The sequence below is a fragment of the Lachnospira eligens genome, assembly GCF_009680455.1.
Classification (GTDB): domain Bacteria; phylum Bacillota; class Clostridia; order Lachnospirales; family Lachnospiraceae; genus Lachnospira; species Lachnospira eligens_A.
Map to the genome: position 1 here is coordinate 1 of NZ_WKRD01000002.1, position 461,373 is coordinate 461,373.

At 37.7% G+C, this 461,373-nt stretch carries 400 protein-coding genes, 4 tRNA genes, 2 other RNA genes, 2 pseudogenes, 3 riboswitches and 2 other annotated features (1 of these 413 only partly in view); of the genes and pseudogenes, 50 read left to right on the forward strand and 358 right to left on the reverse strand.

Going from position 1 to position 461,373, the window contains the following annotated elements:
• Positions 1 to 746: 746 nt before the first annotated feature.
• The 97 genes from GKE48_RS01960 to aroC form a co-directional block, all read right to left on the reverse strand.
• Positions 747 to 5,279: a PolC-type DNA polymerase III gene (locus GKE48_RS01960; RefSeq protein ID WP_154300354.1), complete on the reverse strand. Its 4,533-nt coding sequence runs from the start codon at positions 5,277 to 5,279 to the stop codon at positions 747 to 749.
• A gap of 5 nt (positions 5,280 to 5,284) precedes the next feature.
• Positions 5,285 to 6,340: a flavodoxin-dependent (E)-4-hydroxy-3-methylbut-2-enyl-diphosphate synthase gene (gene ispG, locus GKE48_RS01965; RefSeq protein WP_012739098.1), complete on the reverse strand. Its 1,056-nt coding sequence runs from the start codon at positions 6,338 to 6,340 to the stop codon at positions 5,285 to 5,287.
• Between the two features lie 21 nt (positions 6,341 to 6,361).
• A complete protein-coding gene (gene rseP, locus GKE48_RS01970; protein ID WP_154300355.1) occupies positions 6,362 to 7,738 on the reverse strand; it encodes an RIP metalloprotease RseP in 1,377 nt (458 codons plus the stop codon).
• A gap of 3 nt (positions 7,739 to 7,741) precedes the next feature.
• Positions 7,742 to 8,884 (reverse strand): 1-deoxy-D-xylulose-5-phosphate reductoisomerase, encoded by a 1,143-nt coding sequence (locus GKE48_RS01975; RefSeq protein WP_154300356.1) that lies wholly within the window; start codon positions 8,882 to 8,884, stop codon positions 7,742 to 7,744.
• Between the two features lie 2 nt (positions 8,885 to 8,886).
• Positions 8,887 to 9,705, reverse strand: a complete 819-nt coding sequence (locus GKE48_RS01980; protein ID WP_334296462.1) for a phosphatidate cytidylyltransferase — start codon at positions 9,703 to 9,705, stop codon at positions 8,887 to 8,889.
• Positions 9,706 to 10,440 (reverse strand): isoprenyl transferase, encoded by a 735-nt coding sequence (locus GKE48_RS01985; RefSeq protein WP_022097317.1) that lies wholly within the window; start codon positions 10,438 to 10,440, stop codon positions 9,706 to 9,708. It abuts the gene before it with no gap.
• Positions 10,441 to 10,514: 74 nt separating this feature from the next.
• Positions 10,515 to 11,066 (reverse strand): ribosome recycling factor, encoded by a 552-nt coding sequence (gene frr / locus GKE48_RS01990; RefSeq protein WP_022097318.1) that lies wholly within the window; start codon positions 11,064 to 11,066, stop codon positions 10,515 to 10,517.
• Positions 11,067 to 11,088: 22 nt separating this feature from the next.
• Positions 11,089 to 11,793 (reverse strand): UMP kinase, encoded by a 705-nt coding sequence (gene pyrH, locus GKE48_RS01995; RefSeq protein WP_119211800.1) that lies wholly within the window; start codon positions 11,791 to 11,793, stop codon positions 11,089 to 11,091.
• Positions 11,794 to 11,805: 12 nt separating this feature from the next.
• Positions 11,806 to 12,549, reverse strand: coding sequence for a polymer-forming cytoskeletal protein (locus GKE48_RS02000; RefSeq protein WP_022097320.1), 744 nt, complete (start codon positions 12,547 to 12,549; stop codon positions 11,806 to 11,808).
• 189 nt (positions 12,550 to 12,738) lie between these two features.
• Entirely contained in the window at positions 12,739 to 13,821 is a 1,083-nt protein-coding gene (gene tsf / locus GKE48_RS02005; protein ID WP_012739090.1) for a translation elongation factor Ts, read from the reverse strand.
• Positions 13,822 to 13,915: 94 nt separating this feature from the next.
• Positions 13,916 to 14,644: a 30S ribosomal protein S2 gene (rpsB, locus tag GKE48_RS02010; protein ID WP_022097321.1), complete on the reverse strand. Its 729-nt coding sequence runs from the start codon at positions 14,642 to 14,644 to the stop codon at positions 13,916 to 13,918.
• Positions 14,645 to 14,795: 151 nt separating this feature from the next.
• Positions 14,796 to 15,317, reverse strand: coding sequence for a hypothetical protein (locus GKE48_RS02015; RefSeq protein ID WP_022097322.1), 522 nt, complete (start codon positions 15,315 to 15,317; stop codon positions 14,796 to 14,798).
• Positions 15,314 to 16,066, reverse strand: coding sequence for a DUF6115 domain-containing protein (locus tag GKE48_RS02020; protein ID WP_022097323.1), 753 nt, complete (start codon positions 16,064 to 16,066; stop codon positions 15,314 to 15,316). Before GKE48_RS02020 ends, GKE48_RS02015 begins: the two co-directional genes overlap by 4 nt.
• A 23-nt stretch (positions 16,067 to 16,089) precedes the next feature.
• On the reverse strand, positions 16,090 to 16,401 hold the full coding sequence (locus tag GKE48_RS02025; protein ID WP_022097324.1) for a hypothetical protein: 312 nt from the start codon (positions 16,399 to 16,401) through the stop codon (positions 16,090 to 16,092).
• Between the two features lie 25 nt (positions 16,402 to 16,426).
• Positions 16,427 to 18,034, reverse strand: a complete 1,608-nt coding sequence (locus GKE48_RS02030; protein WP_022097325.1) for a DUF342 domain-containing protein — start codon at positions 18,032 to 18,034, stop codon at positions 16,427 to 16,429.
• Positions 18,035 to 18,062: 28 nt separating this feature from the next.
• A complete protein-coding gene (locus GKE48_RS02035; RefSeq protein ID WP_022097326.1) occupies positions 18,063 to 18,821 on the reverse strand; it encodes a FliA/WhiG family RNA polymerase sigma factor in 759 nt (252 codons plus the stop codon).
• 65 nt (positions 18,822 to 18,886) lie between these two features.
• On the reverse strand, positions 18,887 to 19,147 hold the full coding sequence (locus GKE48_RS02040) for a hypothetical protein (RefSeq protein ID WP_022097327.1): 261 nt from the start codon (positions 19,145 to 19,147) through the stop codon (positions 18,887 to 18,889).
• A 36-nt stretch (positions 19,148 to 19,183) separates the two neighbouring features.
• Positions 19,184 to 19,669, reverse strand: a complete 486-nt coding sequence (locus GKE48_RS02045; RefSeq protein WP_022097328.1) for a chemotaxis protein CheD — start codon at positions 19,667 to 19,669, stop codon at positions 19,184 to 19,186.
• A gap of 26 nt (positions 19,670 to 19,695) precedes the next feature.
• Positions 19,696 to 20,322 (reverse strand): chemotaxis protein CheC, encoded by a 627-nt coding sequence (locus GKE48_RS02050; RefSeq protein ID WP_022097329.1) that lies wholly within the window; start codon positions 20,320 to 20,322, stop codon positions 19,696 to 19,698.
• 16 nt (positions 20,323 to 20,338) lie between these two features.
• Entirely contained in the window at positions 20,339 to 20,812 is a 474-nt protein-coding gene (locus GKE48_RS02055; protein WP_022097330.1) for a chemotaxis protein CheW, read from the reverse strand.
• Positions 20,813 to 20,826: 14 nt separating this feature from the next.
• Positions 20,827 to 22,938, reverse strand: coding sequence for a chemotaxis protein CheA (locus GKE48_RS02060; protein ID WP_022097331.1), 2,112 nt, complete (start codon positions 22,936 to 22,938; stop codon positions 20,827 to 20,829).
• A gap of 1 nt (position 22,939) precedes the next feature.
• Positions 22,940 to 24,139 (reverse strand): protein-glutamate methylesterase/protein-glutamine glutaminase, encoded by a 1,200-nt coding sequence (locus GKE48_RS02065; protein ID WP_022097332.1) that lies wholly within the window; start codon positions 24,137 to 24,139, stop codon positions 22,940 to 22,942.
• 1 nt (position 24,140) lies between these two features.
• Positions 24,141 to 24,860, reverse strand: a complete 720-nt coding sequence (locus GKE48_RS02070; protein ID WP_022097333.1) for a flagellar brake protein — start codon at positions 24,858 to 24,860, stop codon at positions 24,141 to 24,143.
• A 23-nt stretch (positions 24,861 to 24,883) separates the two neighbouring features.
• Positions 24,884 to 25,762, reverse strand: coding sequence for a MinD/ParA family protein (locus GKE48_RS02075; RefSeq protein ID WP_118265788.1), 879 nt, complete (start codon positions 25,760 to 25,762; stop codon positions 24,884 to 24,886).
• A complete protein-coding gene (gene flhF / locus GKE48_RS02080) occupies positions 25,762 to 27,048 on the reverse strand; it encodes a flagellar biosynthesis protein FlhF (RefSeq protein ID WP_022097335.1) in 1,287 nt (428 codons plus the stop codon). Before flhF ends, GKE48_RS02075 begins: the two co-directional genes overlap by 1 nt.
• Positions 27,049 to 29,088 (reverse strand): flagellar biosynthesis protein FlhA, encoded by a 2,040-nt coding sequence (gene flhA, locus GKE48_RS02085; RefSeq protein ID WP_022097336.1) that lies wholly within the window; start codon positions 29,086 to 29,088, stop codon positions 27,049 to 27,051. It abuts the gene before it with no gap.
• 55 nt (positions 29,089 to 29,143) lie between these two features.
• Positions 29,144 to 30,262 (reverse strand): flagellar biosynthesis protein FlhB, encoded by a 1,119-nt coding sequence (gene flhB / locus GKE48_RS02090; protein ID WP_022097337.1) that lies wholly within the window; start codon positions 30,260 to 30,262, stop codon positions 29,144 to 29,146.
• Positions 30,262 to 31,035 (reverse strand): flagellar biosynthetic protein FliR, encoded by a 774-nt coding sequence (gene fliR / locus GKE48_RS02095; RefSeq protein WP_022097338.1) that lies wholly within the window; start codon positions 31,033 to 31,035, stop codon positions 30,262 to 30,264. The genes flhB and fliR overlap by 1 nt, the downstream gene beginning before the upstream one ends.
• 17 nt (positions 31,036 to 31,052) lie before the next feature.
• Positions 31,053 to 31,319: a flagellar biosynthesis protein FliQ gene (gene fliQ / locus GKE48_RS02100; RefSeq protein ID WP_022097339.1), complete on the reverse strand. Its 267-nt coding sequence runs from the start codon at positions 31,317 to 31,319 to the stop codon at positions 31,053 to 31,055.
• A gap of 17 nt (positions 31,320 to 31,336) precedes the next feature.
• Positions 31,337 to 32,140: a flagellar type III secretion system pore protein FliP gene (gene fliP, locus GKE48_RS02105; protein ID WP_022097340.1), complete on the reverse strand. Its 804-nt coding sequence runs from the start codon at positions 32,138 to 32,140 to the stop codon at positions 31,337 to 31,339.
• Positions 32,141 to 32,161: 21 nt separating this feature from the next.
• Positions 32,162 to 32,533 (reverse strand): flagellar biosynthetic protein FliO, encoded by a 372-nt coding sequence (locus GKE48_RS02110; protein ID WP_022097341.1) that lies wholly within the window; start codon positions 32,531 to 32,533, stop codon positions 32,162 to 32,164.
• Between the two features lie 2 nt (positions 32,534 to 32,535).
• Complete coding sequence (locus tag GKE48_RS02115; RefSeq protein ID WP_022097342.1) at positions 32,536 to 32,898, reverse strand: response regulator; 363 nt, start codon at positions 32,896 to 32,898, stop codon at positions 32,536 to 32,538.
• A gap of 112 nt (positions 32,899 to 33,010) precedes the next feature.
• Entirely contained in the window at positions 33,011 to 34,303 is a 1,293-nt protein-coding gene (fliY, locus tag GKE48_RS02120; RefSeq protein WP_055286032.1) for a flagellar motor switch phosphatase FliY, read from the reverse strand.
• On the reverse strand, positions 34,303 to 35,289 hold the full coding sequence (gene fliM, locus GKE48_RS02125; protein WP_022097344.1) for a flagellar motor switch protein FliM: 987 nt from the start codon (positions 35,287 to 35,289) through the stop codon (positions 34,303 to 34,305). The genes fliY and fliM overlap by 1 nt, the downstream gene beginning before the upstream one ends.
• Before the next feature lie 32 nt (positions 35,290 to 35,321).
• A complete protein-coding gene (locus GKE48_RS02130; protein ID WP_022097345.1) occupies positions 35,322 to 35,843 on the reverse strand; it encodes a hypothetical protein in 522 nt (173 codons plus the stop codon).
• A gap of 12 nt (positions 35,844 to 35,855) precedes the next feature.
• Entirely contained in the window at positions 35,856 to 36,656 is an 801-nt protein-coding gene (locus GKE48_RS02135; RefSeq protein WP_022097346.1) for an OmpA/MotB family protein, read from the reverse strand.
• The gene (locus GKE48_RS02140; protein WP_022097347.1) at positions 36,656 to 37,459 is read right to left on the reverse strand and encodes a motility protein A; all 804 of its coding nucleotides are present in this window, start codon (positions 37,457 to 37,459) and stop codon (positions 36,656 to 36,658) included. Before GKE48_RS02140 ends, GKE48_RS02135 begins: the two co-directional genes overlap by 1 nt.
• A gap of 39 nt (positions 37,460 to 37,498) precedes the next feature.
• A complete protein-coding gene (locus tag GKE48_RS02145; protein WP_022097348.1) occupies positions 37,499 to 37,711 on the reverse strand; it encodes a flagellar FlbD family protein in 213 nt (70 codons plus the stop codon).
• Positions 37,712 to 37,838: 127 nt separating this feature from the next.
• Entirely contained in the window at positions 37,839 to 39,164 is a 1,326-nt protein-coding gene (locus tag GKE48_RS02150; protein WP_022097349.1) for a flagellar hook protein FlgE, read from the reverse strand.
• A 105-nt stretch (positions 39,165 to 39,269) separates the two neighbouring features.
• Positions 39,270 to 39,701, reverse strand: a complete 432-nt coding sequence (locus GKE48_RS02155; RefSeq protein ID WP_022097350.1) for a TIGR02530 family flagellar biosynthesis protein — start codon at positions 39,699 to 39,701, stop codon at positions 39,270 to 39,272.
• A gap of 5 nt (positions 39,702 to 39,706) precedes the next feature.
• The gene (locus tag GKE48_RS02160; RefSeq protein WP_022097351.1) at positions 39,707 to 40,225 is read right to left on the reverse strand and encodes a flagellar hook assembly protein FlgD; all 519 of its coding nucleotides are present in this window, start codon (positions 40,223 to 40,225) and stop codon (positions 39,707 to 39,709) included.
• A gap of 25 nt (positions 40,226 to 40,250) precedes the next feature.
• A complete protein-coding gene (locus GKE48_RS02165) occupies positions 40,251 to 41,594 on the reverse strand; it encodes a flagellar hook-length control protein FliK (protein WP_154300357.1) in 1,344 nt (447 codons plus the stop codon).
• 78 nt (positions 41,595 to 41,672) lie between these two features.
• Positions 41,673 to 42,431 carry a MotE family protein gene (locus GKE48_RS02170; RefSeq protein WP_022097353.1) on the reverse strand — a complete coding sequence of 253 codons (759 nt, stop codon included), beginning with the start codon at positions 42,429 to 42,431 and terminating at the stop codon, positions 41,673 to 41,675.
• Positions 42,432 to 42,454: 23 nt separating this feature from the next.
• Positions 42,455 to 42,901 (reverse strand): flagellar export protein FliJ, encoded by a 447-nt coding sequence (gene fliJ, locus GKE48_RS02175; RefSeq protein WP_022097354.1) that lies wholly within the window; start codon positions 42,899 to 42,901, stop codon positions 42,455 to 42,457.
• 11 nt (positions 42,902 to 42,912) lie between these two features.
• Positions 42,913 to 44,262: a flagellar protein export ATPase FliI gene (fliI, locus tag GKE48_RS02180; RefSeq protein WP_022097355.1), complete on the reverse strand. Its 1,350-nt coding sequence runs from the start codon at positions 44,260 to 44,262 to the stop codon at positions 42,913 to 42,915.
• Between the two features lie 46 nt (positions 44,263 to 44,308).
• Positions 44,309 to 45,145: a FliH/SctL family protein gene (locus GKE48_RS02185; RefSeq protein ID WP_055215393.1), complete on the reverse strand. Its 837-nt coding sequence runs from the start codon at positions 45,143 to 45,145 to the stop codon at positions 44,309 to 44,311.
• Positions 45,138 to 46,163 (reverse strand): flagellar motor switch protein FliG, encoded by a 1,026-nt coding sequence (fliG, locus tag GKE48_RS02190; protein ID WP_022097357.1) that lies wholly within the window; start codon positions 46,161 to 46,163, stop codon positions 45,138 to 45,140. The genes GKE48_RS02185 and fliG overlap by 8 nt, the downstream gene beginning before the upstream one ends.
• 61 nt (positions 46,164 to 46,224) lie before the next feature.
• Entirely contained in the window at positions 46,225 to 47,832 is a 1,608-nt protein-coding gene (locus GKE48_RS02195) for a flagellar M-ring protein FliF C-terminal domain-containing protein (RefSeq protein WP_022097358.1), read from the reverse strand.
• Between the two features lie 13 nt (positions 47,833 to 47,845).
• Positions 47,846 to 48,184 carry a flagellar hook-basal body complex protein FliE gene (locus GKE48_RS02200; protein ID WP_055215395.1) on the reverse strand — a complete coding sequence of 113 codons (339 nt, stop codon included), beginning with the start codon at positions 48,182 to 48,184 and terminating at the stop codon, positions 47,846 to 47,848.
• 67 nt (positions 48,185 to 48,251) lie between these two features.
• Entirely contained in the window at positions 48,252 to 48,752 is a 501-nt protein-coding gene (gene flgC / locus GKE48_RS02205) for a flagellar basal body rod protein FlgC (RefSeq protein ID WP_022097360.1), read from the reverse strand.
• A gap of 38 nt (positions 48,753 to 48,790) precedes the next feature.
• Positions 48,791 to 49,183: a flagellar basal body rod protein FlgB gene (flgB, locus tag GKE48_RS02210; protein WP_022097361.1), complete on the reverse strand. Its 393-nt coding sequence runs from the start codon at positions 49,181 to 49,183 to the stop codon at positions 48,791 to 48,793.
• 245 nt (positions 49,184 to 49,428) lie between these two features.
• Positions 49,429 to 50,199, reverse strand: a complete 771-nt coding sequence (codY, locus tag GKE48_RS02215; RefSeq protein WP_154300358.1) for a GTP-sensing pleiotropic transcriptional regulator CodY — start codon at positions 50,197 to 50,199, stop codon at positions 49,429 to 49,431.
• 46 nt (positions 50,200 to 50,245) lie between these two features.
• Positions 50,246 to 52,321, reverse strand: coding sequence for a type I DNA topoisomerase (topA, locus tag GKE48_RS02220; RefSeq protein WP_118149002.1), 2,076 nt, complete (start codon positions 52,319 to 52,321; stop codon positions 50,246 to 50,248).
• Positions 52,322 to 52,336: 15 nt separating this feature from the next.
• On the reverse strand, positions 52,337 to 53,476 hold the full coding sequence (gene dprA, locus GKE48_RS02225) for a DNA-processing protein DprA (RefSeq protein WP_154300359.1): 1,140 nt from the start codon (positions 53,474 to 53,476) through the stop codon (positions 52,337 to 52,339).
• Positions 53,477 to 53,506: 30 nt separating this feature from the next.
• Positions 53,507 to 55,042 carry a YifB family Mg chelatase-like AAA ATPase gene (locus GKE48_RS02230; RefSeq protein ID WP_022097365.1) on the reverse strand — a complete coding sequence of 512 codons (1,536 nt, stop codon included), beginning with the start codon at positions 55,040 to 55,042 and terminating at the stop codon, positions 53,507 to 53,509.
• A 153-nt stretch (positions 55,043 to 55,195) separates the two neighbouring features.
• Entirely contained in the window at positions 55,196 to 55,393 is a 198-nt protein-coding gene (locus tag GKE48_RS02235) for a hypothetical protein (protein ID WP_022097366.1), read from the reverse strand.
• On the reverse strand, positions 55,303 to 55,614 hold the full coding sequence (locus GKE48_RS02240) for a hypothetical protein (protein ID WP_055286037.1): 312 nt from the start codon (positions 55,612 to 55,614) through the stop codon (positions 55,303 to 55,305). The genes GKE48_RS02235 and GKE48_RS02240 overlap by 91 nt, the downstream gene beginning before the upstream one ends.
• A 210-nt stretch (positions 55,615 to 55,824) precedes the next feature.
• On the reverse strand, positions 55,825 to 59,532 hold the full coding sequence (locus tag GKE48_RS02245) for a DUF5057 domain-containing protein (RefSeq protein ID WP_154300360.1): 3,708 nt from the start codon (positions 59,530 to 59,532) through the stop codon (positions 55,825 to 55,827).
• Positions 59,533 to 59,552: 20 nt separating this feature from the next.
• On the reverse strand, positions 59,553 to 60,215 hold the full coding sequence (locus tag GKE48_RS02250) for a PilW family protein (RefSeq protein ID WP_022097368.1): 663 nt from the start codon (positions 60,213 to 60,215) through the stop codon (positions 59,553 to 59,555).
• Positions 60,216 to 60,237: 22 nt separating this feature from the next.
• The gene (locus GKE48_RS02255; RefSeq protein ID WP_082414040.1) at positions 60,238 to 60,795 is read right to left on the reverse strand and encodes a type II secretion system protein; all 558 of its coding nucleotides are present in this window, start codon (positions 60,793 to 60,795) and stop codon (positions 60,238 to 60,240) included.
• A 38-nt stretch (positions 60,796 to 60,833) separates the two neighbouring features.
• Positions 60,834 to 63,395 (reverse strand): hypothetical protein, encoded by a 2,562-nt coding sequence (locus tag GKE48_RS02260; protein WP_154300362.1) that lies wholly within the window; start codon positions 63,393 to 63,395, stop codon positions 60,834 to 60,836.
• A 24-nt stretch (positions 63,396 to 63,419) separates the two neighbouring features.
• The gene (locus GKE48_RS02265) at positions 63,420 to 64,715 is read right to left on the reverse strand and encodes a type II secretion system protein (protein ID WP_154300363.1); all 1,296 of its coding nucleotides are present in this window, start codon (positions 64,713 to 64,715) and stop codon (positions 63,420 to 63,422) included.
• Between the two features lie 23 nt (positions 64,716 to 64,738).
• A complete protein-coding gene (locus GKE48_RS02270) occupies positions 64,739 to 65,434 on the reverse strand; it encodes a hypothetical protein (protein ID WP_055215412.1) in 696 nt (231 codons plus the stop codon).
• Positions 65,435 to 65,446: 12 nt separating this feature from the next.
• Positions 65,447 to 67,084 (reverse strand): pilus assembly protein PilM, encoded by a 1,638-nt coding sequence (gene pilM / locus GKE48_RS02275; protein WP_118009828.1) that lies wholly within the window; start codon positions 67,082 to 67,084, stop codon positions 65,447 to 65,449.
• A gap of 120 nt (positions 67,085 to 67,204) precedes the next feature.
• Positions 67,205 to 67,975, reverse strand: a complete 771-nt coding sequence (locus GKE48_RS02280; protein WP_154300364.1) for a prepilin peptidase — start codon at positions 67,973 to 67,975, stop codon at positions 67,205 to 67,207.
• A 27-nt stretch (positions 67,976 to 68,002) separates the two neighbouring features.
• Entirely contained in the window at positions 68,003 to 68,434 is a 432-nt protein-coding gene (locus GKE48_RS02285) for a type II secretion system protein (protein ID WP_118149006.1), read from the reverse strand.
• A gap of 74 nt (positions 68,435 to 68,508) precedes the next feature.
• Entirely contained in the window at positions 68,509 to 69,729 is a 1,221-nt protein-coding gene (locus tag GKE48_RS02290; RefSeq protein ID WP_154300365.1) for a type II secretion system F family protein, read from the reverse strand.
• A gap of 197 nt (positions 69,730 to 69,926) precedes the next feature.
• Positions 69,927 to 71,159, reverse strand: coding sequence for an O-antigen ligase family protein (locus GKE48_RS02295; RefSeq protein WP_173016874.1), 1,233 nt, complete (start codon positions 71,157 to 71,159; stop codon positions 69,927 to 69,929).
• A gap of 595 nt (positions 71,160 to 71,754) precedes the next feature.
• Positions 71,755 to 72,438 carry an Rpn family recombination-promoting nuclease/putative transposase gene (locus GKE48_RS02300; protein ID WP_154300366.1) on the reverse strand — a complete coding sequence of 228 codons (684 nt, stop codon included), beginning with the start codon at positions 72,436 to 72,438 and terminating at the stop codon, positions 71,755 to 71,757.
• 348 nt (positions 72,439 to 72,786) lie between these two features.
• Positions 72,787 to 73,137 (reverse strand): helix-turn-helix domain-containing protein, encoded by a 351-nt coding sequence (locus GKE48_RS02305; RefSeq protein ID WP_022097862.1) that lies wholly within the window; start codon positions 73,135 to 73,137, stop codon positions 72,787 to 72,789.
• Between the two features lie 9 nt (positions 73,138 to 73,146).
• Positions 73,147 to 74,211 (reverse strand): type IV pilus twitching motility protein PilT, encoded by a 1,065-nt coding sequence (locus GKE48_RS02310; protein WP_022097861.1) that lies wholly within the window; start codon positions 74,209 to 74,211, stop codon positions 73,147 to 73,149.
• 43 nt (positions 74,212 to 74,254) lie between these two features.
• Positions 74,255 to 76,051 (reverse strand): GspE/PulE family protein, encoded by a 1,797-nt coding sequence (locus GKE48_RS02315; protein WP_055215424.1) that lies wholly within the window; start codon positions 76,049 to 76,051, stop codon positions 74,255 to 74,257.
• 89 nt (positions 76,052 to 76,140) lie between these two features.
• On the reverse strand, positions 76,141 to 77,316 hold the full coding sequence (locus GKE48_RS02320) for a hypothetical protein (protein ID WP_055215426.1): 1,176 nt from the start codon (positions 77,314 to 77,316) through the stop codon (positions 76,141 to 76,143).
• A 1-nt stretch (position 77,317) separates the two neighbouring features.
• Entirely contained in the window at positions 77,318 to 79,135 is a 1,818-nt protein-coding gene (locus GKE48_RS02325; RefSeq protein WP_055215428.1) for an aminopeptidase P family protein, read from the reverse strand.
• A gap of 23 nt (positions 79,136 to 79,158) precedes the next feature.
• On the reverse strand, positions 79,159 to 79,812 hold the full coding sequence (sigK, locus tag GKE48_RS02330) for an RNA polymerase sporulation sigma factor SigK (protein ID WP_055215430.1): 654 nt from the start codon (positions 79,810 to 79,812) through the stop codon (positions 79,159 to 79,161).
• 76 nt (positions 79,813 to 79,888) lie between these two features.
• On the reverse strand, positions 79,889 to 81,154 hold the full coding sequence (locus GKE48_RS02335; protein WP_172675996.1) for a peptidase U32 family protein: 1,266 nt from the start codon (positions 81,152 to 81,154) through the stop codon (positions 79,889 to 79,891).
• Between the two features lie 11 nt (positions 81,155 to 81,165).
• Positions 81,166 to 81,807 carry an O-methyltransferase gene (locus GKE48_RS02340; RefSeq protein ID WP_055215431.1) on the reverse strand — a complete coding sequence of 214 codons (642 nt, stop codon included), beginning with the start codon at positions 81,805 to 81,807 and terminating at the stop codon, positions 81,166 to 81,168.
• A 20-nt stretch (positions 81,808 to 81,827) separates the two neighbouring features.
• Entirely contained in the window at positions 81,828 to 82,205 is a 378-nt protein-coding gene (locus GKE48_RS02345) for a hypothetical protein (RefSeq protein ID WP_242854906.1), read from the reverse strand.
• A gap of 45 nt (positions 82,206 to 82,250) precedes the next feature.
• Positions 82,251 to 82,592, reverse strand: a complete 342-nt coding sequence (locus GKE48_RS02350; protein ID WP_055215433.1) for a YlbF/YmcA family competence regulator — start codon at positions 82,590 to 82,592, stop codon at positions 82,251 to 82,253.
• 46 nt (positions 82,593 to 82,638) lie between these two features.
• A complete protein-coding gene (locus GKE48_RS02355) occupies positions 82,639 to 84,309 on the reverse strand; it encodes a ribonuclease J (protein ID WP_154300368.1) in 1,671 nt (556 codons plus the stop codon).
• 50 nt (positions 84,310 to 84,359) lie between these two features.
• Complete coding sequence (locus tag GKE48_RS02360) at positions 84,360 to 84,623, reverse strand: DUF1292 domain-containing protein (protein WP_055286067.1); 264 nt, start codon at positions 84,621 to 84,623, stop codon at positions 84,360 to 84,362.
• Positions 84,624 to 84,644: 21 nt separating this feature from the next.
• Entirely contained in the window at positions 84,645 to 85,067 is a 423-nt protein-coding gene (gene ruvX / locus GKE48_RS02365; protein WP_012739018.1) for a Holliday junction resolvase RuvX, read from the reverse strand.
• Between the two features lies 1 nt (position 85,068).
• Positions 85,069 to 85,326: an IreB family regulatory phosphoprotein gene (locus tag GKE48_RS02370; RefSeq protein ID WP_012739017.1), complete on the reverse strand. Its 258-nt coding sequence runs from the start codon at positions 85,324 to 85,326 to the stop codon at positions 85,069 to 85,071.
• A 155-nt stretch (positions 85,327 to 85,481) separates the two neighbouring features.
• Complete coding sequence (locus GKE48_RS02375) at positions 85,482 to 86,174, reverse strand: DUF4956 domain-containing protein (RefSeq protein ID WP_243138421.1); 693 nt, start codon at positions 86,172 to 86,174, stop codon at positions 85,482 to 85,484.
• Positions 86,111 to 86,920, reverse strand: a complete 810-nt coding sequence (locus tag GKE48_RS02380; RefSeq protein WP_154300369.1) for a polyphosphate polymerase domain-containing protein — start codon at positions 86,918 to 86,920, stop codon at positions 86,111 to 86,113. The genes GKE48_RS02375 and GKE48_RS02380 overlap by 64 nt, the downstream gene beginning before the upstream one ends.
• 476 nt (positions 86,921 to 87,396) lie before the next feature.
• Positions 87,397 to 88,284 carry a mechanosensitive ion channel family protein gene (locus GKE48_RS02385; protein WP_055286075.1) on the reverse strand — a complete coding sequence of 296 codons (888 nt, stop codon included), beginning with the start codon at positions 88,282 to 88,284 and terminating at the stop codon, positions 87,397 to 87,399.
• A gap of 18 nt (positions 88,285 to 88,302) precedes the next feature.
• Entirely contained in the window at positions 88,303 to 90,684 is a 2,382-nt protein-coding gene (locus GKE48_RS02390; protein WP_154300370.1) for a GlgB N-terminal domain-containing protein, read from the reverse strand.
• Positions 90,677 to 91,525 (reverse strand): alpha/beta hydrolase, encoded by an 849-nt coding sequence (locus tag GKE48_RS02395; protein ID WP_154300371.1) that lies wholly within the window; start codon positions 91,523 to 91,525, stop codon positions 90,677 to 90,679. Before GKE48_RS02395 ends, GKE48_RS02390 begins: the two co-directional genes overlap by 8 nt.
• A 301-nt stretch (positions 91,526 to 91,826) precedes the next feature.
• Positions 91,827 to 93,059, reverse strand: a complete 1,233-nt coding sequence (locus tag GKE48_RS02400; protein ID WP_022097845.1) for a DUF1015 domain-containing protein — start codon at positions 93,057 to 93,059, stop codon at positions 91,827 to 91,829.
• 147 nt (positions 93,060 to 93,206) lie between these two features.
• Entirely contained in the window at positions 93,207 to 94,370 is a 1,164-nt protein-coding gene (locus tag GKE48_RS02405; RefSeq protein ID WP_055215443.1) for a phosphoglycerate dehydrogenase, read from the reverse strand.
• Positions 94,370 to 95,470, reverse strand: coding sequence for a 3-phosphoserine/phosphohydroxythreonine transaminase (serC, locus tag GKE48_RS02410; protein WP_012739008.1), 1,101 nt, complete (start codon positions 95,468 to 95,470; stop codon positions 94,370 to 94,372). Before serC ends, GKE48_RS02405 begins: the two co-directional genes overlap by 1 nt.
• Before the next feature lie 73 nt (positions 95,471 to 95,543).
• Positions 95,544 to 97,226 carry a biosynthetic-type acetolactate synthase large subunit gene (gene ilvB / locus GKE48_RS02415; RefSeq protein WP_022097844.1) on the reverse strand — a complete coding sequence of 561 codons (1,683 nt, stop codon included), beginning with the start codon at positions 97,224 to 97,226 and terminating at the stop codon, positions 95,544 to 95,546.
• Between the two features lie 50 nt (positions 97,227 to 97,276).
• Positions 97,277 to 98,950, reverse strand: a complete 1,674-nt coding sequence (gene ilvD, locus GKE48_RS02420; protein WP_022097843.1) for a dihydroxy-acid dehydratase — start codon at positions 98,948 to 98,950, stop codon at positions 97,277 to 97,279.
• A 34-nt stretch (positions 98,951 to 98,984) separates the two neighbouring features.
• Positions 98,985 to 100,067 (reverse strand): 3-isopropylmalate dehydrogenase, encoded by a 1,083-nt coding sequence (leuB, locus tag GKE48_RS02425; protein WP_022097842.1) that lies wholly within the window; start codon positions 100,065 to 100,067, stop codon positions 98,985 to 98,987.
• A gap of 136 nt (positions 100,068 to 100,203) precedes the next feature.
• A complete protein-coding gene (gene yajC, locus GKE48_RS02430; RefSeq protein WP_022097841.1) occupies positions 100,204 to 100,491 on the reverse strand; it encodes a preprotein translocase subunit YajC in 288 nt (95 codons plus the stop codon).
• Between the two features lie 112 nt (positions 100,492 to 100,603).
• Entirely contained in the window at positions 100,604 to 101,740 is a 1,137-nt protein-coding gene (tgt, locus tag GKE48_RS02435; protein ID WP_022097840.1) for a tRNA guanosine(34) transglycosylase Tgt, read from the reverse strand.
• An 11-nt stretch (positions 101,741 to 101,751) separates the two neighbouring features.
• Positions 101,752 to 102,852, reverse strand: coding sequence for a chorismate synthase (gene aroC / locus GKE48_RS02440; protein WP_022097839.1), 1,101 nt, complete (start codon positions 102,850 to 102,852; stop codon positions 101,752 to 101,754).
• A gap of 169 nt (positions 102,853 to 103,021) precedes the next feature.
• Here aroC and dnaK (GKE48_RS02445) point away from each other — a divergent pair, with 169 nt between their 5' ends.
• Positions 103,022 to 104,767 (forward strand): molecular chaperone DnaK, encoded by a 1,746-nt coding sequence (dnaK, locus tag GKE48_RS02445; protein ID WP_022097838.1) that lies wholly within the window; start codon positions 103,022 to 103,024, stop codon positions 104,765 to 104,767.
• A gap of 53 nt (positions 104,768 to 104,820) precedes the next feature.
• Here dnaK (GKE48_RS02445) and GKE48_RS02450 read toward each other — a convergent pair whose 3' ends face one another.
• The 16 genes from GKE48_RS02450 to GKE48_RS02525 all read right to left on the reverse strand — a co-directional run bounded on the left by GKE48_RS02450 (position 104,821) and on the right by GKE48_RS02525 (position 125,676).
• Positions 104,821 to 105,585 carry a Fic family protein gene (locus GKE48_RS02450; protein ID WP_022097837.1) on the reverse strand — a complete coding sequence of 255 codons (765 nt, stop codon included), beginning with the start codon at positions 105,583 to 105,585 and terminating at the stop codon, positions 104,821 to 104,823.
• A 107-nt stretch (positions 105,586 to 105,692) separates the two neighbouring features.
• Positions 105,693 to 106,640: a DMT family transporter gene (locus tag GKE48_RS02455; protein ID WP_022097836.1), complete on the reverse strand. Its 948-nt coding sequence runs from the start codon at positions 106,638 to 106,640 to the stop codon at positions 105,693 to 105,695.
• A gap of 2 nt (positions 106,641 to 106,642) precedes the next feature.
• A complete protein-coding gene (locus tag GKE48_RS02460) occupies positions 106,643 to 107,950 on the reverse strand; it encodes a type II toxin-antitoxin system HipA family toxin (RefSeq protein WP_022097835.1) in 1,308 nt (435 codons plus the stop codon).
• Positions 107,947 to 108,261, reverse strand: coding sequence for a helix-turn-helix domain-containing protein (locus tag GKE48_RS02465; protein WP_012738998.1), 315 nt, complete (start codon positions 108,259 to 108,261; stop codon positions 107,947 to 107,949). Before GKE48_RS02465 ends, GKE48_RS02460 begins: the two co-directional genes overlap by 4 nt.
• Before the next feature lie 132 nt (positions 108,262 to 108,393).
• Positions 108,394 to 109,809, reverse strand: a complete 1,416-nt coding sequence (locus GKE48_RS02470; RefSeq protein ID WP_022097834.1) for a spore germination protein — start codon at positions 109,807 to 109,809, stop codon at positions 108,394 to 108,396.
• Between the two features lie 150 nt (positions 109,810 to 109,959).
• A complete protein-coding gene (cysK, locus tag GKE48_RS02475) occupies positions 109,960 to 110,892 on the reverse strand; it encodes a cysteine synthase A (RefSeq protein ID WP_022097833.1) in 933 nt (310 codons plus the stop codon).
• 427 nt (positions 110,893 to 111,319) lie between these two features.
• Positions 111,320 to 112,066, reverse strand: coding sequence for a uroporphyrinogen-III synthase (locus GKE48_RS02480; RefSeq protein WP_154300372.1), 747 nt, complete (start codon positions 112,064 to 112,066; stop codon positions 111,320 to 111,322).
• A 3-nt stretch (positions 112,067 to 112,069) separates the two neighbouring features.
• Positions 112,070 to 112,957 carry a hydroxymethylbilane synthase gene (gene hemC / locus GKE48_RS02485; RefSeq protein WP_055286097.1) on the reverse strand — a complete coding sequence of 296 codons (888 nt, stop codon included), beginning with the start codon at positions 112,955 to 112,957 and terminating at the stop codon, positions 112,070 to 112,072.
• Between the two features lie 8 nt (positions 112,958 to 112,965).
• Positions 112,966 to 114,183, reverse strand: coding sequence for a glutamyl-tRNA reductase (gene hemA / locus GKE48_RS02490; RefSeq protein WP_154300373.1), 1,218 nt, complete (start codon positions 114,181 to 114,183; stop codon positions 112,966 to 112,968).
• 24 nt (positions 114,184 to 114,207) lie between these two features.
• Positions 114,208 to 115,482: a glutamate-1-semialdehyde 2,1-aminomutase gene (gene hemL / locus GKE48_RS02495; protein WP_154300374.1), complete on the reverse strand. Its 1,275-nt coding sequence runs from the start codon at positions 115,480 to 115,482 to the stop codon at positions 114,208 to 114,210.
• A gap of 41 nt (positions 115,483 to 115,523) precedes the next feature.
• The gene (gene hemB, locus GKE48_RS02500; RefSeq protein WP_022097828.1) at positions 115,524 to 116,489 is read right to left on the reverse strand and encodes a porphobilinogen synthase; all 966 of its coding nucleotides are present in this window, start codon (positions 116,487 to 116,489) and stop codon (positions 115,524 to 115,526) included.
• Positions 116,490 to 116,556: 67 nt separating this feature from the next.
• Complete coding sequence (locus GKE48_RS02505) at positions 116,557 to 118,293, reverse strand: ABC transporter ATP-binding protein (protein ID WP_022097827.1); 1,737 nt, start codon at positions 118,291 to 118,293, stop codon at positions 116,557 to 116,559.
• Positions 118,294 to 118,430: 137 nt separating this feature from the next.
• On the reverse strand, positions 118,431 to 119,165 hold the full coding sequence (locus tag GKE48_RS02510) for a hypothetical protein (protein ID WP_022097826.1): 735 nt from the start codon (positions 119,163 to 119,165) through the stop codon (positions 118,431 to 118,433).
• Between the two features lie 59 nt (positions 119,166 to 119,224).
• Positions 119,225 to 119,626: a hypothetical protein gene (locus tag GKE48_RS02515; protein WP_022097825.1), complete on the reverse strand. Its 402-nt coding sequence runs from the start codon at positions 119,624 to 119,626 to the stop codon at positions 119,225 to 119,227.
• Positions 119,627 to 120,089: 463 nt separating this feature from the next.
• Positions 120,090 to 123,650: a pyruvate:ferredoxin (flavodoxin) oxidoreductase gene (nifJ, locus tag GKE48_RS02520; protein WP_154300375.1), complete on the reverse strand. Its 3,561-nt coding sequence runs from the start codon at positions 123,648 to 123,650 to the stop codon at positions 120,090 to 120,092.
• A gap of 277 nt (positions 123,651 to 123,927) precedes the next feature.
• Positions 123,928 to 125,676, reverse strand: coding sequence for an ammonium transporter (locus GKE48_RS02525; RefSeq protein ID WP_154300376.1), 1,749 nt, complete (start codon positions 125,674 to 125,676; stop codon positions 123,928 to 123,930).
• A 266-nt stretch (positions 125,677 to 125,942) separates the two neighbouring features.
• Between GKE48_RS02525 and GKE48_RS02530 the strand changes: the two genes are divergently transcribed.
• Positions 125,943 to 126,728: a helix-turn-helix domain-containing protein gene (locus GKE48_RS02530; RefSeq protein ID WP_154300377.1), complete on the forward strand. Its 786-nt coding sequence runs from the start codon at positions 125,943 to 125,945 to the stop codon at positions 126,726 to 126,728.
• A 54-nt stretch (positions 126,729 to 126,782) separates the two neighbouring features.
• On the opposite strand, the gene hemW is transcribed toward GKE48_RS02530, so the two are convergent.
• From hemW to mraZ, 14 genes are all read right to left on the reverse strand, one after another.
• Positions 126,783 to 127,940: a radical SAM family heme chaperone HemW gene (gene hemW, locus GKE48_RS02535; protein WP_154300378.1), complete on the reverse strand. Its 1,158-nt coding sequence runs from the start codon at positions 127,938 to 127,940 to the stop codon at positions 126,783 to 126,785.
• Positions 127,930 to 129,744: a translation elongation factor 4 gene (gene lepA, locus GKE48_RS02540; RefSeq protein ID WP_022097821.1), complete on the reverse strand. Its 1,815-nt coding sequence runs from the start codon at positions 129,742 to 129,744 to the stop codon at positions 127,930 to 127,932. The genes hemW and lepA overlap by 11 nt, the downstream gene beginning before the upstream one ends.
• The gene (locus tag GKE48_RS02545) at positions 129,744 to 130,520 is read right to left on the reverse strand and encodes an N-acetylmuramoyl-L-alanine amidase family protein (protein WP_154300379.1); all 777 of its coding nucleotides are present in this window, start codon (positions 130,518 to 130,520) and stop codon (positions 129,744 to 129,746) included. Before GKE48_RS02545 ends, lepA begins: the two co-directional genes overlap by 1 nt.
• Positions 130,521 to 130,574: 54 nt before the next feature.
• Positions 130,575 to 131,315, reverse strand: a complete 741-nt coding sequence (gene sigE, locus GKE48_RS02550; RefSeq protein WP_022097819.1) for an RNA polymerase sporulation sigma factor SigE — start codon at positions 131,313 to 131,315, stop codon at positions 130,575 to 130,577.
• Between the two features lie 42 nt (positions 131,316 to 131,357).
• Positions 131,358 to 132,224 (reverse strand): sigma-E processing peptidase SpoIIGA, encoded by an 867-nt coding sequence (locus tag GKE48_RS02555; RefSeq protein WP_022097818.1) that lies wholly within the window; start codon positions 132,222 to 132,224, stop codon positions 131,358 to 131,360.
• Positions 132,225 to 132,366: 142 nt separating this feature from the next.
• On the reverse strand, positions 132,367 to 133,539 hold the full coding sequence (ftsZ, locus tag GKE48_RS02560) for a cell division protein FtsZ (RefSeq protein WP_022097817.1): 1,173 nt from the start codon (positions 133,537 to 133,539) through the stop codon (positions 132,367 to 132,369).
• A 79-nt stretch (positions 133,540 to 133,618) separates the two neighbouring features.
• On the reverse strand, positions 133,619 to 134,374 hold the full coding sequence (locus GKE48_RS02565) for a cell division protein FtsQ/DivIB (RefSeq protein ID WP_022097816.1): 756 nt from the start codon (positions 134,372 to 134,374) through the stop codon (positions 133,619 to 133,621).
• Complete coding sequence (locus GKE48_RS02570; RefSeq protein ID WP_154300381.1) at positions 134,374 to 135,567, reverse strand: FtsW/RodA/SpoVE family cell cycle protein; 1,194 nt, start codon at positions 135,565 to 135,567, stop codon at positions 134,374 to 134,376. Before GKE48_RS02570 ends, GKE48_RS02565 begins: the two co-directional genes overlap by 1 nt.
• Positions 135,568 to 135,581: 14 nt before the next feature.
• On the reverse strand, positions 135,582 to 136,934 hold the full coding sequence (gene murD / locus GKE48_RS02575) for a UDP-N-acetylmuramoyl-L-alanine--D-glutamate ligase (RefSeq protein ID WP_055286121.1): 1,353 nt from the start codon (positions 136,932 to 136,934) through the stop codon (positions 135,582 to 135,584).
• A 48-nt stretch (positions 136,935 to 136,982) separates the two neighbouring features.
• On the reverse strand, positions 136,983 to 138,749 hold the full coding sequence (locus tag GKE48_RS02580; protein WP_154300382.1) for a peptidoglycan D,D-transpeptidase FtsI family protein: 1,767 nt from the start codon (positions 138,747 to 138,749) through the stop codon (positions 136,983 to 136,985).
• A gap of 77 nt (positions 138,750 to 138,826) precedes the next feature.
• Positions 138,827 to 140,749 carry a peptidoglycan D,D-transpeptidase FtsI family protein gene (locus tag GKE48_RS02585; RefSeq protein WP_154300383.1) on the reverse strand — a complete coding sequence of 641 codons (1,923 nt, stop codon included), beginning with the start codon at positions 140,747 to 140,749 and terminating at the stop codon, positions 138,827 to 138,829.
• 41 nt (positions 140,750 to 140,790) lie between these two features.
• On the reverse strand, positions 140,791 to 141,279 hold the full coding sequence (locus tag GKE48_RS02590; protein ID WP_154300384.1) for a cell division protein FtsL: 489 nt from the start codon (positions 141,277 to 141,279) through the stop codon (positions 140,791 to 140,793).
• Between the two features lie 22 nt (positions 141,280 to 141,301).
• Positions 141,302 to 142,237: a 16S rRNA (cytosine(1402)-N(4))-methyltransferase RsmH gene (rsmH, locus tag GKE48_RS02595; protein WP_041688008.1), complete on the reverse strand. Its 936-nt coding sequence runs from the start codon at positions 142,235 to 142,237 to the stop codon at positions 141,302 to 141,304.
• A 21-nt stretch (positions 142,238 to 142,258) separates the two neighbouring features.
• On the reverse strand, positions 142,259 to 142,696 hold the full coding sequence (mraZ, locus tag GKE48_RS02600; RefSeq protein WP_041688510.1) for a division/cell wall cluster transcriptional repressor MraZ: 438 nt from the start codon (positions 142,694 to 142,696) through the stop codon (positions 142,259 to 142,261).
• Between the two features lie 360 nt (positions 142,697 to 143,056).
• Between mraZ and ychF the strand changes: the two genes are divergently transcribed.
• Positions 143,057 to 144,154, forward strand: a complete 1,098-nt coding sequence (ychF, locus tag GKE48_RS02605; RefSeq protein WP_022097808.1) for a redox-regulated ATPase YchF — start codon at positions 143,057 to 143,059, stop codon at positions 144,152 to 144,154.
• A 19-nt stretch (positions 144,155 to 144,173) separates the two neighbouring features.
• Here the strand turns inward: ychF and rpe are convergent, their stop codons facing one another.
• The 53 genes from rpe to GKE48_RS02875 form a co-directional block, all read right to left on the reverse strand.
• Positions 144,174 to 144,842 carry a ribulose-phosphate 3-epimerase gene (gene rpe / locus GKE48_RS02610; protein ID WP_055215769.1) on the reverse strand — a complete coding sequence of 223 codons (669 nt, stop codon included), beginning with the start codon at positions 144,840 to 144,842 and terminating at the stop codon, positions 144,174 to 144,176.
• Between the two features lie 30 nt (positions 144,843 to 144,872).
• Positions 144,873 to 145,763, reverse strand: coding sequence for a ribosome small subunit-dependent GTPase A (gene rsgA, locus GKE48_RS02615; protein WP_154300385.1), 891 nt, complete (start codon positions 145,761 to 145,763; stop codon positions 144,873 to 144,875).
• A gap of 18 nt (positions 145,764 to 145,781) precedes the next feature.
• Positions 145,782 to 147,731, reverse strand: a complete 1,950-nt coding sequence (gene pknB, locus GKE48_RS02620; protein WP_154300386.1) for a Stk1 family PASTA domain-containing Ser/Thr kinase — start codon at positions 147,729 to 147,731, stop codon at positions 145,782 to 145,784.
• A 16-nt stretch (positions 147,732 to 147,747) separates the two neighbouring features.
• A complete protein-coding gene (locus tag GKE48_RS02625) occupies positions 147,748 to 148,470 on the reverse strand; it encodes a Stp1/IreP family PP2C-type Ser/Thr phosphatase (protein ID WP_022097804.1) in 723 nt (240 codons plus the stop codon).
• Positions 148,448 to 149,500, reverse strand: a complete 1,053-nt coding sequence (rlmN, locus tag GKE48_RS02630; RefSeq protein WP_022097803.1) for a dual-specificity RNA methyltransferase RlmN — start codon at positions 149,498 to 149,500, stop codon at positions 148,448 to 148,450. Before rlmN ends, GKE48_RS02625 begins: the two co-directional genes overlap by 23 nt.
• A 2-nt stretch (positions 149,501 to 149,502) precedes the next feature.
• Positions 149,503 to 150,807 (reverse strand): 16S rRNA (cytosine(967)-C(5))-methyltransferase RsmB, encoded by a 1,305-nt coding sequence (rsmB, locus tag GKE48_RS02635; protein ID WP_195615915.1) that lies wholly within the window; start codon positions 150,805 to 150,807, stop codon positions 149,503 to 149,505.
• Positions 150,800 to 151,540: a zinc metallopeptidase gene (locus tag GKE48_RS02640; protein ID WP_118264973.1), complete on the reverse strand. Its 741-nt coding sequence runs from the start codon at positions 151,538 to 151,540 to the stop codon at positions 150,800 to 150,802. Before GKE48_RS02640 ends, rsmB begins: the two co-directional genes overlap by 8 nt.
• Before the next feature lie 12 nt (positions 151,541 to 151,552).
• Positions 151,553 to 152,500, reverse strand: a complete 948-nt coding sequence (gene fmt / locus GKE48_RS02645) for a methionyl-tRNA formyltransferase (RefSeq protein WP_154300387.1) — start codon at positions 152,498 to 152,500, stop codon at positions 151,553 to 151,555.
• Between the two features lie 20 nt (positions 152,501 to 152,520).
• Entirely contained in the window at positions 152,521 to 152,994 is a 474-nt protein-coding gene (gene def / locus GKE48_RS02650; protein ID WP_055286140.1) for a peptide deformylase, read from the reverse strand.
• A gap of 16 nt (positions 152,995 to 153,010) precedes the next feature.
• Positions 153,011 to 155,227 (reverse strand): replication restart helicase PriA, encoded by a 2,217-nt coding sequence (gene priA, locus GKE48_RS02655; protein ID WP_154300388.1) that lies wholly within the window; start codon positions 155,225 to 155,227, stop codon positions 153,011 to 153,013.
• Positions 155,227 to 156,720 carry a UDP-N-acetylmuramoyl-L-alanyl-D-glutamate--2,6-diaminopimelate ligase gene (locus GKE48_RS02660; protein ID WP_154300389.1) on the reverse strand — a complete coding sequence of 498 codons (1,494 nt, stop codon included), beginning with the start codon at positions 156,718 to 156,720 and terminating at the stop codon, positions 155,227 to 155,229. The genes priA and GKE48_RS02660 overlap by 1 nt, the downstream gene beginning before the upstream one ends.
• 38 nt (positions 156,721 to 156,758) lie before the next feature.
• Positions 156,759 to 159,533, reverse strand: a complete 2,775-nt coding sequence (locus tag GKE48_RS02665; protein ID WP_154300390.1) for a DNA translocase FtsK — start codon at positions 159,531 to 159,533, stop codon at positions 156,759 to 156,761.
• 152 nt (positions 159,534 to 159,685) lie between these two features.
• The gene (thiC, locus tag GKE48_RS02670; protein ID WP_055215630.1) at positions 159,686 to 160,993 is read right to left on the reverse strand and encodes a phosphomethylpyrimidine synthase ThiC; all 1,308 of its coding nucleotides are present in this window, start codon (positions 160,991 to 160,993) and stop codon (positions 159,686 to 159,688) included.
• An 84-nt stretch (positions 160,994 to 161,077) separates the two neighbouring features.
• Positions 161,078 to 161,194, reverse strand: a riboswitch (TPP riboswitch).
• Positions 161,195 to 161,314: 120 nt separating this feature from the next.
• Positions 161,315 to 162,952, reverse strand: a complete 1,638-nt coding sequence (locus GKE48_RS02675) for an ABC-F family ATP-binding cassette domain-containing protein (protein WP_012738954.1) — start codon at positions 162,950 to 162,952, stop codon at positions 161,315 to 161,317.
• A gap of 104 nt (positions 162,953 to 163,056) precedes the next feature.
• Complete coding sequence (locus tag GKE48_RS02680) at positions 163,057 to 163,410, reverse strand: hypothetical protein (protein ID WP_055215631.1); 354 nt, start codon at positions 163,408 to 163,410, stop codon at positions 163,057 to 163,059.
• A 274-nt stretch (positions 163,411 to 163,684) separates the two neighbouring features.
• Positions 163,685 to 164,692, reverse strand: coding sequence for an anthranilate phosphoribosyltransferase (trpD, locus tag GKE48_RS02685; protein WP_055215632.1), 1,008 nt, complete (start codon positions 164,690 to 164,692; stop codon positions 163,685 to 163,687).
• A 50-nt stretch (positions 164,693 to 164,742) separates the two neighbouring features.
• Positions 164,743 to 165,930 (reverse strand): flagellin lysine-N-methylase, encoded by a 1,188-nt coding sequence (fliB, locus tag GKE48_RS02690; protein WP_022098238.1) that lies wholly within the window; start codon positions 165,928 to 165,930, stop codon positions 164,743 to 164,745.
• Positions 165,931 to 165,946: 16 nt separating this feature from the next.
• Entirely contained in the window at positions 165,947 to 166,429 is a 483-nt protein-coding gene (ybaK, locus tag GKE48_RS02695; protein ID WP_118009536.1) for a Cys-tRNA(Pro) deacylase, read from the reverse strand.
• Between the two features lie 21 nt (positions 166,430 to 166,450).
• Positions 166,451 to 167,248, reverse strand: a complete 798-nt coding sequence (gene murI, locus GKE48_RS02700) for a glutamate racemase (RefSeq protein WP_055215635.1) — start codon at positions 167,246 to 167,248, stop codon at positions 166,451 to 166,453.
• A gap of 21 nt (positions 167,249 to 167,269) precedes the next feature.
• Positions 167,270 to 167,668 (reverse strand): hypothetical protein, encoded by a 399-nt coding sequence (locus GKE48_RS02705; RefSeq protein WP_154300391.1) that lies wholly within the window; start codon positions 167,666 to 167,668, stop codon positions 167,270 to 167,272.
• A 180-nt stretch (positions 167,669 to 167,848) separates the two neighbouring features.
• The gene (locus GKE48_RS02710; protein WP_012739514.1) at positions 167,849 to 168,016 is read right to left on the reverse strand and encodes a hypothetical protein; all 168 of its coding nucleotides are present in this window, start codon (positions 168,014 to 168,016) and stop codon (positions 167,849 to 167,851) included.
• A gap of 99 nt (positions 168,017 to 168,115) precedes the next feature.
• Complete coding sequence (locus GKE48_RS02715; protein WP_154300392.1) at positions 168,116 to 169,903, reverse strand: bifunctional homocysteine S-methyltransferase/methylenetetrahydrofolate reductase; 1,788 nt, start codon at positions 169,901 to 169,903, stop codon at positions 168,116 to 168,118.
• A 100-nt stretch (positions 169,904 to 170,003) separates the two neighbouring features.
• Positions 170,004 to 171,359 carry an NCS2 family permease gene (locus GKE48_RS02720; RefSeq protein ID WP_243138422.1) on the reverse strand — a complete coding sequence of 452 codons (1,356 nt, stop codon included), beginning with the start codon at positions 171,357 to 171,359 and terminating at the stop codon, positions 170,004 to 170,006.
• 279 nt (positions 171,360 to 171,638) lie between these two features.
• Positions 171,639 to 172,067, reverse strand: a complete 429-nt coding sequence (gene mscL / locus GKE48_RS02725; protein ID WP_022098232.1) for a large conductance mechanosensitive channel protein MscL — start codon at positions 172,065 to 172,067, stop codon at positions 171,639 to 171,641.
• A 42-nt stretch (positions 172,068 to 172,109) separates the two neighbouring features.
• Complete coding sequence (locus GKE48_RS02730) at positions 172,110 to 172,796, reverse strand: HAD family hydrolase (RefSeq protein WP_022098231.1); 687 nt, start codon at positions 172,794 to 172,796, stop codon at positions 172,110 to 172,112.
• 13 nt (positions 172,797 to 172,809) lie between these two features.
• The gene (locus tag GKE48_RS02735) at positions 172,810 to 173,460 is read right to left on the reverse strand and encodes an HAD family hydrolase (RefSeq protein ID WP_022098230.1); all 651 of its coding nucleotides are present in this window, start codon (positions 173,458 to 173,460) and stop codon (positions 172,810 to 172,812) included.
• A 26-nt stretch (positions 173,461 to 173,486) separates the two neighbouring features.
• Positions 173,487 to 174,650, reverse strand: a complete 1,164-nt coding sequence (locus GKE48_RS02740) for a peptidyl-prolyl cis-trans isomerase (RefSeq protein WP_173016875.1) — start codon at positions 174,648 to 174,650, stop codon at positions 173,487 to 173,489.
• 10 nt (positions 174,651 to 174,660) lie between these two features.
• Positions 174,661 to 176,640, reverse strand: a complete 1,980-nt coding sequence (locus GKE48_RS02745; protein WP_154300394.1) for an NAD(+) synthase — start codon at positions 176,638 to 176,640, stop codon at positions 174,661 to 174,663.
• 50 nt (positions 176,641 to 176,690) lie between these two features.
• The gene (locus GKE48_RS02750) at positions 176,691 to 176,843 is read right to left on the reverse strand and encodes a hypothetical protein (RefSeq protein ID WP_022098227.1); all 153 of its coding nucleotides are present in this window, start codon (positions 176,841 to 176,843) and stop codon (positions 176,691 to 176,693) included.
• Positions 176,844 to 176,911: 68 nt separating this feature from the next.
• Positions 176,912 to 177,253, reverse strand: coding sequence for a PAS domain-containing protein (locus GKE48_RS02755; RefSeq protein ID WP_022098226.1), 342 nt, complete (start codon positions 177,251 to 177,253; stop codon positions 176,912 to 176,914).
• 24 nt (positions 177,254 to 177,277) lie between these two features.
• A complete protein-coding gene (locus GKE48_RS02760; RefSeq protein ID WP_022098225.1) occupies positions 177,278 to 179,929 on the reverse strand; it encodes a valine--tRNA ligase in 2,652 nt (883 codons plus the stop codon).
• Between the two features lie 207 nt (positions 179,930 to 180,136).
• Positions 180,137 to 180,367: a binding site (T-box leader), on the reverse strand.
• A 51-nt stretch (positions 180,368 to 180,418) separates the two neighbouring features.
• Positions 180,419 to 180,766, reverse strand: coding sequence for a hydrogenase maturation nickel metallochaperone HypA (locus GKE48_RS02765; protein WP_022098224.1), 348 nt, complete (start codon positions 180,764 to 180,766; stop codon positions 180,419 to 180,421).
• A gap of 5 nt (positions 180,767 to 180,771) precedes the next feature.
• A complete protein-coding gene (locus tag GKE48_RS02770; RefSeq protein ID WP_154300395.1) occupies positions 180,772 to 183,540 on the reverse strand; it encodes an FAD-dependent oxidoreductase in 2,769 nt (922 codons plus the stop codon).
• 3 nt (positions 183,541 to 183,543) lie between these two features.
• Entirely contained in the window at positions 183,544 to 184,884 is a 1,341-nt protein-coding gene (locus GKE48_RS02775) for an MATE family efflux transporter (protein WP_154300396.1), read from the reverse strand.
• 35 nt (positions 184,885 to 184,919) lie between these two features.
• Complete coding sequence (locus GKE48_RS02780; RefSeq protein ID WP_055215644.1) at positions 184,920 to 185,417, reverse strand: CarD family transcriptional regulator; 498 nt, start codon at positions 185,415 to 185,417, stop codon at positions 184,920 to 184,922.
• A gap of 200 nt (positions 185,418 to 185,617) precedes the next feature.
• Complete coding sequence (locus tag GKE48_RS02785; protein WP_055215645.1) at positions 185,618 to 186,109, reverse strand: DUF6465 family protein; 492 nt, start codon at positions 186,107 to 186,109, stop codon at positions 185,618 to 185,620.
• 25 nt (positions 186,110 to 186,134) lie between these two features.
• The gene (locus tag GKE48_RS02790) at positions 186,135 to 186,386 is read right to left on the reverse strand and encodes an HPr family phosphocarrier protein (protein WP_012739531.1); all 252 of its coding nucleotides are present in this window, start codon (positions 186,384 to 186,386) and stop codon (positions 186,135 to 186,137) included.
• Positions 186,387 to 186,493: 107 nt separating this feature from the next.
• A complete protein-coding gene (locus GKE48_RS02795; protein WP_012739532.1) occupies positions 186,494 to 186,820 on the reverse strand; it encodes a DUF3837 domain-containing protein in 327 nt (108 codons plus the stop codon).
• Positions 186,820 to 187,614, reverse strand: coding sequence for a tryptophan synthase subunit alpha (gene trpA, locus GKE48_RS02800; RefSeq protein WP_055215646.1), 795 nt, complete (start codon positions 187,612 to 187,614; stop codon positions 186,820 to 186,822). Before trpA ends, GKE48_RS02795 begins: the two co-directional genes overlap by 1 nt.
• A complete protein-coding gene (gene trpB, locus GKE48_RS02805; protein ID WP_055215647.1) occupies positions 187,614 to 188,801 on the reverse strand; it encodes a tryptophan synthase subunit beta in 1,188 nt (395 codons plus the stop codon). Before trpB ends, trpA begins: the two co-directional genes overlap by 1 nt.
• Positions 188,802 to 188,821: 20 nt before the next feature.
• The gene (locus GKE48_RS02810; RefSeq protein WP_055215648.1) at positions 188,822 to 189,475 is read right to left on the reverse strand and encodes a phosphoribosylanthranilate isomerase; all 654 of its coding nucleotides are present in this window, start codon (positions 189,473 to 189,475) and stop codon (positions 188,822 to 188,824) included.
• On the reverse strand, positions 189,459 to 190,265 hold the full coding sequence (gene trpC, locus GKE48_RS02815) for an indole-3-glycerol phosphate synthase TrpC (protein ID WP_055215649.1): 807 nt from the start codon (positions 190,263 to 190,265) through the stop codon (positions 189,459 to 189,461). The genes GKE48_RS02810 and trpC overlap by 17 nt, the downstream gene beginning before the upstream one ends.
• Positions 190,265 to 190,834, reverse strand: a complete 570-nt coding sequence (locus GKE48_RS02820; RefSeq protein WP_022098215.1) for an anthranilate synthase component II — start codon at positions 190,832 to 190,834, stop codon at positions 190,265 to 190,267. The genes trpC and GKE48_RS02820 overlap by 1 nt, the downstream gene beginning before the upstream one ends.
• On the reverse strand, positions 190,831 to 192,249 hold the full coding sequence (gene trpE, locus GKE48_RS02825) for an anthranilate synthase component I (protein WP_119218675.1): 1,419 nt from the start codon (positions 192,247 to 192,249) through the stop codon (positions 190,831 to 190,833). The genes GKE48_RS02820 and trpE overlap by 4 nt, the downstream gene beginning before the upstream one ends.
• Positions 192,250 to 192,337: 88 nt before the next feature.
• Positions 192,338 to 192,622 (reverse strand) — a binding site (T-box leader).
• A 56-nt stretch (positions 192,623 to 192,678) separates the two neighbouring features.
• On the reverse strand, positions 192,679 to 193,050 hold the full coding sequence (locus GKE48_RS02830) for a hypothetical protein (protein WP_154300397.1): 372 nt from the start codon (positions 193,048 to 193,050) through the stop codon (positions 192,679 to 192,681).
• 55 nt (positions 193,051 to 193,105) lie between these two features.
• Entirely contained in the window at positions 193,106 to 193,462 is a 357-nt protein-coding gene (locus GKE48_RS02835) for a hypothetical protein (RefSeq protein WP_154300398.1), read from the reverse strand.
• A gap of 212 nt (positions 193,463 to 193,674) precedes the next feature.
• Positions 193,675 to 193,812, reverse strand: a riboswitch (cyclic di-GMP riboswitch).
• An 802-nt stretch (positions 193,813 to 194,614) separates the two neighbouring features.
• Positions 194,615 to 194,752: riboswitch (cyclic di-GMP riboswitch) on the reverse strand.
• A 241-nt stretch (positions 194,753 to 194,993) separates the two neighbouring features.
• Positions 194,994 to 195,635 carry an HAD family hydrolase gene (locus GKE48_RS02840; RefSeq protein ID WP_154300399.1) on the reverse strand — a complete coding sequence of 214 codons (642 nt, stop codon included), beginning with the start codon at positions 195,633 to 195,635 and terminating at the stop codon, positions 194,994 to 194,996.
• The gene (locus GKE48_RS02845) at positions 195,628 to 196,515 is read right to left on the reverse strand and encodes an HD domain-containing protein (RefSeq protein WP_154300400.1); all 888 of its coding nucleotides are present in this window, start codon (positions 196,513 to 196,515) and stop codon (positions 195,628 to 195,630) included. The genes GKE48_RS02840 and GKE48_RS02845 overlap by 8 nt, the downstream gene beginning before the upstream one ends.
• Entirely contained in the window at positions 196,515 to 198,362 is a 1,848-nt protein-coding gene (locus tag GKE48_RS02850) for an alpha-amylase family glycosyl hydrolase (RefSeq protein ID WP_154300401.1), read from the reverse strand. Before GKE48_RS02850 ends, GKE48_RS02845 begins: the two co-directional genes overlap by 1 nt.
• Positions 198,363 to 198,375: 13 nt before the next feature.
• Entirely contained in the window at positions 198,376 to 199,803 is a 1,428-nt protein-coding gene (locus GKE48_RS02855; RefSeq protein ID WP_154300402.1) for an MFS transporter, read from the reverse strand.
• A 50-nt stretch (positions 199,804 to 199,853) separates the two neighbouring features.
• Positions 199,854 to 200,771 carry a radical SAM protein gene (locus GKE48_RS02860; protein WP_154300403.1) on the reverse strand — a complete coding sequence of 306 codons (918 nt, stop codon included), beginning with the start codon at positions 200,769 to 200,771 and terminating at the stop codon, positions 199,854 to 199,856.
• Between the two features lie 9 nt (positions 200,772 to 200,780).
• On the reverse strand, positions 200,781 to 201,431 hold the full coding sequence (locus GKE48_RS02865) for a ClpP family protease (protein WP_154300404.1): 651 nt from the start codon (positions 201,429 to 201,431) through the stop codon (positions 200,781 to 200,783).
• Positions 201,432 to 202,040: 609 nt separating this feature from the next.
• Positions 202,041 to 202,113 (reverse strand) — tRNA-Thr (locus GKE48_RS02875).
• A 137-nt stretch (positions 202,114 to 202,250) separates the two neighbouring features.
• Between GKE48_RS02875 and GKE48_RS02880 the strand changes: the two genes are divergently transcribed.
• Complete coding sequence (locus tag GKE48_RS02880) at positions 202,251 to 203,420, forward strand: GH25 family lysozyme (RefSeq protein ID WP_154300405.1); 1,170 nt, start codon at positions 202,251 to 202,253, stop codon at positions 203,418 to 203,420.
• A gap of 67 nt (positions 203,421 to 203,487) precedes the next feature.
• On the opposite strand, the gene GKE48_RS02885 is transcribed toward GKE48_RS02880, so the two are convergent.
• A complete protein-coding gene (locus GKE48_RS02885; protein ID WP_022097241.1) occupies positions 203,488 to 204,474 on the reverse strand; it encodes a DHH family phosphoesterase in 987 nt (328 codons plus the stop codon).
• 125 nt (positions 204,475 to 204,599) lie between these two features.
• Here GKE48_RS02885 and GKE48_RS02890 point away from each other — a divergent pair, with 125 nt between their 5' ends.
• From GKE48_RS02890 to GKE48_RS02915, 6 genes are all read left to right on the forward strand, one after another.
• A complete protein-coding gene (locus GKE48_RS02890; protein ID WP_022097242.1) occupies positions 204,600 to 205,325 on the forward strand; it encodes an ABC transporter ATP-binding protein in 726 nt (241 codons plus the stop codon).
• Positions 205,322 to 206,113 carry an ABC transporter permease gene (locus GKE48_RS02895; RefSeq protein WP_154300406.1) on the forward strand — a complete coding sequence of 264 codons (792 nt, stop codon included), beginning with the start codon at positions 205,322 to 205,324 and terminating at the stop codon, positions 206,111 to 206,113. The genes GKE48_RS02890 and GKE48_RS02895 overlap by 4 nt, the downstream gene beginning before the upstream one ends.
• A gap of 101 nt (positions 206,114 to 206,214) precedes the next feature.
• Positions 206,215 to 206,709, forward strand: a complete 495-nt coding sequence (locus GKE48_RS02900) for a DUF5721 family protein (protein ID WP_022097244.1) — start codon at positions 206,215 to 206,217, stop codon at positions 206,707 to 206,709.
• Between the two features lie 165 nt (positions 206,710 to 206,874).
• The gene (htpG, locus tag GKE48_RS02905; protein ID WP_154300407.1) at positions 206,875 to 208,869 is read left to right on the forward strand and encodes a molecular chaperone HtpG; all 1,995 of its coding nucleotides are present in this window, start codon (positions 206,875 to 206,877) and stop codon (positions 208,867 to 208,869) included.
• A 49-nt stretch (positions 208,870 to 208,918) separates the two neighbouring features.
• Positions 208,919 to 209,632 carry a signal peptidase I gene (lepB, locus tag GKE48_RS02910; protein WP_154300408.1) on the forward strand — a complete coding sequence of 238 codons (714 nt, stop codon included), beginning with the start codon at positions 208,919 to 208,921 and terminating at the stop codon, positions 209,630 to 209,632.
• Between the two features lie 97 nt (positions 209,633 to 209,729).
• Positions 209,730 to 210,044, forward strand: a complete 315-nt coding sequence (locus GKE48_RS02915; RefSeq protein WP_022097247.1) for a DUF1540 domain-containing protein — start codon at positions 209,730 to 209,732, stop codon at positions 210,042 to 210,044.
• Positions 210,045 to 210,246: 202 nt separating this feature from the next.
• Here the strand turns inward: GKE48_RS02915 and efp are convergent, their stop codons facing one another.
• The 6 genes from efp to nrdR all read right to left on the reverse strand — a co-directional run bounded on the left by efp (position 210,247) and on the right by nrdR (position 213,718).
• Positions 210,247 to 210,804, reverse strand: coding sequence for an elongation factor P (gene efp, locus GKE48_RS02920; RefSeq protein WP_022097248.1), 558 nt, complete (start codon positions 210,802 to 210,804; stop codon positions 210,247 to 210,249).
• 68 nt (positions 210,805 to 210,872) lie between these two features.
• A complete protein-coding gene (aroQ, locus tag GKE48_RS02925; RefSeq protein ID WP_154300409.1) occupies positions 210,873 to 211,316 on the reverse strand; it encodes a type II 3-dehydroquinate dehydratase in 444 nt (147 codons plus the stop codon).
• 1 nt (position 211,317) lies between these two features.
• Positions 211,318 to 211,851 (reverse strand): shikimate kinase, encoded by a 534-nt coding sequence (locus tag GKE48_RS02930; RefSeq protein WP_118344468.1) that lies wholly within the window; start codon positions 211,849 to 211,851, stop codon positions 211,318 to 211,320.
• Positions 211,844 to 212,716 carry a shikimate dehydrogenase gene (aroE, locus tag GKE48_RS02935; protein ID WP_154300410.1) on the reverse strand — a complete coding sequence of 291 codons (873 nt, stop codon included), beginning with the start codon at positions 212,714 to 212,716 and terminating at the stop codon, positions 211,844 to 211,846. Before aroE ends, GKE48_RS02930 begins: the two co-directional genes overlap by 8 nt.
• 21 nt (positions 212,717 to 212,737) lie before the next feature.
• Positions 212,738 to 213,235, reverse strand: a complete 498-nt coding sequence (locus GKE48_RS02940) for a YqeG family HAD IIIA-type phosphatase (protein WP_012739559.1) — start codon at positions 213,233 to 213,235, stop codon at positions 212,738 to 212,740.
• 36 nt (positions 213,236 to 213,271) lie between these two features.
• Entirely contained in the window at positions 213,272 to 213,718 is a 447-nt protein-coding gene (nrdR, locus tag GKE48_RS02945) for a transcriptional regulator NrdR (protein WP_022097251.1), read from the reverse strand.
• A gap of 112 nt (positions 213,719 to 213,830) precedes the next feature.
• On the opposite strand from nrdR, the gene sigG reads away from it, so the two are divergent.
• The 3 genes from sigG (at position 213,831) to GKE48_RS02960 (ending at position 216,025) form a co-directional block, all read left to right on the forward strand.
• On the forward strand, positions 213,831 to 214,607 hold the full coding sequence (gene sigG / locus GKE48_RS02950; RefSeq protein ID WP_154300411.1) for an RNA polymerase sporulation sigma factor SigG: 777 nt from the start codon (positions 213,831 to 213,833) through the stop codon (positions 214,605 to 214,607).
• A gap of 42 nt (positions 214,608 to 214,649) precedes the next feature.
• On the forward strand, positions 214,650 to 214,907 hold the full coding sequence (locus tag GKE48_RS02955; protein WP_022097253.1) for a PRC-barrel domain-containing protein: 258 nt from the start codon (positions 214,650 to 214,652) through the stop codon (positions 214,905 to 214,907).
• A gap of 68 nt (positions 214,908 to 214,975) precedes the next feature.
• Entirely contained in the window at positions 214,976 to 216,025 is a 1,050-nt protein-coding gene (locus GKE48_RS02960; protein WP_022097254.1) for a lactonase family protein, read from the forward strand.
• A 59-nt stretch (positions 216,026 to 216,084) separates the two neighbouring features.
• Here the strand turns inward: GKE48_RS02960 and GKE48_RS02965 are convergent, their stop codons facing one another.
• From GKE48_RS02965 to hrcA, 27 genes are all read right to left on the reverse strand, one after another.
• Complete coding sequence (locus tag GKE48_RS02965; RefSeq protein WP_117916223.1) at positions 216,085 to 216,507, reverse strand: aspartate carbamoyltransferase regulatory subunit; 423 nt, start codon at positions 216,505 to 216,507, stop codon at positions 216,085 to 216,087.
• Positions 216,508 to 216,519: 12 nt separating this feature from the next.
• The gene (gene pyrB, locus GKE48_RS02970; protein ID WP_055286201.1) at positions 216,520 to 217,482 is read right to left on the reverse strand and encodes an aspartate carbamoyltransferase; all 963 of its coding nucleotides are present in this window, start codon (positions 217,480 to 217,482) and stop codon (positions 216,520 to 216,522) included.
• A 38-nt stretch (positions 217,483 to 217,520) separates the two neighbouring features.
• Positions 217,521 to 218,612 (reverse strand): tryptophan--tRNA ligase, encoded by a 1,092-nt coding sequence (gene trpS, locus GKE48_RS02975; RefSeq protein ID WP_012739566.1) that lies wholly within the window; start codon positions 218,610 to 218,612, stop codon positions 217,521 to 217,523.
• A gap of 35 nt (positions 218,613 to 218,647) precedes the next feature.
• Entirely contained in the window at positions 218,648 to 220,009 is a 1,362-nt protein-coding gene (locus GKE48_RS02980; protein WP_154300412.1) for an MATE family efflux transporter, read from the reverse strand.
• A gap of 73 nt (positions 220,010 to 220,082) precedes the next feature.
• Positions 220,083 to 220,571: a VanZ family protein gene (locus GKE48_RS02985; protein WP_022097258.1), complete on the reverse strand. Its 489-nt coding sequence runs from the start codon at positions 220,569 to 220,571 to the stop codon at positions 220,083 to 220,085.
• A 55-nt stretch (positions 220,572 to 220,626) separates the two neighbouring features.
• Positions 220,627 to 220,981, reverse strand: an RNA gene (gene rnpB / locus GKE48_RS02990) — RNase P RNA component class A.
• Positions 220,982 to 220,987: 6 nt separating this feature from the next.
• Positions 220,988 to 221,347, reverse strand: coding sequence for a PilZ domain-containing protein (locus tag GKE48_RS02995; RefSeq protein WP_154300413.1), 360 nt, complete (start codon positions 221,345 to 221,347; stop codon positions 220,988 to 220,990).
• Positions 221,348 to 221,453: 106 nt separating this feature from the next.
• On the reverse strand, positions 221,454 to 222,485 hold the full coding sequence (gene queA, locus GKE48_RS03000; RefSeq protein ID WP_022099093.1) for a tRNA preQ1(34) S-adenosylmethionine ribosyltransferase-isomerase QueA: 1,032 nt from the start codon (positions 222,483 to 222,485) through the stop codon (positions 221,454 to 221,456).
• A gap of 76 nt (positions 222,486 to 222,561) precedes the next feature.
• Complete coding sequence (gene pheT, locus GKE48_RS03005; protein WP_055215669.1) at positions 222,562 to 224,988, reverse strand: phenylalanine--tRNA ligase subunit beta; 2,427 nt, start codon at positions 224,986 to 224,988, stop codon at positions 222,562 to 222,564.
• Between the two features lie 63 nt (positions 224,989 to 225,051).
• On the reverse strand, positions 225,052 to 226,071 hold the full coding sequence (gene pheS, locus GKE48_RS03010) for a phenylalanine--tRNA ligase subunit alpha (RefSeq protein ID WP_022099095.1): 1,020 nt from the start codon (positions 226,069 to 226,071) through the stop codon (positions 225,052 to 225,054).
• A gap of 78 nt (positions 226,072 to 226,149) precedes the next feature.
• Positions 226,150 to 227,673, reverse strand: coding sequence for a hypothetical protein (locus GKE48_RS03015; RefSeq protein WP_055286213.1), 1,524 nt, complete (start codon positions 227,671 to 227,673; stop codon positions 226,150 to 226,152).
• Between the two features lie 17 nt (positions 227,674 to 227,690).
• Positions 227,691 to 228,515 carry a tetratricopeptide repeat protein gene (locus tag GKE48_RS03020; protein ID WP_154300414.1) on the reverse strand — a complete coding sequence of 275 codons (825 nt, stop codon included), beginning with the start codon at positions 228,513 to 228,515 and terminating at the stop codon, positions 227,691 to 227,693.
• Between the two features lie 34 nt (positions 228,516 to 228,549).
• Positions 228,550 to 229,641: a DUF5716 family protein gene (locus tag GKE48_RS03025; protein WP_154300415.1), complete on the reverse strand. Its 1,092-nt coding sequence runs from the start codon at positions 229,639 to 229,641 to the stop codon at positions 228,550 to 228,552.
• An 11-nt stretch (positions 229,642 to 229,652) separates the two neighbouring features.
• Complete coding sequence (locus GKE48_RS03030; RefSeq protein WP_022099099.1) at positions 229,653 to 233,030, reverse strand: DUF5717 family protein; 3,378 nt, start codon at positions 233,028 to 233,030, stop codon at positions 229,653 to 229,655.
• A gap of 6 nt (positions 233,031 to 233,036) precedes the next feature.
• Positions 233,037 to 234,359, reverse strand: a complete 1,323-nt coding sequence (locus tag GKE48_RS03035) for a replication-associated recombination protein A (protein ID WP_055286219.1) — start codon at positions 234,357 to 234,359, stop codon at positions 233,037 to 233,039.
• 29 nt (positions 234,360 to 234,388) lie between these two features.
• The gene (locus GKE48_RS03040; RefSeq protein WP_154300416.1) at positions 234,389 to 236,095 is read right to left on the reverse strand and encodes a hypothetical protein; all 1,707 of its coding nucleotides are present in this window, start codon (positions 236,093 to 236,095) and stop codon (positions 234,389 to 234,391) included.
• 46 nt (positions 236,096 to 236,141) lie between these two features.
• Positions 236,142 to 237,530 carry a glycine--tRNA ligase gene (locus GKE48_RS03045; RefSeq protein ID WP_154300417.1) on the reverse strand — a complete coding sequence of 463 codons (1,389 nt, stop codon included), beginning with the start codon at positions 237,528 to 237,530 and terminating at the stop codon, positions 236,142 to 236,144.
• 263 nt (positions 237,531 to 237,793) lie between these two features.
• The gene (locus tag GKE48_RS14645) at positions 237,794 to 242,038 is read right to left on the reverse strand and encodes a pectinesterase family protein (RefSeq protein WP_194173940.1); all 4,245 of its coding nucleotides are present in this window, start codon (positions 242,036 to 242,038) and stop codon (positions 237,794 to 237,796) included.
• A gap of 199 nt (positions 242,039 to 242,237) precedes the next feature.
• The gene (locus GKE48_RS03055) at positions 242,238 to 242,840 is read right to left on the reverse strand and encodes a TIGR04100 family radical SAM protein (RefSeq protein WP_022099104.1); all 603 of its coding nucleotides are present in this window, start codon (positions 242,838 to 242,840) and stop codon (positions 242,238 to 242,240) included.
• Positions 242,841 to 242,857: 17 nt separating this feature from the next.
• Positions 242,858 to 243,700 carry a pyridoxamine kinase gene (locus tag GKE48_RS03060; RefSeq protein ID WP_022099105.1) on the reverse strand — a complete coding sequence of 281 codons (843 nt, stop codon included), beginning with the start codon at positions 243,698 to 243,700 and terminating at the stop codon, positions 242,858 to 242,860.
• A gap of 94 nt (positions 243,701 to 243,794) precedes the next feature.
• Positions 243,795 to 244,538 carry a DNA repair protein RecO gene (recO, locus tag GKE48_RS03065; protein ID WP_022099106.1) on the reverse strand — a complete coding sequence of 248 codons (744 nt, stop codon included), beginning with the start codon at positions 244,536 to 244,538 and terminating at the stop codon, positions 243,795 to 243,797.
• Positions 244,539 to 244,559: 21 nt separating this feature from the next.
• Entirely contained in the window at positions 244,560 to 245,513 is a 954-nt protein-coding gene (era, locus tag GKE48_RS03070) for a GTPase Era (RefSeq protein WP_055215776.1), read from the reverse strand.
• A gap of 31 nt (positions 245,514 to 245,544) precedes the next feature.
• Positions 245,545 to 248,505, reverse strand: coding sequence for an insulinase family protein (locus GKE48_RS03075; RefSeq protein ID WP_154300419.1), 2,961 nt, complete (start codon positions 248,503 to 248,505; stop codon positions 245,545 to 245,547).
• Positions 248,506 to 248,632: 127 nt separating this feature from the next.
• On the reverse strand, positions 248,633 to 249,760 hold the full coding sequence (gene dnaJ / locus GKE48_RS03080) for a molecular chaperone DnaJ (RefSeq protein WP_012739589.1): 1,128 nt from the start codon (positions 249,758 to 249,760) through the stop codon (positions 248,633 to 248,635).
• 89 nt (positions 249,761 to 249,849) lie between these two features.
• Positions 249,850 to 251,736, reverse strand: a complete 1,887-nt coding sequence (gene dnaK / locus GKE48_RS03085) for a molecular chaperone DnaK (RefSeq protein ID WP_012739590.1) — start codon at positions 251,734 to 251,736, stop codon at positions 249,850 to 249,852.
• A 67-nt stretch (positions 251,737 to 251,803) separates the two neighbouring features.
• Positions 251,804 to 252,442: a nucleotide exchange factor GrpE gene (gene grpE, locus GKE48_RS03090; protein ID WP_012739591.1), complete on the reverse strand. Its 639-nt coding sequence runs from the start codon at positions 252,440 to 252,442 to the stop codon at positions 251,804 to 251,806.
• A gap of 17 nt (positions 252,443 to 252,459) precedes the next feature.
• Positions 252,460 to 253,554 carry a heat-inducible transcriptional repressor HrcA gene (gene hrcA, locus GKE48_RS03095; RefSeq protein WP_154300420.1) on the reverse strand — a complete coding sequence of 365 codons (1,095 nt, stop codon included), beginning with the start codon at positions 253,552 to 253,554 and terminating at the stop codon, positions 252,460 to 252,462.
• Between the two features lie 211 nt (positions 253,555 to 253,765).
• Here hrcA and GKE48_RS03100 point away from each other — a divergent pair, with 211 nt between their 5' ends.
• A complete protein-coding gene (locus GKE48_RS03100; RefSeq protein WP_154300421.1) occupies positions 253,766 to 254,641 on the forward strand; it encodes a C39 family peptidase in 876 nt (291 codons plus the stop codon).
• A 59-nt stretch (positions 254,642 to 254,700) separates the two neighbouring features.
• On the opposite strand, the gene thrC is transcribed toward GKE48_RS03100, so the two are convergent.
• The 3 genes from thrC to GKE48_RS03115 form a co-directional block, all read right to left on the reverse strand.
• A complete protein-coding gene (gene thrC, locus GKE48_RS03105; protein WP_118265010.1) occupies positions 254,701 to 256,188 on the reverse strand; it encodes a threonine synthase in 1,488 nt (495 codons plus the stop codon).
• A 122-nt stretch (positions 256,189 to 256,310) separates the two neighbouring features.
• Positions 256,311 to 257,141 (reverse strand): MerR family transcriptional regulator, encoded by an 831-nt coding sequence (locus GKE48_RS03110; protein WP_154300422.1) that lies wholly within the window; start codon positions 257,139 to 257,141, stop codon positions 256,311 to 256,313.
• A gap of 25 nt (positions 257,142 to 257,166) precedes the next feature.
• A complete protein-coding gene (locus GKE48_RS03115) occupies positions 257,167 to 257,613 on the reverse strand; it encodes a hypothetical protein (protein ID WP_154300423.1) in 447 nt (148 codons plus the stop codon).
• A gap of 218 nt (positions 257,614 to 257,831) precedes the next feature.
• Between GKE48_RS03115 and GKE48_RS03120 the strand changes: the two genes are divergently transcribed.
• Positions 257,832 to 258,644: an AP2/ERF family transcription factor gene (locus GKE48_RS03120; RefSeq protein ID WP_012739595.1), complete on the forward strand. Its 813-nt coding sequence runs from the start codon at positions 257,832 to 257,834 to the stop codon at positions 258,642 to 258,644.
• Here the strand turns inward: GKE48_RS03120 and GKE48_RS03125 are convergent.
• The 7 genes and pseudogenes from GKE48_RS03125 to GKE48_RS03150 form a co-directional block, all read right to left on the reverse strand.
• Positions 258,641 to 259,882, reverse strand: coding sequence for a 3-isopropylmalate dehydratase large subunit (locus tag GKE48_RS03125; protein WP_119211188.1), 1,242 nt, complete (start codon positions 259,880 to 259,882; stop codon positions 258,641 to 258,643). The genes GKE48_RS03120 and GKE48_RS03125 overlap by 4 nt on opposite strands.
• A gap of 20 nt (positions 259,883 to 259,902) precedes the next feature.
• Positions 259,903 to 260,397: a LeuD/DmdB family oxidoreductase small subunit gene (locus GKE48_RS03130; protein WP_154300424.1), complete on the reverse strand. Its 495-nt coding sequence runs from the start codon at positions 260,395 to 260,397 to the stop codon at positions 259,903 to 259,905.
• A gap of 29 nt (positions 260,398 to 260,426) precedes the next feature.
• Positions 260,427 to 261,668: a 3-isopropylmalate dehydratase large subunit gene (locus GKE48_RS03135; RefSeq protein WP_055215777.1), complete on the reverse strand. Its 1,242-nt coding sequence runs from the start codon at positions 261,666 to 261,668 to the stop codon at positions 260,427 to 260,429.
• 75 nt (positions 261,669 to 261,743) lie between these two features.
• Positions 261,744 to 262,187 (reverse strand): annotated as a pseudogene (locus GKE48_RS15055) (LeuD/DmdB family oxidoreductase small subunit); the annotation flags it as partial.
• Positions 262,188 to 262,281: 94 nt separating this feature from the next.
• The gene (locus tag GKE48_RS03140) at positions 262,282 to 263,346 is read right to left on the reverse strand and encodes a S66 family peptidase (protein ID WP_154300425.1); all 1,065 of its coding nucleotides are present in this window, start codon (positions 263,344 to 263,346) and stop codon (positions 262,282 to 262,284) included.
• Between the two features lie 47 nt (positions 263,347 to 263,393).
• A complete protein-coding gene (locus GKE48_RS03145) occupies positions 263,394 to 264,155 on the reverse strand; it encodes an adaptor protein MecA (RefSeq protein ID WP_055215683.1) in 762 nt (253 codons plus the stop codon).
• A gap of 45 nt (positions 264,156 to 264,200) precedes the next feature.
• Positions 264,201 to 265,064, reverse strand: coding sequence for a transporter substrate-binding domain-containing protein (locus GKE48_RS03150; RefSeq protein ID WP_022099119.1), 864 nt, complete (start codon positions 265,062 to 265,064; stop codon positions 264,201 to 264,203).
• Between the two features lie 85 nt (positions 265,065 to 265,149).
• Between GKE48_RS03150 and GKE48_RS03155 the strand changes: the two genes are divergently transcribed.
• A complete protein-coding gene (locus tag GKE48_RS03155; RefSeq protein ID WP_243138423.1) occupies positions 265,150 to 266,622 on the forward strand; it encodes a PIG-L deacetylase family protein in 1,473 nt (490 codons plus the stop codon).
• Between the two features lie 16 nt (positions 266,623 to 266,638).
• Positions 266,639 to 266,776 carry a hypothetical protein gene (locus tag GKE48_RS03160; protein ID WP_154300426.1) on the forward strand — a complete coding sequence of 46 codons (138 nt, stop codon included), beginning with the start codon at positions 266,639 to 266,641 and terminating at the stop codon, positions 266,774 to 266,776.
• Between the two features lie 68 nt (positions 266,777 to 266,844).
• Here GKE48_RS03160 and ilvC read toward each other — a convergent pair whose 3' ends face one another.
• From ilvC to GKE48_RS03215, 11 genes are all read right to left on the reverse strand, one after another.
• On the reverse strand, positions 266,845 to 267,870 hold the full coding sequence (gene ilvC / locus GKE48_RS03165; RefSeq protein ID WP_022099122.1) for a ketol-acid reductoisomerase: 1,026 nt from the start codon (positions 267,868 to 267,870) through the stop codon (positions 266,845 to 266,847).
• Between the two features lie 65 nt (positions 267,871 to 267,935).
• Entirely contained in the window at positions 267,936 to 268,433 is a 498-nt protein-coding gene (ilvN, locus tag GKE48_RS03170; protein WP_055286236.1) for an acetolactate synthase small subunit, read from the reverse strand.
• 73 nt (positions 268,434 to 268,506) lie between these two features.
• Entirely contained in the window at positions 268,507 to 270,315 is a 1,809-nt protein-coding gene (locus GKE48_RS03175; RefSeq protein ID WP_055215685.1) for a sensor domain-containing diguanylate cyclase, read from the reverse strand.
• 38 nt (positions 270,316 to 270,353) lie between these two features.
• On the reverse strand, positions 270,354 to 271,229 hold the full coding sequence (locus GKE48_RS03180) for a hemolysin family protein (protein WP_022099125.1): 876 nt from the start codon (positions 271,227 to 271,229) through the stop codon (positions 270,354 to 270,356).
• Between the two features lie 77 nt (positions 271,230 to 271,306).
• Positions 271,307 to 271,651 carry a type II toxin-antitoxin system PemK/MazF family toxin gene (locus GKE48_RS03185; protein WP_022099126.1) on the reverse strand — a complete coding sequence of 115 codons (345 nt, stop codon included), beginning with the start codon at positions 271,649 to 271,651 and terminating at the stop codon, positions 271,307 to 271,309.
• Between the two features lie 78 nt (positions 271,652 to 271,729).
• A complete protein-coding gene (locus tag GKE48_RS03190) occupies positions 271,730 to 273,262 on the reverse strand; it encodes a bifunctional ADP-dependent NAD(P)H-hydrate dehydratase/NAD(P)H-hydrate epimerase (RefSeq protein WP_022099127.1) in 1,533 nt (510 codons plus the stop codon).
• Positions 273,259 to 273,864, reverse strand: coding sequence for a hypothetical protein (locus GKE48_RS03195; protein WP_022099128.1), 606 nt, complete (start codon positions 273,862 to 273,864; stop codon positions 273,259 to 273,261). The genes GKE48_RS03190 and GKE48_RS03195 overlap by 4 nt, the downstream gene beginning before the upstream one ends.
• Positions 273,865 to 273,881: 17 nt before the next feature.
• Positions 273,882 to 274,511, reverse strand: coding sequence for a redox-sensing transcriptional repressor Rex (locus tag GKE48_RS03200; RefSeq protein ID WP_022099129.1), 630 nt, complete (start codon positions 274,509 to 274,511; stop codon positions 273,882 to 273,884).
• A 114-nt stretch (positions 274,512 to 274,625) separates the two neighbouring features.
• On the reverse strand, positions 274,626 to 277,031 hold the full coding sequence (locus GKE48_RS03205) for a homocysteine S-methyltransferase family protein (RefSeq protein WP_330583085.1): 2,406 nt from the start codon (positions 277,029 to 277,031) through the stop codon (positions 274,626 to 274,628).
• On the reverse strand, positions 277,024 to 277,707 hold the full coding sequence (locus tag GKE48_RS03210; protein WP_022099131.1) for a vitamin B12 dependent-methionine synthase activation domain-containing protein: 684 nt from the start codon (positions 277,705 to 277,707) through the stop codon (positions 277,024 to 277,026). Before GKE48_RS03210 ends, GKE48_RS03205 begins: the two co-directional genes overlap by 8 nt.
• Positions 277,691 to 279,406, reverse strand: a complete 1,716-nt coding sequence (locus GKE48_RS03215; RefSeq protein WP_022099132.1) for a DEAD/DEAH box helicase — start codon at positions 279,404 to 279,406, stop codon at positions 277,691 to 277,693. The genes GKE48_RS03210 and GKE48_RS03215 overlap by 17 nt, the downstream gene beginning before the upstream one ends.
• Positions 279,407 to 279,864: 458 nt before the next feature.
• Here GKE48_RS03215 and GKE48_RS03220 point away from each other — a divergent pair, with 458 nt between their 5' ends.
• The 4 genes from GKE48_RS03220 (at position 279,865) to GKE48_RS03235 (ending at position 284,043) form a co-directional block, all read left to right on the forward strand.
• Positions 279,865 to 281,784 (forward strand): ABC-F family ATP-binding cassette domain-containing protein, encoded by a 1,920-nt coding sequence (locus GKE48_RS03220; protein WP_154300427.1) that lies wholly within the window; start codon positions 279,865 to 279,867, stop codon positions 281,782 to 281,784.
• A 130-nt stretch (positions 281,785 to 281,914) separates the two neighbouring features.
• Positions 281,915 to 282,223, forward strand: a complete 309-nt coding sequence (locus GKE48_RS03225; protein ID WP_022099134.1) for an HU family DNA-binding protein — start codon at positions 281,915 to 281,917, stop codon at positions 282,221 to 282,223.
• 88 nt (positions 282,224 to 282,311) lie between these two features.
• On the forward strand, positions 282,312 to 282,761 hold the full coding sequence (locus GKE48_RS03230) for a CYTH domain-containing protein (protein ID WP_022099135.1): 450 nt from the start codon (positions 282,312 to 282,314) through the stop codon (positions 282,759 to 282,761).
• A 19-nt stretch (positions 282,762 to 282,780) separates the two neighbouring features.
• Positions 282,781 to 284,043, forward strand: coding sequence for a chloride channel protein (locus GKE48_RS03235; RefSeq protein WP_055215690.1), 1,263 nt, complete (start codon positions 282,781 to 282,783; stop codon positions 284,041 to 284,043).
• A gap of 48 nt (positions 284,044 to 284,091) precedes the next feature.
• On the opposite strand, the gene recJ is transcribed toward GKE48_RS03235, so the two are convergent.
• The 4 genes from recJ to scfA all read right to left on the reverse strand — a co-directional run bounded on the left by recJ (position 284,092) and on the right by scfA (position 289,754).
• Positions 284,092 to 285,807: a single-stranded-DNA-specific exonuclease RecJ gene (recJ, locus tag GKE48_RS03240; protein WP_195615960.1), complete on the reverse strand. Its 1,716-nt coding sequence runs from the start codon at positions 285,805 to 285,807 to the stop codon at positions 284,092 to 284,094.
• An 88-nt stretch (positions 285,808 to 285,895) separates the two neighbouring features.
• Entirely contained in the window at positions 285,896 to 288,136 is a 2,241-nt protein-coding gene (gene secD, locus GKE48_RS03245; RefSeq protein ID WP_154300428.1) for a protein translocase subunit SecD, read from the reverse strand.
• Between the two features lie 21 nt (positions 288,137 to 288,157).
• The gene (gene scfB / locus GKE48_RS03250) at positions 288,158 to 289,519 is read right to left on the reverse strand and encodes a thioether cross-link-forming SCIFF peptide maturase (RefSeq protein WP_022099139.1); all 1,362 of its coding nucleotides are present in this window, start codon (positions 289,517 to 289,519) and stop codon (positions 288,158 to 288,160) included.
• Between the two features lie 88 nt (positions 289,520 to 289,607).
• The gene (gene scfA / locus GKE48_RS03255; protein WP_012739622.1) at positions 289,608 to 289,754 is read right to left on the reverse strand and encodes a six-cysteine ranthipeptide SCIFF; all 147 of its coding nucleotides are present in this window, start codon (positions 289,752 to 289,754) and stop codon (positions 289,608 to 289,610) included.
• A 226-nt stretch (positions 289,755 to 289,980) separates the two neighbouring features.
• On the opposite strand from scfA, the gene GKE48_RS03260 reads away from it, so the two are divergent.
• The gene (locus GKE48_RS03260) at positions 289,981 to 291,306 is read left to right on the forward strand and encodes an MATE family efflux transporter (protein ID WP_154300429.1); all 1,326 of its coding nucleotides are present in this window, start codon (positions 289,981 to 289,983) and stop codon (positions 291,304 to 291,306) included.
• Positions 291,307 to 291,580: 274 nt separating this feature from the next.
• Here GKE48_RS03260 and GKE48_RS03265 read toward each other — a convergent pair whose 3' ends face one another.
• From GKE48_RS03265 to GKE48_RS14500, 9 genes and pseudogenes are all read right to left on the reverse strand, one after another.
• A complete protein-coding gene (locus GKE48_RS03265) occupies positions 291,581 to 292,456 on the reverse strand; it encodes a methionyl aminopeptidase (RefSeq protein WP_154300430.1) in 876 nt (291 codons plus the stop codon).
• Between the two features lie 84 nt (positions 292,457 to 292,540).
• Positions 292,541 to 293,848, reverse strand: coding sequence for a phosphopyruvate hydratase (gene eno, locus GKE48_RS03270; RefSeq protein ID WP_154300431.1), 1,308 nt, complete (start codon positions 293,846 to 293,848; stop codon positions 292,541 to 292,543).
• A 177-nt stretch (positions 293,849 to 294,025) separates the two neighbouring features.
• Complete coding sequence (locus tag GKE48_RS03275) at positions 294,026 to 294,787, reverse strand: amino acid ABC transporter ATP-binding protein (RefSeq protein ID WP_022099143.1); 762 nt, start codon at positions 294,785 to 294,787, stop codon at positions 294,026 to 294,028.
• Between the two features lie 13 nt (positions 294,788 to 294,800).
• On the reverse strand, positions 294,801 to 295,442 hold the full coding sequence (locus GKE48_RS15060) for an amino acid ABC transporter permease (protein ID WP_041688665.1): 642 nt from the start codon (positions 295,440 to 295,442) through the stop codon (positions 294,801 to 294,803).
• A 108-nt stretch (positions 295,443 to 295,550) separates the two neighbouring features.
• Positions 295,551 to 296,333 (reverse strand): annotated as a pseudogene (locus GKE48_RS15065) (amino acid ABC transporter substrate-binding protein); the annotation flags it as partial.
• Positions 296,334 to 296,426: 93 nt separating this feature from the next.
• Positions 296,427 to 297,398, reverse strand: coding sequence for an AEC family transporter (locus GKE48_RS03285; RefSeq protein ID WP_055286256.1), 972 nt, complete (start codon positions 297,396 to 297,398; stop codon positions 296,427 to 296,429).
• Between the two features lie 15 nt (positions 297,399 to 297,413).
• Positions 297,414 to 298,220 carry a bifunctional hydroxymethylpyrimidine kinase/phosphomethylpyrimidine kinase gene (thiD, locus tag GKE48_RS03290; protein WP_154300432.1) on the reverse strand — a complete coding sequence of 269 codons (807 nt, stop codon included), beginning with the start codon at positions 298,218 to 298,220 and terminating at the stop codon, positions 297,414 to 297,416.
• Positions 298,221 to 298,335: 115 nt separating this feature from the next.
• Positions 298,336 to 298,420, reverse strand: a tRNA-Leu gene (locus GKE48_RS03295).
• An 81-nt stretch (positions 298,421 to 298,501) separates the two neighbouring features.
• A complete protein-coding gene (locus GKE48_RS14500; protein ID WP_012739630.1) occupies positions 298,502 to 298,720 on the reverse strand; it encodes a hypothetical protein in 219 nt (72 codons plus the stop codon).
• Positions 298,721 to 298,912: 192 nt separating this feature from the next.
• Between GKE48_RS14500 and GKE48_RS03300 the strand changes: the two genes are divergently transcribed.
• Positions 298,913 to 298,995 (forward strand) — tRNA-Leu (locus GKE48_RS03300).
• Positions 298,996 to 299,074: 79 nt separating this feature from the next.
• Here the strand turns inward: GKE48_RS03300 and GKE48_RS14905 are convergent.
• Both GKE48_RS14905 and GKE48_RS03305 read right to left on the reverse strand, forming a co-directional pair.
• On the reverse strand, positions 299,075 to 299,197 hold the full coding sequence (locus GKE48_RS14905) for a hypothetical protein (RefSeq protein ID WP_022099147.1): 123 nt from the start codon (positions 299,195 to 299,197) through the stop codon (positions 299,075 to 299,077).
• A gap of 20 nt (positions 299,198 to 299,217) precedes the next feature.
• Entirely contained in the window at positions 299,218 to 300,063 is an 846-nt protein-coding gene (locus GKE48_RS03305) for a sensor domain-containing diguanylate cyclase (protein ID WP_154300433.1), read from the reverse strand.
• A gap of 180 nt (positions 300,064 to 300,243) precedes the next feature.
• Here GKE48_RS03305 and GKE48_RS03310 point away from each other — a divergent pair, with 180 nt between their 5' ends.
• A complete protein-coding gene (locus GKE48_RS03310) occupies positions 300,244 to 300,528 on the forward strand; it encodes a helix-turn-helix domain-containing protein (RefSeq protein WP_022099150.1) in 285 nt (94 codons plus the stop codon).
• A 70-nt stretch (positions 300,529 to 300,598) separates the two neighbouring features.
• Here GKE48_RS03310 and GKE48_RS03315 read toward each other — a convergent pair whose 3' ends face one another.
• Both GKE48_RS03315 and floA read right to left on the reverse strand, forming a co-directional pair.
• Complete coding sequence (locus tag GKE48_RS03315; RefSeq protein WP_154300434.1) at positions 300,599 to 301,306, reverse strand: hypothetical protein; 708 nt, start codon at positions 301,304 to 301,306, stop codon at positions 300,599 to 300,601.
• Positions 301,307 to 301,339: 33 nt separating this feature from the next.
• Positions 301,340 to 302,290, reverse strand: a complete 951-nt coding sequence (gene floA, locus GKE48_RS03320) for a flotillin-like protein FloA (RefSeq protein WP_041688166.1) — start codon at positions 302,288 to 302,290, stop codon at positions 301,340 to 301,342.
• 152 nt (positions 302,291 to 302,442) lie between these two features.
• Here floA and GKE48_RS03325 point away from each other — a divergent pair, with 152 nt between their 5' ends.
• Positions 302,443 to 303,912 carry a 4Fe-4S dicluster domain-containing protein gene (locus GKE48_RS03325; protein WP_012739633.1) on the forward strand — a complete coding sequence of 490 codons (1,470 nt, stop codon included), beginning with the start codon at positions 302,443 to 302,445 and terminating at the stop codon, positions 303,910 to 303,912.
• Between the two features lie 42 nt (positions 303,913 to 303,954).
• On the opposite strand, the gene GKE48_RS03330 is transcribed toward GKE48_RS03325, so the two are convergent.
• The 15 genes from GKE48_RS03330 to cas12a all read right to left on the reverse strand — a co-directional run bounded on the left by GKE48_RS03330 (position 303,955) and on the right by cas12a (position 326,685).
• Positions 303,955 to 304,707 carry an ABC transporter permease gene (locus GKE48_RS03330; RefSeq protein WP_147604203.1) on the reverse strand — a complete coding sequence of 251 codons (753 nt, stop codon included), beginning with the start codon at positions 304,705 to 304,707 and terminating at the stop codon, positions 303,955 to 303,957.
• A complete protein-coding gene (locus tag GKE48_RS03335) occupies positions 304,697 to 305,698 on the reverse strand; it encodes an ABC transporter substrate-binding protein (RefSeq protein WP_243138424.1) in 1,002 nt (333 codons plus the stop codon). The genes GKE48_RS03330 and GKE48_RS03335 overlap by 11 nt, the downstream gene beginning before the upstream one ends.
• 25 nt (positions 305,699 to 305,723) lie before the next feature.
• On the reverse strand, positions 305,724 to 305,960 hold the full coding sequence (locus GKE48_RS03340; RefSeq protein ID WP_118009267.1) for an HPr family phosphocarrier protein: 237 nt from the start codon (positions 305,958 to 305,960) through the stop codon (positions 305,724 to 305,726).
• A 170-nt stretch (positions 305,961 to 306,130) separates the two neighbouring features.
• A complete protein-coding gene (locus GKE48_RS03345; RefSeq protein ID WP_154300435.1) occupies positions 306,131 to 307,615 on the reverse strand; it encodes a glutamate synthase subunit beta in 1,485 nt (494 codons plus the stop codon).
• A 161-nt stretch (positions 307,616 to 307,776) separates the two neighbouring features.
• Positions 307,777 to 312,315: a glutamate synthase large subunit gene (gene gltB, locus GKE48_RS03350; RefSeq protein ID WP_243138425.1), complete on the reverse strand. Its 4,539-nt coding sequence runs from the start codon at positions 312,313 to 312,315 to the stop codon at positions 307,777 to 307,779.
• Between the two features lie 367 nt (positions 312,316 to 312,682).
• Positions 312,683 to 313,594 (reverse strand): diacylglycerol/lipid kinase family protein, encoded by a 912-nt coding sequence (locus GKE48_RS03355; protein ID WP_243138426.1) that lies wholly within the window; start codon positions 313,592 to 313,594, stop codon positions 312,683 to 312,685.
• A gap of 2 nt (positions 313,595 to 313,596) precedes the next feature.
• Positions 313,597 to 315,210 (reverse strand): MBL fold metallo-hydrolase RNA specificity domain-containing protein, encoded by a 1,614-nt coding sequence (locus GKE48_RS03360; protein WP_055286266.1) that lies wholly within the window; start codon positions 315,208 to 315,210, stop codon positions 313,597 to 313,599.
• 104 nt (positions 315,211 to 315,314) lie between these two features.
• Positions 315,315 to 316,745 (reverse strand): SGNH/GDSL hydrolase family protein, encoded by a 1,431-nt coding sequence (locus GKE48_RS03365; RefSeq protein ID WP_154300437.1) that lies wholly within the window; start codon positions 316,743 to 316,745, stop codon positions 315,315 to 315,317.
• A gap of 35 nt (positions 316,746 to 316,780) precedes the next feature.
• Positions 316,781 to 319,390 carry a translation factor GTPase family protein gene (locus tag GKE48_RS03370; protein ID WP_243138427.1) on the reverse strand — a complete coding sequence of 870 codons (2,610 nt, stop codon included), beginning with the start codon at positions 319,388 to 319,390 and terminating at the stop codon, positions 316,781 to 316,783.
• 21 nt (positions 319,391 to 319,411) lie between these two features.
• A complete protein-coding gene (locus GKE48_RS03375) occupies positions 319,412 to 320,179 on the reverse strand; it encodes a Uma2 family endonuclease (RefSeq protein ID WP_154300439.1) in 768 nt (255 codons plus the stop codon).
• Between the two features lie 460 nt (positions 320,180 to 320,639).
• Positions 320,640 to 320,762 (reverse strand): hypothetical protein, encoded by a 123-nt coding sequence (locus tag GKE48_RS15150; RefSeq protein WP_416388731.1) that lies wholly within the window; start codon positions 320,760 to 320,762, stop codon positions 320,640 to 320,642.
• A 260-nt stretch (positions 320,763 to 321,022) separates the two neighbouring features.
• Positions 321,023 to 321,298, reverse strand: a complete 276-nt coding sequence (gene cas2 / locus GKE48_RS03380) for a CRISPR-associated endonuclease Cas2 (protein ID WP_055286275.1) — start codon at positions 321,296 to 321,298, stop codon at positions 321,023 to 321,025.
• Positions 321,299 to 321,306: 8 nt separating this feature from the next.
• A complete protein-coding gene (cas1, locus tag GKE48_RS03385) occupies positions 321,307 to 322,269 on the reverse strand; it encodes a type V CRISPR-associated endonuclease Cas1 (RefSeq protein ID WP_154300440.1) in 963 nt (320 codons plus the stop codon).
• A 127-nt stretch (positions 322,270 to 322,396) separates the two neighbouring features.
• Complete coding sequence (gene cas4 / locus GKE48_RS03390) at positions 322,397 to 322,837, reverse strand: type V CRISPR-associated protein Cas4 (protein WP_154300441.1); 441 nt, start codon at positions 322,835 to 322,837, stop codon at positions 322,397 to 322,399.
• A complete protein-coding gene (gene cas12a, locus GKE48_RS03395; RefSeq protein WP_154300442.1) occupies positions 322,837 to 326,685 on the reverse strand; it encodes a type V CRISPR-associated protein Cas12a/Cpf1 in 3,849 nt (1,282 codons plus the stop codon). The genes cas4 and cas12a overlap by 1 nt, the downstream gene beginning before the upstream one ends.
• A 314-nt stretch (positions 326,686 to 326,999) precedes the next feature.
• Here cas12a and GKE48_RS03400 point away from each other — a divergent pair, with 314 nt between their 5' ends.
• A complete protein-coding gene (locus tag GKE48_RS03400; protein WP_154300443.1) occupies positions 327,000 to 327,965 on the forward strand; it encodes a hypothetical protein in 966 nt (321 codons plus the stop codon).
• Between the two features lie 58 nt (positions 327,966 to 328,023).
• On the opposite strand, the gene aguB is transcribed toward GKE48_RS03400, so the two are convergent.
• From aguB to rho, 26 genes are all read right to left on the reverse strand, one after another.
• Positions 328,024 to 328,896, reverse strand: coding sequence for an N-carbamoylputrescine amidase (gene aguB, locus GKE48_RS03405; RefSeq protein WP_154300444.1), 873 nt, complete (start codon positions 328,894 to 328,896; stop codon positions 328,024 to 328,026).
• Positions 328,897 to 328,980: 84 nt separating this feature from the next.
• Complete coding sequence (gene aguA, locus GKE48_RS03410; RefSeq protein ID WP_055286281.1) at positions 328,981 to 330,096, reverse strand: agmatine deiminase; 1,116 nt, start codon at positions 330,094 to 330,096, stop codon at positions 328,981 to 328,983.
• Positions 330,097 to 330,098: 2 nt separating this feature from the next.
• Positions 330,099 to 331,328, reverse strand: a complete 1,230-nt coding sequence (gene nspC / locus GKE48_RS03415; protein ID WP_055286283.1) for a carboxynorspermidine decarboxylase — start codon at positions 331,326 to 331,328, stop codon at positions 330,099 to 330,101.
• A gap of 15 nt (positions 331,329 to 331,343) precedes the next feature.
• Positions 331,344 to 332,603, reverse strand: coding sequence for a saccharopine dehydrogenase family protein (locus tag GKE48_RS03420; protein ID WP_117913641.1), 1,260 nt, complete (start codon positions 332,601 to 332,603; stop codon positions 331,344 to 331,346).
• Positions 332,600 to 333,457 (reverse strand): polyamine aminopropyltransferase, encoded by an 858-nt coding sequence (gene speE, locus GKE48_RS03425; RefSeq protein WP_022097754.1) that lies wholly within the window; start codon positions 333,455 to 333,457, stop codon positions 332,600 to 332,602. The genes GKE48_RS03420 and speE overlap by 4 nt, the downstream gene beginning before the upstream one ends.
• A 47-nt stretch (positions 333,458 to 333,504) precedes the next feature.
• Complete coding sequence (locus GKE48_RS03430) at positions 333,505 to 334,959, reverse strand: aminotransferase class I/II-fold pyridoxal phosphate-dependent enzyme (RefSeq protein WP_154300445.1); 1,455 nt, start codon at positions 334,957 to 334,959, stop codon at positions 333,505 to 333,507.
• Between the two features lie 628 nt (positions 334,960 to 335,587).
• On the reverse strand, positions 335,588 to 336,652 hold the full coding sequence (locus GKE48_RS03435; protein WP_055215709.1) for a DUF4422 domain-containing protein: 1,065 nt from the start codon (positions 336,650 to 336,652) through the stop codon (positions 335,588 to 335,590).
• Positions 336,653 to 336,654: 2 nt separating this feature from the next.
• Positions 336,655 to 337,200 carry a transcription repressor NadR gene (locus GKE48_RS03440; RefSeq protein WP_118009279.1) on the reverse strand — a complete coding sequence of 182 codons (546 nt, stop codon included), beginning with the start codon at positions 337,198 to 337,200 and terminating at the stop codon, positions 336,655 to 336,657.
• A gap of 32 nt (positions 337,201 to 337,232) precedes the next feature.
• Positions 337,233 to 338,093 carry a carboxylating nicotinate-nucleotide diphosphorylase gene (nadC, locus tag GKE48_RS03445; RefSeq protein WP_012739657.1) on the reverse strand — a complete coding sequence of 287 codons (861 nt, stop codon included), beginning with the start codon at positions 338,091 to 338,093 and terminating at the stop codon, positions 337,233 to 337,235.
• A gap of 22 nt (positions 338,094 to 338,115) precedes the next feature.
• Positions 338,116 to 339,453 carry an L-aspartate oxidase gene (locus GKE48_RS03450; protein ID WP_022097758.1) on the reverse strand — a complete coding sequence of 446 codons (1,338 nt, stop codon included), beginning with the start codon at positions 339,451 to 339,453 and terminating at the stop codon, positions 338,116 to 338,118.
• Between the two features lie 35 nt (positions 339,454 to 339,488).
• On the reverse strand, positions 339,489 to 340,394 hold the full coding sequence (gene nadA / locus GKE48_RS03455; RefSeq protein ID WP_154300446.1) for a quinolinate synthase NadA: 906 nt from the start codon (positions 340,392 to 340,394) through the stop codon (positions 339,489 to 339,491).
• Between the two features lie 349 nt (positions 340,395 to 340,743).
• Positions 340,744 to 341,103 (reverse strand): ArsR/SmtB family transcription factor, encoded by a 360-nt coding sequence (locus GKE48_RS03460; RefSeq protein WP_055286287.1) that lies wholly within the window; start codon positions 341,101 to 341,103, stop codon positions 340,744 to 340,746.
• A gap of 16 nt (positions 341,104 to 341,119) precedes the next feature.
• Positions 341,120 to 343,015 carry a heavy metal translocating P-type ATPase gene (locus GKE48_RS03465; protein ID WP_022097760.1) on the reverse strand — a complete coding sequence of 632 codons (1,896 nt, stop codon included), beginning with the start codon at positions 343,013 to 343,015 and terminating at the stop codon, positions 341,120 to 341,122.
• A 41-nt stretch (positions 343,016 to 343,056) separates the two neighbouring features.
• Positions 343,057 to 343,275, reverse strand: a complete 219-nt coding sequence (locus GKE48_RS03470) for a cation transporter (RefSeq protein ID WP_012739662.1) — start codon at positions 343,273 to 343,275, stop codon at positions 343,057 to 343,059.
• A gap of 82 nt (positions 343,276 to 343,357) precedes the next feature.
• Positions 343,358 to 343,984 (reverse strand): GDSL-type esterase/lipase family protein, encoded by a 627-nt coding sequence (locus GKE48_RS03475; RefSeq protein WP_022097761.1) that lies wholly within the window; start codon positions 343,982 to 343,984, stop codon positions 343,358 to 343,360.
• Between the two features lie 375 nt (positions 343,985 to 344,359).
• Entirely contained in the window at positions 344,360 to 344,986 is a 627-nt protein-coding gene (locus tag GKE48_RS03480) for a ribonuclease H1 domain-containing protein (RefSeq protein ID WP_055215711.1), read from the reverse strand.
• Positions 344,987 to 345,005: 19 nt separating this feature from the next.
• Complete coding sequence (locus tag GKE48_RS03485) at positions 345,006 to 346,286, reverse strand: homoserine dehydrogenase (protein ID WP_022097763.1); 1,281 nt, start codon at positions 346,284 to 346,286, stop codon at positions 345,006 to 345,008.
• Positions 346,287 to 346,348: 62 nt separating this feature from the next.
• Positions 346,349 to 346,954, reverse strand: coding sequence for an HdeD family acid-resistance protein (locus GKE48_RS03490; RefSeq protein WP_022097764.1), 606 nt, complete (start codon positions 346,952 to 346,954; stop codon positions 346,349 to 346,351).
• Between the two features lie 159 nt (positions 346,955 to 347,113).
• Entirely contained in the window at positions 347,114 to 348,211 is a 1,098-nt protein-coding gene (locus GKE48_RS03495; RefSeq protein WP_012739667.1) for a DUF5692 family protein, read from the reverse strand.
• 89 nt (positions 348,212 to 348,300) lie between these two features.
• Complete coding sequence (locus GKE48_RS03500; RefSeq protein ID WP_041688173.1) at positions 348,301 to 348,681, reverse strand: hypothetical protein; 381 nt, start codon at positions 348,679 to 348,681, stop codon at positions 348,301 to 348,303.
• 53 nt (positions 348,682 to 348,734) lie between these two features.
• A complete protein-coding gene (locus GKE48_RS03505; RefSeq protein ID WP_154300447.1) occupies positions 348,735 to 350,066 on the reverse strand; it encodes a Na+/H+ antiporter NhaC family protein in 1,332 nt (443 codons plus the stop codon).
• An 8-nt stretch (positions 350,067 to 350,074) separates the two neighbouring features.
• Complete coding sequence (gene prfA / locus GKE48_RS03510; protein WP_022097766.1) at positions 350,075 to 351,148, reverse strand: peptide chain release factor 1; 1,074 nt, start codon at positions 351,146 to 351,148, stop codon at positions 350,075 to 350,077.
• Positions 351,149 to 351,184: 36 nt separating this feature from the next.
• Positions 351,185 to 352,024 carry a peptide chain release factor N(5)-glutamine methyltransferase gene (gene prmC / locus GKE48_RS03515; protein WP_022097767.1) on the reverse strand — a complete coding sequence of 280 codons (840 nt, stop codon included), beginning with the start codon at positions 352,022 to 352,024 and terminating at the stop codon, positions 351,185 to 351,187.
• A 2-nt stretch (positions 352,025 to 352,026) separates the two neighbouring features.
• Positions 352,027 to 353,373, reverse strand: coding sequence for a DUF1385 domain-containing protein (locus GKE48_RS03520; RefSeq protein ID WP_022097768.1), 1,347 nt, complete (start codon positions 353,371 to 353,373; stop codon positions 352,027 to 352,029).
• An 82-nt stretch (positions 353,374 to 353,455) separates the two neighbouring features.
• A complete protein-coding gene (gene rpmE, locus GKE48_RS03525; protein ID WP_012739673.1) occupies positions 353,456 to 353,662 on the reverse strand; it encodes a 50S ribosomal protein L31 in 207 nt (68 codons plus the stop codon).
• A 194-nt stretch (positions 353,663 to 353,856) separates the two neighbouring features.
• A complete protein-coding gene (gene rho / locus GKE48_RS03530) occupies positions 353,857 to 355,272 on the reverse strand; it encodes a transcription termination factor Rho (RefSeq protein WP_022097769.1) in 1,416 nt (471 codons plus the stop codon).
• Positions 355,273 to 355,459: 187 nt separating this feature from the next.
• On the opposite strand from rho, the gene GKE48_RS03535 reads away from it, so the two are divergent.
• Genes GKE48_RS03535 through GKE48_RS03545 form a run of 3 tightly spaced genes read left to right on the forward strand, consistent with a single transcriptional unit; the run spans position 355,460 to position 358,016 of the window.
• On the forward strand, positions 355,460 to 356,614 hold the full coding sequence (locus GKE48_RS03535; RefSeq protein WP_154300448.1) for an NAD(P)-dependent malic enzyme: 1,155 nt from the start codon (positions 355,460 to 355,462) through the stop codon (positions 356,612 to 356,614).
• A gap of 2 nt (positions 356,615 to 356,616) precedes the next feature.
• Entirely contained in the window at positions 356,617 to 357,504 is an 888-nt protein-coding gene (mnmL, locus tag GKE48_RS03540) for a tRNA modification radical SAM protein MnmL/YtqA (protein ID WP_118148660.1), read from the forward strand.
• A 29-nt stretch (positions 357,505 to 357,533) separates the two neighbouring features.
• Positions 357,534 to 358,016 carry a DUF4364 family protein gene (locus tag GKE48_RS03545; RefSeq protein ID WP_278320268.1) on the forward strand — a complete coding sequence of 161 codons (483 nt, stop codon included), beginning with the start codon at positions 357,534 to 357,536 and terminating at the stop codon, positions 358,014 to 358,016.
• Positions 358,017 to 358,061: 45 nt separating this feature from the next.
• On the opposite strand, the gene yihA is transcribed toward GKE48_RS03545, so the two are convergent.
• The 8 genes from yihA to GKE48_RS03585 form a co-directional block, all read right to left on the reverse strand.
• Positions 358,062 to 358,673: a ribosome biogenesis GTP-binding protein YihA/YsxC gene (gene yihA, locus GKE48_RS03550; protein WP_055286292.1), complete on the reverse strand. Its 612-nt coding sequence runs from the start codon at positions 358,671 to 358,673 to the stop codon at positions 358,062 to 358,064.
• A 19-nt stretch (positions 358,674 to 358,692) separates the two neighbouring features.
• Entirely contained in the window at positions 358,693 to 361,047 is a 2,355-nt protein-coding gene (gene lon, locus GKE48_RS03555) for an endopeptidase La (protein WP_154300449.1), read from the reverse strand.
• 63 nt (positions 361,048 to 361,110) lie between these two features.
• Positions 361,111 to 362,379, reverse strand: coding sequence for an ATP-dependent Clp protease ATP-binding subunit ClpX (clpX, locus tag GKE48_RS03560; protein ID WP_022097775.1), 1,269 nt, complete (start codon positions 362,377 to 362,379; stop codon positions 361,111 to 361,113).
• Positions 362,380 to 362,494: 115 nt separating this feature from the next.
• Positions 362,495 to 363,076 (reverse strand): ATP-dependent Clp endopeptidase proteolytic subunit ClpP, encoded by a 582-nt coding sequence (clpP, locus tag GKE48_RS03565; RefSeq protein ID WP_022097776.1) that lies wholly within the window; start codon positions 363,074 to 363,076, stop codon positions 362,495 to 362,497.
• 42 nt (positions 363,077 to 363,118) lie between these two features.
• Positions 363,119 to 364,408 (reverse strand): trigger factor, encoded by a 1,290-nt coding sequence (tig, locus tag GKE48_RS03570; protein WP_022097777.1) that lies wholly within the window; start codon positions 364,406 to 364,408, stop codon positions 363,119 to 363,121.
• Between the two features lie 204 nt (positions 364,409 to 364,612).
• On the reverse strand, positions 364,613 to 364,822 hold the full coding sequence (locus GKE48_RS03575; RefSeq protein WP_012739684.1) for an alpha/beta-type small acid-soluble spore protein: 210 nt from the start codon (positions 364,820 to 364,822) through the stop codon (positions 364,613 to 364,615).
• A gap of 120 nt (positions 364,823 to 364,942) precedes the next feature.
• Entirely contained in the window at positions 364,943 to 366,097 is a 1,155-nt protein-coding gene (locus tag GKE48_RS03580) for a D-alanyl-D-alanine carboxypeptidase family protein (protein WP_082414051.1), read from the reverse strand.
• A 12-nt stretch (positions 366,098 to 366,109) separates the two neighbouring features.
• Positions 366,110 to 366,658 carry a DJ-1 family glyoxalase III gene (locus GKE48_RS03585; protein WP_022097779.1) on the reverse strand — a complete coding sequence of 183 codons (549 nt, stop codon included), beginning with the start codon at positions 366,656 to 366,658 and terminating at the stop codon, positions 366,110 to 366,112.
• 180 nt (positions 366,659 to 366,838) lie between these two features.
• On the opposite strand from GKE48_RS03585, the gene GKE48_RS03590 reads away from it, so the two are divergent.
• Entirely contained in the window at positions 366,839 to 367,738 is a 900-nt protein-coding gene (locus GKE48_RS03590) for a DegV family protein (protein WP_012739687.1), read from the forward strand.
• Between the two features lie 53 nt (positions 367,739 to 367,791).
• Here the strand turns inward: GKE48_RS03590 and GKE48_RS03595 are convergent, their stop codons facing one another.
• The 11 genes from GKE48_RS03595 to GKE48_RS03645 form a co-directional block, all read right to left on the reverse strand.
• Positions 367,792 to 368,736: an alpha/beta fold hydrolase gene (locus tag GKE48_RS03595; protein ID WP_154300450.1), complete on the reverse strand. Its 945-nt coding sequence runs from the start codon at positions 368,734 to 368,736 to the stop codon at positions 367,792 to 367,794.
• A 12-nt stretch (positions 368,737 to 368,748) separates the two neighbouring features.
• Positions 368,749 to 369,486: a leucine-rich repeat domain-containing protein gene (locus GKE48_RS03600; protein ID WP_022097781.1), complete on the reverse strand. Its 738-nt coding sequence runs from the start codon at positions 369,484 to 369,486 to the stop codon at positions 368,749 to 368,751.
• 14 nt (positions 369,487 to 369,500) lie between these two features.
• Positions 369,501 to 370,064 (reverse strand): NUDIX hydrolase, encoded by a 564-nt coding sequence (locus tag GKE48_RS03605; protein WP_022097782.1) that lies wholly within the window; start codon positions 370,062 to 370,064, stop codon positions 369,501 to 369,503.
• A gap of 5 nt (positions 370,065 to 370,069) precedes the next feature.
• Entirely contained in the window at positions 370,070 to 371,530 is a 1,461-nt protein-coding gene (locus GKE48_RS03610) for a histidine kinase N-terminal 7TM domain-containing diguanylate cyclase (RefSeq protein WP_173016877.1), read from the reverse strand.
• Between the two features lie 199 nt (positions 371,531 to 371,729).
• Complete coding sequence (locus GKE48_RS03615) at positions 371,730 to 374,273, reverse strand: heavy metal translocating P-type ATPase (protein WP_154300452.1); 2,544 nt, start codon at positions 374,271 to 374,273, stop codon at positions 371,730 to 371,732.
• A 6-nt stretch (positions 374,274 to 374,279) separates the two neighbouring features.
• Positions 374,280 to 374,657: a heavy-metal-associated domain-containing protein gene (locus tag GKE48_RS03620; protein WP_022097785.1), complete on the reverse strand. Its 378-nt coding sequence runs from the start codon at positions 374,655 to 374,657 to the stop codon at positions 374,280 to 374,282.
• A gap of 41 nt (positions 374,658 to 374,698) precedes the next feature.
• Positions 374,699 to 374,998, reverse strand: a complete 300-nt coding sequence (locus GKE48_RS03625) for a metal-sensing transcriptional repressor (protein WP_022097786.1) — start codon at positions 374,996 to 374,998, stop codon at positions 374,699 to 374,701.
• An 873-nt stretch (positions 374,999 to 375,871) separates the two neighbouring features.
• Complete coding sequence (locus GKE48_RS03630; protein WP_012739966.1) at positions 375,872 to 377,161, reverse strand: IS110 family RNA-guided transposase; 1,290 nt, start codon at positions 377,159 to 377,161, stop codon at positions 375,872 to 375,874.
• A 322-nt stretch (positions 377,162 to 377,483) separates the two neighbouring features.
• The gene (locus GKE48_RS03635; RefSeq protein ID WP_119226262.1) at positions 377,484 to 378,125 is read right to left on the reverse strand and encodes a hypothetical protein; all 642 of its coding nucleotides are present in this window, start codon (positions 378,123 to 378,125) and stop codon (positions 377,484 to 377,486) included.
• 9 nt (positions 378,126 to 378,134) lie between these two features.
• Complete coding sequence (locus GKE48_RS03640) at positions 378,135 to 380,219, reverse strand: YfgM family protein (RefSeq protein WP_154300453.1); 2,085 nt, start codon at positions 380,217 to 380,219, stop codon at positions 378,135 to 378,137.
• The gene (locus GKE48_RS03645) at positions 380,220 to 381,374 is read right to left on the reverse strand and encodes a hypothetical protein (protein ID WP_154300454.1); all 1,155 of its coding nucleotides are present in this window, start codon (positions 381,372 to 381,374) and stop codon (positions 380,220 to 380,222) included.
• A gap of 51 nt (positions 381,375 to 381,425) precedes the next feature.
• Here GKE48_RS03645 and GKE48_RS15155 point away from each other — a divergent pair, with 51 nt between their 5' ends.
• Positions 381,426 to 381,647 (forward strand): GHKL domain-containing protein, encoded by a 222-nt coding sequence (locus GKE48_RS15155; protein WP_416388732.1) that lies wholly within the window; start codon positions 381,426 to 381,428, stop codon positions 381,645 to 381,647.
• 130 nt (positions 381,648 to 381,777) lie between these two features.
• Here the strand turns inward: GKE48_RS15155 and tkt are convergent, their stop codons facing one another.
• The 11 genes from tkt to GKE48_RS03705 form a co-directional block, all read right to left on the reverse strand.
• Positions 381,778 to 383,766 carry a transketolase gene (tkt, locus tag GKE48_RS03655; RefSeq protein WP_154300455.1) on the reverse strand — a complete coding sequence of 663 codons (1,989 nt, stop codon included), beginning with the start codon at positions 383,764 to 383,766 and terminating at the stop codon, positions 381,778 to 381,780.
• Positions 383,767 to 383,809: 43 nt separating this feature from the next.
• On the reverse strand, positions 383,810 to 386,533 hold the full coding sequence (locus GKE48_RS03660) for a hypothetical protein (protein ID WP_154300456.1): 2,724 nt from the start codon (positions 386,531 to 386,533) through the stop codon (positions 383,810 to 383,812).
• Positions 386,534 to 386,668: 135 nt separating this feature from the next.
• The gene (locus GKE48_RS03665) at positions 386,669 to 391,102 is read right to left on the reverse strand and encodes a hypothetical protein (RefSeq protein WP_154300457.1); all 4,434 of its coding nucleotides are present in this window, start codon (positions 391,100 to 391,102) and stop codon (positions 386,669 to 386,671) included.
• Positions 391,089 to 391,805 carry a DUF6063 family protein gene (locus GKE48_RS03670; protein ID WP_012740229.1) on the reverse strand — a complete coding sequence of 239 codons (717 nt, stop codon included), beginning with the start codon at positions 391,803 to 391,805 and terminating at the stop codon, positions 391,089 to 391,091. The genes GKE48_RS03665 and GKE48_RS03670 overlap by 14 nt, the downstream gene beginning before the upstream one ends.
• Positions 391,795 to 393,324 (reverse strand): hypothetical protein, encoded by a 1,530-nt coding sequence (locus GKE48_RS03675; RefSeq protein ID WP_022098267.1) that lies wholly within the window; start codon positions 393,322 to 393,324, stop codon positions 391,795 to 391,797. Before GKE48_RS03675 ends, GKE48_RS03670 begins: the two co-directional genes overlap by 11 nt.
• 82 nt (positions 393,325 to 393,406) lie before the next feature.
• Positions 393,407 to 394,003, reverse strand: a complete 597-nt coding sequence (gene recR / locus GKE48_RS03680) for a recombination mediator RecR (RefSeq protein WP_012740231.1) — start codon at positions 394,001 to 394,003, stop codon at positions 393,407 to 393,409.
• Positions 394,003 to 394,353, reverse strand: coding sequence for a YbaB/EbfC family nucleoid-associated protein (locus GKE48_RS03685; protein ID WP_154300458.1), 351 nt, complete (start codon positions 394,351 to 394,353; stop codon positions 394,003 to 394,005). The genes recR and GKE48_RS03685 overlap by 1 nt, the downstream gene beginning before the upstream one ends.
• Positions 394,353 to 395,975, reverse strand: a complete 1,623-nt coding sequence (gene dnaX / locus GKE48_RS03690; RefSeq protein ID WP_055288042.1) for a DNA polymerase III subunit gamma/tau — start codon at positions 395,973 to 395,975, stop codon at positions 394,353 to 394,355. The genes GKE48_RS03685 and dnaX overlap by 1 nt, the downstream gene beginning before the upstream one ends.
• A gap of 230 nt (positions 395,976 to 396,205) precedes the next feature.
• Positions 396,206 to 396,468: signal recognition particle sRNA large type (gene ffs, locus GKE48_RS03695), an RNA gene on the reverse strand.
• A 586-nt stretch (positions 396,469 to 397,054) separates the two neighbouring features.
• On the reverse strand, positions 397,055 to 397,609 hold the full coding sequence (locus GKE48_RS03700; RefSeq protein ID WP_055216540.1) for a prolyl-tRNA synthetase associated domain-containing protein: 555 nt from the start codon (positions 397,607 to 397,609) through the stop codon (positions 397,055 to 397,057).
• A gap of 35 nt (positions 397,610 to 397,644) precedes the next feature.
• Entirely contained in the window at positions 397,645 to 398,562 is a 918-nt protein-coding gene (locus tag GKE48_RS03705) for an ABC transporter ATP-binding protein (protein WP_154300459.1), read from the reverse strand.
• Positions 398,563 to 398,872: 310 nt separating this feature from the next.
• On the opposite strand from GKE48_RS03705, the gene tadA reads away from it, so the two are divergent.
• Together tadA and GKE48_RS03715 are read left to right on the forward strand one after the other, a co-directional pair.
• On the forward strand, positions 398,873 to 399,388 hold the full coding sequence (gene tadA / locus GKE48_RS03710; RefSeq protein WP_278320281.1) for a tRNA adenosine(34) deaminase TadA: 516 nt from the start codon (positions 398,873 to 398,875) through the stop codon (positions 399,386 to 399,388).
• Positions 399,389 to 399,390: 2 nt separating this feature from the next.
• Positions 399,391 to 399,930 (forward strand): GNAT family N-acetyltransferase, encoded by a 540-nt coding sequence (locus GKE48_RS03715; RefSeq protein ID WP_055216543.1) that lies wholly within the window; start codon positions 399,391 to 399,393, stop codon positions 399,928 to 399,930.
• On the opposite strand, the gene GKE48_RS14990 is transcribed toward GKE48_RS03715, so the two are convergent.
• Complete coding sequence (locus tag GKE48_RS14990) at positions 399,918 to 401,060, reverse strand: DUF6128 domain-containing protein (protein WP_055216544.1); 1,143 nt, start codon at positions 401,058 to 401,060, stop codon at positions 399,918 to 399,920. The two genes, GKE48_RS03715 and GKE48_RS14990, sit on opposite strands and share 13 nt — an antisense overlap.
• A gap of 80 nt (positions 401,061 to 401,140) precedes the next feature.
• On the reverse strand, positions 401,141 to 402,169 hold the full coding sequence (locus tag GKE48_RS03725; protein WP_154300460.1) for a GGDEF domain-containing protein: 1,029 nt from the start codon (positions 402,167 to 402,169) through the stop codon (positions 401,141 to 401,143).
• A gap of 138 nt (positions 402,170 to 402,307) precedes the next feature.
• On the opposite strand from GKE48_RS03725, the gene rsmA reads away from it, so the two are divergent.
• The gene (rsmA, locus tag GKE48_RS03730; RefSeq protein WP_242854962.1) at positions 402,308 to 403,189 is read left to right on the forward strand and encodes a 16S rRNA (adenine(1518)-N(6)/adenine(1519)-N(6))-dimethyltransferase RsmA; all 882 of its coding nucleotides are present in this window, start codon (positions 402,308 to 402,310) and stop codon (positions 403,187 to 403,189) included.
• A gap of 258 nt (positions 403,190 to 403,447) precedes the next feature.
• Here the strand turns inward: rsmA and GKE48_RS03735 are convergent, their stop codons facing one another.
• Positions 403,448 to 404,254, reverse strand: a complete 807-nt coding sequence (locus GKE48_RS03735; RefSeq protein ID WP_055216546.1) for a TatD family hydrolase — start codon at positions 404,252 to 404,254, stop codon at positions 403,448 to 403,450.
• A 5-nt stretch (positions 404,255 to 404,259) separates the two neighbouring features.
• The gene (metG, locus tag GKE48_RS03740; protein ID WP_055288040.1) at positions 404,260 to 406,233 is read right to left on the reverse strand and encodes a methionine--tRNA ligase; all 1,974 of its coding nucleotides are present in this window, start codon (positions 406,231 to 406,233) and stop codon (positions 404,260 to 404,262) included.
• A gap of 189 nt (positions 406,234 to 406,422) precedes the next feature.
• Between metG and GKE48_RS03745 the strand changes: the two genes are divergently transcribed.
• Complete coding sequence (locus GKE48_RS03745; protein ID WP_173016878.1) at positions 406,423 to 408,231, forward strand: DUF885 domain-containing protein; 1,809 nt, start codon at positions 406,423 to 406,425, stop codon at positions 408,229 to 408,231.
• Positions 408,232 to 408,292: 61 nt separating this feature from the next.
• Here GKE48_RS03745 and GKE48_RS03750 read toward each other — a convergent pair whose 3' ends face one another.
• The 3 genes from GKE48_RS03750 to GKE48_RS03760 all read right to left on the reverse strand — a co-directional run bounded on the left by GKE48_RS03750 (position 408,293) and on the right by GKE48_RS03760 (position 410,247).
• Positions 408,293 to 409,093, reverse strand: a complete 801-nt coding sequence (locus GKE48_RS03750; protein ID WP_012740245.1) for a DnaJ domain-containing protein — start codon at positions 409,091 to 409,093, stop codon at positions 408,293 to 408,295.
• On the reverse strand, positions 409,077 to 409,943 hold the full coding sequence (locus GKE48_RS03755) for a DUF5685 family protein (RefSeq protein ID WP_022098279.1): 867 nt from the start codon (positions 409,941 to 409,943) through the stop codon (positions 409,077 to 409,079). Before GKE48_RS03755 ends, GKE48_RS03750 begins: the two co-directional genes overlap by 17 nt.
• 94 nt (positions 409,944 to 410,037) lie before the next feature.
• Positions 410,038 to 410,247 carry a hypothetical protein gene (locus GKE48_RS03760; RefSeq protein WP_041688326.1) on the reverse strand — a complete coding sequence of 70 codons (210 nt, stop codon included), beginning with the start codon at positions 410,245 to 410,247 and terminating at the stop codon, positions 410,038 to 410,040.
• Between the two features lie 112 nt (positions 410,248 to 410,359).
• Here GKE48_RS03760 and GKE48_RS03765 point away from each other — a divergent pair, with 112 nt between their 5' ends.
• Positions 410,360 to 411,052 carry a flagellar filament capping protein FliD gene (locus tag GKE48_RS03765; protein ID WP_055216552.1) on the forward strand — a complete coding sequence of 231 codons (693 nt, stop codon included), beginning with the start codon at positions 410,360 to 410,362 and terminating at the stop codon, positions 411,050 to 411,052.
• 142 nt (positions 411,053 to 411,194) lie between these two features.
• On the opposite strand, the gene GKE48_RS03770 is transcribed toward GKE48_RS03765, so the two are convergent.
• From GKE48_RS03770 to GKE48_RS03780, 3 genes are all read right to left on the reverse strand, one after another.
• The gene (locus GKE48_RS03770) at positions 411,195 to 411,398 is read right to left on the reverse strand and encodes a type II toxin-antitoxin system antitoxin (protein ID WP_012740249.1); all 204 of its coding nucleotides are present in this window, start codon (positions 411,396 to 411,398) and stop codon (positions 411,195 to 411,197) included.
• Positions 411,398 to 412,450 carry an SPFH domain-containing protein gene (locus GKE48_RS03775; RefSeq protein WP_022098282.1) on the reverse strand — a complete coding sequence of 351 codons (1,053 nt, stop codon included), beginning with the start codon at positions 412,448 to 412,450 and terminating at the stop codon, positions 411,398 to 411,400. Before GKE48_RS03775 ends, GKE48_RS03770 begins: the two co-directional genes overlap by 1 nt.
• Positions 412,451 to 413,061: 611 nt before the next feature.
• A tRNA-Lys gene (locus tag GKE48_RS03780) sits at positions 413,062 to 413,134 on the reverse strand.
• A gap of 260 nt (positions 413,135 to 413,394) precedes the next feature.
• On the opposite strand from GKE48_RS03780, the gene GKE48_RS03785 reads away from it, so the two are divergent.
• Entirely contained in the window at positions 413,395 to 414,693 is a 1,299-nt protein-coding gene (locus tag GKE48_RS03785) for an AI-2E family transporter (RefSeq protein ID WP_022098283.1), read from the forward strand.
• A gap of 1 nt (position 414,694) precedes the next feature.
• On the opposite strand, the gene GKE48_RS14910 is transcribed toward GKE48_RS03785, so the two are convergent.
• Positions 414,695 to 414,823: a hypothetical protein gene (locus GKE48_RS14910; protein ID WP_265416935.1), complete on the reverse strand. Its 129-nt coding sequence runs from the start codon at positions 414,821 to 414,823 to the stop codon at positions 414,695 to 414,697.
• A gap of 42 nt (positions 414,824 to 414,865) precedes the next feature.
• Positions 414,866 to 415,510 (reverse strand): tRNA (guanosine(46)-N7)-methyltransferase TrmB, encoded by a 645-nt coding sequence (gene trmB / locus GKE48_RS03790; RefSeq protein WP_118391053.1) that lies wholly within the window; start codon positions 415,508 to 415,510, stop codon positions 414,866 to 414,868.
• A 364-nt stretch (positions 415,511 to 415,874) separates the two neighbouring features.
• Here trmB and GKE48_RS03795 point away from each other — a divergent pair, with 364 nt between their 5' ends.
• Complete coding sequence (locus GKE48_RS03795) at positions 415,875 to 417,269, forward strand: D-alanyl-D-alanine carboxypeptidase family protein (RefSeq protein WP_173016879.1); 1,395 nt, start codon at positions 415,875 to 415,877, stop codon at positions 417,267 to 417,269.
• Positions 417,270 to 417,287: 18 nt separating this feature from the next.
• On the opposite strand, the gene GKE48_RS03800 is transcribed toward GKE48_RS03795, so the two are convergent.
• The 4 genes from GKE48_RS03800 to glgB all read right to left on the reverse strand — a co-directional run bounded on the left by GKE48_RS03800 (position 417,288) and on the right by glgB (position 424,471).
• Positions 417,288 to 417,758, reverse strand: coding sequence for a flagellar export chaperone FliS (locus tag GKE48_RS03800; RefSeq protein ID WP_118009730.1), 471 nt, complete (start codon positions 417,756 to 417,758; stop codon positions 417,288 to 417,290).
• A gap of 35 nt (positions 417,759 to 417,793) precedes the next feature.
• Complete coding sequence (locus GKE48_RS03805) at positions 417,794 to 419,341, reverse strand: flagellin N-terminal helical domain-containing protein (RefSeq protein WP_118344389.1); 1,548 nt, start codon at positions 419,339 to 419,341, stop codon at positions 417,794 to 417,796.
• Positions 419,342 to 419,409: 68 nt separating this feature from the next.
• A complete protein-coding gene (locus GKE48_RS03810) occupies positions 419,410 to 422,370 on the reverse strand; it encodes a DUF6240 domain-containing protein (RefSeq protein WP_154300463.1) in 2,961 nt (986 codons plus the stop codon).
• Between the two features lie 169 nt (positions 422,371 to 422,539).
• A complete protein-coding gene (gene glgB, locus GKE48_RS03815; RefSeq protein WP_243138428.1) occupies positions 422,540 to 424,471 on the reverse strand; it encodes a 1,4-alpha-glucan branching protein GlgB in 1,932 nt (643 codons plus the stop codon).
• 214 nt (positions 424,472 to 424,685) lie between these two features.
• On the opposite strand from glgB, the gene GKE48_RS03820 reads away from it, so the two are divergent.
• Positions 424,686 to 425,651 (forward strand): MraY family glycosyltransferase, encoded by a 966-nt coding sequence (locus GKE48_RS03820; RefSeq protein ID WP_154300465.1) that lies wholly within the window; start codon positions 424,686 to 424,688, stop codon positions 425,649 to 425,651.
• A 47-nt stretch (positions 425,652 to 425,698) separates the two neighbouring features.
• On the opposite strand, the gene GKE48_RS03825 is transcribed toward GKE48_RS03820, so the two are convergent.
• The 5 genes from GKE48_RS03825 to GKE48_RS03845 form a co-directional block, all read right to left on the reverse strand.
• Positions 425,699 to 426,667 carry a 3'-5' exonuclease gene (locus tag GKE48_RS03825; RefSeq protein WP_173016880.1) on the reverse strand — a complete coding sequence of 323 codons (969 nt, stop codon included), beginning with the start codon at positions 426,665 to 426,667 and terminating at the stop codon, positions 425,699 to 425,701.
• A gap of 91 nt (positions 426,668 to 426,758) precedes the next feature.
• Positions 426,759 to 428,333, reverse strand: coding sequence for a sensor domain-containing diguanylate cyclase (locus GKE48_RS03830; RefSeq protein ID WP_022098292.1), 1,575 nt, complete (start codon positions 428,331 to 428,333; stop codon positions 426,759 to 426,761).
• A gap of 397 nt (positions 428,334 to 428,730) precedes the next feature.
• A complete protein-coding gene (locus GKE48_RS03835) occupies positions 428,731 to 430,800 on the reverse strand; it encodes a methyl-accepting chemotaxis protein (RefSeq protein WP_022098293.1) in 2,070 nt (689 codons plus the stop codon).
• Between the two features lie 148 nt (positions 430,801 to 430,948).
• Positions 430,949 to 431,872 carry a DUF3881 family protein gene (locus GKE48_RS03840; RefSeq protein ID WP_022098294.1) on the reverse strand — a complete coding sequence of 308 codons (924 nt, stop codon included), beginning with the start codon at positions 431,870 to 431,872 and terminating at the stop codon, positions 430,949 to 430,951.
• A 15-nt stretch (positions 431,873 to 431,887) separates the two neighbouring features.
• Positions 431,888 to 432,985, reverse strand: a complete 1,098-nt coding sequence (locus GKE48_RS03845) for an HD-GYP domain-containing protein (protein WP_022098295.1) — start codon at positions 432,983 to 432,985, stop codon at positions 431,888 to 431,890.
• Between the two features lie 174 nt (positions 432,986 to 433,159).
• On the opposite strand from GKE48_RS03845, the gene adhE reads away from it, so the two are divergent.
• Positions 433,160 to 435,775, forward strand: coding sequence for a bifunctional acetaldehyde-CoA/alcohol dehydrogenase (gene adhE / locus GKE48_RS03850; protein ID WP_154300468.1), 2,616 nt, complete (start codon positions 433,160 to 433,162; stop codon positions 435,773 to 435,775).
• 36 nt (positions 435,776 to 435,811) lie between these two features.
• Positions 435,812 to 436,579, forward strand: a complete 768-nt coding sequence (locus GKE48_RS03855; protein WP_022098297.1) for a phosphotransferase — start codon at positions 435,812 to 435,814, stop codon at positions 436,577 to 436,579.
• A gap of 195 nt (positions 436,580 to 436,774) precedes the next feature.
• Here GKE48_RS03855 and serS read toward each other — a convergent pair whose 3' ends face one another.
• The 6 genes from serS to GKE48_RS03885 form a co-directional block, all read right to left on the reverse strand.
• Positions 436,775 to 438,064 (reverse strand): serine--tRNA ligase, encoded by a 1,290-nt coding sequence (serS, locus tag GKE48_RS03860; protein WP_055216601.1) that lies wholly within the window; start codon positions 438,062 to 438,064, stop codon positions 436,775 to 436,777.
• A gap of 86 nt (positions 438,065 to 438,150) precedes the next feature.
• A complete protein-coding gene (locus GKE48_RS03865; protein WP_055216603.1) occupies positions 438,151 to 438,708 on the reverse strand; it encodes a DUF4446 family protein in 558 nt (185 codons plus the stop codon).
• 77 nt (positions 438,709 to 438,785) lie between these two features.
• The gene (locus GKE48_RS03870; protein ID WP_055216605.1) at positions 438,786 to 439,715 is read right to left on the reverse strand and encodes a ParB/RepB/Spo0J family partition protein; all 930 of its coding nucleotides are present in this window, start codon (positions 439,713 to 439,715) and stop codon (positions 438,786 to 438,788) included.
• Between the two features lie 23 nt (positions 439,716 to 439,738).
• The gene (locus GKE48_RS03875) at positions 439,739 to 440,503 is read right to left on the reverse strand and encodes a ParA family protein (RefSeq protein WP_055216607.1); all 765 of its coding nucleotides are present in this window, start codon (positions 440,501 to 440,503) and stop codon (positions 439,739 to 439,741) included.
• Positions 440,504 to 440,744: 241 nt separating this feature from the next.
• On the reverse strand, positions 440,745 to 441,389 hold the full coding sequence (locus GKE48_RS03880) for a response regulator (protein WP_022097138.1): 645 nt from the start codon (positions 441,387 to 441,389) through the stop codon (positions 440,745 to 440,747).
• A 15-nt stretch (positions 441,390 to 441,404) separates the two neighbouring features.
• Positions 441,405 to 442,412 carry a sensor histidine kinase gene (locus GKE48_RS03885; RefSeq protein WP_055216609.1) on the reverse strand — a complete coding sequence of 336 codons (1,008 nt, stop codon included), beginning with the start codon at positions 442,410 to 442,412 and terminating at the stop codon, positions 441,405 to 441,407.
• A gap of 335 nt (positions 442,413 to 442,747) precedes the next feature.
• Between GKE48_RS03885 and GKE48_RS03890 the strand changes: the two genes are divergently transcribed.
• On the forward strand, positions 442,748 to 443,689 hold the full coding sequence (locus GKE48_RS03890; RefSeq protein WP_154300469.1) for an alpha/beta fold hydrolase: 942 nt from the start codon (positions 442,748 to 442,750) through the stop codon (positions 443,687 to 443,689).
• Positions 443,690 to 443,836: 147 nt separating this feature from the next.
• Here the strand turns inward: GKE48_RS03890 and rsmG are convergent, their stop codons facing one another.
• The 8 genes from rsmG to rpmH form a co-directional block, all read right to left on the reverse strand.
• Positions 443,837 to 444,559 (reverse strand): 16S rRNA (guanine(527)-N(7))-methyltransferase RsmG, encoded by a 723-nt coding sequence (gene rsmG, locus GKE48_RS03895; protein WP_154300470.1) that lies wholly within the window; start codon positions 444,557 to 444,559, stop codon positions 443,837 to 443,839.
• A 20-nt stretch (positions 444,560 to 444,579) separates the two neighbouring features.
• Positions 444,580 to 446,463: a tRNA uridine-5-carboxymethylaminomethyl(34) synthesis enzyme MnmG gene (gene mnmG, locus GKE48_RS03900; RefSeq protein WP_154300471.1), complete on the reverse strand. Its 1,884-nt coding sequence runs from the start codon at positions 446,461 to 446,463 to the stop codon at positions 444,580 to 444,582.
• 24 nt (positions 446,464 to 446,487) lie between these two features.
• On the reverse strand, positions 446,488 to 447,867 hold the full coding sequence (gene mnmE / locus GKE48_RS03905; protein ID WP_154300472.1) for a tRNA uridine-5-carboxymethylaminomethyl(34) synthesis GTPase MnmE: 1,380 nt from the start codon (positions 447,865 to 447,867) through the stop codon (positions 446,488 to 446,490).
• Positions 447,868 to 447,928: 61 nt separating this feature from the next.
• Complete coding sequence (gene jag, locus GKE48_RS03910; RefSeq protein WP_154300473.1) at positions 447,929 to 448,837, reverse strand: RNA-binding cell elongation regulator Jag/EloR; 909 nt, start codon at positions 448,835 to 448,837, stop codon at positions 447,929 to 447,931.
• A 13-nt stretch (positions 448,838 to 448,850) separates the two neighbouring features.
• The gene (locus GKE48_RS03915; protein ID WP_022097145.1) at positions 448,851 to 450,098 is read right to left on the reverse strand and encodes a YidC/Oxa1 family membrane protein insertase; all 1,248 of its coding nucleotides are present in this window, start codon (positions 450,096 to 450,098) and stop codon (positions 448,851 to 448,853) included.
• Between the two features lie 45 nt (positions 450,099 to 450,143).
• Positions 450,144 to 450,425: a membrane protein insertion efficiency factor YidD gene (gene yidD, locus GKE48_RS03920; protein WP_012740280.1), complete on the reverse strand. Its 282-nt coding sequence runs from the start codon at positions 450,423 to 450,425 to the stop codon at positions 450,144 to 450,146.
• Between the two features lie 13 nt (positions 450,426 to 450,438).
• Positions 450,439 to 450,786 carry a ribonuclease P protein component gene (rnpA, locus tag GKE48_RS03925; RefSeq protein WP_055216618.1) on the reverse strand — a complete coding sequence of 116 codons (348 nt, stop codon included), beginning with the start codon at positions 450,784 to 450,786 and terminating at the stop codon, positions 450,439 to 450,441.
• A 110-nt stretch (positions 450,787 to 450,896) separates the two neighbouring features.
• A complete protein-coding gene (gene rpmH, locus GKE48_RS03930) occupies positions 450,897 to 451,031 on the reverse strand; it encodes a 50S ribosomal protein L34 (protein WP_012740282.1) in 135 nt (44 codons plus the stop codon).
• Positions 451,032 to 451,543: 512 nt separating this feature from the next.
• Between rpmH and dnaA the strand changes: the two genes are divergently transcribed.
• The 8 genes from dnaA to GKE48_RS03970 all read left to right on the forward strand — a co-directional run.
• Positions 451,544 to 452,917 (forward strand): chromosomal replication initiator protein DnaA, encoded by a 1,374-nt coding sequence (dnaA, locus tag GKE48_RS03935; RefSeq protein WP_022097147.1) that lies wholly within the window; start codon positions 451,544 to 451,546, stop codon positions 452,915 to 452,917.
• 296 nt (positions 452,918 to 453,213) lie between these two features.
• Positions 453,214 to 454,317 carry a DNA polymerase III subunit beta gene (gene dnaN / locus GKE48_RS03940; RefSeq protein ID WP_055216620.1) on the forward strand — a complete coding sequence of 368 codons (1,104 nt, stop codon included), beginning with the start codon at positions 453,214 to 453,216 and terminating at the stop codon, positions 454,315 to 454,317.
• Positions 454,318 to 454,334: 17 nt separating this feature from the next.
• Positions 454,335 to 454,544 (forward strand): RNA-binding S4 domain-containing protein, encoded by a 210-nt coding sequence (locus GKE48_RS03945; protein ID WP_022097149.1) that lies wholly within the window; start codon positions 454,335 to 454,337, stop codon positions 454,542 to 454,544.
• A gap of 8 nt (positions 454,545 to 454,552) precedes the next feature.
• Complete coding sequence (gene recF / locus GKE48_RS03950) at positions 454,553 to 455,644, forward strand: DNA replication/repair protein RecF (RefSeq protein WP_022097150.1); 1,092 nt, start codon at positions 454,553 to 454,555, stop codon at positions 455,642 to 455,644.
• 35 nt (positions 455,645 to 455,679) lie between these two features.
• Positions 455,680 to 457,614, forward strand: coding sequence for a DNA topoisomerase (ATP-hydrolyzing) subunit B (gyrB, locus tag GKE48_RS03955; protein WP_012738289.1), 1,935 nt, complete (start codon positions 455,680 to 455,682; stop codon positions 457,612 to 457,614).
• A gap of 203 nt (positions 457,615 to 457,817) precedes the next feature.
• Entirely contained in the window at positions 457,818 to 460,337 is a 2,520-nt protein-coding gene (gyrA, locus tag GKE48_RS03960; protein ID WP_055216622.1) for a DNA gyrase subunit A, read from the forward strand.
• Positions 460,338 to 460,395: 58 nt separating this feature from the next.
• Positions 460,396 to 461,178, forward strand: coding sequence for an alpha/beta hydrolase (locus GKE48_RS03965; protein ID WP_154300474.1), 783 nt, complete (start codon positions 460,396 to 460,398; stop codon positions 461,176 to 461,178).
• Positions 461,156 to 461,373: the 5' end (the start) of an alpha/beta hydrolase gene (locus GKE48_RS03970; RefSeq protein WP_154300475.1), read on the forward strand. Its footprint extends 550 nt past the window's final position; 218 of the gene's 768 nt are visible here — the first part of the coding sequence; it begins with the start codon at positions 461,156 to 461,158; its stop codon lies beyond the right edge, outside the window. Before GKE48_RS03965 ends, GKE48_RS03970 begins: the two co-directional genes overlap by 23 nt.

The following is a 461,373-nucleotide window of genomic DNA, read 5'->3' on the forward strand; positions in this document are numbered from 1 at the left end:
TTACTGTTTAGGTTCGTGTATCTTTCGATACTCGCAAGATTCATTAATGAATCATTTTAAAATTCTCAAAGAATTTCAAGGTTGTCTTTCTATTCAGTTATCAAAGATCTATATCGCTCAAACCCAGTATTTATCTGGTGTTTTAAGTCTTATTTGTTACCGCTTACCGCGGCGACTTGTATATAATATCACCAGGTACACACATTGTCAACAACTTTTTTCAAAAAGTTTCAAAAAAGTTCAATTTTTTTCAATCATTGACTTTTAAGCGGGACTGACATGCCTGCGAAGCCGCTTGTTTACTGACTTTCTGCACATTTACATTGTAATCAGAAATCAAAGACCTACTGTTATATTCCTGTATGCATTTTTAGTAGGTGATAATTCTTGCTGGTTGAGATATTTTCAGAATAAAAGCACACGCAAACATCCAATACAGCTTATTGCGTAGGTCAATCACAAGCAATGTGTTGTTTTATTCTATGAAATTGGAAGAAAAAAACCTACCAAAGTACAATACTTAGATACTTTAGTAGGTCTCTGCTCTGAAGCCATAGCAATATTATAAAAAAAACACCCACTAATTCTGCTATCCGATAGCTTTTAGTAGGTGTTTGCCCCATAACACACCCAGTAATGCCCCGCAACACATCATCGCAAAACATCACCGTAGCGCATCCACTTAGCACATCCTCTTAACACATTTTCTCAGCCCAAGCCATCATCACACTCACCTCAATTCCCCATTACAGGTCAAACAGTGACAACTGGTTGCTGTCTGTCATATCTCCAAGTATTCCAAGCTCTGAAAGCTTATCAATCGCTGACTGTCCTATCTTGGCTCGCTGGCGTAAGTCATCCTTTGATAAGAATTCGCCATCTCTGGCGGCTATCTCTATTGACTCTCCGGCAACTTCACCTACCTTTGATATAACCTTGAATGATGGCATAATCTTTCCATCAATTATCTGGAATGTTCTTGCCTTTGCCTTATATATGTCTATAGGTGTGAATTCATAGCCTCTTGCATGCATTTCCTGAACAATACGCATTACACCAAGTTCATCTTCTTCTGTATTAGAGATTGTACCTTCTGCTTTCTTGGCTTTGTACTCAGCAATGTAGTGTTCAAGCCTTACAGGGCTCATAGCCATTTTCTCATAATCAAATGCTGTGGCTCTTATACTAAAGTAAGCTGTGTAATATGCAAGCGGATAAAATACCTTACAGTATGCAACACGCCATGCCATCATAACATACGCTGCAGCATGTGCCTTAGGGAACATGTACTTGATTCGCTCGCATGACCATATATACCAGTCCGGTACACCATGGTCAATCATATCCTGCTTCCACTCCGGCCATTCTTTACATTTACCGGATGCAACCTTACCCTTTCGGACCATTTCCATTATCTTAAATGATTCCTCTGAATCAAGTCCCTTCTGGATAAGATATATCATAATATCGTCTCGTGTACATATAGCTGTTGAAATAGTAGCTTTTCCTTCTTTAATAAGAGTCTGTGCATTGCCAAGCCATACATCAGTACCATGCGCAAGTCCTGCGATACGTACAAGGTCTGAGAAATACTGCGGCTTGGTATCCATAAGCATCTGCATGGCAAAGTCAGTACCAAATTCTGGTATTCCAAGTGCTCCCAACTTTGTGCCGCCTATATCCTCAGGCTTAATTCCTAGCGCAGAAGTGTTCTGGAACAGTGACATAACCTCTTTAGAATCTAGTGGAATCTCAAGAGGGTCAATTCCCGTTAAATCCTGTAACATTCGTATCATTGTAGGATCAAGATGTCCTAAGATATCCAGTTTTAACAGGTTGTGGTCAATACTATGGTAATCGAAATGTGTTGTTATTATAGATGTCGTCATATCATTTGCAGGGTGCTGTACCGGTGTAAATGAATGAATCTCTTCACCAATTGGAAGTACAACAATTCCACCAGGATGCTGTCCTGTAGTTCTTCTAATATCAATACAGCCTTCTGCTATTCGTTCTATCTCACATTTTCTCTTAACAATAGGAGGCTTGCCCTCAAGTGCATTCTTTGCTGACTTCTCTTCAAAATACTTCATAACAAAACCATACGCAGTCTTTTCTGCGACAGTACCGATAGTTCCAGCTTTGAAGGTCTGCCCTTTTCCAAAGATAACCTCTGTGTAGGCATGAGCCTTACTTTGGTATTCATTGGAGAAGTTAAGATCGATATCAGGCTCTTTGTTTCCCTTGAAACCAAGGAAAGTCTCGAACGGAATATCAAATCCCATCTTATTAAGCTTCGCTCCGCATTTTGGGCATATCTTATCAGGCATATCGCAGCCTGCGCCTCCGGCAAATGCTTTGACTTCATCTGAATAGAAATCATTATAGTAGCATTTTGGACACAGATAATGCGGGCTTAACGGATTAACCTCGGTGATACCCGCCATTGTTGCTGCTAATGAAGAACCAACCGAGCCTCTTGAACCAACCAGATAACCGTCATCATTAGATTTCCATACAAGCTTCTGTGCAATTATGTACATAACGGAATATCCGTTAGAGATAATTGAGTTCAACTCTCGCTCTAATCGCTCAGTTACTATCTGTGGAAGCTCCGGACCATATATCTCATGAGCTCTGTTTTCACAGATTGTACGAAGCATCTGGTCAGAGTTCTCAATGAACGGAGGACATTTATCCGGTCTTACAGGCTCAATCTCCTCACACATATCCATAATCTTATTAGTGTTGGTTACAACAACCTCGTATGCCTTGTCGCTTCCTAGATAATCACATTCATGAAGCATTTCTTCAGTAGTATGAAGATACAGCGGTGCCTGATTATCCGCATCATCAAAGCCTTTTCCTGCCATGATAATTCTACGGTACACTTCATCCTCTGGATTTAAGAAATGCACATCGCAGGTTGCCACAACAGGCTTGCCGAATTTGTCGCCAAGTTCTACTATTCTGCGGTTCAGATTGCGCAAATCCTCCTCATTCTGGACATAGCAATCCTCTTTCTCAATCATGAACCTGTTATTGCCAATTGGCTGTATCTCAAGATAGTCATAGAAATTAACTATTCTCGCTATCTCTGCTTCTGAACGACCATTTACAAGACTTCTGAAAAGCTCACCTGCCTCACACGCACTTCCTATAATAAGACCTTCCCTGTACTGGTTAACAAGACTCTTCGGTATCTTAGGGAATCTGTTAAAGTACTGCAAATGTGATGCAGAAACAAGTCTGTACAGATTAATCCTTCCCATCTCATTAGAAGCAAGAATTATACAGTGATACTGATGAAGCTTCTTGATGGCGTTCTCATCCATCTTGCCTTCCTCATTAAGCTTATCAACGTCAGGAATATCCCTGTCGTAAAGCATTTTAATCATCTTGACAAATATGTCTGCAGTCGCAGCAGCATCGTCAACCGCCCTGTGGTGGCTTTCAAGTACAACATTAAGATGCTTTGTAAGCGTATCCAGCTTATAATTATGAAGATTAGGCATAAGAAACTGTGCAAGAAGCACTGTGTCTATAATGGTAGTATCCACATTTATACCAATCTTTTCTGCCTTATTGATTATGAAGCTCGTATCGAATTCCGCATTATGTGCAACCATAACAGCATCCTCGCAGAATTCAAGAAACTTAGGCAGAATCTCCTCTATCTTAGGTGCATTCATAACCATCTGGTCATTAATGTGCGTAAGTGTCTCAATTCTGAACGGAATAGGAATCTCAGGATTAACAAATGTAGAGAATCTGTCTACTATCTCACCATTGCACACCTTGACTGCACCTATCTCTATAATTCTGTCAACTTCCGCAGAAAAGCCCGTTGTCTCAAGGTCGAACACAACATATGTATCGTTAAAGCTCTGTCCTCTCGGATTCGTTACAATCTGCTTGGTATCATCAACAAGATATGCCTCGACTCCGTATATTATCTTAAAATCAAGTTTCTCACCCTTCTTGGCATAAGAGCCTTTGAGGTCGCTCATCGTATGGAATGCATCTGTAAATGCCTGAACAACACCGTGGTCAGTAATTGCAATTGCCTTATGTCCCCATCTGATTGCCTGTTTGATAATATCAGATACATAAGACACACCATCCATATCACTCATCTTGGTATGGCAGTGCAGCTCAACTCTCTTATGAAGTGCGAGGTCATTACGCACCTGTCTAGTATCAGAGCCTTTTCTTATGCCCCACACATTGGCAATTGATATTTCCTGGTCGTACTTGTCAAATGTAGCATTACCCTTAATCTTTAAGAAATTCCCCTTCTTGATAACACCTGAAAGCTCCGGTACCTGCTCATTTTTTGCAAATATCTTTACTGTAATTGTGTCTGTAAAATCTGTGACATTGAACATAATAATAGTTCTTTCGTTACGGATTTCACGCATTTCAACATTACGGACCATACCAGAGATAATAACATCTCCGATTGCCGTATCTATCTGTTCAATCGGTGTTACATCACCGTCAAAATCTCTTCCATATAAAACATCTTCGTTAGCAGGCTTTCTGCTGTATGTCTTAAGCTCTTCCCTGCCTCTGTTATCGCTTGCAAAAAATGCTGCTCTAGCCGCCTTCTGCTTGGCTGCTGTCTCAGCTTTCTTTGCTGCCTTCTGTTCAGATGTAAGCTTCTTATCATCCCTGCCGTCGGCATTATCTTCTGCTGCCGCCATCATATTATTCTCAATTTCTTTGACACGAAGATTAATCTTGTATGCATTTTCTCTCTCGTACTGGCTTTCCTTCTTCTTGGCATACTGATACTCAACATCTATCTCAAACCCGAATCTGTTCAGGAATATTTTCTTGAAATAATCTGTAAGTGTATCCGCATACTGATGCGCAAGAAAGCTGTCCTCAATCGTGAATACAAGCATATCCTCTTTCTCGAACTCCCACTGGGAATTCTTTAAAAGATTATATTCAAGTGTCCAGTATTTCTCCAGCTCTGCAAGGATACTGTCATAATATATATCCATTACAGTCTGTGGCGTATACTGTGCTGACAAAACATATCTGTCGATAATCCGCACGTCCATGTTGGATATACGGAATATCTGTTTCTTTAATGCATCCTCAACCTTGAATATTATTGGTTTTTCTATTACCCTGTCACTCTTTATATAAACGCGTGCCAGAGAATTGGTCGATGTTTTCGAGACTTTAGTTACTTCAACATTCTCAAAATACACCGCCAGATCCTCTGGCAGCTTCAGCGTCTTAAACACTTCAAAAAATCTGTACATATGTATCACTCATTCCAATTATCAAGTTCATACCTGAGTGTATCAAGAAGTTCCTCTTCTGGAACCTTCTTAATAATCTCTCCATGTTTAATAAGTACTCCGCAGCCGTCACCGCCTGCAATTCCAAGATCAGCTTCCTTTGCTTCTCCCGGTCCGTTAACTACACATCCCATTACAGCAAGCTTCAAGTCAAGGTCATACCCTGAAACCATTTTCTCAACCTTTCCTGCAAGGTCTATAAGATTAATTCTTGTTCTTCCGCATGTAGGGCATGAAACAACCTCTATTCCACCTTTTCTTAAGCCAAGAGTCTTAAGTATCAGTTTCGCAGCCTCTATTTCCCTTACAGGATCATCTGTAAGAGAAACTCTTATTGTGTCACCAATTCCCTGATTCAGTATAAGACCAAGTCCGATTGATGACTTAATGCTTCCTGAGAATATTGTTCCAGACTCAGTAATTCCAACATGAAGCGGATGATTAGTCTGTTTTGCAATAAGCTCATGTGCTTTAACACACATCATTACATCAGAAGATTTGATGCTGACAACAAGATTATCATAACCTAAGTCTTCAATAATCTTAACCTTGTCAAGTGCGCTCTCAACGATTCCCTCTGCTGTTACTCCGCCATATTTCTCAATAAGGTCTTTCTCAAGTGAACCGCTGTTGACACCAACCCTGATTGGTATATTTCTTTCCCTTGCAACATCAACAACAGCCTTTATCTTGTCTGTTCCGCCGATATTACCCGGATTAATTCTAATCTTGTCAGCCCCATTCTCCATTGCCATAATAGCCATCTTGTAATCAAAATGTATATCTGCAACGAGAGGTATCTCTATCTGCTTCTTTATCTCTTTGATTGCAAGTGCAGCTTCCTTAGTTGGAACTGTGCATCTGATGATTTCACAACCAGCTTTGGTAAGCTCCTTAATCTGCGCTACTGTTGCAGCAACATCTTCTGTATGTGTATTAGTCATTGACTGGATAAGAATAGGATTACCACCACCTATAACACATTTTCCTATCTTAACAACTTTAGTATTATCTCTGTACATAACCCCTGTGTCCTTTCTGTATTAGAACAATGCCATTATATCTTTAAACAATACAACAACCATAAGTATGACAAGAAGTATCATACCTATGAAATTAACAATTCCCTCATGCTCTCTCTTAACCGGCTTGCCTCTTAATGCCTCTATTATAAGGAATACAAGTCTGCCTCCGTCAAGTGCCGGAATTGGCATCAGATTCATTACTCCTAAGTTGGCACTGATAAGTGCTGCAAGATTCATAAGATTAAGGAATACATAAAATGCACCATCTGCCTTACTTTCTTCAACAATCTCACTCATTGTGCTGACAGTTCCGACAGGTCCTAACAATGAATCAAACCCAATCTTTCCTGTAAATAACATACCAAGGCTCTGAATTACAGTCTTGACACTGTATCCGACTTCCTTGACTGAATACTTGAGTGTGCCGATTGGAGAAACCTTTACTCTGTCTCCATATACAACAAATCCCACATCATAGCTTTCTACTTCAACCATCTTAGGCTCAACTGTTACATCAACATTTTTACCATCTCTTGCAACTGTGAATGTGACACTGTTTCCACCGCTTGAAGTTATAGCCTCTGTTATCTGCGAATTAGTCTCCATTGTGACTCCATTCACAGCCTTAATAACATCATTGGCTTTAAGTCCTGCTGATTTGGCTGGTGAATCGTCAGACACTGAGCTTATTGTGCAATTCTCAGATATCATTATTCCAACCTGATACTTCTGTTGCTTAATATGCTCCGGAGTAACAGTTGTTGTCATCTTTTCACCGTCTCTTGTAAATGTTATATTAAGAGCCTTATCTGCATTATAATACCTGTAAAAATAAAAATCTCTGTAAAATGTTACCTTATGCCCATTAACCTTAGTTATGACATCACCTTCCTGAAGCCCTGCTTCTGTAGCCGGTGAATTATCATTAACAACATCAATGTCACATGGATCATAGCCAAGACTTCCGACAATAACTACTGCACATACGAAAGCAAGAAGAAAGTTAAATACCGGACCTGCTGCTATAACAGCAATTCTTGCCCAGACTGATTTGCTTGCAAATGACTTTTCCATGTCATATCCATTCTCGATAGCAAGCTTTCTTTTCTTAGCTTCTTTCTCTTCGTCTGAGAGTTCTTCATCATCTTCTTCTGACTGTATAACACTCATCTCAAGAAATTCATCACCAAGCATCGTACATGCACCACCAAAAGGAAGTGCTTTAATACAATATTCCGTCTCACCTTTTCTGAAATGTATCAGCTTCGGTCCGAATCCGATTGAGAATTCAACTACAGTTATGCCATTAGCCTTAGCTATTATAAAATGTCCGAATTCATGGACAATAACAATTATACTAAGTACAAGAATCGCCAGAATAACATTAAGAACCAACTCCTACCACCTGCTTTCTATCATGTCTGTTACTATCTTCTGTGTAGAGAGAATCTGCTCTACTGTTGGATTATTGATATAATCCACTTCATTCATGGCGTATTCTATAATATCCGGAATATCCAGATATTTTATCTTTCTGTCTAAAAATCTTGCTACAGCTACTTCGTTAGCTGCATTAAGTGCAGTCGGGATGTTGCCTCCACGCGCTGCTGCCTCGTAAGCAAGCTTAAGTCCCTTGAAAGTCTCCATATCCGGCTTTTCAAATGTAATCTTAGCCAGTTCATAGAAATCAAGTCTTTCTGTGTTAAGCTCTCTTCTTTCAGGGTAATAAAGAGCATACTGTATAGGAAGTCTCATATCAGGACTTCCAAGCTGTGCCATAACAGCTCCGTCCTTGAATTCAACCATTGAATGGATTATGCTCTGTGGCTGGACTATAACCTGAACCTTCTCGGCTGGTACTCCGAAAAGCCACTGTGCCTCCATTACCTCAAGTCCTTTATTAACCATTGTAGAAGAATCTATTGTTATCTTGCGTCCCATAGACCAGTTAGGGTGTTTAAGTGCATCCTCTAACTGCACATTTTCAAGATCAGCTCTTTTCTTTCCTCTGAACGGGCCACCTGAAGCTGTAAGAAGAATTTTCTCTATTTCTCCACGATTCTCGCCGTTAAGGCACTGGAATATTGCTGAATGTTCACTGTCCACAGGATATATATTAACATTACATTCCTTGGCAAGGCTCATAATAATATGACCTGCACACACAAGTGTCTCTTTATTGGCAAGTGCAATATCCTTATGTGCCTTGATAGCTTCAACTGTAGGTGTAATTCCCATCATGCCTACAACCGCTGTGACAACAATCTCTGCACTCTCAATTGTTGCAGCCTCAATAAGACCTTCGTCACCACTTACAATCTTAACATCCATATCACCGATAAGCGTCTTTAACTCTGGAACAAGTTCTTCTTTACCTATACATACAAGCTGTGGTTTGAATTCACGGACCTGTTCTGCAAGGTCAGCAACTCTTGTACCTGCTGCCAGCGCAACTACATTAATATCAGCATTTCTTCTGATAACATCTAATGTCTGTGTTCCAATTGAACCAGTTGAACCAAGTATCGAAACGTTCTTCATTATCAACCTCCAAAGACTTTGTTAATAACCTCTATTGTCCAGTAAACAACAGGTGCCGTGAATATTGCACTGTCGAATCTGTCCATAATTCCACCATGTCCCGGTATTAACTTTCCATAGTCTTTCACATCATGATTTCTCTTAATAGCAGATGCAGCCAGGTCTCCGAATATAGACAGGAATGCACCTATGAAGCTGGCTATTGCAAATGTATATACAGGATGTACAAGTACATCTGACATCTTAGAGCTTATAGCAAATCCATAACCGAATCCAAGAAGTGTCGCACCGACAACTCCACCTATTGCACCCTCGTAAGTCTTCTTAGGTGAAAGCTTTGGAGTCATCTTATGCTTTCCTAGGAATACACCTGTGAAATATGCACATGTATCATTGCCCCATGAAGACACGAATATAAGCCATACGATATATATTCCATCCTGCAGCATTCTTACCTGATAGATATAAGAAAGTGTTACAGCAACATATACTATACTGAAGAATACCCACATAACATCTTCTGTCTTGTATTTTGGAAATGTAAATACATAAACTGACATCATAAGTATGCATGAAGCAACAAGAAGCAGTAAAATATATGCCGGATCATTAAGCAAAAGAATAAAATAATAAGTAATTGCCGCTATATATCCTACAACTGCCAGTCCTGTCTTCTCAAGCTTCTTAACTTTAATAAGCTCATACATTCCAACAAGTGAAATAAACAGACTGAACCCAAATGTAACCCAGCCTCCGAAATACAGGCATGTGAAAAGTATGACTATGAGCACAGCTCCACTCATAATTCTTGTACGCATAATCTACTCCTCCTTAACTCCACCAAATCTTCTTTCCGTCTTATTGTATTTCTCAAATGCTTTAATAAGTTCTTCCCTGTCAAAATCAGGCCAATAAATATCTGTGAAATAAAATTCTGTATAAGCAAGCTGCCAGCACAGATAATTAGATAATCTCTGCTCACCGCTTGTTCTTATAAGTAAATCCGGATCTGGCAATTCCCAAGTATCAAGATTATTACTTATTGTATCTTCATCTATATCTTCAGGCTTAAGACTTCCTTCTGATACCTTGCCGGCAATCTTTCTTACCGCTCTTGTTATCTCATCTCTTCCACCATAATTAATGGCTATAGTAAAATTAAGCCCTGTATTATTCTTGGTTTTCTCTTCAAGATTATTGATACTGTCTATAATATCCTGGCTGAGTTCATCTTTTCTTCCAATAACTCTGCATCGCACATTATTCTTCATGGATTTCTTAACACAATCCTTAAGATAAGTTCTTAAGATTCCCATAAGAGTACTTACTTCTTCTGTTGAACGTTTCCAGTTCTCTGTTGAAAAAGCATATACAGTAAAATACTTTACACCAAGCTCATCTACGACATAAAGCATATCTTCAACAACTTTGCTTCCCTGCACATGTCCCATTGTTCTTGGGAGATGTCTTTTCTTAGCCCATCTTCCATTACCATCAAGAATAACGGCAACATGCCCCGGAATCTTTAATCCGAGACTCTCGTTAAATGTATCCATATCTATGATTCCTCTCGCAATTCATTCAATTACAAAAAGGCTGTTGTAAAATATCCAACAGCCCTGACATTTTCTTAAACTGTAAGTATCTCTTTAGTCTTATCATCTATAGCACTATCAATCATAGCAATATACTTATCAGTAATCTTCTGAATTTCATCCTCTGAATTCTTAGCTTCATCATCAGAGATATCTCCTGCCTTGTTCTCTTTCTTTATTGCATCGTTGGCATCTCTTCTGATATTACGGATAGCAACCTTGGCATTATCACCCTTCTTCTTGATATCCTTAGCAAGTTCTTTTCTTCTGTCTTCTGTTAATTCAGGGAACACAAGTCTGATTGTCTTACCATCATTGTTAGGTGTAAGCCCTAAATCTGAAACAAGAATTGCTTTCTCAATATCCTTAATAAGGCTTGCTTCCCAAGGCTGAATCTGAATCATTCTTGCTTCTGGTACAGAAACATTGGCAACCTGCTGGATTGGTGTAGGTGTTCCATAATAATCAACTCTTAATCTGTCAAGAATATGTGGATTAGCTCTTCCGGCTCTTATTGTTACATATTCTTCCTTTAAGTTGTCAACTGACTTCTGCATTCTTCCTTCAATATCTTTAATATTTTCCATAAAATCCTCCATTAATATTATATTAATCAACAGTTACTACTGTTCCATTAAACTTTCCTGATAAAGCATTAACTATGCTGTTCTCTTCTTCAAGTCCGAATACCATAAGAGGCATCTTATTCTCCATGCACATAACTGAAGCCGTCATATCAATAACTCCAAGCTTCTTCTCTACAACTTCGTTAATTGAAATTGTATCATACTTCTTGGCTGCCGGATTAATCTTAGGATCGCTGTCATATATTCCGTCAATAGCCTTTGCAAGAAGAATAGCATCTGCATCAAGTTCAATAGCTCTTAATACAATACCTGTATCTGTTGAGAAATATGGATGTCCTGTTCCTCCTGCAAAGAATACAACCATGCCTTTTTCAAAATACTTATTAGCTCTGTCTTTAGAGAAAAGCTTTGTCATGCTTCCACATTCAAATGGTGTAAGAATATTAGTCTTAAGTCCCTGTGAACGGAATATCTCTGAAACATAAATACAGTTCATAATTGTTGCAAGCATACCTATCTGGTCAGCCTTAGTTCTGTCGATATTATCATTAGAACGGCCTCTCCAGTAGTTACCACCACCAATAACTACACCAACATCTGTTCCTTTATCAACTATTGTCTTAACCTGATTAGCAATATTCTCTATAAGCTCATCATTGTAGCCGCCCTCTTTCTTAGCAAGAGCCTCACCACTAAGTTTAAGTATTACTCTTTTAATGTTATCCATACGTGCCTCCAGTTATTTATTCTTTTTTCCTTTAATGTCAAATATACTTTCCATATTAACATCCGCATAACACTGTGAGCAGCGTCCGTCAATTGTTGCTCCATTATTAATCTGTACTGACTTTGACTTAATATCTCCAGAAATTATAGCAGATGAATCAATTATCACAGGTCCATGTACATCTATATCGCCCTTAACAGCTCCACCAATAACCGCAGATGTAGCAGTTATATTACCTACAACTACAGTTCCCTGTCCAATCTTTACAGCACCTTTTGCCTCTATATCGCCATCAACCTGTGCGTCATTCGCAAAAAATTCGTTAGCTTTAGAACTTCCTGTAATAGAACCGCTTACTGTAAGTTTTCCTCTGCATGTAACATTACCTTCTACTGAACCAAATAAATCAATAGAACCTAATGAGTCAAGATCTCCCTTTATTGAAAGTCCCTCCGTAATAACTGCAGTCTCATCAGCTATATATTCAGGATTCTCTGCTGCATTCTTTATATCTTCTTTTGTCTCATCTTTATCAGACACATTTCCCATATCTGTTTCTGGGGAAGAAGTATCTTCTGACATATCATATTCCTGTGCTTCCATCTTGAAAGCCTCTGCCATCTTGGCAAGTTCAGGATCATCTAATGTATTTACCATTACATCATCTGAGTCATCAGATGCCTTATTAGTATCATCTGGTAAATTATTGACTGATTCTGATAAATCATCTTTCAAATCTTTAAAAAATAATCCCATCAAATTATCCTCCATATCGTATACTGCAGTTTTACACAATATCACAGTTTGATAAGATTATAGCATACGCACGACAAATTTAGAAGTCTTATGACAACATTTTGTTATAATATCATTCTAAAAAAACCTCCAGAGTCTTATATAAACTCCGGAGGATTTTTAATACTCACCGTATATTATAATTAAATATTACTGTAACTGAGCTGCAACTTCTGCTGCAAAATCTTCGTTCTTCTTCTCAAGACCTTCACCAGTCTCAAAACGAACATATCCCTTAACTGTGAAAGCACCATTAGCCTTAGCAACTTCTGCAAGGTACTTAGCAACTGACTGCTTTCCATCCTCAGCCTTAACATAAACCTGATCCATAAGGCAGATTTCCTTAAGCTGCTTAGATACACGACCTTCTACTAATCCATTAAAGATCTTATCTGCTACGATATTAGCCTCATCAGCTAATGCAAGCTCTGCTAACTGTGCAGCTGCTTCCTTTGAAAGGAAGTTGAATAAGTACTGCATGTTGCTCTTATGCTCTTCGTATGTTGCAATATCAGCATCGCTCCATACCTTATCGTTAATAGCCTTATCAATTAACTTGTTTAAGATTGGCTTTGGAAGAGAAGCTGGATCATTTAATGCACTCTTCTCTGTAATCTCTCTTAACTTAGCAAGTTCATCTGCTGACATATCGTTTCTGCTAAGGTACTGTGGGTTCATAGCCGCAATCTGCATTGCTACGTTAGTAAGTGCTTCCTTGATTGCATCATTAGAAGCGCCATCTGCTGCAACAAGAACACCAATTCTTCCGCCACCGTGAATATATGAAGCTACACAGTCACCTGTAATCTTCTGGAATCTTCTGATAGAAAGCTTCTCACCGATTGTAAGAGTCTTCTCTTCAAGTTCTGACTGCATATCAAGGATAGCGCATACATCTTCGCCATCTCCAGCCTTATCAACTGAAGCCTTAAGTGCCTTGTCAGCAACAGCCTGTACAAATTCCTGGAATGTAGCATTCTTAGCCACGAAATCTGTCTCTGAATTAACTTCTACTACAACTGCTGTATTGCCTTCAGATGCAACTCTTGTAATACCTTCTGCTGCAATTCTTCCTGCCTTCTTCTCAACCTTAGCTGCTCCGCTCTTTCTAAGAACATCAACAGCTGCTTCCATATCACCATCTGTCTCTGTAAGAGCCTTCTTACACTCCATCATACCTGCGCCAGTAGACTCTCTAAGTTCCTTAACCATTGCTGCTGTAACTGCTGCCATTATATTATCCTCCAATAAAAATAATTTTAAAAATGCTTCAACCTGATAATATGTCAGGCTGAAGCATACATAAACTTAAGTCAATACTTAAATATTAAGCTTCCTCAGCTACTTCTTCCTCTACAGCTGGAGCTGCTTCTTCACCCTGATTAGCTTCGATAACTGCATCTGCCATCTTAGCAACGATTAACTTAACAGCTCTGATAGCATCATCATTACCAGGGATTACATAATCTAATTCATCTGGATCACAGTTTGTATCTGCAATACCGATTAACTTGATACCAAGTGCATGTGCTTCCTGAACACAGATTCTTTCCTTCTTAGGATCAACGATGAAGATTGCATCTGGAAGTCTCTTCATTTCCTTGATACCACCAAGGTTCTTCTGAAGCTTCTCAAGTTCCTTCTTAAGGTTGATAACTTCCTTCTTAGGAAGAACATCAAATGTTCCATCTTCCTGCATTGTCTCGATTTCCTTAAGTCTTGCAATTCTGCTCTGGATTGTCTTGAAGTTAGTAAGCATACCGCCTAACCATCTCTCATTAACATAAAACATTCCGCAACGCTCTGCCTCTGTAGCAATAGCATCCTGAGCCTGCTTCTTTGTTCCTACAAAAAGAATTGTACCACCTTCAGCAGCGATATCAGAGATTGCCTTATAAGCCTCGTCAACCTTACCTACAGACTTCTGTAAATCGATGATATGGATTCCGTTTCTCTCTGTGTAGATGTACTCAGCCATCTTAGGATTCCATCTTCTTGTCTGATGTCCGAAATGAACACCTGCCTCAAGTAACTGTTTCATTGAAATTACGCTCATTTTGATACCTCCATTGGTTAATTAATCTTTTGCGGGCTTCTTCTTTTTCGACCACCGGCGCGTATACCGGCACCAGCCGTAAAATCCACCAGCATGTTTTTTCACACAAAATGCATTATAACAATACATTCAATATAATGCAAGCATTTTTTTAATCTGACTGTGTTATTGTTCTGGCAATAGTCTCATATGAATCTCCAGGCTTAAGAGAATACTCACCATCTCTGATTCTGACAGCATATCCTGATATATCCATATATGTATAGAATGCCAGCTTATCTTCGATTATTCCTGCACTATACAGTATATCTGCTGCCTCAGATGCAGTTCCTACACCCTTGAATTCAATCTGGACTAGTCCGCTTCCATCACCGATAACAATACTTGCCGTAGGTCTTTGTGACTCAGTTTCTCTTGCCACCACAGTCGTCGTAGTTTCTTTATTAACCTGCGTCGTCTCTTCATCTGACTTTCCTGTAGCTTTCTGCGTTTCTTTCTCTTTGTTATCCGTGCTTTCCGTTGTAAATGCTATAACAGAACCACTGCTTTGCGTCTCTTTATTATCAGAAACAATGTAATTATTATTCTTTTCTATCATACCTGCAATTAAAAGAACAGCAGCTGCAACTATAAGACCAGCTCCAAAACCTCTTATATAATATCTGAACTTCATTGTTGTTTACCACCTTTATACAGATTAATCACAAGCCTTACTTCGCCAACTCCCATATTAAGTTTCTTAGCAATTTCCTTAACAGATACACCGGATGCATTCATCTGGAGAATTCTTTCATTATTCGAATATTCTTTATTAAGACTGTCTGCCTGTGTATTAATTCTGTCTTCAGCATTCTTAGCTTTCTGATTGCTTTTCTTTACTAATGCTGCAAGCCTTTCCTTTGCTATATCCTTTGTATCTTTACCAGACTTAACCGCCTGTTCATATGCCGGTTCTTTCCCATCATCTGTGCGGTCCTGTTCATGTTCTTCTGACATGACTGCATTATCAGACATATCAGAAGTTCTTCCACTAATCTGTTCAACCTGCTTTTTTGCATAATTAACATCTTTAACTGTTGTCTTTACTTCTTTTGATTTTTCATTAAGCATGTCATACAAAAAAACAGCTTCATTATGATTTCTGTTAATCTCACCAAGCACACTCTCTGCATATTCATTCATTTCAAGAATCTTGGTGTTAGATATCTTATCAAGTGCAGCTTCCGTTTTTTCAGACAGACCACTTATCTGCTGCTTAATAACCTCATCAACCTGATGTTTTACCATATCAAGCTGTGCCTGTGTCAGTTCCGATTTAGCACTGCTCTCCACATTCTCTTTATCATCTCCAAAACTCATAACAACGCTGACAACAACACATATTACGCCAGCCGCTATAAGAAATATTTCTGTTGCGACCATTATATCCTCCACACCTCATTGTTTCATATCTTTACATCAAAATCAGCACTTCCCTGTCCTTTTACAAAGACTTTTCCATCAGATTTCTTTTTCTTCCGTGAATTTCCTTCGCCGGAATATTCATTATTACTCTTATCCTTGGCATCATATTTACCAGTTTCATTATCAGCATTATCCTTCTTATTAACCTGCTGTGAGTGAACATTGATGTCCTTCTGAACCTGCTGCGTTATAGTCTGCTGCTCTGTCATAGGCCTGTTTTCAGCATTATACTGTGATTTGGCAACATTGTTCTGCTGTTGTATCATTGCAAATTCCACCGGTTTAATAACCATATTCTGCCTCCTGTATCAAATGTGTCTAAATTGGCGCACTTTTTATATCTGCACCCTCTTTAACAAACTGACAGTAATCATATTTCTGTTTAAGAAACATGCACTGGTCACCAAATGTAAGTTTAACACCAGCATACGCTGCATCACTTACTTTAATGCATGCATGCTTTTCTTCACCTATCTGACATCTTAATTCTTCAAGCTCTTTCTTTTGTTTATTAATCTCCTGTTCAAGCATTATGACATTGCGCATTGTTTTCATCTGTAATTCGTGCTTTGCTTCATCAAGCCCACCCTCTGAATCCTGTTTCTTTCTTAACGCATTAAGAAGTTGGTTAAGCTGTATCTTATTATCGCCCAGTTTCCCAAGGCTGTTCTTTAATTCATCTACTCTTCGTTTCATTGACGGATCTACTCCAACGCCAACAGATGTGTTTGTTCCCATGGCATTTCCTATTGTCTTAGCCTCTATCATATTAACAGCCTTAACATCTCCGCCTATTATAAGTCCGTTACGCCCTGAAGCCTTAATTGTACTCTTAGCTGTAACTTTGCTGTGCAGAATTGAATCCGCTTCGATACTTCCACCTGCTGATACATTTTCCGCACTCTCTATGAATTTGGATACAATATTGCCGCCAGCCTTGACAACAGCCCTTGTCATTCCCTGGATTCCTCTGTTAAATGTAATATTTCCCCCTGCTATTACTGTAGCCCCTTCCACAATTCCACTCACAGTAATATCTCCTGTTGCTTTAACAGTAAATCCTGCAAGAACATTGCCTTTAACTACAACATCACCTTCATAGTCAATATCTCCTGTGGAATTATCTACATTCACTAGTTCCAATACATTTGAAACAAATATCTTATCATTCTCAAGTATGACATGTCCGCTTACCTGTGACATAAGCTCTGTTCCATCCTCAGACTGTGACAGATTTCTTCCATACCTGAATATTACATGCTTAACTTTTCTTGGAGGAACTCTCCTTCCAAGAACATCTATTCCGTCATCTCCCCTGTCTTCTTTATGAAGTACAGCAACAACATCACCTTTGTTAACATGATTAATATTCTCAAGTGTATGAAAATCAACTGTTCCATCGTCATTCATCTTAGGGCGTGGTTTCAGTTCTGTATTAAACTTATATTCAATATATCCGTCGCTTCCATCTCTTGGCTGTGTACCGACAGCAATCTTATAAGCCTCTCCATATTCTCTATGGCTTAATATCTGTTCTATAATCTGATTATCTATACCATGTTTCACACCAAGATACTGAAGATCCTTAATAATCTCTCCTGAAGTAAGTACGCCTCCTCCAACAAACGGTGGATAGAATACAGCTTCAACTTTCATGCAATCTGCACTTATCCTGTAATCCCCGAATTCAGAATACTGATGTACCTTCTCATCTGAAACCTTAAGTTCCGTCTTCGTACTGCTCCCTGCCCTGACTGCCTGTGCCAGCTTAGCCGTGTCGCATTCAATCTTTTTCTTATCAAGATAATACATAACATCATCTATATTTGCAGTTCTGCCTCCATTCTGTGGCGGATATACTATTATATATAACCCATCGTTCCTTGAATCAAACTGAAAATACCCTGTTCTACATCCTTCCACCATATGCTGTAACCCCTTTTACATACTTATATTAAAGAGAAAATACATAATCACCAAGTATTTTCTTCATCTTATTCAATGCTTTCGTATGAAGCTGTGACACCCTTGACTCTGACACTTCAAGTGTGAGACTGATTTCTTTCAATGTCATATCTTCATAATAATATAAAACAACAACACTTCTCTCTTTCTCAGTGAGAGAATCTATTGCTCTGACCATCATTTTCTTAAGTTCTTCTTTTTCTATAGCTTCCTCTGGCTGGTCAAAATGTGAATTACCAGCAGACTCCATCTTAACCTCACTGCCTGCCTCTGTATATTCATCAAGTGATATAAGATTAGATGCTTTCATCTTTCCCTGCCAGTCCGCCAGTTCATCTATCGTAATCTCTAATTCAGCAGCAAGCTCCTCATCACTTGCTATATGACCTGTTTCGCTTTCTATCTTTGCCATAGCAGCTTCAATTCTCTTCTGCTTCTGTCTTAGAGATCTTGGTATCCAGTCCATCTTTCTTATCTGATCAAGAATCGCGCCCCTTATCCTTAAGCTGGCATATGTCTCAAACTTAACATTCTTGCCATAATCAAACTTATCAATTGCATCTATAAGTCCAAATATTCCATATCCAACAAGATCATCATATTCCACATTATATCCAAGATACATATTGAGTCTTCCAGCAACCAGCTTAACAAGCTGTGCATACTCAACTATCAACTCATCCCTGTATTCTGCACTACGTGTGGATATGTAATTCTTCCACAGTTTATCTCTGCCTGCCTCATCCATGGTCAGTGCCCCCAATTAATAAAATATACTCAGATAATAACACAAAATCTGCCCAAATGCTACAATTATTCTTGCTGGGCAGATTCCTCCATATTAGATACATCTTCTTTTTCTTCGTCAGATGCTTTTTGTTTATTCTCTTTCTTTTCTGCTACTTTATTAAGTGCAAATCTTATAAGCATTCCGCATATATAAAATGCAAGCATAACACATATAAGTATCCACATAAAATTAACCAGTGTATATCTGTATTTTATCATGATAACACTGGTTATAAAACCTGCCAGTAATGTTATTATGGCTGGTACATTTCTGAACTTATTCATAAAGCCTCCACTCGTAACAATTATGTACCACTAAAATCATATTGTTTTTAGTGGTTTCCCTACCGCTTTAATAACATAGTCTCCTGTTTCCGAATAAAATTCCACTGTTCTTCCAAAGTTTTCTCCGCAGTCCTGAGAAAGTATACTTATATTAAGGCTTTTTAGCTTTGCCTTAACCGCAATAACATTGCGTTCTCCTACCCTCAACGCTTCACTATTAGATCTGTTTGCAAACATCTGAGCCCCACCGGCAATCTTTGCAACAATTCTTGTATCAACCGCTCCCAGTGCTTTCATCTGTCTTATAAGTTCATCTATGCCAGTATCTGCAAATTTAGCAATATTAGAATTATTTCTAAACTGGGTACTATCCGGTAACATACAGTGAAGAAGTCCACCTATTTTCGTTACCGGATCATATAATGCAACTCCTACACATGAACCAAGTCCAAGTGTAGTGAGTGCATCAGGACATTTGCATGCCTTTAAGTCAGCCATGCCAACCTTTATCATGTTTCCCATAATCGTTACTCTTTCAAATATATCTTTTACACACCTAAAGATTCTAACAATTTGTCATATGACTCCAGTTCTGGAATCATAAGAAAATATCCATTAACAAAATCCAGTTCACCAAACTGTGACTGTATAAGTAGCAGTTTGTCACCATATTTACCAAATTCTGAAGCTGGAACGCTAAGCAATGCTCCTATCATATCTATTGTCATTTCTGGAACAGTAGATACCATCTTGAGGTTAGTAAGCTTAGAAATTGCTGTAAGATACGAACCCGATACAATATTACCTATTTCATTAAGAGCAGACATTTCCATGTCATTAAACTGAGTATCTGCCTCAATACCTGACTCTGTATCCTGCATCATAAGTGTATTAACAAGGTGATGTGCTGATTTTGTATCAAAAAGGAACATCATCATTCCATACACATCCCCCTCAAATCCAAGCATAATACCAACTACTGTCTGATCTTCGTCTCCCATTATATCTGATATTTCATTAAAAGGAACAAGTTCAACCTTAGGTACTGACATATCCATCTTTTGGTTGAGCATCTTCGATAATGCAGTTGTTGCATTTCCTGCACCTATATTACCTATTTCTTTTAAAACATCATACTGAATATCATCAAGCTGATTCAAATCAATTTTTGACATACCTTCACCTCAAACACTAATTATTTTCTACAATAAGGCTTACAATATCCAGAAGTGAAATCAGTTCCCCATCTTTCTTTCCTATTGCATTAATATAGTTAGCTGCCGCATCATCATTGGTTGATCTGCTTATACGCTCTATATCTTCTTCTTCAAGTGTAACGACCTCTTTAACCTGGTCTACTATAACACCAATCGAAGCCCCCTCAACCTTTACTATTATAAATCTTGTTTTATCTGTAAGCTCATCCGGCTCTAATCCAAGTTTAAGTCTCATGCTCATAATTGGACAAATCTCGCCTCTTAGGTTAATAACACCTTTATAATATGACTGTGTTTTAGGCACTCTTGTTATGTTCTGGCTTCTTACAATATTGTCAATATATTTGATATCAATTCCGTACTGCTCATTACCTATCTTAACAACAATATACTGTACAGAAGTTGTTGATTCTGAATTCTTATCTTCTATAGCATTAACATTCTCCATTATCCGTTCCTCCTCTATACAAGTGTATTGGCATCGATGATAAGTGCAACTGAACCATCACCTAAGATTGTAGCACCACTTATCATGCGGTTAATATTAATGTACTTACCAAGTGACTTAATAACAATTTCCATCTGGCCAATAAGATTATCTACAACAAGTCCGGCAAGCTTATCTCCCTTACGGACAATTACTATAACTATATTGTCAGACTCTTCCGGTTCGCCAGGTACATCAAGAAGTTCTCTTAATCTTATAAGAGGAATTACATTGCCTCTAAGATTAATAACTTCCTTAGCATGAACATATTTAATCTCGCTTACCGGTACATCTTCAATTGTCTCAATTGAGCCAAGTGCAATAGCGTATTTTTCTTCTCCAACTTTAACCATAAGTGCCTGAATAATAGCAAGTGTAAGTGGAAGTCTTATACTGAATGTACTGCCTTCTCCATATTTAGTCTTAACCTCGACATCTCCACCAAGAGCTTCAATCTTTGATTTTACAACATCAAGACCAACACCTCGTCCGGATACATCTGTAACTTTATCTGATGTTGAAAAACTTGGCTTAAACAGAAGATCAATTGCTTCTTTTTCTGTAAGCGCATCTGCCTGCTCCTGAGTAAGGTTTCCTTTTTCAACAGCTTTCTGTTTAACCTTCTCTACATCAATACCATTACCATCATCTCTTACTTCTATGACAACATTGTTGCCCTCCTGATATGCATCAAGCCATATAGAACCAACCTCTGGCTTGCCTCTCTCAGCTCTTATCTCTGCGCTTTCAAGTCCATGGTCAGCAGAATTTCTTAACAGATGCATAATAGGATCACCTATCTCATCAATAACTGTTCTGTCAAGCTCTGTCTCCTCACCTGACATATAAAGTTCCATCTTCTTCCCAAGTTTCTTGTTGAGATCTCTTATCATTCTTGGATACTTGGCAAATACACTCTCAATAGGCATCATCCTAACCTTCATAACTGACTCATGAAGGTTAGTTGTTACTCTTTCAAGATATTCAATCTGTTCACCAAATTTCTGATTAACAGATGTTGTACCATCTTCTGATACACTGGCTGATACAAGCCCGTTCTTTGCAATAATAAGTTCGCTGACAAGATTCATAAGAACATCAAGTTTTTCAATGTCTACACGTACTGTGTGGCTCACTGTTTTGCCTGCCTTATTATTGTTAGCTGCAGGAGCCTGCTTCTTTGCCGTCACTGATGCAGATGGTTTTGTCTCTGACTCATCCTTCTTTTCTTCCTGCTTTGGTGTATCCTGCTTCTCTTCTTTATCATCTTCATCTGCAAAAGGAGTTGTTATAGCCTCTCCTGCAGCATCTTTAATTTCCGAAACATTCTTGATTATTCCAACTATTGATTCATAACTTTCTTCCGTTACAACAACAATGCTGAAATCAAGCTCGAATTTCTCATCTTCAATATCCTGTGCAGATGGCTCTGATTTGATAATATCACAATGACCTTCAAGATTCTTAAATACAAGAAATGCTCTAGCTGCCTTAAGAATACAGTTTTCATCAACACTTACTTTAATGATGAACACATTCATCTTCTTCTCAATTGCTTCGTTAACAGCATTCTTTTCAAAATCAGCAAATACCATGTTATTATATCTGGCATAAGTACCTGCAACATCTGTGCTTTCTTCTTTCTTCTCTTCTGCAGGAGCTTCTTCCTTATTAGCTTCCTCAGGTAATACTCCCTTATCTTCATTATTAACTATAAATGAGTTAAGTGCCTTAATTATTGGCTCATTATCATCAGTTCCTTCATCAGAAGTCTCCTGGATATTATTAACATACTGCTCTAATGCATCAAGGCACTGGAACAATACATCTACCATTCTTGAATCAACTTTAATATTACCATTGCGGACCTCTGAAAATACATTTTCCATATCATGAGTAAGATTCTGCATTCTCTTATAGCCCATAGTTCCAGCCATACCCTTGAGGGAATGTGCAGCTCTGAATATTTCGTTAATTGTATCACTGTTATCAGGTTCCTTTTCAAGAATCATGATACCATCACTTAAATTCTGCAAATGTTCATTAGATTCGTCGATAAATATCTCTAAATACTGGCTTACATCCATCTTAAGATACCCCCACATTCTTCGTTATAGTTTCTGCAATTTTATTCAACGGAACAACCTCATCAACCAGTCCTGTCTGTGCTATAGCCTTAGGCATGCCATATACAACACAGCTATCTTCATCCTGAGCTATAACATGAATTTTCTTATGGCTGGCAGAAAGAGTTTTTATTCCTTCCGTACCATCTGCTCCCATTCCTGTAAGGACAACACATGTAATCTCATCATAATTACACTGTACAAGTGACTTATACATAACATTGGCACATGGTCTTAAGCCATCTATAGGAGGCTCGTCATTAAGCTTTATCACATACTCAGATGCTTTCTTGACAACCTCGATATGTTTTCCTCCTGGCGCAATATATACCCAGCCTTTCTGTATAACATCACCATCTGCCCCTTCCTTAACATTAATATCACTTATTTCGTTAAGTCTGGCTGCTAAGGATGCTGTAAACCCTGCCGGCATATGCTGTACAAGTACCACTCCGGCATCCAGATTCTTAGGAAGCATTGGTATTACCTGTTGTAATGATTTTGGTCCACCTGTTGAGCAGGCAAGTGCAACAACCTTCTTACTGCCACTTTTAATATTGGTAAATCTTGATGGATTAACCTTTGGAGGAATTGTATCATTAATCTCATTCCTGCGTCTTAAAGCAGATATTGCATCAATAGAAGCTTTTTTCTCCGATGGAATTAATGATGATGTCCTTCCTGATGTAAGCCTGCTGCCAGAATATCCCGACGGCTTTACACCTGTAGCTGACCTTGTCCTTTCCACAGACGCTTTGGAACTTGTTGCAACATTAAGCATATCATGTATACGCTTTTTAAAGTCATTGCCCTTAGTTTCAAAATAATTCTCTGGTTTGGTTACAAAATCAAACGCTCCATATTCAAGAGCCTGAATAGTTTCTTTTGCGCCTTCTTTTGCTACTGTACTTACAACAATAACAGTCTGCTCAATATGATTCTTTTGCAGCTTCTGTAATAATTCCAGCCCGTTCATCTTAGGCATATTAATATCAAGAATTATTGCACTGTACAGATTAGGATTAGATACAATCAAATCAAATCCCTCAAGTCCGTCTTTTGCAATAGCTGCGACTTCATACTCATTACCTTCGTTTATTATATCAGATATAACCCTTCTCATGAGTGCAGAGTCATCTATGACAAGTATTTTTTTTGCCATATTACAGCCCCCTTTCTTTCTTGCGAATCATTCTTTGCTGGGCAAAAACGTATTTAACAATATCCTCCGTATCTTCCTTCTGCATATTCACAAACTGAAGTCTGCTGTCATATACGCTGTCAGAATTCTGATTGCGCATTGACATTACAACCTTTGCCATCAGCTTCATATATCTGCTTCTGTCCCCTACCTGTATTGGAAAACTTACATTAACAATCGAATCCGCATCATATTGTTTCTTTGAAAAAAGTCTCAGTCCGCCACCGCTTATGTCAACAATTATTCCTTTATCTTCCGGCATGACAAAATTATCCGGCAATTTTCCGGTTACATCAAAAATCTTCCGTTCTTCATCCGTCAGCGGTATAATATCTGCATCAATAGTGCATTTCAGCCTGTAGAATTCCCTTCTCTGGAACTTTACAAGTGCTGTTTCAGGTCTTAATTCAACTGTAAATATATTTCCCTCTTTTCCTCTTGATTTTACAGTACAGTCAGATTTATAAATGTAATTACCTGTATAAAAAAAAGCTTCTATCAAAGTTCCAACTTCAAGCACTATCATTTTTCCCTGTCTTGAAGGCATCGTGCAGATAATAGTTTCATCATTGATATCCATTATCTGGCTTACAAGCATTTCTTTTGTTTCTCCGTTCTCTTTTATACGCCTGCTCTTTTTAAATAATTCAACCTTCCCACCTACAACAAGCTGTTCGAACATTCCCGCACCTCATTTCCTCTTAATCACATATTCTTTGCAAATACAGACCTTAGATATCCTCTTATGCCTCTCTTATGAACAGGAACATCTGCACCTTCTGACATCAGCCGTGTTGCTATTTCTTCAAAATGCCTTGACGATGTGGCATTTGGAAATATCATAGAGACCGGTTTCTGCTTCATAATTGCTTTTTTAATATTATTATCCTGTGGAACCGCACCTAAATACTGCATATTAATTTCAAGGAATTTCATAACCACAACATTAAGCTTTTCATACAGGCTTCTACCCTCAGCTTCAGAATCAACTCTGTTAGCTATCATCTTAATTGTTGTTTCATCTTTTTTGAAATTCTCATTCATGCTTAATGCCTTAAGGAGCGCATATGAATCCGTTATCGATGTTGGTTCTGGTGTTGTCACAAGTATCGTCTCCGGGCTTTCGACAAGAAACTCCATAACAGCAGGAGATATTCCTGCACCGGTATCAATAATTATAACATCTGCCATTCCTTCAAGTTCTGAGAGTTTATTAACAAGCCTTCTTACCTGCTCTTTATCAAGATTGACAAGCTTTGCAATTCCAGAACCACCTGATATGAATCTTATTCCTTCAGGTCCTTCTGTTATTATCTCGTCAAGCTCCTTGCCCGCAAACATAAGGTCACTGAGATTATATTTAGGAATAACACCAAACATAACTTCAATATTAGCAAGCCCGAAATCAGCATCCAGTATAATAACTTTCTTCCCCATCCTTGTAAACTGCACTGCAAGATTAATAGAAGTACTTGACTTGCCAACACCGCCTTTTCCACTTGTTACGGCAATAACTCGCGAATTCGTAATGTTTTTTAAATTTTGTTTTTTAATTATATTGCGAAGATTCTCTGCCTGATCCATCATGACTTACCTCCCAATAATAATTTAGCAAGTCTCTGCTCATTAATTACCTCAATGTCATTAGGTACATTCTGTCCTGAAGTTGTATACGAAAGCGGTTCGCCTGTATAAAGCTTCATATTAAGCATATTCCCAAGGCTGCATGTTTCATCTAATTTAGTAAATATAATAGCCCAGTCCTTAATATGCTTATATTTATCTGCTATATTTACAAGATCCTTATACTTGGTTGTGACACTTAATGTCAGATATATCTCAAAATCAAATTCATCCTTTCTTTGCTCAACCGTCTCAATGAGCTTATCCAGCTCTTCCATCTGTTCTTCTGACTTATGTGATCTTCCTGCAGTATCAACAAGTATAAGCTCATAAGTTTTGAATTCATCAAGACACTCATCCATTTCATCCGGAGAATATGCTACATTTACAGGGCAGTCAATTATAGATGCATATGTATTAAGCTGTTCCACTGCAGCTATTCTATATGTATCAGAGGTTATAAAAGCAACCTTTGTGTATTTTTCAAGTTTGAAATGTGACGCTATTTTTGCAATAGTTGTAGTCTTTCCAACGCCTGTTGGTCCAATAAAAAATATCACCTTCGGTTTGTCTCCAAGAGATATTGTACGGGGTTCCCCTAGTTTTAGTATAATCTTCTGGTACACAGCAGACAGAATGCTGTCAATATTAGATTCTTTCTTAAGTGAAGCCTCAATATCAGCAATTATTTCATCTGCATATTTTGAATCAACCTCATTATCAACCAACTTTTTATATATAAGCTGTAAGAATTTATAATTGGCATTCTCACGCTCTTTAACTATCTTCTTTCCTGTATCCTGTGCATGTATTTCTTCATGCATGACAGTTGCTGCTGCCGGTCTCTTTGCACTGCTGCCTCCTGGATTCATCTGATTTTCAAGAAGTGAATGGAGTGAATCAAGTTTCTTCTCAATATTAGCAGCATTAGAATTCATATCAATCTTTTCATCTGCGACAAGATTAATCTGCGATCCTCCCGTAATATTCTTCATAGGCTGACTGCTTATAAATCCACTATTAGCACCTTTATTTTCCATGGTTGGCCTTTTATTATTAATGCCATTAATAAATTCTTTTTCCTCAAGTGCAGCAGTAACCTCAACAACATCTTTCTTAAAAAGTCTGAATACACCTCTCTGTTTTAATGTCTTGACGTTAAGAACCACTGCACCGCTTCCTAATTCATCTTTAGCTTTTAATATTGCCTCTGTCTCTGTCTCCGCCTGAAATTTCTTCACTATCATTTATGCTGTCACCATCCCCACTGATTGTAATTCTACATTAGATTCCACCTCATTATATGAAATCACAATTATATCCTTATAATAATCCTTAGCCAGATTTCTGAAATACATTCTCACAATAGGCGATGTGATAACTATTGGATTCTTACCCATATCCTCAAGCTTCTTGAGTTCATTGCCTAATGCTTCAACAATCTTCTTACTGCGTTCAGGGTCAAGCGACAGATATGACCCCTGTTCTGTATTCTTAACAGAATTCATAATCTCCTGCTCAATTGCAGGGTCAACTGTAACAACATTTGTCACTTCACCTACCGTAAAATACTTGCTCGAAATAGCTCTCTTTAATCCCTGTCTTGCATACTCTGTCAATATATCCGGATCTCTTGTAACAGCTGCATGGTCTGCCAGAGTTTCTAATATAGTAACAAGATCTCTTATTGATATTCCCTCTTCAAGAAGATTCTGTAAAACCTTCTGAATCTCTCCAATACCCATAAGCTTAGGTACAAGTTCATCAATAAGTGTTGAATTGTTATCTTTAATATTATTAATGAGATTCTGTACATCCTGTCTGGTAAGAAGCTCAGCAATGTGCTGTCTTATAACCTCTGTAAGATGTGTTGCAATAATTGATGGCGGATCAACAACCGTATATCCAAGTGATTCTGCTCTTTCTCTCTGGCTCTCAGTTATCCATATAGCCGGGAGATGGAAGGATGGCTCAAATGTAGGAATACCGGTTATCTCTTCTTCAACATATCCTGGATTCATAGCCATATAATGATCAAAAAGTATCTCACCTTCACTCACCTGTATACCCTTAATCTTAATGACATACTGGTTTGGATTGAGCTGTATATTATCACGCAGTCTGATAATAGGAACAACTGCACCAAGCTCAAGTGCAATCTGTCTTCTTATCATGACAACTCTGTCAAGAAGATCTCCTCCCTGATTAACATCAGCAAGTGGAATAATTCCATATCCAAATTCAAGCTCAATAGGGTCAACATTAAGCAGTGAAACAACATTTTCAGGCTTACGGATTTCCTGTGCCTCGTTCTCTTCCTGCTCAGCGCTCTCTTCAATCTTAGCTTCTCCTGCTTTAGTTCCTAGCTTCCTTCCGTAAAAAATAAGAGCTGCTCCTAACGGAACAAATATGTACCATGGTAACGGTGTTAATATTCCAAGGACAGAAAGTGCAGCACCAACCATAATAAGTACCCTGTCCATCGAAAAAAGCTGTCCAACTATCTCATCACCAAGTTCTCCATCACTTGATGCTTTAGTTACAAGAATACCTGTTGCAAGTGATATAAGCAATGATGGTATCTGTGAACTCAATCCGTCACCGATTGTAAGAATAGTATACTTAGAAAGAGCATCATTAATTGATAATCCTCCATATACCATTCCCATGACAATACCACCAACAAGGTTAATTCCGGTAATAATAAGACCTGCAGTTGCATCTCCCTTAACATATTTGGTAGCACCATCCATAGAACCAAAGAAGCTATTCTCCTGCTGTAGCTTCTTTCTTCTCTCAGCAGCCTCTTTATCAGTAATGGCTCCTGTATTAAGGTCTGAGTCAATAGCCATCTGCTTACCAGCCATTGCATCAAGTGTAAATCTTGCAGTTACCTCTGCAACTCGCTCAGAGCCCTTATTAATAACTATAAACTGAACGATAATAAGAATAATGAATATAATAATACCAATTACCAGATTACCGCCGCCAACAAACTTACCAAATGTATCAACAACCTTACCTGCATCACCATTCTTTAATATAAGCTTAGTTGAAGATACATTAAGGGAAATTCTGAAAATAGTCGTAAATAACAGCATCGTAGGGAAAGATGCCATATCCAGAACTTCCTTAGCAAAAAGTGAATTAAAAAGCACAACCATTGCTACCAGGATATTAATTGCAAGCAGAATATCAAGCAGCCATGAAGGAATTGAAATAATGAAGAATAATACTGCGGCAAGCAGATATATTCCGATAAACAGATCATTCTTCTTAATCTTCATCATTTCTCTCCTTTCAATTTAGTCATTATTTACATAATATCACATAATCTGACTTTTATCTATTATTTGTGCGTAAAACAGATGCAAGAATTTCTGCAACTGCATAGTACAACTCAGGAGGTATTTCCATACCTATATCAACATTATGATAAATAATTCTCGCAAGAGGCTTATTTTCTACTACAGATATATTGTACTCTTTTGCTTTATCCCTTATCTGAAAAGCCAGATAATCAGCACCTTTGGCTATAACCACAGGTGCTTTTCCAGAATCAGGTTCATATTTTAATGCCACTGCAAAATGTGTCGGGTTCGTAATTACAACATCCGCCTCTGGAAGCTGCTGCATCATTCTTCTTCTTGAGATTTCCTGCATTCTCCGCTTAATCTGTCCCTTAACCTGCGGATCACCCTCTGCATTCTTGAATTCATCTTTAACTTCCTGTTTTGTCATCATATTATCAGTCTTAAACTTATGTCTCTGATATATAAGGTCAACAAAACCAACTATAAGAAACACCGCACTTATCTGGATTCCAAGATTAATAATTATATTACCAACCAAAGAAAGCGCAGTATATAAAGTAACATCATAAAAAGTAAGCAGAATATTCATATTCTTTCTTACACAATTGTACACCATAATTCCAATGATACTCATCATGGCAATAGCCTTAATCAGTTCAAATAACTGTCTTACAGAAAAAATCCTTTTAAATCCATTAAGTGGATTAATTTTACTTGCCTTCGGAGCAAGCGGTTTCGCTGTAACCATCCATCTTTGCTGAAGCATATTCCCAAGAATTGCTATGATTACAGCGACAATAAGCACAGGGATAATAATATTAAGAATAATTATAATTGCCTGTCTTACAATGCTGGATGCCATATTAATTGTCAGTCCCTGTGAACTTTCATTAATAACCTTTCCCATAAGAGCATATATCGTTGTAAATGCATCTATCAGTTTAGTTCCTATCTTTCCAACATACACTTTAAGTATAATAAACAGTGCCATAAGTGAAACTGCCGTTATCAGCTCCTTACTTTTGGCAACCTGACCTTCTTTTCGGATATCATCCAGCTTCTTACTTGTAGCCGGTTCTGTCTTTTCTCCTCCTGGTCCGTCTTTAGCAAACAACTGGAGGTTCATGTAAAGATAAGTTCTTCGCACTAGCTCATTCCCCTTACTAACATAGCAAATAATCTTTCTATCTCATCAAGTATAAAGTCAGATACTGATGGAAGCATTGAAATCGTAAACAGAATTACAAATATACCTACAAATATCTTAAGCTGCATACCAACAACAAACATATTCATCTGAGGTGATACCTTGGCAAGAATCGCAAGCACACAGTTTAACATAAGAATCGCCGAAAATACCGGAAGTGCAATTCTGAATCCTATAACAAAAAAATCTGACATAAAACTTATTATGGCAGTATATATTCCTGCACCGAATTTCACCCCGCCAATTGGAATAACTTTATATGTCTCAACAATTGCAGCAACAAGATACTGATGCATACCTGAAATTATAAGCAGAAGCATCATCATATAGTAATAGAAATTTCCCATGATACCAACCTGCATTCTTGTTGTAGGATCGTAAAGCTGTGCCATAGATATACCAATATCCATATCAATAATCTTACCTGCAAACATAATAATCTGCACGCAAAAAGACGTCACTGCCCCAAGAAGAATTCCAACAATCATCTCCTCAACAACAATTATTGCATAATCAATCATGCCATTATACTCAACTGTCATATCAGGAAAAAGCGAATATACCAAAACTGTAAGGCACAGTGCAAATCCAGCCTTTACCTTTCTTGGTACATTTGCCATATTAAAAAAAGGCGCAGCAAATACAAAAGATGCCAGCCTTATTAATATCAAAACAAATAATTCAAATTGCTCCAATGCAAATGTAAAATTCATAACACACTATCCTGCCATCATATATACTGACCAAAGCTTCCCCAAAGCATCTGCATAAACGAAACTATCTCATTAAGAAGCCAGTTTCCCATAATCATAAGTGCAATCATAATTGCAAGAAGCTTTGGAACAAATGTAAGTGTCTGTTCCTGAATAGATGTAAGTGTCTGAAAAAGACTTATAATAAGTCCGACAATCATTGAAACAAGTAAAAGTGGCACAGAAGTCTTCACTATAACCCATATAGTCTGTCTTGCTACTGTTACAACCTGTCCAGCATCCATATTCTTTACCTCCTGCCTTACTTAAATGTTGCTACAAGATTTCCAATTATCAGATTCCAGCCATCTGCCATTACAAAAAGTAAAATCTTAAATGGAGCAGATATGGTGGTTGGTGGAAGCATCATCATACCCATCGACATAAGAGTTGACGATACAACCATATCAATAATAATAAAAGGTATGTATATTAAGAATCCTATAATAAACGCAATTCTTAATTCACTTATAATAAACGATGGTACAAGTACTGTCATAGAAATATCATCTTCCGATGTAACAGAGCCTTCCTCATATCCTGCAATCTTAAAAAATGTATCAAGATCCTTTGTAGAAGTCTGTTTCAACATAAAGCTTTTCAATGGCTTTACTCCTGTTTCATACGCTTCCTCGACCGATATCTCATTATTGGATAGTGGTTTTAGTGCACTGTCATAAACTTCCGTAAAAACAGGCGACATAACAAAAAAGGTCAAAAATAAAGACAAACCTATAATAACCTGATTAGGTGGTACTGTCTGTGTTCCAAGCGCAGCCCTCGTAAAATGCAACACAATTACAATTCTTGTAAATGATGTCAGCATAATCAGAATAGAAGGTGCCAGTGAAATTACTGTAAGTACAAGAAGCATCTGCAAAACACTAGCCATATCATTACCATCACTCGTAGAAATACCTATATTAATAAGATTATTTCCTGATGCTGTTGTTTCCTCAGCAGCCATTACCTTATATGTAATAAATGAAATGGCTGCAAAAAAAGCTCCTGCCCCAACCGATATTCCTGCTAATGCCTTTCTATGCTTTCTAATCCACTGTAACATAACTCTCTCGTTCCTGCCTAATTAATTATCTGGTTTGTCTTTCTTAAACTTTTCAAGTATAGCTTTAAATCCATCAGTATTGATTGTCTTTGACTCTGACGAATAAGTCAGTTCCTGCTCGTTAATCTCACTCAAATAAGTGATAGTATCTTTGCAGACTGCTACTGCAAAACATTTACTGCCAATCTTAATAATCTGAATATACTTAGTATTAGACACTCTCATTGTTTCAAGTATCTGGATATTGCGCCCAGCCATTTTGGTTTTCTGCATATTACCAGCCCATCTTGTAGCAAAATATGTAAGTGCCAAAACAAATATAAAAACAACGAGAAGCGTAAGCAACTGTGCAAACGCTTCCCATCTACTATTCAACCCAGCTAATGCAACCATTATTATCCAACAACCTTCTGAACAGCTTCAATTACTCTGTCTGCCTGGAATGGTTTAACAATAAAGTCCTTAGCTCCTGACTGTATAGATTCAATAACCATAGCCTGCTGTCCCATTGCAGAACACATAATAACAGATGCTGAAGGATCTGCAGCCTTAATTCTCTTAAGAGCTTCAATTCCATCCATCTCAGGCATTGTTATATCCATAAGCACAAGATCTGGCTTTAACTCAGCATACTTTTCTACTGCCTTCTGTCCATTCTCTGCCTCACCTGCTATATTGTATCCATTCTTTGTGAGAATATCCTTAATCATCATTCTCATGAATGCAGCATCATCACAAATCAAAATATTCTTTGCCATAAACTTTCTCCTATTCAAAAACAAATTATTCACAAAAATCATTCGAATGTATTATACAACAAATACTATCAATTTCCTACTCTTTTTTTGATTTTTTAGAAAATCATAACAATTACTTGATAATCTCTGTTATACGTACACCAAAACTTTCTTCAATAACAACAACTTCACCCTTTGCAACATATTTGCCATTAACAAGAACATCAACAGATTCGCCTGCAATTTTATTAAGTTCTACAATTGTTCCAGGAGCAAATTCAAGTATATCTTTTATAGATTTTGTTGTTCTGCCAAGTTCTACTGTTACTTCAAGTGGAACATCCTTAATAAGTTCAATATTTTCCTTCTGTGTCAAAGGATTGACATCTGTTGAAAATGGCTGAAATGCTGCTGGAGATACATTAACATCCTGTGCTGGTGCATACCCTGCCATTGGCATACCCTGCATAGGCATACCTTGCATAGGCATACCTTGCATCGGCATTCCATAACCATAAGGCATTCCCATATTCTGCATCGGCATTCCCTGTTGTGGTGCTGTCTGTGCTGTAGTATTCTGCACCGGTACATCCTGCTGTGGCATTGTCTGTGTCATATTCTGTGCCGGAGCCTGCTGCACCTGCTCTTCCTGATGATTAGCTGTATCTTCCTGACTTACCTGTGGCTGTTCAGGTTCTGCTGACGGCATAAACATGTTAAGAAGTTCCTGTGCAAATTCCTTAGGATATAACTGCATAATCTCACTATCTATAAGTTCGCCAATCTGCATCTTAAAAGCCACCATTACAAAATGGTTTTTAAGGAATCCTGGCAGGTTATCATCTAATTCATTGTATGTCTCCACTAAGTTAGCTATTGGTGGACTGATATCAATTTTTCTATTAAACATTGATGATAAAGATGTAGCTGCTGAACCCATCATCTGATTCATAGCCTCTCCGATTGCACTAAGATGAAGTTCTGTCAATGGTTCGTCTGGATCAACATTACCTGGTCCTCCCATCATAAGGTCTGTAATTATCTTAACATCATTCTCTCTTAATATTAAAACATTATTGCCTGCAAGACCTTCTTTGTAAGAAATCTGCAACATAACACATGGTCTGTCATATTTACTTGATAAATCATCCCATGTAGCAACTTCTACTTTTGGTGTTGTAATATTAACTTTCTGTGAAAGAAGAGAACTAAGTGTTGTAGCAGCTGTTCCCATGCTAATATTAGATATCTCACCGACAGCATCTTTTTCTGACTCAGTAAGTGTAAAGCCGCCATCTGTATTATCATTAGCATTATCCTCTGGTATAGTTGTTGTTGCTGTTGATGAATCAGATGTGTCATCTCCTCCTGTATTCATGCCACTCAGAAGTGCATTAATCTCGTCCTGGGATAACATTCCATCCATTATTCTTCACTCTCCTCTCTAATTACATTAGTAACTCTTACTGCGTATTTATTCTCAAAATAACCAGGTAAAGCTGTAAACTTCTTAATATTACCTACATATACCTCTAATTCCTGGTCAACCTTTTTATCAATTTTTATTACGTCTCCAACCTGCAGATTAACAAAATCCGAAACACTAATCTTAGATGTACCAAGCACTGCCTTTATTGGTATCATTGCTTTATCAATAACTGTTTCAATAGCATCCTCATATGTATTGGAATCTTTTTCCTGCATATTAGAAAACCAATACTTGGTATTAAGCTTATCCATAACCGGTTCAAGAGTTGCATATGGAAGACATATATTCATAAGTCCCTCCACATCACCAATCTTAATATTAATAGTTACAATTGCGATTGTTTCACTCGGTGATATAATCTGTGCAAACTGCGAATTAGTCTCTATTCTTTCAAGTCTTGGATTAACCTTTACAACATTTTCCCATGGTTCCTGCAACTGATTAACACACACTGTAAAGATACGTTCCAGAATTGTAAGTTCAATTTCTGAAAAATCTCTCTCTTTATCCAAAGCATTACCTGCACCTCCAAGAAGTCTGTCAACAATTGCAAACCCCAGATTGGATGCCATCTCCATAATTATGTTACCACTTAATGGTTGCATTCCAACAACACCTAAAAGAACCGGATTAGAAAGGGCATTAGAAAATTCTGAATAAATAACTACTTCTGAATTAACAACCTCAACATTGACTGTCTTTCTAAGATATGCCGGAAGATTGGTACTCAGCAGTCTTCCAAAATGCTCAAATATTATCTCCAGTGTTCTTAGATGTTCTTTAGAAAACTTAGAAGGTCTTGCAAAGTCATAATTCTTGACTTGCTTTTCTTCTGTATTCTTCATCTCATCTACATCTAATTCTCCACTGCTTAAAGCTTTTAAGAGGTTATCTATTTCACTCTGTGAAAGTACCTCTCCCATCTTCCTCACCTCCTTATCATATTCTTTAATGTTTACTGGACAACAATATTAATCAGTACACTTTGTATCGTCTCAGTCTTGAATAATTCCTGGAATTCCTTTAAAAGGTCTGTTTCCATGGTTGATTTATTAGCACTTATTGTGCTGTAAGTATACTTATTAGCTTCATTGGTTATCTTATTAACAAGGACCTTCATCCCATTATCAACTGAAGTCGATACAGTACTATAATCCTTAGCTTTTGAATTAAGTCCGACAGATACTGAAAGTACGGCATATCTTGTTTTTCCATTATCAACATATGAAACAATTATATCCGTGCTGTCATTGTTCTTAATATCAATATAACTTACATTTTCAATTCCTGAACCTGTAGATGAATTATTATTAGAAACTCCGCCTGCAACATCCAGGTCAATAATCTGTGCCACTTTATTAATAAGAGAATTTGTCTTCTTATTTGTTGATACAAGTGAAAATGTAAGAATCACTGTAAGTACCAGATTCACAAGTACAAGTGCCAAAATAATCACATTAAGCATACTCTTTTTCATGAGTAATCCTCCTTAGCTGTTAATTGAATTATACACCTTAATCTCAACTCTTCTGTTCTGAGCTCTTCCTTCTGGAGTATCATTAGTTGCAATAGGCACTGCATCTCCTCTTCCGGATGAACTCATTGTCTGATCTGAAAAGCCTTTCTCAGACACAAAGAAATCAAACACACTGTATGCCCTGTAAAGAGAAAGCATCATATTATTAGGAAACAGTGATGTATTGATAGGAACACTATCAGTGTGACCTTCTATGGTAATAACATTATCATCATATTCAATAAGTGCATCAGCAACCTTGTCAAGAAGACTGCGTGCCTCTGATGTAAGCTCCGACTTTCCCGAATTAAACAGAATTCCACCACTTACATTAAGCATTACATATTTACTATAAGCAGTAACATCAACATAATCTGCAACTCCACTGGCTGTAAGTTTATCAACAATCTCCTCAGCCATATTTTCAGACTGCTCAAGACCTTCTTTTTCAATCTCTTCATAAGCATTCTGTACATCCTGTGACATATCGCCATCATTGTTAAGGCCCATATTGTTATAGTAATTGCTCAATTCATTCAGCTGACTCGCCCCACTGCTTACAAGAATTCCTTCCTTTGACAGTGCAGAACCGCCTTGAGGAAGTACACTAAAGCTTGATGAAAGTGAAGCTGCAATCTCTTCAAACTTCTGAGAATCAATATTAGACATAGCAAACATCAAAACGAAAAAGCACAGCAGAAGATTCATAAGATCTGAAAACGTATCTTTCCAAAGTGCCGCTGGTGGTACATTCTCTGTACGCTGTTTAGCCATCAGCCTTCACCTCCTCCTTGTTCAGATAATGCTGTTCTGGCAGATGGTGAAAGGAAAGACTTAAGCTTTTCTTCAATAACTCTTGGGTTCTCTCCTGCCTGAATAGAAAGAAGACCTTCAATAATAATCTCTCTAAGCTGATATTCATCATTATTCTGAAGCTTGAGCTTATTAGATATAGGAACACATATCCAGTTAGCAATCAAAGAACCATAAAGTGTAGTAAGAAGTGCTACAGCCATATTAGGTCCGATAGATGCTGTATCAGATAAGTTCTTTAACATATTAACAAGTCCGAGAAGAGTACCAATCATTCCCCATGCAGGAGCAAGAGCTGCCCAATTATCAAAAAAGCCAATTGTACTCTTATGTCTTGTATCAAGATTAACCAGTTCTGTTTCAAGAATGCCTCTCACAAGCTCCGGCTCAGTACCATCAACAATGAGAAGAATACCCTTCTTCATAAACTCATCATCAAGTCCCTGTGCCACTTCTTCAAGTGCAAGAAGGCCTTCTTTTCTGGCTGTGTTAGAAAGCTCAATAATCTTAGAAATAACCTGTCCATTATCAAGCTTAGGATCTTTCATAGCAATGCCAAATCCCTTAAGATGTCCTAAGAATGTCTTAAATGTATAAGATGTGAGCATACCAGCCATTGAACCACCAATAGTAACGGCGATTGACGGTATGTCAACAAATGTGTCCATAATTCCCTTTAGTGTAGGATTAGTCGTACTTGTTATAATTCCGATAACGACCATGACAAACCCAATAATAATTCCCAACAGTGTAGCTAAATCCATAATTGCCCCTTCCAAGTCTCTAGTATTCTATATATATTATCACTTAGTATCTGTACCAGACGCATACAGATTACCAATTATATTTCTCTTATAAGTAATAACCTTGCTATATACCTCTTCTACGCTTTCCTTGACAACGTATTTATGTCCTGTTGTCAGGGTTATAACAGTATCAGGTGTTTCCTCCATAACTTCAATCAGTTCTGCGTTAAGCACAAAGCTTTTTCCATTAAACCGTGTTACATCAATCATAATTCCTCCCGATACCACATAAGGTATAGTACCTCTATTAAAATCAACTATATATATTAAAACACTTATGGCGAATTATTGCAAGGAATACTTGTAATAATTCGCCATAAATATCTTTTCATGTCAATTATCTCTTAAGATTAATAAGTTCTTCAAGTAATGTATCTGATACAGTAATAATTCTCGAATTAGCCTGATATCCTCTCTGAGTTGTAATCAGATTCGTAAATTCTGAAGAGAGATCCACATTAGACATCTCAAGTACTCCTGATGAAATACTTCCATCACCTTCTGTAACATCCTGACCAATTCCATCAAAAGTTCCAGAATTAAGTGTTGCTGAATAAAGATTATCGCCTTCTTTCTGAAGACCTTCAGGGTTGGAGAAAGAAGCAACTGCTATCTGTCCAATATTCTTAGTAACACCATTGCTATAGCTTGCCACAATATATCCTGATGAATCAACACCAACCGATGTCATCTTACCTACTGCCTTGCCTTTTCCAAGTCCATTAATGCCAAGCTCTGAATTAAGATTAGTCTTTTCTGAAAACATTGTAATTCCAGATGCATCCATCGTAAGTACAGGACTTGTCTCACTTTCACCGATAACTCTCAAATCAACGCCTTCAATAGCATCTGATGCAGTCCCGTTATTAGAAAATGTAAGCTTAATATCTGAATTTGATGCATCGGCAAGACCTGTAAGTGTATTAAATGATAATGGTGCTGACGCAGTAAATGTAAGGTCTGTCGGCTTACCATTCTTTGAAACCGAAACAGGCTCAATTGTATACTGTGTATTATCTCCCTGAACGCCTGCATACACAAGATTAACTGTTGCCTGATAAGAATTACCAAGGCTGTCATAAAAATTAATAGTTGTAGTACTTGTATCCTTAGAACCTGCATTAAGGTTACCTGTTACCGTAACAGATGAAGTTCTTTCTGGTGAAGTATATGCAACATCCGGACTGTTAACATACAGCTTTGATACAAGGTCTCTTTTTGCATTACCAGATTCATCAACCTGCCAGCCCATTACATTAGCGCCACCTGTTGTTACAAGAGCACCTGACTCATCAACCTTAAAATTACCAGCTCTTGTGAAGAATGTATTACCCGCACTGTTAACTATAAAGAAAGAACTTCCACCAATCTTTAAGTCAAATGCATTATCCGTTCTCTCAGAACCACCTTCTGAAGAAATTGCTGTGGAGATAGAACCAACAGATGATCCAAGACCAATCTGCATAGCATTAGTTCCTCCCTTTCCTGTTTCTGCATTAGGTCCTGACGCAATCTGAGTTGTCTGATAAAAAACTTCTGAAAAAGTCATAGACTGTGACTTATATGCCACAGTATTAACATTGGCAATATTATTACCAATAACGTCCATTCTTGTCTGATGTGCCTTAAGACCTGACACAGCAGAATACATTGATCTCATCATAATATTTGTTCCTCCATAAATATGTAAAGACATATATCTGATGCATTCATCAATAAAGCATCGTCCCTTCTGGCATTCAGGGACATTCGCCTCCTTGCGGTCCAGCTAAATAATTACTGCTCCATCAATATTAGTATAGATATTGTCTTCATTGTTATTCTGATCCATCGCCGTAATCACTGTTCTGTTTCTTGTATTAACTATAAAAGACAGATCATCAACTATAACGAGCGATTCTTTGATTCCTTTCAAAATTGCTTTTTCGGTTCCTTCCTCAAGCCTTGTCATCTGTTCGTCTGATAACCGGATATCTCTCTGTTCAAGCCTTTCACCAGCATGTTTAGAGAACTTCAACCCTTTTGACGATTTAATATCGCTGTCGGAAATAACCTCTTCAATCGAACGCTTCTGATTATATATATCAGCAAATGTTTTGCCATTATACATTTTATCAACATTATCAGAATTCTTCTTTCCTATAATGTCCGTCATCTTTTCGATAGAAGCAATATTATTACCTATCATATTATTCATCATAACGGTCACTCCCCAGGTTTTGTATCCTCTGTCTTAGTATCTGTTGTAGAACCATTTCCTTTCCATTTGTCAAAATAGTCCTTATCCATTACAGTATCAAGATCTGCAATATCATAAAGCTTTCCACCAATTCCAAGATAAACAGTTCCATTTATTGTTTCCCAATAATCAACAGTTCCGCCTATATAACCATTGCTGTTCTGTGTTGTAGTCATTATAACCTGCTTACCAACAAGGTTAGATGCCATATCCTGTAATGTATTATCATTCATTTCTTTAGTAGCTTCAACCTGTGTAAATGTAGCAAGCTGTGCCATATAATCCGAATTATCTGTAGGTTCTAGCGGATCCTGGTTCTGCATCTCAGCTACCATAAGCTGTAAAAACTGTTCAACATCAAGCGTTGTCTTATTAGTAGTACTCTTATTCTTTCCTGTTGAACTTAAGTTGCTGTTAACATCGTCCTTTGTACTTAATGAACCATCATTCTTCACATAAGACCATGCACCTATCGTACTAGCCATATATTATCTCCTTTCTCATCTTATTCTATGCTGAATATTCAACACTACTGTCGCCATTAACAATAGCATCTTTTGCCCTGATTTCTTCATCAGTCATATCAGATTCTTCCAGTTCTTCAAGACTGCTAAGGTCAAGCTTTCTATGAGTCTTCTTTTCCTGACCAGCCTGTTCTGAATTATTACCTTCGAGATTCTGCTGTGATTCAAAGCCATGACTCTGTACAGTAATCTCTACAGATTCAACCTTCACACCCTGATTGTTAAAATGTTCTTTCAAAGCTGTCATCTGATTTTCAAGAGCAGCTTTTACCTGTTCATTCTGTGCTGTAAGCTGTGCTGTAATTACTCCCTGTCTTGCTGTGACAGCTATATGTACTTTTCCAAGATTCTCAGGATTAAGCATAATTTCAATACTTGAAAGCTGCTGTCCTGTTGTAACCTTAATCTGTTCTACAACCTGTCTTACAATATCAGCTTCATTAACATTAGAAACTTCATCAATAATCTCGCTGAAAGCATTCTGGATATTCTGTGCCATATTCCCGGTAAAGTTTTCATTTTCCACAGATGCTTTATCAGACATATGAGTCTGCTGCTTATCATCCGCATTATTGTCATTATCAGCCTGTACTTTAGTCTTCTGTGCAATTACATTGCTTAACTCATACTGTGATGTTGCTTCCGGCCGTTCTTCTGGCTGTGCATCTTCTTTTACCACAGACTGTTTAACAGACTGTTTAACATCATCCTTCGCAGAAACAAGCATTTCTTTAATTGAATCAATGTCCATATTATACACATCTTCCAGATTATCTGTCACAGACTTTGCATATTCCAGTATATCATTGAGCATAGATACTGAATCTGCATCTGTCAAAAACTCAAGTGAATCAGTGTTTCCGCTAAGAGCAACTACAAGATCCGTAAGCTTCTGCATGTCAAGCAAATCCTCTGCTATAATTCCAAGCTGCTCCATAGCACTCTCTATATCTTCATCAGATACATTCATTGTTTTCTTAATCTTTTCTTTAATGTCCGACACTGCATTCTGCACATCCTGAGTCATTTTGTTACTGTTTTCTTTAACCGCATTATCTGTTTTTACATTTTTTACAGTTGAATTAGTGGTAACAATATCTGCATTCTTGTTAGAGTTATTAGCACCCATGCTTACAAGTGAATCTGATGGAGCTGCTAAATATGTATTAGTCTGCTTTGATGAATTCCCAGTCACATCGTTTCTTACAGAACTATTCATTATCCTTGCAAAATCAACATTCCCGGAATTATCCTGACCAGACTGGCTTCCAACACTTCCTGCCACCTTAGTAACCGGCTGAACCATTCCTGTAACAGCTGAACTTACCATATTATCCTCCTCCTTTCTTCATATTAGAATCAGGATAGACCTAATCCATATTATATATCGGTAGTCTGTGCTACAGACTTAACCTTTAGCTGGATACATAATAACTGTAAGTTTTGCAGCATATACAGGATCCATCTCTGCAAGAATTGCTGCTCTCTGTTTAGACGTCATGCAAAGAAGTATATCAGAAACAAGATCTGTATCTCCAGTCATCTCTTCAAGAATAGCTGCCGCATTTTTCGCATCCATCTTAGAATATGTTTCTGCCCAGTCCTTAACCTGCTGTGAGTACTGTAAATCCTTTACAACCTGTTCGTAAAGCTTTGCTGCATTTTCTGAATCAATACTTTCATACCACGATTTGTATTCACTTATATCTGGAGCATTATCTGTATATACAACATCTGTATCGAACTTATCTTTAAGTTCCTGATAATGCTGTGCATTCTCTTCAAACACTTTGAGTCTGGCAATCTCAGCCTGAAGCTCAGCAATTGTCTGGGCTGATGCATTCCCATTATTATTGTTCTCATCAAGCTGTGCTTCAAGTTCTTTAATTCTGTCAACTGCTTCAGAAAGGCTCTTGTACTTTCCCCCTGTTTCTTCCTGAATTTCTTCATCTGTAGCTGCTGGAAGAATCTTATTCACTACCGGAACATTTTTAAGATATGGCCGTAAACTACTTCCAATACCGCCGACATTCATCTTAATAAGAAGTGCAAATATAACAAGCCATATTACAATAATAAGCATTGCAACCAGTATGCTTACCAGCTTTCCACTCTTTCCTGATTCATCATCAAGTTCATCAATATTAACATCTTTTTTCTTAGCCATATCAATCTTTCTCCCAAAAACAATTACTCATCTTTGTTATTATATTTAAAGCTCACCGTTTCATCTATCTCTTTCATTTCCTGAGCATTAATATCAAGTTTAAACTGTTCAAATGCTTTCTCTTTCAGTTTTTCATGAATTTTCCTGTCCTGCACTGCCTCAGTCAGTTTCTTCATTGCATTATCAACATTGCGCTGTGCAATCCTTATTCTGACCGCCTGCTGTGTCATCTGGTTCTTGATAATATCAATTGCCTCATTACATCTGCGCATTTCCATAATATCAAGTCTTTCTGATGCAGAGCTTCTCGCAAGATTTTCATATGAATCAAGCCTTTTTCCGAGTCTTTTCATAGTTTCCTCTTCAATGAAAAGCCTGTTATTCATCTCAGCATATTCAGTTTTAGCCTGTGTTTCCAGGCGTTCTTTAATATCAAGAACATTCTGCATGCTGTATAAAAATTTTGCCATTCATGCCTCCACTATTTCTTTAACTGAAGTGAGCCATTTTCAAATGCTTCATAATCCGCAAATATATCTGACAGTTGTGTGACTTCATCTTCAAAATCAAACTTTTCATCCGTCTGCTGCATAAGGAACTTATTAACTGCATCAATCTTATATATAGCATAATCAATATTACGGTTAGAGCCGCTCTTATACGCACCAATATTAATAAGATCTTCTGCTTCATTATAAGTCGCCATTACATTTTTCATTCTGCCAGCCATCTGTTTATGCTTCTTGTCTACAATCTGACTCATACATCTTGATATGCTCTGTAAAACATCAATTGCAGGATAATGATTTTTCTGTCCTAACTTTCTTGACAACACAATATGTCCATCAAGAATACTTCGTGCAGTATCTGTTATAGGTTCATTAAAATCATCACCATCAACCAAAACAGTATACAACCCTGTAATAGAACCTTTGTCCGACATCCCCGCCCTCTCAAGAAGCTTTGGCATTTCACTGTATACACTCGGTGGATAGCCTCTTGTCACTGGCGGTTCACCTGACGCAAGTCCAATCTCCCGCTGTGCCATAGAAAAACGTGTGAGTGAATCCATCATAAGAAGCACATCCTTGCCCTGATCCCTGAAATATTCTGCTATTGCTGTTGCAGTCTTCGCAGCCTTATTTCGTATGAGAGCAGGCTTATCCGATGTTGCAACAACAAGGACACTTCGTGCCATACCTTCCGGGCCTAAATCCCGCTCAACGAATTCTCTTACTTCCCTGCCTCGCTCTCCTATAAGAGCAATAACATTAATATCGGCTTTAGTATTTCTTGCAAACATACCAAGAAGTGTACTTTTTCCTACGCCACTTCCGGCAAATATGCCTATTCGCTGTCCCTTGCCAACAGTAAGTAATCCGTCTACAGCCTTTACGCCAAGAGGAAGCACCTTGCTTATTATCTCCCTGTCCATAGGATCTGGCGGTGCTGCCTCAACCGGATATTCATCTGTATATTCTAATTCAGAACCATCCGTAGGATTCCCAAGTCCATCAAGTGTATGTCCTAGTATGCCATCACCAACCTTTACCGACAAAGGTCGTTCCATATTCTCAACAACACTTCCCGGACCTATCCCATCCACAACATCATATGGCATAAGAAGCACATTTGAATCATTAAATCCAACTACCTCTGCATATAATTCCTGACTGTTATCCGCAGAATAAATTCTGCACAAATCATTAAGCTTGGCATCCGGTCCTACCGATTCAATAGTAAGACCAACAATCTTAGTCACTTTCCCAAGTTTCTTATAGAAGGATTTTTCTGTCAGCGATAAATATTTGTTTTTATTAATTGATGACATATCATCCTCCTTAACAATACAATTAGTTCTGATCATACTTGTAACATCAGCCTGTGCAGCTTAAAAGTTTAATATTATTAATAAGCTTATTAAGTTCAATATCAAGGCTACAGTTAAATATACCTGTATTCGTCTCTATCATGCACTGATTCCGTTCAAGCGTAACATCTTCCACAATATCTATATTGACCTCTCTTGACATTGCACAATATATCTTGCCCTGATTATTAATAAGAAAACTATAATCATCAGGCGATACTTTTATAACAAAATCTCTGCTTGCATCTGCGTTATGCATGACATCGTTAATGAGATGCAGGATAATATCATGATTATCCTCCGTTACAACACCTGTGACTTTTCTGAATACATCTGTAATAACTTCCACAAGTTCAGGTTCTATAGAGTCCTTTAGCTCGTTATATTCATTTTCAAGTTCTGATTTTTTCTTATTGTACTCCGTCTCAAGCTCCTGCTGCTTCTTTTCAATTTCCGCATCTGCCTTAGAACAGCCTTCATAATAGCCATTCTGTTTGGCTTCTTCAAATGCAGTATCAGCATTTCTATTTGCTTCTGAAACAATCTGTTCAGCCTGAAGTCTGGCATCTTCTATAATTCTTGCTGCTTCAGCATTAGCATTTTCCAATGCAGCCGCAGACTGGTCAGAATCAGCTCCGCTATCCTGTATTAGTTCTTCCGAACTATCATCTGATATAAGTTCTTCAACAACGTCCGCATTGAGTCCGCTAACAAATCCATCTGTATCAACTGCTGCATGTTTAGACTCCATGATTGCCTCTAGCTTTTTCTTAATCAGATCATTATAATCAATTACTCTTTCGTCCTTATTCACCGTGTATACACGTTTTAACAGATTAGACAATTATCTCGTCACCTCCACCACGTGATATTACAATCTCTGCTGAATCTTCAAGCTTTCTGATAATATTAACAATCTTCTGCTGAGCATCTTCAACATCTTTCATACGTACAGGTCCCATATATTCCATATCTTCCTTAATCATAGAAGCAAGACGTGTTGAAAGGTTATTAAGAATAACATTCTGAACTTCCTCTGTAGCCCCCTTAAGTGCAAGAGCAAGATCATGATTATCAACATCCCTGAGTACTCTCTGAATAGCTCTGTTATCAAGAGAAAGAATATCTTCAAATACGAACATCTTCTTACGGATTTCATCAGCAAGCTCTGGCTCTTCAACCTCAAGAGTTTCCATAATATGCTTCTCTGTTCCTCTGTCAACAGAATTAAGAATCTCAACAATGGCATCAACACCACCAACAATTGTGTAATCCTGATTAACAAGTGAGGCAAGCTTCCTTTCAAGTACCTTCTCAACCTGCTTGATAACATCAGGCGATGTTCTGTCCATCATGGCAATTCTCTTGGCTACATCCGCCTGTTTTTCAGGTGGCAGTGCTGAAACAACACTCGAAGCCTGTGCTGCAGGAAGATATGAAAGAATCAGGGCTATAGTCTGAGGATGCTCATCCTGTATAAAGTTAAGAAGCTGTGTAGAATCTGTTTTTCTGATAAACTCAAATGGACGAACCTGCAGACTCGCTGTAAGCTTTCCAATAACATCTCTTGCCTTATCTTCTCCAAGTGCTTTTTCAAGAAGCTCTTTGGCATATGTGATACCACCCTCAGCAATATACTGCTGTGCAAGACATACCTCATAGAACTCATTAAGCACCTGTTCTTTTGTCTGAGGTGAGACACTGCTTGTGTTTGCAATCTCAAGTGTCAGCTGTTCTATTTCTTCTTCTTTCAAATGTTTAAAAATCTGTGCTGATTTCTCTGGTCCAAGTGCAATAAGCAATATAGCAGCCTTTTCTACACCATCCATTCCTCTTTCAGCATTAGCTGATGTCTTTGGCATATGTTTCCATCTCCAATCATATGTAATCAATTGACCTTTCAGGTCCTATCCATCATAATAATCACCAGTCATCATTAAGCCAGTTTCTAAGCAGTAATGCAACTGCTTCAGGATTCTCATCAACAAACTTCTCAATAGCTTTTCTCGTCTCCGACTTCTCCTGAAGATCAATATCATCAACAGAAGGCTGGTTTTCTTTAGTTGAAGCAAGCATTTCTTCTACAGAAAGTTCCGGTTCCTTCTCTTCTACTGTAAGTGGTCTTGCGCTTCTCAAAACTATAAACACAAGAATACCAAGTATAGCAACAGCCAGTCCAATCTGAATCCAGAATGAAGCACGGCTTAATACGCTAGTCTTCGGTGCATCATAGAAATAAGGTACATTATATGCTAAAACAGTAATGTTATTAGTTGAGATTCCTGTAGCACTTGAAAACATATTCATCCAGTCATTATCAACATTAACCTGAACAGGATTTGCGTTCTGAGCCTTGAATTCATCCCATGTCATATTATCAAGATATCCAAGATTCTTACAATCTTCTTCATTATAAATAACATTCTTTATAAGCGTTACAGCCATTGTAGAAGTACCATATACTATCTTTCCAGGATCACTATTAGTTGTAGTAACAAGCTGGTTAGGAAGATACTGATACTGTTTTACAGTATATGTTGATGAACTTGATGTACCATCTGTAAGATCGTAGGTTGTTCCTGTTTCTCCATTACTCGTAGTTCCTGGTGTTCCACCTGCACCATTTGTTCCATTCGATTCAAGTTCATAAGAAGTATCATACAGACCTTCTTCTCTGCCTTCCTGTGCTGTATACTCAGTAGCAATCTTATTCACAGTATCCCAGTCAAGATCAAGATTAATAGCAACTGTTGCATCATTAAACAGTGATGTTGAAAGTGCTGTATTCTTAACACTTGCTGCTACCGTTGATTCAATCTGTGACTTATACTTTAACTTGCTTGAATAAGCAATATTAGAAACTGAACCCGAATTATCAGCTCCATTAAACAATGTCTTTCCTGATGTATCAATAATTGTAATACCATTAGTATTGCTGCTTCCTACTGCTGTTGCAAGAAGAACTGCTATACTTTCCGCTGTGTCTTCTCCAACTGTCTTATTAGTATCAATCGTAACGGCTACAGTTGTATCTTTCTTTGTAGAATAGAATGAATTCGTATCATCTGACAAATGTACTGTAACAGATGCAGATTTGATTCCGTCTAAAGAAGTAATATCATTTTCAAACTTAGTTTCAAGATATTTGGCATACTTCTTATTCTTATCAGACTCTGTTGTTGTAAGACTGCTATTAAGAGCATCATCTAATGAATATCCCGAAGGTTTAATATCATTAGAAGCAATAAGCATCTTAGCATTAGTAAGATCCTGTTCCTTTACCTTAACTGCCATATTATCAATTTGATATGTATACCCATTATCTGTAAGCAGTGAAGTAACTGTATTCATCTCATTATAATCTTCACATCTTGTAAGTTCCTGATATGTTGGTCTTGATAACACAACTGCAATAACAACAACCGCCGCAATAAATACAGCTACAGCACTCACAATTATTATCTTCTGATTTCTGGACCAGCTTTTCCATATTTCAAGAAATCTGGCTGGAATCTGTTTTAATTTATCCATATAAAACCCCTAATTACATTGACATATTCATAATAGAGTTATAGGCCTCCAATGCCTTATCCCTTATTGCTACTGTATACTGCAGAGCAATATTAGCCTCCTGCTGATAAACTCCAAGCTCATGAGTATTAGTCATATTGCCAAGAGCATAATCTATCTCTGCCTGCTGTGCTTTCTGCACATATGAGTTGGTACTGTTCAGCAACCCTGCCACTGAGTCATATATAGCATCAAATGTTGTATCTGAATTTTTGCTTTTAGATGTACTAAGTGACGCATTCTCTTTCATTGCCGATGTAACCTTATTGACATAATCACCGCCAAGGCTTCCTATTGCACTAGTAAGATCCATGTTAAATCTCCTCTTTTTGTTCAAATATAGTATTAATCGTATGAATTAAACCAGTTATTCACATATGTTATGTAGCAGAACCTATTGAAAGTCCCTTGCTTGCCATAGATTTGCTGGCATTAAATGCTGATATATTAGCTTCATATGAACGTGATGCATCTATAAGATCTGTCATCTCCTGAACCACATTCACATTAGGATATGTAACATATCCATTCTCATCAGCATCCGGATGTGAAGGATCATATACCCTTTCCATATCTGTTGATGTATCCTCATATACAGATGTCACCTTAACGCCGCTTCCAACAACACCACCATTGGCAAGTCTTAATGCATCTGAAAATGTTGAATATGCTCCTGTACCATATGAACCATACGCAGACTTTCCAAGTGCTGTACCAGTCATTGTCTTTTCGGTAAACACAACCGCTTTTCTTACATAGGGAGTTCCATCACTCGTTCTTGTTGTGTCTGCATTAGCTATATTCTCTGATATAACATCCGTTCTTAACTGCTGAGCTGTCATTCCGGATGCGCTAATATTAAATGCCGTAAACATAGACATAGTCCTGTTCTCCTTCCATATATCAATCACATTATATATTATTTAAGCACTGCCTTAAATCTTGAAAACTCATTATTCATACTGTCAATAAGAGCATTATAGTTAATCTGTTCTGAAGCAAGTTCAACATTCTCTGTTGAAAGATCTACATTATTGCCATCAGTTCTATACGATAATGTGCTGTTATCAGTGTAAGTCCTTATAGCCAGATCATTATAATTAACATTATTAACTCTCTGTGTAAGAGATGCTGAATTCTTTCCTGAACGCTGGAGTGCATTGGCAAGATACGAACTAAATTCAACATCCTGCCTTTTATAATTAGGTGTATCAACATTAGCTATATTGTTAGTAAGAACTTCCTCTCTTGTCCAGCTCGCATCTGCCGCTGACTTTAACAAATTAACATATCCAAAAGCGCCTGTACTCATATTTATTTCCTTTCTTATTCAATAAGCACAAAATATGCCTACTACGAAAACATAAAAACACTACATACATTATAAATTATAATATAAAAAAAACAAGATTTTTTTCATATTTTGCCACATTTCATTGGATTATCATGTATCAATATGTATACTTATACAAAAAGATGAACCCAATCAGACATTGGATCCATCCCATCATCTCAAGCTCAATCCTTTAAGCTCTATCAATTATACAATGTATACTCTCAATCTTCAAGTTTTTTTAATTCATCATATACAACTTCATTAAGAACTTTTATCTTTGTTCCTTTCATTCCAGAAGATTTTGTTGATATAACACCAGCACTGTCAAACTTCTTAAGTGCATTAACAATTACAGATCTTGTAATTCCTGTATCATCCGCTATTCGGCTTGCAACCAGAATGCCATCCATTCCATCCATATGTGCAAATACCGCTTTGACGGCCTGTAGTTCTGATGCCGATAATGTCTTTATTGCTGACTTAACAATCTTTTTCTTTCTCTCATCTTCTGCATTCTCATTATTAACAGAACTCATCATCTCTAATCCTACAACTGTTGCACCATACTCACATAGAATAATATCATCTATATCATAATCAGCAACACATTTATAGATAAATAATGTTCCAAGTCTTTCCCCAGCTATGTCAACAGGAGCTATTAAAGCCTTAAACTTACGTTCACTTCCACCTGAAAAGCCCAATGTAAGCAGATTAACATTTTCTTTAGTTGATAACACTCCCAACAATCTTTCATTAAGCATATTATCAACAAATCCGCCTGTATCAGCTGTTATAAGCTCACCTATTTTGTCAATTCCGCTGTATGAAGCTGCTCCTAGTATCTTACCCTTCTGGCTTATAACCAGAATGTTCGACTCTAATATTCCACAAAGCACCTCACAGATATCATTAAATTCCACTCTGTGAGAATGATTATTGTGAAGCAGCTTATTAATTTTCCTCGTTTTGTCGAGAAGCTGAACACTCATTGTAAATCCCCCATCCTTCTTTTAAAAAGCAATTCACATATATCAGCTACTGCTCTTTATCATTCTTTGATTCTACATATCCGCAGGTTTCATCAGCACATACAAGTTTACTGCCCTTCTCAATCATGTATCCGCCACACTTAGGACATTTCTTATCTGAAGGCTTCTGCCATGACACAAAATCGCACTCTGGATATCCTTCGCAGCCATAAAACATTCTGCCCTTCTTAGTCTTCTTTAATATAACATCTTTTCCACATTTTGGACATGCAACACCTATTTTTTCAAGATAAGGCTTGGTATTATGACACTCGGGAAATCCCGGACAACCTAAGAACTTACCATGAGGACCATACTTAATAACCATATTTCTGCCACATTTGTCACATATAACATCAGTAACCTCATCCTCTATCTTAACATGTTCAAGTTCTTTTTCTGCCTCATCAATCGCAACTTTAAGATCCGGATAGAAGTTTCTTATAATTTCCTTCCATTCCACGGTTCCCTCAGCAACACCATCAAGAAGAGACTCCATATTAGCTGTAAACTTAACATCAACAATAGTAGGAAAAGCTGTCATCATAATATTATTAACAGCATTGCCAAGCTCTGATATATAAAGATTTTTATTTTCTTTAATTACATAATGTCTTGCAATTATTGTTGATATTGTAGGAGCATAAGTACTTGGACGTCCTATTCCCTGTTCTTCGAGTGCTTTTACAAGTGATGCCTCTGTAAAATGTGCAGGTGGCTGTGTAAAATGCTGTGTACCATTCACATCATCAAGTGTAAGGACTGAATTCTCGTCAAGTCCTTTAGCAAGTGCATTAGTTTCTTCATTATCATCATCAGTCTTGTATACAGACATAAATCCATCAAAAACAATCTTTGATGCTGATACTGTAAATATATATTCACCAGCTCCTATTCTTACAGAAGTTGTCTCATACTGTGCAGGTGCCATCTGACTCGCAACAAATCTCTTCCATATAAGCTGATAAAGTCTGAACTGATCTCTCTGCAATGATTCCTTAACTAATGCCGGTGACAAAGAAAGATCAGTTGGTCTGATTGCTTCATGTGCATCCTGAATCTTCTTATCATCCTTCTTGGCATTAGAACTTTGTGGAAGATACTTTTCCCCATAATTCTCACTGATATAATCTTTTGAAGCAACTTTTGCCTCATCTGCAACTCTTGTAGAATCTGTTCTTAAATATGTTATAAGACCTACTGTTCCTCTGCCCTTAATATCAACACCTTCATAAAGCTGCTGTGCTATGTTCATAGTTCTCTTTGTAGACATATTAAGTGTCTTGGCAGCTTCCTGCTGGAGTGTACTTGTAGTAAACGGAAGTGGAGATTTCTTAATCTTCTCACTTTTCTTAACACTTTCTATACTGAAACCAGAGTTTTTGACTTCATCAAGAATCTTCTGCATCTGTGCTGCATTCTTAATATCAATTTTTCCGTTTCTGTCCCCATAAAACTTTGCAACAAGTGGTTTCTTTTCTCCCTTTATATTAAGAGAAGCCTCCATAGTCCAGTATTCTTCTGGAATAAATGCATCAATCTCATTCTCTCTGTCACATATCATTCTTAATGCAACTGACTGTACTCTTCCGGCGCTAAGTCCTCTCTTAATCTTAGCCCATAAAAGTGGACTGATTCCATACCCAACCACTCTGTCAAGAACTCTTCTTGCCTGCTGTGCATCTACAAGATTCATATCAATCTTTCTTGCTTCCTTAAGCGATGCCTTAACAGCGTTCTTGGTAATCTCATTAAATGTTATTCTGTATATATCCTTGTCTTCTAACTTAAGTGCCGCTGCCAGATGCCATGAAATAGCCTCTCCCTCGCGGTCGGGATCGGTTGCAAGATATACTTTATCTGCTTTCTTCGCTTCTTTTCTTAAAGCAGCAAGAATATCTCCTTTCCCTCTGATTGTTATATACTTAGGTTCATAATCATGTTCAACATCTACACCCATCTGGCTTTTAGGAAGATCTCTTACATGTCCCTGTGATGCCATTACCTTGTAGTTTGCCCCAAGGAATTTACTGATAGTCTTTACCTTGGCAGGTGACTCCACTATAACCAAATACTTATGCATTAATAGCCCTCCATATCAAATATGCTTCCTTATATAATAATTCTTAGAAACCTCTTCTATAAGTCCATCTAACTCCAATTCAAGCAGAATCCCCTCCGCCTCTACAAGATTCAATCCAGAATTATTAACTATCATCTCCAGACTTACTGGAAACAAATTGATTTGACTATACACCATATTCTTAGGGCTTGCAAGTCCTGATTTTTTAAATTTCTCTTCAAATATACCATTATTATTCAAACTATTCATACAATTATCATCTTTTTTGCTACAATTAATATATCTGTTAACGGATTCTGTTGCATATATATCCTTAGATGATGTAATCAGCTGTGCTCCTTCTTTCAAAAGTTTAAGGCACCCCTCTGACAGAGTATCCCCAATTCTTCCCGGAACGACATAAACATCACGATTCTGATCAAGTGCCTGATCTGCCGTTATGAGTGAGCCACTCTTTTGCTTTGCCTCCACCACAATAAGTGCATCTGACATTGCACTAATAATTCTGTTTCTCATAGGAAACAGACCTGCTTTAGGCGGTGTCCCCGGTGAATATTCTGAAATAATCCCACCATTGCTCTCAAGTTGTGTGTATAATTCGATATTAGTTCTAGGATAGCATATATCAACCCCGCATCCAAGAACAGCCATACTATAACCGCCTTTTCTAACAGCACCTTTCTGTGCCGCCGCATCTATCCCAAGTGCCATTCCACTTATAACCTGAATTCCCATGTCTGCAAAATCTTCTGCAAATCTTCCTGCTACTGACCTCCCATATTCTGTACAGTTCCTTGCCCCGACAATTGCTACTGACGGAACGTCCGACTGTGGCAGACTTCCTTTATAATAAATTATATAAGGATAATCGTATATATTCATCAATCTTTCAGGATAATTATATTTACCCGGATATGTGAATTTAATATTCTTCTTATCCAGTTCAGAATATTCCCTATATATATACTCACTTTTTCTAGATTCCTTTATAGAATATATATCATCAGGTTTTATTCCCATGACACCTTCAAACATCTTATCTGATGCTTTATATATATCCTCTGGTGTATCGAATACCTTAAATAAATATCTCAGCTTAATGTTAGCTATTCCTATAATATTATTAATCCAAAACCAATAATAATCATCTTTCAAGATAAACCTCCTGCTTAGTGTATTGCTTCTTTAATGTATTGTCACCTCTGGTATTCCACGATAATAGAACGCCTCGCTTATGTTAGCTGTTGTTATATTAACATTACCATCTATATCTGCGATGGTTCTTGCAGTCTTCAATATCTTTGAATATCCTCTTGCAGTCAGACGCTTCTTTGCAAATATCCTTTTTATTAATTTTTCTTCCTCTTCTCCAAGTCTGCAAAATCTCTTCATATCTCCTGTACTCATCTGTGAATTATACTTTATATTCATCCCATTAAACCGCTTAAGCTGGGCAAGTCTTGCACGCATTACAGCTTGTTTCATGCTTTCTGAATCTGGCACATTACCATTATCACTGCTGCACCTTATCTGTTCGTATCCTATTTCATCTGTCTTGATACACATATCAAATCTATCCCATAGTGGCATACTTATTTTCCCAATATATCTTTTAATATCCTGTTCTGAGCAATTGCATCTGCTCCTATCCGGATAATAACCGCATTTGCACGGGTTCATCGCTCCAACAAGCATAAAATCTGCCGGATATGTATATGTCCTGCCCATTCTGACAATTGTTATATCCTTATCTTCAAGAGGCTGCCTTAATCCTTCTAATATTTCTGGCTTAAACTCCGTCATCTCATCAAGAAATAATACACCTTTACCCGCAAGAGTTATCTCTCCTGGTCTTGGAAACATGCCTCCACCAAAGAATGAACTCTTAGTTACATTGTGATATGGTGCCCTGAATGGTCTGTCTTCAACCAGCCCGCCATACTCTCCTAATTGTCCTGCAACACTATATATATTGGTAACAGCTAATTTTTCATCAAATGTCATATCAGGCATGATAGATGGAATACGTTTTGCCATCATAGTTTTTCCGCTTCCCGGCGGCCCGATATACATGATATTATGCATCCCGGCAACAGCAATCATAGTCGCCCTCTTTGCAGCCTCCTGTCCACATATATCTGCATAATTAATTTCTTGTTTATCTGTTGTACGGCATTGTTCTGGATTATCCTGTCTCTGGTTCTCAATTATACCATTATTGATATATTGCACCGCCATTTTCAGACTGTTAGTCGGAATGATATTCACTTTCTCCACAATTCTGCCTTCATTATAATTAGACACTGGTATAAGTGCCTTACTTATTCCGGATTTCTTTGCTTCACATACACATGGCAGTACCCCGCTTACACCATTAATGCTTCCATCAAGGCTCAACTCACCAAGTATAATCATATTATCAACATTAACTTCATCTATGTAACCATTTGCTGATAATATAGCCAGTGCTATCGGCAAATCAAAACCTGTGCCACATTTTCTGATATCTGCAGGAGATATATTTACCACAATGCGCTGTGGAGGAAGCTCATACCCAGAATTACGGATAGCAACCCTTACTCTTTCTCTCGCTTCTTTAACCTCATTGCTAAGAAAACCACTCATCTCAAAACTTGGAATACCATTGCCAACATCAACCTCAACCCGTACAATCTCTGCCTTCAATCCATATAATACCCCACTCAATACACTACTGTACAATAAATACCGCCTCCTTTTACTATCAATACTTAAATATGTATTTGTTCAGCTTTTATGATTATAGTATCTCAAAACAATTATCAATATATATTCATTGTATAAAAATCCCAACCAGACCTCATGTGTTATATTGATAATCTGGTTGGTTCATCTTTACTTCGCAGCCATCTTAGAAAGTGCTTCGTTGTAATCTTTTTCTGAATACTTCTTTAATAAATCCTTCTTTGATATTCCATATCTTATCATAAATATTATATCTTCTATTGTTGCCGTCTTAAATCCCTGTTCTTTACCAGACTTAAACCCATCCTGTCTTGCTTCATCATAATACTCTTTCCATGCTTCACACATAATAACCGACTCCCCTTTCTTACTCCCTCAAATTCTTTCAGATACCCAAGTGAGTCATATATCATAGTTCTTAGCGGCATTCCATAATGAATATGCTCCTGCAGTTCCAATCCTAATACTACAAGCTCAATTCCATCAAAATTCTTCTTAACAACATCCCTGAATCTTACAAGTGACAGCTTATAATCATCTACCTGTTTCCTGTCTACACTCTTCCCCATATATCTCCTCTAAACGCATAATCCTTATTATAATACGCACTGCGTATATAATGTATTAATATATTATCATTATATATAATCAATGTCAATATATATATCATTATATTTTATATAGAATACCTCTCCTGTATGATTCCTAACAAAAAACTCCGGCAGAGCCTCTCTATATGAGAGTTCATCCACCGGAGTTTAATCCATACTGATATTAAATTAATCCATATTAAACAAATCTTTTACCTGAAGATTAAGTATTGCATAACCAACTCCATTGTGACCATCAGTTGCCTGAATACCTATCTTAAGAGTTCCATCCGAAAGCTTCTGTCTCAATGATGCATCATCTGCCCCTGACAGACTCCAGAAATTATCAACCGTATATTCCACACCAGATTTAACCTTAGATGAACCTGACGATACAGGCATCGACGTAAGTGAAACATTTCCAGAACCATCTATACTGATATAGCCAAGTCTCTTGTCCTTAGACGAATCAAACTTACCGTTCTTCTGTGACTCTTCAGTACGCGCCTCTTCATTATACACATACATGAAAGCCTCATTAATAATACCTCTGCCATCAATAAGGTCGGCATCTGATATCATGAAATTAAAGTTAAGCTGCCTGTCAGCGAACTTTGTGTAATTATACTTAATATAACTACTATATGCCTTCTGTGTGTCATCATAAACAGCATCCGTATATGAAACCTGTGGTGCACTGTTACCAGCAAGAATAGCTCTTACAAATGTATTAACAAAAAGCTCCATCTCTGCATCAGTGCCTTCTTTATCCATATCAGAATGACCTGCACTAGTATATGTAACATTACCAGCAGAATATATATAGTAATTATTAACAGCATCCTGACCTGATAATGAAAAATAATTCTTATCACCATTATCAAGAGTATACCATACAACAGGATCTGAACCATTAACCTGTGTTTCAAGATTAAGGGCAAAATACTGTGCATGCGTTGGAGCAACACTTATTGACGAATCAATTCCATAAGGATAAGATGTAACTTCACCAGTATTCAGCTTTGAAAGGCTGCTTGTCATTCTGGTACTTGTTGTATCGCCTGAACCAGTAAATGGTCCTACACCCGATAATTTATATATAAGAGTATCTGTTAAACTATATCCACCCTTCATTCCAATCAAAGGTTTCAACTGCTGGGTAGCATAATTAAGTTTCTCATATGAACCAGCTGCTTTTTTGCCTGTACCATTCTCCCTATAAGACATACAGTCATGTGTCATCAGTACAGATTTTCCATCATCAATATAAGTTTTTATAGCATCAATTGCATCGACAGATAAATCATTATCATTACCATAGTTATCAGCAAATCCCATAACAATCATAGAATAATCATCAAGAAGCTTAGGATTCTTCTTTAATTCTTCTGAAAATTCTGTTTTGGTCATTTCTTTAACCTTCAGATTAAACCCTGTAATCCCAGCTTCTGACTTGAATTTTTCATCAAACTTGCTTCCAGGAGCAAGATTAAGATGTGACTCCTGTGAATTACTCTTAATCTGTAAAACATTTATTGTTCTCTCCTTATTCTTCAATGCAAATGCACCAGAAGTATAAGTTCTTAATCCTGTATCTGTATCAGTTATCTCAACCTTCCAGCCAACATAACCGGTAAGTCCACTTGGCAGAGACAATGTTGTACTAAAACCTCCATTAGTCCACTGTATCCCCGTACCATCACTTTCACAATAGAATAACTCAGTATCATCTGTTGTATGATCTTCTGAAAACATACTGTCACAGTTTCTGTCAATGTATATCTTAACTTTATATGAACCATCCCTTACCGGAACAGTTACATTTCCTGAAAATGTAACTAACAGGCTCTTGTCAAAATCTCTTTCATTAACACTTGCCTCAGTTCCATCATACTCTTTCATATTAGGTGAAATGTTGCTTGTCGGTTTATAGATATAATTTAATGTATCTGATACCTCATCATTATCTACCCATACAATATTAGATGATCCTGTCTTTGTAAGCTGCATTGCAAGATTAGATTTTCTCATCTTATACATGTTAGTGTTACTGTCTACAACTGACTTATTGCCATAATATACATTCTTATCAAGTGCTATTGGCATACCCTTCTGTGCAAATTCAAAAAGTTTATTAAACGCTTTCTCAGTCAGGTCATTAGCATTCAGATTATATGTCTTTGATGATTCTGTAAATGTTCTGTCAGTATTATACATATGAGAACCAAATACTTTGCCAACTGTCTGCGCAGAACCTCTATCACCAATAATAACAAGATCATACTTTGAAAGAATATCTTCATTAAATCCTGCAAATGCATTTATTGACATACTTGTAACATTAACCGTTACACTTGAGGTCTTTGGCAAGCCATACCATGTCTTAATAATATCCTTACCGCCATCAGTATTATAGCCATATACACCAATAGGCTCAATTTCAAGTACATTGACAGATTCACTAGGTGTTCTCTTATATGCACCAATAATATACTGAATTATCTTTGCTCCGGTAAGTGCAGCATCTATAGTCTTATTGTCCTTAGTAAATGTCTTAGCTTCGTCATATGTTGTACCATACTTAATATCACTTTCCTGGGCATTACTTGGATACACATCACTTGACATAAGTTCTGATGTAATAGCATTATCTGAATTAAATTCCCACACATATTTATCAACATACTTCTGTCTGTTTGTTTCCGTTGCATTATATATAGGGAATGTAGTAACCCAATTCGACTTATTGTCTTTAAAATTTTCCGGATCAAAAATCATCTGATAACTTCTCCAGTAAGCAAATGGTCCTGAACCTCCGGCATCTTCAAAGCTTCTTTTTTCTCCAGATTCAAGGTAATAATTAATTATCTTGTTGCCATTTTCGTCATCAATATTAATATATCCTACATTTCCACTATAATATTTACCTGTGACTCCTCCGCTTATGCCCTCTTTCGTATGGGCAAAATCTGTGACAAACTGATCTCTGTCAATGCCAGACATTGTAAGACATATTCTTGCAATATTAGAATACTTATTATCACTTCCAAGACCTTTATCAGCAGAATTATACATTATAGCTTTTCCTTTAGTAGCATTCACCATATACAGGTAAAGTGCTGTTTCTGCAGGTAAGTCATTGTCTCCCAATGTCCATTTTTTCTCTGTAGAAGATACATTAGTTCCATTCAGATAATTATATGCAGATAATATTCCTGCATTGTGTATTTTACATGAAAAATATACAATAGTCGCATCATCTATATCCTTGGTTGTAACTTCTGACGGTTTCTTGATTACAAGATCAACAAATCCTTCCATTCCTTTGTCACCAAATACAAAGAAAGAAAATGCATCTCTTAACTTAGAACCGTTTTTTGTTGTCATAGGTATATAGCTATTACCATCTTTTTTACAGAAAATAAGTTTTATATTATCAACATCTAAAGTGCCAGCCTTCTGTATTGCATCATTAGAAGTAGTGTAATAATTGTATGAGTTGCCACTTTTATACTCAAGGCATAAATTATAATTAGTTCCGCTTAAAAGAATACCATTAACATACTGAAGATACACATCCATATTCTTCTGTACATCACTATTAGATGCTACCTTTTTATCAGTAGCCTTTGCTACAATATCATCCCACTTGACACTACCAGATGAATTACCTATAATCGGTCCTAACTCATCATAATAATCTTCAGAAACAATCTCCAGAATCTTCATCTTATTATCCTGTGAATATTCCTTACCATTAATAATAACCGAAGTATCAGCCACCGCATCAGTCTTTCGTGTAACAATCACAAGAAGCACAACAAGACAAAACATAACTGCAGAAGCAATCACTGCCAATATTCTGTTTTTACCATTTCCTTTGAACTTTGACTTCATAAAGATTACCTCCCGTTTACTTAATTATCTGTAAAATAATCAATTATCTGTGCTGCTGATAATGTGTTGCCAACCTTAAGTGTATTAACAACATCGTCCTTATCTCCTTCAACCGATGTAATAGACTTGCCAAGTGTTATATTATCATTAAGCTGGTTTCTTGTTGAAAATGTTCTTGAGACAATTCTCTTTTCATTCATCCTCTGTAAGCCTAACGAAATAACAATCTGTGGATTCCTGTCAATTGACTTAATTGTTGCTGTATCAAGCTCTATACTATCCTTTGATATTCTTACATCAAATGATGTAACATTATCACATACAAGACTCATTTCTGACTTATCTGAATTGATATACCATAGCTGCTGTGTTGCACTTTCATAATAGTATCCCCATTCAATGCCTACCTCAGTACTATTCTTTTTCTCAATAACCTTATTAGTATATATAGTTACATCCCCATTCAGCTTTTCAATCTTTATCTCTGTTGCCTCAAGAATATTCTTTGACATCTGATTAAGACTTATATCCGCATCACTCTGTATCTGTGCCAGAGCTGTCTGCTTCGTGTAACTTCTGACCGCCTGTGTAATAAGCATTACAAGTGCCATAAGAACAATACTTGATATTGCTATCGCTATAAGCAGTTCCACTAATGAGAATCCCTTGTTATCCTTCTTCATAACTCCACTCCATATTAATAAACTAGTTCGATGTCGTAACTTTTCCGGTCTTATACCATAGCTTAGATTCATAATCAACACCAGATGATGTAACCTTAAATGTTCCTGAAGTTGCTGTATTCTTAAGTTCAACCGGATCCATTCCTGACTTAGTAGCTGTCACACTGTCACATGAACCATCTGCTTTACTGAACTTAACCATAATTGTATAATCATCAACATTATACGACGAAGTACCAGCTTCATATACAATAGAAATCCTTGAAGCACTACATTTGTATGTTTCTAATGGACTTCCTGTATCCTTATATGTAGTAAATACATAAGAATCTCCATCTTTACCAATCTCCATGTACCAGTTCCCATTCTTAGCCATAGTACTTGTCTTTAACTCACTAAGACTTGAATAAAGATTCTTATTAGCTTTCTTGGCATTTCCCTTGTTAAGAACTGTAAGTCCGACTGTTACAAGAAGTGAAACAACTGCGATTATTGCAATTACTACAAGAAGTTCCAATAAAGAAAATCCCTGATTATTTAATTGTTTCTTAAAATGTCTGTTCCCTCTCCTGCTCATCATCACATCTCCATTAAATAATCTTTCTATAATATTCCGTATTATGACGGATTAGTAGGTGCCTCCGTTGTAGACTCAACATTAGTTCCCTTAGGATCTTCGTACTTCCTCCAGAGACTGAATGTAACCATATCCTTATAAGTCATATTGCTTACACTAAGTGATGAATCCTTCTTAGATTCAACATGCGGATTCCAGAATCTGAAAATATCCTTATAGTGGACTGTCTTGCCTTTTCCATTAGTATCTGTAAGCTCTGCTTCATGGTCATCAATAAATGTTCTGAAAAGTGAATCAGAGAATATGTTATTAGAAACTGTCACTCCTGAATCAATCGTAATTATTCCATTAGAAACAACAATTCCATCAAAATCACTCTTAATATGAACATTACCAGAGCAGACAACAACGCCCGAAGTTATCTTAAGAATATTTGATTTTGATTCAGACGAATTACTATCTATAACAAGTTCTATACCTTTTGATGCTGATACTTCAGATAACGCATAAGCTATAAACCATTTTCCTTCTACCTGTTTGCTGAATGCCTTACCATCAGTAACTTCTGCAAAACCATCTTTATTAATAATATTGTCATAAACATCATCAGGTGTGTACTTGCTAAGATCAATAGCAATATTATTATGAGCAATACTATTAAGATATTCCTCTGCCTGCTGAGTTGTTGTATATGTTACTGAATCCCCAAGAGGCGCAAGTATCTTATTAAACACATTATATCTATTCGATCTGTCTGAATATTCAGTTTTAAAATCAAAACTTGAATTATCAGCAAAGATACCAAGGCTGGCTCCATCTGTAAGACTTTCACTTCTTACAACTGATGAACCACTAAGTCCGGCATATGTACCTACAGATTTCTTAATAGCATTTCTTAAAGACTTAGATTCCTTAATATAATCATTTTTCTCTGCAGCACTGCATTTCTGTGCATAAGAAGTATTATTAAGGAATTCCTCAAACTGAGAATCTGTATAATCATATATAATCTTAGCATAAGTATTAAGTGATGCTGTATCCTTGAAACTGAAATAATAATATGTTCTTGACTTATCATAATCAATTGTATTAAGACCAGAACCAGCTACATCATAATCTCTGGTCACATAATAATCATCACCATTCTTGCTTAACAAATCAAATCCAAAGAATGTTGACTCACTTATCTTAGTCTCGCACTTGATTCCGTTGCCTGCTGTCTGCTTCTTAGATGGATTCTTAGAACCACTCTTTAAAAGCTGTGCAGGAACAAGATATATTTCCTGATTAGTATTAACTGAAATTGATTCACCTGTTGCAAGCGGTACTGATGTCTCAAATTTAATATATGAACGGCCAGCAACAACAAGCTTTGAAAGAGATGAACTGAATGTAATTGTCGCTCTTTCTCCATTAATAATTACCGCACTACTGTCATAATGAGTTGCATTTTCCTTAGGTTCATATCCAAAGCCTTCATAAGAACCACTAAGAACTGCACTTGAATCATCCCCCTCAATAGTAAGGTCATCCTTAACATTGACTGCACCAGCGCCATTAAATGTGGCATTATTTCCAAGTACAATCTCATCAGACCATAACTGTGAAGAGCCACCAAGGTTAAGCTGTGACGCAGATAATGCTCCGGTCTCTCCTTTTGACTTAATATTAAGGTTAAGACTACCTCCACAGATAAGATAACTGCCTGTAAAATCAAGAGTTGAACCCTTAATATTAAGGCCTGATGCTCTTCCAGCATATGCATTTCCTTTAATTATCGCTGTTCCTCCGTCAGTAATATTAATACCAGTATTACCAACTAACGCATAATTACCAAAGAATGTTGTACCAACAAGGTCTTCGTCCATGAAATTAACATATATATCAGGAAGCCCAACTGCTCCATTAAATGTAATATAAGAATAGTCCCCATTCTGTGTCAGATACTTAACGACACAATCTGTAAATGTGATTGCATACACATTAAGACCTGTTCCATTATTCTTATCACTCGTATTTCTCATACGGATAGTATTGACATCCTGCACCACAAGAATAGGATCTCCCGTAGCATTACCATCCTTATCAACACCTGTAGAATAATTCTCCAGATATGAATTCAATATTTCAATGAACTTCTCCTTGTGTCCATCAAAGCTATAATTATTATTATATACAGGACTAAAATCTGTTGTCTTAAAATCTGGCAACAGCTTTCCTATAAGCTTCTGCATATAATTTTCTCTTAAAGCAACATTTGCTTTTTCATTATCAATCTCAACCAAAGTTGCAAAATTATTATGCTTGTCAGAAACGACCTTACTATAACTTGATAATGTGGTAAGCTGTTCCTCATATGAAGCATTAAAGCACTCCATTGAAGCTTTTCCAAGTGCAGCATATATCTCATCAACAGCCTCTTCTGATGTGTAGAACGTCTTTTTAGACTGTGATGCTATCATCTTCATTTTAAGGTTGACCATTGTAGTTGTAGTAATCAGTGTTGAAAGAATCAATACAAATGAAGTCATAATAAGCACTATTACAATAGTAGAACCAGAATTATTTCTTTTTCTTTTCAAATTCAATAATACTTTCCCCATAAACTGTCTCCATTCTTTCACTGACTAATTAATCTTAGTAGATGTCATAGTTGCAATCTTTGAATCATCTGACATAGTTGAATCATTATAATATACTGTCACTGTAAGTCTGTACATAGAATCTTCTGTTTTTGATGAAGAACCAGACTTCCAGTCTTTAATATTAGAATAAATTCTCGCTGCAGTATCCTTGTTTCCTGCTTTATCAGCAAGATTACCCATAACCTGAGTATTAAATGTAACTTTAACTTTATTATGATCAACCAACATTCTGTATTTCTGTGCTGATGCTACTGAACCATCTGCATTCTTTTCCTGCGTTATCTTTTCCTGCTCAAGAAGATATACATTAAGGTCACTATATCTTACATTGGTAAGTTCTGCCGGATATTTGTATGTTACATTAATCTTATCATTAACATATACTTCCATAGTACCATCTGTAGTTGTTGTACCCTTCTTATTAGTACTGATATAATCATCAAACGGAGTATAGAATACATACAGATTCTTTATATTCTTCTTAATCTTTCCTGAAACGTAATAAACAGTCTGCTTTGTACCACTTACATCTTCCTCACGTTCTTCCGCTTCAAAAGTATTAGTTGTAAGTGTAGTTGTCTTAACATAATCAGGATAACTAAGCACAGTATCATAATGATATGTAACTGTAATAACTGCTGTCTGGTCAAATAAAACCTTAGATGCATCTGAAGTATTTCTTGTTACATTAACATCAATAGATGTACTCTTAGTAATCTTAGACCTGTCAAATGCCTGCTCACCTGTATAATATTTAAAATGTGCAACTGCCTGATTATCACTGTTATCATCACGATAAACGAGTGAACTGTCCGCTGAAACATCTGCATATACTGATATTCCTGCTGAATTAATATTATTATTAGGATTATCCTTAACCGTACTGTCAGCAGGTGTTGTATAAGGTGAAGGATCAAATTCTGCTTTAATGTAAAATTTTTCTTTATTTACACCCTCATAATAAAGAATATTAGAAGCATCTTTCTTATTACCCACAGAATATGTTGTGCTGTCAATCCCACCAAGCTGCTGATAAGTATATTGTCCATTGCCACCAGCAAGCCTGTCCAAACTCATACTCTTTGCTTCCTCTATAATATTGTTAATTGCAGTATTAGCATTTTCAGTCCTTCTTGCCTTATTGTTAATTCTTGCAGCATTAGAAAATGTACTCAATACCGGTAGAGATATGATTGCAAGAATAACAATCGCTACCAGTACTTCAACCAGTGAAAAACCGGAATTATTCAATTTTCTATTCTTTCTATATAATTTCATATCCCTCTCCCTGAATTCTCTTATTACTCAGTTGGTGTAACTGTTGAGAATATATTTCCTGTTCCTGTCTTAACATCAAATGATGGTTCCTTATAATCACGCTTTCCACCTTCAATTGAATAAAGTGAAATAGATGCTGTTCCTGTAACAACACCTGTTGCCTCATTATAAGATGCAGATAAAGCATCAATTGTGCTCTTATCAGCATATGTATTGACATATTTAATAAAATTCTTCCACTGACTATAATCTGATTCATAAGCAATATTAATAGTTGACTTATAGCCGGTAAGATTAGAAGTATAATTGCTTTTTCCATTTACATTACTTGAAGCAATCTGACCGAACTTGTAAAGAACAGTTGTTGGTGATAAAGAAAGACTTCTTACCCATGTTCCTGTTACAGACTCTGTCTTGTTAAAGAAATCAATTGAATTAGGCTGTGTGCTCCCTGCCGCATATCTGTCAAGAAGATTATCATACTGCTTAAGATAATTCATTGTATCATTAACATACTTCTGTTTGTTGTTATTCTTTTCTTTTAAGTCTCTCTGAGTTGTCTCAAGAGTAGTCTTTTTAGTAGATAAAGTATCTACCTGATCTGAAAGATTCTGAAATCCAAAGAAATAAGCAAGAGCCATAATAAGCACTGCTAATACAACAACCAATAACTTTTTGTCTCTTTCAGAGATTTTTAACATACCTTTTAACTTATCCATCTGACTCCCCTCCTACTTTGTTGTTGAACTCTTAGTACTGCTATTTTTAGTACTGTTTGATGTATTAGATGACTTCATATCAGTTGTATTAGATGTTCCTCCAACAAATGTACATGATAATGAAAATGTAACTTCAATTGTACCTGCATTATCCTTAGTCTCTGTTATAGTAGGGGCATCAACATTAAGTACAGAAGAATTCTTCTGAAGTTCCTGAATGAACTTAGCTACTGAAGACTTACTTCCCGCTGTTCCATTAACAGTAATTGCTCCTGATGCAACATTGAAAGACTGAATAGTAATATCACTTGGCATACTCTTTTCAAGATAATCAACAAAATCCTGTAATGCATCATCGCTGTCTGATGTAAGTGCTGCAAATGCTGCGATATCATTATATTTATCTTTAGCTGAATAATATTCATTAACAACATCATTAATAATGCTCAGCTTCTTTATACTCTTATTAAGAGATCCAATCTCTGCATTAAGAGCAACAACCTGAACAAGTGGAATAAGAACAAGAAGTGCAGAAACCACAAGGGCTCCAACAAATCCTACGATAAGTGTCTTTGTATTTTCTTTTCTGGCACCACTCTCAATAAGTCTCTTAGGAATAAAATCAACCGGATCAATAACTGCACCTAAGTTAGTTACATAACTTGTAAGAGTAGCCTCTTCAACATATGCTTTCTTGTCCAGTGCAATATTCTTAAGTCTCTCGACCTTCTCAATTGGCATATTAAGCTCATTAGAAAGAAGTGTTGCAAAACCCTTAATAGATGTAGAATGTCCAATCAGATACGCCTTCTGGATTGATAATCTGTTACGAGATACATAGTAATCAATAACTCTGTTGATGTTACTTGCCATATACCTTAATGACTCTGTAACCTCATCTCCATCAAATCTTGAATGAAGAAGTGTTTCATTCTGAAGCTTTGTTGTAGCAGCCTCATACTTAAGTCCATATTTCTCCATAACAGCATTAACAAGCATTGACTTTCCATAAGGAACATTTCTCTGTAACTGCAATACATTATCCTTGAAAATATTGATTACAGTACCATCATTTTCAACCTGTATAACAAGACTGACTTCTGGTCCAATCTGCTGTTTCATAATCTGGTATGTACTATTACCTGCATAATCAACAAATGCCACCTTAAGTCCTAAAGCCTTAGCAAGTCCATAGTAAGACTCTACAACTTCTGATGGTACAGCAGCAACCATAAGTTTAATCTTTTCCTGTCCCTGATCTTCTACTTTCTCAAGAACCGTGTACTGAATGATATACTCATCCATATTAACAGGGAAATACTCTGTAGCATTAGCCTGTACAAGTTTATCAATCTTATTAGCCTTAACATTAGGAATAAGAACTTCCTTAGTTGCAAGTCTTGGAGAACTGATAGAAAATGCGACATTATTAGCATTAAATCTATGCTCGTCCATAACAACCTTGATTGCCTTAGCAAGTACGTCAGTCTGCTCAATTACACCATCGACATAGCAGTCTTCTGGTGCAGGAATTGTAACAGTCTTATGAACGACACTGTTCTTACCTGATTTAGTGATTTCACATATTTTAATATACTCGTTATTGATAACGATACTTACCAATTTACCTTTGGCTTTAGATGCAGCCATAAAATCCTCCTATCCAGCTCCCCACATAATAAGCTAATGATTTCTAGTTATAAAAATATATATAAATTTCCTGTTCTTTCTATATAGACAAAAACTCTCCTACATAAATATACAGATTAGTTAGAATCCCATAAAAGAAAGATACCAGTTAATTATATTCGTACCAAAAAGCATGGCTATTGTAAGCCCTGCACACAAATATGGTCCGAATGCCAGTACATGTTCAGCATCCGTGACTTTCATACGGATGGAATGAATGACTGCACCCAAGATGCAGCCAATCAGAAATGCCAGGATAATGCACTTCCATCCTAAAAATAATCCTGCAAACGCCATCAGCTTAATGTCTCCACCGCCAAAAGCGTCAATTCCTTTAATCGCTCGTCCAATAAAAAGACATATGAGCATGAATCCACTTATAACACAAAACCCTATTAGATAGTCTAATAGGTTCTTGTGATCTAATATGATTCTTATCACTGCCAAAACACCAATTGCCACATTAAGTGAAAATGGTATCTCGAAAGTTCTCCAGTCAATGACTGAAATAACAAGAAATATTGAAAATGCAAAGCACATCAATATGCTTACCGCATTAAATCCGTGAACTAAGAATACTATCACATATGCTATCCCATTGGTCGCTTCAATGATTGGATACTGCGGTGATATCTTAGTTTTGCAGTGTCTGCATTTCCCACCAAGTATTATGTAGCTTACCAGTGGTATGAGATCATACCACTGGATTTTTGCACCACATGTCATACAATGCGAATGTTCTGTAGCTATATTCTCTTTTAATGGTAATCTGTAAATCAGTACGTTCAAAAAACTTCCGAATACTATTCCGTATAGAAAGATAATGAAGTACAGTGGTAATTCGTATTGCATGATTTAATGTTTCCTTAACTAATACTATTATGATGCATTATAATCTGAAACTTTTCCGTTTGTAATCGTGAATTTAATTGTTTTTGACTTTAAATCTTTTGAAGTCATAGGAACTTTTTCTTTACTAATAGTCTCAGTCAATTCTTGTTTTAAAGTATTTGTAGCACCATCTGGCTTAGTATCTGAATCAGAAGTAATTGTAATCGTTCCATCTGAGCCTGTAATTGTAACCACATTATCACTTAAAAGATCATAATATTTTTCATCAGCTAATACTGTTGTTATTGCGCCCTTAACTGTATCAAGATTCTGTTCATCCTTTGACTTTCTTGACTTTTCAATGTTCTTGATAAGTGTTGGAGCTAACACACCAACAAGTACTGCCATAATAGCAATAACTACGATAAGCTCTACTAAAGAGAAACCTTTGTTACCTAATTTTTTCTGTGTTTTTTTCATGTTTCATATCTCCCTTTTGAAATATATTTATATAAATCCATTCTCGTTAAGCGACCTGCAGAACAGATTATATACTAACCTTGTGAACCTAATGTATTGTAAAGCTGAATCATTGGCTGGTAAATTGCGAGTATCAAAAGTACAACAACAAAAGCCATTAGTACAATAATAATAGGTTCCATTAATGAAGTAAGAGTCTGTGTCTGAACTTCAACTTCTTCTTCATAATAAACTGCTGAATTGGTAAGCATCTCTTCAACATTACCAGTTTCTTCGCCAATACCTACCATATGTACAACCATCGGAGGAAAAAGCCCCGATGTTCTTAACTGATTAGAAAGAGGCAAGCCTAATGACACGCCGCTCTTTACTTTTTCTAATGCATCATAATATAATACATTCTTCATGGTTGAAGCAGATATCTCAAGCGCATCAATCATTGGCATACCAGCCTGTAACAATGTACTCATTGTTCTTGCAAATGAAGCACATGCTGACTTAGTCTGTAACAATCCGAATACTGGAATCTTTAACTTTAATTTATCCAGGTTATGTCTTCCATTCTCGGTATTACCATACAACTTAACCCCCACAACTATTCCAACGACAACAATAAGATATACATACCAGTATCCCTTTATGCTGTCACTCATAGCTAGGATTGCCCTTGTTGTTACTGGAAGTTCTGAATCTAAGTCTTCAAACATTGTCATAAAGCTTGGTATAACAAATGTAAGCATTACTACAATAACACCTATCATAACAAAGATAAGCACTATCGGATACATCATTGCTTTCTTTACAACACCTTTTAACTTGGCATCTTTTTCAAACTGTACCGCCATTCGTGTAAGAGAATTCTCCAGACTACCAGAAGCTTCACCAGCCTTAATCATATCAATAAGAATACTTGGAAACTCTTCGTTCTCCCTCATTGAATCCGAAAGGTTTTCACCTTTTTCTACACTGGACTGGGTTCTCTCAATTGCCTCTTTAAGTCTCTTATTCTCTGTCTGTTCACCAAGCATCTCCAATGCATTAATTACACTTACACCTGCTTTAAGAATACTTGCAAACTGCCGGCAGAATACACTCATATCTCGTGCCGGTATTTTCTTTGGACCAAAAAATGATAGATTAACATCTTTATCCAAAGCTCCCTGCTTACCTATTGATATAGGAGTAAAGCCCTGTTCCTTTATCTTTCTGGCTGCTTCATCTTTACTTTCTGCTTCAATAGCACCCTTAACATCTTTTCCCGAAGCGTCAACCGCTTTGTATGAAAATGTTTCCATATCACACTCCCCATTCTTAGTAAAATCTTTCCTTTTTAGTGCATTTAGTATAACACATAAGCACAATCAGGACAATAATTTTACTAAAATTAACAAACAAAATTAACAAAAAATAAATTCTTTTTAAATTCACTTTTATATTTATAACATGTCTTAATAATATCATACTACACACTAAAAGTGGGTAATTTTCACTTTTATTTCGTATTTTTTAGCTTAATCGTTCTTGCCGTCATTCCTAAAAACATATAGAAATATGGTGTTGTATAATACATTGAATTTCCAAAGCATGCACCTGCTGCATATGCCAATGCACATCCTGCCGAAGCTATCGTTATAAGTTCCATTTTTTTAATTTTCTTCAATTGGCATATCATCATTGATATTAATGCACCCATATACATTACAAGCCCTGGTATTCCCATAAACACCATATACTGTATATATTCATTTTCTGGTCTGTCAGTGCCTCCTGCTAACACGCCTCCCAATTCGCCAGCATATTTTTCATTCAATTGTTCTGGTCCATATCCTAATATTGGACTTTCCGGTATCATTTTTAAGCAAGCTTTCCATAATCTCATTCTTCCCGTCCCTGCTCCATCTGCATCTTCCGCATCTGATACGACTGCATTAACATCATGAGAGAAGGTTGATAAATTAACTTTTAAGTTCTGTCCACTGCTTGATGGAATGATTCCTGACATGCTGACTGCGCTAAGAGAAATATATATAATTATCGGCACTAGTATTTTCTTTATATTGTTAGTTCTTACAACATACATTATGCATACAGCTATAACACCAAACATAGAGCCAAGATACGCACCAAATGTATTGTTCACCAAAAGGCAAAATAACTGGAATGCCATTCCTGCTGCATACATAATTTCATTTTTCTTAACATCTGACGTTAAGAATAGCCCTGTCATTACCAGAATTGACATGTTAAGATAATACCCAAAATGATTAAACTGGCTGAATACAGTTGCTCTATCATAAACAAATATTTTGTGCATATATAACAAATGATTATCTTGAAGCAACAGGCATATTCCAAGTATAACTGCTGTTACCGCATATGTATTGAATATGCATTTTCTATATTTTGCTTCTTTAACTATATGCGCACACATATAAACCGCCGCATAGCAGCAATATGTCACAAGACCTTCATATCTGTACTCTGTCCCAAATATTGAAGTATATTTATTAGCCGAATGCATTGTACATATGATAATCCATACAAACAGCATCAAAAAAAATACATTCCATGGTTCTCTTTTAATAAACTCAAACAGCTCATTTTTCCAATCATTGCTCCGTGTCAGTATCATGCCTATAAAGTATGCTATCAGAAATTCCAATGTCAGCACACCCATAAGCAAAACTGCCGTCTGATAGCTTGACAATATATTCAATCTATACATAAATGTCTGCTCAGCCATCCCCATCCATCTTATGTGAAAGAAGATTGATAGTATCGGCAATAAGCACCATCCCATCACTATGTACATTGCTATCTTTTCAAAAAAAATTCTCCCCAGCACCTCATATATTTCTTTAAGTGTTTTACACTTTTTTAATTTTGTAAGCATTTTATTTTTCTCCCCTTTTAGATTAATACTTTACTATAATATATCTATTTTTCTAGCTATTTTCAAGAAATAATTAAATGCTTTATTGATTCATTGTTCCTGATACCTATAGGTAGTCGCATTATTGCTTGACTTATAGGACATATCCAGGCAGAACCATTATTCAGCCTTCACTTTTTCTCCCAATCTACCTATAAATAAGCTTCCTCGTGCCTACCTGATAGGTATATTCCTGCAATTTCATGTAATTCTGCCTGTATTTTGCCTATATAGCTTTATTATTTTTTATTCTTATAGGAACGCGTAGAAATAAACCCTGAACAGAAGCTGGCTTCTCCAAAAAAGAAAAGCAACGCCAGTATCCACTCTTACCAGCATTGCTTTATCTTTATATATTATACTGTTATTCTGCCTTCCTTATCAGCTATCACTCCATATCCGGACACTTGTATCCCGCATTAATCATATTAGCTCGCAGCTTTTCTGCACTTATCCCAAGCTTTTGCGCACCCTTTTCAATACTTATGCTCTTATCTTCGACCAGTGAATATATCATCTGGTTGCCGCCAAGACTAAGTCCCTCTTTCATTCCTTTCTCAATTCCCCTGTCTTCAAGCCTCTGCGCTACATCACACATATTGCTCACCCCTTCCTTATCTGACAATATCTCTTCATATCTGCTATCACCTGTCATAACTGATAAAAACTTTAGTATCTCATCCACATGCTTAATTGTTGTCTTATCATCTGGTATGTAATCTTTGTTCTTTCTCTTGTTCACAAAGAAATTAGCAACTATCTTATAATCACTCGTAAACTTTGCTATCTGTTCATCTGTCAGCCACGCTATCTCAAATACATTAGCTTTAGTGTCATTAACATACTTATCCAGATTATCTGGAACTTTAATCAGAGACTTAAGATTCTTTGGTGCCGTCCATTTTCTGTCTGTACCATAATACAGCACCATCGTTATTACCGGCACTATTGTTTTCTTATCACATTGTCCTCTGTATGAAGCACCTTCATATCCTGATATTCTTGCCGGCATTCTTTTCTCAACCTTTGTCTGATTCTCTATGCCATACAGGAAATCATTCTTAATATACAATTAATATATCTTGTTGTCAATACCGTAATTGCGGTATATTACACATTATATTACCTGATACCTATAGGTAGTCGCATTATCACTTGTCTTATAGGACATATCCGGGCTGAATCCTTATTCAGCCTTCACTTTTCCTCCCAATCCACCTATAGATAAGCTTCCTCGTGCCTACCTGATAGGTAATTTCCGGCACTTTCTTGTATTTCTGCCTGAAATTAGCCTATATAGATTGATTATTTATTGTTCTTATAGGAAATCCTCATAATAATAAATAATAATTGCATGATTAACAGTCCCCAAGAAAAAAACAATGCCAGCACATCACCAGCATTGTCATCTCTTCAATCACTATTCCCCAGACTTTCTTAAAGCCTCCATATATCTTTCCAGCTTTAGTTTTGCGTCATCACTAAGCTCCTGATAAGTTTCTATCAATGTGTATTCCTTAGAGTCTTTATCAACATATGCATAATCCATATACTTTCTTGAATTATTCATATCTTCTGTGCCAGTCAGCAGTTCATATGGAGAAATATCGAGTGCTTTGCATATTACCATTATCTTATCTGCTGACGGATTATTCTTCTTTATCTTCCAATCACTTACTGTACTCTGAGAAATTCCTGTCCTACTAACAAACTCTGCCTGCGACATTCCTTTTTCTTCAAGATACTTATATATTCTCTCACCTATCTGCATATACCACCATTAATAGAACTGATTAACTCTCTTAGTAACATAATTGACATCCTGTGCATATCCAATTGCATTATCAGAATCAATCACTCCCTTATTATACAGATCAAGAAGTGCATCATCCATTGATATCATGCCCTCTTTTCTTGCTGTCTGTAAAACACTGGATATCTGATATGTCTTGGCTTCACGGATAAGATTCTTAATTGGAATCGTTCCATGCATAACTTCAAATGCAGCAACTCTTCCACATCTGTCTGCTGTTGGTATCAGCTGCTGTGAAATAACTGCTTCAAGAACAACTGCAAGCTGAATTCTTATCTGCTGCTGCTGGTGCGGTGGAAACACATCAATAATACGGTCAATTGTTGCCGCCGCTCCAATTGTATGAAGTGTCGAGAACACGAGATGACCTGTTTCAGCTGCTGTTATAGCAGTAGATATAGTTTCCAGATCTCTCATCTCTCCTACAAGAATTACATCAGGATCTTCTCGCAGTGCTGCACGGAGTGCATCAGCATATGAATGCGTATCAAGACCGATTTCTCTCTGATTAATCATTGCTTTTCTATGCGAATGAAGATACTCAATTGGGTCTTCTAGTGTTATTACATGAGCATTACGTTCATCATTAATTTTGTCTATAAGAGAAGCAAGTGTTGTAGATTTACCGGAACCTGTTGGACCCGTTACCAGAACCAGTCCTCTTTTCTTGGCATACAATTCAACAACAGACTTTGGAACACCAAGACTTTCCGGCTTAGGAATCTCTGTTCCTACAATACGCATGGCACATGCCACAGACCCTCTCTGTCTGAATACATTAACTCTGTATCGTCCAATATTAGGAACAGAGAATGAAAAATCAAGTTCTCCTCTGTCTTTAAACATTGCCTGCTGCCTGTCATCCATAATATCAAGAATAAGCTTTTCACAGTCATCTGGTGAAAGCTTAGGATAATCAAGATCCACAAGTTCACCATTAATTCTGACTCTTGGTGGAAGTCCTACAGTGACATGCACATCACTTGCCTTCTTTTCTTTAGCTATCGAAAGTAATTGCTCTACAGTAAACATTATTAAGCCCCCATATATCTATAATTGTATATCTGGCAGATTCTTAGTCAATCTGCTCAAGTTCAATTTCTTCTACTCCGGAAGAAACTGATATTCCAGAAGAAGCTGATGTATCTGCTGCCTTAGGTCTTGAATCATCTTCTTCAGCTTCATAAGTTGCTTTAACCATCTCAGCTATAGTTGTGACACCATCTTTAACCGCATTAACCGCAGCCATCTTAAGCGTATTCATACCCTCACTTATAGCCTGTTTTTTAATCTCTTCTGCTTCTGCATGCCTTGATATAAGTCTCTTTATAGACGGTGTTATCTTCATAATCTCATATATACCAAGTCGTCCATAGTATCCTGTTCCATTACATAACTTACATCCGCATGGTTCATATATTGTAAATGGCTCGTCAGGATTAACTCCAAGCATCTCCTTCTCAGCTGCACTTGCCTCTTTTGGCATCTTACAGTCACACAGCTTTCTTACAAGACGCTGTGCGATAATACCAACAAGTGAATCAGCTATGAGGTATGACTCAATTCCCATATCTTCAAGACGGGCAACAGAACTTGCCGTACTATTAGTATGCAGTGTACTTACAACAAGATGGCCTGTAATAGATGCTCTAACCGCAATCTCAGCAGTCTCACCATCTCGGATCTCACCAATCATAATGATATCCGGATCCTGTCGTAAGATTGATCTTAATGCAGTTGCAAATGTAAGATTTGCTTTATTATTAACCTGAACCTGATTAATACCATCAATATTAGCCTCAACTGGGTCTTCAACAGTAATAATATTAACATCTTCTGTATTAAGTTCACTTAATGCAGTATAAAGAGTTGTAGATTTACCAGATCCTGTAGGTCCTGTTACAAGAATAATTCCATGTGGATTCTTTAATATATCATCAAATACCTTAAGATCAGCCGATGTAAGTCCAAGTTTTGATTTATCAATGTTAAATCCTTCCTTGGACGCAATTCTCATAACGCATTTCTCGCCATATACTGTAGGAAGATTAGATACTCGGATATCATATTCTCTTCCATCTACGTTAATGGTAATACGTCCATCCTGTGGTTTTCTCTTCTCAGAAATATCCATTCCTGACATAATCTTGATACGGGTTGTAATAGCACCAAGAAGTGTATTATCGTACTGGATAATTTCACGAAGATTACCATCTATTCTGTATCTTACACGGATATCTCTTTCCATCGGCTCAATATGTATATCAGAAGCTCTCTGTCTTACAGCCTGCTCAATTACACTATTGATAAGCTGAACAATAGGCGCATTCTCAATCTCTTCTCTTCTAGCCTTGTCTTCTTTAGTTTCTTCTCTTACAGTCTCGCCCTGCTCTTTCTTATACAGATCCACAATACTCTGTGCCTGTTTCTGTCCAAACGCCTTATCTAAAAATGCATTAATATCAGTTGCATTAGCAAGAACCGGAACAACCTGTTTACCAGTTACAATATTAATGTCATCCATGGCAAGAATATTAGTAGGATCAGCCATGGCAACCCTGATTGCTCCAGGATTATCAGGTGCATCACCTAATGGTACGAGAGTGTACTTTCTCATAATATTCTCATCTAACATAGACAGAACATCATCACTTATCTCCGTCTCTCGCATATCAACAAAATCAATCCCCAGACTGTCGCAAAGTGCCTCATTAATATCTCTCTGGGTAGCATATCCCAATGCTATAACCATCTCACCGAGCATCTTCCCCTGCTCTCTCTGTCTTGAAAGTGCAGTCTGTAACTGGTTCTCATCTATAATTCCCTTTTTAACAAGAACATCACCCAATCTAACTTTCTTTCTGTAATTCACCTTCAACCTCTTTCCGCAGGCAGTCTCCACTCCTGCTATTGCGCATTTATAGTAAGATTATATCACATCAACATACTATATACAAACAGCTATTTAACCTCTTTTATAGTATAGTTGTCACTTTTACTGCCAATACATTCACTGTAAAGTGAATCGTAATCTGTACTGCAGACATACCTCTTTTCTTCATTATCATGGTTCATATCAAATGTTCCATCTGCATTTATATAAGCATTGCTATATGAAAATGCAAAATAAACCGTTTTGCTGTCTTCCGAGTCAGATATTGTCGCTGAAGCAGTTATATATATGTAATTATTAGTCTCTCCAGCATTTCCTTTTTTCTGTAAATAATATATTCCAGTAATCTTTGCATCACTGCATGTTTCCTCATTAATGTGATACAGATAGGCAGTATCCTTTGTTGCTTTATATAACATATGAAATGTGTTATCTGCCGTTTCTTTATTAATTGTCTCCAGAACTTCTTTGCTAACCTGTTCTATAACCTTTTTATCAATCAGCGATACATCATCAACATATTCCGGAAGCTTGTCTGCATTATAAGAAGTTTCTATATTATGTACAAGAAATCCGTGTCTTGCAATATCTTCATAAGAAGTATTGCATGTTATCTTCACTGAATCCCCAAGACTTATATTGTCTTTTTTATCAGGAGTAAATGTAAGTCCTGACAGATACTCATCTTCCCAGTTATTAGTGATAACAATGCCAGCCTGCGGACTTACACCGGTAAATGTAACATCAACCTTATCAAACAATTCCACAGATGTTCCTTTTGATATTCCTGATGCTTTTATCTTCTTATTGCCGCCTCCCATGCTGACTCCTGCCGCATCCTCATATTTTTTATCAACCTCAAGCCTTACTTTATAAGTATCACCATTGGCAATATCTTCTTCATCTGTACTTGTTTCTATAGAAGCAATCAGCATTTTAACATTGTATGATTTATCTGAATCTGTACTTTTACCCATAAGCTCCTTATACAGCTTATCCTTATTAAGAGTAAACACCGGTTTTGCATATCCGTTAGCACCTTCATAACTTATAGTTATATAATCCCACACATCAAACTGCTGTGAATGGATAAAAAGTGCAACAGCAATTACCGCTATCACTCCAGCCGCTGCAATAATCAGTCCTACGCGGCGTTTCTTAATTGTCCGTCCCATAAACTGGAACTCCTTCTTAATCTCCTTTTCAATTGCTTCACCCTTATGTGAAAATTCTTTTAACTCCATATCATACTCCTACTGGTCTTGTCGCCTCTCTTAACATATTCTTTTCTTCTCCATCAAAATACGACTCAAGTGTCTTATATACTCTTTCCTGATACTTATTGAGCCGCTCAATATCCACATCATCAAGATAATTTACATCAACAAGTTCTAAATCTATCGGAACAACTGTAAGCATGTCAAACTTTAAAAATGTGCCATATTCATTGTCGAAATCTTTCTGACATACGATCTCATTTTCAATTCTTATACCGAACCTGCCCTCAATGTATACCCCTGGCTCATCAGATGTAACCATGCCCTCTTCAATAACTGCAAGATCATTCTTGCCCGGATTGTGCTTCCATCGAAATCCATTAGGACTCTCATGCACATTTAAAAGGTATCCTATTCCATGTCCTGTTCCGCAGCGGTAGTCCATTCCGACATTCCACAGAGGTGCTCTGGCAAGAATATCAAGACTGAAACCGTTACAGCCTTTCAGAAATTTTGCATTTGCCAGGCTTAACATGCCTTTAAGTGTAAGTGTGTAATACATCTTCATCTCATCAGTCACAGGTCCAAGTGCTATTGTTCTTGTTATATCAGTTGTTCCACGCATATACTGTCCGCCTGAATCCACAAGCAGCATGCCTTCTGGCTTTAAGACAGCCGCATTGGTTTCATCTGCATGGTAATGCATCATCGCTGCATTTGCATTATACGCACTGATTGTGTCAAAGCTTAGTTCTATGTAATCTTTTATATTGCTTCTTAAATTATCAAGATATGCCGCTGCATCTGCCTCTGTTATATTACCTGATGCAACATTTTTCTTAAGCCAGAATATGAATTTTGTTACAGCCACGCCATCGTCAACATGTACGCTGTATAGATTCCTTATCTCTGTCTCATTCTTTATTGCTTTAAAAAGCATTGCTGGATTGTCAGACAGTACTGCTTCCACATCTCTTCCAGACTGTATAAGCTGATATATACGCATATTCACACGTCTCTTATCAATAAGCACTTTTCCATTCATTCTGGTAATGTCTTCATATATGCTGTCATATGGCAGCACCTCTACACATGCCTCTCCGAATTTGGCCAGTGTCTTATCATCAAACCTGTCCTTATCAGTATATATGTATGCTTCATCCTTAGTTATCACTGAATACGCCATAATAACAGGGTTGCACTCAACATCGCATCCCCTTATATTGAATGTCCAGCATATGTCGTCAAGCGTTGCCATAATATGTATATCAGCATTTTTATTATCCATGTACTTTCTTATTCTTGAAAGCTTGCTTATTATGCTTTCTCCTGAGTACTCTTCATCAAGATAAAATGCTTTGCTGTGTGGGAACTCTGCCCTGTCCTCATATATATTCTCAATTGCATCAAAATCATATAAACAGCCTGCTCCTGCTTTTTTACATATATCAGACAGCTCAATTCCTTCTTCAGCCGGCATGGTTCTTCCATCAAATCCCATGCTCATTCCATCTTTAACTATACTCTCACAGTACTGTGCCACATTCATAACACCCGGAGCGCCGACCCTCATCAGTGAAAAGCCTGTCCCTTCAATCTGCTTTTCAGCCTGCACGAAATATCTTCCGTCAGTGAAAAGCCTTGCATCATCCTGTGTTATAACAGCCGTTCCGGCAGAGCCTGTGAATCCTGTAATGAATTCTCTTTCCTTAAAATAATCTCCTGCATACTCCGATATATGGTAATCACCTGTTACGACTACATATATATCAACGCCTTCTGATTTCATGATATCCCTTACTTTAGATAATCTGCCTGCTATTACCTTTGCATCTGTAATCTGCATTTCATGTCCTCCTGACTATATTATCATATAAGTTTCCGCTCAATAAGCACTTCTCTTAATTTACCAAGTGCCTTTTTCTCTATTCTGCTCACATAGCTTCTGCTTATTCCAAGCCTGTCAGCAAGTTCATTCTGTGTGCACTCTTTTGCACCAAAAAGTCCATACCTGTATTTTAATATCTCTATCTCTCTTGGTGCAAGTACCTTTTCTATATTACCATATATACACTTAATCTGCTCATAAAACATATAATCTTCCACAGCATCCGGCTGTTTCTTCTCTGAATCTTCTCCTATAATATCCTTAAGGCTTATCTCATTTCCCTCTTTGTCCTTTCCTATAGGCTCATTAAGAGACACTTCCCGTTCCTTCTTTTTATCCTGCCGGAAAAGCATAAGAATCTCGTTGTCTATACATTTGGCAGCATATGTTGAGAATCTCACATTTCTTTCTATGTCAAATGAATCAACAGCCTTAATAAGTCCTATTGTTCCCACTGAAATAAGGTCTTCATTAATATAATCACGTTCAGTAGAGGTATATTTTTTGACTATATGTGCAACAAGACGCATGTTCTTTTCTATAAGAGCATTTCTGGCCACACTATCGCCTTCGCGTAATTTTATCAGCAATTCTTTCTCTTCCTGTGCCGATAATGGTTTTTCAAACGTTTTCAAAAAGGCACCCCTACACATTTTTATATATCATATGTGTAAAGGTGCCTTTAATTGCCTATCCAACTGTCTCTTTAATTTAACTGTTTACTTCTGTTTCTTCTTCCTGGCGTCTTAAGATATCATACTTATCAAGCTGGATTCCTAAATCAATATAGAGATTCTGCTTAGGATGTGGACAGCTATCCATATCCTTACCATTCTCATCGACAATACGCTTAACTGTGACTTCTATATTCTGTCCATCCGGCTTCATTACTTCAATTGTCTCGCCAACTGAGAACTTGTTTCGCTGCTCAATATGGTAAAGTCCCTGCTCGTTAGTATCTCCTACGATACCAAGATATGTGTATTCCCTGATATATGTGTTACTGTCATATATCTGTGTATTCTCGTCCGGCTTTCCAAAGAAGAAACCTGTTGTATACTGTCTGTAAGTACATTTGCTTATCTCACTCTTATAGAATGGGATTCTAGCCTTGTACTTTTCAGGATCTTCTATAAAATCATCAATAGCAAGTCTGTATGTTCTCGCAACAGTTGCAACATACAGAGCTGTCTTCATACGTCCTTCAATCTTAAATGAGTCAATGCCTGAACTTACCATCTCTGGAATATGCTCTATCATGCATAAATCCTTAGAGTTAAATATATATGTTCCTCTCTCATTCTCATATACAGGCATGTACTGTCCCGGTCTGTTTTCCTCAACAACAGCATATTTCCAACGGCATGGATGTGTACATGCTCCCCTGTTAGCATCTCTTCCTGTAAGGAAGCTTGATAACAGGCATCTGCCTGAATAAGATATACACATTGCTCCATGCATGAATGTCTCAATCTCCATCTCATCAGGGATATGTGCTCTTATCTCCTTAATCTCCTCAAGCGATAATTCTCTTGCTGAAACCACTCTCTTAGCGCCCTGATTCCACCAGAAATTATATGTCATATAGTTAGTATTATTAGCCTGTGTGCTTATATGTATATCAATATCCGGAAGTACTTCCTTTGCTATTGTAAACATTCCCGGATCCGATATAATGAGTGCGTCAGGTCCTACTTCCTTAAGTTCCTCAAAGTAAGCTCTTGCACCCTCAAGGTCATAGTTATGTGCCAGAATATTAGCTGTAACGTATACCTTGACATTTCTTTCATGGGCAAACTTAACGCCCTCTTTCATATCTTCTATTGAAAAATTCTTAGCCTTAGCTCTTAATCCAAATGCTTCACCACCGATATATACGGCATCTGCACCGAATATTACTGCTATCTTTAAAACTTCAAGACTGCTTGCTGGTATAAGAAGTTCTGTTTCTCTGCCATTATACATATGTCCTGCCATATTATTCTCCTTTACTGTTTCACACTGAGTGTAATTCCATCGCCGATAGGAACAATAGATGTCACAAAATCCTTTGTATGAGTAAGCTCATACACATATTCCCTTATCCTTGTATGAATTGTTCTGTTTCTTCTCGTAACTGCATAGCGGGATTCCACTATTTCTCCCTCCTGCAGAATATTATCCGATATAAGAAGTCCGCCTTTTCTAAGGACTCTCTTAATATCAGGAAGATAATTAATATACTGTCCCTTGGCAGCATCCATGAATATGAAATCATATGGACCTTCCAGAGTCTTCAACACTTCCAGCGCATCTCCCTCTATAAGTGTTATAACATTCTCTTTTCCTGCCCTTTTAAAATTATTTCTTGCCACAGGTATTCTCTTATCATAATTCTCTATTGTAGTAATTGTGCATTTTTCCGGCATATTCTCACTCATAAGAATAGATGAGTAACCTACTGCTGTTCCAACTTCCAGAATCCTTTCAGGCTGTACAAGCTGTAACAGCACCTTCAGCAAATTACCCATCTCTTTTCTAATGATTGGGACTTCATCCGCAATCGCTTCTTTTTCAATTGTATTACATATATCAGAATTACCACAATCGAGAGAATTAATATAGGCAACTACTCTTTCATTGACTATCATATATTCCCCTTACAATTAAGTTATTCTTCCTCACTGTCTGACTGTGCCAGTACTTGCATAATCTCAGTAGGTGTCATTCCCGTGTTAAGCTCATAAGTTCCACCTATAAACTTATCCTTATAATCTGAGAACTGAATCTGAAAATATGCTATCGTTTTATCATGTACAAGTCCTTTATCATAAAGCATGCCAGCAAGCTTCTTAGCCTGTATGTCTGTTGTTATAGTAACCTCAACTGTACGGGCATTATCATCTGAATCAACTGCCTGTTCATTAAATATCTTCTCACCAAATGAATACGCCTTGCTTCCCATAAAAAACACGAGATATATTCCTAAAACAATTATTAAAACATTCAGCGATACCGATACCAGCATCCTGATTGATTTATTGCTCATAAAACCTGATTCTCCTCTTCTTTAATAAGCTACACTATATATGATTCACCCTAAAAAATCAAGGTCCATGTCTACTGCCTCGGCAATATCCTTATATATATCTCTCATAAATCTGCAAAATGTAATCTCTGTCATAAGATATCTGTTTACAATGTCCTGATTCCTCATGTCGGCATATTCCTTATTAAGATTCTCCATTGCTGCAAACATGTCTGGAACATTTTCTGAATTCTGTAATTCAAAATTCCTCATACGGAATTCATCCACCTGCCTCTTCAAGTCAGGCGTCCTGTCTATTTCAGACTGAAGTCTTCTGTATTCCCTATATTCTTCACTGTTAAGAATTTCATGTATAATCTCTTTCTTAAGTTCATCAATTCTACGCATGAAAAACACCTCTCCAACTGTCTGCAGTAATATCCGGCAACATATATTATATCTGTGCCTCCATAATGATTGGAAGTATCACAGGATTTCTCTTAATCTTCTTCCAGAGATACTCGCTCAAGTCATCTTTAATAATATTCTTAATCTTACTCCAGTCAGTAATATTCTTATCAAGACACTTTTCAACTGAATCAGATACAATTGCTCTTGCCTCATCAAGAAGCTCTTCAGCCTCTCTTACATACACAAAACCTCTTGTAACAATATCCGGGCCTGCTATAAGCTGTCCGGTATATTTTTCAAGTGTAAGAACAACAATGATAATACCATTCTCTGCAAGGTTCTGTCTGTCTCTTAATACAATATTTCCTACATCACCTACGCCAAGTCCATCAACAAAAATAGCTCCTGTCTGGACATGATCTACAACCTGTGCATGCTCATCATTAAGTTCTAACACATCTCCTGATTTGGCAATAATAACATGATCCTTGTCATATCCAAGTGACATAACAACATCTCTCTGTGCAACAAGGTGTCTGTACTCACCGTGAACAGGAATAGAATACTTAGGCTTTACAAGAGAATATATAAGCTTAATCTCTTCCTGACATGCATGTCCTGATACATGTGTATCCTGGAATATAACCTTAGCACCCTTCATACCAAGCTCATTAATAACCTTGGCTACTGACTTCTCATTACCAGGTATAGGAGTTGATGAAAATACTACGCAGTCGCCAGGCTGGATAGATACCTTTCTATGAAGGTTAGCTGCCATTCTTGAAAGAGCAGCCATTGATTCACCCTGACTACCTGTTGTAATAAGAACAATCTGCTCAGGTGTATAATTCTTCATCTCATCCGTTTCAATAAGAGTTCCGTCCGGAATCTTAAGATAATCAAGGTCTTCTGCAACCTCAATAATATTAACCATACTTCGGCCTTCAACACAGACTTTTCTGCCATATTTAACCGCTGAATTAATAATCTGCTGTACTCTGTCTACATTAGATGCAAATGTAGCTATGATTATTCTGCTGTTCTTATTGTCATTGAATATCTTTTCAAATGTAGCTCCAACAGTTCTCTCTGACATAGTAAAACCAGGTCTTAAAGCATTCGTACTGTCGCACATAAGTGCAAGTACACCCTTCTTTCCAAGTTCACCAAGTCTTTGAAGATCAATAGGATCACCATATACAGGTGTATAATCAACCTTAAAATCTCCTGTGTGGACAATAATTCCTGCCGGTGAGTATATAGCAAGTGCTGCAGCATCTGCAATACTATGGTTAGTTCTTATGAACTCAACCCTGAAATCGCCAAGAGTTACAGATTGTCCATACTTAACAACCTTTCTCTTAACTAACTTTAACATATTATGTTCCTTAAGCTTTGACTCTATAAGTCCCATAGTAAGCTTAGTAGCGTATATAGGAACATTGACATCCTTTAAAACATATGGAATTGCACCAATATGATCCTCATGTCCATGAGTAATAACGAATCCTTTAACCTTATTAAGATTCTCCTTAAGATAAGTAACATCCGGTATAACTAAATCAATACCAAGCATATCTTCCTCTGGGAAAGATAAGCCACAATCCACAACAACAATACTGTCATCATACTCAATGGCAGTAATGTTCATTCCTATCTGCTCAAGACCACCCAATGGTATAATCCTGACAGACGCATTCTCTGCTTTTTTCATAAACACCTCATAATAAAAATAAAATATAAAATATGAATAAGGCTCACACCTTATTTAAGTTCAACATCATCATCCATTAATTCAGAAAACACCTTGCCTACCACTTCAAGTTCACTGTCTTCCTCTACAAACTCATAAACAGCTTCTTCACTTGCCGCATCAGATGTATCCTTAAGAATATAAGCTTCTGCTTCCTCGTCCTCATTATCTGACTCTGATACAAGCAGGTAATTAATTCCGTTAATTCTAGTTTCTTCAATCACATAAAATTGTGTCTTCTCACCGTTCTCGTCAATAAATTCAAGCTTTTCCATGAAAAACAAATCCTCCAAATATTACTTCTGTTTAGATTCCATATATCCACGCAAAATAAAAACAGCCGCAAGCTGATCAATAACTGTCTTGCGGTTTTCTCGCCTCATCCCGCATTCTTCAAGGACTTCGTCTGCTTCAACTGTAGTAAGTCTTTCATCCCACAGTGTAACAGGTAATCCTGTTCGTCTCTCCAGTGCTGCTGCAAATTCTTCACAGGCCTTAGCCCGTTCCCCAATAGTATCATCCATGTTCTTAGGATAGCCAACCACGATTTCAGTTACATCATATTCGGATATAATCTGTTCTATTCTGGCATAAGTTCTTCGTAACTTATTATTCTCTTTTCTTGTTATCGTTTCGAAAGGCTGTGCAGTTATCCCAAGCGGATCGCTCAAGGCAACTCCAACAGTCTTCGTCCCGACATCTAAGCCTATAATTCTCATATTATAAGCCTTTACCTTCAATGAAATATCTTACAACCTCTTCAACAAGCTCGTCTCTTTCAGCCTTCATAATAAGGCTTCTTGCATTGTTATGGCTTGTAATATATGTTGGGTCACCAGACATAATATAACCTACTATCTGGTTAACCGGATTGTACCCCTTCTCTTTAAGTGCAAGATATACCTGCTCAAGTATTCCTTCTACTGAAATTGTCTTCTCTGGCTGAGTTTTAAAAAATTGAGTGTTGTTATCTACCATATCTACCACGCCCTTTCGTATATTGTTTATAATATAATAAATATGCGAATTATACAAGTGCCTGACATAAAAAAGATTGTAAAAAAAATGTAAAACTGCCCGGACGGCATGAATTTGTCCGGGCAGTTCTGTTATTATATAATATGATTAATGCATTAATTAAGGTATCCGCCATCCGAATCCGGCATCATCCCCATTGTAATATTGAGATTACCATTCCTTACTCTTAACTCATCTATGAACTGCTTCTGCTCGCTCTCGTATTTCATCCTGCATTCATAGGTAAGTTCAAACATTGTACCCATATTAGTTGTCTTTACTTTTCTAAGTACATTTTCACTAAGATACTTATCAAATATATCATCAAATACTGCCATATAGTTAAGATTCTCTGGAATTGTGATTCTTAACTGTTTTCTATGTGCATCTCTTGTTCCAAATCCTGTTACCGATAACACTACAAATACAAGAAGAATTATTACTGCGAAGCACCCTGCAAATGTCACAAAACCAAGTCCGCATGCAAGACCTGTTGCCATTGCAAAAAACACTACTGAAATATCTTTAGCACTTCCCGGTGCTGAACGGAATCTTACTAAAGCAAAAGCTCCCGCCATTGAAAACGCTCTTGCAACATTACTTCCTACAAGAAGAATAACTGCTGCCACTATTGCTGGTAAAAGAGCAAGACCTATTATAAAGCTTTTATTATATCCATCCTTCTTTGATACAAGTGTATACACAAAAGCAATCACTAAACCAATAACAACTGCTACTAATATTCCTAACATTGACTGGCTAATGCTGATTGTATTCTCTGATGTTGATGTAAAGATTGATTCAAACATATATTTTCTCCTTTATACATTAAGCTTGTGTAATTCGTAAGGACATACTGCTTATATTCAGTACCATACTTAGAAAACGATACCGGGTAAACATTAAGTCCTGATATTATCTTAGTAAACCACAGCGGAACAGCGCCGCTTATCTTAACTTCCATTAAATACTGACCATCCGGCAAAAGCTTCTTTCCATAGCTTCCATGCTCGAGTCTTATATCTTCCCTTCTGGTCGTAATATTTTTATCAAATGTAATTCTGAAATCACCGTCATCTTTCTCAAAGTATGCAAATCTGTCATATGAAAGATAAACTTTAGGCTGCAAATGGTAGAAATTCTTGAAGTAATCTATCTCCTTAAGCACCTGCCTGTTTATTCTTCCTTCATGGTTATCTGGACATATGTCGTCATCAAGAAAATCATATGCCTCCTGAAGCGTCATTGAAGTTCTTCTTTTATTGACAATACCATCGTACTTCTTCTTAATCTCTACAAAGACGTTATCTGTAAGCTCTGGCGTCCCATAAGCTCTCAGTCTTAACTTTTCTTTGTATACCGGTTTCTCAATAGAAGCTCTTATAAGCTGATCATTCTCAGTATCATAATATATGTTGCTGATTCTGTACGCCTCACCATTTCTGTTATACGCATCCGGATTCATATAATCAGCTATCTGGTAAGTCAGTTTATGAAAAGTATCTTCATCTATAATGTATTTCTTCTCATAACGGTTGAAAACTTCAATTGCCATATCAGGCACTCCTTTCTGTCTCTTTCGTTCTTACAAGTAAGATATTAATTGGAAAATGTGACCAATCTATGTAAAAAATAAGTAAAATCAGTGTAGTTTTGTGAAAAAACCACACAAACATTACTTTGTTGCAGAATAGTAGGTTTACAAAAGCATCTGATAACATCCATATATCATCTAAGACCTACTAATGGCTTATAACTTTATAATTTAGTAGGTTTCTAGCGCCGGTTAGTTATATCTAATCATTTGTTTTTCTTTCTTCTAACGTCAAAAACACCCACTAAATCACTGGTATGAAATGTTTTAATGGGTCTTTGACAATTTCTCATGTTAAAAGTTCTAAAAATAAGCCTACTAAATTCCAGTTTTCTTAATATCTAGTAGGTTTTAGCAGATTACCAAGCAATTACTGCAGTCCAATATGCAGCCGAAGTCAAAAAAGGATGCCACTTTCGCGGCATCCTTCAAAAAAACTACTTCATATGTACATCAAGCTGGTTGAACGGAATCTCAATTCCATTCTCATCAAATATATTCTTATATCTTTCAAGCAGGTTAAATCTTACATTCCAGTAGTCTGCTGTATTAACCCAGGCTCTTGTCTCAAGTGTTACACAGCTTTCATCAAGGCTCTTGACAACAACCAGAATATCCTTGTCCTTAAGTATCCCCTTCTCACTATTAATAACCTGTTCAAGAAGCTTCTTGGCTTTAGGAATATCTGATGAATAGCCAATTCCTATCTGAATATCAATTCTTCTTGTATTCTCTGCACCTACGTTAACAATGCTTGAATTAGAAAGTGAACCGTTCGGGAGCATTACTACTTTATTATCAATAGTAACAAGCCTTGTGTAAAGAATCTCTATAGACTTTACAGTTCCTTCATTAGTTCCGACTATAATATAATCACCAACCTTAAAAGGCTTGAATATAAGAATAAGAATTCCTCCTGCAAAGTTTGAAAGGCTTCCCTGCAGGGACATACCAATCGCAAGTGCTGCAGAGCCAAAAAGTGTGAGCAGTGATGTCGTCTGAAATCCCAGCTTATCCACAACTATCATGATAAGTATTGCATACATTACAAACTTAAGCACTGATACCACAAAATTAACAACGCCTTTATCTAGCGTGCTTCTGTCCAGTATCTTCTTTACAAGCTTATCAAGTACCCTGATTATCTTCTTGCCAATAAACCATATTAAGACAGCAATAACAATTTTACCAATAAGTGAAACCGACCAGTTTCCTAAATCATTGAGAAGCTGCTTAACATGGGCAATAGAAAAGAATCTGGTTATCTCACCTGTTTCCTGCTGGATTGTTGTGGCTGCATCTGCCACAAGTCCTATGAATCCCATAGCTGATCCCCCTTTGTATTATTTCATCTTCTTTTTAAGCTGTTCTAACTTCTTCTTAGTCTCTATATCAATCTCTTCACTTGCACGCGCTGCTTCTTCTGCTTTTCTTACAGCTTCTTCCTTAGCCTGAAGTGCTTCCATGCAGGCTTTCTCTGCCTGTTTTCTTGCTTCAACCGCCCGCTTTGCTTCCTCTGCTGCAGCAAGTTCAAGCATTTCAGCCTCTGCTGCCTTTCTCATGGCTTCCTTCTTTGCAATTGCAGCCCTCTTTAATACAGCGATTTCCTCGAGTTCAAGCTGTGTATACGGTTCACTGTTATATATAACGAATGAAAGTCCAGGAAGTGTAATATCAATATATTCCATATCATCACCATCATTATCTGATTTGATAATCTGTCCATTAACCTTCTCGTCTCCACCGAACTTCTTCCAATCACTGTTAAATACTTCCTTATACTTTCCACGCACATCAACGTGAAGTCTGTAGTTTTCCCTCCTAACAGGAGTAAAATTCACAGCAATCACAAGCTTATTACCCTTGCTGTCAGCTCTCTGCATTGCAATAACAGTCTCTTCCGGATTAGAATTCTCGAGCCACATAAATCCATCAGGGTCATTGTCAAGCTCATATAGAGCCGCATTTTTCGCATAGAACTTATTAAGCTCCGACATGAATTTCTCAAGTCCTGCATCCTGTCCTGCTGCAAACATCTTGCTTCCCGGATGTGCATACATGAATCCAAGTGCAGCCTTGATATCTGACAAATGTGCCTTCTCATCACTGCCTGACACCATATCCACAAATGCTTTCTCCCTGAAATCATCATGATTGAGCGAGAGCATGAAATCCTCTCCGTAATTATAGAGCATTCCATATGTCAGCTTGTCATACTCACCTTTTCTGAACAGCGGGTCAGTTCCCATGAATTCAAGAAAATCCTTAGTCCAGCAGTTATTCTGCTTATAAGTAAACATAAGAGGGTCATCATTATCTGCCGCAGTAACTCCAAACCAGCCGCTTGATTCTTCTGCTATTGTAAAACAGCCATCGCCACGTTTAGCAATATATTTGTTCATAGTCTTAAGAAATTCGATTGCGTCAAGATTCTCATTGCCGCCATACATGTTAGGTGTCCATGTGCCTGGCTGCTTACCATAATCGAGGTAAAGCATTGAAGCAACACCGTCAATTCTGATGCCGTCAATATGGTAATCATTAAGCCACATTAATACGCTTGATAAAAGAAAACTTCTTACAGCGCCTTTCTTGTAGTCAAATGTGACAACATCCCACTCAGGATGCTTCTCTAGTGATGGCTTAAGATATCCGTAAGCATCTGCCCCGTCAAAATCATACAATCCCTTAACTTCTGTACCAAAGTAAGCACCATTCCAGTCAATTATTACGCCAATTCCAGCGTTATGGCAGTCATCAACCAGCTTTTTAAATGCATCACTGCCGCCTGTTCGGTGTGTCACCGCAAAATATCCCAATGTCGAATATCCATTCATCTCCTCATTAAGATACTCTGCAACCGGAAGGAAACATACATGTGTATATCCCTCCTGCTTTACAAAATCCACAAGCTCATCTGCACTTTTTTCTTTCAGCCAGTCAGTAAGTGACACCTCATATACTGTTACGGGCTTCTTCTTTCCTGCTTCTTTCTTTCTCTTTATCATCCATAGCCCATCGTTCCATGCATATGAATCAGGCATATTCTCATCACTTACCACTGATGCAGTAATTGGAACTGATGATATCTGTCTTGATACAGGGTCTAACTTTCTTGTAGTTCCCTTACCCTGTCTCTTAATTTCATACATATATCCGCATCCGGCTGCAAGTCCCGGAATAAACAGTTCAAATACTCCTGTATCCTCAATTCTTTCCATTAAGTGGACTCTGCCGTCGTATTTGTTAAACTCTCCTACGACACTTACGCTGAGTGCCTTAGGTGCCCATACATTAAAAAGCACTCCCTTCACGCCATTGACAGTTCTTTCATGAGCGCCGAATATATGTGCTGCATTTTTCTCTTCTCCTGCAAGAAATGCTTTGTAATCTTCCGGTTTCGTAACATTTGCAAATGCGTATGAATCCGTATATTCTGTGACCTCTCCATTAACCTTCTCCACTGAGTATGTGTATGAAAGCTTTTTCTTAGATGAAACAAGTGCTGCAAAAAATCCCGCTTCATCAACCTTTTCCATATTAACAGCAGTTTTTCTACCATCTATATGCAGCTTAACTGTCACTGCATCCGGACGCATTATCTGTATAAGCAGTCCCTTACTGGTAACATGTGCCCCAAGCAGCTCCTTTGGCTTGTCACACTCTGCATATACAATCCCCTCTATCTCCGGCCAGTTCATCAGGCCGTATAAGTTTTTATTCATACATTACCCCCATCCACTGTTTAAAGCATTCCGTCCATGATGACACCTGTGGTTCATAATGTCCCATATTCTTAGTCGCAGTCTCTCGTGTGCCAAGTCCAAGACCATGAGTACCTTTAGCATATACATGATAATCAAACGGAATCTCCTGTTTTCTTAACGCCTCTACCATAAGTAATGAATTTTCAAGCGGAACTGTCTTATCTTCACATGTATGCCATATGAATGCAGGTGGTGTGTCCTTATCCACTCTCTTTTCTATAGACACTTCATCTATAAACTCATCATATTTTTCCCCAAGACTTCTCTCAAATGATGCCCTGTGTGCATCAATTCCTGATGTAATTACAGGATAACCTAACAGCATGCCATCAGGCTTAACATACTCATGACTGCAGTGAAGTACATTTTCCAGAAGATAATCAAGTCTTTTTGAATTCCATCCGGTTCCAAGAAGTCCGGCAACATGACCTCCTGCTGAAAATCCTGCGATAATGATTTTGTCAGGATCAACGTCCCACTCTGCTGCATTATCTCTTACATACTTCATTGTATAGGCTGCCTCATAAAGCTGTGCAGGATACGTAACAGGTGCAAGACTGTATCTCAATACAACAGCATTATACCCCATATCAAGCATCTTAATAGCTATAGCTTCTCCTTCTCTTGGAGAATGATGATTATATCCGCCACCCGGACAGATAACAATAAGAGGTCTCTTAAACGGATCCTGATCCTTAGGGAACACATCCTTGATATAAGTTGTTATTGTGGCACTGCCCTGCTGCTTTATCCCTAGCTCCTCATATGGTAATTCTATAGTAAATGTTTCGTGTAACATTATTTTCTCCTCCTAACTGAATTATTCTGTATATTATGTCTGTAGTGTAGTGGTGGTGATGTGCGTATATTTTCGTGTGTGGTCGATTTATGACGAGCTGTGTGGGAGTTAATGCCGTTAGATGCATAAGCGCTGTGAATGAAAGCTCGTTCAAGCGAAGCGCGTTTGCTTTCGTTCACAGTAAAAAACTTTGCAGATAACGGCATTTACTCCCACTAAGCGCAGGAATCATGAGACCATGCACGAAAATATACACACATCACCCTTCAGCACATCTACACCGAAAATACATAAAATCCACTTAAAATCTATGTATGAAAAGTCCGCTTCTAAGTTTAGGCTCAAACCATGTTGATTTAGGTGGCATTAATAGTCCTGCGTCTGCTACTGCAAATAATTCGCCTATTGATGTTGCATACATTGAGAATGCCAATACACAATCTTCTGAGCATCTTCTCTCAAGCTCGCCTAAACCGCGGATTCCGCCTACGAAGTCTATTCTCTTATCTGTTTTAGGGTCGTGGATTCCTAAGAGTGGCTCTAAGACGTTGTTCTGGAGTACTGCTACATCTAATCCGTCTACCGGGTCGCTGCTTAAGATTTCTTCTTTGGCTGTGAGTGTGTACCATTTTTTGCCAAGATACATTCCGAATTCACCTTTCTTAGAAGGTGCAACCTGTGTGCTACTCTCGCTTACAGTGAATTTATCTTTAATCTTTGCCATGAACTCTTCTTCACTTAAACCATTCAGGTCCTTTACAACTCTGTTATATGGCATTATCATAAGTTCTTCGTCTGGGAATAATACTGACAGGAAATAATTGAACTCTTCATTGCCTGTATATCCCGGATTAGCTTCTCTTCTGCGTAAACCTACCTTTACAGCAGAAGCTGCCCTGTGGTGTCCATCCGCAATATATATCTGGTTGATTCCTGCAAATGCGTTCTCTATAGCCTCTACAGATTCTTTACTGCTTATTTTCCAGACCTGATGTCTTATTCCATCAACCGCTGTAAAACTGTATACAGGCTTTTCCTGCTTAGCTTTGGCAACCTCTGCACTTATTACTGCATTAGCTCTGTATGCCAGGAATATAGGACCAGTCTGGGCACTGCATGTATCAACATGGTTAATTCTGTCTAATTCCTTATCAGCTCTTGTGTTCTCATGCTTCTTAATAACATTATTAAGATAATCATCAATAGAAGCACATGCTACAATTCCTGTCTGTGTCCTTCCATCCATTGTAAGCTCATACACATAATATGCCTTGTCCTTATCTGTTATAAATGTTCCATCATCTATAGCTTCCATAAGCATATCATGGGCTTTCTTATATACCTGCTCACTATACATATCAACTGATTCATCAAACTGGGTCTCTGCCCTGTCAATCTTAAGAAATGATAATGGTTCTCTTTCCACCTCTGCTCTTGCTTCCTTTGAATCATACACATCATAAGGAAGAGCTGCTACTCTGTCTGCCACTTTCTCAGCCGGTCTGACACATTCAAATGGTCTTATTACTGCCATACTAACCTCCATCCGCACTATTTAACTTAAGTACTATACTTTCATATATTAGATATATTTTAACATTCAGACGACCTTAATACAAGAAAGACCAGCCAAATGTTACAACAAATGACTGGTCTTTGATATTATTCTCATTACATATGATTACTTAATAACTCTTACCTTGATAACACCTTCAATTGCTGAAAGCTCTTCAACTACTGCCTCTGGTGCAGATGCTTCAATATCTAAGAGAGAATATGCATAATCACCTCTTGACTGGTTAGCCATAGATGATATATTGATGCCTGCAGCACCAAGAACTGTTGTTATCTTACTGATAACCGTTGGAACATTCTTGTGGCATACAGTAATTCTTCCTTTAGTTGCACATACTCCGCAATCACAGTTAGGATAATTAACTGAATTGACAATATTACCGTTCTCGATAAAGTTTCTAAGCTCATTAACTGCCATAATAGCACAGTTATCTTCAGCTTCTGCTGTTGAAGCTCCAAGATGAGGAAGAACAATTGCTCCTTCCATCTTAGCTGTTGTTGGGTTAGGGAAATCTGAAACATAAGTCTTAACTCTTCCAGACTTAAGTGCCTCACCGATAGCAGCTTCATCAACAAGTACATCTCTTGCACAGTTGATAATTACTGTTCCATCCTGCATAAGGTCAAATGCTTCCTTATTAATCATTCCCTTAGTGCTGTCAAGTGCAGGAACATGAACTGTAATATAGTTACATTCCTTATAGATATCCTTAACATCAGATATGTACTTAACTTCACTTGAAAGATTCCATGCAGCCTTAACTGAAACATATGGGTCATATCCGTATACTTCCATTCCAAGTGCTATAGCTGCATTGGCAACTAACTGTCCAATTGCTCCAAGACCGATAACACCAAGCTTCTTGCCCTTGATTTCCTGTCCTGCAAATGCTTTCTTAGCCTTCTCAGTTGCCTTGGCAATATCAGGGTCTTCTGCATTATCTGCAACCCACTTGTTACCACCGATTAAATCTCTTGATGCTAAAAGCATAGCTGCAATAACCTGTTCCTTAACTGCATTAGCATTAGCTCCTGGTGTGTTGAATACAACAATACCTTCCTCTGCACATTTGTCAAGAGGAATATTATTAACGCCAGCTCCTGCTCTTGCAATTGCAAGAAGATTATCACTAAGCTCCATATCATGCATCTTGGCACTTCTTACAAGTACAGCCTGTGCATCTTCAAATGAGCTTTCTGTATTATACTCATCAGAAAAAAGCTTCAAACCACATGCCGCTATATTATTAAGACAATTAACATTAATCATTATGCATTCTCCTTCTCGAACTTCTTCATAAATTCAACAAGCTTCTCTACACCTTCGATTGGCATAGCATTGTAGATAGATGCTCTCATACCGCCAACTGTTCTGTGTCCCTTAAGGTTAACAAATCCTGCAGCTGCAGCTTCCTTAATGAACTTAGCTTCCATAGCATCCTTAGCTTCTTTATCTTCAATGTTGCATACAAAAGGTACATTCATAAGTGAACGGTCTTCCTTAACAACTGTTCCCATGAATAACTTGCTCTCATCAAGGAAATCATAAAGAATCTTAGCCTTCTTCTCATTGTGTTCCTTCATTGCTGAAAGTCCACCCATCTTCTTAATCCACTTGAACACCTTGCCACAGATATAGATATTGTAGCATGGTGGTGTATTATAAAGAGAATCTGCATCTGCCTGTGTCTTCCACTTAAGCATTGTAGGAGTTCCTGGAAGAACGTCATCTGTTATAAGGTCTTCTCTGATAATAGCAATTACAACGCCTGCTGGTCCGATGTTCTTCTGGACACCGCCGTATACAACGCCGTACTTAGTTACATCCATAGGTTCTGATAAGAAGCATGATGAAACATCTGATACAAGAATATGACCCTTAGTGTTAGGTAATGTCTTATACTTTGTTCCGTAAATTGTGTTGTTCTCACAGATATATACATAGTCAAGATCCTCTGGAATATCAAGATCTGAGCAGTCTGGAATATATGAAAATGTCTTGTCTGCTGATGAAGCAAGCTCAACAGCCTCTCCATATATCTTAGCTTCTGCAAATGCTTTCTTAGCCCACTGTCCTGTAAGGATATAACCTGCTTTCTTATTCTTCATAAGGTTCATAGGCACTTCAGCGAAGAACTGCGATGCACCACCCTGTAAAAATAACACCTTATAGTTATCTGGGATGTTAAGAAGGTCTCTTAAATCCTTCTCTGCCTCTTTGATGATGTTGTCATAAACCTTGGATCTGTGGCTCATTTCCATTACCGACTGACCGCTTCCCTGGTAATCTAACATTTCATCTGCTGCTTCTTTGAGTACTTCCTCTGGTAAAACAGCTGGACCAGCGCTAAAGTTATAAACTCTACTCACCTTTTCTTCCTCCTAAAATATAAAATATTAAGAACTATTTTAGTCCTTTATCACATTAAAGTCAATATATGAATTATTTCTTGTTATTCAGGTCTTCTCTGTCGAATGCCTCTGAGATTGCAGCCCCCGGTGAAACCATAGGGAATACCTTGTCTTCTCTGTCAATATGACAGTCAATAACACATGGAATATTGAGTTCGATTGCTTCTTTAAATGCTTTCTCAAACTCCTCTATTGTATCAACACTGTAAGCCTTGGCTCCCATTCCTTCTGAAACCTTAACAAAATCTACCTGATCATCAAGAACTGTAGCTGAATATCTCTTGCCATAGAAAAGATCCTGCCACTGTCTAACCATACCAAGTACATGGTTATTAAATATAACTTCAATAATAGGAATGTTATATCTGGTTGCTGTTGCAACTTCATTCATATTCATACGGAAGCAGCCATCACCTGCAATATTAACAACTGTCTTATCCTTACGTCCAACCTTGGCACCTATACATGCACCAAGACCATATCCCATAGTTCCAAGTCCGCCTGATGTAAGAAGTGTTCTTGGCTCTTTGAACTTATAATGCTGTGCAGCCCACATCTGATGCTGTCCAACATCTGTTGTAATAATTGCATCACCATTTGTAATTTCGTATATCTTTTCCATTATAAGAGGTCCGTTAAGAATATCCCTGTTATATCTCATAGGATAATCAAGCTTATAAGACTTGATGTGTTCCATCCAGTCTGAGTGATCCTGATTGTCTAACTTATCATTGATTCTCTTAAGAATCTCTTTAGCATCTCCGAGTACATGTGCATCTGTCCTGACATTCTTGTTAATCTCAGCTGCATCAACATCAAACTGCAGAATCTTTGCATTCTTAGCGAATTTCTTAGCATTTCCAGTAACACGGTCTGAGAATCTTGCACCAACCACGATAAGAAGATCACACTCTGAAACTCCGTAGTTAGATGTCTTAGTACCATGCATACCAAGCATTCCTGTATATCTTTCATTAGATCCGTCAAATGCGCCCTTACCCATAAGTGAGTCACATACCGGCGCATCAACCTTCTCAACAAACTTCTTAAGTTCATCAGATGCCTCTGATATAACAGCTCCGCCACCAACGAATACATATGGCTTCTTAGCTTTCTTAATAAGTGTTACTGCCTTGTCAATATCTTCTTCCTTAATGCTTGCTGTAATTCTCTCTACAGGCTTTGGAACTCTTGGTGAGTACTCACACTCTGCTGCTGTTACATCCTTAGTAACATCAACTAATACCGGACCCGGTCTTCCTTCCTTGGCAATTCTGAAAGCATTTCTTAATGTCTTGGCAAGGTCCTTTACATTCTTAACAATATAGCTGTGCTTTGTAATTGGCATTGTAACACCCGCTATATCAATCTCCTGAAAGCTGTCTCTTCCAAGAAGAGGAACTGTTACATTACATGTAATTGCAACCATAGGAACTGAATCCATATATGCAGTTGCAATACCTGTTACAAGGTTAGTCGCTCCAGGACCTGATGTTGCAAAACATACACCAACCTTACCTGTTGCTCTTGCATATCCATCAGCAGCGTGCGATGCACCCTGCTCATGTGATGTAAGAATATGAGTTATCTCATCTGAATGCTTATAAAGAGCATCATATACATTAAGAATAGCTCCACCAGGGTATCCAAATATTGTATCAACGCCCTGTTCTTTCAAGCATTCAACAATTATCTCTGAACCATTTAACTTCATTTATCTTCTCCTGATTTCTCTTTAATGTCTTTTTATAATTATATTAAATATTACTCTTCTGCTGAACTTTTAAGAATAGCTCCTCTGTTTCCTGATGTAACGAGTGAAGCGTATCTCTTTAAGTATCCTGTTGTTACCTTAGGTTCTCTTGGCTGCCACTTAGCCTTTCTTGCAGCAAGCTCTTCATCTGAAACTTTAAGTTCAAGTTTTAGTCCCGGAATATCAATGCTGATGATATCTCCTTCTTCAACTAAAGCAATAGGTCCGCCAACAGCAGCCTCTGGTGATACATGACCAATAGAAGCTCCACGGCTTGCACCTGAGAATCGTCCATCTGTAATAAGAGCAACCGATGAGCCAAGTCCCATACCTGCAATGGCTGATGTAGGATTAAGCATTTCTCTCATACCAGGACCACCCTTAGGACCTTCGTAACGGATAACAACTACATCACCTTCAACTATCTTACCACCCTTAATAGCAGCAATTGCATCTTCTTCTGAATCAAATACTCTTGCCGGGCCTTCATGTACAAGCATCTCTGGAACAACTGCTGAACGCTTGACTACTGATCCGTCTGGTGCAAGATTTCCTGAAAGAACTGCAAGACCACCTGTCTTACTGTATGCATTATCAACTGTTCTTATGACTTCAGGATTACGGTTGTATGCTGTTGCTATACACTCTCCGATTGTCTTTCCTGAAACTGTCATGCAGTCTGTATTAAGAAGTCCGATATCTGCAAGCTCTTTCATAACTGCATATACACCGCCTGCTTCATTAAGGTCTTCCATGTATGTTGGACCTGCTGGTGCAAGATGGCAGAGATTAGGAGTCTTTTCGCTTATTGGGTTAGCGAATTTGATATCAAAATCAAATCCTATCTCATGTGCAATAGCTGGAAGGTGAAGCATTGAATTAGTAGAACATCCAAGTGCCATATCTACTGTAAGGGCATTCATAATAGAATCCTTAGTGATGATATCTCTTGCTGTGATTCCCTTATTAACCATATCCATAACAGCCATGCCTGCGTGCTTTGCAAGCTTGATTCTCTCTGAATATACGGCTGGAATTGTACCATTGCCTCGAAGTCCCATACCAAGTGCCTCTGTAAGGCAGTTCATTGAATTGGCTGTGTACATGCCTGAACATGAACCACATGTTGGGCATACCTTTTCCTCAAACTCAAGTACATCTTCCTCTGTCATTGTTCCTGCTGCATATGAACCAACAGCCTCAAACATTGAAGAAAGGCTTCTCTTCTTCCCCTTAACATGACCTGCAAGCATTGGTCCGCCTGATACGAATACAGTTGGAAGATTAAGTCTCGCTGCTGCCATTAAAAGTCCGGGAACATTCTTATCACAGTTAGGAACCATTACAAGTCCGTCAAACTGATGTGCAATTGCCATACACTCTGTTGAATCTGCAATTAAATCTCTTGTTACTAAAGAATATTTCATTCCGACATGTCCCATTGCAATACCATCGCATACCGCAATAGCAGGGAATACTACAGGCACACCGCCTGCCTCAGCAACTCCTAATTTAACTGCATTGACAATCTTATCAATATTCATATGACCTGGTACAATCTCATTATAAGAGCTTACAATACCAATCATAGGTTTCTTCATCTCTTCTGCTGTGAAGCCAAGTGCATTAAAAAGGCTTCGTGCAGGTGCCTGCTGCATACCACTTCTGGCGTTATCACTTATCATAGCTTATCTCCTTAATATGTATTATTTAAATGTATTAAACTCTCTCTGCGATTAAGTCGCCCATCTTGTCAGTTCCTACAAGTGTGCATCCTTCTGACATAATATCAGTTGTTCTGTAGCCTTCCTTTAAAACAGCTGCAACTGCTGCTTCAATAGCATCTGCTTCCTTGTCAAGATCAAGTGAATATCTTAACATCATGGCTGCACTGAGAATTGTAGCAATTGGATTAGCAACATTCTTTCCTGCAATATCAGGTGCTGAACCATGGCTTGGCTCATAAAGACCTAACTTAGTCTTATTAAGGCTTGCACTTGATAACATTCCGATTGAACCTGTTATCATACTTGCCTCATCTGATAATATGTCTCCAAACATGTTCTCAGTAAGAATAACATCGAACTGTCCAGGATTCATAACAAGCTGCATAGCACAGTTATCTACAAGCATGTCTGAAACTTCAACTTCCGGATAATCCTTTGCAACCTCATGTACAATCTTTCTCCATAGTCTTGAAGAATCAAGAACATTTGCCTTATCAACGCTTGTTACTTTCTTTCTTCTCTTCATTGCAATCTCAAATCCCTTAATTGCAATTCTTCTGATTTCTTCTTCGTTGTATGTAAGTGTATCAACGGCTGTCTCCAATCCGTCAATTTCCTTAGTATATCTATCACCAAAGTAAAGGCCGCCTGTAAGCTCTCTCATAATGACCATATCAAATCCATCACCGATTATTTCTTCCTTCAATGGACACGCTGCCTTAAGTTCATCATAAAGATATGCCGGACGTAAATTAGCAAAAAGTCCTAATTCCTTACGAATCTTTAAAAGTCCCGCTTCTGGTCTTAAATTAGGTGCAACATCATACCACTTGGAATTACCTACATTGCCTCCAACTGCTCCAAGAAGTACAGCATCAGATGCTTTAGCTGTTGCTACTGCTTCATCTGTAAGTGGAACGCCATACTCATCAATTGAGCATCCACCCATAAGAATCCTGGTATAATCGAACTTGTGACCGTATTTGTCAGCCACACTGTCAAGCACTTTCACAGCCTCTCTGACGATTTCTGGTCCTATTCCATCACCTGGAATTAAAGTTATTCTGCTTTCCATAAACCTTTACCCCTTTTTCATATGATAATTCAATTTAATATGATATAACATTTGCGCAACATTTTCAATAAAAAAAGGATTCCTGGCCAGACAAATGTGTCTGACCCGGAACCCTGCTTTAATTAATTGCCTTTAATTATTCTGCTGATGTGCTGTCTGATGGCTTCTCAACCTGAGCAATTGCCTTCTTCTGCATTGATATACGGCAATTCTTGTTGTTACCGAATTCTACGATTACATCATCTTCTGATATATCGATAAGAACACCATAGAAACCGCTTGTTGTAAGAACATAATCACCGATTTCCATAGAATCCATAAGTTCCTGCTGACGCTTCTGTTCCTTCTTCTGTGGCTTGATTGCCATGAAATACATCATTGCACCAATAATTACGACATAAAAAACTATGATAGCAATATTCATTGATACTCCTCCTTAAAAATGTCTCTTTCAAACTTAACATATAATACATAATTGAGAGCTGCTTGTCTACCTCAAAATGTATTTTTAACAAAATATTTATAAACATACAGCATTACTGCTTATCATATGTCTTCATCTGATATAATGCCTCTTCCTTGAAGCCTGCATATCTTCCTTCTTCAATCGCAGCTCTTATGTCTGTCATGAGATGGTTGTAATAGTAAAGATTATGAAGAACGCAAAGACGCATTCCAAGCATTTCCTTAGCCTTAAGAAGATGCCTTACATATGCTCTTGAATAATTCTGACAGCATGGACATCCACAGCCTTCTTCAATTGGTGCTGTATCTGTTTCATACTTTGCATTAAAAAGGTTAATCTTTCCGAACTTAGTATATACATGTCCGTGACGGCCATTTCTTGAAGGATATACACAGTCGAAGAAATCAATTCCTCTGTCCACTGCCTCTAATATATTGGCAGGTGTTCCCACTCCCATAAGATATGTCGGCTTATCTTTTGGAAGATATGGCACTACATTATCGAGTACATCATACATTTCCTCATGTGTTTCACCAACAGCAAGCCCGCCTACTGCATAACCATCAAGATCTAACTCTGATATTCTCTTGGCGTGGTCAATTCTTATATCATTAAATACGCCACCCTGATCTATACCAAAAAGCATCTGTTCAGGATTAACCGTATCAGGAAGTGAGTTCAGTCTTGCCATCTCTTTCTTGCAACGCTCTAACCAGCGGTATGTTCTGTCAACAGAATTCTGGATATACTTTCTGTCAGCCTTTGCCGGCGCACATTCGTCAAATGCCATTGCGATTGTTGAACCAAGATTAGACTGTATCTGCATGCTTTCCTCTGGTCCCATGAATATCTTATGTCCGTCAATATGTGACTGGAAAGTAACGCCTTCTTCTTTAATCTTACGGAGTCCTGCAAGTGAAAACACCTGAAATCCGCCCGAATCTGTAAGAATCGGTTTATTCCAGTTCATGAACTTATGAAGTCCTCCAAGCTGCTTTATAATCTTATCTCCCGGTCTTACATGAAGATGGTAAGTGTTAGATAATTCTATCTGCGTTCCTATCTGCTGTAAATCAGTTGTCGCAACTGCGCCTTTAATGGCCGCAACTGTTCCGACATTCATAAATACAGGTGTCTGCACAGTTCCATGTACTGTTGTGAACTCTGCTCTTTTTGCCCTGCCATCTGTCTTTAAAATTTTATACATATCTGCTCCTTTTATTTTCTGTAAAACTCTTTAACTCTGTCCATTCTAGCCGTCATATTGTCAAATATCAGGTCAACAAGTGTAAGTGCTGTCATAGCTTCAACCACAACAACTGCTCTTGGAACTATCATCGGATCATGTCTTCCTTTGATTGAAACCTCGATATCCTCGCCCTGCTTATTAACAGTTTCCTGCAATGCACTAATTGAAGGTGTCGGTTTTACCGCTGCCCTGAACACAATCTCATCACCGTCGCTTATTCCGCCAAGCACTCCGCCGCTGTGATTAGTCAGCTTGCCAACCCTGCCATCCTTCATTACGAATTCATCATTATTATACTTTCCTGTAACTTTAGCCGCTTCAAACCCGTCTCCAATCTCAAAGCCTTTGACAGCCCCGATTGACATTATTGCCTTGGCAAGATTAGCATCTAGCTTTTCAAATGTAGGATTGCCAATTCCAGTCATCATTCCTGTAACCCTGCATTCAATGACACCACCGATTGAATCTCCAACTGACATCTTGCTCTCTGCAAAAGCCTTAACCTTCTCTGCAGCTTCCTTATCAGGCATGTTAAATGCGTTATTATCTCTTTCAGCTATATCAAACTTATCATAATCAATGCCAATTCCACCGATTTCTTTAGCATATGCTGTAATATTAATTCCAAGCTCTTTAAGAATCTTCATAGCGATTGCACCGGCTGCAACTCTTCCGATAGTTTCTCTTCCAGAACTTCTTCCTCCGCCTCTGTAATCCCTGAATCCGAATTTCTCGTCAAATGTATAATCAGCATGTCCCGGTCTGTAATAATTAGCTATCTCTGAATAGTCAGCAGACCTCTGTGTCTTATTATATACTGCAAGTGATATTGGAGTCCCGGTAGTCTTGCCTTCAAATACACCTGAAAGAATATGTACCTCATCATCTTCCTTTCTTGGTGTAGTAAACTTTGACTGACCTGGTTTTCTTCTGTCTAACTGCTCCTGAATATCTTCCTCACAAATAGGCAGACCTGCAGGACACCCGTCAATTACAACTCCAAGTCCCTCTCCATGCGACTCTCCCCATGTTGATATCTTAAATATATTTCCAAACACTGAACCTGCCATAATATATTCTCCTCATCTTTTCAATAGGATTTATTTTAACATATTAAAATATATATCATCAAGCAAAACCCCAATTTATTAATTTTTTCTTATTTTTATTTTTTTCTTAATAGTCAAATGTATTTTATATGGTAAAATAAATATATCAATATATTGAATGGAGTTTATTATGGGAACTGTTATAGGAATTGATTTAGGAACAACTAACAGCTGTGTGGCTGTTATTGAAGGTGATACGCCTACTGTCATCACCAGCAAAGAAGGCTACCGCACAACTCCTTCTGTTGTAGCCTTTACGAAATCAAAGGAACTGATTGTTGGTGATGCCGCCAAGAGACAGGCTGCCGTCAACTCTGACAGAACTATATTCTCTATCAAGAGACACATGGGTACGGACTATCGCAAGAAGATTGACGGAAAGTATTATACCCCCCAGGAAATCTCTGCATTTATACTTATGAAGTTAAAGGAAGACGCCGAAGATTTCTTGGGACAGCCTGTGACAGACGCTGTTGTAACTGTGCCTGCCTATTTTACTGACGCTCAGAGACAGGCTACTAAAGACGCCGGTAAGATTGCCGGGCTTAACATATTAAGAATTATCAACGAGCCTACTTCTGCCGCTCTCGCGTACGGACTTGACAATGGTATGGCACAGAAGGTTCTTGTGTATGACTTAGGTGGTGGAACTTTCGATGTATCTGTTATCGATATCGGTGATAATGTCATTGAAGTTCTTGCAACTTCAGGTGACAATCACTTAGGTGGTGATGATTTCGATGAAAGAATAGTTAATTATCTTGTCGAGCAGTTTAAGATAAGTGACGGTATCAATCTTTCAAAGGACGTCTCTGCAATGCAGCGTTTAAGAGAAGAAGCTGAGAAAGCAAAGAAGGAGCTGTCTTCTTCTGTGACAACTAATATTAATCTTCCTTTTATCGCTATGTCTAAGGACGGACCGCACCACATTGATATCACTTTATCAAGACAGACATTTAATGAGCTTACTGCTGACCTTGTAGACAGAACAATCACCCCTGTTGAGAATGCACTGCATGATGCAGGTCTTTCCAAGACAGACATTAATATGGTTTTATTGGTTGGTGGTTCTACAAGAATCCCTGCTGTTGCTGATAAAGTAAGACAGCTTATGGGAAAAGAGCCATCAAGAAATCTTAATCCTGATGAATGTGTAGCCCTTGGAGCTGCCGTTCAGGGTGGCAAGCTTGGAAACCAGCTTCAGGCCGGTTCTGCTGCTTCTGAAATCATACTTATGGATGTAACTCCAATGTCTCTTTCTATTGAGACTATGGGTGGAATTGCAAGCAGGCTTATTGAAAGAAACACTACCATTCCTACAAGACACAGCCAGATATTTACTACTGCCGGCAATTTCCAGACATCCGTTGATATCAAGGTTTTTCAGGGTGAACGAAAGTTTACAAGAGACAATAAACTGCTTGGCAACTTCCGTCTTAACGGTATTAAGCGTGCGATGGCAGGAGTCCCACAGATTGAAGTAACATTTGACATTGATGTTAATGGTATTGTCAATGTATCTGCAAAGGATTTAGGTACCGGAAGGGAACAGAGCATTACTATTACTTCAAGCTCTAACATGACCGAAGAAGAGATTGCAAAAGCCCGCTGGGAAGCCGAAATCTACAGCAAGCAGGACGAAGCATACCAGAGTTTCATTGACATAAGGGAGGATGCTGTAAAGACTCTTAACGAGGCTAACAACGCACTTGCCGCCAATAAAAAGGTCTGGGAGAAGGATAAGAAAAAGAATGTTAAGGCTCAGATTGGACATCTTGGCAAGCTTATATCTAAAGCTCCTATTGACAAGCTTAATGAGGAGAAAGCAGCTTCCATGCATGAGGCTTCGGAAGCTGTGAAAGAAACTTTAAGGTAGTGGCGAAAAAGACCAGTTCAGATATTTCCCGAACTGGTCTTTTTATTTTCTTGTTATTTCTCTAGTTCTTCGTATGCAAATAACATTTTTTCTGTGTTATCTACATAATATTTCTGTTCTTTCTGAAAATATTTTACAAGACTGCTGTAATCATTTGCATGCTGTGCTTTGTTAAGACTTCTGTAATACTCTGCTTTATTATCATCCCTTATGATTATTGGAATTATGTTATTGTCTAAACATTGTTTCAGTATTATCATTCTTCCAACCCTTCCATTGCCATCCTGAAATGGATGTATAAGTTCAAATTGGGCATGGAATTTTGCTATTTTGTCTATACTGACTTCATTGGAATTATTGTATTCTTCTATGAGGTTATGAATCTTCTCTGGCACTTCCTGCGGCAAAGCCACATTAATATCACTTACTCTGTTTTCTCTCTTCTTCCAGTCTCCTATAGCATAACCATTTGCAAAATCTTCAAACACGCCTTCTTTGAGATTTCTATGCATACCTTTAATCAGATCTTCATCCAATGGTGCTTCTATATTTTTCATTATATAATTAAACATTTTAAAATGTCCGTTCATTTCCTCTATATCTTTAGCCCGGAATATTACTTCTGTATCATCAGTATATAATGTACCTGTTTCGAACATAGATGCTGTCTGCTTTTCTGTAAGAGTACTTCCCTCAATTCTGTTTGAATTATATGCCATACTTCTCTGCGTATATCCATACACACCGCTTCTATCCTGCTTTTTAAATTCTATAAGTAAACGCTCTTTTAATCTTTTCATAAAAATATCTTCATTCATAACATTTTTCCTTCTCTATAAAATCCGCTATATTTACTCTGCAACTGATAATATTGTACCATTTAGCTGATGATTATTACAACATTTACATTAATCCAGATAGGAATTTACTCCGCTTTCTTTCCTTTTACATTAACTATGCAGATTCCTATGCACACTAATACTAACGCTATTAATGCATTTATTCCAAGCTCTCTGCTTCCTTCTCCAAGCCACCAGGCTGAAAGAAGTACACCGAATACAGGGTTGGTGAAGCCAAAGATTGCCACTTTGGATACCGGGTTATGCTTTAACAGTATTCCCCATATTGAGTAGGCTACGGCTGATATGCATGCGAGATAGAATAACATTAGTATTGCTGATACTGACACGTGTGTAATTCTACCGCCCATCACAAGTCCTAATATAATCATTACTATTCCACCGAATATGAACTGATAACCGCTCAACATTACCGGATTGTCTTTCTTTGAATAGTTCTTCATAAGGCATGATGAAAATGCATATGACAACGCACATAAGAACAGACTTCCGTCACCCATAATGCTTAAGTTCATGTCGATTTTCTGTCCATTCATGCTGACTACGATAACACCTGCAAAACCAATCACACAGCCGATAATTTTCTTCAGATTCAGCTTTTCCTGTCTGAATATAATTGTCGATACAAGTATTACAAAAAATGTGTTAGAACCATTTATTATTGACGCTTTCACTCCGCTATTGTGTGCAAGTCCGATATAGAAGAATATGTACTGCAGAATTGTCTGGAACATTGCCAGTTTTACAATGTTTGGTACACTTGATTTCGTTGGAAGCAGCATTTTTCTGTTAAGAATACTTCCAATTAAGATTGTAAGCACTCCTGCAAAAACAAATCTTGTTCCTGCAAATAATACCTGTGTCCATGTTTCACTTGACGGTATCTTAAACAGCGCATATCCTAATTTGATACAAGGCGATGCGCTTCCCCAAAGGAATGTACACACAAGTGCAAGGGCGCACACCACCCATGTTTTCTGTAAAAAATCTTTTTTCTCGTTTGTTTTTTCCATGATTAATCTCCTGTTTTTCTAATATTATTGCTAATTATAATGTCATTCATAATCTGACAGGTTTTCTCCCTGACACCTGCCATTTCCATATAATCTGAAAATCTTTTTGCAACATCTTCTATATACGATATTATTGCATCACATTTTCTCTTGCTTACTCCCATGTTTATTCCACATTTTATCAAATCACCATAACTTATATCTGAACTTTTTCCATTTATAAGCATCTGATGTGCTTTCAACCACATATTGCTGCTGTCATATGCAAATGTGACATCATATGCTGGTGACAATCTCCAGACACCATTCTTATCCATCAGAAAAGAAACATTTTTTACATGATCATCCTGATTAATCAGAATAACATTAAAAACCATTCTTCTATAAAATTGTTCCACATCTGAATATGGTATACCTAGTCTATTCATATAATATGCTGCCTGTTCATAACTGCATAATCCCGGAATATTGTAATCTATATGTGAAATTGCTCCTAATGTCTGCATATGAATTTTTTTATTATTGTTCCTATCGAAACGTTTAGTTATAAAATGTGCATATCCGGCATCTTCAAGCAGACGGCATTCATTCATAATTACACCCGCTGCTTTTGCCATAAGATAATATCCGTATTCTATTCTTGTATATTCTACTGAATCTTCCAGATTATGATCCCCATTTTTAGATACTCCATCAAACTTCATAAGCCAGTATTCAAATCCATCACCAGCATTAATCTGTCCACTTTTTATTTCTCCCGTATCTTCATTCCATGCAATCAGCGCCTTTGCTCTTGCACCACCTGCAGATGTTCCCAATAGCACAAGCTGGCTATATCCAGCATTATCTTTCAGATTAATCAGCTTATCTTTTCTATCAGATAATACATCAGATGCAAACTCTACCATTTTCGATATATTAACATCCTCTATTGTACTGTCAAACGGACTTGTTGCTGGTATATATTCTAATGCACCCATACCTCTTTTTCCTGTATAGCACAGTCTGTCTATAACATTAAATTCACTAATTGATTTTCCCTGCTCAGCCAGCCATCTGTCTATAATTTTATTACCAAATTTATCTGGAAGTGAATCCGCTACCAATCCAGGTGCTCCATGAAATGCTGTCCTTGCAAGTTCCGGAAATTCATACACTCTTTCTGATAATGGCATATGTATAGGTGATACCTCAATATTACTCTTTAAAAAATCTTTATCATATTCAAATGCAACAACCCCATTTGCTTCATTCATATGAATTATTCCAATTCTTGTGCCCCAAAGCATTACCTCCGCTGTATTTATCATTCATCTTCCCCCCATTTAAATCCAGTATCTGCTTTTCTTTTTGCAGATGCTCTCTGCCTTGTTTTAACATTTTTCAAATAAGATGATGGCCGGTTGTTCATATCTGGTATGACATTCACGAAATTATTCATAAGCTCCATCGCATTCATTAATTTCATAAAATTAACAAGACTTATATCTTCTCCACTTTCAAACCGAGTAATACTTCTTAATGAAACGCCTGATTTATCCGAAAGTTCTTTCTGTGTTAATGGATAACTTATCCTATATGCCTTAAACCTGATAACAACTTCCTCATAATCACTAATCATAATTAAACATCTCCAAATCCATAAATCTTATATATCTTATTCAAATGTTTTTTGTATTGTATCACATTTGCAATTAATTAGCAATATATGGCGTGTTAAGTCATATTTTAATACTTAATACGCCATATATTGCTAGTTATTTTTTATTTTGTGTGGCAGTCGTACCCGAAGAATTTTTCTTTTAAACATCTGGCTGTTAAAAGGTATCACAGGATAAATGTAGCTTTTTCCTGATATTGTCCTGTTAAAGCATACAAGCACTATTGCAAATATGACTCCTGCCAGAAGTCCGATTCTTCCAAAGAACTGCACCAGAATCAGATTGACTATTCTTATGAATTTTAATGCATATCCCATCTCAAAACTTGCCTGTGAGTAAGTTCCAACCGTTACAACTGCCATATAAAGAAGCGATTCTGAATTAAACCACCCGGACTCCACAGCGTATTCTCCCACAACAATACCAGCAAGAATACTCAAAGGTGTCGACAGCATTCCTGGCGTATTGACCGCCGCCAGCTTAAGCCCATCAACTGCAAGTTCAAGAATAAAAAGCTGCAATATAACCGGAACCGTTATATCCTCACTTATCGTTATGAATTTCAGCCATTCAGGCACCCACTGTGGATTGCTCTCAAGCAAAAGCCATACAGGTGTAAGAAAAACCGTAAGCAATGTAAAGAAGAACCTCGACAGTCTTATATAAGTTCCTATCATTGGCGAAAAATTAAAATCATCTGCTTCTTCTATTATATCAAATACATTTGTTGGAATTATCATTACTGCAGGTGATGTATCTACCATAATAACTATATTTCCATCAAAAAGTGCTGCTGCAGCGGTATCGGGTCTTTCGGAATATTTATACTTAGGAAACGGATTAATCCATTTTCCCTTAAACATACATTCAGCAAGGCTCTCTATATTCATAGTGAGCGCCTCAACCTCTATGCTGCTTATCAGATTCTCAATTCTTTCAAGCAACTTCTTATCAACCTTATCATTAATATAGCACACAGCAACATCTGTCCTGGAGCGTTCCCCTACAGTATACATTTCCATTGAAAAGCGGCTATCCCTTATTCTTCTTCTTAAAAGTGCCGCATTGCACACAAGTGTCTCAACAAATCCGTCTCTTGAGCCACGCAGAACCTTGTCTTTGTAAGGCTCTGTAACTGAACGCATTGGATAAGTGCGGCAGTCAATAAGTATACATTCATCAAAGCCATCTATTATCATGACTGTCTGTCCTGAAAGAAATGCCTTCTCCACTTCGTCGTAATGTCCGTTTTTTTCAATCTCTGTATACGGCATTCCGACTTCTAAGAATGTATCTATATCCTTTATGTCCGATTCTTTCAATGAATAAAAAAACTGCACCAGTTTTTCAATTGTTTCTTCCTGTACGAATCCATCTATAAAGTAAAAATGTGTTCTCTTCCCACCTATTAATACATCTCTTTGCAGAATGTCAAAATTCCTGTCCACTCTTAACTTTTCATTCATCATGCGGACATTCATGTCTATGTTAGTTGTAAAATCAGTCATGCTTACTCCTTTCACCTGCACATTTTCAACCGCACTTTAAAACACCTTTCGATATCCCATATTGCCGCTAAATCCCTTCAAAGCACGAAAAGGGCAGGACTTACGCCCTGCCCTTATAGAATGTCCACATTTGACACATTTATTCTGCTATTAGTTCTCAAAAAGTGATGTTGAGTAATATCTGTCGCCGCTGTCTGGAAGCAGTGCAACGATTGTCTTGCCTTCATTCTCTGGTTTCTTAGCCCACTCGATTGCTGCGTAAAGTGCTGCACCTGCCGATATTCCAACCAGAATTCCCTCTGTGTGTGATATCAATCTGGCATACTCGAATGCGTCATCATTATCAACTGGAACTACGCTGTCATATATCTTAGTATTAAGAATTTCTGGAACAAAGCCTGCTCCAATTCCCTGAATCTTATGTGGTCCCGGCTTGCCCTGTGAAAGTACCGGTGAAGTTGCAGGCTCAACTGCAATTATCTCAATCTTGTCATTCTTAGACTTAAGATATTCACCAACGCCTGTAATTGTTCCGCCTGTACCAACACCTGCAACAAATGCGTCAACTTCTCCATCCGTATCATTCCATATCTCTGGACCAGTTGTTCTTCTGTGTGCATCCGGGTTAGCAGGATTAACAAACTGTCCTGCAATCATGCTGCCTTCAATCTCATTCTTTAATTCTTCTGCCTTCGCAATAGCTCCTGTCATTCCCTTGTAACCAGGAGTAAGTACAATTTCTGCACCATATGCCTTAATTATATTTCTTCTTTCAACACTCATAGTCTCTGGAAGAACTATTATTGTTCTGTAGCCTTTTGCTGTTGCAATAGCAGCAAGTCCGATTCCTGTATTGCCAGATGTGGGCTCAATAATTGTTGCACCGGGCTTAAGAATACCTTTCTCCTCTGCATCTTCAATCATTGCCTTGGCAACTCTGTCCTTAACGCTTCCTGTTGCATTAAAATATTCAAGCTTAACAAGTACTCTTGCCTTAAGTCCAAACTTCTCTTCAATATGTCCGACTTCTACAAGTGGTGTGTTACCTATTAAATCTGCTGCTGATTTATATATCTTTCCCATACAATCCTCTTTTCTTGTGGTATTGTCCCACATTTTCTAATATCAATTCATGAAAACATTTCATGAATCTGGTGTTATGTTTATGTAATACATAAACATACTATGTTTGTATGTTATTATAGGACAATAATTTTGATTTGTACAGTACTTTTTTATTTTTCTTTTTTAAATCATGTGTATTCCGCTCGCCAGCTTCTCGTTTTGGACTTCATCCATGCCTTCCGCTACTTCAACATCCAATCTGCTCCTCCGGCTTCCCGGTTTTGGACTTCATCCGTGTCTCACTCTGCTCTAACGTCCAATCCATGTTCCCGGCCTCCCGGTTTTGGATTTCATCCGTGCCTCACTCTGCTCTAACGTCCAATTCCCGCTTCCGGCTTCCCGGTTTTGGACTTCATCCGTGCCTCTCTCCGCTCTAACGTCCAATTCACGCTCCCGGCTTCCCCGCTGACTTCTTAATCGCTTCCACCAGCCCGCTATAGCTATGCTCACAAGCTTCAATTATCCTATTCTCTTTCACGCCCGCCTCAACAAGCTTTTTGCTGCAGGCGGGACCAATGCTATACACTGGGACTTCACCTGATTCACCAAGCTTGTCAATCAGCCATTTTATTCTCTCACCGCTGATGCCACTGGTAACAGCTATTCCAGAAACATCAATGAAATCTTTCATTTCGTACTCTGCATATGTATCAACATATTCATTCCTATATACTGGAATCTTAATCAGTTCTCCGTAATCTTTCATAGCTTCTTCAAGTGAACCGCTTGTTACCTCAGCACACAGATATACAACCTTCCCGGCTGCAATATTCATCAGACTCTTTCCAAGCTCCAAGCCCGCAGCTTGTAAAGAAACAAAATCAGCTTCAAGACCGCATGTTGTTCTTAAAGCTTCCTGTGTCTTTTTACCGACTACCGCAATCTTAACACCAGCAGGAAGTTCACACTTCCCCATATTATAAGCAAACCCAGCCACAGCATTTTTACTTGTAAACACAAGCCACTGTGCATCTTTTATCTGTGTCTCAAAATCTTTAACCTTTATGTATTCAATCCTGCCAGTCACTATTTTTTCGCAGGAAAGCCCCTCCTTTGCAAGTAATTCTGCAAGGGAAGGGCTTTTATCGTACATCTGTCCGTTTTCAATATATGTATATATGTATTTACCCACAATCTACTCCAATCCAAGCATACGGGCTGCTTCGTGACCAACCGCCTCGCTGTCAGTTCCTGTAACTTCAATTCTAAGAATCCTGCTGCAATCATCATTGCCAAATAACACAACCATTCGAAGGTCACCGTTATCCTTTGTCACACAATGTGCGCCAACCGGGGCATGACAGCCGCCGCCTGTTAATCTTAAAAATGTTCTTTCAGCAACAGCTTCTCTATCAGAATTATCATCTGACAAAGCATTTATCTTATCAAGAAGTTCTGTATTCACCTCTGCAGTCTCAATCGCAAGAACTCCCTGTGCCGGTGCCGGAATAACAACCTCCGGGTCAAGATACTCTGTTATCTCAGATGATCTGCCAAGTCTGTTAAGTCCTGCTGCCGCAAGCACAATTCCATCAAGTCCGTATGAATCGTCCATAAGTTTGTTAATTCTTGTATCAACATTTCCCCTAATAGCAGTAAACTGGATATCAGGACGCAGCATTGCAAGCTGGCATGCACGCCTGATGCTCCCAGTGCCTATAACCGCACCAGAAGGAAGTTCTGAAAAACTTCCTGCAGTCTTTAATATAAGTACATCTCTGCAATCCTCTCGTTTCCACGCCTTTGCAAATGTAAGTCCAGTCTCACATTCAGCCGGCATATCCTTCATGCTGTGAACCGCCATATCAATGCTGCCTGAAAGAAGTTCTTCCTCAATCTCCTTTACAAAAAGGCCCTTAGTTCCAATCGCAGCAAGCGGCTTATCCGTAACCTTGTCGCCTGTTGTCTTAATTATAACAAGTTCAAATGTATCCTCAGGATACGCCTCTTCCATTCTTCTCTTAACATATTCCGACTGGACAAGTGCCAGCTTCGAACCTCTCGTTCCTATTCTGTAATGCATAATCCTCCCTACAAGCCAAACAGTCTTTCAACCATATCTTTATACTGCTGCTGTTCATTTTCTTCCACATTTTTCAATTCTTCAATCGGTTCTTTTAACAATCTGTGTAGTGACGACTTAAGAATTTTCTTTAAGATTACCCTGTCATGGTCTGAAAGGTCAATCTTGCGGTTAAGATAATCATAGCTGTCCTGTACTATCTCATCACATTTTTTGCCAAGTGACTGGATAGTTGTATCCATTCTGCTTGATGTGAGCCATTTCTTTGTTTCCGCTATATACTCATCAATCACGCACTGGCTTTCCTTTAGCAAATGTGCCCTCTCGTTCTGATTAGACTTCACAATCCCACCTATCCTGTCAAGATCAATAAGAGTAACTCCACAAATGTCACCTGAAGATTTTTCTATATCTCTTGGTGCAGCAAGATCAAGAAGTGTCATCTTTTTACCCTCTGATAATTCAGAAGCTCTAATAACCAGGTGAGGTGATGAAGTCGCTGAGACAACTATATCACTGCTTTTAAGTGCTTCTGTTTTCTTATCATATGCAATAACCTCAATCTGTGAAAACTCCTTAAGCAACGCCTTCGCATGCTGATAAGTTCTTGAACACACTGTTACATCAGCGCCATATTCTGCCAGATATCTTATGGCGAGAGCCGCGGTTTTGCCGCTTCCTATAACGAGTGCATGCTTTCCTGATATGCCACATACTCTGTCTAACTCCTGAATACCGACATAGCATACAGATACTGGTTTTTCACTTACCTTATACTCTGTCTTAATCCGCTTTGCACAGCTTACCGCTTCTCTTACTATATAATTAAGCTCTTTCCCGCTGTGTCCAAGCGTTCTTGAAAGGTCTGCCGCATCCTTTAACTGGCCTAGTATCTGATCCTCTCCAAGCACCATGCTTTCAAGTCCGGCGGCTATGCAAAACAGATATACCAGTGCTTCTTCACCACATTTGACACCAGCTAATTTAGTATCAGTAAGTCCAAAATAATCATTGAATAAATCGAACATTACTTGTACAAATGTTTCATCCTCATACAGATAAAACACTTCGCATCTGTTGCATGTTGAAAGGCAAATGCACTGGTTCACACCTGCTTCCTCTGCCTGTTGCATAAAGTCTGCTATTCCGCTGTCTGTGAATGTAATTTTATCCCTTACTGAAAGGTCTGTATTCTTATAATTAATTCCTACATATCCTAACTGCATCTGTATTCTCACTTATTATACGAATTATTTTCTGAAGAATTCTTCCATAACCTCTATTGTACGGTTGATGTCTTCATTAGTGTGTGCATCTGACACGAACATTGCCTCAAACTGTGATGGTGCAATGTATATTCCGTTATCAAGCATATGTCCAAAGTATTCTGCATACTTCTTAGTGTCTGACTTTACTGCACTGTCATAATCTTCTACTGCATCTGGTGTAAAGAATATGCTCATAAGTGAACCAATCTGATTAACCGATACCCTTCCGGCTCCACATTTTCTTACACTGTCAGCAATACGCTTTGTCTTAGTCTCAAGTCTGTCGTATATATCCTTATTATCTCTTAAGATTCTTAAAGTCTCTAAGCCTGCTGCTGTTGCAATTGGATTGCCTGACAATGTTCCTGCCTGATATACAGGGCCGTCAGGACTTACCATACGCATAATGTCAGCTCGTCCACCATATGCGCCGACTGGCATACCCCCACCTACAATCTTTCCAAGAGTTGTAAGGTCTGGCTTTATGTTAAAGTACTCCTGCGCTCCGCCAATTGAAAGTCTGAAGCCTGTTATTACCTCATCAAATATAAGAAGACTTCCATTCTCATTAGTTATGTCTCTTAAGAATTCAAGAAATCCATGTCTTGGAAGCACAACTCCCATGTTAGCTGCAACTGGTTCAACTATTACCGCAGCTATTTCATCTTTATTGTTATCAAAAAGCTCCTTCACAGAATCGCAGTCATTGTACTCTGCTACAAGTGTATTCTTAGTGTAATCAGCAGGAACTCCTGCACTGTCCGGAACTGATGTTGTAAGTGCTGCTGAACCGGCTTTTACTAAAAGTCCGTCAGAATGTCCATGATAACAGCCTCTGAACTTAATTATCTTGTCTCTTCCGGTGTAGCCTCTTGCCACACGGATTGCACTCATAACAGCTTCTGTTCCTGAGCTTACAAGACGGCTCACCTCCATTGTAGGAATAAGCTCATATATAAGCTCTGCCATCTCAACTTCTCTCTTAGTTGGTGCACCATATGTAAGGCCTGCTTCCGCAGCTTCCTTAACCTTTGCAATTACTCTGTCATGTGCATGACCTAATATTCCCGGTCCCCATGAACATATGTAGTCAATCATTTCATTCCCATCTACATCAGTAATTCTGTCTCCCTTGGCAGAAGCTATGAATCTTGGCACTCTGTCAACTGCCTTGTATGCCCTGACAGGACTGTTTACACCACCCGGCATATGCTTTACTGCTCTCTCATATAAATCCTTTGACATCTCTTCATTCATAAAACCTGCTCCTCCTGCTTAATTTAATACTGCTAAAAATGTTACTCTTCCTTTAACCATTTTGCCACATCTATAGCATGATATGTTATTATCATCTTAGCTCCGGCTCTCTTAAAGCCTGTCATATTCTCCATTACAATCTTCTTCTCATCAATCCAGCCATTCATTGCTGCTGCCTTAACCATCGCGTACTCACCGCTTACATTGTAAGCGACAATTGGAATATTGAAGTTAAGCGCTATCTCTTTCATAACGTCCATATATCCGAGTGCCGGTTTTGCAATAATCATGTCTGCACCTTCTAATATGTCTTCTTCAACTTCCCTTAACGCTTCTTTTCCATTAGCCGGGTCCATCTGATATGTCTTTCTGTCACCAAATCCCGGTGCTGAATGTGCGGCATCCCTGAACGGTCCGTAATATCCTGATGCAAATTTGGCACTGTATGAACATATAGGAATATTAACCAGTCCTGCCTCATCAAGTGCATTTCTGATTGCCTCAACTCTCTTATCCATCATGTCACTCGGTGCAATTATATCTGCCCCCGCTTTTGCATAAGCAACTGACGCCTTTGCAAGAAGCGGCAGTGTCTCATCATTTAATATAACGCCATCTTTTACAAGTCCGCAGTGTCCATGTGATGTGTACTCACACAGGCACACATCAGCCATGATAACAAGCTCTGGATAAGCATCCTTAATAAGGCGGATTGCCCTGCACACAACACCTTCCTCGTCATATGCCTCACTTCCGACCTCATCTTTATGTACAGGTATTCCAAAAAGCAGAATTCCCTTAATTCCAACCTCTACAGCACGTCCGATTTCTTCAAGAACATGGTCAAGCGAATACTGACATATTCCCGGCATTGATGGTACTTCCTGTATTACATCGTTCTCCTCCGTAACAAATACAGGGTATATAAGCTCGTCCACCCTTACATGATTCTCTCTTACCATATCTCTTAATGTCGCATTCATTCTTAATCTTCTTGTTCTGTCCATGATTATCATCTTCCTTCCAACGTTTCCTATATAATAGCATTGCATATAAACATTGTAAACTGGTATGTTATGTTCTGCTGTGTATCTTAACCATTCTTGCATACTCACCATCAAGCTTCATAAGCTCCTCGTGAGTTCCTCTCTCCTTGATGCCCTCGTCAGTAAGCATCAGGATTTCCTCCGCATTTTCAATAGTTGTAAGTCTGTGTGCTATTACAAATGTGGTTCTGTTCTTAGCCAGCTTCTCAAGTGATTCCTGTACAATCTGCTCACTCTCATTATCAAGTGCTGATGTCGCCTCATCAAATATAAGAATTGGAGGATTCTTTAAGAATACTCTTGCAATTGACAGTCTCTGCTTCTGACCTCCTGACAATTTGACTCCGCGTTGTCCGATATCTGTGTCGTATCCGTTCTCAAAGCTCATAATAAAATCATGCGCATTTGCAAGCTTTGCCGCTTGAATTACTTCTTCGTCTGTAGCATCTGGCTTTCCATATCTTATGTTCTCTTTAATTGTACCCATAAACAGATACACATCCTGCTGTACAACTCCAATATGGTCACGCAGGCTTTTAAGCGTAACATCTTTGATATCTGTTCCGTCAATCTTAATCGAACCGCCCGTCACCTCATAAAATCTTGGAATAAGCGAGCAGAGTGTTGTCTTTCCAACTCCCGAAGGACCTGCAAGTGCAACATATTCTCCCGGTCTTACTGACAGATTAACCCCCGAAAGCACCTCGTCCACGCCGTCCTTATATCTGAATGACACATTTTCAAATGTTATTGCACCCTTCACATCAGTAAGCTCCTTTGCGTCAGGCTTATCAGCTATTTCCGGCTCTACTGAAAGAATCTCTAAGAATCTTTCGTAACCCGAATAGCCATTCTGGAACTGCTCTGTGAAATCAATAAGCACCTTAACTGGCTCCGTAAAAATATTTATATACAGTAAAAATGTAACGAAATCCGTAATATTTACCCAGCCCTTTGCAATTCCAATACCGCCTGCTGCGATTACGATTACATTTATCATTGTTGTAAATGCAGTAAGTCCTGCATTGTACATTCCCATATAATGATAGCTGTCTCTCTTAGATTCAAGGAACAAGTCATTGCCTTTCTTAAATTTCTCACATTCAATATCTTCATTTGCAAATGACTTAACAACCCTTATTCCAGACAAATTGTCCTCTATCTGTGCATTTATCTCACCGATTCTTACCCTGTTTCTCTTAAATGCTCTCTTCATGCGCTTGTTAAGCACATACGCGAATACAAGCATGAACGGAATCAGCACAAATGCGGCAATCGTAAGTCTTAAGTCAATCGAACTTAATATGCATAATGCACCAATTATCTTAATCAGTGAAATAGTTATATTCTCTGGTCCATGATGCAAAAGCTCTGTAATATCGAACAAATCTGATGTTATTCTTGATAATAACTGTCCAACCTTCTGGTCATCATAGAATGAATATGAGAGCTTCTGATAATGATTGAATATCTCTGCCCTCATATCGTACTCAATCTTTGCACCCATTACATGTCCATAATTAGATATATAGTAGTTGCAGCCCCACTGTATCAGTACAAGCACAAAAAGTACTCCAACAATAATCATAATTCTTGAAAGTGCTTCATTGGCACTCATATATGCGACCTTTGATGTAATGAACCTTACAACAAGTGGTATCACAAGTGCCACCGCTGCTGACATCATTGCCAGTATCATATCAAGTATAAATGTGCCTAAATACGGCTTGTAGTATTTAGCCAGCTTCTTAAGATTCTCTTTCATAATCTTCTCCTGTTTTCTATATTTAATCTTCTTCAATTCCTGCCCGATATTATAGCATAAAGTAAGACAATGAAAAAGTATATAAAATGTCCGGCATGCAATTCATTTTAAATCACATGCCGGACATTTTTAACCTTCTACTCGCTCACAAGTTCCGCTTTCTGTGCCTTACCATCTCTGCCTGCTCCGTTAATTGCAAGATATAAAAGCCCTATTCCAATAAATATAAGCAATAGAACCACAATCATATACACAACTCCGATTCCTAGAGATTCAGATCCCATCTTGCTTAAATCCCAGCCAAACCAGCCTGTCGGTGCTGCATAATTAAGGAAGTTATAAGGTGCTGTCATTGTATCATACCATCTTACTCCAAGTGCAGCCAGTATGTATACGAATGCAACATAGCAAAGTGGTGGAATAACTGCATATATTGCATATATTTTCTTTGCCACAAAGCCCTTATCAAACATAAGGAAATCAGCAATTGCAAATACCGGACCAATTAAATGTACTCCAAGACTTCCCGCATATTTATTAAGATATGCACCAATCAGTCCATTCTCTGAAGTCGGTCCAAGAATAATCATATACACCAGACATGTCAGTGTAATCGAAAGTGTCATAAGGAATTTAAGAATATAAAGCCCATTGCTCTTATAATCCTTTTCCTTCGTAAGCAGTATAACATCAAGCACAATAAACACCGCCAGCACAATATCAAGTGCCACATTAGACAGCGTTGTAAAAAATGTAAATGACTTAATACTGTCAATCGTAAACACAAGACCATACACTGAAGCAATCAGCGATATTGCCTTAAATATAATACTTGTAATCAATTTTTTCTTATTTAAAACATTTGTATTCAATTTGAGCCTCCAATTATTTTGATTTTCAAATTATAATACATATTAGTTTGATTATCAAGTTATTTATACAAAGTATCAATATATTCTTTCAGTTTATCATACGATTCTTTATCCACCTTATAATCTGCCCCATTCCATGTAACTTTTCCAGCAAGTACAATCGTATTTGCCACCCCATCTTTATAATAAGTAATGCAATATCCCCAACCATTAGTCCGTGGGAATTTCTTTGCCTTAAGATTCATATTCTTTACCAGACTGCTTATCTGCATTCTCTGTTCCTCATTCGGTGTTATAGTCTTTCCTGTACCACCAGACATTATTGTCATCTCATTAAAGCCGCTGATATCAATATTAACTACCTGTTTTGATGTACTGCCTATCAGATACACTGCAATCCCCACAACTGCCAGTGCAGCAATAATCGCTGCTATAGCTTTTCCGCTTATTTTCTTCTTCATAAGATACCTCCTATCTTCTCTCCGTTTCATAGATCAGCCTGTTACTTTTACTTGTTCCTTTTGGACTTTCTCCGTGGCTTCCACCGCTTCAACGTCCAATCCACCACTATTTCTCACTCCTTTTGGACTTCCTCCGTGGCTCACTCCGCTTCAACGTCCAATCCACCTCTCTTTCTCGTTCCTTTTGGACTTCAACCTGTCTCCCAACCGCTTCAACGTCCAATCCGCCTCTCTTTCTCGTTCCTTTAGGACTTCAACCTGCCTTCACTCTGCTTCAATGTCCAATCCGCCACAGCTTTTCTTTTCTTCTGCATATATATACGAATCCCTCTCTCAAAAAGTTTAACTTTACACCCTTACTTCCCACAATTTTCCCATCTTCTCCCCACCACAAAAAACTCCCGCAGGGACAAGCCCTGCGGGAGCATTTGAGAAACATACAAACTATTAAGTTATATATTAATTACTTGTAAAGTTCTACTAACTTCTGGAGATGCTCATATCTTTCCTTAGCAACTTCCTCAGACTTAGCGAAGAGTCTCTCAGCTCTTTCTGGGAATGGCTTAACAAGTCTTGTATAACGAGCCTCGTTATTAAGGAATTCCTGATATGATCCATCACCTTCCTTAGATGTAAGTGTGAATGGATTCTTTCCTTCAGCCTTGAGTGCTGGGTTGAATGAGAAGAGGTTCCAGTAACCAGCCTTAACAGCCTTCTTCATCTCATCCTGGCAGTGGTTCATACCACCCTTAGCGATACCGTGAAGTTCGCAAGGAGCGTAACCAATGATAAGTGATGGTCCGTTGTAAGCCTCTGCTTCCTTGATTACCTTAAGAGCCTGAGCCATGTTAGCACCAAGAGCAATCTGAGCTACATATACATAACCATACTGCATAGCGATTTCAGAAAGGCTCTTCTTTCCGATTTCCTTACCTGCTGCAGCGAACTGGCAAACCTCACCGATGTTAGAAGCCTTAGAAGCCTGTCCACCTGTGTTAGAATACATTTCTGTATCGAATACCATAACGTTAACGTTCTCACCAGAAGCAAGTACGTGGTCTAATCCGCCGTAACCGATATCGTAAGCCCATCCATCACCACCGAAGATCCATACAGACTTCTTAGCAAGGTAATCCTTCTTAGCTAATACCTGTGGAGCTGTTGGACAACCATCTGCAGCTGCCTTCTCTAACTCTGCAACAAGAGCTTCTGTAGCTGGTGTGTTAGCCTTAGTATCATCCTTAGTCTCGATGTACTTAGCTGCTGCTACCTTGAACTCAGCAGATGCCTTATCAGATGCAGCCATCTCTTCAATCATCTCGATAGCCTGCTCTCTGATGTACTTCTGACCAATATACATACCTAAACCATGCTCAGCATTATCCTCGAATAATGAGTTACACCAAGCTGGACCCTTCTTAGAATCCTTGTTTACTGTATATGGTGAAGTAGCAGCTGGGTTACCCCAGATAGAAGAACAACCTGTAGCATTAGAAATGTACATCTGCTCACCGAATAACTGTGTAATTAATCTAGCATATGATGTCTCTGCGCATCCTGCACATGAACCTGAGAATTCAAGTAATGGCTGGTTGTACTGAGAACCGATTGGAGTTTCAACAAGCGCTGGCTTGATTTCCTTCTTACCAACGTTAGCAACGAGGTAATCAAATACAGGCTGCTCAGCTGACTGAGATTCCTGTGGAACCATCTTAATAGCTTCTCCTGCCTTAGGACATACAGTAACACACTCGCCACATCCCATACAATCTAAAGGAGATACAGACATTGTATACTTCATAGTTGTATCTACAGCATGCTTAGAATCTGCAAGCTTGATGTTTGCTGGAGCTGCTGTAACTTCATCAGCTGAAAGAATAAATGGTCTGATTGTTGCATGTGAACAAACAAATGCACAGCTGTTACACTGAATGCAGGCTGCTGGATCCCACTCAGGAACCATAACGGCTGTTCCTCTCTTCTCGTATGCAGAAGCACCTGTTTCGAACTGACCATCAGCGCAATCCTTGAATGCTGAAACTGGAAGGCTGTCACCATCCATCTTAGAGATTGGCTCAAGAAGATCGTTAACTAACTTAACAACTTCTGGACGTCCTGTCTTAGCTTCCTTAGGAGCATCAGCTTCTGGATTAGCCCAAGAATCTGGAACTTCTACCTTATGTATAGCATCTACACCGGCATCAATAGCCTTGTAGTTCATCTCTACTACAGCATCACCCTTCTTAGAGTAAGACTTCTTAGCAGCTTCCTTCATGAACTTAATAGCATCATCGATAGGCATTACATCAGCTAACTTAAAGAAAGCAGACTGTAAGATTGTGTTAGTTCTCTTACCCATACCGATTTCGATAGCCTTATCAATGGCATTGATTGTGTAAAGCTGAATCTTGTTATCATAAATGTACTTCTTAGCTTCAGCGTTAAGATGATGTCCTAATTCTTCATCTGTCCACTGGCAGTTGATCATGAATACTCCACCTGGCTTAACATCCTGTACCATCTTCATACCCTGTGTAACATATGCTGGGTTATGACATGCTACGAAGTCAGCCTGATTGATGTAATATGGACTCTTAATTGGGTTATCACCGAATCTTAAGTGAGAAATTGTGATACCACCTGTCTTCTTAGAATCATACTGGAAGTATGCCTGGATGTACTTGTCTGTGTGGTCACCGATAATCTTAGTAGAGTTCTTGTTAGCACCTACTGTACCATCTCCACCGAGACCCCAGAACTTACATTCCTTAGTACCAGCAGCTGAAGTAATTGGAGCTGGCTTAACTTCTGGAAGTGAAAGGTTAGTAACATCATCAACGATACCGATTGTGAATCTGCTCTTAGGAGCATCCTTCTCTAATTCCTTATATACAGCGAAGATAGATGAAGGTGGTGTATCCTTAGAACCAAGACCATATCTGCCACCAACTAATGTGATGTCGTTAAGTCCTGCTTCACGAAGTGTTGTAGCAACATCAAGGAAAAGAGGCTCACCAAGAGAACCTGGCTCCTTTGTTCTGTCAAGTACAGCAATCTTCTTAGCTGTCTTAGGAATAACCTTTAAGATAGCTTCTGATGACCATGGTCTGTAAAGTCTTACCTTAATAAGACCAACCTTTTCACCCTTAGCTGTAAGATAATCAATAACTTCTTCTACTACGTCGTTAACAGAACCCATAGCGATGATTACTCGCTCTGCATCTGGTGCACCATAGTAGTTAAATAATCCATAATTAGTACCGAGCTTCTCGTTAACCTTGTTCATGTACTTCTCAACTACTGCTGGAAGAGCATCATAAACTGAGTTACAAGCCTCTCTGTGCTGGAAGAAGATATCACCATTCTCATGTGAACCACGAGCTGATGGATGATTAGGATTAAGAGCGTGTGCTCTGAATTCTTCAACTGCATCCATTGGGCACATATCCTTAAGATCTTCGTAATCCCACTCTTCAATCTTCTGAATCTCGTGTGATGTACGGAAACCATCAAAGAAGTTAAGGAAAGGTGTCTTTCCTTCAAGTGCTGCACAGTGAGCTACTGGAGAAAGATCCATAACCTCCTGTGGGTTAGTTTCACAAAGCATTGCAAAACCTGTCTGACGACATGCGTATACATCTGAATGATCACCAAAGATGTTCAATGCATGTGATGATACTGTACGGGCAGATACGTCGAATACGCATGGGAGCTGCTCACCAGCTATCTTATACATATTAGGAATCATAAGTAAAAGGCCCTGTGAAGCTGTAAATGTTGTTGTTAATGCACCTACACCTAAAGAACCATGAACTGTACCTGCAGCACCAGCCTCTGATTCCATCTCAACTACCTTAACAGTACTGCCGAAAATGTTCTTTCTTCCGGCTGCTGACCACTGGTCAACATAATCTGCCATCGGGCTTGATGGTGTGATTGGATAGATACCAGCAACTTCTGTATATGCATAAGCTACATGTGCAGCGGCTGTATTACCATCCATAGAATGTTTCTGTCTTGCCATTATAAATATTTCCTCCTTAAGAAAATTTAGGCGGCATAAATGTACCAGCTATAAATAACCAGATATACATTATACGTCCCTACATATTACTTAATATTTTATTATCTTTATCTCCAAAAGTAAAGGCATAAATGTGAGATTTCATGCTTATTTCATTATTAAAATCAATACAATGCCATTAAAAACTGGACTTTTCCAATGTCCAAGCATCGGAAAAGTCCAATTACACGATTTACATATTCTTATTATTACTACATTTTATTAATAAATCATTATATTAATCGTCTTCACCCTGAAGTGCATCATAACCTGATTCTCCGGTTCTTACCTTTACTACATCCTCAACATCATATACAAAAATCTTACCATCACCGATATGACCTGTATAGAGAGCCTTTCTTGTAGCATTGATAACATCCATTACAGGAACTGAAGATATTACCATCTCAACCTGTGTCTTAGGAAGAAGCTGGATATCCATTGGAACACCTCTGTAATATTCAGGAGCACCCTTCTGTGTACCACATCCAAGAACCTGTGTAACTGTCATACCTGTAACTCCGATATCGTTCATGGCCTTCTTGAATCTCTCGAATCTCTCCTGCTTCATAAGAATCTCAACCTTGGTAATCTTCTTGCCATCACCTGCATCAGATGTCTTAACAAGAGCAGGTACAGAAGCTTCCATTGATTCTGAACCGATTACATCAACATCACCGTCAACAAAGTCCATACCACCAAATTCAAATCCTGCATAAGCACTTGAAAGACCATGCTCCATAATATCAAGGCCTCTGATTTCTTCTTCCTTAGAAGCTCTGAGTCCGATTGTAGCCTTAATTACTGTGAACACAATCACCATGCATACAGTTGCCCATGCTGCAACTGATATAAATCCTAATAACTGAAGTCCAAGCTGTGTGAATCCACCGCCATAGAAAAGACCTTCGCCCTTAATTGAACCACCTTCTAAAGCAATTGCATATCCTGGAGCTGAGCTTGTTGCAAAAAGGCCAACAGCAATTGTACCCCAGATACCATTCATCATATGTACTGCTACAGCACCTACAGGATCATCAACATGAAGCTTGTAGTCAAGAAGCCACACACCGAATACTACTAAAAGACCAGAAACAATACCTATCATTGTTGCACCAAATGCATCTGTTACATCACAAGGAGCTGTTATACCAACAAGACCTGCAAGTGAAGCATTTAAACACATTGAAACATCAGGCTTACCATATCTTATCCATGTGAATATCATACATGTTACTGTAGCTACTGCAGGAGCAACTGTTGTTGTAAGGAAAATAGAGCCTAAATCTTCAATTGTTGTTGCTGCTGCACCGTTAAATCCATACCAGCCAAACCACAGAATAAATACACCAAGTGCACCAAGTGGAATATTGTGTCCTGGGAAAGCATTTACCTTTATAACCTTACCATTAGCATCCTTTTCAAACTTACCAATACGAGGTCCAAGAATCTTAGCACCAATAAGAGCTGAAATACCACCAACCATGTGAATACAACAAGAACCTGCAAAATCATGGAAGCCTAACTGTGCAAGCCAGCCACCGCCCCAGATCCAGTGAGCTTCTATTGGATAGATAAGTGCTGAGATAACTGCTGAGTATACACAATATGATAAGAACTTTGTTCTCTCAGCCATGGCACCTGAAACAATAGTAGCTGTTGTAGCACAGAATACTAAGTTAAATACGAAACTAGAAAAATCAAAATCTTTGTAAGCCGTGAAGATATCAAAACCAGGCTTTCCAATAAAACCAAGTAAATCCTCACCTAATAAGAAACTGAATCCAATAAGAACGAACATTACTGTACCAATACAGAAGTCCATCAGATTCTTCATAATAATGTTACCTGAATTCTTTGCTCTTGTGAATCCTGTTTCTACCATTGCAAAACCTGCCTGCATCCAGAAAACAAGAGCTGCACCTATAAGGAACCACACACCGAATAATTCGGCATCTACCGCTGATAAAATCTCTTGCATAACCATTTCCTCCCTAATCAGAAATTCTTTTTAATTTAATTGCCGGTAACAGAGTTGATCAGGTTCTGTACCTGATTAAACAGAATGCAAAAAAGGCGTGCAGGCAGTTTTCCCAAACTGCTTACACGCCTTTGTGTACATCACTGTTCAATTCATGTTGTTCATTATACTCGCCATTTTCAATAATTATTGAAAAAATCGGACATTTTCATTGACTTTTTAATTTTTTCTTAATAATATTTTAATAAATAAACTTTTAGAGGAGACAATTTATGAAACATATGATACAGCCATTTGGAATTGACATGCATAAAAATGTTCTTACAGACACAAAAGCAGTTAAGCATATGCATTTTTACGAAGCAGATAAAACTAATACCATCCTTAACATCTCATTTATTCCATCATCCACTACAGAATGGATAATATGTTACAACGATAATAATGACATATCTGAATTCATATGTATCGGATGCCAGAACATATTTACAACACTTTCTCTTAAAGAATTTGACCATTATTTCGGGATAAGATTCGACAACACTGGCTGCTACTTTAATAAAGGCTGTGATATTAAGACTTATCCCGTCAACATTACAGACAATATATTCCGTTATGAGCCAGCCCCTCAATCGTATGAGATGCAGCTAATAAAGGATTTTCACAATTCTTCATCCTTTAAAGACAGAATTACACTTTTTAAAGCATTTGTTACAGATTGCAAGACCTTCTGCCCTGTTTCTGAAAATATTGAGAAACTTAACAGACTTATATATTCAGGTACCAGTACTGTTGCAGAATTATCAGAAGAATCAGAATATTCTGTAAGACATATATCAAGGCTTTACAACGAAGTCTATGGTATTGGTGCGAAGGATTTTATCAAAATGTACAGATTCCAGAATGTCCTTGCAGCCATAATTGCTGACCCAGAACGTGATAACAGCTTCTTTATTGAAGGTGCAGGTTATTCGGATCAGGCACATTTCCAAAGAGAATTCAGGACATTTATGGGAATGACTCCTAAGAATTACATAAAACTTATCAAGAATTTCTGATATACATGCTAAAACAGGTGACAATCTTCACAATCAGACTGCCACCTGCTTTTCTTAATCTCCATCAGTTAATATAAAATCACTCATCACTGTATTACATATATCCATGCCATATTCAGTAAGCCTTAACATATCTGCCTGCTTTACAAGAAGACCTTTATTAATATTCTGTTCTGTCTCTTTAGCATAAACATCATTAATTGAAACCCCAAACCTGTTCTGAAAATCCTTCACATCAACTCCTGCAACCTTTCTTAGTCCAAGAAACATGAATTCTTCCATTGCATCTTCTTTAGTCAGTATTTCAATATTTTCATGAAGTTTTCCTATATCACCGTTAAGCTCTATATACTTCTTGACATCTCTTATGTCGGAATACCGCACATTCTCTGTAAATCCTGCTGCCGAACACCCAAAGCCATAATACTCTCCTCTGTTCCAATACAGAAGATTATGCCTGCATTCGAAGCCCGGTCTGCTATAATTGGATATTTCGTATCTTTCATACCCTGCATTTCCAAGAATCTGCTTCGTTATATGGTACATGCGCCTGTCCTCTTCCTCATCAGGAACCGGCGGAAACTTATCAATATTATCAGCCAGATAAGTGCCTTCCTCAAGAATAAGGCTATACGCCGATATATGCTCCGGCTGTAATGCCGTCACCTTGTCAAATGTATTTTCAAGAGTTGCTTCAGTCTGCCCCGGAATAGCCGACATAAGGTCAACATTAATATTATTAAAGCCTGCAGCCCTTGCCAGTCTGAAGCTTTCCTCAAACTGTTCAAATGTGTGTATTCGCCCAAGCATTTTTAATTCATTATTATCAGCAGACTGTAAGCCAAAGCTTAACCTGTTCACTCCTGCGGCTCTGTATTCTGAAAGCCTGCTTTCATTAACTGTTCCCGGATTACATTCCATTGTTATCTCAGCATCATCCAAAACATCAAAACAATCCCTGACAGCAGCTAATATGTCAGCTATACAGCCATCAGGCAGTACTGACGGAGTACCTCCGCCAAAGAATATGGATGTTATCTTATCTTTTACCTGCCCATCTGCTGTATTTCTGATTTCATTAATAAGTGCCTTAGTGTAAGCATATTTTACAGCATCACCAGCCGGAGCAGACAGGAAATCACAATATATACATTTGTGTACACAAAAAGGGATATGTATATATATCCCTTTTTCATATGTTTTATTCATCATCTAACTTTAATACGCTCATAAACGCCTTCTGTGGAATCTCTACATTACCAATCTGGCGCATACGCTTCTTTCCTTCCTTCTGCTTCTCAAGAAGTTTCTTCTTTCTTGAGATATCACCACCGTAACATTTTGCAAGTACATCTTTTCTGAGTGCCTTGACAGTTTCTCTTGCAATTACCTTGCTTCCGATAGCTGCCTGAATAGGAATCTCAAACTGCTGTCTTGGAATCTCTTCCTTGAGCTTCTCACACATTTTACGGCCTCTCTCCTCAGCATTGCCGGCAAATACAATGAATGAAAGTGCATCAACTTCTTCTTTGTTAATAAGAATGTCAAGCTTGACAAGCTTAGAACGCTCATACCCCTTCATCTCATAATCAAATGATGCATAACCTCTTGAACGTGATTTAAGTGCATCAAAGAAATCATATATAATCTCATTAAGAGGAAGGTCATACTTAAGCAGCGCCCTTGTCTGCTCAATATATTCCATTCCATTATATATGCCTCGTCTTTCCTGACAAAGCTTCATAATAGGTCCGACGAATTCTGTTGTAACCATAATCTCAGCACTTACCATAGGCTCTTCCATATAATCAATCTCAGAAGGGTCCGGCATATTAGACGGATTAGTAAGGTCAATTACATCTCCGTTCGTCTTGTGAACCTTATATATAACGCCCGGTGCGGTTGTTACAAGGTCAAGATTATATTCTCTCTCAAGTCGTTCCTGTATAATCTCTAAGTGAAGAAGTCCTAAGAATCCACATCTGAAGCCAAATCCAAGTGCAATAGATGTCTCCGGCTCAAACTGCAGGGCTGCGTCATTAAGCTGCAGCTTTTCAAGTGCATCTCGTAAATCCTGATACTTGGCGCCATCTGCCGGATATAATCCGCAGTAAACCATAGGATTAACCTTCTTGTAACCAGGAAGCGGCTGCTCACACGGTCTGTCATTATCAGTAACTGTATCACCAACTCTTGTATCTCTTACATTCTTGATACTTGCTGTAATATAGCCAACCATTCCAGCTGTAAGCTCATCGCATGGAATAAAACGGCCTGCACCGAAATATCCAACCTCAACGACCTCTTCTACAGCTCCGGTTGCCATCATTCTTATCTTAGTACCCTTCTTGACAGTACCTTCTTTAATTCTTACAAATATAATAACACCCTTATATGCATCATATAACGAATCAAATATAAGCGCTGAAAGTGGTGCGGAAGCATCTCCTGATGGTGCCGGAATCTTAGTTACAATCTGTTCAAGAACCTCTTCAATATTAATTCCGTTCTTGGCTGATATAAGCGGTGCATCCTGTGCCTCTATTCCTATAACATCCTCAATCTCTTCAATAACTCTTTCAGGTTCTGCACTTGGAAGGTCAATCTTATTAATTACAGGAAATACATCAAGATCATGGTCTAATGCAAGATATACATTAGCAAGTGTCTGTGCTTCAATTCCCTGTGCCGCATCTACTACAAGTATAGCACCATCACAGGCTGCAAGTGCTCTTGATACCTCATAATTAAAGTCGACATGTCCCGGAGTATCAATAAGATTGAATATATATTCCTGTCCATCTGATGCCTTATATACAGTTCTTACTGTCTGTGCTTTAATTGTAATTCCTCTTTCTCTCTCAAGATCCATGTTATCAAGAATCTGCTCCTGCATCTCTCTTGATGTGAGAAGTCCGGTTTTTTCAATTATTCTGTCAGCCAGTGTTGACTTACCATGATCAATATGTGCAATAATACAAAAATTTCTTATGTTCTTCTGATTAATTCCTGCCATTAATATAACCCCGCTTGTTTTAAATAATCTTTTATGCCATCTGCTATGGCTTGTGCTGTCTTAGTTTTATCAATTGTTACTTTCTTTAAATCTGATACATTAGTTATAAAACCCATGTCTATTACTGTACTTGTACATTTGCTATGAGCGTTAATATAATAATTATCCTTTGCATCTCCAACTGTACCGGTTTTCACTCCACGATTCTTAATTCCAGTACTTTTTTCCATGCTCTTAAGAATAATCCTTGAAAGCTCTGCTGCCTCAACAGGCTTTGTCGTGTGAATATAACTCTCCGCACCGGAAACTGATGTATCTGCATTATATGAATTCATTCTAAGTGACACACATATATATACTTTTGACGAATTACATATCTTTGCACGTTCTTCGTCTGTAACATCCCTATCTGATGTTCTTGTCATGACAACCTCTATCCCATCGGATTCAAGCTTTGACTTAATATCAAGAGCCATTTCAAGATTTATATCCTTTTCCTTCCTGCCTGATGACGACACTCCAGTATCCTTTCCACCTTTTGATGGATCAAGACAGACTACAGCCTTTGAAGACGCCCCTTTAGATTCAACATTCTTATTATCATTAAGATATCCGCTTGTTCTGGTTTCGCTCTCGGTTTCTTTGCCAATAACGTTTTCCTCACTTACAGTATCCTTAAAAAAATCATTATACACCATTAAAGTGATAACCAGCAAGCAGACAAGTGTAGCCAGTCCGAATAATTTATCTATTCTAAATGTTTTACGATGTTTCATTATAGTACCCCATTAATATTTCTTGTACTATTGTCCATAAGGAAGGGGTAAATGTCAACAACTTTTAACCATTTCTTTTCTTAACTGACGCATTATTTTCTTTTCAAGCCTTGAAATATATGATTGTGAAATTCCTAACATATCAGCAACCTCTTTCTGTGTCTTTTCTTCTCCATCCTCTGAACTCAAACCAAATCTCAAATCAACTATTATTCTTTCACGCTCCGGAAGCTGGTTTATAGCCTTTTTAAGCATTTTGCACTCAACCTCTGTTTCAATATCCCTATATATAATATCCTCATCCGTTCCAATAATGTCTGACAACAGAAGTTCATTACCATCCCAGTCAACATTAAGCGGTTCATCAATTGACACTTCTGCTTTTATCTTACTGTTTCTTCTAAGATACATAAGAATTTCGTTTTCTATACACCTTGATGCATATGTTGCAAGCTTGATATTTTTATCCTTATCATATGAATTAATTGCTTTGATAAGCCCTATTGTTCCAATTGATATCAAATCCTCTACGCCAACCCCTGTATTGTCAAATTTCTTCGCAATATAAACAACAAGCCTTAAATTATGTTCTATCAGGGTGTGCTTTGCTTCAGCATCAGAAGCTGTCCCCAGTGCTTCTATTGCGTTCTGTTCCTCACTTGCCCCAAGTGGTGCCGGCAATATATCTGTCCCACCTATATAATGTACGTCACCCTGCTTTAATAAACAAAAATTCTTTATAGAAGGCATTACCTTAAACTGAAAATGATCCGCCATCGCAACCTTTACTACCATATTTCTATCCATCCTTTTATTTTCTTCAAACTTCCGATTCTTCTACATAATCATGTCCTTCCCCAAAAGGGCATGATAATCCCCATTCTTATTAATCTGCCTAAGAGACATACCTATAGCCGCATGCTCCCTTTTCACAACATTTTCTCCCTCGTATATATGTATATAATCTGCTGTTATGATTTCCATCATCCCACCTGAATTTCCCACACTGTTATATGGAATCAGATGATATCCAAGCTTTTGTAAGTTATCTATGTCACTGAGAATATCGTTGAAATACGTTCTTTCAACCACTGTAACAGGTCTTTTCCCAACATAATCAATAAGGCTGTTGCCTGTATCAATTATTGCGTCCATTTCAAATTCCCGTTCTGCTACGCCAATCACAATGTGTCTTTTCAAACCATCTGTTATCCTGATAGTTTTAAGTGTCTTAAGCACAATGACAACAACTATAACCGTCACAGTAAGAAAGATTACAAGCTCACTGTCAGACAGAATTACATTTCCAATAAAATACCCTGCAAATGTGTACTTTAACCAATGCATTATCCCACCTGCAAAAAGTGCAATAAGAATCATTCCTGCACCTGCTTTCAACAGATTCCTCATATAAAGCTTTAATTGTTTTGATGTTTTCTGCTTAAAGTCTTTAGTACCGGAAAGCATTATCATAGCCATGATTAATGTTACCGGAACATATGTAATAAACTTTTCAAGCAGTGCAAATCTTAGTGGAATACACACACATATGACAGCCCATACAGCTCCTAAAGTGGCAGAAATAATCATTCTGGATATTCTGGCAGAAAATTTAAATATCCAGTCTGTTATAAGCAGCACGCACAGGTTTGCCACAAGGTTTATTCCAAACAGAACATCTGCATATATAACCGTTTCGTACATCACCTCCTTGCTTTGAATCCGTTTCTTTGTTACAAGTGGAATTATATACGACATATCATGCAAAATTTGTCAAAACAACAGAGTGGGCACAAAAAAACACCGCCAGCAAACTGACGGTGTTAAATATACTTATATTAAATTATTACTTCTTATTCTTCTGTAAAAATGTTGGAATTGTGATTCCTCTGTCCTTAACCTGTGGTGTAACAGGTGATGGCTGCTTAAGTCCTGGAAGCGGAGCATCATTTGATGCCGAAGATGTTCTTGCTGCTGGCTGTGAATATGTATACTGTGGCTTAACATTAACAGTTGGTCTTGTTGCCTGTGCCATACCTGCAAATCCTGCCATAGCCTTATTAACATTACCGTCCTCAAGACCTGTTGCGATAACAGTAATTGTAGCCTGATCTGTAACGCTCTCATCATACATAGCACCAAAGATAATGTTAGCATTATCTCCTGCAAGTTCCTGAACGTAGCTTGCAGCTTCATTAGCTTCGATAAGACTGATATCACCTGAGATATTGATGATAACATGAGATGCACCCTCAATAGTTGTCTCAAGAAGTGGGCTTGTAACAGCCTGCTTAACTGCTTCGATAGCCTTGTCATCGCCTGTAGCTGTACCGATACCGATATGTGCAACACCCTTGTCCACCATAACAGTCTTAACATCAGCAAAGTCAAGGTTAATAAGACCTGGTACATTGATAAGGTCTGTAATTCCCTGAACAGCCTGCTGTAACACTTCATCAGCCTTCTTTAATGCCTCTGGCATAGTTGTTCTTCTGTCTACTATCTCTAAAAGCTTGTCATTAGGAATAACAATAAGTGTATCTACGTTCTCCTTAAGCTTCTCAATTCCTGATTCAGCATTAGCCATTCTTGTTCTTGCTTCAAACTTGAAAGGCTTAGTAACAACACCTACTGTAAGAATTCCCATATCCTTAGAAATCTTAGCTACTACAGGAGCTGCACCTGTACCGGTTCCGCCACCCATACCACATGTAACGAATACCATATCAGCACCTTTAATTGCCTGTGTAAGTTCTTCAACATTCTCCTCTGCTGCCTTCTCACCAATCTCAGGCTGTGCGCCTGCTCCAAGTCCCTTAGTGAGCTTCTCACCTATCTGGATAGCAGTTGGAGCCTTACATAAAGTGAGTGCCTGACTATCAGTATTAATACCAATAAATTCAACTCCTCCGATATTCTCATCTATCATTCTGTTAACCGCGTTATTTCCCGCTCCACCTACACCAACAACTATAATCTTTGCTGATGACTCCTGGTCATTAGTCATTATCTCTAACAAGGTTGTTGCCTCCTTTAATATCTAAAAATTGCACTACATAATATATTATAATTTTTCATCTAAAATATCAACCGTTTTTTTACTTTTCACGTTTAAAAATTATAGAACTTTCATCGCCATTATAATCATCAAGATACAGTGTTCCTTTAAGTGTTCCGAATCTGGATGATAACTGCTTTAATTCAAAAAGCCTGTCTGTAAAATCCTTGCTGCTTCCAAGGCTTACCTTAACATCGCCCATATAAAGCGTAATATTATAAGAGGCATCAAAATACACTTTGTCCACATCAATATCATACTTATCAAAGCTCTGTATAAGATCAAGAATTGTATTGTATATATCTGCATTTCCCACATCAAGCTTCGTATTGATTACTATTGAATCAAACTTAAGTCCGTCAATCTGCGGAACATTTTCATATAAATCCGTTGAGCTTTCTACTACAATTCCATCTTTATCAAAATACATATTACAGCCCATGTACCTGACATAACCTACTATTGCCTTTTCATATACTGTTACATAAAGCCTGTCCGGCCAGTCCGTCTCAACATCATATTTCTGGATAAATGGTATTTTGGTGTCTTTTTGTCCAAAAATCCTGAAATATAGCAGATTAACATAATCACCACCAAATATATATTTTTTAAGTTCTTCATCCGAATAATGAGTTGAACCCACAAATTCTATTGTATCAGCCTCAAACACCTTATATGTAACACCAAAAAGCATTCCGGCAACAGCTGCAATAACTGCAAATATAATAAGGGCTTTCTTTCTTTTTCTGCCCCGTCTTTTTTTCTGGTTTACACTGTTACTATTCCTACTACCCATTATCTTTCCAACTTAATCTGACTGCTTATATTAAATACAACCCCAAGTTCAAGCAGCAAAAATACTGCCGCCGTACCTCCATAACTTATGAATGGAAGTGATACTCCCGTATTAGGTATTGTATTAGTTACAACTGCTATATTAAGAATTACCTGTATGGCAATATGTGCAAATACTCCTGTTGCAAGCATTGAACCAAACAAATCAGGTGCATTCTGTGCTATATGATTAATTCTCCATAACATTACAATAAACAGGGCAATCAGGCAGAATGCTCCAAAAAGTCCCAACTCCTCACATATAACAGAGAATATCATATCATTCTGTGATTCCGGGATATATCCAAGCTTCTGAAGACTCTTGCCAAGACCTTTGCCAAAAAGACCTCCTGAGCCTATGGCATATAACGCCTGAACTGTCTGGTATCCCTTGTCATCAATATATTTCTCAGGATTAAGCCATACAAGTATACGGTTTAATCTGAATTTTCCAGTCATATTTCCCGACACTGCCATCTTCTTTATCCATGAGTAAAATGCGCCAAAAGCCACCGCTGCCAGCCCCGTCAGTGCAACATATATTTTATATCCCGGATATGCCACAAATGTCATAACAACTGAGATAAGTGCTACAATAAGTGCGCTGCTCATATTAGAAGACAGCACATAAACAAGCAGTGCCGGTGCAAAACCGGATATTATACATATCACTATAACAGTCCTGAATTTCTTTATGTTCTGCCCTGCTTTCACTATAAGAAGTGCAGTCATGGCAATCGTTCCAATCTTTACAAGCTCCGCAGGCTGAAATCGTCCCAAACCCGGAATCTTTATCCATCTGGTAGCTCCATTTCTTGTAATTCCAAGAGGAGTCTTTAAAAGGAACATGCAAAGAAGTCCGCCTATATATATTACAACTGCAAGCTTCTTAAGATAATGATAATCTAAAATCTTAGTTTCAACTATCATTAAAGCAAAGCCTATTATAGTAAATATAAGCTGTTTTCTGAAATAAAATTCCGGATCACCCTCTTCAATCTGCGCTGTATATGAGCTTGTGCTGTAAATCATTGTAAGTCCAAAGCCAACTATGAATACAAGCACAAAAAGAAGAGTGTAATCAAAGTAAAATCCATATTGTTTTCTCTTTTTTCTGTTTCTGTTATTTCTTCTATTTCTATTATTCCCCGGCATAAAGCACCGCCTTTTTACAGATTATTGACAAGATCCTTGAATATTCTTCCTCTTTGTTCGTAGTTATCGAACATTCCCCAGCTTGCACATGCAGGAGATAAAAGAACCGCATCTCCACTCACCGCATTTTTAGCACATATATCTACTACCTGTTCCATTGAATCAGCATATTCGATATTATCAAAGCCATATTTCTTACATGTATCAGCAATCTTGGCACTTGTCTGTCCTATAAGCACAAGAAGCTTAACCTTATCCTTAAATGCCTTTACATAAAGGTCGAATTCTGAGCCTTTATCATAACCTCCGCCGATAAGAATTGTAGGTTTAACCATAGCTTCAATAGCCTTAACTGCTGCCTCTGGGTTAGTTCCCTTGGAATCATTATAGTAATCAACACCATTCTTAGTTGCAACATATTCAATTCTGTGTTCAACAGCCTTAAATTTCTTAACCTGTTCTATTATAATATCATCAGGAATTCCGGCAGCCTTAGTCATTGCAATTGCTGCACATACATTTTCATAGTTATGCTTTCCTAAAAGATTCATGTCATGAACATTCAACATGTCATAATCATTAGTTCCATCTGTATACTTAATCATCTCACCATCTACATATGCTCCGACTGATGGCTTTCTTTCACTTGAAAACCACACGACATCAGCCTTACACTCAGGTGCAAAGTCTGTAAGATACTTATCCTCAAGATTAAGCACACATGTATCTGCCTTAGTCTGGTTCTCACTTATTCTTTCCTTGGTCCATGCATAGCATTCCATTGTATGGTGTCTGTTAAGATGGTCAGGTGTAATATTAAGAATTGCAGATACAATCGGATGGAATTCATGTACTGTCTCTAACTGGAAGCTGCTTATCTCAGCAACTGTATATGAGTCCTCACTTGTCTTTAACACTTCACCTGTATATGAATTGCCTATATTACCAACGACAAATGTTTTCTCATTATATGCAGCAATTATCTGTCCAACAAGTGCTGTAGTTGTTGTCTTTCCGTTAGTTCCTGTAATTGCAATAACCTTACCCTTATCATAATTATATGCAAGCTCAATCTCGCCCCATACAGGGATACCGGCATTCTTAAATGTAAGCACTATCGGACTGTCAATAGGAACACCCGGACTTATTACAAGCAGATCAATCTTCGGAAGAAGTGACTCATCAAATGCTCCGATGATAATCTCTGCCTTGTTATCTCCTAACTTCTCCTGCACCTTCTGTCTGTCAAGCTTTTCATTGCCATCATACAGTATGCAGTCAGCACCAACTTTATTCAAAAGGTCTACGGCTCCAATACCACTTATACCTGTTCCCACGACCATTACTGTCTTATTCTTTAAATCCATCGTCGTTTACTTCCTTTCATACAAAATGTATACAAAAATATATTACTATCAATCATCGTTTTTTTCAAGTTGAACTGACCTTTCTATACCAATATACGGCAATATATTTTCATACAGTGTCTTAACAACAGGAGCAGCAATTGTTCCACCATAATATACACCTGTTGGTTCATCAATTAAGCACATCGCTATAACCTGTGGATTATCAGCCGGAGCAAATCCTATGAATGATGAAATATATTTTCCTGAACCTCTTGGCAGCTTCTGTGATGTTGCCGTTTTTCCTCCTATCGAATAGCCGTCAATATATGCTTTCGTTCCTCCGCCTTCTGACACTACACCCTCAAGAATCTTTTTCATCGTTTCACTCGTTTGGGATGATATTGCCTCATCCTGTGTTGAATATGCAAATTCATTTACCACTGAACCATCTGATGAACCTGTGTATAAGCCAAAATGTGGTGTAACAAGTCTTCCACCATTTACAATCGCCGAAACAGCCCTTAACATCTGAACGGGTGTTATCTGGAAAGACTGTCCGAATGACATTGTGGCAAGCTCAACTGCACCTACATTTTCCTGCTTATGAATAATCGTTCCTGCCTCTCCTGACAGATCTATTCCTGTCTTTGCAAGAAGTCCAAGCTTACCCATGTACAGATACATATTATCAGTACCGACTCTTCTGCCCCATTCAACAAATGCCGGATTACACGAATTATACACTGTATGTGTAAAATCCTGTGTTCCATGTCCTGTTGTTTTGTGACATCTTATTCTTCTGTCAGAAACAACCGTTGCACCTGAACATGTGAAAGAATCATTTAAACCCACCACGCCTGTCTCAAGTGCTGCTGTTGCAGTAACTGTCTTAAATATTGAGCCCGGTTCATATGTATCATTTATGCAGAAATTCCGCCACATATTATTAAGAAGATCCATCTTATCCTTCTGCGCCTCTTCCTCATCAGGCTCATAATTAAGCTCATACGGAGAATTAAGATTGTATTCCGGAACATTTGCCATAGCAAGTATCTCGCCATTATCAGGACGCATCACAATAATACTTACCTGTTTTGCCTCTTTCTTTACCATAGTCTCCCATGCAAGCTGGGTTGCATATTTCTGTATATTAACATCAAGCGTTGTATACAGATCCTGTCCGTCAACTGGCAGAATACGATCTTCCCGGCTGCCCTTTATCTCAATCCCCCCTGCATCTGACAGTGTAAGAATCTGACCGTTAGTACCTGACAGATATGTGTCATATTTAGCTTCCAGTCCAAGTATTCCCTGATTATCAGCACCAGTAAAGCCAAGCACTTTTGAAGCCAGTTCATTATACGGATATACCCGCTTATAATCCTCGTCAATCTTAACACCCGGCAGGTCATATTCCCTTATTGCATCTCCGATATCCTTTGCCACATTTGTCTTAATATATTCCATAGAGGATACTTTCTTAACTTTCTTAGTCACTTCCTCTACGTCCATATCAAGTTCACCTGCAAGCACTTTTATAACCTTATCTTCGTCATCTATCTGACTATGTATTACAGAAACTGTACATACCACTTCATTAGCTGCAAGTATTTCGCCATTTCTGTCAAGAATCCTTCCTCTCTTTGCCTTAATTCTCCTCTCCCTCTGATGAAGCTCATCAGCCTTTTGCATATAATACTCTGACTTTACCGTCATAATAACACCAAGCCTTACGCATTCAAGAATACAAACCATAAGGATTGCAGCTATCATTAACACAAGTTTTTTTCTATGACCGGTACTGAGCCAGCCAAATGTGCCATTATCCTTCATTGACAAATAACCCCGCTTTAGTCTTCTACATTTTATGAGAAGCAAAGCAGGGTTATTCTACTTATTATTACATAATTTTAGTTACTGCCTGTTGTAGCCGGTTCCGAAACAGGGACATCTGAAACTCCTGATTCCTCCGGTGCATTTCCCGGATCAACATATGGCTCGTCTGTATCCTTATACACATTCATATAAGGCAGCAGCTCCGTCATAATATCTTTTGCAAGTATAAGTGCATCTGATGTACTTCCCGATGTTCCAGTCGTTCCATCCGGTTCATCAAGAACAATGTATATTGCAAATTTAGGATCATCTGCCGGAGCATGCCCTATAAATGAGATAACCCACTTAAGGTCAGCTCTTGGGATTTTCTGTGCAGTACCAGTCTTTCCTGCAATAGAATACCCCTCTATATACGCCTTATGTGCTGTTCCTAATTCTACTGTATTTTCCAGATATTTTCTAAGATACTTTGATGTTGAAGCAGTTACTGTCTGCCTTACAAGAACCGGTGAATTTTCTTTAACAACTTCCCCATTAGCTGATTCTATTCTCTTAACAATATGTGGCTGATAATACTTGCCATCATTAATAAGAGAACTATACGCTGACAGCATCTGTACCATATTAACATTAACATTCTGTCCAAATGAATTGGTTGCAGCATCTATTGTAGTTATCTTATTCTCATCATACATAATACCTGTAGCTTCACCAGGAAGGTCTATACCAGTCTTTGCACCAAATCCAAACATTTTCTCATACTGTGCAAATCTGACATTGCCAAGTTTTATTGCAATATTAATCATGTAAGGATTACATGAATTTTCCAATGCCTGCGACAATGTAAGCACACCATGGCTTCCTATTGTTGAATATGAGTGGCACTTAATCATATCAGGACCAACATACTCATATCCCTTACATTCATAAGTATCTCCATCATGCACAACGCCTTCTTCAAGACCTGCTGCAATAGTAAATGGCTTATAAGTTGAACCCGGCTCATATGACTCTGATACACAATAGTTAGTCCATAACTGATACAACGCATTGGTTACATCTGTATCCGACATTGACGCAAGCTGCTCTTCAGAATATACATTTGCAAGATTTCTGGGATTATTAAGGTCAAACTGTGGATAGCTTGCCATTCCAAGAATCTCACCATTCTTAGGATTCATAACAACAATTGCTGTATTCTTAGATGGTTTTTCCTGATTATATGCAACCATATATTTCTCTATTATAGACTGCACATTATAATCAATTGTTGTAATAATGTTATTACCGTTAACTGCTGCCTTTGTCGTTTCTACTGCATTGAGATCTTCATCAACATAGCTGTATGAAACTCCGTCTGTTCCTGAAAGCTCATCGTCATACTGGCTTTCAAGACCAAGCTCACCACCATTGACATTGGATGCAAAACCTATAGCATCGCATGCAAGAGTATTGAACGGATATTTTCTCACATAGCTTTCCTCAAACCATACACCATATATATTGCTGTTCTTCTGTGCCTTAAGCTCATTAAATTCAGCTATCTCATCTGATGTCAGTTCCTTAAGCAGCTTCTGATACTGGCTTGAAGGATTATCGTTAATTATTTTTTTAATATTATCTTTATCAAGACCAAAACATTTTACTAATGCATCTATTGTATTATTAAGATATTTTCCATCCTCTGATGTAACACTCTTTACATCAAGTATCAGATTATACACCTTCTCACTATATGCCAGAACTGTTCCGTCACTTGCAGTAATATTACCACGCATATAAGGAATTGTAGTTGATGTATATGTCTGATGATTAAGCACCGCCTGGGAATATTCCTCCCCATGTGTATAGTTAATCATAAATATCCTTACACCAAGTACAAGTAATAATACAAATACTATTATAAATGTAACATTAATTCTTCTGTGTGTCCTCTTAAGCATTGCGCGTTTCCTGCGCATTATTTTCTTTCTTCTTGCTTCACTGGTATTGTCCATAAATTTATCAATCCTTTATATTGCACTGCCACACATTTTAGTTATTTTGAGATATCCTTATACTGCTTTACATATTCACTTTCCTTTGAATCATAACCGATTACCTGGCTTCTGCTTGGATATACCATACCAAGTTCATTGACAGCTGTATCATATATTGCGTTATAATCAATGCCTGCATTAATCTCTGATTCATGGCTGTTATTCTCTGCCTTAAGTGAGTTAAGCTGATTCTGAAGCTCAACTACAGCAGTACTGTTAGTCTTAATATCTGACTGGAGATTAAGATACTGGTAGCATATTGCAAATACTGCTGTTGCACAGATAGCAAGCACTGTAGTATATACAAGGTTAACCCTGTTATTTCTTCTTATCTCTCTTCTTCTTTGTCTTCTCTCCTGCTCCTGCTCCTCAATTCTTCTTTCATGCTCATAAGTATGTACTTCTGGAACAGTCTGCAGCTTTCTTACTGCACTTCCATACTGATATTCAGTTGTCCTGTGATTTACAACATTTCTTCTCTTCTCCAAAACTTTCCCCTCCATAAATGTTTTATATTCTTTCAAACACCCTCAGTTTAGAGCTTTTAGACCGCTGATTCTCGTTTAGTTCTTCATCTCCGGGAACTATAGGTTTTCTTGTTATAACCTTTCCTTTTGATTTCTTTCCGCATACACATACTGGGAAATCCGGTGGACATGTACATGGATTCTCATTGTTTCTAAATCTTGCCTTAACTATTCTGTCCTCTAGTGAATGGAATGTTATGATACATAAACGTCCCTGTGGATTAAGCCTGTCTATCATCATATCAATTGAATTCTCTAAGACATCTAATTCCCTGTTAAGTTCAATTCTTATAGCCTGGTATGTTCTCTTGGATGGATGACCTCCTGTCGCCCTCACCTTTGCCGGAATAGAAGCCTTTATAATCTCATTTAGTTCAAATGTTGTTTCTATCGGCTTTTCTTTTCTTGCCGCAACTATGTGTTTAGCAATATTCTTAGCAAATCTGTCCTCTCCATAATCCCTTATGATTCTGAAAAGCTCCATCTCACTATATGTATTAACAAGATCCTTTGCTGTCATCTCCTGTCTCTGATCCATTCTCATATCAAGAGCAGTATCTACATTATAAGTAAATCCTCTGCTTGCTGTATCTAACTGATACGATGAAACTCCTATGTCAAGAAGTATCCCATCTACTTTATCAATTCCAAGTTCATCAAGAACCTTGTCCATATTGCAATAATTATTTCTTACTATTGTTACCCGTTCTTCGAATTCTTTAAGTCTTTCTGTCGCTGCCGCAATTGCGTCCGCGTCCTGATCTATACCTATAAGTCTGCCACCACCTGTAAGTCTTTTCGCTATCTGATATGAATGTCCTGCACCGCCAAGTGTTCCATCAACATAGATTCCATCAGGTTTAATATTCAGATTGTCAATTGTTTCTTCCAAAAGAACTGATTTGTGTTTAAATTCCATAATAAACCTCATGTCTGCATATTATATAGAAAATCCAAGACTCTCCATATTCGCTGCTACTTCATCCATATCATCATCATAGGTACTGATACTCTGCAGCCAGCGGTCTTTGCTCCAGATTTCAATTCTGCTTGCAACGCCCACTAAAACTACATCTTTTTCCAAGCCTGCAAACTCGCGTAATACTGATGGAAGAAGTATTCTGCCCTGCTTATCCACTTCTACGCTTGCTGCACCTGCAAGAAAGAATCTTGTAAACTGTCTTGCATTCTTATTGGTAAGTGGTAATGTCTGTAACTTTTCTTCAAATTTCTGCCATTCATCATTCGGGTAAACAAACAGGCAGTTATCAAGGCCTTTGGTAACCACGAATTCATCTCCCAGAACCTCACGGAATTTAGCCGGTACGATTAGTCTGCCTTTAGCATCTATTGTATGGTTGTATTCGCCCATCAACATAACTATCGCACCCCACTTTCTACCATTAAGCTCCACTTTCCACCACTTTAATGTCAATTTTATACTTAAAGTGTTTAAAAAACAAGTCCTTTTTTTAGTTTATTTAATGTCAGAAGGCAGTTAATAACAGTCTTTTTCTCCATTTCGTGTTTTGATTGCTTATATAGTGTTTTGTCATCATTTTCAGCACAATATATGGATATATTCTTATACTTTTATATAAATTATTTTAATAAGTAAATTATATGTTGTTTTTAAAGAAAAATTTTTGTATAATATGATTTTGTACTGGATTCTTTTTTACATTTTAAGAACTCTGGAACGAATAATCATAAGAATAATTAATGAGGAGATTCTATTATGAAGCTTGGTATCGTGGGTCTGCCTAATGTCGGCAAAAGTACCCTTTTTAATTCACTTACTAAGGCAGGAGCAGAGTCAGCTAACTATCCTTTCTGTACAATTGACCCTAATGTCGGTGTTGTTGCAGTTCCGGATGACAGACTTGACAAGCTTGCCGCTTTATATAATTCAGCAAAGATAACACCTGCTGTTATTGAATTCGTAGATATTGCAGGTCTTGTTAAAGGTGCATCTAAGGGTGAAGGTCTTGGAAACCAGTTCCTTGCCAACATCCGTGAGGTTGATGCTATCGTTCATGTTGTAAGATGTTTTGAAGATTCTAACATCGTTCATGTTGATGGCTCTATTGACCCAATAAGAGATATTGAAACTATTAACCTTGAGCTTATATTCTCTGATATTGAAGTATTAGACAGACGTCTGTCAAAGCAGAAGCGTGCTTCATACAATAACAAGGATATTGCTAAAGAATGTGACCTTCTCGAAAGACTTAAGGCTTTCCTTGAAGAAGGTAATTTAGCTAAGAATTTTGAATGTCAGGACGAAGATGAAGAAGCATTTTTAAAGGAATACAACCTTCTTACAGCTAAGCCTGTAATCTTTGCAGCTAACGTGTCAGAAGATGACCTTGCCAATGATGGTGCTGACAATGAATATGTTGAAAGAGTAAGAGAATATTCTAAGAAGGATAACTGTGAAGTATTCGTTATCTGTGCACAGATTGAACAGGAAATCTCAGAATTAGATGATGATGAGAAGAAGATGTTTCTTGAAGACCTTGGCATAAGTTCATCAGGTCTTGATAAACTTATTGCAGCAAGCTACCGTATTCTTGGTCTTATCAGTTACTTAACAGCAGGCGAGACAGAAACCAGAGCATGGACAATCACTAAGGGAACTAAAGCTCCGCAGGCTGCCGGAAAGATTCACAGTGATTTCGAAAGAGGCTTCATTAAAGCAGAAGTTGTTTACTATCAGGATTTACTTGACTGTGGTTCATATAACGGAGCCAAAGAGAAAGGTCTTGTAAGAATGGAAGGTAAAGAATATGTCGTTAAAGATGGCGATGTAATCCTTTTCAGATTCAATGTATAATATTAATGGGCGTGTGGTTTTACCACGCGCCCATTATTTCTTTAAACTTCTTAACATTATCAGCTACATCTCCAGAAAAGATCGCTGAACCTGCTACTATTACATTAGCACCTGCCTCAAGAATTGATGCAAGATTTCCGGCATTCACTCCACCATCTATCTCAATATCTGTATCAAGTCCTTTAGCATCTAATAAAGTTCTTATTTCTTTTACTTTATCAAGTGATTCCGGTATGAACTTCTGTCCCCCAAATCCCGGATTAACGCTCATTACAAGAACCATATCTACCTTATCAAGATAAGGCTCAATTGCTGATACCGGTGTCGGTGGATTAAGTGTTATAGCTGCTTTTACACCACATTCCTTAATCTTTTCTAATGTAGCAACAACATCCTTACACGCTTCAACATGTACTGTAATTATATCAGCTCCTGCCTTAACAAAATCTTCTATATATCTTATAGGCTCTTCAATCATAAGATGTACATCAAAAACCTTGTCAGTCGCACTTCTTGCTGACTTAATAACTGGCATTCCGAATGAAATACTCTTTACAAAAAGTCCATCCATAACATCTACATGAACATATTCAGCTCCTGCCTTATCAATCGTTTCAAGCTCTTCTCCTAATTTCTTGAAGTCTGCCGATAATATTGATGGTGACAAAATTTTCTTTAAACCACTCATAATTAACAACCTTTCTGTTTTCAAGTACATTTAGTACTTCTTCTTGTTCTTTATTTCTTCAAATATATCTGTGTATGACTTATATCTGTCATAATTGATAATTCCGTCTTCAACTGCCTGTTTTACCGCACATCCCGGTTCGCTTACATGCATGCAGCCATTGAATCTGCACTTTCCTTCGAATGGTACAAACTCTTCAAAGTAAAATCTCAAATCTTCTTTCTCAACATCCGGAAGATTAAGTGATGTAAATCCCGGAGTATCACATATATATGTTTGCTTACATACATTGTATATCTCGGAATGTCTTGTAGTATGCCTTCCTCGGCCTATCCTGCTTACTTCTCCTGTCTGGCTGACTTCTCCCTGCTCTTCCATGTCCGGTATAAGCAGATTGGTAAGTGTTGATTTGCCAACTCCTGAAGGACCTGCAAGTACTGTTGTCTTTCCTTTCAGTACTTCCATTATCCTGCCAATGCCAATATTATTCTTTGCACTTATAAATATGCATTCACATCCACACCCCTCATACTTCTTCTTTAATTCATTCTTATATTCATCATCAGCCAGTTCTTCCTTATTAAAGCATACAACTGTCGGAACATCCTGATAATTCATCATAAGAATGAATTTATCAAGCAGATTAAAATTAGGTTCTGGCGTCTTTACTGCAAATATAACCATTGCCTGGTCAATATTAGCAGAAGCCGGTCTTATAAGTTCGTTCTTTCTTGGAAGGATGTCCACCACATTTCCTTTGAAATTATCCTTATCAATAACTTCTATCTCCACATTATCACCAACCAGTGGTTTAATGTGTCGGTTTCTGAATATCCCTTTTGCCTTACATTCATAAATACCGCTGGTTTCTACATGTATATAGTAGAAACCAGCGATACCCTTAATTATCTTTCCCTGCATATAAATAATTATACCTGATTAATTCTGTGGCTTCTGTTCTGCATTATTTGGCTGATTATTCGAATCAGAATTATTTCCATTTGCATTATTGTTTCCATTCGAATTATTATCCGAACTGCTACCCTGATTAGTATTGCTATTCTTATCAGCTTCAGTTGCCTTTGTTGTTGTCTCCTGCTTATTACCTAGCATAATTGTAACTGTTGTTCCCTCTGGAACTGAAGTTCCTTCAGAATAATTACAAAATATAACATTTCCTGATGTTCCACTTAATACTTCAACATTAAGACCGTTATTTTCAAGCCACTGCCTAGCCTGACCTTCTGTCATTCCTACAAGATTTGCCATTGTAACATTCTTAATTTGCTTTCCACGGCTTACTGTAATTGTAACTGTTGTTCCCTGTGCCACACTTCCTGATGGAGAAGCCTTAATTACTTTGCCCGCATCAACAGTGCTGCTGTAATCATAATCAACCAAAACCTTAAATCCTGCTGATTCCAGTTTTTCTCTTGCATCAGATTCTGATTCCCCTGTAACAGATGGAACTGTTGTATTAACAACTTCTTCCCCACCACTTATAGTAAGAATAATCTGTGTATTCTTTGCCACCTTGGCACCTGCCTTAGTTCCCTGTGAAATTACAGTATCCTTAGCCACTGTCTTAGAGCTCTGTACAACCTGCTTATAGCCAAGTCCGACATCATTAAGTGCTTTAACAGCTTCATCCTTAGTCATGCCCTCAACCTTAGGAACTGTAACTGTATCCTTGGCATTTGCTGTTGATACAGTCTCTTCTGTAGTTGATAGAGTTTCTGTATTTTCATTCTTATGTGACTTAGTGCTTCCAACAAGCTTAACAATAACAAATATTGTAACAATAAGTATAATAACAGCTATTCCTATTCCAATTATTTTCATAATTAAATCCAGCTTGTCATTATCCTCATCATCAATATCTACATCCTCATCGTCTTCCTGTAATTCATTATCTGAATCTTCATTTTCATCATCTTCCAGAAAAATATCATCATCTGATAATGCATCATCATTCTCACCAGCATTAACTTCTTCTGTATCAGATGAAGCTGTAGCTGCCACTCCTGCTGCTGCATAAGCCGGAGCCATCTTAACAAAATCTTCATCTGGCATTACAAGAGCTTTTTTAAGATCTGTTATAAGTTCTGCTGCTGTCTGATATCTTCTGTCCGGTTTCTTCTGTGTACATTTAATAACAATTCTGTCTATACTTAATGGTATATCCGCTACAACCGTAGATGGTGCAGGTATCTCATCCTGAATATGCTGTACTGCTACTGCAACTGTAGAGTCACCATCAAACGGTACTGTACCTGTCAGCATCTCAAATATTGTTATACCGAGAGAGTATATATCACTTCTCGCATCAGAATATCCGCCTCTTGCCTGTTCAGGTGAAATATAATGAACCGAACCCATTGTTGATGACGAATTAATTGTACTTGATGAAGCAACCTTGGCAATTCCAAAGTCTGTTACCTTGACCTTGCCTTCCTTAGATATAATAATGTTCTGTGGCTTAATATCCCTGTGGACAATATTATGCTTATGTGCTGCATCAAGTCCGTTAGCAACCTGAATTGCAATGCTTACAGCTTCTTTAAAAGGTATTTTGCCACGCTTTTCTATGTATTTCTTAAGAGTTATACCCTCTACAAGCTCCATTACAATATAATATACTCCGTTCTCATCACCGACATCATATACATTAACTACATTAGGATGTGTAAATCCTGCTACAGACTGTGCCTCCGCCCTGAACTTAGATACAAATGTCTTGTCTTCACTAAACTCAGACTTCATTACCTTAATAGCAACATATCTGTTGAGTTTATGGCACTTTGCTTTGTAAACATCTGACATTCCGCCTGTGCCAATCTGCTCGATTATCTCGTATCTGTCAGCTAAAAACATTCCTTTTCTTAACATAACCTATCCCTTTCACTTACAGTTCTACAATTATAACTGAAATATTATCCTTACCGCCATTCTCATTCGCTCTGTCAATAAGCATTCTCGCTGCATCTTCTATATCGGAATTGTTCCTTACAATGCTTAATATCTCTGCATCTTCAAGCATATTAGTAAGACCATCAGAACACATAAGAACCTTACTGTTTTCTTTAAGATCAATTGAAAACATCTCTGGTTCGACTTGTTCCTCTCCTCCGATTGCCCTTGTTATGACATTCTTTCTGGCATGTGTTCTTGCCTCGCTTTTACTTAACTTTCCTGCAAGAACCATCTCTTCAACAAGTGAATGATCTCTTGTTATCTGAGTTATATCATTGTCATCTATTACATATAATCTGCTGTCTCCTACATTAGCAACTCTTAATACATTATCAAATATGGTTGCGATAACAAGCGTTGTTCCCATACCATAGTAATCCTCTGATTCAGATGCCTTCTGTAAAAGCAGACCATTAACCATCTTAACCGAATCATTAATAATGGATATCGCATCTTTTCCCTGTGACTGTTCAATAAGAGTTTTAATAGTTTCAACTGTAAAACGTGAAGCTGTATCACCAGCTTTATGACCGCCCATTCCATCTGCTACAATAAACAGATTAGGCAGGCATCCAACCCTGTCAACAGATGTATATATATAATCCTGATTAACGGCACGCGTCTTGCCTATATCAGTAATCGCCGTTGCTTTCATCAACATCCTCCATATACTTATTCCTTAACTGTCCACAGGCACCATCAATATCTCTGCCCATTTCCCTTCTAATTGTAACATTTATTCCGTTCTTTTCAAGTTTATTTTTAAATGCGTACACTTCATCCTTACCAGTCTGCTTATAATCACGCTCCTTGATAGGATTAACAGGTATAAGATTAATATGGCAGTTCATGCCCTTAACAAGTTCAATCAGCTGCTTTGCACATTCCATTGAATCATTGACACCTTTAACAAGACTGTATTCAAATGAGATTCTTCTGCCTGTACATTCTATGTAATACCTGCATACATCCATTATCTCCTCAATTGAATACTTATTAGCTATAGGCATCATTGTTTTTCTTAGTTCATCATTAGGCGCATGAAGTGAAATAGCAAGTGTAATCTGTAACTTAAGGTCAGCAAGTTCCTTTAACTTAGGTACTATTCCACATGATGATACAGTAATATTTCGCTGGCTTATATTAAGCCCCCTCTCATCATTGAGAAGTTCTATAAACTTAATAAGATTATCATAGTTATCCATTGGCTCTCCAGAACCCATAACTACAACATTGCTTACTCGCTCCCCTGTAATCTTCTGTATTCTGTATATCTGGTCAAGCATTTCAGATGGTCTTAAATCCCTGACTTTGCCGTTAAGTGTAGATGCACAGAAACGGCATCCCATACGGCATCCAACCTGTGAAGATATACATACTGAATTACCATGATGATATTTCATGAGTACACTTTCAACATAATTACCATCCGATAATCTGAACAGATATTTTTCTGTTCCGTCAAGCTTTGAATGCTGTACCCTGACAGGCTCTAAGCATACATATTCTGATGTTTCCTTTAACTTCTGTCTTAATGCATTAGAAAGGTTGGTACATTCATCAAAGCTGTCTGCCAGCTTTTCATGCATCCACTGATATAGCTGCGAAGCCCTGAACTTCTTTTCACCAAGTCCAGCCATATATGTTACAAGTTCGTCATAATTAAGTGACTTAATATCTGTCATGTCTATTCTCTCCTAAGTTTTGCAACAAAGAACCCATCTGTTCCGCCATTCTTTCCCGGCAGAATCTGTCTGTATTCTATCTTCTTAAAGCCATATTCTTTACATAACCAGTCAGCATTGGCTTCATTCTCTTCTGAATTAATTGTACATGTACTGTACATCATTATACCACCCTGCTTAACATATGCCTGTACAACAGAAAGTATGCTCTGCTGAAGCTCTTTTAATGAAACAAGCTTGTCCTCTGTTATATTATATCTGATATCAGGCTTTCTTCCCATAACACCGAGTCCTGAGCATGGAAGGTCTGCTATAACAACATCTGCCTTCTCTCTCATAGATTCATCCATTACGAGTGCATCTTTTACCTGAACTTCTATATTATTAAGTCCTAGCCTTGATATATTTTCTTCAATAAGTCCTGCCTTATAATCTGATACATCCCTTGAATATACTTTACCATCAGTGCCAACACTTATTGCAGCATTAACACTCTTGCCTCCTGGTGCTGCGCACACATCAATTACTGTGTCCCCAGCCTTAAATCCAGTCATATATCCTGCTGTCATGGAGCTTATATCCTGTATCTGGTACAGACCATCCCTGAAACTCTTAAGTCCGGCTATATAATCATAGTCCTTAATCTCTAAAGCATATGGTATACCTTCAACATCCGCCACAGATACATTTTCCTGTGAAAGAATCCTCTTTATCTCTTCAACCGGCGCCTTTGCTGTATTACATCTTACATAAGTCTTTTTTTCCTGCTTAAAGCCTGCAAGAATTTTCTCAGTCTTATCAATACCTAACTGACTATGCCACATTTTAACTATCCATAATGGCATTGAGTATTTTACAGAAAGGTACTGTTCAATATCCTTATTCCTGTCAGGATATGTAATATTGTCTTTATTTCTTGCAATGTTTCTTAAGACTCCGTTCACAAAGCCCTTAAGTCCTGTGAATCCACGTTTTGTAGCCAGCTTTACAGCCTCATTGCACACTGCTGAATCCGGAATATTATCCATATATATTATCTGGTATACAGACATTTCACATATATTTCTTATAAGTGGTTTCATCTTTCTTACAGGAGTCTTTGAAAACTGGTCTATTATATAGTCAAGTTCAATTCTGTTCTCAATCGTTCCTAGTGATAATCTGCTTATAAATGCTCTCTTATTCTTATCAAGATACTGGTACTTTGTCAGTGCATTATTAATGAGAAGGTGTGAAAATTCACCCTTCTCATTGATTTCCATAAGTATATCCAGTACAACTGCCCTTAAATTCACCGAATCAGTCACGGCGTCTTCCTCCAAATAAATAAATCAGTCTTAAAAGCTGTAAAATTGCTGTGGCTGCTGCCGCAACATATGTCATGGCTGCTGCTGAAAGCACTTTTCTTGCCTGTCTGTTCTCATCTCCATATAGGAATCCTTCTGATTCAAGAAGCTGTAATGCTCTTGCCGAAGCATTAAACTCAACCGGTAATGTTACAAGCTGGAAAAGTACTGCCAGACTGAACATAAGAATACCAATATCTATAAGTATATTAGTTGAGCCAAATATAAGTCCAAGCACAATAAGTATCCATGATACCTGCGAACCGACACTGGCTAACGGAAAAAGTGCTGTTCTGAAGCTTAAAGGACCATATCCGTAAGCATGCTGTATTGCATGTCCTGTTTCATGGGCTGCAACTCCGATAGCAGCAACAGATGTTGAATTATAAACAGAATCTGACAGGTTAAGTGTCTTATTTCTTGGATTATAATTATCTGTCAGGCTTCCTGATACTCTCTGAATAGATACATCGTATATTCCCTGGCTTCTTAAAAGCTGCTCTGCGACCATTGCGCCTGTCATTCCTTTTGAAGATGACACCCTGGAATACTTGTTAAATGTGCTTTTTACCTTTACCTGTGCTATCAGTGCAATAACGCATGATATTATTATCAGAATGTACATTGGATCATAGTAATATCCATATCCATAATAACCATATAAAGCTACCATAATACCTCTTTTCTGAACCATTTAAGATTCTGCTTATTCTCCTAACATTACACCTGCTTCTAACTGGTTGCCTCTTAAGAACGAACCGCTGTCCATTCTCTTCTTACCTTCTAACTGAACCTCATTAACAACTAAATACCCCTGTCCACAGGCTATTGTAAATGTGTTCTTTCCTACCGTAACAACCTGTCCCGGCTTAACTTCTTCTGTCTGTACTTCACTGATATTATCTGCAACATCTGCATCCCATATCTTTAACATTTTACCGTCTATATAAGTAAATGCACTAGGCCATGGATTAAGTCCTCTTATAAGTCTTTCAAGTTCAGCTGCACTCTTATTGAAATCCATCTTACCAAATGACTTATGAAGCATTTTTACATAAGTGCTTTCTGAATCATCCTGCTTAACAGGAGTAATAGTTCCAGCTTCAAGTCCTTCAAGTGTCTTAACCAAAAGATGCGCACCGACATCACTTAATCTGTCAAAAAGACTTCCGCCCGTCTCTTTAGCATCAAGCTTCACCTTCTCAACCATCAGGATATCTCCTGTATCAAGGCCTTCATCCATCTTCATGGTTGTAACACCTGAATACTCACAGCCATCAATAACTGCCCACTGGATTGGCGATGCACCTCTGTACTTAGGAAGAAGTGATGCATGAACATTGATACAGCCGTATCTTGGCATGTTAATAATACTTGCCGGCAGTAACTGTCCAAATGCAACGACAACAATTACATCTGCATTATATGTTCTTAATTCTTCTACAAATGCTTCATCTCTTGCTCTCTCCGGCTGTAACACTGTGATTCCATGCGCCACAGCTTCCTCCTTAACTGGAGAGAAAACAAGTGATTTGCTTCTTCCCCTTGGCTTATCAGGCTGTGTAACAACTGCTACCACATCATGTCCTGCTTCGATTATTGCTTTAAGTGTCCCTACAGCAAAATCGGGTGTACCCATAAATACTACTCGCATTCTGTTCCCCTTTTCATTAATTATTCTTCTTCAATGTCATCTGTAGATAGAAGTTCTCCTTCTACTTTATCAACATACATTATACCATCAAGATGGTCAATCTCATGAAGAAGGCATCTTGCAAGAAGCTCCTCTCCTTCTACTATAATCTCTTCCATATTCTCATTAAGAGCCTTAACCTTGGCATAATTAGGTCTTGTAACCTCACCTGTCTTTCCAGGTACACTTAGGCATCCTTCAAGCCCTGTCTGACTTCCTCTTGTCTCTAATACAACAGGATTGATAAGAACAATAGGATCATCTCCACAGTCAATAACAACAAGTCTCTTTCTGATTCCAACCTGAGGTGCTGCAAGACCTACACCGTTAGCTTCATACATTGTATCAAACATATCATCAATAAGCTCTTCAATTCTTGGTGTCATCTCTGTAATCTCTTTTGCCTTGGCTCTTAGTATATCATCTCCAAGTGTTCTAATATTTCTTATTGCCATATATTCCTCCTCGCAATCATCCATTAATATCGTATTGTACATTAATATTCTTAAAAGCCTGATTTCCAACAATATTAACATCAAGCTTTTCATGTATACTGTTAAGAACTTCCCTGTCTTTATGTTTTACATAGATTATCTTACTATACACATCTTTAATCTTATATATAGGTGCATCTGCCGGACCTATACACATAAGTCCTTTATACTTGCAGTTGTTATCCACAAATGCTTTAACCCACGCTGCACTCTTTGTCAATAACATCTCATCTGGTGAAGATAACATAATCTTCATAAGATTATCCGCCGGCGGATATCCACACAGCTTTCTGTAAGCAATTTCCTGCTCATAGAAAGCATTATAATCCTGATTAGCCGCACTAACAATACTAAAATGCTCCGGCGTATAAGTCTGTATAACTACATTTCCGCTTTTTTCTGCTCTTCCTGCCCTTCCAGCCGCCTGTGTAAGAAGCTGGAAAGTTCTCTCAGAAGCCCTGTAATCACTGGAATAAAGTGACATGTCTGCCGCAAGCACTCCCATAAGCGTTACATTTGGAAAATCATGTCCTTTAACAATCATCTGAGTTCCAATAAGAATATCCGCATTACCATTGGCGAATTCTGACAGAATCTTTTCATGTCCATCCTTGCCTCTTGTAGTGTCCATATCCATTCTTAGCACTCTTGCCTGTGGAAATGTTTTCTTAACCTGTGCTTCAACACCTTCTGTTCCTGCCCTGAAGCCCGAAACATATCTTGAACCGCATGAAGGACATACAGTTATCTTAGGTGTTGTATATCCGCAGTAATGACACATCAGCCTTCCATCAGCATGCTCCGTAAGTGAAACATCACAGTGCGGGCATTTCATAACCTTTCCGCATGAACGGCATGATATAAAGCCAGCCACGCCTCTCTTATTAAGGAAAAGCATTATCTGCTCATGCTTTGCAAGTCTGTCACTCATCAGTTCTCTTAACCTGTTGCTGAATATCGTCCTGTTTCCAAGCCTTAATTCTTCTCTCAGATCAACAATATCAACTGCTGGAAGTCCTCCGCTTCCCGCCCGGCTGTCAAGTGTAATAAGCTGTATATGTCCATTCATTGCCGCATAGTAGCTTTCCATTGAAGGAGTCGCAGAACCAAGTATCACTGAAGCGCCTGCTTCCTTTGCAATATGGCATGCAACCTCTCTTGCATGATATCTTGGAACAGTCTCTGACTTATAAGCTCCTTCATGCTCTTCATCTATTACTATAAGGCCTATATTTGAAAATGGTGTGAACAACGCCGAACGCGGTCCAATCATTACACTTATATCACCTCTCTGTGCCCGCAGAAACTGGTCATACCGCTCTCCCTTTGACATACGGGAATTCATAATAGATACCTTATCCCCGAATCTGTGGTAAAACCTCTGCACAGTCTGAAATGTAAGTGCAATCTCCGGTATAAGCACAATTGCCTGTCTTCCATGATTAAGGACATGCTCAATTGTCTCAAGATACACCTCAGTCTTTCCGCTCCCTGTAACACCATGAAGCAGATATGTCTTATAATCACCATTATCATAGTCAGCTATTATTGTATCCACAGCGTTTTTCTGCTGCTTGTTAAGTTCGATATGCTTTCTTTCTCCCAAAACATTCCTTACAGGATTCCTATACATATCTTCTGACCTGACTTCGGCAATCCCCATATCTTCAAACGCCTTGACCGTCTGTGCCGTGATATTAAGCTTGGATTTAATAATGCTTTCATCTATTACAGGTTCCTTAATCAGTGCCTCTAACAATCTGTATCTTGCTTTTGCATTTTTCTTTGCAAATGTATCAAGATACTTCTGCGCCTGTGCTACGTCAATAATAAGATTAACCGAGTGTTTTTCCTTCTGTTTAACCTTATCCTTTACAGGAATAACCGTCTTAATTGCCTGATTCATGGTACAACCATAATTGTGCTTCAGCCACGCCGCAAGCTTTAACATTCTGCTTACTGCAGTGACCTTTCCCTCAGTAATTCCTGTAATATATTTTATCTTTTCAACAGGATATGCCGCCTTGTCTCCCAAGCCTACAACATACCCTGTTATCTGCCTGTTTCCTGCTCCAAATGGAATATCAACTGACATTCCCAGTTCAATTACATCCACCAATTCATCCGGAACTGCATACTGGAATGTCTTATCAAGCTGTTCATGTGAAATGTCTATTATTACATCTGCGTACATTAATTACCCTTCAATTCTTCAAGCACTTCTTTGATAAGCACCCTCTCATCCATAGGATACTTCACACCCTTAATCTCCTGATAATCCTCATGACCTTTACCCGCAAGAACAATAATATCACCCGGTTCGCCATGTTCTATCGCATACTTAATAGCTTCTTTTCTGTCTGTAATATCAACATGCTTTCCGGTAGTCTTAACAATTCCAGTCTTGATATCTTCTATAATTGCCTCCGGCTCTTCAAATCTTGGATTATCTGATGTGATAATAGTAAGGTCAGCAAGTTTTCCTGAAACCTCGCCCATCTCATATCTTCTTTCCTTGGAGCGGTTACCACCACATCCAAACAGGCATACAAGTCTGTGAGGGTGATATTCCTTAAGAGTTGTAAGTATACTCTCTAAAGCCATTGCATTATGAGCATAATCTATCATTAATGTAAAATCATCCGAAACCTTTACAAGCTCAATTCTTCCCTTAACCCTAACATGCTTAAGAGTTTCCTTAAGTGCCTCTTCGTCAACATCGAAATGCCTTGTAATTGCTATTGCACATAATGAATTGTATACAGAAAACTTACCCGGAAGATTAAGTTCAACCTTCATATTAACAAGTCCTGTACAGTCATATGTAAGACCAATTTTACCCGGTTCATGTAAAAGTTCAATATTTTCAGCCTTAATATCAGCATTATCTCCGATACCATAGCTTTCAACCTTACATATAGCTCCCCTAAGGATATCCTGGGTATGCTTATCATCAGCATTAACGATACCAACCTTGCACTGCTTGAATAACTTTGCCTTACAGTTAAGGTAATCCTCAAATGACTCATGCTCATTAGGTCCGATATGGTCGGGCTCAAGATTAGTAAACACTCCTATATCGAACATAATACCTGCTGTTCTGTCAAGCTTAAGTCCCTGCGAAGACACCTCCATAACAACTGCCTTACAGCCAGCGTCTACCATCTTTGCAAATGACTGGTGAATCTCTATTGATTCAGGTGTTGTATTATGTGCCGGAATCGCTTTATCCCCGATAATAGTCTCAATTGTTCCAATAAGTCCAGTCTTAATACCGCATGCCTCAAGCACATTTTTAACCATATAAGTGGTTGTTGTCTTTCCCTTAGTTCCTGTTATTCCTATTGTAAACAGCTTCTTATCAGGATTGCCATATATTGCTGCCGACATAAGTGCAAGCGCAAGCCTTGTGTTATCCGTGCTAACAACTGCTGCCTTGCAATCCTTAGCTTCGTACTCGCCATCAAGAACAACAATTACAGATGCCTTATCCTTAATCTGGTCAATATATTTATGTCCATCACTCACAGCACCCTTAATGCATACAAATGCATATCCATCCTGCATTTTTCTTGAATCAGATGTAATTCCTGTCACTTGCGACTCAGTACTGCCGCATACAACACTGTACCTGAAATCTGCAGTTTCATTTTCTGAACATATTTTTAATATCTCTGAAAGCTTCATACATTAGTCTCCTTATTTTATAGTATATATTACTTACATTACTGCTGCTTTAGAAGTGTTTCAAACTCTTCCATTGTCATCTCAACCTTTCTTGGTTTAGTTCCAAGCTCCGGTCCTACTACCTTTGCACCAGCAAGCTGGTCCATAATTCGTCCTGCCCTGTTAAAGCCAATCTTAAAATGTCTCTGCAGACTTCCTATTGAGCCTTTTTCATTCTCAATAACAAATCTTCCTGCATCAGCAAAAAGTGAATCTCTCTCATCATCGCCTTTACTGCTGCCAGGCATGCTCTCCTGACTTACAGTAGCCTGTGCAATACTCTCATCATAAGATACTTCCTCTGCATTCTCCTTAAGGAAAGATACAACATTTTCAACCTCTTCATCAGATACGAATGCGCCCTGAACACGCAGCGGCTTTGGAAGATTAGATGGGAAGTAGAGCATATCTCCCTTTCCAAGTAGCTTCTCAGCACCATTCATATCAATGATAACTCTTGAATCAATTCCCGAAGATACTGCAAATGCTATCTTAGACGGAATATTTGCCTTGATAAGTCCTGTTACTACATTAACAGAAGGTCTCTGCGTTGCTATAACCATATGTATTCCGGCTGCTCTAGCAAGCTGAGCCAGACGGCATATTGCATCTTCGACCTCACCCGGTGCAACCATCATAAGATCAGCAAGCTCATCTATAATAATGACAATCTGTGGAAGCTTCTCCATTGGAGGGTCTATGCCCTCCTTATTCTTCTTGACAACAACATCATTATATCCCTTTATATTACGAACCTGCATTGCCGCGAACTTCTTATATCTGTCTGTCATCTCATTAACAGCCCAGTTAAGCGCCCCCGCAGCCTTCTTAGGATCCGTTACAACCGGTAATAACAGATGTGGTATTCCATTATATACACTTAGCTCAACAACCTTAGGGTCAACCATTATAAGTCTTACATCTTCTGGCTTTGCCTTATAAAGAATACTCATAATAATTGTGTTGATACATACTGATTTACCTGAACCTGTTGCTCCGGCAATAAGCATATGCGGCATCTTCGCAATATCCGCAATAATAGTCTTTCCTGCAATATCCTTACCAACTCCGAATGATATTGCTGACTGGCTTTCCTTGAATTCTTTAGACTCAACCAGTTCCCTGAAATATACACTTCCGGCTTCCTTATTAGGAACTTCAATACCTATAGCTGCCTTGCCCGGAATTGGTGCTTCAATTCTTATGTCGGCGGCTGCCAGATTAAGCTTGATATCATCTGATAAAGAAACAATCTTGCTTACCTTGACACCCTGTTCCGGCTGTAACTCATATCTTGTAACTGTAGGTCCGCAGCTTATATCAGTTATAGTAACTTTAACACCGAAAGTAAGCAGTGTCTCCTGTAATCTCTGTGCAATTACTCTGTATTCAGACTTTCCACCAGACGCTGCACCTGGATTTCTCTTTAATAAGCTTACCGGTGGGAACTTGTATGCTTTCTTAGGTTTATTCACAGGCTTGACCTGTACTTCAGTCTTCTGCTCATCACTTAACTGTTCACTGCCCTGCTGCCCATTATTCTGGTTCACACTATTTTCTCTGTATTCTTCATTAGTCACATCATTTTCATATATATTATCATTATCTGATACATAATCATTATCATATGATGCAGTATTATCCTCTGGCATGTTTCCGGCCACTTCATCATCAACCATATAATCATCTGGCTGTATCTGCTGCATATGAGACTCATAGTCAGCATACACTGGCTCATCAGCCACATTTCCTGCTGCACCTGCATTACTATCACAATCATAAGCAAGCTCAAATGCATCTTCATCAGGCTCATAGATATCCTGTGTATACTGGTCATTACGTTCAGTATCAACATGAATTTCATGTATATCAATATCCTGTGCCAGTTCTTCATCCGTTCCTGTTATAAGAGTATCAGATGTTACTCCACGGACAACATTATTCATACGTGCATTGGCAAGATATTCTTCTCTTGCTTTCTTTTCCGCAAGCTGCTTTTCTTTCTTTTCAATCTTCTTAAGCCTTGCCTTGGCACGCTCTTCTTCCCTTAACCTGCGGTATTCATCATCAGACATGTCATTCTGTCTGCCTGCTGAATGTTCTTTGTATGCTGAATAATCCTCTCTTGCTTCCTGCATAATGCGCTGGCTGCCGTTTCCAACCTTCTTAAGCCCGGATATAAAAGACCTCTCCGTAATTATAACCAGACATATTATTGCAAGTATCATAAGTATTACGAATGTTCCAATTGAACCTATAGGGCTAAGTACCTTGCATAGCAATCCGCCAAAAAATCCGCCCCCGGCTTTATAATCAGCACAATATGTAAATATACTTCCTAATCCATTATCTGCAATATCCGGTTTATTATATAAACACTGAATCATTGCACATAATACAACAAACAATCCATATCCTGCTGCCGTCTTAATTCTCGCGACACGAAGCAGTTCTCTGTTTACCATAAGAAAGATTATGCTTACTGCAAGAATTACAGGAAATATGTATTCCATAACTCCAAATAAGCCAAACATAAGCCATTTAATTCCTCTTCCCAATGTTCCTGCAATATTAAAATTACTCAATACCATTATTATTGCACAGGCAATTGAAAAAAGAATAATACAATCATTCTTCAACTGGTCAGCCTGTGTCTGGACAATTTTCTTAGTCTGTTTCTTTCTCCCCTGAGCAGTCGTCTTTTTCCCTTGAGTATTAGTTTTTCTGCTTTGACTGGTATTCTTTCTACCATTATTGCTGGCTGTTTTTGCCATAAACCTTCACTCCTTCATATATTCATCACGCATCATGATATTATACCATTTATCTAATCTCAAGGCAAATAAATGTGCATTCTCCAAAACACAGAAAAAGCGGAATACACACATAACTGTGCATATCCCGCCTGTCATACATATGTATTTAATTACTCATCAAATATACTTACAATCTCGCCTTCCATAATCTTGTTCATATTCTTTACTGCACAGAAATTACCACACATAGAACATGTATCTTCCTTCTCAGGCTTAGATGAAGCTCTGTAAGCTCTTGCCTTCTCAGGGTCAATCGCAACGTCAAACATTGCTTCCCAGTCAAGGACCTTTCTTGCCTTGTCCATCTTATAATCCCAGTCCATTGCACCCGGTACGCCCTTTGCAATATCAGCCGCATGTGCTGCAATCTTAGAAGCAATAATTCCTTCCTTAACATCATTAAGATCTGGTAATCTTAAATGTTCTGCAGGTGTTACATAGCACAGGAATGAAGCTCCGTAAGTAGCGGCGATAGCTCCACCAATTGCTGCTGTAATGTGATCATATCCTGGAGCTATATCAGTAACAAGAGGTCCTAATACATAGAAAGGTGCTCCCTTGCATATTGTCTGCTGAATCTCCATATTAGCCTTAATCTGGTTAAGAGGCATATGTCCTGGTCCTTCAACCATAACCTGGACATCCTTCTCCCATGCTCTTCTTGTAAGCTCGCCAAGTGTAACAAGTTCTTCAATCTGTGAGATATCTGATGCATCCATAATACATCCCGGTCTGCACGCATCTCCAAGACTCATTGTAACATCATATTCTCGGCATATCTCAAGCACTCTGTCATAATATTCAAAGAACGGATTCTCATTTCCTGTCATCTCCATCCATGCATATATGATAGAACCGCCTCTTGATACAATATTCATAAGTCTCTTATCTGCTCTGAACTTCTTAGCTGTAGCCTTGTTGATACCACAGTGTATAGTCATGAAATCAACGCCGTCTTTAGCATGCATTTCTACAACATCAAGCCACTCCTGTGCAGTGATATCCTTAAGTGCCTTATGATAATATACAACTGCATCATATATAGGAACTGTTCCAATTGTTGCCGGACATTCTGATGTCAGCTTTCTTCTGAACTTCTGTGTATCTCCGAAAGAAGAAAGATCCATGATAGCTTCCGCACCCATCTTTACAGCGTTATTAACCTTGTCAAGCTCCATATCAAGATCCACGCAGTCTCTTGAAGTTCCAAGATTAACATTAATCTTAGTTCTTAACTTATTTCCGATACCATTAGGGTCAAGACATTTATGATTCTTATTGGCAGGAATGATAACCTGTCCCTTAGCTATAAGCTGTCTTAAACTCTCGACATCTATATTTTCTTTCTTTGCAACAATTTCCATTTCTTTAGTAACAATGCCTTTTCTTGCAGCATCCATCTGTGTTGCGTATTCCATATGTATTCCTCCATTCTGGGTAATTAACAGGAAAAATCATAAGCCTTGTGGAAATTCGATATTGAAACAATCAAATGAAGAGCTAAAAAGCCCTTTTAAGAATCCCTACGGTGGCATTATCCACATCAGGTTATGGGTCGGAACTTAATCCCTCTCAGCAGCCACTGCTTACACAGCCCTTATGCTCCCCTGCAAATATAATATGTGATAAGTATAACAAATGTGTTGTATTTGTCAATCATTCTTATTCTCATATTGACTCTGTTCGCAGCTCATACGCACAGACAGCCGCACATAAGTGCGGCTGTCCATTGCTGTTTATTAATCTTCATCATCAGAAGCTGCTTCTGCAAAGCCCTGACGCTTTCTTGCCATCTCATCACTTGCAAGATACTCATCGTATGTTGTTATCTTATCAATAAGCTGTCCGCTTGGAACAATTTCCATAATACGGTTAGCAGTTGTCTGGATGAACTGGTGATCGTGTGATGTAAATAATGTAACACCAGGGAACTTAATAAGTCCATTATTAAGAGCTGTGATTGACTCCATATCAAGGTGGTTAGTAGGATCATCAAATACTAATACATTAGCTCCACATATCATCATCTTAGAGATAAGACATCTTACCTTCTCTCCTCCTGATAACACCTTAACCTTCTTAACACCGTCATCTCCGGCAAAAAGCATTCTTCCAAGGAATCCTCTTACATAAGTAGGATCCGGATCTGGTGAATACTGTGTAAGCCATTCAACGATAGTATCTTCTCTGTTAAACTCTGCAGCACTGTCCTTAGGGAAATAAGCCTGTGAAGTTGTAACACCCCATTTGTAGCTTCCCTCATCAGGTTCCATGTTGCCTGTAATAATATTGAAAAGAGTAGTTGTTGCAAGCTCATTAGAACCAACAAATGCTATCTTATCATCATGGTTTACGATAAATGATACATTATCAAGTACCTTAACACCATCAATAGTCTTAGAAATTCCTTCTACTGTAAGTACTTCATTACCAATCTCTCTTGCTGGTCTGAAATCAATATATGGATACTTTCTGCTTGATGGCTTAATCTCGTCTAATTCAATCTTCTCAAGAGCTCTCTTTCTTGAAGTAGCCTGCTTAGACTTAGAAGCATTGGCAGAGAATCTCTGGATAAAGTCCTGTAATTCCTTAATCTTTTCTTCCTTCTTCTTATTAGCTTCCTTCATCTGCTTGATAATGAGCTGACTTGACTCATACCAGAAATCATAATTACCTGCATAGAGCTGAATCTTCGCATAATCAATATCTGCAATCTGTGTACATACTTTATTAAGGAAATATCTGTCATGCGATACAACAATAACAGTATTCTCAAAATTAATAAGGAATTCTTCTAACCATGCAATCGCATCAAGATCAAGGTGGTTAGTAGGCTCATCTAAAAGCAGAATATCAGGATTACCAAATAAAGCCTTTGCAAGAAGAACTTTCACCTTCTCACTACCGTTAAGCTCAGCCATTGTCTTATAATGAAGATCTGTTCCAATTCCAAGTCCGTTAAGAAGCTGTGCAGCATCTGATTCAGCCTCCCAGCCATTCATATCTGCAAACTCAGCCTCAAGCTCACTTGCCTTGTTACCATCTTCCTCTGTAAAATCTTCCTTGGCATATATAGCTTCTTTCTCTTTCATAATCTGGTAAAGTCTGTCATTACCCATGATTACTGTATCAAGAACATTATATTCATCATACTTGAAGTGATCCTGCTCTAAGAAAGATAATCTCTGACCCGGTGTGATTGAAACATCGCCCTTGCTAGGTTCTATCTGTCCTGTAAGAATTTTTAAAAATGTTGACTTTCCGGCACCATTCGCACCAATAAGTCCATAACAGTTACCTTCTGTGAACTTAATGTTAACATCTTCAAAAAGAGCCTTCTTACCGATTCTAAGTGTTACGTTGTTAGCACTAATCATTAATAATCTCCTCCAAAAAATACGCATAACAGATAATAATCTATTATAAAAATAATCATACAAAGTTGATTATAGAGATTCTGGCACATAAATGCAAGCAAATATTAATAAAAAGCTATCCTGCTGACCTCAGGACCAGTAATCCATCTGTACCTTTCCGGTATAACCGTACCATTCTGAATCATTGCGACTATGTTTATATGTCCCTTTTCTTTAAGGCTCCGTAAGATATCCATATAATAAAGTACATTAATATCCGTCATATAACTTTCTGACATAACAATAAGCACATTCTTATATTCTCCTATAAAAGCCTCTTCCTCCTCTCTTGAAAAACCGTTCATATCCTTTCGCATAATACTCCAGAAATCTTCCAGACAGTTACCCATTGACAAGAAATAACGTTCAAATCTGATACATTCTGTATCTTTCTTGCCAAACAAATTAAATACTAACATTGTCCCCCAATCATGATTATTATTCCGACTCGCTTATTATATCAGATTGCCATATTTCTGTGTTATATATGTCGTCTTCTGTCATTTTTTCGTTATAACCTGTAACTTTTCCGTCACATTTAGATTTACTTTTTACAGTATATAGTTCAGTCCTATATTGCATATATCATGAGGCTGTACAATACATTTGTTCTTATATACTTTCAAGATACATCAAAAAGGAGATTCCCGTTTTTACAGAAATCTCCCCATCTTAATATATAATTATTCAGAATTACTTATTAGTCTCTTCTATAAATCTTTCAAGCTGCTTCTTAGCTAATCCGCTCTTAATAATTTCTCTTGCCTTCTCAACACCTTCCTTCATTGTAATACCATCTGAAGCAAGATATATAGCAGCACCTGCATTAAGAAGTACAACATCTGTCTTAGGTCCTTCTGCACCATCAAGAATATCTCTTGCAATCTTGGCATTAACTGCCGGCTCACCTCCTACAAGATCTTCCTTCTTGCATCTTGTAAATCCAAAATCCTCTGGTTTTATAGTATATGATTTGAACTCATCACCTTTGAACTCGCAGACCTTTGTATCAGCACTTAAAGATATTTCATCTATACTGTCCATTCCATATATTGTCATGGCTCTTTTGCAGCCTAAATTATGTAATACATGAGCAAGTGGCTCAACAAGCTCCTCACTATACACTCCAAAAAGTTGCATAGAAGCTCCTGCCGGATTAGCCAGCGGTCCAAGTATGTTGAATAATGTACGGATTCCTATTTCCTTTCTCACACCCCCAACAAATCTCATAGCCGGATGATACTTCTGTGCAAACAGAAAACATATATTAATATCCTTAAGAATCTGTGCCATCCTTGCCGGAGCTGCATCTATCTTAACTCCAAGAGCCTCTAAACAGTCTGCTGTACCACATTTGCTTGAAGCAGCTCTGTTACCATGCTTTGCAACTGGAATTCCAGCTGCTGATACTATGATAGAAGCTAAAGTTGATATATTAATTGAATTAGAACCATCTCCGCCTGTTCCAACGATTTCAAGAACATCCATATCATTTAAGAACTTCTCACAGTGTGCTCTTAAAACTCTGGCTGCTGCTGTAATCTCGTCAATAGTCTCTCCCTTTGCTGCCAGAGCTGTAAGAAACGCTGCCTTCTGTGCATCAGTGGCTTCTCCTGTCATAATCTCTTCCATTACATCATTCATCTGCCCAGCTGTTAAATCTTCCTTTTTAACGAGCTTTGCAATAGCTTCTTTAATCATATTACCTTAGCCTCCTATAAACATATCTAAATGATAGCTTTAGTGTATTACTATAACGCCGTACTGTCAATCCATAACAGCTTGCAAAGGTTATCTGTCTCAAACACATCATCAAAAAGAAAAGACTCATAAAGTGCTTCCATATTATCCTCTGAGTACTCTACCTGTCTTGAAAAAATATGCACTGTATCTATTCTATCTTCAAATGTAAACCTCTTATGCTTTCTATACCATACAAGCATGTCCATCTGACGGAGTATAAGATAATTAGTAACAAACATTTTAGCTTTACCAACCACATCATAATCATATACAGCCTTGGCAAAATACCGGAACACAAGATATGTTATAAAGTTCCTGTACTCATACTCTCTTTCAAGCATCGCTGTCATGAATTCTTCTTTGGTCTCCTGATACTGCTCATTATCCATATTCTCATGGAAAGTCTCTGTCATCTCAGCTAATATCTGTTCCCAGCGTGTATTAAGCACCTCCATATCCTCATACGGATACATAATGTTTCTTATACATTCCCAAACATCAACATCACCAAATTCATCGCTTTCTGATTCATCATTCATTTCCATAAGAATATGTTCTATATCACTTCTTCCAAATGTATTGACATACTCCTTAAGTGCGTCATACTCATCATTATTAATATATTCCTGTATTGATGCACAATATTTTAATATTACAACCAGCTTCTCATTAATTGACATCTCCGGCATATCAAGGATCTTAAATATTTCATCTCTTGCCTTAAATATCCTGACAGCGTAAGCACTGTCGTACTCATCATCCTCTGAATATTCCTCATCACACGGCTTTAATACAGTTGTAAATGTTTTGTTTTCAGAAAATATAATTCTTTCCGCTTCCTCACATGCAAGCCCGATACCGCTTTCTTTGATTTCTCCATAATATTCAGAATATCTTGGGAACTGGTCACACACAACAGACAAATGCTCTGCTCCCAGTTCTTTATGAATTGTACATAATCCACACTTATCTAACAAACCGCAATGTCCATCTACGAGTTTAAAGCAATTCGAACCATCTTCACTTTTAGTAATTGATTCTCTTATCCTGTCTCCAAGCTCGCCATCAAGACTCATATAATAATTATAAGTATCATCATCAATATCTATCTCCCAGCCGCCAACACAACAGTTGTCTTTACATTCTGAAGTTATACAGTGGAACTGGTCATAATAGAATGGAACTCTGAGTTTCATAATCCTTATCTTCTCCTTAGTCTGTAACGATATCAGCAATCTGATATCTTATAACTTTATCTACATCAGACAGCTTAACTTCTACCTGATGTCCGATTTTACCGGCACTAAACATTATAGTTTCAAAATCCTCAGCAGTCTTATGAAATGTTGTCGGAAAGAACTTCTTCATTCCTATAGGCGAACAGCCCCCATGCACATATCCTGTAAGGGGCAGTAATTCTTTTGATTTAATCATCTCTATTGATTTCTCTCCAACAGCCTTCGCTGCTTTCTTCAAATCCAGTTCCTTATTAACAGGAACAACAAATACATAATTCTTACCTGTCTTGCCAACTGTAACAAGTGTCTTGAAAGCCTGTTCCGGATTCTCATTAAGAACAGCAGCTATTTCATCTCCGCTTAACCCTTCTGCATCTGGACACACATGTGTCTTATAAGGTACTTTTTTCTGGTCAAGCACTCTGCATACATTAGTCTTATCATCTGATTTTCCCATAATTACATTCCTCTGGCAATTCTATATCTGTCTCATTCTCTCAAGTCGTTCATGAAGCTTTTTTATATGTTTCATCTCAGCTTCACTCTCCATTTTTCTATCCGAATAATAATATTCTACTGTGCCTTTTTTCCCTTTATCTTCCTCTTTAAATATTCCTTTTTTCACAACAGTATTCTTAAGATTATTAGATACACCTGTATTTCCATCAACCATCTCTAAATCATCCGGAAACAGCTTTGAAAATGAATCCTTAAAATAGTTAAAATGTGTACACCCTAGCACAAGTTCAGAATAATCATTAAGATTGTATGGAGCAAATTCAGATTTTAAATAATCAGTAACATCTGAAGAGTCAAAATCATCATCCTGTGCAAATCTTACAAGCTTAGGAAGTGCCACAACGTCAACGATATGCTTATTATCATATTTATCTACAAGTTTCTTTAACTTCTCACCTTTTGCCGTGACAGGAGTTGATACAACCATAACTCTTTTTCCTGATTCATGAATGTGCTCAACTGCCGGTTTTACAGCTGGCTCTATTCCAATTATTGGCAGCTTATACTTTTCTCTTAGATATGAGATTGCTGCACTTGTTGCAGTATTGCAGGCAAGCACAATTGCCTGACATCCCTTATCAACAAGAAATCCAACAGCATGGTCGACAAGCTTTCTTACTTCTTCTTTTGTTTTCTCCCCATATGGAACATTATCCACATCAGCATAAAATATGTAATCCGCCTCTGGCATGATAATCATTGCCTGATGAAGCACTGAAAGACCACCTATGCCTGAGTCAAATATTCCTATCTTCATATTACCATAAACCTCTATATTCTAATCATTATATACTTTACAATAAACGATCATTTTATCCTTTAATATCTTAACCCTGCTAGGTCTTATCTCTCCAGCAAATATCTTATCTGCGAAACCTGTAAACAGATACTTCTGTAACAGCACCTTAAGCTGCTTGTTACCAGATCTTCTTATAGCTGATACCATCCATACAGCTACAAAACACAACGGCCATACCCACACAGGAATATACTGCATAATTGTAAGTGCATATCTTCCTGCAAGCGCAAACCCTATTGCACAGAATATAACAACATATACCACAGCCCATATATAAGCCTTTACCCAACCGACAGCACCAAGCACCTTAAGTCTGTTAGTTATCTTTCTGTAATTCTCTGATTCCTCTGCTGTTATTGACAGTTCTATTATCTCCATAAACAAGTCATACCTTTCTTAGCATTTAATAATAATTATAAGCCCTCATGTCAAAGTATTCAAGATACTTTCACTTCTCCATTTTCATCATATCTTATAAAAGCTTTCCCCGCATACGCTGAAAATCAATTCACCGCATACGGGGAAAGCCCTTTTACTGATTTCTTCTAAACAGACTGATTAATAGTCACTCAGAACATCTTCCACATGCTTAATAGAAATCTCTAAAAAATTGGATATTTCATAATCTGGAACACCATTATCATGAAGTATGAATATAAGTTCTTCCATACTCGTTCCCTTACGGCGTTCCATCATAATAAAATGTTTAACCTGAGTCTCGTCCATACCACACCTCACATATCACACATTATTAAATTATTCCGTATCGAAACTTTTCAACATTATATCAGATACATTTCTGATTAGTCAATAGAATAGCCTTACTTACTGATTGTTCTTTCCAATAATCTTCTTTAACATATGTACCCTGTTAAATGGAAATGAAAAATAATACCCATCAACAAAATCTGTAGTCTTTGCAATTATTTCCCTTGCTATCTGAATACCAGTCTCTTCTCCCTCTTCTTTTGACATATCAGCTCTGTATCTTGAAAGAATCTCATCAGTAACATTAATACCTGTCATCTCATTTTTCATGAATGTTGCATTTCGAAGACTTACAAATGGCATTATTCCACAAAGAATCCTTGCCCCTGTCTGTTCTTTAATCTGTCTGAGTCTGTCTATATCTTCATCAGAAAATACAGGCTGCGTCATAAAAAATGTGGCTCCCGCCTCCATTTTTTTCTTAACACGCTCAAGTTCCACTTTAAAATTAACCCTTCCCTGATTAATTGCTCCACCATATATAACCGGTTTCCCGGCAAACTGTTCCTGATTCATATCACTTATTATATTCATAAGTCCAACTGAATCGAAGTTAAACACACTCTTTACAGACGCTCTTACAACTGATGGTATGGGATCACCGGTAATAACGAGAAAATTATTAATATCATTTATATGTGCTCCCAAAAGCTGTGAACGCATTGCTATAGCATTCTTGTCACGACAGCATATGTGCGGCATAACACACATTCCCGTTTCTCTCGAAACCTTTTCTGCCATAAGTATTGAATCTGCACGTGTTCTTCCTGATGGTGAATCCGGAAATGTAAGCACATCAACTCCGCTTTCCTTCATCAAAAAAGCAGCATCCATAATCTTCTCATCATCAATTCCAAGCGGAGGAGCAAGTTCTACAGCAATCAGTTTTCTTCCTTCTTTTCCTTTATAGAAAGAAACATCATTTGCAGTTTTCTTTTCTGATATCTCTTCTTCTATGGAAGCATTTTTCATATGAACAACATCAGCAGTTTTTAAAACCATCTGTCTTATATATTCAGGTGTTGTTCCACAACAGCCGCCAATAATATCAGCTCCATCCTCAGCCAGATCATGCATAATCTGTGAAAAATATGCTGCATTGTTATCATCAAATACCATTCGACCGCTTACAACCTGTGGATATCCTGCATTTGGAAGCACCGCAAAATACTTGTCATTCCTGTTAATAAGGCTCTGCACAAGCTTCTTCATATGTCCCGGACCAACTCCGCAGTTAAATCCACATGCATCAATATATGAATTTTTCTCAGCTTCTTCAATCAGCTTTCTTGCACTAAAGCCTGCACTGCTATAGCCAAACTGATTGATTGCAAACTGAGTTATAACAAATCCGTTTTCTCCTGCATTTTCAATTGCTTTATCAATAAATCCCAGTTCTGGAAATGTTTCAAAAACAAATATATCAACGCCACATTCCTTAAAAACATTAACTATATCAACATACTCTTTTTCAATATGCTCTTTTTCAATCATATTTTCACCAGGAATAGGGCCAATATCAGCTGCTACAAGCACATCTGTCCCCTTTACGGCTTCCCTTGCAATGTCAACGGCATTTTTAATATTATTTCTTACCTCATCAAATCCCGCTCCAAGACACACGGTATTACTTGCAAATGTATTAGTTCTGATAATCTTAGCACCAGCTTCAATATATTCTTTATGAATTGCCAGTACTCTGTCTGAAGCCTGTAAATTTGCCAGCTCAGGCAGGCTGCCCGTATCATACTTCTTAGCATAGTATGTTCCAAACGCACCATCTGCCACCAGTATTTCACTCTTTAATCTGTCATATAATATTCCTGCTGTTCCTGTATACTTCATGCCCAGTCCCCTTATCTTTAACATTCAACTTAAAAAAGGAGCCACCTTATATAAGTGACTCCAAAATTGTATCATTATTAAGTTTAATTTGCACTAAAAATTAAAGGAAAATATACTTCAATATGAACAGCAATGCAAGCACATACATAAGCGGAGTAATCTTCTTAGCCTTTCCAGCAACAAGATTAACAATAACATACGAAATAACACCAACTGCAATACCTTCTGAAATGCTGTACATAAGCGGCATACAGATAAGGCAGAGGTAAGCCGGTATACTCTCTGTTAAATCATTAAAATCAATTTCAACAACCGCACTAACCATAAGGAATCCTACAAAAATAAGTGCCGGAGCTGTTGCAAATCCAGGAATTGTAGTAAATACAGGTGCAAATATAATTGCAATAAGGAATAAGAAACCTGTTACAACTGAAGAAAGTCCTGTTCTTCCGCCTTCTGCAACACCTGATGAGCTCTCAACAAATGTTGTTGTTGTAGAAGTACCAAGGATGGCTCCTGCACTTGTTGCGATAGCATCAGCTAAAAGAGCCTGCTTAATTCTAGGAAGTCTTCCGTTCTCATCAAGCATTTTAGCCTTATTGGCAACACCGATAAGTGTTCCAAGTGTATCAAACATGTCAACAAAAAGGAATGAGCACATAATAACAATAAAATCTAATATATTAATATTAAGACCCTTAAGGTTAAAGCACTGTCCAAATGTCAGGCTGATAGCTGTGACATCAAAGCTTCTCCATGAAGGAATAAGTGAATAGAATCCTGCTGCCGCATCAACCTTATAAAGTCCTGTAAGCTGGCAGATAATACCAAGCACCCATGTTGCAACGATACCGATAAGGATAGAACCCTTAACATGCTTTACATAAAGAATAGCTATGATAAATGTACCGATAACTGCAAGTAAAGCACCTATTCCTACTGTGTTAAAATTAGTTCTGAAATTAACAACAGTAACCTTTGTTGACTCACTTGCAACAACTAGGTTAGCACCCTGAAGTCCGATAAATGCCACAAAAAGACCGATACCTACTGATACACCCTTCTTTAATGTTGTAGGAATTGCGTTAAATATAGCTTCACGAACATTAGTAAGTGAAAGCACAATAAATACAAGTCCTTCAACAAATACAGCAAAAAGTGCTACTTTCCAGCTATATCCCATGCTTCCGCATACTGTATACGCAAAATATGCGTTAAGTCCAAGTCCTGGAGCAAGCGCAAAAGGATAATTAGCAAGAAAAGCCATTGCAAAACAACCTATAGCAGATGCTATTGCAGTCGCCATAAGAATTGCATTAGAATCCATTCCTGATGCTGACAGGATAGATGGATTAACAGCCAGAATATAAGCCATTGTCATAAATGTTGTAATTCCAGCTACAACCTCAGTTCTTACACTGGTGTTGTTTTCCTTAAGTTTGAACAATTTGTCCATTTCAACCTCCATAATTTTATAAATATTAAAAATACTTAATAATATTAACATATTCTTCTCAATTTTACGACGACTTTTTTATTAGACATATATCTTTTCTAATAAAATCTCCCACTAAAAGGGGGAAGCACATTCAATAGCAAAATAGTACTATATCATTGTACTTTAGTTACACACCTGTGAATTGGACGTGAACACAGGTTTTGGGATACATCCATTTATGAAAAACATGAATAAAGCCATATATGCAGTTGGGAGACCTGCATATATGGCTTTATTTTATTTCTTATCTACTAATTCTGTTGTACAGAAAGGACATCTTGTTGCCTTAACAGATATCTTGCTGAAGCAGTATGGACAATCCTTTGTAGTTGGAGCCGGTTCTTCTTTCTTCTTACCTAAGCTCATCATCTTGTTCATTGCTTTAACTAAAAGGAACAGAACAAATGCCATAATAAGGAAGTTAATAACTGCTGTTATGAATGAACCATAATCAAACACAACTCCTCTTATTGTAAATGTACCACCAACAGTAACGCCTTCTCCATTAGTGCCACCTGTAACCACTGCAATAAGCGGATTAATAAAACTGCTTGTAAGTGCTGTTACAATGCTCTGAAATGCAGCACCGATAATAACACCGACTGCCAGATTCATAACATTTCCTTTCAAAGCAAATTCTTTAAATTCGTGAATGAATTTTTTCATTGTGTTCTCCTCCCGTATATTATTGATTAATCTTTGGAACAATTATAATGTCTTTAATTTTCCCCTTATATCCTCTACCGTTTCAACAATATAATCTGCTCCTGCTATCTCAAGCTCCTGTTCTTCTGCAAAACCGTATCTTACTCCCATAGAATCAATTCCAGAAGCTTTAGCACCTAATATATCGTCTTTTCTGTCGCCAATCATAATAGACTGTGACTTTGTTTCTGACAAACTGCCAGTGTCCGCAAGTCCGGCAGCAGCAAGCCTTACAAACACTTCATCAATAACCTGGTTCTTATGTCTGCGTTCTCCACCTTCTAATTCACTTCCAACAGCAACATCAAAATACTTATCAACATTAAAGTACTCTAATATTCTTGGAACATATATTTCAGGCTTACATGTAGCAAGTGCAATTATATATCCATCACTCTTTAATCCTTCAAGCATATCTGCTATCCCGTCAAAAAGAACATTTTCATATATTCCCTTGTCAGAATATCTTTCACGGTAATAATCAACTGCCTTTAGTGCTTTTTCTTTGTCAAATCCATAAAATTTTTCAAAGCTTTCATCAAGAGGAGGACCTATGAATCTTCGAAGCATCGCCTGGTCATTTTCTTCTATTCCAAGTTTCTTAAGTGCATGCTGCACACTTTTGGTAATTCCCTCGCTTGAATCTGTAATCGTTCCATCAAGGTCAAATAATATATATCTCTTAGTCATATTTTCTCCATTATCACATTAATTCACTGTAACTTCTGATATTGTAATCGGCTATCCGACAAATATCTGGCCAGTCATCAGCTGAAGCCTCATCATATACAGCCACAACAGTAAAGCCACCGCTCTTGGCTCCCTGTGCAGCCGATAATACATCTTCAAACACAATACATTCATTCACACTGCACCCTGCTTTGCCGGCTGCTTTCATATATACATCCGGGAATTTCTTTCCTCTCGGCACTTCATTTGTCTGTGTAAATGCATCAAAGAAACCATATATTCCGTTACGTCTTAAGCATGGCTCAAAAAGTGCCCTGTCTGATGATGTTGCCGAAACAATCTTAAGACCATTATTATGCATTTGTTCTATAAAAGTTTTCGCATACGGCTTTAACACCACCTTGTCAGTGTATGCCTTACATGCTGCATCATACCATTCTTTCATGATTTCTTCTGTAGATTCCGGCAGATTATACTTTTCCTTAGTATATACCGAACCGGATTCAAATGTATGTGTCTTAATCTCCTGCATATATTCCTTAGATACAGGAATTCCTCTTCTGCCCAGAAAATCCATGTCGACCTTAGCCCATACCTGTGTTGAATCAAGTATAGTTCCGTCAAGGTCGAATATGATACACCGGCAGTTACTAAGATCTAACATGGATAACTCTCCTCCAGATTTATGTACTACTTATATGAAAATCTCTTCTTTACATTAACGCTGTATTCATCAGTATATTTCTTGATATATTCAGAATATTTCTGGTTAAGAAGTGTTGACTTAATTGCGTCATCATCTGAACCATCATATGATCTGCTTATGTAATATACAATATAGAAACATGTATTATCATCATCTTCAATAACTGTAAGGTCGCCCTCTTTTCTGTCTGAAGAAGCAATCCAGTCAGCACATGCTTCCTCAATATTGCTCTTCTTAGTCTCTGTAACTAAGGAAGCTGCATCATCCGCATAAGTATCATCGCCTGCTTCTGCGAATTTCCTGCACTGGTTAATGAAATCAAGTTCACTGCTTACGCCTGACGCAAAAGAATTAGCTGTTTCTTTAGCATTTGCCATATCTGACGAATCTGAACTTTCAGCCTTAACTTTAAACATTCTATATTCAAACTTATCATATGTATCCTTATTGTCCTCGTAATATGCACTCACTTCTGAATCTGATGCCGCAAGAGTTTCTGTTAACTTCTCCTGATATGCTGTACTCTTAAGATAATCTTTTAAGAATTCCTTAACTCTCTTTTCTGTAGCTCTCTTACCAAACATCTGCTTAAGATAATCTGAATATGATGTATCAGCTTTATTAGCCGCATCCTTAAGCTTACCTATAAACTCATCATAATCTGCATCTTCATTATCATATGTAAATCCGTTAGCATCTGCATCCTCTAATAAAGCTTTAGTCTCTTTAATAGTTGATACTGCAGAATTAGCAAAGAAATCATACCATGTATAATCAGTTGAATATTCCTGGCTCTTATCTGACTGGCTTGTCTTATATCCCATATAAGATGAATAATAATCACCATATGTCATAGAACCATATAAAGTTGTGTTAAGACTGTTAGTCTTAGCTATGCCGTAATAAAAATCAAACTCAATCTGGCTTATCTTATCATTATCCACTTCAATATAATCTTTATAAATACTGTTCAGCTTAATGCCGGTTGCTGTTCCACTTCCAAGTATTATGCATGCAAGAACTGCTATACACACCCATTTGGTAATATATCTTCTCTTAGCTTCTTTTCTTTCTTCTTCTTTTCTTTTCTGCATCTTACGGTCGTATTTAGTAACAACCTTCTCTGATGCTGCATTATTGTTTGCCATAATGTCCTCCCTATTCATATCCATTAATTTCTTTAATTCTGTCTAACTGCTTCATCCACTCATGTGAACTTGCATCACTTGGCATTCTTAAATCACCTCTTGGTGATACTGCAACTGAACCAACCTTAGGCCCGTCAGGCAGACACGAGCGCTTAAACTGCTGCGCAAAGAATCTCCATGTGAACGTTCTTAGCCACTTATAGATAGTCTTATCATCATATTCTCCTGCAAATGCGTACTTTGCTATTCTGAATATCTTCTCAGGCTCTGCACCGAATCTTAGCATATGATACATAAAGAAATCGTGCAGCTCATAAGGTCCAACCAGATCTTCTGTCTTCTGTGCAATAGTACCATCATCCTTAGGTGGAAGAAGCTCAGGGCTTACCGGTGTATCAAGCACATCGTTAAGAACTGATGACAGTTCTTCATTGCCGCATGTATCTGCATAGAACTGTACCAAATGCCTTACAAGTGTCTTAGGTACTGATGCATTTACTCCATACATTGACATATGGTCGCCATTGTATGTTGCCCATCCAAGTGCCAGTTCTGACATATCGCCTGTTCCAATCACCATGCCGTTAGTCTGGTTGGCAATATCCATAAGTATCTGTGTTCTCTCTCTTGCCTGTCCATTCTCGTAAGTCACATTGTGATTATTCTCATCATGTCCGATATCTTCAAAATGCTGTCTAACAGCCTTCATGATATTGATTTCACGGAGTGAACATCCAAGCTGCTTAGTAAGCTTCACAGCATTGTTATATGTTCTGTCTGTTGTGCCAAAGCATGGCATTGTAATACAATGAATTCCGCTTCTGTCAAAGCCGCACAGATCAAATGCCCTTACAGTCACAAGAAGTGCCAGTGTAGAGTCAAGTCCGCCCGATATTCCAATTACTGCATTCTTACAATTCGTATGTTCAAGTCTCTTCTTGAGTCCATATGACTGGATATTAAGAATTTCCTCACATCTTGAATCTCTTTCCTTCTTATCAGAAGGTACAAAAGGAGCTTTATCAAAATATCTTATAAGCTCTAGTTCTTTATTGATAAAATTCTGTGCCTGCACCTCTGTATATGTGCTGTTCTCATCAACTGCATATGTACTCATTCTTCTTCGCTCAGAGCATATTCTCTCTACATCAATATCAGCATATACCGATTCATCAGCAAATTTATGCGCCTCTGCAAGTGTAGAACCATTCTCACATATAAGGTTATGTGCTGAGAACACAATATCCTGGGTAGATTCTCCTCCTCCAGCACTTGAGTACACATATCCGCACACAAGTCTTGCAGACTGCCCTGAAACAAGCTGTTTCCTATATGTATCTTTGCCAATAGTTTCATTGCTTGCCGATGCATTTACAATAATAGTTGCACCATTCATAGCATGCTTTATGCTTGGCGGCTGTGGTGTCCACAGATCCTCACATATCTCAACGCCAATCTTAACTTTTCTGTTATTATTAAATGTAAATAATAATTCACTTCCAAAGGGAACCTCTTCACCATCAACATCCACATATACACATTCATTAAATCCAGGTGTAAACTGTCTTCTTTCATAGAATTCCCCATAATTAGGAAGATACATTTTAGGAACCATGCCAAGAATACATCCATTCATAATACCTGCAACAACATTGTACAGTTTTCCGTTCATTTCATAAGGAAGTCCGACAAAGCTTATCATCCCTGGTGTTGTTTCAGAATATTTCTTAATATCCACAAGTCCCTGAATAGCCGCATTAAGAAGTCTGTCATGTAAGAATAAATCATTACACGTATAACCTGTAATGCACATTTCTGGAAAAACAGCTATTGCAGTATCCTTCTTATGAGCCTCACTCATAAGCGACTTGATATTCTCTATATTATACTCACAGTCAGCCACTTTAATCTTCGGTGTCATGGCTGCTGCTCTTATATATCCGTCTTTCAATTTGCCCTCTCTTTCAATATATGTCTTTTCGTCAAACATTAAAATTATATCAGACTGGGTATTTATTTACAATAAAGGTCACAAAAAAGTCACTTTTGATTATATTGTCCATAAACAAGTGTTACACCGTTTTCCTGCTCTTTAGGTTCATTGCACCCTGTCAGTGCTGATATCATGCTTATAATAACCACCAAAGCCAATAATCTTGCTGTCAGCTTTTTCTTTATTCCATCTTCTAACATAAAAAGACCTCCACTTATTCATAAATCTATTATGAACCAGTGGAGGTTTTATTATACTTTAAATGTGCTTATTCAATTACGGCTGCACTAACCTTTATTACTCTGTGTCCAGCTAAGAGCTTATTCTCAATCTTATAGAATGCAACTACCTTAAGAGGCTTGCCATCTTTAGAAACAAACTCCTGTACATAGCTTACATATCTCTTATCTATGAACTTTTCTCTTAACTCTGTTATTACTTCCTCATACTCAACGCTTGGTACGAACTGCTTAAATACAATTCCCGCCTCAAAATCATCTTCTGTGTATCCAAGAAGCTCTGTAAATCCATCATCAATATCAATAATCTTACCGCTTCTCATCTCCATAGAAAACTGTGTAAAAGGAATTGCTTTCATTACTTCTGCCATAATTATTCTCCTTATCCGTGAAAACTACTTAGAAAGTGTTGCAAGACGCTCAGTTACCTGCTCAAGCATCTGTGTATATTTTACCAGCTTTGCCTTCTCTTCGTCAATCTTTGCCTTAGGAGCTTTTGATGTAAACCTCTCATTGTTAAGCATTCCGTTACATCTCTTGATTTCTCCCTGTAATCTGCCTTCCTCTTTCTTAAGTCTCTCTATTTCCTTGTCGATATCAACAAGCTCTGCGAAAGGAATATAGATAACAGCATCCGGTATAACTGTTGAAACAGCATCCTCTGGTATTCCAGCCTTGTCAGCCTGAACCTTAACCTCGCTTGCATATGCAAGTGTTCCAAAGAAGCCAAGTGAATTGTTAAATATGTTCTTAACATCTTCACTTGCTGTAACAACATATACAAGTGCCTTACGGCTAGGAGCAACATTCATATCTGCACGTAAGTTTCTTATATTACGGACAGCTTCCTTGATTGTCTCAATAGCCTTCTCCTCTGCTGCGAAATTGTTAGTTTCATCATATACAGGCCATGAAGAAATCATGATTGACTCTTCCTCATCCTGAATATTGCAGAATATTTCTTCTGTAATGAATGGCATATATGGATGAAGCAGCTTAAGTGCATCTATAAGAACAGTCTTTAATGTCCAGATAGCTGCTGTCTTTGTCTCGTCTGCATCATTGTAAAGTCTTGGCTTAACCATCTCAATATACCAGTCACAGAATTCTTCCCAGATGAAGTCATTAAGCTTGGCAACAGCGATACCAAGTTCGTATTTTTCCATATTATCTGTAACTTCTTTGATAAGTCCATTCATCTTAGAAAGAATCCACTTATCAGCATCAGTTAAGTTAGCAGGTCTTTCATCTGTAGCCTTAATCTTGTTATCAGGATCATTCATCATGATAAATCTTGAAGCATTCCATACCTTATTGGCAAAGTTACGGCTAGCCTCAACTCTTGACCAGTAGAAACGCATATCATTACCAGGTGCATTTCCTGTGATAAGAGTGTATCTTAATGCATCTGCACCATATTTATCAATAACCTCAAGCGGATCAATACCATTTCCTAATGACTTACTCATCTTTCTTCCCTGGTCATCTCTTACAAGGCCGTGGAATAATACCTTGCCAAATGGCTTCCTGCCCATATGCTCATAGCCTGAGAATATCATTCTGATTACCCAGAAGAATATAATATCATATCCTGTTACAAGCACATCTGTAGGATAGAAGTAGTCAAGTTCAGGTGTCTTATCTGGCCAGCCAAGTGTTGAGAATGGCCATAATGCTGATGAGAACCATGTATCAAGTGTATCAGGATCCTGTTCAACATTAGCACTTCCACACTTAGGGCATGTGCATACCTTATCTCTTGAAACAGTCATTTCTCCACAATCCTTGCAATAGTATGCAGGAATTCTGTGTCCCCACCAAAGCTGTCTTGAAATACACCAGTCTCTGATATTGTCTGTCCAGTTATAATATGTCTTATCCATAGAAGCAGGGATAAGTTCAATATCACCATTCTTAACGCCTTCAACAGCAGGCTTGATAAGCTCGTCCATCTTAACGAACCACTGCTGCTTAATCATTGGCTCAACAGTTGTCTTACATCTGTCATGAGTACCAACATTGTGTGTATGGTCTTCAACTCTTACTAAAAGTCCAAGTGCATCAAGGTCAGCTACCATAGCCTTTCTTGCTTCATATCTGTCCATGCCTGCATACTTGCCGCCAAGATTATTAATTGTAGCATCATCATTTAAAATGTTAATCTCTGGTAAATTATGTCTCTTACCAACCTCAAAATCGTTAGGGTCATGTGCTGGAGTAATCTTAACTACACCTGTACCAAATTCCTTATCAACATAAGGGTCTGCAATAATAGGTATTGTTCTGTCTGTAAGTGGAAGTTCAACTTCCTTTCCAACAAGGTCTGTGTATCTTTCATCATCTGGATTAACAGCCAGGGCTGAATCTCCAAGTAATGTCTCTGGTCTTGTTGTTGCAATCTCAACATATCTTCCTGGCTCTCCAACTACAGGATAGTTGATATGCCAGAAATGTCCTGCCTGCTCCTCATGCTCAACCTCTGCATCTGATATAGAAGTATTACATACCGGACACCAGTTAACAATTCTTGAGCCCTTGTATATAAGTCCTTTCTCATAGAGCTTGATAAATACTTCCTGAACAGCCTTAGAACAGCCTTCATCCATAGTGAATCTCTCTCTGTCCCAATCACATGATGAACCAATCTTCTTTAACTGGCTTGTGATAGTTCCACCATATTCCTTCTTCCATTCCCATGTTCTCTTTAAGAAGCCCTCTCTTCCAAGCTCATGCTTGTCAATTCCTTCTTCCTTAAGAGCATTAGTAACCTTAACCTCAGTTGAGATTGAAGCATGGTCAGTTCCAGGAATCCAGAGAGCTTCATAGCCCTGCATTCTCTTGAATCTGATGATAATATCCTGCATAGTATTATCAAGCGCATGACCCATATGCAGCTTACCTGTAATATTAGGTGGTGGCATAACAATAGTAAATGGTTTCTTATCTCTGTTTACTTCTGCATGAAAATACTTCTTTTCAAGCCACTTGTGATATAATCTGTCTTCGATTTCAGACGGATTATAATTCTTTTCCAATTCCTTGCTCATTATTAATCTCCTTTTTAATATTGCATTCCGGGTTCTTTCCCAATTATGTGCTCGCAGCTCATATGCCAGAATTTCATTCTGGCATTGTCGCGGCGCTCCTCGAGAACCCATACAAAGTTCTCAGTTCATGCAAGCACGGCTGCGAACTTTCCATGACTTCTCTCATCGCTGTTCGCGCAAAAAAGCCCTTTGCAGGGCATATACTCTGCAAAGGGCGTAAATAAACTTATTAACGCGGTACCACCTTTGTTTAATTATCTTGTGATAATCCTCATTACTCCTTAACGCGGAATACGTCACAGCCTACTTAAATCAACCGTTCAGCCATGCGGCTCCAAAGCTACCTTCCATATCATTATTACCTGAACCATCTTTCAGCCAGTGAACGGTTCTCTCTGTCGGATAAGGATATGTACTCCTCTTTTTCAATGCCTTTAAATATAAAATTCTTTTCTATCTTAATATCTGACAGAAAAAAATGCAAGCATTTTATTCAGGAACTTCAATCTGCTTAATATTAAACTCATTACCCTGAATAAGATATGTGTGCTTACTGCCACAATTCGGACAGACTTTGGCGTATTTCACAGTCTCATAAGTTTCCCCGCAGTCCTCGCAGTAAGTTATACCCGGGATTATCTCGACTTCCATCTCACAGTCCTTTACAAGTTCTTCTTTCTTGCAAGCCCACTTCCAGCAGTCTGTAAGATATTCTTCTACAACTCCTGATACTTCGCCAAGCTCAATTGTAACTTTAGATATGCTTGAAACATCATTATCTGAAGCTACTGCTTTGAGGTCATCTATTATGTGAAATACTACGCCTAATTCATGCATACATTTTAGTCCTTTTTCTTTTTGAATTTAATCTTGATTGCCTGCTTTGCACCATATGGAAGAATGTACTTAAGCTTATCCTCACTTCTTCTCATTGTAGAACACTCTGGCAGGTCTCTCTGAAGATGAATAGCATCAAACTCACACTTTGTTGTACAGATACCACAGCCTACGCACTGGTTCTCATCAACGATTGTTGCACCACAGCCCAAGCATCTTGCAGTTTCTTTCTTAACCTGTTCCTCTGTGAATACACCTGCATCACTTCTGAATGACAGCTTATCAACTCCTGACTTCTTAGCTGGGCGCTGACGGCCTGTATTGTCATACTTCTCAACGCTGTAATCATCCTTATCAAGTTCAACATAATAGTTAGGATCCCTGCCTATTGTAAGTGAGCTGTGTGGCTGTACATATCTGTGAATAGATATAGCCCCCTGCTTACCTGCCGCAATAGCATCAATAGCGAATTTAGGACCTGTATATACATCACCACCGACAAAGATATCCGGCTCTGCTGTCTGATATGTAACCTTGTCAGCAACAGGATAATTACCATGCCAGAATTCAACCTTAGTACCCTCAAGAAGGCTGCCCCATTCAATTGCCTGTCCGACAGACATTATCACATTGCTGCATTCTATTGTCATAGTCTCATTCTCATCGTACTGTGGATTGAATCTTCCATCTGCATCCTTAACAGAAGTACATTTCTTAAATACGATGCCTGTAACCTTGCCATCTTCTGTAAGGATTTCTTTAGGTCCCCAGCCACCAATAATATTGATACCTTCTGATTCAGCAGTCTCAATCTCTTCTGGAAGTGCTGGCATAATGTCTCTTGTCTCAAGAGATACCTGTGAAACCTTAGGTGAACCACAACGTATTGCTGTTCTGGATACATCAATGGCAACATTACCACCGCCAATGACTACTGTGTCACCTGTAAGCTTATAGCTTTCATCATCAGTTGTTATATGGAGAAGCTCAACGCCAGTCATAACTCCCTTAGCATCTTCTCCGGCAACGCCAGTCTTTCTACCGCCCTGACATCCGACTGCAATATAAAATGCTTTATAGCCCTGTTCGCGAAGCTGTGCGATTGTGATATCCTTACCTACTTCAACACCACATTTTATCTCAACACCCATAGCCCGTAATACATCTATCTCTGCCTGTACGATATTCTTCTCCATAACAAATGAAGGAATACCATATACAACCATACCGCCCGGTTCTTTATTCTTCTCGAATACAGTCACATTAGTATAGCCTTTCTCTGCAAGGTAATATGCACATGAAATACCAGCCGGACCTGCTCCTATAATCGCAACCTTCTCGTCAAAATATCCCTTAGTTGCAGGAACAACCTTTTCTGGAACATATCTTGTTTCTGCATTGATATCTAACATTGCTATATATTTCTTAACTTCATCAATAGCAATTGACTCATCAATAGTTCCCCTTGTACATGCGTCTTCACAACGCCTGTTACAGACATAACCACATATTGCAGGAAGTGGATTGTTCTTCTTGATAAGAGCGAGTGCATCCTGATATCTTCCCTGTGCAGCCATCTTTAAATAGCCCTGTACAGCAATATGGGCTGGACAGGCTGTCTTACATGGAGCAGTTCCTGACTCATGTGTATTGATTCTGTTCTTGTCCCTGTAGTCCTCTGACCACATGTGTCTGCCCCACTTCTGTTCTGAAGGAAGCGGCATCTTAGGATATGTAACCTCTGAGCCGTCCTTTCTGCAAAGCTTCTGTCCAAGAGACAATGCACCTGCAGGACAGTATTCAACACAACGTCCACATGCAACACAGTTCTGCTTGTTAACATGTGCAACATATGCTGAACGTGACATATTAGGAGTATTGAAAAGCTGTGATGTCCTAAGCGCATAACAGACATTAACATTACAGTTACATATAGCAAATATCTTATCTTCACCATCAATATTAGTTATCTGGTGAACAAATCCGTTATCCTCTGCCTTCTTGAAAATCTCAAGTGCTTCTTCCTTAGTGATGTATCTTCCGCCTTTGCCAGTCTCAACGACATAATCAGCCATATCACCTACAGCAACACACCAGTCAGCAGGATCATCTGCACATCCCTCGTCAAATGTCTTTCTTGATTTACGGCATGAACATGGGCTTGCTGCATATTTGCCCTCGTATTTATCAAGCCAGTATGAAATCTTCTCAAGCGAGATGGCTTCATTACACATATCAACTTCCTTCTGTACAGGAATGACATGCATACCGATTCCGGCACCTCCTGGTGGAACCATATGTGTAAGTCCCTCAAGAGGAATACGGCTCATACGCTCAAAGAATCTTCCCATCTCAGGATGTTCCTCTAAGACAGCATCATTCATATTGGCAAATTCCGCACTTCCAGGAACAAACATAGGAAGCACATACTGTTTCTCGTGCTTTGGATTCTCCCAGTTATACTCGATTACACCATTAAAAGCCATCTTATTAAGAAGCTCCTCAAGATACTTCTCATCCATACCTGTAATCTTAACAAGTTCAGGAAGTGTCTTTGGCTTACGCACTCCCATCTTTAATGCAACCTCAGCCATCTCATCAGTACAGATTGCTGCAAGTCCCCAGTACTCAGGGTCATCTGCTGTGAGCTTCTCCAATCCAAGCTTTATTGCTGCCCTGTCAGTAATCATCTTTCCAAGCTTAAGAATCGGTTCTCTTACAGGAAGCTCAGGATGTGGATTCTTAAATTCAACATTCTTAGTATTCTCTGCCATAAATCATCCTCCGTTATTCTTTCCTCTGGCAAATGCCGGATTCTTTATTAACTGCACAATAAGCGGAATAACCATCAGAACCCATACTATAGGCTCTGAAACAATAACACCCCAGTATCCCATAAACGGAACAAGTGTAAATGTTATAACAACCTTTCCTGCAAGCTCAATCCCACTTGATATGATAGGAGTAAGCCTGTCGCCTATTCCCTGCAGTGAGTTTCTTATGATAGTTATCATCGCTGTCACAAAATAAAGCAGCGAGTCAACTCTTAAATACAGCGTTGCTGTATCTATTACATTTCTATTATCCGAACTTATAAGCATTTTAACAAATGCAGGAACTACCGTATAAGATGTGATTACACATAACACACACCATACCCATCCCATAAGAATTGATGTTAATATGCCCTTTCTTATTCTTTCATACTTTCCTGCTCCAAGATTCTGTCCACAAAAGGTTGCCATCGTAGTTCCCAGCACACCGAACATCATCATGAAAAGCTCTGATAATCTTCTTGCAGTAGTATGGGCAAGAATTATATCCTGTCCAAATGAATTGATTGCACTCTGCAATGTAACAGAGCCAATTGATACAAGACTGCTCATAAAGCCCATGGAACAGCCTGTTGACATAAGTTTTCCACACAGACTGGCATCAGTCTTAAAATCTTTCCTGCTAATCCACAATATGTCATATCTCTTAAGTGAATACACAAGACAGGCTATAAGTGCAATAAACTGTGAAAGCACTGTTGCCACTGCAGCACCTCTTACCCCCATTGGAATAACCTTAAGGAAAAATAAGTCTCCACCAATGTTAAGCACTACTGATATTCCTAAAAAAATAAGCGGAGTAAATGAATCTCCTATCGACCTTAACAGGGCTGCACAGACATTGTAAAGCATAAGTATTGTCATGCCTGCAAATATTATAAATATATAATCATAGGCTTCCTTTAACAAATCCTCTGGTGTATTAAGTACTTTCAGAAGAGGTCGTAAAAATATCAGCACAACCACTGTCAGACCTGCTGATATCATAATTCCATATTTGAACGAACCTGCAACTGTCCTCTTAAAATTAGCTGTATCTCCTGCCCCAAAAAACTGTGCAGCAATAACAGCAAATCCATTAGTCAGTCCCTGTAAAAAGCCTATAACAAGGGTGTTCACTGAGTTAGTAGACCCTACAGCCGCCAGTGAACTTTCTCCTAATACATACCCTATAATCTTGGTATCCACAAGATTATAAGTCATCTGAAGCAGCGAGCCTATAAAAACCGGTAATGCAAACCAGAATATAAGCTTAGTTATACTTCCCTTAGTTAAATCTTTCATACAAATATTCCTATATAGTTCTTAATTCTGCCCAATTAATCCACTGATAAAAATGCATCCATCTCTTCAGCAACTTCATCAAAAGTCTGGTTATAAACAGCTGCAAATTCACCATACAAAAGCTTCCTTGCCGCAAGCAGCATCCTGCTGTCTGCTGATTTCATCTTTCTTAAATCCTTAGCTCTTTCATTCTTAATGACATATAATGCACGAATCAGATGCATAAGCTTTAAAGCATCCTGAGATTTCATATGTTCATCATACTGCATAGGTGTAACCTTTTCTGAAAGTTCTCCATCTTTCTTACAATTTCTGGCTCTTTCCTTTAACTTGTCACATTCCTTAACAGTCATAATGCCTCTTATCATAACCTTGTTGCTGTCAACGGGTGAATATATAATTCCCTTGCTGTCAAATACCGGCTGAAGAAAATAATAATCCCCTGATATTCCCTTAATAGGTGGTGTATCAATATTTTCAACCTCGCACACTCCAACAACTCCGTACACTACCTTATCACCAATCTCAAACATGCTCTCCGTACTTCCTTCCAATTCTTCGTTAAATCCGTATCAATTATTAATATTATATTACATTTCTAAGATTTTTTCAAAGTATATTTTTACTGGAAATTCGAAACAAAATCTATCTGTCATATGACATAATAAATAAAAAACGCCGTTTCAATGAATCACTCATTAAAACGACGTTCCAATATCAATCTGATTATTAATTAGAATAAATCTACTCTTCCTGCAACCTTTCCATCAGCAACATAATAGCATGCTCCATCCTGTGGCTTTATGTATAACTTAATATCTTTAGCTGCTACCTTCTGTGCCTTAAGATCAGCTTCAACTCTCTTTAAAACAGCATCCATATCTGTCTGCTCATCGTTGTACTGGATAAACGTCTCAGTCTTAGCTTCTTTCTTGGCAACAGCCTTCTTAGCTGTAGTCCTAACTGCTGTCTTCTTTGCTGCCACTTTCTTTGTTGTAGTCTTAGCTGCTTCCTTAACAGTCTCTTTAGCTTCTTCAACTTTAGCTTCAACCTTAGTCTCAGCCTTAGCTGCTGCTGTCTCAACTGCCTTCTTGGCTGTTTCTGTCTTAGCTGCCGCTTTTTTAGCAGTCTTCTTAACAGTTGTCTTCGCTTCTGCTGCCTTTACCTCTGCTGTCTTTACAGCACCACCAAATACATTGCCATCCTTTTTTTCATTGTTTGCCATGTTTCCATCCTCCTTAATAAAAATACTACTCTCCAATAAGAAACTTCTTGATTGTTTCTACAGCTTTATCTGCATCATTGCCTTCTGCTGAAATAGTAACAGACATTCCGTCTCTTAATCCAAATGCCATAATCCCCATTAAGCTTTTAGCATTAATATTCTTGCCTTCTGATGAAATATCAATATGACTCTCAAACTGACAAGCAGTCTGAACAAGCTCAGCAATTGGATTCTTATGTACTTTATCAATGTTAGCAACGTTGATTGTCTCAGTCATTACAAATTACACCTTACTTTCGTTTAATTTCAGTTACTTTTGTAAATATACCCTAATAGTAAATATAAGTCAACATCTGCTTTCGCAATTTAATTAATAAACAGCCCTCATTTTATTGTAAGATTTATTGATTTATCTTCATAACCCTCATTATAAAGTTCTCTCATCTGCTCATCAAATATATCAGAAGGTTCATAATCACACAACAAAAGAATCAATTTTTTTATCTGTTCATTTTCTGAAGATAGTTTTTTATACTGTGGTTCTATTTTGTTTTTCAATTCCACAAGATTAGCAGCATTTTCCTCCTTAGGAATTGCCAACGCCCCTGACACAACTCCAAGAGCATAGGCACATTCATAATTGCCAGTCATTCTTGCATTAGAAAATTCGCATTTGCGCGCAAGCGCCTGCTTAGCTAATATAGGTACCATTATGCATTAAGCTCCTTCTTAAATGTTGCAACATAATCTGTGGCAGCTTCCTCTGAATAATTATTAGCTTCAAGAAGCTTGATAAAATGTGAGCCAACGATTGCACCATCAATGATATCTTCAAGCGGTGCAACATCTGCTGCTGTTCTTATTCCGAATCCCATCATAACAGGAATCTTAGATTCTTTCTTAACTTCTGTAAGATATTCTCTTATCTGTGAATGGAAGTTAGCCCCCTTTCCTGTAACACCCATCTGTGAAACGCAATATACGAAACCTCTTGCATTTTCTAAAAGCATTGGAATCCTGCCCTTAGATACTGGAGATACAAGCTGGATAAGAATTGGCGACTTCTCGTTCTTTGCAAGGACATCCTTAATCTCGCCCTGCTCCTCGAATGGAAGGTCAGGAATGATAAGTCCATCAACACCATTTTCAATACATTTGTTTACGAAGTTCTCAACTCCATAATGATATACAGTATTATAGTAAAGCATGAATACAACAGGGCTGTTAAGACCAGCTTTTCTTACCTCGCCCATCATTGTAAATGTGCCTTCAAGTGAAGCTCCATTCTGTATTGCTTTGAAAGATGCATCCTGAATTACAGGGCCATCTGCGATAGGATCTGAGAAAGGAACACCTATTTCCATAATATCGATTCCTGCCTTCTCCTGTGCAGACATAATCTTCTTAGTTGTATCGTAATCTGGAAGTCCTGCTGTTGTATATGTAATAAATGCTTTCTTTCCCTCTTCTTTAAGTGCTGCAAGTCTTTCTTCTATTCTATTCATTACTTGTTAGTCTCCTCTCCGTTAAGATATTTCTGAACTGTATTAACATCCTTATCACCACGGCCTGAAAGACACATGATAATTGTCTTTCCTTTATATTCACCCTGTGCCATCTTGAACACATGTGCAAGTGCATGTGCACTTTCAATTGCCGGGATAATTCCTTCCATTCTGCAAAGTTCCATAAGTGCATCCATACATTCCTTATCTGTTACTGAAACATATTTTGCTCTTCCAGAATCTCTTAAGTAAGCATGTTCTGGTCCTACACCCGGATAATCAAGTCCTGCTGAGATTGAATGTGCAAGCTGGATATTACCAATTTCATCCTGTAAAAGATACGTCTTCATTCCGTGAAGGACACCAACCTGTCCAAGTGCCATTGCTGATGCATGCTTTCCAGTCTCAATGCCAAGTCCGCCTGCCTCAACACCAATAAGGTCTACATCTTTATCATTGATGAAATCTGCAAACATTCCGATTGAATTAGAACCTCCACCGACACATGCTACAACTGCATCAGGAAGCTTTCCTGTCTTATCGAGAATCTGCTTTCTTGCCTCAGTGCTGATAATTCTCTGGAATTCCTTAACCATCTTAGGATATGGATGTGGTCCTACAGCAGAACCAATGATGTAAAATGTATCCTCTGCCCTTTCAGCCCATGTTCTGATTGCCTCGTTAGTTGCATCCTTTAGCGTTGCACTTCCTGTTGTTACAGGCTGAACCTTTGCTCCAAGCATTTCCATTCTGAACACATTAAGCTTCTGTCTCTCGATATCCTCAGCACCCATAAAAACTGTACACTCCATATCAAAAAGTGCTGCTCCTGTAGCTGTTGCAACGCCATGCTGTCCTGCACCAGTCTCAGCAATAACCTTAGTCTTGCCCATTCTCTTTGCAAGAAGAATCTGACCAATAACATTATTAATCTTATGTGCTCCTGTGTGGTTAAGATCCTCTCTCTTTAAGAATATATCTGCACCATACTTTTCACTGATTCTTTCTGCATAATAAAGTGGTGTTGCTCTTCCTACATATTCCTGCAGATAATAAATATAATCCTTAGCAAATTCAGGGTCTCTTATTGCCTCATCAAATGCTTTCTCAAGCTCTGCCAGAGTATTCATAAGTGACTCTGAAACATACTGTCCTCCAAACTGTCCATAATACTTGCTTCCTGCCATTTTCTCTTTACCTCTTTTTCTTAAAATTTTGCATTCTGTATAAATGCTTTAACTTTACTCTCATCTTTTCCTTTAACGGACACATCATCATATTCAACGCCCGAACTTATATCAACAACATCAGACCTTACTGCTTCTATCGCAGCTTTTACATTGTCTGGTGTAAGTCCTCCTGCAAGGAATAATTTTTTATTACCGCAGTCCGCTTTTTTAAGACTTTCCCAGTCGAATGTCTTACCGCTCCCCGGAACTCCCGCATCAAATAGCAGTCCATATATTTTATCCAGACTTCGCCATCGCTTAGTCTCCAGATATATATCTTCTTCTGACTGATGCTTAATGTTAACGGCTCTTATAATCCTGACACTGCATGCATTATACACATCATCACTTAATTCACCGTGAATCTGTATATAATCAAATCCTGCATTCTGTATTGCTTCAAGCTGTGATACATCGGGGGACACAACAACAGCAACGCTCTTGATGTCCGATTTCTTCAATTGTGCAACAAGCACCGCTGCCAGATTAATGTCAATATTGCGTCTGCTTTTTGGATAATATAGTACCATACCTGCATAATCTGCACCATATTTTTCTATAATGTGTACATCATCCATACTTGTAAGTCCGCATATCTTAACCTGTACTAAAGAATCATTTTCTTTCAGCATTATATACCTCTTTAAACTCTGATATTAATTCTTCCGGCTTCGGTGCTTCCATAAGCACTGTTCCTATAAGAAGTGCATCTGCTCCACTCTTTGCCAGCGCCTTAATATCGTCTGTATCCGCAACACCGCTTTCTGATACAAGCAGTTTTCCAGCTTTTCTCATCTCTGGTGTAACCATATCTGCAAGTTTTTTCGTAGTATCAAGGTCAACCTCAAATGTCTTAAGATTACGGTTGTTGATTCCTATAATCTTCACATCAAGATTCAGCATTCTCTGCATTTCCTCTTCGTTATGAACCTCGCATAAAACATCAAGTCCTAAACTGTAAGCAAGGTCATATAGTTCTTTAAATCTACTGTCATCAAGAATCGCAGCAATGAGAAGAACTGCATCCGCTCCTATTACCTTTGCTTCATATACCTGATATGGATCAATTATGAAATCCTTTCTGATAATCGGAAGGTCTGTCATCTGTCTTATCTGCTTAAGATATTCTGTACTTCCCTTAAAATGGTCTTCCTCTGTAAGACATGAAATAGCATCTGCGCTTTCACCGTACTGTTTTATCCTTTCTTCCAGAGTAATCTTATTGTTCATATTACCATGACTTGGTGATGCTTTCTTGAACTCACTTATAATTGAAAGACCGTCCTTTGCAAGTGCATCATAGAAGCTGTGTGACACTCTCTGGCTCTCAATCGCAAGTCTTGTCATCTCTTCTTCGCTGATTCTTTTCTTGTGTTCTGGAAGTCTTTTTAACTTATCCTCTACAATAACATCTAATATCATTAAATCACCCCATTAACGAAATTTTCAATCATTCTCTTGCCATGCTCTGTATATATTGACTCCGGATGGAACTGCAATCCGACCACCGGATAATCCTTATGTTTTACAGCCATTATTTCTCCATCCTGTGTCTTGGCAATAATCTCCAGGCAGTCGGGCAAAGTCTTTTCAATTATAGCGAGTGAATGATATCTTGCAACCTTTACTGGTGAATCAAGTCCGGTAAATATTCCTGTTCCATCATGGTATATTTCAGACTGTTTACCATGCATGATACATTTTGCATAAGAAACAGTCGCGCCAAATGCTTCTCCTATGCACTGATGTCCCAAACATATACCAAGTATCGGCTTCTTTCCTGTAAAATGCTTTATTACATCAACACATATTCCAGCATCTTTAGGGCTCTTAGGGCCAGGAGATACAACTATTGATTCAGGGTCAAGCTCCTCTATCTCCTCAATTGTTATCTTATCGTTTCTTACAACCTTAATATCACTGTTAAATATTCCAATAAACTGATACAGGTTATATGTAAATGAGTCATAATTATCAATCAGCAGAATCATAAATGTTCCTCCTTAACAAGTGTCTTTGCAAGTGCCATTACTTTATTGCAGCACTCCTGATATTCCATCTCAGGCTTTGAATCAGCAACAATTCCTGCACCTGCCTGAAGATATACCTTATCGTCTTTCTTAATCATAGTCCTGATTGTAATGCAGAAGTTCATATTACCGCCAAAATCAAGGTATCCTGTAGCCCCTCCATACAGGCCTCTTCTTACTGTCTCAAGCTCATCTATGATTTCCATTGCTCTTATCTTAGGTGCACCGCTTAATGTGCCTGCTGGAAGGAATGATGATACGAGGTCAAGTGGATGATATTCTCCATTCTTTCTTCCCTCAACAAGTGAAACAATATGCATAACATGTGAATATCTCTGGATATTCATGAACTGGTCAACCTTAACTGTTCCTATCTCACTTATCCTACCCATATCGTTACGTGCAAGGTCAACTAACATTACATGCTCTGCTCTCTCTTTCTCATCTGCAAGAAGTTCTTCCTCTAAAGCAATATCCTGTTCCTTTGTTGCTCCTCTTTTTCTTGTGCCCGCTATAGGACATGTATATACTTTATTGTCTGACTGCTTTACAATCATTTCTGGTGAACTTCCGATTATCTCAAAATCTCCGAAATTAAAGTAATACATATATGGTGAAGGATTAAGTTCTCTTAATTTTTCATAGAGATTAAAACCGCTCTGTCCCGTCTTTATTGTCCATCTCTGTGAAAGAACAGTCTGGAATATATGACCTTCTTTTATGTAATTCTTAATCTTATTAACCTTCTTGCTATATTGTTCAAGCGTGTCCGATTTTTTCAATATTACACCATCAAGTGACATATCAGGCTTATCATCCTTAAACTTATCTACACCCTCTCTTGCAGTCTTTATAAGCTCCTCCGCTTCCTTTAAAGCCTTAATCCTGCCTTCCTCTGAATCCTCTCCAAGCACTACTGCTGTGAATGTTTCTGCTGTATGATTGATAGCAATGAACTTGTCTGCAAGCATAAGCTGTATTGTCTCAATTCCTATCTCATCAGGATTATCATCAGGAAGGACTTCTGTGTATCTTATATAATCATATCCAAGGCTTCCAACAAGACCTCCGATGAAATCAAGTTCTCCCGGATCCTTTACTATCTCGAATTCATCAAAATACTCTTTAAGTCTTATAAGAGGATTGCCCTCTCTTACCTCTCTGCTTCCATCTTTTCTTGTAATAACAAGGCTGTCCTTATCTGATTGGATTATCTCATTCGGTTCAACTCCCATAAAAGTATACTGTCCGCTTTCCTTGTCAGTTCCTTCAAGAAGAAATCCCTTCTTTTCAATTCCAAGTCCTTTGTATAGTTCAATAGCTTTCTCATTAACGATACTTACCGTCTTCTTATAAGCTCTTAATCTTCGTTTCATAGTTCCTCCCTATCCTTCGTTGTTCATTACTGGCGTCTGCTGCTTACAAAAAATGTCCCTGACAGTAACCTGTATATTGCAGATTCCTGTCAGGGACGAATTACCGTGGTGCCACCCTTATTTATGAACATACTTGTAATATTAATAAAAAAGGGGGCACTCCTTACCGGATATGCCACCTGTATGCTCAACTCATTATCAGATACAATTAATATATCCTTCCCCTGTAACGCGAGGCCGCGTCGTAAACTACTGCTAATTCATCTACGCATCTCACAAACCCATTCCTTACGGCTCTCCATACTGACATTCCACCACCGCCAGCTCTCTGTGATGTACCTTCCGAAAGTACTCTTTTGATCATCGACTTTAAATATTTAACTGCCACCTATAATAGCACTATGTTTATCTGTCGTCAAGCACAAAAGCTTAAAATTTCCTGATATTAACAATTGTCTGAACCAGATATACTATGTATAAAACAGCTGCTACAAAAATAAGAACCGTTGTTGCATTTGTAAGTACCAGTATAATCACATTCACAGTAAGAAGAATAACTACTCCTAAAAGTGTTTTTCCAATTGTTCTTTTAAATACTTTAACGCTTACAATATATACCACAACAAGGATTATCAGAATAATCAAACTCAGAATCGAAAGTGTTCTCCAAAAAGCATCAAACTCTTCCTGTGTGGTCTGCTGAATCCTTGCAATTCCACTCTGAATAAAAAACATATATAGGTTTATCATCATCAAAATTAATGTTACTATTTCTAACAGCATATTCTTTATAACTTTCATTTCTTAATTCCTCCATATTATATACTCACAATTTAAGTTCACTCTCAATTGACACTTACATAAGCCTTTCCAATGCCAATAACATTATGTAAAAGCCAACAAGTGCAAACCACACAATACTCAGAATCATATATATGGTCTGTTCATTTCCCATAACTCCATTATATGGATTATCTTTGTTAACACGTATGGTATAAACAGAACCCCTTTCATGATACATCGAAAATATATTCTTTTTTACACGGCAAACATAATTATGCCCTTTGTATCCATAAATAAACTCAGAAGCGTATTGATATTTATAGCCATTGCCATTTGCAACTCCTTTAGTTTTATAGAAATGCTTTTTTATGTATAAAAATCGGGCAAAAAAAACGAGATCCATCATAATACCTATAACCAGTCCTTCCACTTCCTACACCTCATATTTCATGTTATTCGACAGCGTTAGATGCAATGTGTTCGCTTGCTTTCTAATATATTTAATGCTAGCATTTGTATTTTCTCTAACTTCCTCAGAGTTATTAAATAAATTCTTCAATTTTTCTTTTTCCCCCTATGGTATTTTTGAAGCCTGAATTTAAAACAAAAAAGGCTGCACTAAGAAATTTTTAAAAGAATTCTTAATGCAACCGAACTATCATAGTATTAGAGACTTATGCTTATGTGAATCTCTCAACTGAAAATAGTGTTTTTCAGCTTTATACCTCTAGACTTCTAGTTTTGCGTCCTTATATTTCTATAAGTTTGCCATATTTACTTTTTTAATATATATTAATTTATATCACCTGTAAACTGCTATTATTGAGATTGATTTGTATCTCTACTGAATTTTATCTTATTTCTTGCTAAAAGCCTACTCACTCACTTGAATTTCTATCTTGCGTAGGTCTTTTCTCTACCCTCTACCTGTCCTCACACAGCTTTCCGGTTTAAAAAATTAATGTTACTATTTCTAACAAAACATTCTTTATAACTTTCTTTTCTTAATTCCTCCATATTATTTAATTAAGCCCGTCTAAAGCCAATATTGTTATGTATAAAACATCAAATACAAACCACATAATACCCAAAATCATATATATAGTCTGTTCATTTCCCATAACTCCATTATATGGATTATCTTTTTTTACACATATGGTATAAACAGATTCCCTTTCATGATACATCGAAAATATATTCTTTTTTACACTGCAAACATAATTATGTCCTTTGTTTCCATAAATAAACTCAGAAGAGTATTGATTTGCATTACCATTCGCAATGCCTTTGGTTTTGTAGAATTGAGTTTTTATATATATAAATCGAGCGAAAAAAACACATCTAACATAATACCTGCAATTAGTTCCATTTCCTACACCTCATATTTCATGTTATTCGACAACGTTAGATGCAATGTGTTCGCATGCTTTCTAATATATTTAATGCTGTTATTTGTATTTTCTCTAACTTCCTCAGAGTTGTTAAATAAATTCTTCAATTTTTCTTTTCCCCCCCTATGGTATTTTTGAAGCCTGAATTTAAAACAAAAAAGGCTGCACTAAGAAATTTTTAAAAGATTTCTTAATGCAACCGAACTATCATAGTATTAGAGACTTATGCTTATGTGAATCTCTCAACTGAAAATAGTGTTTTTCAGCTTTATACCTCTAGACTTCTAGTTTTGCGTCCTTATATTTCTATAAGTTTGCCATATTTACTTTTTTAGTATATATTAATTTATATCACCTGTAAACTGCTATTATTGAGATTGATTTGTATCTCTTCTGATTTTTATCTTATTTCTTGCTAAAAGCCTACTCACTCACTTGAATTTCTATCTTGCGTAGGTCTTTTCCAAACTTCACATATTCTGGCACAGTTCTCAGCCTATCCCAGCCCAGCTCTCTACCTGTCCTCATACAGCTTTAAGCCCCAAAGTACTCTCCAGCTTAAAACCCATCCTACAATATCTCTGCAAGCTCTGCAAAGCTCTCTATCTTAGCAACATAGCAGTCTTTGGATACGTCTCCAAATCCATACTCAGCATAGATAAAATCTATTCCCGCATCTTTGGCAGACTTTGCATCACCTGATGTATCGCCAACATATACAGGATTCTTAAGACCGTTTCTTTCTATAAGTATCTTATTAGACTCGCTCTTTGGCAGAAATGTTCTTCCCCAGCATTCAGTATCTTTGAAGAAATCGGACATAAGGTGTGCTGTAAGAAAACTTTCAATATAACCATCCTGACAATTGCTCACAATATACAATGGATATTTCTTGCTTAGTGTATAAAGAGTTTCTGCAAGCTGTGGATAAAGAATTCCACCTCTTTCTGCAAGATATCCATTCTCAAATGTACACAGCTCGTCCATAAGTGCATTTCTTACCTGCTCCTGTTCTTGTGGAAACAGTTTTGCAGCTATGTCATACATCGGAAGTCCCATACAGTCGTTAAGGTCTGTCTCGACAATTGGTGTTCTGTGAATCTCTTCATGACGAGAAAGTATTATATTCCACGCCTCACATATTGGCTTTCTTGTATCCCACATAGTACCGTCAAGGTCAAATATTATTCCATCATAAGATTTATTAAGCATTGTCAGCCTCCAGATCTTTATCTAATTCATCAAGCAATGTCTTTAACTGTGCTTCCTGTGTTATATCATAAACAATTGAAAAGCAGTCTCTAGCCAGCTTATAATCTTTATCATTCATCATAAGTTCACCGACTCTGTATATAATTCCTATCGTCTTAGAGTCAGGTCCTGGTTCCACCTCATTCTTATCAAGTATTTCCTGCATCTGTTTAACAGAATATTCCGGTGTCTTGTCATTTAATGCCTGCTCAAGATACTTAAGTTCATTATCAGCATTATCTGTCTGATAATATATATTGCTATAGGTGTAGCACACTCTTGCCGCCTCAGTATTATACCTGGCAACATAATAAAATCCCATATTTCTGTAATATCTTGCCATCGTTGCGCGGCTGCAGCAGAATCTGTATGCCTGCTTTGTAACATCAAGATATCTCGACAGCATATTAAGATTCTTATAACATTCTGCAAGCCCAAGATATGAATCAAGGTCAACAGGATTCCAGCATATAGCCTTCTTAAATGCATCCTCAGCTCTGCGAAACTTCGATAACTTTAGACACAGACTGCCATAAGTCCTGTAGTACTCTCCAACCGGCAGTTCTGTACACAGCACATCCGTTTCCGGTTCAAAATAACATGCGTACACATAATATTCCATAACATGATTAAGGCTTATATATATTGGTCTGCCGTCCATGTCCGATTTTTTCACAAATGTATCATCCATAGTTCCGGCTTTACGCTCGTCCGTACACTCTTCTATTCTTTCAAGTATTGCAGATAATATATCTGCCGCTTTGTCATAATCACCTGAATTAAATATCTTCTCGTAATCTGCAAATCTGTCTTTGACATCTGCTAGCTTCTTTATGTCCATTACTTCTCCTTTTTAGCAGGAATTTCATATGTTCCTGTGAGTATTGCAACGCTCCGTGGCTCAACACATACACTTCTGTTATTATCTTCAATCACAGCACCTGATACATTAGAACTCATATCAACCTTCCATGTACCATTAATCTTAGGAAGTGCAAAGCTGTGATTCTCCCAGTGCATATTATATGCAGCATATATCAGACTGTGGTCTTCTTCATCCCCATATACACATGAATACATAATTCCTAAATGTCTGTCATATGTATTCATCTGTGCATACCACGCATTAGTTCCATGATATGATATATCAGGGTAGCCACATGATATCCTGTCACTTAAAGTAAGCGACTGCGGCATATGAAGTATCTTATTATTCTGTCTGAACTGTATAAGAGCCTTTGTCCATTCAAGAATTTCTTTTCCCTCTTTAGTTTCCTTCCAGTTAACCCATGAAAGTTCACTGTCAACACAATACGGATTATTGTTACCATTCTGTGAATTGCCAAACTCGTCTCCGGCAAGTATAAGAGGAGTACCTGCCGATAAGAAAACAAATGCCAGTGCATTTTTAATCTGACGCATTCTTAGTTCTTTAATCTTTCTCTTTCTTGTCGAACCTTCCTCGCCACAGTTCCAGCTGAAATTAAAATCCTCACCATCCCTGTTATTCTCACCATTAAGCTCATTATGCTTTCTGTCGAAGCTCACAAGGTCATTAAGAGTAAATCCATTGTTGTTGGCAATATAATTAATACTTGCACTGTTTGCTTCATTCTTTCTTGATATAGCCGCAAATTCTCCAAGCATATTCTCGTCACCCTTTAACAGGCGACGCGCAATATTCTGGAAATCATTATTATAATTAGCCATATGCTTCTTCGTTCCGGTTTTACCATTCCAGTATACAGTTATAATCTTAGTATCCGCTAAAAGTGCATCCTGTGAAAGTGCTTTAAGTGCAGACTCATCACAATATACATGTACACCATCAATATGATATTCTGTAACCCAGTGTCTTACACACTGCAAGATAAAGCCTGTACTTTCGTCAGTAAAAAACATTTCCATAACGACTTCAATGCCATTTCTGTGCAATTCTTTAACCATATTCTTAAATTCAACTGTATAATCCCTAAACACCCCCGGATGCTTTGAAGCAATTGAAGAATATGATGCCTTAGGTGCGAAATAAAATCCTCCGACATATCCCCAGTAATTAATTTTCCGCGTATTCTTATCCACGCTGTAATGTGTTCCGGCTCCGTATTTTGACATTATAGTATCAGTCAGCTGTGGAAAACGGCCTATTTCATCAAATTCATATGCGGGCTGTAACTCAATAGTTGTGATTCCAAGTTCCTTAAGATATGGAATCTTGTTAATTATTCCTGAAAATGTTCCTTTATCTTTAACCTTAGATGTTATGCTTTTAGTAAAACCTCTTACATTCATCTTATAGAATATACAGTCGCTGTAATCATAATTAAGCGGTCTGTCATCTTCCCAGTCATAATCTGCCACATCAATCGCAGCCAGATACATATCTTCCTTGTCCGTCTGTCCAAATCTTCCGCAATCCGTTATCGCCTTTGCATATGGGTCAAGATACATTAAGCCATCTATCTCATAGCAGTAGAAACATGTATCCAGTCTCCTGCCAGACACATGAACTGAAAATATATTTCCACATTTCATTGACGAATCCAGTTCTATCCGTTCTTTTGGCTTCATATGTGCATCAAAAATCAGCAGAGCTGCACTGTCACATTCTGCCTCATATGTAAAATTATATCCGTCCTTATATCTGCTGCATCCCATAAGCATGGGATTTCCTTTACTAATAAGCATATTAATCTCCACTCTATTTCTTATACAAGCCCTTCATGGTATTCTTATCCAGCTTATAGAATCTCATTATAAATATTGTCACAATCCAGCCTATTATCGGAATTATGCAATAGAAAAATATTGTCAGAAACTTAAGCTGTGGTGTCAGTTGGTCCTCCACCTGCGGAAAAACTTTAGAATACCCTGCTATCGCAAGTGCTATTCCTACAAATCCTGTTCCAAGTGCTGAAAATGATTTGTCAATAAATGAAAACAGTGCTCCCATTATTCCCGGCACAAAATGTCCGCTCAGTGTATATTCGTAATCAGTACAATCGGCAATCATAGGAACAACTATATTATTAGATATTGATTTTACTCCGTTAAGCAGCGTAAACACTAACAAAAACGCTACCGTTATAAAGTTAATATGTCTTAATGATACATTTGTAAGGTCTGAAAATATCATCATAAACATAAGTATCGTCTGAAAAATAATTGCAAGATATGTTGACCTTACAAGTGTCTTCTTCTGTCCGCATCGCTTGGCATGCTCTATCCCAATATATATTATTCCCAGATTAGGAATACCTACAATTATTCCAATTATACCAGCCAGCGGATAATTCTGCATCAGTATTCCATAAAGCATTACAAGAACTGTTGAATTACCATATACCATCTGTGCGAATTTGTTAGATGCCGCCGCAATAACAAGCATTCTGATTGGCTTGTTGTGTTTAATTATAGCCGCATAATCCCTGAAATGTATCTGCTGCTTCTTATCCTCATCAAGCTTGAAGTACTTTACATTATCCTTACTCCATATTCCCACAACAGCCAGTGCTGAGCATATTCCGGCTACAATAACCACTGTGATTACGAACTCTGAGAAAAGTGCCTGTGACTGGAATGTCTTGTATTTCTCAATCAGATACACTGACACATAGAAAGCAACCAGACCATGTGCGAACATTATAAATGTTGAGTCAAAAAATGTTATCATTGGCCTCTGCTTCATGTCATTAGTAATTACCGATTGTCCAGACTTTACAACTGCTGTCTGAAATGTGTATCCTATTATATATACTGAATATACAATTATAAAATACAATGGTCTTAAAATAACTGGAACAAGGCTTGTAGTAAAGAACAGTACAAGACTGCTAATTGCCATTAGTAAGTATCCTATAACAATATAAGGCCTGAATTTACCATATTTTCCATTAGTCTTATCTATAAAATACCCTATTACCGGATCTGTTACCCCATCAAATATTCTCATTCCCGTAAGAATAACTGAAATAAGCACAACTGAAAGACCTGCTATTCCATTAGCATAATATGAGACATATCCCATCATCGCAAGAAACAGATTAGTTGATGTATTATTAAGAGAAAACAAGCCAATCTGCCATATTCTGGCTCTGTTCTGCTCTATATGCCCATGCTTATTCTCCATATATTAATCCTGCCAATACATTTGTAATAATCTCTGTTACGATTATATAATCATATGCCCTCATAGTCAAATTCAGGTATGAAGCTTTCCTCTGCAACATCACCTTCCTGAATAAATCCATTATTAATCCCACAGTCTATTGCATAATCTACCACAGAATTATATTCTTTTCTTGTCACTTTACGCGACAGGAGTGGATGTTTTTTTAGTCTGTCAAATGGCGTGTACTGGCTCATTATGCTTATGTATATATCATCTCCATATGTATCAATAAGATACTTTATAACCGCTTTGGAATCCTTAGTTGTTCCCGGAAGTACAAGATGTCTTACAATTACGCCTTTTTTCATAATCCCTGCTTCAACTCTTCCTCTCTTCACGAGTTCATCATCTTCTATAAAGAATTCCGGCTTTCGGGTCTGTCTGACCATCTCATGTATTGCAGCTTTAGCCACATCAGCATAATCTGGTGCTTTCGAGTACTCTGCCGAAAGCCTGCTGTCTATGTATTTCATGTCTGGAAGATACACATCCACAAGCCCGTCAAGCATACTAAGCGTGCTGACATTCTCGTATGCACTTGAATTGTACACAACTGGTATGACAAGCCCTTTATTCTTTGCCTTAATAAGTGCTTCTGCAACTTGTGGCACAAAATGTGTTGCAGTTACGAGATTGATATTGTTGGCACATTTGTCCTGAAGTTCCAGAAAAATGTCTGAAAGCCTCTCCACTGTTATCTTCTTTCCAACCTGTGCCGCAGCGATCTCAGAATTCTGACAGAATATGCACCTTAATGTACACCCGGAAAAGAATACTGCCCCGCTGCCGTGTTCCCCCGATATGCATGGTTCTTCCCACATATGTAGAGCGGCTCTTGCCGCATATATATCATTAGTCATTCCACAAAAGCCTGTATTAACATTTCTGTCAACATTGCAGGCTCTTGGACACAGATTACATTTCATATCTTCACCCTAACATTCATTAATCATGGAATCCAGCTTATCAAGCGCATCACTGATTCCTCCTACTTCACATATTAAACCTTCTTCAACAGCCTGTCTACCCACCAGCACTGTTCCTAAGTCTTTAGAGAGTTGTGTGGTGTCAACCATCATTTCCTCTACTCTTTCTTTGCTTACACTGCTGTGAGCCGCAATAAATGATGTTATCCTGTCAGATATCCGTTCAAAATAATCATATGTCTGCTGAACTCCGATAAGTGTTCCGTTCATCCTCACAGGATGTATTATCATGGTAGCTGTAGGCACAATAAATGAATAATCTGTACTCACAGCAAGCGGCACACCTATACTATGTGAATCGCCTATGATTAGTGAAACTGTTGGCTTTTTCATTGAAGCAATCATCTCTGCCAGTGCCAGTCCTGCACTGACATCCCCACCAACTGTATTCATAATAAAAAGTACACCTTTAATATCTTTATCCATCTCAATCTCCGCAAGCTTAGGAAGCATATGTTCATACTTGGTTGCTTTGCTTGTTGCAGGAAGATTATCGTGTCCTTCTATCTCTCCAATAATTGTTATCACCTGAAGAGCATTTTTCGTGACAGCACCATCTTTATAATCATTATCTGTTTTTTCTTCTTCAGATTTGCCCATGTCCGCCTCCTGATAATATTATTCTCTATTATGGTTGGCGACTGGACGAAATAATATTCACATATTTTTATATTATTTTTATATTTAAAGTATTTATATTTCTTTTCACATATGTTATTCTTTTAATATAAAATAATCATAAAAGGAGATATTTTATACTTATGAGGCAACAGATAGGCAGTTTTTCATCTCATATAATCAACAATGAATATGTTAAAGTTGCTGTAAGAATATCTTCCAGTGGAATATTTTATGCAAGATCCTTGTATGTACTAAATTCCAACAGAGTTAAAAACTTTATTAATAAGGGGACTCTTATAAAGGCTTGACTTTTTCTTTTACTTATGTATACTTAAAAAAGTAAAACATAGACTATATTAAATGAAATCTGAGGACGGAACGGGCAGCCGTCACCCTTGTTGGAGATGTGGGAATGTCACCCCACCTATTTCATTTATTAGTAAGATGGTAACTCCGGTTACCATCTTTTTTTTTGACTACCATTGACTACCAAAACTTTAGCATACTTTGGCAAACTTTTGATAATCTTTTAAACTAAAAAAGTCCGCAAAGCCAGTATATATCTAGCTTCGCGAACTTTTTAATTCAAGCCACCTGCCGGAATCGAACCGGCGACCTTTTCATTACGAGTGAAACGCTCTACCGACTGAGCCAAGGTGGCATTATAACCGTCATAATGCGGAAACTGTATTACATTATATATATTATTTGTTTTTTTGTAAAGCCGTTATTTCACTAACACCAAGGCAGACCCCCGAATATTCTATATTAGAACATTAAAAGAAAGGGGCTATGTGAATGAAGAAAATCATCAGAATATATATTGCAATTATTGCATCTGTATGCCTGTTCATGTCATTACCGGCTGATATATATGCCGTTGTTATAGATGTGAGCAGCTATAATGGATTCATACAGTGGGATAATATGAAAAACTATATTGAGGGTACAATTATCCGTATAGGATATGGCAATGATATCCAATCACAGGATGATGCTGCTGCCATAAGAAATATGGATGAATGTGAAAGGCTTGGAATTCCTTATGGCGTCTATCTATACAGTTATGCATTAGATTATTACGATGCAGCAAGCGAAACTGCCCATGCTCTAAGACTTCTTAAAGGAAGGTCTCCCGAACTTGGTGTGTGGTTTGATATGGAAGATGCTGATGGATATAAAGCAAGAAACGGTCTGGATGTATACTCCGAAGGCGAACTGCTGTCTGATTTCTGCGAAATGTTTGTTAATGCTATGCGTGTAAGCGGATATAAAACCGGCGTCTATGCCAATTACAACTATTTTACAAATGTGCTTAACCTTGACAGACTGAAATCAATCCCAGAGATGAATATCTGGCTTGCGCACTGGGAAATTGATTCTCCAAGCCTTGACTGTACCATGTGGCAGTTTGGTGCAGTAGAAATCGAAGATGAAGAATATGATGGCAATATATATTACTCAGATTATTCTGTAAAAAATGATGGCAATACTGATGAAACTATCCGTACCGATGATAGTTCATCCAATAATATAAATGTTTACTATCAGACAAAGCTTGCAACGGGCCGCTGGCTTCCTGTTGTTAAGAATAATGAAGATTATGCCGGAATACGTGGCCAGAATATCACCGGTCTTGCTATCACAACAGATACCGGCTATATAAAATACAGAGTCCATGTGGACAGTGGCTGGCTGGATTTCATAGACAGCCACAACACTGATATTAACGATTATTATAACGGATATGCCGGCAATGACACACCTGTTGATGCTGTTGAGATATATTATTACACACCTGATGACATCATTAAATCATCTGGATACCATTACGCATTCTACAGGGTAAGTCCTGTGAACGGTAACTACTATAGTTATCAGAAAGATAATAATAAAGATAACGGAATGGATGGCTATGCCGGCATTTGGGGACATTTCATAGACAGATTACAGATTGATATAAGATAATATATTCAATAATAAAACTGCCGGAAAGAATCACCTTCATCCGGCAGTTAATATACTAAAATAAACATTATTTAATTCCTGCTTCTTTTAAGAATCTTGCCTTAATCTCATGTTCAAGCCTTACAATATCAGCATCCCCAACTTTAGACCCGGTTTCTTTTCCATATGGTACATAACCCCCCGCCATATTATCATGGCCTCCTCCCGTACCTATTCCTCTAAGGGCATTGACTGCCAGAACTCCTGACAGATATTTTCCACCACTTCTTATTGACAGTTTAATTCCATCCTTCTTTGGTGAATATACAATTGACAGATTGATTCCATCAAGCGTGAGTGTAAAATCACATATAGCAGCTATAAGTGATTCTTTACATTCATATCCGGCACATGCAAAGCATACATCTTCCCTTATATCAATAGTACTCAGTGCATCTTTATATGCCTTAATATCATCAAAATGCAGTACACTACTGTCAAGGTTTGTAAGTATATCCCTGTCTGCCATCATAAAAAGCTTATAAAACATATCAAGATCAAGCTGTGAAACACCTCTGCGCATATCAGCTGTGTCCATCTTGATTCCATATAACAGTGCTGTTGCCACATCAGCTGGCATATCAATATCATTGTCAAAATAATAAGATGCTATAATCGAAGCACATGCACCAACATCTGGTCTTATGTCGCAAAACCTATAATCAATATGCTCATATACGGGATGGTGGTCAATACATATTATTTCCTGTCCATTCATATCTATAATATTAGAATTACCCTTCTGGGCATCAACAAGAATAATCTCATCTTCTTTGTTAAATTCTTCAAAACTTATATATTCCTTAACATTAATATTAAGAAGCCTTACCATCTTGGCTGTCACAGTTCTGTCGATGCTTCCCTTATAGCATATTTCTGCATCTATCCCCTTTGCCTTCAAAAGCTCTGATAATCCATATGCACATGCAATTGCATCAGGATCCGGAAAATTATGTGTCTGTATAAAAACTCTTTCTGTGCTTATACTGGCTATTACTTCCTCTAAACAGTTCATAAAGTACCCCTCATATGACTTTAATGTTTTTATTATATTCTTTATACGGGTTTTATTCAATCTTGATTATCACTTTTTCTGATATTTTTCATAAATTATATTAACCATAGTATGGGAGTAATCTATTGGAATCAATTCTATCTCTGGATCACATATATTATTCTTATCATGATAAAAATGGAGAGACCCCGGTAATCAATGACCTTTCTTTCGAAATAAAGCCCGGTAGTTTCACATCAATTGTCGGTCCATCCGGTTGTGGCAAATCCACACTGCTCTCTCTTCTATGCGATCTTATAAAGCCTGAAGCAGGAACCATATATATAAGACCGCCAGAGAATAATACAGACTCCCGGATGGGATATATGCTGCAGAAAGATAATCTGTTTGAATGGCGCAGTATATATAAAAATGTTATGTTAGGTCTTGAAATAAATAACAAAAAAACTCCTGAAAACATTGCCTATGTTAATCATCTCTTAGAGCAATACGACCTTGCAGAATTCAAATCAGCGAGGCCATCCCAGTTATCCGGAGGTATGAGACAGCGTGCAGCACTTATACGCACACTTGCTCTGAAACCGGATATTTTACTTTTAGACGAACCATTTTCTGCCCTTGATTATCAGACAAGACTCGAAGTAAGGGAAGATATATGTAATATATTAAGAAGTGAGAAAAAAACAGTAATATTAGTAACGCACGATATATCTGAAGCAATTGCAATGACCGACCGTGTTCTTATCCTCACAAACAGACCTGCCAGTCTTTTAAAAACAGTTGATATCAAATCACGTGACACTCTTTCAACCCAGAAATATTTTGATGAAATAAGGGAGGTGTTAAAATGAATATGAGTCCTTTACAACGCAAATTCGTAATTAAGCAGCGCATATATTCCATATCAGTAACACTCTCCCGCCTGATATTATTCTTAGGTTTTATCGGTATATGGGAATTTACTGCTGACAAAGGTATTATCAATGCATTTATATTCAGTTCACCGGTAAGACTGTACCAGACATTTATGGACCTCGCCAAAGACGGAATAATATTCATGCATATATGGGTAACTCTCTATGAAACCATAGTCGCATTTGCAATAATTACAGTTGTCGGCATTATATTTGCAATACTGTTATGGTGCTTCAAAGGACTGTCGGACTGTCTTGAGCCTTTCATGGTAGTATTAAACAGCCTTCCTAAGTCAGCTCTGGCACCGATGCTTATAGTATGGCTTGGCACTAATACCAAGGCAATTATTATAACAGCTGTATCCGTAGCAATATTCGGCATGATAATTAATCTGTACACAGGTTTTCTTGGCATTGACAAAGAAAAAATCACTCTGATACGGACTCTTGGTGGTAACAAATGGCATATTCTGTGTAAACTTATCATCCCCGGCTCCAAGAAAATCATTATAAGTAACATGAAGGTAAATATAGGTCTGTGTCTTGTAGGTGTAATTATAGGCGAATTCTTAGCTGCTAAAAAAGGACTTGGATACCTCATAATATACGGAAGCCAGGTATTTAAGATGAGTTATGTAGTTCTCGGAATTGTTATTCTCTGTATTATATCAACAATTCTCTTTGCTCTTATAAATATAATTCAAAAGCTGTTTCTAAAAGACTGATTTTATATTATAATTAATATACATTTCGCAAAACAAGGAGGCTAAAATCCTCTGCTCCTGCATGGGCAGTCGCATTTTGCTTCGCAAAACAAGGAGGATTTATGCTCTCTCTTACAATTAAGGATTTAAAGCAATTTATGAATAAACTTCTGATAAGCGATACATTTGATGGTATGTGTCTTTCAGAAGCCTATATATGCACAGGCTGCAGTTATACAATAGATGGAAAGCTCAACACTGACTTTTATAATGAAGATGAGCTTAATTCCATGCCTTCTGCAAGATATACATCATGGAAGAACATTAAGCCTTTCGCATTCAGCATAATTAAGGGCAGGAAAGTTCCTGAACTTTTAAAGATAACATTTGTACTGCCTGAAGCAGTTGTTGCAAAGCTGATACTTGATACTGACCTTAACTTTGACCCCGACTGTGTCAACGGGTTATTTCTTAATGTACGCTATCAGGATGGTTCAGTAACCATGACAACAGCATCTTCGCTTAGTACTTTCACTCTCGACCGTTCACTTGATGAAGCATTTGAACGATATATTATTAACTTCCTGTCAGATGCTGATATTTCCTATGAGGAATAATTTAGAATTATTTAATAAATGTTGCAAAACCGCCTGTTTACACGCACAGGCGGTTTTTTGTTAGCACTCTTGTTTAAGGAGTGCTAATTTTTGCTTGACTTATGTTTTCTTGTGTATTAAATTAACATTTAGTTTAATACTATACAGATTGGAGAGTGAAATATTATGTCAAAAGAACATGGTAATTTATCTATTAACAGTCAGAATATTTTCCCTATCATCAAGAAATGGATGTATTCTGACCATGATATCTTCTATAGAGAGTTAGTTTCTAATGCATGTGATGCTATCACTAAGCTCAAGAAGCTTTCAATGATTGGAGAGTATGAAGCTCCTGATGATATTGAATATAAGGTTGAAATTAAGCTTTCTGCAAAAGATAAGACAATCAAGATCATTGATAACGGTATCGGTATGACTAAGGAAGAGGTTGATGAGTATATCAACCAGATTGCTTTTTCAGGTGCTGAAGCATTCCTTGAGAAGTATAAGGATAAGGCTAACGATGACCAGATTATCGGACATTTTGGTTTAGGTTTCTACTCAGCATTTATGGTTGCTGACCAGGTTACTATTGATACTCTTTCATTTAAGGACGGAGCAGAATCAGTTCACTGGTCATGTGACGGAGGAACTGAATATGATATAAGTGAGGGAACCAAAACAACTCCTGGTACTGAGATTACTCTTTACCTCAATGAGGACAGCTATGAATTTGCCAACGAATATAAAGCTAAAGAAGTTCTTGATAAGTACTGCTCTTTCATGCCGGTTCCAATCTTTGTAACTAACGAAGATGCGGGTGAACAGACTGAGGAGATTCCTGAGGAAGAAGTTAAAGAAAAAGATACAGTTCTTGATACATTTATAAAGGACGCTGTTACAGAAGAAGTTGAGAAAGAAGATGGAACTAAGGAAACTGTTGAGAAAGTTCCAGCCAAAAAGATGGCTAAGATTGTAAAAAGACCAGTTGCAATCAACGATATCCATCCACTCTGGACAAAGCATCCTAATGAATGTTCAGATGAAGATTACAAGGAATTCTACCGCAAGGTATTCCACGATTATAAAGAACCATTATTCTGGATTCACCTTAACATGGATTATCCATTCAATCTTAAGGGTATTCTCTACTTCCCTAAGATTAATACAGAGTATGAATCTATTGAAGGTACTATAAAGCTTTATAACAATCAGGTATTCGTAGCAGATAACATCAAAGAAGTTATTCCAGAATTTTTACTTCTTCTTAAAGGTGTTATTGACTGCCCAGACCTTCCACTTAATGTATCACGTTCAGCACTTCAGAACGATGGATTTGTTAAGAAGATATCTGATTACATCACTAAAAAGGTTGCCGACAAGCTTTCAGGAATGTGTAAAACAGATAAAGAAAACTATGAAAAATACTGGGATGACATCAACCCATTTATTAAATTCGGCTGCTTAAAGGATGAAAAATTTGCTGAGAAGATGAATGATTACATCATATTCAAGAACCTTGACGGCAAATATTTAACACTTAAGGAATGTCTCGAAGAGAATAAAGAGAAACATGAAAACACTGTATTCTATGTAACAGATGAAATTGAACAGAGTCAGTATATTAACATGTTTAAGAACGAAGGAATTGATGCTGTAATTCTTACTCATAACATTGACCAGCCATTCATCACCAACATGGAATCTAAGAATGAGAATCTCAAGTTCAAGCGTATCGATGCAGATCTTTCAGACAGCTTTAAGGAGGAGACTTCTAAAGACGAGTTGAAGGACATGACTGAAAAGCTCTCTAAGACTTTCAAGGATGCTCTTGGCAATGAGAATTTAACTGTTAGTGTAGAGAAATTAAAGGATGCATCTATATCTTCAATGATTACTCTTTCAGAAGAAAGCAGACGTATGCAGGATATGATGAAGATGTATGGTATGGCAGGCATGGATCCTAATATGTTTGGTGCTGAGGGGCAGACTCTTGTACTTAATGCTAACAATGACCTTGTTAAATATGTTGCAGAACATGCAGACGGTGAAAATACTAAGATTATATGCGAACAGCTCTATGACCTTGCTATGCTTAGTCATGCACCACTCTCTCCTGAACAGATGACTGGATTTATTGCAAGAAGCAATAAAATCATGGAATTACTTGCAAAATAACGCCATTTAAACTATCATTGTCTTATATAACAATAAGGAAATATATAACATGACTAATTTTAACTATGACAATTATGACGATGATACTAAAGCAAAATACGATGATGGTATCGAATTTTTAGATGATGATTTTTCTTTTGATGAAGATGATGATGATGATAACATTTATGATATTCCTCGTTACAGCGATGAGCCTGTTGCTCCACGTCATCATAAAGAAAAGCAGGAAACTATTGGACAGGAAATATTAAGTTATATCAAAATCCTTGCCGTTGCTGTTATTGTAGCATTTCTTTTTACCAGATTTATAATTGTAAACGCTCAGGTTCCGTCTGGTTCAATGGAAAACACCATTCTTACCGGAGACAGACTAATAGGTTTCAGACTTGCTTATCTGTTTCATGAACCAGAACGTGGTGATATTGTAATCTTCAAATATCCTGATGATGAATCACAGAATTTTGTAAAAAGAGTTATCGGTATTCCTGGTGATGTCATTCAGATTTCCAACGGACATGTATATGTCAATGGTGAACAGCTTGAAGAGAATTATCTTCGGGAGCCAATGAACAATGATGGTGAAGAGTTAACCTATGTTGTACCTGCTGATTCATATTTTATGCTTGGAGATAACAGAAACAATTCTAAAGATTCCAGATACTGGACCAACACATTTGTATCAAAGGATAAGATTATTGCTAAGGTTTCTTTCAGATATTTCAATGTCAGAACAAAACGTTTTACATTTTCTTTCATTAAATAGCCCTCTGAATAAAGAATAATATTAAGGGTACAATAATATGGCCGCTATGTTTCAAAAACAATAGCGGTCATATTTGTTTTTTGAAAGGAGAAATATTATGGGTAATCTTAACTGTAATGCTGCATCTTGCATGCATAACTGTGACAATCAGTGCTGTCTTAATTCAATCTGTGTAGAAGGAAGCTCGGCATGCCAATGTGGTGAAACATGCTGCAGCGACTATGAACATCAGAAACCAGGTGCAACTAATATGTGCCATCTTCCTAAAGATTCTTTATCCATCTCATGTGAAGCAACCAACTGCATATATAACACTAATAAAAAATGTGATGCTGACCATGTAGACATATCAGGTATAAAAGCTGTAACAGAGGACGATACAGTCTGTACAACATTCCAGGCAAGGGGATAATTCTAGAACTATTCTCATCGCTACTCGCGCGAGTAGCGCATATGCCAGACTAAAGTCTGGCATTGTCGCGGTGCTCCTCGAATATCCGCCCAATTTATAATTCATGCAAGCATGATTATAAATTCTGCAGCTATTCTCATCGCTACTCGCGCAAAAAGGGCTGTCATGCATATGCATGACAGCCCTTAATAATACATAAAAATTATGCTCTTGATGTATACTCACCTGTACGAGTATCAATCTTAATCTTATCGCCCTGATTAACGAATAATGGAACCATAATCTTAGCTCCTGTCTCTACGATAGCTGGCTTAGTAGCACCTGTTGCTGTGTTACCCTTGATACCAGGCTCTGTATCTGTTACTTCAAGCTCAACTGAAATAGGTGGCTCAATAGCAAATACATTACCATCATGTGAACAAAGCTTAACCATCTCATTCTCTTTAACGAACTTAAGAGAATCACCAACCTGATCAGCACTTAATGCGATCTGGTCATATGTCTCTGTATTCATAAAGTTGTAAAGATCTCCATCAGCATATAAATACTGATATTCTGATCTGTCGATGTGTGCAAGATCAAACTTCTCAGTTGGTCTGAAAGAATTCTCTATAACACCACCAGAAATAATATTCTTTAACTTAGCTCTAACGAAAGGTGATCCCTTACCAGGCTTAACATGCTGGAATTCGATTACCTGCCAAATTCCGTTCTCATACTGAATTGTAATACCGTTCTTAAAACTACCTGCATCTACCATTCTTTGGTATACCTCCTAAATAATCAAATGACTTCTAATATTGTATAATAAATATAAACATTTGGCAACTACTTTTTCATAGCAAGGTCAACAACTGCTTCCATGGCATATAAATATCCCTTAAGTCCAAGTCCAACAACCTGTCCGTTGCACACAGGAACTGTCACTGATGTATGTCTGAACTCTTCTCTTGTATGTACATTAGATATATGAACCTCAATCTTAGGAATTGCTGCCACAGATGCAAGAGCATCTCTTACTGCATAGCTGTAATGAGTAAACGCTCCCGGATTAATAACTATTCCATCAACATCATTATAATATGCTTCCTGAATCTTATCAATTATAGCACCTTCATGATTGCTCTGGAACACCTCAACATCAACTCCAAGCTCCTCTGCCTTCTTCTCAATCATTGAAACAAGAACTTCATAATTCTGCTCTCCATATATACCTTTCTCTCTTATTCCAAGAAAATTAATGTTAGGTCCGTTCATTACAAGTATCTTCATATCAATCCTCCATTATGCCTATATTAACAGCTGAAACTATATCAGCATACATGTCTTCAAATCTTCTTCCATCAGTCTTAACTATAACATCAGCAGCGTCCTTATAAAGCGCCTCCCTTGCGGTCATAAGACTTTCAATCTTTTCTCTTAAATTACCTCCTGCAAGAAGCGGTCTGCTTGTGTCCTTAGACAGACGCTTTACCAGTTCATCAACAGATGCTTCCAGATATACAACAATTCCAAGCTCCTTAAGAAGACTTCTGTTAACTTCTCTTACCGGCAGTCCTCCACCAACAGATATAACACAGTTATCACAGACCTGTGCAAGCTCTTTGATAGCCTGTGTCTCCATATCCCTGAATGTCTCTTCACCGGAATCCCTGAATATATCCTTAATAAGCTTGTTATACTTATTCTCTATATACTCGTCAGTATCAAGAAATTCCATATTGTGAGTCCTGGTAATCCATCTTCCAAATGTTGTCTTACCGCTTCCCATAAAACCAATAAGGATAATATTATTCTTTCTATTCATTAATCCCAAGCTCCTTCTGAAGACACTTATACACCTCATCAGCCTCTTCCTTAGTAATCTTACAGTCATTCCAGAGCTCGTAAGCACTTACTCCCTGATACAGAAGCATCTTAAGACCATTATAAGCGTTCTTTCCCTGTGCCTTGATAAGCTTCATAAACTTAGTCTTGGCCGGATTATATATAATATCAACACCAACTGCCGCCTTCTTATAAAATGCTTCATCATCAATAACAACAGCTTCGTCATTCGGATGAAGTCCAACACTTGTTGTCTGGATAACAACATAATCTTCTCCCGGAATATCAGCATAATCAGCAATATTCATAGGAATAACCTTATCATTGTTAAAATGTGCATTAACAGCCTGTGCAATCGCCTCAGCCTTATCAACTGTTCTGTTCAGCAGATACACACACTGTGCATTCTTACTTGAACATAAGAATGTTATAGCTCTTGCTGCGCCTCCTGCTCCCAGAATAATAACCTTAGAATCAGCCAGTTCAATTCCTTCATCTTCAAGTTCTCTAGCAAGTCCAAGAATATCAGTGTTATATCCTTTGAATCCTCCATCAACCCTTACAAGAGTATTAACAGCTCCTATAGCCTTGGCAAGCGGATCTATATCTACAAGAGAATCAATAACCTCTGACTTGTGTGGAACTGTGACATTAAGTCCCAGTATATTGAGACTGTAAGCACCTCTTACAGCAGATGCCACATCTCCTTTTTCCACTTTAAATGTTGTATAAACCATGTCTTTTCCTGTCAGCCGTGCAAGATTATTATGAATTGCCGGTGACACAGAATGTCCTACCGGATTACCAATAAGTCCGCATACTCTTGTTGTTCCTTTGATGTCCATAATCCAAGCTCCTTTAAGCAATTAATGCTTTCTTCTTTTATAGAAAAATAATACAATCCATTCCAGTCTTCTCTTAAGAATTATCTGAATTTCTTCATGCTTATCAATAGGCTTTACAAGCACAGACATAATACCTGCCCTATTAGCGCCCCACACATCTGTAAAAAGCTGGTCACCAACAAAGAATGTGTTATTCCTGTCTGTTCCCATAATATCCATTGCCTTAATATAATTGACCGGCGATGGTTTTGCTGCCTTACTTACATATCTTGAACCACATGCATCAGCAAGCGGCTTTACACGCGGTTCTTTGTTATTCGATATAATACATGTATCAAACCCTATCGCTCTTAAACTGTCAAATAAATCACTGCACTTCTTCGTAACCGGTGCACCATGTTCCACAAGAGTATTGTCAATATCAAATATAATACCTCTGTAGCCCTTATTATACAGTCCTTCATAATCTATGTCGTAAGCTGAATCAATATATATATCAGGATAAAACCTCTTAAACATAACAAAAATGCTGCCTTTCTTAATTACTGATATATATTATTTAAGGATTTTCTTAATCTCTTCCATAAATGAATCAACATCCTTAAATTCTCTGTAAACAGATGCAAATCTTACATAGGCAACCTCATCAACTGCCTTAAGCTTGCTCATTACAATCTCACCAATAGTTTTAGTTGAGATTTCTTTCTCTCCAATATTAAATATCTGCGTCTCAATCTCATCAACCATATTATTAATCTGTGAGATAGATACAGGCCTTTTATGGCACGATCTGACAATACCCGCAGTTATCTTCTCTCTGTCATATGGTTCTCTGTTATTATCCTTCTTAATCACAATAAGAGGCATAGATTCAATCTTTTCATATGTGGTAAAACGCTTACCACACTCGTCACACTGACGACGTCTTCTTATTGAGCTGTCATCAGTCGGTCTTGAATCAATTACCTTAGTGTTATCTTTACCACAAAATGGACACTTCACGCTATCTACCTCCAAATTAAATATATAAATTAATTATGAATAAGCCCAGCCAAAATGTCAATCCTTTTAATGTTGATAAATTGAAAAACCAATTATTATTTAAGGAGGGATTATGGCTGGATACAAAGTCGAAATATGCGGAGTCAATACAAGTGACCTTCCTCTTCTTAAACCCACCCAGGCAAAAGAACTGCTTGTAAAGATAAAATCAGGAGATACGCAGGCAAGAGAAACATTTATAAAAGGAAACTTAAGGCTTGTATTAAGCATTGTACAACGCTTCAGCCAGAGTGGTGAAAATCTTGATGACCTGTTTCAGATAGGCTGTATAGGAATGATTAAAGCGATTGATAATTTTGATATATCGTTAAATGTACAGTTTTCAACATATGCTGTTCCAATGATAATCGGAGAGATAAAGCGTTTTCTGCGTGATAACAGCACTATAAGAGTCAGCCGTTCCTTAAAAGATACAGCCTATAAAGCAATAACTACCCGTGAAACACTTATGAAGAAAAATCTTAAAGAACCATCAATTACAGAAATCGCAGAAGAAATAGGCATATCAAAAGCTGATATCGTAATTGCCCTTGAAGCAGTCACACCTTCAATATCATTATATGAACCAGTATTCAATGATGGTGGTGACACCCTGTATGTTATTGATCAGGTAAAGGACAAGAAAAACACTGAAGACCGCTGGGTAAGAAATATTGCGCTTCGAGAAGCTATTAATCGGCTTTCCCCAAGAGAACGCCAGATAATAATACTCCGTTTCTTTGATTGTCTTACACAAACTGAAGTTGCCAAAAACCTTGGGATATCACAGGCCCAGGTAAGCCGCCTTGAAAAATGTGCCTTGCATGATATGAAAAGACACCTTTGCTGATATGCGTAATATAATAATATAAGCACTTAACCAGGTATTATAATGCGTCTATGTGAACTTAAAGGAAAAACCGTAATAAACGATACCGATTGCTGCATATTAGGTTTTGTGGTTGATATTGATTTCGACCCGTCATCAGGCTGCATACTGGCACTCATTGTCCCCGGTCCCGCCAGATTATGCGGACTGCTTGGAAGAGATTTTGAATATGTAATTCCTTTCAAATGCATCCGCACAATCGGACCTGATATTATACTTGTAAGTATTTGTCCTGAAAAGGTTAAGCAAAAATGTATCTGACCAGTATTGAAAATCCTTTACTTATGCTATAAAATAGTAATATATATGTTTTACGGAGGCGGATAATCATGGATAAGAAATATGTAGCTTATGCAGGCAGCTATACACACGAAAGCAGTAAGGGTATCCATATATATGACTGTGATGTAGCTAAAGGAAGAATAACAGAACGTGAAGAGGTGGCAATTGATAACCCTTCTTTCATTGCATTTTCACATGATAAGAATTTCTTATACTCTATATGTGACCAGGGTGTTTCAGCTTATGCTGTATTAGAAGATGGAAGTCTTGAGCTTATGAATGTTGCGTCCATTAACGGAATGCGTGGCTGTCATATATGCGTAACAAGTGATAACAGATTCCTTGTTGTTTCCGGATATCATGACGGCAAGATTACTGTTTTGCACATCAATGCTGATGGTTCAGCGGGATTTATAGCTGATGAAATATTTCATAAAGGAATCGGAAGTGTTGCCGAAAGAAACTTCCGTCCTCATATAAGCTGGAGCACATTCACACCTGACGAAGAACTTTTATGTGTATGTGACCCTGGAATTGACCAGATTAAGCTTTATGAATTCAATCATGTAACCGGTAAATTAAAGTTATACGATATAATCCGTTCACAGCAGGAATCTGCACCAAGACAGATTGAATTCAGTCAGGATGGTAAGTTTGCTTATGTTGTCTGCGAAATGAAGAATTATATTAATGTATATTCTTATGATAAGAATTCAGACAAAGACCGTTTTGATTTAGTACAGAATATATTCACTGTAAGAAGAGACCATAAATCTAACAGTGCCGCTGCTAACATAACATTTGACAGCACAGGAAAGCATCTGCTCTGCTCTAACGCTGGCGATAATACAGTTACAATATACAAGGTTGATTCCAAAACAGGAAAGCTCTCAAGCCTTAATTCTCTCCCTATCAGTGGTGATTATCCTAAGTACATAAGGCTCTTCCCTGACGACAAGCATTTAATGTCAATGAATAATGAAGGGAATTCTATTACAATATTTACTGTAAAATACGACAAAGGACTTATAATAATGAATGGTCCGGAGCTTAAGATTTCAAGACCTAATAATATGATAATTAAAGAACTTAAGTAAATGTGTCTTTGACACATATATTAAAATGGCTGCCGTTTAGTAACGACAGCCATTAATTTTTATGAATATTTCTCTTCACAGTACTTACATCTATAAACCTGCTTTTCCTCATCAGCAAGTACGAACACCTGCTTTAAGCCCTGCTCGATAGATGTGATACATCTTGGATTCTTACATTTGATAATATTAGTAACCTGCTTTGGAAGAGATAGTCTCTTCTTGTCTACTATTTCACCATTCTTAATAATATTTACAGTAATGTTATGGTCAACGAATCCTAAAACATCAAGATCAACAAGATCAAGACCACCTTCAATCTTAATAATGTCTTTCTTTCCCATCTTACCACTTCTTGCATTCTTAATAATAGCAACCTGACAGTCAAGCTTATCAAGACCTAAGTAATTGTATATCATCATGGCCTTTCCTGCTTCAATATGATCAAGAACAAAGCCTTCATTAAGTTCTCCTACATTTAACATAAATTTCCCTCCTTATGCATCCAGTGAATCAAGTACATGAGCTAATGATGGATTAACTGCTGTATCAAGTCCAAGTAAAGTAAGTATAAGTGCCATTCTTACATATACACCAAACTGAACCTGCTTGAAATAAGCAGCTCTGTCATCATTATCAACATCAACTGATATCTCATTAACTCTTGGAAGTGGATGAAGAACATACATATCAGGCTTTCCAAGTGCCATCTTATCTTCATCAAGTATATAGAAGTCTTTCATTCTTAAGTACTCATCTTCACTGAAGAATCTTTCTCTCTGTACTCTTGTCATATAGAGAATATCAAGCTCAGGCATAGCCTGCTCAAGGTTCTCAACTTCTACAAAATCACAGTTATTAGCCTTAAGTACATCATCCCTGATATAATCAGGAATTCTTAATTCCTTAGGTGATATAAGGACAAACTTTACATTATTGTATCTTACTAATGAACTTATAAGTGAATGGACTGTTCTTCCGAACTTAAGGTCTCCGCATAAACCGATAGTAAAGTTATCGAGTGAACCACGGAGTTCCCTTATTGTCATAAGATCTGTAAGTGTCTGTGTAGGATGCTGATGTCCACCATCACCTGCATTGATAATAGGAATGTGCGAATATTCAGAAGCTACCATTGGAGCACCTTCCTTTGGATGACGCATTGCACATATATCTGCATAACAAGAGATAACTCTTATAGTATCTGCAACACTTTCACCCTTTGACGCTGAGCTTGAAGAAGCCTCAGAAAAGCCTAATACCTGACCGCCAAGGTTAATCATGGCAGCCTCGAAGCTTAATCTTGTTCTAGTACTTGGCTCATAGAACAATGTGGCTATCTTCTTTCCATCACATACATGACCATACTTTGATGGATCCTTTGAAATGTCTCTTGCAAGATCTAATAATCTTGCCAGTTCATCAACGCTTAAATCAAGCGGACTAAGTAAATGTCTCATAATAGAAAAGCCTCCGTGTGTATATTTAATTAAAATAATTACTCTGTTCTGCTGTATTTTTCTGACTGAACCTTAATAAGTTCTGCATCATTAAAATAATCAATCTTCATAGCAGCCTTGACATCATCAAGAGTGTCCTGTGCAACAGCGTAAGCCGCTTCTGTACCTCTCTTAAGGATATTATATACTTCTGGAATATCCTTTTCATATTCATGTCTTCTTGCTCTGATTGGTTCAAGCTCCTTGTTGATAACATTAAGAAGGAACTTCTTAACCTTAACATCTCCAAGACCACCTCTTCTGTAATGATCCTTTAATTCATCAAGATTCTTATAATCAGGAAGGAATTCAGCAAAATCCTCATCACTGCTGAAAGCATCAAGGTAAGTAAATACTGTGTTACCCTCAACCTGTCCAGGATCAGATACCTGAATATGGTTAGGGTCTGTGTACATACTCATAACCTTTTTCTTAACTTCCTCTGGAGTGTCAGATAAGTAGATGCAGTTTCCTAATGACTTGCTCATCTTAGCCTTACCATCAGTACCAGGAAGTCTTAAACATGCCTTATTATCTGGAAGAAGAATTTCTGGTTCAACCAATGCTTCTCCATATACAGAATTAAACTTTCTTACAATCTCACGACACTGCTCAATCATAGGCTCCTGATCTTCTCCTACAGGAACAGTAGTAGCCTTAAATGCAGTAATATCTGCTGCCTGGCTTATAGGATAACAGAAAAATCCTACCGGAATACTCGCCTCAAAATTACGCATCTGAATCTCAGATTTAACTGTAGGGTTTCTCTGAAGTCTTGAAACTGTAACGAGGTTCATATAATAAAATGTAAGCTCTGTAAGCTGTGAAATCTGTGACTGGATAAATATATTAGACTTAGCTGGGTCAATACCAACTGAAAGATAATCGAGTGCAACCTCGATAATGTTCTGTCTTACTTTCTCTGGATTATCAGCATTATCTGTTAATGCCTGTGCATCCGCAATCATAATAAAAATCTTCTCATATTCACCTGAATTCTGTAATTCAACTCTTCGCTTTAAAGATCCAACATAATGACCTAAGTGAAGTCTTCCGGTTGGTCTGTCACCTGTTAATATAATCTTAGACATAAGCGCCACCTTTCCTCATCCCAAAATCGTAAAAATTATATCATACTTTTACGCAAATGGCAAAATAGTTTAATATAAATTGGCAGAATAACTGCAATTCCTGCAAGGAATGTAAATCCCTCATTCCAGCACACAGCATCAAAGCCAAAATGTGGTATCAGAAGCACAGCAACAGCCGCCCTTCCAGCCATCTCAGCAAGTCCTGAGAGAATAGAATATTTGCCATAGCCCATACCCTGAACTGAATACCTAGCAGTAAATAAAAGTGCCAGTTCTGCATTAAACACACTTATGTATCTTATAAACTTCACAGTGTAACCGACAACAACTGTATCAGCTGCATCAACGAATATAAGTGCCATATATCTGCCGGTAAAGAAACATACTATCATCGTGATTACAGAATAGATAAGACCAATCTCTAAAGTTCTCTTAAATCCTTCACTGATACGGTCAAATCTCTTAGCTCCGAAATTCTGTCCGACGAATGATGAAAGAGCTGTTCCCAACGCATTTAACGGACACAGAATCAGATTCTTAATCTTATATCCGGATGTAAATCCTGCAATGGCGTCTTCTCCAAGTGCATTTACATAAAATTGCAGAATAATTGCACCAATTGCAGTAATAGAATACTGCAGTCCCATTGGCATGCACATTTTAATAATGTTCTTCATGTAATACGGATGGAACTTTCTTTCATCTGCATTAACTGGAAATAACAGTTTGTACTTCTTAAAGATGTATACAGCACTAAGAACGCCTGCAATTCCTTGTGAAAATATAGTAGCAACTGCAGCTCCGGCAACACCCCATTTCACAACTACAACCAGAAACAGATCAAGAAAAATATTAATAACTGTCGATACTGCCATAAACATTGTTGACTTTTTGCTGTCTCCAAATGCCATCAGAATCCCAAAACAGAAGTTATACAGAACCGTCAACGGAAGTCCTAAGAATATAATAACAAGATACACATATGCATCCTTAAATATATTTTCAGGTGTCTTTAACCACGTTAAAAAGAGTCCACTCATAGACGCTGTAACTGCTGTCATAATAACCGCAATTGCAAGCGCAAAGTAGACTCCATTAACAAAATATTTTCTTAAATCATCATTCTTTCCTGCTCCAAATGCCTGTGACACAGGAACACTTATTCCTATACATGAACCTATACAGAAATAACATACAATATACGTAAGAGAAGAAGTTGCACCAACTGCTGCCAGTGCCTTAGAGCTTAAGAACTGTCCAACAATTGCTGCATCTGCAATATTATAAAGCTGTTGCAGAAGCTGACCCAAAAGCACTGGTCCTGCAAATGATAATAAAATCCTTGTTATCGGTCCATTAGTCATTTTTGTATTATCAAGTGTTTCTGTCCTGCTCATATATATCTCCCATATTGAATTAAATATAAATCATTCAATATTATAGACTTACAGACAAAAAAAGCAAGAAATATTATAAGTTAGTTTTCTTTTTTCTGCACATAACTATAATTCTTGATATTAACAGTATAATTAATGTACCAGCAACAGCTCCACACCCATCAATCAGCACATCTGTAATCCTTCCACTCCTTCCTGACACAAACAGCTGGTGAATTTCATCTGTTGCTGCATATATTACCGCCGTACATATTGCAGTTAATCCATTCTTCCACCTGATAAAACCTGGTGTCACTGCTCCCAGCACACATCCTGCAAGAATTGCATATTCTGTTGCATGAGCTGTTTTTCTTACTGGATAATCAATCTTTTTTGCCATATCAACCTGCTCATATTCTTGCAGATTATCAAAACCGGGTACAAATATATTACACACTGTCATTCCAACTTTAATACTCTGGTTTTCTGATTCATCTCCTGGTTTTGCCGAAAAAGCAAATATTACTATCGCCCAGATAAGTGCAATTATCAAAAAAATCATTTTTCTAATATTATAATTCATAGTAACCCTTAATCCTTACCTAAAAAAATCCGGCATAAGCCGGATTGAATATAATAAAATGAGCAGCACTATAAGCCGGGTTATGTCAGCATAAGCTGTGATGATCATCTATCTAGTCCTGCTGTTGCCAGCAGGCTCAAGCGACCTACCTAAAGCTTGGCGGGCAGCCTTTATATCGCTTTTATTTGGTCTTGCTTCGAATGGGGTTTACATGTGCCACTGCTGTTACCAGCAATGCGGTAGTCTCTTACACTGCCTTTCCACCCTTACCATAGCTTTCGCCATGGCGGTATATTTCTGTTGCACTGGCCTTGGAGTTGCCTCCACCGGACGTTATCCGGCATCCTGCCCTGTGAAGCCCGGACTTTCCTCACCTGCACGAATGCAGCCGCGATCATCTGTGCTACTCATAATATTTAGTTGTTTTTGCTTTCGTCTACTATCTGGTAAACTTCTATCTTAAACTGATCTTCTTTACTAATACCAACAAATCTACAGCCGTATGTTGTCTCTGCATCCCCTGAATTACTCATTCGTATAATTTCTATTACAGTTGCCAATCGTTCTTTATTGGCAAGTATAACAACTGTATCGTAATAAGTATTAGGTTTAAACTTATAATCAGACTTAAATGCCATGCCATCTTTTGATATATTAATGACATTCACATCTACGGTATCACCAGCATACCCAGAAACATATTTATCATCAAGCTGTCTTAATGATATATAAACATTGACATCAGTTCTTTTTGATTTTCTCTTTTCAATCCCCATGATTCCCTCTGTACTGTACAGGATTATACCTGTTCTCTTTCATTTAATCCATATAATGATATCATTAACTTATTGGAAGTTCAAATATATTTTTTGTATACTTTTATTATTTAATAAACATAGCATCTCCAAAACTGAAGAATCTGTATTTCTCCTGCACCGCAACTTCATATGCATGAAGCACATGTTCTCTTCCTGCAAGTGCTGATACCAGCATAACAAGTGTTGATTCTGGAAGATGGAAATTAGTTATAAGACAATCGATTGCCTTGAACTTATATCCCGGATATATGAATATCTCTGTCCATCCACTCTTGGCTGGAATTGTTCCATCTTCAAGTGCGACTGACTCAAGAGTTCTTGTGCTTGTTGTTCCAACAGCAATTACCCTGCCGCCATTTTTTCTTGTATTATTGATCATATCTGCAGCTTCCTGTGTAACAACATAAAACTCCGAATGCATATGATGGTCAAGAATATTCTCTACCTTGACAGGTCTGAATGTTCCAAGTCCCACATGAAGTGTTACTCTTGCAATATTAACTCCCATGGCCTTGATTTTTTCAAGTAGCTCTGTTGTAAAATGTAATCCGGCAGTAGGCGCTGCTGCAGAGCCTTCATGCTTTGCATATACTGTCTGATATCTGTTCTTATCTTCAAGTTTATGTGTTATATATGGTGGAAGTGGCATCTGTCCAAGCTCATCAAGAATCTCTTCAAATATTCCATCATATGTGAACTGGATAAGTCTGTTTCCTTCTTCAACTATATCAATAATCTCTCCTATAAGCTTGCCTTCGCCAAAACTTATCTTAGCACCAACCTTAGCCTTCTTTCCCGGCTTAACAAGAACTTCCCATGTATCCTGTCTGTCTTCAAGTCTTTTAAGAAGAAGCACTTCAATAGTAGCTCCTGTATCAGCCTTAGTACCTATAAGTCTCGCTGGTATTACCTTAGTGTCATTAACAACAAGACAATCACCCGGCCTAAGATAATCTACGATATCTCTGAATATCTTATGTTCAATCTCTCCTGTTTCTTTATCAAGCACCATAAGTCTTGAACTTGATCTGTCAGACAAAGGATCCTGCGCAATAAGCTCCTCTGGCAGATCATAATAAAAATCATGTAAATCCATGTACTACTCCTTTCAAAGCAAAGGGGCGGCGCCACACGCCGCCCCTTTACCGACCACTGCAACAGCTGGGTCTGTATTACTTTCTAAGTTCGATTCCGTCAGCCTCAAGATCCTTGAATATCTTCTCCATTACTGGTGTGATATCCTTATCCTCAAGTGTCCTGTCCTTAGCTCTGAATGCGATTGAGTAAGCAACTGACTTGAAGCCTTCTTTAATCTGGCTTCCTTCGTAGATATCGAAGAGGTTGTAGCTTTCTAATATCTTGCCGCCGCGCTTTTCAATAATCTTCTCAACTTCACCAACTGGAAGTTCCTTAGGCATTACCATACTGATATCTCTTGTTACAGCTGGGAACTTTGCAATTCCTGTGAACTTCTTATCGAAGCTTGCCATTTCTGTAACTGTTGGAATATCAATAACAACAATATATGTTCTCTCACCGATTGAGTAAGTATCGGCAACATCCGGATGAAGTTCTCCGATGTAACCAATCTTCTTATCAGCGTAATATACATCAGCCTGACGGCCTGGATGTAAAAATGGAATACCAGCCTTAGCATCATATGTTGGCTTCTTCTTCATTCCAATCTTCTCAAGGAATTCTTCAATAACACCCTTCATTGAGTAGAAGTCAACGCTGCCGAAAGCTCCGAGTGTGAATTCAACTCTTTCGTCCGGAAGCTCGTTAACATCATCTGCTGCAAGGTAAATCTTAGCCAATTCATATAACTTAACATTCTTGTTTCTTCTGTTATAGTTAGTAGATAAAGATGTAAGCATTCCGTGAATTGGAAGTGTTCTCATAACCGAGAAATCCTCTCCTAATGGATTAGAGATTACAACTGTCTTTCTGTATACAGAATCAGCAGGAAGTTTTAACTTATCGAATACCTTAGGGCTCTCGAATGAGTATGTCATAGCCTGTGAGAATCCTGTAAACTGGGCAACCTCAGAAGCTGCATCTTCAATACTCTGCTCAAATGAAATCTTACCCATTGTTGTCTCTCCCTTAGGAAGAGTTGTAGGAATGTTGTCATATCCGAAGAATCTTGCAACTTCCTCTGCCATATCCGCGTCTCTGTTAAGATCCTGTCTAAATGTTGGGATAATAAGCTCATTAGCATCTTTATCATATTCAACTTCAAGTCTTTCAAAGTAAGAAAGCATATCTTCATCTGATACATTAGTACCAAGTAAAGCATTGTATTTAGCCGGCTCAAATGGAAGTCTCTTCTTAGTTACAGGGTCAGGATATACATCAACCACGCCTCCTACAACATCACCTGCATCAAGCTCTTCAATAAGCTGGCATGCTCTGTTGATAGCCTCCATTGCGTTCTCTGGATCAAGTCCCTTCTCAAATTTACCAGAAGCGTCTGTTCTTAAACCAATCTTCTTAGTTGTCTTTCTGATGTTAGTTCCGTCAAATGTAGCTGCTTCAAAAAGCATTGTCTGGACATCATCAGTAATCATTGAATTCTCGCCACCCATGATACCTGCGATACCAACTGGCTTCTCACCATCACAGATAAGAAGTGTCTGTGCGTCAAGAGTTCTCTCCTGTCCGTCAAGTGTTACGAACTTTTCGCCATCAGTTGCTGTTCTTACAACAATCTTGTGACCTGCAATAGTATCATAGTCATATGCATGCATTGGCTGACCATATTCTTCCATAACATAGTTAGTGATATCAACAATGTTGTTGATTGGTCTGATACCTGCTGTCATAAGTCTTTGCTGCATCCACTTTGGAGATGGAGCAAGTCTGATATTCTTAACAACTCTTGCAACATATCTTGAGCAAAGTTCTTTAGCTTCAATATCAACTGAAACCATTGTGTTAACATCCTCATCGTTACCTGTCTTAGTAACAACCGGTGGATTGAAAGGCTTTCTGAATGTAGCAGCAGCCTCTCTTGCGATACCGATAACGCTGTAGCAGTCTACACGGTTATTAGTTATCTCATATTCAAATACTGTATCATTAAGTCCTAAGTACTCTACCGCACTTGAACCAACAACAGCATCATCTCCAAATATATATATTCCTTCCTCTGGTGCATCCGGGAAGAATTCTCTTGAAGAACCAAGTTCCTCGATAGAGCACATCATACCGCATGACTCCACGCCTCTTAACTTGCCCTTCTTAATCTTAATTCCGTCTTCTGGAAGTGCGCCGCCGTCATGTCCTCCGGCAACTTTACCTCCGTCTAATACTACAGGAACCTTCTGTCCACTTGAACCAACTTCAATATTAGGTGCACCTGTTACAATCTGGACATTCTCGCTGCCAACATTAACCTGACATATTACAAGCTTGTCTGCATCAGGATGTCTCTCAACTGAGAGAATCTGTCCAACTACGATTTTATCAAGGTTCTTGTCAAATGCATTAAAACACTCCACCTTAGTTCCTGAAAGTGTCATAGCATCTCTGAATTCCTGATCTGTACACTCAAGACCTGGAACCATTGCTTTTATCCAATTTAATGATGTATTCATATCGTCATTCTCCTTAAATATACTTTATCTTATTCCAGTCGTTAGACCACTATATGAATCGATTTAGAACTGCTTTATAAATCTGATATCGTTCTCATAAAGAAGTCTCATGTCATCGATTTCGTACTTAAGAAGAGCAACTCTCTCAAGTCCTACACCAAAGGCAAATCCTGTATATTCTTCCTTATCAATTCCACAAAGCTCGAATACATGTGGGTGAACCATTCCACAGCCGAGGATTTCAATCCATCCCTCGCCCTTACAGAAACGGCATCCTTTACCACCACATTTGAAACAGCTTACATCCATCTCGGCACTAGGCTCAGTGAATGGGAAATGATGTGGTCTGAATTTAACTTTAGTATCAGGTCCGAAAAGCTCCTTAGCGAATTCTGCTAAAGTTCCCTTAAGGTCTGCAAATGTGATTCCCTTATCAATTACAAGACCTTCTACCTGATGGAAGCATGGTGAATGTGTAGCATCAACTTCATCTGCTCTGTATACACGTCCTGGAGAAATCATTCTGATAGGGAGCTTGCCCTTCTCCATAACTCTTGCCTGAACAGGGGAAGTCTGTGTACGGAGTACTATCTTATCATTAATGTAGAATGTATCCTGTTCATCCTTAGCCGGGTGGTTAGCTGGTATGTTAAGTGCCTCAAAGTTGTAGTAATCATACTCAACTTCTGGTCCATCAACTACTTCATAACCCATTCCGATGAATATCTTCTGGATTTCTTCTAATGCAAGTGTATTAGGATGCTTATGTCCTAACTCATCCCTCTTAGATGGAAGAGTAACATCTATTACTTCACTCTTTAACTGAAGTTCTCTCTTCTTGGCAGCTAATTCTGTCTTAGCCTTATCTAATACTTCTTCAATTGCCTGTCTTGTCTCATTAACAATCTGACCAACCTTAGGTCTGTCTTCTGGTGCAACTTCCTTCATACCTTTAAGTACTTCTGTAAGTTCACCCTTCTTTCCAAGGAAAGCGACTCTGATATCATTCAGTTTATCAAGCGAATCAGTTTCATTAATCTGTGCTAAAGCTCTTTCTCTAATTGCTTCAAGTCTTTCTTTCATCCTTATAGCCTCCATACTTCTTTCGCTTTTTATCATTCATATGCGTAAAAAGCCACTGTTTATTGTAACATATCAATTTTATTTTGCAACCCGTGAATGTCGCTTCTCATACATTTCAATTACGCGCATTGCACCATCGCTGTGTGCCGGATTTGAAAGCGTTATCTTTTTAATATTTTCCTTTGCTTCATCAATACGTTTTTCATTGTACTCTATCTGCTGCCTTAATTTATAACGGCGAGTATTTATTTCATGCCGCACTTCAACCATTTCCTTAGGATTAATGATTGCCCTCACTCTTCCAAGCCATATATGTGGACTGTAAAGTCCTAAATTCTTAAGCATATTCTCAAGCTCATTTTCAGCAGAATTAAGTGATGATGTCATATCAAGCATTCTAATCTGCTCTTTTTTCATCTCCTCGTACAGTCTGTATTTCTTATCAAGTTCATATGAACTTTTAACTCCGAACTTTGTATATTCATAATCCAGCGTATTTGCTGCATTAATGAACTTAATCTTTACTTTGTTAAGCAGTGCTGTAGCTTTATTAAGTTTTATTTCGGTTATAATCACATTTCTTTCAGTAACCTTTAATAAAGCAAACATTCCAACTGCAAGAATTGCTGCAAATAAAGATATTCCTATAAAAAGTGCCGTATCACTGTCATTTTGAACAAGTGTCATCGATATAAGAAATACTGCAAACACTGCCGCAAGCGCAAAGATTGCTGTTTTCGCAAGCCTTCTTATCTTAATCTGTCTTGTAACAAGAACGTCCGCATCAGTTCTAAGATTAAGCTGTTCTGCCTCAAGTATCCTTAAATCTCTCTTAACAGTATCATAATAATCTTCGGATGCTTTCAAAAGCTTTATTCCACCTGGCATTTCATTTTCCACAGCTTCCATGCGCCTGTATGCCGCATTTGACAGCTTATGTTCTGTACTTTTAAGAATACGCCTGTCAACCATCATGTTGTCTATGGTCTCTGCACAGCTCAATATTTTATCACGTATCTGTGTGGGAGCTTCTTCCATAATCTGTATATCATTATATTCTTCAGTAACAGCCTCATACTCAGCTTTAGCATTTTCTACATGTGTCGCTGCTTCTTCCATGATATCACACTGTTCTCTTACATAAACCTCAATATCATGTGTACTGAAATCCTTTATATTGACACTGTCTATATTCCTGCTCATCGCATATTCTGCAATTTTATCAAGGTCGGATTTTTCCTTTGGAAGCTCAATAGGTATAGCATCTATCTCTTTGCGGTCTTCCTCATCCTTTCCATATTTCTCAACTGCCTTGATAAGCGTCTGTGCCTGCATACTGTTTAACAGATGATCATATTTTTCTTCTTCTATCTTGGCCTGCTGCTGTTTTTCCTTTGTTTTCTCATCAAGTTCTCCGCTCTTGCGGTCTTCATGTTTTTTCTTATTCTTCTTATCAAACGTTTCATATATATTCAATATATTAAACATTTTATTGGCAGTTTTTTCCTTCTCTGCCTCTTCTAGCAGTTCCTCATCTCTGTACGATTCATCATCATAATCATCATATATCGTTTCTTTTTCAGCTTTTTTAAATATTCCCATATATCCACCACAATTCTTTAAAATGTTTTGCTATATTTAATGTATGCCGTTCTCCACCTGTCAAGTCTTTCATCTACCGCCCTGTTGTACTGTGCCAGATTGCCATCTGCTTTTAATCTGGCAATATCTTCAAGTTCCCTATATTCATCACTATATCTGGCATTATCCATTAAAGTTTCCAATTCCTTCTGGACAACATATTCATCTTCATCCGCATCAACATTAACAGGTTCTTTATCCTTCTTTGCCATAATTAAAGCTGCTATACTGCATTTTTTTGATTCCTCATGCTGACCCGTCCTATATGCCTCATCATAATATATCACCGCTTTATCATACATAAACATTCTTGCATAGGCAGTTCCCAGATTATGATAAACTTTTGCATAATCAGCTGCCAACAAATCTTTTCCCTTGTAATCTTTTATAATTGACTCGTAACATCTGACCGAGGCAAAATAATATCCAGCATTGAGATATCCGTCTCCTCTTGCTTTAAGCCTTTCGCATACGCTCTGCTTTCCAAGAGTATTAAGAATCCCTTTTAACTGCTCAATCTCTGCAACAGAATAATAATCTATTGTCTTGAGTATTATTACAAATATCTGTGCTAATGAACCTCCTGTTTCTTTCAGCTTCCTTACTCTTTCTGCCAGCTCTTTTTCTCCGGTTTCATCAAGAAAACTGATAAGATTATCATCTATAAAATCCTGTCCAATCAGATATATATTATTATAAATATAATAACAGAGTTCTTCTGCTGTATATAACTTCACACCTGTCTGTAAAACAGTCAGTGGTGTATCTGCCTTCTTTCCTCTGCACAGTATTATTTTCCCCATTGTATTTCTCCGTTTCCTGATGTTTTCCACATTCTCAGCTTCTTAATACAAGTTCTTTGCTTATAACTTTTCCTGAACTTTTGACAAACTCGCCAAATCCAAGATCTTTTATTGTAATATTACACCTGTCAGAATCCGTAAAGCTTACGCTCACAGATACTCTTGTTGTTTTCCCTTCCCTGAATGGAATTTCACTTATATCAACAACTTCATCATAATATTTATTCTCAGGTGTTATTATTTTAAATGTAATGCTTCTCATATCCTCAAGTATACATTCCACAGTCCGTCCGGCAGTATACCAGTTACTTCCCGGTCTTACCAGCCTGAATCTCATTGGCTTTTCATATGACGAAATATCTATTTCTATACCACATTTCACATGATTATCAAGAAGCATTATGACATTCTTAAACACTTCCGGCTTCAATATCTCCATTGCCGCAAAGCATGCACCCTTTGCAAAAAGATTCTGTCCGACAAATGCTTTTCTTCTCGTAACCATAAGCTTTGCAAATCTTTCAGGAAGCTTTTCAACATCAAAACCTTCACCTGTAAGATATGCCGCCGAAACATGTCTTTTAGAAAAATACTCTTCTGCAAATGTACACAACTCATTCTCAGCCAGTCCAAGTTCTTTGCTTATCACAGCTTTTTTTAATATATCAGATGTGTATCCTGTATGTTCCTGAAGCAGATAGTTACTATTGTCATTCTTCCTGACTGCAAGATAATCACACCTTATTCCTTCACTTGTGTAGTCAAACAGTGCCACACCAGCAGCATGAAGCTCACTTTTCTGTCTGTACGCATAATATGCAAAGCTTTCAACTCTGCTTAATACCTGCCATCTGCCATCTGATACACCACATTTTTTAAGAGTATCCCTGACAGCAGATATTTCATCAGAATGATAATCGGGAATGGTTACACATATGCTTTGAATCTGTGATGTACCTGTTGCTCGCATACATTCAGCGACAACATTTGCAAGACTGGTCTTTTCCTTTGAATCCTCTGTCAGTTTTACCGTCTGCACATTCCGTGAATTATATGAATATACACTTGCCTGAATTTTACTATATCCTATATCTATTCCTGCTATAAGTCCTTTACACTGCTCCATATCTGCTATCCTCATTTGACAATTGTAAACATTTCTCTTGTAACGTATTCCTCAACACAGTAACTATACATGAGCTTTCTTAATGTTGTAAGGTCATGCTGCTGTCTGCTTGCAAGACAATCATTAAGCATGTCAATCCTTCCATCTGTGTTCTCTGATGGAATATCCTTATATTCGCAGACTACCGGCTCTGTAGATGCCTGTTCATTGCTGTCATTAACTATAAATGTATATTCTAATGAATCCCCATAAAACAGATTAAACCTGCATGTAAATATTCCCCATTCGTTAGACTTCATAACCTGCACCAGTCTGTCAGCCCCATTAATACTATATGTCAAAGATACTTTATCATCTGGATCTGCTATGTATTCAACAATAGTAAGTCCCTGCATATTGTATGGTAAATCCAGTATTCCTTTGAATTTTTTGAAAAATCCATATATTCTGTCATGTTCACATAATTCATTAAGAACTGATTGTGCAAGTTCTTTTTCAGATGTATCTTCTCTTAACGCAACAGGGTTTCTTGACAGATTCTTAAGCCATGCTACATAACAACACTCTGGCAATCCATATCCATCCCCCATGCACTCCTCTATAACTCTGAATACTATATCATTAGCCTTCTTCTGCCTGAGAAGATAGAATTGTGAATTATAAGATAAATATGCCTTTACTATAAGCATATCAGGAATCTTACTATAATAATCAGCAAACACCTCTGTAAATCTTCCAGTATGCACACCTGTATACATCATCTGGGCAAGAATCCTTTCTGACATATGCAATACATTTACATTATAATTAACTGCTGACTTCCACACAGCATACATTTCATCATTAGTCCCATTATAGTATTCGCACATATAAGAAAGAACAGGTTCATTATAAATGTTGTGTCTGAATATATATTGAGTAATCTCATCAATAATCTGACTATGTCCGTCTGATACATTTGTAAGAATATAGTCAGTCATTTTAAGAAGTTTTGCCGCTTTTGCCATACAGCAACCGTATATACCGGCTATCTCATATGCCTGTGAATACATTGATGAATCTATAAGTATCTCTATCAGTTTTCCCGCATCCTTCTTCGTCAGATTATCTGTATCAACATAATTGTATTCATGCCAGAAATCATCTTCTTCATAATAATGATAGTAATAATCAATCATCCAGGCATTAACTTGCTGTTTATACTGTTCACTGATACCCTGTTCCTTTTTTATTGTTTTGTACAGCTTAAGTGTTTCTTGTGTATACTGTGAATTCTTTCTCATTTCACAGATTCTGCTCATAATTATTCTGGAATTGTTCTTTCCATAATCACCTGCAGCCTCAAACACCTCTGCATACTGCTGTATATCAAACACTTTTTCTATATCATAATCAATTGTATCTTTTCTAATCTGTCCGTCAATACATTCAAATGTAATCTCGCAGTCACTTCCATACATACATATATATGCTGTTTCCCCTGAAAGCTCATATACTGTTTCTTCTGTAAACTGCGGATATCTGACATGTACATATCTTACCACATCACTAAAGCACTGCATTCTGTACATATATGGCATTTTACTTACAAATGTGCCTGTGTCATCACACACAAGCTGTGTCTTAAGAAGTGCCTTGTATAATACAACAAGATTGTCACTGATATTGCCGGCTTTAAGCTGTTCATACACATATATCTCTATATTTCTTTCATAACCTTCATAGATATTCTTATAGTACGAATCTCTGCCCGTCACCACATTTGCATATAAAAATGCTTTATCTGCATCTGTAAGAGTATTGTCATATGCAAAATACATCAACACTATCTTTGGCAGCTGCCTGTCTGTCTTTTTAGGCATACTGGCAATATAAAACTCATATAATCTTGTTATTTTCAGGCCTCTTAATACTCCTTTTTCATATATCTCAAAGCAGTTTTCTCCTGTCATGCCCATTCTTACCATCTGGGTTACAAGAACTGTCAGTATCTCGTCTTTCTCATATTTATCATATATCTTTTTTAGTATAATAAGAGTATTAATATTAATATTCTTCTCATTAGCCACAACATCTGCAATCTGCATTGCAAGCTTCTCGCTAATAATGTCGTTCCTGCATCCATAATTAATAACCTGCATTTCAAACTGATTAAGCACCCGTAGTAAAACAGGCTGTGCATTAATAATGTTCATAGCCTCAATATACATAACAGGGCTTATGCATCCTGAATTAATTACATCCTTTATTCTTACAAGTCTTATACTCTTATTATCTGAATCTGTACTCAGGTAAAAAAGTATCCATAATATTCTATATGTATCATAGCCATTCTCAAAAAACTTCTTAACCTGTGATAAAACCTGAGCCGTATACTCCTCTTCACGCACAATAAGTGTCGAAACATACAGAAAATAGCAGTAAAGTTCTACATTTTCACCAATTCTTCCAACTATATCTTTCTTGATATTATTATATATCTGTGTTGCTGTTTTCTCTCTTCCGGACGCCATAAGCAGTTGTATCTGCACAATATCATAAAATACATCTGTCCCCTTAATTCCCCTTATTCGGTCAACCGTCTGCATAGATTCAGCAATCCATTTTTCTTTTTTGATTTTCTTCATTCTGAAATCAAGATAAAGCTTTGTAAGCTTATATCGTGCAAGTTTTTCTTCTGTTCTAACTTCAAAATCTTCCGATTCATCAGCCTTCTTACATATAACGCTTACATTTATCTTTAAATGCTGTGTATAACTCACTATATGTATATATCCATAGTTGTTGCCTGCATGCATTTTCTGTGGATTAACTATATATTTAATTACAGCCCTGTCACCTGCAAAATCATCAGTTGATAAGCTGTCTTTCTCTAATTCAATAAAATCTGCATCTGCATATATATCAATCTCTGTTTCTTCTGTCCCGCTCTTTATAAGCACACATTCAAACTGCTCTGCTTCATCTTTGTGTATAATTGTATTCTCTTCGTTATCAATGTGCAGAACAACTGCTTCAGTCTTAACATGATTTCTTATATCATCCTGATTCTCTTTCATACATCTGAATACAAATGGTATCTTTTTCTCGCCGGCATTACATACTACTGTAAATGTTCCCTCTATCTCATCATTTTCTTCAAGTCCGGAAGCGTCCACCTGATATTCAGTTATAATATGCGTACCACCAAATTGTTCTGAAAGAATCTTTACCCTCTCATTGTCAGCATAGACCATTCCATAAACCTTATCGGTGGCATCACATATGAAGCTGCCTGTAGCAACTGTATTACACATAATATCCATGGTAATCTGTTCCTCACTGCATGACAGCTTTGGTACTTTGATAATTGAACTGCCTCTTGAAAGTCTGTTTATGTAATCCCTCATTGGAAACTATGCCTCCGACTTAATCTTATCCAAATGTTTCTTAATATCCCTCTCATATCCCATATCTCCCGGCTCATAGAATTTCTCATTCACATAAGCATCAGGAAGATACTGCTGTCTGACGTAATGATTAGGATAATCATGTGCATATAAGTATCCTACACCGTGTCCTAACTTGGCACTACCCTTATAATGGGCATCCTGCAAATGTACAGGAACCGGTGCAGTCTTTGAATTCTTAACTACATCAAGTGCCTTATCAATTGCCATGTAACATGCATTACTCTTAGGTGCTGTCGCAACATAGAGTGCCGCCTGACTTAATATAATACGTGCTTCCGGCATTCCGATGCGCTCAACAGCCTGTGCCGCAGCCACTGCAACCTGCAGTGCATTAGGATCAGCATTGCCTACATCCTCACTGGCACATATCATTATTCGTCTTGCTATGAATTTAATATCTTCACCTGCATACAGCATCTTGGCAAGATAATAGCTTACTGCATCAGGGTCTGAGCCTCTCATGCTCTTAATAAATGCTGATATTGTATCATAGTGGTTGTCACCCTCTTTATCATATCTTACCGAGCGCTTCTGGATACATTCCTGTGCTGTTGCAAGATCTATATGTATAACTCCATCATCTGATCTGTCTGTTGTGAGTATTCCAAGTTCAATGGCATTAAGTGCATTTCTCGCATCTCCGTTGGATATATCTGCAAGGAATTCCAGTGCATCATCGTCTATTGCTGCATTGTAGCTTCCCATGCCCTTCTTCTCATCATACACAGCACGCTTTATTATTGTCTTGATATCTTCTTTCTCTAGTGGTTTTAATTCAAATATTATTGACCTTGATATTAAAGCTCCATTTACTTCAAAGTACGGATTCTCTGTCGTTGCACCAATAAGAATTATTGTTCCATCCTCAACAAATGGAAGCAGATAATCCTGCTGTCCCTTATTAAAGCGGTGAATCTCGTCTACGAAAAGAATGGTCTTTCTTCCATACATTCCAAGATTGTCTTTCGCCTTGGCAACAACCTCTTCCATATCCTTCTTTCCGGCAACTGTGGCATTAACCTGATTAAACTCTGCACTTGTTGTATTAGCAATTATTCTAGCTAAAGTTGTCTTTCCTGTTCCAGGTGGACCATAAAATATTACTGAGCTAAGCTTATCTGCCTTAATTGCCCTGTAAAGCAGTTTATCCTTTCCGATTATATGAGACTGTCCTACCATTTCATCGAGTGTTTCCGGTCTTAATCTCATAGCCAATGGAGATTCTGTATTCTTATTGTTTTCACGCATATATTCAAATAAATCCATAACTTATACCTGTTTTAATACATTTGCAATTATCTTAGTTCTGTTCCAAGCCACAATCTTTCAACGTAGCCTATATTGCTGATATCATTTCCCTTCAGTGTATTAGAATAAAGAATATTATCAGCATCATACGCATAGATTCGGTTCTTGTAAAAATATGTTCCCTCTGTATCTGTAACTGCATCTGATTCCAGAATTGCAACAGCTTTGCTCTTAATGTTATCCATATAGTACTGCCTGCCGCCTGAAACATATGTTAAAGCCTTGCCTTTATTATACACTTTAGATAATGAACCTGCATTAACATCTGACGCAATGTCTGTAATCTTGTTGTTATCAACTACTCGAAGCTGTCCTTTCGCATTAACATACACTATCTGACCATCTGATGAATTATATATGTAATTCTTTTCCTTAGTCATAGAATCAACATCCACATACTCACTCACTTTAGTTTCTCTGATAAGTGCTGATGTCATTGATGTACCTGAAATTCTGTATATAAGCGAATTGTCTCTATCAAATACATAATCTGCATCATTGTCTGTCTTCTTGTCTATCTTATACGCAGATGCATCTTTGCATGAGTAATAATATACTCCATCACTCTTAGAATACAGCAATGTATCCACATCTTTTCTTGTGTTAAGGCTGTCTGCATTCGCTGTATACACACCTGGCATGTTCTCTGACACAGGCCATAACTGCATAACTGCATCTGCAACTGAAACCGGCTTTTCTTTTTTCTCATAATCATATGTATACAATGAGCCTGCATTAGTAAGACATACTATCAGGTGCTTTGACTCATACACATATGCCTTATTAAGATTACCCTCTATAAGAGTTGTCTGTGCCTCAGGCTGTTTCTTAACTTCTTTGACTCTGCTCATGGCAAGGCTTGTTCCATTAGTAGAACCCTCGTCATTAATAATATTAATATTCGTGTATATAACAAGACCGTCATCAGAGATATACATAATCTCTTTCTGCAGATTATCTTCTGACACAAGAACACATTCGTCCTTACTCCATATGTACATTGAATATCTGCCAGACGAGTTGGACTCATCATATGTTACCGTAACGAAATACTTTCCATTGTCACTCGCAACGCTTAAGATATTCTTCTCTGAATCTATCTGTTCCGGCCACTGTGCTGTATAGAAAGTCTTACTGTCTGCCGCAAATATTGCATTACTTTCATCACATACATAATTGCTGTCCAGCCCTGCTATATCATATATCTTTCCGTTGTAGCTTACATATAGAGCATAATTCTTCTTAGTTGCAAGCTTGTATATTCCAAATGCTGCGACACCAATAAGCACTACTGCTATCAGTGCTGCCGCTATCATTTTCATTCTTTTGTTAATCTGACGTCGTGCAATTCTTATCTGTGGCTTTTCCTGATTATCATTTCTACTGCCACCTGCTTTACTCTGGCTCTGCTTTCTGCTGTCCGCTTTGCTTCTGTTCTGGCTCTGCTTCTTACTTTCTGTCTTGTTTCTGCTCTTCTTCTTTATTGCCTGCACGCGTTTTGCTAATGCCTGTCCATAGTCACTCTGTGATTCCTCTTTTTTATCAGAAGAAGCAGACCTCTCTTTCAAAGCCTGCTTCTCCTCATATGCTTTTCTTCTGGCAAGATAATCACTGTTGTTAACTAATATAACAGGTCCATCACATCTCGGACACTGACTGCCCTCATATTCCTGACCACATTTAGTACACAGCATAATTCTTTCCTTTTAATTATCGATTTAAATTCCGTTCTTTTATTAATTAAAATCTGAACTTATCTTCAAAATACGCCTTAAGATCTGCTATCTTTATTCTTTCCTGTTGCATTGTATCTCTGTCTCTTACAGTTACAGCACCATCTTCTTCTGAATCAAAATCATATGTGATACAGAATGGAGTACCAATCTCATCCTGTCTTCTGTATCTCTTTCCAATATTACCTCTGTCATCAAACTCACAATTGTAATACTTAGAAAGTTCTGCATACACCTTTTCTGCACCTTCATTTAACTTCTTAGAAAGTGGAAGAACACCTATCTTAACTGGTGCTAATGCTGGGTGGAAATGAAGAACCGTTCTTACATCTCCGCCTTCAAGCTCTTCCTCATCATAAGCTGAGCAAAGGAATGCTAATGTTACACGATCCGCACCAAGTGAAGGCTCAATAACATATGGTATATACTTCTCCTTAGCTTCATCATCAAAGTATGACATATCTTCACCAGATACTGTCTGATGCTGAGTAAGGTCATAATCTGTTCTGTCTGCAATACCCCAGAGCTCGCCCCATCCGAATGGGAAGAGGAATTCGATATCTGTTGTTCCCTTAGAGTAGAAACAGAGTTCTTCTGGTGAATGATCTCTTGCTCTCATCTCATCTTCCTTCATTCCTAATGCCTTAAGCCAGTCGATGCAGTACTGTCTCCAGTATGTGAACCACTCAAGATCTGTTCCAGGCTTGCAGAAGAACTCTAATTCCATCTGCTCGAACTCTCTTGTTCTGAATGTGAAGTTACCTGGTGTAATCTCGTTACGGAATGACTTACCAATCTGTCCAATACCAAAAGGTACTTTCTTTCTTGATGTTCTCTGAACATTCTTGAAGTTAACAAAGATACCCTGAGCTGTCTCTGGTCTTAAATATACTGTGTTCTTGGCATCCTCAGTTACACCCTGGAATGTCTTAAACATAAGGTTAAACTGTCTTATATCTGTGAAATTGTGCTTTCCACATGAAGGACAGCAGATATTCTTCTCATCGATGAAATTCTTCATCTGCTCCTGTGTCCATCCATCAACTGAACCGCCGAGATCATATGAATTCTCGTCTGCCCAGTCTTCTATAAGTTTATCTGCTCTGAATCTCTCATGACATTCCTTGCAGTCCATTAATGGATCAGAAAATCCACCAAGATGACCTGATGCTACCCAAGTCTGAGGGTTCATAAGAATTGCACAGTCAACTCCTACATTGTATGGGCTTTCCTGTACGAACTTCTGCCACCATGCCTTCTTAACATTGTTCTTTAACTCAACACCAAGGTTACCATAATCCCAGGTATTAGCTAATCCGCCATAGATTTCAGAACCTGGGTAAACAAATCCTCTTGCCTTAGCTAAAGAAACAATTTTCTCCATTGTCTTTTCCATAATAATATAATCCTCCTAAAGGCAACAGCCTGACTACATCGAACTGCATCGGCTGCTACATAATCTTAATTATTTTATAACATTTAGTGCTGATTAGCAAGAGGAATGATGTCTTAATCCTCCCAAGCTCAATATACTTTCACACTTAAATAGCACATTGTATAATTTTTAATGCACTGCCAACATATATGTAATTCAAAAAATATCAGAAAAGCCAGATATATAACAACTTCTGTTATTATACATCCGGCTTATATTATGCATTAATCAATAGTGTTCTTTTTCTTCTTATCTTCATGTATAACAAATACAATTCCTGCTAATGCCATAAACAACATTATACTATAACCTGCTACATTATACACATCAGCTGTCTTTACACTATCTTCTGCCTGTTCCTTATCACCTGAAATGGTTTCATCGCTTTTCTTATTATCATCACCCGTATCCGGTGCTGGCGTTGGATCTGGCGTTGGTGTCGGATCCGGCGTTGGTGTTGGTCCTGGCGTTGGTGTTGGTCCTGGCGTTGGTGTTGGTCCTGGCGCCGGATTATCACTCTTATTAAGCTCTTCATTTTTTGCACTAATAGCACTTAAAAGACTCTGACCTTTTGTTGTCCAGTAAACTGCATCAACTGTAAAACTGCCATCTGAATCTGCTGCTTTTGCTGTAAGTGTTCCATTTTTATCAACAACAAATACCTGCTGTCCATCTGGATTAACGCCCGCTACCCTTGATGGTGCTTTGACAGCCTTTGAGAGTGATATATTCATATTCTGAATCTGTTGTGCAAAAAGTTCTGCTGTTATAAAACCGCCAAGCTTATTGCTATGTGTGCTATCTCCTGCTGACATAACCTGCATACCATTAACAGATTTGCCATTAGCTGCCTTTTCATCTGCTTTGTATGCTTCCTCATACATATTTTTTGTTATCTCAAATCCATCAATAAGCAACACATTCTGTTCCTTTGCAAGCTGTTTAACTGCCTCAACATAGGCGTTATTTTCTGTTACCAGTGTTCCTGTTGTTGTATCTGTTGAATCATGATGTGGTTTGATAGTTCCATCATTTGTATAATAAAGTCTTGATACTGGTGTTACAAGAACCGGTATAGCTCCTACTTCTCTCGCTGTCTCGATATACTGTGTAAGATACCACTTATAAGTACCACCACAATCATACGAATAAAAGCTGTCACCATACTTTGAAGCAAGCGATGATGGTGTTGCCACTTTAGTTCCTGCTGTTACCGGATATATTCCGTTAGCATCTGGTTCTCCAAGTGGTACATATCTATCTTCAAGATATCCTTTTCCATTAGCGCAATCATTGTGACCAAACTGTATAAACAGATAATCGCCTTCTTTAATATTGGCTTTTATCTTATCTAATGATCCTTCATTAATAAAGTTACGGCTGCTTCTTCCTCCATTAGCATAGTTCTGTACCTTAACCTTTGAAGAGTCAAAGAATGTCTGTAAATATTCACCCCATGAACCTTCTGCCTGAGCCTTGCCACTCATATACATACCTGATGCTGAATAATCCTTAACTGTTGAATCACCTGCTAAAAATACATTTACTCCATCTCCAAGTTCTATATCTGTTGAACCCGTTGGATCTTCATATCCTTCCCTTACATATGCATCTGCCTTATAACTTACCGCTTCAGACTTTATTCCGCTTATGTTTTCAGGTACAACTTCAACTTCAATATACTTTCCAATTGCATCTTTTGTGATTTTATATGTATTGTCTACATTGGCGCTTGTTGCTTTTACAAGAGTCCTGTTTCCATCATTATCAACAATATACCAACGGATTACTGATGCATCAGATGCATCATTTGCATTGCCAAGTGAGTATACTACAGTAAGAGTATGTCCTGGATATGGTGCATTGATATCTCCATTATCAACAAGATATGGTGTTTTTTCAAATATCACTGTACTCTCATCAGCAACATAATCCGAAGGTGTCCAGCCAGAAAGATAATCATTCACAACATCTTTCTTTGCAACGCTGTCATCTGTCACAACTCCTGTAACTCTCTTAGACATATCAACTGCTGTTCCATCTGTGTAAACAGAATTATATTCTTTATAGTTTGCTTTTTCTGGTTTGTTACCAGACATATCAAACCATCCTTCATCTTTTATGTAACTGCCATTTATCTTAGTATTAAGGAATGTTACTCTCGCATCCTGTCCCCAAGGTCTTCCAAGATATCCCGCATTTACCTCAAGTTCATCGTTTCCTGTTATTGTACAGTTTCTAAACACATACCCTGCCTTAGTTGCTGCTGTTGGCTTGTGTGCTGTAATATAACCGCCAACAGAGCCTGTACTATAACCAAAGAATCTAAGCTCACATCCGTCAAATACTGCATTGCCATCACCAAATATGTAATCTGTATTACCTTCTATGCGACAGTTCTTAAAATACATATTAGTTGCAGAATTACCTGTATATAATGTATCCTGGCTTCCAAGGAATGCACAATCTGTAAATTCTACCTTATCAGCTTCTATAGCCATGGCTGTTGCTCTTTCAGTTGCTGCTTTTGATGTAACATCTGTTGAGTAATTTCTTTCTGGAAGCTTCGTATCAGTTGGACTTACGCCATCTTCTATTTCTTCATCTGTTATATATCGGTTAAAAGAAGCTTCAAATGTAATTCCATCAGCACTAAAACCAGTTGCTGTATTTTTAAGCAATACTGAACAACCCCACTTTGAAGCAGCAGCTTTATCATACTTATCATATGCATTTTCAGCATTATAATAACCGGTTGAATCTATGCTGTAATACTCATATCCAATTCCATAATACCATGTAAGAAGTACCTCTTTACCTGATGACTTTTCATCATTAACAAGTCTTACATAAGGAGTTGATATAACAACCTGTTCTCTGTATGTACCAGGAGCAATATGTACAGTAACTCCGTTCTTTTCATCCGGAGCTGGTGTCATTGCCGATATTGCTGATATCGCCTCTTTTACTGTATTAAAATTAATATTTCCTTTTTCTTCATATCCAACATATATATCAGATACTCTTTCAACCTGCTCTTTATCCTTGGTAGATACCATTAAAATATCTTTAGTCACATCAGCATCGCTTACTACTATATGTGTTGTTGTTCTATATCCATCAGCAACAGCTTCGATTGAATATGAACCATTTCTTAACATAACTTCATATCCATCTGTCGTTACTTTTCCTGTATATATATACTTATCATCTACATTCGTAAACTTAACATCTGTAACAGCTGTATTACCATCAAGTCCTGCAAACTTTCCTGCTGCCTTATATAACCTTCTGGCAGAAACTTCAATATCTCTGGAATAGCTTACCTGACTTATTATCTCGCCTCCGCTTAAAACTTCATAATCATTAACTCCGATAAGTTCAACTGTATACTTGACATCAGGTTCAAGTGTAGCTGTAAATGCCTTTTCAGAATCAAGCTTAAGAATCACATCATCTGCTAATGAAGATGAATCAGCCACAAGTTTGACTGATAAATTAGATGTATCATAGTCAGCAGCAAAGCCTGTAACCTTTCCTGTGTATGTATACACTTTCTTCTCTTCTATGCTTAATGTAACTCCAGACTTTCCTGTAAGAGCTTCATCTACTGTTGTCGAAATATTCTTTGTAGCATTCGAAAATCCATATCCTGCTACTCCTGATAATACTGCAGTATAATTACAGCCTGCTGCAAGTGTAGCTGTAAATGTATTCCCCTTTATATCTGCATCATATGTAATACCATTAGCCTCATCCTTAAACATAACCTTATAGCCGCTTAGCTGTGCGCCATCTATTGTTCCACTTACTGCAACTCCAGGTATCCTGACAATTCTGTTATATATAGGTTTTCCTGCTGCTGCATCTGTATATACCTTATATGATCCACTATACTTAGCCACAAATTCATATTTAGTACCCTTGTTAGTAAAGCTGGCTTTTTCTACCTGTTCATTATCTTCACCAAGATATTTAAAAACAAGTGTTCCTGTAGCAGCATTGCTTGATGCCATGTATACAACTATCTTATCTCCTGCTATTACATTGTTAATGGTAACATTTCTTCTTGTCTCTCCTCCTGTACCATTACAGTAATACATACCACCCGCTGTATATCCATCATCATATGCTGTTGTTGCTAAAGCATTGGTTCCATAGTTTTTGCTTGATGTTGAGAACAATCTGTCATTAGCTATATGATTGATAGTAAGATCACCAAATGTTGTCTCTCCAGCAACAAATTTTCCAGCCTGGGATACATTGGCACAACTATCCCAGTCAGAAGCAGTGATATTATTATTATATTTACTAGTATCTGCTTCCTGTACTGCACCCATATCCCATACGTCAATCTTTCTTTTTGACGCATCTGATCCTGCTGCAAATGCAGCCACATCTATGCTTGTAATAAGCATAAGAACTGCACATAAAAGACTGCTAAGACGTCTTTTAGTTATTCTGCGCATATTGACCTCCCTTTCTGCCATTAAAAGGCATCACTATATTATATATTTGCATGAATATCAATAATTTTTGTTTCAAAAACTATTTAATATTCATAATGCAATTGTATAGTATGAACCAATGTCAAGGTCAATATTTTTAATGTATTTAACAAAGAATTGTTTTTATATACGTACACGTCACATTATAAAACTGCTGCCATTAATCCTCCCAGGGACGAATCCTGTAAGCAGCCCCTATCTCATCACATAGCTTCTGACACTCTGCCTCTTCCTCGTGAGATATGGTTGTGTCAACTGTTGTAAGAACAACATTAGGGATATACCTGGTACATTCCTTTGCGAAGCTTATCATTTCATCAAATGATTTTTCGCCGAACTTACTTCTTACAAGTGCATTGTATTCATCTTTGTGTGGATTGTTAAGACTGATTGATATTGTGTCAATCAAGCCTTCCATCTCTGGCACAATGTCTCTGCCATTAACAAGATTTCCAACTCCGTTAGTATTGATTCTTGTCTTTTTGCCATATGTTTTCTTGACATACTCAGCAACCTTGATAAGAACATCGAATCTTTCTGTCGGTTCTCCGAATCCGCAGAATACGACTTCTTCATACTCATCCATATTGAACTTTTCAAATTCAGCAATAACCTCATCATATGATGGTTCTCTCTCAAGCCAGAGTCTGCCTGACTCTCCGATTCTGTCCATTGTCTGTCTTAAACAGAAAGTACATGAATATGGACATTTGTTAGTTAAATTAACATATAAATTATTATGAACCTTATATAATATCTCCATTGTAATTCTTCTCCTTTTTACTTCAACGTAGTCAGCAGTTCCTCAAACGGCACACCGTCTGTCAGAGGAATATCCATCTCTATAGCCTTGAGTATGCATTTCTTTATGAATGTAGATGCCTTTCTTACTGACTCGTGGAAATTCACACCATTGACAGCGTCTGCCGCTATTATTGATGCGAATATATCTCCTGTTCCGGAACGCTGTGTTCCAACCTTCATAGTCTTAATAAGATAGTCTTCCCTGTTCTTTTCGTAACAGTAATTACCAATATAATGGCCCCGCTGGATTCCTGTAATAACAATCTTAGATGGTCCCATTGCAACAAGCTTCATCGCAATTTTTTTAAGCTCATCATTGGAATAATCCGGTCTGTATGGCTCGTCAGTTATAATACATGCTTCTGTGAGGTTTGGAGTAAGAATATCTGCATATTTTACAAGCTTCTTCATCTCCTGGCATGTCTCATCAGTATATGTCGGATACAGATTTCCGTAATCACCCATAACCGGGTCGATAACAACAATATTATCTTCGGTCTTGAAATTCTTGAAAAATTCTTCAACAATTGCAATCTGATTATGTGAACCTAAGAACCCTGTTACAATTCCATCGAATTTAAGGTTTAACTTCTTCCACTCTGCCATATAAGGCGGCATATTCTCTGTGAAATCTTTAAAATAAAAGCTGTCAAAACCTGTATGATTAGAAAATATCGATGTAGGCATTGGACAGCACTGAATCTTCATTGCTGATATAACAGGTAGCTCAACTGCAATAGAACATCTTCCAAAACCAGAATAATCATTAATTGCTGCTATTTTCTTCTGGTTATTATGAGACACATTTTTATCCGGCATATTGTCTCTCCTTTCGTCTGAATGTTACATAAAATCTTTACCCCTTAATATACAAAAAACTGGCATATGATAACATAGCCAGTTTATGTAATATTTATATGGTCAGATTAAGCATTTCCTTCGACTTAAATTCTTTATCGAATACAATGCTTTCCAGCCTGTTTACCACAAGCCTTAATTCTTCCTGGACTTCTTTGGTAACGGTGAATGAATACAGCCTGTTAAGCTGTGCTGTGACAATATACTGGAGTGTATATACCGTTGAGCCCGAAAGTGTAATTCCATCATATACATTTGTGGCACAATTCTTACAGCATAGTCCGTTTCTTGAATATGAATATACATACAGATTATCTTCTCTTCCGCATTCGTGACATGTGAAGAAATCCGGACACTCACCGTTAACTGCAATCATTCTTATCTCGTATATGAATCTTATAAGTTCATGGCTTACAGCACCTCTGCCCAATGCCTTTAGAGTGATATAAAGCAGATTAATCATTTCTGATGCATCAAGATTCTCCCTGCCATAATAATCTGCAATCTCAGCAAAATAGCAGGCGTAGCACACGGCATTAAGGTCATTTACCACATTTTCAAAGTACTCCTTAGCTGATGCCTTATACATCGTATATGAATCGCGTCCACGGTACACCTCAAATGTTCCGAATATAAAGCTTCTCGTAACACCAATCAATGCGCTGTTAGGCTTTCTCGCACCTTTCGCAAATACCGTTATCTTGCCATACTCCTTAGTCAGTATAACCAGTCTTCTGTCATATTCCCCGACAGGCATGGCGGAAAGTATCATGCCTGTAACAGTAGTAACCTCCGCCATCGCACCCTCCTGTCATGTATATTATTTGTCCTTCTTCTTGTCATATCCGAAGTTCTTAAGAAGAATATCACTGTCGCGCCATTCCTTCTTAACTTTTACCCAGAGCTTAAGATTAACCTTCATGTCAAGCTGCTTCTCAATCTCGTATCTTGCATTAGTTCCGATTTTCTTAAGCATTTCACCACCCTTGCCGATAATAATTCCTTTATGGGAATCTCTTTCGCATATGATAGTAGCGTCGATATCTGTAATAGGACCTCTTGCATTTCTTCTTTCCTTAAAGCTGTCAATAACAACCGCAATTCCATGTGGAATCTCATCATTTAATGCATGAAGTGCCTTCTCTCTTATAAGCTCTGCAACAATCTGCTTCATTGGCTGGTCTGTTACTGTATCTTCATCATAGTACATCGGACCATAATCAAGATGTGAGAATATAACATCAAGCAGGTCGTCAACATTATTGCCGTTTCTTGCGCACACAGGAACAATATCAACAAAATCAAGTTCCTTTCTGTAGCAGTCAATAACCGGAAGAATCTCCTCTTTCTTGATTGTGTCAGTCTTATTGATAACAAGAACTATAGGAGTTTTACATTCTTTAAGCTTCTCAACGATATGCTCCTCGGCAGCTCCAAGATGTGTTGTAGGCTCAACAAGCCAGCATATAAGGTCAACCTCACTGATTGTCTTCTCTGCCGCACCAACCATGTATTCACCAAGCTTGTTCTTAGCCTTGTGGATACCCGGAGTATCAACGAAAACAATCTGTCCACGCTCATCAGTGTATACAGTCTGTATTCTGTTTCTTGTAGTCTGAGGCTTGTTAGAAGTAATCGCAATCTTCTGTCCGATTATCTGATTCATAAGTGTTGACTTACCAACATTAGGTCTTCCTATAAATGTTACAAAGCCTGTCTTAGTTCTTGTGTTCTCTGCCTTAGCGCCCCCGGTAATTCCGCTGGCTGCAAGCATCTCATCTAAATTCATACATTCTTCCTTTCTGTTATCCCTGTACCTTGATAAGTGGCTGTATCTTATCAAAAAGCTCACTCTCTTTATTGATTTCCTTGCTGCTTCCCACAACGCAGAAATAATTCTCATCCATTGCACATCTTACAAGTGGAGCAAGCTCTCTTATTCTTTCTACATTACAGTCAAGAACCTGAACTCTTTCTTTCTTGAGTGATTCATAATCTGTGTTACAGATGTATGCACCAAATGATCTTGTTCCCTTTGCTGCCGGATTCATAGGTGTATCCATATCACCTATTGTTCCGATTATGAACTTGACCATGTCCCTGTCGCTTACATCAAAATGTTCAAGATAGTCTGCTGCATTTTCATATATATCGTTAGTCTTTCTTAAGTTAGGGTCTCTGTAAGAAACCATATACATGTCACCGTTTCTGTAAGAACCGCTCATGCAGCCGTATGCGCCGCCTTTTACTCTAACATTAATCCAGAGATAATCATACGAGAATATAACCTTAAGCACTCTTAATGCTCCTGTGTATTCATATCCTCCATCTCTGAAGTTACCACATCTTGCAACATACTGGACCTGTGAAGCTGAAGTATATCCTGTCTTGACATTTGCAGGTGTGTACTTTCTTTCGCATGCTGGCATGTCCGATTTTTTCAATTCTTCCGCATACTTTCCGAAAGCAGGTGCAAATGCATCATATCCCTTATCATCAGCAGTAAAGCTGACAATAATATTCTCTTTGTGGAATATATAATCGACAAGTTTGCTTAACTTATCTGCGATATCTTCCTTAAGCTCATCAAACTGTGAGTCAAGCTTCTGTATAAGCTCATAGAACCCATATCCTCTCATCTCGTTAGAATAATATGCATTTCTTGAGAACTGTGCCATACCTGCAAGCATTGCTGTTGAATGTCCTGCACTTGTCATTGTGCTTTCCATTCTTGACTTAAGCTTCGCAATTATCTCTTTAAGTCTCTTATAATCTGAGAACTTTGTCTTATATATAATTTCATTCATCATATCAAGGACGAACTGGATATTGTCATAGAGAACCTTACCCTTAACCTCATACATAATAGTACATTTGTCAAAATCCTTATTATCTGTGTATATGGCAGCATCAGTTGAGATTCCACCACAGTTAATATTGATTTCATTAGTCAGCTCTGTATATGTGTACTTTTCAGTATCCATAAGTCCAAGAACCGAGCTTAAAAGTCCGATATATGGAAGCAGTTCATCAGGCACATTCTTACAGTCGTAGCACATCATTATATATGCAATTCCATTAGTGAACATATTGTGGTGGATTACATCAACACCACCAATCTTCTTAGGGTCAATATATAACTTAGCCGGCTCTCTTGTGATATCCTTTAACTCAAGCTGTGGAATCTTCTCAAGATCCTTCTGGCTTGAAGGTGTATCCTGATATTCCTTTAATGCCTTTGTCTGCTTAACAAGCTCTTCCAGTTCTTCCTTGGAAAGTGTTGCCTTATACTTTGCAAGCTGCTCTGCTTCCTTTGCTTCCTTCTCCTCTGCAAGTCCATGCTTTGGAACAAGACTTAACACTACCTCATGATTATTATTAATAATATTGTCTTCAATGAATTTCTCAAAGAAGCCGTTCTCTGAATTCTTCTTGATTATTTCAAATGTCTCTCCTGCCTCAACATGAACAAATGGCTTGTTCTCATCATAAAGCCAGCTGTCCATCATTGTGAGATAATACATAAGTCCCTTCGGATATGGCCCAAAATCAGCTTCTCTGTATTTGAATTCGTAATAGTTGATTCCTGCCTTAACCATTCTCTTGCTAAGACCGTTCTTAACAATATCAGAAAGCGTGTCTTCAACAACACTCACAAATCTGTCTCTGTCACTTTCATTCGCATTCTTAGTAATAATTGAATACACCGGCTGATACACAGAAGTCTCTAACACACTGTACACATCTGTTCCAATTCCGGCGTCAATAAGTGCCTGCTTAAGCGGAGCACCCGGTGCCATGATAAGTGCATAATCAAGAATCTGTAATGCAAGATAGCTTACTGGGTCTGTTGATGTTCCGATAACAACATTGTAAGAAAGATAAGTGTTATCCTCCTCTGGCTCATCATCAGTAATTGCATACTCTCTTGTCTCATACTTAGGTGCGTCAAATGCTTTCTGGAAAGTTACCTCGGCATCTATATTGACATCATTCTTATCAAAAGCTGAGAGGTATTCGTTATTAAGATATTCAAGCCTCTCATCAACATCAATATCTCCGTACAGATAGATATAACTGTTCACAGGATGATAATATTCCTTGTGATACTTAATAAAATCTTCATACTTAAGCTGTGGTATAGCCTCAGGGTCACCACCGGATTCATTCTTGTATTCAGAATCAGGGAAGAGTGATACAAATGTATATCTTGAAAGCACATCATCTGCTGAAGAATACACACCCTTCATCTCATTAAATACAACTCCGTTATAAGCAAGCTCTCCATCTACATCTTCAAGCTCATAATGCCAGCCTTCCTGCTTGAATATCTCCTCATGCTCATACATTGCAGGATAGAATACCGCATCCATATAGACATCCATAATATTCTTAAAATCTGCCATATTGCAGCTTGCAACAGGATATACTGTCTTATCCGGATAAGTCATTGCATTAAGAAATGTGTTAAGAGAACCCTTGCATAGTTCTACAAATGGGTCTTTAACCGGATATTTTCTTGAACCACACAAGGTAGAATGTTCAATTATATGCTGCATTCCCGTGTCATTATCCGGTGGTGTCTTAAAACCTATAGAAAATACCTTGTTATCATCATCATTAGAAATAATTGCAACTCTCGCACCTGATTTCTTATGCTTTAATAAAAGTCCTACAGAATTAAGGTCATTAAGCTTTTCAATGTTCACAAGCTCATATGCACCGTAATCTTTATTAAGTTCGTTATATCTTGTCTCTAAATTCATATTACTGCTTTAATCTCCAATCTTTACAATAAGGAATTATACATATAAATATAATACCCCACAATGTAGGATTTTACCACATTGTGGGGTGAGTGTAAACTTACATTACATATGTAAGCTATAGTATTTATTTGCCGAAAAGACCTTTCTTCTTACCGTGTCTTTCATTGCCTGTAAGCGCCTTTTCATATGCCATAAGTGCGTCCTTCTGCTCCTGATTAAGCTTTGTAGGAATATCAACTATTAAAGTGATATAATGATCGCCTCTCTGTGCTGCATTTCTTACACTTGGCATACCTTTGCCTTTAAGTCTTACTCTTGTACCTGATGCTGTTCCCGGCTTAACTTCGTACAATACTTCTCCATCAACAGTCTTAACCTTGATTTCACCGCCAAGTACCGCTGTTGGATAGCTTATTACAACATTAGAGAATATATTGTATCCGTCTCTTTCAAATTCTGTGCTTGCTGAGATAATAACAGCAACTAAGAGGTCACCTCTTGGTCCGCCATTAACTCCCGGCTCACCTTTGCCCTGTATACGTACGCACTGACCATTATCGATACCTGCCGGGATATTGACTTCGATAGTCTTCTTGCTGCTTATATAGCCTGTTCCGTAACAATCCGGACACTTCTCCTTAATTATCTTACCAGTTCCATGACAGTCAGGACATGGCTGCTGGCTTCTTACCATTCCAAGGAATGACTGCTGTGTGAAAGTCACCTGTCCACGACCACCACATTTGCTACAGGTCTCTGGTGATGTACCAGGCTTAGCTCCTGTACCGTGACAGCTTGAGCACTCATCCTTTAATGTAACATCTATCTTCTTGGTTGTTCCCCTTACTGACTCGTCAAATGTAATTCTTACATTAACTCTTACATCAGCACCTCTTCTTGGTCCATTGCTGTTTCGTCTGCTTCCGCCGCCTCCGAACATACCGCCAAAGAGATCTCCGAAAATATCTCCCATGTCACCAAAATCGAAATCGAAGCCACCTGCTCCAGCTCCACCTGCTCCGCCTTCAAATGCGGCATGGCCAAACTGGTCATACTGTCTTCTCTTTTCAGCATCGCTTAACACCGCATAAGCTTCAGAAGCCTCTTTGAATTTTATTTCAGCTTCTTTATCTCCTGGATTCATATCAGGATGATATTTCTTTGCAAGTTGTCTGTATGCTTTCTTAATAGCAGCGTCATCGGCATCCTTAGGCACGCCAAGGACTTCATAATAATCTCTCTTATCTGCCATGATTGCTTCCTCTTTCTTATTTAATCAACAGAAACTGCACGGAGTTTACACCCCATGCAGTCCTTATTCCAGTCAGTTATTGCTGACAATTAAACCTCTTTGTAATCTCCGTCAACTACATCATCACCGTATGGAGCTGAACCATTAGAAGCACCAGCACCCATATCAGGACCTGCACCTGCTCCCATGTCTGGGCCTGCACCACCAGCAGCCTGCTGTGACTCATATAACTTAGCGAAAAGCTTCTGCGCACTTTCCATAAGTTTTTCCTTGGCAGCCTTGATTTCATCAACCTGTGCATCTGTCATGTTTTCTGGGTCAGAACCATCAACAAGTGCCTTTAATGCGTTAAGGTCAGTCTCAACTGCAGCCTTGTCAGAAGCATCAAGCTTGTCGCCTGCCTCATCCATAGCCTTCTGTGTCTGGAATACCATTGAATCAGCTTCGTTACGTGCATCAATAGCATCCTTACGCTTCTTATCCTGAGCCTCGAACTCAGCAGCTTCCTTAACTGCCTTATCGATATCTTCATCAGACATGTTAGAACCAGCAGTAATTGTGATGTGCTGTTCCTTACCTGTTCCAAGGTCCTTAGCAGATACATTTACAATACCATTGGCATCGATATCAAATGTAACTTCAATCTGTGGAACACCTCTTCTTGCTGGAGGGATACCATCAAGTCTGAACTGTCCAAGTGACTTGTTATCTCTGGCAAACTGTCTTTCACCCTGTACAACGTTGATATCAACGGCTGTCTGGTTATCAGCAGCTGTAGAGAAAATCTGGCTCTTCTTTGTAGGAATAGTTGTATTTCTCTCAATAAGTCTTGTAGCAATACCACCCATTGTCTCGATTGAAAGTGAAAGTGGTGTTACATCAAGAAGAAGGATATCACCAGCACCTGCATCACCAGCTAACTTACCACCCTGGATAGAAGCACCGATAGCTACGCACTCATCTGGGTTAAGAGTCTTGCTTGGCTCATGTCCTGTTAATGACTTAACCTTATCCTGTACAGCAGGGATTCTTGTAGAACCACCAACTAATAATACCTTTGAAAGCTCTGAAGCTGTAAGACCTGCATCTGAAAGTGCATTCTTAACTGGCTCTGCAGTCTTTTCTACAAGGTCATGTGTTAATTCATCGAATTTAGCTCTTGTAAGAGTCATCTCAAAGTGCTTTGGTCCTTCAGCTGTAGCTGTGATGTAAGGAAGATTGATTTCTGTCTGAGTTGTGCTTGAAAGTTCCTTCTTAGCCTTCTCAGCTGCTTCCTTAAGTCTCTGAAGAGCCATTGTATCCTTAGAAAGGTCAACGCCTTCCTTAGCCTTGAAATCATTTAACATATACTGTGTAACAGCATTATCGAAATCATCACCACCAAGCTTGTTATTACCAGCTGTAGCAAGAACTTCAATTACACCATCACCGATTTCGATAATAGACACATCGAATGTACCACCACCTAAATCGTAAACCATAATCTTCTGCTCATGCTCATTATCAAGACCATAAGCTAAAGCAGCTGCTGTAGGCTCGTTGATAATACGCTTTACATCAAGACCTGCAATCTTACCAGCATCCTTAGTAGCCTGACGCTGTGCATCGTTGAAGTAAGCAGGAACTGTTATAACTGCCTCTGTAACCTTCTCACCAAGATAATTCTCTGCATCTGACTTTAACTTCTGTAAAATCATAGCTGAGATTTCCTGTGGAGTATATTTCTTTCCATCAATCTCAACCTTGTAATCTGTACCCATATGTCTCTTGATAGAAGAGATTGTCTTATCAGCATTAGTAACTGCCTGACGCTTTGCAGGATCACCTACAAGTCTCTCTCCTGTCTTTGAAAATGCAACTACTGAAGGAGTAGTTCTTAAACCTTCTGCGTTAGCGATAACAACTGGCTTACCACCTTCCATTACAGCTACGCAAGAATTAGTTGTACCTAAATCAATACCAATAATCTTTCCCATGATAAAATGTCCTTTCTATAATTAAATTGATTAATACCTTATGTTACATATGCTTTCTGGCTTATCGCTAGTTAGCAACCTTGACCATGCTGTGTCTTATAACCTGGTCTCTGTATGTGTAGCCCTTCTCAAACTCTTCAACTACGATGTTCTCTCCAACTGAATCATCCTCAACATGCATTACTGCATTGTGGAAATCCGGATTGAACTCACCGCCTAAAGCTTCAATAGGCTTAACATCTGCATCCTCAAGCATCTTTAAAAGCTGCTTGTGAACCATATCCATTCCCTTAGCGAATGGAGTTTCAAGTTCCTCATCTGTCACACTCTTAAATCCTCTGTCGAAGTTATCAACAATAGGTAAAAGCTTCTTAATGATATCTGAGGCTCCCATCTCGAACATAGTAGATTTCTCTTTCTCTGTTCTCTTTCTGAAATTATCAAACTCAGCCATCTGCCTCTTTACTCTGTCCTGAAGTTCTTCTATAACTGCATCCTTAGGATCTTTCTTCTTAGAGCTCTCAGTGCTCTCATCCTGTGCCTCGGCCTTGTCTGATTCATCAGCTTCACATGTATTCTGACTTTCATCAGCCTTACATTCTGATTCGCAGTTGCAGGCTTCTTCTTTCTTAGCATCAGTCTCCTGATTCTTTACTTCATCCTGAACTGTCTCTTCTGATTTCTTTTTCTTTACATCCTTTGACACTTCAATACCAACCTTTCCTAAGTTTTCTTAAATACATCATCCAAATGCGTCTGCATCTCTTTTAAGGTATCAACAACCTTTTCATAATCCATACGCTTCGGTCCAATAATACCAATTGTTCCCTTCATTCCATCCTGCAATTCATATGTGGCTGTTACCACACTACAGTCCTTCATGGACTCAACCGGTGTTTCATTTCCTATATATACCTGAATGCCGTGGTTATCATCTTCAGTCTTATCTGAATCATCCTTGTCATTAACAAGTCCAGACAAGCCCTGTTTTTCCTCCAAGGCATATATAAGCTCACTTGCTTTCCCGGAATCACTAAGCTCCGGATACTTGAATATGTTAGTTGCGCCGCTTGTGTATATCTTCAGGTCGTCAGCCTTACTTATAGTCTCAACAATCGCGTCTAACACTTCTTTAACAATACCCATATGCTCACCTGCCTGACTCTCCATCTTGGATATAAGTCCCAGATGCATTTCCTGCAATGTAAGACCTGTGAGTGTTGTATTAAGAAGAAGATTAAGCTTCAGAAGATTCTCTGGTGAAATATCCTCGCTGATAGTTATAACCTTGTTCCTTATAAGATTACCTTCCATAACAATAACAGCAAGAAGCTTATTCGGTTCAAGCTGTGAAAGCTGAACAAATCTTAACTTATTACCAGTTACCTTAGGAGTTGTTATCATCGTGGCATAATTAGTATTATTCGCCAGAACCTTTGCTACATTCTGAAGAAGCTCCTCTACTCTGTCTACCTTCTCTGATAAGGCATCCTTCATAGAATCAAGTTCTCTCTCTTTATCACCAACCTGCTGTTCTCTTAAGGATATCTCTTCCTCTTTCTGGGCCATTAAATCGTCAACATATAATCTGTAACCCTTATCAGTTGGAATTCTTCCAGCAGAGGTATGTGGCTGTACAATGTAGCCAAGCTCTTCTAAGTCTGCCATCTCATTCCTTATAGTTGCTGAACTTAGCTGTAAGTCAGTCAGCTTGGAAATCGTTCTTGAGCCAACCGGTTCTCCGGTATCAAGATAATTCTGAATAACAGCTTTAAGTATCTTAACCTTACGGTCATCCAGTCGTCCATCCGTCTCCATGGCATCCTCTCCTTTCATCTTGTTAGCACTCATTAAGTTGGAGTGCTAATATCGATACATTTAAGATATCACTACCCTAACATGATGTCAACAACAATATTTCTTTTTTCTATAAATAATTTATAAATTTATTGAACAGAATCTTAACATACTATATAATTCAGCTATAAATATCATTATTATATATAGAGATATTTACCAAGGAGTTATAATGAAAAAGCACAGTTCAAAAAAAACTTTTTTAAAGATTCTGCTTATACTTTCTCTTATTGCTGCATCTGTTACAATATTATCATTCCTTATTGATATGAAAAATTCTTCTCCTGATAATGTAAGTATTAACATAACGCCAGTTGGAACTATTTCATCGGATGATTTATCGCGTGGGGAAGTTAATAATTCTGACAATTCACAGGAAGATAATAAAAATAATAATTCAGAGGATTCTTATAAAGATTTTCACAATACAATTCACTCTGAAAATGAACTGAAAGAACTACTGGCATCTGGAAGGAAAGCGTATATAGATAATTTCCCGTGTCTGAATCAGTTACCGGAGCTTCCTACCGGCTGTGAAGTCACTTCACTTACTATGGTTCTTAACTATCTTGGATATGATGCTGATAAGACTGATATTGCAGCTAATTATCTAGAAAAAGGGGATTATCCTGATGCTAATCCCAACACTACATTTGTAGGAACACCTTTTGATAAAGCTTCTTATGGATGCTTTGCTCCTGTAATCACTGATTGTGCCAATCTGTATGGTGCCCATGCCATTAATATATCAGGTGCCTCAATCGATCAGTTCTGCCAATATGTTGAGAATGGGCAGCCTGTTATTGTCTGGGCAACTATGAATATGGAGTCCACTGATTATGGTTCTTCTGTATGGATTGCTAAGGATGGTCAGCTTGTTATCTGGCCCGGTATGGAACACTGCCTTGTTATGATTGGATTTGATTCTGCCAAAAATGAAGTATATATGGCGGATCCCCTTAACGAAAATGTAACAACCTATAATTTTTCTGTATTTTATCAAAGATGGCTTGAACTTGGCTGTCAGGGAGTAATTGTTGACAGATAAGTAAAAAATCTCCGGACCTTTATTACACACGGTCCGGAGATTTTTATTTTCTTATAATATTAGATTCCAAGAATCTTCTTAACTTCATCACACATCTTATCAGAATCGCATACAGTATCATGAAGAACTGGTGCTGTTCTGATTTCTTCAATTGCATTAGGAACTTTGACATTGCTTATCTTGCTAAGCTCATCTACAAGTTCGAAGTCTCCCATTGAATCATATTTGGAATCAATAGCATTCATAACGCTTCTTGTAAACTTATATGGGCTTGCTGTTGAAGCAATAACTGTCTTAGTTGTATCGCCAGTTTCTTTTCTGTACTTATCATATACAGTTGCAGCAACTGATGTATGTGTATCAATTACATATCCGCAATCTTCATATATCTTCTTGATTGTAGCTGCGTCCTCTGCCTCTGTAGCATAATTGCCATAGAAGTCAGCTAACTGTGCTTTCATATCATCTGTAATCTTGTACTTTCCTTCTGACTTTAATGATGCCATAAGTTCTGCATTCTTAGCTGCATTATTACCGGCAATTCTGTATATAAGTCTCTCAAGATTACTAGAGATAAGGATATCCATAGATGGTGAAGTTGTAAGAACGAATTCTCTGTTTCTGTCATACTCACCTGTTGTGAAGAAATCATATAATACCTTATTCTCATTAGATGCACATATAAACTTATTAATAGGAAGTCCCATATTCTTAGCATAAAATGCAGCTAAAATATTACCAAAGTTACCTGTAGGAACAACTACATTTATCTTCTCGCCATCCTTAATCTCTCCATTAGCTAATAACTTGGCATACGCATATACATAATAAACAATCTGAGGAACAAGTCTTCCGATATTGATTGAATTAGCTGATGAGAACTGGAATCCGGCATCATTCATAACCTTCTCTAATTCCTTATCAGAGAAAATGTTCTTAACACCTGTCTGTGCATCATCAAAGTTACCCTTTATACCAATAACATATGTATTATCACCCTTCTGGGTAACCATCTGCTTCTCCTGAATTGGACTTACACCATTCTTAGGATAAAAGACGATAATCTTAGTTCCAGGAACATTAGCAAATCCAGCTAAAGCTGCCTTTCCTGTATCACCTGATGTAGCTGTAAGAATGACAATTTCATTCTTAACATTGTTCTTCTTTGCAGAAGTTGTAAGAAGATGTGGAAGTATAGAAAGTGCCATATCCTTGAAAGCTATTGTAGCTCCATGGAAAAGTTCAAGGAAATATTCATTCTCAACTTTAACAAGTGGAGTCATCTCCTCTGTATCAAACTTAGAATCATAAGCTCTGTCTATACAGCTCTTAAGTTCTTCCTCTGTGAAATCATCAAGCATAAGCTTCATAACTTCATAAGCAACTTCCTTATAATTCATCTTAGACAACTCTTCTAAGCTTTTATCTAATGATGGAATACTCTCTGGTACAAAAAGTCCTCCGTCTGCTGCCAGCCCTTTTAATATAGCCTGCGATGCAGTAACCTTAACATTGTCGTCTCTAGTACTTCTGTAGAACATGCTCATCTTTAATACACCTCATAATTAATATAGTGTGCCTGCGTTAACGTCGCAAGCTTTTGATATTATACAACAGACTTCTGTACAAAAACAATACCCTTATGTACGAAATACATTTTAAAATAATATTACTTTGCAGTTACAGGTACACACATCAGCACATATAACATCTCTTCTTCATCTTCATATGCCTTGCTTATAACAATTCCTGTCACGTCTCCTGCTACTTTAAAATTATGTTCTTTCATATATGTAATATGCTTTCCTATCATAATCTGACGAACCTCATCATCAGACTTTTCACTCATCAGGCTTAATTTTGCAGGAACTCTTGAGATTCCCATAACAGATGGCTTGGCTGTATAATGCCCGGCATAGTCATTGGTCTTAAGACTGTATTTCTCAACATGTTCCTCTTTTACAGCGATTCCACAGCATATAGTAAATCTGCCCTTTTCAATCTCTTCCTTTGGAATCATATATATGTGTTGTAATTCAGGAGAATTATACAGAAATTCTTTCACCTGCAATAACCGTTCCGGCTCCTGAAGCAGTTTTTCACCATATTTGTACAAAACATATCTAAGGTCAAGGCTGTTCTTCTCATATATGTCCGAATTGACTGCAGCCTTATTCATCAGCACATAATCATCTTTCAGCCGGTGCCTTAAATATGTCATATACGCAATCTGCCTGTCCATCTCATCCATGCGTTCTTTGTATGCCTCAATAGACTGTTCTAATGAAAAATGCTGCATCTTTGCTATCTGTTCATGTGAAAACCCATACTTCACATGCATTTTAGCATTAAGTACGCCGAATATCCCATCATCATCATAATACCTGTATCCACTGTTTTCATCGCGCACAGCCGATATATACCCCATATCCTCATATCGTCTGACAGTATTAGTAGATACATCTAATAATTTTGCCAGATCACTAATCTTATATCTCATATTTTTTGCCTCTTAATATAATATTTTAGTAAGCCGGAACAAATGGCAGCTCTATCGGATCTGTCTTTATATTTTCCGTTTTATCGTTTTCTGAACTGGTACCGTCTGTTCCTGAAGTATCCTTATCAGCCGCATCGCTACTGGCGGCAGCAGTACTTTCGGGTACGATACTTACTGGCGGCAGCTCAGAATTAATGTTATTATCCTGCGCATCAGAAGCATTTTCCTGTACATTCTTTTTTTCGCCGGTCTTCTGTGATTCACCATTTGTCTGTAACTCACCATTTGTCTGTGATTCACCAGCCGGAATCATATGTGCATCTCTGCCATCATCATATTCCTGACCGCTTTCACTTTGCAGCTTCTGGCTGTTATCAGTTGAAATGTTATTCTTATTCTTTCCACATGCTGATAACGGCAATGTCATAAGTGTAATTATCATAATTATAAATGTTATATTTCTTTTACTCATTCTTTTACCTTTCAATATGTTCTGCCAATGTGTTATCATTTATTATATATAATTATATCTGTATACACAATTAATATATGTTATAATCTTTATATCAATGGTAGTGTCAAATGGCACATTAAATCAGAGTATAAGTTTGGGGAAGCCTACTAATATTGCAAAATGTGATGAAATAGTGGGTTTAAAGGACAAGTTTATAGAACAATTGGGGGATTCTCATGACAGGAGTTTACGAAGCAAGAAAAAAAAGCGGTGAAATATATTACCGTGCGTCATTTACATATAAGAATAAACACATCAGCCTCGGAAGTTCCTCTGACGAGGCTTCCTGTCATGCCATGTACAACGAAGCCTGTGAGATAATAAACAATTCTTCTGACCACTGGATTGATACTGACCACAGAACAACTTCATATAATGAAGCAATGACACTTTCTCTTGGTAAATACATCTCACTTATCAATTTCAGGGATAACAACATTTATATAAAGACACCTATATATATGTGCCATAAATATTTCCTGTATTTTCTCAAAGAACATGAGGTTTTACAGTTTTCTACTGATGACCTTTTTTACTATTCCAACCACACAATTATGAGCCGCGGAGGATATTATTTTGTAAATGATTATGGAATGCAGACAAGCATTCTCTCAAGATTCGGAGTAAGAAGCCACTCTGTAAAAGGCAGGGATTATGTATTTAAAAATGGGGATACGCATGATTACAGATACGAAAACATTCTTGTTGTCAATAAATACAATGGTGTTTCCCAGTTTACTAAGAATGGACGAATTATGTACAGAACCAGGATTCATATTAACGGCGACTATATACTCGGTGAATTCTCATCCGAAGCAGAAGCTGCAATTGCGTATAATAAGGCCGTTGACATGCTTTCAGGCCTTGTAAATATAACTTATACCCCTAATTACATAGAAGGCATATCCTCCGTAGAATATGCCTCCCTTTATCACAATATTATATTGTCTAAGAATTTCAGAAATTATGTAAAGTCTGTCTGTTTTTAAGCCTCCACAATCTTTCCAGCAATAGCACTTGCTGCTGCTGTAGCAGGGGACGCAAGGAATATCTTAACCTTGCTTGTTCCCATTCTTCCAAGGAAGTTTCTGTTGTTAGTTGCAACAACTACCTCTCCGTCAGTAAGAATTCCGCCTGTTCGTCCACAGCATAATCCGCATCCCGGATGTGTAACAATTGCACCGGCTTCAACAAGTGTCTCAAGTGTTCCATCTGCAAGTGCTTCTTTATATATCTTGCGGCTTGCAGGAGTAACTATCAACTTAACAAATGGTGCAACCTTCTTACCCTTAAGAATAGCTGCTGCACACTGAAGATCCTCTAATCTTCCGTTAGTACATGAGCCGATGAATACCTGATCTACTGCTGTTCCGGCAAGCTCTGTAACAGGTTTGATGTTATCTACCTGTGAAGGACATGCAAGAACCGGAACTAAATCCTCTGCATTATATGTAATCTCTCTTGCATATACTGCATCCGCATCTCCCTTTAAATCCTTTAATTCATCTGTAAGTTCTACATTACAGTACTCTGCTGTCTTTTCATCTGGTGTAAAAAGAGCACATTTGGCACCGGCTTCAATAGCCATGTTAGACATAGTCATACGGCTTGCAACGCTCATCTCATCGATTGTTGAACCTGTGAACTCAAGTGCCTGATAAGTTGCGCCATCTGCTCCAAGGTCACCGATAAGTCTTAATATGATATCCTTAGAACGGACATTCGCTGGAAGCTTTCCATTAACTGTTACCTTGATAGTCTGTGGAACTTTAACCCACATTTTGCCTGTTCCTAATACACTTGCCATCTCTGTATATCCGATACCCGATGAAAATGCACCAACACAGCCATATGTTGTTGTGTGGCTGTCTGTACCAAATGCGATATCTCCCGGCTTTACATAACCTGCCTCCGTCATTAACTGATGGCAGATTCCGTCTGAACGGTGGATATTCTTCATTCCGTACTTTTCAACGAATTCATTACCAATACGGAAATGTCTTGTATCATCAACCTGACTTGCTGGAACAAGGTGGTCATATATAAGAACTGCTTTGTCAGGGTCCCATATCTTAGTAAATCCCATCTCTTCGAACTTCTCTTTAACAAATGGAATAAAAATGTCGTGAATCATTACTCTGTCAACATTAACAGTTACGATATCTCCCGGCTTTACTTCCCTGCCAATATTCTTTCCAATAATCTTTTCAATAATTGTATGTCCCATTATTCTTACCTCTCCCTGTCTTAGTCAAGACCGTTAAGCTTTCTCATTGCCTTAACAAGTCCGCCTGCATTAAGTATATCCACAAGATTATCAGGAAGTGAAGCAATAGGATATGCTTTTCCATTGTGTGTAATCTGTGCATTTACTTCAACATCAATAGTATCGCCTTCCGTAACTTCGTCGTGAAGGTCTGCATTCTCTATAAGGAGAAGTCCGTTATTAATAGAATTTCTAAAGAATATTCTTGCATATGATTTGGCAATAACACATTTAATACCTAATGCCTTAATAACCTCAGGTGCCTGCTCTCTTGATGAACCACAACCAAAGTTCTTTCCTGCAACAATGATGTCGCCTGGCTTAATCTGACCTGCAAGTTCTGGTCTTAATGGCGAAAATGCATATGGCTTCATATCTTCTACTGTCTTTAATGCGAGGTACTCTGTAGGAATAATGATATCTGTATCAATGTCATCACCAAGCACCCATACTTTACCGCTAAATTTCTCGTTCATAATTACTCCTTTGAAGTTAAATCCTTATCTTATACCATGTCTGCTGTTGCTATCTCGCCCTTGATTGCTGATGCTGTAACAGTTGCCGCTGAAGCAAGATATACGAAAGAATCTTTATGTCCTGCACGACCCTTGAAGTTTCGTGTACCTGTGCTGATAAGAGTCTCGCCCTCACCGATAACACCCTGACAGCTGCCCCAGCATACAGAGCAGTTAGGATTCATAACAATTGCACCTGCGTCCATGAATATATCAAGGAGTCCCTCTTTCATAGCCTGAAGATATACCGAACGGCTTGCAGGAACTACAAGGAATCTTACCTTAGGAGCAACCTTTTTCCCTTTGATGATTGCTGCGCCAACTCTTAAATCCTCGATTCGTCCATTGTTACATGAGCCAAGAAATGCTTCATCAATCTTTACACCAAGTGATTCCTTAGCCGGAACTACATTGTCAACAAAATGTGGCTTTGCAACGATTGGCTGTATTGTTGAAAGGTCAATATCATAAACCTGCTCAAATACTGCATCATCATCTGATGTAAAGCATGCCTTTGGCTCTCTGCCATGCTCCTTAAGATAATCCATTGCAACATCATCAACTTCCATGAGTGCAGTCTTAGCACCTGCCTCTACGCAAAGGTTACAGATTGATATTCTGTCTGCCATTGAAAGGCTGTGTAAGCCTTCTCCTGCAAATTCCATTGCTTTATAGTTAGCACCGTTAGCGCCAATCTTTCCAATAATAGAGAGTATTAAATCTCTTGCATATACTCCATCGCTAAGCTTTCCCTTAAGGTTGAATCTTAATGTTCCCGGAACCATTACCCATGATGTTCCTGTAACCATTGCATACAAATAATCTGTACAACCAACACCAGTACCAAATGCACCTAACGCACCATATGCACAAGTATGGCTGTCTGCTCCAAATATAAGCTCACCCGGCACTACATGATTTTCCATCATAACCTGATGACACACACCCTCGCCCTCGTAGAACTTAATATCATTAGCCTTAGCAAAGTCTCTCATCTTCTTCTGTGAGGCTGCTGTCTTAGGACTGTCTGATGGAATATTGTGGTCTACAATCCATACAAGCTTATCCTTGTCAGCAATATGAGGATTCTTTAACTTCTCATACATACCAATAGTAAGATGTGTTGTTCCATCATTACTCATAAGTCTGTCAAGAGTAACAGTTGCAATATCACCAGCCTTAACCTGTGAAAGACCTGCTGCCCTTGCAATAATCTTCTCTGCAATAGTCATGCCATGCTTTGCCTCGCCCGCTGTTACAGCTGCACTCTCAGACTCTTCTGCCTCATCATTAAGTGATGCAATAAGTCCGCCCTGATTAAGAATAGCCTGCATCTTGGCTGGAAGCTTTGTACATGTATAAGTCTTTCCATTAACAGTTATAATTCCATCTTCTAATGAAAGCTCACATTCATCCCCCGCATTAACTTCGTCATGGAGTTCTTTACATACAATAACAGGAAGTCCTATATTAATAGCATTACGATAGAATATTCTTGCAAATGATTTGGCAATTACTGCCTTGACACCTAACGCCTTAAGTACGCTTGGTGCCTGCTCTCTTGATGAACCACATCCAAAGTTATCATCTGCAACAACGAAATCTCCCGGCTTTACAGCAGAAGCAAAATCAGAGTCTAATGATTCAAATGTATGACTCTTCATCTCATCAATTGTCGGAAACAAAAGATACTGCGATGCAATAATCTGATCTGTATCAACATCTTTATCAAACTTAAATATCCTACCCATTGTTTTCTCCTTATCTTATCCCTGATATAACAGGTATTATTAATAGTCATTTTAACATTTTACCCTATTAAAGTGTGTTTTTCAATCGTTAATATTAACAGAAACGGTAATTAAGTGAAAGGTCGTTATCCTTAACCTTAACCTGTGTATATACCCCACTTACTATCGGCATTGAAGGTGAAAGATGCCCGAAATCACAGTCCATTATAACCGGCACATTATACTTTGCCGCAATACCTGTAACTGCTCTGTACTGGTCAAGCCCCATCATTTCCTGTCCGTAGCACAGCGGTCTTCCTATGAGAAATCCCTTCACATTCTTAAACCACCCGGCATTATCCATCTGCCACATGGCCCTTCTGATTGCAAATACATTCAGATCACAGCTCTCTAAGAACCATATAATTCCGTCAACTGCGTATCTTTCATTGAACTCTTTAACCTTGTCAAAGCTTGTACCCGTAAGATTAACTAGACAGTCCATGCAGCCGCCGACAAGCCTTCCTTCAAATGCAATCTCCGTATCACATTCGTCCCCACCAACATATTTTCTTAAAATCTTCTTCTCAGTAAGATTGTATTGTGGTGCAGGGTTCTCCTCATTCTTTAGAGACTCTCTCTCCCATGTGTCATATCCATAGACTTGTTTTTCCACAACTCCGTTATTGTTCTTGCAGCCTTTTCCACGAAGCACATCAAAAGTATCCACAAGCGCCTGATGCCAGTCCTTCATTGCAAATGCGCCTGCACACGGTCCGTATACACTTGCCGTATCGGCAATCGTGTTCTGTAAAAATGTGAAGTTGGTATTATCAGAATATCCAAGATACCACTTAGGCTTTGCCGCCTTAATCCTGTCAAAATCAACATATGGCAGAATCTCACACATCAGTTCACCACCGCCACATGATATAAGCACATCATTGACATTACTCTCATACATCTGTGTAAGCTCCTTACCGCATTCCTGCGGTGTGTTGCTTATCCCAATTCCATTGTCCTCATAACAATTAGGACCAAGCTCTACTGTATAACCTTCTTTTTCAAATCTTTTAATTGTCATTCCGAATGCTGTTTTATAAGGCTCCGTCGCACAACCAAAAGATGGTGCAACGAAGCCTATAGTTCCGCCTTCGGATAAGAATTCAGGATATCTCATATACTGCCTCCTTACCTCATCATTCAGATTCTGCCTGAATAATTAATCTACATATATTTCTTTACTACATTAATAGCATTGCTGCCTATTACTACACTATAATGCTCCCTTATAAACGCAACACGTTCTTCTTTTGAAGAATCAAACACACTGTACTCCATCAAAAGATTCAGAAGACTTCTGTATTTTTCCTCTGAGCATCTTCCTTTCTCAAGTACAAGATAATATGTATCATCTTCTTTATTCTTATACAGTGCATTAGTTATTCCCCATGTTCTTGAACTTACAGTACACATTTCCTCAAAATCATTAAGACTTTCCAACCTGAATACGCCGCATCCGGCTTTAATAACATTACTTGCTTTCTTCTTCTGTCCTGTCTTCTTAAGTTCATCTGTCTGTGCATCTGGTAATTCGAACTTATCTAGACTGTCTCCAAATGTTTCAAAAGGTGCATCTTTAAATGTACCTTCACCATTCTTAATCACATTACTCTTCTCTGGTTTTGAAAATGCCTTAGATATACTTTCCCCTGCTTTTCTTAACATATTACCCAGATCTTCTTTACCAGATGAAACTGTAAGAAGTATTGAATGGTCTGGCTGTGGTGCAAGCTGTAGTGACATAACCTCCCCACTTAAAGTAACACCTATATTTTTTTCAGCCTCCTCCATAATAACTTCAAGAAGGCTGTGTATCTTGTCTGTATCATTCTTAAAGAAATCATCTAAGGAAATATTATTATCTTCCAGGTCTTCCTCATCGAGTCTGCACTGGAATCTTCTATCATTGATTTTCTTAAATTCCATATATCCTCTTTCTAAACTTTAATAATATATATCAATATATTATTATTACATACTTTTACTAATTCTGTCTACTATTTTTGTGATAATAAGGTTCTTATTAACAAATGTACCCCTTTCATTAACTCTTATGCGTCCCCTGTTACCGGTAACATCTGCATATATCTCCAGTCTATCAGAACTGATTCTTGCATACACATCACATGTCTTAACATATACATTCTGCATAACCCTGCTAATTATATCATCTTCTATCTCAAAACATTCTGCTGTACTCTTATGTGACAATTCTCTTGCCGTGCGGACAGCCTCTTTTTTCCCTTTAGTAAGCATTGCATACACACCCTCACCATGCACAGGAACACATTCTCCATAATCCATGATTGTATATCTATACAGAAAACTATTATGTAGCCTTGCTGCCTTAATATCTTCTAAAAGTACAAATACAGCATCACATTCTGACGCATCCAGCTTTTCAATACATTTTCTTATATCCGTCTCTACTACACAACTTATTCCATCATACATATGTTTAATACGCTCCGTCTTGCTGTATGAGTCAGTTGCAACAACAGCATTTTCAATAAGGTCTTTTGCATGTCTCTTTCTTATCATTACATATCTTGAATCGCCGCGTTTTAAAACACCCGAAATAACAACCCCATAAGGAAGATTCTCATCATTCTTTTCCATCCTGATAAGCTGTGCCATGTCAACAACTGCCATATCAACCGAACCAAGCTCAAGTGCCTCACATGCTGAATCAAAATTATCATGTCCGATATCTACAATCTTAACTTGTGAAGCTGAAGCTTTCTGAATTATCTGAACTGCTTTTTTCAATTTAATTCTCTCTATTCCATTGCCGTACAAACCCAGTCTGTACATTTCATCAAAATCTTTTCTCATCTATATCTGTAACCTTTTAACAGCTTTATTTATTTATTTTTTATTATAACATATCATTTTAGGTTGTTGAAAGTACCTGCATATTATGTTTATAATAATAAGAATAAATTTTAATAAGGAATGGTACAGATTAATGACTTATATCAAATCAAAAAGCAGTATTTTAAAATTGCTTGCTTCAATTACTATTACACTATTCTGCATAGTTCTTTTCCCTTCCGCCGTTAAAGCAGAAGACAATCAGGCTGCAGAAGTAAATGCTGATATAACACTTTCTAACCAGGGAAGCATCAGCAGGATGACCGATGGTTCTTACAACACAAAAACCACATTTTCATCAGGAGACACAATCACAATAACTTCCTCTGAAAAAATGTACTCACTTTATATCAAATGGGATTTAATTCCTTCAGAATGGACTCTTTCTTATAATGGAAAGACTGAAACTAACGGAACTAATGGTTTTCTTCACGAATATGTCCAGATTCCCGATGGTACAACTGAGATGACAATTACATTTGCATCTAAAGAATCAATCTGTGATATGCATGTATATTCCAAGGGTTCTGTGCCTGAAGATGTTCAGACATGGAAGACTCCATGCGATAATGCTGACATTCTTGTTTTCGCAACACATGCAGATGACGAGATACTTTTCCTTGGAGGAGTACTTGCCACTTACGGTGGCGAACAAAATCTTTCCGTTCAGGTTGCCTATATGTGCGAATTCACTACATCAGCCAAGATTAGAGAACACGAAAAGCTTGACGGATTGTGGGAATCAGGCATAAAGCATTACCCAGTATGTGGAGATTTTCCCGACCTTTACAGTCAGACATTAGAAGCTGCAAAGAAGCAGTATGTATATGATGATGTCAAAGCCTATACTACATCATGTATAAGACGATTTAAACCTCTTGTTGTAGTAACACAGGATCTTAATGGAGAATATGGTCACGGCGGTCATATGCTATTCTCTCATGCTGTTGCAGAATCAGTAGAGACAAGCAATGATTCCTCTGTTTTTCCAGAGTCAGCATCCAATTATGGTACATGGGATGTTCCTAAAACTTATCTTCATCTGTACACAGAGAATAAAATTACCATGAACTTAAGGCTTCCTCTTTCTCGTATGGGAAACCGCACTTCAATTGAAGTACAGACAGCAGCTTATAAAAAGCATGTATCGCAGCAGTGGTGCTGGTTCTATGTATCAGATGATTATGAATACAGCTGTGCTGATTTTGGATTATACAGGACTACCGTTGGTAATGATACCGGCAATGATATGTTAGAAAATATTACTACATATGAAGAGCAGGAAAGACTCGCTAAAGAAGCTGCCGAAAAGGAATCCATAGAAAGTTCCAAAGCTGCTGAAGAAGCAAGCATTGCTAAAGAACAGCAGGAAATAAAAGCAGCACACAAAGAAACTTCTAAAAGAAAAGTATCAGTGGCAGTGATTGTTATAATTGTTGTAATTATTATTGGTGCTGCCGCATTCGGATATGTCAGATTACAGCAGTCAAGAAGAAAGCATTCCCGCAGGAGAAGATAAATAAGGAGGTTTTGCCATGAAACTGCTTATTAACATAATAGCAATTATTGTAGTTGCTGTTGTAATTGGATTTCAGTTCAACAGAACAAAGAATCTTTATAATAAAAAATACGATGAGAACAAAGACGAATTCAAAAAAGATCAGGAACAATAAAACAAAATCAATCTTATCAAAAAGGGCTGCCATAATGGCAGCCCTTAAATATTATCAATTACTGATTATTAGTTATTGATAAGCATATCGCTTTCATTGTTCCAGCTGTAAAGCTTTCTGATTTCTGCTCCAACCTTCTCTGATGGATGCTCAGAAGCAAGCTTTCTCATAGCCTTGAAGTGAACCTGTCCACCAGCATCGCTCATGTCAAGTAAGAATTCCTTAGCAAATGAACCATCCTGAATATCAGAAAGGATCTTCTTCATAGCCTTCTTAGTATCCTCTGTGATAATCTTAGGACCTGTTATGTAATCACCATACTCAGCTGTATTAGAGATTGAGTATCTCATTCCAGCGAATCCTGACTGGTAAATAAGGTCAACGATAAGCTTCATCTCATGAATACACTCGAAGTAAGCGTTACGTGGATCATATCCAGCTTCGCAAAGAGTTTCGAAACCAGCCTGCATAAGTGCACAAACACCACCGCAAAGAACTGCCTGCTCACCAAAGAGGTCTGTCTCTGTCTCTGTTCTGAATGTTGTCTCAAGAAGGCCAGCTCTTGCTCCACCGATACCAAGACCATAAGCAAGTGCCATGTCAAGAGCCTTTCCTGTCTCATCCTGCTCTACAGCTACAAGACAAGGAGTTCCCTTTCCAGCCTGATATTCTGAACGTACTGTATGTCCAGGTGCCTTAGGCGCAATCATTGTTACATCAACGCCCTTAGGTGCCTTAATTAAACCAAAATGAATGTTGAAACCATGAGCGAACATAAGCATGTTACCTGGCTCAAGATTTGGCTCGATATCATCCTTATAAAGCTTAGCCTGCTTCTCATCATTGATAAGAATCATGATGATGTCAGCTCTCTTAGCAGCCTCTGCTGCAGTAAATACTTCAAATCCCTGCTCCTCAGCTCTCTTCCATGACTTAGAACCCTCATAAAGTCCGATAATAACATGACAACCTGAATCCTTAAGATTTAATGCGTGTGCATGTCCCTGGCTACCATAACCGATAATAGCGATTGTCTTACCGTCAAGTAATGATAAATTACAATCTGACTGATAATAGATCTTAGCTTCTGCCATTTTAAACTACCTCCATATAAATGTGTTTTATATTGTAAAAGTTCTCCGGATACACCAAAGAATTATTACATCTTATTCATATCTGCGCTTCCTCTTGCAAGTCCTGTAATTCCTGTTCTTGCAATCTCTGTAATGTTGAAATCTTCAAGAAGTTCCACAAACGCATTCATCTTGCTTAAACTTCCTGTAAGTGCAATTATCATGGACTCCTTAGATACATCTACAATATTGGCTCTGAATATATCTGCAATAGAAGATACCTGCTGTCTCTTCTCTGGTCCACATTCAACTTTAATCATAACAAGTTCTCTGCATACTGATTCATGTGCAGGAAGCTCCACAATTTCCTTAACATCTATAAGCTTATTAAGCTGTTTCTCAATCTGTTCAAGTACATCATCTTCACCTGTTACAGCTATTGTCATACGTGACAATTCAGGATTGAGAGTTTCACCAACCGTAAGGCTGTCTATATTATATCCTCTACGGCTGAACATTCCAGCGACACGGCTAAGTACACCAGATGAATTACCCACGAGAATAGAAAAAACTGCTCGTCTCATAACCTAATCTCCTAAATTCTGATATTAAAATGCATAAAAATGCATTTATTGTCAATTATTATAACACAGAACATCAATCTGTCAATTGCCCACTTATAGCATTTACTACTCCAAGAACTACCATTCTGAGCATGATAACATCTGTATCACTCCACTTTCTTCTGTTAGTGCCAAATATATCAAATTCTACCATATATTCTTTACCATCAGCACCATCAGCCTTCATCTGAAGAAACGAGCATATATTGTTGTCTCTGAGTTTTCTAAAAACTTCCGGGAATTCTATAGTAAGTGATGCTATATTATTCACCATGTTAACGCCATATTCATCAAAATGATTCACAAATTTATCATCATTAACATATGCTGCCTCAATTACATTATTCTTATAGTGACCTGTACTGTATATGCATTCCATATCATTACCACTGTAAATACTTATTCCATGAATATTAAGCTTATCGGTAAGCTCTGAAAGCACTTCTTTTACTGTCATCATTCCAAGCGATACTTTCATTACAATATTGGTTGCAAGCTCATATTTAGCCATAGGCTTCATAAAGCCACTTCCAAATGCAATGTCATGCTTCATGTCAGCCAGAATATCTCCATGCTTATTATAATCATATATAATATATCTGTCCTTGCCTTTTTCCTTGGCTATATAAAGTGCTGCATCAGCTATCTTAAACAATGTCTCAAAATCACTGCCATCCTTGCCAAACTGTGCGATACCAATTGATGTTGAAAACATATACTCTGGCTGCTTCTGTGCAAGCGATACCTTAAGTCCCTTTCTCATTGCCTTAAGCATAATGCGAAGTTCTTCAATCGTAACATCTTTTATAAGTACTATAAATTCATCTCCGCCTATGCGTCCAACTATTCCACGTCCGCCAACTGATAATTTTAATGAATCTGCAAATGCTTTAATAACCTCATCACCAAAATAATGTCCATAACTGTCATTAACACTCTTGAAGTTATCAATATCAAGAATCATCAGGAACATCTGGCGGTTTCTGTCTGAAACCGCTGTTTTATTGATATCATCGGTTATCATATCTGTTACAGTCTTCTTGTTATATATGCCTGTCGCTAAATCAAGTTTTGCCTCATCTACTCCGACATACTCCTGAACAGTTCTGGTTCTTCTATCTGGTTCAGATATTACGCCTACTGTAATTCTGTTTTCTCCATCAGCCAGAAGTGACTGTCCTCTGAAGATAAGATTGTCAACTCTTTCTCCTTTAGACATAACAGATGACGACAGCTTAACAATAAAGTTATTCATTCCACTTGCAATTGCTGTACATAATGCTTCAAACTGAACAGCATCATCACCTGTTACAAAGCCCTTAGTGATACACGCTTCTTTCCATTCCTTAAGACTGGTTCTCTCAAATATCTCAGATTTATTATTACGATAACAATATATTGTAATCATTCCAGAAACAGGATCATATTCAAATATCTTCTCATCAATAACATTAATTATTGCCCTGTATTTTCTTACACGGTGATAATACATGTCAAAATCATTCGAAATAACAATTATATCCTGTGCCACAAGCTCAACCATACGGTCTGTACCAACTTCATATATACGCTTCTTTACCAGAAGCATCCATCTGTATGAACCATTCTTTATAAGACATCTGACTATATAATATCTCACAGACATATCTGAATTAATAAACTGCTCAAAACCCATGACATCATCCGGATGCACCAGTCCGTTAAATGCAGAAAGCATGGTCTCGCCCATGAGATTGTAAAATCTTTCATCACCTATTTTAACTACATATCTGTTATCAAGTGTAAATTCTACTTCATTAGGCATGTTGCCTTGATATGAAGTATCCAATTCGTATCTTCGCATAAAAAGTCCCCCATTCTAAGGAACAGGACCATTATTCTCTAAGCATGCTGTCCCTGACTGGTTTTCTCAACCTTAACTTTAAGTATCATTCTTCCTCGTACATCAAGAGTTCTGAATATATATCCTTTGTATTCTACCTCAAAGTTCTCCCCGTCATCAGGTATCTTCCCAAGCTTATAAATCATAAAGCCGCTCAAAGTATCAATATCTTCGCATTCAAACTCTATTCCTAACTTAGCTTCTACATCCTCAAGATCCGCCTGACCTTCTATTATATATGAACCGTCTGCGTCGGTTACAATCTGTTCTTCTTCTTCATCATATTCATCAAGAATATTACCAACGATTTCTTCAAGTATATCTTCCATCGTGACAATTCCTGCTGTCTGTCCATATTCATCAACAACAATAGCCATATGAATCTTTTCTGATTGCATCTGTCTGAATAACGGACTTATATTTCTTGTTTCAGGTATACAATATGGCTTAAAAAGTACTGTATCTTCTACATCTCTAAGCTTCCTATCCTGATTATCCTTATCAACATATATTTTAAGAAGATCCCGGATATGTAAAATACCTGTAATATTATCAATGTCTCCATCATACACAGGATATCTTGAATAATTCTCTTTCATTATCCTGTCAAATGCTTCTCTGACAGTAATATCATCATCAAGTGCCACGATATTGTTTCTGTGCGTCATTACATCAGACGCCTGTTTCTCGCCGAATTCAAAGATATTACCTATCATCTCAGCTTCATTTTCTTCAAGAACACCCTGTTCATGGCTCTCATTAACCATATCCATTATCTCTTCTGTTACATCTTCATCTCGTTTTCCCCTGCCAAATAACTTAAGCAGAGATGAAAACCTCTTTTCTTTCCCATCCGCGGGATGGCCGTCATTCATAGCTTTCCTCCATATTTATAAGTTGTTCTTTAATAAATAATTATCATTTCAATAATAACACATTATTATGCTGATAGTCAATTCATCTCAAGGCTTACAGACAATGCTTTATTCACCTGTCCTATTATATCATTATCAAGGTGACATACCTTATCTTTAAGTCTTCTTTTATCTATTGTTCTCAACTGTTCTAACAGAATAACCGAATCCTTTACCATATCGTATCTGGCAGAATCGAGTTCAACATGAGTCGGCAGTTTGCTTTTATGCATCTGGCTTGTTATTGCTGCACAGATAACTGTCGGACTATGTTTATTCCCCGTATCATTCTGAATTATAAGTACCGGTCTTATTCCCCCCTGTTCTGAACCAACCACCGGTCTTAAATCTGCATAAAAAATATCTCCTCTTTTTATTACCACAACTGTCACACTCCTAAAGCTATATTTCTTACCTTGGCTTTAGTATTGCCTGATTTTAAGTGTGTATTCAGTTATCATTTATCTTTTCAGGACATATGCAATTGCTTCTGATATATCTGCTGCCGTCATTCCGGCTCTGCCTTTGCCTGATGCCGCATAATCCCCTGCTTTGCCATGAACATATACAGAAAGACATGCTGCTTCAAATGCATCTAACCCCATGGCTGTCATTCCTGCAATAAGTCCAGTAAGCACATCACCGCAGCCTCCTGTGGACATTCCGTCATTTCCAGTACAGTTAATATATACTTTCTGTCCGTCAGTAACTACTGTTCTTGCATCCTTTAATATGCATATACATGAATGTTGTATTGCATATTCCTTAGCAGACTCAATCATATGCTCTTTAATATCAGCAACTGTCTTTCCTGTAAGCCTTGACATTTCCATAATATGAGGTGTGATTATAATCTGCCCTTCTCTGCTTCCTTTATAATCAATATGTTCGCCAGCAATAATGTTAAGTGCATCTGCATCAAGTATTCTTACTTTATCATCTCTTTCAAGAACACATCTGGTAATCTCTGCTGCTGCCACGTTCATAGATAATCCCGGTCCCACAGCTATACTTTTTGCCCATTCAAAATCTGCTTTAAGTTCTGCTGCCAGCGGCATATTATCCTGATATGTTGATATCAGACATTCTGGCATTCTGCATAACAGTGCTGTCTTATTAATCTCATGTGTAAGTACCTTTACAAGCCCTGTTCCACTTCTGTATGCGGCTGATGCACTAAGAATTGCGGCTCCTCCCATATTCTTAGAGCCTGCTATAATAAGTGTTCTGCCATATGTTCCTTTATTAGAATCAGGTTTTCTTACAAGAAGTCTGCCCACATCTTCATCGTCATATGTAAAAATACTGCCGAAACATTTGACTTTTTTATGTAATATATCCTCTGTTACAAATCCTGCATTAATGACTTTTACACTACCACTGTATGAAGCTCCCGGGTAAAACATGATACCTGTCTTATTATATCCAAATGTGATTGTGTAATCTGCTTTGACAGCAATTCCCATAATCTGTCCATTATCTGCACTTATGCCTGACGCAATATCAACGGCAATTATCTTCGTATCAGGATTCTCCCGGGCTTTATTAATTGCTTCTATAACCTGCGCATATCTTCCCTCAACTGCTCTTGATAAGCCAATGCCAAATATTGCATCTATAATATAATCATATTCAGAAAAATCAATATTGCCATCATATTCAACACAGTCAATTCCAAGATTACCGACAATTGATTTCTGAAGCCTGTATTCATCAGTTCCCTCCGATGTACCAGCAAACACAACATGTACATCAATTCCATCTTCATTAAGCTGTCTTGCTGCTGCAAGACCATCTGCACCATTATTCCCGCTTCCGCATACACACACAACTTTTATTCCTGTTTTCTTATTGTTGTGCTCTGCATGCTTTCTTAAAAAAGCTGAAACCCCCAGTGCTGCTCTTTCCATAAGCACCACTGAGGGAATCCCAAATTCATGTATTGAGCAGTTATCAACTGCTTTCATTGTATGTGAATCAGTTAAATATCTCATACCTCTTCCTCATTTACCTTATCAAGTTCCTTCATAACGTCAGGTCCTAATATGTCATGCATTGCAGAATACATGCGGTTATTCACCTCTTCCTTATCTTGCTTGATAAGTATATTCTTCTTTAACTTTACTCTTGTTGCATTAATCCACTTATCCAAAACCTCAAGGTCTTCCTTATTACTGTTAATCTTGTTATAACACACCTTTACTGTTTCAATCATAAGACGCTCATTGGCATTAACAAGATCTCTTGGAATATCGAGTGCTTCATCTTCAAGAGAATTAATCTTATCCTTAGCTTCCTGAATAAGTCTCTGATTCTTCTCCATCACTTTTGCTCTCTTAGGATCATTATCATCATCCTGCATATTATCAACAACATCCTGAATAAGCTGATTCTTTATTTTTTTTACTTCCTTAATATCATTATTAACCTGTCCCTGCTTCTTAAGAAGCTCATTAACCTGTTTTTCCCAATAACAGATTTCATCAGTCTTTAATTTATCCGTTATAAGATGATACCATCTCTCATCGAGAGTAAGTATCGGTATCTGTTTTATGGCTGTACAACTTTTCAGCTTTTCAATATCAAGTTCTGCCATATTATCCTCCCAAACAGTTACTTCCTGTTAGCAATAGTGTATGAAAGTCTCATAAGACTTTCTGACAAATGTACATTTTCAACAATAACATCATCCGGAAGATTAAGATCTGTATGTGCAAAGTTCCATATAGCCTTAACTCCTGCATCAGCAACAACCTTCGCTATCTGTCTGGCAGCTTCCTTCGGAATAGTGAGTGCAACAATCTCAATTTCATTATCTTTAATAAAATCAGTAAGCTCATTCATCATTCTTACTTCTATTCCACGAATCTTAGTTCCTTTAATCTTAGGATTATTATCAAATATTCCCTTAATAACAAAACCTCTCTTCTCGAAATCACTATAGTTAACAATAGCCTTTCCTAAATTACCGGCTCCGATTATAACCATATTGTGATTACGGTCTATACCAAGAATCTTACCAATCTCTTCATAGAGATACTGCACATTATATCCATATCCCTGCTGACCAAAGCCACCAAAATTATTAAGATCCTGCCTTATCTGTGAAGCAGTTACTTTCATTCTGGCGCTCAGTTCTTTAGACGATATTCTCTGCACACCAGACTCTATAAGTTCTCCCAGATATCTGTAATATCTTGGCAGTCTTCTTATTACCGCCGACGAAATCTTTTTCTCTTCCATTAAACCAAACCTCCAGACCACGATTGCTCATTTTACCAAGATATAAACGAGTATATAAATATACTATAATAAGCTATACATAGTATAACCATTTTTTTCTCATATGTCAAAATTTTAACCAAGAACTCTTTTAGCAATATCAACAGATTCTTTTGCATCCTTTGCATAGAAATCTGCATCTATCTCTTTAGCATATTCCGGTGTAAGTACCGCACCTCCAACCATGACCTTGCAGTCAAGATTATTTTCTCTTATAAGTGCAATTGTTTCCTTCATAGATACAAGTGTTGTTGTCATAAGAGCTGATAATCCGCACAGTTTAACATCATTATCTCTTATTGCATCAACAACTGCCTGGTACTCAACATCCTTTCCAAGGTCAATAACATCATACCCATAATTCTCTAGGAGAACCTTAACAATATTCTTTCCTATATCATGAACATCACCCTTGACTGTAGCTATAACTATCTTTCCTTTGCTTACAGGGGCATTATCAGACATAACCATATGCTTTCTTATAACTTCAAATGCTGCCTGTGCAACACCTGCTGACATAATAAGCTGTGGAAGGAACAATGTACCCTTCTCGAATTCAGCACCTATCTTATCAAGTGCAGGAATAAGCACCTGATTAACAATCTCCATTAAATCCATCTTCTTAAGAAGAGCCTCTGTTATCTCAGCACCTTCATTCTTAAGTCCTTTTTCAACAGCATAGAAAAGATCATCTCCTGTATAGTTTCCATCTTTCTTTTCCTTCTTGACAGGATCAATCTTAGAAACATTTGGCATAGCGCCATAGTTTTTTATGTAATCAACTGAATTCTTATCAATATTAGCAAGAAGCTTATACGCCCTTACCGCGCCTGTCATCTCTGGGATGTTAGGATTGATAATTGCAAGGTCAAGTCCGTTAGTAAGTGCCATTGTAAGGAAAATGTGGTTTACAAGCACTCTGTTTGGAAGTCCGAATGAAATGTTAGAAACACCAAGCACTGTCTTTAAGCCAAGCTCATTCTTAACTGTATGAAGTGCATTAAGAGTTTCCATTACGCCCTCCTGCTCAGCAGAAGCTGTGAGTGTAAGGCAGTCAATATAAATATCTTCTTTAGGGATTCCCATTGCAACAGCCCTGTCCATAATCTTCTTTGCTATCGCAACTCTGTCCTCTGCCTTCTTAGGAATACCATCTTTATCAAGTGCGAGTCCTATAACTCCTGCACCATATTTCTTAACAAGAGGAAGAACATTGTTAAGAGACTCCTCCTCACCATTAACTGAATTGACAAGCGGCTTACCATTGTATACACGGAGTGCTGCCTCAAGTACTTCTGGTATTGTAGAATCAATCTGCAGCGGAACATCCACAACTGCCTGTAATGACTTTATTGTATCAATCATCATTTCACGTTCATCAATTCCCGGAAGGCCTACATTGACATCAAGAATATCTGCGCCACCTGATATCTGCTCTAAAGCCTGTCCAAGAATATAATCCATATCGTGTCTTAACAAAGCTTCCTTAAAAAGCTTCTTACCTGTAGGATTGATTCTTTCACCGATAATTCTTGGTTCATCAACAACAACAGTGCTTGTAGCTGAACACACTGCACCTGGAATATATTTGTGTGGTGCTGCCGGATTGCCTTCTCTTTTTAACATCTCTGATAATTCTTTAATGAACTCAGGATTAGTTCCACAGCAGCCGCCGAATATCTTAATGCCATATTTTCTTAAATCCTTCATGAAATCTGCAAACTGGGCTGCAGTAACATTGTAAAGGTTAGTTTCAGGGTCAGGAAGTCCTGCATTAGGCTTTACTACTATCGGAAGATTAGTCCATTTTACAAGTTCTTCAATAACCGGCTCTAATTCTTTAGGTCCTAATGAGCAGTTAACGCCAAGTGCATCAACACCAAGTCCTGTAAGTGTAAGAGCCATTGCCGATATAGAGCAGCCTGTAAAGGTTCTCATATTCTGTTCAAATGTCATCGTGGCAACAATAGGAAGGTCGCTGTTTTCCTTAGCTGCAAGTACAGCAGCCTTGACATCTAAAAGGTCAGTCATTGTCTCAAATACAACAAGGTCTGCTCCCGCAGCTGCTCCTGCCTTTACTATCTCGGCATACATATCATATGCTTCTTCAAAGCTTAATACACCTGTTGGCTCAAGAAGCTGTCCGATTGGTCCTACATCGAGTGCAACAAGGCCGTCCGGCTTTACTGTATCTCTTGCCTTCTTTGCATTGACAATCCCGGCAGTTACAAGCTCCTCAACACTTTTTCCGCATTCTTCAAGCTTATATCTGTTTGCACCAAATGTATTGGCATATACCACATCTGATCCTGCATTGTAATACTGCTCTGCAATTGAAACAAGAAGCTCAGGTCTTGTTATATTAAGTACTTCCGGCGTCTCTCCCATCTTCATGCCCGCTGCCTGAAGCATTGTCCCCATAGCACCATCAAATATTATATAATCCCTAGTTTTCAAGAGTTCTCTGAATCTGTCAGCCACTACAATGTCCTCCCATTTCTCTGTATGCGCAGGTTTTATTAAGATTGCATGTTGCACAACCTCTGTTCTTAGTACTTACAGGCTCCTTAGTAAGTCCAATAACCGCAGTTACCGACTTTACCGGAGCCAGCATATATGATTTATTAAGATTAAGTCCTATCTTTTTACCGGCGTCTAACACCTTCAGAAAAGGCTCCTGCATGCTTATTGGCAGGTCACCATAACCAATTCCAAACCTGAATGTCTGGTAATAATCAGGATATTCCTCTCTTAAAAGCTCTTCAACCTTATCACATGTCTGTTCAACAGCTACACTTGCCAGACTGTCAAACACCAGTGCCTTAGCCATATCCGTAAGCTGCAACACTCTTAGCTGTCTGTCAATACCTTCCGATATCGTTACAGCCATGCATATTGCACTGTCACATTTATACAGATGTTTCTTAATGGACTCGCCCGGAAGCACCATGCTTGTATTCTTAAATGCCACACCGTCTTCATTAACTGTAAAATCAAGCTTCTTATAAATAAATCTTGGAACTGCGGTCTTTAATACAAGCTCCTCACATTCATCCATAAGCTCTTCCACCCGTTCATCAGGTGCATTTTTTTTATAACCCAGATATCTTAACGCTTCTTTTCTGTTAAGACTGGTAAGCTTAATACTTTTCTCCATTTCTTCTTACCTTGCCGCTTTTACTTCTGCGTTCTTTAAGTTTGTCATGTTTTCCACGGGACTCGTCTTTTCTTCTTCTTGTATCTGGCTTTGACTTGGATTTTCTTGCCGGCTTGGCAGATACATTTGCTTTCTCTACATTAACCTTTCTGCCCTTGATAAGTACATTGTCATTCATTGCTGCAAGTACTGCTTCCGCATGCTTTGCAGGAACATCAACAAATGTATAATTATCCATCATATCAATTGCACCGACAAGTCTTCCCGGCATTCCGGATTCTCCTGCAATCGCTCCAAGAATATTGGCTGGTGTAATCTTGTCCTTCTTACCAACATTAATAAAGAGTCTTACCATTCTTGATGTATCTGCATTTTCATCAAAATGAAAATTCTCTACCTCATCGATTCTGTCCAATGTATCTCCAACTATCATCTTAAGAAGAGCTGCTGCCATATCCATTGATGTATAATCTTCCTGATTAACATGCTCCTCAACCATATCAAGCATGGCTCTGTGCTCATCAGCTTCAATCATCTCTTTAATCTTGTCAAATATACCATCCATCTTGGTGTTCTTGACATCATCAAGTGATGGGATTGGCTTTGCAAGAATCTTGGTCTTGCAATATCTCTCAATATCCTTTAACTTATATACTTCTCTTCCAGATATAAATGAAAGTGCAAGTCCTGATTTTCCAGCCCTTCCTGTTCTTCCTATTCTGTGTACATAATATTCTTCGTCCTGTGGAAGGTCATAGTTAAATACTATATCAACTCCGTCAACATCAATTCCTCTTGCCGCAACATCAGTTGCAATAAGAATTTCTGTCTTTCCACTTCTGAAATCGTCCATTACACGGTCTCTCTGTTGCTGTTTCATATCTCCGTGTATACCGTCAGCAAAATATCCTCTGCCCTTAAGCTCTGATATAAGCTCGTCTACCTGTCTCTTAGTGTTACAGAACACAACTGACAGCTTAGGATTGTATATATCAATAAGACGGCTTAAGATTTCTGTTTTATTCTTAGGTCTTACTTCATAATAAAACTGATCAATATTAGAAACTGTAAGTTCTTTTCTTACAACCTTTATAATCTTAGCGTCTTTCTGGAATTTTCTTGCAATCTCCATTATAGGCTTAGGCATTGTAGCTGAGAAAAGAACTGTCTGTCTTTCCTCTGGTGTCTCTGTAAGAATTGTTTCCATATCCTCACGGAATCCCATATCAAGCATCTCATCAGCTTCATCTAATATAACCATAGATACCGAATCAAACTTAACAGTCTTTCTTCTCATATGATCCATAACTCGTCCCGGAGTTCCAACAATAATCTGTACACCGGCTTTTAACGACTTAATCTGTCTTACAATCTCCTGTCCGCCATACACCGGTAACACCTTAATGTCACTCATGTACTTGGCAAGCTTTCTTATCTCTTCTGCAACCTGTACTGCAAGCTCTCTTGTAGGGCACAGTACAATTGCCTGTGGTTTCTTAACATCTGGATTAATCTTCTGTAACATAGGGATAGAGTACGCAGCAGTCTTACCTGTTCCGGTCTGTGCCTGTCCGATAACGTCAATTCCTTCCAATACTGCAGGAATGGCCTGTGTCTGTATAGGAGATGTCTCCTCAAAGCCCATATCCTCTACCGCTCTTAAAATTCTTTCATCAATATTTAATTCATCAAATTTCATTCTTTAATCTCCATTTCTATAACTTGTTAATTTTACATTACAGAAAGCCATAAGTCAAAGTAATAATTGCATTTTATTTCTTGTACATATATAATCGATTGTGAATATTAATTCAGGCTTTGCCAATTTTGCTATATACTTATATATCTGCTCATGTGGCGGTGTGCGTTTGCTGCTGTGTCTGTGTGTGCCATATGACCGATATATTGCGAACTGTGTGGGAGTTAATGCCGCTATATACATAAGGGCGGTGTGCTAAAGCTCGTTCAAGCGAAGCGCGTTTGCTTTCGCACACCGTAATAAGCTTTGTAGATAGCGGCATTTACTCCCACTAAGTGTAGCAATCCTTGAGGGCATATGGTATACACAGACACAGAAGTGAATGCACACAGCCTCATGAGCGGCTGAATATATGATATGGCAAAATTGTCAAAGTCTGAATTTCAAAAGGAGTTTTTATGATTTTATCTTGCAATAACATTAGTAAATCTTTCGGAACGGACATTATTATTAAGTCTTGTTCTTTTAATATAGAAGACCATGAGAAGGCTGCCATTGTTGGAATCAATGGTGCCGGTAAATCTACTCTGTTAAAGATTATCACCGGTGAAGAGCCTGCTGATACAGGCATTGTCACTCTTGCTAAGGATAAGACTCTTGGTTATCTTGCTCAGCAGCAGGACCTTCAGTCTGACAGAAGCATTTATGATGAGCTTCTTTCTGTAAAGCAGTATATCCTTGATATGGAGAGTGAATTAAGAAGAATTGAGGCTGCCATGAACAGTGCTTCAGGTGATGAGCTTGATGCTCTTATGAACAGATACACCAATCTTAATCATGAATTCGAGATGAATAACGGTTACGCATATAAAAGCGAGATTACAGGCGTACTTAAAGGTCTTGGTTTTGCTGAAGAGGATTTCTCTTTACATGTAAATACCTTATCCGGTGGCCAGAAAACCCGTGTATCTCTAGGTAAGCTATTACTTTCCAAGCCTGATATTATTATGCTTGATGAGCCTACCAACCACCTTGATATGGAATCTATAAGCTGGTTAGAGAATTACCTTCTTAATTACAATGGTGCGGTTCTTATCGTTGCACACGACAGATATTTCCTTGATAAGATTGTAAGCAAAATTATCGAGATTGATAACGGTGACTGTACTGTATTTTCTGGTAATTACACAGATTATGCCTCAAAGAAGGCAATTCTTCGTAATATGAAGTTAAAGGAATACTTAAATCAGCAGCGTGATATTAAACATCAGGAAGAGGTTATTGCCAAGTTAAAGCAGTTTAACCGTGAGAAATCCATCAAACGTGCGGAGAGCCGTGAAAAAATGCTTGATAAGATTGAGGTTGTTGACAAACCAGTTGAGCTTAATGCCAGGATGAACATTAAACTTGAGCCATCTGTTATAAGTGGTAATGATGTCCTTACTGTTACTGACCTTACCAAATCGTTTGACGGCAATACACTTTTTAATAATATTAATTTTGAGATTAAGCGTGGTGAACGTGTTGCTTTAATAGGTAATAACGGAACTGGTAAGACTACTATATTAAAGCTTATTAACGGCATTATCCCGCCAGACAGCGGAAGCATTTATCTTGGTGCTAAAGTTTCCATCGGTTATTATGATCAGGAACACCATGTTCTTGACCCTGACAAGACTCTTTTTCAGGAGATTCAGGACGCATATCCTGACCTCAACAATACACAGATAAGAAATACTCTTGCAGCATTTCTTTTTACTGATGATGATGTATTCAAATATATCCGCGATTTAAGTGGTGGTGAACGCGGACGTGTTTCACTGGCAAAGCTTATGCTTTCCAATGCCAACCTGCTTATTCTCGATGAGCCTACTAACCACCTTGATATTGTATCCAAGGAAATTCTTGAGAATGCCCTTAACAGCTACACTGGCACAATTCTTTATGTCTCACACGACAGATACTTTATTAATGCAACAGCAACAAGAATAATTGAACTCACTAACCAGAATATTGTTAATTATATTGGTAATTATGATTATTATCTGGAAAAAAGGGATATACTTACAGCAAAGGCTTCCCCTGATGCACAATTGAGTTCTTCTGATAACACTACTAAAAAAGATTCAAAACTCTCATGGCAGCAGTCGCGTGAAGAACAAAATAAGCTTAAGAAAAAGCAGAATGAAATTAAGAAAACCGAAATAAGAATTGCTGAAATTGAAGACAGATTATCCGCTATTGATACAGAATATTCAGATCCTTCAATAGGCAGTAATACAGCCCGTTTAATGGAACTTCATAATGAATCCACTCAACTAAAGAAAGAATTAGACGAACTGTATGAACACTGGGAAGAATTAATGGATGAAATATAAGTATTTACATTCAGCAAAAAGTGCCAAAAATCCCCATTTTGAGCCACTTTTTATTGACAAATCATGAATCTAGGAGTATAAATAATCTATACTTATTATTACTTAATTTTTTAAGGAGGACAATTAAATCATGAATAAGACAGAATTAGTTGCTGCTATCGCAGAAAAGGCCGGACTTTCTAAGAAGGACGCTGAAGGTGCTGTTAAGGCTTTCACAGATACTGTTGCAGAGCAGTTAAAGGCTGGCGAGAAGATTCAGTTAGTAGGTTTCGGTACATTTGAAGTTGCTGAAAGAGCTGCTAGAACAGGAAAGAATCCTCAGACAGGCGAAGCTATTAAGATTCCTGCTTCTAAGGCTCCAAAGTTCAAGGCTGGTAAGGCTTTAAAGGATGTTGTTAACACACCTGCAGCTCCAGCTAAGAAGTCTAAGAAGAAGTAATTAATTATGACTTTTAAAGGCTGTCACTTATGTGGCAGCCTTTTTTCTCTTTATTTAATTAAGTTCATGAAATTGAGGTTTATTAATTATGGAAATCGAACGCAAGTATCTTGTGTCAGGCATCCCTGACAATATAGATTCTTATCCCTGCCGCTTTATTGAACAGGGCTATCTTAACACTGCTCCTGTTGTCCGTGTAAGACGCGACAATGATAATTACTATCTCACTTATAAGGGTGGCGGAATGATGGCCAGGGAAGAATATAATCTTCCACTTAACAAAGAAGCCTATGAACATCTGATTAAGAAAGCTGATGGCAATATCATCACCAAGAAGCGTTATGAAATCCCTGATGGCAATGGATATACTATTGAACTTGACATATTTGAGGGGCTCTTTACTGGCACTATCCTTGCAGAAGTTGAATTTCCAACTATCGAAGCTGCTAATTCATATACTGCCCCTTCATGGTTTATTGATGATGTTACTAATGATCCTGCTTATCATAACAGTAATATGAGCAGAAAAGTTTTCTAATAATATAGAGGTCTGGAATATGGATAAAGAAACTATGTTTGAATATATTCAACGGCTTAAGCTTGCAGTAATAACTCTTTTCAAATGGCTATTCTGTTCGGTTGTATGTGGCTGTTTTATCGGTTCTGTCGGTGCTGTATTTCACCTGATGCTTGGTTATGTAGGCAGCCTGCGGGTTGAATACCCATTTTTACTATTCGGACTGCCTGTTGCAGGTATCATCATTGTATTCATGTACAACATTGTTCACGAAGCAGGAAACCGCGGAACTAACCTTGTCATAACTGCAATACAGTCGAATGATGAAGTACCGGGAAGAGTTGCCCCACTTATAATTGTATCAACTCTTCTTACCCATCTTTGTGGTGGTTCTGCCGGACGAGAAGGTGCTGCGCTTCAGGTCGGAGGTGCATTAGGCAATACATTTGCAAAACTGTTTAAATTCGACGAGAAGGATACTCGAATTATGATTATGTGTGGTATGAGTGCCTGTTTCTCAGCACTTTTCGGAACACCTATTGCAGCAGCCGTTTTCTCTATGGAAGTAATAAGCGTTGGTGTTATGTATTATGCTGCTTTAGTGCCATGCGTACTCGCTGCATTTATAGCACAGGGCATAGCCTCTGCACTGGGACTTGAATCTACACATTTTGTAGTTGATGAAATCGCTTCTTTTTCTTTTATTAATGGCAGTAAATTCATCATCATGTCCGTACTTTTTGCTCTTGTAAGCATTCTGCTGTGTGTTGTTTTACACGGTACTTCAAAGCTCTACATTAATTACATAAACAACCCATACATAAGAATAATTATTGCCGGAGTCCTTGTTATTTCCATGCGTTACATATTTGGCACAACTGATTATCTCGGTGCAGGCTCAGATATTATTGCAAAAAGCTTTGTAACAAGCTGTGCATGGTATGTATTCCTTTTAAAAATGCTGTTTACAGCCGTAACATTGGGTGGTGGATTCAAAGGTGGTGAGATTGTTCCTACTCTTTTCGTTGGTGCAACGCTTGGAAGCTTCTTAGCACCTATATTTGGACTCCCTGTCGGATTGTGTGCAGCATGTGGTATGGTAAGTGTGTTCTGTGGAGTAACTAACTGCCCACTCACATCATTCATTCTATCTATTGAGATGTTTGGTGCATCAACAATGAAATTCACAATTCTGTGTATTGCATTAAGTTATCTGTTATCCGGATATTACAGCCTGTATAACAGCCAAAAAATCGTCTATTCTAAGTATAAGACAGAATATATAAACCGCCGGTCCCATTGACCTATACAGGTCAAAGAACCGACGGTTCTTTTATTGGAAGGCTGCTATTTACACATATCTCCAGTCTTCTATCCGAAACTGTATTGAAACAATCCCATTATATTCATTAATATCAGGGTAATACACCATAGATATCTTCCTTCCTACCTCTGGTATCTCCTGACCGTCTAATTTGAACCTGATTGCTGTCACCAGCTTGCCATGCTCACTTTCTAACTGACATCTTAATACATTTTTATTTTTTCCAATCACAGCTGACTGTCTGACAGTAAGATTTCTGTCTGCAAACACCGGTTTTTCATTACCTTTCCCGAAAGGCTGCAGCTTCTCAAACTGCTTTATCAGCTTTATATCAACATAATCAACCGGCATAGGCACATCAATCCACACTGTAGGGGTAAGAACATTTTCTGTCATTGTCTGGTTCTCATTCAGCGCTTTCCTGAATTCATCAATTTTATCAATATCAAGCGATATTCCGGCAGCCATTGGATGTCCGCCATATTTGTTAAGGAGTTTACCACATTTGCTTATCTCCTCAAACATGTTATAGCCTTCTATTGAACGCCCTGAGCCCTTTGCACCATCTTCTGCCTTAGTGATTACTATTGAAGGCCTGTAGAATTTTTCTCTTACCCTTCCTGCAATTATCCCTGCAACACTTTCATGGCAGTCAGGAAGATACACAACTAACACCTTGTCGTCTTTTAGTTCAGTGTTCTCAACCTGTTCAATTGCAATAGCGGCATATTCTTCTGTTATATCTTTTCTTTCAACATTAAGTGTGCGAAGCTCTAAAGCCTTATTTCTCGCATCTTCCATATCTGTAGTAAGAAGCAGTTCAATGGCTCTTCTTGCTGAATCAAGTCTTCCTGTTGCATTAAGACATGGACCTATAACAAATCCTATGTGATATGAGCTTATCTTGTCTATCTCAAGCTCACACGCCTCTACAAGTGCTCTTATACCAATATTAGTAGTTACTGCCAGATGCTTTAAACCATATTTAACAATTACCCTGTTCTCATCTGATAAATCAACTACATCCCCTATTGTTGCAATTGCCATAAGCTCTGCATATTCTTCAAGTTCGATTGGATTAAGTCCAAGTCTCTCATATATAATCTTAATAACCTTGAAGGCTACTCCCGCTCCACACAGCTTATCAAATGGATACGGACAGTCTTCCTGCTTAGGATTAACAATTGCATCTGCCTGTGGTACTTTATGTATCTTTTCTCCATCAACGAAATCAAACGGAATATCATGATGGTCAGTTACAATCACTGTCATTCCCTTTTCTTTAGCATATTTAATCTGCTCAATCGCAGCAATTCCATTATCACATGTAATGATTGTATCTGTGCCATTATTATATGCTTCATCTATTAAGTGCTCATTAATACCATATCCGTCAATAATTCTGTCTGGTACCGCAAATGTAACATCTGCTCCCGCTGCCTTTAGCCCTTTATAAAGAATTGTTGTTGAGCATATTCCATCTATATCATAATCACCTATAATATGTATTTTCTTTCCTGCTTGTATCTTGTCTGTGAGGATATCAACACATTTGTCTGCATCCTTTAATAAATGTGGTGAATGCATATCATCCACGGTCCCATTAAGATACATATTTATCTGCTCGTCCGTTTCTAACCCTCTGTTACGGATAATTCTTGCCATAACCTGGTCAATGCCAAATCTTTCCCCAATTGCTTTGAAATCAGCTTTCTTAGTGTATACTCTCCAGTTGCTTTTCACTCTTTTCTCCCTGTTTCACTATTAAACCAATTATGGCGGGAACTGATATACAATCCCCGCCATGTCATAAACTTATTGTATCTGTTAATTAAACCTGAGAACCATCTTCAAAAACCTCTTTCTTAGAAGCTGCTTTTTTATTATTCTCTTCTACAACGCCTCTCTTCTTACCACCCATTACATACCACATAGCACTTGTTAAGCATACTGATGAGTAAGCACCAACAACAATACCTACGATAAGTGGAAGTGTGAACTCCTTAACAGAAGTTACGCCCATAATGAAAAGAACAATAAGCATTATAAGTGTTGTTATAGATGTATATACTGTTCTTGACATTGTACTTGTAATTGATGAATTAACAAGCTCTGTAATGTTAGTCTTCGAATTAGCTGTCTTTAACTGCTCTCTTATTCTGTCAAAGATAATAATTGTACCGTTAATAGAGTAACCTACTATTGTAAGCATACATGCAATAAATGTTGTTCCAACCGGAATTCTTGCAAATGCATAGAATGCAAGAACAACAAGTACATCATGAAGAAGTGCTAATACAGCAGCTAATGCGAATCTGATATCACGGAATCTTACAAAGATGTATATAAGCATACATATTGTAGCAAGTATAACCGAAAGAATAGCATCTCTCTTAACTGTTGCAGAAACTGATGAACTGATTGTATCTGTCTCAACGATTGTTCCATCCTTGATTGGGTACTTAGCAGTAACCGCATTTTCAATAGCTTCTCTCTGGTCAAGTGAAAGATCAGATGTCTTGAAAGAAACCTGTGTTGAATCTGCAACCTTCTGCTGCTGAACCTCTGTAATACCTGCAGCATCTCTGATTACAGGGATGATATTATCCTCAATCTCTTCTGCTGTATATTCTTTATCAAATGTAAATGTTGTTGTTGAACCACCAACAAACTCAAGACTGAAATTTAATGCTCTGTTTCCAAGACCAGCCTGAACTGCCATAGTTATGATACCTGCAGCAATAACTACTGCTGAGCCAATCGCAGCCCATTTCTTAATGCTAAGAACATCAAGCGTCTTTCTGTATACATTCTTACCATACCACTTAGCGTCCCTTATACCAAAGTTATATAAGAGCTTCATAATAACCTTAGTAATAACAAGTGAAGTAAAAATTGATACGATATTACCAACTGCAAGAGTTGTAGCAAAGCCCTTAACTGGACCTGTACCGAATATGTACAATACTAAAGCAGCGATAAGTGTTGTTACGTTACCATCTACTATAGATGATGTTGCCTTGTTATAACCTGAAAGAATAGCACTTTCTACAGACTTTCCGGCACCAATCTCTTCTCTTATTCTTGTATAGATAATAACATTACCATCTACCGCCATACCAATACCAAGAATAATACCTGCAATACCTGGAAGTGTAAGAGTAAGATCATATACACTTACAAGGAATAAAACAAGTGCTGTATAGATAATCAGTGATAATGTTGCAACAAGTCCAGGAATTCTGAACATAACAATCATGAATAAGCAAAGTAATGCAAGACCTATAGCAGCTGCAATTAAACTTGTCTTGATTGCTGCATGTCCAAGCTGTGCACCAACAATGTTAGAGCTTACTTCCTCAAGTGTAAGAGGAATAGAACCAACTCTTATATATGTTGCAAGGTTATCTGCCTCATCGAATGATTCCATACCTGTGATAGTTGCTGTACCACCTGATATAGCTGTCTTAACGTTAGGTGCACTTACAACTTCTCCATCATATACAATATATATTCTTTTACCGATATTAGCTGATGTTGCATCATAGAACTTAGTTGATCCCTCATCTGTAAATGTAAGCTGCACTCCATAAGGAGTATCTTCCTGACTATTAGTATCTGTGTAAGCCTGTGCAGCTTTTACATCAGAACCTGTAAGTAATGGTGTGTAGTCATTTCCCTGTGAAAATGCTGTATATCCTGTGGAATCAAGGAATTCCAATGAACCTGGTGTACCAAGTTCCTTAAGAATCTCATTAGCATCTGTTACTCCAGGAATCTCAACTGTGATTCTGTTGTCACCTTCCTTATAAACCTGTGACTCTGTACTCTTTCCTTCTACTCGCTTCTGAAGCTTATAGATAGTATCCTCTACATCCTGTGATGTAAAGTTATCTTCCTTAATCTGGTATGTGATACTTACACCACCGGCAAGATCAAGACCAAGATCTATATCATAAGTGCTTCCGTATCCCTTTCCATTTAGTCCGAAAAATGCTGTTAATACAAGTCCAACCAGTAAAACAGCAACGATTATTGAATAAATAATCTTCTTAGGTAAACTGTACTTCATGTTAAAAACTCTCCCTTTTACTTATTCTTCCTCAGCCATAGCTGCACGAATCATTATTGCACATTCTATACGCTTTTTCTGAAGTTCACATCCAACATCATACGCATCATTGATATTACCATGGAAGTTATATGAGTTAGCTGCACAACCACCACTGCAATAGAATTTTGCAAAACAATTCTTACATTTTTCCTTTGAATAGACATTACTATTCTTAAACATGTCTCTGATGTCCGGTCTTACTATTCCATCATCAACATTACCCATAAGGAAATCTTCGTTACCAACAAACTGATGACATGGGTAGAAATCTCCCCAAGGTGTAACTGCAAGATACTCACAGCCTGAACCACATCCTGACAATCTCTTGGCAACACATGGACCACCATTAATATCTATCATAAAGTGGAAGAAATTAAAGCCTTTACCAGCTTTCTTTCGCTTAATGATTTCTTTCGCAAGGATATCATACTGTTCACAAAGGAACGGAATATCCTCTTCTCTTATAGCATATGAATCTGTCGGCTGTGCAACAACAGGCTCAACAGAAATCTGCTCAAATCCCTCATCAGCAAGATGAAGAACATCTTCTGAAAAATCAAGATTATTATGTGTAAATGTACCTCTGACATAATAATTCATCTGATTTCTGCTCTCTGCCACCTTCTTAAACTTAGGCATTATAATGTCATATGAGCTGCCGTGGTTATTCCTTGTCGGACGCATAAGGTCATTAATCTCCTTACGTCCATCTATGCTAAGTACAATATTACTCATCTCCTTATTGGCGAAATCAAGAATCTCGTCATTAAGAAGAATACCATTAGTCGTAAGTGTGAATCTGAACTTCTTATTATTAGCCTCTTCTATGCTTCTTCCGTATTCAACAAGCTGCTTAACAACTTCAAAATTCATAGTTGGCTCACCGCCAAAGAAGTCAACCTCAAGATTCTTTCTTGAACCTGAATTGGCAACAAGGAAATCAAGTGCCTTCTTTCCTACCTCATAGCTCATAAGAGCTCTTCTTCCATGATATTCACCTTCTTCAGCAAAACAATATTTACATGCAAGGTTACAATCATGTGCTATGTGAAGACATAACGCTTTAACAACTGTAGGTCTGTCCTTAAAGTTATCAATATATGGTTCATATATATCTTCTGTAAAGAGCTGGCCTGCTTCCTTAAGTTCGCCAATCTCTTCATATGCCTCTTTAATATCCTGAACAGAATATCTGTCTCTAAGTGCATCTGTAATCTGCTCAAGAGTATTATTCTCATAAAGTCCTATAATATCGTATACCATGTCATCAACAACATGCACAGAACCGCTGTTGACATCTAATACGATGTTATAACCGTTATTCTTATACTGATGTATCATTAAAAAGCCTCCAAACCGTAAATGTTCTCTATACATTTACGAAAAATAAGAGAGTGCAGAATAGCTCGACACTCTCTTACTAAAAATACTAGTTATTCTTATTCTCACAGCTCTGGTTACCAACTGTGCAAGATGTCTTACATGCTGACTGGCATGATGTCTGGCACTCGCCACATCCGCCGTGCTTCATTGTATCCTTTAATACGCGGTTGCTGATTGTCTTAATATGTTTCACGACAATACCTCCTTCATATATTCAAATTATATCGTATTATATCATGTACAAGTCTTATTTTCAATCATTTATTCTAAAGATTTGTTCAGATAATTATTCTTCTTTCAAAAGTCTTTTCGCAATTTTTATGTATTTTGCATTAAATACAGCTACTTTTCTTATGTTTTCACATAAATTATTGTTTTATATTATTAAGATATGCTATGTATTAATATAGGAGATTATTATGTTTACATCTAAAGATTTAAAGAAGCTTATTATTCCTCTGATATTTGAACAGCTGCTGGCTGTCAGCGTAGGCTTTGTTGATACATTCATGGTATCAATAGCAGGAGAGGCGGCAGTTTCAGGTGTCGCACTTGTTGATAATATAAGTAACCTGCTTATTCAGATATTATCAGCTCTCGCAACCGGAGGTGCTGTTGTATGCAGCCAGTATCTTGGCAGCAGGAATATTAATATGTCCAAGAAATCTGCCGGACAGCTTATATTTATTATGAGTGCACTATCATCATTACTGATGGTTATCTCTCTCATAGGCAATCACGGTATCATCAATTTCATATTTGGCAAGATTGAAAAAGATGTATTTGTAAGTGCAAGTATATATTTCTATATAACAGCAATCTCATACCCGTTCCTCGGTGTTTATAATGCAGGTGCAGCACTTTTTAGAAGTATTGGAAACAGCAAGATAAGTATGAACACAAGCCTTATCATGAACATAATCAATATTTGTGGGAATGCTTTATTTATATTTGTATTTGATATGGGGGTTGCCGGTGTAGCTTTAGCCACTCTTATTTCGCGAATCATATCAGCCATAATTATTATTGGACTTATGTTCAGAACAGAATCAGCAATAAGAATAAAGACCTGCAAAGATTTTCTTCCATCACCTTCTATCATTAAGAAGATTCTGTCTATTGGTCTTCCGAGCGGATTGGAAAACGGCATGTTCCAGATAGGTAAGCTTTCTGTTTCAAGCCTTGTTTCAACATTTGGTACTGCTGCCATCGCTGCCAACTCTGTTGCCAATTCTGTTACAATGTTTGCCAATATTCCGGGTAACGCAATTGGCATGGCAATGATTACTGTTATTGGCCAGTGTATAGGTGCAAAGAAGCCTGATGAAGCCAAAAGATATGGAAAAAAACTTATGTTTATTGCATATGCAGGTATTCTTGCAACCAACATTGTAATGACAATAGTTGCCGTTCCTGTGGTAGGACTTTTCCATCTGTCACCGGAAGCAACCAAAACCGGTTTAAGCCTTATCCATTGCTTCTCAATTGTAGCAATATTCATATGGCCACTTAGCTTTACTATGCCTAATGCTCTCCGTGCTGCCGGTGATGCCAAATACACAATGATGGTAAGCATCTTCTCTATGTGGGCATTCCGTGTGGGAAGCAGTTACCTTCTTGGTGGTACATTAGGACTTGGCGTGCTCGGTGTATGGTTTGGTATGTTCATCGACTGGGGATTCCGTTCACTTGCATTCCTTATAAGATTCATACGTGGAAAATGGACACAGAAGGCGGTTATATGATGATAATTATATGACAGTCTGATGTCTGTGAACTGTCTCTTAACACCGGATATCTACTGTCAGATGGACGACAAGTCGTCTAATTCTGGATATACAATGTCATTTGTGTGATGAATAATGCGACTACCTATAGGTATCACATCAATAAAAAAGTTCCTGCCAATCAGGCGCTTTGAGCCCGCCGGTACTTAATGAGCGTGTAACGCGAATTTAGTACCGCTGCGAGGCGAGAGCAGCGAAAGCGTGCCTGATTGGCAGGAACTTATTTTATTTCTTACCAGCTTATTACTTCGTGTCCGTCCTCTGTTACAAGAACCTGAATTTCCCACTGTGCTGAAGGAAGTCCATCAGCTGTAGATACTTCCCAGCCGTTCTTTTCATCTGTAACAACATTTACCTTACCCATATTAACCATAGGCTCTATTGTAAACATCATTCCCGGAGCCATAACCATGTCTGTTCCTTTTCTGGTGTTGTACCCAACCCATGGGTCTTCATGAAATTCAAGTCCGACTCCATGGCCGCCGATTTCTCTTACAACAGTATATCCATTAGCATATGCATGGTCATGTACTGCCTGTCCCATATCGCCTAAGAAGCCCCAAGGCTTAACCTGCTCAAGTCCTAATTCAACACATTCCTTAGTAACATCAACAAGCTTCTTTACATCAGGCTTAACATCACCTATACAGAACATTCTTGATGAATCTGAAAAATATCCGTGAAGAATTGTAGAACAGTCAACATTTACAATATCACCTGACTTAAGGATAACATCCTTAGATGGAAATCCGTGGCATACCTGCTCATTAACAGATGTACACACACTGTAAGGATATCCTTCATAATTAAGTGGTGCTGGAATTCCTCCCATATCAGTGGTTACATCATATACAATCTTATCAATCTCCGCAGTGTTCATGCCCTCATGTATTTCTGCTGCAACCGCATCAAGGCATGCTACATTTATCCTGGCACTCTCTTTAATCTTCTCAATCTGTTCAGGTGTCTTGATTAACTTGTGTGATGGCACAATATGTCCAATATCCTCAAGATATCTTAACTTATCGTCAAATGCTTCATGACACGCTTTGTATTTCTTACCACTGCCACACCAGCAATGGTCGTTTCTTCCTAATTTCTTAATCATTGTTCTGCCTTCCTGTTACATATATTATAATCATACACAACTATAAGGCTTTCTTAATATTTTTTCAATATCTGTTTCAAATGATTAATCATTATTAACATTAAAAGCCCTGATTCCCGGATATACTGCACTAGTGCCAAGCTGTTCCTCAATTCTTAAAAGCTGGTTATACTTAGCAACTCTTTCTGATCTTGAAGGAGCACCTGTCTTAATCTGGCAAGTGTTAAGAGCAACAGCGAGGTCTGCTATTGTTGTATCTGCTGTCTCACCTGATCTGTGTGAGCTGATTGCTGTATATCCTGCTTTATGAGCCATCTTGATAGCTTCAAGTGTCTCTGAAACTGAACCAATCTGATTAAGCTTGATAAGAATTGCATTACCTGCTCCAAGTTCAATTCCCTTAGAGAGTCTCTCTGTATTAGTAACAAAAAGATCATCACCTACAAGCTGAACCTTATCTCCAAGTCTGTCTGTAAGCTTCTTCCAGCCTTCCCAGTCCTCTTCATCAAGACCATCTTCAATAGATATAATAGGATACTTCTCACATAATTTAGCCCAGTGCTCAATAAGCTCCTCTGCTGTATACTCTGTTCCAGCCTTAGGAAGCTTGTAATAACCCTTTCCTTTCTCACTCTTCCACTCTGAAGAAGCTGCATCCATTGCAATCCTAAAATCCCTGCCCGGCTTATATCCAGCCTTTTCTACTGCCTGTAATATTGTCTCAATTGCTTCCTCATCTGACTTAAGTGCCGGAGCAAAGCCACCCTCATCGCCTACAGAGGTTGCAAGTCCTCTTTCTTTAAGTATAGCTGCAAGTGCATGAAATACCTCTGCACACCATCTTAAGCATTCCTTAAAGCTTGGTGCCCCAACAGGCATAATCATGAATTCCTGAACATCAAGCCCACTTGATAATGCATGGCAGCCTCCATTAATAATATTCATCATTGGAACAGGAAGCCTGTTTCCTGATACTCCGCCTAGGAATCTGTAAAGAGGAATATCAAGAGAGACAGTAGCTGCTCTTGCTGCTGCAATAGATACCGCAAGAATAGCATTTGCACCAAGATTAGACTTATCCTTAGTTCCATCGGCTTTAATCATCGCTGCATCAACTGCATATATATCAGATGCATCTATTCCAAAGAGGCAGTCATTAATAACAGTGTTTATGTTCTCTACTGCCTTAGTAACACCATTTCCCAAATATCTTGACTTATCCTTATCTCTTAACTCTAGCGCCTCAAATTCACCTGTAGATGCTCCTGAAGGTGCTGCGCCTCTTCCAACAGTTCCATCCGCAAGATAAACCTCTGCCTCAACTGTAGGATTGCCTCTTGAATCAAGAATTTCTCTGCCTATAACCTTTTCAATCTCTAAATATGCTGCCATATAATCCTCCTAAACAAATGCTTTGTAATCTTTCAAGTTAGTCTCTTCTAACTTTAGCAATACAATTCTAGCATTATACAACAAAATCCACAATGCAAGAAAATGGGAAGTTTTCTCATTAAAAAACTTCCCATTCATAATTATATCCAGCTATTTAGTTTGTATACACATAAATAATTATTTTTCCATCTTCTGTAAAAATGCTTTGGTTCTTTCATTGCTTGGATTGTCAATAACATCCTCCGGCTTACCCTGCTCAACAATAACTCCGCCATCCATGAATATTACCCTGTCTGCAACTTTTCTTGCAAATTCAATCTCATGTGTAACGATAATCATTGTCATCTTTTCATCAGCAAGCTGTCTTAAAACCTTAAGAATTCCTGCAGTAATCTCAGGGTCAAGTGCTGATGTAGGCTCATCAAAGAAAAGCATTTCAGGATTCATTGCAAGTGCTCTTGCTATCGCAACTCGCTGCTGCTGTCCTCCTGACAACTGGCATGGATAACTGTTCTCCTTGCCATCAAGTCCAACTTTCTTTAAAAGCTCTTTGGCTTCTTTCTCTACTTCATTCTTGTCCCTTTTCTGGACACAAACAGGTGCATCAGTAACATTTTTCATAACTGTATAATGCGGAAAAAGATTAAAGTTCTGGAACACAAGTCCATATGTATTCTTGATTTCTCTTAATTCTTTCTTTCCAACATACACTGAAACTCCGTCCTTGTCCTCACATGCAGTTTCACCACCTAACTTAAGAGTTCCTGCATCCATTGTCTCAAGAAGTGTTGCACAACGAAGCAGTGTTGATTTACCAGAGCCGGAAGGTCCAAGAATTGCAACAACCTCACCCTCGTTAACTTCCATTGATATATCCTTAAGCACCTCAGTATCGCCGAAGGATTTCTTTAAATGTGATATTTCTAATAATTTCTTCATATTAAAATCCTCCTTAATCAAAATACTGCATACGCTTTTCTAACTTTTCCATAACCATAGCAACAAGGAAATTGAAAATGTAATAGAACAATCCTGCTATGAATAATGGCATGATACTTGCTGTTGAAGCCGCTACCTGCTTGGCAAGTGTAAACATTTCTGTGTAAGCAAGTGCAAATGCAAGTGATGTATCCTTAACAAGTGTTATAACCTCGTTAGTAACCGGAGGAAGTACTCTCTTAACCATCTGAGGAAATATAATCTTCCAGAATGTCTGTACCTTGGAATATCCGAGTACCTCTGCTGCCTCGTACTGTCCCTTAGGTATACTCTCAATTCCACCTCTGTATATTTCTGCAAAATATGCTGCATAATTAAGTGCAAATCCAATAATTACAGCATAGAATCTGTATGTTGCCGTAACCTTCATTCCAAACAGATAATATGGTCCGAAGAACACAACAAGAAGCTGTAACATAAGAGGAGTTCCTCTCATTATAGATATGTATATTCTCGCAATCCATCTTACAATGCCTATTCTTGACTTTCTTATTTCACATACAAGAAGTCCTAGCGGCATTGAGAATATAAGTGTTAAGAAGAATATTGCAAGAGTTGCTAACATTCCTGATGAAAGCTGCTTAACTATATCCACAAGCCTTTCACCAAAAGAAGCCTTAGCAGTACTGGTGCTGTCAAGGAGATAGGCACTGTCTGTTCCTTCTTCTCCAAGACATACGCTGTCTGTAAGTCCCCATTTTTCAGCAATCTTGTCAAATGTGCCATCAGCAAGCATATCATTAAGGCTTGTCTGAACTTCATCTCTTAATGCTGTATTACCTAACTTAAAACCAATACCATACTGTTCCGATGAAACAGTCTCATCAAGCATTGTGAACTTGTTACCTCTCTGCTCAAGCTGGTACTTTGCAACACCCATATCCATACATACAGCATCTGCCGAACCTGATTCAAGGTTCATAAATGCTGAGTTATAATCAGATACCTGCTGAAGTGTCTTAAACTGTGCCGCAAGTGCAAGATTTTCTTCTGTCGCATCCTCTCCTGTAAATGCTGCAAGAGCTGATGAATCAGCCTGTACAATAACAACCTTACCCTTAAGGTCTTCTAACTTCTTTATTCCTGAACCAGATTTAACTATAACAACCTGTGAATTATCAATATATGCCTTAGACCATGTATACTCACGTTCTCTTCCATTAAGCGTGAAACCGTTCCATATACAGTCAATAGAGCCTGAACTAAGCTCCATATCTTTAGAATCCCAGTCAATAGGCTGCTTAACCAGATTCCAGCCATTTCTTTCACATACTTCCTGTGCAAGATCAAGGTCAAAACCTACATACTCTCCACTATCATCCTTGTAACCATAAGGTGGGAATTCCGCATCAAATCCTACTGTAAATGTAGTTCGTCCATCATCGCTCTTTTTATTACTGCATGCTGTGAACATTCCCACAATCACAGACAACATTGCCAGTAACAGGACGGCTTTTCTGATATTCTTAGCCATATAAAAATCCATGCCTTTCTCGCTTTAATACGCTTTCACTTTACCACAGTAAATCAAGCTTGTCTATTATAACATGAATTACCTGATAAAAACACTATAAATATTCTAAATAAGTCCAAAATTTCTCAATATAAATATCCACGCTGTAAGAGTCACACTTGAAAGTAATGTTGTAAGCACAACTATGCTTGATGACAGCACCTCGTCATTATCCATACCTTTAGCCATAACAAAGCAGGTAACTGTAGATGGTGAAGCAAGCATAATAAGAATTGCCATAAGTTCCTGATTACGAAATCCCATTTTTACTGCTATAGGAAGAAATATTGCTGCTAGACCCACGAGTTTTAAAAATGTAGCAATAACCGTAGGTTTAATCTTCTTAATTGCCTTTTTCCCTTCAAATGACGCACCAATACATATAAGTGCAACAGGTGTAGCTGTCTGCGCAATATTATTAATTGTCTTATTGATAATTACCGGATATCTTAATCCTGCAAGAGAAGATAACAATCCCAGCACAATTCCTATAATTATCGGATTAGTTGCAATATTAAAGCACGCTTTTTTAATGTTTTCTTTCTTATCCGTAGATTGTTCTTCTGTGTTGCCATGACACTCAGGATGTGCCTTAAAGGTAAGCACTATTACCGAAAATATATTAAACAACGGAACTGCAGCAACTATCATAAGTGGTGCCATTCCAGTGCTCTGGTACATATTCTGTATGAATGCCATCCCAAGTATCGCCGCACTGCTTCTGAATGATGCCTGCACAAATGCACCCTTCTGCGTATCATCCTTCATGAATATCTCTGTGCATATCCATATTCCACTAAACATTATAGTAGTAACAATCATGCAGTACAGTACGAACTTAACGTCAAACTGCGATTTAAAATCTGCTGCTGCTAAATCCCTGAATAACAGTACTGGAAGTGCCACCTTAAATACATATTTATTAGCCACATTTGCAAAATGGTCATCTATAACGCCAAGCTGCTTTATTACCCAGCCAACTATCATAACTAAAAATATTGGTACCGTTGCATTTATACTATATAAGAAGCTGTCCATCTGTCTCTCCTTCTACTACTTATTAATATCAAGCCAGTATGTATGGTCAAGCGGGCCGCTGCCGCTTCCAAGATTAAGCCCTGCTTTCAACGCACCTGTCAGGTACTCCTTAGCTGCCTTCACACTTTCTTCTATTGATAATCCCTGTGCAAGATTAGCTGCAATGGCTGATGACAATGTACAGCCAGTTCCATGTGTGTTAGGATTATCAATCCTTTCTCCATTAAGCCACACTATACTGCCATCTACGCACAGACAGTCATTAGCTGTATGAACTGCATGTCCACCTTTTACTAAGACAGCCGCATTACCGCCTTTTGTCTTCAGATGTTCATATATCTTTATCGCTGCTTTCTCCATTGAATCTGCACTGTCAACAGTCATTCCTGTAAGAACCTCTGTCTCCGGAATATTAGGAGTTATAACATCAGCAAGCACCATCAGGCGTTCTTTAAGAACCTCTGCTGCATCTTCTTTAATAAGTCTGCTTCCACTTGTTGATACCATAACCGGGTCAAGAACAATATTTTTTGCCTTATATGTAATTAACGCATCTGCTATTGTTTCAATAAGTTCCTTTGACGCAACCATTCCTATCTTAACTGCATCAGGATATATATCTGTAAATATTGCATCAAGCTGTGCCTTAAGAAATTCAGGTGAAGATTCCGATATTCCTGTAACTCCTAAAGTATTCTGTGCTGTAAGGGCAGTAATTGCTGACATTCCATATACCTTATGTGCTGCAAATGTTTTTAAATCCGCCTGTATTCCTGCTCCTCCGCTGCAATCACTTCCTGCTATTGTTAATGCTGTATTCATATAATTTCCTTTCTACATCTATTCTCATCGCTGCCCGCACAACTGTGAGCTTTCCATGTTTTCTCTCATCGCTGCATGCACAAAAAAAGCACCGAGGTTACCTCGGTGCTTTTAGTGCAGTCGGCGGGACTTGAACCCGCACCCAAGCAATATGGACTAGATCCTTAGTCTAGCGCGTATGCCAATTCCGCCACGACTGCTTGTTTTGTTTTCGTGTCGCTCGCTGTTTGCTGACGACTTGATTATAATATCACCACATCAATATAATGTCAACAGCTTTTTTAAACTTTTTTGAAATTTTTTGAATTTTCTGTTTTTTCATGCTTCGACTTCCTTTTTGGACTTTTTCGTGCCTTTCCTCTGCATAAACGTCCAATCCAACCAGCTTTGACTTCTTTTTTGGACTTCATCGTGCCTTCCCTCTGCTTCAACGTCCAATCCAACCAGCTTTGGCTTCTTTTTTGGACTTCATCGTGCCTTCCCTCTGCTTCAACGTCCAATCCGAACAGCTTTGACTTCTTTTTTGGACTTCATCGTGCCTTCCCTCCACTTCAACGTCCAATCCAACCAGTCTCGGTTCCCTTTCAGATAAGAAATTTTAAAAATGACAGCTATTCATATTGACACATTTTCAAATCTCCTATAAAATATCAATGTTGTGTAACTTATTAAGTTTGTTATACATCATATATGCAGAAGTGTCGGAATGGCAGACGAGCAAGATTCAGATTCTTGTGCGGGTTACCGCGTGTGGGTTCAAGTCCCATCTTCTGCACTGATTAAAAGAACCGTGTGATTTTATGTCATCACACGGTTCTTTTTGAATCATATTCAATCTGTTTTCAATGTAAATGCTATCTCTGTTCTTCCAGCAGTTCATCATTCTGCTCCTTCAAATCCACTATCTCATCCTTCATTCTGTCGACCATCAACTCTGCCATATTCCTGTCCAATATTCTCAACGCTTCTGAAAACATACTGAGCACCTCTTCCTGCTTTACAATATTTTCTTGCTTTTCCTTTTATCTGCATACATAGCTTTATCTGCTTCAGCAATTGAATTATTTAATTCTTCTTCGTTATTCGCTATGGATATGCCATAAGAAGTTCCCACTGTAATGTTCTGTAACTTTATATTACCTTCAGCATTTTTTATCTGATTTATAATTTTATCACTATCCTTTTTATCACATTCCTGTAATAGAATAAGAAATTCATCTCCCCCTAATCTTATTAATACATCTACAGGTCTAATATAACGCTGCATATTATTAACAATGGTCCTAATTAAGATATCGCCTTCTTTATGCCCATAATTATCATTATAATATTTCAAATTATTTATATCAGCCATAACAACACCTACTGGATATTTAAGTTTATTTTTATATTCACCTGATTCGTAAAAAGACCTGTTATATGTTTGTGTCATCATATCTGTTATACTATAATTTTTTAACTTTTCTTGTAATTTAATCAGATTAGAAATATCTTTTACAATCCCAACTATACCCATTACATTTCCATCAGCATCTAATACAGGATTTTTATTTATCTGATAATAAAACACCTCTTCTCCGAACTGCATTTTCTCAATATAATTCACGTTATTTTTCGTCTTTATTATATTCATATCTTCTTCATAAAACTTTTTTCCAAGTGTTTTATATGGCTGAATATCCAAATCCGTTTTTCCATATATTGAAAAACTAGAATCACCGTTGCTGTTTAACATATTACATACATGTGTCGATAAAACATATCTGCCATTAGTGTCTTTAAAGAAAATATTCTCATTAATTGCATTCAGAATGCACTGTAATTCTCTTCTATCCAAATCCATAAGCTATCTCCTTTGTATATCTCCACTGCTTTACAAAGTGCATTTATTAACCATATCCCCAATATCATTTTCGTAATTATATCATCTTTTAGCAAACAATACAATGCTATGAGCATTTTTATATTAGCCTACGGATATAATATAGAATGTAAAATCATAGAAAAATAGTGGAGGTAATCTATGATTAATGGTTTAGGAGAACGTTTACAGGAACAACGGACAACACATAAACTATCCCAACGAGAAGTTGCATTGGCTCTAAATGTATCACCAACTGTTATCTCGAACTATGAAAAGGGAGAGCGCACACCAAGTTTGGAAATGCTTATTGCACTCGCGCGTTTCTACCATTGTTCTACTGATTATCTAGTCGGTTTTGAAAAGCCAAACGCCAATACAATAAATGTTTCTATGCTTACAGATAAACAAAAAAATTTATTGAAGCTCTTTTTAGAAGAACTATAAAAACATTTTATGATATATAAAAAGGATACTGTCATGAGTCAACTCACAAACAGTATCCTTTAATAACCAATTATATAACTTTCCTTTTCAATATCTCCTGCATAACAAAAGCCTTGCGCATCTCATTCTTATCAAGCTTAAGGTCATCAAGAATAACTTTACCTCCCGTCTGACTCTGTGGAACAATCTCATCATTATATTCATGTCCGCAGTCATACTGTGTAAATGTATGTCCGCCTGTCATATCAGAATATGTTCCAGTGCTTCCCGCCTGCATAACCGGTGAATGAAATTCTGCTTTATCAAGTGTCTTCATTGCAGGTGCTGCATTATCTGCTGCTGGCGGTGGAGTAACATATTGCGGAACCGGTGCCTCTGCTCTATGCGAAGTAACATTCTTGCCATTAAAGTCATTTCTTGAACGAATCTCCTGCTTAAGCTTTTCAGTTTCTGCACTTGTCATCTTCTGAGAACCTGAATATGTCTGTACAGACGGATCAATGTACTGCTTTTCACCATAAGAATTCACCATGTATGGTGCAGACTGTGCATGGCTGTCATCCTTCTTATTCAGATTAGCACCGTGGCTTAATGAGCCATTCCCAGAACTGTTATTCTGCATCCGATGCATATTACTACCATATTCCGGCACATTCTGGTTATGTTCCTGCATATTACGCTGGTGTTCCTGCATGCGCTCCTGCTGCATCTTCTTGGCTTTATTCATATTCATTATAACTATAATAATGAATATTGCCCATATAATTATTATTTCCATACAAATCCGCTTTCCTTTTAATTCACAAGTTCATTAAATAGTTGCCGGCTTCTCTGTTTCTCCTGCTATCGACTGTCTCATCTTAGTATCAGCCTTCAGATTCTGAAGGTCATAATAATCCTTAAAGCCCATTCTGCCTGTTCTTAAAGCTTCAGCCAAAGCCTTAGGTACTTCTGCCTCAGCAGCTACAACGCTTGCTTTCATCTCCTGCTCAAGAGCAACAGCGGCTGCTCTTCTTTCCTCTGCCTTAGCCTGTGCAATATTCTTATCAGCCTCAGCCTGAAGGCTCTGAAGATGAGCGCCTATATTTCTTCCGATATCAACATCCGCAATATCAATAGAAAGAATCTGGAAAGCTGTTCCAATATCAAGACCCTTCTGTAATATAGCCTTGGAGATAGAATCAGGATTCTCAAGCACGCTCTTGTGCGAATCTGCTGAACCTACTGTTGTTACAATACCCTCACCAACTCTGGCAATTACGGTAGCCTCACCTGCACCACCAACCAACTGGTTAATATTAGTTCTTACAGTAACTCTTGCCTTAACTAACAGTTCAATACCATCCTTGGCAACTGCTGAAATATTAGGTGTCTCAATAACCTTAGGGTTAACACTCATTCTGACAGCCTCTAAAACATCACGGCCTGCAAGGTCGATAGCTGCTGCCATCTCAAATGGTATGTTCATACCGGCTCTGCTTGATGCAATAAGTGCATTAACAACAGCGTCTACATGACCACCTGCCATATAATGTGACTCAAGCTGATTAGTGTTAAGCTGTAATCCGGCTTTTCTTGCCTGAATAAGTGGAAGCACAATTCTTGCTGGTGGAACCTTTCTCAATCTCATACCGATAAGAGTTCCTATACCGACATGGCTTCCTGATGCTAATGCAGTAATCCATAATCTCATTGGTACAAATGCGAATAACAATATAAGCAGTACCACAATAATGATTGGAATAATTGGAATGTAAGGCATAATTAATCCCCCTTTATATATTTTGATTTTCAAAAATATTATTACATATAATGAGAAAAAATACCACATTTATATAGAATCATTTTAAAAAATCTGCTATAGTAATTAGTAATCGATAATTTTTTGTCAATTATTACAAAGGAGGTTTCATTATGTTATCTAATGATGCTACTATTCAGAATATCAAGCATGAAATCCTGTATGAAGTTGCCAAGCTCGCATATGCAGGAAGGTTTGAAGAAGAAAAGGACGAACTGGCATACAAGATGTTTCCTGGTCCTAAAGCAAGATTCCGCTGTTGTGTATATAAAGAAAGAGAAATTGCAAGACAACGAATCCGCCTGGCAGAAGGCAAATGTCCAACAGAAAGTGACCATCCGGGTGCCAATAACATAATCCAGGTAATTGAAGCCGCATGTGCCGACTGTCCACTTTCTCACTATATCGTAACTGATAATTGCAGAAAATGTATGATGAAAGCCTGCCAGCAGGCATGTAAGTTCGGTGCTGTAAGCATGACAAGAGACAGAGCCTACATAGACCCTGACAAATGCAAGGAATGCGGCATGTGTGCCAAAGCCTGTCCATACAATGCAATCGCAGACCTCATAAGGCCATGTAAGAAAATCTGTCCAGCCAATGCTATTACAATGGATGAGAATGGCATCTGTGAAATAGATGAAAACAAATGTATCCAGTGCGGACAGTGTATCCACGCCTGTCCATTCGGTGCTATCGGTTCTAAAACTGATATAGTTGATGTAATAAAGGCAATCGTAGACGGAAAGAAAGTCGTTGCCATGGTAGCACCTGCTGTTGAAGGACAGTTTGGAGACACAATAACAATGAGCAGCATCCGCACAGCATGCAAGAAGCTGGGCTTTAATGATATGTATGAGGTAGGTCTTGGCGGAGACCTTACTGCACAGGCCGAGGCAGAAGAATGGCTTGAAGCAGCTAAAGAAGGAAAGAAGCTTACAACCTCATGCTGTCCTGCATTTGTTAATCTGATTAAGAAACAGTATCCTGAGCTTGCAGAACATATATCAACAACTATATCCCCTATGTTTGCACTTTCAAGACTTCTTAAGTCAGAAGATCCTGATACAATAACCGTATTTATCGGACCATGTATAGCCAAGAAGAATGAAAAGCAGGAATATAAGGGTCAGGGAAATGCTGATTTCGTACTTACACTCGGTGAATTCAGAGCAATGATGCGGGCTAAAGAAGTAGTTCTTGAGCCTGAGGAAAACAGCGACCAGCAGGCAAGCATATATGGTAAAAGATTCGGTAACGGAGGCGGTGTTTCCGCTGCTGTTGCACAATGTATGCGTGAAGCAGGTGCTGACCCTGATAAATTCAATATAGAAAAATGCTCAGGTGCTGCCGAATGTAAGAAAGCACTTACACTTCTTAAAGTAGGAAAACTCCCCGCAGATTTCATTGAGGGAATGGTATGTGAAGGCGGCTGTGTTGGTGGACCAAGCCGTCACAGAAGCGGAAAGAATCCTGTTCTTGCTGCCAAAGACCGTGACAAGCTGCTCGCCGAAGCAGACAACCGTAATGTTTCAGACAACTTAAGTAAATATGACTTAACAGCATTTTCAATGCACAAATAAAATTAACGCAAAATAGCGTTGGCAATATTCACATTGTCAACGCTATTTTTTTAGTGCTGCTTTTAAAGTAAGCACAACAAGTTTTTCAAATATCACACTCAATACAACAATTATAACCGTCCACGCCAGCAAATCATCCGTATCAAGATATATTTTCGACATATAAAGCATTTGTCCAACAGAACCTTTGGGCATTCCGATAATCTCTGCTGCCACTCCTGCTTTCCAAGCCATACCAGCAGTAACTCTTCCTGCTGATATAAGATAAGGTGAAAGCTGTGGCATGATAATATAACGTATTCTGCGAATCCAAGGAATATGAAATACATCTGCCATTTCCCTAATGCCTTTATCAGTACTTCTAAGACCGGTCAGTGTATTCTGGTATATAACAGGCACAACTATTAAAAATGCAATGAACACCGACAGGTTCTTTGCCGTAAACCATATAAGACATATAACCACAAAAGACGCAACAGGTACTGCCTTAATTGTAACCATCCACGGCCACAGAATATATTCAACAGGCTTACATATATATGCAAGCACTGCACATATAATTCCACACAATAATCCTGCGAGAAATCCACCGACAATATGATACATTGTAAACCACACAGTTCCTGCAAAATCCGGTTCATGCCATATAGTAAATAATCTGCCAAGCACCTGTACCGGTGTCACTAATAATATCGGTGAATCAATCTTTAGCGCAGCTATTTCCCATAAAATAAGTGCCAGCATAACTGCCAGCACTTTATATATTACATTCAATATCTTCTTATTAATATTCATAATAGAAATCATCTTTCGGCATACTGCCACCTACCGACTTAGGATTCTGGTCATATAACACCTGTAAGAACCCTTCTAGTGCACTTCTCATGTTATTATTAATATAGCATACAATATGGCACTTAGGAAGAGCCTTCTTAGCTATTGCTTCTGATGCAACAATTCCATACTCAGCAATAAGCTGTGCTGTCTCATCAATATTGCTTGAAGTATATGCAACACTTTCGTTATATTCATCAATGAACTTCTTAAGCTGTTCTGGATATTTTTCAGCAAATTCTTTTCTTACAACAATTACACCTGTAACAATCTTAGAATTATTATTAATCTTCTCCCATGCTTCATTAAGATCCATAACAACTCTTAAACCACTAATCTGGGCACTTGCTGCTGTAACAAAAGGCTGTGGAAGAACAGCAATTGCACCATCTTCTGACTTTAACTTAGAAAGTGCTTCTGTTGTATCTGAACACCACACAATATCAACATCTTTATCAGCATCAAGGCCGTTACCTGAAAGAATATATCTTATGGTATATTCCGGCACTGCACCCATTCCTGTAGCATATATAGTCTTACCCTTAAGGTCGCTGATACTGTTGACAGTGTTGCCTCTTTCTACAAGATTAAGAACTCCAAGTGTATTAACAGCAACAACCTGGACCTTGCCTTCCGTCTTATTATATATATTAGCTGCAAGATTAGATGGTACAGCCGCTATATCAATCTCTCCGGTTGCAAGTGGTGTTACAAATGCAGATGCATCCGTAGCAAAATCTTCAAATGCATATGTGTTCTTAGTATTGCCATTCTCTGAATCTTTACGCAGCTTAACCATTCCCATTGCTGTAGGTCCTGCCATAGCTCCGATTCTTATTGTTGTTGTCTCTTCTGTCTGTCTACCGCCTTCGTTATTGGCTGATTTTCCTGCACATGCTGCAAATGAAAATACCATAATAACCGAAAGCATAACTGCTAGTAATTTCTTCAACTTATTATTCTCCTGATATATTTAATTAGTATTCCATGAACTCCTGTATATCCCTTAATACATCCTCAATCTCGCCGTCTCCATCATTAATTGTAAGCTGTAATGGTTTACTGATATCCAGACTGAACAAACCAACTAATGATTTGCCATCTACACAGCTATATCCTGATTCAACATCAAACCCACATGAGTACTTACTAATTGTACTTACAAACCTTTGAACCTTCTCCACAGAATCCAAAAGAATCATCACTGTCAGCATATTATCTCCTCCGCTTCCTCATATTGTAATTCCCATATCAGAGACTAATATACACCATAAAACTTATAAAAACAACCATTAACTAAGACTAAAATATGGCACGGATGCCACAGAAAACGCTTATCTAAGCCGTTTTCATATCATCCATGCCATATTCTGATAATCATAAATTAGAGATTAGTATATCCCATAAGGTAGTAATCAACTGCTCTTGCACAGTCTCTTCCCTGTCTTATAGCTTTCACAACGAGTGACTGTCCTGTATGCATATCTCCTGCTGTAAATACACCCGGTACACTTGTTTCAAATCCGTCTTCTGCTGTCTTTACATTAGTTCTTTCTGTAAGTTCAACTCCAAATGCGTCTGTGACATATTTCTGTGAGCCCAAGAAACCTGCTGCTATCAGTACAAGCTCACATGGAAGCTCTGCTTCTGTTCCCTCCACAGGGATCATCATTCTTCTTCCTGTCTTTTCATCAGTCTTAGACTCAAGCTTTACTGTAACAACACTTGTAAGATTACCCTTCTTATCCTTCTTGAATTCCTTAACTGTAGTTGTATATATTCTTGGATCATGTCCGAATACTGCAATTGCTTCTTCCTGACCGTAATCTGTCTTGCAGACTAAAGGCCACTGTGGCCAAGGATTGTTCTCCGCACGCTCATCTGGTGCTTTTGGCATCATCTCAAGCTGTGTTACCGACTTACAGCCGTGTCTTATACATGTTCCGACACAGTCATTACCTGTATCACCACCACCGATAACGATAACATTTTTATCCTTTGCAGAAATGTATCTGCCATCCTTAAGTCCTGAATCAAGAAGACTCTTTGTAGTTGCTGTAAGGAAATCTACTGCAAAGTATATTCCATTGGCATCTCTTCCAGGAGCATTGATATCTCTTGGATTAGCAGCACCACACGCAAGTACTACAGCATCATAATCTGCCATAAGCTTCTTAGCCTTAATGTTCTCACCAACATTTGCATTAGTTACGAACTCAATGCCTTCTTCCTTCATAATATCAAGCTTTCTGTCAATTATATGCTTTTCAAGCTTCATATTAGGAATGCCATATCTTAAAAGTCCACCGATACGGTCAGCTCTTTCATATACAGTAACACTGTGTCCTCTCTGATTTAACTGGTCTGCTACAGCAAGTCCGGCAGGGCCTGAACCTACTACAGCAATTCTCTTCTTAGTTCTTACCTTAGGAGGATTTGCTTTCGCATAACCTTTGGCATACGCATGCTCAATAATTGCCATTTCATTCTCTTTGGTACATACTGCCTTGCCATTAAGTCCGCATGTACATGCTTTCTCACAGAGTGCAGGACACACACGGCTTGTAAATTCAGGGAAGTTACTTGTCTTGTGTAACCTGTGATATGCCTGTTCCCAGTTTCCTGTGTAAAGAAGATCATTCCATTCCGGAATAAGATTATTAAGAGGACATCCGCTAGTCATTCCCTTTATTGTCATACCAGACTGGCAGAATGGTACGCCACAATCCATGCAGCGTGAACTCTGCTTTCTCTGCTCATCTTCTGACAGAGGTGTATGAAATTCATTAAAATTCTTTATTCTTTCCTTAGGTGAAACCGCTGTGGCTTCAACTCTTTCATAGTCTAAAAATCCTGTTGGCTTTCCCATGGTTAGCTCCTTTCATGTATGTTATAAACTTGCACTGTCCCTACGGGTGCACTTCCAAAAGCTTCGCTTTTGTCAGTCGCGACTGCGTCGCCTATGCAAGATACAGAACAAGTACAGCTGCAGGTAAACCTGCACTGTCCTTTTTCTACATCTTGCGCACCCTACTTGGTAGCCGCATAGAATGCTTCTATCTGAGCCTGTTCGCTGCTAAGTCCTTTTTCTTCCATCTGTACTATCATGTTAAGCATCTTCTTATAATCATGTGGCATGATTTTCTTGAACTTTGGAAGATATTCTCCGAAGTTATCAAGTATTTCCTTGCCCTTCTTAGAATTAGTATAAGCAACATGTTCTGTTATAAGCTGCTTTAACTCAAGGACATCATATTTGTTAGAAACTGCTTCCATTGAAACGAGCTGCTTATTAACTCTCTTGTAAAGACTTGTGTCTTCATCAAGAACATAAGCAATTCCACCGCTCATACCAGCAGCAAAGTTCTTGCCAGTCTTGCCTAAGACTACTACTGTACCACCTGTCATATATTCACAGCCGTGGTCACCAGTTCCCTCAACAACTGCTGTTGCACCTGAATTTCTTACACAGAATCTTTCTCCGGCAACACCATTGATGAACGCCTTACCACTTGTAGCACCATATAATGCAACATTACCGATGATGATATTTTCGTCTTCCTTATAAGTACTTCCTGTTGGTGGATATACAATAAGCTTTCCACCTGAAAGTCCCTTACCAAAGTAATCGTTACTATCACCTACAAGTTCAAGTGTAAGTCCCTTAGGAATAAATGCACCAAAGCTCTGTCCGCCTGCGCCATTACATTTTACTGTATATGTATCATCATCAAGCTTATCATCAAATCTTCTTGTAATCTCAGCGCCAAGAAGTGTTCCTAATGTACGGTCTGTATTGGCAACATCGATTTCAAGACTTCTCTTGCTTCCTGTCTCCATGGCAGATTCGAACTTCTTAAGTAAAATCTTTTCATCAACTGTCTTCTCAAGTTCGAAATCAAATACATTTTTCTTATCATAATGTATCTTTGTCTGCTTAACATATGGATTGTCAAGAATCTGTGATAAATCAATCTCTGCTGAACGTCCGCTCTTGGCAACATTCTTCTGCTCAAGCAAATCTGTTCTTCCTACCAGCTCATCAAGTGTCTTAATTCCTAAGTCAGCCATTATCTCACGGAGTTCCTGTGCAATGAATCTCATGAAATTAACAACATATTCTGGCTTACCTGTAAATCTCTTACGAAGCTCAGGATTCTGTGTTGCAACACCAACAGGGCATGTATCAAGGTTACATACTCTCATCATTACGCAGCCCATAGTTACAAGTGGAGCTGTTGCAAATCCGAATTCCTCTGCACCAAGCATTGCTGCGATAGCAACGTCTCTTCCGCTCATTAACTTACCATCTGTCTCAATAATAACCTTATTACGCAGTCCGTTCATTGTAAGTGTCTGATGTGCCTCTGCAAGACCTAATTCCCATGGAAGTCCGGCATTATGTATAGAGCTTCTTGGAGCTGCACCAGTACCTCCGTCATAACCAGAAATAAGAATTACCTGTGCGCCCGCCTTGGCAACACCTGATGCAACTGTACCAACACCAGCTTCTGAAACAAGCTTGACTGATATTCTTGCATTCTTGTTAGCATTCTTAAGGTCGTATATAAGCTGTGCCAGATCCTCGATTGAATATATATCATGATGTGGTGGTGGTGAAATAAGCGCAACACCCGGAGTTGAAAGACGAGTCTTTGCAATCCAAGGATACACCTTCTTTCCTGGAAGATGTCCACCTTCACCCGGCTTAGCGCCCTGTGCCATCTTAATCTGAATCTCCTGTGCGCTTACAAGGTATCTAGAAGTAACGCCGAATCTTCCTGATGCAACCTGCTTGATTGCAGAGCATCTGTTAAGACCATCCGGACCAACCTTTAATCTGTCAATGTCCTCTCCACCTTCACCTGAGTTAGACTTACCATGAAGCATGTTCATGGCAATAGCCATAGTTTCATGTGCCTCTCTTGATATTGAACCATATGACATAGCACCAGTCTTGAATCTTCTTACGATAGAATCAACACTTTCAACCTCATCAATGCTGATTCCCTTCTTAGGGAACTTAATGTTCATAAGACCTCTTAAGTTCTTAACGCCCTCTTCCTTATTAACAAGAGCTGTATATTCCTTAAATGTCTTGTAATCTCCTGTTCTTGTAGCAAGCTGTAACAAATGTATTGTCTGTGGGTTATACAGATGTTCTTCCTTGCCGCTTCTCATCTTATGAGCGCCTGAGCTGTCAAGAGTAGTATCTGTAGAAAGTCCAAGTGGATCAAATGCCTTAGAGTGAAGTGTCTCAACATCTTCCTGAATATCCTTTAGTGACACGCCTTCAATTCTTGAAACTGTACCCTTAAAGTATTTATCTATAACATCTGAATTAATTCCAATTGCCTCAAATATCTTAGCACCCTGATATGACTGGATTGTTGAAATACCCATCTTGGCAGCAATCTTAACAATACCTGTGATAATTGCCTTATTGTAATCATCAACTGCTGCATAATAATCCTTGTCAAGCATATTAAGGTCGATAAGCTCCTGAATACTCTCCTGTGCAAGATATGGGTTAATTGCAGAAGCACCATATCCAAGAAGAGTCGCAAAATGATGGACATCTCTTGGCTCACCACTCTCTAAGATTACAGCCATGCTTGTTCTCTTCTTAGTCTGTACAAGATACTGCTGTAATGCAGCAACCGCAAGTAATGAAGGAATAGCAACATGGTTCTCATCAACACCTCTGTCTGAAAGAATAATGATATTAGCACCTTCTCTGTGTGCTCTGTCAACCTCAACAAATAAGTGGTCGATAGCTCTTTCAAGTGAAGTATTCTTGTAATATATAATAGGAATAGTCTCTACCTTAAATCCTTCAACATTCATATTCTTAATTTTAAGAAGGTCTGTGTTAGTAAGGATTGGATCATTAATTCTTAACTGTTTGCAATTCTCAGCCTTTTCCTCAAGAATATTACCCTCTGTTCCAAGATAAACAGTTGTTGATGTAACAACCTTCTCTCTTATTGAATCAATTGGTGGGTTAGTAACCTGTGCAAATAACTGTTTGAAATAATTAAACAGTGGCTGATGCTTATTAGAAAGTACTGCAAGTGGAGTATCAATACCCATAGCACCTGTCTGCTCTGTTCCGTTAAGAGCCATAGGAAGTATTGATGTCTTGAAATCCTCGTATGTATAGCCAAATGCTTTCTGGAGTCTTGCTCTTTCTTCCTTAGTATGAACAGGAACCTTCTTGTTAGGAATCTTTAAATCCTTAAGCTGTATAAGATTGCTGTCAAGCCACTCACCATAAGGGTTCTTAGTTGCATATTCTTCCTTAAGCTTATCATCCTCTATAAGTTCGCCCTTAACTGTATCTATAAGAAGCATTTTTCCAGGTCTTAATCTGTCCTTTAACTTAATTCTGCTCTCTGGGATTGGAAGCGCTCCAACCTCTGAAGAAAGAATAAGATAACCATCGTTAGTAATATAATATCTTGAAGGACGAAGACCGTTACGGTCAAGCACTGCTCCAAAGTAGTCTCCATCTGTAAATGCGATAGAAGCCGGACCATCCCAAGGCTCCATCATTGTTGCATAATACTGGTAGAAGTCCTTCTTCTCCTGTGCCATTGCACCATTGTTAATCCAAGGCTCAGGAATTGTAATCATAACAGCAAGTGGAAGCGGCATGCCGTTCATAACAAAGAACTCAAGTGTGTTATCTAACATTGCTGAATCCGAACCGTTAGTATTAACAACCGGAGTAATCTTTGACATCTCATCTTCAAGATATGGAGATGTCATTGTCTCTTCTCTTGCTAACATTCTGTCGGCATTACCCTTGATAGTATTAATCTCACCGTTATGTACCATGAATCTGTTAGGATGAGCTCTCTCCCAGCTTGGGTTAGTGTTAGTTGAGAATCTTGAATGAACAAGTGCAATAGCTGACTCATAATCAGGATTTTCAAGGTCACCAAAGAACTGACGAAGCTGTCCTACAAGGAACATACCTTTGTATACAATCGTTCTGCTTGATAATGAACATACGTAAGTTGTATCTTCTGCTGTCTGCTCAAATACTCGTCTTGCAACATAAAGTCTTCTGTCAAACTCAATTCCTTTAGCTGCATTAGCAGGTCTTTTTACAAATCCCTGCATGATATATGGCATACAGTCAACCGCCTTTTTACCAAGAACATTAGGAAATGTTGGAACATCTCTCCAACCTAAGAATTCAAGTCCTTCCTTCTCAACAATGATTTCGAACATCTTCTTGGCTCTGTTTCTTGCCAGTTCATCCTGTGGGAAGAAAAACATTCCAACGCCATAATCGCGCTCATCTCCAAGCTCAATTCCTAATGGCTTTACGGCTTTCTTAAAGAATTTGTGTGATATCTGAAGAAGGATACCAACACCATCACCAGTCTTTCCTTCTGCATCTTTACCAGCTCTATGCTCAAGATTTTCTACAATGCTTAAAGCATCAGATACTGTCTGATGTGTCTTAATTCCATTAATACTTACAATAGCTCCGATACCACAGGCATCATGCTCAAGTTCAGATCTGTAAAGACCAGGCTGTTTGATTTCATTTTCCATAAGTCTAATCATCCTTTCGTATATTCTAAAGCTTTGCTTGCACATAATATACTCCTGTTTTATGGATTTTGTAAATATTTTTTTGCCGCAATTGTCTGATAATTTGACTATTACTATTGTTTATTATAATTATCAGACAATTACACAATTTGTCACAATATTATCTCTTAAAATGTAATATTATCTTTATTTATCATTATATGTTTCACACTTAATCCCTGCCTGTTTTTAAGCATAGAAGTTGAATTGTTTCTAAATTGTGTATGATTTTTACCTGTCGGCGTAAAATTAGTAAAAAAATAAAGTGACAAAACCCAACGTACTAATTTACAAGGTTTTATCACTTTATATTATTAATGATTATCTATTAGTTATTAGCAGGTACTCCTCCTATCAGGAAATCAACCGCTTTCTCCTTAACAGAAAACTTTATTTCTGTATGTTCTCCACCATATTCACCATCAAGTGTCCATGATACAGGCTGTGGTGATTCGAACCTTACAGAGCTGGTCTTCCATGTGCATACCCAGTCACATTTACTAAGGTCTTTAGTTATAAAAGCATTAATAAGCGACTGGACTGCTATAGGATTGTTAAGCTCTCTTATCAGGGTAACTTCAAATAATCCATCCTGCAGATTAACATCATTGCCGGTAAGATTCTTTATTCCACCAACTGAATCTGTATTGCTTATCATTCCATATACAAAATTGCCCTCAACATTCATCTCCTCAGAATATACACGCATATACTGTGGTTTAATAGTTGATAAGCTTCTGACTGCTTCAATTACATAAGCCTGATGTCCAAGTATATTCTTAAGATTCTGTGGAGTTCCATAAGAAACCCTTGTAAACGCCCCAAATGCAGCAACATAATTAAATGAGCGTTCTCCATTTACAATTCCTACATCACAAGGAAAATGTTTACCCTTTGCTATATTAACAGCGGCCTTCACCATATTTCTTGGAATTCCCAGACTCGCAGCAAAATCATTCGTTGTTCCACTAGGAATATACCCTATCGGCGGCTTCTCTCCTTTATACTTAAGAACAGCCGCAACCGTTTCATTAAGAGTACCATCTCCACCACTACATGTTATGACATCATACCTGCCTTCATTATCTAAAATGTGCTGATAGCCATCAAGCGGTGCCTTAGTCGGATATACAGTAATCTCATATCCAGCCTTAGAAAACACCTGTATTGTCTTCATCAGCTGATTCTTAATCTGAGCTTTTCCTGAGTTTGGATTAAAAACAAACAGCATCTTCATCATAATCACCTGTCCCATTTATCACATAATGCATTAATCTGATCTGTAAACTTAGCCAGATCTTTATTCGTACCACCCTCATTGTGTGTAATAACTGTCATGAGACGCTTTCCAGCAGCAACAAGTCTGTCAAATACAGTTTTACCACGCTGTGTACTCGTCGTTCTTCTAGTCTTTCTTTCCTTAACTCCTTCAGAGATAACTCTGTCTGCAATAAGATCATAACTTCCACCTGTATATGGTGCCATGGCATCATAACCATATTCTTCTTTAAGACACTCCGTAAACTCGTCACACACACTGTCTTCGCCATGCACAACAAACACCTTTTTAGGCTTTGTGTCAAATGCATTAATCCAACAAAGAAGCCCATCTTTATCAGCATGACCACTTGAACCCTTAAGCTGTACAATCTCTGCCTTTATCTGTATCGGTTCGCCAAAAAGTTTAATCTCCTCTGCACCATCAACTATTATACGGCCTGTTGTTCCAACAGCCTGATAACCAACAAATACAATTGTACACTCTGGTCTCCACAAATTATGCTTCAAATGATGTCTTATTCTTCCTGCTTCACACATACCTGATGAAGAAATAATAACCTTAGGATTAGGATCAAAGTTAATCTGCTTTGATTCATCTCCCGTAGTTGCATACTTAAGCCCTGGAAATGAAAGCGGATTAATCCCCTTTCTTACAAGTTCTACTGCCTCATCATCAAAGCAGCTCTCCACATTCTTAATAAATATGTTCGTCGCTTCAATAGCAAGTGGACTATCCATATATACATCAAAATCTCTGCCAACGAGATTATCTTCTTTAATCTTTCTTATGATATAAAGCAGTTCCTGAGTTCTTCCTACTGCAAAGGACGGAATAACAACATTACCGCCTCTTTCAAATGTTCTCTTAAATATATCAGTTAAATCTTCCACATAATTAGGAGTTCCTCCGTGGCTTCTGTTACCATAAGTTGACTCCATAACTACATAGTCGGCATCCCTGACATGCTTCGGGTCTTTAATTATCGGCTTGTTAATATTACCTATATCACCCGAAAACACAATCTTCTCTGTTACATCACCATTCTCTGTCTTCTCTGTTGCCCATACCTCGATACTCGCTGAACCAAGAAGATGTCCAACATCTGTGAATCTAATCTTAATTCCTTCTGCAATATCATATACCCTGTCATACTCACAGCCTACGAACTGCTTGCAGACATTAACTGCTGCATCCATATCATACAGTGGAACAAATTCCTTGAGTTTTCCTCCTGATCTGGCAGCCTTCCGGTTTCTCCATTCAGCTTCAAACATCTGAATATGTGCGCTGTCTCTTAACATTATCTCACACAGCTGTGCCGTAGCTGATGTTGAATACACCTGTCCCCTGAATCCATTCACATACATAAGAGGAATCAGACCTGAATGGTCAATGTGTGCATGCGTCAGCAATATGCAATCCACATCAGATGCTGCAATAGGAAGTTCCTGGTTTTCATATACATCATTGCCCTGTTCCATACCGCAGTCTACAAGAATATTAAGACCTGCCGCCTGTAAGAAATGACAGCTTCCTGTTACCTCATGATCCGCGCCTAAAAATGTTAGTTTCATAATATGCCTCATTTCCGCGTCAACGCTATTTTTTCACGATATTTCTGATGTAATTGTAACATTTTCCTATGTAAAATTAAATACAATCATATATAAAAATTGTATTAATTCTCTGTATATTCTATATCCGTAAATGTAACATCCGCATTTCTCGAAACGAAGAATCCTGCGTATACATGCTTAGGGTCTACGGCTGTCAGCTTAAAATCAAATCCGCCTGTTAAGAACTCTCCATCGCCTAATTTTACTGCATATCCGTCCGGATTAGACTTTATACATGCTTCTACTGTATCACCCGGCTTAAGTTCTCTTCCTGTCACGCTTCCCTGCATAAGTTCGCTGTTCTTTCTTGCAAAACAGCTCCATGCCTGGTCTTTATAAGTAAGGTTAAGTGGTGCTGCCGCTATATAATCGCCAAGTACATCAGGCATTTTCTTATCAATATACATGTCATCTCTTACCATAAGCCCAAATGACACCTGATTGTTATAGAAATAATCATTAATTGTCATCTTAGCCTTAAGGGTAAAGTTCACATTTACAGGAATCTTCTTATAGTACATTGCAATTCCGTCTGTAACAGTAGATATCTTGCCATCATTATTCTTAACCGCGATGTGTATTCCCCCTGGAACTTCTTCAAGTATATAATTATCAGATTCCGTTGGCAGAGTTGTAACATCACCGAATACTGTGCCTTTGAATCCATATGCATCTTTGAAGTTCTTGCTGTCAGCAAGCTTATCGCTGAACACTACCGGCTTGTATGAAGCATTTTTTTCAAGATATCTGTTCTTGTCTGGAAGCGGTTCATCTGCCCTTATATTAACTATATTCTCTGATAATCCTGATATTCCAGCCTTTTCAAGCTCCTGCATAACAAGGAAAGCATTAACCCTGCCGCCCCATATATTAGTGTGTGTATTGTCAACACTTACTTCTTTATTAGATGGCCATGCGTGAAGATAAATTGTCTCTTTTGGTCCTAACTCTTCATATAAAGCCTTTGTCTTTTCAGTCATATCAACACAGACGATTCCAAGGTCTCTTGCAAGGTCACGGACTGCCTGTGGATAGTCTCCTCCCTTAAACTGTGCAGCGTCATCAGTTATATGAAGTTCCTGCTTTGTCCACTCTCCTGTTGCAGTTCTTCTTACAATAGGTGTACACAGTATTGGTGTACATGAAACATCAAGTGCCGGCTTAATATAATTGTCATATAATGATGCTGCAAATGTGCCTTTCTTATCCCTGCCGCCTATCGGGCTTGTATATCTTCCTGTCTCTGTTTTCTCATCATTATGTCCAAATCCGATTATAAGAAAATCTCCTGCTTTCATGCCTGCAAGAAGTTCCTTATAATTCTCTTCCTTAGTAAAGCTTAAGCTGCTTCTTCCTGAAAGTGCAAGATTATTAACCTGCACCTTGCTGTTAAGATAACAGCCAAGCTTGGTTCCGTATCCATATCTTGGATAATAGTATTTGTCATAAAAAGAGCTTAATGTTGAATCACCAACAACCCATAATGTACTCATCGTATGTCACCTCGTTTTAAATATATGTGTTATCATCAATATGTCTTATTAAGGTAGTTTTCGCGGAGGTGTTCCTCCATCGCAGCTATCTCTTTCTCGAACTCTCTGGCAGATATAAGCAGGCATCCCTGTCCTCTTATAATTACCTGTTCTACACCATCTGATGTTGCCACCGTTACATTATATTTCTTTCCATTCTCATGTGCAAATTTTTCTATATAATGGTCAGCAGTCTCTGCTGTCTTCGTAAATACCACATGAATATTATGAAAATCAATAAACTCCTCATCATGTCCCGGAACTCTGTATGCGTCAAATACCGCAATCAGTTCGCATCCCTTCATCGCCTGATAATTACACAGTATATCAAGCAGCCTGCCTCTTGCACTGTCAAGATTGACCTGTGCAAGCTCTGATAGCTCCTTAAATGCATGTATTATATTATATCCGTCAACAAGAAGAAAACTCTTCTTATCTGGATTATATTCAGGTGCTTTAGGAGGGTTTTTAACATTGGCTTTACCGCCTGTAACATATCTTCCAACTGCTGTGTCAGCTTTTCTTTTCGATAACTTTCTTCTTTCATTATCGCCTCTGCTGTTAGAAAAATATGTTTCGTTCAAGATTCTGTCTACCTCGTCTGTTCCAATCCACTCGTCAGACACTGTTCTTGAAGCCTGCTTTGCCGTAAGCTTGACCTCCCTGTCAGACTGTCCACCGGCAACCCCGGAATCCGTCACGGCTATCTCGACATGTGCATGCTCTCTTACTTCATTCCACGGCACAACATATCCCGAACCGCCTGCACAGAATACTGAATCTACCGGATTTCTTGTATCACGCTCAGGCTCATATCCGAATCGTTCAATAACCTCTTCTGTATTATGGCATGGTCTGTAGCCTGCCATCTTAAGAGCAAGTCTGCCTGTTCCCTTGGTATAGGCATTAACCTCTGCCTGATAATTACCAATCACTGAAACCGGACCTTCACCTGTGATAACAACATTATCACCATCAGCCTCCTGCATGTTAAATGCTGCACCCATTCTCTCGAAGTCGGTCATTGCCCTGCCGACATAATCTCTCTTTACCTCAAGTGAAAATGCGTAGAATGGCTCTAACAATACTGATTCTGCCTGCATAAGCCCCTGCCTTACAGCTCTGTAGGTTGCCTGCCTGAAATCTCCGCCTTCCGTATGCTTTGGATGCGCCCTTCCTGCAACCAGCGTAATCTTCATGTCCGTGAGTTCAGAACCTGTAAGCACTCCTCTATGCATTTTTTCACACAAATGTGTATACACAAGCCTCTGCCAGTTCTTATCAAGTATATCCTCACTGCAATGACATTCGTATCTCATGCCGCTTCCCGGCTCACCCGGTTCAAGCAGCAGATGAACCTCAGCATAATGTCTTAAAGGCTCGAAATGTCCGATTCCATACGCCTTATTCTTAATTGTCTCTTTATATACAATGCTTCCTTCACCAAATGTTACATCTACACCAAATCTTGTCTTAATAATATTGGTCAGCACCTCAATAAGCACCGGACCCATTACGCTTACATGTATTTCTTTGAAGTTCTCATCCCATTCAACATGAAGTTCAGGTTCTTCCTCCTCGAGTGTACGAAGCTTTGAAAGAAGTGCCACCGGGTCTGCTCCTGTCGGAGGATTAAGCTTGTAATTAAGTACCGGCTCAAGCACAGGTATATTATCCTCTCCGCCTGCTCCGATAAACTGACCTGCCTTAGTCTCTGAAAGTCCTGTCACAGCACAGACAGTTCCGGCAGATACTTCATTAATGCTTGTAAACTTATCTCCTGCATAGACTCTTATCTGGTTGACCTTCTCATTGCCAATAAGCATTTTTGATTTTAAAGAACCACCGCATACTTTAAGATGTGTAAGTCTTTCTCCTCTGTCATCTCTTGTAATCTTATACACCTTTGCCGAGAACTCTTCGCCGTAATCAGGACAGCTTACATATGTATCAATTCCATTTATAAGTTCCTCAACTCCGTTCATTCTGAGTGCCGAACCAAAATATACAGGAAACATTTTTCTTTCCATAATCATGCGGCTCATAAGGGCATCATCAACATGTGCAGATTCAAGAAACTGCTCAAGCGCCTCTTCATGGCACATTGCAACTTCTTCGTAATCTATATTATTAAAATCCACACATGACTCTGACAGCCTGTTCTTTAGCTGCTCCATAATTCTTGCCCTGTTCGTTCCCTGCTGGTCCATCTTATTGACAAATATAAATACCGGAATTCCAAGTCTTTTAAGCAGACTCCACAGCGTCTCGGTATGTCCCTGTACTCCGTCCATTCCGCTTATTACAAGAACCGCTGCGTCAAGCACCCACAACGTTCTCTCTGTCTCAGCCGAGAAATCAACATGCCCTGGTGTATCAAGCAGCGTGTATGAACTTCCGTTATAATTATAAGCCGCCTGCTTTGAGAATATGGTGATTCCTCTTGCTCTCTCCATATCCCCTGTATCAAGAAATGTATCCTGATTATCAACTCGTCCTAATTTTCTTATGCTTCCCGCACTATATAGTATCGCCTCTGACAGCGTCGTCTTTCCTGCATCAACATGTGCCAGCATGCCGATTGTTATCGGATTACTATGTGCCATATCATTTCCTTTCTCCAAGTTTTATTCCATGCCTTCTTTAAGCCATCTCGCAATATTGGTAAAATCAATCTTAAGTTCTCCATTATATATATTCACCGGAACCGGCTTATCAAATCCATATATCACCGGATATACATCACTCTCAAAGAAATACACAAGGACCTTCTCCTGCGCAAAGTCCAGTATCCAGTATTCACGCACTCCAGCCTCCATATACTTGGAAAGCTTCAATGCATAATCCTTCTTCTTGGTAGACGAAGAAACGACTTCCACAACAAAATCCGGTGCACCATATATACCAAATCTCTTAATCTTAGATGTATCGCATACTATTCCTACGTCCGGCTGAACCATAGTCCTCTCATCACAATCAAGCTGTACATCTACAGGTGCTATAAATGGACGACAGTTTCCACCATATTCCATAATATAATTAGCAATCTGCCTGTGAATCTCTCCACCAATTGACTGATGTCCGAAAGTCGGCGAAGCCATATCATAAAAGTATCCGTCAATCAGCTCCACTCTCTGTTCATCAGGCAGTGCCCTGTAATCATCAATAGTGTATTCACCATTCTTTCTTGCCTTATATAATCCACCTGGCTCCCTTACTTCTAACTGTTCATTAAAAACCTGTTCCAGTGCTGTAAGAGTATCATATCGCGGACTCTCTGTTTCCCCAGAAAAAATCTTCTGCACTGTTCCCAGAGGCACCCCAGACAATTCAGCAATCTTGGCATATGAATATCCTTTTTCCTTCTTCTTCTCTTTCATCTCATTAATTGTCATATAACCCTCTCCAATCAAAACATGAATATCCGTACATGATTAAATATAATTTCTATACTCATTATAAGAGTTGTATATCCATTAGTCAACCAAAATATAGTAAATAAATATCCATTTTGTAACCGTTTTATTTCCATACTTACTGGTTGAAACTTAAATGATGTTAAATATCGCACTTGAGCTTAGCTCACTCACCACATGATTATTCAATAACCTACTAGATTGCCTTATCATCATAATTTCGTAGGTCATTTTTGCACTAAAAAAGAGTTTTATATTCTAAAAAACATACTAAATGACTCAGGTTTCATTAAATAGTAGGTTATTTCTTGGATTTTTCGTTGCGAATTGCTTGAAAAGCAGAAAAAACACCTACTAATCATGCGTAAAATGCAGTTATAGTAGGTGTTGGTATAGAAATTATTAAGGGTTATTCAACACGCCCATAAGGCTTGCAAGATTAACATCTACAATAGTAACCTGAAATTATATACTCTGATGGTTTAAATGTTTTTATGCCTTTTTTTGAAAAGAATACCTTAGGCAGCATTTTATTAGATCCAGGAAGCAGATTGTATACCATTTTCTTATAATCAGCATCACTCTTTCTATCCCCACTGCCCTAAATTATCTTTTTATCAGGCTTACTTTTTGCGTTAAAAACTGCAAGAAAATACTTGTCATCTACAAAGTAGAAATTATTTAAGGTTATTCAAACTCTTAATTCGTCAAATTAAACAAATTATTAAGCATATAACCTTATAAAAAACAATTTATTTGTGTATTTTTTCATATTTTATTGAATAACCTTTAAATAATACTTTATCAAAGCCCATGTTTGCATTATGTAATAATAATAAAATCTTTTTCATCATTTTTTGCATATCCAAACCTTAGTACTTCACAACTTGAAGATAATTTAAAGATCATAACACTGTCTTCCTGACTAAATCTCTTCTCATACTTATTCTTCAAATCACTGATTATATTATCTAATATTCTAGTGCTATTGTCAATTTCAAAAACCGAATACTGTATCCTGTGACCGAATTTAGACAAATATTTTGCAAAATTTGTTCTTAATTTATCATCCGAAATATCGTAACTTACTATTATCATTTTCACCTCTAATGAATTATAAACACAGGTATCTCACTTACACTTTTTCTTTTCATAAAAAATCTATAATATTGTTGAATGTATAAAAATATATCATCTTTATATTCCAATATTGCATTCATTAAGAACTGTATATATTGCGGATTAGACTTATATTTTAAGCACCATCTATTATTAATAACTTCGAAATCATTTTCTTTACATTGTCCAAGATTTATTGATTTTCTTACCTGATAATCAACAACCGGTCTTATTGGTTCCATCAAGTCACAAACCAATGATTTTCTCATGTAAAAGCATTTATGAAATACCCCGTAATATGTGTCAAATCCATAAACCTGCAATATGGCATCCACAATATTAAACAGCATGGTATATCCAATATCTAATGTTACATTTACATAATCATTTTTAATTCTTGGTTTTCTTCCTTTCCAATCAACATTATCAAATACTCTGGAAAAATACACTCTTGCAGCATTGCCTTCTATTCCCATTACCTCTAAATATTCCAATTGCTGTTCTAATTGAACTACCATTTTATCTAATAATTCAATGCCTTCTTTCATTATTTGATTCTTTCCTCTAATATTTTTTAATATTTGAGATTGATTCTTGATTTTATTCTGTTCTATTTTCCTGCCTATATCATTTTCTGTATATTCATACTGGTGCTTTCTTAACAAGGTATTTCCTTCCATCCTCGCTCCCAATATTTCATACACCTTAAATGTAGTAGTCATTAGGCATATAGAAAAGCCAAACTTTTTACTTCTCTGTATTAAACCACTTGTTATTGAGATATTACCAACTACACATATCATAAACAATCTGTAGCATGTTGATTGATATTTTATTCCTCCTTCTTTATTTTTCACTATTATGTTATCATTTAAAAATGATAATTTGTCACCTTCATTTGTAAATAAAAAAACTATCTGCTTCTTTTTAAAATCATTTGCATTTAACATATCAATCCCCCATATTTAAAGACCTGTCATATGCATCTTCATAAATACATTTCTTACATTTTTCAATATTTGACTGATAAAACTCATTCAAATCAAAAGACCTCATTGTATCAATCAATTCTTCAAATCAATTTTTCATCAATAAATCTTCATCTGGCAAATTAATCTTATATTTCTTATTATCATCTAAACTTCTTATCTCTAATTTTTGAACAGCATACCCCATTTCTGTCAATGCATAATACTGTGCATATAATTGAAAAACATATCCATCGTATATCTTACTAATATGTTTTTTCCTCTCAATAAGCAATTGCTTTTCCATATCGTATATATCAATTTTGCCTGATAACTTATATTTATCCGAATAAACGTCCAACGCAGTTATTATACTTTTCTTAGTAGAATAACTGCTATTATCTACACTTTCATGTGCCTTACTTCCGTTAATCTGATATGAAGACTGATATGTAAGATTGTCCTGACTTCCATATAACTTATGAAAATATATAGAAGCCGGACAAAATATAAAATCATTTAAGTTAGAAATAATTATGATATCATCCATTATTCATACCTTTTATTCTGTATAAAATCCAACCATTCAGCATGAGGTAATTTCAGGCAGTTCCTGTCAAAACCATCTTCTGTCCACTCAGACTTTATCTTTAACACCTCATATAATCCCTTAAGTGCTATACAATATGCACCATTTGCATCTGCATCTTTTGGCATCTTGCATTCTTTATCATCTGATTCTTTATAATTATCTGAGTCAAAAAATTCTCCTTCATCATTGATTACAGGTGATATTATTTTATCGTAACTTATTCCCTTCTCCTGTTCCTCAGCTTCAGTATAACTATTTCTCATCTGAACTGTAAGTTTATATAAAGATAACAGTTGTGCAAAGAATTCAGAATTTTTATCTTCATCCATCTTCTCCATATCTATCCTTACATCATGTCCATCAGCATAATTAATTTCATTATCTTCTAATAATAATTTTATTGTTTCTGTAAGATTTATTGATTTTGTTTTGCCTGTTCTCCTTGCATTGTTGAATTCACTCTGCAGTCTCTCACCATTGGTATATACTGTCCATTGTGTCTTACCCATGGTAATGTTGTAGGTATCAAAATTATTATAATCAAATCCAAAACTGAACATGTCTTTTTCGGCACAATATCTTATTTCATCAAATTGCATAAAGAACTGTTTTCTCGAATCATTTGTTGAAATGCTCTTAAAATTAAATGCACTGATAAATCCGGTTGACGGATCTATTTTTGATGTAAATGCAGCAGGTACATAAAATATTACACCACATTGTTTCCCAAGATTTTTTATATTATCCGGTACATATGTCAATTGATATCCTTTTAATAGTCCCCCTGGTTCATCTACAGATTTTCCTTTAGAAGCAAAATAATTCAGCTTATTAATAAGCATACTCTCGAACTTCTGGTATACCTGTCGTTCAACTTTAAAACGACCTCGCTTAAATCCATAATTCAAATCTTCCATAGCAATTATTGCATTATACTCAACCATAAGCATTGCTATCTCATGAACTACCCCTGAAATATATCCTTCTTTCAACTCTTTAATATTTCCTATAGATTTCCAGTTCTTTCTCGCATATTCTCTGGTCTTTTCCTTCTCAACCAGCTTCTTCTTATAATCATAATTATTCAATATATTATAACTTTTCTGTTTAACTATATTTCCATGAGAATCTATAACAGAAATATATATAAGATTACGCTCGCCCCTGTCAATTCCAATAACATGTATATCATCATTTTGTGCTATATATTTTACAGCCATATCATTTACATTATTTCGCGCTGCCACTTTATAATTAATAGTAATTGGAGTATGTATAAAATATTTGTCAACTGTGTATCTGTAATCTTTGACTATTTCCTTCTGGGCAGTCCTGACCTCTACTTTATCAAGATATTCCTTTGCAGCTCCTGACAAGTCACTTTCTTTAATATATCCATTATACATTTTATAAATTTCATTATATATATCATCTGGAATCGGTATTCTTACAACATCACCATTATCAAGCTGATTTTTATATGTCTTATTAACTAATACAGAATCTTTTTTATGCTTAACTGGATTTTTTACGCTTGCCCTTCTATAAAACAATTCAGCCTGTCCATTTAATTTAATAATGATATCCTTAAGATTTTCTTCACTAAAAATGTTCTTGAAATACATAGTGTGAAGATTTTCTTTTCCTGTACTGTTCTCTGCGAAGTCCTTATTATAAATCTGAAATAAATATATCTTGCCTTCCTCATCAAGCTTATTAATATCAGCTTCACTTATATAAGTCCAGTCAATTCTATACCCCTGCATTTCAACTTCACGGTAGAATTCACTTATATCGTTATAACTATCAGTTGCAGAGAATTTAAATTCATATTTTCTCCATTCCGCATGTTTCTCTATGCTGTTCTTAAAATAATCAATTAAATCCCTACAAAAACTGATATCAAAATTCTCACTTGTCTTAATATGTTTGTGTGCATTATAACCGGAAATTATATAATCAGATGGCTTAAATGTTTCTATTCCTTTCTTTGATAAGAACACTTTAGGAAGCATTTTATTCGCCCCCGGCAACAGATTATATACCATCTTCTTATAATCATTATCGTTCTTTTTATCAGAATTTCCCTGTATAATCTTTTTATCTGGTTTATTTTTAGCATTAAAAATTGCCAGATAATACTTATTATCTCTTATTAAAATTATTGCATTATTATCAAACTCTTTACTCTGCGACCAACCATTAGCAAGTGTAGGACTTTGAAAATTAAGTTTTATTTTCTTAGAATTGTATGGTTTCTGTGTAACGTAATTTCTCACCCTGTTATATAATGGCACTATATTTTCTAATATATTATAGATATCGTCTATATCTGAATAAAACATTTCATCTCTATCCAGTACTTCATCAACAATAAATGCCTTTGCCCAATGATACATGTTCATATACATATCAAGCCTTTTCTTCATTTCATCAGCTTTTTCTTCGCTCTCAATCAGACTTATATGCTCATCGTATTCCAAATGTGCTGTTTCTGTATCAGTTATTATATTACTAATTTCCCTTATATATTGCTTAGCATTAGAATTTTTAAATTCATTTCGTTCTTTTTCATCTATATATTTCTCAACTAAATCATTAACATCATTAATACTCTTATATTTATCTTCTTTTACAGCTTTTTTAACTTTTTCTTCTTTAGACTTACCTTTTGCATGTATATTTTCATCATAAAAATTTTCAACGCAGCCTGTAATTAAATTCCAGTTACCACTCATAAAACATGATAATGTCTCATAAAAATCTTTTGATATATATATTCTTTTCTCATCTAATTCATCATATTTATTAACGATATCTTTCAGTTTTCCAATTATATTGCCTTTTTCTGTTTCATCAATAAACGCATTAACAGCATTATATACGCTCATATCATCTTCAAACATTTTAGGTACTTCAAATGAAGTTGATGTATACGCAAGGATTTGCTTATGCAGCTTACGCATTTTGAATAAATTGTAATTATTCTTTGTCTGCTGGCAATAAAGATTCATATGTGCATTAACCACACCACATATTTCATTGTAAAAGTCTATTCCTGACTGAATTAATACCATGTTATAAAAATCCGGATTAAATATCTGATTCAATTCCCAATCACCCATTTTATCCTGATTATTTTTTTCAATTACTTCTATTTCATCCAATGCCTTTTCTGAGATTTTCTTATATGATGTCATATTAGCAAGAAAAGTCAAAGAATTTTCATGCACAATTCTATAAGCTATAGATGTAGAAACAGCCTCTTTGGTAAATACATTTTTTCTCTTTTCAAAAAAATCCGTAAAATATGTGCTAAAACCATTAAACAATGCTAATGTTTCCAGTTTGCCAGCTTTGTCTTTAGCATCATATTGATTATAATTTTTAATAAAATCTGGCAGTATCTCTTTCAAAAACTTTGCGTTAAATATATTTTTGTAATTAGAATCTGATTGCATATGTGTGCATATCTGTTCTCTCATTTTGCTCTGCTCTTTTTCTAATGCTTTCTTATTATCTTTTGATGGACTTGACTGAACCAAATTCATTAATTCAAAAAGTAGAGTAAAATCTAGATCAGTTACACCTGATAATGATTTATCTATATATTCTCTATAATAATCATCCATTATATTTTTTAACTCTGTGCTTTTCTCTTGTCTTAACTCATCTTCCTGTATAAGTCCATTGTGTATTATATGCTCCTGTGTATGCCCAATCGGTCTTAATTCATTCCTTAGTGTCTTTGCTACTGGTGTAACCCCCACAAACTCTCTGTAAACTATGATGCGATTTCCGTTCATACAAATATCCTCCTCAATTAAAATTCATAACTTGTTATATGCATTTTACGAAGTGATGTAATGTTTGTCAAGCAACTTTTAAAAAAATAACGCTTTATATGCGTCATCTTTTAACAAATCACTTCGATCTACAATAGTAGAAATTTGTTTTATTGTATTATCTTCTTGTAAGCTTGTCAATGCTATAGTTGAAATATATTTTATTAATTTATATTGACATATTCTTTTTGTATTGTTATTATACATTATATTATGATGCATCATTTTATATTTTAACTATATCCAACATATGAAACATACAAGAAAGGCGACATATGAATAATACCAACAGCACTACTCACCAGAAAGATGTCTCCCTTAAGACTTTCTGGCGTGATAATGAACATTTTGCAGACCTTTTCAATGCTACCGTCTTTAATGGTAAACAGGTGCTTAAGCCCAACAAGCTTAATGAGATGGACACTGATGTCTCTGCTACAATTCATTCCAAAAGTTACAATGAATCTATTACCAGAAACAGAGATGTTGTAAAGAAGATGTCAGACGGCGTAGAGTTTAATATTCTCGGGCTTGAGATTCAGGACAAGACACATTATGCCATGCCTTTGCGAACCATGACCTATGACGCACTTGGCTACATAAAGGAATACAACGACATCAAGAAACAACATAAGCTGAATAAAGATTCTTTCAGTTCTCCAGAAGAGTTTCTGTCTGGAATTGACAAGTCTGACCGTTTCCACCCTATAATAACGCTCGTTCTTTACTATGGTGAGTCGTTATGGGATGGTCCTACCTGCCTGTCTGACATGATGATTTCCATGCCTGATAATATCAAGGCTTACTTCTCCGACTATAAGTTAAATCTGGTTCAGATACTTGATTCTGATAAATATACATTTTATAATGAAGATGTAAGAGATGTGTTTAATATTATAAGGAACATATATAATGATGATTTCGATTCAATATATCGTGAATATGAATCCCGCAATGTAGATATTGATGTAATGGAACTGATATGTAACATAACCTCAGTTCCAAAGCTTATGGACTTATGTACAGATACTGAACAAGGAGGGACTGTCAATATGTGTGAAGCAATGAAACGATTTCAGGCTGAATGTGAAAGCAAAGGTATGAAAGAAGGTATCGATTCCGAAAAAGTCAACTCTATCATCTCCATGCTAGAATTCGGCATAACCAAAGAACAGATATTAACCAGGTACACTAAAGAGGATTTAGAAAGAGCAGAAGCTGCTATAGCTGATAAGAACTAACACCATACTAATAATATTAAAGCCAGTTAATCTAGCAATTAAGATTAACTGGCTTATTTTATTTGATACTTTTATAGATTTCTGGTCTTCTGTCCCTGAACAGTCCCCAGCTCACGCGAAGGTCGGCATCTGCGTCAAGGTCGGATTCCCCATAGACAATCTCTTCCTTGTCTCTTGAGGCCTGTGTTACTATCTCGCCTGTTGCATCCGTTACAAATGAAGAACCATAGAATATAAGTGATGACTCCTGATGTCCGTTGGCTTCAGACGGTGCAACCTTCTCCTCACCGATACGGTTGGCAGCTACAACAGGAACTATATTGCACGCTGAATGTCCCTGCATACATCTTCTCCAGTGCGGCATGCTGTCAACCTCAAGAATCGGCTCTGAGCCAATCGCTGTCGGATAGAAAAGAATTTCTGCTCCCTGTACCAACATTCCTCTGGCTGTCTCTGGAAACCACTGATCCCAGCATATTCCTACTCCAATTCTCGCATATCTTGTATCCCACACCTTAAAACCTGTATCTCCCGGTGTGAAATAGAACTTTTCCTGATAATAATGGTCATCAGGAATATGTGTTTTTCTGTATATTCCAAGAACACTTCCATCTGCGTCAATAACTGCAACAGTGTTATAGAACACATTTATATCTCTTTCATAAAAGCTTATTGGAAGCACAACCTGCAGCTCGGCTGCCACCTTCTGAAAATGCTTCACAGCCGGATTGTCATCCACTGATTGTGCATATGCATAGTAGTCATAATTTCTCTCCTGACAGAAATACTGTCTTTCAAAAAGTTCAGGAAGCAGTATTATCTGTGCACCGTTAGCTGCCGCTTCACGAACCATTTTATCAGCCTTTGCAATGTTCTCTTCTACCGACCGTGAACACTGCATCTGTATGCCTGCATACTTTACATTTCTCATATTATCCCTCCATTCTTGCGCTGTTTTCTGCATATCACAAGTTTGTGCAAAGCACAAACTTGAGTGTAAAATATTGAAGATATTTTACACAGGAATCTGTTGTGTAATACAGTGGATATTGCCTCCACCGACTATTATATCTCTTGCATATATCCCGACTATCTTTCTGTCAGGAAATGCTTCTTTAAGCACATTTATTGCAAGGCTGTCCGCCTCGTCATCAAATTGCGGCACTATGACTGAGTCATTGGCAATATAGAAATTAACATAAGAAGCAGCAAGACGCTCGCCTGCCTCTCTCATGTCCTCGCCTTCCTCAAATTCAAAGCCGTTAAGTTCTTCCTCAGTTATGCACACAGGTTTCTTGGGAATAAGCATTTTTCTTACTTTAATGTGTCTTCCTTTGGCATCAGTTACATTTTCAAGAACAGAAAGACAAGCCTTGCTCATCTCATACTGCGGGTCATTCTCATCATCTGTCCATGCAAGTACAACCTCTGCGGGTGCTGTAAATGCGCATACATTATCCACATGTTCGTTAGTCTCATCATTATATATTCCACAGGGAAGCCAGATTATCCTGCTCACATTGCAGTACTGCTTTAATTTATTCTCAATCTGTTCCCTGCTAAGCTGTGGATTTCTTCCCTTACTCAACAGACAGCTTTCAGTAACAAGCATTGTTCCTTCGCCATCTGTATGTATTGAACCACCTTCAAGAACAAATGGTGCTGCATTATATCCCTGACAGCCAAGATAAGACATAAACTTTCCGGCTACAAGGTTGTCATTGTCCCAGTCCGCGTACAGTCCGTCATATGTTCCGCCCCACGCATTAAATTCCCAGTTAATTCCACGCAAATCACGCGCTTCATATGGTGTATCCACATTTCCACTCACAACGAATGTAGGACCTGTATCTCTTGCCCATGCATCGTCTGTATCCATGACTACAAGCCTGACCGTTTCCGGGAGCATCTTTGCTGCTTCCTCTTTTCTACCTTCTGATACAATCATGTATACCTGCTCGCTTTCACTGATTACAGACGCTATCTGTGCAAATGCTTTCTTAGCCGCCTTTGCTCCATAAGCCCAAGACCCCGGTCTTTCTGGCCATATCATAATGCAGCCCTGATGTCTTTCAAATTCAGCAGGCATGCGAAAACCGTCTGCTGCCGGAGTACTGTTTATATAATCCATATCTATAATCTCCCTTTGAAATCTTCATAGCCAAAATGCTTCCACACCTTACATTCCCCATCACTATCCATAATTACAATATCCGGCAGTGGGATTCCGTTAAATGTGTTGTTCTTAACCATTGAATATATAGCCATATCTTCAAATACGAGTCTGTCCCCGACATTGATTTCCCTGCCGAATTGATAATCACCTATGATATCTCCTGCAAGGCATGTATAAGATGACAGTCTGTATCTGTATCTTCCATTCTTCGCCGGTTTCCATATGCCTTCTTTTACGTCCATATCAAAATCAATCTCTATGTCCTTATCAATTCCATACTCATCTTCCATGTCCGATATTTTCAATCCACCACGAAGAGGCGGTGTGTATGGCATTTCCAGTACATCTGGCATATGACACGCTGCAGATGCATCAAGTATAAGAGTTGTTATTCCATTTTCAACCTTATCAAGCACTGTAGTCACAAGATATCCTGCATTAAGTGCAACAGCTTCCCCCGGTTCAACATACACCTGTACATCATATTTCCTTCTTACATGACTGATACATTTTTCAAGAGTTTCAATGTCGTAATCTTCACGGGTTATATGATGTCCGCCGCCAAAATTAACCCACTTCATATCTTTCATGAGAAATCCGAATTTCTCTTCAACAGCCTTTAATGTTGCCTCTAAGTCATCTGAATTCTGCTCACATAATGTATGAAAATGTATTCCTTCCATGCCAGATAACACATCCGGTTCTTCCTTAAGAGCGGCTTTCAGATTCTTAAGAGTAACTCCAAGTCTGCTGCCCGGCGCGCATGGGTCATATATTGCATGGTCACCCTGTGTAGAAAACTCTGGATTAACTCGAAGTCCAAAGCTTACTCCACCCTCAATACATCTGGCTTTATGCTTCTTTAACTGTGAAACTGAGTTAAAGACAACATGGTCACATATATTTACAAGCTCATCCATATCCTCATCAGTAAATGCCGGTGCAAATACATGATTTTCTTTTCCCATACACTCAGCACCAAGTCTGGCTTCATATATTCCACTTGCCGTAGTTCCGCTTATATATTTTCCAATCAGCGGATATTCTGCATATGCTGAAAATGCTTTCTGCGCCAGCAGTATGTGGCAGCCGGTATCTTCTTCTACTTTATGAAGTATCTCAAGATTATGAATAAGCATTTTTTCATCTATTACATATGCCGGTGTCTTTAACTCATCAAATCTCATAATTAACCTCTCTTTTTAGTCTACTAAAACAGGATTTTCATCGACAACCCATGGGAGACCGTACTTATTAAGCGCATCCATGTATGGATCCGGATCAAATTCATCTGTTGTGAATACTCCCGGCTTGTTCCAGAGTCCCTTTGCAACAAGCATTGTACCAATCATAGCAGGTACGCCTGTTGTATATGAAATAGCCTGCGAACCTACCTCACGGTAACATTCCTGATGGTCGCACACATTGTAAATATATACCTTCTTCTCCTTGCCGTCTTTGATACCTGTGAAGATACAGCCAATATTAGTCTTACCTACTGTTCTTGGTCCAAGTGAAGCAGGGTCTGGAAGAAGTGCCTTTAAGAACTGGATTGGAACAATCTCCTGTCCGTTGAATTCAACCGGGTCAGTTCTTAACATTCCGACATTCTCAAGGCATTTCATATGTGTAAGATAGCTCTGTCCAAATGTCATGAAGAAACGTATTCTCTTAACATGCGGAATATTAGCAGCAAGTGCCTCTATTTCCTCATGATGAAGCAGGTACATATCCTTCATTCCTACTCCCTCAAAATTGTACTCTCTCTTTATTGACATAGCAGGAATCTCAACCCAGTGACCATCCTCCCAATATGAGCCGGGTGCTGATACCTCACGAAGATTAATCTCCGGGTTAAAGTTAGTTGCAAACGGATATCCATGGTCTCCGCCGTTGCAGTCTAATATATCAATTGTATGTATCTCATCAAAATAGTGTTTCTGTGCATAAGCTGTGAATACGCTTGTTACACCCGGATCAAAACCAGTTCCTAAAAGTGCTGTAATTCCGGCTTCTTTATATTTTTCTCTGTAAGCCCACTGCCATGAGTAGTCAAAATATGCTGTAAATCCAAGACGCTTGCATCTCTCCTCATATACCTTTCTCCACTCAGGATTGTCTGTATCCTCACACTCGTAATTAGCAGTATCAACATAAGGAACTTTACATGCAAGGCAGGCATCCATAATCGTAAGGTCCTGATATGGAAGTGCCACATTAAGAACTACATCTGGCTTGAATTCATTGATAAGCGCAATAACCTCATCTGTGTTGTCAGCATCAACCTTTGCTGTTGTGATGTTAGTGCTTGTCTTGTCCTTCAATTCGTCTGCTAATTTGTCACATTTGCTCACTGTTCTGCTCGCTATGCACAGGTCTGAAAACACCTCGCTCACCTGACATATCTTGTGGATTGCTACTGAAGCAACTCCTCCGCAACCAATTACTAATACTCTGCTCATCTTTCTTCCTCCTGTTCTAATAATTCTTCAACATACTTTGGCAGCATGAATGCACCTGTATGAAGATTAGTTGTGTAATATTCTGTATGTATATTTCTTCTCTTCCACTCTGCCGGCTTGAAATCCTTAAGCGGATGATATTTCTTTGACGCAAATCCAAACAGCCAGTATCCTGACGGACTTGTTGGTATATGTGCCTGATACACGCGGCTTATTGGAAATGTGTGGAACACCTTCCTGTGCATGCTTCTGCATGCATCCTCATCCTCATCATAGAAAGGACTTCCATGCTGGTACACAAGTATTCCGTCCTCCTTAAGTGCCTTATAACAGTTTCCATAAAATTCCCTTGTAAACAGTCCCTCACTCGCACCAAACGGGTCTGTTGCGTCATTAATTATAAGGTCATACATATCCTGCTTGGAGCGTAAGAACCTTAATGCATCTGAATTATAAATGTGTACTCTCTCATCTTCTAATCCTACTGCCGTCTCTGGAAAATACTCCCTGCACACATCAACAAACATGTTGTCCTGTTCAACTATGTCAATATTTTCGATATTGTCATACTGCAACAGTTCCTTTGATACACCTCCGTCACCGCCACCGATTATCAATACATTTTTAACATCTGGATGGACTGACATTGGCACATGCACCACCATCTCGTTATAGATGAAACAATCCTGTTCTGAAAATATAACACTTCCATTAAGTGTCAGGAATTTTCCGAACTCTGGCGACTGAAATACATCTATTCTCTGATAGTCGCTCTCGCCAGAAAACAGTTGTTTTTCAACCCTGATATCAAACTTCACATGTGGTGAATGAAGTTCTGAAAACCAAAATTCCATAGAAACTTTCTCCCTTCTATATTTGACCGATTGAACAAATCGGACATTTACATTCTTAATACATTCAGTGTCTGCAATGTTGAATCTTCCATTCCCTGCATTGAACAGCCCTTCTCTACTGAATACTGAATATAGTCTATTATCTCGTCTGTGATTTCTTCACCCGGCGCAAGTATAGGAATTCCTGGCGGATATGCCATTACGAACTCCCCTGATATATGTCCTGCTGCCTCACGGATTGGAACTTTAATCTTATCGGCATAGAAGGCTTCCTGTGGTGAAGCAAGTACCCTTGGAAGCAGCATTTGTCTGTCTACTTCAAAGCGTTTTTCTTCTTTTGAATACAGACGGCTGATTTCAGCCAATGCTCCGACAAGTCTTTCTATATCCTGTATTCTGTCACCAATTGATATGTACGCCATTATATTTCCAACGTCGCCGAATTCTATCTGGATATCATACTCATCTCTTAAGATATCATACACCTCAATTCCATCAAGTCCGATATCCCTTGTATAAACACAAAGCTTGGTAACATCATAATCATAGACTGTTCCACCATTAATCAGTTCTTTTCCGTATGCATAATAACCGCCTACCATATTAATCTCATCTCTTGCATACTGTGCCCACTCGCTCACCTTTGCAAATGACTGTCTGCCGCGCAGGGCAAGATTTCTTCTTGATATATCAAGGCTTGTCATAAGAAGATATGACGCGCTCGTTGTCTGCGTAATATTAATAATTGTCTGTACATAATCAGCATTCATACCATTATTGGTAAGAAGGATTGAACTCTGCGTAAGCGAACCGCCTGACTTATGCATTGATATTGCTGCAAGGTCTGCTCCTGCTTTCATTGAATTCATAGGAAGGTTGTCACCAAAATACAGATGCGTTCCATGTGCCTCATCGGCAAGCACCTTAAGTCCATATGAATGTGCTATATCACATATTCCTTTAATGTCTGAACAGATTCCATAATATGTAGGATTGTTCACCAAAACCGCCACCGCATTCGGATGCTCCTGTATTGTCTTTTCAACCTGCTGCACAGTTACTCCAAGCACTATTCCAAGCTTTGCATTAATTTCTGTATTAAGATAAACAGGAATCGCACCACACAGAATCAATGCATTAATTACGCTTTTATGCACATTTCTTGGAACGATAATCTCATCTCCAGCCTTACATACAGATAACACCATGTTCTGTACTGCCTGCGTAGTTCCTCCTACCATGAAAAATGCGTGTTCTGCCCCAAATGCCTCTGCTGTGAGCTCCTCTGCCTCCTTAATAACAGAAACAGGGTGGCACAGGTTATCAAGTGGCTTCATTGAATTAACATCTATTCCAACACATCTTTCTCCAAGTAAATCTACCAGTTCTGGGTTGCCTCTTCCTCTCTTATGTCCCGGAACATCAAACGGAACAATTCTTTTCTTTCTGAATTTCTCAATTGCTTCGTAAAGCGGCGCACTCGCCTGTCTTTTTAAGTCCATAATATCCCCCTGTTCTCATTGCTGCCTATGCTTCTATTCTCATCGCTGCTCGCGCTCGCAGCTTTATTCCAGAGCTGCGCTCTGTCATTGTCGCGGCGCTCCTCGAATATCCGTGAAGAAATCCCAATTCATGCAAGCATGATTGTGATTTTTCACTTCTATTCTCATCGCTGCTCGCGCAAAAAGGCGTGATTGATTTAAAATCAATCACGCCTGTATAATCATATTCTATCTTCTTTTTGATTACTGTATTGCCAAATACAGAAAATCTGACCTTTCAGAGTTTATCCAAGTAAGTCACTGTTACCGCTCTTATTGACCGTTTCACAAGATGATATGCTCTCTCGCATGATAATTTTAAAATCAACTTATAAAATTTGAGCTTCTAACTCAATCAATAATGTGTGCCCTCGTCACACTCGGCAACCGACCCGCCCGTCCGCAAGGCTTAACATGTAAACATGTGGTCTGTATTTACGATATCTTTTTATATCCAAAATACCTTTAAAATATAATATAACTATCTGCTGGTGTCAATAACATTTTTTATATTTACTCCATATTTTACCTGAACTTTTCGGATATATTACAATTATTACCCCTGAAACCTAAAGACATTATTTCCTTTTTATTTGTTACCATACAACTTCCGTGCTACCGCAAATGCTTCCTCAGGAATCCCCATTTCTCTATACATTTCCTTCCAGTCTTCTGTAAGTTGTCCTTTTAATTCAAGCTGTGTTTTCCTGTTTATACCTGAAAATACCCCAAACCATTTACGGACATCCGGATTGCTTTTGTAAAAACTGCCACCCTCACGCTTTATCTGCATGTCCATAACTGCTGTTATCTGTAACATAAGATGCAATTCACCGGTTACATCAGACGCCTCCATGAGAACATCAGGTCTTTTGTTGTAAAAGTCCATAAAGTACTGCATAGCACCCTTTGTATCCTCTTTTGCAAGAAAAGACGACAAAACTGCTTTCAGCTCCCTTGTTTCGGCTTTTTCGCCAACCATTCCAACCTTGCATTCCTTTACATTGATATTGTTTACTCTCACCCACACAAGCAATAAGAATTCAGATATAAAGCCAAACACACGCCTGTGGTATGAATCCTTATCAGTCTCCATATCAATGCGTTTCTGAACCTCAAAGAATATCGTAAACAGCCACTCAGCATATTTATCAAAAAGCTCTTTAGAAGTGACTATCATATTTCCAAAATATGTCTCATTGCCATTAACAAGCTGTATAAATGTATCATAATACTCGGGATATAATTCCTTAATAACTTCACCTGTCATGTCAAGCGCAGTTACATTATGATTAGCAGAAAATCCGTAATGATATGAATTATTAAGAACGACTCTCTTGGTTGTAACAAGTTCGTACTCCTTAAAAATCTGCTCATACTGCTTTTCATTCATAATATGCTCGTTCTCGTCAATAAGATATCTTCTGTAATGGCATGTTCCAACATAATTAATATCATGCACATTTTTCCATATCCAGTATAATCCTGTAAGTTCACTATAATAACCGTTAAGAGCCGATATATTATCTCCTGTATCGTCCCTGAGATACCCCAGTGGTGAATTAATGGCTGTACCTACCTGAAGTGGCACATACATATTATCATCAGGCTTTGTAAAATGTTTATGTGTAAGTGTGTAAATTGTTAAGTCCATATTCACCCTTTATGCCAGAAATCCACTGGCTCATACTCCTGCAATTTTGCAAGAAATCCAAGTTTTCCAAGCTCCTCCTGAATTAAATCCAGTGTCTGTTCGTCATCCGCAACAATTGTATGATAATGATATCCTGATGTCACATTCATCAATAGGCTGCTCTTTCCATTTGCAATTTCCTCAAGATATTTCCTGATATCACGCCTTGAATGTATATTCATCTCCGCTCTTATAACACCATATACCTTGTGATATACAAAAACGTCTCTTATCCATCCACCCATGTCAACTATTGCTCCAAGCTCTGCTTCCACCTCATCATCTTCATGTTTAACCTTAAGTATGCGGCTGTACTCCTGCTTATCATTAAGCACATAGCCTCTGTTAGTTGAGAAAACATCTATATTCTTCGCGCGGATAAGCGCTATATCCTGCACTATAACCTGCCTGCTTACATCTAATATCTGTGCAAGCTGTGTACCCGGCACAGGACTTGACGAATGTTTTAATATATCTACTATCTGATTTCTTCTCTCTTCTCCATTCATTGCTACAACTCCCCAGTTCACCCCGACAATAATTACTCCTGTACAGGATGAAGATTTTTTAATGAAATGTCCATAATTGGTGCAGAATGTGTAAGTGCACCACTTGATACAAAGTCTACACCAAGGTCAGTAATTTTTGCAATGTTTTCTTTAGTTACATTTCCCGAAACTTCAACTAAAGCTTTTCCACCAATTATATTCATAGCCTCTCGCATATCCTCATGACTCATATTATCAAGCATAATAATATCTGCACCTGCCTCAACAGCTTCACGCACCATTGAAAGGTTCTCAACTTCAACTTCTATCTTTCTTACAAATGGTGCATATTCCTTAGCCATTGTAACTGCCTGCTTAACTCCGCCTGCAGCACCTATATGGTTATCCTTAAGGAGTACTCCGTCTGTAAGATTATATCTGTGGTTATTACCACCTCCGATTCTGACAGCATACTTCTCAAATATACGGTTATTAGGTGATGTCTTTCTTGTATCAAGAAGCTTTGTCTTAGTTCCTGCAAGCAGCTTCGCAACACCATTAGTATATGTCGCAATTCCACTCATTCTCTGGAGATAATTAAGTGCTGTTCTTTCTCCACACAGAAGAACTCTTATATCTCCTCTTACAACTGCCATCTTCTGACCTTTCTTAACCTCATCCCCGTCTTTTGCAAAAAATGTAATCTCTACATCTTCATCAAGCAGTTCAAATGTTCTTGCAAATACCTGCAGACCACATATTATTCCGTCCTGCTTGCATATAAGCTCGACTTCTCCAAGTTTTGGTTCTGGCATAACACTGTTAGTTGACACATCCTCACTTGTAATATCTTCTTTAAGTGCTCCAAGAATGAGCGGATCCACATTTAACTTTAAAGTAACTTTATCAAACATATCATTTCTCCATTTCTATATATTATGCGTAATTCTTCTTCTGGCTTTCTTCATAGGCTTTATCTGCCTCTTCAATCTTTTTATTGACTAATTCTGCATATTCTCCGTCAATTTTCGACTCATCTGCATATTTTTCTGCATCAAATGTATCAAAATATGTAATCTCATCCTGTGTCGGTTTTACAACTGCATTTTCAGTAATATCAAGCGCTGCCCTCTTTGCAAACACAAGACTTTCAAGAAGTGAATTGCTTGCAAGCCTGTTTCTTCCATGAACTCCGTTGCAGGCTGTCTCGCCTATTGCATACAGGTTATCCATTGTTGTTCTGCTCTCATGGTCTACCTTAATTCCTCCCATGAAATAGTGCTGTGCAGGAACAACCGGAATACACTCTTTTGACGGGTCATATCCCTTATCAATACAATACTGCACTATATTAGGAAAATGCGTTTTTAATTCTTCTTCAGGTATTGTCCTTAAATCTTCCCATACAAAGTCTGTATTGTCCTTTGCCATCTGTTTTCTAATCTCTTCTGTAAGCAGGTCTCTTGGTAGCAGCTCATTAACAAATCTTTTTCCATTCTTATCATAAAGCTTTGCGCCTTCGCCTCTTACTGATTCAGATATAAGAAAGCTCCTGTCTTCCTCTTTGTCAGAATAAAATGTTGTCGGATGAATCTGGACATAATTAATATCCTTTAATTCTACTCCATGCTTTATAGCAATTGCAATTGCATCTCCTGTAAGATGTCTGAAATTCGTTGAATGTCTGTATAAACCACCAATTCCACCTGTAGCAAGTACAACATCTGAAGCTTCTACCTTAATAAGCTCTCCATTTTCTGTCCTTATAACCGCACCAAGGCATCTGTTATCTCTGCTTATTATATCAAGCAGTCTTGTGTATTCCATAATTGTCACATTTGGAAGAGTTCTCACCTTCTCTAACAGATGGCTTGTTATCTCTTTACCTGTAATATCTTCATGGAATATTATCCTGTTAGATGAATGAGCTCCTTCTCTTGTGTATGCAAGACTTCCGTCAGCCTCTCTTGCAAATCTTGCTCCACAATCGACAAGATCTTTTACTACATCTGCTGATGAACGGATCATTATTTCAACAGATTTCTTATCATTTTCATAATGGCCGGCTTTCATTGTATCTTCAAAATAACTGTCGTAATCTTCTTCACATTTTAGCATACACATACCGCCCTGTGCCAGAAATGAATCACTGCTCTCACAATCAGACTTTGTTATCATAAGAATCTTCTTATCAGCAGGCAGATTCATTGCCATATACAGACCAGAACAGCCACATCCGGCTATCAGCACATCTGTTTTAATTGTATTATTCATAGGATACCTCCATTCTTTCTGCGCATACTACAATCTTACTTTGCAAGCTCAAGCATTCTTGTAAGTGGCTTCATTGCTTTCTTTGCAACTTCTTCGTCTACAAACACTTCATTATTTTCCTGTTCAAGAACATCAAGCACCTTATCTAAGGTTACCATCTTCATGTTGACACATACCTGGTCAGGCTTTAATGTATACAGTTTCTTGCCAGGTGCCTTTTTTCTTATCTCACCAAATACACCATCAACTGTTGCAATTATGAATTCCTCACAATCTGTATCTACAACATAATCAATAATTCCTGATGTACTGCCTATGTAATCAGCATATTTTAATACTTCCTCTGTACATTCAGGGTGTGCTGCAAGCTTTGCCTGTGGATATTTCTTCTTAGTTTCAACGACCATATCCTCTGTTATCGCGACATGTCTTGGACAGAAGCCTTTATTAAGAATCACATTTTTCTCTGGCACCTGCTTTGCAACGAATCTTCCAAGATTCTGATCAGGAATAAAGAAGATGTTTTTATTAGGAAGGTTCTTTACTATCTTTACTGCATTTGATGATGTCACACAGACGTCTGAATAAGTCTTTAGCTCTGCTGTTGAATTGATGTAACAGACAACTGCAAGGTCATCATACTGTTCACGCATCTTAAGAATTTCTTCCTTAGTTGCCATATGTGCCATTGGACAATCAGCCCCCGGCTCTGGCATAAGCACCTTCTTTTCCGGATTAAGAATCTTAGCACTCTCACCCATGAACTCAACACCCGCAAATACTATAATATCCTGATCTACCTTAGTAGCTATCTTGCTAAGATAGAATGAATCCCCAACATAATCAGCAACTTCCTGAACATCTTCATCTACATAATAATGTGCAAGAATAACTGCATTCTTCTCTTTTTTCAACTTTAAAATATCACTTGTAACTGACATATTGCTTCTCCAATCGTTAAGGTTTACATATGCTTGACTTGCGTTTTACATACATTGTGCTAGAGTATACCACGAATGTTTACATGTGACAAGACAGTTGTAAAATTTTCTGTACAGTTGGGGTGTTGGGTTGCTCTGCCGATTTCTCTGGTATATTTTTCTATTAAGCTGTTATTTTGCCTACGCATACTTGTTAATCACGCAATTGCGTAGGTTTTTTCTCACTAAAAAAAGGAGCTTCATCATTGATGAAACTCCTTTTTTGTAAAATAACACCTACACAATCTACATTTTGATGTTAAATAGTAGGTTTTTCCAGCCATTCCAGTCCTGAACAGCCCTATCATAATTACATATCTTCCTCAATATGTTCTCTTCCCTGTGCGATTATGCTTCTTACATGATCGTCTGCCAGTGAATAGAATATTGATTTACCTTCTCTTCTGTTCTTAACCAACTTGTTCTGTTTCAATATTCTTAGCTGATGAGATATTGCAGACTGTGTCATATTGAGAGCCTGTGCTAAATCACATACGCACACTTCTGCCTCAAATAATACATACAGTATTCTAATTCTCGTTGAATCACCGAATACCTTGAACAATTCTGCAAGGTCGTATAATTCATTCTCATCTGGCATTGTTTCATTAACTATCTTTAATAAGTCCTCATGTATTTCTATTGACTCACAGCATTCACAATCTGCCATTATATTACCTCTTTCTTTATAAGTTCTTTACGAATAATGCTCTTATTGCATTGATTACAGCAATAACCATTACACCTACATCTGCAAATATTGCTACCCACATGTTTGCTATACCTATTGCACCAAGCACCAGACATATAAGCTTTATGCCTATTGCAAAATAAATATTTTCATAAACAATACGTAAGCATTTTCTTGATATCTTAATTGCCTTGGATATCTTTAACGGGTCATCGTCCATCAATACTATGTCAGCTGCTTCTATAGCGGCGTCACTTCCTAATGCGCCCATTGCTATTCCGATATCTGCTCTTGAAAGTACCGGTGCATCATTGATACCATCACCTACAAATGCAAGCTTTTTCTTTGATTTCTTATGTTCTAACAGCTCCTCAACCTTAGAAACCTTATCTGCCGGAAGCAATTCACTGTACACAGCATCTATATTTAATTCTTTAGCTACAGCATCTGCTACATTCTTTGCATCACCGGTAAGCATTACTGTCTTACGTACTCCAGCTTTCTTAAGTTCTTCTATAGCCTGCTTTGCATGAGGCTTTAACAAATCTGATATTAGTATAAGTCCTGCATATGCCCCGTCAACTGCCACATGAACCTGAGTTCCGGCCTCGTTGCACTCTGCATATTCAAGACCGAGTCTTCTCATAAGCTTTCTGTTACCTGCAGCCACTTCTCTTCCTGATACATTAGCCTTAACACCTTCACCACTGATTTCCTCAACATCTGTAACTAATGTCTTGTCAATCTCTTTTCCATAAGCTTTCTGTAAACTCTTGCTTATAGGGTGTGTTGAATAGCTTTCTGCAAATGCAGCATATTTTATAAGTTCATCTTTGTCAATAGTGTTATTATATACACCACTGACCTCAAATACTCCCTGTGTCATAGTTCCTGTCTTATCAAAGACAACAATGTCTGTCTCTGCAAGTGCTTCAAGATAACTTGAACCTTTTACAAGAACACCCTGATTACTTGCTCCACCGATTCCTGCAAAGAAGCTGAGCGGAATACTTATGACAAGTGCACAAGGACAGCTTATTACTAAAAATGTAAGCGCTCTGTATATCCACATTCCCCACTGAGGAGATACTCCTAAGAATATCATGCTTACAAGTGGTGGAATTATAGCAAGTGCCAGCGCACCGTAACAGACTGCAGGTGTATATATCTTTGCAAATTTACTGATAAAGTTCTCTGAACGCGATTTCTTGGAACTTGCATTCTCTACAAGATCAAGTATCTTAGATACTGTGGATTCACCAAATTCCTTAGTTGTGCGGATCTTAAGCACACCTGACATATTAATGCAGCCGCTTATTACTTCATCACCAGCCTTTGCTTGTCTTGGAAGGCTTTCACCTGTAAGTGCACTTGTATTAAGAGTTGTATTACCTTCTTCAATAATACCATCAATAGGAACTTTCTCTCCCGGCTGGACAACAATAACTGTACCAACCTCTACTTCATCAGGATCTACCTGCTCAAGCTTTCCATCAACTTCAATATTGGCATAATCAGGTCTGATGTCCATAAGCTCACTTATGTTCTTACGGCTCTTTCCAACTGCAATATTCTGAAACAGCTCACCAATCTGATAAAAGAGCATAACCGCAATTGCTTCTGTAAAATCACCATCATCTACAAGTGCAATTATAATTGCACCTACAGTTGCAACTGCCATAAGGAAATTCTCATCAAATACCTGTCTGTTAAGAATTCCCTTAATTGCTTTCCTTAAAATATCATATCCAATAACAAGATAAGGAACCATGTACATTATAAAAAGAACAACCGTAGGAATATCAACAAATGTGCTTATCACCTTAAAAGCAATCATAAGGACTGCTGCGATAATGATTCTTGTAAGCATCTTTTTCTGCTTTTTATTCATATTCTACTCCAATCTGCCAGAACAACTCTCACGGCTTTCTATTACAGATATATCTCACAATCATCTTCTACTTTCTTGCAGTTCTTAAGAACATCCTGCATAACAGCCTTAGGATCCTGTCCTTCTTCAAATTCAACAATCATCTTAAGTGCCATAAAATTAACTGTAGCATCCTTAACACCTGCTGTATTCTTAGCTGCATCTTCCATCTTATTAGCACAGTTTGCACAATCAACATCAATCTTATAAGTCTTCTTCATAATATTCTCTCCTTAAAAACATTAAATAATCAAAATTCTTTCATATGAACATTCATTCATATGTTCATTTTCATTATAACACCTATAAAACTTCTGTCAACAAGAATTCACTATATTTTTCCGCAAACATTTTATGTCCTTTCTCATCTAAATGCTGTCTGTCAACTTCACTTGGTTCAGCAGCACCAGCGGCATCAAAATAATAAAATCCATTTTCATTTGCTATTTTTTCATATTCCCATGCAAGCTGCCTTGAAACATTTTCAGAACTTTCATTAAATTCAGGATCAAAGCCTTCTTCACCTACACCTTTTCCAAGATGAATCGGAGAAATTATAACTATCTTTGCATGTTCTCCTGCTGTCTTGTTAGCCTTTCTTGCAACTGCCTCCATTCCTTTTGCAATTGTCTTTGCATCAGCATGAAATTCAGTCTTGCAGTCATTCGTACCAAGCATTATAGCTATAACATCTACCGGCTTATGTGATTCAACAACTACTCCAATAAGATCAATGCCCTTTCTTGCATCTCTTACAGCATCTGGAAATATAGTTGTTCTTCCGCACAGTCCCTCTTCAATAATATTATATTCATTTCCAAGAAGATTAGCTATTCTGCCTGTCCATCTTACATCATAATCATATCTTCCTGATTTATCAGGCTTATATCCATAAGTATTAGAATCCCCAAAAAACAAAATATTTTTCATTGCCACATCCTCCCATGTAATATCTATCATTGTTCATTCCATACTTGTTTAGTATGTTTATATGTTATTACCTGCATAGTGATTTGTCAACAAAAAATTATTATAAAAAAATATAATTACTCACCCCGCCAGTAGGTTGTGTCAGTCTATATTTCCAAGTGGCGGTCTGTCAGAATATAAGCTTGATTTTTTATGAGCTGTGTGGGAGTTAGGGCTGCTATATACAAAAAATCAGTGCCAAAAAACACGTTCAAGCGTAGCGCGTTGTTTTTTAGCACTGTAATAGATTCTGTATATAGCAGCTCTTACTCCCACTAAGCGAATAAATCATGAAAGCTTGTGTTCTGACAGACCACCACTTGGAAATGTCCGAACCTAACACAACCCTACTGCTCTCTTTGCAAGCCTGTCAGCCTCTTCATTTCCTTCCACCCCTGAATGTCCCCTGACCTTCACGAATCTGATATTAATTGAATCCCTGACAGATGTAATATAATTATAATATTCTATTGTTCCTTTTTTGTTTCGTTTCCATTCTCCCACAGCCCATGCCTTGATACCTGCATAATCATAGAATATAGAAATATCTTTAAGTCCAAGCTCTATTGCTTTTTTTACAGCGGCCATGCTTCCAAGAATCTCTCCTGCAACATTACGCATTGAAGCCATCTCTTTATCACTGCCATTGCCTGACAATTCATATCTTACGCCATCATGCATAAGAAAACCGCCATATCCATACACTCCGGTTGCAATATTAAAAGAACCATCAACAAATGCATAATCATTGTCAGGCATTACATCTTCCATATTGCCACTTCCGGTCTTTCCATTAATCTCCTGTACAGCTTCCCTTCCCATATAAGCCTTCGCCTCTTCCATAGACATGAAGCTCTTATATTCGGCAGCTGGAAAACCATGTACATTCTTCTTACATTCGTCCCATGTCTGATATATTCCGGGAACTTTACCTACACGCACAGCATAATATTTCTTAGCCATATATATTTCCCTATTCTGATTAATAAACTCGGATTACTCCGGCAATCTCTTTTACCACTGAAAGTCCATTAAATACTGTCATTGCATCATTAAAATTCTTCTCTGCAACAACATCTGTAATAATAACCAGTTCAGCAACACCGTCCTTACGGCTCTTCTGGACCACCTGCGCAATACTTACATCATTGTTTCCAAGAACACTTGCAATGTTAGCAAGAACCCCCTGCTTGTCTAATGCTTCTATTCTTAAGAAGAATTTGCTCTTAGTTTCAGATATATCCTTAACAGGAAGCTCTTTGTAGCATGAGCAGCCAATCTTGCCACATGAGCCATGAACTATGTTACGGCATACATCTATAATGTCCCCCATAACAGCAGAAGCTGTTGGCATCTGACCTGCGCCCCTGCCCATAAACATAGTATCATCACTTGCCTCACCATGAACAAATACTGCATTAAATGAATCTCTTACTGTAGCCAGAGGGTGATTCTCGTCAATAAGCATAGGATGAACCTTAACTTCTATTCCATCCGGTGTATTTCTGGCAAGTCCAAGAAGCTTGATAACATATCCGAATTCCTTAGCATACTTAATATCTTCTGCTGTAATCTTAGTAATACCCTCTGTATATACCTGATTAAATGTTACCCTTGAATTAAATGCGATTGATGACATAATAGCCATCTTTCTTCCTGCATCATATCCTTCAACATCTGCTGTAGGGTCTGCCTCTGCATATCCTAATTCTGTAGCCTTTGCAAGAGCGTCCTTGTAATTCATTCCTGATTCAGTCATCTTTGTAAGGATATAATTAGTTGTTCCGTTAACAATACCAATAATCTCTGTGATATTGTTGCCAGCCATGCTCTGCTTTAATGGTCTGATTATTGGAATTGCTCCCGCAACAGCCGCCTCAAACTGAAGGTCAGCATGCATTTTGTCTGCCATTCCCATAACCTCTTCACCATGCTCAGCAAGAAGATCCTTATTGGCAGTAACAACCTGCTTTCCAGCCTCAAGTGCCTCAAGAATATACTGCTTTGCAGGAGTAGTTCCACCCATAAGCTCTATTACAATCTCAATATCCTTATCTTCAATAATATCCTTCCAGTTGTCAGTCAGTAATTCTCTGTCAATTGGATCACGGTCTTTATCAAGATTTCTTACAAGAACCTTCTTAACTACAAGTTCTGCACCCGTCTTACTAATCACATCATCTTTCATACTCTGACATAACTTGTATACACCTGTTCCAACTGTTCCTGCTCCTAATATAGCCGCATAAATCTTTCTGCTCATTACTTTGTACGCCCTCATTCCTGTTTATTATGTTAAGTTTATTATATTAATCTGTGATACATTTATTTCATATCTACAGCATCAACCTGATCCTTAAAGTTCTTTATAGCCTTCCCAGCCTTCTTTGTTACAGATACAATTCTCATAAGAGATATAAAATCCCATAACCCCTCTATCATCAGAGCAATTCCAATAAATACTATAAGTGCTGATGATGTTGAAAATGGATTCAATAATGCAATGATGCCAATAACAACCATTACAACTGCACCTATAAGCTCAATCCACCATTTGTCTGACTCAAGATGGTAGAAATCCACAGCATACTGAAGTTTAAGGATTCCATCAACAATAATAATAATTGCAAGTGCTGTTCCTAAAAAAACCGCAATAAAACCTGGTTTAATCACGAAAAACATACCAAATGCAAGAAGCGTAACTCCCTGTACAAGACCATATGATCCAAGAATCTCACTTCCCGCAATCCTGAAATAATTGATAAGTCTTAATACTCCCCAGACACATAAGGCAACTCCAATTCCTTTACATATGATTTCCTGGGATGCTGTTGGAAATATTACCAGCAGTAAGCCAAGAACAAACAATGCAATTGAAACAATAATAATCTCAAACTTAATTGTCTTTAACTTCTTATAAATACTGTTCATATGCTCCATCTCCTTTTCACTCATTTCAAAGTTCCGTAGTTCTTTTGTCTTTTGATTATACACAAAAAAGAACATCACTTCAAGACATGCATTTTTCTGCACTTTAATCTGTCTGTGATGTTCTTTATTATTATTTAATATTAAGTTAACATATACAGATTACTCTGCTCTTGACATAGCCTGCTCGTAGTCTCTTGTTCCAACCCAGATTTCCTTAGTATATGGACACTTCTTCTGTTCAATAGAGCGCTTGATAATAACCGAAATACATACCACATTCGCTATTATTGCAAGCATTGCAACAACTCCCTGTGCTGTCGGGTTAGCTGTTATACCAAAGTTGGCAATTGCATCTCCTGCACTTGCACCTGTAGTGTGACATGTAATTGCTGCGTTATAAAGATCAAGTGCCTTAACACCAGCCTTAGTTGCTCCACCATATAATGATGGCAATACACTGAATGTATTGCTTAACTGGAATAATGGTAATACCTGTGCAAACATGCACCATGTCGCAAGTGTCATGGCTCTGTTCTGAATCCATCCACCCTTATTCCATAATGCATTAGCAAATGTAGGAGCAAGAAGAAGAGCTACACCACAGTACCATGTATGTGTTGGAAGATTACAATATGTATACTCAAAATTCCAGATGTCATAAGCAACGATAAACCATATTGTCATATCCGGCCAGAGCATATCATCCTTTTTCTTAGATGAGTAAATTCCCCACCAGCCTGTCATACAGAAGATATTAATAAGTCCTGCAATTCCATTAACAATATTCCACCAGCCACCATAAAGGAATACACCTTCATTAGATGCCCACCATGCACCAGAAAAATCTCCAGTAATCTGGTAAGCTCTTATGGCTGATTCAAAATCAGATACTACCGCAATAAGAATATTAATAGCAACAATTACGAATGGCCAAGGTTTAAACCATTCTTTCTTTCCAATTCCCCACTTATACTTAATCATGAGGAAACCGACAACTCCGATATCTGCTGCATAAAGCTTAGCATAATGGAACCATCCGTTCATATACTCATATGTCTGATTGCTGTGACCGCCAAACAGACCTGCCTGAATTGTTATGAAATAGATTGTGAGTACAGCCGGAATGATAACGAATAACACGATACCACCAATCTTAGTACGACGACCTATCTCATTAAGAATTACTAATCCTGCAAACACAAGCACCCAACCCAGTAACTGAGTCATGGCTGTGCTGCCATAAAGTTGAAATAACATTGTTCACGCCTCCAATCGCTTGATTGATTTTATAAGTATTTTACACTTTTTTAATAAATATTTCAAGTAAAAATGATAGTCTATATGGGCTATCCTAAACATTTTAATATCTGCGATTTCTTGTTGTTGACAACTGCAAGGTTTTGCAAGGCCGAACGAATATTTTTCTGAATCACTGCCGCCCTTATTCCTTCGAATGGTTTAAGAAAGCTGTTAATTCCAAGTTCTTTAGCATTCTGTTCCAGTCTTGTAATTGAAGTAAACGCTGCAGACCACTGTGTATTATTAAGTGTCTGTTCTAGTCTTATGAAGTCATAACACGCCATATATTCCCTTACATCCTTTATATATACGGTCATAACAACTTCATTCTCTATATCTTTATCCTTGAATTTTGAATTAGAAATATCTATTCCGAGTCTTCTAAGATTCGCGATTATTTTCATCAATACCTGTTCGCGGGCTGACATACTAACACTTCCCCTCACACTCAGCTTTCTTATATATTCTTGGCAGTACATTATTATGCTTTAGTTTTACTTTTTCCTTCAGGAATAACATATATCCATATAAGTGAACTTACAAACAAAAACATTGGATAAAACAGCTTTGGTAGAATCTGAAATGCTGTAATGCTATATCCAAGCTCTGAAACCGCTGATATGGCAACCAGCATCTGAGCACCATATGGTATTATCCCTTGAAATATACATGAAAATGTATCAAGAAGCGAAGCCGCTTTTCTTGGAGTAATATCATAATCCTCAGACATCTCTTTTGCAATAGGGTTAGCCATTACAATAGCAACTGTATTATTAGCTGTAGCAATATCCATTGTTCCAACTAAAAGTCCCATTCCAAGCTGTCCGCCTTTTTTCCCTTTAAATAATCTTCTTATTCCATTAAGTAAAGCATCAAATCCACCATATTCTTTAATAAGTGAACACATTACAGATACAAGAACTGCAACCATACATGTCTCAAACATTCCTGACGCACCACTTCCCATATTAAGAAGCAGAGTCTCCAATGTAACCTCTCCCATAACAAGCATAATAACTATTCCCGAAATAATACCTGTTATAAGTACAACAAAAACATTTACACCAATAATTCCACCCGCAAGTACAAGCACATATGGAATAATCTGAAAAAGATTATATGAATGTGCAATCTCACCATGAATATCTGTACTAAAAGAAAGCACAAGAATTATAACAAGGGTCACAATTGCTGCCGGAAGTGCTATCCAGAAATTCTCCCTGAACTTGTCTTTCATGGCACAGCCCTGACCATTACAAGCTGCAATAGTAGTATCTGATATAAAAGAAAGATTGTCTCCAAACATTGCACCACCCATGACAGATGCAACACATAATGCCATACTAAATCCTGATGCTTCTGATACCGCAACCGCTATTGGTGTAATAAGTGTTATTGTTCCAACAGATGTACCCATTGCAGTAGATACAAAGCAGGCAACAATAAAAAGTACCGCTACTGCAAACTTTGCAGGAATAATGCTTAACATAAAATAAGCTACACTCTCTGCACTGCTTCTTCCTACAACTCCGACAAATATTCCGGCTGTAATGAATATCAGAAGCATTGTAACAATGTTCCTGTCAGCCAACCCTTTTGCCATTACATCAAGCTTTTCATCAAACTTAAGCTGTGAATTCTGCATGCACGCTACTAATATTGCAGCCATAAATGCAACAATAATTGGTACATTATAAAATCCCATTGGAATCTTCATGACATATTCAAATATAATTCCGGTTCCAAGATACAACACAAGAAAAACAAGTATAGGTACCAGCGCAACCGGATTAGAATTCCTATCCTTTTTCATAATACCAATTAATCCTCGCCCATCTTAGCAAGCTTGGCAGCCTGGTCGGCAGCGATACATGCATCAATAATATCCTGGATGTCTCCATCCATAATCTTGTCAAGCTTATATAATGTAAGACCAATTCTGTGGTCTGTTACTCTTCCCTGTGGGAAATTATAAGTTCTTATCTTCTCAGCTCTGTCACCTGTACCAATCTGGCTTCTTCTTGCATCTGCCTCTGCGTCATGTGCTTTCTGAGTCTCAATGTCATATAACTTGGCTCTTAAAAGCGCAAATGCTTTCTCCTTATTCTGTATCTGTGACTTCTCTGTCTGTGAATAAATAACTATTCCTGTTGGATAATGAGTAAGTCGTACAGCAGAATCAGTTGTATTGACACACTGTCCACCATTACCTGACGCTCGCATAACATCAATACGGATGTCCTTCTCATCAATGTGGATATCAACCTCTTCTGCCTCTGGCATAACAGCTACAGAAGCAGTAGAAGTCTGTATTCGTCCGTTAGATTCAGTTACCGGGATTCTCTGTACTCTGTGTACACCAGATTCATACTTCATAATAGAGTAAGCTCCCTGTCCCTTAACCATGAATTCTACTTCCTTCATTCCACCAATACCGGTTTCATCGCCACTTAATACTTCAACCTTCCAGCCTCTTGCCTGTGCATAGTGTACATACATTCTGAAAAGCTCTGCTGCAAAAAGTGCCGCCTCTTCTCCACCTGCACCCGCTCTGATTTCAACAACAATATCCTTATCATCATTAGGGTCTTTAGGTAAAAGAAGAATCTTTAATTCATGCTCTAATTCTTCTACTCTTGCCTTAGATTCATTAAGTTCTTCCTTCGCCATCTCTTTAAGTTCTTCATCTGTCTCTTCATCAAGAATAGCAAGACTGTCCTCAATATTCTTCTTACAGTTCTTATACTCAGTATAAGTTTCTATAAGTGGTGCAAGACTGCTCTGTTCTTTCATAAGCTTTCTGAACTTTTCCTGATCATTAACCACATCAGGATTACCAAGTTCAGCCGTTATATCTTCATATCTGTTGACTGTATCTTCAAGTCTGTCAAACATACGTGTCACTTTTCCTTTCTATCTCTAACTATATAATTACTTTCTGCCCATAACAACACGGTCAAGGCCAGCGAGGTCTTTTACAACCGTTATATCTCTTAAACCAGCCTGCTTCATTATTTCAGAAACATCTGCTGCCTGTTCGGCTCCTATCTCATAACACAGGTATCCGTCTGTCTTAAGATATTCTCGTGCTTTCTCAGTGATTTTCCTATAAAACATAAGTCCGTCCTCTGTTCCGTCAAGTGCAAGCAGAGGATCATGTAAACGGACTTCATCCTGCAGAGTTTCTATAACCTTAGTTGGTATATATGGTGGATTGGATACTATTGTATTAAATGTAATATCATTACCCAATTCGCCAAATAAATCACTAAGCATAAAATCAATATTATCAGCCTCGAGATTATGCTTATTCTTCTGGGCAACTTTAAGTGCCTTTTCTGAAACATCTACTCCAAGCACCCTGCTTTCCGGGAACTTCTTAGCAAGAGTAATCCCAATGCAGCCTGAGCCTGTACACATATCAAGAATATTATCACCATTTCTTGTAACCTTGATTACCTCACCAACAAGCACTTCTGTATCAGGTCTTGGTATAAGCACATCTTCATTCACTTCGAATTCATATCCATAGAAATATGCTTTTCCCAGAATATGCTGCAGCGGAACATGCGCAGCCCTTTTATCAATATACTCTTCATACAGCAAAAAATTCTCTTCTGACAACATGCTGTCACCATTCACAAGATAAAAAGTTCTTGTCATACCATTAATGGCAGATAATAATTCAAAACTGTCATGGTCTGCATTATCGACGTTATTATCTCTAAGTCGCTTTGCCCCCCATTTTACTGCTTCTCGAATTGTCATCATAATTATCTGTCTTCCAGCCTTTTCTGTTTAAACATAGGAACATCCTCAGGATACTGCTCTTCTTCCGGCTCTTTTCCAGTTTCGAACTCAAAGCCCGCAACTACCTCTTCCTCTGTAAGTTCCTCTGCTTTATCATCAGCATTATAATCATTTGAATTATCATATACAGTACTTTCTGATTCATCACTTGCTTCATATACAAAAGCAAATGACTCCCTGTCTGTATCGTCCATACCAAATTCCATCTCCCTGCCCATCTGTAAATACTTTTGTTCAGGGGTAAGTTCTGTTTCCTGATTATCTTCTGACTTCTGTTCCTCTATATCAATAGTTCTTGTCTCTTCATTCCCATGAATAAGACTTCCTGATATTGCAAGTTCTGCCTCAGATGCCACAAGTGCTTCAACCGGATTATCGGCTTCTGAATAATATTCAGCAATAAACTGTCTCCAGTCAAATACTTCCTCAACTGCCCTTATGGCAACTTCAATCATATCCATATCCGGCTCTCTTGTAGTAAGCTTCTGAAACCACATTCCCGGTTTACTCAAAACTCTTACAAATGCATTATCATTCTTTCCTGCCCATCTTATTACCTCATAAGAAACTCCTGCAATTACAGGAATAAGCAGAATTCTTATAAGTATCTGCAGTGCCGTATTATCAACTCTTATAAATATAAAAAACACAATACTTATAAACATTACAAAGAATAAGAAGCTTGTTCCACATCTCTTATGATATCTTGAACTGTTCTTTACATTCTCTGGTGTAAGTCTTGCACCATTCTCAATGCAGTTGATACATTTGTGTTCAGCACCATGATACATGAAAGTCCTTTTAATATCTTTCATCATGGATATAAGTAAAATGTATATAACAAATATTAATAATCTCACAACGCCTTCTATGAAATTAAGAAGTGTCTTGGAAATTATGTATTTTGATACCAGTCTGGCTGCAAGATATGGAAGAACCATAAACAATCCAATTGCAAAGAATATTGACAAAATAACCGTTACTGCCATTAGAACCGATTCAAACTTATCCTTAAGAATATTCTTGCCAACCTCATCAATCTTAGTCTTCTCCTGTTCTGCCGGATCATCATAAAAAGATGCTGAATAATTAATTGTTGATATACCTGTAACAAGTGAATCAACAAAACTGACAATTCCTCTTATTATAGGGAAATTGAGCCACTGATGCTTTTCTGTTAAATCTCTGCTTTCTTTGACAACAACTTCAATTTCATTATCAGGTTTTCTGACTGCAATAGAATATTTATTCTTATTACGCATCATAATACCCTCAATTACAGCCTGTCCCCCAATTCCTGATGGCTTCATATTACACCATACCTTTCTTAAATGTTTTGTATACATTCAAAAAAAGTTGAGGTCCCGAAAAACCTCAACCTTAATTTCAAAATTAATTGTTTGATACTCCGTACTTCTTGTTGAACTTATCAATACGTCCGCGAGTAGATGATGCCTTCTGCTGTCCTGTGTAGAATGGATGGCACTTTGAACAGATTTCTACGTGGATTTCTTCCTTAGTTGAACCTGTTACGAACTCGTTACCGCAGTTGCAAACAACCTTTGCCTGATAGTAATCTGGATGGATTCCTTCTCTCATGATTTCACCTCTTTACAAATTATTAAGTATTACAATTGTGAATTCCGCCTTAGATTCCCTTTCTGTCCCGATGGGATCTATGCGCATTAGACACAATGACCTCTTTATCTGTCATAAACAGCTTTCATATTGTATCACGATGCGACATGTTATGCAAGCATTTTTTCAAAAGAGTTATAAAAAGAAAATATATTTTAAATATAATGGTTCTTAACTACTGTTCTTACAAGTTCCTGATTATTCTTAGTCTTAACAAAAAGATCCAGTATTCTCTCTGCCGCCTCATCTGTCTTTAATCCATTAAGAGCTTTTCTCATTATATCAACAGCTTCCTGCTCTTCACTATTAAGAAGAAGATCTTCTCTTCTTGTACTTGATTTTGCTATATCAATTGCAGGGAACACTCTCTTTTCTGATAGCTTTCTGTCAAGAACAAGTTCCATGTTACCTGTTCCCTTAAATTCCTCGAATACAACGTCATCCATCTTGCTTCCTGTCTCAACAAGAGCAGTTGCAAGAATCGTAAGACTTCCACCCTCGCGCATATTTCTTGCTGCGCCAAAGAATCTCTTAGGCATATGAAGTGCTGCAGGGTCAAGACCACCTGAAAGTGTACGTCCACTTGCCTGAACCGTAAGATTATATGCTCTTGCAAGTCTTGTTATACTGTCAAGAAGAATTATTACATCTGTCTTCTGTTCAACAAGTCTCTTGGCTCTTTCAATAACCATCTCTGACACTCTCTTATGTCTCTCTGGAAGTTCATCAAATGTTGAATATATAACCTCAACATTATCACCCACGATTGATTCCTTGATATCAGTTACTTCCTCAGGTCTTTCATCAATAAGAAGAATTATAATATGCATCTCAGGGTTATTCTTAGTTACAGCATTGGCAATCTGCTTAAGAAGTGTTGTCTTACCAGACTTTGGCTGTGAAACAATCATTCCTCGCTGACCTTTACCTATTGGTGATATAAGATCAACCATTCTCATTGCCACTGTACTTGAATTCTTTTCAAGATGAATTCTTTCATTAGGAAAAATTGGTGTAAGACTTTCAAATGCAGGTCTTCTCTGTGCAACTGACGGATCTTTTCCATTGACCGTCTCAAGATACATAAGAGCCGAAAATTTTTCACCAGATGTTTTCATTCTCTTTGGTCCATGAATAATATCACCTGTCTTTAGATTAAACTTTCTTATCTGTGATGGAGAAACATATACATCGTTCTCTCCCGGAAGAAAGTTCTCACATCTTATAAATCCATAACCGTCCGATAAAACCTCAAGTATTCCATCTGCCAATGGAGCATCATGCTCTTGTCTTGGCTGTGCATGATAATTATCTTTCTTATCTTCTTTAACATACTGCTCACTCTTATGGTGTGACTCATCCGATATTCCTGCTACATCATGTTCTGCTCCGGCATCTTCAAAAACAACATCTTCAACTTCTGCCGGCTCTTTCTTTTCTTCTCTTTCTGCTGCAGCAATAATTGCATCAATAAGTTCACTCTTTCTCATTGTTGATATATTTTTTATATTCTTGTCTTTCGCAAATTCGCGTAATACACTGACTGACAATGTTTCTAACTTTGCCTTCATATAATCCACCTCTGTTATTAATCATAGTTTAATGGGAAATGATGCAGAAATCGCATCAAAGATAAACTGATTATACAACGTATTATTCTAAAAGAAAAGACTAAAAATGCTTTTTTTAGTCAGAGCAATATGTTATTATATATAATACTGTTAAAAGCACTAATTATTGAAAGGAAGATTAGATATCATGACTAATGCAGAGAAAGCCTTACAGCTCCATGAAGAGTGGAATGGTAAATTTGAAACAACTCCTAAAATGAAGATTCAGACAAGAGAAGATCTTGCTCTTGCTTATACTCCTGGTGTAGCAGAACCTTGCAAGGTTATTGCCAAGGACAAAGAAGCAGCTTATAAGTACACTATCAAGTCTAACACTATCGCTGTTGTATCTGACGGAAGTGCTGTACTTGGACTCGGTAATATCGGTGCTCATGCCGCTATGCCTGTTATGGAAGGAAAAGCTGTTCTTTTCAAAGAATTTGGTAACGTTAATGCTGTGCCTATCTGCCTTGATACACAGGACACAGAAGAAATCATCAAAACTGTAGTTAATATTGCACCTGCATTTGGCGGTATCAATCTTGAAGATATATCAGCTCCAAGATGTTTCGAAATCGAGACAAGACTTAAAGAGCTTCTGGACATACCTGTATTCCATGATGACCAGCATGGTACAGCTATCGTTGTATTAGCAGGTATTATTAATGGACTTAAAGTTACAGGCAAGACTAAAGAAGATTGCCAGGTAGTAGTCAACGGTGCCGGTTCTGCCGGAGTTGCTATCACAAAGCTTCTTCTTACATATGGTTTCAAGCATGTAACAATGTGTGATAAGTCTGGTATCCTTTCTAAGGCTTCAGAAGGTCTTAACTGGATGCAGCAGTCAATGATGGAAGTAACTAACCTTGAGAACAAGACTGGTTCTTTAGCTGATGCACTCCGTGGTGCAGATATATTTGTCGGAGTTTCTGCTCCTAATATTGTTACAGCCGATATGGTCAAGACTATGAATAAAGATGCAATTATATTTGCAATGGCTAACCCTGTTCCAGAGATTATGCCTGATGTTGCCAAGGCAGCTGGTGCAAAAGTTGTTGGTACAGGGCGTTCTGATTTCCCTAACCAGGTTAATAATGTTATTGCATTCCCTGGTATCTTCAAGGGTGCTCTTGAAGGCCGTGCAAGACAGATAACTGAAGATATGAAGCTTGCTGCTGCACTTGCAATTGCTAACCTTGTTCCAGATGACGAAGTAAGTGATGTCAATATCCTTCCTGAAGCATTTGACCCAAGAGTTGCTGATGTTGTAAGCAAAGCCGTAATTGACCATATTGAGAAGTAATTATGCTTCCATATTATTATTCTGTAAGCGAATATCTTAAAGACACTTATGGTAAGAAACTATATAAATTAAGTCTTTCCGGAAACATGACCTGTCCTAACAGAGACGGAAAGTTAGGTACAACAGGCTGTATATTCTGCAGTGGTCATGGTTCCGGTGATTTTGCCGTTAAAGATATTGACAAAGCTAAGACTTTGATATCTAATAAATATTCCGGCAGTGAATATATTGCATATTTTCAATCATTTACTAACACATATGCTGATGCCGGATATCTGCGCGAACTTTTTATGCCTGTAATACTAAGAGACGATATCCGTATCTTGTCTATCGCAACAAGACCGGATTGTCTCGGTGATGACGTCCTAAAGCTTCTTGATGAACTCAATCGCATCAAGCCTGTATGGATTGAATTAGGATTACAGACAATTAATAATTCGACTGCCGACTATATACGCAGAGGATATCCTTTATCCGTATATGATGAAGCCGTAAGCAATCTTCTTTCCATAGGAATTGCACCGGTTGTTCATATGATAATCGGTCTTCCACATGAGACAATAAGCGATTATATTGCTACTGCCCGCTATATATCAGACAGTGGTGCATCGGGAATCAAGATTTCTTTATTGCACATTTTAAAAGATACTGACCTTTACAATGATTATTGTAAAGGATTATTCAAAGCTCTTACTATGGATGAATACCTTGCCGCAATAGGAGCTATACTTCCTGTATTGCCAAAAAGCATGGTAATACACAGACTTACCGGTGACGGACCTAAGAATATTCTTGCTGCACCTTTATGGACAGCTGACAAAAAGAGAGTTCTCAACACACTCTCTCATTACCTCAAAGAAAATATGATTTATCAAGGAAAAGATTTATGAACACTGACTCAACCACATTGTACAAATTAATGATTTTATATATGCTGAGCAAAGTGAATTTTCCATTATCAAACACACAGCTTTCATCTTTCATGTTAGATAAGCAGTACACGGATTATTTCACTTTCCAGGAAACCATCAACTCTCTGGTTGAGGACGGCTTTATTAGAGGCTACTCGCATCAGAGCAGCACACATTATACTCTCACTAAAGAAGGTGAAGAAACTATTGCATTTTTCTACACCAAGATATCAACTGCCATACGTGATGATATAGAGACCTATCTGTTTGATAACAAATACGAATTAAAGAATGAAGCCGGAACTGTAACTGACTGCTACAAGCTGTCTAATGGTAATTATATTGCACATTGTCAGCTAAAAGAAGGCGACACAACTCTTATTGAACTTAACCTTAATGTTCCAGTTGAAGAACAGGCAGAGATAATATGTGCAAGATGGCGTGAAAACAGTCAGGAAGTATATGATTATATCGTTCGTAAACTTATGTAAAAAAGCTTTCCGACAGGTGTATATGCCTGTCAGAAAGCTTTTTATTTACTCATTATCTGCCGCTTCTTCCTGTGGCAGTACATATGAATCTATAAGCTGCCATAATTCTTTAAGTCCCTGCTTAGTCTGTGATGAAAAAGGAATAAGAATATCTTCCTGCCTTAATCCAAGTCCTGTTCTTACAGCTTTCACCTGTTTACTTATCTGGCTTCTCTTAATCTTATCCAGCTTTGTTGCAACAATTACAGGTCTGTAACCGTTATTTACAATCCAGTCATACATCATTCTGTCATTATCAGATGGGTCATGACGGATATCTATCAACAAGAACACCTGCTTTAACTGGCTGCTCTTTCTTAAATATTTCTCAATCATCTTACCCCATTTTGCCTTAACAGCAGGGCTTACATTAGCATATCCATAACCCGGAAGGTCAACAAGATACATACTGTCATTAATATTGTAGAAATTAATAGTCTGTGTCTTACCTGGCTGTGATGACGTTCTTGCATATGATTTTCTGTTCATTAATGCATTAATAAGCGATGATTTACCAACATTTGACTTACCTGCAAATGCAACCTCAGGGAATGAAGTCTCAGGAAGTGTACTTGTAACTCCGACTACTATATCCAGATTAACTTTTTTTATAACCATAATCCGCTGCTCCTTTCATTTAACGCATTAATGCCTGTGCAAATACTTCTATAGCATTATTAACATATATTATATTCATCCCTTCAGTTATCTCTGTGTCAAGTTCCTCTACATCAGACCTGTTATCCCGGGGTACAAAAACATTTGTTATGCCCGCTGTCTTACTTGCAAGAAGCTTTTCTTTAAGACCTCCTATTGGAAGTACTTTACCTCTTAATGTAAGCTCTCCAGTCATTGCAACATCTGCTCTTACAGGAATTCCAGTAACCGCAGACAATACTGCCGTTGCCATTGTAATGCCAGCAGAAGGTCCGTCTTTCGGAGTTGCACCCTCTGGTATATGAAGATGGAATGCATGATTCTGGAAATATTCAGCATCCACTTTATATCTGCCTTTTTCTGTTACTGATCTGATATAAGAAACAGCTATGCTTGCTGATTCTTTCATTACATCACCCATGTTACCTGTAAGCTTGAACTCGCCTTTGCCCGGCATTGTTATAACCTCTATCTCAAGAGTATCTCCTCCTGCCTGTGTCCATGCAAGCCCTCTTACTATACCAACTTCACCCTTTGCATTCTTTTTGTCTGGTCTGTATTTAACTTTTCCAAGATAATCTGTAATATTCTTATCAGATATATTAACTGTTTTCTTTACAGTCTTATCTCTTGTTCCATCAGATGTGAACACTCCGGCTTTGTATAATTCTCTAACCGCTTTTCTTACAATCTTTGCAATCTGCCTTTCAAGACCTCTCACACCAGCTTCTCTTGTATACGAATTAATAACTGTTCTTATAACTTTATCAGTGAACTTTACATCAGATACAAGCAGACCATTCTCTTTAATCTGTTTCTTAATAAGGTGTTCCTTAGCAATATGAAACTTTTCATTAGCTGTGTATGAACCAACTTCAATAATTTCCATTCTGTCAAGCAATGGACGGCTTATATTAGACAGATCATTAGCTGTTGCAATAAAAAGCACATGTGACAAATCAACCGGCATCTCTATATAGTGGTCGACAAAATTAACATTCTGTTCGCTGTCTAACACTTCAAGAAGTGCTGCTGATGTATCACCCTTATAATCACTGCTTATCTTATCTATCTCATCAAGAAGCATGAGAGGATTATTAACTCCGGCATTCTTAAGTCCCTCAATAATTCTTCCAGGCATAGCTCCAATATATGTTTTTCTATGTCCTCTTATCTCAGCCTCATCTCTTACACCACCCAGACAGATTCTGACATACTCCTTGCCAAGTGCCTTTGCAACTGATCTTGCTATAGATGTCTTACCTGTTCCCGGAGGTCCTGCAAGACATATGACAGGTGCTTTTCCACTTCCTGTTATGTTTCTTACCGCAAGTGATTCCAGAATTCTTTCCTTAATATCTTTCATTCCATAGTGGTCCGAATCAAGCACTTTTGCAGCATTATCTATATCTTTGTTATCTTCAGTCGACACATTCCATGGTAGTTCAAGACATGTCTCTATATATGTTCTCTCAACATTGGCCTCAGCATTATTACCAGCAAGTGATTTCAGTCTCTTAATCTCCCTTTTTAGCTTATCCTTTACATACTGTGGTGAATCAAGCTTTTCAACGTCCGCCTCATATTCTTCCGCCTCTGTTATGGTTCCTCCATCAAGTTCTTCATTAATTGCTGCAAGTTCTTCTCTTAATATGTAATCCTTCTGGTTCTTATCTACTCTTTCTCTTACAATATTGCCAAGTTCTTCTTTAATAGTATAAGCATTTATCTCATTTACAAGTAATGTTGCAGCAAATGTATACATCTGCTCATAGTCTTCTGCCTCAAGAAACTGCTGTCTTTTATCAAAATCCATCATAAATTCCTGAGCAAATTCCATCATCAGCTTTTCTGCATCACTATAAGAAAGCCATCTCTTGACTGTATCCTTTGCAAACTTCGGATTAACATGTGCATACTGTGTCAATAGTTCTCTCATACCTACAATTATAGCTCTCGACACCATTTTATCAGGCTTATCAAATCCTTGCATAACACTTACATCAGCAAGCATCATTCCCGACGCTTCTTCAAATCTATTTACAAGTGCCTTTTCAAGCCCCTCTACCTGAACCCTTAAAATTTTGCCTGGCATCTTTATTATCTGTTTTATCTTAGCAATTGTTCCTACTGTATATAAATCTGCTATCCCTGGTTCGCTTACCTGCGAATCTCTCTGTGTTACAAGATATATAAGTTCATCAGCTGCCATACTTGCTTCTACAGCTTTTACAGACTTCTTTCTGCTCACGTCAAAGTGCATTACCATCCCAGGAAAAACAGTGACATTTCTTAATGGAATAGCTGGATAATGTCTATCATATTTGTTACTCATATATTCCTCTCTATCTAAAAAAACGGACCGTCCATCATGAACAGCCCGCCTGAATTAATTTCATTACTGTGCTTTTTTAACAGCATCTGTTCTGTATTCTAACAGAGGCTTTGCGTTTCCTTCTACAGCTTCCTTAGTTATTATACATTTTGATATTGTTTCATCTGACGGAATCTCATACATTACTTCATTCATGACTGATTCTAAGATTGAACGTAAACCTCTTGCTCCTGTCTTTCTCTCAAAGCTCTTGTGGGCTACTGCCTCAACAGCTTCATCAGTAAACTCAAGTGCTACCTCATCAAGTCCAAAAAGTGCCTGATACTGCTTTATAATAGCATTCTTAGGCTCTTTTAGAATTCTCACAAGTGCTTCCTCATCAAGCGAATCTAACGAAACAACAACCGGAACTCGGCCTACAAACTCAGGAATAAGACCGAATTTGATAAGATCCTGTGGAAGCGCCTTATGGAACATCTCTCCAACATCGTCGTTGCTCTTTTCCTTAAGTTCAGAGTTGAAACCAATTGAACTCTTATCCATTCTTGATTCAATAATCTTCTCGAGTCCGTCAAATGCACCACCACATATAAAAAGAATATTAGTTGTATCAATTGGAATAAGCTCCTGCTGTGGATGCTTTCTTCCTCCCTGTGGTGGAACTGATGCTATTGTTCCCTCTAATATCTTAAGAAGAGCCTGCTGTACACCCTCTCCAGATACATCTCTTGTTATAGAAACATTTTCTGACTTCTTAGTAATCTTATCTATTTCATCAATATATATAATACCATATTGAGCTTTTTCTACATCATAATCTGCAGCCTGAATAAGCTTTAATAGGATATTCTCAACATCCTCGCCTACATATCCGGCTTCTGTAAGAGTTGTCGCATCAGCAATTGCAAAAGGTACATTAAGAAGTCTTGCAAGATTCTGTGCAAGGAATGTCTTTCCTGAACCTGTTGGTCCAAGCATAAGAATATTACTCTTCTGTAACTCTACATCCAAATCAGCCTGTGACATTATTCTCTTATAATGATTATATACAGCAACAGCAAGTACCTTCTTTGCATCATCCTGTCCTATAACATAATCATCTAGGAATTCTTTTATCTGCTTCGGCTTAAGCAGGTTGATATTCATTCCATCAACCACTTCTTTTTCATCTGCCTCGGTTTCAAACTCTTCATCAAGGATATCGCTGCATATTTCTACACATTCATCACAAATGTAAACGCCATTATGTCCTGCAATCAGCTTTTTAACCTGATCCTGTGTCTTATTACAGAATGAGCATCTAAGCTTCTCGTCAATATTTCTGCCTGCCATACTATCCTCCAAATCACTATAAATCCTTTAAATAAAGGTTCGCTTATCACACAAAAACAAGGGAGACACCTGCAAATGTATTATCTGCAGGCATCTTCCTTATCATAAGCAATTATTATCTCTTCTCTACAACACTGTCGATAAGTCCATATGCAACAGCTTCCTGTGCTGTCATATAGTTATCTCTCTCTGTGTCGCGTGAAATTTCTTCAACTGACTTACCAGTATTAGCTGCCAGTATTTCATTTAACTTATTTCTTGTCTTAAGTATATTCTCAGCAACGATTCTGATTTCAGTTTCCTGACCTCTTGCACCGCCTGATGGCTGGTGAATCATAATCTCTGCATTAGGAAGAGCAAGTCTCTTTCCCTTGGCACCGCCTGAAAGAAGGAATGCACCCATACTTGCAGCCATACCAATACAGATTGTAGAAACATCACACTTGATGTACTGCATTGTATCATATATAGCAAAACCTGCTGATACTGATCCTCCTGGGCTGTTAATGTAGAAATGTATATCCTTGCCTGGATCTTCTGCCTCAAGGAATAACATCTGTGCTACTACAAGATTAGCAGAAACATCTGTTACCTCTTCTCCTAAGAATATAATTCTGTCTTTAAGCAGACGTGAATATATATCATACGATCTTTCGCCTCTGCTGTTCTGTTCAATGACATAAGGTACAAAACTCATTACACAACCTCCAATATACTAAAATGTTTCTTACAACCTCAATTATTTTTCAACAACTGATCCTGTAATAACTTCTATAGCCTTCTGGATTGCAAGATCTTCCTTAATCTGCTTCTTCTCATAGTCGCCCATGAATTCCTTAATCTGATCAAGTTCCATCTTGTAAGTCTCAGCCATCTTCTTTAACTCTGCTTCAAAATCTTCTTCTGAAGTCTCAATATTTTCAGCCTTAACAACTGCTTCAAGAACAAGTCTTGACTGAATTCTCTTAACAGCTTCTGGCTTCATCTCTTCCATAATCTTATCTGCAGTCATTCCTGTATACTGGAAGTACTGCTCAACTGATAAGCCCTGCTGCTGTAATCTCTGAGCAAAATCCTCTACCATTCTGTTAACCTGTGTGTCAACCATAGCATCTGGAATATCCATCTTAGAGTCTTCGATAATCTTAGCGATTGCTTCGTCTTCCTGCTTAGCCTTAGCTTCTCTTGACTTTCTGTCAGCAATCTTGTTCTTTAAATCATCCTTATATTCAGCAATTGTATCAAAATCAGATACGTCCTGAGCGAATTCATCATTAAGCTCTGGAAGCTGCTTCTCCTTAATTTCCTTAACAGAAACCTTAAACATAGCTGGCTTACCCTTAAGATCATCTACATGATACTCTTCTGGGAATGTAACATTGATTTCCTTCTCATCACCGATATTCATACCGATAATCTGATCTTCAAATGTGTCAATGAAAGAATGAGATCCGATTGTAAGTGGGTAATCTGTTCCCTTTCCACCTTCGAATGCAACACCATCAACAAATCCTTCGAAATCAATAACTGTATTATCGCCATCCTTAACTGCTCTGTCTGTTACAGCTACTGTTCTTGAATTCTGCTCCTGAACTCTCTTTAATTCTTCTTCTACATCAGCATCTGTTGCTTCTGTATCAGCCTTAGTTACTTCAACGCCCTTGTACTGTCCAAGTTCAACTTCTGGCTTAGTAGCTACAACAGCTTCAAAAATGAATGGCTTTCCAGCCTCTAACTGTGTTACATTAATCTTTGGCTGAGAAACAAGCTCAAGACCACACTCATCAGCAGCCTTAGCATAAGCATCTGGAATAATTGAATTAGCAGCATCTTCGTAGAACACTTCTGCACCGTACATCTTCTCAATCATCTTTCTAGGTGCTTTACCTTTTCTGAAACCAGGAAGGCTGATCTTGCTCTTATTCTTATTATATGCAGTATTAAGACCTGCCTCAAATTCCTCAGCAGTAGACTCAATAACAAGTTTAACCATATTCTTCTCTTCTAAATTCTCAACTGTGAAACTCATTATAAATTAATCCTCCTATGAACTATGTATTGTTACTATCGTACAACATACCCACGAATTATAACACAACTGTTTTTAGATTACCAGTACTATTTTAAAAAAATAAAAGATAGGGCTGCAAACCTTATATTTACTAATAAACATTCGGATTACAGCCCATTTATCACTTAAGATAATTCGTATTCAGTTGTGAGCATCCCGCAATTACTTACCGCTCATCTGCTCTTCCTGTCTTCTGATCATCTCTTTTACCATGTTACCACCAACTGAACCAGCTTCTGCTGATGTGAGGTCTCCATTGTAACCATCCTTTAAGTTAACACCAATTTCTGAAGCAACCTCCATCTTGAATCTGTCAAGTGCATTCTGTGCTTCCTTCTTAGTCTTATAATTAGAACTTGTTGATTTAGCCATAATAAGCCTCCTTATTAAACACATTTTTAGGTTTAAGCCGAAAAGTTATGGCGCCATAACTTAACGTCTTGATGTTATTATGTGTCCGTTAATACTAATTATTATGACATATTCTGGTTGCTAATTATTAGGAGACATTTTCGTTGTTTCTGTTTCTAAATCTTTGGCTGACGCCGGAATTATATTCTTATATACATATATCTCATCATATACAGGTGCCCATCTGTATGTTGCTCCTCCAGTGCAGAAAACATACGCATTACCTTTATTAGTTACAGCATAACTTACAAGGCAGCTTCCTGCTTCATTGGTAAATCCTGTCTTACCACCTTTTACGAGTACTCCAGGTGCTTCATTACCATATATTCTTGAATACATTGTACTTGTAAGCGGTATTCCTTCCGGATGCTGTTCTGTTGCTTTAGTCTTATACTGATATGTTCCAAGTACTTTGGCTCTGGTCTCATCTTTCATGGCATATTCCATAATCATTGCCATCTCTGATGGAGTTGTATACTGTTCCTCATCATATAATCCTGTCGGATTAGTAAAATGTGTATACTTAAGTCCAAGTTCTTTACATTTTTCATTCATAAGCTTTGCAAATTCTTCATTAGAACCTGCAACCATTATGGCAAGTGCCTCGGCTGCATCAGCTCCTGATGGAAGCACAAGTCCATACATAAGATCTTCAACATCTACTGTCTCACCTTCAAGGAATCCTGCAACAGACGCTTCTTCCCTATAAAGTCTGTTAAGCATCTCAAATCCAAATGTATAAGTCTTTGGCATCTTATCTATATTCTCTGATACAACAATAAGTGTCATTACCTTAGTCATTGAAGCTGGATATATCTTAGTATCAGCAAGCTTACCTGCTATTATTCTATGATTATTGACATCGAGTAATGCTGCATAAGGCGACGCTATCTGTGCATCAGCTGACAAATCCTGATAATCTTCTGCCATCTGTGCATATATAAGAGGCGGTTCTGTTGGTGCTTCTGTTGGCATCAGTATCTCTGATTGTGTCTCATCTGTTATATCAGAAGCAAATGCTGCTTTTTGACCTAATGTTTTTTTCAGCCCCAATGTTACATTCACAATAACTACTGCAAGCACTATTAAAAATGTCACAGCTGCCATCATAATAAGTCTTCTTCTTAAAATCTTCTGTCTTTTCTTCTTCATCAACTGTGATTTTCTTTTTCTGCTGCGACGTATTGCATCCTCATCATAATTATCATATTTCATCTTTAAAAGTTCCTCTCGCATAAAATAAACTTATTATATATATTGTGTTGAAGTCCTTAATTGCTCTGCAAGTTCTTCTCCCTTAATAAGTCTTACAAGCTCGAGTCCTAAATCTAGTGATGTACCCATTCCTCTCGATGTTGTAATGTTACCATCTGTAACTACCCTCTCCGGTGCTGTTATTATAACTGCCCCCGTTAACTGCATTTCAAAGCCTGGGAATGCCATTGCCTTCTTTCCTTCAAGTAATCCAAGATTTCCAAGAATTGAAGGTGCTGCACATATGGCTGCAATTCTGTTATTCTTCTTATTGTATTCTTTAAGAAGTTCCAGTAAATCCTTGCAATCATAATATGACTTATGACCCGGACCACCTGGAAGGAATAACAGCTCATCTCCTTCAAATACATATTCATCTAAAAGCTCATCAGCCTGAACAATTACCCCCTGAGCACTTTTAACATTAATGTCACCTGTTATTGATATCATATCAGTCTTAATATCCGCTCTTCTTAATATATCTACAACTGCAAGTGCTTCTACCGTTTCAAAACCATCTGTAAGAAATGCACATACCTTCATTAATTATTTCCTCCACTCGAAAAAATATACATACGAATTGATTATACAACAATTTTTTAATTTTACAAACTTATATTTTATAAAATATTAATATTAATGTATTGTGGTTTTGAAAACTATGTGTTATCATCTCAATTAACAAAACAAATCGTTTTTACAACGCGGAGGATAATATATATTATGTTTGATATAATCACTGATTCAGCCTGCGATATTGTTAGAGAATATGCAGAGACACACAATCTTAAACTTGTACCGCTCTACACAACTTTTGATGGTGTTAATTATCTTAAAGAACAATATGACATTACTCATGATGAATTCTACAGAAGAATGACAGACGAAGGCGCATTTCCTAAGTCATCTCTTCCAAGTGTGCAGGATTTTGTTGATGCTATTATGCCAAGTGTGGAAGCTGGCAGACCTGCTATTGTATGTACAATTACATCATACTTCTCAGGATCTTATAACTCAGCCTGCACAGCTAAGGACATTATATTAGAAGATCATCCTGATGCTAAAGTTACAGTTATTAATTCACTGCTTAATTCAGCATCATTTTCACTCTTCATATATCAGGCTCTCCAGATGAGAAAAGCAGGGTATTCATATGAGGATACAATCAAAGTTCTTGAAGCTTTAAGAAACGATGGCCGAATAATGTTTACAACAGAATCACTTGAATACTTAAGTAAAGGCGGACGTCTTGCCAAGACTGCAATTACAATCACAAGCAAATTAAGTCTCCGTCCTATCATCGTTATGAAAGAAGGAGAAATTGGGCTTGGTGGATTTACACGAACAAGAAACAAAGGTAAATCTAATGTTATTGACATGATTCAGAAATACATCGAATCAAAGGGAATGCCGATTGAAAACTGGGATATCACTGTTGGCTACTGTACTAATCTGGAAGAAGCTGAGAAATACAGAGATGATGTTGAAGCACAGCTTGGTGTGAAGCTTCTCGAAAGACGCGAAGATTTCAAGACAAGAATCAGTATTATCTCAGGCTGCCATACAGGGCCTTACGCATTAGGAATTGCTTGCATTCCTAAGTACACCACTATCAGATTATAATCAATAAAGAATTAAGCGGAATGGTTTGAAACTTCCATTCCGCTTTTATTAACCTACTTACTCATATGGTTCATAATCCAGCCATATATTTCTTCATATATTTCTTCTTTATTAAGTTCATTGCACAACTCATGCCTGCAATCCTCGTAAAGTCTTAAATCAATATCATCAATGTGACCATGATACGAATTATATGCCCTGTAAACGCCCTTGCCGTATTCTCCCACAGGATCATCAAGTCCTGATATCATAAGCATTGGCAGATTCTTAGGAATTCTTTCTATGTTGCGCGGCTTTCTTACATACAGAATCATATTCATAAGTCCTCTGTAACCATTAACCGTAAACAGAAATGTTGTCAGTTTTCCGGCATTGTATTCATCAACAACCGCTTCATCTCTTGTCAGCCAGTCATTGACTGTTCTTACATTCTTTATACGCTTGTTATAATTACCAAACATAATCTTAGATATCAGTCTGCTTCTGTAACGGTCCCCCTTTATAAGTCTTACTACATCAGCAAGCACCTTTCCGGCAAAAACCATTGGTGCCGGCTGGTGTCCTGTTCCCATTACAATAACTCCATCAAGTTCATATCCGTAATCACATATATATCTTCTTGTAACAAACGACCCCATGCTGTGTCCTGCAAGATAATATGGAATACCAGGATACATTTTCTTGATAAGAACTGTAAGATGATGTGCATCCTTTGCAAGTGCCTCTCCCGGATTCTTATCTTTAAAAAATCCCAGATCATCATCCGTGCATACTGACTTTCCGTGTCCAAGATGATCATTTCCAACAACAACAAAGCCTCTCTCTGCCATATATCTTGCAAATCCGTCGTATCTGTCAATATACTCAATCATCCCATGACATATCTGCAATACCGCAACAGGCTCGTCATATTCTGTCTCATCGGGACACCAAATAACAACATTAACAGACGTCTTTCTATCACATGATAGAAAAGAATTGCTTTTCTTCTTTATCATAAGCCATCCTCCTTATCGTTTTACGACATTCTCAATTCCTTCAAATGCTTCATTTCCTATATAATCTACTGACTTTGGCACAACAATCTCACTGATATTCATATCAGAAAATGCTCCATACTCAATTCTTTTAATGCCTGAAGGCAGTTTAACTTCCTTAAGTCCCTTGCAGCCAGCAAATGCATATGCCCCAATTACTTCCACACTGTCAGGAATATTTATTTGTGTAAGACCATCTTTATTATAAAATACTCCCGAAGCAATTGTCCTTACACCATCCGGAATATTATACGTTCCACTATCTATGCTTATCTTGCATAACACACCATTAACAATAATCTCATCGTTATCTGCAAGCTGGTCATACTCCCACTGTGTATCTGTAAATGCATTAGTTCCAATAGAATTAACTGATTCCGGAATCTCAATTGTTTTAAGATTATAGCAGCTTAAGAATACATTTTCAGCTATATAACTTATCCCATCTGATATAACAACATCAGTAACAGTCGTATCATCACGGAATACACCACTGCCTATTCCATCAACCTTCTTGCCATCAATCTTAGCTGGCACAATAACCTTTGCATCTGCTCTTCCCTTATCAGTAAGTCCAGTTATAACTATATTACCGGCAGCATTCTCCTCATATGTAAATGTTGCTGCTTTGGAAGTCTTTTTACATCCAATAAAACTAACCAGCATAAGCACCAGCATAATTCCTGAAATTATTCTTTTTCCTCTAAACATATCCTGCCTCTTTATTATTTATTTCTCGCCCACATATAGCAAAATGCCTGTGTTCTCGCTGCAAAATGATTATCCTTAAGAAGCTCTTTTACTTCCTGTTTTGAATACCATGCCGCCGAAATCTCCTCAAACGTTGAAGTGCTTGGCGAAAAATCTCCAGATGCTTTTCCGATAACCACAGCATTTGTCTCATTGGAAAATCCTATTGCACTGTAGCTGTCATAAAGCTTGTCTTCAATTACAATAAGGTCAAGCCCTGTCTCTTCCTTAAGCTCACGCTTCGCCGCCACTTCAGGAGTCTCACCTTCATCAATAAGCCCTGCAGGAAAATTATACACATAATCTCCTACTGACATTCTATATTCTTTATTAATCAGAATATGTTCATCCGCTTCATCAGTTGCAACAATAACAACTCCGTCAGTCTTTTCATTTCTTATATCTTCTAGCGTCTTTATATCCTTGTTTCTGCTGATAATCTCGTAGACCTTTTTCTTGTCATCCTCAGTTGTATAATAGAGATCGTATCTGCTGATAAACCTTCCTTCATCAACTTTTTTAACACCATCAAACTTCATGTGTATTATCTGCCTTTCCTGTCTCTCATATCATTAACCGCTTCATGAACAATATCCATTATCCATCTGTTAGAAGCTTTTCTCATAGCAATACCATATTCTATAGTAACACCAAACTTTCCATTATTGCACTCTTTTTCTACTGTTCTCTTTATCTGTTCAAATGTTTTACCAGCCTCTGCATCCGTGACATTCTTCATTACTGCAACAAAATTACCTTCATTAATTCTTGCAATATATGCTCTGTCCATAAGTATCTTCTTAAGCACACCAGCCACATTTATAAGTGCCTGGTTACCTGCTTTCTGTCCATACTGTATATTAATATCTGACAAATGATTAATATCGCAGACAACTACAGCAACGCTGCCATTATATTCATCATACTGTTTACAATGCTCCATAAAGCTGTACATGCTGTAAACTCCTGTAAGCTGGTCATAAATAACCATATTTTCAAGTTCAGCATAAGCCTTCTTTAACTCCGACACATCCTGCATAACAATAATAGTACCCAGCAGTCGGTTTTTTTCATCTGAAAGTTTCTCAATCCTGCAGTCATATATTCTGTCATTATGCTTCCATTCAAATGTATCCTCTCCAGGTTTAACAGGCAGGTCATTCTCCCTGACAAACCACTCAATATTCTGTTCCCTGTTATCGTATTCAAGATTACCTGCAACATCCTTCATTGAAGAATTAAAATCTGCAAGAATTCCCTCATAATCAAACAGTACTACAGGAATCTGCATATGTTCAATTATCATTTCATGTGTAACTGTAAGCATATTTTTCTTAGAATACCAGAAAGTATTCCAGTACACCATTGTTCCCATAAGTGCATATAGAAAAATTGATATGTCAAACCTTAAGTCAACAGCTTTCATGATGAATATATATTTAAAAGCAATTATAACAATAAGCCCGGCAGCCGTAAATATATATCTTCCCCAATACGCTGATGGAATACGTATGCATTTGATAATAAGCAGTGCAATTATAAATGCTACAATAACCATATTCATCATCGCATGAATACCAAACCACAGCTCGCCTTCATAGCCGAGAACATAGACTCCTCCACATTTGTTAAGACTATATTTCAATGCCGTTTCATTAAATATATTAATTATAAATACAACTGAATCAACCATTGCCGCAAATATGCACAAAACAACTGCAGTTCTGGTTATCCTGTTTACAAGCCTTGTAAATATGCCTGTATACGTTAAAAGTACAACGAGTGCAAAATCCTGTGCTGCCATCATTATGCTTGTTGCCACCGACATTGCCATGTAATTATCTGTGATAAAATTGACCGAATATGTCACAACGCATATGAGAGCAAGCATCTCTGTAAGACACACTATCCGTGTCATCTTATCCCGCTCAAGACATGTTCTTATAAACACCACGGCAAGCACCACAGCTGCAACTCCATAAAGAGACAGATACATAATATTCATATTCCCATATCTCCCATACCCATAATCTATATACATAATATTAACATTATTAAACAGCTTACTCAACTATCAGTTATAAAAATTACCCTGCACTGAAAAAGCCCCGCACGACACTTTTGTATCACGTAGGGCTTTCCATACCTTAAAATGTATCACATACATTTGCAGCTTATAGCTTTATTCTTATTCATTATATTTCTTACTTAACTGCTGTTACTTTGTAATCTTTATCCTCTACAGCTTTTTTTAATACATCGTTATCAACTTCCTTAGAAAGTGTAACAACTGCTGTTCCATTCTCATGGCTTACAACTGCCTCTGTTACACCATCAACAGCCTCAAGTGCCTTCTTAACTGCAGTTTCACAGTGTCCACACATCATACCCTCAATATTCATAGTCTTTGTCATAGTTTTATCTCCTTTTGTCGTTTTATTTTTATTTTTGCTAGACTTTTTCTTATAAATGTGGTCTTTTCCTGTATCATATATCTTTATAAGATTAAGTCTTAATGCATTAGTTACTACACAGAAGCTTGATAAGCTCATAGCTGCTGCACCAAACATTGGATTAAGTGTCCATCCAAATACTGGTATCCACGCACCTGCTGCAAGTGGGATTCCTATACAATTATAGAAGAATGCCCAGAACAAATTCTCGTGTATGTTGGTAAGTGTTCTCTTTGAAAGTCTTATAGCAGCAGGAACATCTGATAACCTGTTCTTCATAAGAACTATATCTGCCGCATCTATTGCAACATCTGTACCGGCTCCAATTGCAATACCTATATCAGCTCTTGTAAGTGCAGGTGCATCATTAATTCCATCACCTACCATTATAACACTTCCCTGCTCCTTAAGTCTTGCTATCTCTTTTTCTTTTCCTTCAGGAAGTACTCCTGCTATAACTTCATCGACTCCGGCAAGCTTTCCTATTGCCTTCGCACTTCTTTCATTATCTCCGGTAATCATCACAACCCTGATTCCCATATTCTGAAGTTCCCTGATAGCCTGTGGGCTGTCTTTCTTGATAGTATCCGCAACAGCTATTATTCCAAGAAGCTTGTTATTTCTTGCAAAGAAAAGTGGTGTTTTTCCTTCTGATGATAAGTCATCAGCCTTGTTCCTTAAATCATCAGAGATATTACAATACTCTGAAATGAACTTAAGATTACCACCTGCCACTACATCTGTATCAAGCATTCCCTTAAGTCCGTTACCAGCAACTGCCTTAAAGTCAGTCACTTCTTCTGCAAATGAATTCTTATCGCCACTCTCTTCAACATAATTAACAACTGCCTTTGCAAGTGGATGTTCACTTTTTCTTTCAAGACCATATGCTATAGCAATAAGTTCATTTTGTGGGATTCTATCACCTGTTATAATATCTGTAACCTTTGGCTCACCCTCTGTAATAGTACCAGTCTTATCAAGTGCAACTGTCTGCATCTTGCCTGTCTGTTCCAGAGAAACAGCAGTCTTGAACATAATTCCGTTCTTTGCTCCGACTCCGTTACCAACCATAATTGCAACCGGAGTTGCAAGCCCTAACGCACAAGGACAGCTTATTACAAGCACTGAGATTCCTCTCGCAAGTGCAAATCCTAAGTCCTTGCCACATAACAGCCATACTACTATTGTTATAACTGCTATTATTATTACCGCAGGCACAAATACACCTGAAACTTTATCAGCAATCTTTGCAATAGGTGCTTTAGTTGCAGCCGCATCACTTACCATCTGTATTATTTTGGAAAGTGTTGTATCTTCTCCAACTCTTGTTGCCCTGCATTTTATATATCCTGATGTATTAAGTGTTGCTGCACTTACCTGATCTCCCTCCTGTTTATCAACAGGAATGCTCTCTCCTGTAAGTGCTGATTCATTAACTGCGGTGTTACCTTCAATGATGACACCATCTACAGGTATATTCTCACCCGGTCTTACAACAAATACATCTCCTGTCATAACCTGTTCAACAGGGACGCATGTTTCCTGCCCATCTGCATAAAGTACCGCAGTCTTGGCAGCAAGCTTCATAAGACTCTTTAATGCATCGGTCGTCTTTCCCTTAGAGCGGGCTTCAAGCATTTTCCCTACTGTTATAAGTGTAAGAATCATAGCCGCTGACTCAAAATAGAATTCATCCATATAGTGCATCACGCCTGCCATATCACCTCTCACCTGACAGTCTGTCATGGCAAAAAGTGCATATGTGCTCCACACAAATGCTGCTCCTGATCCAAGCGCAACAAGTGTGTCCATATTAGGTGAACGATGTAACAAGCCCTTAAAACCACTTATGAAGAAATGCTGATTAATAACCATTATTATTATTGTAAGCAGCATTTGTATAAGACCCATAGCCACATGATTTCCTTCAAGTACTGACGGAAGCGGCCAGCCCCACATCATATGTCCCATGCTGAAATACATAAGCACAACAAGAAATATAACTGAAGCTGCTAATCTTTTCTTTAAAACAGGGGTTGTCTTATCTGCCAGCGCATCTTCCTGCTCCTGCATTGAAGGACTGCTGCTCTTTACCCCCTTAACTGATGCACCATATCCCGCAGCTTCCACAGCTTTAATGATTACATCTGGGGTTGCAGTTCCCTCAACACCCATTGAATTAGTAAGAAGACTTACCGAACAGCTTTCCACTCCAGGCACATTGCTGACAGCTTTCTCAACTCTTGCCTGACACGCTGCACAGCTCATTCCTGTAACATTGTACTGTTCCATATCGCTCTACTCCTCCCTGCGGTTAGTTGTTATTCCTGTCACTTTAAAATCAAGTCTCTCAATTGCAATTCTTATATCAGCGTCATCGATTTCTCTGTCAACTTCAATTGTTGCCTGCTTCTTCTTAAGATTAACCTGGCATGAAGCACCATCAATTTTGTTAACAGATCTCTCAATACTGTTCTTGCAGTTTTCACAATGCATGCCTTCAATATCTACAGTCTTAACAGCAATTACAGGATTATCAAGTGTCTTCTTCTCTTCCGCAACAGTATTTCCACCACCGCCACAGCAGCCGCCTTCACCTTTCATATGCTTAACACTGCTTATAACTGCAATTACTACTATTATTGCTAATATGCCGATTATTATAGCTGTTCCCATATAATGCATCTCCTTTTATACTTCATTACCTTGTGCAAATTCTAGCGTATGAATTTGCCGATTGTCTTAACAAGCTCTTCTACCGTATCGTCCTTGCCTTCTTTAATATCTTGGACTACACAGCTCTTGATATGGTTATCTAAGAGCACCTTCGTAAAACTGTTAAGTGCTGACTGGGCTGCCGATACCTGATTAAGAATGTCAATACAGTATGCGTCCTTCTCAACCATTCCCTTAATCCCTCTTATCTGACCTTCAATTCTGCTAAGCCTGTTACAGAGGTCTTTATATTCCTTGGCATCGCGTTCTTTTGTCTTATGACAGCAACATTCTTTTTCCATTATTCCTCCTTAGTCTGGTTGTTATATTCTGTGTCTGATAAACGCTTTATTATATTTATCTGTTGTGATTGCAACATACCCTAGTGGGGTATGCTCTATTTACATGATGTATAATATACCCCATATGGGTATATGTCAACTATAATTATTGAGATTATTTATCGAAAAATTTTTATTTAACCTGAAAATTTTAAGATAAACATACTAACTCATGATATATACTTCGTTAGTATGTTTTTTAAGAAAATTTTTTATAAAAATATTGTCAGAAACCCACTAATTCATTACATCTCGCTTCTTTAGTAGGTAAATTGAGTTGTATTTTTCACTAACTCTGTTATCACGACTTCAATATACAAGAAAACAACCTACTAAACTCCACATTAACTGCAGTTTGGTAGGTTGTTGCATTATTTGTTATGTAAATTTCAGCATTAATCAGCCTCTCCATATAATCAAGTGTTTTTTTCAATAAATTCAATACTTTTTGATACCTGTCATTGAATAGAATTACGGTTATGGAGTGATCTTTACCTCATACAGGGCAGATATATAGTAATAATGGGTACACCAAATAAAGCGTCATCACTATCCGTTTTAAATGGCTTCGATGTATACCCATCCCTATATGGCAGCTCACCTCTCATGTCCAACAGGATCATCCTCCTTGCGGTGGGTCCTCACTTCCTTCGTTCTGCCTGTCCATAACCAGGGTGCCAGCTTAGCTACTATTCAGGGTCATGCCCTCTGGTTTAATTTCCTGCCGGCTACCAGCTCATTCTTTGTACTTTCATTACTGATCCAAACACTCCGATTACAGCACCTTTCGGCGGACGCTTACTGTAATCATTATGGTTGTTCTTTGTTACTCGGTTACGCAGCCTTTAACTGTTCTCCCGGATGTCTGATATCTTTCAACATCTTTGATGCATCATATCTGATTCCCTTAGTTAGAATCGCATGGAATACTCTTATCAGCTTACATGCTACTACTATCAGCGACTGCATCTTTTTTAATGGATTCTTTTCTCTGGTGGTATAATACCTGTGGATTTCTTTGAATTCTTCATTTTTTCCCACCACCGATATCGCTGCCTCGAAAAGTAAATATCTGAGACGCTTGCGCCCTCTTTTACTTATCTTTGTCTTTCCGTTGTGCTTACCGGAACTATCTGCCACCAGTTCCAATCCTGCCAGTTTCTGAAGTTCTTTCGTGCTATCAAAGCGCGTAATATCGCCAACTTCTGCTATGAAACCTGCTACTGTTGTTATTCCTATGCCTTTTATTTCAAGCAGCTTATCCGCATACCTGACCTGTTGGCACAGTCCTTTGATCAGGTCATTGACCCTTTCAAGGCGTTTTGTCTGGAGTTCATAATCCTCTATCAAATCCTGTATCTCCATCCGGGCTTCTGTAAGACCTGCTTTTAATCCTATGCTTCTCATTGCTGCCGCAAGAATCAACATAGCCTTCTTATGACCATTTCCTCGAAGTTTAGCGTCTTTCCATATCTTTATGATACCTTCCACTCCAAGTCTTACTATCTCCTCAGGTGTTGGTGCCTTTTTTAACACCAACATTCCTCCCTTGGCATCTATGTGTGTATAAATTCCCTTATATTCTGGGAAATACACTGCAATCCATTTCTGCAGACGGTTCTTCGCCCTTGTCTGTTCTTCTACAAGCACAAATCGACGGTTTGACGCATTCCGCAGTTCTGCATATGCACCTGTCGGCATATATGAATAAAAATACCGTCCATCCCTTACAAGCCCTGCAATAACACGAGGATCTTTCCTGTCATTTTTAGATGGACTGTTGTCATCTAATTCTTTGGTCTTATGCACATGGTGCGGGTTTACCATTACAAACTTTATGTCCTTTTCACCCATGAACTGCCCAAGATCAAACCAGTAGTGACCGGTTGGCTCTATTCCTACCAGTGCCTCTTCAAGTTCACTTTTCTGCATCAGTTCCACAATCGTATTGTAAAAGCTGTTGAATCCCTCCATAGAGTTTGAAAACGCTACAGGCTTTCTGGTAAGTTCGATGCCTCTCCAGTTAAAAGCTCTGAAATAATGCTTTTCACTGCCAACATCAATGCCAACAATCATTGTTGTTTCTTTTACTTGCTCAATCTTCTTGTTTTGTGTACAATTCATTTATAGATACCTTCCTTATTCTGTTCATTTGCCAACTTGCCGGTCAGCAATGACAGTTTAACTTAGGTATCTATTTTTGTAAAATCATTTACTCTTTACACTTTGAATTATACAGGAAGCTACTATTCTCGCATAAATCACAACTTTAGTAGGCAATTTTCTTTAGCCACCTTAATTCCCATCAAAATTTCTTCTCAAAAGACCTACTATTTCATCTCATTTAGCAGCATTAGTAGGCTTTTTACCAACTTATGCACTGGTTTCATATGCTATTTGACACTGCCAGAATGCGAAAAGCATTTCAAAAAAGTTTTATTTTCAACTACAAGTTTCTCTCAAACAACACATAATTGTCTGCTGTTCCAGTCTGAATCTTATAATAACAAGTCTCCTCTGTTCCATCATCATATATAACTTCTGCCTCTATAAGTATGGCGTTAAGCATGTCATTTCTTTCCTTGCGTACCGTATCTGGTGATTGTTTATTCATATACCATGAGTATGTACTTGTTGGAAATTCCATATACAATATTAAATCCAGTTCTTCCTGCTCTGCTCCCGATATCTTTTTACTTTGCGTCTTAATAACCTTTTTATCAAGGAATTCCTTAAGCTGCACCTCTCTCTTTTCAAACTGCACACGTGCATTATACGCAGTGTATTCTATAAACTTTACAGACTCTTTATCATACAGCACTGGCCACGAAAATCCCATTATATAAAGATATGATGTATCTGTGTCATGTACATCCTGTTCTACAGACCTGCTGTTTATTTTGAATTCACCCACTTGTGCCCAGTCTCCATATGTATCTTCTTTTTCGGGATACTCCACCTCCTGTCTGGCTAAACGGCTGCTTTCACTTGCTGTCTTGTCACTCTCCTGTACTTCTTTATTCTTACATCCAGCTGATACACAGCCACATATAATCATCATCATTATCACAAACTGTTTAATTCTCATACATCCCCCTCACATAATAATACATAATATAGCAGTATTAATAACTATAATCAGAGGTATTCCTTTCCCTGAATTCTTTTTAAAAATGTGCCTTGAAGCGAATACTGTTTCAAGTCCGACTGCTACTGCGAATAGTATCTCCTCTGCCATGAGAATAAGCATATACTGGCTTATCGTTATATTTCTGAATACCTTTGCTGTATTCATATAAGTAAGGCTTATAAGTGGTGCATTAATATATGGCATACCATAAGCCTTATACATTATTATCATTTCGATTATATACAGTAAAAATGCACTTACCCCCACCAATATGCAGACAGCAGCAGCCTTAACTGTATGTTCCCATCTTCTTCCTCTCTTAGACGAGCCAATAAGCATATTCATTCCATTCTTATATTCCACTGAGCTTTCAGTCTCTGCAATAAGAACAACTCCAAATCCGAGTATAATATATATAAGCAGTTTTCTCGTTGCTCCTTTACTGCCAAATATCTGGTCGTATCCCCGTTGTGACATAACATACGCATCTATTCCGTACTGCTCTTTTATCTGTGAAACATATTCAATCTGCTGCATATATTCGCTCATGTTATCAAGCAGTCTCGTAGCATCCATGAGGTTGTACACATATCTGCTTACATCATCCTCACTAAGTTCTCCCCACTCATACTGTTCTCTTGCAGCATCTAACTTTGCCTGTGCCTCATAAACATCATTTTGTCTCTGCTCTATAAGACTGGTAAATCCACTGTAATCCCTGCCACCATACTGCTGATAATATTCATCACGCTTCTTTTCATCTTCAGAATATGCTATTTTCTGGTTATTACATATAAATATTGTTATAAACACAACAACACATATTACAATCCAGCCTCTTGCTGTTATTAAAAATTTGTACATTTCTTTCCAGAAATGCGGAAGTCTGGACAAAATCCTTTGAACCACATGTCCGATTTTTTCAATCATTTTTCCTATAAAGCCAGCGGTTCTTCCCGGACGGATAACCTTTCCAAGTAATACAAGAAATATTGCTGATATTACAGCTATAATAATACACACCATGCACAGCACATTTATCATACGCACAGGAACACCTGCTATCATGATATTATCATACTTCCTAAGTATATTGCTTACATTCATCACATTTATTATATTAATCTTCTTGAAAATCCTTAACCTGCCCTGCATTGATATATTCTGGTATGCAAATGCTTCCGCTCCGGCAATTATACCCACCAGCACAACTGAACTGATTCTTTTCCTGCATAACGAAAATACCAGTGATATAACAAGCACTATTGCAATAACTATCAAAGATATAATCATATATCTTATAAAAAGATATGTCATTACGCTTATCGGATAAGTGAAATTATTATACCCTTTCAGACACTGTACAGGTGCGGTAAGGAAATCCCAGCCACCATACACCACAAGCATAGAGACAAGACCGCATAACTGCATAATCAGTGATACAAATAAAGCACTCAATCCGACTGCAGCAGTATCCTTAACTGCAAGTCTCATTCTTCCATTGACAGCAGTATAGATAATCTGCCACATTCCATTATCCCTGTATTCGTAAATGTTATAAATAATATATATCATCAACGCAAGAACGATATAGATAGAAATATCATTCTTCAGAAACTGCTCAACTGCCCTGCTGTTTAATTCCCTAACCTGTACATTTTCAATCCTTTTATAATCATTTTCCGTTTTATTGATATTGGCTATTGATTCTGATGTACCGAACACACTGAATTTTTTCATATTCGAGGCATTTGTAATAACTGCTTTGACACTTTCTGTATATCCATCAATATAATCAGACTTTTCCTTGTATTCCTTTGCAAGTCTCTTAAATATTCTTCTATCATCCTGTGCCAGTTCGTCAGCATGCTGCTGTATCTGTTCATCTGTATGCCCATTAATCAGCCAGTTGTACTCTCTTACTTTAATCTTATAATTATCTATTCCGCATTCTGAAAAATCCTTTGCAAAAACAACCACAACACATATACATGCCGCAGCCAGAATTAGCAATATTGTTTTTCTATTAAGCAGTCTCCCCAGTTCCTTCATCTACCTAAGCTCCTTAATATCCCCTTTTTCAATGTTGCTCTTATCAATATATACAATTTTGTTGTTCACAAATGAAAACATAAACATTCTACTGCTATCCCCATGCATAATTGAAAATATCTTTTCCTCGTCTGGAATCGTTCTCTTTGCTGCGAGCTTTCCATCTCTGTCTAACTGATATAATGTATAATCAAGTGAACTGCTCTGTTTGTTAAAATACATTGCCATATTCTTATATCCTTCATCATCCATCCAGATATAATTTCCGTCAAATGTTATATAAAAATATCCTGTATCATTATCACTTTCATATATGCTTTCTGACTTACCGCTGCCAAGATCATATTCATATATTATTCCATCTCCAAGCCCGCTGTAATACAGCTTGTTATTGTCTGCATCTATACAGTAACTATACACATTCTTGTCAAGCAGACATTCAGTATCTTCCCCTGTAATTCTGAATATTCCTTTTCCTTCCAATGAATATAATCCCTTATCATCTTTTGAAACAGATGTCTTTAAAAAAAATGTGTCACTGCCATATGTTTTAAGTGAATTAATTCCTATACCATATCCCGTTTCTTCATATATTTTATCGCTCGAACCCGTATCAAGATTAAATCTGTATAGCCTTACTGTTACATTACCTTCTATATCTCCCGTTATCTCTTGAGATACATATGCATATCCATCATTGAAACACATTGACACACTATCCTGTCCACTCAGGACGCATATGCTTCCAAGGTATGTTCTCTGTGTTCCGTCAGCACTTATCCGTACAAGATTTCCCTTGGAACTTATCATATATATGTACGAATTATAGTAATACAACTCACTTTTAAACTCGCTTCCTGAAATATATGCCATGCACTCTTCTCCATCATGCCCACATTGTGGTTTATTACATAACACAATGCTTTCTTCCGACTTATCATCATAAAACATAAGATTATCATCTGATGCGCTGCATTTATCAAGATAATAATATCCTGTATCACATCTTGCCACCATATGCATGCTTTCAGAAAAGTATGACTGCGTATTATCAAGCTTGTCGCTTCCTACGGTTATCGTATTACCTGGTTTCCCCTTACACGACACAAGCAAAACTGACATTACAACCATTAATCCTGCTGCAATTCTTCTCATTGTAATCCCCCTTAAAGTTATGACATCTATAGTTAGTTTAATTAACTATAGATATCATGTCAAGCGTACACAACCAAACCAGACACTATTAATCATGGTCTTGGAACACGAAGCATTAAAAGAATTGTTGACAGTTACGATGGAATTATGAAATATTCGTACGATGAGAAAGACAATTATTTTAATACAGCACCCTGGCATCATGCAATAGTTTTGGCATATTCTGCAATATATGGCATATTCGGTAATATACGTCACATTAATATCGGGTAGTTTTGGCACATTCGGTAATATATGGCACATTCTGCACTTGACAATATAAAAAAACAGGGATTCCAGTTACATTTAATAACCGAAATCCCTGTTTTTATTATATTAATTCTTCTTATATTGTTATATCTTCTTAGAAAAGACTCTTAACAGTATTAACTACATTCTCTACTGTGAATCCGAAATGCTCGAATAACTGGTTAGCCGGACCTGAAGCTCCGAAGCCCTTCATGCAGATAACCTTTCCATCAAGTCCTACATATCTGTACCAGCCGAAGTCTGAAAGTGCCTCAACTGCAACTCTCTTTCTTACACTCTTAGGAAGGACTGATTCCTTGTATTCCTCTGACTGCTTCTCGAATACGTCCATAGATGGCATACTTACTACTCTTACATCTATTCCTGCATTCTTAAGCTCTGCCTTTGCTGATACAGCAAGGTTTACTTCAGAACCACTTGCAATAATAATTCCATCTGGAGTCTCTTTATCAGAATTCTCAAGAATATATGCACCCTTAAGTGCTTCCTTAGATGAACCTGCCATCTGTGGAAGATTCTGTCTTGTAAGAACTAATGCTGTTGGCTCATCCTTAGATTCAATAGCATATTCCCATGCAAGTGCTGTCTCTGTTCTGTCACATGGTCTGAATACTGTGAAGTTAGGCATTGAGCGGAATGCTGCAAGCTGCTCAATTGGCTCATGTGTAGGTCCGTCCTCACCAACTCCGATACTGTCATGTGTGAATACATATATAAGTGGCAGCTTCATAAGTGATGTAAGTCTTGCCATTGGCTTTGTGTAATCACTGAATACGAAGAATGTTGCAACGAATGGTCTTAATCCACCGTGAAGTGCAAGTCCATTACCAATTGCTGCCATAGCCTGCTCTCTTACACCAAAATGAAGGTTAGTTCCTGCATAATTCTCTTTAGAGAAATCACCTGCATCCTTCATATTAGTCTTATTAGATGGTGCTAAATCTGCTGAACCACCGATAAGGTTAGGCATTACATTCTTAATCATATTAAGAATTGTTCCACTTGAACTTCTTGTTGCTTCTGCCTTCTCAGGCTTTGCAAGGTATTTCTCAGAATTGAACAAATCGGACATATCACATCCATTGTAGTACTTATCCCAGAGTTCCTTCATCTCAGGGAACTTCTCACAATACTCTGCAAAAAGCTTATTCCATTCTTCTTCCGGCTCAGCCATTCTTGCTGCTATCTCTTTATAATGATCATATACTTCCTGTGGTACTTCGAAATCACCCTTGCATGGCCAGTTAAGGTTTTCCTTAAGTGCTGCAACATTATCAATACCAAGAGGCTCACCGTGTGCGCTTGCCTTACCCTGCTTTGCAGGACAGCCGTATCCGATAAGTGTATTAACCTTGATAAGTGAAGGTCTTTCCTTATCAGCCTTAGCCTCCTCAATAGCCTTTCCGATTGCTTCGATATCATTGCCATCAGCAACCTCGATTGTCTGGAAGCCAAATGCTTCGAATCTCTTCATTACATTTTCAGTAAATGCAATATCTGTGCTTCCCTCAATTGATATATTGTTAGAATCGTAGAATACAATAAGCTTTGAAAGACCTAATGTTCCTGCAAGTGAGAAACACTCTGATGAAATACCTTCCATCATACAGCCGTCTCCACCAAGTACATATGTGTAATGGTCAACTACATTGTATCCTTCCTTATTAAATACAGATGCAAGATGTGCTTCTGCCATAGCCATACCTACTGCCATAGCCATACCCTGTCCAAGAGGTCCTGTTGTTGCTTCAACACCAACTGTATGACCATACTCTGGATGTCCAGGTGTCTTAGAACCCATCTGTCTGAAATTCTTCACATCATCTAAAGAAAGATTGCCAATTCCAAGTAAATGGAACAATGAATAAAGAAGCATTGAACCATGTCCGCCAGAAAGAACGAATCTGTCTCTGTTCTCCCATTCTGGATCAGCCGGGTTGTAATTCATATGGTTAGTCCATAATTCATAAGCTGTTGGTGCAGTTCCAAGTGGAAGTCCAGGATGTCCTGAATTAGCCTTCTGGATTGCATCTGCTGACAATACCCTGATTGCATTAATTGACATTTCATCGATGTTAGTCATATTTTCCTCCCTGTGTAAGCACATCTGTGCATAATATTATAAGTTATCTGTCTTTAAAATCTGCCTCTGTCAAGAATATAACATCACCATTCTCGCTTCTCTTCTTCTTAAGTCCACCAAAGAATCTTCTTGATGCTCTTCTTTCAGAGTTGACAATTGCCTGATTGATAATTTCCTTGATATCATCAAGTTTAATATTATCATTCACGTTATGAAGTTTGTCAATCTTAAGATACAGTTCCAGTAATGCATCATCATCAACCTCATACTGTCTCTTTCTTGCGAATCTCTTCGCCATCTCAACAAGCTCATTAACAGTGTACTGCTTAAGAACAATTCTGTGATTGAATGTCTTGGTAAGCTCAGGATTAAAGTTGATAAGAACGTTCATGTCTGTATCTGAATCTTCAAATATGACAATCATTCTTCCTGTATCCTGTTCAAGACAGTTAAGCAGTTCATTAATTCTCTTAGGCTGGATTGTTCCTGCGCCTTCAACGATAAGAGCTGTTCCCTTAAGTCTTCCCATTGCCTTGGCAATACCTCTCTGGTTAATACTCTCTCCTGATGTCTTAGCAATCTTCTTTGGCTGGTCTGGATATAAAGTATTAATAGCTCTAATTATAGTTCTTGCAAGGTCTGTCTTATCAGAACTTGAATTACCAGAAATAAGAATATTTCCTGATGCTGATGAATTCATCTGCATTTCATCGTCAATTGTATCGAAAAGATCAGCTAACTGTTCCTCAAGTCCTGGCATATCTCTGTACTTTCTGAATATCTTTGCCAGCTCTCCTGTAAGCTTCTTCTCTATCTGCTCAGTTTCTTCAATCTCTTCTTCCATAGTCAATGGCTGTTCTTCTTCTTGTCTGGTGAATGGAATTACTGTTTCTTCCGGCTCAACACCTGCAGCTACCTCATCTAGTACAACAGCCTCCTCACCTTCTTCTTTATTGTCTTTATTATCAATATCTTCATTCATAATTGAATTGATATCTGAAATCATTGATTCTGACACAGTTGGTATCTGTGCTGTAACTAAAGGAATATCTTCATTCTCTATAGCAGTTGCTGCCTGCTCTAGTCTCGCTGCAGCCTTACCTGTTCTTATTGCAAGATCCATTCTCGCTGAATCAACTGCCATCTGTGCAAGAGCTGCTCTCTTTGCTTCTTCCTTATCAATCTCCTTACCATCAGCCAGTGCTTCTGCTTTCTTCTGCTCTACAAGCTTTTCATAAGCTGCACTTTTCTCGTCTTTCTCATCAAGATAACGCTCAAGCTCTGACTTGGAGAATTCCTTAGTATCCTGCTTGCCATACTTTTCTTCTCTTACAGACTGCATCCACTCTGTTATATCCATCTGGCCTTCAATCTGGTCATCATCCTCCTGAACTTCTGCATCATCATTAACAACCTGTTCAGTTACAGGAGCCGGAGTCTTAACCTCCTTTGCAGGCTGTTCTTCCTTATTCTTAGAAGCTGGTACAAATGTCTTAACATCAGCATCTTCTTCCTCATCACCGAACAAGTCACTCATCTTGGCAGCAAGCTCTTCCTGAAGATTTCTTGTATCATATAAATTGTTATATTCAGGTACAGGAACATTAATATCTATATTCTCTGCTTCCTTATTGATTCTTTCCTCAGCTTCTTTTCTCTGTTCAGCTTCGTCTTCTTTATTGATCTGCTCATAATTATCAGCTAATTTCTGCTTTGCATTCTCAATAAGCTCCTTAAGTGAGACATTTGCCTTATTAATCTCGCTTGAGAAATTCTTCTCTCCATCTTTGCTAAGTGTCTCAGAAACCTCTGGCTTCTCCACCTGAGGAGTCTCTATCTTAGACATAACAACAGAGCTGTCCTTAGTATTATCTGCATCTTCATCCTTATTCAGAGCTTTCATTAAAAATGCTTTGATATCATCATTCTGGTCGTTCTGTACAAGGTCTATTGAAAGAGGTCCTTCCTCCTGTTCCTTAGCAAACTCAGGAACATTCAGACTTACCTCTGGCACTGGCTGTTTACCAGTTGATTTCTGTTCTTTCTCATCTTCTTCACGGAAAACATCTTCAACTTCATCTCTCTTAAGATTAGCAAGTTCCTTCTGCTTTGCAAAAAGCTCTTCCTTAGTTGCCTCTATATCTTCCTTTCTTTTTCTTACATCTTCTAAGATACCTTTCTGTGTCTTAGTAAGAACAACACCAAGCTTTTCCTTTAACTGTACTGCTTTCTCAACGTATATACCATCCTGAAACCACAGAACGATATTATCACATGTCTTAATACATTCTTCTTTTCTTCCAGTCTTATAATACAGCTTTGCAAGCTCATACATATACTTCTCATCAATCTCATGATCCCTGTAATCCTCTAAGATTCCTACAAGTTCATTATCTGATGCATTCTGTGCCTTTCTAAGGTCATAATACAGGATGAATCTGCTCACATCATGCTGTGAAGATTTGCTGTATTCTTCATAAAGCTCGTTAGCATTATCAAAATCTCCAACTTTAATAAAGAATTCAGTAAGCTTATAAACCAGCTTTCTTCCGCCAAGGTTTCTGTTATAAGCAAGAATTGCCATGTCTCTTGCTTCTTCATAGTCCCCGACTGCTTCCTGCACATTAATGGCTGTGGCAAGTGCCTGCCAGTCTTTAACCTTAGTCCAGTTAATATCCTTAGCTATGGCTGCCGCTTCTGTGTATTCCTTTTTCGCTGCCAGCTTCTTAATCTGGTCTATCTTAATTCCTAATTCGTATTTATTCATGATTATATATTCCTCATTCCAATGCTTACTTGATGAATGTTGTGAATAATTTATTTATCGCATTTTACAACTCATTAAAGTTTAGCACAGCCTAAGTTCATTGTAAACCAAGTTCACAGAATTGTTACAAATATGTTACAAAAAATCAAATGTAGCCTGTTCGTAATCCATTCTCGTGTATTCCAATTCTGATTCCTTCGTGCTGCTGTAATAATCAACAACCACAGTCTGCTGCCTTGAATCAACAAGCTTCTGACCAAGTATGTAATTAACATCGAATCTTCCTGTAATAGCAGGAGTTGCACCTCTTGCCGGAACAATAAGCTGGACATGATTAGTTGCAAGCAGCTTGAATATTGGCTCCCATATGTATATATCCTTTGCCGCACCGAATGGGTTATCTATGAATATTGTCTTACCCTCAACACCTTCATTACCTGAAGAATTCATATTAGATATGTAGTTGATAATCGCAATAAGGAACTGGATATATATACCCTGTGACTGTCCTGTTGAGCCAACCGCTTCCTCATATCTTAAATAACGGCTCTGGTCCTTGATTCTCTCTCTCTTATACAGATTAATTCTGATTGAATTCATATCTGTGACAATAACTGAGAAAAGTCTCTTCCATGACAGTCTGTTTCTTATATACTTGAGTCTTTCCGCAGGCTCTTTAAAACTTTCCGCCATAAAAACAGTTTCATCAATATATTCAGACATCTTTTCCTTATATAATTCTTCCTTTATATAAGGAATCTGCAAACTGATTATTGCAATCTGTTCTCCGTCAAGATTGATATTAGACAACTGTGGCAGACGGTCAAGCTCAGTCTTAATATTACTGCATGTCTGGATACAACGATTTTCAAAGTTATCCTTAATCATCTGCATATCCTCTATACCCTTGGCAATGCGGTCTTTTTCTAACTGTATAAATGTGTTCGTCTCATTTAACGATTCAATCATACTTCTTGTCTTAGCCACATTTTCAGGAACATTAAGTGATATCCTTACTTCATCAGCAAGCTCGACTGCATTAAATCCGTTAAGCAGGTCAATAAGCTTAGATTTATTCTTATTAAATTCATCAACCTTCTTATACTCTAATCTGGTAATTGAAGCATATTCTTTATGAACAGCCTCATATTCTGTAAGATTAGCTGTAATTCCTTGTGCATCCTCAGGACGGAATTCTTCTGGAACATGCATGCCCGCATCAGACACGATTCTTTCAAGGTCTTTTCTGCATACAAGAATGTCTTTTAATGAATCAGACATCTGTCTGCGTGTCTTTTCCTGAACCTTGGTGTTATCCTCTAACTTCTTAATAAGTACCTTGTGCTGTGTAATGAATTCATCCGGGTCATCGCATGGGAATTCATTAAAGCTTCCATAATTATTCTCAATCTGGTTAATACCATGTGCGATACTTCCCTCAAGTCTATTAAGAAGTGCTTCCTGTGACTCAAGCTCTTCCCTTACAGAATCACTGCTCTTCACAAGATTATTAAGAGCATCCTTGGCATTCCTTAACTGCTGTGAACCTGCTGCCATAATCTCACCGACTTCATACTTTGCCTTAATATCGTCAAATGTATAACCTCTGTACTCTATTGCATCACGACATTTGTTCATAGATGCAGACAGATGGTTCATCAGCGCCTGCTTATCTGCAAAGTCACTGTTCTTCTGTGAAAGTGCTGTCTTTAATCCGGTGAATCTGCTCTCTATTTCATCCTTATCAAGACGGTATGTATCGTCATCGATTTCTATTGAAACATTTTCATCATAATAAGGTGCGTACTGCTCCTCCCATGACTTAATGATTTCATCATATGCCTTTCTTGTACTGTCCTCGAAATCTCTCGCGGTATCATACTCAGAATTAGCAGAAGCTGCTGCCTCCTCGCACTCATATATGCGGTTTCTTGCACTGTCCACATCAGCCTTCAGTCCCTTTAAGCGCTCATACTTTTTATCTATAGAAGTATTCATCTCCATAATACGCGAGAGCAGGCTGCATGCTGTTTCCTTCTCTTCTATATCATCTCTTGTCTGTGCGAGGTTCCTTGAAAGCTGCTCTTTAACCTCATTTAACACACTTCTCTTCTTCTCAGCCTCAATAATTGCAGCCTCGCTGTCAGCAATCTTTAATCTGATTGCTTCTGCCTCGGACGCATCCACCTTTCCAGACGCAGCATTATATACAAGTGCAAATGTATAATCATTCCACACAAGCTCCATTCTGTCGGCCAGCTTTCCTGCCTGCGCCTTATGCGACTCAAGCTCCTCCTGTGCAAGCTTAATCTGTGTCTCAAGCTTTGCCTCATCACGCAGGAACGACATATCCTTTAATGCGAATACAATCAGATCTTTGTTAATCTCTAACTTAGTATCAATAAGCACCTGCTCGCTTATAACAGGATAAGCAGCCGCACCCTTGCCAAAATCCTTAAGCATCTCATCTGCTTTGATTCTCTCGAAATCGTTCTTTATTATAAATGCGTACTCAACGAAAGGTGTTCTCTTTAATACATCTCTTTTCTGTCCTGCATTCAGGGCTGCGAACCACTCATGACCCTCAACAACATCTGAACCATACTGGCTCTCAAGGTATTCCTTAAGCCTGTCTCTTTCAGAACTCTTACAGATATATGTTCCCTTTCTTGCATTGTCAATAAAGCTATCAAGTTCCTGGGCTGCCTTACACTCTTCTGTATATTCACTGCGCATCTTCTGGTAAGTCTCAAGAATAACCGAAAGCATTGCCTCGTCATTATCTGCACTGTATATTTCACGGATTTTGCCCATGCGCTCGTTATCAGCATTTCCAGCTTCATCAGCCTTTTCAAGCTTTTCTGACTGCTCTGTAAATATATCAATAAGTGCTTTATTGGCAGATATTGTCTCATTAAGTGACATTAACTGCTGCTGCACATCATTGAATTTTTCGGACATTCTTGTCTCTTCATTCTTTAACAGTTCTTTATCCCTGAATGACTTATCATATTCTTCAGACGCATTTTCACATACGACAGTTCCTGCCTCTGATAAAGATGCTCCAAGCTGTGCCTGTAATTCCTGTATCTCATTCTCAAGATTATCAGAAAGACTACCAAGACCTGCCGCCTCTTTGTCAGCATTTCTAAGGTTATCCTTAGACTCTGATAATCTGACTTCCAGAGCCTTAACACGGTTAGCTGCTATATCAAGCTTTTCCTTAAGTCTTCTGGTCTCTGTCTCATAGAATTTTCTGTAACCTGCAGCAAGTATCTTTAACTCTGCTGTTATATCCGTATCTTCTCTTAATCTGTTATCTATCGCAATCTGAAGTCCTTTATAAGACTTCTCGTATTCTGCATAATCTTTATAATCACCCGCAGACTCCATCAAAGAAAGCTTTCCTCTTGCCTCTTCAATTGCAGCGTTCTTGAGTTCAAGTGCCTTTCTTGTCTCATTAACAAGGCTCTCAACTCCTGCCATCGAATTCTTTTCAGACATAACCTCTGCAACTGCTATAGCTTCCTTCTCGTGTGCAAGCTCATCATACATCTTAGTGATAAGGTCATCCTGACTCTTAAGTTCCTTATCCTTCTTATCACTTTCCCGCATAGCAACAAGAAGCAGGTCATATAGCTGCTTCTCTATTTCTTCTTTTCTGTTGTAAAATGCTTCATATGTCGACAGATATTCTTTAAAACTGTCGATAGCTGCAATCTGGCTGTCATATGCTCCAAGCTGTGAGTGTTTCTTTGAAAGCTCCACTAACTTGTCCTTAATATCCATAAGAGTCTGCGCCATCATGCCCTCGTCATTGTCAACTGACAGCTTGTTATTGAAGGATTTCTGGATAATCTCTTCTATAAGCAGATCCTCAACAACCTTACGGCTTGTCTTATAATTTGACTCGAAATATGTTCTTACATGTCCCTCTGTCTTGTTAATTCCACGCACAATTTCCCATGCACTCTCATATATTCCGTAGTTGCTTATGAAGCTCTGGTAATCACCTTTTCTGTCAAATATCTTAACAACATATTTGTACCCTCCCTTCTCAATGTCACGAAGATAAGCCTTAAGTCCGTTATATGTAATTCTCTCTCCATTACTTACAAGTGGAAGATTCTTAATGTCGTTATCGCCAAATTCCCTGTAGAATATGCAGTAATTAAAGTATTCAACACTTGCTGTCGGTGCAGCTGTCTGTTCCTGTCCATCCTGATTCTCATCGTCTGTGCCTCTTCCCTTTCTTGCACAGAAACCAGTTGTCATGAACCTGAAACCATCCTTCTGATAACATGGATCTAACTTCCACTCAACCAAAGAATGAATACATGTATTACCGCTTCCCTGTCTGAAAAGCTTCTCAATAGGCTGCTTGTCATCAAGTGTGCAGTTAGGAAGCATATTCTGCATAAGAAGCAGCATAAGCAGACTCTTACCACCTCCATTGGCAAGGTCATATATAGTATTCTGGCAGTTGAAACGCATCACGAAATCGTCGTACACCTGTGTACCGAAATTATATTTAACATTATTAACTCTGATTCTGTTAATCTGTGGCATCGCGTCCTCCATTCATAAGTTCGGCAAATCGTCCTCTGTAATCATCAAAATAATTCTCTATAAGACTTCTGAATCTGTCTGTCGGATAATATCTGTCCTGACTCTCAACTAAAAGTTCCTGCGCAACGCAGAAATTAAGCACAAGCTTTACCATACCCGACTTTGAATTTCTTGCTGCTCTCGCTCCTGTCTGATCCTCTACTGTTGTCACCGGAAGCTCGTCCCATGTAAGTGCTATCTGCTTAAAGCTGTTCTCCTCAACCTCATCAAGCACAAGCCCTGCGCTCTTATCGACAATACCACCTGTTGTCTTATCAACATTTTTAATGATGTCCTCAAGTCTTATGAACTCAGCATAAGTTGAACTCATTGTATCTGAATAAAACTCTGTTATTATGTTGTAAATTATGAAATACGCAAGATATAATTCTTTATTAACTCTTAATCCAAGTACATTTCTTAATTCCTCGTTGGAATATCCAAACACCCTGTTATTATCACCTGCACTCACATACAGACCATTGTTATATTCATATATGTTAAGATTAAGTTTCTTAAGTGACATATGAACGATGTCATACACTTCTGCATTATTATTGTATTCCTGATAAAGAGCTGCATTCTCGCCCCTCTCAGACACATTTTCCCCTGTGATAAGCTTGGAAACTATGTCCAGCGCCTTATCTAGATTTCTATTCTCCATGTGCTTCCTTTCGTACCAATTCAACATCTGCCATCATACAGTTATCCGACAATATAACCTGCCCGCCAAGCCCTTTTCTTATTGCAAATGTAAAGCTTTCCGTATCTTTAAAGCCTTCCCCTAAGTATGCATCAAGAAATGTATCTTCTCCCGCATTACCGCCAAGCTGGTACTCATCCTTCTGGCACAGATTAACAAAGAAAGAGAAGAAATCTGCATTTCTTAGAATCTGCTCACCATACGCCCTCTTCATTGCATCTGCAAACTGACCGAGTGTTATAATGTCCGATTTTTTCAAACACACAATGAGATTTTTCATAAGGAATACGTAATTATCCTTAATTCTCTTTTCTTCAATCTCATCTGCGAATTCGATATCTTCCGGTCTTTCATTGCTTATAAGTTCCTTCTCCTCATATCTTGGAGGCTTCACCATAAGCGCATCATCAATGCTTATCAGGTCAAATGTCTTTCTTATGTTCGGCTTTAGAAGCGGACTTAACATTGTGACTAATATATCTGCATTGTCCCTCTTAATCATATCTGAAAGTGCCGATGTGAAATCCATATGGCTTCTTAATCTGCCAAGCTTGGCGCGTCTTACTGCGTCATCGGTCATCTTCTGCATTTCTGTACAATCCTTTAACAGCTCGCTGTGCCTGTTCATTGCCTGCTTAAGCTGAGTCTCAAGACTGTATATTTCGTTCATCGTCCTGTAATAGCCTTCGCCTGTGCTGCCCGATGCATTAAGCTTCTCGATTGATTTTGCAATAAGGTCACGGTTCTTCTTAAAAAGCTTTTCTTCATCATCAAACCATTTCATTCCTGTCTTGACGAATTCCTCATAAGCCTCTATTCCTGCAAATACATCGCCCGACAGAATTGTCAGCACTTCATTCTTCTTTAACTTAAGACGGTTGACCTCTTCGTTGATTCTTTCAACTACTTCAACTCCGCCACGGAAGTTCTGTGAATTAATCATTTTTTCAAGAAGAAGCTGGGATACGCTTATCCTGCTCTCGTCCTTGATTTCCTTGGTATCAAGATAGAATTCAATAGCATCAGGGCTTATCGAATACCACACGGTATTGTCTCTTATCGAACTCTCGATTATCTTCATTCTTGATACTCTCTTTTTCCTGTCCACCGGGTCAAAATACGAGAATTCAAATGGCCTGCCATCATTCTTTATCTTGTCAAATATATAATCAGCAATCTCCTTGCTGTCCTGTTCATTCAAATCAAGCCCGAAATCTCTCTTAAGTATCAGCCTTAAGAAATCGAGATATTCGGGATATGTAACATCCTTTTCCTTAAAATTATTCTCCTCTATAAAGAAACGGAGAACCGCCATAACTATATAGCCCATATCAAGGATTTCGTATTTGCCATCCTTGAAATTAGAAAATGATGTGTCTATCAGTCTGAAGAAAGGATAATATTTCTTCAGATTAAGCATTCGTTCACGGTGATCCGATATGATATCACCTGTCATATTCTCTGCCATAGTATTCTTCATTTCTGCGCACGCATTTTACACATATTGTCTTAACGCCCGGTGCGCCAGGGCATTAAGCTTAAAGCTTGGTTCTTCACCAAATTTAAAGCTCGGTTCTTCCGTCCAGCGCTCTTAAAAGTGTAACCTCATCGATATATTCAAGATCGCCGCCGACAGGAACTCCGCTTGCAATTCTTGTCACCTTAATTCCTGTTGGCTTTATCATTTTGCTTATGTACATTGCTGTTGTCTCACCCTCCAGATTGGAATTAGTTGCGATAATAACCTCGTCAACATCTCCCTGAAGCCTTACCATAAGCTCCTTTAACCTGATATCAGCCGGTCCGATTCCAAGCATCGGGCTTATTGCTCCATGAAGAACATGATATACGCCCTCGTACTTTCCTGTCTTTTCATATGCCGCCATATCTCTTGTATGTTCAACTACCATAATTGTCTTATGGTCTCTTTTCTGGTCGCGGCATATCGGACACAGTTCTTCATCTGTAAGTGTAAAACACTCCTTACAGTAGTGAATATGCTGCTTTGCATCAATCATTGTGTCTGCAAGGCTCTTAACCTCAGACTCAGGCATGTTTATAATGTGAAATGCCAGGCGCTGGGCGCTCTTCGCCCCAACCCCTGGTAATCTCGACAATTCTTCAATTAATCTGTTAATATGACCACTGTAGATGTCCATTAGAATAAGCCTCCGCCTAATCCTCCAAGTCCTCCAGTAATCTTAGCCATCTGTGCCTGTGACTCTTCTTCGCATTTTCTTAAAGCTTCATTAGTAGCTGCTACGATTAAATCCTCAAGCATCTCTACATCCTCTGGATCAACTGCTTCAGGGTCAATCTTAACCTTAGATACTTCTCTCTTACCTGTAACAGTTACCTCAACTACTCCGCCGCCTGCTGTCGCACTGAATTCCTTATTCTCAAGCTCTGCCTGCTGCTCCTCCATCTGACGCTGCATTCTCTGTGCCTGCTTCATCAGATTATTCATATTACCAGGCATTCCTCCTGGAAAACCACCTCTTTTAGCCATTATATAAGTTCCTCCTTATCATCTACTTCTATATCTATGCCTACGAGTTCCTTAAGATCCACGAATCTGCTGTGGAAATCCTCATCATCGTTAAGCTTAGTCACTTTAATTGAAACCCTTACTCCTGTTCTCTCCTCAATTACATTCTCTATGCTCTCCATAACTTCCTGTCTGCTGAGTGAATTATAGGCACTAAGTGATTCTACCATAATTTCAAGACTAATTCCATCTTCTGCTAATGTAACATGTGCAGCCTGTAAAAATGTCTGATTAACCGGATCATCTATCGTTGCAATGATATCCTTCCAGCCTGCCGCAATTGCCTTAACATCTTCCGGAACAGCGTCATATACACGCTTAACTACAGGCTTCTTTGGTGTCTGTTGCTGTACTGCTGCCTGGCCTCCCGCAGCACCTGCATTTACAAGTCTGCCGCTTTTAATATCATCAAGTACTTTCTGTAACTGCCCTTCAAGCATTGTCACACGGCTTACAACATCGCCGATATCCTGACTGTTATCCATTGCCGGACGCATCAGCTTTATAAATGTTATCTCTGTTTTAACTCTCTTCTGTGTAGAAAACTTCAGGTCATTCGATAATTCTGACAACACTCTTATATAGTACATAAGTGTATCTATATCAACATTCTGTGCATCCTTCTTCAGGTCTTCAAGATTATCTGCCGATACTTCTATTACATCTTCAATTCTTTCTGCATCTTTAGTTGTCTTAATAAGAAGCAGATTTCTAAGATACCATATAAAATCTGTAACAAACTGTGAAAGGTCTCTTCCCTGCATTATCAAATCTTCCATAAGTGACATGCACACGGCAACATCTCCTGACAGGATTGTTGAAAGCATTTTACTAAATACCGCCGTGTCAACTGCCCCAAGTACATCTAATACATTTTCATACTTAAGGTCTTTTCCCAGATAGAATGCCAGACACTGGTCTAACAGACTTAACGCATCTCGCATAGAACCATCTGCAGCTTTGGCAACATATTTTATTGCCTTGTCCTCTACATTCAGCCCCTCCGCCTTCATAAGTTCTGACAGTCTTGCGGCAATTGTCTCTATTGTTATCCTGTGGAAGTCATATCTCTGACATCTTGAAAGGATTGTAATAGGAATCTTTGCCACTTCTGTAGTAGCCAGTATAAATATTACATATGCAGGAGGTTCTTCCAATGTCTTTAACAATGCATTGAACGCTCCTATTGAAAGCATATGAACCTCATCAATTATATAGACTTTGAATCTTCCTTCTGTCGGTGAGTACTGTACTTCTTCTCTTATCTGTCTTATATTATCGACACCATTGTTAGATGCCGCATCTATCTCTATTACATTCATGCTTGTTCCAGCCGCAATCGCCTTGCATGTCGGACACTCCCCACAAGGGTTGCCATCAACCGGATGCTCACAATTAACTGCCTTCGCAAATATCTTGGCAACTGATGTCTTACCAGTTCCTCTTGTTCCGCAGAACAGATATGCATGGCCTATTCTGTCTGCATTAATCTGATTTCGCAGAGTTGTTACTATTGTATCCTGTCCTTTGACATCATTAAAATTGTCCGGACGCCATTTTCTGTATAAAGCCTGATATGACATGGTTACCTCCCTCTGCGCTGTCTTTACTTTCGCAGCCCTTAACCTCATGCGTAAAACCATCCGCCTCCGGCGTCTGCCGCTGCTTCGCAGCTTATGTTTTACTTATGTCGGTTAAGTTCCTGCTTCGCAGGATAATTTAGGAATATCATACAGTTTCTTACATGCAAGCATGACGAATCTGCCTGACATTCCTAAATTAGCTGCGACGAGTAACATTTTAATAACAAAAGCCGTGCGTCCGGCTTCGAACTGATATCCACAGACGTTACCGATGCAGTTAGCTCGATCCAGGCACCCTTTCAACACCCGGAAGGTCCCACTTAATGCTGCTTCATTCCTGACCTGACATGGTTCGTGGATTTCCGTCGTGAAAGACCCAAATGTCAACACCACTTACACCGGGCTGCTCCATAAATATCAGCCCTCTGCCGAACATCACCCCTGCTATAGCGGATTGCAGGTTCAAGGTGCCGCTACTACCCCGGCTGCACGGTATTTCAATTATACTTGTTATATATGCTTGTTGTCAAGGTGTGAAGCGTTGACAAAATAAGACAGCTAAATAAGCCAGTCCCTAAGAATCATTTCCTAAGGACTGGCTTTAGCAATCCTTGTCAGAACAGGCGGCAAAACCAACTTCTTACCACTCCCGAATATCACCAGAAACTTGCCATAACCTACTATCCTCTATCAACTTCGCTATTGCGTAGGTCTTTTCAAGCACTGTGAGACTGTCATCCCCTCTTGCTAACCTACTCAATCATTATATTCTTGCCTTTTCGTAGGTCTTTTTCCAAACTTTCTTCTATTTAATGATACTCTTACCTCTCCAAAGACCTACTACCTCCACTGTATTAGCTTGATTAGTGGGTTTTTCTCTTCCCAACACGTCTTTTTCTCATAATTTCAACCCACCCATTCTGCATATTGTGAAGCTTGCGTAGGTCTTTCCCTCTTCAACACGCTGTAACCATCAACCCCCACGAAATTAACAATCTCCACACACAAAAAAGACAGCCTCCGCAATCCACGCAGAAGCTGCCTTAAACCATTACCTTAAACGTATTACTCCAAACATATTATTCCTGTTCTTCATACCTAGGAAGCTCAACTATCACCGCCTCATGATGAACAGCCGGAAGGAATTTCTCCATCACTTCCTTAGTCTTTAATTTAAGACTTGATGTATTAATGCAAGGATGACATCCGAGAGATTCACCCTCAAGCACTTCCTTATCCATCAGTAACTGCACATGGTTATCCGTATCATTCATAAGTCCCATTATGGATACTGAACCCGGTGTTATATCAAGGAATTCCTCCATATATGATTCATCTGCAAATGAAAGTCTCGCTGAATTAATCTGCTTACTCAGATCCTTTGTCTTAAATGGCTTGTCACCCGGCATCATAAGCATATAAAAATTCGTCTTCTGTCTGTTACATAAGAAAAGATTCTTACATATAAGTGTGTCCAGAATCTTATCTATGTCATTACACACTTCCATTGTTGTAGCAGGCTCATGGTCTGTTCTGTAATATTCCATTCCAAGCTTATCCAACAAATCATATACTCTGATTTCTTTTTCTAGTCTTCCTGTTTCATCGGCAGGTCTTCCTTTAATAAGTTCCATGATATTTCTCCCTGACAATCTGATATTCCAATATTCTACTCAAAATAATACAGATATACATCCTCAAGGTCAATATTATCTCCAACTTTTACTGCTTCTTCTGGCAGCTCATCACCTACAACTCTTAACGCAAGACCGTTCTTTCTCTGTCTGATATTGCCAATCTTGTATTCCTTCTGCAGCTCGCCGACCTCATCAAGCGTGCATGTTATCTCACCAACTTTTCCAGCCATGCTTTCAATAAGCTCAACAGGTGTTCCTGTCGCAATTATTTCTCCGCTCTTTAGAAGAAGTACTTTATCAGCAATACATTCAATATCACTTACAACATGAGTTGCAAAAAGAATTATCTTGTCCTTAGACAGCTCTGCAATATAGTTTCTTATTGAGATTCTCTCTTTAGGGTCAAGTCCTGCTGTCGGCTCATCAAGTATAAGAATCTTAGGATTACCAATAAGTGCCTGTGCAAGTAGCACTCTCTGCTTCATTCCTCCTGAAAATCCTCCAATTTTCTTATATGCAACCTTAGTAAGATTAACTACCTCTAGCAACTCGTCTATCTGCTGGTTGACAGTCTTAACAACCTCATTGCCATTGTCATCAGTCGTCTTAATCCTCTTAACTCCCTTAATCTCTGCCATATATTTAAGAAATGCTTTAGGCGAAAAATCTTCATAAAATCCCTGCTGCTGCGGCATGTAGCCAACCAGACCCCTGAACTGTTTGCCAAGCTTTAATATATCTTCCTCTGCACTGTCCTCGCCAAAAAGAATACTTCCACCATTCATCTTATCTCTCGATACATTATCTGTGATAAGATTAATCATAGTACTCTTGCCGGCTCCATTAGCACCAAGAATACCATATACTCCTGGTGTAAATGTATAATTAATCCCCTTCAGTGCCTGAACTGTACCATAAGTTTTCTTTAAATTCCTTACCTCTAATTTCATACCCTGTACCTTCTCTTTCCTAATGATTTTCCGAACTACATCATAACCAGCATAATAATAAGCTCAGCCACTAACTCTGTCACATAACGCATAGTCATGAATTATCCTACCGATGCATGAAGTATAAGACTTTTGATAGCTCCGATACTGCCTACTGATATAATCATTATACTACTAATCTGTGCCAGTGCAATCATAATTCTGCGCACGTTCCCTCCTTTTATTATTAATACGAAAAATGTTCCAGATAAGTTGACGCATTTTCACAAAAAAGTTAAAATTTTTATAATATTTTGTGGAGGATAATCTAGTGGAGAATACTCAGGTGGTTTTTGAAAAAGATGATTACAGATATATGAAACAGGCAATCACACAGGCTAAGAAGGCTTATAAACTCAATGAAGTGCCTATCGGCTGTGTGATTGTGTATGAAGGAAAGGTTATAGGAAGAGGCTACAACCGCCGTAACACTGATAAAACCTCTCTCGGCCATGCCGAGATTACTGCAATTAAGAAAGCCAGCCGCTACATGAACGACTGGCGGCTTGAGAACTGCACTTTATATGTTACGCTTGAACCTTGTCAGATGTGTGCAGGTGCTATTGTTCAGGCAAGAATTCCAAGAGTTGTTATCGGTTCCATGAATCCCAAAGCAGGATGTGCCGGTTCAATACTTAATATCCTTCAGATTCCGACATTCAATCACCAGTGTGAGATTACTAAAGGTGTATGTGAAGAAGAATGTTCAGAAATGCTCACAACATTTTTTAAGGAGCTGCGTAAAAGCAAGAAAAAGAATACTGCTGTCACTACTGATGGAGAATAATTATGAAATTTGAATACACTTTTGAAGGCATGACGCTTAAAGTACTTGATGAAACATTTGCAGGAAAAGTACTTGAATTTTACAGCCGTAACCGTGAGGAATTCGACAGATACGAAGCTGCCAAGCCTGATAATTTCTATACAACAGAATATATTGCAGCCACACTTAAAGCTGAATATGCTGCTTTGCTAAAGGGTGAATTCGGCAGATTTTTTCTTTTCTCTGACGACTTACCAGGTGAAATTCTCGGCTCTGTATCTTTTTTTGGTGTTACAAGCATTAACCGTTCTTGCCGCATAGGATATAAGATTGATAAGAATTACCGCCAGTTAGGACTTGGAAGCCTTATGGTTAAACATATGCTTGAGATTCTTACACACGAAAAGGAGATGCACAGGATTGAAGCTTACATTCACCCTCAAAACATCTCCTCTATTAATCTTGTCAAATCTCTTGGCTTTATATCTGAGGGAACCGCCTACTCCTATGTAAAGCTTAACGGCTCATGGCAGGATCATTTAAGATTCGTCTATATTTCCTGATACCAGTATCCAAAATATGGATTGGCATAGTCACTCCTGTGACTCTTTTTAAAATTATTAAAGCCAAACATTGAAGCCATGTAGCGTTCACGGTTGCAGTACATTCCCGGAACGCCAATGAAATATTTAGTATTATCAAGGTTATCGCGCACTCTCCCAAAAAGAATGTGCCTGAAATTATAATAACCATGTAGCAGGAAGCTGTTTCCCGCGATGTCAATTTCATTCTGGTTAAGACACTTTAACTTCTCTGGCGACACTTCTATACAATCATAGAAGTAATCATCGTCAAATGCATCTATATAATCAGCCCGCACAAAAAGCTTTTGAAAAGGATCCGTCTGCGTTGCATTGGCTCTATGTGCTTTTTGCTGCAAATGTTGTGTTTCCGCAGGTATTTTAGCTGCTGCTCCGGCAGCCTTTATATTCTCCGGCATGGTTACACTTTCGGCAGCCACCTCTGCCTGTTTTGTCTGAACTATCTGCTGTTCTTCCACCACAATCTGTTTCGTCTGGACCATTTCTGATTTTCCCGCCAACATTGCAGATTCTGACTGAACCGGCTGTTGTCCGCCTGATTCTGACTGTCCCCGTTCCTTCATTGCTGCATTGTATCCAGCCATCTCTTGTCTGACCACCGAAGACTCTGCTGTCTCCTGTCGTTTCTCTTCCTCATCACTCTGCCGCATGCGCTCTTTTATAACAATTCCGGCTTCAACCTGCTTCTTTGCATCCATTCCTGAGAACACAAGCATGTCAGGTGTTACGTCCTCATCCTTCCACATAGACATCATACAGTCATATCTTGCATCCTCCCTTGCAACCGCAAGCCCGCATATATCCTTAAATCCATAACCGGTTTCATTGATATTATCAGGATTGAATACGCCACTGTATTCCATCTGTCCCACTTTTACAAGACATTCCCCAAGCTTTATAAGCCTGTAACCACCGTCAGTAACCATCATATATATTCCAAACATTTCCGGGCTGTCTGTTTTAACACCTCTTAAACTGATGTTTAACTTGAACTGCCCCTGATGAACTAGTGCCTTTGCAAATCCTACATTTCTCCCCTTTACTCCTTCCGGATATGAATATATGTATGAAACAAGACGCTGATAATCCACAATAAACCTCCCTGATGATTAACTCTCTTATGCACCTTATGCTATGCATTAAGAAAATATTCCATCAGGGAGGTTTTATCTTAATCTACCACCATATTCTTTCCGTTATTTTTTCCGTAATAAAGCCTGTCATCTGCGTGCTTTATCCATTCTTCTATATCACCATCGGCATTTCTCTGTGCCACTCCTATTGTTAGTGATATATTTATCTTCTGCTGTTTATAAATACATTCAGAGTTTTCTATTTCTCTCCTCAATTTTTCTAATACTTCATGTGTGCTGTCGTGTGTTCCATTATGTATAAGAAATTCTTCTCCGCCCCACCTTGAAATCACACAGTTACTGCATATATTTTTCATCTTCTGTGCAATGAAATTTAACACATAATCACCACAGTTATGTCCATATGTATCATTTATTTTCTTGAAATCATCTACATCTGCCATTGCAAGCCAGCCTTCATCGTCCGCATCATATTCTTCAAGATAATTAATCATATATCTTCTGCTGTAAAGGTCTGTCAGAAGATCAATGTTGGCAATTGAATTAAGCTTCTTCTCAGACTCAATAACAAGATCGACTATCACCTTAGTATAATATATTAAAAATGCTGATACACTTATTGCATTACATGCAAGCATAACAGATATAATTGTTTTATTAATTTCATACAATGGTCCGTTAATTATAGCTATTGCTGATGATATTATACTTACAGCAACTATTGCTATCGACACAGCCAGTGGATTCGGGTCTTTTGTATCGGTCTTGGTTGATATGTATTGTGAATAAAATATTATAGGTATTAATGACATGCTATACAGATGAAATCCACATTTATACCCAAGACATATTGTTGCAATAGCCATATAAATTATAATTGTTGCATACACACACCACATATATGCACACACTTTCTGCCTTTTTAACAGCATAAAATATAACACATAACCAATCAGTGCTATTACACTGTAATAAATCATTGGTGTTATATTAAAATATACAAATAATGTCAGCATAAATGCAACAAATAAAAACAACGATATGTTAACAACCACGCATAGTTTAACAACCTGTTCCAGATTAAATTCTTTTTTATTAATGCTCATGATATCTCCTGATAATATGTTCTCGATTGTAAGTAGTACTATAGTATCATACAGAAGTTACTTTTTCACTACATTTTTATTGCAGCTTGACATTTTTTATTAAGTTTCATAACATTATTCTTATAGATTGGAGGCAATATGAGCGATAATAAATATAATAATGTTATGCACCTCGGCAACCCAACTAACACGATTGCCGTGCTTAACAGATATGGTTTTGATTTCAAGAAAAAGTTCGGTCAGAACTTTCTTATAGATGAAAATGTTGTTGAAAAAATCGTCCGTGAAGCAGGCGTTACGAAAGACGATTTCGTTGTTGAAGTCGGCCCTGGAATCGGAACAATGACACAGATTCTGTGTGAGAATGCCAGAGAAGTTGTTGCCGTTGAGATTGATAAGAAGCTTATTCCTATCCTTACAGAGGACACACTTTCTTATTATGACAATGTAACAGTAATCAATGAAGATATCTTAAAGCTTGATATCAAGAAGCTTGCAGATGAGAAGAATGACGGCAGGCCAATCAAGGTTGTTGCCAACCTTCCATACTATATAACAACACCTATTATTATGGGACTTTTTGAGAGCCATGTACCATTAGACAGTATAACTATCATGGTTCAGAAAGAGGTAGCTGACCGCATGCAATGTGGTCCTGGAACTAAAGATTATGGCGCACTTTCACTTGCTGTACAGTTCTACGCCAAGCCTAAGGTTGTGCTTAACGTACCTGCAAGCTGCTTTATGCCTCGTCCTAATGTTGATTCAGCGGTTATCCGTCTTGAACGCTTCAAGACACCACCTGTTGATGTTAAGAATGAACATCTTATGTTCAGGATAATAAGAGCATCATTTAACCAGCGCCGAAAGACTATGCTTAACAGTGTCGGCAATTCCGGCATCGGCATCACTAAAGAAGCTCTTACCAACGCACTGGAAACTATGGGACTTCCACTTACTATCCGCGGCGAAGCCCTTACACTTGAGCAGTTTGCACAATTAAGCAATCTGCTGTGCTAAATAACGTGATACCTATAAGTAGTCGCATTTTCACTGCTTTAGTAGGTGTTTTTGCAGCAAAATTCACGTAAATCAGGTTACTTCTAGACTAAAGACCTATACAACAACAAAAAACGGCTATTTAGTAGGTGTTTTCATGACTTTAACGATAAAAACCACGTTAAAAGACCTACTAAATAGCCGTTTTATTATAATTTATAGGTTTTCACCCAGTTTACACAAGAAAAGGGCTGTCCTGCCGGCAAAGTCCTCGAAACCTTACTCCCCAAAAAGCAGCCTTCTCGCATTCTGGTTAGTAACATCAATAACCTCCTGCGTATCAAGCCCTTTAATCTGCGCCAGCTTTTCTGCAACATATTTTATATTGCGGCTGTCGTTTCTTTTACCTCGGTTAGGCTCAGGTGCCATATATGGACTGTCTGTCTCCAGAACAATTCTATCCATCGGTATATACGCTGCTGCTTCCACAAGCTTCCTGGCATTCTTAAATGTAAGAACACCGCCGATTCCTATAGAAAAGCCCATGTTAAGAAAATCTCTTGCGGCTTCCATGCTGTATGAATAACAGTGAATTATTCCACCTGTTTCCTGTCCATGATTACTCTTTAATATGTCGATTGTATCCTGACATGCATCTCTTGAATGAATCATTACCGGCATGTGTGTACGGTACGCTACATTCATCTGTGCTGCAAACCATTCACGCTGCTGCTTCTTCTCAGCCGCCGCCATATCTGCATCATCTGACACATAGTAGTAATCAAGTCCGATTTCTCCAAGTGCAACAATCTTTCTGGTCTTAGATTCACCAAGCATGTTTTCCAGCCATTCAATGTCCGATTCTTTCAATCTGACAATATCCTCCGGGTGGAAACCAATCGCTGCGTATACCTTTTCATATTGTGCAGCAAGTGCAAGGGAAGCCTCACAGCCCTGACGGCTTGCACCTACATTAACAATGTAATCAAGCTCCCCTGTATCACTAAGCATGCTGCTTATAAGTTCATCTCTGTCCTCATCAAATCTTTCATCATCATAATGAGCATGAGTTTCAAATATCTTCATATCTATCAGCCAATCTCTGCGCCTTCAATAATATCCTTCTCAAGTGTAAGAACTGATAAGTTATCCTTATCATCCCATGCTGAGATAATCATTCCCTGTGACTCAATACCACAGATCTTTCTTGGCTTTAAATTAGTACATACAACTAACTTCTTACCAATAAGCTCTTCTGGCTTATAGTACTTCTGGATACCTGATACGATAGTTCTCTTCTCATCACCAATCTGAAGCTCGAACTTAAGAAGCTTTGTCTTCTTAACAGCTTCACATGTAAGAACCTTGGCAACTCTGAACTGAACCTTTTCAAAATCATCAAATGTAATCTCAGGCTTAACTTCAACCTGTGGATATTCTGTAACTCCATTAGCCTTCTTCTGTGCTTCCTGAATAGCTTCAACCTTTTCCTTAAGGTCCTTCTCAAAGTCAAGTCTTGCGAAAAGAATCTCTGGAGTCTCAGTAACCTTAAGTCCTGTTTCTCTTAAGCCAAATGTAGCAAGGTCATCAAAATCTCTTACTCCTGCCTCTGGATTAGCTGGGTAAAGCTGTGCAAGAATCTTATCTGTAGTCTCTGGCATGAAAGACTTAAGAAGATTAGCACCGATTGTAATACTCTCAACAAGGTTATAGAGCACTTCTGCTAATCTGTCCTGCTGTGCCTCATCCTTTGCAAGAGCCCAAGGCATTGTCTCGTCAATATATTTATTACATCTCTTAAAGAGCGTGAATACTTCTGTGATAGCATCTGCTACATGAAGTGTAGCCATCTTTGCCTGAACCTTATCTCTTGTTGCTGTTATAACAGCCTTAAGGTCACCGTCAATTGCAGCATCCTCTACGCCAGTCTTATTAACAACTCCACCAAAGTACTTGTTAGACATTGCAATTGTTCTGTTTACAAGGTTACCAAGTGTGTTGGCAAGGTCTGAGTTCATACGCTCAACCATAAGCTCCCATGAAATAACACCATCATTCTCAAATGGCATCTCGTGAAGAACAAAGTAACGTACAGCGTCAACGCCGAAGAGGTCTACAAGGTCATCTGCATAGATAACATTTCCCTTAGACTTACTCATCTTACCATCATTCTGTAATAACCAAGGATGTCCAAATACCTGCTTAGGAAGTGGCTCACCAAGTGCCATAAGGAATATTGGCCAGTAAATTGTATGGAATCTGATGATATCCTTACCGATAAGGTGAAGGTCTGCTGGCCAGAACTTCTTGTACTGCTCTGAAGAATTGCCATCAGCATCATATCCGATACCTGTAATATAGTTAGTAAGGGCATCAAGCCATACATAAACTACATGCTTGTCATCAAAGTCAACCGGGATACCCCATTTGAAAGATGTTCTTGATACACATAAATCCTGAAGTCCAGGAAGAAGGAAGTTGTTCATCATCTCATTCTTTCTTGAAACAGGCTGGATGAATTCCGGATGTGTATTGATATGCTCAATAAGCTTGTTGGCATATTTGCTCATCTTGAAGAAATAAGCTTCTTCCTTAGCCGGCTTAACTTCACGTCCACAATCAGGACACTTTCCATCAACAAGCTGGCTCTCTGTCCAGAAAGACTCACATGGAGTACAGTACATGCCTTCATATGAACCCTTATAAATGTCTCCCTGATCATAAAGTTTCTTAAAAATCTTCTGAACCTGCTTCTCATGGTAATCATCTGTTGTTCTGATGAACTTATCATATGAAGTATTCATAAGATCCCATATTCTCTTGATTTCTGTTGAAACATTATCAACAAATTCCTTAGGTGTAATTCCAGCTTCTTCAGCCTTAAGCTCAATCTTCTGACCATGCTCGTCAGTTCCTGTCTGGAAAAATACATCATAGCCTTCCTGTCTTCTGAATCTTGCAATACTGTCTGCAAGAACGACTTCATAAGTATTACCGATATGTGGCTTGCCTGATGTATAGGCAATAGCTGTTGTCATATAAAATGGACCTTTACTCTGTGGCATATCATTTCCTCCATAATCTATTATTCTAATTCATCGCTATAACGCAAATGTAGTGTGAATCATTTATCCGTAAACTTTATCATAGAAAAATTTACAATAAGTGTCAAGTCTGTATTAAGTATGATACAATATGTGAATAATAAATCAGTATTTCTTATAATATTAATTAAGACAGAAATGAGGATTAGTATGCATAATAAACAATTTTGCCTTTTACATCAATTTCTTAACAAGGCTGTGAGCCTGCTGATAGTTTTTATAATAGTAATTACCCTGTCTGGCTGCAGCCTGCCCTGGAATCAGAAGCAGATATCAGAAACTACTATATCTGCCACCGAGGATAACGCTGATTTCACGGAATATGTAAACAACCTGTTTGCTGACCTGTTAAGTGCCGACATGGTATCTTTGCATGCCTATGTCGAACACCCAAAGGATTTCGGAATTAACGATTATGAGATTACTCTTGGCCGCTACGACCTTGACAATCCCGATGACACCTCAGATTACACCGACATAATATCAACGCTTAAATCATTTGACAGAAGCACACTCTCCGCTAAACAGCAGATTACGCTTGATGAGCTTCTTATGTATATGGAAAATGAGTTGGAATACAGTGATTTGTACATGTTTAACACACAGCTTCAGACAACTACAGGTATTCATGTCCAGCTGCCACTTCTTTTTGCTGAATACACATTTGCAGAAAAGAAGGATATTGACGAATATATTGAGCTTCTATGTGATGTTGACGGATATTTTGAAAATATGGCTGCATTTGAGAAGCTTCGTGCTGACAACGGATATTTTATGGAAGATACCCTTGCCGATGAGGTAATTGAAAGCTGCAAATCATTCCTTGAAACTGCCGGTTTAGAAGATGGTGCAATGATATCAACCTTTAACGAAAAGCTTGCTTCTGTTGACGGACTTTCTTCACAGGATATTGCAGATTATAAAGCTAAAAATGTGTCCGCAGTCAATAAACATGTAATTCCAGGATATCAGTCCCTTGTAAATGCGCTTACTTCATTGAAAGGCTCTAACAGATATTCAGGCGGTTTATGCAATTATCCTGATGGTTCACGGTATTTTGAATATATACTCTCTTCAACACTTGGCTGGAGCAAATCTGTTGACGAATATGATAAGCTGGTTGATTCTTACCTCAAGAAATATATGCTTAAAATGCAGTCACTTGCGCTTAAAGACTCCTCTATTCTTGATAAATTTGACACATTTTCATTCAATATGACAGACCCGGTTGGTATTCTTACCGACCTTAAGAAAAGAATAACCGATGATTTTCCTGAGATTCCAGATGTGAATTATAATATCAAATATGTGTCAAAGGCGCTTGAGGACTACACCAGTCCGGCTATGTACTTTATTCCGCAGCTAGATAACCTTGATGTCAATTCAATATACATCAATTCTTCTGGCACTTCTGCGAGTGAATTATATCCTACACTTGCACACGAGGGTTATCCGGGACACATGTACCAGACGCAGTATTTTGCCGCAACCAATCCTGACTGGATAAGATACATTCTTGCACCAGGCGGATATGTTGAAGGCTGGGCATCATATGTTGAAGTTCTTTCTTATAATTATGCACAGACCGGCAACGATGCACTTAACAAAATGTATGCTGCTAATTATGCCACTGTCCTGTGCCTTTATGCAAAAGGGGATATTGGCGTTAATTACTATGGATGGAGTGAAGATGATGTTTACCGATTCATCAGCCAGTATGGTTTTGATGATAAATCAGTCGCCCACGAAATGTATTATGCATTTGTCTCTGACCCAGGCAACTATTGCAAATACGTTCTTGGAATGTTAGGATTTGAGCAGTTAAAGACTAAGGCTCAAAGCGAGCTTTCTGACAAATTCAATCTTAAAAATTTTCATCAGTATATACTCGATATGGGTCCTGTGCAGTTTGATATATTATTTAACAACCTTGATGCATGGATTAAAAAAGAAAAATAACATTAAAAATGGGATGTTACCTTAACACAATAGTCTGGTAATATCCCTTATTAATTGATTATTATATGCTTCCACCCGGATAATAGCCGCCTGAACCATAGCCACAGCACATAGGCATACATATATTTGAACACAAGCAGAGTGCAACCCACGGAGCACAGCCTGTACAATATGTTGTAGATGACGGTCCCTGATACTGTGTCCTTCTTCCTGCATACCAGCTTCCACCGCTTGCAATACGCTGATACAACAGCTGATACTGCATATTGTCAGGATCAGAATCCAACGCACGCTTGGCATCTTCCAACGCAGTTGCTTCTTCTCCTTTTCCAAGATGTGCTAATGCACTATAGTAGTACCATCTTCCATCCCGGTCAGTTATGTTGTTAAGCACATTAATAGCTTCATCATAACTAGAGTTATTAATATAATTAGCTGCTGCCCTCAGATGCACTGTTGTAGGATCATTGCCATTGAGATTATCACTGCCATATCCATTGCCACCATAGCTTCCTGTATATCCACCAAATCCAAATGGACCAAATCCCCAGAAGCTTCCGAAATCTCCATATCCGCCCTGTGACTGGTTCTGATAATCACCATCATAACCATAATGGTCTGAACGTCCTGTTCCATAACGCGTCTGGCTGTATGACTGACTACTGTATCCGCCCTCACGCTCACGCATTATCTGGTTATAAGCCTGCTGTACAAGCTTAAACATCTCTTCTGCCTGATCCTTATTAGGATTATTGATGTTAGCATCTGGATGATACTTTCGGCTCAGTGTTCTGTATGCTTTTTTCACTTCATCATCGGAAGCATCCCTTGATACTCCCAACACTTTATATGGATCTGTCATTATGTTCCTCCAACTGCTTACCGGCAGTGTCAATTCTTTTTCTTCTGGCGGCGTAGAACTTTGTCCATACACCTGAATATATGATATTTCTTAACAGTTCTGCATTAGCAAGAATCGGCAGTCTCTCAAAAGCCCTTGCACATCCTGCCATATATGCTTTAAGTATGTTTTCTGCAAATGTATCAAAATCCTCTACATCCTTATGATACTTAAATACATTATAATTGTTCTTTTTCTCATCTTTTTCCAAATCATCATATGCATCCAGCAGATATATGAATCTGCCAAGATTATTGCCAAGCACCCTTAACTCATCACTCCACTCATCATCTTTCATGGCAGCAACTTCCCCTAACAGTATGCCAAACTGCTCTGCCGGCTTGTCAATATTCGTTTCCTGTGCTTTTTCATATTCTGACAACTTAGAAAGGCTTTTCCTTATAATCTCTGCCTTATGCGGATATTTCTTCTCAAGCTTTTTAATATCTTTTTTCAATACTCCGGCATAAGTTCTTTTCAAGACCTTTTTCTCATCGTACCAGTCGTCCATACATTTGTAATATGTCAGAAGGACATTCATATCCGCAACATAATCTGAAACAACGTTACGCCTCACAGGATGCTTTCTTAATGGATGTGTGACGCAACGTTCCTCAGAGTATATAGTTTCCGGTTCATACAACCCTGTAAGAAGTATAACCAGAAATGTCATATCATAACTTAAGGAAATCTGCCCCTTCAATCCATGCGCTTCTGCCAGCGAATCGCACAGACCACAATAGTATGAGCGGTATTTATCAAATTCTCTGAATTTAAGTTCTGGCTGATCAACAACTATATACCCATACATACTAAACTCATACCTCCATTTTCGCTTATCATATAACATTGAAAATATTCAGTCAATCAGCCTTTCAAAGATTAATAAATTATTAATACTATTTTTAGATATTATTCTTGTCATCAAAATCAGTTCCCCACAAAAGGAAACTTGTATAATCATCTAGCGAATTGACTGGACGCATTACATCACTCTCGTCAAGATTGCTGGCAAATTCATTCTCACCGTCATCATAACCTTTATCGCCCTGCCCATTATCGTATCCGTTTCTGTACTCATCTTTTTCATGATTATAGTCAAATGCTGGAAACATTATGCCACCTCCTTTCGAAGGTAGTATGTTAAGTTTCACCTGGTTTTATCCGATATAATATTCAGCTGATAAATGTGTATTCAATCACACTTGATATATAAGGAGGAAACTTATGCGGATTACATCACAGATGCTGGCAGCTAACCAGCTTAAAGCAGGCATTGAGCCTTCATCAAAGACTTTGCTTGATTACATTCAGAATGATGACAATGACAGCCTTACAAGCCTGCTTTCCAAAAAAATTGATACTTCAACATCTTCACTTACTAAGAAATTACAGAAAGACGCTTACAAGAATATTAAAGATGATGCTGATTCTGTTACAGAGAATGCAGCTAAATTCACAGATGAGAAATCTACTCTTTTTGCTGATGCAGAAAGGACCGGTGATTATTCTGCAATATATGCGGATATCAAATCTGTAGTTGATTCTTATAATAAGCTCTACAACACCCTTGGTAAAACATCAAGTTCTATCAATACTATGTGTTCTAACCTTTTAAAGGAAGCAGTTAAAGAGAACTCTGAAACATTATCTGCAGTAGGAATTGCGCTTAAAGACGATGGTTCTCTTTCAATTGATGAAAATAAACTTAAAGCAGCTGATACAGATACTTTAAAGAAAGCATTTGGAACATCATCAGAATTTGCAAAGAGGCTTGGAATTATTGGCTCTAATGTATCATCACTTGCAAAGGCTAACATTAATTATGTTACTAACTCATATACATCATCAGGTGCCGCCTCTAACTCATCAGATGATTTATATTCACTTATGACAAGTAAGTTTAATTCTCGCGGTTAGAATTTCTGATAACGGATATGCATATATGATGTCCGATTTATTCAATATTGTATATTTTAAAAACCTCTCCATACCAGCATTTATAATGTCGGTATGGGGAGGTTTTAATATATAATAGTTATATATTTATTTTTTGTTAATTCTACCTGATATCTAACTCTGGTGGAACATCCAGCTCGTGTGGAACTGGCGCACCGTTCTTCTTTCTCTGTCGTACACACTCGGTCAGCAGGTACTCTATCTGTCCATTAACAGACCTGAAATCGTCCTCTGCCCACGCTGCAATGGCATCATAGAGTTTAGCTGATAACCGGAGAGGAACCTGTTTCTTACCTGAATCTGCCATTAGTAAAGACTTCCTGAATTAACTACTGGCTGGGCATCTTTGTTTCCACAAAGGACGACTAAAAGGTTGGATACCATAGCTGCTTTTCTCTCTTCATCAAGCTCTATAACCTGTTTTTCTGATAATCTCTCAAGCGCCATCTCTACCATTCCTACAGCACCATCAACTATCATCTTTCTTGCATCTACTATTGCTGATGCCTGCTGTCTCTGAAGCATTACTGCTGCTATCTCAGGTGCATACGCAAGATATGTAATTCGTGCTTCTATTATCTCAAGTCCGGCATCTGCTACTTTGCCCTGGATTTCTTTTCTTATTCTTTCTGCTACAACTTCACTTGAACCTCGAAGGCTTCCCTCATCTGCAATTCCATCTCCCGTTGTATCTACATTTTCTGCAACATCATATGGATACATGCGGACAATATTACGGAGTGCGCTGTCACACTGTAATGAAAGATATTCCTTATAATTATCTACATTAAACACTGCCTTAGCTGTATCTGTCACTTTCCACATAACCGCAATACCAATCTCAACAGGATTACCAAGGCAGTCATTAATCTTCTGTCTACTGTTGCTCAGTGTCATTATCTTAAGTGAAATCTTCTTATTAGCTGACTGTGAATTATTTCCTGCTGCAATTGCCATTCCTGCAACACCTGCCATGCTAGCCAGATCAAGCTTATTTCCATCTCCTGTCACATCACCGCTCTGATTAAGCTTAGTTGACGCTGCTGGGTTAACAGCCACACAAAAAGGATTCACAAAGTAAAATCCCGCTTCTTTAATAGTTCCAACATACTTGCCAAAAAGTGTAAGCACAAGTGCTTCCTGTGGTTTTAATACCTTAAGACCGATAAAGAATATCCAGCCTATTGCTGCGTATACACCGCCTGCAACGATAAGTACTATCCATCCGGCTTTAGTCTCTGCCTGTTCAACCATAATCGAACCGACAATAATTGCTGCTATAGCTGCTGCGTAAAGTAATATAAACAGTGTAACCATTGCAAGACCATTCTTGCTTTTCTTCAAAACCTTTTCTTCCATATAAAAATACCTCCTAGACACTCTGATTATTCATCTTGTTATCGATTATTCTTTTAAAGGTGTCTTTGTTGATATTTGTATGATATCATTTTGATATCATCTTGTCAAGATATTAACATTGTTTTATGATAACCATCCTGTTATCCTATAATTCTGGAAACTCTCAACCTATCAAACTTGTATTTATTATATCCTTATAGGCAGATAACCTCCCTTTCCAGGCATTCCACACACTTAATAACCAATATTCAACCTATCAATCAAACATTAACTAACTGCTTATAGGAATTTTTCATAAAATACGGAATTTTCTCACAGAATCTTCCTATAAGAAATGTAAAAATCCGACTACCTATAGGTATCATATTATAAATCACTATATTTTCAAATTCATAAAAAAGCTACCAATCAAAAAGGCAGTATTGCGCATACCTATATCTACACAGATATTTATATACATATATACTAAAAGGAATATTCACACCATCTGCAATGAAATAAACTCTCAACGCTTCCTGTGTAAATATTCCTTCTGCTACTGCAATTATTTACTGTATAAAAAAAATAAAAGCCTTACAACCTAGGATTCCCTAAATCATAAGACCTTCCAGTGCACCGCCAGGGGTTCGAACCCTGGACACCCTGATTAAGAGTCAGGTGCTCTACCAACTGAGCTAGCGGTGCATAACTTATTTTGTTCTGTGCTTTTGTGTTGTCTCAAGCACAAGTGATATTCTATAGCATGGTTTAATAAAATGCAAGCACTTTTTTGTATTTATTTAAGAACAATTTATCTTTTTTTATAATTTTCTTGTTTTTTCATCATTTTACCATGTTTTTTATATTGATATGTGCCTTTATACCCCTTATAATTCTATTATATTCCCAATTTTAAGAGAAAATATTTATATTTAATATACATTTATTAAGAAAAGAGAGTTGATATGAAGTTAAAAAAATTCGAACAACAGCCAAAACACGTTGACAATATTCCAATTGAGGCTATTAATCTTGATTCTGAACAGGAACAGCCGCCAAAACCTGACAAAGCTGTTGGCAAGAATGTATTCCAGCCTAACAGCAAATACTTTACAATTGTTATATATGGTCTGCTTTTTGTGCTAGGTGCAATTCTTATATATAAGTTCATTGGTAACTGGCCTGCAACCGTCAAGTCATTGGGCAATATATTCCATATACTGTCACCCTTTCTTATTGGTGGCATGATTGCGCTTGTTCTTTATCCGTTTATCAAGACCCTTTATAACAGGTTCTTCATGGGGGTATGCCATATCAAGTCCAAGAAAGCCGCCAAAATGCTTTCAATTCTTGTTGCTTACCTGATAGCAGTTGGCGCATTTGCAGTATTAATAGGCTTTGTTGTACCTCAGATATACAAAAGTATTACAGAGATTGCCAATCAGGCTCCTGTATGGTACGAGAATATCCGCAACTGGTTCACTGAGTTTGAAGATAAGCACGCCAATTCTTCTATTGATTACAATTTCATTAATCAGAAGATTGAAGATGCTCTTCCTAAACTTGTTGACTACATGACTGGTGCACTTACCAATATGGTTCCTTACATTCTTAATACATCCATGGCCATTCTTTCGGGTGTGTTAAACCTTGTTATTGCAATTATCGTGTCCATCTACATGATTTCTGATAATAAGAATATCTTTTATCATTTTAAGAGATTTTTATATGCCGTGCTTCCTAGGAAAACAGCAGACAATACACGCATCATCTGTAAGAATTGTGCAAGCATTTTTATTAATTATATTATCGGCAAATCATTTGACTCAATTATTGTCATGATTATCTGCTTTATTATCATGCTGATTCTCAAGCTACCATATGCTGTTCTTATAAGCGTGATTGTCGGCATAACGAACATGATTCCGTATTTCGGACCATACATCGGTGGCGTGATTGGCGGTGTGATTATTGTTATCGCAAGCCCTATCAAACTTATCATATTTGTAATCATGATTGTCTGCATCCAGCAGGTTGACGGTCTGCTTATTGGACCTCGTATCATCGGCAGTACTACAGGTCTTAAGCCTGTATGGGTTGTGTTCTCAATAACCGTAGGTGGGGCGCTGTTTGGCGTAATTGGAATGTTCCTTGGAGTTCCCGTATTTGCCGTATTAAGCTACCTGTTAAACATTACAGTGCAGCATTTTCTGGACAAAAGAAAAGTCACCGTGCAGCCTTATGACTCGCCCGATGACCTCTAGATTATTTTTTGGTATTAAGAATTCTCACGACATCGTCGAGGGAATTCTTAAATCTTACCACTCTGTAATTCGCACCTTTATGCACATACATCACTTCTGATACTTTCCTTGCAAATGCTTTATTCTTCACAACAATTCTCCAAAAGCCTTTATATAGTATATGCATTTATTATTAATGATTTCTTACTGCGATAAGTTTACAGATAGGATTGCCCATCTGTGAAAATCTTGTCTCATACTCTGTCATTACATTACCCTCGTTAAGTACAGAGTCATTATGTAAGTCAAATGTGACAACAGGAAGCTCCCAGTCTGCCTCTTTAATCTCTTCTAATGAAAAATCGAATAAATCTTTATTGTCTGTTTTGAATTCCACCTGTCCGTCCGGCTTTAATATAATGTCATATCTTGCCATGAACTGTCTTGAGGTAAGTCTTCTCTTCGCATGTCTGTCTTTTGGCCATGGATCTGAAAAATTAAGGTATATTCTGTCTACCTCTCCCTCTCCAAACACCTCACATATTGCCTCTGCATCCATTCTGATGAATCTTAAATTAGGAAGCTGAAGCTCATCCTGTTTCTCTACAGCTCTTAAAAGTACGCTTGAATACTTCTCTATACCCACATAATTAATATCAGGATTATTTGCTGCCAATGTTGTTATAAATGTGCCTTTACCCATACCAATCTCTATACGGATTGGATTATCGTTACCGAAAACCTGTGACCATGTGCCTTTCATCCCCTCTGGCTCTGTAAACACATATTCATTCTCTATCATTACTTCCCTTGCTCCGGGTACATTTCTAAGTCTCATACATTACTCCTATCTTATATATTAGCTCAGATTTCGGCTATGTCCGTGTGCGGTATACGCTTGAATATGACAAGCTGTGCAGGAGTTAATGCCACCATCTGCATAAGTTCAGTGCGTGAAAGCACGTCCAAACGAAGTGCGCTTGATTTCACGCACTGTAATAGACTTTGCAGATGGCGGCATTTACTCATGCTAAGCGAAGTCATCCTGAAAGCACATGCCGCACACAGACATAGCCGAAATCTGAGTTTCCTATATATTATTTACCATAAATATCACTTTTTGCCAAGCGGGGTTTACTTATGTACAATCCTGGGCTACAATGTATTTGTATATTTTATTAATCGGAGGAATTATCTCTATAATGAAAAAGCAATTTTTAAAAGGATTACTTATAAAGATAGCCAGCGCGGCATCTGCCACTGTTTTGGTGTTCTCAGCTTTTGCAGCAGATACACAGGCCGCAGCATACAGCAAAGTCTACAGCGAGACAGACACAACCAGCACAGAGGCTGTATGGCCGGACGCACCTGATGTTAACTCAAGCAGCTGCATTCTTATTGATGCTGATACAGGTTCCATTCTTTTCGAGAGGAACTCTCATGAAAAATGTTATCCAGCCAGCACAACTAAGATTTTAACAGGACTCCTTACTATTGAGAACTGCAATATGGACGATGTTGTAACATTTTCACAGTCAGCTGCTAACTCAATTAATGTATATGAGGATGCCAACTTAAGTTCAAAAGCAGGCGAGCAATTTACTGTCAACCAGCTTCTTCACGGACTTCTGCTGTATTCTGCCAACGAGATGGCTTATGCCCTCGGTGAACATGTGGCTGGCTCAATAGATGCATTTGTCGATATGATGAATGCCAAGGCAAAAGAACTTGGTGCTTTGAATACACATTTTGCCAATGCAAGCGGATTATATAATACCAACCACTACACAACGGCATATGATATGGCAATGATTGCAAGAGGGTGCTATAACAATGCTTCTTTTGTCAGCATTGATTCAACTGCCGATGCATATGTAATTCCTGCAACTAACATGTCTGCACAGCGTACAATAAGACACCGACACAAGATGTTAAAGGGTCGTGCCTACTATTATGAATACTGCAAGGGTGGCAAAACAGGATATACTGATGAATCACAGAATACACTTGTTACATTTGCAGAAAAAGACGGTATGCGTCTTATATGCGTTGTATTTAAGGAAGCCACAGATGAGATAAGATATGTTGATACAAGAACCCTTTTTGACTGGGGATTTGCCAATTTCCAGAAATCAACAACAACCGGAAGCCAGCTCGGAGCAATGTTCTCTAATGACAACTATTACAACTCGGCTGTTTTCTCAACTCTTTCACTAAACTTTGGACTAAATGCTTCATTTATCACAATACCTAATAAAAGTTCATTGTCAAATGTATCAATGACGGTTGATGATAATTATGACATGACCAATGAGAATGGTGTTATGACAACACATCTTAAGTTCTTATACAATGATAATACTGTCGGCACAACTACACTTAATATATCTGCTGCCGGAACAGATACCGGAAGCCTGCTGCCATACATTAATAATGATGTTTCATCATCTTATAAACCGAAAACATGTATCAGAATTAATATATGGATACTTGTTGGAATTGGTGCCGTTATTCTTTTTATCATCTACATTATTGAAGAACGGGCAAGAAGAAAAAGACAGAGAAGACACTATAACAGAAGAAGACGCAGATTATAGAAAACAGAGGATTCGGAGCTAAACCCTGAATCCTCTGTTTTCTATATTATCAGTTTGTGTTTCATTACTAATTCCACCTTTTGAATATGTAAGGCCTGAATATACAGCCTGTGTATTCTTCATAAGCGGCTCAGAATCATCCTGTTTACTAACCTCATAAAAGGATGCCCTGAGTTTCTTTAAAAGCCCTGTAATTCTGTTAATCTCATTATTATCAAGACTTACAGATGCTGATATAAGTGACCTCTTCATATGATTATATATTACAAAAAGATTAGCTGATATCTCATACTGCATATCAAGTCCGCATATAAGCTGGTCTATAACCTTCTGCGCCATATATATATTATTATGTGCCTGCTCAGCACTATCACTCTCACATGCATCATTAAGATATTCTATAGCCATATCATACAGAATCACAACAAGCTGTGATGCTGTAGCCTGTGTAATTCTATACTGAAATGTCTTAATTGTTTCTTTAGTCATAGCATCCCTTTCCTATATAACCATTGAATCTTAAACTACTGTAATAACTGTAATACCTGTGAAGGTCTTTCATTAGCCTGTGCAAGTATTGACGTAGCTGCCTGTGTAAGAACTGTTTCAGAAGTATAAGTAGTCATCTCTTCTGACATATCAGTATCTATCATTGTTGATAATGACTTGGTAAGGTTCTCACTTGAAACCTCAAGGTTATTAGTTGTATGATCAAATCTGTTCTCGTATGCACCGATTCTTGAACGTATTTTATTAGTCTTATTAATAGCTTCATCTACAGTAGATATCGCCCTTGATGCTGTATACTGAGTCATGACATTCATATGCTCCGTGCCAAGTGAATACGTTGTTATTGCCGGAATATCAATAACAATAACCTGATCCTGATTAGCACCTACATGTATGCTCATAGTTCCAACGTCTGTGACTTCCTGACTTATAGTTCTCGCTGTACCTGCACCTGCAGCTGACTGTCCATCATTGTTACTATCGTCAAATACAGTACCTGCCGCATTACCCGGAACATCCATTGAAAACTCTTTGTTATTAACATCTGTTACTGTAATTACAGTTCCCTTTGTTGAAAGAATTGCCGAATCAGCAAACCCAATTCGCTTCCCATCATCTCCTGTAGCAATCTCTGCCTTAACATCGCTTCCTTCTACATATATACCATCTTGTGTTGCTGCCTGTGGCATTCCCAAAATATCTGCAAGCTCTGCATTATCACATGTTATATTCATCTTCTGGTCACTTCCATACTGGTTAGTCATAATAACAAGTGTTGAACCAGCATAATCGGCTGTTGGCACATAACCTGCATAATCAGTACCATTAGCTGCTGTATCATTATTAAGGTCTTTAACTGTAAATGCAGAACCACCTGTGATGTTAACTCCGTCAATAATCTTTCCCATCACCTTATCAAGTGTATCACCTTCGGAAATGCTTATCTTGTAACCGTTTATGCTTATTGTTCCTTCCTGTTCTTTTGTTATAGAAGCTGTTGATGACATAGTAATACTTCCTGCTCCTACCGCTATAGCCTGTCTTGCGTCCTCAGTAACAGTTATTCCATATACACCTGCTGTATAGCTGTCAGATACAGAAAGCTGATTAACTCCCTGAAGGTCTGAATATACTCTTCTTGAAAGATTACCGTTAATAAGAGACTGTGTATTGAATTCTGTCTGATCAGATATTCTGTCAATCTCATTATTAATCTGTTCTATCTCTTTCTGTATAGCTTCTCTTTCATCATCTGAATTAACATCATTAGCAGCCTGAACGCTAAGCTCCTTTAATCTTGTGAGCATACTCTGGATTTCGGTAATTGCGCCTTCTGCTGTATTCAAAACAGAAACTCCATCTGCTGTATTATTCTGGGCCTGACTAAGACCTCTTATCTGTGCTCTCATCTTTTCAGAAATAGCACAGCCGGCAGCATCGTCCTTAGATCCATTTATCTTGTATCCTGATGATAATCTTTCAATTGATGTTGACAGATTATTCTGTGATTTCTGTAATGCATTGTTGGCAACAATCGCTGCCACATTAGTTCCTATTCTCATATCTTAACCTTTCTGTCTGTCCAATTTACCTGTTCATGCTCTATATATCGGACTTTCTGTGCAAATCTTTAGCCTGCAAGCAGTTTTACAATCTGTGCTGCAATTTCATACAGCTTATCTGTTGCCACACTGTCAGCCGCTGCTTCATAAGTCACATATGGCACGTCTGACGATTTTGTAATGTTGACGGTCACATTTGTAAATCCAAATCCTTCTTTTAAATTTTCTTCCATATCCTCAAGAAGCTGGCTTCCTTCATCTGAAACTGCTGTGTCACTGACAATGTACATACCAAGACTTTCTCTGTCAGCCTTAGCCTCAACAGAAACTTTTCCTAATACGCTGCTTAGCATGTTTACAGATATACGACCTTTATTGTCGTCATCCTGAACCAATGTAAGTTTCAGCATACCTGTACTTCCTGAGTCTGTTATATACGGTATTCTGTAATCATGCCTTAATGCCAGATTCTTAATATATCCGATTGTTCTGTCCTTAAGTCTTAAATCCAGAAATCCCTCGTAATTGACATCTATCTGTGTATCAAGGTCTCCTGCTTTGGAAAGAACCTCCTGAAGTTCTTCCTCTGTCTCATCTTTCATTTCTTCATACATAAGTGACAGTTTTTCTTTATGTCCGATTTTTTCAATCGAATCCCTTGCATAATCACGTGTTGTCTTAACACCTCTGATATCCGGGAACTGTCCGGATTCTAAAAATGCTTTAACAGCCTGTATGTTACCACTGTTTATTTCTGTATCTGCATTTCTTATCTGCCTCAATATATCAGCTCCTGCCTGCACTGCTGCCTGCTGTTCCTTAAGATATTCCTCATAATATTGTTCCTCGGCTGCCGCATCATAGTTATCCTCTAACTGTTCAATAAACATTTCAACGGACTGTTCTCCGATTCCGGATGAGTTATCCACATTCTTTAATGTATTCGGGGTAACTAATCCACCATTTGCCATGAATAATGCACTGTAATAGTTAGCAATTCCGCTTACCTCTGCCATTCCTGTATTCTCATCAATAACAGCGTCCATGTCATAATGCTTTCTTGAATTATATGCAGTCATAAGATTATTCATAGTGACCTCAGCTCCCTGCTTAATCAGCGCACCTGCTGCCACTCCGGCATCTCTGGTGAATATATTCATCATCTGGTATATTCCTATAAACTGCTTTCTCTGCTCTTTAGTAATACCATTGGTACGGTCAAGCTTATAAAGAAACTTTGAAAACTTCTCCTCATTATCCTTAGATGCCTTATCATTAGCCTCTGTAAGATATTCGTTGACTTCCTCAATTGAAGCATTCATTGGATTTACTCCGTCTTTTATCATATTAAGAACTGTCTCTGGTTTCATATTCTTAATAAGATTATTAATCATTGCATTAACAGATTTGACTATCTCTACATTTTCCTTTGTCATATCCATGTTATTAGCAGCCAGTACCTTTATTGCTTCCTTGTCCTCATCAGTTCCCTCAAGTCCAAGCTCCCTAATAATATCATCCGCACTTCCCTGTACTGCCTTCTTTAATGAATCACCCAAATCGCCTCTTATCTGAGTTCCGACTGCCTCATAAGTTTCATTCATCTTGTCAAACATACTGGCAAATACACGCGCAGGATTTCTTACTATCTCATTCAATGTCTTTCTTGCTTCAAGAACATCTGTATATGCAATCTGCGCTTCTTCATACATTTCATCCGCCTGTTCATATTCCATAAGCATTGAATTAAGCTCATCTATCGGAGTTGTAAGAATAGAAATGTTATTCTTAACTAGATATATAGACGCATTTGCACTCATAAGAACCCTTGCTGTTACAAGCGTGTCATACGCCTTATCTGCTGCCTGCTGTACATCAGATGCCTGATTCCTAACTTCACTATTTCCTGTGCTTACTGTTGCTGCACTGTATTCAATTCTGAAGCTTCTTGCATCCATCTCCAGCTTAAGGCTTGCTATTGTAAATGTTTCCCCTTTTGATACCACATTTGCAGCATCTGAATACTCTGCCCTGTTAATAGTATCAAGAGCTGTCCTTATATCATCAATTGGCGAACCTGTAACGAGCGTATTCTCTGCCTTCTCTCCAAGCTTCATGTTATCAAGTATCTTATTAAGCATTTCATCAGGGTCAGCCTGAATCTTTTCAATATCTATCGCATCAAGCTGTGCCTTATATTCAAGATTTTCTTTAGTAACAGGAATCTGTGCATCAATAAATGCTCTTGCATCCGCAAGTGTATTATCATTAACCTCAAGTCCTGACGAAGCAATTATCTTCTCAATTCCCGGCCTTAAAGCCTCAAAATCAGCGTCAGATATTGCATTTACACACCTTCCTATTGTAACGCCATCTGCACTGATACTTGATGAAGTTGCCGCCTGTGCCTGATATATTCCAGCAATTGAAGGCTCAATACCATTAGCAACCATGTAATTCTTTGTGTTCTCTGATAATGGCTTTAACTCTTTACTCTTTTCAAGTGTGCCTTTAACCTCAGCAACACTTTCATCATTGACAGCTATATCTGCTCCCTGCATACGGCTCTCGACACTTGCCGCTGTTGCTGCACTTCCAGTCACACTCTCAATCTTATCCTTAGAAACTGCTGTGCCATAATTAACATAATCATCAGAGTGCATCGCAAGTTCAATCTTAATTTTCTCAATAATATTAACCATATCATCTGGTGTAGCATCTGTAAGATTAAAGCCGTCCTCATCTAATTTTACCGCATCAGCACCTGATAACTTCATCATCAATGCCTTAAGGCTTATCTTTGCACTGGAAGCACTCGCCATAATCTGGCTCTTTACATCATCTGCCTCCTTAAGAAGTCCCTCATATGTATTGTCAGTTGCAGCTGTCACACTGCCAGAGATTACCACTCCTGCAAATGAGCCTGCCACACCTTCACTTTTAACTGCCTTATTTTCTTTATAATTAATAGATGTTCCCTGTGCCGCAACATCTTTATTAAAATTCGCGCCTGAAACTGTATATGTCATATTCTGCTGCCTTTCTTATTTACTATCTGAAACAATCACTCATTGTCATATAATAAATATTTCGGCAGATATGGTGGGATAATTGAGAGATATATTATAGCAAATAAAAAGGAAGCTAATTCAGAATTAATAAAAATCCAAACCAGCTCCCTTTCTCTATATTATTCTCCTATATCTTCGTAGCATGAACCTTAGAAACATCACCGTTAAACTCATACACAGCTATTCCATACTTATGTAAGTCAATAAGCAATGACTGCGGATATCCATCACAATCTCCCTTAACGGCTGTAAGAGTCTTCTTCTGGTCAGCTTCATTATCTCCAAGAACCAGCTTATACTTAGTCTTGAACGGAACTCCTATTCTGAAGCTGTCTCTTTCAACTGGTGTAAAATTAAGTACAAAGAGAAGATTCTTCTTTCCATCCGGACTGATTCTCATAAACGATAAAACGCTATTATCTTTATCATTGGCATTAATCCATCTGAATCCTTCACTGCTGTAATCAGTAGCATACAGACATGGATAATTCTTATTAAGCTTCAGACACTTCTTCGTAAAATCCTTAAGTTCTGTATGACTTTCATCCTCTAACAGATACCAGTCAAGAGCACGCTTCTCACTCCACTCATTCCACTGACCAAATTCCTGTCCCATGAATAAAAGCTTCTTGCCAGGATGTCCACACATATATGCATATGCCAGCTTAAGATTCTTGAACTTATCCTCCCTGTCACCAGGCATTTTACCAAGCATAGAACACTTAAGATGTACAACCTCATCATGTGAAAGCACAAGAATGAAATTCTCGCTGTAAGCATACATCAATGAAAACGTCATCTTGCTATGATTAAACTTTCTGAAATATGGATCAAGCTTCATATATTCAAGGAAATCATGCATCCAGCCCATATTCCACTTAAATGTAAAGCCAAGACATTCCCCATTGTCAGGATCACCACTTACCATAGGCCATGCTGTTGACTCCTCAGCTATAGTTATTGCCTGTGGGAATCTCTTCTTTAACATGCTGTTAAAATGCTTTAAAAAGCTGATTGCTTCGAGATTACCGTTGTCACCATATTTGTTAGGAACCCAGTTTCCTTCTGTCCTTCCGTAATCCAGATACAGCATTGAAGCAACAGCATCAACTCTTAAACCATCAATATGGAACTTGTCCACCCAGAACATTCCATTAGCAATAAGGAAGTTAGACACTTCATTCTTGGAATAATCAAATACCTTCGTTCCCCAGTCAGGATGCTCTCCCTTTCTAGGGTCTGCATACTCATATACACAGCTTCCATCGAAATTAGCAAGTCCATGTGCATCCTTTGGAAAATGTGCCGGTACCCAGTCAAGAATTACACCAATTCCTTTTTCATGCATATAATCTACAAAATACATGAAATCCTTAGGTGTTCCGTATCTTGCTGTAGGTGCATAATAACCAGTTACCTGATATCCCCATGATCCATCATATGGATACTCTGCAATTCCCATAAGTTCAATATGTGTGTATCCCATATCTGTTACATATTTTGCAAGCTCAGGTGCCAATTCTCTATATGTATAAAATCCGTCCTCTGTTCCATCATCTTTCTTCTTCCATGAGCCAAGATGACATTCATATATAGAAAGAGGTGCTTTAAGATGATTCTCTGTCTTCTTCTTCTCAACCCATTCAGAATCTTTCCATTCATAACCTGAAAGATCGGCAACTATTGATGCTGTCTCTGGTCTTAACTGTGCCTGATTAGCATATGGATCTGCCTTGTAAAGAGCCTCTCCACTCTGGGAAATAATAAGGAACTTATACATATCCCCTGCTTTAGCTCCTGGTATGAACAAATCATATATTCCACCATCTGAAATCTTCTTCATATCATAACCATATGCATTCCAGTTATTAAACTCACCTATAACATAGACTTCCCTTGCAGCAGGTGCCCACACAGCAAAATACACACCTTCTTTTCCGTCTTTTACTCCAACATGCGCACCCATTTTGTTATATATCTCATAATGAGTTCCCTGTCCAAAAAGATATGCATCCACTTCTGTGATTGCCAGCTGCTCGTATTTTTGCATATTCTTCATAAAATCCTCCATTATATTATTATCCTACACGATACTCATGGGTCCCCTCAGATTATCCCATTAATTAATAGTATATTACCACATTAGCAAATTAATTACTACATTTCATTAGCAAAAAAAATGTTCATTTCACATATATTATGTTATACTGTAAATCGCATTGAAATAAATGCTTTATATAAGTTAGAAAGATGAAAAGGAGTATTAAATTCTTATGATATACTATATTATTAACGAAAGTTTCACCAACATCATAGCATTTGTAAGCATTTTATTTGCCTTCGCATTTACAATAGCTGCAATTGCTCTTGGCAAGAATCTTCTTCCAAGAGATGCCGGAAGAGCTTATGCCATTAACGGAAGTAAATCAGTTGGAAAGCCAAGAGGCGCCGGCATGATTTTCATTCTTACATTCACAGTCACATGTGCATTATTCGTAAACTTAAGTGCCGAGCTTATCATTTATCTTATACTTGTGCTTGCCGCAATGCTCAGCGGATACCTTGATGACAGTGCTTCATCACCATGGGGTAATTTAAAGAAAGGTCTTATTGACCTTGCAATATCGGTTATGGCGGCAGTTACTTACCTGCATTACAACCCTAACACATTTGACCTTGCATTCTTTGGAAAGACAGTAACTCTTAATCCAATCATCTATGCAATACTTATTATTATACTTATATGGGTAAGTATCAATGTTACTAACTGTTCAGATGGTGTTGACGGCTTATGCGGTACACTTTCAGTTGTAACACTTGCTTCAGTGTATGTACTTTTTAAGTCATTTAATATTGAATCAGCTTACAGACACACCGTTCTTATTATGATTGTGTGTATCCTCGGCTACCTGTGGTTCAACGCATCACCAAGCAAGCTTCTTATGGGTGACGCCGGTTCGAGAGCAATAGGAATATTTATAGCATTTACATTCCTCAAGCTCCATGCACCGCTGCTTTATATTCCAATGGCACTTATAATTATTCTCGATGGCGGACTTGGTCTTATCAAGGTTTCATTCATGAGATTTCTTCACATCAACCTAATGAAGAACCTTCGTACACCAATCCACGACCATATGAGAAAGAATAAAGACTGGTCAGATACACAGGTTGTTTTCAGATTCACAATTATCCAGGTAATTCTTGGTCTTGCAGTAATATATGGATTAATGTTCTGATATTAAATATATTAAAATGGCATGTCAGTTGAATTTCTGACATGCCATTATTTCTGTTCTGAGAGTTTCTCTGCCTGACGCCGCCTGCGTCTGTGTTCTCTCTCTTTTATCTGCTTTTCATATATCTTAAGTGCACCCTTTTCATCAGTGTGCTTCATAATTCTGACTGCATAATATCTGCCTTCTTCGGTCTGTTTAACTCTGAAACGCCCCTTTATAAGTCCATGTTCATCACATGTAAACAAGCCATAATAGCATTTCGAATTAGTGGCAAACCACTTAACTGTTCTTGTCATAGTCCTGCCACATAAAAAACATTTGCAGGAACGTACATTTCTGTCGCTTGCAGCCTTGTCCCTTGTAGCAAATCCCTTTGAAATATACTTCTCATAAGTTCCAAAGTTAAGATATACCTCGTCCTTTCTTGACTCTGGAATTGTAAATGTGTCTATACTACAGAACTTCTTAACTCTGTCGAAATCCAGCTTCTTCATTATCTTGGCTGTGTACCTTGCATCACTCATTGCTGAATGATAATGCTCATCACCCTTGATTCCCTGCTCATCGATTGCAGACTTAAGATTCATGCGTGTCTTGCCATCTGAAAAATTAATACTGTAAAGTTTCTGAAGATCAAGATACAGAAGCGGCTTTGGGAAATTCTCCGGAACATCATAGAACTTCATATTCCTTCTTAATTCAGTAATATCCATGCTTCCCCATGTAACAAATGTATAATCCTCACCGCACCATTCAAGAAATTCAGTTACACCCGATACGAAATCAGTTCCGTTAGCAAGGTCATTTTCTGTTATCCCTAGTATCTTCTTGACTGTATTCTGCAGCTTTGTATACACTTGTGGCTTAATGGTACACTGCCACTCATCTACAATATCAAGCTTCTCATTAACCTTCGCCGCGCCTATCTGTATAATCTCAAAAGGAAAATGATCCTCAGAAAATTGTTTTCCCTTGGCACTCTGATTCCACTCAAGATCCATAACAATATAATTCATAAGCATGTTCCCCCTTGCTAACGCTCATTATATCGTGTATGCGGGCGTATGTCGATAATAATTTATAAGATATTAATTTTTGAGTTATTAATCACATTTTCATTTCTTTTTTTCGCTGATACATCTCCTCATCTGCACGCTCTCGTACTCTTTCCAGTTCCATATCATCAACTGTAAAAACAGCATAACCACAGGCAATTCCCACTTCTGTTGGAATAATTCTCTTATTGTTCAAAACATCTACATCATGATAAAGCTTTCTTATTACACGCTCTATGTCTACACTCTTTCCCTTTGGTATTATACAACAAAACTCATCGCCACCAATGCGGTAACACTTACCATAACGCTCAAATATATTTTCTATTATCCGTGCTGCATTAATAATATAAGCATCTCCCACTCTATGTCCGTAGTTATCATTACAACTTTTAAGATTATTTAAATCAAATGTTACAACCATACAACCATCAAAGCATTTTTCATTATTAATATAATAATCATATGCATTTCTATTATACATGCCTGTCATGGAATCATTTAAAGCAAACTGCTCTAGCTCCCCTATCCTTCTCCCCTTTTTTAGTCTCGCAACGGTCTGTCTTGAAGCATCTAATCCAAGTACAAGAATAAATAAAAGAAATGCTATTCTTCCAAATACTCCTGAATTATTACCACTCTTATAATATCCTGCCATATCTATGATTGTCGACAAAAATACTAAAATCAACGTTAATATACAGTATTTATACCTGGTGTCCAACTGTCTTCTAATAATCTTAATTGTAATTACAACAAATAAATATATCAGCATTAATATGATTACAATATGAGTCATCCACAATGTCTGTCTAAAATAATATATTCCTGTAGCATTAAGTATGTGTTCTAAAAGAATAATTATTACATTAAAATAACAGATTAATTTCCAAAACAGATTATCATTTATTTCCAAAAAACTTTTTACAAACATAATAAATGCCATTGGCATAATCATAAGTGTAACAAAAGCAATGTATGACCCGGCTTGTCTGTTTGCAAATATAAGTGCAGATACATCTGTTTCATTTGCTGACCATAATCCAAGAAGAATCGAAAATATTCCCAGATATAACAATGTTCCGTCTATCTGACTCCCCTTATGTACAATCGTCCAATATATAGTAATATATAATCCTACCAATAAAATAACTACGCTTATAATAAATGCTGGCATAGCTTTTCGAAGCAATTTCATATATATATCATTGCCACCACCGATATAGAATTCCTGTTTCTGGCCTTCAACCTCCTTATAACAAGGTGAAATCTCTATTTGAAGTCTGTCCACATCAGATGGAAGCTTTACAAAATTCCATGTCCATCCCGGGGTATTTCCCCATATACTTCGTTTATTACTAAGTCTGTAAATTTCTTCTCCTTGTGCATATACATTTATTCTCTGATGTGAAGAATAAAATACTATTGAACCTATATCCTGTCCATATGATTGTAAATTAAAATCATATTGTGTTTTTCCATCCTCTGTTATACTTACTGATTCTGGAATGCAAGTTGTCAAAGCTTTTTCAGAAACTGCATCACTAAATGTGAAAACACTACATAAAAACATCATAATAATCGCAGCTATTACTGTGCCAATTAATATCCCCTGTTCCCTTTTCATGTTATACCCCTTACTCTATATCTCCATCTTTTTAATTTTATCATGTACAATGATTTTTTTCCATATATTGATTTCTTTAAGCAATAATTCTTTATAATACACTGTAATCACACACTAAAATATGTAATATAAAAAAGCAGCAACGATTCTCATCGCTACTGCTTGTCACTTCTTAATATAAATGTTCCCACCCAGAGTCGAACTGGGGATTGAGACTTAGGAGGTCCCCGTTATATCCACTTAACTATGAGAACAACTTGGCTAAACACCAAGAGAAATTTTATCACAAAACATCAGCAAGGTCAATGATACCCTGAGATTAAAAAGAAGCTGCCACCTGGCGATTACAATCGCCTGAGTGGCAGCTTCCATAAACACATTTATCGGATTAGTTTAATTATTGCAACTTGAACTTATCAATAGCTTCCTTAAGAGCCTCTGCGATATTATCAAGTTCAACTGTAAATTCATTAAGGTCGTGCATTGTCTGCTCAACATCAACGGCTGATGCTGTAACCTCTTCAGAGGCTGCGGCAGTCTCAGTTGCTACTGCTGCAACATCTTCCATCTTACTTACAACATTATTTCTGTTAGTATCCATAGCCTCATTGAGCTGTGTAATATTATCAAGACCTTCCTTAAGTCCGTTAACTGAATCAGAAATTGTATTAAACAGTTCCTTAGCATCCTTAATAGATACATTCTGTTCCTCTATAATACCAACTGACTCATCCATTGTCTGCTCAACCTGCTGTGACTTAATAGTAATCTCATTAACAATCTGCTTAATCTCATCTGTTGACTGCTGTGACTGTTCAGCAAGCTTTCTTATCTCATCAGCAACTACTGCGAATCCCTTACCGCTCTCTCCTGCTCTTGCTGCCTCGATAGAAGCATTAAGTGATAACAGGTTAGTTTGCTCTGTAATTTCTGTAATGGCATCTGATATGAAATTAATCTTCTCTATACTGCTTACCATCTCAGATACAACTGCTTTAGAAATCTTAGAGTTATCAATTGAACGCTGTCCCTTAGTAATAAGTTCATCAACAATTGTAAGTCCCTTATTACTTAACTTCTGTGTTTCAACAGACATATCACTGATATCAGTTACATAAGCCTTAGTTTCCTTTAATCTGTCTGCAAGATTTTCTACTTCCTGTGTTGCTGTCTGTGTACTGTCTGCCTGACCTGATGCACCAACTGCAACACTCTGTATAGCCTCTGAAACCTGACCTACTGTCTCTGTAGTAGACTTAGATACTCCTGCAATCTTAGCAGATGCATCTACTATAACTCCACTCTTTTCCTCAACACCCTTAATAAGAACTGCCATGTTCTCAACCATGTTGTTAAAGTTATTCTCAAGGTCTCCAAACTCATTCTTCTTCTTTACATCAATTCTATCTGTTAAATCACCACCCGCAACATCCTTCATATGTCCAGAAACCTTCTTAATCTCCTTAGTCATAGAAGCTGTAACTGCAAGTGCAATACCAATTCCAATAACAAATGCTATAATACTGAATATAACAGTATTGCTAATCATCTTATTAGTTGTAGCAGATGTTTCTTTAGAACTGATAAAACCAACAAGTGTCCATCCTGTAACAGCATCCTTAGATGTTACTACATGTACCTTTTCACCATTAATGTTTTCATCAAATGAAAATGCTTTATCATAATCAGCATCTGTAAGACCTTTAACTGTACTCCAGCAATTCAGTCCTGATACTGAATCTGTTACATACTTGTTATTATCATTATTAACAAGTATATTACCATCTTCATCTGCAAGGACAACAAATCCTGTATTAAGAAGTCCGATACCCTGTACAAAATCTGTAATCTCAGAAAAATCAATATGCATACCCACAGTACCATAATTCGTTCCGTCTGAATGCTTAATTTCCTGTGAAACAGTAATTATTGTCTTATCAAAATCCTTGCTATAATATGGCTTTGAAAAATAAGCATAAATGCTGTTTCTTGCCTTAAGACCTTTACAATCTGTGTACCATACTTCCTTAGTTCTGTCTACACCATTCTCAAGACCACCCTTACTAAGTGTCTTACCAGTCTCTGGGTTATATTCTCCCCAACCTGTAATCTCAAGATTAGTATTAGTAGCAAAGAACGCTCTTTCTGCACCATTAGTAACCTTAACTGATGCAATAAGAGAATCTCTTACTGCCTTAACATTATCACTTAATGTTCCCTGATCCTCAAGATGCTTTACTTCATTCTTTCTTGTAAGCAGGTCTACCGGCTGCGACAGAGTCTTAAGATATGTAGTAAACTGATTCTGTGCTTCATTCAAAGTCTGCTCACTTGTTACCTTCATGTTATTTTCCATTGAAGACGAAGTTGTTGTAATTGAACTTACCATAAGCATTACAATAGGAATTGTAATGGCAACAACGAAAAATAAAACAAGCTGAAAGCCTAATTTTCTGAAAAACTTCATAGCTTTCCCTCCTCGTTGATAATTAATAATATTTAGTTGACATTTCCGATTTCTTATATGCCTTGTATTATAATACCACATTTGTAATAATATGTAAATTTCTATATTAAATACAATTTATTATGAAAGCATATATTTAACAACAATATCAGTCAGTAAATCTTACATTTCCCTGAAGCCATATCTGTCCTTTGAATCTGCGGCCTATGGCTGGTTCTCCAAGCAGATGTTCCTTATTAACTGCTGTAGTTATAATAAGACTGTTACATTCAAGAACCATAATATATATCTTCTCACCAGTGTATATATTCTCCTCTTCACGCAGTTCAAGAATCTCTCCTATGACGGAATACTGGTCACATTCTACACCGCATGGCATAAATGTTGAGTCTACTATAGTAAATATATCTTCCTTCATGACACGGTTAGAAAGTTCATTGTATGTATCAATATCTTCAATTGTAAGGCTCTCAATTGCATCCTCATCTCCATTCTTTGCAGCCTGAATAAGATTCTTTCTTGCAATTTCATCCTGTCTGCTTTTCTTAGAATTTCTTTCCTTTCTCACCGGAAGCATAATAATTCCACCTAGCGACAGTCCTGTAAGTGCCACCTTTTTGTTTCTGATTGGTACTTTACCAATTTCGTTCTTTCTGTCAGGATTAAAATCATCTGCATTAAAATCCTTACCACTGTACAGATAATCAAGATAATCCATTACATTCTGAAGATAAAATATAAGCGTTACTCCTGTCTTTAATTCATCACATATAACTGCATAGGATTCCTTGTCAAGATGTCTCTCAATAGTCATCTCCTCATTGTCACTTAAAGCCTTCCCCACAACAAACGGAAAATAATACTCATATTTAAAAACATTCTTTTCATATCTTCCATACACATACAATCCGGTTGAGTTGCTAAGGCGCAAGATAATAACGCCACGATCTAATTTCTCGTGGCGTATCACAAATCCTTCTTTTATGCTTTCTCTAATTCCTGTTTTTATAAATTTTGCCTCAGCCTCTGATGTCATATTATCAAATCCAAGGGTTCTTATATATAAATTCATAGCTGCTCCAATGCTCTATTCTGTATCTACTATAAACATAGTAAGCTGCTTTAATAAGTTATACTCTACATTTTCAGTATAAGGTGTTCCATCTGCATGCTCTGTCATTCTTATAACAGGTCTGTCAGCAGCTTCCTTATTCTGTCTTATAACTACAGCTTTTTCGCCATCACTTGTGTAAACTGTACAGCCGACAGGGTATGCAGCAACTGAGTCTAAGAATTTTGAAGCAATTGTAGGGTCATATTTTACTCCCGAATGCACTTTGATGTATTCAATAGCTTCATATATCTTCATCTTCTCACTGCCTATGCCACTTATCATACTGTCAAAATCATCACAGATAGAAACAAGCTTAACTTCTGGTTTAAGCCTGTCACCCTTATGCTGGAAAGGATATCCTGAGCCATCAATTCTTTCATGGTGAAAGAGAATAATCTCCTTTGCCACGTCAGGAAGCCATTCCTCGTCCTGCAGTGAGCTGTATCCAAATATAGTATGCTTCTTATATTCAACAGCATCTTTATTAGTCATCTTATTCTCACTAACATTAACATAAGGAACATTAATATATCTGAGTCCTATATCATGAAGTATTGCTCCCATCGCAATATTATGTATCTGTTTATTACTCATTTTAAGCCTTAATGCCATAATTGTTGACAAAGTACATACATTAATACAGTGTGTATACATGTCAGTACTTACATTCCTGATTTCAGTAATATTATTCACAACCTCCGGCTCTGCAATAACTGTATCAAGTATTCTCTGTGCCTCATTAACAATTATCTTAAGTTCTTCATTATGTTTATAAATGTGTTTTTCTAATATTTTTTTTACTATCTGCCTTGAATTATTGGCAGTTTCTTCAAGTCTGTATGGATATTCTTCCTCTTCCCGTGCCGTATCACTATCAGAAGTATTCTCCCTGACAATTCCCTCTTTTTCGTCTTTTATGTATACAGTTCTTACTCCAAGATTAATTGCTCTTTCAATAAGTTCATCTGTCAGAGCAACATCCGCATGAATAAGAACAGTCCCCGAATGCGACAATATAGGAAAAGCTAATATATCGTTTTCTTTAAGATTATCAACACTAACCTGTTTCATAAGCCGCTCCATCCTTAACAAAAGATTTATTAGTCCCCCAGTTACTAGGTAAAAGATAGCATATTTTAATTAATATTACAATGAATATTGACTTATAATTATATTAGTGTTATATTGACATTGTTAAATTATTATCAATCAATATTGCACGAATCAAGTTATGGAGGAAATGTTATGTCAAAGAATTTAACTGAGAATTACCCAATTGTTGACACAGTCGAAGCTCTTGAAGAAAGGCTTGCCGGTGTACGGGAGGCTCAACGCATCTTCGCAGCTTATACTCAGGAACAGGTAGATAAGATATTTACTGCTGCTGCACTTGCTGCCAATAAAGCAAGAATTCCTCTTGCCAAGCTTGCAGTTGAAGAAACTGGTATGGGAATTGTAGAAGATAAGGTTATCAAGAATCATTATGCCTCTGAATACATTTATAATGCTTACAGAGATACTAAGACTTGTGGTGTTATTGAAGAGGATAAGGCATATGGAATTAAAAAGGTTGCTGAACCTATTGGAGTTGTTGCAGCCGTAATCCCAACAACTAATCCAACTTCAACAGCTATTTTCAAAACTCTTATTTCACTTAAGACTAGAAATGGTATTATCATAAGCCCACATCCACGAGCTAAGAAATCGACAATTGCAGCAGCTAAGGTTGTTCTTGAAGCTGCTGTTGCAGCAGGTGCCCCTGAGGGAATCATTGGCTGGATAGATGTTCCTTCCCTTGAGCTTACAGATACACTTATGAAGGAAGCAGATATTATCTTAGCTACCGGCGGACCTGGAATGGTTAAAGCTGCTTACTCTTCTGGAAAGCCTGCACTTGGTGTAGGTGCTGGTAATACTCCTGCTATCATTGATGAATCAGCAGATGTAATACTTGCTGTTAACTCAATTATTCATTCTAAGACATTTGACAATGGTATGATATGTGCTTCTGAACAGTCTGTAATTGTTGACAAGAAGGTTTACAAGGCTGTTAAAGAAGAATTTGCATACAGAGGCTGCTACTTCCTTAATAAGAGCGAGACAGAAAAGGTAAGAAAGACTATTATTATCAACGGTGCCCTTAATGCGAAGATTGTTGGTCAAAAAGCCCATACTATTGCTGCTTTAGCAGGCGTTACTGTTCCTGAAGAAACTAAAATTCTTATCGGTGAAGTAACATCTGTAGACCTCTCAGAAGAATTTGCTCATGAAAAGTTATCACCTGTCCTTGCAATGTACAAGGCAGAAGATTTTGAAGATGCTCTTTCAAAAGCTGAACACCTGATTGCAGATGGTGGATTTGGTCATACATCATCTCTTTATATTAATGTTGAAACACAGGCAGACAAGATTGCTGAATTCTCTGAAAGAATGAAGACATGCCGCTGCCTTATCAATACACCTTCATCTCACGGTGGAATCGGTGACCTCTACAACTTTAAGATGGCTCCTTCTCTTACACTTGGATGCGGCTCTTGGGGCGGAAACTCAGTATCTGAGAACGTTGGAGTAAAACATCTGCTTAATGTAAAGACTGTCGCTGAGAGGAGAGAGAATATGCTTTGGTTTAGAGCACCTGAGAAGGTTTACTTTAAGAAGGGCTGCTTACCTGTTGCCCTTGATGAACTTGGAACTGTAATGGGTAAGAAGAAAGCATTTATCGTTACTGACCAGTTCCTTTATAAGAATGGTTATACCAAATGTGTCACAGATAAGTTAGATTCTTTAGGAATCATGCATACTACTTTCTATAATGTAGCACCAGATCCAACACTTGCATGTGCTAAAGAAGGTACAGCTGCTATGAGACTTTTCGAACCTGATGTAATCATCGCAATTGGTGGTGGTTCTGCAATGGATGCTGCCAAGATTATGTGGGTTATGTACGAACATCCTGAGGCAGACTTCCTTGATATGGCTATGCGTTTCATGGATATCAGAAAGAGAATATACACATTCCCTAAGATGGGTGAGAAAGCTTACTTTGTCGCTATCTCAACATCTTCTGGAACAGGTTCAGAGGTAACTCCTTTTGCAGTTATTACCGATGAAACAACCGGTCAGAAATATCCACTTGCTGACTATGAATTACTTCCTAAGATGGCTATTATCGATGCTGACATGCATATGAATCAGCCTAAGGGACTTACAGCAGCTTCTGGTATTGATGCACTTACACATGCACTTGAAGCATACGCTTCCATTATGGCAACAGAATATACAGATGGTCTTGCATTACAGGCTATGAAGAATATATTTGAATATCTTCCAGCAGCTTATGAATTAGGTGCACATGATGCAGTTGCAAGAGAAAAGATGGCAACAGCTTCTACTATGGCTGGTATGGCTTTTGCTAATGCTTTCCTTGGAGTGTGCCACTCACTTGCACATAAACTGGGTGCATATCACCACCTTCCACACGGAATTGCTAATGCCCTTCTTATCACTGATGTAATGAGATTCAATGCTGCAGAGGTTCCAACCAAGATGGGAACATTCTCACAGTATAAGTATCCACATTGCAAAGCACGTTATGTTGAGTGTGCTGACTTCCTTGGAATTCAGGGTAAAGATGATGATGAGAAATTTGAAAACCTCATCAAGGCTATTGAAGAATTAAAGGCAAAGGTAGGAATTAAGAAAACTATTGCAGATTATGGTGTTAAAGAGGAAGACTTCCTTGCAACTCTTGATGAGATGACAGAAGCTGCATTTGATGACCAGTGTACTGGTGCTAACCCAAGATATCCTCTTATGAGTGAAATGAAAGCCATGTACTTAAAGGCTTACTATGGTAAATAATCATCATTATTATTTTAAGAAAGGAAGACATGTCATATGAAAAAATATTTAGCAAAATCTAAGTTAAAATCAGTATATGTAGAGAATGGCAAAGCTACTAAGGTCTTTGCCAAGACCTACAACAAATCAGATGTTTTATATGAAGCTCTTAATACTTCTAGAGTTGAAGACGCAGGCGTTAATATTCCAAAGCTTTTAGAGGTTGCTGTTACTGACGGTAAATGGTCTATCACAAGTGAATATGTTGAAGGTCCTACTCTTACACAATTAATTGAAAAATACCCTGACAAGGCTGATGATTATATTAAGAAAATGGTTGAATACCAGATATCTTTCCAGAAGAAGTCTAACCCACTTCTTCTGGTATTAAAGGATAAAATGAACCGCCAGATTAACTCTATTGAAGAACTTGATAACAGCGTTAAGTATGAACTTCTTACAAGGCTTAATTCCATGAAGAATCATACTAAGCTTTGTCACGGAGATTATTGTCCTGATAATATTATTGTTACTGCTGATGCCAAGGGAAATATCAAAGAAATCACAGCAGTTGACTGGGTACATGCTACACAGGGTAATGCATCTGCCGATATTGCGAATACATTTTTACTTCTCAAATTACAGTTTGGTGACAAGAGTGATATTCCTGAAAAGTACATAAGTGCTTTCTGTGAATTAACTAACACAAAACGTTCATATGTTAATGAATGGCTTCCATTAGTTGCAGCAGCAAGACTTACTAAGAATAAAGAAGAAGAAAAAGAACTTCTTAATCAGTGGATAAATGTTGTAGATTTCCAGTAAAAGTTTTCCACATACCAATATAAACAAGGTTTTCCACATTAAAATACTGGTTTTTAACAGCATTTTAATGGATTTCCCACAGAATCAACACACTTATCCACAAAATTTGTGGATAACATAAAACAAATGTGGATAAAACATATTCATTTGATATGTTTTATCCACATTTTTAATAATATCTATTTAGTATTCATATTACTTAACTGGTACTAATTCTGTCTTACCACCCATGTACATACGAAGAGCTTCTGGAATAAGAACTCTTCCATCTGCCTGAAGGTTATTCTCAAGGAAAGCAATAAGCATTCTTGGAGGTGCAACACATGTGTTGTTAAGCGTATGTGCAAAGTACTTGTTCTTGTCCTTACCCTGAACTCTTATCTTAAGTCTTCTTGCCTGAGCATCTCCTAAGTTAGAACATGAACCAACCTCGAAGTACTTCTTCTGTCTTGGTGACCATGCTTCAACATCAATAGACTTAACCTTAAGGTCAGCTAAATCTCCTGAACAGCACTCAAGTGTTCTTACTGGAATATCCATTGTTCTGAAGAAATCTACTGTATTCTGCCATAATTTATCAAACCACATCTTGCTATCTTCTGGTTTACATACAACAATCATTTCCTGTTTCTCGAACTGGTGGATTCTATATACACCTCTTTCCTCGATACCATGTGCACCCTTCTCTTTTCTGAAACATGGAGAATAGCTTGTAAGAGTCTTAGGAAGCTCTTCCTCAGGTGTAATTGTGTCAATAAACTTACCAATCATTGAATGTTCGCTTGTTCCAATAAGGTAAAGATCTTCACCTTCTATCTTATACATCATGGCATCCATTTCATCAAAGCTCATAACACCGGTAACTACATTACTTCTTATCATATAAGGAGGAATACAGTATGTGAACCCTCTGTCAATCATGAAATCTCTTGCATATGAGATAATTGCTGAATGAAGTCTTGCAATATCTCCCATAAGGTAATAAAAACCATTACCAGCAACCTTACCAGCTGCATCCATATCGATTCCGTTGAATCTTTCCATAATATCTGTATGATATGGTACTTCAAAATCAGGAACTACAGGCTCACCAAACTTCTCAATTTCAACATTCTCGCTGTCATCTTTTCCGATTGGTACACTAGGATCTATGATGTTAGGAATAGTCATCATAATCTTATTAACCTTTTCATTAAGTTCCTTTTCAGAAGCCTCTAATTCAGCAAGCTTTGCTGCATCTGCACTTACCTGTGCCTTAACTGCCTCTGCCTCTTCCTTCTTTCCCTGTGCCATAAGAGCACCTATCTGCTTAGAAAGCTTGTTCCTGTTTGCTCTTAATTCATCAGCTTCTGTCTGTGTTGCACGAGCTTTAGCATCAAGCTCAATTACTTCATCTACAAGTGGAAGCTTTCTGTCCTGAAATTTATTCTTAATATTCTGTTTTACAATATCCGGGTTTTCTCTGACAAATTTTAAATCTAACATTACTCCTCATTTCCGTGTCCTATCATTGACACTATTTTATCAAATTTACCAAATGCTATTATGCACCTTTTTCTGTATATTTTCAATTACATTTTGTCTTTCTGCATTAAATCGTTAATTTCTTTACTTAATTCTTCGTCTCCCATACGTCCGGCCAGTGCCTGCTTAACAGCTTTCTCCTCTTCTTTACCAAGTTCAATATAAGACTTTCCATTAACTATTTCCTTAATATAAGCAAAACAGCCATCATTGCTGTGCATTACATTTACAACGTATCCATTGTCTTTCTTATCAAGCATACATAGTGCAAAGCTTAACTTTCCACCCATTTCATGGAATGCATCATACTTATTAACACCAACCTTCTGGAATGTAAGCTGCATCTTTTCATATATGTCCTTAATAGCTTCTGTATTATCTTCACTTGTCTTCTGAAGATTGATAATGTCATCGGTATATTTTCTGACCATTTTCTCCATGCTCTTTCCATCAGAGCCTTCCATCATCATCTCATACTTTTTCGTCATAGCACAAGCCTTGCATATTGCAACAATTGCAAGAACTATTGCTGCAATTGTTATTACAAGCAGACCTATAACTACATAAAGTGTGTCCACTTTAAATAATCCAAATACATCTAACATAATTTTTCCTTTCTGTATATTAGCTTATTAATATATTATTAAATTAGTTATATAGTATACATTATATATAAACTTAATTATTCATTAATTTTCTTTAACATATCATATATTCTTTCAAGCTCTGCCTGTGAATAATACTGAATTTCAATTTTACCCTTGTTATTATTCTTATTTTTGATAACTACTTGTGTACCCATGATTTTCTTCAATTTTTCTTCAAAATCTCTATATACAAAATCATTTTCTGGCTTTGTCTTTTCCACAGATTTATCTAACTTATCAATATTTTTAACAAGTTTTTCAACATCTCGCACATTGAGTTTTTCGTCAAATATCTTCTGTGCAACCATGTATTGTTTTTCTTTATCTTCAATACTAATAATTGCTCTTGCATGACCACTACTTAATTTTCCTTCGATTACCATTTCCTGAACTCTTTCATCAAGCTTTAATAATCTCAACGAATTTGTAATTGCGGTTCTTGATTTTGCCACCTTTTCTGCAACTTCATCCTGTTTTAATCTATAATCTTTAATAAGCTGCTGATATGCAAGTGCTTCTTCTATTGGATTAAGATCTTCTCTCTGTATATTCTCAATAAGAGCTATCTCCATAACCTCCTGTGATGAATAGTCCTTAATAATAACCGGTACTTCTTTAACACCCGCAAGTCTTGCAGCTCTGAATCTTCTTTCACCAGCTATAATCTGATAATTTTTATCCATCTTTTTAACAAGAAGTGGCTGTAACACTCCATACTGTTTTATTGATTCTGAAAGTTCTATAAGTGCATCCTCATCAAATGCTTTTCTTGGCTGATTCTTGTTAGGCTCAATCTGAGAAATCTTTAATTTAGTTTCTGCCGGAACCGGAACTTCTTTAACAACCTCTTTTACCACTTCCTTAACAACTACTTTCTGATCATTAGTATCTTCTTCCTGAAACAGATTACCAATGCCTTTTCCCAATCCTCTTGATTTACTTGTTTTAGTGTTCTTTGTTGGCATACTATCACAATCCTCCATTATATTTATTCTTCTCTTCCCATTACTTCTTCCGCTAATAACCTGTAACTTTCTGCACCGGTAGACTTTGGATCATATAGATTTATTGGTAGTCCGTGACTTGGTGCTTCTGCCAGACGAATATTTCTTGGTATAATTGTTTTGTAAATATTTTGTTTAAGATTATCCTTAACATTTTCGACTACTTGTAATGACAGATTTGTTCTTGAATCATACATTGTAAATACCACACCTTCAAGTTCAAGTTGTGGATTTAGTTTTTTCTTTACAAGATTAATCGTATGTATAAGCTGTGTTAATCCCTCTAATGCATAATATTCACATTGAATTGGAACCAGAACAGTATCAGCTGCCGTCATTGCATTAACAGTAAGCATACTTAATGAAGGAGGACAATCAAGTATAATATAATCATATCTGTCTCTTACTTCTAATATACTTTCTTTTAAAATATACTCTCTATTATCTACGTCAATTAAATCAATCTCTGCACCTGCAAGATTCACATTAGATGGAAGTATATCAAGATTATCAATTATATTTTCTACTATTGCATCTTTAATATTACATTCTCCCAATAATACCTCATAAACTGTTTTTTCAATGTCTGTCTTAGATAATCCAAAACCACTTGTCGTATTTCCCTGCGGATCAATATCTATTATAAGAATCTTCTGTCCAGCTTCTGCAAGACATGCTGCCAAATTTATAGCTGTTGTTGTTTTACCAACTCCACCTTTCTGATTTGCTATTGCAATTATTCTTCCCACATTACCCTCTTATTCCATATGTTCTATGTTTCACGTGAAACATAATCTCATATCATTTTATTTAATAAATAACTTTTTTATCATTTTTATTATAGCACACATTGTTACAATATGTTATAACAAATTGTATTTTTTATGTTTCACGTGAAACATAAAAAAATGATATATATATTTCTATTTTGAAATATATATATCATCTCATATTTTTGTTCAATCATAATAAGTAATATTAATTGTTAAACTATTTTATACTAATTATATTATTTTTTATTGCAAACACTGCAGCCTGTGTTCTATCAGAAACACCTATTTTCTTAAATATGTTAGATACATGATTTTTTACTGTTCTTTCACTTATATTAAGTGTCAATGCGATTTCTTTATTAAATGCACCAGATGCAATCATTTTCAACACTTCCATCTCTCGTCTTGTAAGATCTGATACTTTTTCTTTTAATACATCTCTTTCTGCAAGACTAGAATTAAGTAATGGCATAAGAGAAGGTTCAATATATGTTTCACCAGAATAAACAGAAAATATAGCTTTCTTTAATGTATCAAAATCAGAATCTTTTAATATAAATCCGTCACATCCAATTTCTAATGCTTTAACCAGATATTCAATTTCATTATGTATTGTAAGTACAATAACCTTGCATAACATTTTTTGTTGTTTCATTATATTAAGAACCTGAATTCCATCCATATTAGGCATATTAATATCCAATAAAACAATATCAGGTTTTGTCTTATTAGTAAGATTGAGACATTCATACCCATCTCCTGCTTCTGCCACAACATTTATCTCTGAATCAGTTTCTAAAAGTTGTTTTAAACCTTCTCTTACCATTCTATGGTCATCAGCTAATAATATATTAACCGCCATAATTACACCCCTCTCTTACCAAACTGGTATTTCTATAAAAAAATCAGAACCATTATCATATATATATTTAATATTTCCATTTAATAATGCAACTCGTTCTTTTAACATTGTTAATCCAAATCCAGAATTTTTATTTCTATCATAAACAGTATTATAATAATCAAATCCTTTTCCATTATCCTTAAATTCAATAATAACATTGTTATCTTTAAGAGTAACGTTAATTATAATTTCTGTCCCGTTAGAATATTTAATTGCATTACTATTTAATTCATTTATAATTCGAAGTATTGATATAATAAGATTTGAATCGATACTTAATTCATCATCAAAATTAATTGATGAATAATATGTAATTACATTACTTTCTCTATTAAATTTATCAATCATATTCATAATAGCATTCTTAAATCCAAGATCATCAACACTCATTGGTCTTAATTCATATATTATATTTCTCAATTCATTAATTGATTCTTTTATCAATACAACTGAATTGTTAATTTCGAGTTTTGATCTTGTAATATCAGTATTAATAATTTGAGATATAAATTCCTGTTTATGTATTAACGCTGTAAGATTCTGCACAACACTGTCATGAATATCTCTTGATATACGTTTTCGGTCAAGTTCAATAAAATCAATTAGTTTGACATTATCATGTATAGAATCACTCATTGTTTCACGTGAAACATTGGAATCATCATCTCTTAAAATATTAATAAGTTCTTCAATTTTAGTTTCAACATCTTTTTTCTGATTATTCAAAAAATTAATTTTATTATTCAATTCATATTTTGAATCCTGTAATGTTTGTAACCTAATATTATCAGTTTGTTTTAATGAAATCAATGAATGAAATATATCTTCTGACCAGTCTTTTTCTTTATTTAACTTAATAAGATTCTTATCAACAGTTTTTAGCTCAATCTCTGTTGAATGAATTTCATTAGTAATATCATATAATTTTTTCTTATAACAATTTAATTCATTTTCAACATACTGTTTACATAAATTTGACATTATATTACTAACTCCATTCTCAGTTTGTATATTATTAATCAACATTAAATATTATATAAATACTTTATTTATTACCCTTAAAATAATAATTCATAATAAGATATTTCAGAAACTTTTAAGATGATAATACTCTATTAATTACAATAAATAAAGTACTTTTTTACGATAAAGTACTAATTTATATAAAAACATCTTAAAAAGTTCTAATAATTTGTATTTCAGATGATACATTAACATAAATTAATGATTGCCACACACAAAATAATGGAATATAATAATTTTATCTAAAAGTGCGTTAGAACATTTTCTTTCGGAAATTTCAGGAGGCATCTATTATGAATAAATGGCAAAAAATAGGACTGGCAGTAGGTATGGGAACTGCTGTTATTACTACTACACACCTGATTAACAGCATAATATTCAAATTATCTACCGCTAATAATTATACAGGTAAAAGAATAAGAAGCAATTATCAGTGGAAGTTCGGCAATATTGCATATATAACTGCCGGCTCAGGTTCTCCACTTTTACTTATACACGATCTTAATTCTTACAGTTCAAGCTACGAATGGGAACAGACTATAAACAGTTTTGCTAAGAATCACAAGGTTTACGCTATTGATTTATTGGGATGTGGTCATTCTGATAAACCTAATCTTACTTATACAACATTTATGTATACACAGCTTATCAATGATTTCGTGCTCAATGTTATTCGTTCCAAAACTGATGTTGTTGCTACAGCAGGCTCAACACCAATTGTGATAATGGCTGCATTTAATAATCATGCACTGTTTAATAAGATTATTCTTGTTTCTCCTTTATCAGTTGAAGATGCTCTTAAAGGGCCTGATAACTTAAGTGGAATAAGAAGACACATTTTAAATGTGCCTGTTATTGGAACTTCTGTATACAACATTCTGTTTAACAGACCATCTCTTAGAAAGCTACTTTCAAAAAATTTTATAGATGGAAGAATTCCGGCTGATTATATCAATGCATGCCATGAGAATGCACATCTTGGTGATGCTTCAGCCAAATATCTGTTTATCAGCACTGAATGTAACTTTACTACTGTTACTATCTCAAAAGCACTTTCTGATCTTGATAACTGTATATACATGATTAACGGTATGCACAATAATAATGACGTTATTGATGAATATATCCATATCAATCCAGCAATTGAAAATGTTATGATTCAGGATGCCAAGAAGCTTCCACAGGTTGAACAGCCGGCTGAATTCGTAAGACAGGCTGAGATTTTTCTTAATTAGTTATCCATCATGAGGTATTTTTATGATATCCTGATAATCAACAGTTAACCAAAAATAAACCCATATTATCCACAATATGATGATTTACTAATCATTTTATGTGAATAATATGGGTTTTCTTTATACTATATTGTGTATACATACTGCTTACGCAACTGGTTCTTTAGAAGGAAGTCCCGCTTTTCTTGGAAACTTTCCAGATGTAGGCTTAATCTTCTTGATATATACTAAAGAACGGTCAATATCAGTACCAGGAAGCTGGAATTTCTTCACTTCTTCTATCGTTCCGCCAAGAACACTGACTGCTTTCTTAGCATTTACTAATTCTTCATCAATATCTCCTGACTTATATGCCACAAAATATCCACCAACCTTTACGAATGGAATGTTATATTCCACAAGAGTTGCTAAGTTAGCAACAGCACGAGAAACACTTACATCAAAATGTTCTCTTAAGTCATTATTTCTTCCACCATCCTCTGCTCTTGAATGAACTGTTTCTATTCCTGTAAGTCCAAGTTCTTCTATTACCTGATTAAGAAACTTTACTCTTTTATTAAGTGAATCAAGCAGAACTACATTAATCTGTGGATATGCTATTTTTAACGGAAGCCCCGGAAAACCAGCACCTGTTCCAACATCAATAAGAGAAATCTCTTTCTTTTTATGTCCGATTTTTTCAATATCTAACACGAGACTGTCAACATAATGCTTTAAAAGAACTTCTTCGTAATCTGTAATTCCAGTAAGATTCATAAAGCTATTCCATTCAACCAGCAGCTTATAATACATATCAAACTGCTCGTACTGTCTGTCTGTAAGCTCAACACCTATAGAATTCAGATTATTCTTAAATGTTTCATTTATCATACATTTCTCCTTATCAATGATTAATGCTTTCTTCTAAGAGACTCCAGGTAAACAAGAAGCACTGATATATCAGCAGGCGAAACACCTGATATTCTTGAAGCCTGTCCAATTGAACGAGGTCTGAATTTATCAAGCTTCTGCATAGCCTCTTTTCTTAATCCGCTTATTTCTAAGTAATCAAGGCTGTCTGGTATAAGCTTATTTTCAAGCTTTTTAAAATGTTCAACCTGTCTTAACTGTCTGTCTATATATCCCTCGTATTTCAGATTAATATTAACCTGCTCACATACATCATAAGGCAACTCTGGTCTGTGCTTATCAATTGGAGCAAGAACATCATATGAAAGCTCCGGTCTTCTTATAAGTTCTGCAAGTGTAGCACCTGTTGTAAGCTCTGTACTTCCGTTATCTGTAAGTACCTTCTGTACTTCACTTCCAGTTCCTATATTAACTGACTTAACACGCTCAATTTCTTCATCAATAAGCTGAATCTTGCGGGTAAGGCGGTTCATTCTTTCTTCGCTTATAAGTCCGACTCTGTAACCATATTTAGTAAGTCTTATATCTGCATTATCCTGTCTTAATATAAGTCTGTACTCTGCACGGCTTGTCATCATTCTGTAAGGCTCTGCTGTTTCCTTAGTTACAAGGTCATCTATAAGAACTCCTATATAACTTTCTGAACGGTCAAGTATAAGTGGTTCTTCCTTCTTAACGAAAAGTGCCGCATTGATACCCGCGACAATTCCCTGTGCAGCAGCTTCCTCATATCCTGAGCTTCCATTAAACTGTCCACCAGCAAATAATCCTTCAATCTTCTTGAATTCAAGAGAAGACTTTAACTGAACAGCGTTAATGCAGTCATACTCAATAGCATAAGCATTTCTTACGATTCGGACATTCTCAAGACCAGGAACTGTTCTATACATTGCATACTGCACATCCTCAGGCATTGAACTGCTCATTCCACCAAGATACATTTCATTAGTATACAAGCCCTCTGGCTCAATGAATACCTGATGTCTGTCTTTGTCTGCAAATCTTACAACCTTATCCTCAATTGATGGACAGTATCTTGGGCCTGTTCCGTGGATATCTCCTGAATAAAGAGGTGAACGATCAAGATTATCCATAATAATCTTGTGTGTCTCTTCATTAGTATATGTAAGCCAGCAGCTTACCTGATCTTTCTGTATGCTCTCAGGGTCTGTTTCAAATGAAAATGGCACAACTCTCTTATCACCGAACTGCTCTGTCATCTTAGAAAAATCCACTGACCTTTTATCAACTCTGGCAGGTGTACCTGTCTTGAATCTTCTCACTTCAATTCCATTATCAATAAGTGACTGTGTAAGATGATTGGCAGCCTGTAATCCGTTAGGACCTGTATGATAACTTACATCACCATATATACATCTTGCCTTAAGATATACTCCTGTACATAAAACAACTGCCTTAGCTATGTATTCTGCACCCGAAACAGTCTTTACACCACCAATTTTTCCATCATTAACAATAATCTCTGAAACCTCTGCCTGTCTTATATGCAGATGCTCAGTATTCTCAAGCACATTTCTCATTCTTCTGCTGTAATCGGACTTGTCAGCCTGTGCACGGAGTGAATGAACCGCAGGGCCTTTTGATGCATTTAACATCTTTGACTGTATAAATGTAGCATCTATATTCTTTCCCATCTCGCCACCAAGAGCATCTATTTCTCTTACAAGATGTCCCTTAGAACTTCCTCCTATATTAGGATTACAAGGCATCATTGCTATACTTTCAACGCTTACTGTAAATATAATTGTTTCAAGTCCCATTCTTGAAGCAGCAAGGGCAGCCTCACAACCTGCGTGACCAGCACCTACTACAACTACATCATATTCTTCTCTAATATTAGGCATATTACTTCTCCTTATCAACCTGCATTACTTACCCATACAGAACTTTGAAAAAATTCTGTTGGCAAGATCATCTTCAATCTCCTCTCCTATTATAAGACCAAGATTCTCATATGCAGCCATTAAATCAATAGTAAGGAAATCTTCACTTACCATGTTATCAATTCCATCAAGTACAAGCTTTAAGCTGTTCTCAGCCTTCTTTAAAAGTTCTTTATGTCTTGTACTTGTAATATATACATCTTCATTGAACTTAACTTCACCATTAAAGAACATATTCTTAACAGTTTCCTCAAGTTCTTCAATTCCTGTCTCCTGCTTTGCAGATATAGTAACTGTCTCACAATTCATTATTTTCTTAATATCTTCTGCTGTTGTAACCTGTGCAAGATCAGCTTTATTAAGTATTACAAGAACCTTCTTATCCTTGATAAGTTCCATAATCTCATAATCATTATCATCAAGTACTCTTGAAGAATCAACTACATATATTACAAGATCAGCGATTTCTGCAAGCTTCTTAGCCTTATTAACACCAATGCTTTCAACAACATCATCAGTTTTTCTGATTCCTGCAGTATCAATAAGATTAAGAGTAATTCCAGACAGATTAATCATTTCTTCAAGAGTATCTCTCGTAGTTCCTTCTATATCAGTAACAATTGCTCTCTCTTCTCTTGCAAGTACATTAAGCAGGCTTGACTTTCCTGCATTAGTTTTCCCCAAAATGACTGTACGCACGCCATCATGCATGATTCTGCCATTATCGCATGTTTTTAACAAGTTATCCACATTATTAAGACAGTTTTCCACATCATTTTTAAGGTTATCTACATTAGCATCTATATCAAAATGTTCTGGATCATCAAGAGCAGCCTCAATAAATGCAACATTATTCAATATTATCTCTCTTATATTCTTAATCTTTTCAGATAACTTACCATCTAACTGATTAACAGATGACTTCAGAGCATAATCATTCTTTGCATTAATAATATCAATAACAGCCTCCGCCTGTGACAGGTCAATTCTTCCATTAAGAAATGCTCTCTTTGTAAATTCACCAGGCTCTGCAAGCCTTGCACCAGCGTTAAGTACCGCCTCTAACACCTTCTTAGTAACAAGAATACCGCCATGACAGTCAATCTCAACAATATTCTCTCTTGTATAAGTGTTAGGAGCTTTCATTACAATTACAAGTGCTTCATCAATTTCATTACCGTTATCACATATATTTCCAAAATGTACCGTATGACTCTGTACATTTGCAAGCTTAATATTCTTTTTTGACTTAAAAACTTTATCTCCAATAATAATTGCATCAGGACCGCTTATTCTTACAATACTAATTCCACCGCTTGACACTGTACTTGTAGATATAGCTGCTATTGTATCCTCCATTTCCATCCTCCATATAAAAAATGCTGTGATAATAATACCACAGCATTTAATAAAATCATATATCTAATTATCTGTTATATCTGTTATTATTCTCTCTTTCAAGATAAACAACAACATGTCTGAAAGGTTCTTCACCCTCACTTCTTGTAGAAACAAACTTATCTGCCTGAAGTGCTGAATGGATAATTCTTCTTTCATATGGGTTCATAGGCTCAAGTGAAACAGGTCTTCTGCTTCTCTTAACCTTGTATGCAATGTTCTTAGCAAGAGACTCAAGAGTTTCTTTTCTTCTCTTTCTATAGTTCTCTGTATCTAATTTAACTCTTACATACTTCTCACTGTTCTTGTTAATTACAAGACTTGTAAGATACTGGATAGAATCAAGTGTCTGTCCTCTCTTACCGATAAGAACACCCATGTTATCTCCAGAAAGATCTACATTAACGCTATTTTCTTCATCGTCAAATGTAATATCAGCCTTAACTTCCATGCTCATAGCACCAAACATATTATTAAGGAATGTCTGTATATCCTTCTTAATAACTTCCTTCTGTTCTGCTGTAAATGGCTCTTCCTTAGGCTGTGGCTGTGCTTCAACCTTAGGTGCTTCCTTAACTTCTGCATTCTTGTGATTATCAGCAGGCTTGTGTTCCTTTTTGAACTCTTTCTTAGGTTCAGACTTAAATTCCTTCTTAGGTTCTGCTTTCTTGAAATCATCTGCCTTCTTTTCGAATTTTTTTTCTGCATGAACAGGTGCTTCTGACTTTTTAGGAGTCTCAACAGAATTAACTTCTGGTTCTTCCTGTTTTTCTCTTGCTTTAATCTTAGCAGGCTTAGAATTAAATATTCCTAAAAATCCTGAATTACCTTTGTCTATAACTTCATAATCAAGCTTATCACTTGGAATACCAAGCTTAGTGCAGGCATTAGTTATAGCTTCTTCAACAGATTTTCCTGTAACTTCAATATATTCCATTACTTAACCCTCTCTATTTTCTTTTATCGTTGACCTCATTGTATCTTGATACCATACCAACCTTATCAGCAAGACTTCCTGGTTTAGCTGCCTTACCACTTGCTGCTGCGGCTTCCTTTAATTCCTGTATCTTCTTATCGTTAGCTTCTTTTCTTTCCTGAAGCTTCTTTGCTCTGTCAGCACTTGAAGAAGCAGAAGAATTCTTATTATTATTCACATTCTTAGTACTTACAGAAGCACCCTTAACGATAGTTTCTGCTGGAAGTCCCTTCTTGGCTCTCTTCTTGTTACGCTTTTCAACATTCTTTTCTACAATCTTATCTGTTCCAATCTTATCATAATATCTGTTAATGAAGATTGTCTGAATTGTCTGTATAACAGCTGTTGCAATCCAGTAAACACCAAGACCTGAAGGAAGACTTATTGCAAGAAATGCTGACATAAGTGGCATGAAATAAGTCATCATCTTCATAGATGCTGCTGCTGGATTATCACTGTCAGGCTGCTCCATGCCAGCCTGTGAAACCTTAACAGATATAAACTGTGTAACGCCTGCAAGAATTGGAATTAATATAGCTATATGAAGACCAAAACCTGGATTCTGAGACATGTTAACGCCTAAGAAAGTATTCATATGGTTAATCTTATCAAGATTCTGTGTAATCATATCAGAAAATGCTGGAAATGCTTCTTTTAACTTTGTCCACTGGTCTGCAGTGAATGAATTAAGTGTTGTTACAGCTGTGCTTGTATTGCTCCAGTCAACAGTCTTTCCGTATATCTCATTAAGAGTATCAGCATATCCTGAAACAGATGAGATACCATCAGCACCATTAAGTCCAAGTATATTAAGGAAAAGTACCTTAATCTGTGAAATATAAAGTGGTATCTGCTGGAATACTCTGTAAAGTGCAAAAAGAATAGGCATCTGGATAAGAAGCTGCACACAGCTTCCCCACTGTGAAACACCATATTTTTCATAAACAGCCTTAGTTTCTGCCTGCATCTTCTGCATAGCTACTGTATCACTGTTCTTTCCCTTATACTTCTCCTGAATAGCCTTTATCTCCGGGTTCATAACTGACTGTAACTTAGTCATCTTCTGCTGCTTAATCTGTAATGGTAGCATTAACATTTTAACAAGCAGAGTAAAAATAATGATTGCTATTGCAATATTACCAATTCCTATTGCATTAAGACCCATGAAAAGGATGTCTAAAATGTAACCAAGTAACTGTGCAATTGGCTTAATAATACTCAAATTGTCACCTCCGCATAATATAGCACTATCCAAATATTCAGTTGTTTATTGCTTTTTTCTTTTCCCATATCTGCCTACTGGCACAGGATCAAAGCCATAAGCGTTCTTATTAAATGGATTGCACCTTAATATTCTTTTAAGTGCCAACCACCCACCTAAGAAAACTCCATACATTTCAATAGCTTCAATTGCGTATTGCGAACATGTTGGAATAAAGCTGCAGTATTTTCCTCCTTTATAAGGAGATATTGCGAGCTGGTATAATCTTATCATCTTAAGAACTATGAACTTGCCCGCATTCTTTAACTTAATCTTTATATCCTTCATATTAACCGCCTATTTAATTCTGCTTATAAAGCTTATGAAGTTTCAATAAATGAATCATTGATTCCTTAGTTTCAAAAAAACCCTTATCTTTCAAACTGGCTCTGGCTACGACAACATAATCATATCCATCGGGTATACAGTCTGTACTAAGGCGGAATGCCTCTCTTATCAGTCTTGCCAGTCTGTGTCGGACAATACTATTCCCGACCTTCTTACTCACAGATACACCTAATCGTTTAGTATCCGTTCCATTCTCAGAAATATACATTATAAGATTCTTGTTAGCAAAAGACTTCTTATTATTGTACACCTTTTTAAATTCCTGATTACTTCTTAATGTTTCAAAATCCTTATATTTCATACCATTCACCATTCTTATTAATTAAAATGTTGCTTAAATTTAATATTAATATAATCTGAAAAAAGCAGATGAGAAACTCCCATCTGCCAACAAAATCAAGAAAATATTAATTAAGCTGAAAGTTTCTTTCTACCCTTAGCTCTTCTTGCTGATAAAACTTTTCTTCCACCTGCAGTACTCATTCTTGATCTGAATCCATGAACCTTAGATCTCTGTCTGTTCTTTGGCTGAAATGTCATCTTCATAGTCTATGCACCTCCTTCATTACCATTGTAGTTTATTATGGTAAGAATATTTTCATATAAAAAATTTCAAAACACAGAACTGATTATATTGTGTAAACATTATAAAGTCAAGAAAAACTTGATAATTACTGTATTTATTTTTATATATACTAATTCTATAAAAAACGCTTTCAACAGGTTTTTCACAATCCAGTAATCCGCATAAATAGGACATTTTTAATATTTTTTAAAAAGAATATAAAAGAGTTTTCCACAAAATGTTGATAACTTGTGGAAAACTCTTTATAATTACGTTAGTTATTAACGATATTTTTGAAAAAGTGCCTATTTTCGACCTTTTTCGCGTTTATAATATTTTCCACATTCATGTTAATACATTTTTATCCATAAAATTATCCACAGGGCTTAATCTGCCCAAATATTGAAATAATTTTCTAAATGATATATTATATAAAGGAATGTATTTTTATGATTGGACAGGCTAATTAACAAGCCAGAAAGGCCTAGAATTTATGGATGAATTACAGACATTGATTGATAAATGGGATTTAATTCTCTCTACTTTTAAAGAAGAACACGAAATTATTGATGTTTCTTTTAAAACATGGATTAAACCCCTTAAAATATATAAACTTGACGGCAATGTTCTTACTCTTACTTTCTCATCTTTAGAAGATGACGCTTCTACTGATGAAAGGAGCATTGTATATATTGAAAAACGTTACCTCAAGTTTCTTGAAGTTACCGTATGTGAAGTAATGAACAAAGAATATCAGGTAATTATTATGTCATCTGCTGAGAAAAAGGAAGATGAATTAAAGAAAAAGACATCTTCAGTTTCTACTGATAATAGTCTTGCTTCACAGAATCTGAATCCTAATTACACATTTGACACATTTGTAATAGGTACTAATAATAATCTGGCTCACGCAGCATCACTCGCTGTTGCCGAAACACCTGGACAGATATATAACCCTCTGTTCATATACGGAGGTGCCGGACTTGGTAAAACTCATCTTATGCAGGCTATTGCACATTTTATTATTGCAAGTGACCCATCTAAGAAGGTTTTATACGTAACTTCTGAGACATTTACTAATGAACTTATCGAATCGGTTAAGACTAACAAGAACACTGAATTCAGAAATAAATACCGTAATATTGACGTTCTTCTTATTGATGATATTCAATTTATAATAGGAAAGGTTTCTACTCAGGAAGAATTTTTCAATACCTTTAATGACCTTTATCTTTTAGGAAAACAGATTGTTATATCTTCTGATAGACCACCTAAGGAAATGGAAACTCTTCCTGACAGATTAAGAACACGTTTTGAAAGCGGACTTCCGGTAGATATCCAGATTCCTACATATGAAACTAAGATGGCTATTATTAATAAGAAGTCTGAGGCTTTAGGAATTGATTTTCCTTATGAAGTTAAAGATTATGTTGCAACTAATATTACTTCAAGTATCAGGGAGCTTGAGGGAGCGCTTACCAAGCTTTCAGCTTATTCTAAGCTTTCCCACACACCTCTTACTGCAGAGTTTGCTGAGAATACACTTAAGGATCTTATATCTCCTTACTCTAAGAAAGAGATTACACCAGAACTTATAATTGATGTAGTTGCTGAACATTTCCACATTAAGCCTGAAGATATAATATCTCATAAGAGAAGTGCTGATATAGCTTTTCCTAGACATATTGCAATGTATCTGTGCAGGCAGATGACACAGACTCCTCTTGAAGCTATAGGTAAAGCTTTAGGTGGCAGAGATCATTCTACTATATTATATGGTTCAGAAAAGATTGCTAAAGAAACAGCTAATAATGAAACTACCAAGAGCACTATTGATATATTAATAAAGAAGCTTAATCCATCTTAAAAAGTTTTCCACAATGGTTTTAGGATAATTTGTTAATTAGATGTTATTTTTATGTTGAATGTTCTTTATAACTTTTTTTTAGATTTATGTTCATTTTTTTAAACTTTAATTTTTCACATACATTGAACATTAAATTTTGTGTTTTCTAACATGGTTATTATTTTCATATATCCAGTGTTTTTAAGGCTTTACATACTTTTTAACAATTTAACAACCCCTAAGACTACGGCTACGGCATTTATATATTTATATATAGCTCTTCTCCACTACAATTTTATCGAAAGGAAGTTATCAACATGAAATTAGTTTTTACTAAATCTAACTTAAACAAAGCTGTAGGTATCGTAATGAAAGCTGTACCTACAAGAACTACTATGAATATTCTTGAATGTATTCTTATTGATGCTACTACTAATGAAATCAAGTTCACAGGTAACGATATGGAACTTGGCATTGAAACTATAGTAGAAGGTGAAATTATAGAAAAAGGCAAGATTGCCATAGATGCTAAGCTTTTTTCTGAAATTGTAAGAAAGCTGCCTGATAATGATATTACTTTAACTACTGATTCAAATAATAATGCACTTATTACATGTGAAAAAAGTAAGTTTAATATAGCAGGAAAATCCGGAGATGATTTTTCTTACCTTCCGGCTATTATTAAAGATAAGATGATTACACTTTCCCAGTTCCAGTTAAAGGAAGTTATTAATCAGACAATATTCTCTATTGCTATTAATGATAATAATAAAATGATGACAGGTGAACTTTTTGAAGTAAATGAAGGTACACTTAAAGTTGTAGGTCTTGATGGTCACCGAATTGCTATCCGTAATATTAAGCTTGAAGGCAGATCTGATGACGTAAGAGTAGTTATTCCAGGTAAGACTCTTCAGGAAATAAGCAAGATTCTTAATGCTGATGCTGAAAGTTTTGTTAATATTTACTTTACTAACAATCATGTATTATTTGAATTTGACCAGACTCATGTTGTTTCTAGACTTATAGAGGGTGATTATTTTAAGATTAGTCAGATGCTTTCTAACGATTATGAAACTAAAGTATCTATTAATAAAAAAGAATTTCTTGATTCTATTGACAGAGCTAATCTTCTTATAAGAGAAGGAGATAAGAAGCCAATTATTATTAATATATTAAATGGTTTATTACAGGTAAATGTTAACTCTGCAATTGGAGCTCTTAACGAAGATATTGATATTGATAAAGAAGGTAAGGATATTATGATTGGTTTTAATCCTAAGTTCCTTATGGATGCATTAAGGGTTATTGATGATGAAAATGTGACTATGTATTTAGTTAATCATAAATCACCTTGCTTTATCAGAGACAAGGAAGAGAAATATATTTATCTTATACTTCCTGTTAACTTCACAGCTTAACAAGAGAAAGGAAAGTTATGGAAGAAATAATTTTAAGAGATGATTTCATCAAACTTGGACAGGCAATTAAAGCTGCCGGATTAGTTGAATCTGGTGTTGAAGCCAAGATTGTTATTCAGGATGGTGAAGTTAAGGTTAATGGCGTTGTTGAAACACAGCGTGGAAAAAAACTTTTTGGCGGAGAAGTTGTAGAATACAACGGTTCCAGTATTCTTATTAAAAAATAGGTGTTAATGTGATAGTCGAATCTGTTGAGTTAAAGGATTACAGAAATTATGAATTTCTGGATATGAATTTCAATGAGCATGTAAACATAATATATGGTGACAATGCCCAGGGAAAGACTAACATATTAGAATCAATATATATGTGTTCAACTTCTAAGTCACATCGTGGCAGTAAAGACAGAGAAATAGTCAGATTTGGAGAAGATGAATCGCATATTAAACTAAATGTCTTAAAGCATGGTATGAAATACCGCATAGACATGCACCTTAAGAAGAATAAAACCAAGGGTATAGCAGTTAATGGTATTCCTATAAAAAAAGCTGTTGAACTTTTTGGAATTATTAATATTGTTTTCTTTTCTCCGGAAGATCTTAATATTATAAAAAATGGTCCTTCAGAGAGAAGAAGATTTATGGATATGGAACTTAGCCAGCTTGACAAGATATATCTTAGTAACCTTGTTAATTACAACAAAGTACTTAATCAGAGAAACAAGCTTCTCAAAGATATAGCATTTTCACCATCAGAACAGCTGATGCAGACTCTTGATATATGGGACATGCAGCTTGTTAAGTATGGAAGCCTTATTATTAAAGGCAGAAAAAGTTTCATAGAAAAGATTAACACAATAATCAGTGATATTCATTCCAGACTTACTGGTGGTATTGAGAATATTAAAGTATGTTATGTTCCTGATGTTGATGTGAATGATTTCGAAGAAGAAGTAAGAAATTCAAGACAAAAGGATATTAAATACAAGGTTACAGGTAAAGGACCTCATAAGGACGATCTTATATTTTTAATCAATGACAATGATGTGAGAAAATATGGTTCACAGGGACAACAAAGAACAGCTGCACTTTCACTTAAATTATCTGAGATAGAACTTGTGAAACTTGTAATTAAAGATACTCCGGTACTTCTTCTTGATGATGTTTTGTCTGAGTTAGACAGTAACAGACAGAATTTTCTGATAAACAGCATTGGAGATATACAAACGATTGTTACATGCACCGGACTTGAAGAATTTATTAATAACAGAATGAATATCAACAAAATATTTAAAGTAACAGATGGTCATGTAGTTAATGAGAATTAATTACATTTTGCTTTGTAAAACAAGGAGGAATTAAAGTGGCAGATCAGAATGCAGAGAAGAATTATGGTGGAGACCAGATTCAGGTACTCGAAGGTCTTGAAGCTGTAAGAAAAAGACCTGGTATGTATATTGGAAGTACATCAGGAAGAGGACTTCATCATCTTGTGTATGAGATAGTTGATAATGCAATTGACGAAGCTTTAGCAGGTTTTTGTACACATATTGAGGTTATGATTAATAAAGATAACTCTATCACTGTAATTGATAATGGTAGAGGTGTACCTGTTGATATTAATCATAAGACAGGAAGACCTGCCATTGAAGTTGTATATACCGTTCTTCATGCCGGAGGTAAATTCGGTGGTGGAGGATATAAGGTGTCAGGAGGACTTCACGGTGTTGGTGCATCTGTAGTTAATGCTTTGTCTGAATGGCTTGAAGTTCAGGTAAAGAGAAATGGACACATTTATCAGCAGAGATACGAAAGAGGAAAGATATGTTATGACCTTAAGATAGTAGGTGACTGCGATATTGAGGATACAGGAACTCAGGTTACTTTTCTTCCTGATTCAGAGATTTTTCAGGAAACAACTGTATTTGAATTTGATATTCTTATGCACAGATTAAGAGAAATGGCATTTCTTACTAAGGGAATCAAGATTACTCTTACAGATTTAAGAGAAGGTCTTGAGCAGCAGAAAGTATTCCATTATGAAGGTGGTATCAAGGAATTTGTTCAGTATCTTAATAAGAGTAAAGAACCTTTATACAGCCAGATTATTTATTGTGAAGGTGTGAAAGACAATGTTCAGGTTGAAGTAGCATTCCAGCATAATGATGGATACAATGAGGTTGTCGATTCATTTGTTAATAATATTAAGACACCTGAAGGTGGTACACATCTGACTGGTTTCAGAAATTCACTGACTAAGACTTTTAATGATTATGCAAGAAAGAATAAGATTCTTAAGGATAGTGATCAGGGACTTTCAGGTGATGATATAAGAGAAGGTCTCACAGCAATCGTATCTGTTAAGATTGAAGATCCGCAGTTTGAAGGACAGACTAAGCAGAAGCTTGGTAATACAGTTGCAAGGGGAGCAGTTGACAGTATAGTAAGTGAACAGCTTACTTACTTCCTTGAGCAGAATCCTGCAGTTGCAAAATCTATATGTGAAAAATCGTTGCTTGCACAGCGAGCGAGAGAAGCTGCAAGAAAAGCAAGAGACTTAACAAGAAGAAAGACTGCACTTGAAAGCACTTCACTTCCTGGCAAGTTAGCTGATTGTTCAGATAAAGATCCTAAGAATTGTGAGATATATATCGTTGAGGGAGATTCAGCCGGTGGTTCTGCAAAGACTGCAAGAAGCCGTGCTACACAGGCAATCCTTCCACTTCGTGGTAAGATTCTTAACGTTGAGAAAGCAAGACTTGACAGAATACTTGGAAATGCAGAGATTAAAGCGATGATTACTGCATTTGGTACAGGTATTCATGAAGATTTTGATATAAGCAAGCTTCGTTATCACAAGATTATTATTATGACAGATGCCGATGTAGATGGTGCACATATTGCAACACTTCTTCTCACATTCCTGTACAGATTCATGCCTGATCTGATAAGAGAAGGACATGTATATCTTGCACAGCCACCACTTTATAAAGTTGAGAAGAATAAAAAAGTGTGGTATGCCTATAATGATGATGAGCTTAATGCAATCATGACTGAGATTGGAAGAGACCAGAATAATAAAGTCCAGCGTTATAAGGGACTTGGTGAGATGGACGCAGAGCAGTTATGGGAAACAACAATGGACCCACACAAGAGAGTATTATTAAGAGTTAATATGAATGAAGATGATGATTCAGAACTTGATGTAACATTCTCAACACTTATGGGTGACAAGGTAGAGCCAAGAAGAGATTTCATAGAAGCAAATGCTAAGTTTGTAAAGAATTTGGATATCTAACGAGCAGCGCATAAGACAATATCGGAATATTATGTGCGTGCTTGCACGCTAAATAATATTGTGATGTTGTCTTGTATGGTGCGACTAGCACCATGAGTAAAATCATCAGATTTCACGAATGCGCGTGATTAGGATTTACGCATGGCGTATTCCAGATTTACATATTGCGTTAATTAATAACTTCACGGAAAGGAATTATAATAATGGATGAACATATCTTTGATAAAGTTCAAGAAGTCGATATGCAGAAAACCATGGAAAACTATTATATAGATTATGCCATGAGTGTTATCGCTTCCAGAGCACTTCCGGATGTAAGAGATGGTCTTAAGCCGGTACAGAGAAGAATTCTATATTCAATGATAGAACTTAACAACGGTCCTGATAAGCCACATAGAAAATGTGCCCGTATCGTTGGTGATACAATGGGTAAATATCACCCACATGGTGATTCATCAATTTATGAGGCATTAGTAAAGCTGGCTCAGGATTTCAATACAAGATATCCACTTGTTGACGGACATGGTAACTTTGGTTCAGTCGATGGTGATGGAGCCGCAGCCATGCGATATACAGAGGCGAGACTCAGCAAGATATCTATGGAGATGACAAGAGATCTTAACAAAGATACTGTAGATTTCATACCTAACTTTGATGAAACAGAAAAAGAACCTACAGTACTTCCATCAAGATATCCTAACCTGTTATGTAATGGTACATCAGGTATTGCCGTAGGTATGGCTACTAATATTCCACCTCATAACTTAAGAGAAGTTATAGGTGCTGTTGTAAAGATGATTGACAATAAGGTGGAAGAAGACAGAGACACAACAATTGAGGAAATTCTTGATATAGTTAAAGGTCCTGATTTCCCTACAGGTGGAACAATCATCGGCAAGTTGGGAATTGAAGAGGCTTACCGTACAGGAAGAGCCAAGATAAAGGTAAGAGCTGTAACTAATATTGAGCCAATGAATAATGGCAAGAACAGAATTGTAGTTACAGAACTTCCATACATGGTTAATAAAGCAAAGCTTATCGAGAAAATAGCAGAGCTTGTAAGAGATAAGAAGATTGATGGAATCACAGATTTAAGAGATGAATCTGACAGAGAGGGTATGAGAATTGCCATTGAGTTAAGAAGAGATGTCAATCCTAACATAATACTTAACCAGTTATACAAACACACACAGTTACAGGATACATTTGGTGTAATAATGCTTGCATTAGTAGATAACCAGCCAAAGGTGCTTAACCTGTATGACATGTTAAAGTATTACCTTCTTCATCAGGAAGAAGTTGTTACCAGAAGAACAAAGTTTGATCTTAATAAGGCAGAAGAAAGAGCCCACATTTTAGAGGGCTTAATGATTGCTTTAGATAATATCGACAGAGTTATATCAATAATCAGAGGTTCTGCAAATGTACAGATTGCCAAGGAAAGCTTAATTGCTGAATTTGCACTTTCAGAAGCACAGGCACAGGCTATCGTAGATATGCGTCTGAGAGCTCTGACCGGTCTGGAAAGAAGCAAGCTTGAAGCTGAGTTGAAGGAACTTCATGAAAAGATTAAAGAATACAAGGCAATTCTTGCAGATAAGAAGTTGCTTCTTGGAGTTATCAAGACTGAAATTTCAGAGATAGCAGACAAGTATGGTGATGACAGAAGAACTTCTATCGGATATGATGAATACGATATTTCAATGGAAGACCTTATTCCAGATGAACCATGTGTTATTGCAAGAACTAACTTGGGTTATGTAAAGAGAATGACACCTGATAACTTTAAGAGCCAGCATCGTGGTGGTAAGGGAATAAAGGGAATGCAGACAATTGATGATGATTATATCAAAGATTTATTCATGACAACATCACATCATGTACTTACATTTTTTACTAACACAGGACGAGCTTATAAGTTAAAGGCTTATGAAATTCCTGAAGCATCAAGAACTTCAAGAGGAACTGCAATAATTAATCTTTTACAGTTAGCACCGGGTGAGACAATCACAGCAGTAGTTCCTGTTAAAATTGATACACTTCAGGATACAGATTACCTGTTTATGGCAACTAAGAAGGGTATAGTTAAAAAGACACCTGTTAAAGATTTTGCCAATATAAGAAAGACAGGAATCCAGGCAATTAACTTAAGAGAAGATGATGAACTTATAGAAGTTAAACTTACAGATGATCAGGCAGAGATTCTTATGGTAACAATGCTTGGACAGTGTATAAGATTTAAGGAAACAGATGTAAGACCTACGGGACGTTCAGCAATGGGTGTTATAGGTATGAGTCTTATGGATGAGGATGAAGTTGTTGGTGTTCAGGTAAGTACCCAGGGAGATACTATGCTTATAGTTTCAGAGAATGGTATGGGTAAGCGAACAGACATTGACGAATATACAGTTCAGCATCGTGGTGGTAAAGGTGTCAAATGTTACAAGATAACAGAAAAGACAGGTAATGTCGTAGGAGCTAAGGCTGTAGATGATTCAAGAGAAGTAATGCTTATTACAACAGAAGGAATTATAATCAGACTTCAGTGTTCAGATATATCTAATCTTGGAAGAATAACATCAGGTGTTAAACTTATTAACCTTGATGAAGGAATTAAAGTAGCAACAATTGCCAAAGTAAGGAAGCAGCCTGCTGATGAAGATGGTAAGGATGCAGAGGGCTTTGAAGAAGACACAGATAAAACAGTAGAATCTGAAGATTAATCTTAAGGAAACTGCCACATTTATATATGTGACGGTTTCCTTTTTAGCAGGAGATAACATGGCTTTAATTAATATTAATTATGAATCAAAAACACTTGGTATGCCCGTTATGATTAATGCAATTATTCCTCAGGGAAGAGGCAGTTATAAGACTTTATATCTTCTTCATGGAATGGGAGGAGATTATACAACATGGATTACGAAATCCAGAGTGGCAGATTATGTAGATAATACTGATATAGCGGTCATAATGATTTCAGGTGATAACAAATGTTATGTTGATAATGTACATGGAAGAAAATATTTTACATTTTTAACAGAAGAACTTATAGAAACCTGTACTAACTGGTTTGGATTATCATGTGACAGAAAAGACCGTTACATAGCAGGAATGTCAATGGGTGGATATGGAGCAGTACATGCTGCACTTATTAAGCCTGATGTATATGGCAAGGTGTTCTCATATTCAGGACTGCTTGATATAGAGAAAAGATTTGACAACCCACAGGGAATAAACACATATCAGATATTTGGAGACAGGGGAAAATTATCAGATAACCGATTTGATATAATGAACTGTTTAAAAGAGGATAATTTCAAGACAAATGTGGAAAATTATCCGGAATTTTACATTAGATGTGGATTATATGATCAGATACTTACAATGAGCAGACAATGGAATAAATATGCATCAGATGCAGGACTTAAAGTGAATTATTATGAAACTGCTGGTAATCATGATTTTATTTTCTGGGATAAATGCATACATGAGACAGTTAATATAATAAAAGAGCAGTCGTACAGGATGGAGGATATATATGGCAACAGTAATGAATATTAATCATTTTTCTATATATCTTAAGCGTAATATGGAATGCACAGTTATTCTCCCATCAGATATGAAAAATGATGAGAAGCTTCCTGTATTATGGTTATATCATGGAAGCAGTGGTGATAATACTGTATGGCTGTATCATTCACCAATAACAGAATATGTTGATGAGGGCAGGTTTGCAGCAGTACTTCCAAATGTGCA

Coding starts and splice junctions, on each gene's coding strand:
- GKE48_RS03495 (WP_012739667.1), bottom strand. CDS start 348,211: ATGTTATTTCAACTTTATGGCAGCACAGCCATGACTCAGTTACTGGGT.
- GKE48_RS03450 (WP_022097758.1), bottom strand. CDS start 339,453: ATGAATAATACAATTAAAACAGATGTGCTGATAGCCGGATGTGGCTGT.
- GKE48_RS02780 (WP_055215644.1), bottom strand. CDS start 185,417: ATGTTTGAGATTGGTGATAAGGTAGTGTACGGAGTTGTTGGAGTGTGC.
- GKE48_RS03870 (WP_055216605.1), bottom strand. CDS start 439,715: ATGCCAACAAAGAACACTAAAACAAGTAAATCAAGAGGATTGGGAAAA.
- GKE48_RS03125 (WP_119211188.1), bottom strand. CDS start 259,882: ATGGGACATACAATTATTGAAAAGATTATTGGAAAGAATATTGGCAGG.
- GKE48_RS03620 (WP_022097785.1), bottom strand. CDS start 374,657: ATGGGAACAGCTATAATAATCGGCATATTAGCAATAATAGTAGTAATT.
- GKE48_RS03195 (WP_022099128.1), bottom strand. CDS start 273,864: ATGGCAGAACTTGATATTGAAAAGCTGAAAAGTTGTACAGCCATAAAA.
- GKE48_RS03100 (WP_154300421.1), top strand. CDS start 253,766: ATGAAAAAGCACAGTTCAAAAAAAACTTTTTTAAAGATTCTGCTTATA.
- GKE48_RS03820 (WP_154300465.1), top strand. CDS start 424,686: ATGATATACTATATTATTAACGAAAGTTTCACCAACATCATAGCATTT.
- GKE48_RS02840 (WP_154300399.1), bottom strand. CDS start 195,635: ATGCTTAATAAATCTTATGATGGAATAATATTTGACCTTGACGGTACT.
- GKE48_RS02305 (WP_022097862.1), bottom strand. CDS start 73,137: ATGCAGATAGGTGAGAGAATATATAAGTATCTTGAAGAAAAAGGAATG.
- GKE48_RS03500 (WP_041688173.1), bottom strand. CDS start 348,681: ATGTCAGCCCGCGAACAGGTATTGATGAAAATAATCGCGAATCTTAGA.
- mnmE (WP_154300472.1), bottom strand. CDS start 447,867: ATGGAAATGGAGGATACAATAGCAGCTATATCTACAAGTACAGTGTCA.
- trmB (WP_118391053.1), bottom strand. CDS start 415,510: ATGAGACTTAGAAATGTACCCGGAGCAAGGGAAGTAATGATAGAGAAT.
- GKE48_RS02340 (WP_055215431.1), bottom strand. CDS start 81,807: ATGATAGTCAATGAAAGAGTAGTTGCCTATATTAATTCTCTCGATTGT.
- GKE48_RS03365 (WP_154300437.1), bottom strand. CDS start 316,745: ATGAGTACATTATGGGTTGTTGGTGATTCAACATTAAGCTCTTTTTAT.
- GKE48_RS02310 (WP_022097861.1), bottom strand. CDS start 74,211: ATGTTTACTGTAGAGCAATTACTTTCGATAGCTAAAGAAAAGAAGGCA.
- GKE48_RS03865 (WP_055216603.1), bottom strand. CDS start 438,708: ATGTTAGATGTATTTGGATTATTTAAAGTGGACACACTTTATGTAGTT.
- GKE48_RS02755 (WP_022098226.1), bottom strand. CDS start 177,253: ATGGCAGAAGTAATGAAAGCAATTCCTTTTACACAGTTTTCTATGGAG.
- GKE48_RS03665 (WP_154300457.1), bottom strand. CDS start 391,102: ATGCCACAGATTAACAGAATCAGAGTTAATAATGTTAAATATAATTTC.
- GKE48_RS03800 (WP_118009730.1), bottom strand. CDS start 417,758: ATGACTAAAGAAACAATTAAGACATTTCAGTATAGAATTACACAGGCT.
- GKE48_RS02065 (WP_022097332.1), bottom strand. CDS start 24,139: ATGGCAAAAAAAATACTTGTCATAGATGACTCTGCACTCATGAGAAGG.
- GKE48_RS02680 (WP_055215631.1), bottom strand. CDS start 163,410: ATGTTAGTATTTAATTTGTTTGGCAAGAAAGATACAGAATGTATCAGA.
- GKE48_RS02170 (WP_022097353.1), bottom strand. CDS start 42,431: ATGGCTAAGAAAAAAGATGTTAATATTGATGAACTTGATGATGAATCA.
- GKE48_RS02770 (WP_154300395.1), bottom strand. CDS start 183,540: ATGGCAGAGAATACTAAGAATGTTGAATTTAAGAATCCACATCCTGAG.
- rpmE (WP_012739673.1), bottom strand. CDS start 353,662: ATGAGAGAAGGAATCCATCCAGATTACTATCAGGCAAAGGTTGTTTGC.
- GKE48_RS03610 (WP_173016877.1), bottom strand. CDS start 371,530: ATGAATATTATGTATCTGTCTCTTTATGGAGTTGCAGCTGTGGTGCTT.
- GKE48_RS02405 (WP_055215443.1), bottom strand. CDS start 94,370: ATGATTAATGTTAATTGTCTTAATAATATAGCGGCATGTGGTTTGAAG.
- GKE48_RS02915 (WP_022097247.1), top strand. CDS start 209,730: ATGGGTAATCTTAACTGTAATGCTGCATCTTGCATGCATAACTGTGAC.
- GKE48_RS02145 (WP_022097348.1), bottom strand. CDS start 37,711: ATGATTGATGTAACACGGTTTAATGGAAAAAGCTTTGTGCTTAACGCA.
- cysK (WP_022097833.1), bottom strand. CDS start 110,892: ATGGGAAAGATATATAAATCAGCAGCAGATTTAATAGGTAACACACCA.
- GKE48_RS02865 (WP_154300404.1), bottom strand. CDS start 201,431: ATGGGCAAATCTGAAGAAGAAAAAACAGATAATGATTATAAAGATGGT.
- ilvC (WP_022099122.1), bottom strand. CDS start 267,870: ATGGCAGAAGCTAAGATCTATTATCAGTCAGATTGTAATTTATCATTA.
- GKE48_RS03880 (WP_022097138.1), bottom strand. CDS start 441,389: ATGGCGGTTAATATATTATTAGCTGATGACCATAGAATGGTAAGAGAA.
- GKE48_RS03155 (WP_243138423.1), top strand. CDS start 265,150: ATGTTTATAATAATAAGAATAAATTTTAATAAGGAATGGTACAGATTA.
- GKE48_RS02150 (WP_022097349.1), bottom strand. CDS start 39,164: ATGATGAGATCAATGTATTCTGCTGTGTCAGGTCTTAAGGCACATCAG.
- GKE48_RS02115 (WP_022097342.1), bottom strand. CDS start 32,898: ATGGCAAAGAATATTTTGATTTGTGATGATGCTGCATTCATGAGAATG.
- GKE48_RS02055 (WP_022097330.1), bottom strand. CDS start 20,812: ATGGAGAATGTTAATGCTATAGAAGATAAGAATTCAGAATCAACAACT.
- topA (WP_118149002.1), bottom strand. CDS start 52,321: ATGCATAAGTATTTGGTTATAGTGGAGTCACCTGCCAAGGTAAAGACT.
- nadA (WP_154300446.1), bottom strand. CDS start 340,394: ATGTCAGTTACAAGTGATATTTTAAAGTTGAAAAAAGAGAAGAATGCA.
- GKE48_RS03225 (WP_022099134.1), top strand. CDS start 281,915: ATGAATAAGACAGAATTAGTTGCTGCTATCGCAGAAAAGGCCGGACTT.
- GKE48_RS03825 (WP_173016880.1), bottom strand. CDS start 426,667: ATGAATTATATTGTTATGGATCTTGAGTGGAATCAGAGTGCCAAGGGA.
- frr (WP_022097318.1), bottom strand. CDS start 11,066: ATGGAAAATATTAAAGATATTGAAGGAAGAATGCAGAAGTCAGTTGAC.
- GKE48_RS03220 (WP_154300427.1), top strand. CDS start 279,865: ATGATTTTATCTTGCAATAACATTAGTAAATCTTTCGGAACGGACATT.
- GKE48_RS03460 (WP_055286287.1), bottom strand. CDS start 341,103: ATGGCAGATTGTGAATGCTGTGAGTCAATAGAAATACATGAGGACTTA.
- hemL (WP_154300374.1), bottom strand. CDS start 115,482: ATGAATGAAGAGATGTCAAAGGATTTATATGAGAGAGCAGTAAAGCAT.
- GKE48_RS03965 (WP_154300474.1), top strand. CDS start 460,396: ATGGCTTTAATTAATATTAATTATGAATCAAAAACACTTGGTATGCCC.
- GKE48_RS02705 (WP_154300391.1), bottom strand. CDS start 167,668: ATGGAGATAATAGAACTGTCAATAACAGCAGAGGAATCAGAGAATTAC.
- GKE48_RS03615 (WP_154300452.1), bottom strand. CDS start 374,273: ATGGAACAGTACAATGTTACAGGAATGAGCTGTGCAGCGTGTCAGGCA.
- GKE48_RS02325 (WP_055215428.1), bottom strand. CDS start 79,135: ATGCAGATTACAGATGCAAAGGTAATAGCAGGCAGATTATCTAAAGTA.
- serS (WP_055216601.1), bottom strand. CDS start 438,064: ATGTTAGATTTAAAATTTGTCAGAGAAAACCCGGATATTGTAAAACAG.
- nifJ (WP_154300375.1), bottom strand. CDS start 123,650: ATGGCAAGACAGAAACATTCTATGGATGGTAATACAGCCGCTGCACAT.
- clpP (WP_022097776.1), bottom strand. CDS start 363,076: ATGAGTTTTGTACCTTATGTCATTGAACAGAACAGCAGAGGCGAAAGA.
- GKE48_RS03520 (WP_022097768.1), bottom strand. CDS start 353,373: ATGAAGCCATCAGGAATTGGGGGACAGGCTGTAATTGAGGGTATTATG.
- GKE48_RS02530 (WP_154300377.1), top strand. CDS start 125,943: ATGAAACATATGATACAGCCATTTGGAATTGACATGCATAAAAATGTT.
- GKE48_RS03785 (WP_022098283.1), top strand. CDS start 413,395: ATGAAGTTAAAAAAATTCGAACAACAGCCAAAACACGTTGACAATATT.
- efp (WP_022097248.1), bottom strand. CDS start 210,804: ATGGTAGATGCAGGTAGTTTTAAGAACGGTATTACAATTCAGTATGAG.
- GKE48_RS02820 (WP_022098215.1), bottom strand. CDS start 190,834: ATGATTCTGCTGATTGATAATTATGACTCATTTACATATAACCTGTAT.
- GKE48_RS03805 (WP_118344389.1), bottom strand. CDS start 419,341: ATGAGAATAGGAACTAATGTGGCAGCGATTGTTGCCAACAATGCATTA.
- mscL (WP_022098232.1), bottom strand. CDS start 172,067: ATGAAAAAATTCATTCACGAATTTAAAGAATTTGCTTTGAAAGGAAAT.
- trpD (WP_055215632.1), bottom strand. CDS start 164,692: ATGATTAAAGAAGCTATTGCAAAGCTCGTTAAAAAGGAAGATTTAACA.
- GKE48_RS02155 (WP_022097350.1), bottom strand. CDS start 39,701: ATGATGAATAATATGATAGGTAATAATATTGCTTCTATCGAAAAGATG.
- GKE48_RS03810 (WP_154300463.1), bottom strand. CDS start 422,370: ATGACATATACAGTTTCAGGCGCGAATTTTAATAAAGATGTTGCGGCA.
- GKE48_RS02515 (WP_022097825.1), bottom strand. CDS start 119,626: ATGAAGAAGAAAATAAGCGGAAAAGCTATAGCAGCGATTATTGCTGCA.
- prmC (WP_022097767.1), bottom strand. CDS start 352,024: ATGATGACAATTCGAGAAGCAGTAAAATGGGGGGCAAAGCGACTTAGA.
- GKE48_RS02110 (WP_022097341.1), bottom strand. CDS start 32,533: ATGGTTGCATTAGCTGGGTTGAATAGTAGATGGGAAGCGTTTGCACAG.
- hemW (WP_154300378.1), bottom strand. CDS start 127,940: ATGATGAATAAAACATATGAAAAAGGGATATATATACATATCCCTTTT.
- GKE48_RS02135 (WP_022097346.1), bottom strand. CDS start 36,656: ATGGCTAAACAGCGTACAGAGAATGTACCACCAGCGGCACTTTGGAAA.
- GKE48_RS03075 (WP_154300419.1), bottom strand. CDS start 248,505: ATGAATTTAGAGACAAGATATAACGAACTTAATAAAGATTACGGTGCA.
- rpe (WP_055215769.1), bottom strand. CDS start 144,842: ATGAGTGGTTTAAAGAAAATTTTGTCACCATCAATATTATCGGCAGAC.
- GKE48_RS03190 (WP_022099127.1), bottom strand. CDS start 273,262: ATGAGATATTTAACTGATTCACATACAATGAAAGCAGTTGATAACTGC.
- metG (WP_055288040.1), bottom strand. CDS start 406,233: ATGCCACAGAGTAAAGGTCCATTTTATATGACAACAGCTATTGCCTAT.
- leuB (WP_022097842.1), bottom strand. CDS start 100,067: ATGGAAAGCAGAATAACTTTAATTCCAGGTGATGGAATAGGACCAGAA.
- GKE48_RS03775 (WP_022098282.1), bottom strand. CDS start 412,450: ATGGAAGAAAAGGTTTTGAAGAAAAGCAAGAATGGTCTTGCAATGGTT.
- hemA (WP_154300373.1), bottom strand. CDS start 114,183: ATGCAGTTAGGATATGTAGGAATTAATTATAAGAATACAGACCTTTCA.
- GKE48_RS02290 (WP_154300365.1), bottom strand. CDS start 69,729: ATGGAAACATTTTCATACAAAGCGGTTGACGCTTCGGGAAAAGATGTT.
- GKE48_RS02660 (WP_154300389.1), bottom strand. CDS start 156,720: ATGAAGCTTTCAGAGATATTAAAAATATGTTCAGAAAATGAAACTGCA.
- murD (WP_055286121.1), bottom strand. CDS start 136,934: ATGGATTTAAAGAATAAGACAGTAATGGTCGTGGGAACAGGTATAAGT.
- GKE48_RS03700 (WP_055216540.1), bottom strand. CDS start 397,609: ATGGAACTTATTAAAGGAAGACCTGCCGATGAAACAGGAAGACTAGAA.
- GKE48_RS03430 (WP_154300445.1), bottom strand. CDS start 334,959: ATGGACTTAAAAAGACAGGCGAGTGCGCCGCTTTACGAAGCAATTGAG.
- trpB (WP_055215647.1), bottom strand. CDS start 188,801: ATGGCAGGAAGCAAGTATTATGGACAGTTTGGAGGACAGTATGTTTCA.
- GKE48_RS03600 (WP_022097781.1), bottom strand. CDS start 369,486: ATGTTTAGAGGAAAAAGAATAATTTCAGGAATTATGCTGGTGCTTATG.
- GKE48_RS02165 (WP_154300357.1), bottom strand. CDS start 41,594: ATGGTAAGTTCAGCTGTTACAGGAATGGTTCAGCCGGTTACTAAGGTG.
- GKE48_RS03945 (WP_022097149.1), top strand. CDS start 454,335: ATGGAAGAAATAATTTTAAGAGATGATTTCATCAAACTTGGACAGGCA.
- GKE48_RS03330 (WP_147604203.1), bottom strand. CDS start 304,707: ATGAATATTAATAAGAAGATATTGAATGTAATATATAAAGTGCTGGCA.
- GKE48_RS03605 (WP_022097782.1), bottom strand. CDS start 370,064: ATGAAGTTTGATGGTGTTAAAAAAGTTGATGAAGGAAGGTTTATCAGC.
- thiD (WP_154300432.1), bottom strand. CDS start 298,220: ATGAATACAGCATTAACAATAGCAGGAAGTGATTGCAGCGGAGGAGCA.
- GKE48_RS03885 (WP_055216609.1), bottom strand. CDS start 442,412: ATGTCAAATTTATGTAAACAGTATGTTGAAAATGAATTAAATTGTTAT.
- pyrH (WP_119211800.1), bottom strand. CDS start 11,793: ATGGATAACATTAAAAGAGTAATACTTAAACTTAGTGGTGAGGCTCTT.
- fliR (WP_022097338.1), bottom strand. CDS start 31,035: ATGAATTTTACATTTGCATTGGAGCAATTTGAATTATTTGTTTTGATA.
- GKE48_RS03175 (WP_055215685.1), bottom strand. CDS start 270,315: ATGCGAAGATACGAATTGGATACTTCATATCAAGGCAACATGCCTAAT.
- scfB (WP_022099139.1), bottom strand. CDS start 289,519: ATGATACATCAGTATAAGAATAACGGTTATAACATCGTATTAGATGTC.
- GKE48_RS02345 (WP_242854906.1), bottom strand. CDS start 82,205: ATGAGCAATAAATCAATCAGGATGCTGGTATCGGTATCGCTGAATGTT.
- gltB (WP_243138425.1), bottom strand. CDS start 312,315: ATGGAAAATGAAATCAAACAGCCTGGTCTTTACAGATCTGAACTTGAG.
- rsmG (WP_154300470.1), bottom strand. CDS start 444,559: ATGATAAATGAAACATTTAAGAATAATCTGAATTCTATAGGTGTTGAG.
- GKE48_RS02965 (WP_117916223.1), bottom strand. CDS start 216,507: ATGTTAAATGTAGGAGAACTTAATGAAGGCTTTGTTCTTGATCATATT.
- yajC (WP_022097841.1), bottom strand. CDS start 100,491: ATGAATATTGCTATCATAGTTTTTTATGTCGTAATTATTGGTGCAATG.
- dnaK (WP_012739590.1), bottom strand. CDS start 251,736: ATGGGAAAGATTATTGGTATTGATTTAGGTACAACTAATTCTTGCGTA.
- GKE48_RS03685 (WP_154300458.1), bottom strand. CDS start 394,353: ATGGCTAAAAGAGGTGGTTTTCCAGGAGGAATGCCTGGTAATATGAAT.
- GKE48_RS01960 (WP_154300354.1), bottom strand. CDS start 5,279: ATGTACAGATTTTTTGAAGTGTTTAAGACGCTGAAGCTGCCAGAGGAT.
- GKE48_RS03120 (WP_012739595.1), top strand. CDS start 257,832: ATGACAGGAGTTTACGAAGCAAGAAAAAAAAGCGGTGAAATATATTAC.
- fliG (WP_022097357.1), bottom strand. CDS start 46,163: ATGCCAAAGACATCAGCTAATGCTGAAAGAGGAATGGATGGTGTAGAA.
- GKE48_RS03705 (WP_154300459.1), bottom strand. CDS start 398,562: ATGAAATTAGAGGTAAGGAATTTAAAGAAAACTTATGGTACAGTTCAG.
- GKE48_RS02350 (WP_055215433.1), bottom strand. CDS start 82,592: ATGCGTAGAATTGATGAACTTAAGAAAGAGATTATACATGAAATTCTT.
- GKE48_RS02665 (WP_154300390.1), bottom strand. CDS start 159,533: ATGGCAAAAACAGCCAGCAATAATGGTAGAAAGAATACCAGTCAAAGC.
- GKE48_RS03150 (WP_022099119.1), bottom strand. CDS start 265,064: ATGAGAAAAGATTTTGATGAAATGTACAGACTGGGTTTGTACGGCAAT.
- prfA (WP_022097766.1), bottom strand. CDS start 351,148: ATGTTTGACAGACTTGAAGATACAGTCAACAGATATGAAGATATAACG.
- GKE48_RS03325 (WP_012739633.1), top strand. CDS start 302,443: ATGTTATCTAATGATGCTACTATTCAGAATATCAAGCATGAAATCCTG.
- GKE48_RS02050 (WP_022097329.1), bottom strand. CDS start 20,322: ATGTCAAAAATTGATTTGAATCAGCTTGATGATATTCAGTATGATGTT.
- trpA (WP_055215646.1), bottom strand. CDS start 187,614: ATGAATAGAATAGAAGAAAGACTTGCAGCACTTAAAGAAGAGGGAAAG.
- GKE48_RS02140 (WP_022097347.1), bottom strand. CDS start 37,459: ATGGATTTAGCTACACTGTTGGGAATTATTATTGGGTTTGTCATGGTC.
- rsgA (WP_154300385.1), bottom strand. CDS start 145,763: ATGCAGGGAAAGATAATTAAGGGTATCGCTGGTTTCTACTATATACAT.
- GKE48_RS03140 (WP_154300425.1), bottom strand. CDS start 263,346: ATGAGATATCCTGAATTCTTATCCGAAGGCGGAACTATAGGCTTCGTT.
- GKE48_RS02200 (WP_055215395.1), bottom strand. CDS start 48,184: ATGGATCTTACTAGTGCAATAGGAAGCCTTGGCGGTGATTATGTCAAT.
- secD (WP_154300428.1), bottom strand. CDS start 288,136: ATGAAGTACAGTTTACCTAAGAAGATTATTTATTCAATAATCGTTGCT.
- queA (WP_022099093.1), bottom strand. CDS start 222,485: ATGGATTTACATGATTTTTATTATGATCTGCCAGAGGAGCTTATTGCG.
- GKE48_RS02720 (WP_243138422.1), bottom strand. CDS start 171,359: ATGGACAAATTGTTCAAACTTAAGGAAAACAACACCAGTGTAAGAACT.
- speE (WP_022097754.1), bottom strand. CDS start 333,457: ATGGAATTTTGGTTTTCAGAACTTCATTCACCACATGTGAAGTTTGAT.
- GKE48_RS02285 (WP_118149006.1), bottom strand. CDS start 68,434: ATGAAAAAAACACAGAAAAAATTAGGTAACAAAGGTTTCTCTTTAGTA.
- clpX (WP_022097775.1), bottom strand. CDS start 362,379: ATGGCAGGCAGAAATATTGACGAGAAGCTTAGATGCTCATTCTGTAAT.
- GKE48_RS02895 (WP_154300406.1), top strand. CDS start 205,322: ATGAATATGAGTCCTTTACAACGCAAATTCGTAATTAAGCAGCGCATA.
- rnpA (WP_055216618.1), bottom strand. CDS start 450,786: ATGAAATATAAGGATTTTGAAACATTAAGAAGTAATCAGGAATTTAAA.
- GKE48_RS03060 (WP_022099105.1), bottom strand. CDS start 243,700: ATGCCGGATAAAAATGTGTCTCATAATAACCAGAAGAAAATAGCAGCA.
- GKE48_RS02900 (WP_022097244.1), top strand. CDS start 206,215: ATGCTCTCTCTTACAATTAAGGATTTAAAGCAATTTATGAATAAACTT.
- GKE48_RS02880 (WP_154300405.1), top strand. CDS start 202,251: ATGAAGAAAATCATCAGAATATATATTGCAATTATTGCATCTGTATGC.
- GKE48_RS02795 (WP_012739532.1), bottom strand. CDS start 186,820: ATGGTACCTATATTAGCTAAGCAGGCGCTTGCGCGCAAATGCGAATTT.
- GKE48_RS02760 (WP_022098225.1), bottom strand. CDS start 179,929: ATGAGCAAGGAATTGGAAAAGAATTATAATCCGTCTGAAATCGAAGAC.
- tig (WP_022097777.1), bottom strand. CDS start 364,408: ATGAGTTTCACAGTTGAGAATTTAGAAGAGAAGAATATGGTTAAACTT.
- GKE48_RS02390 (WP_154300370.1), bottom strand. CDS start 90,684: ATGAATAAAAACTTATACGGCCTGATGAACTGGCCGGAGATAGAGGGG.
- GKE48_RS03045 (WP_154300417.1), bottom strand. CDS start 237,530: ATGGAAAAGACAATGGAGAAAATTGTTTCTTTAGCTAAGGCAAGAGGA.
- GKE48_RS03465 (WP_022097760.1), bottom strand. CDS start 343,015: ATGAATAAAAAGCAGAAAAAGATGCTTACAAGAATCATTATCGCAGCA.
- GKE48_RS02195 (WP_022097358.1), bottom strand. CDS start 47,832: ATGGATAAATTAAAACAGATTCCAGCCAGATTTCTTGAAATATGGAAA.
- pheS (WP_022099095.1), bottom strand. CDS start 226,071: ATGAAAGAAAGACTTGAAGCAATTAGAGAAAGAGCTTTAGCACAGATT.
- lon (WP_154300449.1), bottom strand. CDS start 361,047: ATGAGTAACAAATATGATAGACATTATCCAGCTATTCCATTAAGAAAT.
- GKE48_RS03110 (WP_154300422.1), bottom strand. CDS start 257,141: ATGAGATATAAGATTAGTGATCTGGCAAAATTATTAGATGTATCTACT.
- GKE48_RS03890 (WP_154300469.1), top strand. CDS start 442,748: ATGAATAAATGGCAAAAAATAGGACTGGCAGTAGGTATGGGAACTGCT.
- GKE48_RS03830 (WP_022098292.1), bottom strand. CDS start 428,333: ATGAAAAGGGAACAGGGGATATTAATTGGCACAGTAATAGCTGCGATT.
- GKE48_RS02995 (WP_154300413.1), bottom strand. CDS start 221,347: ATGGGGATTGAAAAGAGAAAATCAAAAAGAACTGATGTCAATGTTTAT.
- GKE48_RS03580 (WP_082414051.1), bottom strand. CDS start 366,097: ATGCGAGAGGAACTTTTAAAGATGAAATATGATAATTATGATGAGGAT.
- GKE48_RS03635 (WP_119226262.1), bottom strand. CDS start 378,125: ATGAGAATTAAACAGTTTGTGATAATGATGATGATTATATGTGGCTGT.
- ispG (WP_012739098.1), bottom strand. CDS start 6,340: ATGTACAGAGATAATACTAAAGTTGTTAAGATAGGAAAATGTGTTATA.
- thiC (WP_055215630.1), bottom strand. CDS start 160,993: ATGGAATACGCAACACAGATGGATGCTGCAAGAAAAGGCATTGTTACT.
- GKE48_RS03670 (WP_012740229.1), bottom strand. CDS start 391,805: ATGGAGAATAGAAATCTAGATAAGGCGCTGGACATAGTTTCCAAGCTT.
- GKE48_RS02785 (WP_055215645.1), bottom strand. CDS start 186,109: ATGGCAAACAATGAAAAAAAGGATGGCAATGTATTTGGTGGTGCTGTA.
- GKE48_RS03160 (WP_154300426.1), top strand. CDS start 266,639: ATGAAACTGCTTATTAACATAATAGCAATTATTGTAGTTGCTGTTGTA.
- GKE48_RS03420 (WP_117913641.1), bottom strand. CDS start 332,603: ATGAGCAGAGTATTAGTAATTGGTTGCGGAGGAGTTGCTTCAGTAGCA.
- GKE48_RS02370 (WP_012739017.1), bottom strand. CDS start 85,326: ATGGTAGATAACAACACTCAATTTTTTAAAACTCAGCCAGAGAAGACA.
- GKE48_RS02245 (WP_154300360.1), bottom strand. CDS start 59,532: ATGAAGTCAAAGTTCAAAGGAAATGGTAAAAACAGAATATTGGCAGTG.
- GKE48_RS03660 (WP_154300456.1), bottom strand. CDS start 386,533: ATGAATAAATACGAATTAGGAATTAAGATAGACCAGATTAAGAAGCTG.
- GKE48_RS02035 (WP_022097326.1), bottom strand. CDS start 18,821: ATGGATGAGGCAGGCAGAGATAAACTGTGGAAGAATTACATATCCACA.
- fliP (WP_022097340.1), bottom strand. CDS start 32,140: ATGTTACAGTGGATTAGAAAGCATAGAAAGGCATTAGCAGGAATATCG.
- rpsB (WP_022097321.1), bottom strand. CDS start 14,644: ATGAGCGTAATTTCAATGAAACAGTTACTTGAGGCAGGTGTTCATTTC.
- GKE48_RS02400 (WP_022097845.1), bottom strand. CDS start 93,059: ATGGCAGTAATAAGACCATTTGAATGTGTCAGACCGGCTGAGAAAGTG.
- floA (WP_041688166.1), bottom strand. CDS start 302,290: ATGCCTTACATTCCAATTATTCCAATCATTATTGTGGTACTGCTTATA.
- GKE48_RS02260 (WP_154300362.1), bottom strand. CDS start 63,395: ATGGGGAAAGTATTATTGAATTTGAAAAGAAAAAGAAATAATTCTGGT.
- GKE48_RS03675 (WP_022098267.1), bottom strand. CDS start 393,324: ATGAAGAATACTATGGCAGAGAATATGACAGGTGATATCATATCGGAT.
- GKE48_RS03435 (WP_055215709.1), bottom strand. CDS start 336,652: ATGGACTTAACAATTTACACACTTACACATAAACATTTTACAAAGCCT.
- GKE48_RS03855 (WP_022098297.1), top strand. CDS start 435,812: ATGAAAAAATATTTAGCAAAATCTAAGTTAAAATCAGTATATGTAGAG.
- GKE48_RS02715 (WP_154300392.1), bottom strand. CDS start 169,903: ATGAAGTATACAGGAACAGCAGGAATATTATATGACAGATTAAAGAGT.
- GKE48_RS02470 (WP_022097834.1), bottom strand. CDS start 109,809: ATGACTGATTTTACAACTAACATAGACATGAATGTCCGCATGATGAAT.
- aroE (WP_154300410.1), bottom strand. CDS start 212,716: ATGGACATCAAAGGAACAACAAGAGTATGCGGACTTATTGGTAATCCG.
- GKE48_RS02015 (WP_022097322.1), bottom strand. CDS start 15,317: ATGAAGTTCAGATATTATATAAGAGGTTTTGGAGCTGGTCTTATAGTT.
- GKE48_RS03765 (WP_055216552.1), top strand. CDS start 410,360: ATGCGGATTACATCACAGATGCTGGCAGCTAACCAGCTTAAAGCAGGC.
- priA (WP_154300388.1), bottom strand. CDS start 155,227: ATGTACGCAGATGTAATAATAGACATTTCACATGAACAGCTTGATAAG.
- GKE48_RS02625 (WP_022097804.1), bottom strand. CDS start 148,470: ATGAAAGCAACGGCGATTACTGATATAGGCAAGACGCGTGCCGTTAAT.
- GKE48_RS03630 (WP_012739966.1), bottom strand. CDS start 377,161: ATGAATTGTACACAAAACAAGAAGATTGAGCAAGTAAAAGAAACAACA.
- rsmA (WP_242854962.1), top strand. CDS start 402,308: ATGAGCGATAATAAATATAATAATGTTATGCACCTCGGCAACCCAACT.
- GKE48_RS03315 (WP_154300434.1), bottom strand. CDS start 301,306: ATGGAAATAATAATTATATGGGCAATATTCATTATTATAGTTATAATG.
- GKE48_RS02555 (WP_022097818.1), bottom strand. CDS start 132,224: ATGTACGAAACGGTTATATATGCAGATGTTCTGTTTGGAATAAACCTT.
- thrC (WP_118265010.1), bottom strand. CDS start 256,188: ATGAGCATGTTCTACAGAAGTACTAGAGACGACAATGTTAAGGTTACT.
- GKE48_RS14905 (WP_022099147.1), bottom strand. CDS start 299,197: ATGTTTTCAGAAGCGTTGAGAATATTGGACAGGAATATGGCAGAGTTG.
- GKE48_RS02160 (WP_022097351.1), bottom strand. CDS start 40,225: ATGGCTAGTACGATAGGTGCATGGTCTTATGTGAAGAATGATGGTTCA.
- GKE48_RS02395 (WP_154300371.1), bottom strand. CDS start 91,525: ATGTTACACGAAACATTTACTATAGAATTACCATATGAGGAGCTAGGG.
- GKE48_RS01975 (WP_154300356.1), bottom strand. CDS start 8,884: ATGAAGAACGTTTCGATACTTGGTTCAACTGGTTCAATTGGAACACAG.
- GKE48_RS02025 (WP_022097324.1), bottom strand. CDS start 16,401: ATGGTTATTAAACCGGTGGAATTTGCAATGATACAACAGCAGAACAAT.
- GKE48_RS02790 (WP_012739531.1), bottom strand. CDS start 186,386: ATGACTGAGACAATCAACGTTGCTAACATTGATAAAGTACATAAGAAT.
- GKE48_RS02860 (WP_154300403.1), bottom strand. CDS start 200,771: ATGAAATGTAATCTGTGTCCAAGAGCCTGCAATGTTGACAGAAATGTT.
- GKE48_RS02460 (WP_022097835.1), bottom strand. CDS start 107,950: ATGATAAATACAGCGGAGGTAATGCTTTGGGGCACAAGAATTGGAATA.
- glgB (WP_243138428.1), bottom strand. CDS start 424,471: ATGAAGAATATGCAAAAATACGAGCAGCTGGCAATCACAGAAGTGGAT.
- rpmH (WP_012740282.1), bottom strand. CDS start 451,031: ATGAAGATGACATTTCAGCCAAAGAACAGACAGAGATCTAAGGTTCAT.
- GKE48_RS03375 (WP_154300439.1), bottom strand. CDS start 320,179: ATGACAATTAATGAGATGAAAGAGAAGAAGAAGGAAAAAGGATATTCA.
- GKE48_RS03725 (WP_154300460.1), bottom strand. CDS start 402,169: ATGAGCATTAATAAAAAAGAATTTAATCTGGAACAGGTTGTTAAACTA.
- GKE48_RS02320 (WP_055215426.1), bottom strand. CDS start 77,316: ATGGAGTTAAAAGAATTTTCACATAAGGGTGAAGCAATTGAAAAGGAG.
- fliY (WP_055286032.1), bottom strand. CDS start 34,303: ATGGATGGAATGTTATCCCAGGACGAGATTAATGCACTTCTGAGTGGC.
- lepB (WP_154300408.1), top strand. CDS start 208,919: ATGACTAATTTTAACTATGACAATTATGACGATGATACTAAAGCAAAA.
- jag (WP_154300473.1), bottom strand. CDS start 448,837: ATGGAATATATTGAAGTTACAGGAAAATCTGTTGAAGAAGCTATAACT.
- cas1 (WP_154300440.1), bottom strand. CDS start 322,269: ATGTTAAATGCAAATGATTTTAAAAAGAAGCAGATAGTTTTTTTATTT.
- GKE48_RS02070 (WP_022097333.1), bottom strand. CDS start 24,860: ATGTTCGAACAGCTTGTTGTAGGTGGGAAGGTTGAATTATTTAAAAAG.
- GKE48_RS03345 (WP_154300435.1), bottom strand. CDS start 307,615: ATGGGAAAGCCAACAGGATTTTTAGACTATGAAAGAGTTGAAGCCACA.
- tgt (WP_022097840.1), bottom strand. CDS start 101,740: ATGTATAAAATTTTAAAGACAGATGGCAGGGCAAAAAGAGCAGAGTTC.
- GKE48_RS02060 (WP_022097331.1), bottom strand. CDS start 22,938: ATGGATGTAAGCCAGTATTTAGAGATATTTATCGACGAATCTAATGAA.
- GKE48_RS03285 (WP_055286256.1), bottom strand. CDS start 297,398: ATGGACAGCTTCTTATATAGTATAAATGCAACGGTACCAATATTTTTA.
- GKE48_RS03485 (WP_022097763.1), bottom strand. CDS start 346,286: ATGAGCAGAAAGATTTATGCGGCTATATTAGGAGCAGGAACAGTTGGA.
- GKE48_RS03355 (WP_243138426.1), bottom strand. CDS start 313,594: ATGATGAAGATGCTGTTTGTTTTTAATCCAAACTCAGGAAAAGCTCAG.
- GKE48_RS02465 (WP_012738998.1), bottom strand. CDS start 108,261: ATGATTAGTGATTATGAGGAAGTTGTTATCAGGTTTAAGGCATATAGG.
- GKE48_RS03235 (WP_055215690.1), top strand. CDS start 282,781: ATGGATAAAGAAACTATGTTTGAATATATTCAACGGCTTAAGCTTGCA.
- aroC (WP_022097839.1), bottom strand. CDS start 102,852: ATGGCAGGTTCAGTGTTTGGAAATATATTTAAGATATCAACATGGGGA.
- mnmG (WP_154300471.1), bottom strand. CDS start 446,463: ATGCCTAATATTAGAGAAGAATATGATGTAGTTGTAGTAGGTGCTGGT.
- GKE48_RS03400 (WP_154300443.1), top strand. CDS start 327,000: ATGAATAATACCAACAGCACTACTCACCAGAAAGATGTCTCCCTTAAG.
- GKE48_RS02565 (WP_022097816.1), bottom strand. CDS start 134,374: ATGGGTAGTAGGAATAGTAACAGTGTAAACCAGAAAAAAAGACGGGGC.
- dnaJ (WP_012739589.1), bottom strand. CDS start 249,760: ATGGCAGATAAGAGAGATTATTATGAAGTCCTTGGCGTGCCTAAGGAT.
- GKE48_RS02075 (WP_118265788.1), bottom strand. CDS start 25,762: ATGGATCAGGCAGAGAATCTTCGCAATATAATTAAAAAACAAAATTTA.
- GKE48_RS02750 (WP_022098227.1), bottom strand. CDS start 176,843: ATGTTAGAAGATGGAATAAAGAAAAAGCTGACAGCAAGATTATTGGCT.
- GKE48_RS02580 (WP_154300382.1), bottom strand. CDS start 138,749: ATGAAGGATAATGGCACATTTGGCTGGCTCAGTACCGGTCATAGAAAA.
- aguA (WP_055286281.1), bottom strand. CDS start 330,096: ATGGATTATATAAACAGTACTCCGGCAGCAGACGGTTTTCGCATGCCT.
- GKE48_RS02735 (WP_022098230.1), bottom strand. CDS start 173,460: ATGTTAGATCTTAGTAACTGCCGGTGTATCATATTCGACCTTGACGGA.
- GKE48_RS03265 (WP_154300430.1), bottom strand. CDS start 292,456: ATGATTAAGAAATTAGGAAGAAACGACCATTGCTGGTGTGGCAGTGGT.
- GKE48_RS02355 (WP_154300368.1), bottom strand. CDS start 84,309: ATGAAAAAAGCAGAGAATGCGTCTGTCAGGATTATACCATTGGGTGGT.
- GKE48_RS02740 (WP_173016875.1), bottom strand. CDS start 174,650: ATGGCAAACAATAATGCAGCATCAGAGAAGGTTGTTACTAAATACGAC.
- GKE48_RS03625 (WP_022097786.1), bottom strand. CDS start 374,998: ATGGAAAAAGAATGTTGCTGTCATAAGACAAAAGAACGCGATGCCAAG.
- GKE48_RS01985 (WP_022097317.1), bottom strand. CDS start 10,440: ATGGATACATTTAACGAGAGTCTCGGATTAAAGATTCCGGGGCATGTT.
- eno (WP_154300431.1), bottom strand. CDS start 293,848: ATGGCAGCATATTTAGAGATTGAAAAGGTTATAGGCAGAGAAATTCTT.
- tkt (WP_154300455.1), bottom strand. CDS start 383,766: ATGACTAACATCGATGAAATGTCAATTAATGCAATCAGGGTATTGTCA.
- trpE (WP_119218675.1), bottom strand. CDS start 192,249: ATGAAACGAAGATTAAGAGCTTATAAGAAGACGGTAAGTATCGTTAAT.
- GKE48_RS02020 (WP_022097323.1), bottom strand. CDS start 16,066: ATGGTCGCAACAGAAATATTTCTTATAGCGGCTGGCGTAATATGTGTT.
- GKE48_RS15150 (WP_416388731.1), bottom strand. CDS start 320,762: ATGGTATACAATCTGCTTCCTGGATCTAATAAAATGCTGCCTAAGGTA.
- GKE48_RS03645 (WP_154300454.1), bottom strand. CDS start 381,374: ATGAGAAGAATTGCAGCAGGATTAATGGTTGTAATGTCAGTTTTGCTT.
- GKE48_RS02885 (WP_022097241.1), bottom strand. CDS start 204,474: ATGAACTGTTTAGAGGAAGTAATAGCCAGTATAAGCACAGAAAGAGTT.
- GKE48_RS03475 (WP_022097761.1), bottom strand. CDS start 343,984: ATGAAAAATATTTTGTTTTTTGGGGATTCTAATACTTATGGATATAAG.
- GKE48_RS03370 (WP_243138427.1), bottom strand. CDS start 319,390: ATGGCACATAGTAATCCGATAACAATCGGCATGCTGGCACATGTTGAT.
- trpS (WP_012739566.1), bottom strand. CDS start 218,612: ATGTCTAAGATTATATTAACAGGTGACAGACCAACCGGAAGACTTCAC.
- GKE48_RS02265 (WP_154300363.1), bottom strand. CDS start 64,715: ATGAAATTATATAGAAAGAATAGAAAATTGAATAATTCCGGTTTTTCA.
- GKE48_RS02830 (WP_154300397.1), bottom strand. CDS start 193,050: ATGAAAGTTATAAAGAATATGCTGTTAGAAATAGTAACATTAATTTTG.
- rlmN (WP_022097803.1), bottom strand. CDS start 149,500: ATGACAGATATTAAGTCACTTAATTATGACGAACTTGTAACATATATG.
- hrcA (WP_154300420.1), bottom strand. CDS start 253,554: ATGGAGACGGATGGACGACTGGATGACCGTAAGGTTAAGATACTTAAA.
- GKE48_RS03745 (WP_173016878.1), top strand. CDS start 406,423: ATGCATAATAAACAATTTTGCCTTTTACATCAATTTCTTAACAAGGCT.
- rho (WP_022097769.1), bottom strand. CDS start 355,272: ATGAAGGCAAAGTTAGAAACATTGTCAGTCAGTGTATTACGCGAATTT.
- GKE48_RS02250 (WP_022097368.1), bottom strand. CDS start 60,215: ATGAAGAAGGATAACAAGGGATTCTCATTAGTGGAACTGCTTATAGCG.
- lepA (WP_022097821.1), bottom strand. CDS start 129,744: ATGGCAGGAATTAATCAGAAGAACATAAGAAATTTTTGTATTATTGCA.
- cas12a (WP_154300442.1), bottom strand. CDS start 326,685: ATGAACGGAAATCGCATCATAGTTTACAGAGAGTTTGTGGGGGTTACA.
- GKE48_RS03025 (WP_154300415.1), bottom strand. CDS start 229,641: ATGGAGCAGTGTAAAGGACTTATAGCAGGAATAGATATAGGATATAGT.
- ilvD (WP_022097843.1), bottom strand. CDS start 98,950: ATGATAAGTGATAACGCCAGAAGTGGTATGCAGCAGGCACCTGCACGA.
- GKE48_RS03130 (WP_154300424.1), bottom strand. CDS start 260,397: ATGAACGAGAAATTTAGCGGTAAAGTATGGGTGCTTGGTGATGACATT.
- GKE48_RS02765 (WP_022098224.1), bottom strand. CDS start 180,766: ATGCATGAATTAGGCGTAGTATTTCACATAATAGATGACCTCAAAGCA.
- GKE48_RS02985 (WP_022097258.1), bottom strand. CDS start 220,571: ATGAATTATAATATTAGAAAAATGATTTTTTTGATAATTGCACTTATC.
- GKE48_RS02940 (WP_012739559.1), bottom strand. CDS start 213,235: ATGTTTAAGAGGTTTTATCCTGATATATATATTGATTCAGCTTACGAC.
- GKE48_RS03490 (WP_022097764.1), bottom strand. CDS start 346,954: ATGAACAGTATTTATAAGAAGTTAAAGACAATTAAGTTTGAGATTATT.
- trpC (WP_055215649.1), bottom strand. CDS start 190,265: ATGATATTAGATGTTATTGTAGAGGATAAGTTAAAAAGACTTCCAGAA.
- aguB (WP_154300444.1), bottom strand. CDS start 328,896: ATGAGAAATGTAAAGTATGCAGGCATACAGATGCAGTGTTCACGGTCG.
- ilvB (WP_022097844.1), bottom strand. CDS start 97,226: ATGAAGTTAAATGGTTCAGAGATAATTGTTGAATGCTTGAAAGAACAG.
- GKE48_RS02455 (WP_022097836.1), bottom strand. CDS start 106,640: ATGGAAAAAACAAACGAGAAAAAAGATTTTTTACAGAAAACATGGGTG.
- GKE48_RS03750 (WP_012740245.1), bottom strand. CDS start 409,093: ATGACAGATCCATATAAAGTGTTGGGAGTATCAAGGGATGCTTCCGAT.
- cas2 (WP_055286275.1), bottom strand. CDS start 321,298: ATGATAATAGTAAGTTACGATATTTCGGATGATAAATTAAGAACAAAT.
- GKE48_RS02235 (WP_022097366.1), bottom strand. CDS start 55,393: ATGTGTGAAGCATGGAAAGAGTATTATGATGAAGCAAGACAGGATGGG.
- GKE48_RS02505 (WP_022097827.1), bottom strand. CDS start 118,293: ATGAAAGAGAATCTTAAGAAGCTGGCTAAATACTACAAGCCGTATTTA.
- adhE (WP_154300468.1), top strand. CDS start 433,160: ATGTCAAAGAATTTAACTGAGAATTACCCAATTGTTGACACAGTCGAA.
- GKE48_RS03020 (WP_154300414.1), bottom strand. CDS start 228,515: ATGGGGAAAATAATACTGTGCAGAGGAAAGAAGGCAGATACACCACTG.
- tsf (WP_012739090.1), bottom strand. CDS start 13,821: ATGGCAGCAGTTACAGCAGCAATGGTTAAGGAACTTAGAGAGTCTACT.
- GKE48_RS03640 (WP_154300453.1), bottom strand. CDS start 380,219: ATGAAGGAACTGGGGAGACTGCTTAATAGAAAAACAATATTGCTAATT.
- GKE48_RS02930 (WP_118344468.1), bottom strand. CDS start 211,851: ATGAATAGAAAGAATAATATTATCCTTATTGGTTTTATGGGAAGCGGT.
- GKE48_RS03035 (WP_055286219.1), bottom strand. CDS start 234,359: ATGGATTTATTTGAATATATGCGTGAAAACAATAAGAATACAGAATCT.
- GKE48_RS02450 (WP_022097837.1), bottom strand. CDS start 105,585: ATGAATGAAGATATTTTTATGAAAAGATTAAAAGAGCGTTTACTTATA.
- GKE48_RS02730 (WP_022098231.1), bottom strand. CDS start 172,796: ATGACTAAGAGATATATATTATTTGACCTTGATGGAACGATTACAGAT.
- GKE48_RS02385 (WP_055286075.1), bottom strand. CDS start 88,284: ATGGGATTCATAGGACTTGTGGCAGATGCAGCCACAACAATCCAGCAG.
- recR (WP_012740231.1), bottom strand. CDS start 394,003: ATGGACATCTACAGTGGTCATATTAACAGATTAATTGAAGAATTGTCG.
- GKE48_RS02240 (WP_055286037.1), bottom strand. CDS start 55,614: ATGGGGAAGAGTGTAGACAGGAAACAGGTAGATGATTATAAGCTGTCA.
- GKE48_RS03575 (WP_012739684.1), bottom strand. CDS start 364,822: ATGGCTAAATCAACAAGTTCTAATTATAAGACTAAGAAGGAAGCACAG.
- GKE48_RS03215 (WP_022099132.1), bottom strand. CDS start 279,406: ATGAAATTTGATGAATTAAATATTGATGAAAGAATTTTAAGAGCGGTA.
- dnaA (WP_022097147.1), top strand. CDS start 451,544: ATGGATGAATTACAGACATTGATTGATAAATGGGATTTAATTCTCTCT.
- sigE (WP_022097819.1), bottom strand. CDS start 131,315: ATGGTAGTAAAGGTTGCGATGGCGGATCATTTTCAGTTTAAGGTAATG.
- GKE48_RS02335 (WP_172675996.1), bottom strand. CDS start 81,154: ATGGCAGGACATATGTATAATGGCAGAGAAACAGAACTTCTTATACCA.
- GKE48_RS02040 (WP_022097327.1), bottom strand. CDS start 19,147: ATGAATAAGTTCAGAAATGTACCAGCCATAATAACATTACTGGCAGGT.
- fliM (WP_022097344.1), bottom strand. CDS start 35,289: ATGGGAGAGGTACTTTCACAGAGTGAAATAGATAACCTCTTAAAAGCT.
- flgC (WP_022097360.1), bottom strand. CDS start 48,752: ATGTCTATGTTTACGGCATTTAATATTAGCGCATCCGGAATGACAGCT.
- GKE48_RS02380 (WP_154300369.1), bottom strand. CDS start 86,920: ATGGCAATTGAAGTTTTCAACCGTTATGAGAAGAAATACATTATAGAT.
- pyrB (WP_055286201.1), bottom strand. CDS start 217,482: ATGAGACATTTACTTAGTCCGCTTGATTTAAGCGTTGATGAACTGGCA.
- GKE48_RS03535 (WP_154300448.1), top strand. CDS start 355,460: ATGACTAATGCAGAGAAAGCCTTACAGCTCCATGAAGAGTGGAATGGT.
- ybaK (WP_118009536.1), bottom strand. CDS start 166,429: ATGGGAAAATCAGATGATAAGACTAATGTATGCAGAGTGCTTGACCAG.
- GKE48_RS02585 (WP_154300383.1), bottom strand. CDS start 140,749: ATGGACAATACCAGTGAAGCAAGAAGAAAGAAAATAATGCGCAGGAAA.
- GKE48_RS03585 (WP_022097779.1), bottom strand. CDS start 366,658: ATGAAGGTATGTGCATTTCTTACAGATGGTTTTGAAACGGTAGAAGCA.
- GKE48_RS03230 (WP_022099135.1), top strand. CDS start 282,312: ATGGAAATCGAACGCAAGTATCTTGTGTCAGGCATCCCTGACAATATA.
- fliI (WP_022097355.1), bottom strand. CDS start 44,262: ATGTCATCAATTAATAAAAACAAATATTTATCGCTGACAGAAAAATCC.
- GKE48_RS02855 (WP_154300402.1), bottom strand. CDS start 199,803: ATGGAGAATAAGCATGGGCATATAGAGCAGAACAGAGCCAGAATATGG.
- era (WP_055215776.1), bottom strand. CDS start 245,513: ATGCTTGCAGCCAGCGGAATTACCGGGGGCGCTAAGGCAGAGAACACA.
- pknB (WP_154300386.1), bottom strand. CDS start 147,731: ATGTTAAGAAAAGGAATGTTTTTAGCTGACAGATACGAGATAATCGAG.
- def (WP_055286140.1), bottom strand. CDS start 152,994: ATGGCAATAAGAAATATTAGAACACTTGGAGATGATATACTAAGAGCC.
- GKE48_RS03275 (WP_022099143.1), bottom strand. CDS start 294,787: ATGAAGAAATTATTAGAAATATCACATTTAAAGAAATCCTTCGGCGAT.
- GKE48_RS03715 (WP_055216543.1), top strand. CDS start 399,391: ATGAAATTTGAATACACTTTTGAAGGCATGACGCTTAAAGTACTTGAT.
- GKE48_RS02270 (WP_055215412.1), bottom strand. CDS start 65,434: ATGGATAAGTTAAAAGGTATGTTAAAAATCTCTGAAAGAGACAAAAAG.
- GKE48_RS03595 (WP_154300450.1), bottom strand. CDS start 368,736: ATGATAAAGAAGAAAAGCAATTCTTTTCTATCATGTGATAGAAAGACG.
- GKE48_RS02000 (WP_022097320.1), bottom strand. CDS start 12,549: ATGGGATTATTTTTTAAAGATTTGAAAGATGATTTATCAGAATCAGTC.
- GKE48_RS02130 (WP_022097345.1), bottom strand. CDS start 35,843: ATGAAAAAGAGTATGCTTAATGTGATTATTTTGGCACTTGTACTTGTG.
- fliB (WP_022098238.1), bottom strand. CDS start 165,930: ATGAAACTCAGAGTTCCATTCTATTATGACCAGTTCCACTGTATAACT.
- flhA (WP_022097336.1), bottom strand. CDS start 29,088: ATGAAGATTAAGAAGAATGATCTGTTTATCGGAATATATCTGCTTGCC.
- hemB (WP_022097828.1), bottom strand. CDS start 116,489: ATGGACAGAACAAGAAGATTAAGAATGAATGCGACATTAAGAGATATG.
- GKE48_RS02045 (WP_022097328.1), bottom strand. CDS start 19,669: ATGGGAAACATGATAAAGGTTGGCATGGCTGACTTAAAGGCATGCAAA.
- GKE48_RS02295 (WP_173016874.1), bottom strand. CDS start 71,159: ATGTATAGATTGAATATATTGTCAAGCTATCAGACGGCAGTTTTGCTT.
- GKE48_RS03145 (WP_055215683.1), bottom strand. CDS start 264,155: ATGGAATTTAAGAAAATCAATGATAGAAGATTCCAGTGCAGACTCGAT.
- GKE48_RS03770 (WP_012740249.1), bottom strand. CDS start 411,398: ATGGCAGATTCAGGTAAGAAACAGGTTCCTCTCCGGTTATCAGCTAAA.
- ilvN (WP_055286236.1), bottom strand. CDS start 268,433: ATGAGACGAGCAGTTTTTTCTATTCTCGTGGGTAATTCATCTGGTGTA.
- GKE48_RS03505 (WP_154300447.1), bottom strand. CDS start 350,066: ATGAAAAAGGATAGGAATTCTAATCCGGTTGCGCTGGTACCTATACTT.
- GKE48_RS02255 (WP_082414040.1), bottom strand. CDS start 60,795: ATGATGAGCAGGAGAGGGAACAGACATTTTAAGAAACAATTAAATAAT.
- GKE48_RS03200 (WP_022099129.1), bottom strand. CDS start 274,511: ATGGAAGAGAAAAAGATTTCGTCGGCGGTAATAAGAAGACTGCCAAGA.
- gyrA (WP_055216622.1), top strand. CDS start 457,818: ATGGATGAACATATCTTTGATAAAGTTCAAGAAGTCGATATGCAGAAA.
- sigG (WP_154300411.1), top strand. CDS start 213,831: ATGGCTGGATACAAAGTCGAAATATGCGGAGTCAATACAAGTGACCTT.
- GKE48_RS03795 (WP_173016879.1), top strand. CDS start 415,875: ATGAAAAAGCAATTTTTAAAAGGATTACTTATAAAGATAGCCAGCGCG.
- ychF (WP_022097808.1), top strand. CDS start 143,057: ATGAAGCTTGGTATCGTGGGTCTGCCTAATGTCGGCAAAAGTACCCTT.
- rsmH (WP_041688008.1), bottom strand. CDS start 142,237: ATGGAATTTAAACACAAATCAGTTCTTTTGGAAGAAACAATTGACAAT.
- nspC (WP_055286283.1), bottom strand. CDS start 331,328: ATGAGATTTGATGAGTTAAAGACACCGGCATATGTAATAGATGAAAAA.
- GKE48_RS02570 (WP_154300381.1), bottom strand. CDS start 135,567: ATGCCGGGGAATAATAGAAATAGAAGAAATAACAGAAACAGAAAAAAG.
- nadC (WP_012739657.1), bottom strand. CDS start 338,093: ATGTTTGATAAAGTTACTTTAAAGTTAAATGTGGATCCGCTCATTCTT.
- GKE48_RS02745 (WP_154300394.1), bottom strand. CDS start 176,640: ATGTTTGACGAAAAGACATATATTGAAAGAGAGGGCAAATTGAAAGAC.
- GKE48_RS03030 (WP_022099099.1), bottom strand. CDS start 233,030: ATGAGGGATTACATAAACAGACTTTCAAGAGGCAGTTCAATTATCAAA.
- flhF (WP_022097335.1), bottom strand. CDS start 27,048: ATGATAGTGAAGAAATTTCAGGCGGAGACAGAGACAGAGGCAATATTA.
- GKE48_RS02545 (WP_154300379.1), bottom strand. CDS start 130,520: ATGAAACATCGTAAAACATTTAGAATAGATAAATTATTCGGACTGGCT.
- flgB (WP_022097361.1), bottom strand. CDS start 49,183: ATGAGTACAGGCGCTTTTGGATATGTTAATTTGTTAAAGTCAGCGGCA.
- recO (WP_022099106.1), bottom strand. CDS start 244,538: ATGGCGGAGGTTACTACTGTTACAGGCATGATACTTTCCGCCATGCCT.
- GKE48_RS03755 (WP_022098279.1), bottom strand. CDS start 409,943: ATGTATGGGTATATAGTTGTTGATCAGCCAGAACTTAAATTCAGAGAA.
- GKE48_RS03440 (WP_118009279.1), bottom strand. CDS start 337,200: ATGAATGGAGAAGAGAGAAGAAATCAGATAGTAGATATATTAAAACAT.
- GKE48_RS03735 (WP_055216546.1), bottom strand. CDS start 404,254: ATGAAGATATTTGAAACTCATGCTCATTATGATGATGAAAGATTTGAT.
- GKE48_RS02640 (WP_118264973.1), bottom strand. CDS start 151,540: ATGGTTCAGAAAAGAGGTATTATGGTAGCTTTATATGGTTATTATGGA.
- GKE48_RS02955 (WP_022097253.1), top strand. CDS start 214,650: ATGCGTCTATGTGAACTTAAAGGAAAAACCGTAATAAACGATACCGAT.
- fliJ (WP_022097354.1), bottom strand. CDS start 42,901: ATGGCAAAATTTTTATACAGCATGCAGAATGTTCTTGATATTAAAGAA.
- GKE48_RS03135 (WP_055215777.1), bottom strand. CDS start 261,668: ATGACTATTGCAGAGAAGATTATTGCAAGGGCAGCAGGTCTTTCACAG.
- aroQ (WP_154300409.1), bottom strand. CDS start 211,316: ATGAAGATACTTGTAATGAACGGACCTAACATTAATTTTCTTGGAATA.
- GKE48_RS03340 (WP_118009267.1), bottom strand. CDS start 305,960: ATGCTGACAGTGATGATTCTTTTGGATTCTGTGGAGAAGGTTCAAAGG.
- GKE48_RS03760 (WP_041688326.1), bottom strand. CDS start 410,247: ATGTTTCCAGCATTTGACTATAATCATGAAAAAGATGAGTACAGAAAC.
- GKE48_RS02850 (WP_154300401.1), bottom strand. CDS start 198,362: ATGCTTATTAGTAAAGGAAATCCCATGCTTATGGGATGCAGCAGATAT.
- fmt (WP_154300387.1), bottom strand. CDS start 152,500: ATGCGAGTAGTATTTATGGGTACACCCGATTTTGCTGTAGGGACACTT.
- GKE48_RS03590 (WP_012739687.1), top strand. CDS start 366,839: ATGTTTGATATAATCACTGATTCAGCCTGCGATATTGTTAGAGAATAT.
- GKE48_RS02280 (WP_154300364.1), bottom strand. CDS start 67,975: ATGCAATACGAATTACCACTGTACTTCATTATCTTTCTATACGGAATA.
- GKE48_RS03115 (WP_154300423.1), bottom strand. CDS start 257,613: ATGAGTAAAAGAAATATAACATTTATAATTATGATAATTACACTTATG.
- GKE48_RS02525 (WP_154300376.1), bottom strand. CDS start 125,676: ATGGTTATGCAAGAGATTTTATCAGCGGTAGATGCCGAATTATTCGGT.
- GKE48_RS03480 (WP_055215711.1), bottom strand. CDS start 344,986: ATGGCTAAGAAATATTATGCTGTGCGTGTAGGTAAAGTTCCCGGAATA.
- GKE48_RS03545 (WP_278320268.1), top strand. CDS start 357,534: ATGATTTTATATATGCTGAGCAAAGTGAATTTTCCATTATCAAACACA.
- murI (WP_055215635.1), bottom strand. CDS start 167,248: ATGAAGATAGGAATATTTGACTCAGGCATAGGTGGTCTTTCAGTGCTT.
- GKE48_RS03180 (WP_022099125.1), bottom strand. CDS start 271,229: ATGAATGACGGCCATCCCGCGGATGGGAAAGAAAAGAGGTTTTCATCT.
- dnaX (WP_055288042.1), bottom strand. CDS start 395,975: ATGTCATATCAGGCTTTATACAGAAAATGGCGTCCGGACAATTTTAAT.
- GKE48_RS02960 (WP_022097254.1), top strand. CDS start 214,976: ATGGATAAGAAATATGTAGCTTATGCAGGCAGCTATACACACGAAAGC.
- GKE48_RS02360 (WP_055286067.1), bottom strand. CDS start 84,623: ATGGAAAAGCTTGAATTTATTGACGAGAACGGTGAGAAGACACAATTT.
- GKE48_RS02845 (WP_154300400.1), bottom strand. CDS start 196,515: ATGGACATAAAGAAGCTAGCAGATGTCAAAGACAGATTTGCAGATTAC.
- ruvX (WP_012739018.1), bottom strand. CDS start 85,067: ATGAGAATTATAGGCTTAGATGTCGGGACGAAGACTGTTGGAGTTGCC.
- GKE48_RS03040 (WP_154300416.1), bottom strand. CDS start 236,095: ATGCTGTGTACTAAATGTGGTCAGGAATATGAGGGCAGTCAGTGTCCG.
- mnmL (WP_118148660.1), top strand. CDS start 356,617: ATGCTTCCATATTATTATTCTGTAAGCGAATATCTTAAAGACACTTAT.
- GKE48_RS03210 (WP_022099131.1), bottom strand. CDS start 277,707: ATGGAGAAAAGTATTAAGCTTACCAGTCTTAACAGAAAAGAAGCGTTA.
- GKE48_RS14645 (WP_194173940.1), bottom strand. CDS start 242,038: ATGCGCAGAATAACTAAAAGACGTCTTAGCAGTCTTTTATGTGCAGTT.
- GKE48_RS03470 (WP_012739662.1), bottom strand. CDS start 343,275: ATGAAGAAGACTTATAAGATTGATGTTGATTGTGCAAACTGTGCTAAT.
- GKE48_RS02710 (WP_012739514.1), bottom strand. CDS start 168,016: ATGGACGAGACTCAGGTTAAACATTTTATTATGATGGAACGCCGTAAG.
- fliQ (WP_022097339.1), bottom strand. CDS start 31,319: ATGGATGCTGGACAGGTTGTAACAGTAGCAAGACAGACTATATGGGTT.
- yihA (WP_055286292.1), bottom strand. CDS start 358,673: ATGGTTATAAAAAAAGTTAATCTGGATATAGTAGTCGGAGTTACAAGT.
- htpG (WP_154300407.1), top strand. CDS start 206,875: ATGTCAAAAGAACATGGTAATTTATCTATTAACAGTCAGAATATTTTC.
- GKE48_RS02775 (WP_154300396.1), bottom strand. CDS start 184,884: ATGAAAGATTTAACTAAGGGAAGTATAACTAAGCTTATATTCTGGTTT.
- dnaN (WP_055216620.1), top strand. CDS start 453,214: ATGAAATTAGTTTTTACTAAATCTAACTTAAACAAAGCTGTAGGTATC.
- GKE48_RS03015 (WP_055286213.1), bottom strand. CDS start 227,673: ATGGGAATATTTAAAAAAGCTGAAAAAGAAACGATATATGATGATTAT.
- GKE48_RS03310 (WP_022099150.1), top strand. CDS start 300,244: ATGATTAATGGTTTAGGAGAACGTTTACAGGAACAACGGACAACACAT.
- GKE48_RS03845 (WP_022098295.1), bottom strand. CDS start 432,985: ATGAAACAGGTTAGTGTTGATAATCTTAAAGAAAACGATATATTAGCT.
- GKE48_RS03835 (WP_022098293.1), bottom strand. CDS start 430,800: ATGAAGTTTTTCAGAAAATTAGGCTTTCAGCTTGTTTTATTTTTCGTT.
- GKE48_RS03840 (WP_022098294.1), bottom strand. CDS start 431,872: ATGAATTTATATATAAGAACCCTTGGATTTGATAATATGACATCAGAG.
- GKE48_RS03360 (WP_055286266.1), bottom strand. CDS start 315,210: ATGAAACTAACATTTTTAGGCGCGGATCATGAGGTAACAGGAAGCTGT.
- GKE48_RS02030 (WP_022097325.1), bottom strand. CDS start 18,034: ATGGTGGAAGGATGTAGAACAGGGTATTTTCAGTTTGATTCAAGGAAC.
- codY (WP_154300358.1), bottom strand. CDS start 50,199: ATGAGTGTTCAGCTTCTCGACAAAACGAGGAAAATTAATAAGCTGCTT.
- GKE48_RS03260 (WP_154300429.1), top strand. CDS start 289,981: ATGTTTACATCTAAAGATTTAAAGAAGCTTATTATTCCTCTGATATTT.
- GKE48_RS03305 (WP_154300433.1), bottom strand. CDS start 300,063: ATGGATTTGGATAGAAGAGAATTACAGTGCATTCTGAATGCAATTAAT.
- pheT (WP_055215669.1), bottom strand. CDS start 224,988: ATGAATACATCATTAAATTGGATAAAAGCAATGGTTCCAGGTCTTGAG.
- mraZ (WP_041688510.1), bottom strand. CDS start 142,696: ATGTTGATGGGCGAATACAACCATACAATAGATGCTAAAGGCAGACTA.
- dnaK (WP_022097838.1), top strand. CDS start 103,022: ATGGGAACTGTTATAGGAATTGATTTAGGAACAACTAACAGCTGTGTG.
- GKE48_RS02980 (WP_154300412.1), bottom strand. CDS start 220,009: ATGAGCAGGACAGAAACACTTGATAATACAAAAATGACTAATGGACCG.
- GKE48_RS03055 (WP_022099104.1), bottom strand. CDS start 242,840: ATGGAGATATTATATAAGGTTCATAATAATTTATATGTTAATTTAACT.
- GKE48_RS02810 (WP_055215648.1), bottom strand. CDS start 189,475: ATGCTGAAAGAAAATGATTCTTTAGTACAGGTTAAGATATGCGGACTT.
- GKE48_RS02375 (WP_243138421.1), bottom strand. CDS start 86,174: ATGTTTGAATCAATCTTTACATCAACATCAGAGAATACAATCAGCATT.
- hemC (WP_055286097.1), bottom strand. CDS start 112,957: ATGCATTACAGAATAGGAACGAGAGGTTCGAAGCTGGCACTTGTCCAG.
- cas4 (WP_154300441.1), bottom strand. CDS start 322,837: ATGGATGATATCATAATTATTTCTAACTTAAATGATTTTATATTTTGT.
- GKE48_RS02675 (WP_012738954.1), bottom strand. CDS start 162,952: ATGATTAGTGCTAACAACGTAACACTTAGAATCGGTAAGAAGGCTCTT.
- yidD (WP_012740280.1), bottom strand. CDS start 450,425: ATGAAGGATATAAAGATTAAGTTAAAGAATGCGGGCAAGTTCATAGTT.
- pilM (WP_118009828.1), bottom strand. CDS start 67,084: ATGGCTGCATCTAAAGCCAAAGGTAAATTGGTAAGTATCGTTATCAAT.